Source organism: Methylorubrum populi (assembly GCA_036946625.1).
GTDB lineage: Bacteria > Pseudomonadota > Alphaproteobacteria > Rhizobiales > Beijerinckiaceae > Methylobacterium > Methylobacterium populi_C.
On the sequence record JAQIIU010000003.1, the window covers coordinates 1,596,753 to 2,055,595 of the forward strand.

The 458,843-nt window shown below is 70.0% G+C and carries 397 protein-coding genes, 6 tRNA genes and 13 pseudogenes (1 of these 416 only partly in view); 218 read left to right on the forward strand and 198 right to left on the reverse strand.

The genetic code is table 11. The annotated features are described in order from the left end of the window. A protein-coding gene (gene gyrB, locus PGN25_18980) for a DNA topoisomerase (ATP-hydrolyzing) subunit B (GenBank protein ID MEH3119605.1) crosses the window boundary here: on the forward strand, window positions 1-734 show its 3' end. It extends 1,714 nt beyond the left edge of the window; the window shows 734 of its 2,448 coding nt (coding positions 1,715-2,448); its start codon lies beyond the left edge, outside the window; the stop codon is at window positions 732-734. A gap of 55 nt (window positions 735-789) precedes the next feature. Here gyrB and PGN25_18985 read toward each other — a convergent pair whose 3' ends face one another. The 11 genes from PGN25_18985 to PGN25_19035 form a co-directional block, all read right to left on the reverse strand. Then, window positions 790-1,935 (reverse strand): GNAT family N-acetyltransferase, encoded by a 1,146-nt coding sequence (locus tag PGN25_18985; GenBank protein ID MEH3119606.1) that lies wholly within the window; start codon window positions 1,933-1,935, stop codon window positions 790-792. Beyond that, window positions 1,935-3,302, reverse strand: a complete 1,368-nt coding sequence (locus PGN25_18990; GenBank protein MEH3119607.1) for a lipopolysaccharide biosynthesis protein — start codon at window positions 3,300-3,302, stop codon at window positions 1,935-1,937. Before PGN25_18990 ends, PGN25_18985 begins: the two co-directional genes overlap by 1 nt. A 187-nt stretch (window positions 3,303-3,489) precedes the next feature. Beyond that, entirely contained in the window at window positions 3,490-4,467 is a 978-nt protein-coding gene (locus PGN25_18995) for an SGNH/GDSL hydrolase family protein (protein MEH3119608.1), read from the reverse strand. Further along, the gene (locus PGN25_19000) at window positions 4,392-5,525 is read right to left on the reverse strand and encodes an OpgC domain-containing protein (protein MEH3119609.1); all 1,134 of its coding nucleotides are present in this window, start codon (window positions 5,523-5,525) and stop codon (window positions 4,392-4,394) included. The genes PGN25_18995 and PGN25_19000 overlap by 76 nt, the downstream gene beginning before the upstream one ends. A gap of 166 nt (window positions 5,526-5,691) precedes the next feature. Beyond that, window positions 5,692-6,453: an HAD-IA family hydrolase gene (locus PGN25_19005; GenBank protein MEH3119610.1), complete on the reverse strand. Its 762-nt coding sequence runs from the start codon at window positions 6,451-6,453 to the stop codon at window positions 5,692-5,694. Then, window positions 6,447-7,130, reverse strand: a complete 684-nt coding sequence (gene rpe / locus PGN25_19010; protein MEH3119611.1) for a ribulose-phosphate 3-epimerase — start codon at window positions 7,128-7,130, stop codon at window positions 6,447-6,449. Before rpe ends, PGN25_19005 begins: the two co-directional genes overlap by 7 nt. A gap of 214 nt (window positions 7,131-7,344) precedes the next feature. Further along, window positions 7,345-7,959 carry a GNAT family N-acetyltransferase gene (locus tag PGN25_19015; GenBank protein MEH3119612.1) on the reverse strand — a complete coding sequence of 205 codons (615 nt, stop codon included), beginning with the start codon at window positions 7,957-7,959 and terminating at the stop codon, window positions 7,345-7,347. Further along, on the reverse strand, window positions 7,959-10,316 hold the full coding sequence (locus PGN25_19020; protein ID MEH3119613.1) for an amino acid decarboxylase: 2,358 nt from the start codon (window positions 10,314-10,316) through the stop codon (window positions 7,959-7,961). The genes PGN25_19015 and PGN25_19020 overlap by 1 nt, the downstream gene beginning before the upstream one ends. A gap of 83 nt (window positions 10,317-10,399) precedes the next feature. Then, the gene (locus PGN25_19025) at window positions 10,400-10,762 is read right to left on the reverse strand and encodes a TonB family protein (protein ID MEH3119614.1); all 363 of its coding nucleotides are present in this window, start codon (window positions 10,760-10,762) and stop codon (window positions 10,400-10,402) included. Window positions 10,763-11,060: 298 nt separating this feature from the next. After that, the gene (locus PGN25_19030; GenBank protein MEH3119615.1) at window positions 11,061-12,371 is read right to left on the reverse strand and encodes an IS4 family transposase; all 1,311 of its coding nucleotides are present in this window, start codon (window positions 12,369-12,371) and stop codon (window positions 11,061-11,063) included. Between the two features lie 151 nt (window positions 12,372-12,522). Then, complete coding sequence (locus PGN25_19035) at window positions 12,523-12,798, reverse strand: transposase (GenBank protein ID MEH3119616.1); 276 nt, start codon at window positions 12,796-12,798, stop codon at window positions 12,523-12,525. Window positions 12,799-13,567: 769 nt separating this feature from the next. Between PGN25_19035 and PGN25_19040 the strand changes: the two genes are divergently transcribed. Then, on the forward strand, window positions 13,568-14,878 hold the full coding sequence (locus PGN25_19040; GenBank protein MEH3119617.1) for an IS4 family transposase: 1,311 nt from the start codon (window positions 13,568-13,570) through the stop codon (window positions 14,876-14,878). 276 nt (window positions 14,879-15,154) lie between these two features. Here PGN25_19040 and moaB read toward each other — a convergent pair whose 3' ends face one another. Next, complete coding sequence (moaB, locus tag PGN25_19045) at window positions 15,155-15,712, reverse strand: molybdenum cofactor biosynthesis protein B (GenBank protein MEH3119618.1); 558 nt, start codon at window positions 15,710-15,712, stop codon at window positions 15,155-15,157. A 354-nt stretch (window positions 15,713-16,066) separates the two neighbouring features. On the opposite strand from moaB, the gene purB reads away from it, so the two are divergent. The 5 genes from purB to PGN25_19070 all read left to right on the forward strand — a co-directional run bounded on the left by purB (window position 16,067) and on the right by PGN25_19070 (window position 21,728). Beyond that, window positions 16,067-17,374 (forward strand): adenylosuccinate lyase, encoded by a 1,308-nt coding sequence (gene purB / locus PGN25_19050; protein MEH3119619.1) that lies wholly within the window; start codon window positions 16,067-16,069, stop codon window positions 17,372-17,374. A 65-nt stretch (window positions 17,375-17,439) separates the two neighbouring features. Next, complete coding sequence (locus tag PGN25_19055) at window positions 17,440-18,297, forward strand: D-amino-acid transaminase (GenBank protein MEH3119620.1); 858 nt, start codon at window positions 17,440-17,442, stop codon at window positions 18,295-18,297. 76 nt (window positions 18,298-18,373) lie between these two features. Further along, window positions 18,374-18,691, forward strand: coding sequence for a hypothetical protein (locus PGN25_19060; GenBank protein ID MEH3119621.1), 318 nt, complete (start codon window positions 18,374-18,376; stop codon window positions 18,689-18,691). A gap of 235 nt (window positions 18,692-18,926) precedes the next feature. Then, window positions 18,927-20,219 carry an adenylosuccinate synthase gene (locus PGN25_19065; protein MEH3119622.1) on the forward strand — a complete coding sequence of 431 codons (1,293 nt, stop codon included), beginning with the start codon at window positions 18,927-18,929 and terminating at the stop codon, window positions 20,217-20,219. Window positions 20,220-20,273: 54 nt separating this feature from the next. Continuing rightward, window positions 20,274-21,728, forward strand: coding sequence for a histidine kinase (locus PGN25_19070; GenBank protein MEH3119623.1), 1,455 nt, complete (start codon window positions 20,274-20,276; stop codon window positions 21,726-21,728). A 168-nt stretch (window positions 21,729-21,896) separates the two neighbouring features. On the opposite strand, the gene rpoH is transcribed toward PGN25_19070, so the two are convergent. Then, the gene (gene rpoH / locus PGN25_19075) at window positions 21,897-22,790 is read right to left on the reverse strand and encodes an RNA polymerase sigma factor RpoH (protein ID MEH3119624.1); all 894 of its coding nucleotides are present in this window, start codon (window positions 22,788-22,790) and stop codon (window positions 21,897-21,899) included. Between the two features lie 240 nt (window positions 22,791-23,030). Then, a complete protein-coding gene (locus tag PGN25_19080; protein MEH3119625.1) occupies window positions 23,031-24,044 on the reverse strand; it encodes an RluA family pseudouridine synthase in 1,014 nt (337 codons plus the stop codon). A gap of 267 nt (window positions 24,045-24,311) precedes the next feature. Between PGN25_19080 and PGN25_19085 the strand changes: the two genes are divergently transcribed. Both PGN25_19085 and PGN25_19090 read left to right on the forward strand, forming a co-directional pair. After that, window positions 24,312-24,386: transfer RNA gene (locus tag PGN25_19085), tRNA-Glu, on the forward strand. Between the two features lie 40 nt (window positions 24,387-24,426). Next, window positions 24,427-24,501 (forward strand) — tRNA-Glu (locus tag PGN25_19090). A 60-nt stretch (window positions 24,502-24,561) separates the two neighbouring features. Here the strand turns inward: PGN25_19090 and gmtX are convergent. Next, window positions 24,562-25,290, reverse strand: a complete 729-nt coding sequence (gene gmtX, locus PGN25_19095; GenBank protein MEH3119626.1) for a gamma-mobile-trio protein GmtX — start codon at window positions 25,288-25,290, stop codon at window positions 24,562-24,564. Beyond that, window positions 25,287-26,096 carry an ATP-dependent RecD-like DNA helicase gene (locus PGN25_19100; protein MEH3119627.1) on the reverse strand — a complete coding sequence of 270 codons (810 nt, stop codon included), beginning with the start codon at window positions 26,094-26,096 and terminating at the stop codon, window positions 25,287-25,289. Before PGN25_19100 ends, gmtX begins: the two co-directional genes overlap by 4 nt. A 90-nt stretch (window positions 26,097-26,186) precedes the next feature. Between PGN25_19100 and PGN25_19105 the strand changes: the two are divergent. Next, a pseudogene (locus PGN25_19105) lies at window positions 26,187-27,351 on the forward strand (ISAs1 family transposase). Here the strand turns inward: PGN25_19105 and PGN25_19110 are convergent. From PGN25_19110 to PGN25_19120, 3 genes are read right to left on the reverse strand one after another with little or no spacing between them, the layout of a single operon-like run. Then, the gene (locus PGN25_19110; protein MEH3119628.1) at window positions 27,290-28,801 is read right to left on the reverse strand and encodes an AAA family ATPase; all 1,512 of its coding nucleotides are present in this window, start codon (window positions 28,799-28,801) and stop codon (window positions 27,290-27,292) included. The pseudogene PGN25_19105 and the gene PGN25_19110 sit on opposite strands and share 62 nt — an antisense overlap. Next, a complete protein-coding gene (locus PGN25_19115; protein MEH3119629.1) occupies window positions 28,794-29,261 on the reverse strand; it encodes a hypothetical protein in 468 nt (155 codons plus the stop codon). The genes PGN25_19110 and PGN25_19115 overlap by 8 nt, the downstream gene beginning before the upstream one ends. Before the next feature lie 4 nt (window positions 29,262-29,265). Next, window positions 29,266-30,093, reverse strand: a complete 828-nt coding sequence (locus tag PGN25_19120) for a hypothetical protein (GenBank protein ID MEH3119630.1) — start codon at window positions 30,091-30,093, stop codon at window positions 29,266-29,268. Window positions 30,094-30,098: 5 nt separating this feature from the next. On the opposite strand from PGN25_19120, the gene PGN25_19125 reads away from it, so the two are divergent. Beyond that, entirely contained in the window at window positions 30,099-30,374 is a 276-nt protein-coding gene (locus tag PGN25_19125) for a transposase (protein ID MEH3119631.1), read from the forward strand. Window positions 30,375-30,525: 151 nt separating this feature from the next. Further along, window positions 30,526-31,836 (forward strand): IS4 family transposase, encoded by a 1,311-nt coding sequence (locus tag PGN25_19130; protein MEH3119632.1) that lies wholly within the window; start codon window positions 30,526-30,528, stop codon window positions 31,834-31,836. Between the two features lie 23 nt (window positions 31,837-31,859). On the opposite strand, the pseudogene PGN25_19135 reads toward PGN25_19130, so the two are convergent. After that, window positions 31,860-32,213: pseudogene (locus tag PGN25_19135) on the reverse strand (DDE-type integrase/transposase/recombinase). Between the two features lie 191 nt (window positions 32,214-32,404). On the opposite strand from PGN25_19135, the gene ykgO reads away from it, so the two are divergent. Continuing rightward, window positions 32,405-32,530 carry a type B 50S ribosomal protein L36 gene (gene ykgO / locus PGN25_19140; protein ID MEH3119633.1) on the forward strand — a complete coding sequence of 42 codons (126 nt, stop codon included), beginning with the start codon at window positions 32,405-32,407 and terminating at the stop codon, window positions 32,528-32,530. 72 nt (window positions 32,531-32,602) lie between these two features. Further along, on the forward strand, window positions 32,603-33,205 hold the full coding sequence (locus tag PGN25_19145) for a tetratricopeptide repeat protein (protein ID MEH3119634.1): 603 nt from the start codon (window positions 32,603-32,605) through the stop codon (window positions 33,203-33,205). Window positions 33,206-33,836: 631 nt separating this feature from the next. On the opposite strand, the gene PGN25_19150 is transcribed toward PGN25_19145, so the two are convergent. From PGN25_19150 to PGN25_19160, 3 genes are all read right to left on the reverse strand, one after another. Then, window positions 33,837-34,103, reverse strand: coding sequence for a DUF2312 domain-containing protein (locus PGN25_19150; GenBank protein ID MEH3119635.1), 267 nt, complete (start codon window positions 34,101-34,103; stop codon window positions 33,837-33,839). 105 nt (window positions 34,104-34,208) lie between these two features. Then, a complete protein-coding gene (locus PGN25_19155; protein MEH3119636.1) occupies window positions 34,209-34,517 on the reverse strand; it encodes a DUF1244 domain-containing protein in 309 nt (102 codons plus the stop codon). Between the two features lie 57 nt (window positions 34,518-34,574). Beyond that, complete coding sequence (locus PGN25_19160; protein MEH3119637.1) at window positions 34,575-35,348, reverse strand: N-formylglutamate amidohydrolase; 774 nt, start codon at window positions 35,346-35,348, stop codon at window positions 34,575-34,577. Window positions 35,349-35,542: 194 nt separating this feature from the next. On the opposite strand from PGN25_19160, the gene PGN25_19165 reads away from it, so the two are divergent. Further along, the gene (locus PGN25_19165; protein MEH3119638.1) at window positions 35,543-36,856 is read left to right on the forward strand and encodes a glycerate kinase; all 1,314 of its coding nucleotides are present in this window, start codon (window positions 35,543-35,545) and stop codon (window positions 36,854-36,856) included. Next, on the forward strand, window positions 36,822-37,292 hold the full coding sequence (locus tag PGN25_19170) for a DUF1036 domain-containing protein (protein MEH3119639.1): 471 nt from the start codon (window positions 36,822-36,824) through the stop codon (window positions 37,290-37,292). The genes PGN25_19165 and PGN25_19170 overlap by 35 nt, the downstream gene beginning before the upstream one ends. 401 nt (window positions 37,293-37,693) lie before the next feature. On the opposite strand, the gene PGN25_19175 is transcribed toward PGN25_19170, so the two are convergent. From PGN25_19175 to PGN25_19240, 14 genes and pseudogenes are all read right to left on the reverse strand, one after another. Beyond that, the gene (locus tag PGN25_19175; GenBank protein MEH3119640.1) at window positions 37,694-42,061 is read right to left on the reverse strand and encodes a translocation/assembly module TamB domain-containing protein; all 4,368 of its coding nucleotides are present in this window, start codon (window positions 42,059-42,061) and stop codon (window positions 37,694-37,696) included. After that, window positions 42,062-44,047, reverse strand: coding sequence for an autotransporter assembly complex protein TamA (locus PGN25_19180; protein MEH3119641.1), 1,986 nt, complete (start codon window positions 44,045-44,047; stop codon window positions 42,062-42,064). Between the two features lie 313 nt (window positions 44,048-44,360). Continuing rightward, complete coding sequence (locus tag PGN25_19185; protein ID MEH3119642.1) at window positions 44,361-45,062, reverse strand: sensor histidine kinase; 702 nt, start codon at window positions 45,060-45,062, stop codon at window positions 44,361-44,363. 51 nt (window positions 45,063-45,113) lie between these two features. Then, complete coding sequence (locus PGN25_19190; GenBank protein ID MEH3119643.1) at window positions 45,114-45,848, reverse strand: Crp/Fnr family transcriptional regulator; 735 nt, start codon at window positions 45,846-45,848, stop codon at window positions 45,114-45,116. Window positions 45,849-46,133: 285 nt separating this feature from the next. After that, window positions 46,134-46,217, reverse strand: a tRNA-Tyr gene (locus PGN25_19195). 89 nt (window positions 46,218-46,306) lie between these two features. Then, entirely contained in the window at window positions 46,307-48,142 is a 1,836-nt protein-coding gene (gene recJ, locus PGN25_19200; protein MEH3119644.1) for a single-stranded-DNA-specific exonuclease RecJ, read from the reverse strand. 96 nt (window positions 48,143-48,238) lie between these two features. Further along, window positions 48,239-49,639 (reverse strand): NAD(P)(+) transhydrogenase (Re/Si-specific) subunit beta, encoded by a 1,401-nt coding sequence (locus PGN25_19205; GenBank protein MEH3119645.1) that lies wholly within the window; start codon window positions 49,637-49,639, stop codon window positions 48,239-48,241. Window positions 49,640-49,643: 4 nt separating this feature from the next. Beyond that, complete coding sequence (locus tag PGN25_19210) at window positions 49,644-50,093, reverse strand: proton-translocating transhydrogenase family protein (GenBank protein ID MEH3119646.1); 450 nt, start codon at window positions 50,091-50,093, stop codon at window positions 49,644-49,646. Between the two features lie 22 nt (window positions 50,094-50,115). Further along, entirely contained in the window at window positions 50,116-51,255 is a 1,140-nt protein-coding gene (locus PGN25_19215) for a Re/Si-specific NAD(P)(+) transhydrogenase subunit alpha (protein MEH3119647.1), read from the reverse strand. Between the two features lie 113 nt (window positions 51,256-51,368). Then, window positions 51,369-51,662: an aa3-type cytochrome c oxidase subunit IV gene (locus PGN25_19220; protein ID MEH3119648.1), complete on the reverse strand. Its 294-nt coding sequence runs from the start codon at window positions 51,660-51,662 to the stop codon at window positions 51,369-51,371. Window positions 51,663-51,772: 110 nt separating this feature from the next. Further along, window positions 51,773-53,143, reverse strand: a complete 1,371-nt coding sequence (locus PGN25_19225) for an AarF/ABC1/UbiB kinase family protein (GenBank protein MEH3119649.1) — start codon at window positions 53,141-53,143, stop codon at window positions 51,773-51,775. 93 nt (window positions 53,144-53,236) lie between these two features. Next, window positions 53,237-53,622, reverse strand: a pseudogene (locus tag PGN25_19230) (type II toxin-antitoxin system death-on-curing family toxin). Continuing rightward, on the reverse strand, window positions 53,619-53,792 hold the full coding sequence (locus tag PGN25_19235; GenBank protein ID MEH3119650.1) for an AbrB family transcriptional regulator: 174 nt from the start codon (window positions 53,790-53,792) through the stop codon (window positions 53,619-53,621). The pseudogene PGN25_19230 and the gene PGN25_19235 overlap by 4 nt, the downstream one beginning before the upstream one ends. 270 nt (window positions 53,793-54,062) lie before the next feature. After that, window positions 54,063-55,937 (reverse strand): M3 family oligoendopeptidase, encoded by a 1,875-nt coding sequence (locus PGN25_19240; GenBank protein MEH3119651.1) that lies wholly within the window; start codon window positions 55,935-55,937, stop codon window positions 54,063-54,065. Window positions 55,938-56,251: 314 nt separating this feature from the next. Between PGN25_19240 and PGN25_19245 the strand changes: the two genes are divergently transcribed. The 4 genes from PGN25_19245 to PGN25_19260 all read left to right on the forward strand — a co-directional run bounded on the left by PGN25_19245 (window position 56,252) and on the right by PGN25_19260 (window position 62,439). After that, a complete protein-coding gene (locus PGN25_19245) occupies window positions 56,252-57,742 on the forward strand; it encodes a sigma-54 dependent transcriptional regulator (protein ID MEH3119652.1) in 1,491 nt (496 codons plus the stop codon). Window positions 57,743-57,903: 161 nt separating this feature from the next. Then, entirely contained in the window at window positions 57,904-59,868 is a 1,965-nt protein-coding gene (locus tag PGN25_19250; protein ID MEH3119653.1) for a L,D-transpeptidase family protein, read from the forward strand. A gap of 230 nt (window positions 59,869-60,098) precedes the next feature. After that, window positions 60,099-61,607, forward strand: a complete 1,509-nt coding sequence (locus tag PGN25_19255; protein ID MEH3119654.1) for a DUF882 domain-containing protein — start codon at window positions 60,099-60,101, stop codon at window positions 61,605-61,607. Window positions 61,608-61,656: 49 nt separating this feature from the next. Continuing rightward, window positions 61,657-62,439, forward strand: coding sequence for a glutathione S-transferase family protein (locus tag PGN25_19260; GenBank protein MEH3119655.1), 783 nt, complete (start codon window positions 61,657-61,659; stop codon window positions 62,437-62,439). Between the two features lie 29 nt (window positions 62,440-62,468). Here PGN25_19260 and pyk read toward each other — a convergent pair whose 3' ends face one another. Next, window positions 62,469-63,905: a pyruvate kinase gene (pyk, locus tag PGN25_19265; protein MEH3119656.1), complete on the reverse strand. Its 1,437-nt coding sequence runs from the start codon at window positions 63,903-63,905 to the stop codon at window positions 62,469-62,471. A gap of 373 nt (window positions 63,906-64,278) precedes the next feature. On the opposite strand from pyk, the gene PGN25_19270 reads away from it, so the two are divergent. Further along, complete coding sequence (locus PGN25_19270) at window positions 64,279-65,136, forward strand: porin family protein (protein MEH3119657.1); 858 nt, start codon at window positions 64,279-64,281, stop codon at window positions 65,134-65,136. Between the two features lie 129 nt (window positions 65,137-65,265). Here PGN25_19270 and cynS read toward each other — a convergent pair whose 3' ends face one another. Continuing rightward, window positions 65,266-65,754 (reverse strand): cyanase, encoded by a 489-nt coding sequence (gene cynS, locus PGN25_19275; GenBank protein ID MEH3119658.1) that lies wholly within the window; start codon window positions 65,752-65,754, stop codon window positions 65,266-65,268. Window positions 65,755-66,124: 370 nt separating this feature from the next. On the opposite strand from cynS, the gene PGN25_19280 reads away from it, so the two are divergent. Further along, window positions 66,125-67,948: a sigma 54-interacting transcriptional regulator gene (locus PGN25_19280; protein MEH3119659.1), complete on the forward strand. Its 1,824-nt coding sequence runs from the start codon at window positions 66,125-66,127 to the stop codon at window positions 67,946-67,948. A gap of 326 nt (window positions 67,949-68,274) precedes the next feature. Continuing rightward, entirely contained in the window at window positions 68,275-69,696 is a 1,422-nt protein-coding gene (locus PGN25_19285; GenBank protein MEH3119660.1) for a carbohydrate porin, read from the forward strand. Between the two features lie 21 nt (window positions 69,697-69,717). Here PGN25_19285 and PGN25_19290 read toward each other — a convergent pair whose 3' ends face one another. Both PGN25_19290 and PGN25_19295 read right to left on the reverse strand, forming a co-directional pair. Then, window positions 69,718-70,776 carry a c-type cytochrome gene (locus PGN25_19290; GenBank protein MEH3119661.1) on the reverse strand — a complete coding sequence of 353 codons (1,059 nt, stop codon included), beginning with the start codon at window positions 70,774-70,776 and terminating at the stop codon, window positions 69,718-69,720. Between the two features lie 169 nt (window positions 70,777-70,945). Continuing rightward, a complete protein-coding gene (locus tag PGN25_19295; protein MEH3119662.1) occupies window positions 70,946-71,314 on the reverse strand; it encodes a hypothetical protein in 369 nt (122 codons plus the stop codon). A gap of 181 nt (window positions 71,315-71,495) precedes the next feature. Here PGN25_19295 and PGN25_19300 point away from each other — a divergent pair, with 181 nt between their 5' ends. Next, a complete protein-coding gene (locus PGN25_19300) occupies window positions 71,496-74,339 on the forward strand; it encodes an EAL domain-containing protein (GenBank protein MEH3119663.1) in 2,844 nt (947 codons plus the stop codon). 365 nt (window positions 74,340-74,704) lie between these two features. Next, window positions 74,705-74,880, forward strand: a pseudogene (locus PGN25_19305) (manganese catalase family protein). Between the two features lie 129 nt (window positions 74,881-75,009). On the opposite strand, the gene PGN25_19310 reads toward PGN25_19305, so the two are convergent. The 3 genes from PGN25_19310 to PGN25_19320 all read right to left on the reverse strand — a co-directional run bounded on the left by PGN25_19310 (window position 75,010) and on the right by PGN25_19320 (window position 77,360). Beyond that, window positions 75,010-76,140, reverse strand: a complete 1,131-nt coding sequence (locus PGN25_19310) for a Hint domain-containing protein (GenBank protein ID MEH3119664.1) — start codon at window positions 76,138-76,140, stop codon at window positions 75,010-75,012. A 343-nt stretch (window positions 76,141-76,483) separates the two neighbouring features. Then, the gene (locus tag PGN25_19315) at window positions 76,484-77,155 is read right to left on the reverse strand and encodes a hypothetical protein (protein ID MEH3119665.1); all 672 of its coding nucleotides are present in this window, start codon (window positions 77,153-77,155) and stop codon (window positions 76,484-76,486) included. A 128-nt stretch (window positions 77,156-77,283) separates the two neighbouring features. Beyond that, window positions 77,284-77,360, reverse strand: a tRNA-His gene (locus PGN25_19320). Window positions 77,361-77,612: 252 nt separating this feature from the next. On the opposite strand from PGN25_19320, the gene PGN25_19325 reads away from it, so the two are divergent. The 5 genes from PGN25_19325 (at window position 77,613) to PGN25_19345 (ending at window position 82,572) form a co-directional block, all read left to right on the forward strand. After that, on the forward strand, window positions 77,613-79,454 hold the full coding sequence (locus PGN25_19325) for a chloride channel protein (protein ID MEH3119666.1): 1,842 nt from the start codon (window positions 77,613-77,615) through the stop codon (window positions 79,452-79,454). A gap of 36 nt (window positions 79,455-79,490) precedes the next feature. Then, entirely contained in the window at window positions 79,491-79,997 is a 507-nt protein-coding gene (locus PGN25_19330; protein ID MEH3119667.1) for a hypothetical protein, read from the forward strand. A 9-nt stretch (window positions 79,998-80,006) separates the two neighbouring features. Next, a complete protein-coding gene (gene kdsA / locus PGN25_19335) occupies window positions 80,007-80,855 on the forward strand; it encodes a 3-deoxy-8-phosphooctulonate synthase (GenBank protein ID MEH3119668.1) in 849 nt (282 codons plus the stop codon). 338 nt (window positions 80,856-81,193) lie between these two features. Continuing rightward, a complete protein-coding gene (locus PGN25_19340; GenBank protein ID MEH3119669.1) occupies window positions 81,194-81,499 on the forward strand; it encodes a hypothetical protein in 306 nt (101 codons plus the stop codon). Between the two features lie 554 nt (window positions 81,500-82,053). Then, a complete protein-coding gene (locus PGN25_19345) occupies window positions 82,054-82,572 on the forward strand; it encodes a hypothetical protein (GenBank protein MEH3119670.1) in 519 nt (172 codons plus the stop codon). 8 nt (window positions 82,573-82,580) lie between these two features. Here PGN25_19345 and queF read toward each other — a convergent pair whose 3' ends face one another. Further along, the gene (gene queF, locus PGN25_19350; GenBank protein ID MEH3119671.1) at window positions 82,581-83,042 is read right to left on the reverse strand and encodes a preQ(1) synthase; all 462 of its coding nucleotides are present in this window, start codon (window positions 83,040-83,042) and stop codon (window positions 82,581-82,583) included. A gap of 264 nt (window positions 83,043-83,306) precedes the next feature. Between queF and eno the strand changes: the two genes are divergently transcribed. The 9 genes and pseudogenes from eno to PGN25_19395 all read left to right on the forward strand — a co-directional run bounded on the left by eno (window position 83,307) and on the right by PGN25_19395 (window position 92,129). Continuing rightward, on the forward strand, window positions 83,307-84,596 hold the full coding sequence (eno, locus tag PGN25_19355; protein ID MEH3119672.1) for a phosphopyruvate hydratase: 1,290 nt from the start codon (window positions 83,307-83,309) through the stop codon (window positions 84,594-84,596). 98 nt (window positions 84,597-84,694) lie between these two features. Further along, window positions 84,695-85,006: a septum formation initiator family protein gene (locus PGN25_19360; protein ID MEH3119673.1), complete on the forward strand. Its 312-nt coding sequence runs from the start codon at window positions 84,695-84,697 to the stop codon at window positions 85,004-85,006. A gap of 404 nt (window positions 85,007-85,410) precedes the next feature. Then, window positions 85,411-86,460, forward strand: coding sequence for a pyruvate dehydrogenase (acetyl-transferring) E1 component subunit alpha (gene pdhA, locus PGN25_19365; GenBank protein MEH3119674.1), 1,050 nt, complete (start codon window positions 85,411-85,413; stop codon window positions 86,458-86,460). Between the two features lie 43 nt (window positions 86,461-86,503). Beyond that, on the forward strand, window positions 86,504-87,964 hold the full coding sequence (locus PGN25_19370) for a pyruvate dehydrogenase complex E1 component subunit beta (GenBank protein ID MEH3119675.1): 1,461 nt from the start codon (window positions 86,504-86,506) through the stop codon (window positions 87,962-87,964). Then, on the forward strand, window positions 87,965-88,243 hold the full coding sequence (locus tag PGN25_19375) for a DUF5076 domain-containing protein (GenBank protein MEH3119676.1): 279 nt from the start codon (window positions 87,965-87,967) through the stop codon (window positions 88,241-88,243). Between the two features lie 33 nt (window positions 88,244-88,276). Then, the gene (locus tag PGN25_19380; protein MEH3119677.1) at window positions 88,277-89,683 is read left to right on the forward strand and encodes a pyruvate dehydrogenase complex dihydrolipoamide acetyltransferase; all 1,407 of its coding nucleotides are present in this window, start codon (window positions 88,277-88,279) and stop codon (window positions 89,681-89,683) included. A 230-nt stretch (window positions 89,684-89,913) separates the two neighbouring features. Beyond that, window positions 89,914-90,295, forward strand: a pseudogene (locus PGN25_19385) (DUF559 domain-containing protein). Beyond that, entirely contained in the window at window positions 90,295-91,734 is a 1,440-nt protein-coding gene (gene lpdA / locus PGN25_19390) for a dihydrolipoyl dehydrogenase (GenBank protein MEH3119678.1), read from the forward strand. Before PGN25_19385 ends, lpdA begins: the two are co-directional and overlap by 1 nt. Before the next feature lie 242 nt (window positions 91,735-91,976). Further along, window positions 91,977-92,129: a hypothetical protein gene (locus PGN25_19395; GenBank protein MEH3119679.1), complete on the forward strand. Its 153-nt coding sequence runs from the start codon at window positions 91,977-91,979 to the stop codon at window positions 92,127-92,129. 79 nt (window positions 92,130-92,208) lie between these two features. Here the strand turns inward: PGN25_19395 and PGN25_19400 are convergent, their stop codons facing one another. Both PGN25_19400 and PGN25_19405 read right to left on the reverse strand, forming a co-directional pair. Then, a complete protein-coding gene (locus PGN25_19400; protein MEH3119680.1) occupies window positions 92,209-92,724 on the reverse strand; it encodes a hypothetical protein in 516 nt (171 codons plus the stop codon). A gap of 146 nt (window positions 92,725-92,870) precedes the next feature. Further along, on the reverse strand, window positions 92,871-93,581 hold the full coding sequence (locus PGN25_19405; protein MEH3119681.1) for a YoaK family protein: 711 nt from the start codon (window positions 93,579-93,581) through the stop codon (window positions 92,871-92,873). 382 nt (window positions 93,582-93,963) lie between these two features. Between PGN25_19405 and PGN25_19410 the strand changes: the two genes are divergently transcribed. The 3 genes from PGN25_19410 (at window position 93,964) to PGN25_19420 (ending at window position 95,434) form a co-directional block, all read left to right on the forward strand. Beyond that, entirely contained in the window at window positions 93,964-94,314 is a 351-nt protein-coding gene (locus PGN25_19410; protein ID MEH3119682.1) for a hypothetical protein, read from the forward strand. A gap of 134 nt (window positions 94,315-94,448) precedes the next feature. Next, window positions 94,449-94,715 (forward strand): hypothetical protein, encoded by a 267-nt coding sequence (locus tag PGN25_19415; protein ID MEH3119683.1) that lies wholly within the window; start codon window positions 94,449-94,451, stop codon window positions 94,713-94,715. An 83-nt stretch (window positions 94,716-94,798) separates the two neighbouring features. Further along, a complete protein-coding gene (locus PGN25_19420; protein ID MEH3119684.1) occupies window positions 94,799-95,434 on the forward strand; it encodes a L,D-transpeptidase in 636 nt (211 codons plus the stop codon). Between the two features lie 44 nt (window positions 95,435-95,478). Here the strand turns inward: PGN25_19420 and PGN25_19425 are convergent, their stop codons facing one another. Together PGN25_19425 and PGN25_19430 are read right to left on the reverse strand one after the other, a co-directional pair. Continuing rightward, complete coding sequence (locus tag PGN25_19425; GenBank protein MEH3119685.1) at window positions 95,479-96,825, reverse strand: sorbosone dehydrogenase family protein; 1,347 nt, start codon at window positions 96,823-96,825, stop codon at window positions 95,479-95,481. Between the two features lie 22 nt (window positions 96,826-96,847). Continuing rightward, the gene (locus tag PGN25_19430) at window positions 96,848-97,066 is read right to left on the reverse strand and encodes a hypothetical protein (protein ID MEH3119686.1); all 219 of its coding nucleotides are present in this window, start codon (window positions 97,064-97,066) and stop codon (window positions 96,848-96,850) included. Window positions 97,067-97,289: 223 nt separating this feature from the next. On the opposite strand from PGN25_19430, the gene PGN25_19435 reads away from it, so the two are divergent. From PGN25_19435 to PGN25_19445, 3 genes are all read left to right on the forward strand, one after another. Further along, complete coding sequence (locus PGN25_19435; GenBank protein ID MEH3119687.1) at window positions 97,290-98,027, forward strand: cell wall hydrolase; 738 nt, start codon at window positions 97,290-97,292, stop codon at window positions 98,025-98,027. A gap of 129 nt (window positions 98,028-98,156) precedes the next feature. After that, a complete protein-coding gene (lipA, locus tag PGN25_19440) occupies window positions 98,157-99,161 on the forward strand; it encodes a lipoyl synthase (GenBank protein MEH3119688.1) in 1,005 nt (334 codons plus the stop codon). A gap of 6 nt (window positions 99,162-99,167) precedes the next feature. Beyond that, window positions 99,168-99,626 (forward strand): type II toxin-antitoxin system RatA family toxin, encoded by a 459-nt coding sequence (locus PGN25_19445; protein MEH3119689.1) that lies wholly within the window; start codon window positions 99,168-99,170, stop codon window positions 99,624-99,626. Between the two features lie 116 nt (window positions 99,627-99,742). On the opposite strand, the gene PGN25_19450 is transcribed toward PGN25_19445, so the two are convergent. Beyond that, window positions 99,743-101,530, reverse strand: coding sequence for an ABC transporter ATP-binding protein (locus PGN25_19450; GenBank protein MEH3119690.1), 1,788 nt, complete (start codon window positions 101,528-101,530; stop codon window positions 99,743-99,745). Window positions 101,531-102,158: 628 nt separating this feature from the next. Between PGN25_19450 and cysC the strand changes: the two genes are divergently transcribed. From cysC to PGN25_19470, 4 genes and pseudogenes are all read left to right on the forward strand, one after another. Beyond that, entirely contained in the window at window positions 102,159-102,827 is a 669-nt protein-coding gene (gene cysC / locus PGN25_19455; GenBank protein MEH3119691.1) for an adenylyl-sulfate kinase, read from the forward strand. 632 nt (window positions 102,828-103,459) lie between these two features. Beyond that, window positions 103,460-103,765, forward strand: coding sequence for a hypothetical protein (locus tag PGN25_19460; GenBank protein ID MEH3119692.1), 306 nt, complete (start codon window positions 103,460-103,462; stop codon window positions 103,763-103,765). Window positions 103,766-103,946: 181 nt separating this feature from the next. Continuing rightward, window positions 103,947-104,205: pseudogene (locus PGN25_19465) on the forward strand (carbonic anhydrase). A 22-nt stretch (window positions 104,206-104,227) separates the two neighbouring features. Beyond that, entirely contained in the window at window positions 104,228-105,796 is a 1,569-nt protein-coding gene (locus PGN25_19470; protein ID MEH3119693.1) for a SulP family inorganic anion transporter, read from the forward strand. Between the two features lie 410 nt (window positions 105,797-106,206). Here the strand turns inward: PGN25_19470 and hflX are convergent, their stop codons facing one another. The 4 genes from hflX to PGN25_19490 all read right to left on the reverse strand — a co-directional run bounded on the left by hflX (window position 106,207) and on the right by PGN25_19490 (window position 111,982). Next, the gene (hflX, locus tag PGN25_19475; GenBank protein MEH3119694.1) at window positions 106,207-107,622 is read right to left on the reverse strand and encodes a GTPase HflX; all 1,416 of its coding nucleotides are present in this window, start codon (window positions 107,620-107,622) and stop codon (window positions 106,207-106,209) included. 97 nt (window positions 107,623-107,719) lie between these two features. Next, window positions 107,720-107,974, reverse strand: a complete 255-nt coding sequence (hfq, locus tag PGN25_19480) for an RNA chaperone Hfq (protein MEH3119695.1) — start codon at window positions 107,972-107,974, stop codon at window positions 107,720-107,722. 229 nt (window positions 107,975-108,203) lie between these two features. Then, window positions 108,204-109,574 (reverse strand): sigma-54 dependent transcriptional regulator, encoded by a 1,371-nt coding sequence (locus PGN25_19485; GenBank protein ID MEH3119696.1) that lies wholly within the window; start codon window positions 109,572-109,574, stop codon window positions 108,204-108,206. After that, window positions 109,571-111,982: a PAS domain-containing sensor histidine kinase gene (locus PGN25_19490; protein MEH3119697.1), complete on the reverse strand. Its 2,412-nt coding sequence runs from the start codon at window positions 111,980-111,982 to the stop codon at window positions 109,571-109,573. Before PGN25_19490 ends, PGN25_19485 begins: the two co-directional genes overlap by 4 nt. Window positions 111,983-112,606: 624 nt before the next feature. Here PGN25_19490 and PGN25_19495 point away from each other — a divergent pair. The 3 genes from PGN25_19495 (at window position 112,607) to PGN25_19505 (ending at window position 114,801) form a co-directional block, all read left to right on the forward strand. Continuing rightward, the gene (locus PGN25_19495) at window positions 112,607-113,569 is read left to right on the forward strand and encodes an IS110 family transposase (GenBank protein ID MEH3119698.1); all 963 of its coding nucleotides are present in this window, start codon (window positions 112,607-112,609) and stop codon (window positions 113,567-113,569) included. 153 nt (window positions 113,570-113,722) lie between these two features. Continuing rightward, window positions 113,723-114,334 carry a winged helix-turn-helix domain-containing protein gene (locus PGN25_19500; protein ID MEH3119699.1) on the forward strand — a complete coding sequence of 204 codons (612 nt, stop codon included), beginning with the start codon at window positions 113,723-113,725 and terminating at the stop codon, window positions 114,332-114,334. Beyond that, window positions 114,331-114,801 carry a transposase gene (locus tag PGN25_19505; GenBank protein ID MEH3119700.1) on the forward strand — a complete coding sequence of 157 codons (471 nt, stop codon included), beginning with the start codon at window positions 114,331-114,333 and terminating at the stop codon, window positions 114,799-114,801. The genes PGN25_19500 and PGN25_19505 overlap by 4 nt, the downstream gene beginning before the upstream one ends. A 131-nt stretch (window positions 114,802-114,932) precedes the next feature. Here PGN25_19505 and PGN25_19510 read toward each other — a convergent pair whose 3' ends face one another. Both PGN25_19510 and PGN25_19515 read right to left on the reverse strand, forming a co-directional pair. Then, on the reverse strand, window positions 114,933-115,691 hold the full coding sequence (locus PGN25_19510; GenBank protein MEH3119701.1) for a YoaK family protein: 759 nt from the start codon (window positions 115,689-115,691) through the stop codon (window positions 114,933-114,935). A gap of 41 nt (window positions 115,692-115,732) precedes the next feature. After that, window positions 115,733-116,707, reverse strand: coding sequence for a methyltransferase domain-containing protein (locus PGN25_19515; protein MEH3119702.1), 975 nt, complete (start codon window positions 116,705-116,707; stop codon window positions 115,733-115,735). A gap of 96 nt (window positions 116,708-116,803) precedes the next feature. On the opposite strand from PGN25_19515, the gene PGN25_19520 reads away from it, so the two are divergent. The 3 genes from PGN25_19520 to PGN25_19530 are packed head-to-tail and all read left to right on the forward strand — an operon-like array spanning window position 116,804 to window position 120,053. Continuing rightward, complete coding sequence (locus tag PGN25_19520) at window positions 116,804-117,862, forward strand: ligase-associated DNA damage response exonuclease (GenBank protein MEH3119703.1); 1,059 nt, start codon at window positions 116,804-116,806, stop codon at window positions 117,860-117,862. After that, complete coding sequence (locus PGN25_19525) at window positions 117,859-119,574, forward strand: cisplatin damage response ATP-dependent DNA ligase (GenBank protein MEH3119704.1); 1,716 nt, start codon at window positions 117,859-117,861, stop codon at window positions 119,572-119,574. Before PGN25_19520 ends, PGN25_19525 begins: the two co-directional genes overlap by 4 nt. Next, a complete protein-coding gene (locus PGN25_19530; protein ID MEH3119705.1) occupies window positions 119,571-120,053 on the forward strand; it encodes a secondary thiamine-phosphate synthase enzyme YjbQ in 483 nt (160 codons plus the stop codon). The genes PGN25_19525 and PGN25_19530 overlap by 4 nt, the downstream gene beginning before the upstream one ends. Here the strand turns inward: PGN25_19530 and PGN25_19535 are convergent, their stop codons facing one another. From PGN25_19535 to PGN25_19560, 6 genes are all read right to left on the reverse strand, one after another. Then, window positions 120,054-120,218 (reverse strand): YqaE/Pmp3 family membrane protein, encoded by a 165-nt coding sequence (locus tag PGN25_19535; GenBank protein MEH3119706.1) that lies wholly within the window; start codon window positions 120,216-120,218, stop codon window positions 120,054-120,056. It lies immediately after the preceding gene. A gap of 108 nt (window positions 120,219-120,326) precedes the next feature. Further along, window positions 120,327-122,531 carry an FAD-dependent oxidoreductase gene (locus tag PGN25_19540; GenBank protein ID MEH3119707.1) on the reverse strand — a complete coding sequence of 735 codons (2,205 nt, stop codon included), beginning with the start codon at window positions 122,529-122,531 and terminating at the stop codon, window positions 120,327-120,329. Beyond that, on the reverse strand, window positions 122,528-122,845 hold the full coding sequence (locus PGN25_19545; protein ID MEH3119708.1) for a hypothetical protein: 318 nt from the start codon (window positions 122,843-122,845) through the stop codon (window positions 122,528-122,530). Before PGN25_19545 ends, PGN25_19540 begins: the two co-directional genes overlap by 4 nt. Before the next feature lie 44 nt (window positions 122,846-122,889). Next, complete coding sequence (locus PGN25_19550) at window positions 122,890-123,387, reverse strand: hypothetical protein (protein MEH3119709.1); 498 nt, start codon at window positions 123,385-123,387, stop codon at window positions 122,890-122,892. Window positions 123,388-123,512: 125 nt separating this feature from the next. Then, complete coding sequence (locus PGN25_19555) at window positions 123,513-124,721, reverse strand: acetyl-CoA C-acetyltransferase (protein MEH3119710.1); 1,209 nt, start codon at window positions 124,719-124,721, stop codon at window positions 123,513-123,515. Window positions 124,722-124,897: 176 nt separating this feature from the next. Continuing rightward, window positions 124,898-126,688: an acyl-CoA dehydrogenase C-terminal domain-containing protein gene (locus PGN25_19560; GenBank protein ID MEH3119711.1), complete on the reverse strand. Its 1,791-nt coding sequence runs from the start codon at window positions 126,686-126,688 to the stop codon at window positions 124,898-124,900. Window positions 126,689-127,010: 322 nt separating this feature from the next. On the opposite strand from PGN25_19560, the gene PGN25_19565 reads away from it, so the two are divergent. Continuing rightward, window positions 127,011-130,304, forward strand: a complete 3,294-nt coding sequence (locus tag PGN25_19565; protein ID MEH3119712.1) for a hypothetical protein — start codon at window positions 127,011-127,013, stop codon at window positions 130,302-130,304. 556 nt (window positions 130,305-130,860) lie between these two features. Further along, window positions 130,861-131,187, forward strand: coding sequence for a hypothetical protein (locus tag PGN25_19570; GenBank protein MEH3119713.1), 327 nt, complete (start codon window positions 130,861-130,863; stop codon window positions 131,185-131,187). A 28-nt stretch (window positions 131,188-131,215) separates the two neighbouring features. Here PGN25_19570 and PGN25_19575 read toward each other — a convergent pair whose 3' ends face one another. Then, window positions 131,216-132,160: a hypothetical protein gene (locus tag PGN25_19575; protein MEH3119714.1), complete on the reverse strand. Its 945-nt coding sequence runs from the start codon at window positions 132,158-132,160 to the stop codon at window positions 131,216-131,218. Between the two features lie 190 nt (window positions 132,161-132,350). On the opposite strand from PGN25_19575, the gene PGN25_19580 reads away from it, so the two are divergent. The 3 genes and pseudogenes from PGN25_19580 to PGN25_19590 all read left to right on the forward strand — a co-directional run bounded on the left by PGN25_19580 (window position 132,351) and on the right by PGN25_19590 (window position 134,027). After that, window positions 132,351-132,869: a 2'-5' RNA ligase family protein gene (locus PGN25_19580; GenBank protein ID MEH3119715.1), complete on the forward strand. Its 519-nt coding sequence runs from the start codon at window positions 132,351-132,353 to the stop codon at window positions 132,867-132,869. After that, window positions 132,866-133,684 (forward strand): phosphatase PAP2 family protein, encoded by an 819-nt coding sequence (locus PGN25_19585; protein MEH3119716.1) that lies wholly within the window; start codon window positions 132,866-132,868, stop codon window positions 133,682-133,684. Before PGN25_19580 ends, PGN25_19585 begins: the two co-directional genes overlap by 4 nt. Before the next feature lie 82 nt (window positions 133,685-133,766). After that, window positions 133,767-134,027 (forward strand): annotated as a pseudogene (locus PGN25_19590) (Gfo/Idh/MocA family oxidoreductase). Window positions 134,028-134,251: 224 nt separating this feature from the next. On the opposite strand, the gene PGN25_19595 reads toward PGN25_19590, so the two are convergent. From PGN25_19595 to coxB, 11 genes are all read right to left on the reverse strand, one after another. Next, on the reverse strand, window positions 134,252-134,398 hold the full coding sequence (locus PGN25_19595) for a hypothetical protein (GenBank protein ID MEH3119717.1): 147 nt from the start codon (window positions 134,396-134,398) through the stop codon (window positions 134,252-134,254). A gap of 77 nt (window positions 134,399-134,475) precedes the next feature. After that, on the reverse strand, window positions 134,476-135,771 hold the full coding sequence (locus tag PGN25_19600) for a pitrilysin family protein (GenBank protein MEH3119718.1): 1,296 nt from the start codon (window positions 135,769-135,771) through the stop codon (window positions 134,476-134,478). Between the two features lie 226 nt (window positions 135,772-135,997). After that, entirely contained in the window at window positions 135,998-137,410 is a 1,413-nt protein-coding gene (gene thrC, locus PGN25_19605; GenBank protein MEH3119719.1) for a threonine synthase, read from the reverse strand. A gap of 85 nt (window positions 137,411-137,495) precedes the next feature. Beyond that, on the reverse strand, window positions 137,496-138,263 hold the full coding sequence (locus tag PGN25_19610; protein MEH3119720.1) for an SURF1 family protein: 768 nt from the start codon (window positions 138,261-138,263) through the stop codon (window positions 137,496-137,498). Continuing rightward, entirely contained in the window at window positions 138,263-138,637 is a 375-nt protein-coding gene (locus PGN25_19615; protein ID MEH3119721.1) for a DUF983 domain-containing protein, read from the reverse strand. The genes PGN25_19610 and PGN25_19615 overlap by 1 nt, the downstream gene beginning before the upstream one ends. A 129-nt stretch (window positions 138,638-138,766) precedes the next feature. Beyond that, window positions 138,767-139,624, reverse strand: a complete 858-nt coding sequence (locus PGN25_19620; protein MEH3119722.1) for a cytochrome c oxidase subunit 3 — start codon at window positions 139,622-139,624, stop codon at window positions 138,767-138,769. Window positions 139,625-139,772: 148 nt separating this feature from the next. Continuing rightward, window positions 139,773-140,381, reverse strand: coding sequence for a cytochrome c oxidase assembly protein (locus PGN25_19625; GenBank protein ID MEH3119723.1), 609 nt, complete (start codon window positions 140,379-140,381; stop codon window positions 139,773-139,775). Window positions 140,382-140,393: 12 nt separating this feature from the next. Then, window positions 140,394-140,558 (reverse strand): hypothetical protein, encoded by a 165-nt coding sequence (locus PGN25_19630; GenBank protein MEH3119724.1) that lies wholly within the window; start codon window positions 140,556-140,558, stop codon window positions 140,394-140,396. Window positions 140,559-140,566: 8 nt separating this feature from the next. Further along, window positions 140,567-141,520 (reverse strand): heme o synthase, encoded by a 954-nt coding sequence (locus PGN25_19635; protein MEH3119725.1) that lies wholly within the window; start codon window positions 141,518-141,520, stop codon window positions 140,567-140,569. A 144-nt stretch (window positions 141,521-141,664) separates the two neighbouring features. Beyond that, window positions 141,665-143,293, reverse strand: coding sequence for a cytochrome c oxidase subunit I (ctaD, locus tag PGN25_19640; GenBank protein MEH3119726.1), 1,629 nt, complete (start codon window positions 143,291-143,293; stop codon window positions 141,665-141,667). 81 nt (window positions 143,294-143,374) lie between these two features. Beyond that, on the reverse strand, window positions 143,375-144,214 hold the full coding sequence (coxB, locus tag PGN25_19645) for a cytochrome c oxidase subunit II (GenBank protein ID MEH3119727.1): 840 nt from the start codon (window positions 144,212-144,214) through the stop codon (window positions 143,375-143,377). Window positions 144,215-144,493: 279 nt separating this feature from the next. Between coxB and fdhD the strand changes: the two genes are divergently transcribed. Further along, window positions 144,494-145,423 carry a formate dehydrogenase accessory sulfurtransferase FdhD gene (fdhD, locus tag PGN25_19650; GenBank protein ID MEH3119728.1) on the forward strand — a complete coding sequence of 310 codons (930 nt, stop codon included), beginning with the start codon at window positions 144,494-144,496 and terminating at the stop codon, window positions 145,421-145,423. Between the two features lie 137 nt (window positions 145,424-145,560). Here the strand turns inward: fdhD and PGN25_19655 are convergent, their stop codons facing one another. After that, window positions 145,561-146,628, reverse strand: coding sequence for a hypothetical protein (locus PGN25_19655; protein MEH3119729.1), 1,068 nt, complete (start codon window positions 146,626-146,628; stop codon window positions 145,561-145,563). A gap of 603 nt (window positions 146,629-147,231) precedes the next feature. Here PGN25_19655 and gltB point away from each other — a divergent pair. From gltB to PGN25_19675, 4 genes are all read left to right on the forward strand, one after another. Further along, entirely contained in the window at window positions 147,232-151,962 is a 4,731-nt protein-coding gene (gene gltB / locus PGN25_19660; protein MEH3119730.1) for a glutamate synthase large subunit, read from the forward strand. A gap of 30 nt (window positions 151,963-151,992) precedes the next feature. Beyond that, window positions 151,993-152,262, forward strand: coding sequence for a BrnT family toxin (locus PGN25_19665; protein ID MEH3119731.1), 270 nt, complete (start codon window positions 151,993-151,995; stop codon window positions 152,260-152,262). 7 nt (window positions 152,263-152,269) lie between these two features. Continuing rightward, a complete protein-coding gene (locus PGN25_19670) occupies window positions 152,270-152,515 on the forward strand; it encodes a BrnA antitoxin family protein (protein ID MEH3119732.1) in 246 nt (81 codons plus the stop codon). Window positions 152,516-152,596: 81 nt separating this feature from the next. Then, entirely contained in the window at window positions 152,597-154,030 is a 1,434-nt protein-coding gene (locus tag PGN25_19675; GenBank protein MEH3119733.1) for a glutamate synthase subunit beta, read from the forward strand. A gap of 715 nt (window positions 154,031-154,745) precedes the next feature. Here the strand turns inward: PGN25_19675 and PGN25_19680 are convergent. The 3 genes from PGN25_19680 to galE all read right to left on the reverse strand — a co-directional run bounded on the left by PGN25_19680 (window position 154,746) and on the right by galE (window position 158,494). After that, window positions 154,746-156,164 (reverse strand): DUF459 domain-containing protein, encoded by a 1,419-nt coding sequence (locus PGN25_19680; GenBank protein MEH3119734.1) that lies wholly within the window; start codon window positions 156,162-156,164, stop codon window positions 154,746-154,748. A 162-nt stretch (window positions 156,165-156,326) separates the two neighbouring features. Next, entirely contained in the window at window positions 156,327-157,505 is a 1,179-nt protein-coding gene (locus tag PGN25_19685) for a lytic murein transglycosylase (protein ID MEH3119735.1), read from the reverse strand. Then, complete coding sequence (gene galE / locus PGN25_19690) at window positions 157,502-158,494, reverse strand: UDP-glucose 4-epimerase GalE (GenBank protein MEH3119736.1); 993 nt, start codon at window positions 158,492-158,494, stop codon at window positions 157,502-157,504. Before galE ends, PGN25_19685 begins: the two co-directional genes overlap by 4 nt. Window positions 158,495-158,667: 173 nt before the next feature. On the opposite strand from galE, the gene galU reads away from it, so the two are divergent. Continuing rightward, the gene (gene galU, locus PGN25_19695) at window positions 158,668-159,534 is read left to right on the forward strand and encodes a UTP--glucose-1-phosphate uridylyltransferase GalU (protein MEH3119737.1); all 867 of its coding nucleotides are present in this window, start codon (window positions 158,668-158,670) and stop codon (window positions 159,532-159,534) included. Between the two features lie 241 nt (window positions 159,535-159,775). On the opposite strand, the gene PGN25_19700 is transcribed toward galU, so the two are convergent. Beyond that, on the reverse strand, window positions 159,776-160,672 hold the full coding sequence (locus tag PGN25_19700) for an N-formylglutamate amidohydrolase (protein MEH3119738.1): 897 nt from the start codon (window positions 160,670-160,672) through the stop codon (window positions 159,776-159,778). A 206-nt stretch (window positions 160,673-160,878) separates the two neighbouring features. Between PGN25_19700 and PGN25_19705 the strand changes: the two genes are divergently transcribed. The 4 genes from PGN25_19705 to PGN25_19720 all read left to right on the forward strand — a co-directional run bounded on the left by PGN25_19705 (window position 160,879) and on the right by PGN25_19720 (window position 162,977). After that, window positions 160,879-161,235, forward strand: a complete 357-nt coding sequence (locus PGN25_19705) for a response regulator (protein ID MEH3119739.1) — start codon at window positions 160,879-160,881, stop codon at window positions 161,233-161,235. Between the two features lie 135 nt (window positions 161,236-161,370). Further along, a complete protein-coding gene (gene grxC / locus PGN25_19710; protein ID MEH3119740.1) occupies window positions 161,371-161,628 on the forward strand; it encodes a glutaredoxin 3 in 258 nt (85 codons plus the stop codon). After that, complete coding sequence (locus PGN25_19715; protein ID MEH3119741.1) at window positions 161,625-162,467, forward strand: carbon-nitrogen hydrolase family protein; 843 nt, start codon at window positions 161,625-161,627, stop codon at window positions 162,465-162,467. The genes grxC and PGN25_19715 overlap by 4 nt, the downstream gene beginning before the upstream one ends. 21 nt (window positions 162,468-162,488) lie before the next feature. Then, window positions 162,489-162,977: a DUF1178 family protein gene (locus PGN25_19720; GenBank protein ID MEH3119742.1), complete on the forward strand. Its 489-nt coding sequence runs from the start codon at window positions 162,489-162,491 to the stop codon at window positions 162,975-162,977. 14 nt (window positions 162,978-162,991) lie between these two features. On the opposite strand, the gene PGN25_19725 is transcribed toward PGN25_19720, so the two are convergent. Beyond that, the gene (locus tag PGN25_19725) at window positions 162,992-164,056 is read right to left on the reverse strand and encodes a PAS domain-containing protein (protein MEH3119743.1); all 1,065 of its coding nucleotides are present in this window, start codon (window positions 164,054-164,056) and stop codon (window positions 162,992-162,994) included. Between the two features lie 171 nt (window positions 164,057-164,227). Between PGN25_19725 and msrA the strand changes: the two genes are divergently transcribed. Further along, window positions 164,228-164,887, forward strand: coding sequence for a peptide-methionine (S)-S-oxide reductase MsrA (gene msrA / locus PGN25_19730; GenBank protein ID MEH3119744.1), 660 nt, complete (start codon window positions 164,228-164,230; stop codon window positions 164,885-164,887). 59 nt (window positions 164,888-164,946) lie between these two features. On the opposite strand, the gene mepA is transcribed toward msrA, so the two are convergent. Further along, window positions 164,947-165,876 (reverse strand): penicillin-insensitive murein endopeptidase, encoded by a 930-nt coding sequence (gene mepA / locus PGN25_19735; GenBank protein MEH3119745.1) that lies wholly within the window; start codon window positions 165,874-165,876, stop codon window positions 164,947-164,949. 110 nt (window positions 165,877-165,986) lie between these two features. Here mepA and PGN25_19740 point away from each other — a divergent pair, with 110 nt between their 5' ends. After that, the gene (locus PGN25_19740) at window positions 165,987-166,382 is read left to right on the forward strand and encodes a PRC-barrel domain-containing protein (protein MEH3119746.1); all 396 of its coding nucleotides are present in this window, start codon (window positions 165,987-165,989) and stop codon (window positions 166,380-166,382) included. Window positions 166,383-166,408: 26 nt separating this feature from the next. Here PGN25_19740 and PGN25_19745 read toward each other — a convergent pair whose 3' ends face one another. From PGN25_19745 to PGN25_19755, 3 genes are all read right to left on the reverse strand, one after another. After that, window positions 166,409-166,756, reverse strand: coding sequence for a PetM family of cytochrome b6f complex subunit 7 (locus PGN25_19745; GenBank protein MEH3119747.1), 348 nt, complete (start codon window positions 166,754-166,756; stop codon window positions 166,409-166,411). Between the two features lie 155 nt (window positions 166,757-166,911). Further along, complete coding sequence (nhaA, locus tag PGN25_19750; GenBank protein ID MEH3119748.1) at window positions 166,912-168,099, reverse strand: Na+/H+ antiporter NhaA; 1,188 nt, start codon at window positions 168,097-168,099, stop codon at window positions 166,912-166,914. A 258-nt stretch (window positions 168,100-168,357) separates the two neighbouring features. Beyond that, entirely contained in the window at window positions 168,358-168,990 is a 633-nt protein-coding gene (locus tag PGN25_19755) for a TlpA disulfide reductase family protein (protein MEH3119749.1), read from the reverse strand. Between the two features lie 39 nt (window positions 168,991-169,029). On the opposite strand from PGN25_19755, the gene argH reads away from it, so the two are divergent. The 3 genes from argH (at window position 169,030) to PGN25_19770 (ending at window position 171,999) form a co-directional block, all read left to right on the forward strand. After that, the gene (argH, locus tag PGN25_19760) at window positions 169,030-170,421 is read left to right on the forward strand and encodes an argininosuccinate lyase (protein ID MEH3119750.1); all 1,392 of its coding nucleotides are present in this window, start codon (window positions 169,030-169,032) and stop codon (window positions 170,419-170,421) included. Between the two features lie 98 nt (window positions 170,422-170,519). Then, on the forward strand, window positions 170,520-170,810 hold the full coding sequence (locus PGN25_19765; protein MEH3119751.1) for a hypothetical protein: 291 nt from the start codon (window positions 170,520-170,522) through the stop codon (window positions 170,808-170,810). A gap of 508 nt (window positions 170,811-171,318) precedes the next feature. Further along, a complete protein-coding gene (locus tag PGN25_19770) occupies window positions 171,319-171,999 on the forward strand; it encodes an invasion associated locus b family protein (GenBank protein MEH3119752.1) in 681 nt (226 codons plus the stop codon). A gap of 204 nt (window positions 172,000-172,203) precedes the next feature. Here PGN25_19770 and PGN25_19775 read toward each other — a convergent pair whose 3' ends face one another. Continuing rightward, window positions 172,204-172,449, reverse strand: coding sequence for a hypothetical protein (locus PGN25_19775; GenBank protein ID MEH3119753.1), 246 nt, complete (start codon window positions 172,447-172,449; stop codon window positions 172,204-172,206). Window positions 172,450-172,908: 459 nt separating this feature from the next. Beyond that, on the reverse strand, window positions 172,909-173,595 hold the full coding sequence (locus PGN25_19780) for an HAD family hydrolase (protein ID MEH3119754.1): 687 nt from the start codon (window positions 173,593-173,595) through the stop codon (window positions 172,909-172,911). A gap of 77 nt (window positions 173,596-173,672) precedes the next feature. Between PGN25_19780 and PGN25_19785 the strand changes: the two genes are divergently transcribed. Then, on the forward strand, window positions 173,673-175,442 hold the full coding sequence (locus PGN25_19785) for a carbamoyltransferase (GenBank protein ID MEH3119755.1): 1,770 nt from the start codon (window positions 173,673-173,675) through the stop codon (window positions 175,440-175,442). A gap of 324 nt (window positions 175,443-175,766) precedes the next feature. On the opposite strand, the gene murJ is transcribed toward PGN25_19785, so the two are convergent. Then, window positions 175,767-177,296, reverse strand: a complete 1,530-nt coding sequence (gene murJ, locus PGN25_19790; protein ID MEH3119756.1) for a murein biosynthesis integral membrane protein MurJ — start codon at window positions 177,294-177,296, stop codon at window positions 175,767-175,769. A 310-nt stretch (window positions 177,297-177,606) separates the two neighbouring features. Then, window positions 177,607-178,206, reverse strand: a complete 600-nt coding sequence (locus PGN25_19795) for a superoxide dismutase (protein MEH3119757.1) — start codon at window positions 178,204-178,206, stop codon at window positions 177,607-177,609. Between the two features lie 260 nt (window positions 178,207-178,466). On the opposite strand from PGN25_19795, the gene PGN25_19800 reads away from it, so the two are divergent. Further along, entirely contained in the window at window positions 178,467-179,402 is a 936-nt protein-coding gene (locus PGN25_19800) for a hypothetical protein (GenBank protein MEH3119758.1), read from the forward strand. A 418-nt stretch (window positions 179,403-179,820) separates the two neighbouring features. Here PGN25_19800 and PGN25_19805 read toward each other — a convergent pair whose 3' ends face one another. From PGN25_19805 to PGN25_19830, 6 genes are all read right to left on the reverse strand, one after another. Continuing rightward, a complete protein-coding gene (locus PGN25_19805; GenBank protein ID MEH3119759.1) occupies window positions 179,821-180,783 on the reverse strand; it encodes an IS110 family transposase in 963 nt (320 codons plus the stop codon). Between the two features lie 357 nt (window positions 180,784-181,140). Further along, on the reverse strand, window positions 181,141-182,892 hold the full coding sequence (locus tag PGN25_19810) for a PAS domain-containing protein (protein ID MEH3119760.1): 1,752 nt from the start codon (window positions 182,890-182,892) through the stop codon (window positions 181,141-181,143). Between the two features lie 108 nt (window positions 182,893-183,000). Continuing rightward, the gene (locus PGN25_19815) at window positions 183,001-183,933 is read right to left on the reverse strand and encodes a glycosyltransferase family 2 protein (protein MEH3119761.1); all 933 of its coding nucleotides are present in this window, start codon (window positions 183,931-183,933) and stop codon (window positions 183,001-183,003) included. Further along, the gene (locus tag PGN25_19820) at window positions 183,930-184,868 is read right to left on the reverse strand and encodes a rhamnosyltransferase (protein ID MEH3119762.1); all 939 of its coding nucleotides are present in this window, start codon (window positions 184,866-184,868) and stop codon (window positions 183,930-183,932) included. The genes PGN25_19815 and PGN25_19820 overlap by 4 nt, the downstream gene beginning before the upstream one ends. A gap of 374 nt (window positions 184,869-185,242) precedes the next feature. Continuing rightward, complete coding sequence (locus PGN25_19825; GenBank protein MEH3119763.1) at window positions 185,243-186,757, reverse strand: M48 family metalloprotease; 1,515 nt, start codon at window positions 186,755-186,757, stop codon at window positions 185,243-185,245. A gap of 6 nt (window positions 186,758-186,763) precedes the next feature. Beyond that, on the reverse strand, window positions 186,764-187,615 hold the full coding sequence (locus PGN25_19830) for a DNA-binding protein (GenBank protein MEH3119764.1): 852 nt from the start codon (window positions 187,613-187,615) through the stop codon (window positions 186,764-186,766). Window positions 187,616-188,716: 1,101 nt separating this feature from the next. On the opposite strand from PGN25_19830, the gene PGN25_19835 reads away from it, so the two are divergent. From PGN25_19835 to PGN25_19845, 3 genes are all read left to right on the forward strand, one after another. Then, complete coding sequence (locus PGN25_19835; GenBank protein MEH3119765.1) at window positions 188,717-189,124, forward strand: helix-turn-helix transcriptional regulator; 408 nt, start codon at window positions 188,717-188,719, stop codon at window positions 189,122-189,124. 226 nt (window positions 189,125-189,350) lie between these two features. Next, window positions 189,351-190,526 (forward strand): methionine adenosyltransferase, encoded by a 1,176-nt coding sequence (metK, locus tag PGN25_19840; protein ID MEH3119766.1) that lies wholly within the window; start codon window positions 189,351-189,353, stop codon window positions 190,524-190,526. Between the two features lie 12 nt (window positions 190,527-190,538). Next, window positions 190,539-191,276, forward strand: a complete 738-nt coding sequence (locus PGN25_19845; GenBank protein MEH3119767.1) for a tRNA (guanine(46)-N(7))-methyltransferase TrmB — start codon at window positions 190,539-190,541, stop codon at window positions 191,274-191,276. A gap of 269 nt (window positions 191,277-191,545) precedes the next feature. Here the strand turns inward: PGN25_19845 and topA are convergent, their stop codons facing one another. The 4 genes from topA to PGN25_19865 form a co-directional block, all read right to left on the reverse strand. Then, window positions 191,546-194,245 (reverse strand): type I DNA topoisomerase, encoded by a 2,700-nt coding sequence (gene topA, locus PGN25_19850; protein MEH3119768.1) that lies wholly within the window; start codon window positions 194,243-194,245, stop codon window positions 191,546-191,548. A gap of 147 nt (window positions 194,246-194,392) precedes the next feature. Continuing rightward, window positions 194,393-195,325 carry a molybdopterin-dependent oxidoreductase gene (locus PGN25_19855; protein ID MEH3119769.1) on the reverse strand — a complete coding sequence of 311 codons (933 nt, stop codon included), beginning with the start codon at window positions 195,323-195,325 and terminating at the stop codon, window positions 194,393-194,395. Further along, complete coding sequence (locus PGN25_19860) at window positions 195,322-196,194, reverse strand: cytochrome b/b6 domain-containing protein (protein ID MEH3119770.1); 873 nt, start codon at window positions 196,192-196,194, stop codon at window positions 195,322-195,324. Before PGN25_19860 ends, PGN25_19855 begins: the two co-directional genes overlap by 4 nt. Before the next feature lie 135 nt (window positions 196,195-196,329). Further along, window positions 196,330-196,590 (reverse strand): hypothetical protein, encoded by a 261-nt coding sequence (locus tag PGN25_19865; GenBank protein MEH3119771.1) that lies wholly within the window; start codon window positions 196,588-196,590, stop codon window positions 196,330-196,332. 278 nt (window positions 196,591-196,868) lie between these two features. Here PGN25_19865 and PGN25_19870 point away from each other — a divergent pair, with 278 nt between their 5' ends. The 5 genes from PGN25_19870 (at window position 196,869) to PGN25_19890 (ending at window position 201,898) form a co-directional block, all read left to right on the forward strand. Beyond that, on the forward strand, window positions 196,869-197,816 hold the full coding sequence (locus PGN25_19870) for an aspartate carbamoyltransferase catalytic subunit (GenBank protein ID MEH3119772.1): 948 nt from the start codon (window positions 196,869-196,871) through the stop codon (window positions 197,814-197,816). Between the two features lie 7 nt (window positions 197,817-197,823). Continuing rightward, window positions 197,824-199,128: a dihydroorotase gene (locus tag PGN25_19875; protein MEH3119773.1), complete on the forward strand. Its 1,305-nt coding sequence runs from the start codon at window positions 197,824-197,826 to the stop codon at window positions 199,126-199,128. Next, entirely contained in the window at window positions 199,125-199,733 is a 609-nt protein-coding gene (gene plsY, locus PGN25_19880) for a glycerol-3-phosphate 1-O-acyltransferase PlsY (protein ID MEH3119774.1), read from the forward strand. Before PGN25_19875 ends, plsY begins: the two co-directional genes overlap by 4 nt. A 32-nt stretch (window positions 199,734-199,765) precedes the next feature. Beyond that, the gene (gene dprA / locus PGN25_19885; GenBank protein ID MEH3119775.1) at window positions 199,766-200,956 is read left to right on the forward strand and encodes a DNA-processing protein DprA; all 1,191 of its coding nucleotides are present in this window, start codon (window positions 199,766-199,768) and stop codon (window positions 200,954-200,956) included. A gap of 261 nt (window positions 200,957-201,217) precedes the next feature. After that, a complete protein-coding gene (locus PGN25_19890) occupies window positions 201,218-201,898 on the forward strand; it encodes a DJ-1/PfpI family protein (GenBank protein ID MEH3119776.1) in 681 nt (226 codons plus the stop codon). A 94-nt stretch (window positions 201,899-201,992) separates the two neighbouring features. Here PGN25_19890 and ruvX read toward each other — a convergent pair whose 3' ends face one another. Next, on the reverse strand, window positions 201,993-202,487 hold the full coding sequence (gene ruvX, locus PGN25_19895; GenBank protein ID MEH3119777.1) for a Holliday junction resolvase RuvX: 495 nt from the start codon (window positions 202,485-202,487) through the stop codon (window positions 201,993-201,995). Next, window positions 202,484-203,062 (reverse strand): SMI1/KNR4 family protein, encoded by a 579-nt coding sequence (locus PGN25_19900; GenBank protein ID MEH3119778.1) that lies wholly within the window; start codon window positions 203,060-203,062, stop codon window positions 202,484-202,486. The genes ruvX and PGN25_19900 overlap by 4 nt, the downstream gene beginning before the upstream one ends. Before the next feature lie 157 nt (window positions 203,063-203,219). Here PGN25_19900 and PGN25_19905 point away from each other — a divergent pair, with 157 nt between their 5' ends. From PGN25_19905 to PGN25_19920, 4 genes are all read left to right on the forward strand, one after another. Then, entirely contained in the window at window positions 203,220-203,396 is a 177-nt protein-coding gene (locus PGN25_19905) for a hypothetical protein (GenBank protein MEH3119779.1), read from the forward strand. A gap of 263 nt (window positions 203,397-203,659) precedes the next feature. After that, window positions 203,660-203,947 (forward strand): Asp-tRNA(Asn)/Glu-tRNA(Gln) amidotransferase subunit GatC, encoded by a 288-nt coding sequence (gatC, locus tag PGN25_19910; protein MEH3119780.1) that lies wholly within the window; start codon window positions 203,660-203,662, stop codon window positions 203,945-203,947. A 97-nt stretch (window positions 203,948-204,044) separates the two neighbouring features. Continuing rightward, window positions 204,045-205,526, forward strand: coding sequence for an Asp-tRNA(Asn)/Glu-tRNA(Gln) amidotransferase subunit GatA (gene gatA, locus PGN25_19915; protein MEH3119781.1), 1,482 nt, complete (start codon window positions 204,045-204,047; stop codon window positions 205,524-205,526). Next, complete coding sequence (locus tag PGN25_19920; protein MEH3119782.1) at window positions 205,523-205,828, forward strand: hypothetical protein; 306 nt, start codon at window positions 205,523-205,525, stop codon at window positions 205,826-205,828. The genes gatA and PGN25_19920 overlap by 4 nt, the downstream gene beginning before the upstream one ends. 63 nt (window positions 205,829-205,891) lie before the next feature. Here PGN25_19920 and PGN25_19925 read toward each other — a convergent pair whose 3' ends face one another. From PGN25_19925 to PGN25_19940, 4 genes are all read right to left on the reverse strand, one after another. Further along, entirely contained in the window at window positions 205,892-206,215 is a 324-nt protein-coding gene (locus PGN25_19925) for a GIY-YIG nuclease family protein (GenBank protein MEH3119783.1), read from the reverse strand. Between the two features lie 145 nt (window positions 206,216-206,360). Then, window positions 206,361-209,525, reverse strand: coding sequence for a multidrug efflux RND transporter permease subunit (locus PGN25_19930; GenBank protein ID MEH3119784.1), 3,165 nt, complete (start codon window positions 209,523-209,525; stop codon window positions 206,361-206,363). Between the two features lie 76 nt (window positions 209,526-209,601). Then, window positions 209,602-210,942, reverse strand: a complete 1,341-nt coding sequence (locus tag PGN25_19935) for an efflux RND transporter periplasmic adaptor subunit (GenBank protein MEH3119785.1) — start codon at window positions 210,940-210,942, stop codon at window positions 209,602-209,604. Between the two features lie 360 nt (window positions 210,943-211,302). After that, window positions 211,303-211,743, reverse strand: a complete 441-nt coding sequence (locus tag PGN25_19940; GenBank protein MEH3119786.1) for a hypothetical protein — start codon at window positions 211,741-211,743, stop codon at window positions 211,303-211,305. 686 nt (window positions 211,744-212,429) lie between these two features. Here PGN25_19940 and PGN25_19945 point away from each other — a divergent pair. The 6 genes and pseudogenes from PGN25_19945 to PGN25_19970 all read left to right on the forward strand — a co-directional run bounded on the left by PGN25_19945 (window position 212,430) and on the right by PGN25_19970 (window position 219,074). After that, window positions 212,430-212,993, forward strand: a complete 564-nt coding sequence (locus PGN25_19945; protein ID MEH3119787.1) for a L,D-transpeptidase — start codon at window positions 212,430-212,432, stop codon at window positions 212,991-212,993. 258 nt (window positions 212,994-213,251) lie between these two features. Then, window positions 213,252-214,238, forward strand: a complete 987-nt coding sequence (locus PGN25_19950) for a hypothetical protein (GenBank protein MEH3119788.1) — start codon at window positions 213,252-213,254, stop codon at window positions 214,236-214,238. Between the two features lie 405 nt (window positions 214,239-214,643). Further along, window positions 214,644-215,360 (forward strand): hypothetical protein, encoded by a 717-nt coding sequence (locus PGN25_19955; protein MEH3119789.1) that lies wholly within the window; start codon window positions 214,644-214,646, stop codon window positions 215,358-215,360. After that, window positions 215,357-217,537: a Mu transposase C-terminal domain-containing protein gene (locus PGN25_19960; protein ID MEH3119790.1), complete on the forward strand. Its 2,181-nt coding sequence runs from the start codon at window positions 215,357-215,359 to the stop codon at window positions 217,535-217,537. Before PGN25_19955 ends, PGN25_19960 begins: the two co-directional genes overlap by 4 nt. Window positions 217,538-217,653: 116 nt before the next feature. After that, a complete protein-coding gene (locus tag PGN25_19965; GenBank protein MEH3119791.1) occupies window positions 217,654-218,673 on the forward strand; it encodes a TniB family NTP-binding protein in 1,020 nt (339 codons plus the stop codon). Further along, window positions 218,670-219,074: pseudogene (locus PGN25_19970) on the forward strand (TniQ family protein). Before PGN25_19965 ends, PGN25_19970 begins: the two are co-directional and overlap by 4 nt. Before the next feature lie 2,137 nt (window positions 219,075-221,211). On the opposite strand, the gene PGN25_19975 reads toward PGN25_19970, so the two are convergent. From PGN25_19975 to urtA, 9 genes are all read right to left on the reverse strand, one after another. Continuing rightward, window positions 221,212-221,727: a hypothetical protein gene (locus PGN25_19975; GenBank protein ID MEH3119792.1), complete on the reverse strand. Its 516-nt coding sequence runs from the start codon at window positions 221,725-221,727 to the stop codon at window positions 221,212-221,214. 40 nt (window positions 221,728-221,767) lie between these two features. Further along, entirely contained in the window at window positions 221,768-222,820 is a 1,053-nt protein-coding gene (locus tag PGN25_19980) for an aliphatic amidase (GenBank protein ID MEH3119793.1), read from the reverse strand. A 66-nt stretch (window positions 222,821-222,886) separates the two neighbouring features. After that, window positions 222,887-223,204 (reverse strand): zinc ribbon domain-containing protein, encoded by a 318-nt coding sequence (locus PGN25_19985; GenBank protein ID MEH3119794.1) that lies wholly within the window; start codon window positions 223,202-223,204, stop codon window positions 222,887-222,889. A gap of 2 nt (window positions 223,205-223,206) precedes the next feature. Next, window positions 223,207-224,436 carry an acetamidase/formamidase family protein gene (locus PGN25_19990; protein ID MEH3119795.1) on the reverse strand — a complete coding sequence of 410 codons (1,230 nt, stop codon included), beginning with the start codon at window positions 224,434-224,436 and terminating at the stop codon, window positions 223,207-223,209. A gap of 139 nt (window positions 224,437-224,575) precedes the next feature. Then, window positions 224,576-225,265 carry an urea ABC transporter ATP-binding subunit UrtE gene (gene urtE, locus PGN25_19995; protein ID MEH3119796.1) on the reverse strand — a complete coding sequence of 230 codons (690 nt, stop codon included), beginning with the start codon at window positions 225,263-225,265 and terminating at the stop codon, window positions 224,576-224,578. 88 nt (window positions 225,266-225,353) lie between these two features. Continuing rightward, entirely contained in the window at window positions 225,354-226,139 is a 786-nt protein-coding gene (urtD, locus tag PGN25_20000) for an urea ABC transporter ATP-binding protein UrtD (GenBank protein ID MEH3119797.1), read from the reverse strand. A 13-nt stretch (window positions 226,140-226,152) separates the two neighbouring features. Beyond that, a complete protein-coding gene (urtC, locus tag PGN25_20005; protein ID MEH3119798.1) occupies window positions 226,153-227,322 on the reverse strand; it encodes an urea ABC transporter permease subunit UrtC in 1,170 nt (389 codons plus the stop codon). 12 nt (window positions 227,323-227,334) lie between these two features. After that, window positions 227,335-228,261, reverse strand: coding sequence for an urea ABC transporter permease subunit UrtB (urtB, locus tag PGN25_20010; protein ID MEH3119799.1), 927 nt, complete (start codon window positions 228,259-228,261; stop codon window positions 227,335-227,337). Between the two features lie 245 nt (window positions 228,262-228,506). Further along, complete coding sequence (urtA, locus tag PGN25_20015; protein MEH3119800.1) at window positions 228,507-229,763, reverse strand: urea ABC transporter substrate-binding protein; 1,257 nt, start codon at window positions 229,761-229,763, stop codon at window positions 228,507-228,509. Window positions 229,764-230,306: 543 nt separating this feature from the next. Between urtA and PGN25_20020 the strand changes: the two genes are divergently transcribed. After that, on the forward strand, window positions 230,307-233,504 hold the full coding sequence (locus tag PGN25_20020; protein MEH3119801.1) for an ATP-binding protein: 3,198 nt from the start codon (window positions 230,307-230,309) through the stop codon (window positions 233,502-233,504). Next, complete coding sequence (locus PGN25_20025; protein MEH3119802.1) at window positions 233,497-234,414, forward strand: response regulator transcription factor; 918 nt, start codon at window positions 233,497-233,499, stop codon at window positions 234,412-234,414. Before PGN25_20020 ends, PGN25_20025 begins: the two co-directional genes overlap by 8 nt. Before the next feature lie 132 nt (window positions 234,415-234,546). Here PGN25_20025 and PGN25_20030 read toward each other — a convergent pair whose 3' ends face one another. Continuing rightward, on the reverse strand, window positions 234,547-235,311 hold the full coding sequence (locus PGN25_20030) for an SDR family NAD(P)-dependent oxidoreductase (GenBank protein ID MEH3119803.1): 765 nt from the start codon (window positions 235,309-235,311) through the stop codon (window positions 234,547-234,549). A 406-nt stretch (window positions 235,312-235,717) separates the two neighbouring features. Here PGN25_20030 and PGN25_20035 point away from each other — a divergent pair, with 406 nt between their 5' ends. The 3 genes from PGN25_20035 (at window position 235,718) to PGN25_20045 (ending at window position 239,316) form a co-directional block, all read left to right on the forward strand. Then, the gene (locus PGN25_20035) at window positions 235,718-236,521 is read left to right on the forward strand and encodes an invasion associated locus B family protein (protein MEH3119804.1); all 804 of its coding nucleotides are present in this window, start codon (window positions 235,718-235,720) and stop codon (window positions 236,519-236,521) included. Window positions 236,522-237,039: 518 nt separating this feature from the next. Further along, window positions 237,040-237,798, forward strand: a complete 759-nt coding sequence (cobF, locus tag PGN25_20040; protein ID MEH3119805.1) for a precorrin-6A synthase (deacetylating) — start codon at window positions 237,040-237,042, stop codon at window positions 237,796-237,798. A 246-nt stretch (window positions 237,799-238,044) separates the two neighbouring features. Beyond that, window positions 238,045-239,316: a hypothetical protein gene (locus tag PGN25_20045; GenBank protein ID MEH3119806.1), complete on the forward strand. Its 1,272-nt coding sequence runs from the start codon at window positions 238,045-238,047 to the stop codon at window positions 239,314-239,316. Window positions 239,317-239,433: 117 nt separating this feature from the next. Here the strand turns inward: PGN25_20045 and PGN25_20050 are convergent, their stop codons facing one another. Further along, complete coding sequence (locus PGN25_20050) at window positions 239,434-239,997, reverse strand: hypothetical protein (GenBank protein MEH3119807.1); 564 nt, start codon at window positions 239,995-239,997, stop codon at window positions 239,434-239,436. A gap of 369 nt (window positions 239,998-240,366) precedes the next feature. On the opposite strand from PGN25_20050, the gene PGN25_20055 reads away from it, so the two are divergent. The 3 genes from PGN25_20055 to PGN25_20065 all read left to right on the forward strand — a co-directional run bounded on the left by PGN25_20055 (window position 240,367) and on the right by PGN25_20065 (window position 243,433). Continuing rightward, complete coding sequence (locus PGN25_20055; GenBank protein MEH3119808.1) at window positions 240,367-241,044, forward strand: ParA family protein; 678 nt, start codon at window positions 240,367-240,369, stop codon at window positions 241,042-241,044. After that, window positions 241,028-241,381: a hypothetical protein gene (locus PGN25_20060; GenBank protein ID MEH3119809.1), complete on the forward strand. Its 354-nt coding sequence runs from the start codon at window positions 241,028-241,030 to the stop codon at window positions 241,379-241,381. Before PGN25_20055 ends, PGN25_20060 begins: the two co-directional genes overlap by 17 nt. Window positions 241,382-241,990: 609 nt before the next feature. Beyond that, window positions 241,991-243,433, forward strand: coding sequence for a septal ring lytic transglycosylase RlpA family protein (locus PGN25_20065; GenBank protein MEH3119810.1), 1,443 nt, complete (start codon window positions 241,991-241,993; stop codon window positions 243,431-243,433). Between the two features lie 36 nt (window positions 243,434-243,469). On the opposite strand, the pseudogene PGN25_20070 reads toward PGN25_20065, so the two are convergent. The 3 genes and pseudogenes from PGN25_20070 to PGN25_20080 all read right to left on the reverse strand — a co-directional run bounded on the left by PGN25_20070 (window position 243,470) and on the right by PGN25_20080 (window position 246,327). Then, window positions 243,470-243,670: pseudogene (locus PGN25_20070) on the reverse strand (tryptophan--tRNA ligase). A gap of 256 nt (window positions 243,671-243,926) precedes the next feature. After that, window positions 243,927-245,864 (reverse strand): hypothetical protein, encoded by a 1,938-nt coding sequence (locus tag PGN25_20075; GenBank protein MEH3119811.1) that lies wholly within the window; start codon window positions 245,862-245,864, stop codon window positions 243,927-243,929. A gap of 136 nt (window positions 245,865-246,000) precedes the next feature. After that, window positions 246,001-246,327, reverse strand: a complete 327-nt coding sequence (locus PGN25_20080) for an iron-sulfur cluster assembly accessory protein (protein ID MEH3119812.1) — start codon at window positions 246,325-246,327, stop codon at window positions 246,001-246,003. Window positions 246,328-246,405: 78 nt separating this feature from the next. Between PGN25_20080 and PGN25_20085 the strand changes: the two genes are divergently transcribed. Then, window positions 246,406-247,707: a deoxyguanosinetriphosphate triphosphohydrolase gene (locus PGN25_20085; protein ID MEH3119813.1), complete on the forward strand. Its 1,302-nt coding sequence runs from the start codon at window positions 246,406-246,408 to the stop codon at window positions 247,705-247,707. 18 nt (window positions 247,708-247,725) lie between these two features. Here the strand turns inward: PGN25_20085 and PGN25_20090 are convergent, their stop codons facing one another. Continuing rightward, on the reverse strand, window positions 247,726-248,184 hold the full coding sequence (locus tag PGN25_20090) for a hypothetical protein (protein ID MEH3119814.1): 459 nt from the start codon (window positions 248,182-248,184) through the stop codon (window positions 247,726-247,728). A gap of 311 nt (window positions 248,185-248,495) precedes the next feature. Here PGN25_20090 and PGN25_20095 point away from each other — a divergent pair, with 311 nt between their 5' ends. The 8 genes from PGN25_20095 to PGN25_20130 all read left to right on the forward strand — a co-directional run bounded on the left by PGN25_20095 (window position 248,496) and on the right by PGN25_20130 (window position 256,275). Next, a complete protein-coding gene (locus tag PGN25_20095; protein MEH3119815.1) occupies window positions 248,496-248,954 on the forward strand; it encodes a thioesterase family protein in 459 nt (152 codons plus the stop codon). Between the two features lie 93 nt (window positions 248,955-249,047). After that, window positions 249,048-250,805: an arginine--tRNA ligase gene (argS, locus tag PGN25_20100; protein MEH3119816.1), complete on the forward strand. Its 1,758-nt coding sequence runs from the start codon at window positions 249,048-249,050 to the stop codon at window positions 250,803-250,805. A 31-nt stretch (window positions 250,806-250,836) separates the two neighbouring features. Continuing rightward, window positions 250,837-252,246: an SPOR domain-containing protein gene (locus PGN25_20105; protein ID MEH3119817.1), complete on the forward strand. Its 1,410-nt coding sequence runs from the start codon at window positions 250,837-250,839 to the stop codon at window positions 252,244-252,246. A gap of 212 nt (window positions 252,247-252,458) precedes the next feature. Beyond that, the gene (gene nagZ, locus PGN25_20110; protein MEH3119818.1) at window positions 252,459-253,472 is read left to right on the forward strand and encodes a beta-N-acetylhexosaminidase; all 1,014 of its coding nucleotides are present in this window, start codon (window positions 252,459-252,461) and stop codon (window positions 253,470-253,472) included. A 166-nt stretch (window positions 253,473-253,638) separates the two neighbouring features. Continuing rightward, on the forward strand, window positions 253,639-253,914 hold the full coding sequence (locus tag PGN25_20115; GenBank protein MEH3119819.1) for a twin-arginine translocase TatA/TatE family subunit: 276 nt from the start codon (window positions 253,639-253,641) through the stop codon (window positions 253,912-253,914). Between the two features lie 130 nt (window positions 253,915-254,044). Continuing rightward, entirely contained in the window at window positions 254,045-254,497 is a 453-nt protein-coding gene (gene tatB / locus PGN25_20120; GenBank protein ID MEH3119820.1) for a Sec-independent protein translocase protein TatB, read from the forward strand. After that, the gene (gene tatC, locus PGN25_20125) at window positions 254,494-255,294 is read left to right on the forward strand and encodes a twin-arginine translocase subunit TatC (GenBank protein ID MEH3119821.1); all 801 of its coding nucleotides are present in this window, start codon (window positions 254,494-254,496) and stop codon (window positions 255,292-255,294) included. The genes tatB and tatC overlap by 4 nt, the downstream gene beginning before the upstream one ends. 273 nt (window positions 255,295-255,567) lie before the next feature. Beyond that, window positions 255,568-256,275, forward strand: coding sequence for a metal ABC transporter permease (locus tag PGN25_20130; GenBank protein ID MEH3119822.1), 708 nt, complete (start codon window positions 255,568-255,570; stop codon window positions 256,273-256,275). A gap of 124 nt (window positions 256,276-256,399) precedes the next feature. On the opposite strand, the gene PGN25_20135 is transcribed toward PGN25_20130, so the two are convergent. Further along, window positions 256,400-257,575: an MFS transporter gene (locus tag PGN25_20135; protein MEH3119823.1), complete on the reverse strand. Its 1,176-nt coding sequence runs from the start codon at window positions 257,573-257,575 to the stop codon at window positions 256,400-256,402. Between the two features lie 415 nt (window positions 257,576-257,990). On the opposite strand from PGN25_20135, the gene msuE reads away from it, so the two are divergent. The 9 genes from msuE (at window position 257,991) to PGN25_20180 (ending at window position 266,687) form a co-directional block, all read left to right on the forward strand. Next, on the forward strand, window positions 257,991-258,566 hold the full coding sequence (gene msuE, locus PGN25_20140; protein ID MEH3119824.1) for an FMN reductase: 576 nt from the start codon (window positions 257,991-257,993) through the stop codon (window positions 258,564-258,566). A 7-nt stretch (window positions 258,567-258,573) separates the two neighbouring features. Next, window positions 258,574-259,548, forward strand: a complete 975-nt coding sequence (locus PGN25_20145) for an aliphatic sulfonate ABC transporter substrate-binding protein (GenBank protein MEH3119825.1) — start codon at window positions 258,574-258,576, stop codon at window positions 259,546-259,548. A gap of 8 nt (window positions 259,549-259,556) precedes the next feature. After that, entirely contained in the window at window positions 259,557-260,399 is an 843-nt protein-coding gene (locus PGN25_20150) for an ABC transporter permease subunit (protein MEH3119826.1), read from the forward strand. Window positions 260,400-260,421: 22 nt separating this feature from the next. Continuing rightward, window positions 260,422-261,207, forward strand: coding sequence for an ATP-binding cassette domain-containing protein (locus tag PGN25_20155; protein ID MEH3119827.1), 786 nt, complete (start codon window positions 260,422-260,424; stop codon window positions 261,205-261,207). 28 nt (window positions 261,208-261,235) lie between these two features. Continuing rightward, the gene (ssuD, locus tag PGN25_20160) at window positions 261,236-262,411 is read left to right on the forward strand and encodes an FMNH2-dependent alkanesulfonate monooxygenase (GenBank protein MEH3119828.1); all 1,176 of its coding nucleotides are present in this window, start codon (window positions 261,236-261,238) and stop codon (window positions 262,409-262,411) included. 16 nt (window positions 262,412-262,427) lie between these two features. Further along, window positions 262,428-263,402 carry a sulfonate ABC transporter substrate-binding protein gene (locus PGN25_20165; GenBank protein MEH3119829.1) on the forward strand — a complete coding sequence of 325 codons (975 nt, stop codon included), beginning with the start codon at window positions 262,428-262,430 and terminating at the stop codon, window positions 263,400-263,402. 108 nt (window positions 263,403-263,510) lie between these two features. After that, window positions 263,511-264,896, forward strand: a complete 1,386-nt coding sequence (locus PGN25_20170) for an FAD/NAD(P)-binding protein (protein ID MEH3119830.1) — start codon at window positions 263,511-263,513, stop codon at window positions 264,894-264,896. A 553-nt stretch (window positions 264,897-265,449) separates the two neighbouring features. Then, window positions 265,450-265,659, forward strand: a complete 210-nt coding sequence (locus PGN25_20175; GenBank protein ID MEH3119831.1) for a hypothetical protein — start codon at window positions 265,450-265,452, stop codon at window positions 265,657-265,659. Window positions 265,660-266,006: 347 nt separating this feature from the next. Then, entirely contained in the window at window positions 266,007-266,687 is a 681-nt protein-coding gene (locus PGN25_20180; protein ID MEH3119832.1) for a DUF2147 domain-containing protein, read from the forward strand. A gap of 129 nt (window positions 266,688-266,816) precedes the next feature. Here PGN25_20180 and PGN25_20185 read toward each other — a convergent pair whose 3' ends face one another. After that, window positions 266,817-267,977 carry a putative zinc-binding peptidase gene (locus PGN25_20185; GenBank protein ID MEH3119833.1) on the reverse strand — a complete coding sequence of 387 codons (1,161 nt, stop codon included), beginning with the start codon at window positions 267,975-267,977 and terminating at the stop codon, window positions 266,817-266,819. Window positions 267,978-268,208: 231 nt separating this feature from the next. Between PGN25_20185 and PGN25_20190 the strand changes: the two genes are divergently transcribed. Genes PGN25_20190 through PGN25_20200 form a run of 3 tightly spaced genes read left to right on the forward strand, consistent with a single transcriptional unit; the run spans window position 268,209 to window position 274,911 of the window. Next, window positions 268,209-271,481, forward strand: a complete 3,273-nt coding sequence (locus PGN25_20190) for a transglutaminase family protein (GenBank protein MEH3119834.1) — start codon at window positions 268,209-268,211, stop codon at window positions 271,479-271,481. Further along, a complete protein-coding gene (locus PGN25_20195) occupies window positions 271,478-274,018 on the forward strand; it encodes a circularly permuted type 2 ATP-grasp protein (protein MEH3119835.1) in 2,541 nt (846 codons plus the stop codon). The genes PGN25_20190 and PGN25_20195 overlap by 4 nt, the downstream gene beginning before the upstream one ends. Further along, entirely contained in the window at window positions 274,015-274,911 is an 897-nt protein-coding gene (locus PGN25_20200) for a transglutaminase family protein (GenBank protein MEH3119836.1), read from the forward strand. Before PGN25_20195 ends, PGN25_20200 begins: the two co-directional genes overlap by 4 nt. A gap of 144 nt (window positions 274,912-275,055) precedes the next feature. Here the strand turns inward: PGN25_20200 and PGN25_20205 are convergent, their stop codons facing one another. Next, the gene (locus tag PGN25_20205) at window positions 275,056-276,222 is read right to left on the reverse strand and encodes a multidrug effflux MFS transporter (GenBank protein ID MEH3119837.1); all 1,167 of its coding nucleotides are present in this window, start codon (window positions 276,220-276,222) and stop codon (window positions 275,056-275,058) included. Between the two features lie 200 nt (window positions 276,223-276,422). After that, complete coding sequence (locus PGN25_20210) at window positions 276,423-277,022, reverse strand: hypothetical protein (protein ID MEH3119838.1); 600 nt, start codon at window positions 277,020-277,022, stop codon at window positions 276,423-276,425. 264 nt (window positions 277,023-277,286) lie between these two features. Between PGN25_20210 and PGN25_20215 the strand changes: the two genes are divergently transcribed. The 3 genes from PGN25_20215 (at window position 277,287) to PGN25_20225 (ending at window position 281,429) form a co-directional block, all read left to right on the forward strand. After that, a complete protein-coding gene (locus PGN25_20215) occupies window positions 277,287-279,056 on the forward strand; it encodes a serine hydrolase (protein MEH3119839.1) in 1,770 nt (589 codons plus the stop codon). A gap of 183 nt (window positions 279,057-279,239) precedes the next feature. Then, window positions 279,240-280,763 carry an aldehyde dehydrogenase family protein gene (locus PGN25_20220; protein MEH3119840.1) on the forward strand — a complete coding sequence of 508 codons (1,524 nt, stop codon included), beginning with the start codon at window positions 279,240-279,242 and terminating at the stop codon, window positions 280,761-280,763. Between the two features lie 123 nt (window positions 280,764-280,886). Next, window positions 280,887-281,429, forward strand: a complete 543-nt coding sequence (locus tag PGN25_20225) for a HEPN domain-containing protein (protein MEH3119841.1) — start codon at window positions 280,887-280,889, stop codon at window positions 281,427-281,429. 183 nt (window positions 281,430-281,612) lie between these two features. Here the strand turns inward: PGN25_20225 and PGN25_20230 are convergent, their stop codons facing one another. The 3 genes from PGN25_20230 to PGN25_20240 form a co-directional block, all read right to left on the reverse strand. Further along, entirely contained in the window at window positions 281,613-282,911 is a 1,299-nt protein-coding gene (locus PGN25_20230) for a type III PLP-dependent enzyme (protein ID MEH3119842.1), read from the reverse strand. Window positions 282,912-283,080: 169 nt separating this feature from the next. After that, complete coding sequence (locus PGN25_20235) at window positions 283,081-284,613, reverse strand: AMP-binding protein (protein ID MEH3119843.1); 1,533 nt, start codon at window positions 284,611-284,613, stop codon at window positions 283,081-283,083. A gap of 20 nt (window positions 284,614-284,633) precedes the next feature. Further along, entirely contained in the window at window positions 284,634-284,897 is a 264-nt protein-coding gene (locus PGN25_20240) for an acyl carrier protein (protein ID MEH3119844.1), read from the reverse strand. Between the two features lie 336 nt (window positions 284,898-285,233). Here PGN25_20240 and PGN25_20245 point away from each other — a divergent pair, with 336 nt between their 5' ends. Then, a complete protein-coding gene (locus PGN25_20245) occupies window positions 285,234-285,755 on the forward strand; it encodes a DoxX family protein (protein MEH3119845.1) in 522 nt (173 codons plus the stop codon). On the opposite strand, the gene PGN25_20250 is transcribed toward PGN25_20245, so the two are convergent. Then, on the reverse strand, window positions 285,712-287,256 hold the full coding sequence (locus PGN25_20250) for an MFS transporter (protein MEH3119846.1): 1,545 nt from the start codon (window positions 287,254-287,256) through the stop codon (window positions 285,712-285,714). The two genes, PGN25_20245 and PGN25_20250, sit on opposite strands and share 44 nt — an antisense overlap. 262 nt (window positions 287,257-287,518) lie before the next feature. On the opposite strand from PGN25_20250, the gene PGN25_20255 reads away from it, so the two are divergent. Continuing rightward, entirely contained in the window at window positions 287,519-288,418 is a 900-nt protein-coding gene (locus PGN25_20255) for a DUF3313 domain-containing protein (GenBank protein ID MEH3119847.1), read from the forward strand. Between the two features lie 215 nt (window positions 288,419-288,633). Here PGN25_20255 and PGN25_20260 read toward each other — a convergent pair whose 3' ends face one another. The 13 genes from PGN25_20260 to croR all read right to left on the reverse strand — a co-directional run bounded on the left by PGN25_20260 (window position 288,634) and on the right by croR (window position 302,410). Beyond that, complete coding sequence (locus tag PGN25_20260) at window positions 288,634-290,439, reverse strand: amidohydrolase family protein (GenBank protein ID MEH3119848.1); 1,806 nt, start codon at window positions 290,437-290,439, stop codon at window positions 288,634-288,636. 235 nt (window positions 290,440-290,674) lie between these two features. Next, window positions 290,675-291,391: an RlmE family RNA methyltransferase gene (locus PGN25_20265; protein ID MEH3119849.1), complete on the reverse strand. Its 717-nt coding sequence runs from the start codon at window positions 291,389-291,391 to the stop codon at window positions 290,675-290,677. Window positions 291,392-291,567: 176 nt separating this feature from the next. Then, the gene (locus tag PGN25_20270; protein MEH3119850.1) at window positions 291,568-292,695 is read right to left on the reverse strand and encodes a Ppx/GppA phosphatase family protein; all 1,128 of its coding nucleotides are present in this window, start codon (window positions 292,693-292,695) and stop codon (window positions 291,568-291,570) included. A gap of 146 nt (window positions 292,696-292,841) precedes the next feature. Then, window positions 292,842-294,005, reverse strand: a complete 1,164-nt coding sequence (locus PGN25_20275) for a glycosyltransferase (GenBank protein MEH3119851.1) — start codon at window positions 294,003-294,005, stop codon at window positions 292,842-292,844. Beyond that, complete coding sequence (locus tag PGN25_20280) at window positions 294,002-294,766, reverse strand: lysophospholipid acyltransferase family protein (GenBank protein MEH3119852.1); 765 nt, start codon at window positions 294,764-294,766, stop codon at window positions 294,002-294,004. The genes PGN25_20275 and PGN25_20280 overlap by 4 nt, the downstream gene beginning before the upstream one ends. 60 nt (window positions 294,767-294,826) lie before the next feature. After that, window positions 294,827-296,362, reverse strand: coding sequence for a phytoene desaturase family protein (gene crtI / locus PGN25_20285; GenBank protein ID MEH3119853.1), 1,536 nt, complete (start codon window positions 296,360-296,362; stop codon window positions 294,827-294,829). Continuing rightward, window positions 296,359-296,712: a hypothetical protein gene (locus tag PGN25_20290; protein MEH3119854.1), complete on the reverse strand. Its 354-nt coding sequence runs from the start codon at window positions 296,710-296,712 to the stop codon at window positions 296,359-296,361. Before PGN25_20290 ends, crtI (PGN25_20285) begins: the two co-directional genes overlap by 4 nt. Next, window positions 296,709-298,301 (reverse strand): phytoene desaturase family protein, encoded by a 1,593-nt coding sequence (gene crtI / locus PGN25_20295; GenBank protein MEH3119855.1) that lies wholly within the window; start codon window positions 298,299-298,301, stop codon window positions 296,709-296,711. The genes PGN25_20290 and crtI (PGN25_20295) overlap by 4 nt, the downstream gene beginning before the upstream one ends. Before the next feature lie 182 nt (window positions 298,302-298,483). Next, window positions 298,484-299,986 (reverse strand): ATP-binding protein, encoded by a 1,503-nt coding sequence (locus PGN25_20300; GenBank protein ID MEH3119856.1) that lies wholly within the window; start codon window positions 299,984-299,986, stop codon window positions 298,484-298,486. Between the two features lie 108 nt (window positions 299,987-300,094). Further along, a complete protein-coding gene (locus PGN25_20305) occupies window positions 300,095-300,655 on the reverse strand; it encodes a DNA-binding protein (protein ID MEH3119857.1) in 561 nt (186 codons plus the stop codon). Window positions 300,656-300,667: 12 nt separating this feature from the next. Beyond that, entirely contained in the window at window positions 300,668-300,892 is a 225-nt protein-coding gene (locus PGN25_20310) for a hypothetical protein (protein MEH3119858.1), read from the reverse strand. A 214-nt stretch (window positions 300,893-301,106) separates the two neighbouring features. Beyond that, the gene (locus PGN25_20315; GenBank protein MEH3119859.1) at window positions 301,107-301,928 is read right to left on the reverse strand and encodes an RNA methyltransferase; all 822 of its coding nucleotides are present in this window, start codon (window positions 301,926-301,928) and stop codon (window positions 301,107-301,109) included. Window positions 301,929-301,936: 8 nt separating this feature from the next. After that, the gene (gene croR / locus PGN25_20320; protein MEH3119860.1) at window positions 301,937-302,410 is read right to left on the reverse strand and encodes a 3-hydroxybutyryl-CoA dehydratase; all 474 of its coding nucleotides are present in this window, start codon (window positions 302,408-302,410) and stop codon (window positions 301,937-301,939) included. Window positions 302,411-302,622: 212 nt separating this feature from the next. Between croR and PGN25_20325 the strand changes: the two genes are divergently transcribed. From PGN25_20325 to PGN25_20345, 5 genes are all read left to right on the forward strand, one after another. Further along, a complete protein-coding gene (locus tag PGN25_20325; GenBank protein ID MEH3119861.1) occupies window positions 302,623-302,889 on the forward strand; it encodes a hypothetical protein in 267 nt (88 codons plus the stop codon). 34 nt (window positions 302,890-302,923) lie between these two features. Continuing rightward, complete coding sequence (locus PGN25_20330) at window positions 302,924-303,772, forward strand: metallophosphoesterase (protein MEH3119862.1); 849 nt, start codon at window positions 302,924-302,926, stop codon at window positions 303,770-303,772. Window positions 303,773-304,008: 236 nt separating this feature from the next. Then, complete coding sequence (locus tag PGN25_20335) at window positions 304,009-305,148, forward strand: alpha/beta hydrolase (GenBank protein ID MEH3119863.1); 1,140 nt, start codon at window positions 304,009-304,011, stop codon at window positions 305,146-305,148. A 39-nt stretch (window positions 305,149-305,187) separates the two neighbouring features. Next, the gene (locus PGN25_20340; GenBank protein MEH3119864.1) at window positions 305,188-305,799 is read left to right on the forward strand and encodes a glutathione S-transferase; all 612 of its coding nucleotides are present in this window, start codon (window positions 305,188-305,190) and stop codon (window positions 305,797-305,799) included. A gap of 68 nt (window positions 305,800-305,867) precedes the next feature. After that, window positions 305,868-306,080: a hypothetical protein gene (locus PGN25_20345; GenBank protein ID MEH3119865.1), complete on the forward strand. Its 213-nt coding sequence runs from the start codon at window positions 305,868-305,870 to the stop codon at window positions 306,078-306,080. A gap of 237 nt (window positions 306,081-306,317) precedes the next feature. On the opposite strand, the gene PGN25_20350 is transcribed toward PGN25_20345, so the two are convergent. Beyond that, window positions 306,318-307,511: an amidinotransferase gene (locus PGN25_20350; protein MEH3119866.1), complete on the reverse strand. Its 1,194-nt coding sequence runs from the start codon at window positions 307,509-307,511 to the stop codon at window positions 306,318-306,320. Window positions 307,512-307,722: 211 nt separating this feature from the next. Here PGN25_20350 and PGN25_20355 point away from each other — a divergent pair, with 211 nt between their 5' ends. The 5 genes from PGN25_20355 to hpnK all read left to right on the forward strand — a co-directional run bounded on the left by PGN25_20355 (window position 307,723) and on the right by hpnK (window position 313,178). After that, entirely contained in the window at window positions 307,723-308,850 is a 1,128-nt protein-coding gene (locus PGN25_20355) for an HpnL family protein (GenBank protein MEH3119867.1), read from the forward strand. Then, window positions 308,841-309,458: an ABC transporter substrate-binding protein gene (locus PGN25_20360; protein ID MEH3119868.1), complete on the forward strand. Its 618-nt coding sequence runs from the start codon at window positions 308,841-308,843 to the stop codon at window positions 309,456-309,458. Before PGN25_20355 ends, PGN25_20360 begins: the two co-directional genes overlap by 10 nt. 82 nt (window positions 309,459-309,540) lie before the next feature. Further along, window positions 309,541-310,737 (forward strand): bacteriohopanetetrol glucosamine biosynthesis glycosyltransferase HpnI, encoded by a 1,197-nt coding sequence (hpnI, locus tag PGN25_20365; protein ID MEH3119869.1) that lies wholly within the window; start codon window positions 309,541-309,543, stop codon window positions 310,735-310,737. 52 nt (window positions 310,738-310,789) lie between these two features. After that, window positions 310,790-312,214, forward strand: a complete 1,425-nt coding sequence (hpnJ, locus tag PGN25_20370) for a hopanoid biosynthesis associated radical SAM protein HpnJ (GenBank protein MEH3119870.1) — start codon at window positions 310,790-310,792, stop codon at window positions 312,212-312,214. 124 nt (window positions 312,215-312,338) lie between these two features. Then, complete coding sequence (gene hpnK / locus PGN25_20375) at window positions 312,339-313,178, forward strand: hopanoid biosynthesis-associated protein HpnK (GenBank protein MEH3119871.1); 840 nt, start codon at window positions 312,339-312,341, stop codon at window positions 313,176-313,178. 235 nt (window positions 313,179-313,413) lie between these two features. Here hpnK and PGN25_20380 read toward each other — a convergent pair whose 3' ends face one another. The 3 genes from PGN25_20380 to PGN25_20390 are packed head-to-tail and all read right to left on the reverse strand — an operon-like array spanning window position 313,414 to window position 316,702. Then, the gene (locus PGN25_20380; protein ID MEH3119872.1) at window positions 313,414-313,737 is read right to left on the reverse strand and encodes a hypothetical protein; all 324 of its coding nucleotides are present in this window, start codon (window positions 313,735-313,737) and stop codon (window positions 313,414-313,416) included. Window positions 313,738-313,739: 2 nt separating this feature from the next. Further along, window positions 313,740-314,006 (reverse strand): type II toxin-antitoxin system prevent-host-death family antitoxin, encoded by a 267-nt coding sequence (locus PGN25_20385; protein ID MEH3119873.1) that lies wholly within the window; start codon window positions 314,004-314,006, stop codon window positions 313,740-313,742. A gap of 47 nt (window positions 314,007-314,053) precedes the next feature. Further along, on the reverse strand, window positions 314,054-316,702 hold the full coding sequence (locus PGN25_20390) for an MMPL family transporter (GenBank protein ID MEH3119874.1): 2,649 nt from the start codon (window positions 316,700-316,702) through the stop codon (window positions 314,054-314,056). A 712-nt stretch (window positions 316,703-317,414) separates the two neighbouring features. On the opposite strand from PGN25_20390, the gene hpnH reads away from it, so the two are divergent. Further along, window positions 317,415-318,578 (forward strand): adenosyl-hopene transferase HpnH, encoded by a 1,164-nt coding sequence (gene hpnH, locus PGN25_20395; GenBank protein MEH3119875.1) that lies wholly within the window; start codon window positions 317,415-317,417, stop codon window positions 318,576-318,578. A 318-nt stretch (window positions 318,579-318,896) separates the two neighbouring features. Here the strand turns inward: hpnH and PGN25_20400 are convergent, their stop codons facing one another. Next, entirely contained in the window at window positions 318,897-319,613 is a 717-nt protein-coding gene (locus PGN25_20400; protein ID MEH3119876.1) for a phosphorylase, read from the reverse strand. After that, window positions 319,610-320,776 (reverse strand): polysaccharide export protein, encoded by a 1,167-nt coding sequence (locus PGN25_20405; GenBank protein MEH3119877.1) that lies wholly within the window; start codon window positions 320,774-320,776, stop codon window positions 319,610-319,612. The genes PGN25_20400 and PGN25_20405 overlap by 4 nt, the downstream gene beginning before the upstream one ends. A 276-nt stretch (window positions 320,777-321,052) precedes the next feature. Between PGN25_20405 and PGN25_20410 the strand changes: the two genes are divergently transcribed. From PGN25_20410 to rpmF, 4 genes are all read left to right on the forward strand, one after another. Continuing rightward, window positions 321,053-321,595 (forward strand): gluconokinase, encoded by a 543-nt coding sequence (locus PGN25_20410; protein MEH3119878.1) that lies wholly within the window; start codon window positions 321,053-321,055, stop codon window positions 321,593-321,595. 9 nt (window positions 321,596-321,604) lie between these two features. After that, a complete protein-coding gene (locus PGN25_20415; GenBank protein ID MEH3119879.1) occupies window positions 321,605-322,408 on the forward strand; it encodes a Cof-type HAD-IIB family hydrolase in 804 nt (267 codons plus the stop codon). A gap of 247 nt (window positions 322,409-322,655) precedes the next feature. Further along, window positions 322,656-323,582, forward strand: coding sequence for a transglycosylase SLT domain-containing protein (locus tag PGN25_20420; GenBank protein MEH3119880.1), 927 nt, complete (start codon window positions 322,656-322,658; stop codon window positions 323,580-323,582). Between the two features lie 574 nt (window positions 323,583-324,156). Next, window positions 324,157-324,345 (forward strand): 50S ribosomal protein L32, encoded by a 189-nt coding sequence (gene rpmF / locus PGN25_20425; protein MEH3119881.1) that lies wholly within the window; start codon window positions 324,157-324,159, stop codon window positions 324,343-324,345. 42 nt (window positions 324,346-324,387) lie between these two features. Here the strand turns inward: rpmF and PGN25_20430 are convergent, their stop codons facing one another. Together PGN25_20430 and phaR are read right to left on the reverse strand one after the other, a co-directional pair. Then, on the reverse strand, window positions 324,388-324,513 hold the full coding sequence (locus tag PGN25_20430; GenBank protein MEH3119882.1) for a hypothetical protein: 126 nt from the start codon (window positions 324,511-324,513) through the stop codon (window positions 324,388-324,390). A 493-nt stretch (window positions 324,514-325,006) separates the two neighbouring features. After that, complete coding sequence (gene phaR, locus PGN25_20435) at window positions 325,007-325,603, reverse strand: polyhydroxyalkanoate synthesis repressor PhaR (protein ID MEH3119883.1); 597 nt, start codon at window positions 325,601-325,603, stop codon at window positions 325,007-325,009. Window positions 325,604-325,995: 392 nt separating this feature from the next. On the opposite strand from phaR, the gene PGN25_20440 reads away from it, so the two are divergent. The 3 genes from PGN25_20440 to PGN25_20450 all read left to right on the forward strand — a co-directional run bounded on the left by PGN25_20440 (window position 325,996) and on the right by PGN25_20450 (window position 329,322). Beyond that, the gene (locus tag PGN25_20440) at window positions 325,996-327,180 is read left to right on the forward strand and encodes an acetyl-CoA C-acetyltransferase (GenBank protein ID MEH3119884.1); all 1,185 of its coding nucleotides are present in this window, start codon (window positions 325,996-325,998) and stop codon (window positions 327,178-327,180) included. A gap of 259 nt (window positions 327,181-327,439) precedes the next feature. Continuing rightward, window positions 327,440-328,168, forward strand: a complete 729-nt coding sequence (gene phbB, locus PGN25_20445) for an acetoacetyl-CoA reductase (GenBank protein ID MEH3119885.1) — start codon at window positions 327,440-327,442, stop codon at window positions 328,166-328,168. Window positions 328,169-328,332: 164 nt separating this feature from the next. Next, window positions 328,333-329,322 (forward strand): lipid A biosynthesis lauroyl acyltransferase, encoded by a 990-nt coding sequence (locus PGN25_20450; protein ID MEH3119886.1) that lies wholly within the window; start codon window positions 328,333-328,335, stop codon window positions 329,320-329,322. A gap of 416 nt (window positions 329,323-329,738) precedes the next feature. Here PGN25_20450 and modB read toward each other — a convergent pair whose 3' ends face one another. From modB to PGN25_20490, 8 genes and pseudogenes are all read right to left on the reverse strand, one after another. After that, window positions 329,739-330,452, reverse strand: a complete 714-nt coding sequence (gene modB, locus PGN25_20455) for a molybdate ABC transporter permease subunit (GenBank protein MEH3119887.1) — start codon at window positions 330,450-330,452, stop codon at window positions 329,739-329,741. A 56-nt stretch (window positions 330,453-330,508) separates the two neighbouring features. Further along, a complete protein-coding gene (locus tag PGN25_20460) occupies window positions 330,509-330,754 on the reverse strand; it encodes a BrnA antitoxin family protein (GenBank protein ID MEH3119888.1) in 246 nt (81 codons plus the stop codon). Window positions 330,755-330,759: 5 nt separating this feature from the next. After that, complete coding sequence (locus tag PGN25_20465; protein ID MEH3119889.1) at window positions 330,760-330,993, reverse strand: hypothetical protein; 234 nt, start codon at window positions 330,991-330,993, stop codon at window positions 330,760-330,762. A 560-nt stretch (window positions 330,994-331,553) separates the two neighbouring features. Next, a complete protein-coding gene (locus PGN25_20470) occupies window positions 331,554-332,066 on the reverse strand; it encodes a GAF domain-containing protein (protein ID MEH3119890.1) in 513 nt (170 codons plus the stop codon). 104 nt (window positions 332,067-332,170) lie between these two features. Beyond that, a pseudogene (locus PGN25_20475) lies at window positions 332,171-332,386 on the reverse strand (sodium-independent anion transporter). 256 nt (window positions 332,387-332,642) lie between these two features. After that, complete coding sequence (locus PGN25_20480) at window positions 332,643-333,359, reverse strand: LrgB family protein (protein ID MEH3119891.1); 717 nt, start codon at window positions 333,357-333,359, stop codon at window positions 332,643-332,645. After that, window positions 333,356-333,742: a CidA/LrgA family protein gene (locus tag PGN25_20485; GenBank protein ID MEH3119892.1), complete on the reverse strand. Its 387-nt coding sequence runs from the start codon at window positions 333,740-333,742 to the stop codon at window positions 333,356-333,358. The genes PGN25_20480 and PGN25_20485 overlap by 4 nt, the downstream gene beginning before the upstream one ends. Window positions 333,743-333,896: 154 nt before the next feature. After that, window positions 333,897-334,370: a TerB family tellurite resistance protein gene (locus PGN25_20490; protein MEH3119893.1), complete on the reverse strand. Its 474-nt coding sequence runs from the start codon at window positions 334,368-334,370 to the stop codon at window positions 333,897-333,899. Between the two features lie 450 nt (window positions 334,371-334,820). Between PGN25_20490 and moxG the strand changes: the two genes are divergently transcribed. After that, on the forward strand, window positions 334,821-335,426 hold the full coding sequence (moxG, locus tag PGN25_20495; GenBank protein ID MEH3119894.1) for a cytochrome c(L), periplasmic: 606 nt from the start codon (window positions 334,821-334,823) through the stop codon (window positions 335,424-335,426). Window positions 335,427-335,507: 81 nt separating this feature from the next. Here moxG and PGN25_20500 read toward each other — a convergent pair whose 3' ends face one another. The 3 genes from PGN25_20500 to lptF all read right to left on the reverse strand — a co-directional run bounded on the left by PGN25_20500 (window position 335,508) and on the right by lptF (window position 340,461). Next, window positions 335,508-338,114 carry an LPS-assembly protein LptD gene (locus PGN25_20500; protein ID MEH3119895.1) on the reverse strand — a complete coding sequence of 869 codons (2,607 nt, stop codon included), beginning with the start codon at window positions 338,112-338,114 and terminating at the stop codon, window positions 335,508-335,510. Window positions 338,115-338,189: 75 nt separating this feature from the next. Continuing rightward, a complete protein-coding gene (lptG, locus tag PGN25_20505; GenBank protein MEH3119896.1) occupies window positions 338,190-339,278 on the reverse strand; it encodes an LPS export ABC transporter permease LptG in 1,089 nt (362 codons plus the stop codon). A gap of 13 nt (window positions 339,279-339,291) precedes the next feature. Beyond that, on the reverse strand, window positions 339,292-340,461 hold the full coding sequence (gene lptF / locus PGN25_20510; protein MEH3119897.1) for an LPS export ABC transporter permease LptF: 1,170 nt from the start codon (window positions 340,459-340,461) through the stop codon (window positions 339,292-339,294). Between the two features lie 344 nt (window positions 340,462-340,805). Between lptF and PGN25_20515 the strand changes: the two genes are divergently transcribed. From PGN25_20515 to PGN25_20530, 4 genes are all read left to right on the forward strand, one after another. Beyond that, complete coding sequence (locus tag PGN25_20515; protein MEH3119898.1) at window positions 340,806-342,299, forward strand: leucyl aminopeptidase; 1,494 nt, start codon at window positions 340,806-340,808, stop codon at window positions 342,297-342,299. Continuing rightward, window positions 342,296-343,105: a hypothetical protein gene (locus PGN25_20520; protein MEH3119899.1), complete on the forward strand. Its 810-nt coding sequence runs from the start codon at window positions 342,296-342,298 to the stop codon at window positions 343,103-343,105. Before PGN25_20515 ends, PGN25_20520 begins: the two co-directional genes overlap by 4 nt. Window positions 343,106-343,238: 133 nt before the next feature. Next, window positions 343,239-344,984: an AMP-binding protein gene (locus tag PGN25_20525; protein MEH3119900.1), complete on the forward strand. Its 1,746-nt coding sequence runs from the start codon at window positions 343,239-343,241 to the stop codon at window positions 344,982-344,984. Window positions 344,985-345,567: 583 nt separating this feature from the next. Next, entirely contained in the window at window positions 345,568-346,731 is a 1,164-nt protein-coding gene (locus PGN25_20530) for a mechanosensitive ion channel family protein (GenBank protein MEH3119901.1), read from the forward strand. 30 nt (window positions 346,732-346,761) lie between these two features. Here the strand turns inward: PGN25_20530 and PGN25_20535 are convergent, their stop codons facing one another. Continuing rightward, window positions 346,762-347,541, reverse strand: coding sequence for a DsbA family protein (locus PGN25_20535; protein ID MEH3119902.1), 780 nt, complete (start codon window positions 347,539-347,541; stop codon window positions 346,762-346,764). A gap of 422 nt (window positions 347,542-347,963) precedes the next feature. Between PGN25_20535 and PGN25_20540 the strand changes: the two genes are divergently transcribed. From PGN25_20540 to PGN25_20550, 3 genes are all read left to right on the forward strand, one after another. After that, on the forward strand, window positions 347,964-349,019 hold the full coding sequence (locus PGN25_20540; GenBank protein MEH3119903.1) for an HD domain-containing protein: 1,056 nt from the start codon (window positions 347,964-347,966) through the stop codon (window positions 349,017-349,019). 479 nt (window positions 349,020-349,498) lie between these two features. Then, window positions 349,499-349,759: a hypothetical protein gene (locus PGN25_20545; protein MEH3119904.1), complete on the forward strand. Its 261-nt coding sequence runs from the start codon at window positions 349,499-349,501 to the stop codon at window positions 349,757-349,759. Window positions 349,760-349,818: 59 nt separating this feature from the next. Continuing rightward, window positions 349,819-350,985, forward strand: a complete 1,167-nt coding sequence (locus tag PGN25_20550; GenBank protein MEH3119905.1) for an aminotransferase class I/II-fold pyridoxal phosphate-dependent enzyme — start codon at window positions 349,819-349,821, stop codon at window positions 350,983-350,985. 45 nt (window positions 350,986-351,030) lie between these two features. On the opposite strand, the gene PGN25_20555 is transcribed toward PGN25_20550, so the two are convergent. From PGN25_20555 to PGN25_20575, 5 genes and pseudogenes are all read right to left on the reverse strand, one after another. Further along, entirely contained in the window at window positions 351,031-351,159 is a 129-nt protein-coding gene (locus PGN25_20555; protein MEH3119906.1) for a hypothetical protein, read from the reverse strand. A gap of 120 nt (window positions 351,160-351,279) precedes the next feature. Further along, window positions 351,280-351,378, reverse strand: a pseudogene (locus PGN25_20560) (hypothetical protein). Window positions 351,379-351,384: 6 nt separating this feature from the next. After that, the gene (locus tag PGN25_20565; GenBank protein MEH3119907.1) at window positions 351,385-351,519 is read right to left on the reverse strand and encodes a hypothetical protein; all 135 of its coding nucleotides are present in this window, start codon (window positions 351,517-351,519) and stop codon (window positions 351,385-351,387) included. A gap of 220 nt (window positions 351,520-351,739) precedes the next feature. Further along, entirely contained in the window at window positions 351,740-354,709 is a 2,970-nt protein-coding gene (locus PGN25_20570) for an Rne/Rng family ribonuclease (protein MEH3119908.1), read from the reverse strand. 1,069 nt (window positions 354,710-355,778) lie between these two features. After that, window positions 355,779-355,854, reverse strand: a tRNA-Asn gene (locus tag PGN25_20575). Window positions 355,855-356,100: 246 nt separating this feature from the next. On the opposite strand from PGN25_20575, the gene PGN25_20580 reads away from it, so the two are divergent. The 11 genes from PGN25_20580 to PGN25_20630 all read left to right on the forward strand — a co-directional run bounded on the left by PGN25_20580 (window position 356,101) and on the right by PGN25_20630 (window position 367,944). Next, window positions 356,101-356,174: transfer RNA gene (locus PGN25_20580), tRNA-Cys, on the forward strand. Between the two features lie 186 nt (window positions 356,175-356,360). Then, window positions 356,361-357,011, forward strand: coding sequence for a protein-L-isoaspartate O-methyltransferase (locus PGN25_20585; GenBank protein ID MEH3119909.1), 651 nt, complete (start codon window positions 356,361-356,363; stop codon window positions 357,009-357,011). A gap of 401 nt (window positions 357,012-357,412) precedes the next feature. Continuing rightward, the gene (locus PGN25_20590; GenBank protein MEH3119910.1) at window positions 357,413-358,846 is read left to right on the forward strand and encodes a TolC family outer membrane protein; all 1,434 of its coding nucleotides are present in this window, start codon (window positions 357,413-357,415) and stop codon (window positions 358,844-358,846) included. Between the two features lie 124 nt (window positions 358,847-358,970). Then, window positions 358,971-359,573 (forward strand): DUF2497 domain-containing protein, encoded by a 603-nt coding sequence (locus PGN25_20595; protein ID MEH3119911.1) that lies wholly within the window; start codon window positions 358,971-358,973, stop codon window positions 359,571-359,573. Between the two features lie 104 nt (window positions 359,574-359,677). Next, window positions 359,678-362,398 (forward strand): valine--tRNA ligase, encoded by a 2,721-nt coding sequence (locus tag PGN25_20600; protein MEH3119912.1) that lies wholly within the window; start codon window positions 359,678-359,680, stop codon window positions 362,396-362,398. Continuing rightward, window positions 362,395-363,105: a DUF2459 domain-containing protein gene (locus PGN25_20605; protein MEH3119913.1), complete on the forward strand. Its 711-nt coding sequence runs from the start codon at window positions 362,395-362,397 to the stop codon at window positions 363,103-363,105. The genes PGN25_20600 and PGN25_20605 overlap by 4 nt, the downstream gene beginning before the upstream one ends. Window positions 363,106-363,221: 116 nt before the next feature. Then, a complete protein-coding gene (locus PGN25_20610; GenBank protein ID MEH3119914.1) occupies window positions 363,222-364,724 on the forward strand; it encodes a Do family serine endopeptidase in 1,503 nt (500 codons plus the stop codon). A 505-nt stretch (window positions 364,725-365,229) separates the two neighbouring features. Next, the gene (locus PGN25_20615; GenBank protein MEH3119915.1) at window positions 365,230-365,853 is read left to right on the forward strand and encodes a hypothetical protein; all 624 of its coding nucleotides are present in this window, start codon (window positions 365,230-365,232) and stop codon (window positions 365,851-365,853) included. Between the two features lie 409 nt (window positions 365,854-366,262). Further along, window positions 366,263-366,709 carry a hypothetical protein gene (locus tag PGN25_20620; protein MEH3119916.1) on the forward strand — a complete coding sequence of 149 codons (447 nt, stop codon included), beginning with the start codon at window positions 366,263-366,265 and terminating at the stop codon, window positions 366,707-366,709. A 277-nt stretch (window positions 366,710-366,986) separates the two neighbouring features. Beyond that, entirely contained in the window at window positions 366,987-367,106 is a 120-nt protein-coding gene (locus tag PGN25_20625; protein ID MEH3119917.1) for an isocitrate/isopropylmalate family dehydrogenase, read from the forward strand. Window positions 367,107-367,119: 13 nt separating this feature from the next. Beyond that, complete coding sequence (locus tag PGN25_20630; GenBank protein MEH3119918.1) at window positions 367,120-367,944, forward strand: 3-keto-5-aminohexanoate cleavage protein; 825 nt, start codon at window positions 367,120-367,122, stop codon at window positions 367,942-367,944. Between the two features lie 12 nt (window positions 367,945-367,956). On the opposite strand, the gene PGN25_20635 is transcribed toward PGN25_20630, so the two are convergent. Further along, a complete protein-coding gene (locus tag PGN25_20635) occupies window positions 367,957-369,306 on the reverse strand; it encodes an MFS family transporter (protein MEH3119919.1) in 1,350 nt (449 codons plus the stop codon). A 439-nt stretch (window positions 369,307-369,745) separates the two neighbouring features. On the opposite strand from PGN25_20635, the gene PGN25_20640 reads away from it, so the two are divergent. The 3 genes from PGN25_20640 to PGN25_20650 all read left to right on the forward strand — a co-directional run bounded on the left by PGN25_20640 (window position 369,746) and on the right by PGN25_20650 (window position 372,120). Continuing rightward, complete coding sequence (locus PGN25_20640) at window positions 369,746-370,507, forward strand: DUF1236 domain-containing protein (protein MEH3119920.1); 762 nt, start codon at window positions 369,746-369,748, stop codon at window positions 370,505-370,507. Window positions 370,508-371,133: 626 nt separating this feature from the next. Further along, window positions 371,134-371,388, forward strand: a complete 255-nt coding sequence (locus tag PGN25_20645) for a hypothetical protein (protein ID MEH3119921.1) — start codon at window positions 371,134-371,136, stop codon at window positions 371,386-371,388. Between the two features lie 108 nt (window positions 371,389-371,496). Beyond that, window positions 371,497-372,120, forward strand: a complete 624-nt coding sequence (locus PGN25_20650; GenBank protein ID MEH3119922.1) for a hypothetical protein — start codon at window positions 371,497-371,499, stop codon at window positions 372,118-372,120. A gap of 107 nt (window positions 372,121-372,227) precedes the next feature. On the opposite strand, the pseudogene PGN25_20655 reads toward PGN25_20650, so the two are convergent. Further along, window positions 372,228-373,011: pseudogene (locus tag PGN25_20655) on the reverse strand (IS5 family transposase). A 138-nt stretch (window positions 373,012-373,149) separates the two neighbouring features. Between PGN25_20655 and PGN25_20660 the strand changes: the two are divergent. After that, entirely contained in the window at window positions 373,150-374,259 is a 1,110-nt protein-coding gene (locus tag PGN25_20660) for an IS481 family transposase (GenBank protein MEH3119923.1), read from the forward strand. Window positions 374,260-374,315: 56 nt separating this feature from the next. Here the strand turns inward: PGN25_20660 and PGN25_20665 are convergent, their stop codons facing one another. Further along, complete coding sequence (locus tag PGN25_20665; protein MEH3119924.1) at window positions 374,316-374,444, reverse strand: hypothetical protein; 129 nt, start codon at window positions 374,442-374,444, stop codon at window positions 374,316-374,318. 166 nt (window positions 374,445-374,610) lie between these two features. On the opposite strand from PGN25_20665, the gene PGN25_20670 reads away from it, so the two are divergent. The 3 genes from PGN25_20670 to PGN25_20680 all read left to right on the forward strand — a co-directional run bounded on the left by PGN25_20670 (window position 374,611) and on the right by PGN25_20680 (window position 376,739). After that, entirely contained in the window at window positions 374,611-374,787 is a 177-nt protein-coding gene (locus PGN25_20670) for a hypothetical protein (GenBank protein MEH3119925.1), read from the forward strand. After that, on the forward strand, window positions 374,784-375,131 hold the full coding sequence (gene tnpB, locus PGN25_20675; protein MEH3119926.1) for an IS66 family insertion sequence element accessory protein TnpB: 348 nt from the start codon (window positions 374,784-374,786) through the stop codon (window positions 375,129-375,131). Before PGN25_20670 ends, tnpB (PGN25_20675) begins: the two co-directional genes overlap by 4 nt. 102 nt (window positions 375,132-375,233) lie before the next feature. Continuing rightward, the gene (locus PGN25_20680) at window positions 375,234-376,739 is read left to right on the forward strand and encodes an IS66 family transposase (protein ID MEH3119927.1); all 1,506 of its coding nucleotides are present in this window, start codon (window positions 375,234-375,236) and stop codon (window positions 376,737-376,739) included. Window positions 376,740-376,748: 9 nt separating this feature from the next. Here the strand turns inward: PGN25_20680 and PGN25_20685 are convergent, their stop codons facing one another. The 3 genes from PGN25_20685 to PGN25_20695 are packed head-to-tail and all read right to left on the reverse strand — an operon-like array spanning window position 376,749 to window position 379,430. Next, window positions 376,749-377,081 (reverse strand): hypothetical protein, encoded by a 333-nt coding sequence (locus PGN25_20685; protein ID MEH3119928.1) that lies wholly within the window; start codon window positions 377,079-377,081, stop codon window positions 376,749-376,751. A gap of 28 nt (window positions 377,082-377,109) precedes the next feature. Further along, window positions 377,110-378,438: an aspartate aminotransferase family protein gene (locus tag PGN25_20690; GenBank protein ID MEH3119929.1), complete on the reverse strand. Its 1,329-nt coding sequence runs from the start codon at window positions 378,436-378,438 to the stop codon at window positions 377,110-377,112. Continuing rightward, entirely contained in the window at window positions 378,435-379,430 is a 996-nt protein-coding gene (locus PGN25_20695) for a phosphotransferase (protein MEH3119930.1), read from the reverse strand. Before PGN25_20695 ends, PGN25_20690 begins: the two co-directional genes overlap by 4 nt. Before the next feature lie 119 nt (window positions 379,431-379,549). Here PGN25_20695 and PGN25_20700 point away from each other — a divergent pair, with 119 nt between their 5' ends. The 6 genes from PGN25_20700 (at window position 379,550) to PGN25_20725 (ending at window position 387,273) form a co-directional block, all read left to right on the forward strand. Further along, complete coding sequence (locus PGN25_20700) at window positions 379,550-380,311, forward strand: DeoR/GlpR family DNA-binding transcription regulator (protein MEH3119931.1); 762 nt, start codon at window positions 379,550-379,552, stop codon at window positions 380,309-380,311. Between the two features lie 390 nt (window positions 380,312-380,701). Beyond that, the gene (locus PGN25_20705) at window positions 380,702-382,243 is read left to right on the forward strand and encodes an ABC transporter substrate-binding protein (protein ID MEH3119932.1); all 1,542 of its coding nucleotides are present in this window, start codon (window positions 380,702-380,704) and stop codon (window positions 382,241-382,243) included. Between the two features lie 32 nt (window positions 382,244-382,275). Next, window positions 382,276-383,220, forward strand: a complete 945-nt coding sequence (locus PGN25_20710) for an ABC transporter permease (GenBank protein MEH3119933.1) — start codon at window positions 382,276-382,278, stop codon at window positions 383,218-383,220. After that, on the forward strand, window positions 383,217-384,083 hold the full coding sequence (locus tag PGN25_20715; protein ID MEH3119934.1) for an ABC transporter permease: 867 nt from the start codon (window positions 383,217-383,219) through the stop codon (window positions 384,081-384,083). The genes PGN25_20710 and PGN25_20715 overlap by 4 nt, the downstream gene beginning before the upstream one ends. A 4-nt stretch (window positions 384,084-384,087) precedes the next feature. Continuing rightward, window positions 384,088-385,743, forward strand: coding sequence for an ABC transporter ATP-binding protein (locus PGN25_20720; GenBank protein ID MEH3119935.1), 1,656 nt, complete (start codon window positions 384,088-384,090; stop codon window positions 385,741-385,743). Window positions 385,744-385,755: 12 nt separating this feature from the next. Further along, complete coding sequence (locus PGN25_20725; GenBank protein MEH3119936.1) at window positions 385,756-387,273, forward strand: amidase; 1,518 nt, start codon at window positions 385,756-385,758, stop codon at window positions 387,271-387,273. 317 nt (window positions 387,274-387,590) lie between these two features. Here PGN25_20725 and PGN25_20730 read toward each other — a convergent pair whose 3' ends face one another. After that, on the reverse strand, window positions 387,591-388,223 hold the full coding sequence (locus tag PGN25_20730; protein ID MEH3119937.1) for a tyrosine-type recombinase/integrase: 633 nt from the start codon (window positions 388,221-388,223) through the stop codon (window positions 387,591-387,593). 91 nt (window positions 388,224-388,314) lie between these two features. On the opposite strand from PGN25_20730, the gene PGN25_20735 reads away from it, so the two are divergent. Further along, complete coding sequence (locus PGN25_20735) at window positions 388,315-388,782, forward strand: hypothetical protein (GenBank protein ID MEH3119938.1); 468 nt, start codon at window positions 388,315-388,317, stop codon at window positions 388,780-388,782. A 265-nt stretch (window positions 388,783-389,047) separates the two neighbouring features. Here the strand turns inward: PGN25_20735 and PGN25_20740 are convergent, their stop codons facing one another. After that, a complete protein-coding gene (locus tag PGN25_20740) occupies window positions 389,048-389,824 on the reverse strand; it encodes a hypothetical protein (protein MEH3119939.1) in 777 nt (258 codons plus the stop codon). A 152-nt stretch (window positions 389,825-389,976) separates the two neighbouring features. Between PGN25_20740 and PGN25_20745 the strand changes: the two genes are divergently transcribed. After that, window positions 389,977-390,438: an Imm50 family immunity protein gene (locus tag PGN25_20745; protein MEH3119940.1), complete on the forward strand. Its 462-nt coding sequence runs from the start codon at window positions 389,977-389,979 to the stop codon at window positions 390,436-390,438. Window positions 390,439-390,569: 131 nt separating this feature from the next. Here PGN25_20745 and PGN25_20750 read toward each other — a convergent pair whose 3' ends face one another. The 5 genes from PGN25_20750 to PGN25_20770 all read right to left on the reverse strand — a co-directional run bounded on the left by PGN25_20750 (window position 390,570) and on the right by PGN25_20770 (window position 396,476). Next, window positions 390,570-391,445 (reverse strand): hypothetical protein, encoded by an 876-nt coding sequence (locus PGN25_20750; protein ID MEH3119941.1) that lies wholly within the window; start codon window positions 391,443-391,445, stop codon window positions 390,570-390,572. Between the two features lie 451 nt (window positions 391,446-391,896). Then, window positions 391,897-393,117: an IS91 family transposase gene (locus tag PGN25_20755; GenBank protein MEH3119942.1), complete on the reverse strand. Its 1,221-nt coding sequence runs from the start codon at window positions 393,115-393,117 to the stop codon at window positions 391,897-391,899. Window positions 393,118-393,121: 4 nt separating this feature from the next. Continuing rightward, window positions 393,122-394,030 (reverse strand): tyrosine-type recombinase/integrase, encoded by a 909-nt coding sequence (locus PGN25_20760; GenBank protein MEH3119943.1) that lies wholly within the window; start codon window positions 394,028-394,030, stop codon window positions 393,122-393,124. 207 nt (window positions 394,031-394,237) lie between these two features. Beyond that, on the reverse strand, window positions 394,238-395,029 hold the full coding sequence (locus PGN25_20765; GenBank protein MEH3119944.1) for an ArdC-like ssDNA-binding domain-containing protein: 792 nt from the start codon (window positions 395,027-395,029) through the stop codon (window positions 394,238-394,240). Between the two features lie 388 nt (window positions 395,030-395,417). Continuing rightward, window positions 395,418-396,476 (reverse strand): IS630 family transposase, encoded by a 1,059-nt coding sequence (locus tag PGN25_20770; GenBank protein ID MEH3119945.1) that lies wholly within the window; start codon window positions 396,474-396,476, stop codon window positions 395,418-395,420. Between the two features lie 99 nt (window positions 396,477-396,575). On the opposite strand from PGN25_20770, the gene PGN25_20775 reads away from it, so the two are divergent. The 4 genes from PGN25_20775 (at window position 396,576) to PGN25_20790 (ending at window position 401,330) form a co-directional block, all read left to right on the forward strand. Beyond that, entirely contained in the window at window positions 396,576-398,807 is a 2,232-nt protein-coding gene (locus PGN25_20775; protein ID MEH3119946.1) for a hypothetical protein, read from the forward strand. A 181-nt stretch (window positions 398,808-398,988) separates the two neighbouring features. Further along, a complete protein-coding gene (locus PGN25_20780; protein ID MEH3119947.1) occupies window positions 398,989-399,378 on the forward strand; it encodes a transposase in 390 nt (129 codons plus the stop codon). After that, complete coding sequence (tnpB, locus tag PGN25_20785) at window positions 399,375-399,722, forward strand: IS66 family insertion sequence element accessory protein TnpB (GenBank protein MEH3119948.1); 348 nt, start codon at window positions 399,375-399,377, stop codon at window positions 399,720-399,722. Before PGN25_20780 ends, tnpB (PGN25_20785) begins: the two co-directional genes overlap by 4 nt. A 102-nt stretch (window positions 399,723-399,824) precedes the next feature. Continuing rightward, entirely contained in the window at window positions 399,825-401,330 is a 1,506-nt protein-coding gene (locus PGN25_20790) for an IS66 family transposase (GenBank protein ID MEH3119949.1), read from the forward strand. Window positions 401,331-401,358: 28 nt separating this feature from the next. Here the strand turns inward: PGN25_20790 and PGN25_20795 are convergent. The 8 genes and pseudogenes from PGN25_20795 to PGN25_20830 form a co-directional block, all read right to left on the reverse strand. Next, a pseudogene (locus tag PGN25_20795) lies at window positions 401,359-402,116 on the reverse strand (IS5 family transposase). Window positions 402,117-402,179: 63 nt separating this feature from the next. Beyond that, window positions 402,180-403,031 (reverse strand): hypothetical protein, encoded by an 852-nt coding sequence (locus PGN25_20800; protein MEH3119950.1) that lies wholly within the window; start codon window positions 403,029-403,031, stop codon window positions 402,180-402,182. Continuing rightward, the gene (locus PGN25_20805; protein MEH3119951.1) at window positions 403,028-404,722 is read right to left on the reverse strand and encodes an AAA family ATPase; all 1,695 of its coding nucleotides are present in this window, start codon (window positions 404,720-404,722) and stop codon (window positions 403,028-403,030) included. The genes PGN25_20800 and PGN25_20805 overlap by 4 nt, the downstream gene beginning before the upstream one ends. A gap of 1 nt (window position 404,723) precedes the next feature. Next, on the reverse strand, window positions 404,724-406,274 hold the full coding sequence (locus tag PGN25_20810; protein ID MEH3119952.1) for a restriction endonuclease subunit S: 1,551 nt from the start codon (window positions 406,272-406,274) through the stop codon (window positions 404,724-404,726). Continuing rightward, window positions 406,271-407,698 (reverse strand): N-6 DNA methylase, encoded by a 1,428-nt coding sequence (locus tag PGN25_20815; GenBank protein ID MEH3119953.1) that lies wholly within the window; start codon window positions 407,696-407,698, stop codon window positions 406,271-406,273. Before PGN25_20815 ends, PGN25_20810 begins: the two co-directional genes overlap by 4 nt. A gap of 313 nt (window positions 407,699-408,011) precedes the next feature. Next, a complete protein-coding gene (locus PGN25_20820) occupies window positions 408,012-408,410 on the reverse strand; it encodes an XRE family transcriptional regulator (protein MEH3119954.1) in 399 nt (132 codons plus the stop codon). Continuing rightward, on the reverse strand, window positions 408,410-408,781 hold the full coding sequence (locus tag PGN25_20825; protein ID MEH3119955.1) for a type II toxin-antitoxin system RelE/ParE family toxin: 372 nt from the start codon (window positions 408,779-408,781) through the stop codon (window positions 408,410-408,412). Before PGN25_20825 ends, PGN25_20820 begins: the two co-directional genes overlap by 1 nt. A gap of 37 nt (window positions 408,782-408,818) precedes the next feature. Further along, a complete protein-coding gene (locus PGN25_20830; GenBank protein MEH3119956.1) occupies window positions 408,819-410,135 on the reverse strand; it encodes an integrase arm-type DNA-binding domain-containing protein in 1,317 nt (438 codons plus the stop codon). Between the two features lie 812 nt (window positions 410,136-410,947). Here PGN25_20830 and puuE point away from each other — a divergent pair. Continuing rightward, window positions 410,948-412,360 carry an allantoinase PuuE gene (gene puuE / locus PGN25_20835; protein MEH3119957.1) on the forward strand — a complete coding sequence of 471 codons (1,413 nt, stop codon included), beginning with the start codon at window positions 410,948-410,950 and terminating at the stop codon, window positions 412,358-412,360. Window positions 412,361-412,446: 86 nt separating this feature from the next. Here puuE and PGN25_20840 read toward each other — a convergent pair whose 3' ends face one another. Continuing rightward, window positions 412,447-413,379: a LysR family transcriptional regulator gene (locus PGN25_20840; protein ID MEH3119958.1), complete on the reverse strand. Its 933-nt coding sequence runs from the start codon at window positions 413,377-413,379 to the stop codon at window positions 412,447-412,449. Window positions 413,380-413,530: 151 nt separating this feature from the next. Between PGN25_20840 and PGN25_20845 the strand changes: the two genes are divergently transcribed. The 16 genes from PGN25_20845 (at window position 413,531) to PGN25_20920 (ending at window position 428,820) form a co-directional block, all read left to right on the forward strand. Continuing rightward, window positions 413,531-414,787 (forward strand): urate hydroxylase PuuD, encoded by a 1,257-nt coding sequence (locus tag PGN25_20845; GenBank protein MEH3119959.1) that lies wholly within the window; start codon window positions 413,531-413,533, stop codon window positions 414,785-414,787. A gap of 70 nt (window positions 414,788-414,857) precedes the next feature. Next, window positions 414,858-415,697 carry a bifunctional allantoicase/(S)-ureidoglycine aminohydrolase gene (locus PGN25_20850; GenBank protein MEH3119960.1) on the forward strand — a complete coding sequence of 280 codons (840 nt, stop codon included), beginning with the start codon at window positions 414,858-414,860 and terminating at the stop codon, window positions 415,695-415,697. Then, complete coding sequence (locus PGN25_20855; protein ID MEH3119961.1) at window positions 415,694-416,185, forward strand: ureidoglycolate lyase; 492 nt, start codon at window positions 415,694-415,696, stop codon at window positions 416,183-416,185. Before PGN25_20850 ends, PGN25_20855 begins: the two co-directional genes overlap by 4 nt. A 116-nt stretch (window positions 416,186-416,301) precedes the next feature. Beyond that, window positions 416,302-416,943 (forward strand): HTH-type transcriptional regulator RutR, encoded by a 642-nt coding sequence (rutR, locus tag PGN25_20860; GenBank protein ID MEH3119962.1) that lies wholly within the window; start codon window positions 416,302-416,304, stop codon window positions 416,941-416,943. A gap of 227 nt (window positions 416,944-417,170) precedes the next feature. After that, the gene (gene rutA, locus PGN25_20865; GenBank protein MEH3119963.1) at window positions 417,171-418,271 is read left to right on the forward strand and encodes a pyrimidine utilization protein A; all 1,101 of its coding nucleotides are present in this window, start codon (window positions 417,171-417,173) and stop codon (window positions 418,269-418,271) included. Further along, a complete protein-coding gene (gene rutB / locus PGN25_20870; protein ID MEH3119964.1) occupies window positions 418,271-419,041 on the forward strand; it encodes a pyrimidine utilization protein B in 771 nt (256 codons plus the stop codon). The genes rutA and rutB overlap by 1 nt, the downstream gene beginning before the upstream one ends. A gap of 14 nt (window positions 419,042-419,055) precedes the next feature. Next, window positions 419,056-419,448, forward strand: coding sequence for a pyrimidine utilization protein C (gene rutC, locus PGN25_20875; GenBank protein MEH3119965.1), 393 nt, complete (start codon window positions 419,056-419,058; stop codon window positions 419,446-419,448). A 4-nt stretch (window positions 419,449-419,452) separates the two neighbouring features. Further along, window positions 419,453-420,235 carry a pyrimidine utilization protein D gene (gene rutD, locus PGN25_20880; GenBank protein ID MEH3119966.1) on the forward strand — a complete coding sequence of 261 codons (783 nt, stop codon included), beginning with the start codon at window positions 419,453-419,455 and terminating at the stop codon, window positions 420,233-420,235. Window positions 420,236-420,267: 32 nt separating this feature from the next. Continuing rightward, on the forward strand, window positions 420,268-420,855 hold the full coding sequence (gene rutF / locus PGN25_20885) for a pyrimidine utilization flavin reductase protein F (GenBank protein MEH3119967.1): 588 nt from the start codon (window positions 420,268-420,270) through the stop codon (window positions 420,853-420,855). A 180-nt stretch (window positions 420,856-421,035) separates the two neighbouring features. Beyond that, window positions 421,036-421,839 carry an ABC transporter ATP-binding protein gene (locus tag PGN25_20890; GenBank protein MEH3119968.1) on the forward strand — a complete coding sequence of 268 codons (804 nt, stop codon included), beginning with the start codon at window positions 421,036-421,038 and terminating at the stop codon, window positions 421,837-421,839. Beyond that, window positions 421,829-422,740, forward strand: coding sequence for an ABC transporter permease (locus PGN25_20895; GenBank protein MEH3119969.1), 912 nt, complete (start codon window positions 421,829-421,831; stop codon window positions 422,738-422,740). The genes PGN25_20890 and PGN25_20895 overlap by 11 nt, the downstream gene beginning before the upstream one ends. After that, the gene (locus tag PGN25_20900) at window positions 422,737-423,702 is read left to right on the forward strand and encodes an ABC transporter permease (GenBank protein ID MEH3119970.1); all 966 of its coding nucleotides are present in this window, start codon (window positions 422,737-422,739) and stop codon (window positions 423,700-423,702) included. Before PGN25_20895 ends, PGN25_20900 begins: the two co-directional genes overlap by 4 nt. 73 nt (window positions 423,703-423,775) lie before the next feature. Further along, window positions 423,776-424,780, forward strand: coding sequence for an ABC transporter substrate-binding protein (locus tag PGN25_20905; protein MEH3119971.1), 1,005 nt, complete (start codon window positions 423,776-423,778; stop codon window positions 424,778-424,780). A 322-nt stretch (window positions 424,781-425,102) separates the two neighbouring features. Then, a complete protein-coding gene (locus PGN25_20910) occupies window positions 425,103-425,918 on the forward strand; it encodes an FAD binding domain-containing protein (protein ID MEH3119972.1) in 816 nt (271 codons plus the stop codon). Beyond that, window positions 425,915-428,680: a molybdopterin-dependent oxidoreductase gene (locus tag PGN25_20915; GenBank protein MEH3119973.1), complete on the forward strand. Its 2,766-nt coding sequence runs from the start codon at window positions 425,915-425,917 to the stop codon at window positions 428,678-428,680. The genes PGN25_20910 and PGN25_20915 overlap by 4 nt, the downstream gene beginning before the upstream one ends. Further along, window positions 428,677-428,820, forward strand: coding sequence for a hypothetical protein (locus tag PGN25_20920; GenBank protein ID MEH3119974.1), 144 nt, complete (start codon window positions 428,677-428,679; stop codon window positions 428,818-428,820). Before PGN25_20915 ends, PGN25_20920 begins: the two co-directional genes overlap by 4 nt. A 369-nt stretch (window positions 428,821-429,189) precedes the next feature. Here the strand turns inward: PGN25_20920 and PGN25_20925 are convergent, their stop codons facing one another. From PGN25_20925 to PGN25_20935, 3 genes are all read right to left on the reverse strand, one after another. Further along, on the reverse strand, window positions 429,190-429,438 hold the full coding sequence (locus PGN25_20925) for a hypothetical protein (protein MEH3119975.1): 249 nt from the start codon (window positions 429,436-429,438) through the stop codon (window positions 429,190-429,192). Window positions 429,439-429,734: 296 nt separating this feature from the next. Continuing rightward, window positions 429,735-431,108, reverse strand: coding sequence for a cytosine deaminase (locus PGN25_20930; GenBank protein ID MEH3119976.1), 1,374 nt, complete (start codon window positions 431,106-431,108; stop codon window positions 429,735-429,737). A 64-nt stretch (window positions 431,109-431,172) separates the two neighbouring features. Continuing rightward, on the reverse strand, window positions 431,173-432,078 hold the full coding sequence (locus PGN25_20935) for a LysR substrate-binding domain-containing protein (GenBank protein ID MEH3119977.1): 906 nt from the start codon (window positions 432,076-432,078) through the stop codon (window positions 431,173-431,175). 326 nt (window positions 432,079-432,404) lie between these two features. Between PGN25_20935 and PGN25_20940 the strand changes: the two genes are divergently transcribed. The 13 genes from PGN25_20940 to PGN25_21000 all read left to right on the forward strand — a co-directional run bounded on the left by PGN25_20940 (window position 432,405) and on the right by PGN25_21000 (window position 444,892). Next, window positions 432,405-433,385, forward strand: a complete 981-nt coding sequence (locus tag PGN25_20940) for an ABC transporter substrate-binding protein (GenBank protein MEH3119978.1) — start codon at window positions 432,405-432,407, stop codon at window positions 433,383-433,385. Between the two features lie 8 nt (window positions 433,386-433,393). Continuing rightward, window positions 433,394-434,308, forward strand: coding sequence for an ABC transporter ATP-binding protein (locus PGN25_20945; protein ID MEH3119979.1), 915 nt, complete (start codon window positions 433,394-433,396; stop codon window positions 434,306-434,308). Then, window positions 434,305-435,099: an ABC transporter permease gene (locus PGN25_20950; protein MEH3119980.1), complete on the forward strand. Its 795-nt coding sequence runs from the start codon at window positions 434,305-434,307 to the stop codon at window positions 435,097-435,099. The genes PGN25_20945 and PGN25_20950 overlap by 4 nt, the downstream gene beginning before the upstream one ends. A gap of 66 nt (window positions 435,100-435,165) precedes the next feature. Further along, window positions 435,166-436,239, forward strand: a complete 1,074-nt coding sequence (locus PGN25_20955; GenBank protein ID MEH3119981.1) for an aromatic ring-hydroxylating dioxygenase subunit alpha — start codon at window positions 435,166-435,168, stop codon at window positions 436,237-436,239. Continuing rightward, window positions 436,239-437,207 (forward strand): ABC transporter substrate-binding protein, encoded by a 969-nt coding sequence (locus PGN25_20960; GenBank protein ID MEH3119982.1) that lies wholly within the window; start codon window positions 436,239-436,241, stop codon window positions 437,205-437,207. Before PGN25_20955 ends, PGN25_20960 begins: the two co-directional genes overlap by 1 nt. 12 nt (window positions 437,208-437,219) lie before the next feature. Beyond that, on the forward strand, window positions 437,220-438,191 hold the full coding sequence (locus PGN25_20965; protein MEH3119983.1) for an isopenicillin N synthase family oxygenase: 972 nt from the start codon (window positions 437,220-437,222) through the stop codon (window positions 438,189-438,191). 2 nt (window positions 438,192-438,193) lie between these two features. Further along, window positions 438,194-439,564: an FAD-binding oxidoreductase gene (locus tag PGN25_20970; protein ID MEH3119984.1), complete on the forward strand. Its 1,371-nt coding sequence runs from the start codon at window positions 438,194-438,196 to the stop codon at window positions 439,562-439,564. Between the two features lie 5 nt (window positions 439,565-439,569). After that, entirely contained in the window at window positions 439,570-440,157 is a 588-nt protein-coding gene (locus tag PGN25_20975) for an NAD(P)H-dependent oxidoreductase (protein MEH3119985.1), read from the forward strand. A 40-nt stretch (window positions 440,158-440,197) separates the two neighbouring features. Continuing rightward, window positions 440,198-441,748 (forward strand): class I adenylate-forming enzyme family protein, encoded by a 1,551-nt coding sequence (locus tag PGN25_20980; GenBank protein MEH3119986.1) that lies wholly within the window; start codon window positions 440,198-440,200, stop codon window positions 441,746-441,748. Continuing rightward, on the forward strand, window positions 441,748-442,566 hold the full coding sequence (locus tag PGN25_20985; protein ID MEH3119987.1) for a creatininase family protein: 819 nt from the start codon (window positions 441,748-441,750) through the stop codon (window positions 442,564-442,566). The genes PGN25_20980 and PGN25_20985 overlap by 1 nt, the downstream gene beginning before the upstream one ends. Then, complete coding sequence (locus PGN25_20990) at window positions 442,556-444,202, forward strand: CocE/NonD family hydrolase (protein ID MEH3119988.1); 1,647 nt, start codon at window positions 442,556-442,558, stop codon at window positions 444,200-444,202. Before PGN25_20985 ends, PGN25_20990 begins: the two co-directional genes overlap by 11 nt. A gap of 145 nt (window positions 444,203-444,347) precedes the next feature. Next, on the forward strand, window positions 444,348-444,554 hold the full coding sequence (locus PGN25_20995; GenBank protein ID MEH3119989.1) for a hypothetical protein: 207 nt from the start codon (window positions 444,348-444,350) through the stop codon (window positions 444,552-444,554). Window positions 444,555-444,625: 71 nt separating this feature from the next. Continuing rightward, window positions 444,626-444,892, forward strand: coding sequence for a hypothetical protein (locus tag PGN25_21000; protein MEH3119990.1), 267 nt, complete (start codon window positions 444,626-444,628; stop codon window positions 444,890-444,892). Between the two features lie 73 nt (window positions 444,893-444,965). Here PGN25_21000 and PGN25_21005 read toward each other — a convergent pair whose 3' ends face one another. From PGN25_21005 to uraD, 7 genes are all read right to left on the reverse strand, one after another. Continuing rightward, the gene (locus tag PGN25_21005) at window positions 444,966-446,039 is read right to left on the reverse strand and encodes a BMP family ABC transporter substrate-binding protein (GenBank protein MEH3119991.1); all 1,074 of its coding nucleotides are present in this window, start codon (window positions 446,037-446,039) and stop codon (window positions 444,966-444,968) included. Window positions 446,040-446,542: 503 nt separating this feature from the next. Then, entirely contained in the window at window positions 446,543-447,469 is a 927-nt protein-coding gene (locus PGN25_21010) for an ABC transporter permease (protein MEH3119992.1), read from the reverse strand. Between the two features lie 4 nt (window positions 447,470-447,473). Next, complete coding sequence (locus PGN25_21015) at window positions 447,474-448,568, reverse strand: ABC transporter permease (protein MEH3119993.1); 1,095 nt, start codon at window positions 448,566-448,568, stop codon at window positions 447,474-447,476. Continuing rightward, a complete protein-coding gene (locus PGN25_21020; protein ID MEH3119994.1) occupies window positions 448,558-450,258 on the reverse strand; it encodes an ABC transporter ATP-binding protein in 1,701 nt (566 codons plus the stop codon). The genes PGN25_21015 and PGN25_21020 overlap by 11 nt, the downstream gene beginning before the upstream one ends. Continuing rightward, window positions 450,258-451,622 (reverse strand): 8-oxoguanine deaminase, encoded by a 1,365-nt coding sequence (locus tag PGN25_21025; protein ID MEH3119995.1) that lies wholly within the window; start codon window positions 451,620-451,622, stop codon window positions 450,258-450,260. The genes PGN25_21020 and PGN25_21025 overlap by 1 nt, the downstream gene beginning before the upstream one ends. An 85-nt stretch (window positions 451,623-451,707) precedes the next feature. Further along, the gene (locus PGN25_21030; GenBank protein MEH3119996.1) at window positions 451,708-452,709 is read right to left on the reverse strand and encodes a hypothetical protein; all 1,002 of its coding nucleotides are present in this window, start codon (window positions 452,707-452,709) and stop codon (window positions 451,708-451,710) included. Between the two features lie 560 nt (window positions 452,710-453,269). After that, the gene (gene uraD / locus PGN25_21035; protein ID MEH3119997.1) at window positions 453,270-454,154 is read right to left on the reverse strand and encodes a 2-oxo-4-hydroxy-4-carboxy-5-ureidoimidazoline decarboxylase; all 885 of its coding nucleotides are present in this window, start codon (window positions 454,152-454,154) and stop codon (window positions 453,270-453,272) included. Window positions 454,155-454,456: 302 nt separating this feature from the next. Here uraD and PGN25_21040 point away from each other — a divergent pair, with 302 nt between their 5' ends. Next, entirely contained in the window at window positions 454,457-455,863 is a 1,407-nt protein-coding gene (locus PGN25_21040; protein ID MEH3119998.1) for a nucleobase:cation symporter-2 family protein, read from the forward strand. A gap of 87 nt (window positions 455,864-455,950) precedes the next feature. On the opposite strand, the gene PGN25_21045 is transcribed toward PGN25_21040, so the two are convergent. Beyond that, on the reverse strand, window positions 455,951-456,373 hold the full coding sequence (locus PGN25_21045; protein ID MEH3119999.1) for a MarR family transcriptional regulator: 423 nt from the start codon (window positions 456,371-456,373) through the stop codon (window positions 455,951-455,953). Window positions 456,374-456,592: 219 nt separating this feature from the next. Here PGN25_21045 and PGN25_21050 point away from each other — a divergent pair, with 219 nt between their 5' ends. Both PGN25_21050 and PGN25_21055 read left to right on the forward strand, forming a co-directional pair. Then, the gene (locus PGN25_21050; protein MEH3120000.1) at window positions 456,593-457,648 is read left to right on the forward strand and encodes a substrate-binding domain-containing protein; all 1,056 of its coding nucleotides are present in this window, start codon (window positions 456,593-456,595) and stop codon (window positions 457,646-457,648) included. 732 nt (window positions 457,649-458,380) lie between these two features. Further along, entirely contained in the window at window positions 458,381-458,785 is a 405-nt protein-coding gene (locus tag PGN25_21055; protein MEH3120001.1) for a response regulator, read from the forward strand. Window positions 458,786-458,843 lie beyond the last annotated feature (58 nt).

Here is a 458,843-nt window from a genome sequence, read left to right on the forward strand (position 1 = left end):
ATCTGATCGATCAGGGCGTCGAGGGTGCGGTGCTGCGGCTCGCCTCCGGCATCGAGTTCGGCGGCGCGCAGCTCAAGACGCTGGTCGAGGAGGCGCGTGCGTTCCGCAACATCCTGCACGGGCTCCACACCCGCTACGACCGTGCGGTGGTGGAGCAGGCGGTGCTGGCCGGCGCCTTCGCCAGGGACGTGGCCGAGAATGTCGGCGAGGCGGAAGTGCTGGCCGACCGCACGGCCAAGCGCCTCGACCGCATCGCCGACGAGATCGAGAAAGGCTGGAGCGGTGCGGCCGAGGAGGGCGGCTACGTCTTCAGCCGCATCCTCCGCAGCGTCAGACAGGTGGCGGCGCTCGATGCCACGCTGCTCTCGTCGCAGGAGGCCCGCCGCCTCGCCGAGCGGGCGGAAGCCCTGCGCGAGATCTACGACGAGCCGGTGACCCTCGCCCGCAAGGGGGACGAGACCGAACTCTACGGCCCCGTCGGCCTGTTCGAGGCGGTGATGGCGTTCGGCCGCAAGGGCCTCCAGCTCCAGCGCTACAAAGGCCTCGGCGAGATGACCGCGCAGCAGCTCTGGGAGACGACGCTCGACCGCGACGTGCGCTCGCTGCTGCAGGTCAAGGTCAAGGACTCGACCGACGCCGACGACCTGTTCGTCAAGCTGATGGGCGACGTGGTCGAACCGCGGCGCGAGTTCATCCAGGAGAACGCGCTCAGCGTGGCCAATCTCGACGTTTGATCGATCAATCCCCGGTGGGGCGGGAACGCCGCATCGTGCTCGCCACGAGCGAGCGTCAGCTCCGCCCGAGCAGCCGCTTGGCCTCGGCCCTGGCGCGGTGCTCGAAACGGGCGAGGCGCAGGCGCCGCTCCAGGGAGATCAGGCCGGCGCCCGGCGGCACGGCGACGATCTCGCGGATCGTCTCGCGCTCCGGATAGAGACTCTCCAGCGCCGAGCCCGGCATCGTCGCCGCGTCGAGCCGATCGGCGAACCCCTCGGCGTGGACGGCGCGCACGATCGCGTCCTCCAGCACGAGGCCGGGGGCCTGGGCGTGCAGGCCCTCGTCGTAGGCGGTCTTGAGGAGGTGGGCGGTCCGGCCGCCGATCAGCGCGAGGCTCGCGGCCACCGTCCGGCCGTCCAGGCGCAGCAGGTCGGCCCGGACCGAGACGGGCCCGGCCTCCGGCCGGAACAGGGCGCGCGCGAAGCGTTCGGTCTGCGGGCGGCTGCGCAGGGCGGTGCCCGCCGCCCCCTTCCAGCCGGCGGCTTCGAGGGTGAGGAAGGCGTCGAGCGCCCGCTCCAGGGCCGCGCCTTCCGTCGCGCTCTCGACCGTGACCGTGCCGGCCTCCTCCAATCGGCGGCGGCGGCGGCGGAGATCCTTCAGGCGGCTCCTGTGCGGGTGGCCGGCGAGGAAGGCGTCGTAATCGGCCCGGCGGTCGAGAACCGGCCGCTCGAACCCCGCCACGGTGCCGACCTGCCAGCCGGCCCGGCCCATCGCCGCGAGCAGCCCGACGCCGATTCTGGATTCGCTCGCCAGCAGCGGCCAGCGCCAGGGCCGGCCGCCGGAGGCACGCGCGAGGCCCTCGACCAGGGCGTCGAGCCGCACCTCAAGGCCGGGGCCGTCGGCGACGAGGGGCGCGGTCGCCGTCACGTAGGGCGAGAGGAAGGGCTGCGCGAGGGCCGCGCCAAGGCCGGCGATGTCGGGGCGCAGGACGAAGGGCAGGAGGGCCGCCGCCGCGCCGTCTTCGCGCACGACGACCGCCGAGAGGCGCGGGCCGCACAGCCCGTGGGCCCGGTGCGCCTCGATCGTGTGGCGCGCGTAGAACGGATGCGGTTCGGCCGCGCGGACCGCCAGCGCGTCCCAACCCGCGGCGTCCCCCGCAAGCGCCGCGACCGGCTCGACGGTCGCGCGGGACGACCTCGATGCGAGAGCGGCCTGCGGCATCACGGCCCCCTCGGCGCGAAGAATGCGACGGCCGGCGTCGAGAGGCCGTGGACGGCTCGGGCGCCGAGCGCCATGGCGAGCCCGCGCAGCGTCGTGGCGGCGGCGACCGACAGGGCCGCCCCGGCCACGCCGAGCCCAGGCACGAGGACGAAGCAGAGCAGGGCGGCGAGCAGCAGCATCGCCAGGGTGATGCCGGCGCAGAGCCGTTCGCCGCCGAGCATGGTCAGCACGTCCTCGGCCGGGCCGAACAGGCTCGCGGCCACGCTGCCGCCGACGAGGATCGCCAGGACCGGCAGGCTGGCGCGGAACCCCTCTCCGAACAGGCCGAGCAGCAGGGGCGACACCGCGAGGATGCCGAGCCCGACGCCCGCCGTGGCGAGGAAGGTCCAGCGCGCCTGCGCGCGCACCAGCCCGGCGAGGCCCGCCTCGTCGCCGCGCGCCCGGGCGGCGGCGAGGCGCTGGGCGGTGGCGGCGGAGGCCGCATAGTGCACGAAGGCGACGAACTGCTGGATGCGGGTGGCGGCGAAATAGAGCCCGACGGCCTCCGGCGGCACGAGGAAGCCGAGGATCACCACGTCGACGAAGCCGAAGGCGCTGGCCGCGAGATCGCCCGCGGCGATCGGCAAGCAGGCGCCGAGCCAGAGCCGCCAGCGGTAGAGCCGCGGGCCCGCCGGCAGGTGGCGGCGCAGGCGCACGAGCAGGAGACCGGCCTGCCCGGCCGCCGCGAGGCCGGTCGCGGCCAGCGTGCAGGCGATGGCGACCCACGCCTCGGCCGGCGCACCCGCCAGGACGGCCCCGACCATCGCCGCCATGATCAGGCCCTGGCGCAGCAGGTAGGGCGGTGCGATGGCGAGCAGCGGCCAGTTCTGGCTGCGGGCCACGCCTTCGAGATAGTCTTGGAACGCGAAGAGCGGCACGACCAGCGCCGCGACGAGGATCGGCGTGCCGTAGGGGCCGGCCAGCAACCCGTCCCGCAACAGGGCGACCGCCAGACCGCCGAGCGACAGCGCGAGGCCGCCGCCGAGGCTCGCCAGGGCGCCGCCGAGCAGGAATCCGCGCACGCCGTCGAGCCGGCCGAGCGCCTGGTCGGCGGGCAGGAAGCGGCAGGCGCCCTGGGACAGACCGAGGGTCGCGGTATGACCCAGGATCGCGATCCAGACCCAGACGGTGGCGAAGATGCCGTACTCGGTGCCGCCCATCATCCGGGCCATCAGCACCTGCGCCCCGTAGGCGAAGGCGGCCGCGCCGATGCGGACCGCGAACACACCGAGCGCCGAGACGGCGGCGGCCGATCGGAGCCGGGGCAGGATCGTGTCGAGGGGAGAGGACGAGGCGAGGCCGCCCGCGATCACCTTGTCCGCTGCCATGGTGCGCCATTCGAACGGGCGGCGGGCGCGGCGATGGCCGGCCTGCTCGGCGCCCAGCCTGAGCGGCGCGGCGTTTCGAGCGGGTTAAGAGTTTCGGTTTTGCATCGTCTTTTTCCCAAAGCCGGCAGCCACCTTTCGGGACAAGGCTCCGAGGGCCCGGCGGGTGGCAAGACGCTACGGCTGCAAGCTACGGCTGCCTGGGCCCCGACTGCGGTGCGGGGCCGGGCGTGCCGGTCCGGGCCGGATCGGTCTTCGTGGAGTCCGTCTGCGCAGAATCGGTTTTGCCGGAACCCGTCTTCGGGTCGGTCTTCTGATCCGCCTTGGCCGCGTCGGGCTGGAGCAGCGACAGGGTGATCGCCCGGGTGGCGTGCTCGGCCATGCAGCGCAGGCCGAGGTCGTTGAGCCGGAAATGGCGCCCGAGCATGTGGGCCTCGGTGCCGTTCCGGGTCGAGAGGTAGCGCATCGCCGCGTAGCGGTGGACCAGCGGCACCGCCTCGCGGCGGGCCACGTCCTGCACGGTGCGCACCATCTGCGTGTAGTAGGCGTCCTGGGCGAGGCTCTCGGTGAAGACCGGGTCGATCAGCACGATGTCGATGTCGTGGGACTTCACCCACCGCACCGTGTCCTCCAGGGCCTCGCCGAAGGCCTCGATGTCGACGCGGGCGAGCGCGTCGTTGGTGCCGACCTGCCAGACCACGAGATCGGGCTCGATCTCGGCAACCATGGAGCGCAGCCGCTCTCCCGCCCCGCTCGCCACCTCGCCGGGCAGGCCGCGGGCCTCGACGTTGACCTGCACGTCCGGCAGCGCCTGCTCCAGCGCGTTCTCGAGCTTGACCGGATAGCTCGCGGAGGCGCCGAGCCCGGCCGAGGAGGAGCCGATCGAGAGCACGCGGACCGGCCGCTTCTCCTTGAGCGCGGCCTTGACCGCCTTGAGCCGCGCCAGGGTGTAGAGCTTCGAGCCCGGCACACGGCATTCGGGCGAGAGGCTCTGGTCGAGCGCCTCCGCCGCGGAAGAGAGAGGTGCGGACGGCACCGGCTGCGCCCCCGCCGTCTCGCCCCGGGCGGAGGGGGCGCAGCCGAGGCCGAGGCTCAGGCCGAGCGGGAGGATGAGGGCGAGGCGGCGTCGGGCGCCTTGCGCGTCGGCCGCGGCCTGCGGGAACGCCATTCGACGAACCATGCGGTGAAACCCAGTGCGAACAGGCCGGACCCTACGACCGAAACGTCGACGATGATACCGCCACCGGTCTGGAAGCGCACGAACTGTCCGGCAAGGCTCAACAGCGATCCCATCGAGAAGACCGCGAGGGAGTTGCGCCCCAAACCCGACAGAAACCGGGCGAGCGGGCCCACATGCGGGGCGACGAGGGCATAGACGCCCTGGAAGGCCAGCACCATCCCGCAGAAGTGGATGAGGCGGGCGGGCGAGAGGTAGGTCTTGTCGAAGGTGAAGACGAGGCGCGGCTCGGGTGCCAGCATCGGGTCGGGCCGCAGTTCCAGCACCGCGAGCACGACGCCGACCGCGACGATGACGAGGCCGAGCGGCATCAGGCGCCGCCACAGGCGCCGGAGCCGTTCCGATCCCCGGGCCGCCTCGTTCGACAGGAAGCCCAGCACGAGCAGGAGCTGCCAGCACAGCGGGTTGAAGAACCAGTCGCCCTCGCCGGGCCAGGAGGGGAAGTTCCACTCGAACACGAGGCTCGCGCCGTAGAGCGACAGCGACAGCGCCAGAACGAGAAGCCGGCTGACCCGGCCGATCAGCACCACGGCGGGGGCGATGGCGATCAGCACCACGTAGAGCGGCAGGATGTTGAAGAAGCCGAGCTGGTGCGTCAGCACCACGATGCCGACCATGGTCTGGATCGGGTCGGCGAAGAAGCCGCCGGCATTGTGCCATTCGAGGATCAGCGGGTTGTCGAGATAGAGCGCGCATCCGGCGATCATCGCCAGGGCCAGGGCCATGATGGTGATCTGCGCGCGGTACACCTCGACGGTGCGCGACAGGAGCCGCAGCACCGTGGTCATGCGCGGCTCCGGGGTGCCGTCGCGCCCGCGGGTGGCGAGCCCGATCGACCAGCCGGCCAGGAACACGAACAGCTCGGCGGCATCCGAGATGCCGTATTGCGAGAAGGTGTAGCGCTCGAAGAAATTCCCGGGGATGTGATTGATGAAAATCGTCACCAGCGCGAAGCCGCGCCAGAAATCGATCGCGTTCGGCTCGCGCATCAGGCTCCACGGTCCGGCGGTGTGACGTCCATGCGGCAGGGGCCCGGTTTCTCGCACGGCGCCGTTCCGGGACCCGCGACCCGGAGCGGAAGGCGGCCGTCCTGATAGACCGCGCCGGGGCGGGTTGGGAAGCCGCCGGGCGGTGACGAGGGTGCGATGCGGGCTCTCAGGCCGCCCCGTGCAGATGTCCCGCGTGCCAGTCGCGCAGGGCGTCGAGTGTGACGATCCCGTCCGGCCAGACATGGCCCTGGAGGTGATCGTGCGGCGCGTCCGGCTCGCCGAGATCGGAGACCGCGGAGAAGGCGCCGTCGAGCCGGTGGCTCTGCGTGTAGCGGCTGCGGGTGGCGAGCACCGGCAGGCCGGCGGCGAGCGCCGAGCGGATGCCGGCCGCCGAATCCTCGAAGGCGATCGCCTCGGAAGGGTCGATGCCGAGGCGATGCACGGCGAGCGCGAAGATGTCCGGCGCGGGCTTCTTCTGCGCCGCCTCGTCGCCGGCGGCGATCACGTCGAAGGGATGCGCGTCGTCGGAAAAGTTGAGCCGGAGCAGCAGGTCGATGTTCGGCCGGCTGGTGGTGGTGGCGACCGCCAGCCGCACGCCGTCCGCTCGCGCCTGCTCGACGAGGCGCCGCACGCCGGGCCGCAGGGAGAGGCCGCCGCTCTCGGCCAACGCGCCGTAGAAGCGCGTCTTGAGGTCGTGGATCTCCGGCATCCGGGCCTTGAGCCCTTCCGCCTCCTTGGGATGGAAGCGCTCGATATAGTGGACGAGCCGCTCCTTGCCGCCCATGACCTTGAGAAGTTCGGCGTAGAGGTCCGGCGACCAGTGCCAGGGCAGGCCGAGCGCCTGGAAGGCGCGGTTGAAGCCCTGGCGGTGGAGATCCTCGGTCTCGGCGAGCGTCCCGTCGACGTCGAAGATCAGCGCCCTCAGCATCGCACGCCGTCCCGCCCGGTGGCCGAGCGGGCCGCCTCGCGGATCGCCGCGACGTTTTTCTCGTAGTGGGATGCGCCGCCCTTGAAGGCCGCCGAGCCCGCGACGAGGATGTCGGCACCGGCCTTCGCCGCCGGCCCGGCCGTCTCCGGGGTGATGCCGCCGTCGACCGAGATGCCGATCGACCGCCCGGCGGTCATCGCCTTGACGCGGGAGACGGTCTCCAGCGCCGAGCCGATGAAGCTCTGGCCGCCGAAGCCGGGATTGACGGTCATCACCAGCACGAGATCGAGCATGTCGAGCAACGGCTCGATGGCGGAGGCGGGGGTGCCGGGGTTGAGCGCCACGCCGGCGCGCTTGCCGAGGGCCCGGATCGTCTGGAGCGAGCGGTGGGCGTGGGGGCCGGCCTCGACATGCACGGTGATCGCGTCGGCGCCGGCCTCGGCGAAGGCGGCGAGGTAGGGATCGGCCGGCGCGATCATCAGGTGGACGTCGAACACCTTGTCGGTCCAGGGCCGCAGCGCCTTCACCACCGCCGGGCCGAAGCTGATGTTGGGCACGAAATGCCCGTCCATCACGTCGAGATGGATCCAGTCGGCGCCGGCTTGCGCGATCGCCCGTGTCTCCTCGCCGAGCCTGGAGAAGTCGGCGGCGAGGATCGAGGGCGCGAGGATGGTCATGGCAACGGCTCGGAGGGTCGGTGCGCCGCTCCGCGAAAAAAGCGGGCGGCCCTGGGGAGGGAGGGGCTTCCTGTCACCGATCTAGGGCATCGGCTGGCAAGATGCGCGCCGGCTTCACGCAAAAAAGCCGGCGCGGATCGAGCGGGCCGGCGCTCGTCACCGTTTTTGGCCGATCGGTTCCACCTCTGCCGTCATCGCGATGACGGAAAGAACGTCAGGACATCGGTGAAAACCGGGATGCCCCCTCCCGCTCCGGCCGGTGCCAGGCATTCGGCTGGTCGTCCGCCCCCGTGCCCAGCGGGCACTGCACGATGACGCTGTCGCTCCAGCGGCCGTACTTGTAGCCGATGGCCGGGAGATAGCCGACGCGGGCGAAGCCGCAGGCCTCGTGCAGGCGCAACGACGCCTCGTTGCTCGCGTCGATATAGCCGATCATCTGCCGGTAGCCGCCAGCGGAACAGGCCTCGATCAGCGCCGGCAGCAGCCGGCGGCCGATCCCGGCATGCAGATGGTCGGGATGGACGTAGATCGAGTGCTTGAGCGCGTAGCGGTAGGCCGGGCGCTTGCGGAACGGCACGGCGTAGGCGTAGCCGGCGATTCCGCCGCCCCGCTCGGCCACGAGGTGAGGCAGGCGCCTGCTGCGCATGTTTTTCCGCCGCCGCTTCAGTTCGTCGGGCAGCAGGCGCTCCTCCTCGAAGTCGCCGGTATCGCCGACGCCCCGGCGGATGTGGCGCTCGTAGATCGCGATCATCGCCGGCACGTCGGCGTCCGACGAGGGCCGGATCACCACGTCCGCGCAAGCCAGGACCGACGCCGCGCCCGAGGCCATCAGGCGCCCTCGCGCAGGACGTAGGTATGGAAGCGGATTCGCCCGTCCGGGTCGGTCTCGCGGTAGACGCCCTGGATCTCCGCCTCGAAGCCGGGGAAGATGTTGGCGGCGGCCTCGAACATCTTGAAGTAGTCGAGCATGGGCTTGGCCCGCTCGTCGAGCCGCTCGCCCGGCAGCACCGTGCCGATGCCGGGGGGATAGACCAGCATCAGGGTGGTGGCGATGCGCCCTTCGGCCTCGGCGATCGGCACGTAATCGACCCGGTTGCGGGTCAGCATCTGCGCGGCGGCCTTCGGGGCCATCGCCATTTCCGGCAGGTGCTCGGGCATGAACTGCTTGCGCTGGAGCGCCGAGGTGCCCGATTCGCGGTGGAAGGCGTGGTAGTCGGCGCACAGATCGCGCAGGCCGACGCCGCGGTAGCGCTTCGGCCGCCGGGCCACGAATTCCGGCATCGCCTCTTCGAGCGGCACGTTGTCGTCGTGCAGCCGCTTGAAGGCGACGAGGCCGGAGATCAGCGTGCCGGCCTTCGACGACTCGACGCCCGGCGTCAGCAGGAAGAGCAGCGAGTTGAGGTCGTTCTTCTCCGGGACGATCCGGTTCTCGCGCAGGTACTGCGCGACGATCGGGGCCGGCACGCCGTGCTCGGCGTATTCGCCCGTCCTGCGGTCGAAGCCGGGTGTCAGCACGGTGAGCTTGTTCGGGTCGGTGATGGCGAAGCCCGGCGCGGAGGTGGGTCCGACATGGGTGAAGCCGTGCCACGCGGCGCCCGGCGTCAGTTCCCAGTAACGGGCATCGGAGGCGAGCGCGTCGGTCGGCACCGCCTCCCAGGGGATCTCGGTGCCGTCGGGGCCGGTCACCACGTCGGGCACGAAGGGGTCGAAGAACCAGCGCCGCTTCGGGTCGGCCTCGCGCTCCTCGAACTCCTTGCGGATGGCGCGGGCTTTCTTCCGCCACTCGATGCCCAGCCGGATGGTGTCGTCCCACAGCACCACGCCGGAGCGGCCCTTCATCATCTGCGCGCCGACGTCGAGCGAGGCGAAGAGCGGGTAGAACGGCGAGGTCGAGGCGTGGACCAGGAAGCTCTCGTTCAGGCGCTTGTGCTCGACCCGCCGGGTCTGGCCGCGGATGTGCCCGTCCCGGGTGTGGATCTGCGAGGCCTGGGAGAAGCTGGCCAACTGCTTGTGGGTCGATTGCGTGGCGATGATGCCCGGCGAGGTCTCGTCGAGGCCGGTCAGGCCCATGGCGAAGCGGCGCTGGTAGAGCGGGTGGAACTTCATGAAGCCCGCCCAGGCCTCGTCGAACAGGATGTAGTCGCACAGGTGGCCGATGCGCTCGACGATCTCCTGCGCGTCGTAGATCGTGCCGTCGTAGGTGCACTGCTCGATCACGGCGCAGCGGAACGGGCGCTCCCTGCGCCACGCCTCCGGGTCCTCGACCAAGGGGTTGGCCCGGATTTTTTCGCGGATGCGCGTCTCGTCCAGGGCCTCGTGATAGATCGGGCCGATCAGGCCGTAGGCGTTGCGGTCGGTCTCCAGAAAGATCGGGATGCCGCCGCCGAGGAACAGGGCGCCGTGATGGGCGGCCTTGTGGTTGTTGCGGTCGAACAGCACGAGGTCGTCCTCGGCCACCAGCGAGGACAGCACGATCTTGTTGGAGGCCGAGGTGCCGTTGAGGACGAAATAGGTCTTTTCCGCCCCGAAGATCTTGGCCGCCTCCTTCTGCGCCTTCAGGGCCGGGCCCTCGTGGGTCAGGAGGTCGCCGAGGTCGAGCACCGAGTTGTCGAGGTCGTCGCGAAAGATCGCCTCGCCGAGATGCTCGACGAAGATACGGCCGATCGGCGAGCGGTTGTAGAAGATGCCGCCGTTGTGGCCGGGGCAGGTCCAGAGCTGGTTGCCCTCCTCGGCGTAATCGACCAGCGCGCCGAAGAACGGCGTCTTCAGCGTGTCGGCGTATTGCGTGACCCGCGAGACGAGGTTGCGGGCGATGAATTCCGGCGTCTCCTCGGCGAGGAAGATGTAGCCGTCGATGAAGTCGAGCAGCTCGACGGGGATGTCCTCCAGCCGCTTGCGGCGGACCATGATGACGATCGGCATCTCCAGGCCGCGCTTGCGCATCATGTCGATGAGTGCGGCGGCCTTGCCGTCGAGGCCGCGCTTGCCCCAATCCACCACGAGGCAGCCGACCGCCGCGTCGGTCTGCACCGCGATCGAGGCGTCCTCGACGCGCCGCGCCCGCACCACCTCGAAGCCGCGCTGCTCCACCGCCGCGACGATCTGGTTGACCCGCGCGCCCTCCAGATCGTCCGGATCGAAGGCGGGGGTGCACATCAGCACGGTGAAGCGACGGTGGAAGTCCATGGAGCGCGGCTCTCCTCACGAACGGGAACCCTGCCTTTCCGGTCCATCCGCGACGATTCGATGACACGGGCGCGTCCGCCTCGTCACCGCAGCGTGAGGGGGAAGCTCAGTTCCGTGAAACCTTCCAGGGTCAGGAGCTCCGGTGGCGGCGGCGGGAAGGGCGCGGCGGCCTGTACGGCGCGGGCCGCGCGCGCGCCGAGCGCCGCCGGGCCTTCCTCCAGCACGATTCCGCCGAGAGCGCCGTCGGCCTCGATCCGCACCCGCACCGTCACCTGCCCGCCGCGCCCCGCCGCCGCGGCACGGTCGGCCATGCCGATGCGGCTGACGACCCCGGCCACCCAGGCCTTCGCCCGCGCATCGACCCGCGGCGCGGCGAGCCCCGGCGCGAGCGGGGCGGCCACCAGCAGCACCGCGAGGAGGAAGGGCCGTACCGGGAACGGACGCAAGGCGGACGGACTCCGTGAAAGCAAAAGGCGCCTCGCGGCGCCGTCTCGGGGGACTGCGCCGGCTCGAAGCCCGGCTGCCCCGGGTTGTAACGCCGCCGGAGACCCGAAGTGCCCCGCGCGACGCTGCCGGCACGTCATCCGCGGCGCATTCGTTCGGCGGGCGTCGCGCTCCCGGATCGCTTCGCTGACGCTCGCGATGACGAAGAGGCAGACCCCACATCGTCCTTGCGAGGCTCGGCGCAAGCAATCCAGCGCGCCGCCCGATCCGGAAAGCTCGCGCTCCTGAGAGCCATGCCTTTTAAGGTGTTTTCTTAGCCATTAGCTTGGCCTTTTCGAGGACCCTGGCGGTGGCGACGTGTTTTCGGGCCGTAGCCGCCGCTACATAGGGCTTGTCGACCTTGCGCTTGGGACCACGCGGGCTGGTTGCAATCCGCCCTGGGTCGACCCGCTCCGCCAAGGCGAGCAAGCGGGCCGCGACGCTCGCCGCATCCTCCTGGCCCGTCAACACAGAGCCGTGTCCGAGCGCCACCATCAGCCCCTCGTAGCCGGCACCGATCTGACGGCTCAGGTGGAACACCGAGACCCGCGGCTCGGGCCCGTGCACCTGCTCGATGCACGCGCTCAGCAGGCTCAGCACGTTGTGGGCCAGAACGGCAGCGGCAAACCCCAGCAGGGCCGCCCGCGGACGACCCAGGCGACCGGCCTCGCTGTGCAGCACCCGTTCCATCTGCAGGAACAGACCCTCGATCCGCCAGCGTCGCCGATACACCTGCGCGATCTGCGCCGCACTGACGCTCGCCGGCAGGTTGCTCCACAGCCAGATCGTCCGGTCTCCCTCCGTCGTTGGCGCCGTCAAGCTCAGCGCGATGCGCCGCCACGCATCGCCGCTCCCCTCCAGCGTAATGCTCTGCTCACACAGTGTGCCGGTCTCGCAGGAGCCGCACGCCTGCCAATCCCCCTGCGCGCCCAGGCGGGGATGGTTGCCGTGCCGACGCACCACGAAGTGGCTGCCTGCCTCAACCAGACCCTGCAGCCAGGTCCGGACACAGAAGTGCCGATCGGCGACCCAGACCTGACCGGGCGCGGCAGCGTCCAGGAGGGCCCGGGCCAGCGCCCGTTCGTCGGCATAAGCATCTTCGGCCGCCACCAGATCGACGGCCAGGCCGGTATCGGGATCGTAGACGACCAGGGTCTGCCCCGGCAGGGCGGCGCCGCGATGCGCGCGCAGAGGCTTCAGGCGCTTGTCGCTGCCGGGCAGATGGTTGCCGTCCAGCACGCGCAGTGCGTAGCCCGGCAGGCTCGGATGGCCGGTGCCCGCCGCGGTCATCACCGGGGCCAGTCGGGTCGCGCTGCCGCGCACGAGGGCGCGCAGCAGGTCGGGCTCGGTGCGGTTGACCTTGTCGTAGAGGGCGGGCAGCGAGACGGTCAGGTCTTCGGCTTCGCGCGCAGCGGCGTGCAACGACGAGCGCAGGCCGAGAGCGACGAGCATCGTCAGCCTGACGACAGTGGAGAACAGCAACTCCCGCGTGTATTGCCGCTGGCGATGCTGCTCGAACACCTCGTCGATCCAGCCGGCCGGCAGCGCGTGTTCCAAGGCCGTGCGGGCCATCAGGCTCGTCGGCGCATAGTTCTCGAACCGTTCAATGACGGCAGACCAGACTGGATCGGATCCTTGCAATGCTTCGCTCATTGCAAGGATATAGTTAATATAAACGAACCTTAAAAGGCATAGCCCTCAGAGCCTGTTTGAGAACTCTGTTTCATGCGGGATTGTTGAGTGCGTTGGCAGCCACGAGGCAGGCGACGCAGGCCAGGCGACCGGTGGCGACATCGAGGCGACCGGCGCGCTCGCGCAGCAAGCCGCCCCAGTGGCTGAGCCAGCCGAAGGTCCGCTCCACGACCCAGCGTCGCTCCAGCACGACGAAGCCCCTCTGATCCGGGTCCTTCTCGACGACGTGGTGGCGCATGCCGTGGAGGTTGCACCACTCCCGGCAGCGCTCGGCCGTGAAGGCGCCATCGAGGATGGAAGGCGCCATCGAGGATGGCCAGACGCAGGCTGGGCCATGGCTCCTTGCCGTCATTGAGGGCCGGCAGCGTGTCGCGATCCTGCCCGTTGGCCGGCACGACGGCGAGCGCCAGGACGTGTCCTTCGGCATCCACCAGCGCCACGCGTTTGCGGCCGACCAGCTTCTTGGCGCCATCGTAGCCGCGCGGTCCGCGCACCCCGAGGCACTTGATGCTTTGCGTGTCGATGATGGCCAGCCGTGGTTCTGGTCGACGCCCACAGCGCCGCCGCTGTCGGCGCGCCAGAGCGCGCATCAGGCTCTCGAACAGCCCCTTCTCGATCCAGCGCCGGAACCAGCCGTAGACCGTGCGCCAGGGCGGAAAGCCAGCCGGCAGCGCCCGCCACCCTCCGCCCGTCCGCAGGTGCCAGGCGATCCCCGCCAGCGCCCGGCGCACGGGCGTCGCATCCTGACGGCTGGGCGGATCGGCTCGTTCCAAGAAGCGAGCCACCTCGTCCAAGCCTGCTTGCAGCACCATGTCCTTCAGACGCGCCTCATGACGCGTCCGATGTCGGTCCGTCCACATCTGCTCTCCACTCCGCCCCGCCAGGCGGAATGCGTGTTGACACACGAGACAGATGGGGACAGCCGGCGGAGGAGCTCAAACAGGCTCTCAGAGCTATGCCTTTTAAGGTTCGTTTATATTAACTATATCCTTGCAATGAGCGAAGCATTGCAAGGATCCGATCCAGTCTGGTCTGCCGTCATTGAACGGTTCGAGAACTATGCGCCGACGAGCCTGATGGCCCGCACGGCCTTGGAACACGCGCTGCCGGCCGGCTGGATCGACGAGGTGTTCGAGCAGCATCGCCAGCGGCAATACACGCGGGAGTTGCTGTTCTCCACTGTCGTCAGGCTGACGATGCTCGTCGCTCTCGGCCTGCGCTCGTCGTTGCACGCCGCTGCGCGCGAAGCCGAAGACCTGACCGTCTCGCTGCCCGCCCTCTACGACAAGGTCAACCGCACCGAGCCCGACCTGCTGCGCGCCCTCGTGCGCGGCAGCGCGACCCGACTGGCCCCGGTGATGACCGCGGCGGGCACCGGCCATCCGAGCCTGCCGGGCTACGCACTGCGCGTGCTGGACGGCAACCATCTGCCCGGCAGCGACAAGCGCCTGAAGCCTCTGCGCGCGCATCGCGGCGCCGCCCTGCCGGGGCAGACCCTGGTCGTCTACGATCCCGATACCGGCCTGGCCGTCGATCTGGTGGCGGCCGAAGATGCTTATGCCGACGAACGGGCGCTGGCCCGGGCCCTCCTGGACGCTGCCGCGCCCGGTCAGGTCTGGGTCGCCGATCGGCACTTCTGTGTCCGGACCTGGCTGCAGGGTCTGGTTGAGGCAGGCAGCCACTTCGTGGTGCGTCGGCACGGCAACCATCCCCGCCTGGGCGCGCAGGGGGATTGGCAGGCGTGCGGCTCCTGCGAGACCGGCACACTGTGTGAGCAGAGCATTACGCTGGAGGGGAGCGGCGATGCGTGGCGGCGCATCGCGCTGAGCTTGACGGCGCCAACGACGGAGGGAGACCGGACGATCTGGCTGTGGAGCAACCTGCCGGCGAGCGTCAGTGCGGCGCAGATCGCGCAGGTGTATCGGCGACGCTGGCGGATCGAGGGTCTGTTCCTGCAGATGGAACGGGTGCTGCACAGCGAGGCCGGTCGCCTGGGTCGTCCGCGGGCGGCCCTGCTGGGGTTTGCCGCTGCCGTTCTGGCCCACAACGTGCTGAGCCTGCTGAGCGCGTGCATCGAGCAGGTGCACGGGCCCGAGCCGCGGGTCTCGGTGTTCCACCTGAGCCGTCAGATCGGTGCCGGCTACGAGGGGCTGATGGTGGCGCTCGGACACGGCTCTGTGTTGACGGGCCAGGAGGATGCGGCGAGCGTCGCGGCCCGCTTGCTCGCCTTGGCGGAGCGGGTCGACCCAGGGCGGATTGCAACCAGCCCGCGTGGTCCCAAGCGCAAGGTCGACAAGCCCTATGTAGCGGCGGCTACGGCCCGAAAACACGTCGCCACCGCCAGGGTCCTCGAAAAGGCCAAGCTAATGGCTAAGAAAACACCTTAAAAGGCATGCTCCTGAGAGCCTGTTTGACCGGCCACCGTGTCTTGGTCGGGCAACGGCAAGGCGAGAGGAAGGTCCTACTCCCATCTCGCCCCTCATCCTGAGGTGCCGGAGCATCGCGGAGGCCTCGAAGGGTGCTCCAGATCCCGCGCGATTCCTGGAGCACCCTTCGAGGCCGCTCACGCGGCACCTCAGGATGAGGGGCGAGAGGGGATCACTGCAGTCAAACAGGCTCTGAGTCGCTTCCATCCGCGCGCGATGACGGCGGCGCCGGACGGCTCACATCGTCCGGTCGGCGCCCCGGCGCAGGTGCTCGTCGAGGCGCGGCATGATCTCGACGAAGTTGCAGGGGCGGTGGCGGTAGTCGAGCTGGCTGGCGAGGATGCCGTCCCAGGCGTCCTTGCAGGCGCCGGGTGAGCCCGGCAGCACGAAGATGTAGGTCGCCCCCGCCACCCCGGCGGTCGCCCGCGACTGCAGCGTCGAGGTGCCGATCTTGTCGTAGGAGATCCGGTGGAACACCGCCGAGAAGCCGTCCATGCGCTTCTCGAACAGCGGCTCGATCGCCTCCGGGGTCACGTCGCGGCCGGTGAAGCCGGTGCCGCCGGTGGTGAGGATCACGTCGATGCCTGCGTCGTGAATCCAGGCCTCGACCCGCTCGCGGATCGCGGCGGCCTCGTCCGGCACGATGTCCCGGTCCGCAAGCCGATGCCCGGCGGCGGTGAGCCGCGCGGCCAGGGTGTCGCCGGACCTGTCGTCGGCGAGCACGCGGGTGTCGGACACCGTCAGCACGGCGATGGAGAGGGGGATGAAGGCGCGTTCGGTGGCGGGCTCAGGCATGGTCGTCTCCCGAGACGATTCTTCGCGTGTTCGTGCCGTCGCATATGGCGCAGTCCGTTCGGCTTGTCGCGCCGGGGGGCGAGCAGGCGAGCGAACAGGATCTGACGACGTGACGGCCACGTCCGGCAACGTCGCGCTTCTGGATCGCTTCGCTGAGGCTCGCGATGACGGTGCGGGTCACCTTCGCCGTCATCGCGAGCCGTCAGGCGAAGCGATCCAGGCACCGCGCCGCCAACCGTATCGTCGATGCCGGCCCCGATCCGGGCGTGCCGGCGTTCGCGTTTACGCTCCTCCCCGCCCCATGCTAGGCGCCTCGCGAGAGACCCGTCCCGCGAACCGAGGCCCCGGAAAGAGATGATCCCCCGCTACTCCCGTCCCGAGATGACCGCGATCTGGTCGCCGGAGAGCCGGTTCCGGATCTGGTTCGAGATCGAGGCCCACGCCACCACGGCTCTGGCCGAGATCGGCGTCGTGCCCAGGCAAGCCGCCGAGAAGGTGTGGGAGAAGGGCCGCGACGCGAGCTTCGACGTCGCCCGCATCGACGCGATCGAGGCGGTGACGAAGCACGACGTCATCGCCTTCCTCACGCATCTGGCCGAGATCGTCGGGCCGGAGGCGCGCTTCGTCCACCAGGGCATGACCTCCTCGGACGTGCTCGACACCTGCCTCAACGTGCAGCTCACGCGCGCCGCCGACATCCTGATCGAGGATCTCGACGCCCTGCTCGCCGCGCTGAGGCGGCGCGCCTTCGAGCACAAGCTCACCCCCACCATCGGCCGCTCGCACGGCATCCACGCCGAGCCCGTCACCTTCGGGCTCAAGCTGGCCCAGGCCTACGCGGAGTTCTCCCGCGCCCGGGAGCGCCTGATCGCGGCGCGCAAGGAGGTCGCGACCTGCGCCATCTCGGGCGCGGTCGGCACCTTCGCCAACATCGACCCGCGGGTGGAGGAATACGTCGCCGAACGGATGGGCCTCGCGCCGGAGCCGGTCTCGACCCAGGTGATCCCGCGCGACCGCCACGCGATGTTTTTTGCGACCCTCGGCGTGATCGCCAGCTCGATGGAGCGGCTCGCCACGGAAGTGCGCCATCTCCAGCGCACCGAGGTGCTGGAGGCGGAAGAGTTCTTCTCCGAGGGGCAGAAGGGCTCCTCGGCGATGCCGCACAAGCGCAATCCGGTGCTGACGGAGAACATCACGGGGCTGGCGCGCATGGTGCGCGGCTACGTGACCCCGGCGCTGGAGAACGTCGCGCTCTGGCACGAGCGGGACATCTCGCACTCCTCGGTCGAGCGGATGATCGGCCCGGACGCGACCGTGACCCTCGACTTCGCGCTGGCCCGGCTCACCGGGGTGATCGACAAGCTGCTGATCTACCCGGCCGCCATGCAGAAGAACCTCGACCGGCTCGGCGGCCTCGTCCACTCGCAGCGGGTGCTGCTGGCGCTGACGCAGGGCGGCGTCTCGCGAGAGGATTCGTACCGGCTGGTGCAGCGCAACGCGATGCCGGTCTGGCGCGGCGAGGGCGACTTTTTGACCTTGCTCAAGGCCGACCCGGAGGTCACGGCGGTGCTCGCGCCGGAACAGATCGAGGCGTGCTTCGATCTCGGCTACCATCTGAAACACGTCGATACGATCTTTTCGCGCGTGTTCGGCGAGGCTTGAGCGGGGCTCCCTGCACGGAACCTGCTTCGTGCCGATCCTGACGACGGACGATCGAGACTGCCATCATGACCCGCACCGCCTATCTCAACGGCGCATTCCTGCCCCTGGACGAAGCCCGCGTGCCGGTGACGGACCGCGGCTTCCTGTTCGCCGACGGGATCTACGAGGTCGCCGCCGTGCTGCACGGCCGCCTCGTGGACAATGCCGGGCATCTGGCCCGGCTCGACCGCTCGCTCGCCGAGATCGGCATCCGCAATCCCCACAGCACGCAGGAGTGGGAGCGCCTGGAAACGCAGCTCGTGGAAAAAAACGGCGTGCGGGAGGGCCTCGTCTACATCCAGGTGACGCGGGGCGTGGCCGAGCGCGACTTCTCGTTCCCGAAGGGGGACGTGGCCCCGACCGTGGTGATGTTCACGCAGGAGAAATCCATCGTGAACAACCCGATGGCCGAGACCGGCGCGCGGGCGATCACCGTGCCGGACCTGCGCTGGAAGCGGCGGGACATCAAATCGGTCGCCCTGCTCGCCCAGGTCCTGGCCAAGCAGCAGGCGTCGGAGGCCGGCGTCGCGGAAGCCTTCATGGTCGAGGACGGGGTGGTGACGGAGGGCTCCTCCTCCACCGTCTTCATCGTCACCAAGGGCGGCGCGCTGGTGACGCGCCCGCTCTCCCATGCGGTCCTGCCCGGCATCACCCGCAGGGCGGCGCTGGCGCTGGCGCAGGAGACCGGCCTCGCCTTCGAGGAGCGGCTCATCAACGCGCGGGAATTGGGCGAGGCGGCGGAAGCCTTCTACACCTCGGCGTCCGCCTTCGTGATGCCGGTGGTGGAGATCGACGGAAAAACCCTCGGCGACGGACGGCCCGGCCCGGTGGCCAAGCGCCTGCGCGAGCTGTACTTCGCCTTCGCCGAGGGCTCCAAAGTTTAGCCTGTCAGGGCCTGGCCTGACAGGAACGCGAAGGCGCACGCATCCGTTGGTCCCTCGAAGGACCACCGAGGACGCGATGACCCTCTCGAAGAACACGATGCGCGCCGCCGCGCTGTTCGCCGCCCTGGCGAGCGGCGCCGCCTTCGCGCAGGATCCCTCCGTGCCCCAGCGCGGCCAGGACAGCGATCCGAAGCTGCCCGCGCCCCAGGAGCAGGTGCCGGACAGGGTCCGGCCGGAGAGCGACGCCACAGGCCGTACGCTCAGCGAGAAGCTCGAGAAGTCGGACGGCGTGATCAAGCCGCCCTCCGACGTCGATCCCGAGATCAAGACGATCGCGCCGGAGCCGACCCCGAACTCGACCCCCGTCATCAAGCCGCCGGGCAACGCCAAGTAACGCGCCCTGGGCCAAGGAACGCGCGCAAGGGAACGCACGCAAGTCACGCGCAGGAGCGCATCAGCCATACGGGGCGCGGGTCCCCCATGGTCGGGACCACTTCGCTTGACCTGTCTGCCCATATCGCCGAAGACGCGCCCGTATGCCCGATCCCCCGGCCCGATCGCCGGGGTTTTCGCGCGTGGCGCAATCGCTTGGCGCCCGCGCCAGCGAGTGCGAGACAGGTCAGACGCGCATGGCGAACGTCGTCGTCGTAGGCGCCCAGTGGGGCGACGAGGGCAAGGGCAAGATCGTCGACTGGCTCTCCGAGCAGGCCGACATCGTCGTCCGCTTCCAGGGCGGCCACAATGCCGGCCACACGCTGGTGGTGGGGAACGCCGTCTACAAGCTCTCGCTGCTGCCCTCCGGCGTGGTTCGCCCGAACACGCTGGGCGTGATCGGCAACGGCGTGGTGCTCGACCCTTACGCGCTGGCCTCCGAGATCGACCGCCTCGCCGGCCAGGGCGTGACCGTGACCCGCGAGAACCTGCGGGTGGCCGACAACGCCACGCTGATCCTCTCGCTCCACCGCGAGCTCGACGCGCTGCGCGAGGACGGGGCCCCGGGCACCAAGATCGGCACGACCAAGCGCGGCATCGGCCCGGCCTACGAGGACAAGGTCGGCCGCCGGGCGATCCGCCTGATGGATCTGGCCGAGCCCGAGACCCTGCCGCCGAAGATCGAGCGCCTGCTCGCCCACCACAACGCCCTGCGCCGCGGCTTCGGCCTCGAAGAGATCGCCGAAGCGACGATTCTCGGCGAGCTGACGGGCATCGCCGAGCGGGTTCTGCCCTATCAGGACACCGTCTGGCACCTGCTCGACGAGGCGCGCCGCGGCGGCAAGCGCATCCTGTTCGAGGGTGCGCAGGGCGCGCTGCTCGACGTCGATCACGGCACCTACCCGTTCGTGACCTCCTCCAACACCGTGGCCGGGCAGGCCGCGACCGGGTCGGGCCTCGGCCCGCGCGCCATCGGCTACGTGCTCGGCATCGCCAAGGCCTACACCACCCGCGTCGGCGAGGGCCCGTTCCCGACCGAGCTGCACGATGAGATCGGCCAGCGCATCGGCGAGCGCGGCCATGAATTCGGCACCGTCACCGGCCGCAAGCGCCGCTGCGGCTGGTTCGACGCCTGTCTCGTGCGCCAGACCGTGCAGACCTCAGGGATCGACGGCATCGCCCTGACCAAGCTCGACGTGCTCGACGGCTTCGACGAGATCCGGGTCTGCACCGCCTACGACATCGACGGGCAGCGCTTCGACCATCTCCCCGCGAGCCAGGCGGCGCAGCAGCGCGCCGTGCCGGTCTACGAGACGATTCCCGGCTGGAGCGGCACCACGGCGGGCGCCCGCTCCTGGGCCGACCTGCCGGCCCAGGCGATCAAGTACGTGCGCCGGATCGAGGAACTGATCGGCGCGCCGGTCGCGCTGCTCTCCACCTCGCCGGAGCGCGACGACACCATCCTCATGCACAACCCCTTCGAGGATTGAGCGCGGGACGTGGGCGGTAGAGCCGACGGATAGGGACAGGCGGGTCCGGGCACGATGGCCGACTATTATCCGTTGCTGGCACGTGCGCTCGACGCCCTGCCCGACCGCTCGCCGGCACTCCGCCGGGCGGTCTACGACCGCGCGCGCAGCGCCCTGATCGCCCAGCTCCGCTCCCTCGACCCGCCGGTGCCGGAGGCGGATATCGACTTGGAGCGCCAGGCCCTCGACACGGCGATCGGGCGCCTCGAGGCCGAGTACGCGGCGCCTCCCGTCGCCGTTCAGGAGCCCGGGAAGGCGCCGGAGGACGCACCCCGGGCGCCCTCTCCCCCGCCGCCGGAACCGCTCCGGTCGGAACCGCTCGCGCACGCCCCACGGCCGCCATCCCTGCCGGAGCCGGAGCCGCCGCAGGTCTCGGACGAGCCGCAGGCCCTGCCGCCCGCCGCCCTGCCGGCCGGGATCGCGCCGGGAGCACCGTTCGCGGAGCCGAAGCCGCCGGGCGAGACCCTCCCCTTCATGCCGCCGCCGCGCCGGCCGAGGCCGGACGACACGGCGAAGCCCGAGCCCGAGCCGTCGACGCCGGACGGCTTCATCCCGTCGACGCCGGCGTCCGAAGCGACCGACGACGCCGTGGCTCCCGAGGCGTCCCCCGTGGCCGAGGCCGGCAACGGACGCCAGCGGCCGCGCATCGACGTGGTGGCCCCCACCGAGGGCCGTTCGCGCCTCCTGCGCAACCTGTTCGTCGGCGGCGTGCTGGCGGCCGTGATCGCGCTGATCGCGGTGGCGGCCTTCTTCCTGCGCGATCGCCCGTCCGACCTTCAGCAGAGCGCCGCCGAGCAGGAAACGCCGACCGAGCAGCCGGACGCGAAGTTCTCCGACCGGGTCGGCGCCGAGCGTACCGAGGCCGAGGCGCGCCCGAAGCCGCCCGAGCCGGGCACCGCCCCGGCTCAGCCGGAGGTGACCGTCTCGCAGAAGGCGATCCTCTACGAGGAGAACCAGAGCGATTCCCGTGCCCAGCCGATCTCGACCGCCGGCCACGCCGTCTGGCGCCTGGAGGCGGTGAACGGGGAGCAGGGCGAACCGCTCCAGACGGCCCTGCGGGTCACCGTCGCGTTCCCGGATGCCGGCCTCACGCTGATGATGACCCTGCGCAGGAACCTCGACGCGACGCTGCCTGCCTCGCACACGGTCGAACTGGCCTTCACCAACGATTCCGGTGCGGGGGCGAAGCGGGTGGTGCAGAATATCGGCCTGCTCCAGCTCAAGGACGAGGAGGCCGCCCGCGGCTCCCCCGTCTCCGGGCTGCCGGTGCGGGTGCGCGACAACCTGTTCCTGATCGGCCTGTCCTCGCTCAAGGGCGACGTCGACCGCAACACCGAGCTGCTGCTGCACAGGAACTGGCTCGATCTGGCGGTGACCTACGCGTCCGGCCAGCGGGCGGTCATCAGCTTCGAGAAGGGCTCGGCCGGGGCCCAGGCTCTGCAGGCCGCCTTCGCGCAGTGGAAGGAATAAGCCTCGCCCCGTAAGGGGGGAGGTGCCGGCTTTCGGAAAACCGTCGGCGAGCCGGGCGTCCGCCACGCCGCAGGCCGTCTCCGGGAAAACGACGAGGCCCGGCCGCGGAAACGGCCGGGCCTCGTTCGTTCTTCATCGGTTCGGGTGCGGCCGGGGCCTTCGAGGCGTTCAGGAAACCCGCGCTTCGGCCCGCGGCAGTTCGCGGGTCGCGAGGTTGCGCTTGACCGCCTCCTGCACCTTCTCGAAGGCGCGCACCTCGATCTGGCGGACGCGCTCGCGGGAGACGCCGAACTCGCCCGACAGATCCTCCAGGGTGATCGGGTCGTCGGCGAGCCGCCGCGCCTCGAAGATGCGGCGCTCGCGCGGATTCAGAACGCCGAGCGCGTCGCGCAGGGCCGAGAGGCGGTTGCGCCCCTCCTCCTCGCGGGCGAGCACGGTCTCCTGGCTCGGGCTGTTGTCGACCAGCCAGTCCTGCCACTCGCCCTCGCCCTCCTCGCGCAGGGGCGCGTTGAGCGAGGTGTCGCCGGACAGGCGCCGGTTCATGTCGACCACGTCCTGCTCGGGCACGCCCAGGGATGTCGCGATCTGCTGCACCTGCTCGGGGCGCAGATCGCCCTCGTCGAGGGCGGAGATGCGGCCCTTGGCCTTGCGTAGGTTGAAGAACAGCTTCTTCTGGTTGGCGGTGGTGCCCATCTTCACCAGCGACCACGAGCGCAGGATGTATTCCTGGATCGCAGCCTTGATCCACCACATCGCGTAGGTGGCCAGCCGGAAGCCCTTGTCGGGGTCGAACCGCTTGACGGCCTGCATCAGGCCGACATTGCCCTCGGACACGACCTCGCTGATCGGCAGGCCGTAGCCGCGGTAGCCCATGGCGATCTTGGCCACGAGGCGCAGATGCGAGGTCACGAGGCGGTGGGCCGCCTCCCGGTCACCCGCGTCGCGCCAGCTCTTGGCAAGGGTAAACTCCTCCGCCGGCTCCAGCATCGGGAACTTGCGAATCTCGTCGAGGTAGCGCGATAGGCCTCCCTCATTGGCAAGCACGGGCAGAGCGCCGGCCATGTGCACCTCCTTCAACAGCCCCCCTGTCGGGCGGGCCCCAAGCGAACGGCCGCTCCCTTGAGCCGGCCACGCCGCATCCCATCTCTAATGGAAATCCGTCATGTCCGGTAGCGACCGACGCTGTTCACGCTGGGTCTCAACGCGCGAACCGGAGTCCGGGTTTAACGTGTCACGGGGGCGCACCGGCCGCAGTGCCGAAACGCACCTTTCTCCCGGCTCACGATCCCTTCGGAACGCCCCTCATCCGAGGGCGGCGAGCAACCCCGAAAAATCCTCCGGCAGCGGGCTCTCGAAGCGCAGGCGTTCGCCCGAGCGCGGATGAAGGAAGCCGAGTTCGGTCGCGTGCAGGGCCTGCCGCCCGAGCCGGTCGAGCGCGGCGCGGGCGGGTTCGGCGAGCCGGGCCGCCTTGGTCTTGAAGGCGCCGCCATAGACCGGATCCCCCAGCAGCGGATGGCCGCGATGGCTCAGATGCACCCGGATCTGGTGGGTGCGCCCCGTCTCCAGCCGGCAGCGCAGCAGCGCCGTGACGCCCGCCGCATCGGGCAGCGCCTCGACCCTGTAATGGGTGATCGCCTCCCGCCCCTCTCCTTCGCGCACCACGGCGATCTTCTCGCGGTTGTGGCGCGAGCGGGCGAGGTTCGCCCGGATCGTGCCGCCGCGCGGCTCCGGCATGCCCCAGACCAGGGCGAGATAGGCCCGCTCCAGGGCGCCGCTGCGGCCGTGATCGGCGAACTGCGCCGAGAGGCCCTGATGCGCGAGGTCGTTCTTGGCGACGACGAGCAGGCCGCTCGTGTCCTTGTCGAGGCGGTGGACGATGCCGGGCCGGCGCACGCCGCCGATGCCGGACAGGCTCTCCCCGCAATGGGCGATCAACCGGTTGACCAGGGTGCCGTCCTCGTGCCCCGCCGCCGGATGCACGACGAGACCCGCCGGCTTGTCGATGACGATCAGATCCGCGTCCTCGTGGATCACGGCGAGCGGCAGCGCCTCGCCCCGAGGCTCGGCCGGCAGCGGTGCCGGCACGCCGAGATCGAGCCGGCTGCCCGCGCCGACCTTGCGCGCGGGATCGCGCACCACCGCGCCGTCGCAGTGTACGAGGCCCTCGCGCACCAGCGCCTGGAGCCGGGCGCGCGACAGATCCTCGAAGGCCCGCGCGAGGACGCGGTCGAGCCGCTCGGGCGAAACGCCCTCGTCGAGGACGAGGCTGCGCGCCTCGCCCGCGCCGGGGATCGTGGAGAGCACCGTGGAGGACACCGTGAGGATTCTCGTCGCTTCGCCCCGGAAACCGCTTGCGGGGCCAGGGATGCCTCGCTATACGAACCCCCGCCGGCCCGGAAGCTCCCTTCGTCTAGTGGCCCAGGACGCCTTTATACATCTACCATCCTACCAAGTGTGTAGGTTCCAGGGGTTAGGCATGTTAGGCCTACCAAGGCTTGCCGCGCCGCAAGCGTCCCTCAGACGGCTCACGGTGGTTGACTGCTCCACGGTGCGGATGTAGTAAGCAAGTATTGGTCAAATAAAGCGCCTATCGTCTAGCGGTTAGGACAGGTCCCTCTCACGGATCAGACCGGGGTTCGATTCCCCGTAGGCGCGCCAATCCAGCTTAACTCACCGACATTCCGTGGCGTTTTACCGAGCGCCCTTCGTCTATCGGTCAGGACATCAGCCTTTCACGCTGAAGAGGCGGGTTCGATTCCCGCAGGGCGCGCCATTACTTTCAGAAGGCTACCAAAGCATCGGCGAAGACTGCGCTTCGCAGATGGGTGGCGCGCTAGCGGTCGTAGCTGCGGACGATCTTGTCGACGGCTTCCAGGAAGCCGGGGTCGGAGAACCGGCGACCGTCCATACTCTCGACAGCCCCGTCCTCCGCGCCTCGCAGGCCCCTGGCCTTCAGGCGTCTCCGGTCCACGAAGTCCCTCAGCGCCTCGACCTCCGTTTCCGTCAAGGCGAGGTGGTTGGCCAACGGCATGACTTGCGCCGAGCCTTGCCCGCCGCCGAAGCGGTCGAGCCCACCCTCGATGCGAAGGACAGGGGCGTTCCGCACGTCCTTCAGCATGTCGAGTTGAGCCTTGAGGCTCCGGTTCTGCGCCAGCACCAAACCCACCTGATGGCGCAGCGGAACGTCGTCGATGCCGGCGACGTCGTCCTGCGACAGCATTTCGCCCGGCATCGGCGGCTGCCTGCGCGTCCGACGAGGTGCGAGCACGAACTCGGCGGCCCCCGCCCATGCCGTGTACAGCGCGTGGTACGGGTTGGACCCTCCGCGCTTGTTCCTGAGCGACTGCTCGGCGAGGCTCTGCTCGCGGGCGACGAACCGCGCCTTGTAGCGCCGTACGACCTCCGGCACCGTGAGCCTCTGCCCGGCGTCGACGACGAGGACGCGGCAGACTTCGTCGAGGTTGCCCAGCTTGACGCGAACTTGGTCGGTCGTCGCCGCCGCCATGAGCTCGTCACGGCGCGTGGCGACCGTGGCCAGGGCCTCCTTCGCCTCCGGTGTCATTCCCCCACCCCGTCCCAGCGCAGGCCGACCCGTCTCAGGCTTGCCGCGAACGGTTTGGCCAGCGCGTCGCCGAAATGGCCCGGATCGCCCACGAACACGACCTGGCGTTCGCCCCTGGTCATGGCGGTGTAGAGCCAGGACGGGTCGACGACGCGGCTGGGATAGACCGGGACTACGACACGGGAGGCGCTGCTTCCCTGGCACTTGTGGCAGGTCACCGCGTAGGCCAGGTCGAGATCCACGAGGTGCTCCGACGACAGGAGACGCGGCTCGGCCTCGTCGTCGAACAGGACCGACACCGCCATGTCGTCCGGGAAGGTTCGCACGACCTTGCCCAGGAGGCCGTTGAAGAGACCGAGACGGTAGTCGTTCCGCCCGAAGATCACCGGCGAGCCAACCGCGAAGAACCGGCCGAGCAGGCCCCGCATCTCGTCGAAGCCGGTCCGTTCGACATGGTGCTCGTGAAGGGTTTCGTTCAACACGTGCACGCCCGCGTCACCGTCGTTGGTCGCGGTCACGACGAGGGCGCCGCCTTCGTCGATGCCGAGGTCGAGCGCCACGCGTCGGACCTCCTCGGCCAGCCCCTCGCCGTCGGCTTCCACGAAGGAAACGCCGTCGCGCGCGCCATCGTACGGCGTGAACGTCGGCATCGCCTTCCCGCGCACGGCGGATGCCGCGGCGGGGATGCCCGTCGCGGCCGCTTGCCGGTGCACGTGCGACAGGTGGGCGGTGATGCCGACGTCGGCGACCAGCCGATGGAAGACGAGGCCGAAACCGACCGGCGGCAATTGCGCCGGGTCCCCCACGCAGGGCAATCGCTTCAGCGTGAGGAGGCCTTGGTTCGCGGGATGGGCGTTTTGTGATTCACGCGGTGGCTCGCCTCTGGTGAGCCGCCCATGCCGTCCTCTCTGTCGATCCTCGACCACTTCTCCGCCCTGGAGGATCCGCGCCAGCGCTGGCGCGTGGTCTACCCGCTGCCCGAAATCCTGCTGCTGATCCTGTGCGCCACGCTCTGTGGCATGGACGACTTCGTCGAGATCCGGCTCTGGGGTGAGCAGCGCCTGAGCTTCCTGCGCCGCTTCCTGCCCTACGAGCGCGGCCTGCCCGCCCACGACACCCTCAACGACGTCGTCAACGCGCTCGACGCCGACCTCTTCAAGGCCTGCTTCACGGCCTGGGTCGAGAGCCTGCGCGAGGCCGAGCCCGATCTCATGGCCATCGTCCTTCGACAGGCTCAGGATGAGGGGCAAAACCTCGCGGCGCTGCCACGCCAAGTCCGCCGGCCGGGCCGCCCTGCACACCGTCTCGGCCTGGGCCGCCCGTCAGCGTCTCGTGCTGGGCCAGGAGGCCGTCGCCGACAAGAGCAACGAGATCACCGCCATCCCCTGCCTCCTGGAGCGGCTCGAACTCAGGGGGGCACTCGTCACCCTCGATGCGATGGGGACCCAGACCGCCATCGCCGAAACCATCGTGGCCCGGGGCGGCGACTATCTGCTGGCGCTCAAGGGTAACCGTCCCACCCTCCACAACGACATCGTGCGCTTCTTCGCCGACCCAGGCGCGTTGATCGCGGACACCGACGAGACCATCGACAACGACCATGGCCGTCTCGAACGCCGCCGCGCCAGCGTGGGCCACGACGTGACTTGGCTCACCTCGGATCGCCGCTATCCCGATGAGCCGCACAGGCCCCATCTGGCGATGATCGGCTTGGTCGAGACACAGGTCGAGCGCGCCGGCAGGATCGAGCGCGAGCGGCGCTACTATCTCTCGTCGGCCAAGCTCGATGCCAAGACCTTCGCGACGGCCGTGCGCGCCCATTGGCAGATCGAAAATCGCCTGCACTGGGTGCTCGACGTCGTCGTCCATGACGACCTCGTGCGCCTGCGAACCGGATCAGGACCTCAGAACATGGCGGTCGTGCGCCACATGGCCATGAACCTCGTCCGCGCTCCACACGACCGTCACAGCCTCAAGGTCCGCAGAAAGCTCGCTAATCTCAATCCCGACTACCTCGAAGCCCTCGTCCGACAGACACCCATCCAAGCGAAAGAAACCTGAAGCGATTCCCCTGGTCACCCACGAGAAGCAGGCGGGCGCCGTCCGGCATGCGGCGGACGATGCCGTGGAGGGTCGGCACGTCGACCATCGACGCCTCGTCGACGAGGACCAGCGTCGTGGCGGCAATGCCCGCCAGGGTGTCCCGCTTGCGCAGCGCCGCCGCCCGCGCGTCGGCATCGGTGTCGCGGTCCTCGACCAACCGGTCGAGACGTTCGCGCTCTTCGAGCTCGCCCAACGTGCGCGCGAGCGTCCTGGCGAGGCGTCGGGTCGACCGGGACAAGCGAAGCGCGGCTTTCCCTGCCAGCGCGCACAACAGCACCTCGCCCCCGAGGCGCTCCCAAGCGTCGCAAAGCACCTTGCAGGTATGGGTCTTTCCCGTGCCGCCTCCTCCGGTCAGGCAAGCCACCGGTCGCGACAGGACCTGCATGACGGCCGCCGCCTGCTGCGGGTGCAGCGGCAGGCGCTCCGGGGTGACGTCGGCGACGAGTTCCGCGAGGCGGCTCGGCGGCGGCAGGCGGACGGGGCTTTCGGCGCCGCGGCCCATCAGCGTCCGCAGGCGCTCGACGATGCCGTCTTCCATCAGCGCCGCCCCGGGTGCGCGGTATCCGTCGTCGCCCGCCACGACCGCACCGTTCCGTTCCGCGGCGGCCATGGCGGTATCGACGGCGGCATCCGAGTCCGCCCTCAACAGCCGCGTCAGCGCGGACCGGAGGTCGGCCTCCGACAGCACCGTGTCGCCCTTGGCGAGTGCACGCTTCACGGCCTCGTCCGCGGCGCCCACCTGTCGACGGACGTCGTCGGGCGGGGCCCCGCCGGCCGACAGGACCCTGAGGCCGATGCCGTCGACGACCGGCCAGGGCAGCAGCGGCACTAACAGGTAAGGATTGTCCGTGAGCTTCTCGACGGCATCGTCGCCGAGGATGCGGATGACCCGGCGGGCGACGGCGAGGTTCGAGACGCCGTGCGCGTCGAACCATGCGAGGGCGGCAGCCTCGGACGTCGCATTCCTCCACGATGCGACCGCGGCGGCGGCGAGCCGGACAGCGAGCAGCGGGCGGTCCGGCGCCACGACGTCCGCGATCTCCTGAACGGCGCCCTCGTCGGACAGCACGGTGCCCAGCCGTTCGCCGAAGGCGTCCCAAAGCCGTCCGGCGCGCTCCTGCCCGATGCCCGGCGCGTGGGAGGCGAGGAATTCCCGGATCAGCTTGCCGGTCGGTAGGAGCCGGCGGAGGGCGTTCGCCAGCACCTGGCGCCCGTAGAACATGTCCTCGACCTGGCCGTCCACGCACCACCGTTCGCCGGCCGCCGGGACGCCGCCGACGTCGGCCATGTCGGCCCGCACCCTGACGCGCCGGCCGTGGTCCGGGTGCCCTTCCGTCAGGACGGTCGCCGAGAAAATGACGCCGAAATCGCGTACCGAGACGACCATCTCCACCGAGACTTCAATCATCGCGGCCGCTCCGTGCGGAGCACCTGACCGGCCGTTTCGAGGAGGCCCAACTGTTCCCGGTACCCGCGGATCTCGCGACGCTGCCGCTCGATGGTGGCGGCCTGCTCGGGGCGACCACCTTGGACAACTCGCCGCTACGTGCCTCGACCTGCTTGAGACGCGCGGCCACGGCCTTGTCGACTTCGTCCGCCTCGGACCTCGTGCCGATGGGCTTCAGTCCCTGTTCGACTGCGACCGCATTGAGCGCCGCCCTGAGCTCGGCGTATCGGAACAGGTGCTGCACCTGGCTTTCGCGTAAGCCGAGTGCCCGGCCGACCCCTTTGACGTTCACCTTGCCGTCCCGGGTCGTCGGCAACGTCGGCTCTCGCGTCGCGACCGGCTGCGCCTGCCAGGCCACGATGCACGCCGCGAGCCAAGGCTCCATCGCCGCGCGGATTTCGGGGAGCACCGATTTGCTCATCGGCTCACTCCGCCGCCTGCGTCTCGACTTGAAGGTACGAGGAGGAAAGCGCGGAAGGCGCGACCATCCTGCCGAGCGGCTTACCGACCGCGTCGCGGCAGGCCGTCTCCAACCTCTCCTGCAATCCAAGGTCCGAGAGCGACTTGCGGCCGGACGCGAGAAGGTCCGTCTCGCGGGCTCCGAGTTCCATCAGCAGGAAGGCGGACATCGCGTCCGCCGCTCGCCTCCGCTCGGAGACGGTCAGTGGCGCCATGGTGACGGGCACGTAGCCGTTCCGGTAGAGGATCTGGTTCAGGAACTCGTCCCGTTCCCGCTCGATGTCCGCCGACTCCAGCGACGGGAAGCATCTCGACTGCTGCACCACCGCGTCGATGACCTCGAAGCGGGTCGAGGCCCGGCCGACCAGATCGGGGATGCCGTCGTCGGGGACGAGCATCGGCAGGTTACCCTCGACCTCAGGGCCGTCGTCCGGCCGCGAGATCGCGCGCACCTTCTCGATCAGCGCCAGGGTCGCATGGAAGTCCGCCAGCGCCTGGTCGCGACGTTCGCAGTCGGTCTCGTGGGCGGTCTCGGTGGCGACGATCCTGGCGTGTAGCTCCGGAGGCACCCTTTCGTTGCGGTCGCGGTGCGCCTTGCGCTGCAGCTTGAGCTCCCGGCCCTCGTCGTCGCGTTCCGCGCCCTGTCGCGCCGTCGCGTCCGCACGGGCCATGATGGCGGAACCGTGCGCCCAGAGGGGAATGAGGAACGGGAGGCCGGTCACGAAGAACCGGCACCGGACGCAATTCTGCGCGCCCCCCGGCACCGGTGCATGGCCCAGCCTGCGTCTGGCCATCCTCGATGGCGCCTTCCATCCTCGATGGCGCCTTCACGGCCGAGCGCTGCCGGGAGTGGTGCAACCTCCACGGCATGCGCCACCACGTCGTCGAGAAGGACCCGGATCAGAGGGGCTTCGTCGTGCTGGAGCGACGCTGGGTCGTGGAGCGGACCTTCGGCTGGCTCAGCCACTGGGGCGGCTTGCTGCGCGAGCGCGCCGGTCGCCTCGATGTCGCCACCGGTCGCCTGGCCTGCGTCGCCTGCCTCGTGGCTGCCAACGCACTCAACAATCCCGCATGAAACAGAGTTCTCAAACAGGCTCTGAGGGCTATGCCTTTTAAGGTTCGTTTATATTAACTATATCCTTGCAATGAGCGAAGCATTGCAAGGATCCGATCCAGTCTGGTCTGCCGTCATTGAACGGTTCGAGAACTATGCGCCGACGAGCCTGATGGCCCGCACGGCCTTGGAACACGCGCTGCCGGCCGGCTGGATCGACGAGGTGTTCGAGCAGCATCGCCAGCGGCAATACACGCGGGAGTTGCTGTTCTCCACTGTCGTCAGGCTGACGATGCTCGTCGCTCTCGGCCTGCGCTCGTCGTTGCACGCCGCTGCGCGCGAAGCCGAAGACCTGACCGTCTCGCTGCCCGCCCTCTACGACAAGGTCAACCGCACCGAGCCCGACCTGCTGCGCGCCCTCGTGCGCGGCAGCGCGACCCGACTGGCCCCGGTGATGACCGCGGCGGGCACCGGCCATCCGAGCCTGCCGGGCTACGCACTGCGCGTGCTGGACGGCAACCATCTGCCCGGCAGCGACAAGCGCCTGAAGCCTCTGCGCGCGCATCGCGGCGCCGCCCTGCCGGGGCAGACCCTGGTCGTCTACGATCCCGATACCGGCCTGGCCGTCGATCTGGTGGCGGCCGAAGATGCTTATGCCGACGAACGGGCGCTGGCCCGGGCCCTCCTGGACGCTGCCGCGCCCGGTCAGGTCTGGGTCGCCGATCGGCACTTCTGTGTCCGGACCTGGCTGCAGGGTCTGGTTGAGGCAGGCAGCCACTTCGTGGTGCGTCGGCACGGCAACCATCCCCGCCTGGGCGCGCAGGGGGATTGGCAGGCGTGCGGCTCCTGCGAGACCGGCACACTGTGTGAGCAGAGCATTACGCTGGAGGGGAGCGGCGATGCGTGGCGGCGCATCGCGCTGAGCTTGACGGCGCCAACGACGGAGGGAGACCGGACGATCTGGCTGTGGAGCAACCTGCCGGCGAGCGTCAGTGCGGCGCAGATCGCGCAGGTGTATCGGCGACGCTGGCGGATCGAGGGTCTGTTCCTGCAGATGGAACGGGTGCTGCACAGCGAGGCCGGTCGCCTGGGTCGTCCGCGGGCGGCCCTGCTGGGGTTTGCCGCTGCCGTTCTGGCCCACAACGTGCTGAGCCTGCTGAGCGCGTGCATCGAGCAGGTGCACGGGCCCGAGCCGCGGGTCTCGGTGTTCCACCTGAGCCGTCAGATCGGTGCCGGCTACGAGGGGCTGATGGTGGCGCTCGGACACGGCTCTGTGTTGACGGGCCAGGAGGATGCGGCGAGCGTCGCGGCCCGCTTGCTCGCCTTGGCGGAGCGGGTCGACCCAGGGCGGATTGCAACCAGCCCGCGTGGTCCCAAGCGCAAGGTCGACAAGCCCTATGTAGCGGCGGCTACGGCCCGAAAACACGTCGCCACCGCCAGGGTCCTCGAAAAGGCCAAGCTAATGGCTAAGAAAACACCTTAAAAGGCATGGCTCTGAGGGCCCGTCTTGGCGACCCATTTGCGTAGTGCCTTCGAGATCATCTCAGGACTGTTGTCGCACCGGATGTGCTCCAGGATGCCGTGCCAGCACATCGCATCGGCCAGCGCCTCGATCACGCCGAGGCTGTTGATCCGCCGAGCAACCTTCAGCGCCAGGCAGGCCCGGCTGTGCTCGTCGATCAGCGTCAGGATGCGCAAGCGTCGGCCATCGTGGGTCTGCCCCTGCACGAAGTCGAAGCTCCAGACATGGTTGCGGTAGAGCAGACGCAGTCGCACGCAGGAGCCGTCGTTCAGCCACAGGCGGCTGCGCGGCCGGTGCTTCTGTGGGACCTTGAGCCCCTCGCGACGCCAGATGCGTTGTCACCGCGCAGATCGCAAAGGCCCGGAAAGAGCGGTGACAATCTTGCCTTGGCCGGCAGTTGTCTGATAAGGCGGCCGCCTCCCCGCGATGTCACCGATGTCATCGCCGGAGCGTCCTCGCGGCGCTCCGCCCCTTCGAGACACCTTGAACAGCAGGCGGCCGGTCTCGAATCCGTGCCGATGTGAGACCGATGAAGATTCGCAACTCGCTCAAGTCGCTGCGCGGACGTCACCGCGACAACCAGCTCGTGCGCCGCAAGGGCCGCGTCTACGTCATCAACAAGACCCAGAAGCGCTTCAAGGCCCGCCAGGGCTGATGGCCGACCGCGCTCGTGCGCGGCACCGGAGCGCGTTGACGGCAGGCGGGTTTGGGGTGGAAGCTCCGGCCTATGGACGTCCGTCGAACCCTCTTCCTGACCGTTCAATGCCTCGGTCTCGCACTGGCAGGCATCGGCGGCCCGGCCGTGGCGGCCGAGAAGGAAAAGCCGGCGAGTGAGCGCAAGGCACATCCGCCGGTCAGCCTCGACGACCTCTACGCCCGTCTCAAGCAGGCCGGCGACGAGGCCGAGGCCAAGGCGATCGCCACCCTGATCGAGCGGCGGCTCGGCCGCTCCGGCAGCGCCACCGCCGACCTCCTCTCAGACCGGGCCCGGCAGGCGATGAGCGGCAACGATCTGCCGCTGGCCGTCGAACTGATGGACCGTGCCGTCGCCCTGGAGCCGAACTGGGCCGAGGGCTGGAGCCGGCGCGCGACCGTGTTCTGGCGACTCTCCGATTCGGCCTCGGCCATCGCCGACCTGCAGCGGGCCCTGGTGCTGGAGCCGCGCCATTTCGAGGCCTGGGCCGCTCTGGGCAAGCTCTACCTCGCGCAGGACGACAAGGGCCGGGCGCTCGACGCCTTCCGCCGGGCGGAGGGACTTTATCCGCAATGGGACGTGCTGAAGAAGGCGATCGAGCGGCTGACCCCCGACGTGGAAGGCCGCGATCTCTGATTCGATCGCCGTGATGCCGGCCGATCTCCTGCGCCTCACCGGCCTTTCAGGGGAGGGCGCTGGGGCAGGCCCTCGCCCGGCCCGGCATCGGCCCCGTGATTCCGCTCGGCCATCCTTGCCGAGCAGGCGCCGCGTTGCCGAGAGATGCGCGTGCCGAGGGTGATCCCGCGGGCGAGGCCGACCCGATCGTGGCGACAGGTCTTCAGGCCGAGCCCTTGAACCGGGCGATGCCGCGGGCCCGGCGGATCGTGCGGCCCGGAGGCGGCCATATGCTGACCCACACCCCGGGACGGCGTGAGCGGATCGGCTGCGCCATCGGCGGAAGGAACCGGTCGAGGCGGAAAAGGTTTTGCGAAGCCGGCCAGCGCTGCGATCTGGATTGCTTCGGCTTCGCCTCGCAATGACGGAAAAGGATGATTCGCGTGTCGTTGCGAGCCGTCCGGCGAAGCAATCCGGCACCCGCGACGGCGCAGATAAGGGGGGCGGGCGTCGGTCCTCATCCATCTGCTGCCTGATTGACGGTGACGAGAACCGGGAGAACCTCTTCCGCAAACGAGAACGCCGGCGACACGGCTTTGAAACCGCGACGCCGACGCGAAAAACGTCCGTCACACCGAGGCGAGACGGCCGACTACGCCATGCCGAGGGCCTGGAGGTAGAGTTCGAGGATCGCCTCCTCCTCCTGGCGCTCGTCGTGGTCGCGCTTGCGCAGGGAGATGATCTTGCGCAGCACCTTCACGTCGAAGCCGTTGGCCTTGGCTTCGGCGTAGACGTCCTTGATGTCGCCCGCGATGCCGGCCTTCTCCTCTTCGAGGCGCTCGATGCGCTCGATGATGCTCTTGAGCTGGTCGGCGGCGACCGAGGACGGATCGACGGCGGGGGCAGGCGAGGCGGCCATGGCGGCGCTCCTTCAGGCGAGGGGAGGCGTGTGCCCGAAGGTCCACGCCGGATGTTCCGGGATTAAGCGATCAACCTTACCCGCTCGTTGATGCCGCGCCCGGCTTCAGTGGCCGGTGTTCCGGCTGGACGAGAAACGGGCCTGCTGCTCCGGGCTCGCCTCGGTCTGGTGCGTCCACTTCCACGCCTCGTAGGGCATGCCGTAGACGTGCTCGCGGCTCTCTTCCTTCGAGAGTCCGAGACCGCGCTCCTCCGCCGCGTCCTTCAGCCAGTTCGACAGGCAGTTGCGGCAGAAGCCGGCGAGATTCATCAGATCGATGTTCTGCACGTCGGTGCGGTTGCGCAGGTGCGAGACGAGGCGGCGGAACACGGCCGCCTCCAGTTCGGTCTGCGTAGCGGGATCGATTCCGTTCATGGCGGCTCTCGCAGCGTCGGTGGGATGCCGCTGAGGTCGTCCCGTGAGGCGCTCCCGTCAAGCGGCCGGGCGCAGCATCGGCCTCAGGATGCGGGCGAAGCGCTGCGCCCATTCCTCCTGACCCTCGGGACCGCCGATCAGATCCTGCCGGATCTCGACCAGCGCGTTGGGCAGGCCGCGGGCGGTGGCGTGGCGGTCGATCGTGTCGCCGGGCAGGCCGCCGCCGTAGGGCTGGTTGTCGCCGACGCACAGGCCCGCCGGATCGGCCCTCAGAGCCTCGATGAGCAGGCGGCTCAAGCCCGCGTCCCGGTCGTAGAGCACGCCGACCTGCCAGGGACGGGCGAGGGTGCGCCAGAACGGGGTGAAGCTGTGCATGGTCACCAGCATCGGGCGCACGCCCGCCGCTTCCGCGCGGGCCACCGCCTCGTCCACCGCCCGGTCGAAGGGCAGGTAGAAGCGGCGGACACGCTCGGCGACGCCGGCCGCGTCGATCCGGGCATTGCCCGGCACGACGGCACCGTCGGACAGGCGCATCACCAGGGTCGGGTCGAGCCGTCCGCGGTTCGGGTCGATGATCAGCCGCGAGAACTGCGTCAGCACCGCCGGTACGCCGAGCCGGGCGGCGAGGCGACGCGTCACCGCGGCCGCGCCGATGTCGTAGGCGATGTGGCGGGAGAATTCCGCTTCCGGTACGCCGAGCCGGGCGAGATCGTCCGGCACGGCGTTGGAGGCGTGCTCGCACACGAGCAGGAGCCCGTGCGCGGGATCGCCCTCCAGGCATTCGACGGGATGTTCGGGAAGGTTGCGGGTCTCGGGCTTGATGGACAGCATGGCGGCTTATCTGGGCCGGATCGGCCGGATCGAAAGGGTGTCGGCTGCGCAAGCAGGGCGGACATGCGGGAAAGACCCGGGGCCAATCAAAAAGAATGCCTCGGGACACGAAAGTTTTGTGAAACCGCGAAGGCTTGCCGACACGGCAGCGCTCGGGCAAGCACGAGCCAAACAAGAACCGTGCGAGGACGCTCATGATCGCCCCTGTCCCGATCGATCCGGCCCATGCGGAGCGTCGCGCCCTGCTCGCGTCGATCCTCGACGAGGCGATCGCCGCCGCCCATCCGCGCAAGTGCCTGGTCGGGCACCTGCCGGCGCCGACGCCGGGGCGGTTGATCATCCTCGGCGCGGGCAAGGCGGGCGGCAGCATGGCCGCGGTGGCGAGCCGGTTCTATCGCCAGGAGCACGGCGTGCCGGAGGACCGGATCGTCGGCCTCGCGGTGGCGCGCCACGGCTACGGCGAGGACGCCCCCGGCATCCGCATGGTCGAAGCCGGCCATCCCGTGCCCGACGCGGCCGGCATCGAGGCGACCAGGGAAGCGCTCGCCATCGCCGCCGGCGCCGGGCCGGAGGACGAGGTTCTGGTGCTGCTCTCCGGCGGCGGCTCGGCGAACTGGATCGCCCCCGCGGGCGACCTGACGCTTTCCGAGAAGCAGGCGATCACCAAGGCGCTGCTGCGCTCGGGCGCGCCGATCAATGAGATCAACGCGGTGCGCAAGCACCTCTCGCGCATCAAGGGCGGGCGCCTCGCCGTCGCCGCGCGGAACGCGAAGACGATCCTGACGCTGGCGATCTCCGACGTGCCGCACGACGATCCCTCGGTGATCGCCTCCGGCCCGACCGTGCCCGACCCGTCGACCCTCGCCGATGCCCGCGCGATCTGCGAGCGCCGCGGCATCACCCTGCCCGGATCGGCGCTCGCGCTGCTCCACGACCCGGCCAACGAGACGCCGAAGGCGGGCGACCCGGCTTTCGCCCGGGCCGAGTACCGCATCATCGCCCGGCCGATCGACGCGCTGGAGGCGGCGGCCGCCGCCGCGCGCCGGGCCGGCTACGAACCCGTGATGCTGGGCTCGGACCTCGAAGGCGAGGCCCGCGAGGTCGCCGCCGAACACGCGCGGCCGGCGCTGGAAGCGAAGCAGGCGGGCCGGCGCGTCGCGCTGATCTCGGGCGGCGAACTCACCGTCACCATCCGCGGCGAGGGCGACGGCGGGCCGAACCAGGAATACGCCCTGGCGCTCGCCCTGGCGCTCGACGGCGCCGAGGGCATCGCCGGCATCGCCGCCGACACCGACGGCACCGATGGCGGGCGCGGCGCCGCCACCGATCCGGCCGGCGGCCTGGTCGATGCGACCACCCTGGCCCGCGCCCGCGCCGCCGGTCTCGACCCGCGGGCGATGCTGGCGGACAACGATTCGACGCGATTCTTCGCGACGATCGGCGATCTCGTTCAGCCCGGCCCCACTCGGACCAATGTCAACGACTGTCGCATCATCCTCGTGGGCTGAGGCCCGCCGCCGTCTCACCGTCCGGCTCTGCCTCGCCGCAGGGCTCGCCATCCTCCCGCTCCCCGCTCTGGCCGACCTGCGCCTGTGCAACCAGACCGCCAGCAAGGTCGGCGTGACGCTGGGCTACCGCGACGCGCAGGGCTGGGTGACCGAGGGCTGGTGGGATCTGAAGCCACGCAATTGCGAGACTCTGCTGCGGGGCTCGCTGGCGGCCCAGTTCTACTACGTCTACGCGGTGGACTACACGCGCGGCGGCGAGTGGAGCGGGCGCGCGATGATGTGCACCCGCGACACCGCCTTCACCATCCGCGGCGTCGAGGATTGTCTCGCCCGCGGCTTCGACCGCAACGGCTTCATCGAGGTCGATACCGGCCGGCAGCGCAACTGGACGATCCAGCTTTCCGATCCCGGTCAGCCGCTGGCGGGCGGCCCGTAGGCCGGACGCGCTCGCTGCTTGCCGTGCATCCTCTTCGATCCTGCTTGGTGAATGGAGCGGCGCCCGCCCGCCGCCTCGCAGCCGCGAGGGCCGCCGACGATGCGTGGCCCTCATCGCCGGCCGGTACAAGAGGATCGTTCGGCGCTCGTCGCGCTCTGGATTGCTTCGGCTCCGCCTCGCAATGACGGAGAGAAAGACCCATACCGTCATTGCGAGCCGTCAGGCGAAGCAATCCAGGACCGCGACGGTCCCGGACGGAGCATCCGAGCGGCCGATACCTTTCGCCGGCAATACCGCGGAACCGAAGCGATCCGGAAGCCGGATGAGGCACGCGCGTCATCCAGAACCATTCGCCGGCCGTATCCTCGTGGTGGGCGAGCCGGTCTCGGTCTTCCGATTCCCTACCACTCCCATTCCGCGCCGACGCCGACCGAGGTGCGGCCGTCGCTGCCGGCCTCGCCGTTGAGCTTGATCCGGCGCGTCACGTCGTAGTTGATCGTCGCGGCGGTGTCCGCCGGCTTGGCGCCTGCCTTCACGCCGACGCTGATGCGGTCGTTGATGTAGCGCGAGGCGCCGACCGCCGGGCCGCCGCTCGCCCCCGTCGAAACGTCGAGACTGTCGAGGCCGAGCCCCTTGCGGGCGGATTCGAACACGTCCGGTCCGCCCGTGCCGCCGGAGAGCTGCGCCACGGCCTGGGCGAGCTGCAGGGCCTGGAACGGCGAGAGGCCGGCCGCCGCCTTCTTGAACAGGATGCGCGAGAGAATCTCGTCCTGCGGCAGGCTCGGGTCGGAGGAGAGCGCGAAGACCGGCTGTGCCGCGGGGCCCGTCACGGCGACGCGGGCGGTCACGTCGGCCGCCTTGGTCTCGGCGGCGAAGTCGAGATCGGGCTGGGCGATGTCGCCGGCGAAGAACACCCGGCCGCGGGTGAAGTCGAGGCGCTGGCCGCCGAGGGCGAACACGCCACGGCGCATGGAGAAGTCGCCGGTGGCCCGTGGGTCGCGCGAGGAACCGGTGACGTGCAGTTCGCCGCCGAGTTCCGCGTCGATGCCGCGGCCGCGCACGAAGATGCGGCTCGGCGCGCTCACGACCACGTCGAGGCCGGCATCGAAGGGCGGGGCCGCCTTCTTCCGCCGGTTCGCCGCTTCGATCTGCGCCCTGCGCTCGGTCCGCTTGGCGAGGCGCTCGCGGACCTGTGGCGTCGCATTGATCCTGCGAATGCCCGGCAGCGGCTGCACCGTGGCGGGCAGGCGGTCGGGCACCGAGACGTCGACCGAGACGACATCGACCCGGCCCCTGATCTGCGGCTTTCGGGCGAGCGGACCCGACAGGGCGAGGTTGAGGCTCGACACCGCGGTCATCAGCGGGTTCGACACCAGTTCGGCCCGGTCGGCGGTGATGCGCAGGGTGCCGGGGAAGCCCGAGGCCGGCTCGACGGCGACGCGCCCGTCCACGGCGATGCGCCCCCCGTTGCGGGTCGCCGCGGTCAGCCGCTCGATGACGATGGTGTCGCCCCGGCCCGTGACGCGCCCCTGGATGTCGGTGATGCGGATGCCGTTGAGCGGATCGGTGAGGCTGCCGCCCGACAGCGTCGCCGAGCCTTCCACCTTCGGCGCGGCGACGGTGCCGGTCACGCCCGCATCGAGCGCCACCCGGCCGGCGACGCGCTGGCCGCCGACGCTCAGCATCGAGTTGGCGAGGGCCGCGTCGAGGCTGCCTTTCGCGCGCAGGCTCAGGCTGCCGCCGGCCTCGATCGGGACCGAGCCCGTCACCGCCACGTCGGCGCCGCGCCCGGCCGAGACCCGGCCGTCGATACTGGCCTCGCCCTCGGCGAGCCGGCCGCTCGCCCGCGCGGTGATCGGCGGCAGCCCGGCCTTGCGGGTCTCCGGCGTGACCAGGCCGGCGACGCTGAGCGCGTAACGCCCCTCCGGCCGTGCGGCGGGTCCGCGGATGTCGGCCTCGCCTTCGAGCGTGCCGGACAGCGCGAGGGTCGGGCTCGCGATGCGCGCGAGCGAGAGCGGCAGGGCGCGGATGCCGACCTTGAGATCGAGGTTCGATCCGGCCCGTCCCTGCACGCTGACCCGACCCGAGCCGGCGGCGACGACGAGACCCTCGATCAGCGCCGAGCCGTCGTCGAGGGTGATCGCGGCCGGGCCGGTGAGCGCCAGCCGGTCGCCGCCGCGCCGAGCCGAGAACCGGGCGATCTCGACCCGCGTGCGCTCGGCCGGGATCAGGCGCGCGGCGCCGTCGAGGGCGAAGCCGCGGGCCTGGGCGGTGAGCACGATGTCGCTTGCCGCCGCGGTGCCGTCGGCGGTGAGCCGCACGGTGTCCACGGTCTGGCCGGAGGCGACGACGCGATCGATGTCGGCATGGCCGTCGATGACCGGACGCGCCCGCAGATCCCGCCCCGTCAGATCCGCGTCGAGACGGGCGAGGCCGAACGTGTCGTAGCGAAGGCGCGCGCCCGTCGCGCGGATCGCGGCGTCCTGCCGGCCGGCGGCGCGTGAGAGCGTCACCGCCGCGTCGAGGCTGCCGCCCATCGGTGCGAGGGCGAGAGCGGAGAGGTCGGCGAGATCGCCGGCGCGGACCGTCAGCGCGCCCTCGGCCAGCAGACTGTCCACATCCAGAGTGGCGTGACCGTCCGCGGCCACCGAGCCGAGGGCGAAGGCGAGCCGGTCGAGGGCGTAATCGGTCCGGGTCGGCCGGGCGATGCGCGCCTCGGCCCGCAGCGGCTTGCCGGCGATGTCGCCGGTCATCCGCACGGTGCCGTCGAGGGCGTCGCGCAGGTCGTTCAGCGCCGCGTCGAGGCGCAGGTCGCGGATCGGCCGGCCGTTGGCGGTCACGTCCGGCGCGCGCAGAGCTACCGTGAGAGCGGGCTCGATCAGCGAGCCCGTCAGCCGCGCATCGGCGCTCGCCGGGCCGGTGAGACGCTCGTCGAGGGCGGCGAGGGTCTTGAGGTCGAGGCGGGCGGCCACGTCGGCGGTTCTGGCGTCGGCCCGCCCTTGCAGGGTCGCGGCCATCCCGGCGCCGCCGAAGCGCAGGCGCTCGAAACCGTAGCCGTCGTAGGTCCGCGACACGCGCCCCGTCAGGGTCGGCGCACGGCCGACGAGCCGGTCGGCGACCGTCTGCCCGAGGACGAGCCCGTTTCCGCGCAGGTCGAGATCGGCCGAGAGCGCCTTGCGGGCCGGGTCGCCGCCCAACGCCGCCCGGGCATCGAGGCGCCCTGCCAATGTCCGCCCGACGAGCCCGGAAAAGGCACCGATATCCGGCAGGGCGGCCTCGACGGTGCCGGTCAGCGTGTTCTGGCCGAGCCGGCCGGTGTAGGAGGCATGAGCCGTATCGGAATCGACCCGCAGCGTGGTGACGTCGAGAACGCCGTCCGAACCGGCGGCGGCGCGAAGCGTCAGCTCGGCACGGCTGCCCACGGCGCGGCGCAGGGCCTGATCGGCCAGGCGCAGGCCCTCCACCGCCGCGTCGGCGGTGACGGCGAAGCGTTGCGCCTTCGGGTCGCCGGAGGGCTCGACGTTCAGGGACGCCACGACGCGTTCCAGCGACGACTCCTTCGTGCGCAGGCCGGCCGCGTCGAGGGTGCCCTTCACTTGCGGCGCCGAGAGCGGGCCCTTCAGGCTGCCGTCGAAGACCAGCGTCTCCAATTCCGCGTCTGCGGCCCTCGTGACGCCGCCCTCGGTCGGGATCGCTCTGGCCGAGATCGTGAAGTCGGCGACGCGGTCGGCGGTCAGGGTGCCGCCGATCCCGAGCCGTGCGGTGCGGGAGGCGAGTTCGAGCCGATCGATGCGGAAGCTGCCGCCGTCGGAAAAGGCCATGCCGCCGTCGAGCCTGGTCTCGCCAGAGAAGACCGCCGCGGCCGGGCCCGGCACGAGGCCCTCGATCCGCGAGGCGAGATCGAGGCTCAGGCGCCGGTCGCTGCCGATGCGCGAGAGGCGGGCGCCGCCCTTGGCGCCGATCTCGGGGCCGGCATCGAAGTCGAGCCGGGCGTTGAAGGAATCGAGCGTGCCGCGACCGTCGAGGTCGAAGTTGATCGGCGGCGTGCCGGGAAGGTTCGCCGCCTTCGAGAGCAGGCCGCCCTGCGGCTCGACGAGGTTCGCCTTCAGTTCCAGCCGCTCGCCCTTGGGCACGAACAGGAGTTGGGCGACGAAGCGCCCGGCCGCGTCGAGGCGGCGGAAATCCGCACTGAGATCGAGTCCTTCGGACGGGTTGCCGAGCCTGACCTTGCCGTCGGCGGTGAGGCGGGCCGGCTGACCGGCGACGCTCTCGCCCAGGACCAGTTCGGCGAGCTGAAAGCCCTTGATCTCGACTTTCACCGGAAGGTCGGGCAGCAGGCTGCCGTCGGGCTCGGCCTCCGCCGGCGTCGGGCCGGGCACGGGTCGGCGCAGCACCTCCAGGCGCCCGAGTTCGAGCGTGTCGATCTCGAGGCGTCCGGAGAGCAGGGCGAGCCGGCGCCAGACGAGGCGGGCGCGGTCGAGCTTCAACCAGGGGCCGTCGGAATCGCTGATGACGACGTCGCGGATGGCGGCATCCGACGACAGCGCCCCATCGACGGCGCCGATCGAGACCTGGGACGAGGGCGTCGAGAGCGCCTTCGACAGGATGCCGCCGAGCACGGTCTTCTCGCCCTCGGCGGCGCGGGTGAGATCGCTGGGGACGAAGGCGGCGAGAACGAGCAGGCCCAGCAGGACGACCGCAGCCCACGATCCTCTCCCTTTCACGGGGGCGGACGGAAGGAGGCGGAGCCTGCGACGCGGAAATCCCATTCAGAACGCCTGTCCGAGACTGATGTACAGGGCGGCCGGAAGCTCGCGGTTTCCCTTGATCCGGTCGAGCGGGAAGGCGAGGTCGGCGCGGATCGGACCGATGCCGGTGTAGTAGCGGACGCCGATGCCCGCCGCCTTGCGGATTCGCTCATCGAAATCCGGCAGGGACGAGGCGAAGGCGGTGCCGGCGTCGAAGAACGGCACGATGCCGATGGTGTCGGTGACCTTGATCCGCGCCTCGACCGAGGCCTCCAGCAGGCTGCGGCCGCCGATCGGCAGATTGAACGGTCCGCGCGGGCCCAGCGTGCGGAAGGCGAAGCCGCGCACCGAGCCGCCGCCGCCGGCGAAGAAGCGGAAGTTGTCGGGGATCTCGTCGAGCCGCGCGCCCGAGACCGAGCCGAAGCCGAGGCGCCCGGCGAGCACGTAGCGCGCCTCGTCGTCGAGGGCGTAGTAGGTCGAGCCCTGCGCCTTGGCGACGAAAATGCCGGGGTCGGAACCGAGGAAACCCGGATAGGGCGCGGCCGATGCGATGACCCGGACCCCCTCGGTCGGGTCGAGCAGGCTGTCGGTGGAATCGTAGGTCACCGAGAGCGGCACGCCGATCAGCCGGTAATCGACGCTGCCGATGGCGTCCTTCGAGCGGCCGACCTGCCCGTCGAGGCCGATCTGGGCCGAGACGGTGTCGGAGAAGCGATGCCGGAGCGCGACGGAGGCGCCCGCCGCATCGACGAAGTAGCTCTGCTGCACCTCGCGCGTGACGAACAGGTTGGCGAGAAGGTCGTTGCGGGTGCCGCCGAGCGCCGGCTTCACGAAGGTCGCCGAGAGGCGTCCGCCGAGGCCGGTCGTGTCGATGCCGGCGAGCTTGCGCTGGGTCGCGAACGGATCGTAGCCGAGTCCGAGATAGTAGATGTCGGCATCGAGCCGCAGGGTCTCGCCGCCGCCGAACAGGTTGCGGTTGGCGTAGTAGGCGCGCACGCCCGGTCCGTCGACGGTGGAGTAGCGGGCGGAGACGCCGATCAGGTTGCGCTCGCGCTCGGTCACCTCGACGAAGATCGGCAGGTTGCCCTGCGCGTCGAGGCTTTCGCCCTCCCGCACCCGCACGGCACCGAGCCCCTCGATGCGGGCGACCGAGCGGCGGATGTCGGCCACGGCTTTCGGCGAGTAGGGATCGCCCGGCTCCGCGTAGATGAAGGAGCGGATCACCGCCGGATCGATGCCGTCGGTCGCCTTGACCGCCACCTCGCCGATCCCGGCGATCGGCCCCGGATCGACGGTGAAGGTCACGTCCATGACGTGGGCGGCGTCGTCCACGACGGGATCGCGCGAGACCACCTTGGTGAAGGGATGGCCGAGAGCCCGGAAACGGTCGACGATCTTCGCCTCGCGGGCCAGCACCGTCGCCGAGCGGGCCGGCACGTCGTCGTCCGTCCGGGTGAAGCGCTCGGGCAGCACCGCCTCCGAGAAGGGCCTGCCGCGGGGATCGACGGCGCGCACATCGCGCAGGGTGTAGAGCGGGCCGAGATCGACCACGATCTTCACCGGCACCAGGGCCCGGTCGCGCGAGGCCTCCGCGGCGCGGGCGGCCGCCGTCAGCGAAGCCTCGCCGGTCACCGGCACCCCGTCGATGCGGATCGAGACGGTGCCCTGATAGTAGCCGTAGCCCGACAGCACGTCGGTCAGGCGGCGCCTGTCGGCCTCGGCGCGCCGCACCAGCCCCTCGCCGTCCGGCGGCGCCTCCTGGCGCAGGCGGTGGAGGGTCGAGGTATCCTGAAGCGCGGTGAGAATGTCCGAGTCGTCGGTGCCGGTGATGCGCAGGCTGTAGGGCAGCGCCGTGCCGCTCGGAGCGGGCGGCTCCTCCTCGGAGCCGAAGATGCCGAACGGATCGAAGGCGTGGGCCGGCTGCGGCGGGACCATCAGGGCCACGACACTCAGGAGAACGCCACCGAAGGCCGGCGAACGCAGCGGGCAGTTCATCCGGACGAGCATTCGATGGGTGAGGTCCCTGGTCCGTTACGGTCGATGCCTCCAGGAAAGCATCCGGATGTTAACTACCCGTCGAGCCCGCACAGGGCTACCCCGGCCACGCTTGGCACACCGTTCGATCGAGGAAAGGTGAGCGGACAACGGCTCGCTGTGCCCGGTCGGCCGCAGATCGATGATCGTTGGCACCTCCGGCGCCGAATCCGCGCGCATCGTCTTTTCGGACAAGCCGGCAGCCACCTTTCGGGACGATGCTCTCGGTTTTTGCTTTTGCATCGTCTTTTTCCGAAAGCCGGCCGCCACCTTTCGGGACGATGCGCTAATCGTCGTCGTCGACCATGGTGATCTGAGGCGGCAACGGCAGGCTGATGGTGCAGCACAGGCCGTCCGGCTCGAAGGCGAGATCGGTGTCCGCCTTGAGTTCGTAGCGCAGGCTGCGCTCGAGGACTTCCATGCCGAAGCCGCGATGCGCGGGCGTCGGCGCGAGGGTTCCGAGACCGCTCTCCGTCCAGGCGAACGTCAGCCGTGGACGGGTCTCCGGAGCCGCGGGAGGCGAGACCGTCCAGGTCACCCGGATCCGGCCCTGCGGAACGGTCAGGGCGCCGTGCTCGACGGCGTTCACGGCCAGTTCGTGGATCGCCATGGAGAACACTTCCGCCGCCCCGGGGCGCAGGCGCAGGCTCGGTCCCGAAATCGCGACCTGCTCGCCCTCACGGGCGAGATGGACCAGAAGCTCGTCGGCGACGAGGGAATGCAGGCCGATGCCGTCGGGCACATTGCGCATCAGGGCGTTGAGCACGCGTGCGACCGCGTCGAGCCGCCCGTCGAGATGGGCGGTGTAGGTCTCCACGGAATCGCTCGTTTCGGCCGACCGGCGGATGATCGCCCGCATCATGGCGAGCGTGTTGCGCACCTGATGGCGCTGCTCGGCGGGCAGGCCCTTCTCGTCGAGGAAGCGGCGCAGGCGCCGGTTCTCGGCCTCCAGCTCCTCGATACGTGCGTCCCGCGGATCCTGGTTCATGACTTAGCCGTTCGCTGACCTCAACAGGATGAACCGGCTAACCGCCGCTCATCAATCGTCGCTCATTGCCGATGGATCGCGCTCGTAGTGGAGATAGGAGGGGTCGAACAGCGAGGCGGCCTGGAGCGCCGAAAAGTCCGGAATCGTCAGTTGCCGGCCGCGCAGGCGGATCAGGCCCGCCGCCCGCAACTCCTTGAGGGTGCGGTTGATGTGAACCGTCGAGAGACCCATCGCGTCGCCGAGATCGGCTTGGGTGATGGGAAACTCGCAGCTCGTCTCGCTCGTCACGCCGACGGCCCGCAGCCGGAGGAACAGCTCGCAGAAGAGATGCCCCAGACGCTCGGTCGCGAGGCGCTGGCCGAGACTGACGGTCCATTCGCGCTGGATTGCCGCCGAGACCAGCATCTCCCACCACAATGCCTCCGTCAGGCGCGGAAACTGCAGCGAGATTTCGCGGATCGCGTGCTCGGAGACCTCGGCCAGAACCACCGGCGTCAGCGTTCCGAGGGAATGATCCATCTTGCGCAGCACGAAGACGTGCGGATCGCACAGATCGCCCGGAAGGAAGATCGAGATGACCTGACGGCGGCCGTCTTCGAGCTGCTTGTAGCGGCAGGCCCATCCTTCGAGGACGACGTTGACGTGGCGCGGCCGGTCGCCGTCGCGGATCACGTCCTCGCGGGCCCCGAGACGTCGGGTCGGCTGGGCGATCTTCTCCAACGCCTGCCTCTCTTCCCGGGACAGGCGAACGAAGTTTTCCAGCTTGCGTGCGAGCGGGTTGGGCAAATTGGGTTCCTTGGCCGAGGCGCCACAACCTAGCGCTCGTCAAGCCCTATCGAATTCACGCAGGTTATTTTGGCAAGGGACCGCGTCGGCGTGTGAGCAAAAACCGGGGTCAGGGGCAAAGATGCCGCATCGGCGATGTGTCCGAGTGCGGTGAACGCCAAAGCTCGGCTTGCCTCCGCGTGAGAAGATCGTGTGGGCCAAGAGTTGCCGCGGATCGGGGCATGTGTCGACAATCAGCGGACGATGCTTTCCGTCCTCGTGACGTGCCGTCTTGAAAGGGAAGTTTGGTGGGGGAAGTAGGACTCGAACCTACGAAGCTTACGCAGCGGATTTACAGTCCGCCCCCTTTGCCGCTCGGGACATTCCCCCAAACCGGGTCGCCGCGTCCGCATCGCGGCGGGCGAGGCCCTTATGGTGAGGCCGGGATCGGGTGTCAACCGATCCGTTTCGCCGGTTTTCTATCCACAGGGCGCGAGGTCGCAGATTCTCACCTGCGCGCGTTCGGCTCCGCGCCAGCGATCGCAGGACAGCGTGCCGGCGACGTGGAAGTTGCAGCCGATGCCGCCGAGCAGGGCGGCCCCGAGGGGGCCCTGCGCGGCGCGGAAGGCGATGGCGCCGACGGCCTGCCCGTCGCCGCCGACGAGCCGTGCGCGGACATGCCCGTTGCCGACGATGCCCGCATCGGCGAGGCGGTGGCGGGGCAGCGCCATCACCGGCTCGGGCGCTCCCTGTCCGAACGGGCCGGCGCGCTGGATCAGGCGGACCAGTTCTGCGGTCGCGCCCCCGGCGCTCACCGTGCCGTCGACCAGCAGCGCCTCGGCGGCGCGGGCCCGGCCGACGGCCTCGGTGAGATCGCGGGCGAGGCCGTCTCCGAAGGCCGCGAGACCGCCCGGGGCGAGGGTGACGCCCGCGGCCATGGCGTGGCCGCCGCCCTTCACCGCACGCCCGGCCTCGACCGCGGCGCGCACGGCACCGCCCAGATCCGCGCCGGCGACCGAGCGGCCGGAGCCGACGGCACTGCCATCCGGTTTGACCGCGAAGGCGAAGGCGGGACGGCCGAAGCGTTCCTTGAGGCGCGCGGCGATGAGGCCGACGATGCCGGGATGCCATTCGGGCGAGGCGGTCACCAGCACCGGACGCTCGGGCTCGCGGGTGAGCAGGGCATCCATCTCGGCTTCCGCCTCGGCGACCGCCTGCGCCTCGATGGCCTGGCGCTCGCGGTTGAGCCGGTCGAGTTCCTCGGCGATGCCGCGTGCCTCGGTTGGATCGACGGTGGTGAGGAGGCGGGCGCCGAGCCCGGCATCGCCGATGCGCCCGCCCGCGTTGATGCGCGGGCCGACGAGGAAGCCGAGATGCCACGCCTCCGGCGGCTCGCCGAGGCCCGCCGCGTCGAGAAGGGCGGCGAGGCCCGGCCGGCCGCGCCCGCGCATCACCGCGAGGCCCTGGACGACGAAGGCGCGGTTGAGTCCCGTGAGCGGCACCACGTCGGCGACGGTGGCGAGCGCCACGAGATCGAGGAAGTCGGTGAGCCGCGGCTCGCCGCTCGTCGCGAACACGCCGGCTGCGCGCAACCGGCGCGCGAGGGCGACGAGGGTCATGAAGACCACGCCCGCCGCGCAGAGATGGCCGAGGCCGGACAGGTCGTCGAGCCGGTTCGGGTTCACCAGGGCGCGGGTCTGGGGAAGCTCTTCCGGCGCCCCGTGATGGTCGAGCACGATCACGTCGAACCCGAGTGCTGCGGCGGCGGCCAGCGGCTCGTGTCCGGCGGTGCCGCAGTCGACGCAGACGAGGAGACTCGCGCCCGCCTCGCGCAACGCCGTCACCGCGCCGACATTCGGGCCGTAACCCTCGGTGATCCGGTCGGGGATGTGGATGCGCACGGGAACGCCGAGCGCCCGCAGGTAGTCGGCGAGCAGGGCCGCGCTCGACGCGCCGTCCACGTCGTAGTCGCCGAAGATCGCGACCGACTCGCGGGTCCGGACGGCGCGGGCGAGCCGGTCGACCGCCGCTTCCATGTCCACGAGGACGGCGGGGTCCGGCATCAGGTCGCGCAGTCGCGGTGCGAGATAGGCTTCGGCCTCCGCCGGTCGCACGCCGCGCCCGACGAGGACGCGGGCGAGCAGGTCCGGCAGGCCGTAGGCCTGGGTCATCGTCGTCGCCAGCGCCTGCTGTCCGGGATCGCCGCAGCGCGCGCGCCACGGCCGCCCGAGCACCGAGGCGGCGACGTCGAGGAAGGGGCGAGACAGGTCCGGAGACGGGTCGAGGAGCATGGCGGCGGTCACGGGGCGGACCATAGCCGTTTCTGCCCGCGATGGCTGCGCCCCGCAAACGACAGCGGGGCGGGCGATTTTTTTCGCCCGCCCCGCCGCGATGTCGGCCGCTTCGGCCGATCAGAGGTTCTTGAGGATGTTGTCGACCACCTTCTTGGCATCGCCGAACAGCATCATCGTGTTGTCGCGGAAGAACACCTCGTTCTCCACGCCGGCGTAGCCGGAGCCCATGCCGCGCTTGATGAAGAGCACGGTCTTGGCCTTCTCCACGTCGAGGATCGGCATGCCGTAGATCGGCGAGGCCTTGTCGGTCTTGGCGGCCGGGTTGGTGACGTCGTTGGCGCCGATCACGAAGGCCACGTCGGCCTGCGGGAACTCGCCGTTGATGTCCTCCAGCTCGAACACCTCGTCGTAGGGCACGTTGGCTTCGGCCAGGAGCACGTTCATGTGCCCCGGCATGCGGCCCGCCACCGGGTGGATGGCGTATTTCACGTCCACGCCCTCCTTCTTCAGCATGTCGGCCATCTCGCGCAAGCTATGCTGCGCCTGGGCGACCGCCATGCCGTAGCCGGGGACGATGATGACCTTCTCGGCGTTCTTCATGATGTAGGCCGCGTCGTCCGGCGAGCCCTGCTTCACGGGGCGCGTCTCGACCTGCCCGCCGCCGGCCGCTGCGGCGGAGTCACCGCCGAAGCCGCCGAGGATCACCGAGATGAACGAGCGGTTCATCGCGTGGCACATGATGTAGGACAGGATCGCACCCGACGAGCCGACCAGCGAGCCGGTGATGATGAGCGCGAGGTTGCCCAGGGTGAAGCCGATGCCGGCCGCCGCCCAGCCCGAGTAGGAGTTCAGCATCGACACGACGACCGGCATGTCGGCGCCGCCGATCGGGATGATGATCAGGCCGCCGAGGACCAGCGACACGATCACGATCAGCCAGAACGCCACCTTCGACTCGGTGCCGATGAAGATGGCGATGAGCGCCACCAGACCGGCCGCCATGGCGAGGTTGATGATGTGCCGGCCCGGCAGCATGATCGGCTTGCCGGACATGCGCCCGTCGAGCTTGGCGAAGGCGATGACCGAACCCGTGAAGGTGATCGCACCGATCGCGACGCCGAGGCCCATCTCGAACAGCGACTGCTTGTGGAAGTGGCCGTTCTCGATGATGCCGAAGGCCTGGGGCGCGTAGAGCGCACCGGCCGCCACCGCGACCGCCGCGAGGCCGACCAGCGAGTGGAAGGCGGCGACGAGCTGCGGCATCGCCGTCATCGGCACCCGCTTGGCGATCACCGCGCCCGCGCCGCCGCCGATGGCGAGGCCGAGGAGCACGAGGATCCAGGCGCCGAGCCCTGCCGGCGGATGGCCGACCAGCGTGGTGAGGATGGCGAGCGCCATGCCCACCATGCCGTAGAGGTTGCCCTGACGAGCGGTCGTCGGGTGCGAGAGCCCCCGCAGCGCCATGATGAACAGGACGCCGGAGACGATGTAGAGAAGGGAAGAGACGTTTTCCGACATCGCCTCAGGCCTTCTTCTTGTACATGCCGAGCATGCGCTGGGTGACGAGGAAGCCGCCGAAGATGTTCACGGAGGCGAGGACGATGCCGATGAAGCCGAAGAAGCGGGCCCAGCCGGTGCCCTTCTCGATCAGCGGGACACCGACGGCGAGCAGGGCGCCGACGACGATGACGGAGGAGATCGCGTTGGTGACGGACATCAGCGGCGTGTGCAGCGCCGGCGTGACCGACCAGACGACGTAGTAGCCGACGAAGATCGCGAGGACGAAGATCGCGAGCCGGAACACGGTCGGATCGACCGCGCCGTGGGTGGCGGCCGCGACGCCGTGGCCGAGCGCGTCGGCGATCGATTGCGCGTGGGCGGCGTTCTGCTGGGCGATGTCGGCCGCGGCACGCGCGGCGGCGGCGGCGGCCTGGGCTTGGTCTGCGGGCGAGACGGGCGGAAGGGTTGCCATGATTGAGATCCTCCGCGACCGATCAGGCTTTGGGCTGGAAGTTGGGGTGAACCACCTGACCGTCGCGGGTGAGGTTGGTGGCCTTGACGAGCTCGTCGTCCCACTTGATCGCCAGCGCCTTCGTCTCCTTGTCGACCAGGGTCTCGATGAAGGCGTAGAGGTTGCGGGCGTAGAGGCTCGAGGCGGTGGCCGCGAGGCGGCCCGGCACGTTGAGGTGGCCGACGATCTTCACGCCGTTGCCGACGGTGACGATCTCGCCCGCCTTGGCGCCGGCGACGTTGCCGCCGCGCTCGACCGCGAGGTCGACGAGCACTGAGCCCGGCTTCATCGAGGCGACCATCTCCTCGGAGACGAGCTTCGGCGCGGGGCGACCCGGAATCAGGGCCGTGGTGATGACGATGTCCTGCTTGGCGATGTGGCCCTTGACCAGTTCCGCCTGCTTCTTCTGGTACTCGGCCGACATCTCCTTGGCGTAGCCGCCCGCGGTCTCGGCCTGCTTGAACTCGTCGTCCTCGACGGCGACGAACTTGGCGCCGAGCGATTCGACCTGTTCCTTGGTGGCGGGGCGCACGTCGGTCGCGGTCACCACCGCGCCCATGCGGCGCGCCGTGGCGATGGCCTGGAGGCCGGCGACGCCGACGCCCATCACGAAGACGCGCGCGGCCGGCACGGTGCCGGCGGCGGTCATCATCATCGGCAAGGAGCGGCCGTACTCGGCGGCGGCGTCGATCACCGCGCGGTAGCCGGCGAGGTTGGCCTGGGAGGACAGCACGTCCATCACCTGCGCGCGGGTGATGCGGGGCATCAGCTCCATGGCGAAGGCGTTGACGCCCGCCTCGGCCATGGCCTTCAGCTCGGCCTCGTGGCCGTAGGGATCCATGATCGCGACGACCGCGGCTCCCTTCTGGACCTTGGCGAGTTCGTCGGCGTTCGGACGGCGGACCTTGAGCACGAGGTCGGCGCCGGACAGGGCCTCCTCGGCACTCCCGGCGATCCTGGCGCCGGCGGCCTCGTACTCGCCATCGGGCACGCCGGCATCGGCGCCGGCCCCCTTCTGGACCGCGACTTCAGCCCCCAGGCCGACGAACTTCCTGATCGTTTCTGGGACGGCCGCGACCCGTGGTTCCGTCGGGTCCGTCTCCGTCAAGACGGCAATACGCATCAGTGGCTCCCGTTCTTACAGCCGCCCTTCGGCGTGCCGGTATCCGAGCTTTCTTCGAAGTCCAGATCTGAAGAAAGGCCGGCCGCGTCGGCCGGCCTGTAAGGTTCGATCCGTCAGCCGAAGGCGAGGACCAGAAGAAGAGCGACGAGAACGAAGGCCTGGACCTTCCAGCCGATGGCCGGAACGAAGGCGCCGACCGCGGCGGCAACCCAGGAGACGAGCACGCCGATGATCGCGGTGATCCACGCCTCGCGCACGCCGCCGATGGCCAGGGCGACGACCCAGCACAGAACCGTGACGGTTCCGATCTCGACGAAGCGGACGAAGCCACGATAGGTCTGCTCGTGGGTCTTCTCATCCATCGCCGGGCTGTAGTTCAGGCCGGTGAGGGTCTTCGTGTCCGCCATAGCGCGCCCGTCCCTGGTCTCGTTCTGCTTGTCACGCGCGGATTTAGCGCAAGGCTACCTCGCCCGCAATCAGCTTGACGGGGGACGGGACGGTCTCGAGCCGGCTTTCCTCAGCCCGGCAGGGGCAGGCCGGCCGCCGACAACGCCGCACCCTGGCGCTCGGTGAGGGTTTCGAGGGAGAAGCGCTCGATCTCCGCCTCGAACAGGCGGTGGTAGTTCAGCGCCGAGCGCAGATGCAGGAACACCGCGCCGAGGCCGACCGCGGCCCGGTCCATGAACACGAATTCCTGGGGCACCGTGACCGGTCCGCGCTCCTTGAGCGCCTGGTGCACCGAGAAGGCTTCGCGCCGTCCGTAGGCGCCGGGATCGATTCCGTCGGCGACGGTGCGGGTGCGGTCTTCGAGCAACGGGCCGTAGATGAAGCGCGCCCAGATGTTGAGGATGTCGATCGTCTCCCGGTCGAGTTTCTTGAAGCCCCACACCTCGTAGGCGTGGACGACACGATCCCTGTCCTCCTCCAGAAGGCCGCGGTAGAGGTCGACCACGCCGCCGACGAAACGCGGGTGGAAGATGCGCACGCAGCCGTAATCGAGCAGGTTGATGCCCTGCGCTTCGCCGCCCTCGGAGAAGACGGTGTAGTTGCCCAGATGCGGATCGCCGTGGATCACCGCGGCGCGACCGAACGGGTGCCACCACGCCCGGAACATCGCCTGGGCGATCCGGTTGCGGATCTCGATCGGGCTGTCGGCGAAGGTCAGGATCCGCTCGCCGTCGAGCCAGCCGAGGGTGAGCAGCCGCTTGGTCGAGAGAGCGGCGTGCACGGTCGGTACGCGCACCGAATCGATGTCCTTGAGCACGCTGCCGTAGAGCGAGGCGTGCTTGGCTTCGCGGCCGTAATCGAGTTCCTCGCGCACCCGCGCACCGATCTCCTTGGCGATCTCGGAGGTATCGAGCCAGGCGTTCATCCGGCGATGCAGGGCGAAGACGACGTGAAGCTGCTTGAGGTCCGCCTCGACCGCCGACTGCATGTCGGGGTACTGGAGCTTGCAGGCCAGCGGCGCGCCGTCGAGCCCCTCGGCGCGGTGGACCTGCCCGAGCGAGGCCGCGGCCGCGGGCCTGAGATCGAAGCGGCCGAAGCGGCTCTGCCAGTCGGCGCCGAGTTCGGCCATCATCCGCCGCTTGACGAAGGCGGCCCCCATCGGCGGGGCGTCGGCCTGGAGTTTCTGAAGCTCGGCGGCGTATTCGGGCGGCAGCAGGTCGGGCACGGTGGCCAGCAGTTGCGCCACCTTCATGATCGGGCCCTTGAGCCCGCCGAGCGCCTGGGCCAGGGCCGCGGCGTTCGTGGGCGCGGCGCCGCCCTTGCCGCCGAACAGGCGGGCCGCCGCCATCCGCGCGGCGACGCCGCCGACATTGGCGCCGACGCTGGCGTAGCGGCTGGCGCGGGCGGTGAAGCGGTTGGCTTCGCGGTCGGTCTCGGCCATCGGGTTCGGGTCAATTCCTGTCGGGACCTGACCGGAGATAGGCACCCCCCGGGGCCGTGCCCAGTGCGATGGGACGGCGCGCCGCGGTCCGCGCTACGCCTTCGGCCGGTTGTCGCAAATCCAGCGGGTCAGACCGGATTCGTCGATCTCGCCCGCGGCGAGGCCGAGGATGACGGCCGTCGCCTCCGCCTGATCGGGCCGGAACGGAACGCTGTTCAGGCGCAGGAACGTGATCATCGCGACAAGCGCGATGCGCCTGTCACCGTCGATGAAGGCATGGTTGCGCGCGAGGCCGAAGGCATAGGCCGCAGCGAGTTCGGCGGGATCGGCCTCCTCGTAGCGCCAGAGGCTGACCGGTCGAGCGAGAGCCGATTCGAGCGCGTTCCCGTCGCGAAGCCCGGCAGGCCCCCGAAACGGGCGAGTTGCTTCTCGTGAGCGGTCCGGACCTCCTTCGTGGTCGGCCAGCGAGGCTCGCTCACTTCGCGAGCGCCCGCAAGGTATCCCGATACTCGTCCATGACTTCATCGACGACCGACATCGCCCGATCGAATTCCGGGTCGTAAGGCGTCAGCCGCACGCCGCCGTGAGGAGATCCTTCGGTAGGATCACGCCCGTCGAGTTTATCGATCTTCTTGACTTCGAGCTGCATCGCGACGCTCCATGTCATACAAAACGTATGAGAGCCTGTTTGACTGCATTGATCCCATCTCGCCCCTCATCCTGAGGTGCCGCGTGAGCGGCCTCGAAGGGTGCTCCAGATCCCGCGCGATTCCTGGAGCCCCCTTCGAGGCCTCCGCTGCGCTCCGGCACCTCAGGATGAGGGTTCAGGATGGGAGTAGGACCTTCCCTCGCCTTGCCGTTGCCTGACGAAGACACGGCGGCCGGTCAAACAGGCTCTGACATGGAGCGGGCGCGTCGGCTATCCTTCCATCGCCTCCAGTTCCGCGATCATCCCCTCGATCATCCCGAGGCCGATCTGCCAGAAGCCGGGATCGCTCGCGTCGAGGCCGAACGGCTCGAGCAGTTCGCCGTAGGGCTTCGAGCCGCCGGCCGAGAGCAGGGCGAAGTAGCGCTCGACGAAGCCGGGCTCGGCGCGGACATAGACGCCGTAGAGCGAGTTCACGAGGCAGTCGCCGAAGGCGTAGGCGTAGACGTAGAACGGCGAATGGACGAAGTGCGGGATGTAGGCCCAGAACGGCTCGTAGCCCTGGTCGAGGGTGATCGCCGGACCGAGGCTCTCCGCCTGCACCGACATCCAGAGCTCGTTGATCCGTTCCGCCGTCAGTTCTCCCTTGGCGCGGGCGAGGTGCACCTTCCGCTCGAACGAGTAGAAGGCGATCTGGCGCACCACCGTGTTGATCATGTCCTCGACCTTGGCCGCCAGCATCGCCCGGCGCTGGGTCGGATCGGTGGTCCCTCCCAGCAGCCGCCGGAAGGTCAGCATCTCGCCGAACACGCTGGCGGTCTCGGCGAGCGTCAGCGGGGTCGGCGCCATCAGCGCGCCGTTGGGGGCGGCCAGCACCTGATGCACGCCGTGGCCGAGTTCGTGGGCGAGCGTCATCACGTCCCGCGGCTTGCCCTGATAGTTGACCAGAACGTAGGGGTGGGCCGAGGGCACCGTCGGGTGCGCGAAGGCGCCGGGCGCCTTGCCGGGTCGGGTCGGCGCATCGATCCAGCCGCCGTCGAAGAATTTCTTTGCGATGCCCGCCATGTCCGGCGAGAAGGCGCCGTAGGCCTCGAGCACCGTATCGCGGGCCTGCGCCCAGGGAATCGTGCGCTGCTCGACCTTCGGCAGCGGGGCGTTGCGGTCCCAGTAGGGCAGGGCCTCGACCCCGAACCACCTGGCCTTGAGCCGGTAGTAGCGGTGCGACAGGCGCGGATAGGCCTCGCGCACGGCCTCGACCAGGGCGGCCACGACCTCCGGCTCGACGCGGTTCGAGAGGTGGCGGGCATCGGCCACGTCCTTGAAGCCGCGCCAGCGGTCGGAGATTTCCTTGTCCTTGGCGAGCGTATTGGTGATCAGCGTGAAGATGCGCAGATTCGCCCGCAGCGTGTCGCCGAGCGCCAGGGCCGCCTCCTTGCGCACGGCGCCGTCCGGATCCTGGAGCTTGTTCAGGGTCGGCTCCAGCGTCAGGCGCTCGCCCTGGACGGGGAAGCGGAGCGCGGCGATCGTCTCGTTGAACAGTCGGTCCCAGGCGGCGCTCGACGTCACCGACTTGTCGAGGAACAGTTTTTCCGTGCGGTCGTCGAGCTGGTACGGCTTCTCGCGCCGCAGGTCCTCGATCCAGGGCCGGTAGCGCGCGAGCGGACCTTCCGCCATCGCCGCATCGAGCACCGCATCGTCGACGCGGTTCAGTTCGAGGCCGAAGAACAGCAGGTCGCCGGAGGCGGTGGTGAGCCGCTCGCGGGTGTCGCCGTAGAACTTGGCGCGGGCCTCGTCCGTGGTGTCGCCGGAATAGACGAGTCCGGCATAGGACATCAGCCGGCCCATCAGATCCTCGATCCGTTCGAAGGTCCGCACCGCCTCGCCGAGGATCGCGGAGGCGTCGGAGCCGGCGGCGATCTCTGCGATGCAGCCGGCATGGCGCTCGGCGAAGGCCCGGCTCTCGGCCTCGGCCCGGTCGAGATCGTCGCGGAAGGCGGTCGAATCGATGCTCGGATAGAGATCGGTCAGATCCCATTCCGGCAGCGGGCCGAGCTCGGCCGCCTGCACTGCAGCGCGCACGGCCGCACTCTCTTCGGTTCCCCGCGGCAGGTCCGCGAAGAGGGCGGGAATCACGGCTCGGCTCGACATGGGGCTGCTTCCTCGGCGCGCTCGGTCCCCGATTCGATGGCGGAGGATGCCTCGGGGCCGGGGCCAGATATCGAGCGCGGCGCCCTCACGATCAACCGAGGCTCGCAATCCCGCGGGCCCGAATCGCGCTCGAAACCGCTGCCATCGCCTTCGGGGGGGAACCGCAGGCTGAATCCGCGGGCATCGTTAAGCGCCGCTTTACGCTCTTGAGCGACCCTGCGCCTCGAAACGAAACAGCCGCCATGCGCCGCCGGACTCCCTCTCGGGACCGTGCCGGTGCGCGGCCGGCCTGAGCGGAAAGCGAGGCGCCCCGCATGTCGACCACCGTTCTCATCATCGACGACGATCCCGTGCAGCGCCGCCTCGCCGAGGCGATGGTGCGCCGCCTCGGATTCGACGCGCGGGTCGCGGAGAACGGCCACGACGGGCTCGACATCCTGCGTTCGGGCGAGAACGTCGACGTCGTGCTGCTCGATCTCGTCATGCCCGGCGGCCTGGACGGGCTCACGGTGCTGGCCGAGATGCGCAAGGGCGGCATCGACACGCCCGTCATCGTGCAGACGTCCAACGGCTCCATCGATGCCGTGGTCAATGCCATGCGCGCGGGCGCCGTCGATTTCGTGGTGAAGCCGGCGGGCGCCGAGCGCTTGCAGGTTTCCATCAAGAACGCCCTGCGGGTCGATCGGCTCGAGGAGGAGGTGCGCCGCATGCGCCGCCGCGCCTCGGGTGCGCTCGGCTTCAAGGATCTCGCCTCGAAGAGCCCGGACATGGACCGGGTGATCCGGCTGGCCGAACGCTCGGCGAAATCGAACATCCCCGTCCTGATCGAGGGCGAATCCGGCGTCGGCAAGGAGGTGCTGGCCCGGGCGATCCAAGGATCGGGCGATCGGCGCGGCAAGCCGTTCGTCACCGTCAATTGCGGCGCGATCCCCGAGAACCTCGTCGAATCCACCCTGTTCGGCCACGAAAAGGGGGCCTTCACCGGCGCCACCGAGCGCCATGTCGGCAAGTTCGTCGAGGCGTCGGGCGGCACGCTGTTCCTCGACGAGATCGGCGAACTGCCCCTCGATGCCCAGGTGAAGCTCCTGCGGGCATTGCAGGAGGGCGAGGTCGATCCGGTCGGCGGCAAGCGTTCGGTGCGCGTCGACATCCGCCTGATCTCGGCGACCAACCGCTCGCTGCTCGACCTCGTGAAGCAGGGCAAGTTCCGCGAGGATCTCTACTACCGCCTCAACGTCTTCCCGATGACGCTGCCGCCCCTTCGCGTGCGGCGCGAGGACATCCCCGACCTCGTGCGCTCGTTCTGCGCCCGCTTCGCGGCGGAGGAGGGCAAGCGCCTGCGCGGCATCACCGCCGAGGCCATGGCGCTGCTCTCGCGCTATCCCTGGCCCGGCAACGTGCGCCAGTTGGAGAACGCGCTGTTTCGCGCGGTCGTGCTCGCCGACGGCGACGAACTGACCGTGGCGGAGTTTCCGCAGATCGCCGCGCAGGTCGAGGGGTTCGACGTGCGCATCCCCCCGCTTCCGGCGCAAGCCGCGCTGCCGGCGGGCGGCCTGGAACCGGTGCGCGAGATCGTGCGCGTCGAGGTGCGCGATCCGCACGCCCTGTCGCTCGTGGTCGAGGACACCGGCGACATGAAGACGATGGAGGTGGTCGAGGCCGAAGTGATCCGCTTCGCCCTGCAATTCTACCGCGGCCGAATGTCCGAAGTGTCCCGCCGCCTCGGAATCGGCCGATCGACCCTCTATCGCAAGCTCAAGGAACTCGGCCTCGACGAGGACGAGCGCTCCGAGGACGCGGCATGAGGCGGGAACTACGATCGAGGCGTGGCCGTTCGTCCTGACGGGAAACTTGACCATTCATCGGGGTGCCCGGCTTGGCCGTGTGGTTGCGCACGGTGGCGCCGTCGTCGATGATCTTTAAGCAGAGTTGCGGCAGTCTCGGCCGTATCCAGGGAGTTGCCGCCATGCGCGCTGCATCGGGAGCCGGACGAAGCGCGGCGCGGGGCCTGTCCGTCGCGCTCGCAGCCCTCCTCGCCTTCAGCCACGCCTCCGCGGCCCGGGCCGAGGAGGCCGCCGCTGCGGATGCCGGCTCCATCATCCGCAAGGCCGCGGTCGATCCGGCCGGCGAGACGTCGTCGTCGGATTCGGCCGTCGAAGCCGCGCCCGCCGTCGAGGCACCGGCACCGTCCGGGGCCCCGGCTCCCGCGCCCGCCGCGGAAGGGCCGCCCGCTCCGGTGGCGCCGAGCGAGCCGCTGCCCGCGGCCGTCTACGCCCGCCTGAACGACGCCGCGCCGCTTCTGCATCGGCTGACCGGCAAGGACAGGGAGGCGATCCAGGCCTTCTACGCGCTCGGCGACTTCAAGCCGGTCTGGATCGAAAACGGCAGCTTCAACGCCGCCGCCAACGCGGCGATCGCGCGGCTGCGCGCGGCGGCGGAGGACGGGCTCGATCCGAACGCCTATCCGGTGCCGGCCATCGGCAAGCTCAGCCGCCCCGACACCGATGCGGAGATCGCCGAGGCCGACCTGAAGCTCTCGGCAGCGCTCGCCCTCTACGCCCGCGATGCCCGGGGCGGGCGGGTCAACCTCGCCTCGATCTCGAAGCTCATCACGCCGAATCTCGATCTGCCGCCGGCCGACACCGTGCTGCCTCGCCTTGCCGCGGCGGGCACCCAGGCCGGGGACGTGCTGCAAGGCTACAACCCGCGCCAGCCGGGCTACCTCGCCCTGAGGAAGCGTCTCGCCAGCCTCCAGGCGGGCCGGACGCAAGGGGTGGCGAGCGTCAAGCTCCCGGACGGGCCGGTGCTCAAGCTCGGCATGAGCGATCCGCGGGTGCCGCTTCTGCGCAGCCGCTTCGGCCTCGACACCCGCGCTGCCGGCACCCTCGATGCCGCGCCCGGCGAACCCGATACCTACGACCGTGCGGTCGCCGATGCGGTGAAGGGCTTCCAACGCAGCCGCGGTCTGCCCGCCAGCGGCACGCTGACGCGCGCCACGGTCGCCGCACTCGCCAATCCGGGCCTGTCGAAGACGAGCGCGAACGAGGCCGACATCCTCGTCAACATGGAGCGCTGGCGCTGGCTGCCGGCCGAGCTCGGGCCGGACTACGTCTTCGTCAACGTGCCGGAATACAAGCTGAAGGTGTTTCGGGGAGGCTCGCTTCGCGACGAGGCCCGCGTGATCGTCGGCAAGCCGACGAGCCCGACGCCGATCTTCTCGGGGATGATGGAATACGCCGTCGTCAACCCGTCCTGGTACGTGCCGCCCTCGATCCTCAAGCAGATGCTGGCCTCGGGCCGCACCGCCGGGTTCGAGGTGGTCCGCCGCGGCAACGCGGTCTCCCTGCGCCAGCCGCCGGGCGAGCGGAACGCGCTCGGCTTCATCAAGTTCATGTTCCCCAACCAGCACTCGGTCTACCTGCACGACACGCCGAACCGCTCGCTGTTCTCGGCTTCGACCCGGGCCTTCAGCCACGGCTGCGTGCGCGTGGACGACCCGTTCCGCTTCGCCGACGCCGTGCTTCCGAACTGGACGGAGGAGCGGCTCAAGAAGCTGGTCGGCAAGGGCGAGCGGACGCTGCGCCTGCCGGAGAAGCTGCCGGTCCATCTCGCCTACTTCACCGCCGAGGTGGACGATCTCGGCTCCTACCGCACGCTGCCCGACCTCTACGGCTACGACGGGCCGATGAAGGTCGCCCTCGGCCTCGCCGCCCGCTCCGACGCCGTGGCGAGGGCGCCCGCGGCCGGCAAGCGCCCGGCGGCGGACGCGTCGCGGAACACGCGTCGGGAAGCCTCCCGCAACGCGTCGGCCCATGCGACCACCCGCGAGGTGCGCGGCGAGCGTCCCCGGGTCCCGCGCCGCGCGCCCGACATGTTCGGCGACCCGTGGAGCGGACAGGCCTACGAATACCCGCAGCGCAGCTACTGGTAGGCGGAATCGTCGCGTCGATTCCCGCGCAGATCGGGGGAGGCGACACGGCACGCGGGACAGCGTGCGGCTGCGCCCTTGCGAGGCTCTTTTTTGCCACGGTTGGCCCGTAGCCGTCGCGGGAGACGGCGAGCAGCACGGGCCCCGACGACCCGCCTTTCCCGGTCATCGAGCCACCTTTGCGCCCACCGCGACGTCGCCGACGCCGCGGCCGTCCCGCGAGGGTAAGGACCATGCTGCGCACGATCCGGGACCGCCTGACGTCGAGCCGCATCGTGCCGCCGGCCTCTCGCCTGAAGCGTGCCGCTTCCGCGGCCGGCGCCATGGCCGCCCTGCTGCTGGCCGGCACGGCCGAGACGCAGAACGCCGTCGCCAACGGCGACACCCGCAGCCTCTCCATGGTGCACGAGCACACGGGCGAGAGCCTGACCGTCACGTTCAAGCGGGACGGGCGCTACGACCGCGCCGCCCTCGACCAGCTCAACTGGCTCCTGCGCGACTGGCGCGAGAACGAATCGGTCAAGATGGACCCGCGCCTGTTCGACGTGGTGTGGGAGGCCCAGCGTTCCATCGGCTCGACCGCGCCCCTGCGCATCGTCTGCGGCTACCGAAGCCCGAAGACCAACGGAATGCTGCGCCGCCGCTCGTCGGGCGTGGCCGAGACCAGCCAGCACATGCTCGGCAAGGCCATGGACTTCTTCATGACCGACGCCTCGATCGACCAGATCCGCGCGACGGGCATGCGGATGCAGCGCGGCGGCGTCGGCTGGTATCCCCGCTCCGGCTCGCCCTTCGTGCATCTCGATGTGGGCTCGGTGCGCTCCTGGCCGCGCATGAGCCACGACCAGCTCGCCCGCCTGTTCCCGGACGGCAAGACCGTCCACCTGCCCGCCGACGGCAAGCCGCTCGGCCGCTACGAGGAGGCCCGCGCCGAGATCCTGGCCCGCGGCGGCACCGTGCTCGGCTACACCGCCGTCGCCAGCGCCGACGAGATCGACGACGGGCCGGGCCTGAAGGGCTTCTTCGCCTCGCTGTTCGGCGGCGGGAGCGCGGCCGACGCGCCGCCGGCGGCGCTCGCCAACGCGCCCGCTCCGTCGAAGGCGCGGACGAAGCCGAGCATCGCCGTGGCGAGTGCCGATCCCGCCGACGGGGCTGGCGCCGCGCAGGCGATGGCCTATGCCGCGCCGAACGCCTCCGAGGCCCTGCGCGCAACGAGTCCGCGCCGCGACGGTGCCTCGGCGAAGGAACTGCTCACCGGCGAGATCGAGCAGGCGGTGGTCGCGCCGCTGCCGCCGCGCCGTCCCTCGGAACTGGCCGTGGTCGCCGCCGCGCTGACCATCCCGCTGCCGCCGCAGCGCCCGGTGCAACTCGCCTCCCTCGACGGTGAGAGACTTGGCGGCATGGCGCATGTGGCCGAGGCGGCCGCCGAAGCACCGGCGGAGCCTGCCACCGAGAGCGCCACCGCGACGCACCTCGTCCCGGCCGACGCCAACCCGCGCGAACAGGTCCGCGGCCTGTTCTTCGCGGCGATGCAAGGCGTGTCCGAACCCGCTTCGCCGACCGTCCCCGTCAGGGTGGCGCTGGCACGCCCGCGTCCCGACGAGACGCCGCCGGCCGACGCCCTGCACGGCCGGCCGATCGCGCTCGCGGCGAGCCGGTTCTCGACGCGGCCGGAGCCGGCGGTCCTGTCCGCGGCGCGCTTCACCGGCTCCGCGACGCAGATGCCGTCCACCGCCCGTTGACGCCGCCGGCGACCGCGCCACGTCGGGGTCTTCCAGACGGGAATCCCCGATGCTGCTCTACGAGCATCCGCTCTCCTCCTACGCCCAGAAGATCAAGATCGCGCTTCGCGAGAAGGGCGTGCCGTTCAAGGCGGAACTGCCCGAGAGCTTCGGCACCGGCCGCGGCGACGGCCCCTTCGCCGCCGCCAACCCCCGCACCGAGGTGCCGGTGCTGATCGACGGCGACGTGTCGATCTTCGAATCGACCGTGATCCTCGAATACGTCGAGGAGCGCTGGCCCGAACCGCCGCTGCTGCCGCGCGATCCGGCCGCCCGCGCCTTCGCCCGGCTGACCGAGGAGATCTGCGACACGCAGTACGAGGCGGTGAACTGGGGTTTCGGCGAGGTTTTGTGGTTCCGCCGCGCCACCGGTGAACTGGCCGACCATCTCCGGGCTCGGGCGGCGGCGCAGACGCGCACGCTGCAAGCCTGGCTCTCGCAACGCCTCGGCGCGGCCGAGTGGTTCGGCGGGGAACGCTTCGGCTGGGCCGACGCCGCGGCGGCGCCGATGGTCAACCGCTCGGTGCATTACGGATTGGGGCCGGAGCCCGGCACGGCGCTCGCCCGCTGGCACGCGCGGATCGGGAAGCGCCCGTCCGTGGCGGCGACCTTCGCCGAGTTCGACGCCGCGGCGGAGAAGATGGCCGCCGCCTCCGACCTCTACACGACGGGCGGGCGACGCCGCGAGTACCGCGACCACCGGCTCGAATGGATGGTCAAGTCCGGCGGGGTCGAAGTGGTGCTGGCGGGCCTGCGCGACGGCAACATCCGCTTTCCCTGGCCGGAGGCCTGAGCGGCCTCCGGTTCGCTTCGCGCGGACGCTCAGGCCCGCTCGGCGTGCTCGCGGGTGACGAAGGCGATGCGCACCATGTTGGTGGCGCCCGGAATGCCGAACGGCACGCCCGCCACGACGATCACCCGGTCGCCGATCTCGGCGAAGCGCTCGCGCACGGCGAACTTCGCGGCGCGGAAGGCCATGTCGTCCACGTCGCTCGCGTCCTTGGTGACGATCGGGTGCACGCCCCAGGCCATGGTCAGGCGGCGCGCCGTCTCGCGCTTCGGCGTCAGGGCGATGACGCTGGCGTTGGGCCGCGCCCGCGCGACCCGCAGCACCGTCGAGCCCGAATGGGTCCAGGCCATGATCGAGCGCAGCCCGAGCGCATCGACGATCTGGTGCGCGGCCGCGGCGATGGCGTCGGAGGCGGTCGGCTCCGGTTCGGAGCGCTGCGCCATCAGGATCGACCAGTACAGCGCGTCGCGCTCCACCTGCTCGGCGATGCGGTTCATGGTGGCGATCGCCTCGACCGGGAACTGACCGGCGGCACTCTCGGCCGAGAGCATCACCGCGTCCGCACCCTCGTAGACGGCCGTCGCGACGTCCGAGACCTCGGCGCGGGTCGGCACCGGCGCGATGATCATCGATTCGAGCATCTGCGTCGCGACGACGACCGGCTTGCCGAGCCGGCGCGCGCCGCGGGTGATGCGCTTCTGCACGCCCGGCACCTGTTCGAGCGGCATCTCCACGCCGAGATCGCCGCGGGCGACCATGATGCCGTCGGAGATCTCGATGATCTCGTCGAGGCGCGACAGCGCCTGCGGCTTCTCGATCTTGGCCATGACCAGGGCGCGCCCGGCGGCCACCTTCTTCACCTCGGCCACGTCCTCGGGACGCTGCACGAAGGAGACGGCGATCCAGTCGGCACCGGCCGCCAGGCCCGCGTCCAGATCGCCGCGATCCTTCTCGGTCATCGCCGGCAGCGGCAGCACCGTGTGCGGCAGCGACACGCCCTTGCGGTTCGAGATGCGGCCGCCGACCTCGACGCGGGTGACGGCACGGCCCTCGCTCACCTCGGTGACGACGAGGCGGAGCTTGCCGTCGTCGATCAGGATTCCGTGATCGGGTTCGAGCGCCGAGAGGATCTCGGGATGGGGCAGGTAGACGCGATCGGCATTGCCCGGCGCCGGGTCCGAATCGAGCACGAAGGTCTGGCCGTTCTCGATCACGGCGGCGTCGCCGGCGAAGGTGCCGAGCCGCAGCTTCGGGCCCTGGAGGTCGACGAGGATGCCGATCGGGCGCTTGGCTTCGCGCTCGATCGTGCGGATCACCTCGATCCGCTCGGGCAGCTTCTCGCGGGCCAGGTGGCTCATGTTGATGCGGAAGACGTCCGCACCGGCGTGGAACAACTTCTCGATCATCTCCGGCGTGTCGGATGCCGGGCCGAGGGTTGCGACGATCTTGGTGCGGCGCGAGCGCTTCACGGTTGAGCCTCCATCGACCCGCTGGACCCGCCGGTCGCGGACATCGCGCGCGGGAACGGCCCGGCATGGTGAGCGGCGCTCCGAGGATGGCACCGTTGGCCGGACGGGGGCTTGCGGGCCACAAGCATCCCTCCATCCCGCAGGTCAAGGCCGGACCCGCGGCCTGCGTCGGGAAATTTCCGGTAAGGGGAACCTTTGCTTCGAAACGATGTTCTTTCCGCCGCTCGACTTCGGGAGTTCGGAGGTTCAACGCTGCGTAAATGCAACTCACGCGGCATCTTCGCTGCGTGTTGCTGGAAAGTCATAGGCAGCTTGGCCGCATCGCTGGTAGCGTCCGGCCCAGAAATCAGCATTGCACAAGGCGGATCCACCCGTGATCAGAGCATTCCTTCTGGGCTGCGCCGCGGCCCTCGCGACCACCGCGGCCGGCGCCGCCGACCTGCCGCGCCGCGAGGCTCCGCCGATCGCCTTCACCCCGGTCCCGGTCTTCACCTGGACCGGCTTCTACGCCGGCCTGCACACCGGCTACGCCTTCACCGACAACACCAACATCCGCACCAGCGGCAACGACGCGTTCACCGCCGCCAACGTGGCCGCCGGTCGCCGTCCCGCGTCCCTCAAGAGCGAGGTCGACGGCTTCTCCCGCATCGGCGGCGGCTTCGGCTACAACTATCAGTTCACGCCGGGCTCCGGCTTCGTCGCGGGCCTCGCCTTCGACGTGACCTGGCTCGACCTCGACAAGCGCACCGGCTTCTACGGCACGCCGAACCCGACCGTCGGCAACGCCAGCGTCTATACGCAGAACCTCAACTTCCTCGGCACCGTGAACGGCCGCCTCGGCTACGCCTTCGACCGGTTCCTCGTGTACGGCACCGGCGGTCTCGCCTTCGGTCAGGTCGACTACAGCGCCGAGTTCTACAATCCGGGTGCGACCGTCCTGCAGTACGCCGGCGGTGGCCGCAGGATCTTCGAGACCGGCTACAACTACGGTGGCGGCATCGAGTACGCGATCCCGGCCGACAGCTTCCTCAACTACTTCGCCTTCGGCCGGCTCCTCGGCATCCAGTCCGACGTGACGATCAAGGCCGAGTACATCCGCTACGACCTCGGCAGCCGCAACGTCCTGGTCAACCAGACCGCCGCGATCCCGCCGGGCTCCTACACCTCGCGCTTCTCCACCGAGGGCAGCCTGATCCGCGCCGGCTTCAATTACAAGTTCGGCGGCCTCTGAGCCTCGAAGCCAGCATCCGAATGAAACGAAAGCGGGCGCCTCATCGAGGCGCCCGCTTTCGTTCGTGCCATGCAGAAGACCGTCACCGGCAGCCGGTACTGCCGGTGAGGCGGGGTTGCCCCTCCGGATTCACGGCTCCTTGAAGCCGTAATCCGGCACGCCCTCCTCGTTGCCGTAGTACTTGTAGGGCAGGAACTTGCCCGACATGGCGAGCTTGACCCGGTCGCCCTTGTTGTTGGGCTCGCGCTCCATGGTCATGTTGAAATCGATCGCCGACATGATGCCGTCGCCGAATTCCTCTTGGATCAACTCCTTCCACGTCGTGCCGTAGACCATCACCAGCTCGTAGAAGCGGTAGATGAGCGGATCGGTCGGGGGCATCTGCGGGATCGAGCCGCGATAGGGCGCCTCGTTCAGCATCCGCTCCTCGGCTTGGCTGAGGCCGAACAGCTCGGCCGCCTTCTTCGCTTGCGCCTTCGGCAGCTTCATCTGGCCCATGCAGGCGGCGGTGATCAGGATCGGCGAGAGGCCGCCGATCGCCTCCTGGATGTGCTTCCAGGTCCAACCCTTCTCGCGCTTGATGTCGAGGAGCTTCTCGGTCAGGTCTTCGCGCTTCACGCTCTTCTCCCTGTCTGTCTCGGACGGATTGCATTCGTGTTGGCCGTCCGGTTGCCTTGGGGGCTCGGCATCCGAACGGCCGCACCGCCGCCGGCCCTGAGGCCGAGGCGGAATTCGAAGCGACGCTGCGGGCAGGGCCGCCCTGAGCCGAAGGTCGCGCTGCTTGAGGAAGCGCAAGCGGCATGCCACGCGATCCTCGTCGAGAAAAATGAATGAATGCAGGTTGTTGGCGTCAAGGAGCAGAACTACGAGATTTCGTGTATGACGAGATTTCGTCATATGTTCGCGAGATCTCGTCGTGCCTGAAACCGTCTCGGTCCAACCGTCACCCGCGCCCTACGGTCCGGCCTTCGCGGAGAACCGGGACGCCATGCTCGTGTTCGAGCCGCTCACCGACCGCGTCGCCGCCGCGAACCCGGCCGCCGCGCGGCTGCTCGGTCATACCTACGCCGATCTTCGGTCGATGTCGGTGAGCGCCCTGCATCCGGATCAGCGGCCGGCTCTCGTCGTGTTCACGCAAGGGGTGCTCGCCAAGGGGCAGTGGTGGACGCACGCACTCACGCCCCGCCACGGTGCCGGCAGGGCGCTGCGGCTCGAATACTCCGCCTCCCTGCTCTCCGGCGAGCCGATCCGGATTCTCGTGACGCTCTCCGATCTCGATGCGCGCGAGCGCCGCCGCATCGACCGGGAGGCGGAGGAGCACATGCGCGCCGGCCTGCCGGAATGGCAGCGGATGGAGCGCATCTTCCGCGATATCGAGCGCGGCAACCGCCTGATCCTGCGGGCGGCGGGGGAGGGGATCTATGGGGTCAATGCCGAGGGCGTGACGACTTTCGTCAACCCGGCGGCGGAGCGCATGCTCGGCTGGAACTCGGCCGATCTGGTGGGCAAGGACATGCACGCCACCGTCCACCACACCCGTGCGGGCGGCGCGCATTACCCGCACCACGACTGCCCGATCTACGCCGCCTTCCGCGACGGCGCCGTGCATCAGGTCGATGACGAGGTGTTCTGGCGCCGGGACGGCACCTGCTTTCCCGTCGAGTACACCTCGACGCCGATCCGCGAGTGCGGCCGGTTGCTCGGTGCGGTGATCGTGTTCCGCGACGTCAGCCAGCGCCGGGAAGCGGAGGAGCGGTTGAGATCGGCGCTCGCCGAGGTCGATTCCCTGCGCGAGCGCCTGGAGGAGGAGAACGCCTACCTCAAGGAGGAAATCCGGGCCGAGAGCCGGCATCGGGGCATCATCGGCCGCAGTCCGGCCGCCGAGGCGGTGCTGCGGCAGATCGATCTGGTGGCCGGCACCGACGCCACCGTCCTCGTGACCGGGGAATCGGGGACCGGCAAGGAACTGATCGCCCGGGCGATCCACGAGGCGAGCCGGCGTCGCACCCGGCCCCTGATTCGCGTGAACTGCGCCGCGATCCCGCGCGACCTGTTCGAGAGCGAGTTCTTCGGCCATGCCAGGGGCGCCTTCACCGGGGCCCTGCGCGACCGGATCGGGCGCTTCGAACTCGCCGACGGCGGCACGCTGTTCCTCGACGAGGTCGGCGAAATCCCGCTCGACCTCCAGGGCAAGCTGCTGCGCGTGCTGCAGGAGCGCCAGTTCGAGCGCGTCGGCGAGGAGCGCACCCGGGCCGTCGACGTCCGGCTGATCGCCGCGACCAATCGCGATCTGAAGGAGGAGGTGCGCCGCGGGCGCTTCCGCGAGGACCTGTACTTCCGCCTCAACGTCTTTCCGATCGCCTCCGCCCCGTTGCGGGAGCGGCGCGAGGACGTGCCGCTGATCGCGCAGCACGTTCTCAGAAGCGCGGCACGGCGCCTCAACCGGTCCGATCTGCGCCTGACCGAGGCCGATGCCCGCCGCCTCGCCCGCTACGATTGGCCGGGCAACGTGCGCGAGTTGGAAAACGTGATCGAGCGTGCCGCCATCCTCGCCGAGCGGGGACGCCTGCGCTTCGATCTGCCGGAGCCGTGTCCTGCCGGTCCGGCGGCGCCGTCGCGCCCGCCTCCCGAGGCCGCCGCCCGCCCTCTCACCGAGGACGAGCGTCGCTCCCGTGCCCGGGGCGAGATCGAGGCGGCCCTGCAAATGAGCGGCGGGAAGGTGTCCGGAGCCGGCGGCGCGGCCGCGCTGATGGGATTGAAACCCACGACGCTGCGTTCACGCATGAAGGTGCTCGGCATCGAGCAAGCCTGACCGAACGCGGCGACACCTTCGCCCGATGACCGAAAGACGTCGTTCGCAGGGCTGTCATTCGACCCTGCTTGAGTATCATTCGACACGTCCCGCCCGAGCCGCCCCCAACGGGGGATCGTCGCTCGCGTGGAAAGCGGTATGAGAATGCCTCACGAAACTCCCGGTCACCGATCGTTTCCCTTCGGGCGCGTCGGCGCAGCGGAAGTTTCGTGAGAGACACTGAGCCGCAGCCGAGCGATGTTTTGAGAGCGGACGTGACAGCAGGGTGCCGACGCAGGAGAGTCGTTCCGTTGCGAGCGAGCCTCGTCCTCGCCGGCGTCCTGGGCATGGCCGTCGCTCCGGCGAGCGCGCAGGCGCCGCTGCCCCTGCCGCTCGCCCTTCCCCTGACCGGAGCCGGCGGCGATCCGCAGACGGCGATCGCCCAGTCCCGGACCTCGGATCAGGTCTCCGTCACCAACGAGGGCTCGATCCAGGACGTTCTCGGGCCCTACGGCGATCCGTTCGGCCTGCGCGCCGCACTCGCGCAGCGGGGGATCACCTACGTTCTCACCTATATCGGCGAGGGCCTGTCGAACGTGTCGGGCGGCCTGCACCGGGGGGCGACCTTCGGCGGCCGCCTGGATGCCTCCCTCGACATCGACCTCGACACATTCGCAGGGTGGAGCGGCGCGCGCTTCCACACCGACTTCTTCCAGATCCACGGCCACGGCCTGTCGCGGCGCTTCGTCAACAACCTCACGACGGTGAGCGGCATCGAGGCGCTGCCCTCGACGCGGCTGTTCGAGCTGTGGATCGAGCAGCGCTTCTTCGACGACCGGTTCTCGGTGAAGGTCGGGCAGATCTCGGCGGATACCGAGTTCGCCATCGCGCAGACGGCGGTGGTGTTCGTCAATGCCGGCTTCGGCTGGCCGAATGTCGGCGCCGTGGCGATGCCGAGCGGCGGCCCGATCTACCCGCTGGCGACCCCCGCCATCCGGCTGAAATACGAGCCGACCGCGCAGCTCTCCTTCCAGGGCGGATTGTTCAACGGCGATCCGGCCGGCACGCCGCCGCTCGGCGACGAGACCGATCCGGAGCGGCGCAACCGCACCGGCACGAATTTTCGCGTCGACGACCCCGCCCTGCTGATCGGCGAGGTGGCCTACGCCTATCGGAGTTTTCCGGGCACGGAAGGGCTGCCCGGCACCGCGACGCTCGGCGGCTGGTATCATTTCGGCCGCTTCGAGAGTCCGCGCCTCGACGAGGTGCGCGGGCGGCTGCTCGCCGACCCCGAAGCCAGCGGCATCGCCCGGCGCTTCCGCGGCGATGCCGGGCTCTACGTGATCCTCGACCAGACGATCTACCGGGAGACGGGCGCGCCGAACCGGGGCGCCTCGATCTTCGCGCGGTTCTCGGCCGTGCCGAGCGACCGCAACCTGATCGACCTCTACGTGGATGCGGGCTTCGCCTACCGAGGTCTCTTTGCGGGCCGCCCGAACGACACGCTGGGCTTCGGCGTGATCCATTCCCGCATCAGCCCGGCCGCCCGCGCCTTCGACCGCGACACGCTCGTCTTCTCGGGAGCGGGATCGCTGCGCAGCAGCGAGACGGTGTTCGAGGCGACCTATCAGGCGGAGCTTCTGCCCGGCCTCACCTTACAGCCGGATCTTCAATACGTCATGCGCCCCGGCGGCGGCCTCTCCGACGAGCGCGGGCGGCGCCTGCGCAACGCCACGGTGCTGGGTCTGCGCGCGACCGTCAACTACTGACGGTTCTGACCGGCCCTGCCGTCACGGACGCGGCGGGGTGGAGGTGATCGGCTGGGAAGCCGCCCCATCGGCACCGCCGTCGTTCAGGGTCTCGACGAAGGCGATCAGGTCCGCCTTCTCCTGCGCGGTGAGGTGGAGCGGGCGGATGTCGGGGGAGCGGCTCGGCCGGTCGATCCCGCCGCGGTCGTACAGGTCGATGACTTCGGCCAGCGTCGCGAGCGATCCGTCGTGCATGTAGGGCGGGCGCCGGGCGACGTTGCGCAGGGTCGGCGTCTTGAAGGCGTGGCGCAGGGCGGTCGAGGTCGGGAAGAAGCGGCCTCGCCCGGGATTGCCGTCCGGGGCGACGCCGATGTCGTGGAACGAGCCGTCGGTGAAGTTCCAGCCGGAATGGCAGGCGGCGCAGTTGGCGCGGCCCTTGAACAGATCGAAGCCCCGCCGGGCGGCGGGAGAGATCGCCCCCGCGTCGCCCTCCACCCAACGGTCGAACGGCGCCCGACCGGCGACGATCAGGCGCTGGAAGGTGGCGAGCGCCTGTTCGACGCGGGTCGGCGTGACCGGCGGCTGGTCCGCAGCGGTCTCGGGAAACGCCTCCCTGAACGCCGCGACATAAGTCGGATCCGCCGACAGCCGCCGGACCATCTCCTCCGGCGGCATGTTCATGTTGCCGGGCGCGGTCAGCGGCGTGCGGGCGACCGATTCGAGCCCGCGGAACTTGCCGTCCCAGCCGTAGATCCCCTCCGTCCAGGCGACGTTGAGCAGCGTCGGCGTCCGGAAATCCATGAGGCCGCCGTCGCTGCGTGGCGCGCGGGGGGTCGAATCCGTCCAGTCCTGTCCCGGAACGTGGCAGGTGGCGCAAGTCCGCTCGCCGTTGCGCGACAGGATCGGATCGAAGAACAGCGCGCGGCCGAGTTCGGCCTTGGCGGCCCGGTAGGGGTTCTCCTGCGGAAACGGGATGGCATCCGGGCGCCGGTACGGGACCAGGTCCGCCGAACGGTCCGGCTCACCGGTCGTCGCGACCGCCCAGCCTCCCGCAAGGATCGTCAGGAGGGCCGCGACCGCCCCCACGAATGTCCGCGCCATTCCAACCTCGACAGCGTCGATTTTGGTGGCTTGAGCTTAAAGCCGAGTAAAAATGCAGGCAGGGCAGCGTGCAGAACGAAGCCCTCGGCGCGCTGCGAGCGAATCCTCGACCGGAAACGGACTCTTCGAGCGTCGGCGGAACCGTGTCGATCGCCGCGCGAACCTGGGCCTACTTCACCGCGACGAGAAGCTTCATCTTGGGATGGATGCCGCACAGGATGGTGAACTGCCCCGGTCGCGGGAAGGCCACGACGGTCTTGCTTCCGGGCCTCTGTTCCCCGGTGTCGAAGCTGAAGTTCGGGTTGTCGAGATAGGCGTGGTGGATGAGCTCGCCGTCGTCGTTGACGATCTCGATGGCTTGGCCGGCGTGCATGAAGATCGAGCCCGGCGCGAAAGCCCGCCCCTTCTGCGTCACCCGGTAGGGGGCCGCATCGCCGGTCAGCGCCCAGGCGGTTCCCGAAGCGGCGAGGACGGCGAGCAGCAGAGCGGCACCCGCGCGCCTCGGCGCGACCGCCTCTGTCCGGAGCGCGTCACACATCCCGTTTCCCCGTTGTCGAGGCGCCCCCGCGCGCGCCTGTCCTTCATTTTTCCAGTGCTGAGGTTGCGTTCACATTAACGGCACCGCGCGAAGCCTGCCGGCCATCCGGAAAATCGCAGATCTGGGAAATTACCTTAACGATTGCCGGTCAGGCTCGCGCCGTGAAGCGAACGGCTGCCCCATGAATGTCTCACGCCTTCCCACGGGCTCTGTACGGTGGCGCGTCGCCGACGCGGTCCTGCGCGGCGGGCGCACCATCCGCGGGCGCATCCTGCTCGCCTTCCTGATGCTGAGCGCGATCACGGCGCTGCTCGGCGGATACGCCGCGTTCGGCATCATGACCACGGGCTCGCTAGTCGACAAAACCTACGATCGCTCGCTGATGTCGATCAATTACGCGCGCGCCGCCGCTGCCGATCTCGCGGCGCTTCAGGCGGCGGTGGCCCGGGCCCGGCTCGCGGGCGACGAGGGGGATCGACGTACCCTCGAGGCGCGGATCGAGGCGCTCACGAAGTCCTTCGAGGAGGATCTCGAGGTCGCCGCCGAGCGCGCGCAGTCGGAGCGTGCCGGGCGGGAGGCCTCGGCGGCCAAGGACGCCGTGTCCCATTGGCTCGCCGCCCGGCGGGAGTTCGGCCCCGACCGACAGACGTCGGACGTCTGGCAGGCGCTCGATGCCCACGCCGCCGTGGCCGATCAGCATATCGACCTGCTCATCAACTTCACCGCCGGCGACGGCTTCTCGTACCGTCAGACCGCCCGCGCGATCGTCGCGCGCGACATGCGGCTCAGCATCGGTGCGACGGTGCTCGCCATCCTCCTCTCCGGCATCGTCGCGCTGCTGCTGTCGCGGCAGATCGTGCGCCCCGTGGCCGACGCCTCGACGGTCGCGAGCCGGATCGCCGCGGGCGAGTTGACCGTCACGGTGCCGGAGGGCGGCGACGACGAGTTCGGCGCGCTGCTGCGGGCGATGGCGGTGATGCGCGGCAACATCGCCGCCATGATGCAGGAGGAGGTGGCACAGCGCCGCTCGGCCCAGGGGCTGCTGGCCGACGCGGTGCAGGGTTCGATCGAGGGCATCGTCGTCGTCGATGCCGCCGGCAGGATCGCGCTGGCCAACGACCGGGCGGCCTCGCTGCTCGGTCTCGATCCGGCGGAAACGAGCCATCATCCCCTGTCCGGCTTGCGCGGCTCGGCCGTTGCGGACGCCCTGCTCGCCATGCCGGGCAACGCCACCGCGACCGCCGAGACGCGGTCCGGCGACGGGCGCTGGCTGCGCATCAGCCGCAGCCCGACGCGCGACGGCGGCTTCGTGGCCGTGTGCAGCGACGTGTCCCTGCTCAAGGAGCAGGAGGACCAGCTCAAGCGCGGCAATTCCCAGCTCGACGCGGCGCTGAGCAACATGCTCCAGGGCCTGTGCCTCTACGACGCCGAGGGCGGCCTGCTCGTCTACAACCGCCGCTTCTGCGACATGCTGGGGATCGACGCGGCCGTGCTGCGGCCGGGGATGAGCATCCGCGACGTGGCCGGGCTCGTCGAATCCGCCTCCGGCGACAACCGGGCCTTCGACCTTCTGATGGAGCAGCAGGGGCTGCTGCAGCGCGGCGTCAGCGGTTCCCTGTGCCGCTCGATCCGGACGGACTGCATCGTCTCGCTCAAGCAGCAGCCGACCTGCGAGGGCGGTTGGATCGCCACCTACGAGGACGTGACCCAGCGCTACGAGGCGGAGGCGCGGATCATCACCATGGCGCGCCGCGACGCGCTGACGGGCTTGGCCAACCGCATGGTGTTCGGCGAGCGCCTGGAGGAGGCTTCCGCCGGTCTCGCGGCCGGCATCGGCTTCGCCACGCTCTGCCTCGATCTCGACCGCTTCAAGGAGGTCAACGACACGCTCGGCCACCCGGTCGGCGACAGCCTGCTGCGCGGTGCCGCGGAACGGTTGCAGGGATGCCTGCGCGAGAGCGATCTGGTCGCCCGGCTCGGCGGCGACGAATTCGCCATCGTCCAGGCTGGCTCCCAGGTGCGCGAGGACGCCATCGCGCTGGCCCGCCGCCTGATCGCGGCCTTCCAGCAGCCGTTCGTGCTGGACGGCCACACGGTGGCAGTGGGATTGAGCATCGGCATCTCACTCGCGCCGGAGCACGGGACCAGCCCGGAAAAGCTCCTCAAGAGTGCCGACCTCGCCCTCTACCGCGCCAAGGCCGCCGGGCGCGGCGGCTGGTCGTTCTTCGACGAGGAGATGGACCTGGAGCTGCGCAAGCGCCGGGCCCTGGAGGGCGATCTCAAGCAGGCGGTCGGCAAAGGCGAGTTCGAACTCGTGTTCCAGCCCATCGTCAAGCTCGACCGGCAGCGGATCGCAAGCTGCGAGGCGTTGCTGCGCTGGCGCCACCCGGAGCGGGGCTACGTGTCCCCCGCCGAGTTCATTCCGCTGGCGGAGGAGACCGGAACCATCGGCGAGATCGGCGAATGGGTGCTGCGCAGGGCCTGCGCGGAGGCCGTGACGTGGCCGGGGAACCTCGGCGTTGCCGTCAACGTCTCCGCTGCGCAGTTCAAGAACGCCGCCGTGGTCCGGGCGGTGATGGATGCGCTCGCCGCGAGCGGATTGCCGCCGAACCGGTTGGAGCTGGAGATCACCGAATCGGTCCTGCTCAACGACAACGTGGCGACGCTGGCCACGCTCCACACCCTGAAGCGCCTCGGCGTCCGCGTCGCCATGGACGATTTCGGCACCGGCTTCTCGTCCCTGAGCTATCTGCAGAGCTTCCCCTTCGACAAGATCAAGATCGATCAGTCCTTCGTGCGCAGCCTCGGCGCGACCGGCAACGCGCGGCTGATCGTGCGCTCGGTGATCGGCCTCGGCCGCAGCCTCGGCATGACCACCACGGCGGAAGGCATCGAGACCGAGGCTCAGCTCGATCAGCTCCGCCTCGAAGGCTGCGAGGAGGGCCAGGGCTACCTGTTCAGCCGGCCCGTGCCGTCCGCACGGATCCGCGAGTTGGTCTCGACGCTCGGGCGCAACGCCGCCTGAGCGGCCGCCCGCCTCGGACACGGGCTGAGCGAACGCGATCGGCGCCTCGCGGTGCCCGACCGGTAGGCGATGAGGCTATGTCTCAGCAATTCCAAAACTATGCGCCATGATATGTTGGCACATCGCCAAAGCCCTATTCCCATCCCCACCCTCATCCTGAGGCGCCGCGAAGCGGCCTCGAAGGGTGTTCCAGATCCCGCGCGATCCCTGGAGCACCCTTCGAGGCCTCCGCTGCGCTCCGGCACCTCAGGATGAGGGGCGAGATGGGATCACCGCTGTCAAACAGGCTCTGAGCCCGCGGAGGCGGGCGCCGGCGACTGAGGCTGGCCAAGAAAACCAGGGCCATCGCTTCAAGCGATGGACCTGACATCGCCGCGGACATGTATGGCAACGTCGTCTCGCCGAGGCGACCGGGCGGATGCTGGCGGTGCGCCTGTCGAACGCCACCAACGATCCCGGCATGAAGGACATGTGGAGTTCCCTCATCGCCCGCCGCACCATGCATCAGCAGCAGTGGCGCGCGGTGGTCGAGGAACTGGGCGAGAAGGCCGACCGCTGATTCCACGACGGAGAGCACCGGAGCGGGATGAGACCCGTCCGGTGCCCTGTTGGTTTGCGCGGCACCGGCTTCACCGAGGCAGCCGATACCGCGCGGCTATGGCGTGAGGCCTCAGGCAGCCAGCCACTCGAACCGCTCGGCCGCGTCCCAGGCGCACGGGCCGCTCAGCACGGTGGCGAACACGGTGTCGAGCCGCATCCGCTCGGCCTCGACGACCGCGCCGTCCACCGCCACCGGACGGCAGCGCCCGTTCCAGCCCGGAGCCACGAAGTCCGGATTGTGCAGGGCGTGGTCGGAGGCTTGCGCGAAGAAGGCGCGGTCGCCGCCGTCGATGTAGCTCTCCGCCGGCAGGCCTTCCGCGAGCAGGATGTCGTGGCTGTCGAGCTCGACGTGCCAGTAGGTGACGCCGGTGCGCGGTTCACGGGTGATGGTGGTGCCGTTGATCAGGCACATGACGGGGACGAGCACGCCGCCTTCGTTGTCGGCGTCGGCTCCGACCAGCACCGGGTGACCCGGCGAGAGGAAGAGGTCGCGGGTGGGAAGACTCTGGCCGAAGGCGCCGGCCTGGACACGCACCGGCTGCTGGTGGAAGGGGAGCGAGCCGCGCCCGGCCTCGATCTCGCGGGAGCCGATCCAGGTGATCGGACGCAGGGCGCCGGAGGCAGTGACGGCCATGTCGCCGACCTGAAGATCCTCGACCGCGATCTCGCCGCGGTTGGTGCCGATCTTCGTGCCGGTGACGAAGCAGACGATGGTCGGGCTGTCGGGAGCCGTGACCGCACTCGTGTCGACCGAACTCGCGACGTTCAGGGTCGAAATCGTGCCATTCGTGACAGAGATGGCGACGGGCGTCTGGAGATTGCCGCCGGTGACGCTGAAATAGTAGATCGGCTCGACTGCCCCCTGAGGCAGGCTGAAACCGAGATAGGTGCCGGTGAGGCCGGTACCGACCAAGTTGGCCGTGTTGGCATCGATCGTCACGGTGCTGCCGGGCAGATCGATCGCGCCGGTTACGGTGATCTCCTGCGCACCGCTTGTCAGACTCGTGCCCGTATATTGCGGCCCGGCTATGGGTGTATTTGTAAAAAGGCCAGTCGAAGACTGCCCAGCACCGAAGGTGGTCGCGAATGTTTCAGCCATTTTTGCCCCGCATTCATGTTTGTGCAAGGCATTGATCGGATAATAGACCGGCTTCGACCATCCTCGGAATGAGAAATATCCTTCCAGAAACTGGTGACGCAATTTGCAAAGGTATTTTCCAATCGGTATATATAATTTGTTATTGATCAGAATGAATTATAACAATTGCGAATTACTTATCTTGGGATGGTGCGGAAATCTCGTGCGCAACCATTTCTGTCCGTAGCTGCCGCGATATCAGCCACGAGAGCCCTCGTTCCCCTACTGCGACACGGCAGCCGACCGCATTGCCGGATACGCTTTGCCCCGCCCAGCCGGGGTACAGGCCCATCACCATCGGGGAAGAGGCGGCAGGCACGGGCGGGGATCGACGCGGCGACTTATCAGCGGCCCGTGCCGAATGGCGTGACGAAGGAAGTGTCGCGCAATAGGCGGGTGACGGCGTTCAAGGCCGCGTCGCGAGCCAGACGACGTGGCGCGGCCCGCTCGTACCGCACGCCGGGAGGCGGACTTCTTCGAGGGCGAAGCCGAGGCGCCGGAGCCGCGCCTTGAACTTGCGATCCGGCGAACCGGACCAGACGCCCAGCGTACCGCCGGGCTTGAGCGCCCACTGTGCCCGCTTCAATCCCCACGCGTCGTAGAGCCGGTTGTTGGCTCGCCGCATCAGCCCTTCCGGACCATTGTCGACATCGAGCAGGATGGCATCCCATCCCGCGGGCTCGGACTGAATCAGGCGGTTCACGTCCGTTTCGCGCAGCTCGACGCGCGGATCGTCCAGGCAGCCGTCGAACACCGGAGCAAGCGGTCCGCGCGCCCAGGCCGCGACGGCCGGGACGAGTTCGGCGACGACGATCCGGGCGTCCGGTCCCAGCGCATCCAGGGCGGCGCGAAGCGTGAAACCCATCCCGAGGCCGCCGATCAGCAGGCGGGGCGCCGGCCGGTCGGTGAGCCGCGCGCAGGCCAGAGAGGCCAGGGCTTCCTCCGAACTGCCGCGGGTGCTGTTCATCAACTCGATGGTGCCGACGACGATCGAGAACTCGGCGCCTCGCTGCATCAGGGAAAGGCTCTTGCCGCCGCCGGGCACGAGGCTGGTCTCGACATGCACCCAGTCGTTCATCGCTGCCTTTCTCGGCCGAGCGCCGAACGACGTGCGTCTCCCTGCTTCAAGACGCGTCCCGGGGAGAGGGTCGAAACGGAAAAGGGGTCGGCTCGATGCCAACCCCTTGATCCATCAACGGAATTCTCTGGTACCACCGCCCCGGCTCGAACGGGGGACCCCTAGATCCACAATCTAGTGCTCTAACCAACTGAGCTACGGCGGCCCATGAGGGGGGGACTTATCCCGAGGCTCGCGGCATTTCAAGCGCCTTGAACACACCTGTCGGCGGATCGCGGCGATGATCCACCGGTGCGAGAGCGCTCCGTGCCGAAGGGGGTGCCGGCTCGGCACGAAAGAGCGCGTCGAAACGAACACTCGGGAACCATGCTCGATTGCAAAGCGATCCGACACGGTTCTAGACCGCGCGCGCATGGCCCACCGGCCTCGATTCCGGCCCCAGCCTTTCGCGAGTGCGATGAGTCCGTCTCCATCCCCCTCCGCCGTCCCCTTGGTTCAGGCGCCGGTGCGGCTCAGGGCCTGGGTCCGCGGCAGCGAGGTGGCTCTCGTCCTGCTCGCCGCCGCGACGGGCTGCATCGGCGGCCTCGCCGTCGCGGCGATGAGTGGGGCGACCCAGTTCCTGCGCGAAGCCCTGTATCGGCTCCCCGCGGGCCAGCGCCTCAGCGGTCTGACCGCCCTTCCCGGCGAGGGGCTGATAGGCTTTCCCTTCCTGGCGCCGGCGCTGGGTGGGGCCGTCCTCGGCCTGCTGCTCCTGCTCTCGACGCGGGGCAGCCGCAGCCGCAGGCGCCCGGTGATCGATCCGATCGAGGCCAACGCGCTGCACGGGGGACGGATGTCGCTGCGCGGCTCGCTCGACGTCGCCGTGCAGAACGCCGTCTCGAACGGTTGCGGCGCCTCCGTCGGACTGGAGGCCGGCTACACGCAGGTCGCGGCCGGGATCGCCTCGCGCCTCGGCCTCGCCTTCGAGATGCGCCGCTCGGACCTGCGTACCCTGGTCGGCTGCGGTTCGGCGGCGGCGATCGCCGCGGCCTTCGGCTCGCCGCTCACCGGCGCCTTCTACGCCTTCGAACTGATCATCGGCACCTACACCATCGCGACGCTCGCCCCCGTCGTCGTCGCGGCTCTGTGCGGCAGCGTCGTCGCGCGGGCACTCGCGCCGCAGGCCGCCCTCGTCGATGTCGGCGCGCTGGCGCTCGCCAGAGGCACGGCGGTGGGTGCAGGCGACACGCTGCCCTGCCTCGCCCTCGGACTGATCTGCGCCGGCCTCGCGGTGCTGCTGATGCGCGGGGTGACGCTGGTGGAACGGGGCTTTCGCGCCTCGCGCCTGCCGGCGCCGCTGCGACCGGTCCTCGGCGGCCTGTGCGTCGGCGGCCTTGCGCTCGCGACGACGCCCCAGGTGCTCTCGGCGGGGCACGGCGCGCTCCATGTCCATCTCGCGCCGGACGCGGCGGCCGGACTCGGCGCGCTCGCCGGGCTCGTCGTCGCCAAGGCCGCCGCCTCGGCGGTGTCGATCGGATCGGGCTTTCGCGGCGGCCTGTTCTTCGCCTCGCTGTTTCTCGGCGCACTGGTCGGACGCCTGTTCGCCGGATTCGTGCCGATGCTCTGGCCGGGCTTCGAGGCCCTGAGCCTCGCGCCGGTCGGCTACGCGGTGGTCGGCATGGGCGCCTTCGCCGTCGCGATCGTCGGCGGGCCGCTCACCATGACCTTCCTCGCCCTGGAGATGACCGGCAGCTTCCCCGTGACCGCGCTGGTTCTCGCCTCGGTGATCGCCTCCTCGCTGACGGTGCGGAAAATCTTCGGCTACTCCTTCGCGACCTGGCGCTTCCACCTGCGCGGCGAGAGCATCCGCAGCGCCCACGATGTCGGCTGGATGCGCAGCCTGACGGTGGGGCGGATGATGCGCAAGGACATCCGCGCGGTCGCCCTCGACACGCCGATGGCGGCCTTCCTGCACGTCCATCCCCTCGGCTCGCCCTCCCGCGTCGTCATGGTGGATGCGCAGGATCGCTATGCCGGCGTGGTTCTGGTGCCGGAGGCCCATGCCCGGGCGGCCGAGAACGGCGGCGCGTTGCCCCGGCTCGCCGACGTGGTTCGCTACCCGGATGCGTTCCTGCTCGCGGACATGACCGTGAAGCAGGCGGCGGCGGCCTTCGACGGGGCCGAGAGCGAGGCGCTGGCGGTGCTCGACGGTGCGGAGAGCCGCCGGGTCATCGGGCTTCTGACGGAGAGCCACACGCTCAAGCGCTACAGCGAGGAACTCGATCGCCAGCGCCGCGCGATGCTCGGCGAGACGGCGTGAGCGCGCCGCGCGTCCGGCCGTGCTATCGACGGCGGCATGACCCTGCGCCCGATCCTCGCCGGCCTCGCCTTCACGCTCGCCCTCGCGGCATCGGCCCGCGCCGATTCCTGTGACGGCCTGACCGTGAGGCTGATCCGGGGGACCGGCGCCGCGCTGGCCGGGCGCACCGGATCGCTTGTGGTGTTCCGCGCCGTCGATGCCGACCGGATGAGCCTCGATTGCGCGGCGCCGCGGCGGCTGCTGTTCCGCTCGGATCGCCGCGAACCGCCGCGCGCCTTCTTCGTCCTGATCGGCCTCGCGGCGCGGACGCTGACCGGCGCTCCCGCGGACGCCGCCGAAGCGCTTGCCCTGCGCCTGCATGAGGACAGCCTGCTGACCGGCGAGCCGCAGCTCGGCCGCACGGGCGGCGCGGTGCTGCGCTGCGATCCCGGCGATCGGGCGGACGGCCTGAGCGCCGGCAGCCTCTGTCGTCTGGCGCAGGATCGTCCGCCCCGCAGGTCCGATCGCGGGGCGAGGCTTTCCCGTCCGGCGGGGCCGGGCTAGAGCGGACGAATGCCCGAGACCGCACATGCACCGAGCCCCGTCGTCCGAGCCGGCGACGTCGCCTTCGCCAACCACCTGCCGCTGGCGCTGATCGCCGGCCCCTGCCAGCTCGAAGGGCGCGACCACGCGCTCGAAGTCGCCGCCGCTCTCAAGGAGATGGCGGATCGGCTCGGCATCGGCCTCGTGTTCAAATCGTCGTTCGACAAGGCGAACCGCACCTCCGGGCGCTCCGCCCGCGGCGTCGGGCTCGACGAGGCGCTGCCGGTCTTCGCCGAGATCCGCGAGAGCCTGGGGCTTCCGATCCTGACCGACGTGCACGCGGCCGAGCAATGCGCCCGGGCGGCGGAGGCCGTCGACATCCTGCAGATCCCGGCCTTCCTCTGCCGCCAGACCGACCTGCTGCTCGCCGCCGCCGCGACGGGGCGGGCGGTCAACGTCAAGAAGGGGCAGTTCCTCGCCCCGTGGGACATGGCGCACGTGGCCGCCAAGGTGATGCAGGCGGGCAACCCGAACGTCATCGTCACGGAGCGCGGCGCGTCGTTCGGCTACAACACGCTCGTGTCCGACATGCGCGCGCTGCCGATCATGGCCCGCGTCACGAACGGCGCACCGGTGGTGTTCGACGCCACCCACTCGGTGCAGCAGCCGGGCGGGCAGGGGGCCACGTCGGGGGGCCAGCGGGAGTTCGTCGCGGTGCTCGCCCGCGCCGCGGTTGCGGTCGGCGTGGCGGGCGTGTTCATCGAGACGCATCCCGATCCCGACCGCGCCCCCTCCGACGGGCCGAACATGGTGGCGCTCGCCGACCTGCCCGCCCTGATCGAGACGCTGATGGCCTTCGACCGCCTCGCCAAGGCCTGATACCGTTTCCGCTTGATCGCTTCGGGTTTCGCCCCCCGTCATCGCGAGCGGTAGCGAAGCGATCCAGGGCGCGACCGGTCCGGAAAGGGCGCGCCCTGGATCGCCACGGCTTCGCCTCGCGATGACGCAGGAGAGGCCGAACTCATCAACCGGATGGCGTATGAGACCTGCGCGCCGGATGGGCTTCAGGTCTCGTTCAGACGACGCAAGCTATCCGGAATGCAGTTCGGGATGGAGGCCGAGCCGGATACGGTCTTCGTGGCGCCCGGCGCCGGTGGGAACATTCGGCCAAGCTCGGTGTTTCGTCGTCAAGACACTTCTCGATTGGAAAGCATCCTATGCGAAAGCTCGCTCTCGTCACCGCCGCCCTGATTTCCGTCGGCACGCTGACCAGCACGTCCGCCGACGCGCGTCCCTACGGTCGCGGCTACGGTCATTCTCACGGCCACTATCACGGTGGCTACGGTCCGCGGGCCTATTACGGCGGTCGCCGCCGCGGCATCGGTACGGGCGCGGCCGTGGGTCTCGGCATTGCCGGTCTGGCCGCCGGTGCGATCGCTGCCGGTGCGGCGCGCGACGCCTACGCCCGCGACAGCTATTACGGCCGCCCGGCCTACGGCGGCTACTACGATTACGGCTACTGAGGCGGCAGCTTCGGTCGAGTGAAGGGCGGCCGGTCAAACCGGCCGCCTTTTCTTTGTCCGCAAAACATCCCGACTTCTTCAGGAAGTGTGAAACCCTGTCTGACCGGCCGCCGTGTCTTCGTCAGGCCACGGCAAGGCGGGAGGAAAGCCCTGCTCCAGCCCCACCCTCATCCTGAGGTGCCGGAGCGCAGCGGAGGCCTCGAAGGGTGCTCCAGATCCCGCGCGATCCCTGGAGCACCCTTCGAGGCCGCTCACGCGGCACCTCAGGATGAGGGTCGAGATGGGAGCACCGCAGTCAAACAGGCTCTGATACCGTTTCCGATCGATCACTTCGGGTTTCGCCATCCTCCGTCATCGCGAGCGGCCGCGAAGCGATCCAGGGCGCGACATCTCCGGAAAGGTTGCGCCCTGGTTGGCCACGGCTTCGCCTCGCAAGGATGCAGGACAGGCGAGGTCATCAACCGGATGCGTATGAGCCTCGCAGAAGCGTCCGGGTTGCACGAGCCCCATTGTCGCGGCAGTTTGCGCCGCGTCGCAATGAGGCAGGGGGAATCATGCCCGTCATCGCAGCCATCGTCGGAGCGTTCATGACCGGGCTGATGTACTATTTCATCTACGGCAACGGCATGGAGCAACTCGACCGCTATCTCGGTGACCGGCGCAACACCAAGCTCCGGGCGAAGAGCGAGGCCGCCTTCCGGTCGGCCCCGTTGCGAGCGATCCGCGATCCCGCCGACGCGGCCGGCGTGCTGATGCAACTCGTGGCGCTCGCTCGCGGCACGCCGACGCCGGATCAGGAGGCGGCGATCGAAGCGGAGTTGCGCAGGATCGTGGCTCCGAACGACGACGTGCCCGCGCGCCTGTCCTACATCCGCCACGCCGCGACCCAGGCCTCGGACGCCAACACGGCCATCGACCATCTGGCGCCGCTGCTGCGGGAAAAGCTCGACCCGTCCGAGCGCGACGACCTGGAGCGGATGCTCGAAGCCGTGGCCGTCGTCCATGGCGGGCCGATCGAGACCCAGGAAAAGATGATCGCCCGCACCGTCCGCGTGCTGGCCGAGCAGCACTGACGGACGCGTCAGCCGCGGCCGCGATAGGGCGCGACACCCTGCTCCGGCAGCCAGACGGATTTCGGCGGCTCGCCCGTCTGCCAGAACACGTCGATCGGGATGCCGCCGCGGGGATACCAGTAGCCGCCGATTCGCAGCCAGCGCGGTTCGAGCAAGGCGACGAGCCGCCGACCGATGCCGACCGTGCAATCCTCGTGGAAGGCGCCGTGGTTGCGGAAGGCGCCGAGATAGAGCTTCAGCGACTTCGACTCGACCAGCCAACGATCCGGCACGTAGTCGATGACGAGAGTCGCGAAATCCGGCTGGCCGGTCACCGGGCAGAGCGAAGTGAATTCCGGCGCGGTGAAGCGGGCGAGGTAGTCGGTGTCGGCGTGCGGGTTGGGCACGCGGTCGAGCTGCGCTTCGTCCGGCGAGGCCGGGAGCGCCGTCGGGCGGCCGAGCTGCTTGGCGTGGTGTTCGATCGAATCCATGGCGTGCCTATACGCGTCGCGACCGCGACCGCCTATTGCCTGCGGCGAATGTCGGGGCTTCGGACGGGCTGACCAAGCCGACTCAAGAAAAATTTCGATCCTTCGGAGAATTTGTAGGACTTGGCTGCCTTTCGCAGGTCGCCGGGCGCTTGCCGACGTGTCGAGGTTGGCGGATAAGCCGGCCTCGCAAGAGCGTCGCAGGACGCGCGGGCCTCGACGGCATCCGTGAGACGACCCCGCTGCGACGCAACCGCAGGAGCGCCCATGACCGCGATCACCAACATCGCCGCCCGCGAGATTCTCGACAGTCGCGGCAACCCCACCGTCGAGGTCGATGTCCTGCTGGAGGACGGCTCCTTCGGACGCGCCGCGGTTCCCTCGGGCGCCTCGACCGGCGCCCACGAGGCGGTCGAGCTGCGCGACGGCGACAAGAGCCGCTATGCCGGCAAGGGCGTGCTCAAGGCGATCGATGCGGTGCAGACCGAGATCCTCGACGCCATCGGCGGCATGGATGCCGAGGATCAGGTCGCGGTCGACGAGGCGATGATCCATCTCGACGGCACGCCGAACAAGGCGCGGCTCGGCGCCAACGCCATCCTCGGCGTCTCGCTCGCGGTCGCCAAGGCGGCGGCCGAGACGGCCGGCCTGCCGCTCTACCGCTATGTCGGCGGCGTGCAGGGCCGGGTGCTGCCGGTGCCGATGATGAACATCGTCAACGGCGGTGCGCATGCCGACAACCCGATCGACTTCCAGGAATTTATGGTGATGCCGGTCGGCGCCGCCTCGCTCTCGGACGCGGTGCGGATGGGCGCGGAGATCTTCCACACCCTGAAGGGCGCGCTGAAGAAGGCCGGCCACAACACCAATGTCGGCGACGAGGGCGGCTTCGCCCCGAACCTGCCTTCGGCGGAAGCCGCTCTCGACTTCGTGATGGAATCGATCGACGCCGCCGGCTTCAAGCCCGGCAGCGACGTGGTTCTGGCGCTCGACTGCGCCTCGACCGAGTTCTTCAAGGACGGTGCCTACCGTTACGAGGGCGAGGGCCGGACCCGCTCGATCGAGCAACAGGTCGAGTACCTCGCCAAGCTGACGCAGGATTACCCGATCCTCTCGATCGAGGACGGCATGGCCGAGGACGATTGGGAGGGCTGGAAGCTCCTGACCGACCGGATCGGCAACCGGGTCCAACTCGTCGGCGACGACCTGTTCGTGACGAACGTCGAGCGGCTCGCCCGCGGCATCGAGACCGGCACCGGCAATTCGATTCTGGTGAAGGTCAACCAGATCGGCTCGCTGACCGAGACGCTCGCCGCCGTCGATATGGCCCAGCGCGCCGGCTACACCGCGGTGATGTCCCACCGCTCCGGCGAGACCGAGGACTCGACCATCGCCGACCTCGCCGTCGCGACGAATTGCGGGCAGATCAAGACCGGCTCGCTCGCCCGCTCGGACCGGCTGGCCAAGTACAACCAGCTCATCCGCATCGAGGAGGGCCTCGGCGCCCAGGCGCTGTACGCCGGCCGCAGCGCCATCCGGCAGCTCGCCGGCCGCTGATCGTCCCTCGCGGATCCAAAGGCGCGGAACCGCTTCGGAACGGTTTCAGTGTCCGGAAACGCTTTCTTCACCTTGACCGGGCGATTCTCCCGCCCGCCATGGTCATTCGTCGTCGCGTCCGCGCCATCGTCGTCCCCGCCGTCCTATGGGCGGTCTCGGCGCTCGTCGTCGGCTACTTCGTGCATCAGGCCGAAAGCGGAAGCCGGGGCCTGGAGGCCAAGCGCGTGCTCAAGGTCGAGGCCTACGGGCTGACCCAGGAGTTGAACGCGGCCAAGGCCGAGCGAGGGACGTGGGAGCATCGCGTCTCGTTGCTGCGCAGCGATCAGATCGATCGAGACCTCCTCGAGGAGCGCGCCCGCGTCGTTCTCGGCCGTGTCCAGGCCAACGATGTGGTGATCATCGATCCGTGAATTTTTATTCCTCTCAGAGCCTGTTTGACTGCAGTGATCCCATCTCGCCCCTCATCCTGAGGTGCCGCGTGAGCGGCCTCGAAGGATCCTCCAGATCCCGCGCGATTCCTGGAGCCCCCTTCGAGGCCTCCGCTCCGGCACCTCAGGATGAGGGTTCAGGATGGGAGTAGGACCTTCCCTCGCCTTGCCGTTGCCTGACGAAGACACGGCGGCCGGTCAAACAGGCTCTCAAGTTGATCTGGCCCAAAATTCATTTGCCGAAATTTATTTGCACTGTCTTTGCCGCTCGGTTGTCGATGCAAACGTGGCGGTAACAGCACTTGAGGGCTGTCAGCCTTCCCCTCGATTTCCGGAAGTCGCTGCCCTAGAACGCCCTCCAACAGCGAGTTTTCGGGAGGATGCCGATGGGTGCGGGCAGCGAGGCGGGGAAACCCGCGACGGGAACGGATGCGCCGCAGCATAAGCCCGCCCCGAACATCCCGCAGTTCACCAAGGACGAGGATCTTCACGCCTACCGCGAGATGCTGCTGATCCGACGCTTCGAGGAGAAGGCGGGCCAGCTCTACGGCATGGGCCTGATCGGCGGCTTCTGCCACCTCTATATCGGCCAGGAAGCGGTCGTGGTCGGCATGCAGATGGCCGGCGAGGACGGTGACCAGAACATCACCGGCTACCGCGACCACGGCCACATGCTCGCCTGCGGCATGGACGCGAAGGGCGTGATGGCCGAGTTGACCGGACGCCGCGGCGGCTATTCCCGCGGCAAGGGCGGCTCGATGCACATGTTCAGCCGCGAGAAGCAGTTCTTCGGCGGTCACGGCATCGTCGGCGCGCAGGTCGCGCTCGGTACCGGCCTCGCCTTCGCCGACGCCTACCTGAAGAACGGCAAGGTCAGCTTCACCTATATGGGCGACGGCGCCGCCAACCAGGGTCAGGTCTACGAGAGCTTCAACATGGCGGCCCTGTGGAAGCTGCCGGTCGTCTACGTGATCGAGAACAACCGCTACGCCATGGGCACCTCGGTGGCCCGCGCCTCGGCGCAGACGGATTTCTCCAAGCGCGGCCTCTCCTTCGGCATCCCCGGCGAGCAGGTCGACGGCATGGACGTGCGCACGGTCCGCGAGGCGGCGGCGCGTGCCATCGACCACGCCCGCTCGGGCGAAGGCCCCTACATCCTCGAGATGCAGACCTACCGCTACCGCGGCCACTCGATGTCCGACCCGGCCAAGTACCGGTCGAAGGACGAGGTCTCGAAGATGCGCGACGAGCACGACCCGATCGAGATGGTGCGCAAGCGCCTGCTCGAAGCGCACGGCGTGCCCGAGGCCGACCTGAAGAGCGTCGACGCCAAGGTCCGCGAGATCGTCAACGAGGCCGCGGACTTCGCGACCCACGATCCCGAGCCCGATCCGTCGGAGCTCTGGACCGACATCCTTCTGGAAGCCCGCGCCTGAGGCGCCCGACCGTCGACGCACCCGGATCGATAGAGCAGCGCACATGGCGACCGACATCCTGATGCCCGCCCTCTCTCCGACCATGGAGGAGGGAAAGCTCGCCAAGTGGCTGAAGAAGGAGGGCGATCCGGTCAAATCCGGCGACGTGCTCGCCGAGATCGAGACCGACAAGGCGACCATGGAGGTCGAGGCGATCGACGAGGGCGTGCTCGCCAAGATCCTCGTGCCGGACGGCACCGAGAACGTCGCCGTCAACACGCCGATCGCCATCATCGCCGAGGAGGGCGAGGACGTCTCGGCGGCGGCCGCGAGCGGCGGCAAGGGCGGCGGGAAGAGCAAGCCGAACGGCTCGGACGGCGGCGCGCCGGCGCCGACGCCCGACATGGATGCCGAGGGCATGGCGGAGAAATCCGCCGCCACCGCCAAGAGCGGCGAGGATGCCCCGAAGGCGTCGGCCGCGCCCGCCGTCGTCACCAGCAAGGCGCCGGACCCGGTGATGGAGGAATTCCCGGCCGACTCGCCGATGAAGACCATGACCGTGCGCGAGGCCCTGCGCGACGCCATGGCCGAGGAGATGCGCAAGGACGAGGCCGTCTTCGTCATGGGCGAGGAGGTCGCCGAGTACCAGGGCGCCTACAAGATCACGCAAGGGTTGCTTCAGGAGTTCGGCGCCCGCCGCGTGGTCGACACCCCGATCACCGAGCACGGCTTCGCCGGCATCGGCGTCGGCGCCGCCTTCATGGGCCTGAAGCCCGTCGTCGAGTTCATGACCTTCAACTTCGCCATGCAGGCGATCGACCATATCATCAACTCGGCGGCCAAGACCCTCTACATGTCCGGCGGTCAGCTCGGCTGCCCGATCGTGTTCCGCGGTCCCAACGGCGCCGCCGCCCGCGTCGGCGCCCAGCACAGCCACGACTACGCCGCTTGGTACTCCAACGTGCCGGGCCTCAAGGTGATCGCGCCCTACACGGCGTCCGACGCCAAGGGCCTGCTCAAGGCGGCGATCCGCGATCCCAATCCGGTCATCTTCCTCGAGAACGAGATCCTCTACGGCCAGTCCTTCCCGGTGCCGGAGATCGAGGATCTCGTCCTGCCGATCGGCAAGGCCCGCATCCACCGCCCCGGCAAGGACGTCACCATCGTCTCCTTCTCCATCGGCATGACCTACGCCCTCAAGGCGGCCCAGGCGCTCGCCGAGGAGGGCATCGAGGCCGAGGTCATCGACCTGCGCACGATCCGCCCGATGGACAGCGCCACGGTGGTGGAATCGGTCAAGAAGACCGGCCGCTGCGTCTGCGTCGAGGAGGGCTTCCCGCAGTCCGGCGTCGGGGCCGAGATCGTTGCCCGCCTGATGGTCGATGCCTTCGACTATCTCGACGCGCCCGTGCTGCGGGTGACCGGCAAGGACGTGCCGATGCCCTATGCGGCCAACCTGGAGAAGCTGGCCCTGCCGAGCGTGGCCGAGGTGATCGAGGCCGTCAAAAGCGTCTGCTACAAGTAGATGTCGGAAAAGTTCGAAGAGCTGGAGATCCCGCCCGACGCCCTGGAACAGGGCGGGATCGAGATCGTGCGCGCTTCCATCGTCGACGGGGCCGTGAGCGTCGCGCTCCGCCGCGCCTTCGACGATCCGGCGACCTGGGGCCGCCTGCTCATCGACCTCGCCCGGCAGGCCGCCCGCGCCTATGCGCTGGAGACGGACAGCTCGGAGGAGGACGCCTTCGAACGGATTCGCGCCGGGTGGGAGGCCGAGGGCCTCGATCCGAACAACCCCCTCAACTGACCTTCCCTCTCAAGGCCGCTCGGGAACGACACGATGCCGATCAACGTCCTGATGCCCGCCCTGTCTCCGACCATGGAGAAGGGCAATCTCGCCAAGTGGCTCAAGAAGGAGGGCGACGCCATCAAGTCCGGCGACGTGATCGCCGAGATCGAGACCGACAAGGCGACCATGGAGGTCGAGGCGGTCGACGAGGGCGTGCTCGCCAAGATCCTCGTGCCCGAAGGCACGGCCGACGTTCCGGTCAACGACCTGATCGCGCTGATCGCGGAGGAGGGCGAGGACCCGGCGACGATCGAGGCGCCGAAGGGCGGTGCGGAGGCGAAGGCCGCGCCCGCCGAGCCCAAGGGCACCCCCGACCAGAACGCCGCGCCGGATGGCGCCCACGCCTCCTACGCCCGGGTCGATCAGGCGCCCGAGGGCGCCAAGCCGAACGGTGCCGCGCAGCCATCCGAATCCGGCGGCCGCGTCTTCGCCTCGCCGCTTGCCCGCCGCATCGCCAAGCAGGAAGGCGTCGACATCGCCGCGGTGAAGGGCTCGGGCCCCCACGGCCGGGTGATCCAGCGCGACGTGCAGGCCGCCATCGAAGGCGGGACCGCCAAGGCCGGCGCGCCGGCCAAGCCGGAGGCCAAGGCCGCCGCCGCGCCCGCGCCGGAGAAGGCCGCCCCGAAGGCGGCGCCCGCCGGCGGCACTCCGGCCGGCCTCGGCCTCGATCAGGTCAAGGGCTTCTACGAGAAGGGCAGCTTCGAGGAAGTGCCGCTCGACGGCATGCGCAAGACCATCGCCAAGCGCCTGACCGAGGCGATGCAGGTGGCCCCGCACTTCTATCTCACCGTCGATTGCGAACTCGACGCGCTGATGAAGCTGCGCGAGACGCTGAACGGCTCGGCCGGCAAGGACAAGGACGGCAAGCCGCTGTTCAAGCTCTCGGTCAACGACTTCGTCATCAAGGCGATGGGCCTCGCGCTCACCCGCGTGCCCGCCGCCAACGCCGTCTGGGCCGAGGATCGCATCCTGCGCTTCAAGCATGCCGAGGTCGGCGTCGCGGTGGCGATCGACGGCGGTCTGTTCACCCCGGTGATCCGCAAGGCCGACCAGAAGACGCTCTCCACCATCTCCAACGAGATGAAGGATTTCGCAGGGAGGGCGCGGGCCAAGAAGCTGAAGCCCGAAGAGTACCAGGGCGGCGTCACCTCGGTATCGAACCTCGGCATGTTCGGCATCAAGCACTTCACGGCCGTGATCAACCCGCCGCAATCGAGCATCCTCGCGGTCGGCGCCGGCGAGAAGCGCGTGGTGGTCAAGGACGGGCAGCCGACGGTGGCCCAGGTGATGACCGCCACCCTCTCCTGCGATCACCGCGTCCTCGACGGCGCGCTCGGTGCCGAACTGATCGCCGCCTTCAAGGGCCTGATCGAGAGCCCGATGGGGATGCTCGTCTAGGCGGCGCCGACGCCATCTCTCCTCCCCCTTGTGGGGAGGAGCCGGAGGTGGGGGTGGTTCAGGATGGAATGCAATCAGTGCCTTCTGCACCATCGCCTCCACCTGTCAGAAAATGACGCGACGCTTCTATCATCGTGAGGAGACGGCAGAACCGGATGCCGTGGAACGCGCCGCCTCTTCGTCCCGCCTCGGCCCGCGCTGCCGCTCACGCGAGCGTGCTGCGGCGGACGATGACGAAGCCGGAGAGGCGGCTCTGGCGGCATTTGCGCCGTCGTCTTCCAGTGAGAGGCTCGCACTTCCGAAGACAGGTCCCGATCGGTCCCTGCGTCGCTGATTTCCGCTGCCTCGCCGATACGTCTCGTCATCGAAGTCGATGGTGGACAGCACGGCTTCGATGTGCAGGCCGATGACGATATGAGGCGGAGCGCCGTCATGGAAGAAGGCTTCCGCATCCTTCGTTTCACGAAGGCCGACGCGATGCGGACCATCGATGTCGTCCTCGACACGATCCACCCTCGTCTTACCCGCGACCCATCCGTCACCGCCGGCCAAGCGGCCCCACCCCCACCCCCAACCCCTCCCCACAAGGGGGAGGGGAGCAGGAGCCTCTGATGTCCGAAACCTACGACGTCCTCATCATCGGCGCGGGGCCCGGCGGCTACGTGACCGCGATCCGATCGGCGCAGCTCGGCTTCAAGACCGCGGTGGTCGATCGCGAGCATCTCGGCGGCATCTGCCTGAACTGGGGCTGCATCCCGACCAAGGCCCTGCTGCGCTCGGCCGAGATCTACCACTACATGCAGCACGCCGCCGATTACGGGCTGTCGGCGAAGGAGGTGAGCTTCGATGCCGCCGCCATCGTCAAGCGTTCGCGCGGCGTGTCGGGCCGGCTCAACGGCGGCGTCGGCATGCTGCTCAAGAAGAACAAGGTCGACGTGATCTGGGGCGAGGCCGCGATCGAGGCGGCGGCCAAGGGCAACGAGCCCGGCAAGGTGACGGTCAAGGAGACGAAGCGGGCCGAGGCGCCGAAGGGGGCCAAGGGCGCCGGCACCTATCAGGCCAAGCACATCATCGTCGCCACCGGCGCGCGGCCCCGCGTCCTGCCCGGCATCGAGCCGGACAAGAAGCGGGTCTGGACCTATTACGAGGCCATGGTCCCGGAAAAGATGCCGAAAAGCCTGCTGGTGATGGGCTCGGGCGCCATCGGCATCGAGTTCGCCTCGTTCTACCGCACCATGGGCGCCGAGGTGACGGTGATCGAACTGCTGCCGCAGATCCTCCCCGTCGAGGATGCCGAGATCGCCGGGCTCGCCCGCAAGCGCTTCGAGAAGCAGGGCATCAAGATCCTCACCGGGGCCAAGGTGACGAAGGTCGAGAAAGGCCCCGATTCCATCACCGCCACGGTCGAGGACGACAAGGGCAAGACGCAGGCCCTCACCGCCGAGAAGCTGATCTCGGCGGTCGGCGTCGTCGGCAACATCGAGAATCTCGGGCTGGAGAAGGTCGGCGTGACCATCGAGCGCGGCGTCGTCGTCACCGACGGGCTCGGCCGCACCAACGTGCCGGGCGTCTACGCCATCGGCGACGTCGCCGGTCCGCCGATGCTCGCCCACAAGGCCGAGCACGAGGGCGTCATCTGCATCGAGACCATCAAGGGGCTGCACACCCATCCGATGGACAAGGGCAAGATTCCCGGCTGCACCTATTGCCACCCGCAGATCGCCAGCGTCGGCCTCACGGAGGCGAAGGCGAAGGATCTCGGCTTCTCGATCAAGGTCGGCCGCTTCCCCTTCGCCGGCAACGGCAAGGCGATCGCGCTGGGCGAGCCGGACGGCCTGATCAAGACGATCTTCGACGCCAAGACCGGCCAGTTGCTCGGCGCCCACATGGTCGGGGCCGAGGTGACCGAGCTGATCCAGGGCTACGTCGTCGCCATGACCCTGGAGACGACCGAGGAAGAGCTGATGCACACGGTCTTCCCGCACCCCACCCTGTCCGAGATGATGCACGAGAGCGTGCTCGACGCGTATGGCCGGGTGATCCACACCTGATCGGGTACGGTTTCGGACGAGATCGGCAAGCGCGCAGGATCGGGCCCATCGCCTTGATCCTGCGCGTTTTTCGGCGAACGCGTTCTGGCCTTTCCCGACCGCGGCGCGCGATGCGCGGGAAAACGATTTCCCGGTGGATGGTCGCAGGCCGGCCGGGGGAATACGCCGCGGTTGAACTTCTGAAACCCCATCCTCTCGTATACCAGCGGTCGTACGCCCCGGTTGCGAAGGCCGTCTTCCCCATGATCGTACGAGTTGTTCTGCTCGTCTTCGGGCTCGCCGTCGTCTATTTTTCACTCTCGACGTTGCGGATCCACCTCTACGTCATCCTGCTGTTGCTGTTCATGTGCGCCGGGCCGTTGAGCTACTTCATCTTCCGTGAGGAGCATGAGTAGACCGCGCTCCCAGGCCAGGACCGGACAGACGGCAGGCGAAGGAGCCACATCCCTCCTGCTCGGTCGATCGCGGTTTGTGTCAGCGCGGGCCGCCACTCCGGCGCATCGCGATCTCCTGGCCTTCCTGATGGATGGCACCCGACGGGGCGTCGCGTTCGTTCGGCACGGAATTCATGCCCTCGTTGGCGGCACGGGAGGATGGACGGCCGCGCGCAGCGTCATCGCTGCTGGCCCGTTTCATCGCCAGGGCACGCCGGGCGCCGGACACCGTTCGGCCGCGTGCCTCGGCCGAGCGGCGGCGCTCGTGCTCCCGGCTGACGCGCTTCACCGCTGCGGCGAGCAGGGCCGCTTTCTCGCGGCTGCCGGTATTGTCCGTGGCCGGGCTCGCGCCGGAGGGGGCCGCCTTGCCGCGCAGCTCGCGCCGCTGACGCCGGGAGACGTCTCGGGCCCGGTCACGGCGATCGCGCAGCAGGCGCAGCAGATCGGGCAGGGCCCTGTCGCCCTCGCGATCCAGTTCGGGATGATGTGAGCGCTTCACCAACTCGGTTTCGCCGGTGTCCAGAAATCGTTCCTCGCGGCGTCGCGATACGGACATGATGTCTCCTGTTGCGGTCGGTTTCCCTCGGGATCGGCGCGAGCCCAAATCGCGGGGCGGAGAACCTGCAAGCCGATACCCGTGATCCAACACCCGCTGGTCGGGATGGTTGCCCGACCGTCGGCTCGGGCGTCGGTGGCCGCGCTTCACGATGCGCTCAGCCGGCGCGCCGAGGTGATGCCCGGCACGGCCATCAGCGCCAGCAATCCGGCGGCCCCGAACAGCAGGGTATTGCCGAGCACGCGCCACGCCAGCACCCCGAGAACGCCGCCGGCGAGGAAGGCGGCGACCGTCACGCCGTAGAGACGCATCTTGCCGTCGTCCGGGCCCGGATGGACGCCGCCGCGCCGGGCCAGCCAATGGGCGAGGCCGATCCCGAGATCGGTGACCATGCCGGTCACATGCGTCGTTCGCACCCGGGCATCGGTGATCTGCGTGACCGTGGCGTTCTGGAGACCGAGCAGGAAACTCAGGCCGAGGGCGAGGATCGCGCCGCGAAGTCCCACAGGCAGCCACGGCGCGAGGGTGCCGAGGGCGGCCAGCAGCACCGCCTCCGTCAGCACGCTGTAGGCGTAGACGCCGCGCAGCCGGTGATGCCGGCCGGCGCTGATGAGCAGGGTGGCGCAGAGCGCACCGGCCATGAAGGCGGCCACCAGGGCCAGCGCCTGGAGCGCGAGGACGAGTTCGCCGAGCCCGAGATGGTCGGCGAGCGCCGAGACGTTGCCGGTCATGTTCGAGGAGAAGGTTCCGAAGGCGCAGAAGCCGGCGGCGTTGAGCGCGCCCGCAATGCCGGCAAACGACCAAGCGAGGCGCTGGTCGATCCGGAGATTGCGGGCATGGCCTTCTTGGATGAGCATCGGCGGGAAGACGCGTCGGCTGGGGCTGGGCGAGATCGCACCGACGCCATCCTACACCGGGTAGCGCCGATGCAACCGTCTCGTTCAGGCCCGCCGATCTTCGGAGCGGCATGACCGCTTCGGCGCCTGCATTCCGGTTCGGAAACCACCGCGGCGTCGCCGCGTTGGCTTCGCATGCGGGCGGTCCGCACGGGGCAGCGAGGGAGGCATGAGGATGCGAGCGATCCGGACCGGCTTGGTTGTCCTCGGAATCGGAATGTGGGGCGGGCCCGCCCTGGCCCAGACCGCCGCCGGAACGGGTCTCCCATCCGGCTTCACCGCACCCGGCCTGCCGTTCGGTCCCACCGCCACCGTTCCCACGGTGGCGGGCCCGACGCCGGTGATGGCCATCGCCAATCCCGGCGGGCTCAGCTTCGGCGGCGCTTCGAGCGTGGCGGGCACGGGTCTTGGCACGGGTCTTGGCGCGCTTGCGTCGTCCGGCACCGGCAATGCGGCTGGGCTGAGCTTCAGCGGTGGAAGCGCTTCGTCCAGCGCAGGCATCGGTGCCGGAACGGGTTCGGTTGGCGGCACGGTCGGGCAGGCCCGGCGGCAGCCCTTCGACGACGTCACCGGCAGCATCGGCTCGGGCGGGGGAGGGGGCGCGCCCGCGGGGGCCGGGATCGGCGGCGCGGGCTCCGGCCGTTCGCCCACCGATGCCTATTTCGATCCGCTCGCCGGGTCGGGCCTTCGCTGAACGCCCCGCTGCAACGGCGGTGCGGGATGTCCACAGCCTCGAACGATGCCGGTAAGGTCTCGTTAACCGTATCCGTGTGTTCTATCTTCGTTCTCACACCGAGTCGGAGAGAGACCATGCGCAAACCCTCGCCCATGCCGTCGTCGAAGTCCCTGCCTCAGACGGTCGAGCGAAATCACCGTGCCGCTCCACCCTCCGCGCAGACGAGCCCGGAGGTGGTGTCCTGCCCGGTGGAGGATATCGCTCAGGCCTATCTCAGCAGCACGCAGGGCGATGCGGGCATCGCGCTGCGCTGCGCCATCACCGACGCCCTGTCCGACCTGATGGAGGCGGAGCGCCGGGCCCGCGAGAACAGCCGCCTGATCTCGCGCGGTTACGTTCGCAACGCAGCGCCGCAGTGACGAGTCGCCTCTCCGCAGAACGCACCGCTTGAAGCGCGGCCGGACAGGGGCATGTTCGATGTGCCGACGTTGAGAGACTCACCATGCGCCCGACCCTCCGCGCGCTCCTCGCGAGCCTTGTCCTGACGGTCGCCGCCTCGGCGGCCCGGGCCGACTTGCTCATCGCCGTCGACAAGGACGCTCAGCGCATGAACGTCGTCGTCGACGGCCGGACTCGCTACGACTGGCCGGTCTCGACGGGGGTCGCGAATCACGACACGCCCAACGGCAGCTATCGCCCGTTCCGGATGGAGAAGAGCCACTTCTCCCGCGAGTGGGACAACGCGCCGATGCCGCACGCGATCTTCTTCACGCAGATCGGCCACGCCATCCACGGCACCCTTCAAGGCCGCAGCCTCGGTCGCCCGGCCTCGCACGGCTGCGTCCGCCTGTCCCAGCGCAATGCCGCGACGCTGTTCGCCCTGGTGAAGCAGCAGAAGATGGCCAACACCCGCGTGGTCATCGAGGGCAGCGTCGGCGAGGCGCCGATGGCGGATGCGCGCCGTTCGGCTCCGGGCCGCGCGGCGCGCGGCGGCTATCGCGACGATGGCACCCTCCCGGTGCGGGCCCGGGGTCGGGCCTGGGAGGAGGATGGGTTCTACGACGCGCCGGCGCGGCGGTATCGCGATTCGTTCGATGACGGCTACGGCGCGGGCGTCGGGTACCGCGACCTGTATTGAGATGCCGACGCCGCGTCGGCGCGAGGTGTCGGCCGAATCGACCCTCAATTCGACGGATCGGTGCCGCTCACGCGCCACACCGCATTGCCGACATCGTCGGTCACCAGCAGCGCGCCGCCCTTGTCGAGCGCCACGCCGACGGGCCGTCCCTGCGCCTTCTCGTCGGCGTCGAGGAATCCGGTGAGCACGTCGATGGGAGCGCCGGCCGGCTTCCCGTCCTTGAACGGAACGTAGATCACCTTGTAGCCGCTCTTCGGCCGGCGGTTCCACGAGCCGTGCTGGGCGACGAACAGGCCGCTCTTCCAGGCCTCCGGCAGGCTCGAGCCCATCGAGAACGCGATGCCGAGCGAGGCGGTGTGCGTGCCGACCGCGTAATCGGGCGCGATCGCCGCCTTCACCTTCTCCGGCTGCGGCGGCTGCACCCGCTCGTCCACGTGCTGGCCCCAGTAGCTCCACGGCCAGCCGTAGAAAGCACCGTCCTTCACGCCGGTGATGTAGTCCGGCACGAGGTCGCTGCCGATCTCGTCGCGCTCGTTGACCGCGGCCCACAGGGCGCCGGTCGCGGGCTCGAAGGCGAGGCCGTTGGGGTTGCGCAGACCCGTCGCGTATTCGCGCATCGCCTTGGTGGCGATCGTGTACTCCCGGATCGCGGCCCGGCCCTTCTCGATATCGAGACCGTTCTCGCCGACATTGCTGTTCGAGCCGACGGTGATGAACAGCCTACCGCCGTCCGGACTGGCGACGACGTTCTTGGTCCAGTGGTGGTTGATGCCGGCGGGCAGGTCGACGACCTTCTCGGGCGTCGCCGTGATCTCGGTCTGTCCCTCGGAATAGGGCACCCGCACCAATGCGTCGGCGTTGGCCACGTAGAGATCGCCGCCGACGAGCGCCATGCCGAAGGGCGAGGTGAGGTTCTTCAGAAAGACGTGGCGCTCCTCGGCGACGCCGTCCCCATCCTTGTCCCGGAGGAGCACGATGCGGTCGGCGCTCTCGCCGCCGGCCCCGGCGAGGCCCTTCACCCTGTCGGCGACCCAATCGGCGATGCCGGTGGATGCGTCGCCGGATTTCGGAGCCTGGCTCTCGGCCACTAGGACGTCGCCGTTGGGCAGGCGGTAGGGCCAGCGCGGGTGGTCGAGCCCGGTGGCGAAGGCGGTGACGGCCAGTCCTTGAGCGGCCTTCGGCTTGGCGCCGTCCGCCCAGCGCGCGACGCGGGCGATGTTGATCGTCGGCATCATCGTCGGGTTCGGGGCCGGCAGGGCGGGGTTCGCCCCCGTGCTCCGGGCGATGTCGAGCGCGGCCGACTCGGGATAGACGACGAAGCGCAGGAAGGCCGCCCCGCCGAGGAGGAGGACGGCGAGCGCCCCGAGACCGATCTTCGAAGAGGTGCGCATCGCGTGTCTCGCTGATGGAGCGTCAGGCGGCGGGGATTGCGACGATCTGGACCGGGCTCTCGCCCGCCCCGGGATGGCGGCGCGTCGAGTAGTAGAGGCCGATCGCGTTCCAGAACGCGTCGCGCTGCTCGTGGGTGAACCGCTGCAATGCGGCCTCCAGCGCCGCGCGCCCGGCCGCGGTGGCCTCCTCGCGCATGGACTCGTCGAAGGCGCCCGGCGTTTCCGCACTCGTATCCGACATCCGCCTGGCTCTCCACTCGCGAGGTTCCAGCGGATGGAACGCCCAAGCTCGATCCGCGTTCAACGCCGCCGCCGCGACAGGATGGCCGGGCCGCGCGATCGGGGTGCGTGTGCGAAAAGACACACCACCTCGGATTCGAGGTCGAGGCTTAACAGTTCCTTTGCACCTGTGGTCCGAATGGTCCAGCTTGGATGCCCAGCGTCGTCAGCCTTCGGGAGCCTGCATGCGAGCCGACCGGACCCTCCGTCTTCTGTGCCTTTTCGGGCTGGCGCTGACCGGCTCGGGTCTCGGGGGATGCGGGTTGTTCCGGCCGCAGGCGGAGCTGACCACCGGCTCGATCGCGACGAACGCCAAGGTCGTGCAGACGCCGACCGCCGCCGACAAGGAGTGCCTTGCCCGGGCGATGTACTTCGAATCGAACCGCAGCGACGAGGACGGGCTGCTCGCCGTCGGCACGGTGGTGATGAACCGCCTCGACGCGCCCGCCTATCCCGGCCGGATCTGCGAGGTCGTCGGCCAGAAGCGGCAATTCGCCAACGGCGTGCTGAGCAAGCCCGTGCGCGAGCAGGATCGGCCGCGGCTGGAGAAGATCGCCGACGCGCTGCTCGCGGGCAAGCGCCACGAGGGCGTGGGCTCGGCCCTGCACTTCCACACCGCGGGCTACAGCTTCCCCTACAACAACATGCACTACGTCGTCGCGGCCGGCGGCAACGTGTTCTACGAGAAGAGCGACCGCGAGGGGTATCTGCCGGCGATCCAGCCGCGGGCCGTGGTGCAGACCGCCTCCGGCCGGCTGATGCCGCTTCAGGTCGCGGCCGCCAATGCCGGGATGATCGACCTGCCGCTCACCGGCCGCGTCCAGCCGACGCTGACCGCCGAGTACACCGCGCCCGCCGCGCCGGCTCTGCGCATCCCCGGCCCGGCCCGCTACGCCTCGGCGCCCGGCCGGGACCAGCGCTAGTTCCCGAGGGGCGGTTACGGCCGGGGCGGGTTGTCGCCCCCGCCCTATGCGCAGGCGCCGCAAGGCCTTAAGTCAGGGGCGCGGCCGGGCTCACCGGTCCGGTTCCCGTGACGCTCACCCCGCATCGCCATGGCCGTCGTCCTCGACCTCCTGAACAACGACACCCGGCCGAAGGCGGAGGCGCTCGCGCGTCCGCGCCATCCGGAGAAGGCGCACCGGCCCGACACGGCGATCCAGCGCAAGCCGGACTGGATCCGGGTCAAGGCGCCGGGCTCGAAGCTGTGGGCCGAGACGAAGGACATCGTCCGCGCCAACAAGCTCGTCACCGTCTGCGAGGAGGCGGGCTGCCCCAATATCGGCGAGTGCTGGGAGAAGCGCCACGCCACCTTCATGATCATGGGGGACACCTGCACCCGGGCCTGCTCGTTCTGCAACGTGCGCACCGGCCTGCCGGAGGGGCTCGACGCGGCCGAGCCGGAGAAGGTCGCCGAGGCCGTGGCCAAGCTCGGCCTGCACCACGTCGTCGTCACCTCGGTCGATCGCGACGATCTCAAGGATGGCGGCGCCGAGCATTTTTCCCGCACCATCGCCGCCATTCGCCGGGCGAGCCCCGGCACCACGGTCGAGATCCTGACGCCCGACTTCCTCAGGAAGCCCGGCGCCCTCGAAGTCGTGGTCGCGGCCAAGCCCGACGTGTTCAACCACAACCTCGAAACCGTGCCCGGCAAGTACGTCACCGTGCGGCCCGGCGCACGCTACTTCCACTCGGTGCGCCTGCTGCAGCGGGTGAAGGAACTCGATCCGACCATCTTCACCAAGTCCGGCATCATGGTGGGCCTGGGCGAGGAGCGGAACGAAGTCCTGCAGCTCATGGACGATCTGCGCTCGGCAGAGGTCGACTTCCTCACCATCGGCCAATATCTGCAACCGACCCGCAAGCACCATGAGGTCGTGCGCTTCGTGCCGCCGGACGCGTTCAAGGCCTACGAGACCACCGCCTACGCCAAGGGCTTCCTGCTGGTCTCGGCGACGCCGCTCACGCGCTCGTCGCACCATGCCGGCGAGGATTTCGCCCGGCTGAAGGCGGCGCGCCTGGCCAAGCTCGGGCCCGCGCCGATCGCCGCCAGCGCCTGAGCCCGCATGCCCTCCTTCCGCATCACGAGGAAAGTGCGCCACACCGCGACGCAGATGTACGATCTCGTGGCGGATATCGAGCGCTATCCCGAGTTCCTGCCGCTGTGCGAGTCGCTGCGGGTCTTGCGCGACGCGGACGGACCGAACGGCACGCGCGTCCGGGTCGCGGAGATGGGCGTCGGCTACAAGGCGATCCGCGAGCGCTTCACCACCCGCGTCACCCTCGACCGCGAGAACCGCAAGATCACCGCCGCGTACATCGACGGGCCGTTCCGGCATCTCGAGAACCGCTGGACCTTCCGCGAGACGGCGGATGGCGGCTGCGAGGTCGACTTCTTCATCACCTACGAGTTCAAGAGCCGCACGCTGGGCCTGCTGATGGGCTCGATGTTCGACCGCGCCTTTCGCAAGTTCACCGACGCCTTCGAGGGCCGGGCAACGGCGATCTACGGCACGCCGGCCTGACTTTTTCCCCGACCGTAATTCCAATCGGCGGAAACGCCCGCCGAGGCCGTCTCGATGCCGGGGCGCGATGAAGACCTGCCCCGCGGTCAGGTTCCGGCCGCGGACGAACGGAATCCTCATGCGCTCTCCGCCAGCACCGATTGCCGCTCGAACAGGGCGCGATAGGCCCCGTTCGGGCGCCGCATCAGCGCGGCGTGCGGCCCGTCCTCGACGATGCGGCCGCGGTCGAACACCAGGATGCGGTCGAGGGCGCGCACCGTCGAGAGGCGGTGGGCGATGACGACGGCGGTGCGCCCGCGCATCAGGCGCTCCATCGCCTCCTGCACCAGCGCCTCCGATTCCGAATCGAGGCTGGAGGTCGCCTCGTCGAGGATCAGGATCGGCGCGTCCGCCAGGAAGGCACGGGCCAGCGCCACCCGCTGGCGCTCGCCGCCGGAGAGCTTCACGCCCCGCTCGCCCACCAGCGTGGCGTAGCCCTTCGGCAGCCGCGCGATGAAGTCGTGCGCGTTGGCGAGCCGCGCCGCCCGCTCGATCTCCTCGGTCGAGGCCCCGGGCCGGCCATAGGCGATGTTCTCGGCGAGCGAGCGGTGAAACAGCACCGGCTCCTGCGGCACGATGGCGACCTGCGCCCGCAGGCTCGCCTGCGTCGCCCCTGCCACGTCCTGCCCGTCGATCGTCACCCGTCCGCCGCCGACGTCGTAGAGCCGCTGGATCAGCTTGACGAAGGTCGTCTTGCCGGAACCCGAGCGCCCGACGAGGCCGACGCGCTGACCGGCGGGAACCGTCACCGACAATCCGTCGTAGAGCGGCGTGCCGTGGGAGCCGTAGTGGAAGCGCACCGCCTCGAAGCCGATCGCCCCGCCGCCGACCGCGAGCGGGACGGCCCCGGGACGGTCGGCGACGCCGACGGGCTCCGCCTCCAGGGCCACCAACTCCTCCATCTCGTTGACCGAGCGCTGGAGGTGGTTGATGTGGCCGCCGATGTCGCGGAGATAGCCGTGGACCACGAAGTAGGTGGTCAGCACGTAGGCGACCTCGCCCGGGCTCGCCCGACCCTGCCACCAGAGCCACAAGGCGGTGGCGACGATGGCGGTGCGGAAGGCGAGCAGAAGCCCGAGCTGGGCGGTGCCGCTCCAGGTCACGATCATCCAGGTGCGCCGGGTACGCCGCCGCCACTTCGACAGGACGCGGGCGAGCCGCTCGTCCTCGCGCGCTTCCGCGCCGAAGGCCTTGACCGCGGCGTTGTTGCCGATCGTGTCGCTGAGCGCGCCGCCGAGCCGGGTGTCGAGGGCGTTCGACAGCGTCGCCGCGGGCGCGATCACCCGCGTCGCCAGGAACACGGCGGTGCCGACATAGGCGAGCGCGCCGAGCCCGACCACCGCGCCCATCGCCGGCCAGTGCAGGCCGAGCACCACCGTCGTGCCGACGAGCACGACGACGGAAGGCAGGACCGAGAGCAGCAGCACGTCGTTGAGCCCGTCGAGCGCCCACATGCCGCGCGAGATCTTGCGCACGGTCGAGCCCGAGAAGGTGTTGGCGTGCCACTCGGTCGAGAAGCGCTGGACGCGGGCGAAGCTCCGGCGGGCGATGTCGGACATGGTGCCGAGGGTCAGCGGGACGACGAGGCTCCAGGCGACGTGGCGCAACAGGATCGTCGCGAGGCTCAACGCCGTCATCACGAGAAAGGCCGGCATCGCCGCCCGAAGCGCCGCGTGGCGCTCGGCGCCCGACAGCGCATCGACGAGGCGGCCGGCGTAGAGCGGCAGCATCACGTCGGCGAGGGTGGCAAGCGTGATGGCGGCGGCGAGCGCGGCGACGAGGCCGAGGCGCTCGCGCCAGCCGCGGACGACGAAGGCGAGGACGCGGCGGACCGTATCCGCGCGCCGGGGGGAAGACAGGGACATGGCAGCGCCCGACGGCGACGCGTCGGCTCCGAGAGACGCAAGGGGCGACCGCTCGATGGCGTGGCCCGGCGTCATCAGACTGGGGAGGGGGCGTGAGCCGCGGGGGCCGTCTGGCCGGGCGGCGGAGGAATGCGCCTAGGCGATTCCGGTAGGAAACGGAGCGATCCCTGCGTGACGGGAGACGATGCCGACAACCATATTGCGCCTCCCTGTTCGAACGCGAGCGCCTCGACAGGTAGTCGACCCGAAGCCGATTCGCAACGTCCGATACGGATCAGCCAGGGCTCCGAACGCGGGTCAACACGGCAGGCGTTTCAGGGTGCCGATCCACCCGATCCGCTCCCTCCGTCGTCATTCCGGCGCGCCGGAGACGTGCAGCCCACGACCGGCCGCGACCCTCTACGCGAATCGCGCATCACGGGTGGATGTCCGGGTTTCGCTGCACGCCCCCCGGAATGACGGGCGAGGGCGAGAGGAGCGATGGTCGAAATCTGCAAAGGTGCGCAGGGCCGGCCGGAGAAACTTCCTCATCTTTTGCCTTTCGGCGCGAACCGGAGCATTTCGTCCGGTGTCCGGCGCGGGAGGCGACTCTCGGCCGAACGCCGCAGGGGGATTGGAGGATGATGGTTTGGTCGCAGCGAAACCCACGGCGAATCCGCCGGACACCCTGACCTGGCAGCCGCTGCAGCCGCGTGAGCGGCGCTGGGTGCGGATGGGGCAGCGGCCGGCCATTGCGTGGCTCACCGGCCTGTCCGGCGCCGGCAAATCGACCATCGCCAACGCCGTCGACCGAGCTCTGACGGAAGCAGGCCGCGGCACCATGGTGCTCGACGGCGACAACCTGCGCCACGGCCTCAACCGCGACCTCGGCTTCACCGCAGCCGACCGGATCGAGAACATCCGCCGCGCCGCCGAGGCCGCACGGCTGATGGCGGATGCCGGACTGGTGGTGATCGTCTCGCTGATCTCGCCGTTCCGCGCCGAGCGCGCCGCCGCCCGGGCGATCGCCGGCGACATCCCGTTCCTCGAAGTCTTCATCGACACGCCGCTCTCGGTCTGCGAGGCCCGCGACCCGAAAGGGCTCTACGACCGCGCGCGCGCCGGCGAGATCCCCGACTTCACCGGCATCTCGGCCCCCTACGAGGCCCCGACGGCACCCGACCTGACGCTGGAAACCCGTGATCGCGCCGTGATGGATTCGGCACAGCCGCTGATCGCGGCGCTGCTGCGCCTGAGTGCGGACGCGTCGCATACGCACGCCGAACGCGCCGAGGACAGGCGGGGGCGGAAGGGCTGATCCGATCCTGCGGGGCGGGATCGGCCGCTCCGGCCGAGGCCGTCCGTTTCGATCACGAGACCCATCCCGACTTCGCGAGAGCGGCCTCCTTCCGTTCGCTCCCGACGAGAGGTTGCGCGAAACCTTCGAAACCGCCTCAGGCTCGCGCCGATCCTGAAAGACTCGGCCGAACTCTCCTCGCTCCGGCGTCGCGGGACGAAGGCCGCGACGGATCAGGCGCCGCAGGCACGCCGAAACGACGCGAGGACATCGAACGAGCAAGCGCTCCACCGCAGGCCCGGCCGCCATCGAGAGCGGAGGCCGGGGCACGCCCGTCATCGGGTAAGCGCCTCCGGCGATGACGGTCTTGCCGCCTCACCGCGTGGCTCGGTCGCGGTCCGATCCGTCTCTGCACACCCGACGACGATATCGGCTGACTGAGCCCTGTGGATTTTCATCCGCTCATCACGGGCAATTTATCGACGGCGCGTGCCATGCCGCACCCGGCGAACAAACGGCCGGGATTAAATTTAAAGTATATTCCTGTGATAAAACGCACTTTCCAAATATATTTCATGGGATTACTGTCTTCTTGCGAAGCCTGAAGAAGACGAAAAAGTTCGCAGCTCAGGGATTACGAGAGGGTGGTCGATATGAAGCGGATGATGACGATCGGTTTCCTGGCTGCGGCGGTGGCTTTCCCCGTCGCCGTGCAGGCGGAAGGTGCGCCCGGCAGCCGACAGCAGGCTGGCGGCGCTTTCATGAGCAGCTACGTGGACGACCCCTACCACGACCCCCATTCGCTCCATTCGCAGCGGATGGGCTCGGGCCAGATCCTCGGCGCGCCGATGCTGAGCGAGAATGCCGGCGCCAGGACGAGCCCCGCCCGGGCGGCTCTTCGCTCGGGCGCGGTGGATCCGCACTGGTCGGCGGGGACCGCGCCGCGCCGGGCACGCTGAGCCCCGATACCCACCACACGCCTCGTCTGCATCCGGCCGATCGCGACGGATCGGCCGGATGCACGGGACATCACCGTGCCTGCCCGCCTGGACTTCGCAACCGGCAGGCGATGTCTCGCCTGCCCGGCAAGTGTTCGATCGTCCCGGCGACGAGCGCGGGGACGGCACAGCGAGGTTTGACGTGGACGGTATCTTCCAAGGCCTCTCGACCTTCCGGGGGACGGTCTTTCCGGGCCAGCGGCAGATATATCGGCAACTGGTCCGCGACGGGCAGCCGCCCGCAGGCTCTGATCATCGCCTGCGGCGATTCCCGCGTCTCGCCCGAGCGCATCCCCCAATCCGGTCCGGGCGACCTCTTCGTCTGCCGCAACGCCGACGACATCGTGCCGCCCTTCACCCAGCAGAACGGCGGTGTGTCCTCGGCGATCGAGTACGCCGTCGCAGCGGAGTAGGACCCTTGCCATGCGTGCCGCCCTCGGCCGACTGATGCCGCCGACCCTGGCCCGGGATCTTCCGGCCTCCTTCGTCGTCTTCCTCGTGGCGATGCCGCTCTGCATGGGCATCGCCATCGCGTCCGGCGTGCCCGCCGAGCGCGGCCTCATCACCGGCGTGATCGGCGGCATCGTCGTCGGCTTCCTCGCCGGCTCGCCGCTTCAGGTCAGCGGTCCGGCCGCGGGTCTGGCCGTCATCGTCTTCGAATTCGTGCGCGAGCAGGGCATCGAGGCCCTGGGCCCGGTCCTCGTCGCGGCGGGTGCCATCCAGCTCCTCGCCGGGGCGCTGCGCGTCGGCGGCTGGTTCCGCGCGATCTCTCCGGCGGTCGTGCACGGCATGCTCGCGGGTATCGGCATCCTGATCGTGCTGGCACAGATCCACGTGCTGACCGACGCACTGCCCAAGGCCAACGGCCTCGACAACCTCGTCGCCATCCCGGCCGCCTTCTTCAACTTCGTCTCCGGCCCCGACGGCAACCGGCCCGGTGCCGTGATCGTCGGCCTCGTCACCATCGTGGCGATGCTCGGCTGGGAGAAGATCCGCCCCGCGACGCTGAAGCTGATCCCGGGCGCCCTCGTCGGCGTCCTGGCCGGCACCCTCGTCGCCGTCGTCGGCGACATGGCGGTCAAGCGGGTCGTGGTGCCCGAGAACATCTTCGCCTCGGTCGCCCTTCCGGGAGCAGGGGACTGGAGCCGTCTGACCGAGCCGGCCATGATCCTGATGGCGATCACGCTGGCGGTCGTCGCCAGTGCCGAGAGCCTGCTCTCGGCGGCGGCGGTGGATCGGATGCATGACGGCCCGCGCACGCAGTACAACCGCGAGCTCGGCGCGCAGGGCGTCGGCAACATCCTGTGCGGGTTCGCCGGCGGACTGCCGATGACCGGCGTGATCGTGCGCTCCTCGGCCAACGTCCAGGCCGGTGCGGTGACCCGGGCTTCCACGATCCTGCACGGAAGCTGGATCCTGGCCTTCCTGCTGGTCCTGCCGATGGTGCTGAAGCTGGTGCCGACGGCCGCGCTCGCCGGCATCCTCGTCGTGACCGGCTGGCGCCTCGTCAGCCCGGCCCACGCCTTCCACCTGCACGAGCGCTACGGTCTGCCGACCGCCGCGATCTGGCTCGCGACCATGGTGATGGTCGTCGCCACCGACCTGCTGACCGGCGTGCTCACCGGCCTCGCCCTGAGCCTCGTCCAGGTCATCCCGCACTATCTCCGCGGCCCGCTCAAGATCGAGGGCGGCGCGGCGCAGACGGTGCAGGGCGGGGCGGTCCAGGCGGTGCCGGAACTGCGGCTCTCGGGTTCGGCGACCTTCCTGCAACTGCCGCACCTCAACGCGGCGCTGGAGCGCACGCCGGAGGGCACCCCGGTCCGCCTCGCCGCGGAAGACCTGCGCCACGTCGACCACACCTGCCTGGAGATGATCCGGGAATGGGCGACGCGGCGGGCGAAGACGGGTGCCCGGATCGAAGTGATCGGCGGCGGCGCGAGCGGCCTGCACCACAGCCTCGCCATGGTCGCCCACGCGGCACCGAAGGATTGAGGGCGAGAGCGGGACAATGAGAAAGGCCGGTGCCGTCCATCGCGGCACCGGCCTTTCTCTTTTGGCGCGTGGTCTCATACGGTATCCGGTCGATCGCTTCGGTCTTTGCCATGCTCCGTCATCGCGAGGCGAAGCCGTGGCGATCCAGGGCGCGACACCTCCGGATAGGGCGGCGGCCTGGATCGCTTCGCATTCGCTCGCGATGACGGGTGAGGAACCGAGCCGATCAACCGGAAACCGTCTCATACACCATCCGGTCGATGGCTTCGGCTTCTCCTGCGTCCTTGCGAGGCGAAGCCGTGGCAAACCAGGGCGCGCCCTTTCCGGACCTGTCGCGCCCTGGATCGCTTCGCGGCCGCGCGCGATGACGGAGCGCGGCGGAACCCGAAACGGTCAGCCGGAAACCGTCTTCATGCGGCCGGCAGGCCCTGCGGACCGCCGATGCGCTGGGCGGCCTCGAACCGGTTGAGGAAGCGCGGCTCCTTCTCCGGTGCGATGCGGATCGTCATGGCGATCGCCCCGCCCGAATCCGCCTGCCGGTCGAGCACCTCGGCGTTCTCGTAGAGCCAGTTCAGGGCGGCGCCGTCCTCCGGCGGAAGGGTCACCGCGAAGGTCGAGCGGGCGCGGGCCACCTGCGCCTCGATCCGCTCGGTCAACGCGGGAAGCCCCTCGCCGGTCAGGGCCGAGACGAGGATCGGCGCCGGCCCGGCGCCGCGATGCGCGGCGCTGAGGTTGAGCAGCCGCATGCGTTCGCCCTCGTCCAGCAGGTCGGCCTTGTTCCACACCTCGACGATCCGCTCGGCGTCCGGCTCGATGCCGAGTTCGCGCAGAACCGCCTCGACATCCTCCGCCTGGGCCTGCGTGTCGCCGTGCGAGACGTCGCGGACATGCAGCAGGATATCGGCCTCGATCACGTCTTCCAGCGTGGCGCGGAAGGCGGCGATCAACGAAGTCGGCAGGTCGGAGATGAAGCCGACCGTGTCGGACAGGATCACCGTCTCGCCGTGAGGCAGCTTGGTCGCCCGGGCGGTCGGGTCGAGGGTGGCGAACAGCATGTCCTGTGCCCGCACCTCGGCCTTGGTCAGCGCGTTGAACAGGGTCGACTTGCCCGCATTCGTGTAGCCGACGAGCGCGACGATGGGGTAGGGCACCCGGGCGCGGCTCTTGCGGTGCAGGCCGCGGGTGCGGGTCACCGCGTCGAGGTCGCGCTCGATCCGGGTCATCCGCTCCTGGATCATGCGCCGGTCGGCCTCGATCTGGGTCTCGCCGGGGCCGCCGAGGAAGCCGAAGCCGCCGCGCTGCCGTTCCAAGTGGGTCCAGGAGCGGACGAGCCGCGACCGCTGATAGGCGAGGTGGGCGTGCTCGACCTGAAGCGTGCCCTCGCGGGTCGAGGCGCGGCGCCCGAAGATTTCGAGGATCAGGCCGGTGCGGTCGATGACCTTGGCACCCCAGGCCTTTTCGAGGTTGCGCTGCTGCACCGGCGACAGGGCGCAGTCCATCACCACGAGGCCGATCTCCTCGGCTGTGATCAGGCCGGCCACCTCCTCGACCCGGCCCTTGCCGAGATAGGTCGAGGGACGCGGGCGCTGGATGTGGACCGAGATCGCCCGGGCAATGTCGAGATCGATGGCTGCGGCGAGGCCCACTGCCTCGTCGAGCCGCGCCTCGTCGGAGCGCACCGTCTCCGTCTGCCCCGGCGTGAGGCGCTGGCCGGCGCGGGTCAGGTAAGGGCCGAGCACCAGCGTGCGGGTCGCGGCGGCGATCTCGCCCTCGGGGGCGGCCTTCGCCCGCAGGCGGGCTTCGCCGGGCGGAAGCGGTTCAGTCATGGCGTCTCCGTGTCATCGTTCCCTCATGTCGGGACGATGACGCCATTTTGCATCCACCGGCTTGCGCAAATGACGGAAATCGATCGGCCTTCCGCGGTCACGCCTTGTCGGGGGCCGTCTCGTCCGGCTCGAACAACTGCACCGGGTGGCCGGGCATGATCGTCGAGATCGCGTGCTTGTAGACGAGCTGCGAATGCCCGTCGCGACGCAGCAGGACGCAGAAATTGTCGAACCAGGTCACGACACCTTGAAGCTTGACGCCATTGACGAGGAAGATCGTCAGCGGGATCTTGTTCTTGCGGACATGGTTGAGGAACGTGTCCTGAAGGTTCTGAGCGCGCTCGCCCGCCATTTCTTGTTATCCTTGTTTCGAACCGGCACCGCGGATCGGCCGGGTCCCGTAGGGGGAGCGCGGGCCGACGACCCGGTCGCGACGTGTCGTCACCGTTTCCCCGGGGCTTTTCATTACAGGGCGAAGCTTGCCGCGACGCAAGAGGGTCTCCGCGGCGCGGCGCGTCAATATCCACGTCTTGCAACCAGATCGGCCGCCGGTTCGTGCGTCGAACCGGCGGCGGGCTGCCTCAGGGGCCGATCCCGAGCGACTTCAGCTTACGGTGCAGCGCCGAGCGCTCCATGCCGATGAATTCGGCCGTGCGGGAGATGTTGCCCGAGAAGCGGGCGATCTGAGCGACGAGATACTCCCGCTCGAAGATTTCGCGGGCCTCGCGCAGGGCGAGGCTCATCAGCTTCTCGCCGCCGGCACCGGTCGGCGTCGTCGGCACCAGCGCGCCGATCTCGGTCGGCAGCATCTCGGAGGTGACGTCCTGCTCCGGATCGCTCTGGGTCAGGATCATCAGCCGCTCGACGTTGTTGCGCAACTGACGGACGTTGCCGGGCCAATCGTGCGATTGCAGCACCGCCATCGCATCCTCGGCGATGCGCCGCCGCGGCAGGCCGGTGGCCGCCGAGATCTGCTCCATGAAGAAGGCGATCAGTTCCGGCACGTCCTCGCGCCGCTCGGCCAACGAGGGGATGCGGATCGGCACCACCGAGAGGCGGTGGAACAGGTCCTCGCGGAACCGCCCGGCGCCGATCTCCTCCGTGAGATCACGCGAGGAGGAGGAGATGATGCGCACGTCGACATGGACGCGGGCCGTGCCGCCGACGCGCTGGAAGTTCTGATCGACGAGAACGCGCAGGATACGGCTCTGCGTTTCCTTGGGCATGTCGGCGACTTCGTCGATGTAGAGGGAGCCGCCATGGGCTTCCTCCAGGGCGCCGACCCGTCGCATCCGGCCCTCGCCCCCTTCGACGCCGAACAGCTCGGCCTCCATCGTCTCGGGCGTGATCGTCGCCGCGTTGATGACGACGAAGGGCCCGCTCGCCCGCGAGGAGGCTGCGTGCAGGGTGCGCGCCGACAGTTCCTTGCCGGCACCCGGGGCGCCTGAGATCATCACGCGGGCGTTGGTCGGCGCCACGCGCTCGATGGTCTGGCGCAACTGGTTGACCGCCACCGAGCCGCCGACGATGCGGCTCGCCTGACCCGAGCGCACCTTGAGGTCGCGCACCTCGCGCTTCAGGCGCGAGGCTTCGAGCGCCCGCTCGGCGACGAGGATCAGCCGGTCGGCCTTGAACGGCTTCTCGATGAAGTCGTAGGCGCCCGATTTGATCGCCGCCACCGCGGTCTCGATGTTGCCGTGGCCCGAGATCATCACCACCGGCAGGTCCGGGTGCCCGGCCTTGATCAGGTCGAGCACCTGCAAGCCGTCGAGGCGCGAGCCCTGGAGCCAGATGTCGAGGAAGACGAGGTGGGGCCGGCGCGACTCGATCGCGGCCAGGGCCTCGTCGGAGCCGGCGGCGGTGCGGGTGCGGTGCCCCTCGTCGTCCAGGATACCCGCGACGAGATCGCGGATGTCGGCTTCGTCGTCGACGATCAGGATATCGGCGCTCATGGCTGCATCTCCGCGACGCGTCGCGCTTCCATGGCGTCCTCCGTGTTCTTGTCCATCGTTGTCCCGTCACGCGCGTCCGACGCCGCGGAGCGCCGATGCGCTCCTCCGTCACCGGGCTCGGCCGTCCGTCCGGCCCCGTTCCCGCCGTCCTGCCCGATTTCCCGCGGCAGCCGCATGCGGACCTGTCCGCCGCGTCCCTGCGGGTTGTCGTTCAGCTCGATGCCCCCGCCATGCTCTTCGAGCACCTTGGAAACGATCGCGAGTCCGAGGCCCGTCCCGCCCTCGCGGGTCGTCATATAGGGTTCGAGCAGGCGCTGGCGCCCCTCCGCCGGGAAGCCTTTTCCGTTGTCGGTGACCTCGACCACGACGAAGGCGTCCTCGGCAAGCAGCCGCAGCGCGACCCGGCCCTGCCCGCCGTCAGCGGTCAGAACGGCCTCGGGCACCGCCTGCACGGCCTCGACGGCGTTCTTCAGGATGTTGGTCAGCGCCTGGGAGAACAGCCGGACGTCGAAGGCGGCGACCACGCGGCCCTTCTCGTCGGCGCCCACCGTCTCGAACGGGAAATCCATGTCGGGATGGGCCATGCGCAGCATGAACAGGTTCTGCCGGGCGATCTCGGCCAGATCCTGCTGCGTGATCGCGGGCTTGGGCATCCGGGCGAAGGAGGAGAACTCGTCCACCATCCGCTTGATCTCGTCCACCTGCCGCACGATCGTGGCGGTGCATTGCTCGAACACGTCCTTGTCGGTCGTGATCACTTTTCCGTACTTCCGGCGAATCCGTTCGGCCGAGAGCTGGATCGGGGTCAGCGGATTCTTGATCTCGTGGGCGATGCGCCGGGCCACGTCGGCCCAGGCGGAGGTGCGCTGGGCGGTGACGAGATCGGTGATGTCGTCGAGCGTCACCACGTAGCCGCGGGCCTCCCCTTGCGCCTGTTCGCTCGTCACCCGCACGGCGATGGTGCGCTCGCGGCCCCCGCGCACCAGTTGGATCTGCTGCTGCAGCGCGCGCTGCCGCCCCTCGGCTTCCGGGAACAGCGCGGCGATCTCCGGCACGACGTTCGTGAGAGCCTGGCCGACCAGTTCCCTGGCCGTGAGACCGAGGGTGCGCTCGGCGCCCGGGTTGGCGATGGTGATGACCCCGTCCGCATCGACGCCGAGCACGCCCGGCGAGACGCCCGAGAGCACGGCCTCGGTGAAGCGGCGGCGGCGGTCGATCAGGTCGTTGGCCGCCCGCAGGCCATCGTGCTGACGGCGCAGCTCCAGCGTCATGGTGTTGAAGCTCTCGCCGAGATGGGCAAGGTCCCCGTCGGACTTGCGCGCCGGCACGCGGGCGTAAAAATTGCCGGCGGCGACCTCGTCGGCGGCGTTGATGAGCCGGCGGATCGGGGCGACGAAGCGGTTGGCGAAGTTCAGCCCGAACCACACCGCCGAGAGCAGGGTGATCAGCGCGATCAGGATGAAGACCGAGGCGAAGGCGATCTGCACGTAGCGGCGCAGTTCGTCGAAGGTGAGGTACTCGGCCGCCGCGGCCCGGGCGACGCCGGGGAAGTCGATGGCGAGTTGGCTCACCTCCCGCTGCACCAGCAGCACGGCGTTGTCGTAGGCCGGCATCCGCAGGAGCGCGGCGAAGACCCGGCCCTCGTTGGGCAGCAGGCAGATCGGGTCGCTCGACTTCGCGGCATCCTCGAAGGCCGCCGCCGAGGGCAGGCGGGTCTGTTTCAGCACGTCGATGTTGGCCCGCGCCACCACCTCGTTCGGCCCGCGCATGATCTTGGCGATCGGCAGGCCCAGCGCCTGGGCGCGGGTCGTCATGAAGCCCTCGAACCACTCGCGGTTCACGTCGAAGTTCGGGCGCGCGCGGGTGAGGTCGTCGGTGAGGATGCGGATCTCGCGGGCGAGCGACTGGCAGTGGTTCTCCTGGTAGGCGTCCGCCACCTGCACGGATTTCAGCACCACGTCGCGGACCCGGTCGGTGAAGCCGAGCGAGAGGCCGATGTCGATCGTCACCGAGGCGACGATGGCGAGCAGGATCGTCGGCAGGATCGCGATCAAGCTGAACAGGCCGACGATGCGGGTGTGCAGCCGCGCCACGGCGGCGTGGGTGCGCCGGGCATGCAGGAAGACCCGCGCCTCCCAGGCGATCACGACGACGAGAGCCAGCACCAGGGCGGCGTTGACCGAGAGCAGCGTGACGCCGGTGGCGGGCGTGCGCGTGATGCGGATGATGCCGGCCAGGATCAGGAAGGTGAGCGTGGCCGAGATCAGCGCCGTGACGACCACCGCCGCCCCGATCCAGCCGGGGCCGCGCGGGGGCGAGTCGAACCGACGCACGATCCCATCCGCGCCGTCCCGCTCGGACGAGGCGTCGGACGGCGCTGTTCGGGGACGTCGCGACAGGAGCGGCATGGCTGATGCGGGGCCACAACAGTGTGGCGAAATTAATACGAAACGGCCCAGCTTCCGCGCCGGCTCATGCGGCCAGCGTCCCCAACGGCGCAGATCGCGGAACCGGCGCCCGTCAGGGAATCGTACCGTCACGCTCTCCGTGAGCCGCCCGGCGGCATCGACCCGCAGGGCCTCGGGTCGCTCCAGCTCGTCGGCGCGCTCGAGCGCCGCTCATCGGCACCGGTTCGCCGCCGCCGAAGGCGCGCCACCATTGCATCTCAGGGCGGCGATGACGAGCGCCTTGCCCGCGCCGGTCGAGCGCGGTGCGCTGGTACTCGCGAAGGCGCAGCATGGCGCGCCTTTACCGAGGCGCGGCCGTGGAGAACAGAGGGGAAACGCAGCTTCTTCCGGCCCGGTCGCGCTCTGGATTGTACGTTGGGTTTGTCGGTCTTTTCCGGCGACGGAACCGGAGCGACAACGGGAGGGCCGCCGGCGGGATCGCTTCTGGATCGACTGCGAGGTCGCAAGCAATCTTGATCCGTCGGCGGCGCCTCCACGGTCTTGAGCACGAACGGTAGAGCGGGCGCAGCCCGAGCTTACAATCCCGTGCCAGAGGACCTTGCCTGTCTCGCGAAAGGCCTCGTCATGGTAGCCTCGCCAGCCCACACCGCGCCAGCCTCCCCTTGCTTTCTCGGCGCCGATGTCTCGAAGGATTGGGTCGATCTGGCCGACACGCGCGGACGCACCGCCCGCATCGACAACACGGTCGCGGCCCTGACGGCCGCCTTGTCCAAGCCGCACTGGCGCGCCTGCGCCAACCTCGTGTGCGAAGCCACCGGCGGCTACGAGTGGCCGCTGATCGAAGCCGCCACGGCGCTGGGGCTGCCGATCCGCCGGATCCATCCCGGCCGCGCCCGGGCATTCGCCCGCGCCCAGGCGCGGCTGGCCAAGACCGATCGGATCGACGCCGCCGTCCTGGCCGCCTTGGCGGCCTTTACCGTGGACGAAGTCGCCCCGCCGCTGCCGAGCCCGGCTCAGCGCGCGCTCGCCGAACTGATGACCCGGCTCGGCCAGCTCAAGGATCAGCGACAGGCCGAGCAGTGCCGGGCCGAACGCACCGAGAGCACGATCGTGCGCGCCTCGATCACCGCCAGCCTCGCCCTGCTCGACGGCCAGATCGCCGCGATCGGCGCGGCCTTGGACGAAGCCATCGCCGCCGATGCCGAACTGGCTCGCACCGCCGCCCTGTTGCGCACGTGCAAGGGCGTCGGACCCGTGGCCTGTCGTGCCCTGCTGGCGTGGCTGCCGGAACTCGGCCGCCTGAACCGGCGCACGGTCGCGGCTCTGGTCGGCGTGGCGCCCATCACCTGCCACAGCGGCTCCTCGATCCGCTCGGCCAGCATCACCGGCGGACGCAAAGCCTTGCGCGACGTGATGTTCATGGCCGCCCTGACCGCCAGCCGCCACAACCCCGTCTTCCGCCGCCTCTACGAGCGCCTGCGCCAAGCCGGCAAGCCCCACAAACTCGCCCTCATCGCCGTCGTGCGAAAGCTCGTCACCACCCTCAACGCCATGGTCCGCGCCGGAAAGACCTTCCAGACCGCTTGACCTGAGACACGGTAGATCGCTTCGCGGCCGCTCGCGATGACGGAGGGGGGCGAAACCCGAAGCGATCGATCGGAAATGATATCATATACCGCGACTCGGAAGGAATCCTGTTTTTGGGTTTGCGAGTGCGGGTTTGCGTGATTCCATGTGGAGATGGCAGGGCTGATTCTGTCTCCCACGGACCGGGCGCATTTCCTGGCGCTGATGCGGCGCCAACTCAACAGTGCGGTGCACCGGCGGTTGAACGTACTGCTGTTGCTCGACGACGGCTGGATGCCGGCCCGGATCGCCGCGGCGCTGTACCTCGACGCGAGCACGGTGGCCGAACACCGCACCCTCTACTTTGAGCGCGGCCGGGCCGGCGTGGAGAGCTTGGCCTACGCGGGACGGGTCTCGCGCCTGTCGGCCGTTCAGCGGGCTGCCCTGTCAGACTGGATCGCCGCCGCGGTGCCTCAGACGGCCAAGGCCGTGTGCGCCCAGGTCGAGGCGGCCTTCGGCCTCGTCTACGCTCCGCATGCCATGGCCCGCCTGCTCGGGCAGATGGGCTTCGTGTTCAAGAAGCCCAAATCCGTGCCGGCCAAGGCGGATGCTCTCATCCAGCAGGCCTTCCTCGACGCCACGCTGGCCCCGCTGATGCAAGCGGCCGGGCCGGACGCGCCGCTCGACTTCGTCGACGGCTGCCACCCCTCCTACACGGGTCGGCCTGCGCACGGCTGGATCCGGCGGGGCGCCACCGTCGAACTGAAATCCAACCATGCGAACTGAAATCCAACCATGGCCGCACCCGGCTCAACCTCAACGGTGCTCTCTCTTGGCCGGATCGCAGCCTGATCCACCATCAGGAGGAGAAGATCACCAGCGCGGCGATGATCCGCCTGTTCGAGACCCTCGCGGCCTGCCATCCGGCGGCCGAGAGCGTCACCGTCGTGCTCGACAACGCCCGCTACAATCGCTCGCGCGAACTGAGGACGGGGCGCGACCAGCCTGACGGTCGCCTGCGGCTGGTCTATCTGCCGTCCTACGCGCCCAACCTGAACCTGATCGAGCGATTCTGGCACTTCATGAAGCGCAAGGTGCTGTTCAACAAGGCCTACGCCAAGTTCGCGCTGTTCAAGCAGGCCTTCGACGACTTCTTCCAACGCTTGCACGAGCACCAGGCCGACTTGGTCAGCCTCATCACGGACCGCTTCCACCTCATCGGACAGACCAAAACCGGGATGCTATCCGCGTAGAGGTATACCAGCCGGCGATGATCCCGCTCATCGCCGGTTGCCCGCGCGAAGGCGCGGCGGCGGGCGTCCGCCGGCAGGCAGCTCGGTATGAGCCACGCCCGGTCGCATCGCGATCGGGCGTGGCGCTCGGATCAGCGCGCGGCGCGAACCGTCGCCGTCGGCTTCGCCTCGGGATGGGCGTCGGGCTGCGGAGCGGCCACGCCGGAGACGTAGGGCGTGTCCTTCAGCGCGATCGTCAGCACGAGCGAGAGCAGCGCCAGCAGGGCGGCGAAGGCCGCCGGGAACAGGAAGGCCCGCTCGCCGTACCAGCCGTGGAGGAAGCCGCCGACCACCGCGCCGGTGCTGAGCGCCCCCCAGAGCGGCGCCTGCAGCCAGAAGGACGGCGCCGGCTTGTGCAGGATCAGGTTGGCCACGCCCGCGCCGAAGCGCACCACGGTGCCGGTGACGTAGGTGATGGCGAGGCTGCGGCCCGCCTCGTCCTGCAGCGTCGCGTTCTGGATGCCGAGCGCCAGAACGATCGGGTAGGCGTGCAGCGGGAAGGCGGTGGTCCCGAACGGGACGAACAGGCCGATGGCGAACAGAACCGCCTGGATGATCAGCAGCACCGAGAGCCGGTAGCGGCCGGCCCATGCGGCGATCAGCGTGCCGATGCAGGCGCCGAAGCAGAACAGGGCGATCACGCTGGCGAACCGGGTGGTGCCCTCCCAATCGAAGCCCGCCACGGCCGCGCCGAAGCGCGTGGTGTTGCCGCTCATGAACGACATGAAGAGCTGCGAGAATTCGAGGAAGCCGATCGAGTCGGCGGCGCCGGCGATGCCCGCCAGCATCAGCGCGATGGGCACCCGCGTCACCGGACTCGCCGGAAAGGCCTTGTTCGACTCGTCAGCCATCGGTGTCTCTGATGTTGCTCCGCAGCACAACGGTAATACGGCTATCCGGCCGCGTCCATTGCAACGCTTTCGATCAAGTGTTTGTGTAGGATTAGAATCCGCCCCGGCACGTCTGAACTTTTTTGGCGCCGGATCGCCGCCGGGCGCATGTCGCCGATGGCCAGACGAGCCCGCTCGGCAGCCTGCCGCAGGTAGGCGTCGGCATGGGCGTAGCGCCCGTCGATGCCGAGCACGACGCCCGGTTCCCCGCGCGTCGGCGACTGCACCGTGAAGACGGCGAGTCCGCCGGGCCGCAGCACGCGCGCGATGCCGACGAGCACCGGCGCGAGATCCGCCAGATAGATGAAGACGTCCGCCGCCGCGATCAGATCGGCGGAGGCCTCCGGCTCCGTGCTCAGGAAGGTGACGAGGTCGGCCTCCGCCAGCCGTTCGTAGAGTCCGGTGCGGCGGGCCAGCGCGAGCATCGCCGGGGAGAGGTCGCAGCCGGCGAGCCGCCCGGTCCGCCCCGTCAGCGCTCGCGCCATCAGGCCGGTGCCGCAGCCGAGATCGAGCGCGTTCGCGAAGTGTTGCGGCGCACAAGGCAGGGCGTCGAGGGCCGCGACCATCATCGCGGGCCCGCGATAGCCGAGATCGTCCACGAGATGGCGCTCGAAGCGCGGGGCGTAGCTGTCGAACAGCGCCCGCACGTAGCCCGGCGTGATCGCCGCCAGCGCGTCGCCGCCGCCGAGCGCCGCCGCGTGCAGGCGGCTTCCCAGGGCGTCTTCCGGGTCGAGGCGGAGCGCCCGCTCGAAGGCGGCGAGCGCCGCCCGACGGTCGGCCTCGTCCCGGCTCCGGCCGTAGGCGGTCTCGCGGGCGCGGCCGAGCAGGGACCATGCGGGCGCGTAGGCCGGGGCGATCTCGAGCGCTTGGCTCGCCATCTCGGCGGCGCCCGCGGGGTCGCCCTCCGCGAGACAGGCCTCGGCATAGGCGTAGCGGCGGTCGGCGAGGAGGTCGCCGGAGGAGCGCTGGCGGGACATCGTGCGGTGTCTCGGACGGTTTTCGCATCGGCTTTTCAGACAAGCCGGCAGCCCCCCTTTCGGGTCGATGCTGCGATCCGCCCTATATCCCGGCCGATGCCGCTGCGCGCCTCCGATCTTCTCACCCTGACCCGCGAGGGCCTCTACTGCCCGCTCGGGCGCTTCCACGTCGATCCGACCCACCCGGTCGAGCGGGCGCTGATCACCCACGGCCATGCCGACCACGCCCGGGCCGGGCACGGAACGGTGCTCGCGACGCCCGAGACCCTGCGGATCATGGCGGTGCGCTACGGCGAGGGTTTCTGCGCGACCCGCCAGGAGGCGCGGCTCGGCGAGCGGATGCGCATCGGCGACGTCACCGTGTTCTTCGCCCCTGCCGGCCACGTGCGCGGCTCGGCCCAGATCGCCATCGAGCGGGCGGGCCAACGCATCGTCGTCTCCGGCGACTACAAGCGTGCGCCGGATCCGACCTGCCTGCCCTTCGAGGTCGTGCCCTGCGACGTGTTCATCACCGAGGCCACCTTCGGCCTGCCGGTGTTCCGCCATCCCGATACGCGGGGCGAGGTGCGCAAGCTGATCGAGTCCGTGACGCTGTTTCCCGAGCGCGCCCACGTCGTCGGCGCCTACGCCCTCGGCAAGGCGCAGCGGGTGATGGCCCTGCTGCGCGAGGAGGGCTGGGACCGCCCGATCTTCTTGCACGGGGCCATGGAGAAGCTGACGGACCTCTACAAGCGGGAGGGCGTGCCGCTCGGCGAGACGCCGAAGGTGGCCGCATCCGAGCGCAAGGACCTGCACGGCGCCATCGTGCTGTGCCCGCCCTCGTCGATCCAGGATCTCTGGTCGCGAAAGTTCCCCGATCCGGTCACCGCCTTCGCCTCCGGCTGGATGCGGGTGCGCGCCCGCGCCCGGCAGAAGGGCGTCGAACTGCCGCTCGTCATCTCCGACCACTCCGACTGGCCGGATCTCTGCCGGACGATTTCGGACACCGGTGCGGAGGAGGTCTGGGTCACGCACGGGCAGGAGGACGCGCTGGTGCACTGGTGCGGCACGCAAGGCATCCGCGCCGAGCCGCTGCACCTGCTCGGCTACGGCGACGACGGGGAGGCCGAGCCCGATCCGGGCCAAGAGCCGCACATGGAGGAGGCCTCGGCGTGAACGACTTCGCCCACCTCCTCGACCGCCTCGCCTACGAGCCGCGCCGCAACGCCAAGCTGCGCCTGCTCCAGGATTTTTTCGCGGGCACGCCCGAGCCCGAGCGCGGCTGGGCGCTGGCCGCGATGACCGGCGGGCTGACCTTCCGCGAGGCCAAGCCGGCGCTGATCCGCGCCCTGGTGGAGGAGCGGGTCGATCCGGTGCTGTTCGCGCTCTCGCACAACTATGTCGGCGATCTCGCCGAGACGACGGCGCTGGTCTGGCCGGGGCCGACTGAGATGGCGGGGGCTGCTCCCGGCCCGGGCCACAACAACCCGCCCCCCTCCGTCCCGACGCTGGCCGAGGTCGTGGAAACCCTCGCCACCACCCCGAAGCGCGAACTCCCGCGCCATCTCGCCCACTGGCTCGACGCCCTCGACGAAACCGGGCGCTGGGCGCTCCTGAAGCTCGTCACCGGCAACCTGCGCGTCGGCGTCTCGGCCCGGCTCGCCAAGACCGCGGTCGGGGCGCTCGGCGGCCACGAGGCGGATGCGGTGGAGCAGGTCTGGCACGGACTGAAACCGCCCTACGCCGAACTGTTCGCCTGGGTGGAGGGAAGGGGCGAGCGGCCCGAGAGCCTGAACCCGGCCCCGTTCCGCCCGCCGATGCTGTCGCACCCGGTCGAGGCCTTCGAGGATCTCGACAAGCTCGAACCGGAGGCGTTCTCCGCCGAATGGAAATGGGACGGCATCCGCGTGCAGCTCGCGGGCGGGCGCGACGGCCAGGGCCGGCAGGTCCGAAAAGTCTACTCGCGCACCGGCGAGGACATTTCCGAGGCCTTCCCCGATCTCACCGAGGCGATCACCTTCGAGGGCGCCCTCGACGGCGAGCTCCTGATCCTGCGCGAGGGCCGCGTGCAGAGCTTCAACGTGCTCCAGCAGCGGCTCAACCGGAAGGCGGTGACGGGCAAGCTGCTGGACGAGTTCCCGGCCCATGTCCGCGCCTACGACGTGCTCGCGGCCGAGGGCGTGGACCTGCGCGGACGGCCCTTCGCCGAGCGCCGCCCCCGGCTGGAGGCCCTGGTGCGCGGGCTCGACCACGCCCGCATCGACCTCTCGCCGCTCGTGCCCTTCGCGAATTGGGAGGAGGTCGCCGCCGCCCGCGCCGATCCGGCCTCGGCGGGGGCCGGAGCCGATGCCGGCGCCGTCGAGGGCGTGATGCTCAAGCGCCGCAACAGCGCCTACCTGCCCGGCCGTCCCAAGGGTCCGTGGTGGAAGTGGAAGCGCGAGCCCTACGTGGTCGACGCGGTGATGATGTACGCCCAGCGCGGCCACGGGAAGCGCTCGTCGTTCTACTCGGACTACACCTTCGGCTGCTGGCGCGCGGGCGCCGAGGGCGAGGAACTGGTGCCGGTCGGCAAGGCCTATCACGGCTTCACCGACGCCGAGCTGTCGAAGCTCGACCGCTACGTCCGCAACAACACGACCAAGCGCTTCGGCCCGGTGCGCGAGGTCGCCTACGGCCGCGAGACCGGGCTCGTCCTGGAGATCGCCTTCGAGGGCGTGCAGCGCTCGACCCGGCACAAATCCGGCGTGGCGATGCGCTTCCCCCGCGTCAGCCGCATCCGCTGGGACAAGCCCCCGGCCGAGGCCGACCGGGTCGAGGTGCTGGAACGGATCCTGGCCCGCGGCGAGCGCGAGATCGCCCCGAGCGCGACGCTGGAGGCATCGGAATGAGACGAGCGGGCAGAGCCGCCGGAAAGATCGGGGCGCTCGAAGGTTTTTCAGCCGGCGAGGCGACCCGTCAGGCGAGTGCCGGCATCACGGTCGCGACGCCGGGCCAAGGCTTCACCGACATCACCGCGGCGGTGGCCGCCTTCGTGGCGCAAAGCGGCCTGCGCACCGGCCTCGTCAGCGTGTTCTGCCGGCACACCTCGGCCTCGCTGACGATCCAAGAGAACGCCGACCCGGACGTGCGCACCGACCTGATGACGGCGCTCGACGGGCTCGCGCCGCGGCACGGGCCGTACGTGCACGGGATGGAGGGCCCGGACGACATGCCGGCCCATATCCGCACCCTGCTCACCGATTCGGGCCTGACCGTGCCGGTGCGGGACGGGCGCATGGCGCTCGGCACGTGGCAGGGCATCTACCTGATCGAGCACCGCGACCGGGGGCACCGCCGCGCGATCGTCCTGCACGCCGTCGGGGCGTGATCAGCGGTCGCGCAGCAGCAGGTAGAGCGCGTGGATCGAGCCCGGCAGGTAGAAGAGCAGGCAGAGCAGGATGTTGAAGAGGAACTGGATGCCGATCCCGTTCGTCATCAGCACCGAGATCGGCGGCAGGAAGAACGCGATCAGGATCTTGACGAGGGTCGACAAAGGGCACTCCGGTCGCTCGCGGCGGTCGGGCGGTGAACGTAAGCGGAGCGGTTCGGTTCCGTGCGGAGAGGCGGCCCTCTCCCGGGGAGGAGAGGGCCGACGAAACCGTTACGCCGCCTTCTTCAGCGCGTCGTAGAACCGCCCGCCGTTCTCGGCCATGGCCAGCAGGCTGTCCGGCGGCGCGAACCGGGGACCGTGCTTGGCTTCGAGGCCGCGGGCGAGATCGACGAAGGCCTTCGCGCCCATGAAGTCGATGTAGGACAGGGCGCCGCCGGTGAAGGGGGCGAAGCCGAAGCCGAGGATCGAGCCGACATCCGCCTCGCGCGGGTCGGTCACCACACCCTCCTGCACGGTGCGGGCGGCTTCCAGCGCCTGCACCACGAGGAAGCGGTGCTTCAGTTCCTCGACGTCGATGCCCTCCGGGTCGAGCCGGTTCGGCTGGACCTCGGAAAGCCCCGGCCAGAGCTTCTTCTGGCCGCCCTCGGGATAGTCGTAGAAGCCGCGCTTGTTCTTGCGTCCGAGCCGGCCGTGCGTCTCGACCATCGCGACGAGGAGCCGCTTCTGATCCGGGTCGACGGCGCCCGCGCCGAGCTGCGCCTCGGTCGCCCGCATGATCTTCAGGCCGAGGTCGAGCGCCACCTCGTCGTTGAGCGAGAGCGGGCCCACCGGCATGCCGGCGATCCGGGCCACGTTCTCGATCATCGCCGGGGGCACGCCCTCGGCCAGCATCTTGTGGCCCTCCTGGATGTAGGCGAGCACGCAGCGATTGGCGAAGAAGCCGCGGGAATCGTTGACGACGATGCCGGTCTTCTTGATCGCCCGCACGTAGTCGAGGGCGGTGGCGACGGCGCGGTCACCGGTCCGCTCCCCGCGGATGATCTCGACGAGCAGCATCTTCTCGACCGGCGAGAAGAAGTGGATGCCGACGAACTGGTCCGGGCGCTTCGACGTCTGGGCCAGCCCCGAGATCGGCAGGGTCGAGGTGTTGGAGGCGAAGATCGCGTGCTCGGGCAGCGCCGCCTCGACCTTGGCGATCACCTCGGCCTTGACCTTCGGGTCCTCGAACACCGCCTCGATCACGAGGTCGCAGTCCGAGAGCGCGGCGTAGTCGGGCGTGGCGGTGATGCGGGCGAGCAGGGCGTCACGGTCGGCGGTCTTGGCCTTGCCGCGGTTGATCTGGCCGGTGATGAGCTTGTGGCAATGCGCCTTGCCGGCCTCGGCGGCCTCCTGGTCGCGGTCGATCAGCACGACCTCCATGCCGGCCTGCGCGGTGACGTAGGCGATGCCCGCCCCCATGAAGCCCGCGCCGATCACGCCGACCTTGGCGAGTCGGGCCGGCTCCACGTCCTGCGGCCGGCGCGCGCCCTTGTTGATCTCGCCCATGGAGATGAACAGGGTGCGGATCATCGCCTGCGCCTCCTTGGTGCGCAGGATGTAGGCGAAGTAGCGGCTCTCGACCTTGAGGCCGAGATCCATCGGCAGTTGCAGGCCCTCGTAGACCGAGGCCAGGATCGCCTTGGCGGCGGGATAGTTGTCGTGGGTCTCGCGGCGGTAGATCGCGTTGGCCGGGGGCCAGATCATCATGCCGGCAGGCGAGTAGACCTTTCCGGAGGGCGCCTTGAACTTCGGCACGTCCCAGGGCGCCACCGCCGAACCGCCCTCCCTGATCCAGGCCTTGGCCCGCTCGACGATCTCGGCGGCCGGCACCACCGCGTGGACGAGGCCCATGTTCTTGGCCATGAGCGAACGGATCTGCTCGCCCTTGAACAGCATCTGCAAGGCGTCGCCGGTCTGCATCAGCCGCGCCACGCGCTGGGTGCCGCCGCCGCCGGGGAACAGGCCGACCTTGATCTCGGGCAGCCCGACGCGGGTCCTGTCGTCGTCGGCGAGCACGCGGTGATGGCAGGCGAGCGCGAGCTCGAAGGCGCCGCCGAGGCACAGGCCCTGCACCGCCGCCGCGAACGGCTTGCCGCAGGTCTCGAGCTTGCGGAACAGCAGGCTCAGCCGCGCCGCCCCCTCGAAGAAGCGGCGCATGGCCACCTCCTCGCCCTCGGCGGCCTTCACCCGCTCGTACTCGGCGCCGAGCCCCTGAAGCATGGTGAGGTCGGCGCCGCCCGAGAACTGCGGCTTGCCCGAAGCGATCACGCAGCCCTTGATGGCGGCATCCGCCGCCACCGCGTCGATGATGCGCTCCAGTTCGTCCATCACCTCGACGGTGATGACGTTCATCGAGCGGCCGGGCATGTCCCAGGTCGCGAGCGCGATGCCGTCGGCATCGGTCTCGAAGCGGAAGTTTTTGGGATTTTCGTTCACAGCACTTCCTCTTCGATTTCCCTGGAGTTCTGTCGAGCCGCCGCGGAGAGGATCGCGCTCTCCATCCATTCAGGCACTTCGAACCAAGCCGAACGCGCAGAAGACTGAGGAAATCCTAGTTTCCGATTCGGCTGTTCACACCAACGCATGGCCACGCGCCGCCGATGCCCGTCACCGTAGGGGCGAACGATCGCAACCGCGAAACCATGCCGATCGAGAGTGCCCTCACCATAGACTGTGTGATACAAGACTTCTTCGAGATGACCGCCGCCGGTCACGAAGACAGACTTCAAATCCTCTTTGTGACCGGCCACAGCAATCTCCTATCCCAATATCAGTCGCGCCACTCGCGAAGAAATTACTTCTGCGGCGTCGGCATGCCGCCGGGCAGGCCGCCCGGAGCGCCGCCCTGCTGGTCGCCGGCGGCGGCGAGCGTCAACATGTTCAGGAGCCGCGTCACCACCGCCTGCGACAGCAGGTTCATCTCGGATTTCGGGTCGGCGTTGACGGCCTGGAACTTCTGGTAGGTCTTGTCCTCGTAGATCGTGTCGAGCCGCTTCAGCTCGTCGAGGCTGAACTTGTCGGCGTACTGCTTCGACAGGCCGTCGAGCAGCTCCTTGCGCTGCTTGTCGAACTCGGCCTTGGCCTCCTTGCGGACCTTCTCGGCCTTGTCCTCGGGCATGGTCGAGACGGTCTTCTCCAGGGCGCCGCCGAAGCCGGTGTCGAGGTTCTTCAAAACCGTCTTCTCGGTGAGCTTGGTGGCGACGGCGAGCTTGTCCGCGTTCTCGTCGGCCCGCGCCGCCAGCGGCAGGGCCAGCATCGCGGCAAGGCACAGGGCGGCTTTTCTCGTCTTCATCGTGGCGTTTCTCCCATCTGCGTCGCGGGCCGCATCCTCAGGAAAAAAGGGTGCGGCGTGGGAGGCCCTTAGCAGCGTTTGCGCGGCGATGGCAGGGCAGGGCGGCGTGACGCCGCCCGCCGCCGTCACACCCGCTCGACGATCGTCGCGGTGCCCATGCCGGCCCCGATGCAGAGGGTGACGAGCGCCCGCTCCTTGCCGGTGCGCTCCAGTTCGTCGAGCACGGTGCCGAGGATCATCGCGCCCGTGGCGCCGAGGGGATGGCCCATGGCGATGGCGCCGCCGTTGACGTTCACCCGGGCCGGGTCGAGGTCGAAGGCCTGATGGAAGCGCAGGACCACCGAGGCGAAGGCCTCGTTGATCTCGAACAGGTCGATGTCGGAGAGGCTCATGCCGGCCCGCGCCAGCACCTTCTTCGTCACGTCGACCGGGCCGGTCAGCATCAGCGCCGGGTCGGAGCCGATATTGGCGAACGCCCGGATGCGGGCCCGGGGCTTCAGGCCGGCGGCGTCGCCCGCCTCGCGCGAGCCGATCAGCACGGCCGCCGCACCGTCGACGATGCCGGAGGAGTTGCCGGCGTGGTGGACGTGCTCGACCGCCTCGACATCCGGGTGGGCGTCGACCGCCACCGCGTCGAAGCCGCCCATCTGGCCCATCTGCACGAAGGAGGCCTTCAGGCTCGCCAGCGACTGCATGTCGGTGGAGGGCCGCATGTGCTCGTCGCGATCGAGCAGGGTGATGCCGTTGATGTCCTTGACCGGCACGACGGAGTTCCCGAACAGGCCCTCGTCCCAGGACCTGGCCGAACGCTTCTGCGACTCGACGGCGTAGGCGTCGCAATCGGTGCGGCTGAAGCCGTACTTGGTCGCGATCAGGTCGGCCGAGACGCCCTGCGGCATGAAGTAGGATTTGACCGCGATCGCCGGATCGACCGGCCAGGCGCCGCCCGAGGCGCCGAGGCCGACGCGGCTCATCGACTCGACGCCGCCGCCGACGGTGAGGTCGTGCTGGCCGGCCATCACCTGCGCCGCGGCGAAGTTGACGGCGTCGAGGCCGGAGGCGCAGAAGCGGTTGATCTGCACGCCGGGCACGTGGGCGCCGTAATCGGCCACCAGCGCCGCGGCCCGGGCGATGTCGCCGCCGGCCTCGCCGACGGGATCGACGCAGCCGAGCACCACGTCGTCCACCGCCCGGGTGTCGAGACCGTTGCGGTCCTTCAGGGCGCGCAGGGCGGTCTCCGCCAAGCGCAGCGCCGTCACCTCGTGCAGCGCGCCGTCCGGCTTGCCGCGGCCGCGGGGGGTGCGGACGTGATCGTAGATGAGAGCCTCGGCCATCCTGCGCTTCCTCGTGTCCGTTTTGCGCACGCCCTCCCCCCTTCGCGGGGGAGGGTGGCCCCCGAAGGGGGGTCGGGAGAGGGGGCGCCGCTTCCGGGAGAACCCGAGCCGGCCCCTCTCCCGCCCCGCATCCGCAGGGCACCCTCCCCCGCAGAGGGGGGAGGGCTGAACCTTCGTTAGAACGCCTCGGCGGCAAGCACCATGGTGGTGTCCGCCCCCGCCTTGATCCGCGTCAGCCGCAGGGCGGTCTCCGGCAGCATCCGCTCCATGAAGAAGCGGCCGAGCACCAGCTTGGCGTCCATCCGCTCGACGTCGGCGCCCTCCGCCTTCTTCGCGAGCGCCGCCTTGGCGATCCTGCCCCACATGTAGCCCAGCACGACCTGCCCGAGCAGGTGCATCAGGTCGGTGGCGGCGGCGCCGGCGTTGTCGGGCTTGGTGAAGGCGTTCTGCATCAGCCACATCACCGCGGCCTGGAGATCGTTCAGCGCCGGCTGGAGCGGGGCGACGAAGGGCTTCAGCCCCTCGTCCTCGCCGTTGTCCTTGACGAAGGTCTGCACCTCGGTGAGGAAGGCCATCATCGCCCGGCCGCCGTCCTTGGGCAGCTTGCGGCCGACCAGGTCCATCGCCTGGATGCCGTTGGCGCCCTCGTAGATCATGGCGATGCGGGCATCGCGCACGAACTGCGACATGCCCCATTCCTCGACGTAGCCGTGGCCGCCGAAAACCTGCTGCGCCTCGACCGCGTTGGCGAAGCCCCGGTCGGTCAGCACGCCCTTCACCACGGGGGTCATCAGGCCGAGCATGTCGTCGGCCGCCTGCCGTTCGGCGGCATCCTGCGAGCGGTGGGCGATGTCGGAATTGAGTGCCGTCCAGAGAACCAGCGCGCGGGCCGCCTCGTTGAAGGCGCGGATCTGCATCAGGGTGCGGCGCACGTCCGGATGGACGATGATCGGGTCGGCGGCCTTGGCCGGCTCCTTGGCGCCGGTGAGCGCGCGGCCCTGGAGGCGCTCCTTGGCGTAGGCGGCCGCGTTCTGATACGCGACCTCGGACTGGCCGAGTCCCTGCACGCCGACGGCGAGGCGCGCCTCGTTCATCATCACGAACATGGCCGCGAGGCCGCGGTTCTCCTGGCCCACGAGCCAGCCCCGCGCGCCGTCGTAGTTCATCACGCAGGTGGCGTTGCCGTGGATGCCCATCTTGTGCTCGAGGGAGCCGCAGGAGACCGCGTTGCGCTCGCCCACGGAGCCGCCCTCGTTGACGAGGAACTTCGGCACCACGAAGAGCGAGATGCCCTTGGTGCCGGACGGCGCGCCCTCGATCCGGGCGATGACGAGGTGGACGATGTTCTCCGCCAGGTCGTGCTCGCCCGCCGAGATGAAGATCTTGGTGCCGGTGAGATTGTAGGAGCCGTCGCCGTTCGGGACCGCCTTGGTCTTGAGCAGCCCCAGATCCGTGCCGCAATGCGGCTCGGTCAGGTTCATGGTGCCGGTCCAGGCCCCCTCGACCATCCTGGGCAGGTAGGTGGTCTTCTGCTCCTGCGAGCCGTGGACGAGCAGCGCGGCGATCGCGCCCTGCGTCAGGCCGGGATACATGCCGAGCGCGAGGTTGGCGCCGGAGACGAATTCCTGCATCGCCGTGTTCAGCACGTGGGGCAGGCCCTGGCCGCCGAATTCCTCGGGCACCGACAGGCCCATCCAGCCGCCGGCCGCATAGGCCTCGTAGGCCGCCTTGAAGCCCTTCGGCGTGACGACGCTGCCGTCCTCGCGGCGGGCGCAGCCCTCCTGGTCGCCCGAGAGGTTGACCGGGGCGAAGACTTCCCCCGCGAGCTTGCCGCCCTCGCTCAGCACCGCCTCGACCACGTCCGAGGAGGCTTCCGCGAAGCCGGGCAGGTTGTCGTAGCGGTGAATTCCGAGAACGTCGTCGAGGAGGAACAGGGTGTCCTCGACCGGGGCCCGATAGCTCGGCATCGCGTCTGCCTCCCGCATCCTTTCAGGGTCGGCCGACCTCGCCCGGGCGGCTCCGACTCCAGATAGTTCATATGTAAACTATCTTGCGGCCGTTCCGCAAGCCCCGCGGCACCGATCGATGCACAACCTTCGCGCGACCGAAGACCCGATCCTCGGGCGGGCTCGGCTGAAATCAAGAGGTTCGGAGCAGTGATTAACCCGGCATTTACCAAGAATGGAAAAGGTCGTTCCTGTCCGATCCGCATTCCGCCGCCTCACGCCCGTTGCGCGAGTGGGCGGGCCCGGCGGACGCCGGAAGCCGCCGACCTCGGATCTCCGCGAGATGAAACAGACTGCCCCGATCAGCCTCGACAGCTTCGACCCGGAGGTGCTCGCGGCTGCCCGCGAGGTCGCCCGGCGGGCGGGGGTACCCCTGGAAAGCTGGATCGCGTCGGTGGGCGGCCCCGGCTCGGCCAAGCCGTCCCCGCGCCGCCGCCGCACCGATGCCGCACCGCAGGTGGCCAAGGAGACGGCGAAGGAAGCGGACAAGCGGACCGGCCCGGAGCCGGCTCGGCAGGCGGGTGCCGACGCGGTCGAGCCGCCAGCGCCCAGGAAGGACGCCTCGGCGCCGAAGCGGCGCGAGGCATCGCCCGCAGGTTCGGCGGCGGCATCCCCGGCCGGCTCGCTCGAAGCCTCGCTCGGCGCGATGGTGCGGCGGCTCGATGCCCTCGACCGGTCGATCAGCGAGGAGCGCGAGGCCCACCGGGCCGAGGCCGCCCGGATGATCGGCAAGATCGAGTCCCGGCTCTCCGCCCCCCGCCTGCCGGCCGCCGAAGGGATCGAGGCGATGGCCGAGCGCTTCGCCGATATCGAGCGCAGGATGGGCGAGATCGCCGGGCAGCGCGTCTCGCACCGGCCGCTCGGCCGGCGCGGACGCCCGCTCGCCAGCGAGGTGCGCGACGCCGTCGCCGAGGTGCGCCGCCGCCAGCGGGAGCTGGAGGAGGGCGTTGCCGCTTGGAACACGCCCAAGGTGGCCGAACCGGACGCGACCGTGCCCGCGAGCCTTCCGGAAACCGACGAGAGTCTCGGCAATGCGGGACAGGAGCGGGGGAACGAGCCTGTCGCGTCCCCGGCCATCGCCGAATTGCGGCGCGAGACCAGCCGGCTGCGCGACGCGCTGGGCGGCCTCGCCACCAGCCACGACGTCGGCGAGCTGGAACAGACCATGCGCACCGTGGCGACCGACCTCCAGCGGGCGCGCGATCCGCGGGAACTCGCCGCCCTCGCCGCCCCGATCGAGCTGATGCGCGTCCAGGTGGATCGGCTGGCGGAGGACGTGGCCGACAATGTCCATGCCCGGGTCGCGGGCGAGGTGGAGCGCTTGGCCGCCAAGGTCGACGGCGCCCTCTCCGGAACCGCCGCCGGCCCCGCCGATCAGAGCGTGCTCGACGGCGTGTTCCGCGAACTCGACGAGATCCGCCGCCTCGTGGCGGCCCTGGCCGGTCCGGAGCGGATCCAGAGCCTCGCCCAGGGGGTGCAGGCGATCAGCGCCCAGATCGCGCAGCTCCAGGGGGGCGAGGATTCCGGCATTGCCACCCTGCGGCCGCTGTTGGAGGAGATCCGCAGCGAGTTGCGGGCGCCCGACGAGTCCCGCGCGCTGCTCGGGCGCTTCGAGGCGCTCGCCGAGCGGATCGACCGGGCCGACGCCGCTCAGCCGGACGAACTGATCGGTCGTCTCGAGCGGCTGGCCGAGAAGGTCGACCGCGTCAGCGCCGGCGGCAGCGGGCTCGACGCCCTGGAACGGCACGTCCTCGCCCTGGCGAGCCGCCTCGACGCGCCGCGCGGCACCGATCCGGCCCTGGCGCGCTTGGAACGCTCCATGGGCGACCTGCTCTCGCAGGTCTCCGCCCTGCGCAGCGGCACGGGTTTCGAGGCCACCGTCGAGCGGGCGACCCGCGAGGCGATGGCGAGCGCGGCCGGCCCCCTCAAGGCGGCCGGCGGCGAGTTCGGGCTGTTGCGGGCCGACCTCGCCGAGCTGCACGCCACCCAGAAGAGTTCGGAGCAGCGCCTCCAGACGACGATGGAGGGCGTCCAGGCGGTGCTGGCGCGTCTGAGCGAGCAGCTCGACCGCACCATGACCTCCGCCGCCGCGCTCGCCGCCGCGCCGCAGAACCGCACGCCCGCCGCTCGTGCGCCCGCTGAGCGCGTCGCCCACGAACGCCCCGCCGCGCCGAAGGCAGCCGGTCCGTCGCCCGCCCGGCCCCACCGCGCCGCGCCGCCGGAGGAACCGGCCGGGACCGGGGCGGACCACCTGTCCGAGGAGCTGCTGGAGCCCGGCGCCGGCCGCCCCGGCGCCAGCCGCCCGGCCGCGACGGAGGCGGGCGCCCCCGGCAACGACATCAAGACGAGCTTCATCGCCGCGGCGCGACGCGCGGCGCAGGCGGCCCAGGCCGAAACGACGTCCGACATCCCGCTGAGCGCGCGCCTGCGCGACAAGGTCGCCCCGCCCGCCCGGGTCACGGGCGGCACCCTCTCCACAGGGGAGTCCGGTCCGGTGTCGCGGATGCGCGGCGTCTTCGAGAGCCGCCGCCGGACGCTGCTGCTCGGCCTCGCCGCCGTGGTCCTGGCGCTCGGTGCCTACCAGGCCTTCGTCGCCAAGGGCGGCTCCGCGACGGGCGACGCCGCCTCGACCGCGACGGATTCGACCAAGCTGCCCGCAACGGCACCCGAGGCGACCGCGAGCGGGACGGAGGCCAAGTCGGAGGCCAAGGCCGAGCCCGCTCAAACGGCACCGGCCCAGGCCGATCCCCAGGCGGCGACGCCCGACCCGACGACGACGCAGTCCATCGGCAGGGCCGGGGAGGCGGGCAGGCGCGCGCTGCCGCAGGTCGCCGGCATGGGCACGCTCGGGCCCGATCTCGCCGGCCTGCCGCCGGCCCTGGCCAAGCTCAAGCAGGAGGCGCTCGACGGGGACGCCGCCGCGGTCTGGGAGATCGCGGCGCGCGAAGCCGAGGGAAGGGGCGTGACGCGCGACCTCGCGCTCGCGGCCAAGCTCTACGAGCGGCTCGCGAGCGCCGGCTTCGCCCCCGCCCAGTTCAAGCTCGGCAACGCCTACGAGAAGGGCACGGGCGTGGTCCGCGACCTCGCGCGGGCGAAGGTCTGGTACGGCCGCGCCGCCGACCAGGGCAACACCCGCGCGATGCACAACCTCGCCGTCCTCCACGCCGAGAACCCGGCGGCCGACGGCAAGCCGGACTTCGCGGCCGCGGCGAGCGCCTTCCGCCGGGCGGCGGAGTACGGCGTGCGCGACAGCCAGTACAATCTGGCCGTGCTCTATGCCCGCGGTCTTGGTGTCGGCCAGGATCTCGTCCGGTCCTATCTCTGGTTCTCGGCCGCGGCCGCGCAGGGCGACGAGGAGGCGGGACGCAAGCGGGACGAGGTCGCCGCCAAACTCTCGCCGAAGGATCTCGGGGAGGCCAGGAGCCTCGCCTCGGGCTTCAAGGCGAAGGTCGGCGATCCGGCCGCCAACGAGGCGCCCCCGCCGAAGACGGTCGCCGCGGCGCCGATGTCGCTGATGGGCGCGCCCTCGCCGGGCCTGCCGAATCCCAACACATTCCAGAAGCGCGTCGGGGTGTAGTCCGGCCGCCTCGTCGGTACCGTCGTGGTGGCTGGATGACGACGACGGTCGCGGGCCATGCCTCTCCGCCATTGCGAGGCGAGGCCGGAACCGCTGTCGAATGGCGTTTCGATATCGCGAGAGCCTCATCCGGCCTGCATCGCGCCCCGGATTGCGAGCCGTCAGGCGAAACGGCGATCCAGGGCCGCGACGGAGCCGGGAACGGCATCCGGGCGTTCCGACACGCTTGGCCGGCCGTGCCGCGACCCCATCCGTGCCGCGACCCCATGGCCGCGAAGCCATGCGCGAAGTCGAAGCCATACCGCCTCGCGAGGCGTCCGCCGGACGGATTCCACGCCCTCGCACAGGCAGGATAGCCAAGGTTCGCCACCGCCGGCACGCCTCTCGAAATCTCCACACGTTCGAGAATATCTGATAATCCCAAACAAAAATTTTTATTTTTGGGATTAAAATAAATCACAATATTGTGTCCAAACGCACTTTTCTCTGTGTTTCTGCATGTTACGTGTGCTCATGCCCATTCATTGGGCGACAATGAACACGAGAGGAGCACATCATGCTGCGTTTCGCGTCATACACGTCGATCCTCCTGCTGGCTCTCGCGACGACCGTGACGCCCGCCGCCTCGCAGACGGCGCGTCAGAAGAACGGAAGCTGGAGTGCGCTGCCGTCGCAGGTTGTGCCGCCGGCCCCGCCGCGCGTCGTCAACGGAGGTCTCGGACCGTTCCCGCTCACCGTCGGCGGCCCGTCGGGCTACTGCGACATCGTGGTGAAGCGCGGCGGCGGCAATCCGACCCAGGACATGACCGGCTCGATCGGCCACGCCAAGAGCTATCAGGCCGGCGGCGGCGGTCCGGCCCGGCAGCGGGTCTGCTCCCGCTGATGTCGGGATCGGAGAGGAGGCCGGCGCCTCAGACCAGGGGCGCCGTCTCCGCCCGACGCGCCGGCTTCTCCATTTCCGGCGTCTCGTGGGCGGACACGTCGAAATCGTCGCCGGGCAGGCGGACGAGGAAGCGCTCGGCCATCTCGAACATCAGGATGTCGGGGCGCACCCGCTCGACATAGGACCAGTCGAGGCTCGACGACCAGACGAAGTGCATCTCGCGAAACGATTCCGCGAGCAGGCCCGTCAGCATGATCGGCGCGAAATGCGCGTAGGAATCCCCGAACAGCACCAGGGTGCGCGGGTCGGCCCGGGGCGAGGGGTTCCGGTAGATCACGTGGGCGCCGACATGCAGGTCGCCGGCCCGCCCCGCCGCCTCGTAGGATTCGACCAGGGGGCTGGCGTAGGAGCGGGCCGCGTCGCGCTGCACCGCCCAGTTCGTCACCGTCTCGCGCGGACGCTCGGCCAGCTTGTCGCCGAGATCCCATAAGCCGTCGGTCTCGAAGCGCGGACGCTCGGCGATGTCGGGCGGAGGCACCGCGCCGCAGGCCCGCAGCAGGGCGCGGTAGCCGATCAGGCAGCCGTCGTAGGTCCAGTGCGAATCGGTGCGGCGGTAGAGCGGTTCCGCCCCGTCGCGGGCGGCGCGCAAGGCGGCGACGAGATCGACGAAGCCGCCCATCCGGTCGAGGCGCCGGGCCAGCCGCCGCGCCGGCGACAGGCGGGGGTCGTAGGCGAGGTCGAGGGTGCGGTCGTCGTAGACCGAGAGCTTCTCCGGCACGACGGTGTGGACGTAACGGATGCCGAGCGCCCCGGCCCGGGCGGCACGCGCCTCGATCAGCCGGGCCCAGCGGCGCAGATGCCACCAGCCGGCGAGCGAGCGGCGATACTGGCCGAGCACGCCGTTGGTGCCGCCGATCAGGAACAGCCACCCGTCGCGTCCCCGGTGGATGAGCTCTCTGTTCCTGCGGGCCATCGCAGCTTCCTAGACGGGACGACGCCCCCTGAACAGCGCGGGCGCGCCACAGGCGAAACGCCAGAGCATCGTCCCGAAAGGTGACCTCCCGCTTTCGGAAAAAGACGATGCTTCTAGATACGCCGACCTGCCGCGCCATCTTGCTCGGACCTCGCCGGGTGACCGGCCGCGATCGAGAAAGTGCCCAGCGTTGCCCGAGCCCGATCCGCTGATTCTGACGCTGCAGATGGACGAGGCCGCCTTCGCCACCTTCGACGGCCTGAGGCGGCGGCAGTTTCCGCAGGCGCTGAACCACGTCCCCGCTCACGCGACGCTGTTCCACCACCTGCCGGGGGAGGACGCGGAGGGCGTGACCGAGACGGTGACGGCGCTCGCCCGCACGCAGGGTCCGCCGGCGGTCGCGGTGACCGGCGTGCGCTTCACCGGGCGCGGCGTCGCCTACGCCCTCGAATCGGAAGCGCTGTCCGCCTTCCGCGGGCGGGTGGCGGCGGCCTTCCGCGACCATCTCACGGCCCAGGACAGGCAGGGCTGGCGCCCGCACGTCACGGTGCAGAACAAGGTCGCGCCGGAGACCGCCCGCGCGCTCCACGCCGCACTCGCGGAAGCGTTCGCCCCCTCGCGCTTCCGCGCGCCCGGCCTGCTGCTGTGGCGCTATCGCGGCGGACCTTGGGAACGGGTCTCGACCATCGCCTTCGGGGGCGCGGCATGAACCGGTCCCCGTCCCGGCTGCCCGGCTTCGCCCGCTCGGGCGGCACCGCCCTCTGGCGCGGCTCGTCGGCGGTGTGGCTGCGGCTCCACCTCAACGAGGTCGGGCCGCTGGTCTCGCTGCTGGCCGTCAGCGTCCTCGGCTACGGCTTCTTCGCCCTGGCCCACGAGGTCGGCGCGGGCTCGACCGCGACGCTCGACCGCAAGATCCTGCTCTCCCTACGCAATCCGGCCGATCTTTCCGATCCGATCGGAGCGCCCTGGCTGGAGGAGGCGATGCGCGACGTCACCGGCTGGGGCAGCGTGGTGACGATCGTGTTCCTCACGCTCGCCGCCGCGGCCTACCTCGCCCTGTCGGACCGGCGGCGGGTGGCGGTGTTCCTGCTCGCCGCGGTCGGCGGCGGCGAGGCGGTCTCGACGGTATTGAAGCTGTTCTACCACCGCCCGCGGCCCGACCTCGTGCCGCACGGGATGGAGGTGTTCACGGCGAGCTTTCCCTCGGGCCACGCGATGATGTCGGCGATCGCCTATCTCACCCTCGCGACCCTGCTCGCCCGGGTCGAGCGCCGCCGCCGGGTCAAGGCGCTTCTGCTGGCGATCGGCATCGCCATGACGATCGCGGTCGGGATCAGCCGGGTCTATCTCGGCGTGCACTGGCCGAGCGACGTGGTGGCGGGCTGGTGCGTCGGCGCTGCCTGGGCGGCCCTGTGCTGGTTCGTCGCCCTCCAGCTTCAGCGCCGGGGCGAGGTCGAGGATCCCGATCCGACGCCCGCCTCGACCGGCCCGGGCCAGGACAAAGGAACCCTGCCGCCGGGCTGATGCGTTGCGGCTCTTTGTTCCCGGGCCTCAGGTCACCCCAAAAGGTGATCCATGAGCGACGACATCTGGCTGTCACGGCATCGCCCACCGCGAGGGCAGCCACGTCCAGCGCGACGAGCCGACGTTGACGCACAAGAACCAGTTCGCGCTCGAACTCGACCACATGGCCGAATGCATCCTCAAGGACCGGCGGCCGCGCACGCCGGGCGAGGAGGGCTTGCAGGACATGATCCTGATGGAGGCGATCTACGAGGCCGCCCGCACCGGCAATCCGGTCAAGGTCGGACCGCTCGCCGGGACGGGAGAGGGGCCCGACGCCACCCGCGGGCCGGTGCTGGAAGAGGGGAAGTCGCCGGGCGTACGATCGCAACGAACGGCTCCCCCGTCGTTACGAGCGACAGCGAAGCGATCCGGCAGCGCGACTCTTCCGGAAAGGACGGCGCCCTGGATTGCTTCGGCTTCGCCTCGCAATGACGGCAGAGAGAGCCTCACACCGTCCTTGCGAGCCGTCAGGCGAAGCAATCCGGATACCGCGACGGAAGTCGAGCGAGGCGGTATGGCGCCTCCTCACTCCCCCCACCGCACGAACACCCCGACGGCGAGGACGGCGAGGACGGCGAGCAGCCACGCCTCGCCCACGCTCAGCGCGTAGGCGAGCAGACCGAAGAAGCCGAGGGCAATTCCAAGCATGGTCGCGACGGCGACGGGGTTCATGGCGGGATTTTTTGTTACTCAACGGGCTGCCGACGCCCCTTCGGGCGTCGGGCTTCACGCCTCGAAGTAGAGCGCGGTCAGGCGGCCTGAAGTGCCGACGCGATGCGGGGCAGCGGCGGCAACCCTTTCACCGGACCGATCGCGGCGAGCGTCGGCGCCCCCTGCAACAGGGCGCGGCCGGCGGCGCGCACCTGCTCGACCTCGACCGCATCGACCTTGGCGATCAGCTCCTGCGGCGGGATCACCCGGCCCCAGGCGAGAAGCTGGCGGGCATTGCGCTCGATGCGCCCGCCCGGCGTCTCCAGGGCGGTGAGCAGGGAGAGCTTGAGCTGCGCCTTGGCGCGGGCGAGTTCGGCCGCGTCGAGGCGCTCCGCCGCCTCGCGGGTGGTGGCGATGGTGACCTCGACGAGTTCGGCGAGATCCGCGCCCGAGGTGCCGGCACCGATGCCGAACAGGCCGCAATCGCTGAACGGCCAGTGGAAGGCCTGGATGTCGTAGGCGAGGCCGCGGATCTCGCGCACCTCGTGCCAGAGCCGCGAGGTCAGGCCGCCGCCGAGCACCTGGGAGAACAGGTGCAGCGCGTAGTAACCCTCGTCGCGGAACGACAGGCCGGGCAGGCCGAGCACGAGGTTGGCCTGTTCGAGCCGCTTCTGCATCCGCCGCTCGCCGCCGCCGTAGACACCCGCCACGACCGGGGGCGCCTCGACGGGTTTCAGGCCGCCGAAATGGCGCTCGGCCGCCGCGACGATCTCGGCATGCTCCACCGCGCCGGCGGCGGCGAGCACCATGCGCTCGGGCACGTATTCGCGGGCGATGTAGGCCTCGATCGCCGCGCGGTCGAAGCTGTCGATGGTCTCGGGCCGGCCCAGGATCGGCCGGCCGATCGGCTGGTCGGGGAAGGCCGTCTCGATGAAGGCGTCGTAGACCACGTCGTCGGGCGTATCCTCGACGGCCGCGTACTCTTGGAGGATCACGCCCTTCTCGCGGGCGAGTTCGCCGGCATCGAAGACCGAGCGGGTCAGGATGTCGCCGAGCACGTCGAGCGCCACGCCCGCATCCTCGCCGAGCACCCGGGCGGTGTAGCTCGTGCTCTCGGTGCTGGTGGCGGCGTTGATCTCGCCGCCGACATTCTCGATGTCCTCGGCGATCTTTCGCGCGGAGCGCGTCGCCGTGCCCTTGAAGGCCATGTGCTCGATGAGGTGGCTCAGACCATGCTCGTCCGGCCGCTCGTGCCGCGAGCCCGCTCCGACCCAGACGCCGAGGGTGGCCGTGGCCACGCCGGGGATCGTCTCGGTGGCGACGGTCAGCCCGTTGTCGAGCCGGCTGACGGTGAGGCCCGGCGAGGCGCCGAAGGTCGAGAAATGCTGGTTCATTCGGTCTCAGTGCCTGTTCGGCTCGGCTCACCGCATCTGTCGGAAGCAGACTGGTCGCCGGTCAATCCGGTCTCCCGCCCCGATCCTCATCCTGAGGTGCGCAGCGAAGCGGAGCCTCGAAGGATCCTCCAGGGATCGCGCGGGATCTGGAGGATCCTTCGAGGCCGCTGCGCGGCACCTCAGGATGAGAGGGGGATGGGCTGGATGTCATCGCTCGATCGGTCTGTCAGTCGCCGCGCGTGATGCGGGCATGCTCCGTGATGTAGCGCTCGATCGTCGCCTGATCGTTGGCGAGGTTCGCCACCGTCTCGGGCCGGGTCATCAGGTCGGCGAGGTGGGGCGGCAGAACCGGCCGGCCGCCGCCGGTCGCCTGCGAGACCGCGTCCGGGAATTTTGCGGGATGCGCGGTGGCGAGCGCCACCACCGGCGTCGCCGGATCCTTTTCCAAGAGCTTGCGGCCGGCGCGCACGCCGATGGCGCTGTGGGGATCGAGCACGAGGCCGGCCTTGCGGTAGGTGCCGGCGATCTCGTCCGCCACGTCCGGCTCGCGCACGGCCGCCGCGTCGAATTCTTCGCGCACGCTCGCCAGAACCTCGGGGCCGAGCGCGAAGCCGCCCGACTGCTTCAGGCCCGCCATCAGGCGGCCGAGCGCCGAGGCGTCGCGGTCGAGCGCCTCGAACAGCAGCCGCTCGAAGTTGGACGAGATCTGGATGTCCATCGAGGGCGAGGTGGTCGGCTGCACGCCGCGGGGCTCGTAGGCGCCGTGCTCCAGGGTGCGTGCCAGGATGTCGTTGGCGTTGGTGCCGATCATCAGCCGCTCGATCGGCAGGCCCATCCGCTTGGCGACCCAGCCGGCGAGGATGTCGCCGAAATTGCCGGTCGGCACCGCGAACGACACCTTTCGGTACGGGGCGCCGAGGGCGACCGCGCTCGTGAAATAATAGACGGTCTGCGCGGCCACGCGGGCCCAGTTGATCGAGTTGACGCCCGACAGCTTGACCGCGTCGGCAAAGTCGCCGTGCTGGAACATCGCCTTCACGAGGTTCTGGCAATCGTCGAAATGGCCGTCGATCGCCAGCGCGTGGACGTTCGGCGCGTTGACCGTGGTCATCTGCCGCCGCTGCACCTCCGACACCCGGCCGTGCGGAAACAGGATGAACACGTCGACCTGATCGAGTCCCTTGAAGGCCTCGACCGCCGCGCTTCCCGTATCGCCCGAGGTGGCGCCGACGATGGTGGCGCGCGCGCCCTTGCCCCGCAGCACGTGATCCATCAGCCGCCCGAGGAGCTGCATCGCCACGTCCTTGAACGCCAGCGTCGGCCCGTGAAACAGCTCCATCAGGAACAGGTTGTCGTCGATCTGCGTCAGCGGGCAGATCGCCGGATGGCGGAAGGTCGCGTAGGCGGCCTCGATCATGCCGTCGAGGGCCTCGTCCGGGATCTCGCCGTCGATGAGCGGGCGCAGCACGCGCTTGGCGACCTCGGCGTAGCGCAGGCCGGCGAAACCCGCGATCGCGTCGCGGCCGAGTTGCGGCCAGCTCTCGGGCACGTAGAGGCCGCCGTCGCGGGCGAGGCCCGCGAGCAGCGCATCGGAAAAGCTCAAGGGCGCGGCGGCGCCGCGGGTCGAGACGTGCAGCAAGGAGGCCTCCGGGAAGGCGCCCCCTCTACACGATCGATTCGGCCGTGTCGAAGCGGGGCCGGTCAGGTTTCCGGCCGACGCGGCATCAAACTTTCGGCTCCGCCGGATCATGCAACCGCCGCCACGCGAAAACGGAAAACACGCCGATCAGGCAGGCGGCGATGCCGAACCACGTGAAGGCGTATTGCAGGTGGTTGTTGGGCAGATCGACCCGAAGCTGTCCGCCGCGCGGCCAGCCGCCGGGGTTGGCCGTCGCGTCCGCCTCGATCAGGTAGGGGGCGACGTTCGCCAGATCCCGCGCGGCCGCGATGCCGGGGATGTCGCGGGTGAACCACGCGTCGCGCTTCGGGTCGGATTCCGGCACGAACAGTCCTCGGGTCTCGCTCGCCCGCAGCATGCCGGTGACCGTCGTCTCGCCCGCGACCTGTCCGGCGGCGCGATCCTCGGGCCGTTTCAGCTCGGTCGGCACGAAGCCGCGGTTGATCAGGATCGTCGTGCCGTCGTCCCGCTTCAGGGGCGTGAGCACGTAAAAACCCTGGAGCGCCCGGCCGGGCTCGCCCGGGGCCAGCCCGTGCACCAGCGTCTCCTTGTCGTGGAGGAAGAGGCCCCGCACCCGCACGCGGCGGAACTCGTCGGCGCTGGCGTCCCAGGCGTCGAACGGGGGCGGGGAGGCCGGCGGCTCCGCCCGCGAGCGCTCGACGATCCGGGCGATCAGCGCCTCCTTCTCGCCCTTGCGGACGAGCTGCCACGTGCCGAGCCCGAGCAGGATCGCGAGGCAGACGAGGGTGGCGAGGCCCGGCGCCCACAGGCTGCGCAGGCGCGCGCCGCGCTCGCTCGAAGACGGTTCGGCCACTATCGGAAGCGTCCCTGCTCGGCCTTGTTGGCGAATTGGACCGCCGCCAGCACCCCTTTGAGCGGGCGCACCAGCAGCAGGCTCAGGCCCACGGCGAGGGTGCCCGCGACCAGCGCGTGCACCCAGACCGGCGGCTCGTAGGCGAACTCCATCCAGAGCGCCACGCCGACCACGACGAATCCGACGATCGACATCACGAAGAAGGCCGGTCCGTCCGCCGAATCGAAGGCGGAGAAGTCCTGGCCGCAGACCTCGCAGGCCGGCCTGACGGCGAGGAAGCCGCGGAACAGGTGGCCCTCGCCGCAGGCCGGGCAGCGCCCGCGCAGACCCGTCGGGATCGGGGGCGGCGGCGGATTGGTGGCGGTTCGGTTCACGGGTTCCGCTCCTCGCTCACAGCCGGGTATGGGCGACCGGCTTCGATGGCGCACGCGAAAAAGGGCGGCTCGCGCCGCCCTTCAGGGGTGCCGTCGGTGCAGGACGGCCCGGTGGAGGGCGCTACGGCCTCAGTGGGCCGCGCCGCCGGCGCCCGCGCCCCACACGTAGATGGCGGCGAACAGGAACAGCCACACCACGTCGACGAAGTGCCAGTACCAGGCGGCGAATTCGAAGCCGAGGTGCTGCTTCGGGGTGAAGTCGCCCGCGTAGGCGCGCAGCAGGCAGACGGCGAGGAAGATCGTGCCGATGATGACGTGGGCGCCGTGGAAGCCCGTCGCCATGAAGAAGGTCGAGGAGTAGATCGAGCCGGCGAAGCCGAAATGGGCGTGGGCGTACTCGTAGGCTTGGCAGGCGGTGAACAGCACGCCGAGGACGATGGTGAGCCACAGGCCCATCTTCAGGCCCTTGCGGTCGCCGTGCAGCAGGGCGTGGTGGGCCCAGGTCACGGTGGTGCCCGAGGTGAGCAGGATCAGCGTGTTGAGCAGCGGCAGGTGCCAGGGGTCGAACGCCTCGATGCCCTTGGGCGGCCAGACGCCGCCGGTGAACTCGACGCGCTGGGCCTGGATCGGGTCGGCGGTGTAGAGGGCCGCCTCGAAATAGGCCCAGAACCACGCCACGAAGAACATCACCTCGGAGGCGATGAACATGATCATGCCGTAGCGGTGGTGGAGCTGGACCACGCGGGTGTGGTCGCCGGAATTCGCCTCGTGGGCGACGTCCTTCCACCACGACAGCATGGTGTAGAGCACGCCCAGCGTGCCGGCGCCGAACACGTAGGGGCCGATGGCGAGGCCGCCGGCGGACAGGCCCTTCATCCAGAAGACGGCGCCGAAGGCCATCAGGAACCCGGAGAACGCACCCAGCAGGGGCCACGGGCTCGGATTGATGATGTGGTAGTCGTGGTTCTTGGCGTGCGCCCCGGCCATCGCAACTGTACTCCCTCAGCCCCTGCCCATCGCCGCCTGACGGCCGGGCCCTGTTGCCTTGGAGGTCCGGTTCGGCCGGACCTCGGTTTGAAAGACCTCTACTGCGGCGCTCGCGCCATTGTCACGCTTCGAACCGCCGCTCGACCCCTCAAAAATCGGTCGCGGAGCGGGACTTGCCCGCATCCGCCACCGGCGTACCGTTCTTCGAGGGATAGTAGGTGTAGGACAGCGTCATCTCCGAGAGGTCTCCGATGTCCGGATCCTCGCGCAGGCCGGGATCGACGTAGAACACCAGAGGGAACTCGGCCGATTCGCCCGGTTGCAGCGTGTGCTCGTCGAAGCAGAAGCACTGCACCTTGACGAAGTAGCTGCCCATCAGGTCCGGCTGCACGTTGAACACCGCGATGCCGGTGGACGGCGCGGTGCCGGTATTCGTCACCTTGAAGAACACGGTCGCCGTCCGGCCCGGGACGGCCTCGACGCTCGCCTGTTCGGGCCGGAAGCGCCAGGTCAGGTTCTTCGAGACGTTGGTGTCGAAGCGGACCTTCACCGGAGCCGAGGCCTCGGCTCCGGACGCGGCCGGCGCGGCCCCGACGAGCGGCGTGCCGTTGTAGCCGGTCGCCTTGCAGAACAGGGAGTAGAGCGGGGCCGAGGCGGCGGCGAGGCCGCCCATGCCGAGCACCACGGCGGCGCAGGCGAGCACCGTCCGGCGCGCCCCGCGCGCCGCCTGTCCCCGCCTCTGCCTCGCATCCGTCATCGGTTCACGCCCTCAGAGCGGCCGCTGCAGGACCTGCGGCCCGAGCTTGGCGATCGTCAGCACGAAGAACAGCAGCACCAGGGCGCCGAGCGTCAGGGCGATGGCGACCGAGCGCTTGCGCCGGGCCCTGGCCTCCTCCGGCGTCAGCGGACGCACACCTTCCGGGAGATCGGACATGGCGGACCTCACGCCGCGACCGCGCGGAACAGTCCGAGCCCCTGCTCGGCGAGCAGCGCCGAGAAGAGCAGGAACAGGTAGAGGATCGAGAAGGCGAACAGGCCCATCGCCGCCTTGCGCTCGGGCTCGCCCTCGCGCAGCCGGAACACCTGCACCGCGCCCGCGAGCATCCCGAGGCCACCGAGCACGCCGACGACGGCGTAGAGCCAGCCGCCGAAGCCGAGCCAGACCGGCACGAGGGCCAGCGGGGCCAGCAGCAGAGAGTACCAGACGATCTGGCGGCGGGTGGAATCGGGACCGGCGACGTTGGGCATCATCGGGATGCCGGCGCGGGCGTACTCGCCGCTCTTGACGAGCGCCAGCGCCCAGAAATGCGGCGGCGTCCAGACGAAGATGATCGCGAACAGCACCAGCGACTCGATGCCGACATGGCCGGTCACCGCCGCCTGCCCCACCACCGGGGGAAGGGCGCCGGCCGCGCCGCCGATGACGATGTTCTGCGCGGTCGCCCGCTTCAGCCACATCGAGTAGATCACGGCGTAGAACACGATGGTGAAGGCGAGGAGCCCGGCGGCGAGCCAGTTCGAGGCGAGCCCCAGGATCAGGACCGAGCCGACCGAGAGGACGATGCCGAAGGCGAGCGCCTCGTCGGGGCGGATGCGCCCGTCGGGGATCGGCCGCTTGGCGGTGCGGGTCATCAGCGCGTCGATGTCGGCGTCCCACCACATGTTGAGGCAGCCCGAGGCGCCGGCCCCGACCGCGATCATCAGGAGCGAGATCGCGGCGACCACCGGGTTCACGGCGGCGTGCGAGACCACCATGCCGACGAGCGCGGTGAAGATCACGAGCACCATCACCCGCGGCTTGAGCAGGGCGAAGAAGTCGGAAACCTCGCCGCCCGCGGCGGCGGAGAGCGACGCGGTGCCGGCGTCGGCGCTGAGGCTGTTCGACAGGCTCGTCATGGGAACCGTGATCTGACGCTTGTTCTGACGTTTCGGATCGCGCCGTTGGCGGGCGCCGCCCTTTGCGGGAGGTCTCGGGGAGGCCTCCGGGAAAGAGCGAGGACCGCCGGGGCGGTCCTCGCGATCCTAGCTTTCGACCGCCTTTTAATGGGCCGGCTCGTCGACGATCTCGGGGAGCGTCTCGAACTGGTGGAAGGGCGGCGGCGAGGAGAGGGTCCATTCCAGGGTGGTGGCACCCTCGCCCCACGGATTGTCCGCGGCGCGGGTCTTGGAGCGGAAGGCCAGCACGATGCCGATCACGAACACGATCATGCTCAGGGCGAAGACGTGCCCCCCCAGCGTCGCGACCTTGTGCCAGGGGGCGAAGGCCTCCGGGTAGTCGGCGTAGCGGCGCGGCATGCCGGCGAGACCGAGGAAGTGCATCGGGAAGAACAGGACGTTCGCGCCGATGAAGGCCAGCCAGAAGTGCAGCTTGCCCGCCCATTCCGGGATGACGTGGCCGGTCATCTTCGGGAACCAGTAGTAGATACCGGCGAAGATGATGAACACGGCACCGAGCGAGAGCACGTAGTGGAAGTGCGCCACCACGTAGTAGGTGTCGTGCAGGTACTTATCGACCGCCGAGTTCGCGAGCACGACGCCGGTGACGCCGCCGACCGTGAACAGGAAGATGAAGCCGACCGCCCAGTGCATCGCCGCGGTGAAGCGGATCGAGCCGCCCCACATCGTCGCGATCCACGAGAAGATCTTCACGCCGGTCGGGACCGCGATCACCATGGTCGCGAAGACGAAGTAGGACTGTGTCTGGAGCGACAGGCCGACGGTGTACATGTGGTGGGCCCACACGACGAAGCCGACGACGCCGATGGCGACCATGGCATAGGCCATGGCGAGGTAGCCGAAGACGGGCTTGCGCGAGAAGGTGGCGATGATGTGGGAGACGATGCCGAAGGCCGGCAGGATCATCACGTACACTTCGGGGTGGCCGAAGAACCAGAACAGGTGCTGGTAGAGCACCGGGTCGCCGCCGCCCTCGGGGGCGAAGAAGGTGGTGCCGAAGTTGCGGTCGGTCAGCAGCATCGTGATCGCGCCGGCGAGCACCGGGAGCGACAGCAGCAGCAGGAAGGCGGTCACCAGCTCGGCCCAGGCGAACAGCGGCATCTTGTGCAGCGTCATGCCGGGCGCGCGCATGTTGAGGATGGTGGTGATGAAGTTGATCGCGCCGAGGATCGAGCCCGCGCCCGCGAGGTGGAGCGAGAAGATCGCGAAGTCGACCGCCGGGCCGGGATGGCCGGCCGAGGAGGAGAGCGGCGGGTAGACGGTCCAGCCGGTGCCCGCGCCGCTGGCGCCGGGGGAACCCTCGACGAACAGCGAGCAGACGAGGCAGGCGAAGCCCGACACCATCAGCCAGAACGAGATGTTGTTCATCCGCGGGAAGGCCATGTCCGGCGCGCCGATCATCAGCGGGACGAACCAGTTGCCGAAGCCGCCGATCAGGGCCGGCATCACCATGAAGAACACCATGATGAGGCCGTGGCCGGTGACGAACACGTTGTAGGTCGCCGGGTTGGAGAAGTACTGGAGCCCCGGCTCCTCCATCTCCATGCGGATGCCGAAGGACAGGAACGCGCCGATGATGCCCGCCATGAAGGCGAAGATCAGGTAGAGCGTGCCGATGTCCTTGTGGTTCGTCGAGAGGAACCAGCGGGAGAAGAACGAGGGCTTGTGGTCGTGGTGGGCGTCATGCCCGGCATGTGCTGTGGCGGTGGCCATCGATCCTTGCCTTAATCAGATGTCTGTCGCCTCTGGCGAAGGGAGGTCCGGCCGGGGCGCGGCCCCGGCCCGGTGAAGGGTTCAGCGGGCGTCCGCGAGGCGCGCGCCGTTGTCGGTCGCGGCGTACTTGGTCTTCGCCTCGGTCAGCCACTCGGCATAGGCCTGCTCGCTCACCACGCGCACGGTGATCGGCATGTAGGCGTGCCGGGCGCCGCACAGCTCGGAGCACTGGCCGTGATAGGTGCCCTCGCGGTCGGCCTTGAACCACCACTGGTTCAGGCGGCCGGGGATCGCATCGATCTTGCCGCCGAAGGAGGGGATCGCCCAGGAGTGGATCACGTCGCCGGAGGTGACCTGCACCTTCACGATCTTGCCCACCGGCACGACCATGTCGTTGTCGGTGGCGAGCAGCTTCGGCTGCTGCTCCTCGTCGACGTTGGCGTCGAAGGTGAAGCCGCCCTTGTCGCCCTCGGCCGGGTACTCGTACGACCAGTACCAGGCGTGCCCGATCACCTTGACCAGCACGTCGGCCTTCGGATCGGAGAGCTGCGTGCGCAGGGTGCGGAAGGAGGGAATCGCCACCGCCACGAGGATGAGGACCGGGATGATGGTCCAGGCCACCTCGATCATCGTGTTGTGCGTGGTCCGGGACGGAACCGGGTTCGCCTTCTCGTTGAACTTGAAGATGCAGCAGAGGATCAGGACGAGAACGAACACCGAGATGCCGAAGGCCAGCCAGTGCAGGCCGTTCTCGAAGAGATGGAGGTCGGCGGCCTCGGCCGTGACCGGAACCTGACGGTCCATCTGCCACGGCTCGGGCTGGCCGATGCCGGCCGCGAGAGCGGAGGAGGACGGGCCGAGGAGAGCGCCGAGCGCGGCGAGCCCCCACGATGACCGATGTTGCGCCTGCGTCGTCCGCATGTCCCCGCTTGGCTCCCCTGGTGCTATGGTTTGTTCGCCCTTGAATTCGCCGACGGGCGTCGCAAATCCAGGGTGCTGCCCGGCCCTTTCGCGGGTCTTGCCGAATTCCGGCTTGACCGTGTCGCTGCCGGATGGGCGGTCGCGACGTAGAACCATACTGATCGTAAAACCGCAACCGCAACAACGTTGCCAAGCGTCGCATGAAGGGTTGCGTGGACGCGGGATGGGCCTCGTGCGGCGAGGCTTTTGCTTCGTCCGGGCCGGTTTCGGAGATTGCGGATGCGGCTCTTCGGGCAAGATCCCCGACTCGGGCAAGACCCCCGACAGGAATCTGAGGATGACGGCCCGGAAAGGGGGCCGGCCACGGCGGTGCGGATCGGAACGCTCGTCGTCGCCTACGACGCGGCCGAGGCGCGGCCCGATTCCCGGGCGCTCGCCGTCGAGATGCCGGTCAACGTCGTCTACGGCAGCGTACCCTACGCCGTGATGATGCTGACGCCCGCCGATCTCGAAGACTTCGCCTACGGCTTCAGCCTGACCGAGGGCGTGATCGAGACGCCCGACGAGATCCGCGGCGTCGCGGTGGAGCCGGGCGAGGGCGGCCTGCGGCTGCTGGTCGATCTCGCCCCGGGGCGCCTGCGCGAGCACCTCGCCCGCAAGCGCGCGATCAGCGGCCGCACCGGCTGCGGGGTCTGCGGCATCGACGACCTGTCCGCACTTCCGACCGCCAAGACCCGCTCCGGCACGGGGCCGCTGAAGGGCCCGCGGGTGACGCTCACGGCGATCGAGGCGGCCCTCGCCGCCCTGTCCGACCGTCAGGCGCTCAACCGTGAGACCCGGGCGGTGCACGCCGCCGGCTGGGCCCGGCTCGACGGCACGCTCACGGCCGTGCGCGAGGATGTCGGCCGCCACAACGCACTGGACAAGTGCATCGGCGCGCTGCTGCGCGACGGCACCCGGCCGGACGAGGGCTTCCTCGTCATCACCAGCCGCTGCTCGTTCGAGATGGCGGAGAAGGCGGCGACCTTGGGCGCCTCGGTGCTGGTGGCGATCTCCGCCCCGACGTCCCTCGCCATCGAGCGGGCGCGCTGCCATGACATGACGCTCTGCGCCATCGCCCGCTCCGACACGCTCACCGTGTTCTCCGGCCGCGAGCGCTTGCTGCTGGCCGGGGAGGGCGGCCGAGCCGCCATTCCGGCCCGGGTCTGACAGGTCGGAGTCTTCAGAGCCCGTTCGACGGCGGTGATCCCATCTCGCCCCTCGGGATGAGGGTGGGGAGGGGAGCAGGGCTTTTCTCTCGCCTTGCCGTGGCCTGACGAAGACACGTCGGCCGCTCAAGCAGGCTCTCAGTTGGCGCCGGCCTCGCCGCTGCCGCCGGGGACCACCGTCGCCCCACCGATCACGCGCACCTTGCGGCTGCCGTCGGCCGGGGGGTCCTGCCAGCCCTTCTTCGCGGCCGGCGCGGGTGTCGAATCGGCGGTCTTCGCAGGCTCCTTCGGCGTTTCCTTCGCTGTTTCCCTGGCCGCGTCCCGCGCCGGCTCGGTCCGGCCGGTCTCGACCATGGCCCCCTCGGTCTTCGGCTCGACCGCCTTGGCCTCCTGACGCGTGTCGGGTTCGGCGTCCGACTTGGCCGCCGGCGTCATCGCCTCCGATCCGGATCGTCCCGGCCGCAGGCTCGGCTCGGGCGCGGGCGGGGCGATGCGCGCCTGGGACGGCAGTTTCGGCGACGGCGCGGTCCGGGCCGCGCGCCGCGGCGCCTCGGAGCGCGAAGCGGCATCGGGATTGACGCCGAGCGGATTGGGGTCGGGCCGCGCGGCCGGCGCCACCCGCTGGGCCGACGGGGCTCGGGCGGCGTCGCGCACCTCGCCCGGGGGCGCGTTGCGGAGGGCTGGGCGGAGGGCCGGGCGGAGGGCCGGGCGGAGGGCCGGGACGGAGGGGATGTCGGCGGGCGGCACGATGCGCTCGGCCTCGCGCAGCGGGCGGCGGGGGCGCATGTCGTCCTCGGTCCAGCCGTAGCCGGGCGCCGCCGGGCGAACCCGTTCGGCCGGATAATAGGCGCCGCCGAGCGGCTCGCGTCCGATGATGTCGCCCTCGCGGGCATCGACCACGAGCCGGATGCGCAGGCCGCGCGGGCTCGTCGCCTCGACGCGGTAGGTTCGTCCGTCGTAGCGGGGACGGCCGATCTCGGTGAAGCCGCGGTCCTGCAGGCCCTCGACCACCTCGCGCGGCGGCAACGGGCCGTCATCCTCGAAGTCGACGGTCCGCGGCGGGCCGTAGACTTCGCGGTGGAAGCCTTGGGCGGCAGCGGCCTGAATGCCGGCTCCCGTCAGAAGCACGGCGACGAGACCGTGCCCGAGGCTGCGGCGCAGCGCCGCTCGCGCGGCATGACCGGGGGCGTGACGGCTCGAAGCCATAGGACCTCTCGAACCCGAACTCTTGCAAAAACAGGCCCCGGGGGCTCGCTGTTGTCCGCGAGTCCCCCGGCGTCACGGCAGACGCGATCCCCGCATTCCCTCCGTGCCGGCAACGATTTCTAAACGATCGATTGGGGCGAGATTGCGGACCTCGCGAATTCGGCCAGGATCCTCCGAAGAGCCCGCCGCCGTCGCGACGGCCCGGCCGCCGAGGGCACGGATGCGTTGCGTGAATCCAGGGCCTGTTCAAAAGGCCGGCGCCGGGCCCGGTCGGCCCCTTGCTGGAATGAATGAAATCTGGCAACGTCCGCCTATAGGACAGCAAGACTGTCCCATTTGTCGCGCTTGGCCGTCGGGCGAGCTGTGGGGATTCATCACGTGATCGACGTGACGTCCGAACGCGCTGAAAAACCGGTGACCGTCAAGGCGATCCGGGCGAGCGCCGGCTGAGCGAGCCGGGCTTCAGCCCGCGGGTCGGCGGGCGATTCCGGCAGGAAGAACCCGACCCCACCCGACTCGGTACCAGGAAGGCTGCGGCCCGGGCACCCAAGGTGCGCGGGCACGAAACATGCTCGCGTGCGGGCAGGGTCGGAGATGCGGACGATGCGTGAGATCCCGTCTGAACTGTCGGTGCCGGTCGTGAACGGCGAGACCGCCGCCCCGTCGCGGGCGCCCTCGCGGGCCGGGGCCACGCCGCTGATCCTGCGCGACCCCGCCCTGCCGCGGGCGCAAGGCGCCTACGATCCGGCCCACGAGCGCGATGCCTGCGGCGTCGGCTTCGTCGCCGACATGCACGACCGTCGCAGCCACGCCATCGTCGAGCAGGGTCTCAAGATCCTCGAGAACATCGATCACCGCGGCGCGGTCGGTGCCGACCCGACCATGGGCGACGGCTGCGGCATCCTCACCCAGATCCCGCACGGTTTCTTCAGCGAGGAATGCTCGCGCCTCGGCTTCGAGCTGCCGCCCGCCGGCCGGTACGCCATCGGCCAGCTCTTCCTGCCGAAGGACGCGGACGCCCGCGCCGCCATCGAGACGATCGTCGAGAAGACGCTGGCCGACGAGGGCCTGCTGCTGCTCGGCTGGCGCGACGTGCCGGTCGATTCGGCCGACCTCGGCAAGGCGGTGAAGGAGACCGAGCCGCACCACCGGCAGGTGTTCATCGGCTGCCCGGCCAGCGTGTCCGACCAGGACGCCTTCGAGCGGCGCGTCTACATCGCCCGCAAGGTGATCTCGAACAAGGTCTACGGCCTCGAAGACGAGCGGGCGAAGGCGTTCTACCCCGTCTCGGTGTCGAGCCGGACCATCGTCTACAAGGGCATGGTGCTCGTGCACCAGCTCGGCCACTACTATCTCGACCTGAAGGACCCGCGCTACGTCTCGGCGCTGGCGCTCGTCCACCAGCGCTTCGCGACGAACACCTTCCCGACCTGGCGCCTGTCGCACCCCTACCGGATGGTCGCGCATAACGGCGAGATCAACACGCTGCGCGGCAACGTGAACTGGATGGCCGCGCGCCAGGCCAGCGTCGATTCGGAGCTGTTCGGCAACGACATCTCGAAGATCTGGCCGATCTCCTACGAGGGCCAGTCCGACACCGCCTGCTTCGACAACGCCCTCGAATTCCTCGTGGCCGGCGGCTACTCGCTCGCCCACGCGATGATGATGCTCATTCCCGAGGCCTGGGCCGGCAACCCGCTGATGGGCGAGGAGCGGCGCGCCTTCTACGAGTATCACGCCGCGCTGATGGAGCCGTGGGACGGCCCGGCCGCCGTCGCCTTCACCGACGGGCGCCAGATCGGCGCCACCCTCGACCGCAACGGCCTCAGGCCCGCCCGCTACATCGTCACCGACGACGGCCTCGTCGTGCTCGCCTCCGAGATGGGCGTGCTGCCGATCCCCGACGAGAAGATCGTCCAGTCCTGGCGCCTGCAGCCGGGCCGGATGCTGCTGATCGACCTGACGAGGGGCCGCATCGTCTCCGACGAGGAGATCAAGGGCGAGCTGGCTGGCGCGCACCCCTATGCCGAGTGGGTCAGGAACACCCAGATCGTGCTGGAGGAGCTGCACCCGATCAGCCCGCGGGCCTCGCGCACGGACGTGTCCCTGCTCGATCGCCAGCAGGCCTTCGGCTACACCCAGGAAGACCTCAAGCTGCTCATGGCCCCCATGGCCGTGACCGGCCAGGAGGCGGTCGGCTCGATGGGCTCGGACACGCCGCTCTCGGCGCTCTCCGACAAGCCGAAGCTGCTCTACACCTACTTCAAGCAGAACTTCGCGCAGGTGACGAACCCGCCGATCGATCCGATCCGCGAGGAGGCCGTGATGAGCCTCGTCTCGTTCATCGGCCCGCGCCCGAATCTCCTGGACATGGAAGGCGCGTCCCGGCGCAAGCGCCTGGAGGTGCGCCAGCCGATCCTGACCAACGGCGACCTCGAGAAGATCCGGTCGATCTCGCACTTCGAGGACCGCTTCGACACCAAGACGCTCGACATCACCTACGCCGCCGAATCCGGCGCCGCGGCGATGGAGGGTGCCCTCGACCGCCTGTGCGACCGGGCCGAGGTCGCGGTGCGCGGCGGCTACAACATCATCATCCTGTCCGACCGCATGGTCGGGCCGGACCGCATCCCGATCCCGGCGCTGCTCGCGACCGCGGCCGTGCACAACTACCTGATCCGCAAGGGGCTTCGCACCTCGGTCGGCCTCGTGGTCGAGTCGGGCGAGCCGCGCGAGGTGCATCACTTCGCCTGCCTCGCCGGCTACGGCGCCGAGGCCGTGAACCCCTACCTCGCCTTCGAGACGCTTGTTTCGATGAAGGACGAGTTCCCGCCGGACCTCACCGACGACGAGATCGTCTACCGCTACATCAAGTCGATCGACAAGGGCCTGCTCAAGGTCATGTCCAAGATGGGCATCTCGACCTACCAGTCCTATTGCGGCGCGCAGATCTTCGACGCGATCGGCCTGAACTCCGACTTCGTGGCCAAGGACTTCTTCGGCACGGCGACCACGGTCGAGGGCATCGGCATGGCCGAGGTCGCCCAGGAGACGGCGCTGCGCCATCAGGATGCCTTCGGCGACGCCCCGATCTACCGCAGCGCGCTGGATGTCGGCGGCGAGTACGCCTATCGGCTCCGCGGCGAGACCCACACCTGGACGCCCGACACCGTGGCGACGCTGCAGCACGCGGTGCGCCTCGGCGCGGCCGAGCGCTACCGCGAATACGCCCGGCTGGTGAACGAGCAGGAGAACCACCTCAAGACCCTGCGCGGCCTGTTCCGGATCAAGACCGCCGCCGATCTCGGCCGCGAGCCCATCGACGTCGCGGCGGTCGAGCCGGCCTCCGAGATCGTCAGGCGCTTCGCCACGGGCGCGATGTCCTACGGCTCCATCTCGAAGGAGGCGCACGAGACGCTCGCCATCGCGATGAACTCCTTCGGCGGCCGCTCGAACTCGGGCGAGGGCGGCGAGGAGCCGCGCCGCTTCGTTCCCGGGCCGGACGGGCGCTCGCGCCGTTCCGCCATCAAGCAGGTCGCCTCGGGCCGCTTCGGCGTCACGACCGAGTACCTCGTCAACGGCGACATGGTCCAGATCAAGGTCGCGCAGGGCGCCAAGCCCGGCGAGGGCGGCCAGTTGCCCGGCCACAAGGTCGACGCCAAGATCGCCAAGGTCCGCTACGCCACCCCGGGCGTCGGCCTGATCTCGCCGCCGCCGCACCACGACATCTACTCGATCGAGGATCTGGCCCAGCTCATCTTCGATCTCAAGAACGTCAATCCCGCGGCTGACATCTCCGTAAAACTCGTCTCCGAGGTCGGCGTCGGCACGGTCGCGGCGGGCGTCGCCAAGGCGCGCGCCGACCACATCACGATCTCCGGCTTCGACGGCGGCACCGGCGCGGCGCCGCTCACCTCGATCAAGCACGCCGGCGGCCCCTGGGAGACGGGGCTCGCCGAGACGCAGCAGACGCTGGTGATGAACGGCCTGCGCGGCCGCGTCGCGCTCCAGGCCGACGGCGGCATCCGCACCGGCAAGGACGTGATGATCGCGGTGCTGCTCGGTGCCGACCAGATCGGCTTCTCGACCGCGCCGCTGATCGCGGCCGGCTGCATCATGATGCGCAAGTGCCATCTCAACACCTGCCCCGTGGGGGTCGCCACCCAGGACCCGGTGCTGAGGAAGCGCTTCAAGGGGACGCCCGAGCACGTCGTCAACTACTTCTTCTTCGTGGCCGAAGAGCTGCGGGAGATGATGGCGTCGATGGGCTTCACCCGGCTCGAAGACCTGATCGGCCGTTCCGACTTCCTCGACAAGCACGAGGCGATCGCGCACTGGAAGGCCCGGGGCCTCGATTTTTCGAGGTTGTTCCACCGGCCCGAGGTCGGCCCGGAGGTGGCGATCCGCCATGTCGAGACGCAGCACCACCCGATCGACACGGTGCTCGACCGCCGCCTGATCGCGGGCGCCGAGAGCGCCATCGAGGCCGGCGAGCCGGTGACCCTCACCGACGTGATCCGCAACTCGGATCGCGCCGCGGGCGCCATGCTCTCGGGCGCGGTGGCCAAGCGCCACGGCCATGACGGCCTGCCCGACGACACCATCGTGGTGCGGCTCAACGGCACCGCCGGCCAGAGCTTCGGCGCGTGGCTCGCCGCGGGCGTGACCCTGGATCTCACCGGCCACGGCAACGACTACGTCGGCAAGGGCCTGTCGGGCGGCAAGCTGATCATCCGGCCGAGCGCGGCGCTGAAGGCCCCCCCCGCCCGCACGATCATGGCCGGCAACACCGTGCTCTACGGGGCGATCGCGGGCGAGTGCTACATCCGCGGTGCGGCGGGCGAGCGCTTCGCCGTGCGCAATTCCGGCGCCATCACCGTGGTCGAGGGCATGGGCGACCACGGCTGCGAGTACATGACCGGCGGCGTCGTGGTCTCGATCGGCGTGACGGGCCGCAACTTCGCGGCGGGCATGTCCGGCGGCATCGCCTACGTGCTCGACGAGGACGGCTCGTTCCGCGACCGCTGCAACCTGTCGATGGTCGATCTGGAGCCGGTGGAGGAGGAGGACGACGTCATGCGCCGCTTCCACCAGGACGGCGACCTCGAGACCAAGGGCCGGGTCGACATCCTCGCGGACATGTCGGGCCACGACGAGGAGCGGCTCAGCCAGCTCCTCACCAACCACCTGAAGTACACCGGCTCGCCGAAGGCCAAGCAGATCCTCGACGACTGGGCGGGCTTCCGCACCAAGTTCGTCAAGGTGATGCCGGTCGAGTATCGCCGGGCCCTGCGCGAGATGGAGATGGCGCGCATGCCGGTGGCGGCGGAATGATCTTGGCCGGGTCGAAGGCGGACGGCACAGGTGGAGATCACCTTCGACCCGGCCAAGCGCGAGCGGACGCTTCTGGGGCGCGGGCTCGATTTCGCCCGAAGCGCTGAGGTGTTCGCCACGGCGGTCGCCACGTTCGTCGACGCGAGGAGCGATTACGGAGAGAGACGGGAGATCACGGTCGGATATCTTGACGGACGTATGATCGTCGTCGTCTGGACAGAACGCGACGGCGCCTGTCGGATCATCAGCATGAGGAAGGCCAATGAGCGAGAGCAAGCGCGCTACCGCCCCGGACTCTGATCGGCCGATGCATCCCGACGAGATCGGCTGGGATCCGGACGATGCGCCGGAACTCGATGACGAGTGGTTCGAGCGGGCCGATCATCTCATTGCCGGCAAGCTCGTCCAGCGCGGTCATCGTCCCGGCGAGACCGAACGGCTCGTCCTGCCGACCGAGATCGTGGAACGCTTCCGCGCTCGCGGTCCCGGATGGCAGATCCGGATCGAGGACGCGCTGAAGGAATGGATGGCCGAGCATCCGGAGCGGCTCTGAGTCATCGAACCGAGATCAGTGGGCCGCAGCGTGCCCGGGGACCGAACACCGTCGTGAGGCGGTCACGAAGAGACGGACACGATGGGCAAGGTCACAGGATTCCTCGAATACGACCGGCAGGAGCAGAAGTATCAGCTCGCCGCCGACCGCGTGCGGCACTTCCGCGAGTTCACGCTGCCGCTCGACGAGCACGACCTGTCCAAACAGGCGGCGCGCTGCATGGATTGCGGCATCCCGTTCTGCCACGGCCCGACCGGCTGCCCGGTCCACAACCAGATCCCGGACTGGAACGATCTCGTCTACCAGTCGGACTGGGAGGAGGCCGCGCGCAACCTCCACTCCACCAACAATTTTCCGGAGTTCACCGGCCGGATCTGCCCCGCACCCTGCGAGGAGGCCTGCACGCTCAACCTCGAAAACCAGCCGGTCGCCATCAAGACGATCGAGCAGGCGATCGCGGATCGCGCCTGGAACATGGGCTGGGTCAAGCCCGAACCGTCGGCGACCCGTACGGCCAAGCGCGTGGCGGTCATCGGCTCCGGCCCGGCCGGGATGGCGGCGGCCCAGCAGCTCGCCCGCGTCGGCCACGACGTGCACGTCTACGAGCGCGAGCCCAAGGCCGGCGGCCTGCTGCGCTACGGCATCCCCGACTTCAAGATGGAGAAGCGCCACATCGACCGGCGCGTGAAGCAGATGGAAGCCGAGGGCGTCGTCTTCCACTACAAGTCCGACGTCGGGGTGAACGTGCCGCTCGACGAGCTGACGAGCCAGTTCGACGCCGTGCTGTTCTGCGGCGGTGCCGAGGATCCGCGCAACCCGCAGCTCCCGGGCCAGGATCTCGACGGCGTGCACTACGCCATGCCCTACCTCGTGCAGTCGAACCGCCGGGTCGGCGCCGAGCCGATGCCGGGCAACGGCGAACTGCCGATCCTCGCCGCCGGCAAGAACGTCGTCGTCATCGGCGGCGGCGACACGGCCTCGGACTGCGTCGGCACCGCCTTCCGCCAGGGCGCTCTGTCGGTGACGCAGCTCGACATCCGCCCGCGCCCGCCGGAGCGGGAGGACAAGCTGACGGTGTGGCCCTACTGGCCGACCAAGATGCGCACCTCGTCGAGCCAGGCGGAGGGCGCGGAGCGCGAGTTCCAGGCCGCGACCCTGCGCCTCGAAGGCAACCGCAAGGGCCAGCTCACCGGCGTGGTCTGCGCCCGCGTGGACGAGCGGCGCCAGCCGGTCGAGGGCAGCGAGTTCGTGCTGCCCGCCGACCTCGTCTTCATGGCGATCGGCTTTGCCGGCTCGGTGCGGAAGGGCCTGGTCGAGGAATCGGGCGTGGCCGTCGACAAGCGCGGCAACGTCACCGCCAACGACCGGGACTACCGGACCTCGAACCCGAAGATCTACGTCGCGGGCGACATGCGCCGCGGCCAGTCCCTGGTGGTCTGGGCGATCCGCGAGGGCCGGCAGGCCGCCCGCTCGATCGACGAGGCGCTGATGGGCGCGACCGTGCTGCCGCGGTAAGCCGGCCGACATCGAACGATCACGGGGCCATCGCCGGGCGGCGGTGGCCCCGTCCGCTTTCCGTCACGGCGAGGCGGAGCCGAAGCCGTCCGGTCGGTCACCGTGTGCTCGACGAAGAAATCCGGCGTGCAGCAATGCGCCGTCAGCTCCCGGGCCACTGCCTTGACGCCGTTCTCGCAGTACGCGAACGGCAGCGGGCTCGCCGGCTTGACCCAGGCGCAACCGTTGCACGGGTAGCCGTCGACTTTGTGCCGGGTCGGCGCGATCGAGACGCTGTTCCTCATCCTGAGGTGCCGGAGCGCAGCGGAGGCCTCGAAGGGTGCTCCAGAAATCGCGCGGGATCCGGAGCCCCCTTCGAGGCCGCTCACGCGGCACCTCAGGATGAGGGTGGGGATGGGAACAGGGCTTTCCTCTCGCCTTGCCGTTGCCTGACGAAGACACGTCGGCCGATCAAACGGACTCTGATACGACTCCGGTTGATGACCTCGGCCTCTCCTCCGTCCTTGCGAGGCGAAGCCGTGGCCATCCAGGGCACGCCCTTTCCGGACCTGTCGCGCCCTGGATCGCTTCGCGGCCGCTCGCGATGACGGCGTGTGGCGAAACCCGAAGCGATCAATCGGAAACGGTATGAGAGGCATGAGCCGCGATGCCGATCCCGACGATCGGATCGGCCGTCCCCGAGCGCCGATCGAACCGCAGGCCGCCCTCGAAAAAATCAGCCCGGCGGCCAGCGAAAGTCGTCCGCCCGGCCGGGCTGCGGCAGGGGCGCGGCGCCGCGCTGCAGGCTGCGCTCGCGGGTGCCGGTGGTGTCGCCCTCGTTGGGGCGGCCGGTCATCAGCGCGCCGCCGGGCGAGGTTTCGGTGCGGCCGAGCGGCAGGACCGGCCCCGCCGCGGGCTTCACCGGCAGGCTCGGGATGCCCGGCGGCTCGGGCAGGCTCGGCAGCATCGCGGTGATCTTGCGGTCGATCGCCGCCGTATCGTCGACCCCGAGGCCCACGCTCCCCTCGCTCGGCGTGGCCGCGACCGCGGCGGCGGGTTGCTCGGAGGGCATTCCATCCTTCGCCCCCATCAGGCGCTTCAGCTCGACGTCGGCGAAGTGGGCGACCTTGCGTGAGCCGGCGGCGGTGAAGTGGATGCCGTCCGAGGTGCGCAGCCGCGCCTCCTGGCCGTCCACGTCGGGTCCCGACACGGTGAAGCGGTTGCGGTCGTCCACGAAGCCCTGCCAGACCTCGGCATAGGACTGGCCGGCCCGCTGCACCCGCTCGCGCACGAGGTCGTTGATCGTCGCGAAGTCACGGCTCAGGCTCTCGCTGCGGACCGGGGGCAGGCCGACCCAGACCAGCGGCACCTTGTGCTCGGCGAACACCTTCACCACCGCATCGACCCGGGCGGCGTAGATCTCGCGCCACTTGTCGGAGAGCGTCTCGACGTTCTGGTCGCCCTCGCGGATCGCCTGACGGTCGTTCACGCCGACCATCATCAGGGCGTAGGCGGCGTTGGGCGTGGCCTTGAGGAAATCCTCGGCGCTTTTCGCCCAATCCACCAGATCCTTGCGCACGAGGCCGCTGTCGCCCTTCGAGCGGTCGAGCACGGCGACTTCGGCGTTGTCGGAGAACGCCTCGTCGATGCCCTTGGCGAGGTAGCTCGCGAGCGAGTCGCCGAAGACCGCGATCTGGGTCGTCGGCGTCGCCTTCGGCACCTTGGCCTTGGGCTGGGCCACCGTCGGCGCCGGGCTCGGCCGGCGGCGGCGCGCGGCGCGCTCCTCGTCCGAACGGCCGGCGGCGGCGGGCGGGCGCGGGCGCTGCGGCCGGGCATAGCCGGGCGAGGGCTGCGGCGGCGGGGTCGGCTGGGCCCGCGGCTGGTCCTCCCAGGGCCAGTAGAACTGGCGCGGCGCCTCCTGCGGCGGCGCGGCACGGCGCGGGGCGCGGCCATAATATTCGTCGGCATAGCCCTGCCGCGCACGGCGGCGCGGCGGCGGCGCATAGTAGGGATCGGCCGCGGGCGCGTCGTAGCTGTCGCCCCACTGCGCCGCGGCCGGCTGCGGCACGGCGAGCCAGAGGGCTGCAAGGACGAGAAGGCCGAGGATCGCGGGGAGGCGCGGGGACGCGGCGCGATCGGTCGGGCGACGTGGCATGCGCGAAGCCTCGATCGAAGGGGCGGGACCGGGGAGACCGATCCGAAGTCCGACAGGATAACGCGCGGAAGCCGGCGCGTCTAAGAGTGCCTCACAAAACTCCCGATCACCGACCGCGCTCGCTCCGGGTGCGACGGCGCAGCGGGAGTTTTGTGAGAGACACTAAGGCCGGCTCTCGAGCCGGTCCAGGAGCGAGGGCCTCGCGTAGCCGTCGGCGGGCAGGCCCTCGCGGATCTGGTACTGCCGCACCGCCTCGCGCAGCTTCGGGCCGGCGCGCCCGTCGGGCTCGCCCGCGTAGAGGCCCTGGCCCGCCAGCCCGGCCTGGAGGCGCTTCAGGCCCGATCCGTCGAGGCGGGCGGCGCCGTTCGGCCACGGGGCAGCGAGGGCCGGTCCGCCCGCGAGCCGGTCGGCGAGATGGCCGACCGCGAGTGCGTAGGAATCGCTGGTGTTGTAGCCGCGGATCACCTCGAAATTGTCGGTGACGAGGAAGGCCGGCGCCCCGAGCCCGCCCGGCAGGAACAGACTCGCCTCGCCCTCGGCCGGCAGCGGCCGGCCATCGGTGCGGCGCACGCCGCGGGCGGCGAAACTGGAAAGGGCACCGCGGTAGCGCGTCAGGTCGAAATCCTCGGGCAGGACGACCTCGTAGCCCCAGGACAGGCCGGGCTTCCAGCCGAGCGAGCGCAGGTAATGGGCGATGGAGGCGAGCGCGTCCGCCTCCGAGCGCCAGATGTCGCGCCGCCCGTCGCCGTCGAAATCGACCGCCTCCCGCAGGTAGACCGAGGGCAGGAACTGCACCTGCCCCATGGCGCCGGCCCAGGAGCCCACCATCCGCGCCGGCTCGATGTCGCCGTTCTCCAGGATCTGGAGCGCGGCCAGAAGCTCGTCGCGGAACAGGCCGCCGCGGTGGCGGGCGTAGGCGAGGCTCGCCAGTGCCCGGATCGTCGGCAGCGAACCGGCGCTGGCGCCGAAATCCGATTCGACGCCCCAGAACGCCAGCACCACGGCGCGCGGCACGCCGGTCTTCGCCTCGATGGCCGCGAGCGTGGCGGCGAGCCGCCTGCCCTGCGCCCGCCCCCGGGCGATGCGGCCCGCCGAGACCGCGCCGACGAGGTACTCCCAGACCGGCCGGCTGAACTCGTTCTGGCGGCGGGTGCGGGCGATCACATCCGGATCCGGCCCGTTCACGCCCGCGAACGCCGCCTCGAACGTCTTCCGGGAGATGCCCCGCGCCCGCGCGTCGGCGCGCAGGCTCTGGACGAAGCCCGGGAAGTCGCTGCCCTGCGCCCGGGCGGCTCCCGAGACCGCGAGCAGGGTCAGGGCGAAGGCGAGGCGTCGTCTCAACGCCGGTTTCGCTTCGTCAAGAAGTCCTCCCAGGCGAAGGCCTGGGCGACGATGGCGTCGAGGTCGTCGTGCTTCGGCGTCCAGCCGAGCTCGTTGCGGATGCGGTCGGCGCCGGCGACGATCCGGGCCGGATCGCCGGGGCGGCGCGGCGACAGGCGCACCTCGAAATCGCGGCCGGAGACGCGCCTGACCACCTCCACCACCTCCAGCACCGAGTAGCCGCGGCCGTAGCCGCAATTCACGGTCAGGCTCTCGGCCCCGCCGCGCAGGTGGTCGAGCACCACGAGATGCGCGTCGGCCAGATCCGAGACCTGGATGTAGTCGCGCAGGCAGGAGCCGTCGGGCGTCGGGTAGTCGGTGCCGAACACGTCGAGATGCGTGCGCCGGCCGAGCGCGGCCTGCGTCGCGACCTTGATCAGGTGGGTGGCGGCGGGCATCGACTGGCCGGAGCGCCCGCGCGGATCGGCGCCGGCCACGTTGAAGTAGCGCAGCACGCCGTAGGTGAAGCCGTGCGCGGCCGCCGCGTCGGCCAACATCCACTCGCTCATCAGTTTCGAGCGGCCATAGGGGTTGATCGGGTTCGTCGCCAGCGTCTCGGGCACCGGAACGATCCCGGGCTCGCCGTAGACGGCGGCGGTCGAGGAGAAGATGAAGTGCCGCACGCCCGTGCGCGCGGCGGTCTCGATCAGCGCGCGCGTCTTGACCGTGTTGGCGAGGTAGTAGCCCAGCGGATCGGAGACCGAGTCCGGCACGACGATCCTGGCGGCGAAATGCGCGATCGTGTCGATCCGGTGGCGCAGGATCGTCTCGGTGACGAGGGCTTGGTCGGCCACGTCGCCGACGACGAGGCGCACCTCCGGGGGCAGGGCCCAGTCGTAGCCGGTCGAGAGATCGTCGAGGACCACGACCTCCTCGCGCCCGGCATCCACCAGAGCGAGCACCATGTGACTGCCGATATAGCCGGCGCCTCCGGTCACCAGAACCGCCATCGTCCGTCCCCCAAACCGTTCCGCTTCGACCCGACAACGGATGCTTCGGGCCCGTTTCATGACGAAAAGCCGTCATTCCCACGCGGGCGGGGCTGTTGCGGACAGCCGCCGTGCTATCTGAAACCCGTCGATAAAGGCTCATCCCGACAAACGCCACAAACGGGTCCCGCCACATGAAACCAATTCGCAAGGCCGTCCTTCCCGTCGCGGGCCTCGGCACGCGCTTCCTGCCGGCGACGAAGGCCGTGCCCAAGGAGATGCTCACCGTCGTCGACCGTCCGGTCGTCCAGCACGTCGTCGACGAGGCGCGGGAAGCCGGTATCGAGCATTTCATCTTCGTCACCGGCCGCGGCAAGGCGGTGATCGAGGACCATTTCGACATCGCGTTCGAGCTCGACCACATGCTGCAGGAGCGCGGCAAGCAGGCGGCCTACGAGGAATTGAAGAAGGATCTGCCCAGGGCCGGCCAGACCAGCTTCACCCGCCAGCAGGCGCCGCTCGGCCTCGGCCACGCGGTCTGGTGCGCCCGCGAGATCGTCGGCGACGAACCCTTCGCCGTGCTTCTGCCGGACATGCTGAGCCGCGGCTGCATGGGCCAGATGCTGAAGGCCTACGAACAGCACGGCGGCAACGTCATCGCCGTGGAGGAGGTGAAGCCCGAGGAGACCCACCAGTACGGTATCGTCGCCGTCGGCGAGACCTTCGGCCGGACCTTCGAGATCACCGGCATGGTCGAGAAGCCCAAGCAGGGAACCGCGCCCTCGAACTTCATCATCTCCGGCCGCTACATCCTCCAGCCCGAGATCTTTTCGATCCTGGAACGCGGCGAGAAGGGAGCCGGCGGCGAGATCCAGCTCACCGACGCGATGATCCGGCTGGCCGGGGAGCAGACGTTCCACGGCATGCGCTTCGACGGCCGCACCTACGACACCGGCTCGAAGATCGGCTTCCTCACCGCCAATCTCGCCTACGGCCTGCAACGGCCGGAACTGGCCGACGCCCTGAAGGCGGAGATCCGTGCCCTCCTCGGCGACGCCTGAAACGGTTCCATGCAGGCCCACGGTTACGCCATGCATCACATGCATGTGAAAACGTTGTCGAAGCCCTTGCGGATTGTGCGCTGCGATGCGATTTGTGCGTTGCGAGATCGCGATGGCGTCGCGGTCCCGCAGCCCTTCTTGGGCGTTTCCTCCCTAGACTTCGGGCCGTCCTTCGGGGCGGCCTTTTTTCTTGCGCGCTCGCCGAAGCCGGCCGCCTCGGCTCCTTCTCGGTTCCTTGCGGCTACTCGGCGGCGATGCGGTGGGAGCCGGTGTCGATCGTCTCCGCCGCGACCTCGGCGATCACCTCGGCGAGATGGTCGGCGAGGGCCGCGAAGCCCGCGGTGAGGGCGAGCGACTGCTCGTTCATGTAGAGCGCCCGGTTGATCTCGATCTGCAACGCGTGCCGGCCGAGCCCCGGCTCGCCGTAATGCTCGGTGATGAAGCCGCCGGCATAGGGCTTGTTGCGCACCACCCTGTAGCCGCGCGCCCGCAGGCGGCTCTCCACCCCGTCCAGCAGCGGGGGCAGGCAGGCGGTGCCGAACCGGTCGCCGAGCACGAAGTCGGCCTGGGCGCCCTCGTCGCGGCCGAGGCTCGACGAGGGCATGGAATGGCAGTCGATCAGGAAGGCCCGCCCGAAGGTCCGCGCCGTGCGGTGGATCAGGCCGCGCAAGGTGCGGTGATAGGGCTTGTAGAGCGTCTCGATGCGCCGCACCGCCTCCTCGACCGGCAGCCGCTCGCGGTAGATCTCCTGGCCGTCGGCGACGATGCGCGGCACCGTCCCCAGGCCTCCGGCGACCCGCATCGAGCGGGTGTTGGCGAAGGAGGGCAGCCGGCCCTGGAACATGCGCGGGTCGAGTTCGTAGGGCTCTCGGTTCACGTCGAGATAGGCGCGGGGAAAATTGGCCCGCATCAGCGGCGCGCCGAGGCCGACCACCGCGGCGAACAGCCGGTCGACATGTGCGTCCTCCGAGCGACGCAGGGCGAGCGCGTCGAGCCGGGAGGCGGCGAGGAAGGACGCGGGGTAGTGCGCGCCGGAATGGGGCGCGTTGAACACGAAGGGAATGGCGTGCCGGTCCGGCTCGTCCACGACGAAGGGCGGATCGAAAGCCTCGGGACCGTCTGGGAGGAAGAGGCTCATCGAGACGCGGGGGCCTGAACGTGGCGCGAAAGGGACACCGCGCCAGTTTGCGGTGCTCCGCTCGCCCTGTCCACCATGCGCCGCGCCCCCGCCTGTCGCCCGCGGGTGCCGCGCGGCACGGGCTGCCCTTAACACCGTGTTTACCAAGCCGCCGCTTTATGAAATGAACGCCTCAAAAGGGCGCATGGGCACCGGGACGCCGTTCGATGAAGATCCTGCTCGCGGAAGACGACAACGACATGCGCCGGTTCCTGGCCAAGGCGCTGCAGAACGCCGGCTACGACGTGCTGTCCTTCGACAACGGCCTGTCCGCCTACAACCGTCTGCGCGAGGAGCCGTTCGAGCTCCTCCTGACCGACATCGTCATGCCGGAGATGGACGGCATCGAGCTGGCGCGCCGCGCCACCGAACTCGATCCCGACATCAAGGTGATGTTCATCACCGGCTTCGCCGCGGTGGCGCTGAACCCGGATTCGAAGGCCCCGAAGGACGCGAAGGTGCTCTCCAAGCCGTTCCACCTGCGCGACCTCGTCAACGAGGTCGAGAAGCTGCTGGCGGCCTGATCCGACGGAACGGCTCGGCGCCAAGCGATCTCTTGAAGACGATCTCCCGAAGCTGTGTCTCTGCCGCAGTAGGAAGATCCTCGCGGCTCACTTATATCCATCGCGTCTTCTCCCCTACGGGCGCGCGACGGACCCATGCAGCCGGTCACGATCTACACCACGGCCTGGTGCCCCTATTGCTCGGCGGCCAAGAGCCTGCTGCGCGACAAGGGCGTGTCGTTCTCCGAGATCGACGTCGAGAAGACGGCGGGCGCCCGCGCGACCATGGTCCAGCGGGCGGGCGGGCGCACCTCGGTGCCGCAGATCTTCATCGGCGACCGGCATGTCGGCGGCTGCGACGACCTCTACGCCCTGGAGCGCTCCGGCGGCCTCGACCCGCTGCTGGCGGCATGACGGCCCCCGACACCGAACGCTTCATCGCCGCCTGCGTGCAGATGCGCGGCGTCCGCGATCCGGCGGTCAACCGCGAGGCCGCGGTGAAGGCGGTGCGCGAGGCGGCCGGCGCGGGGGCGGCCTACGTCCAGACGCCGGAGACGACCTCGCTGATCGAGCGCGACCGCGCCGCCCTGTTCGCGAAGGTCGGCCCCCAGGAGAGCGACGCGACGCTCGCCGCGCTCCGTGAGGTCGCGCGAGCGGAAAGGATCGTTCTGCAGATCGGCTCGCTGGCGATCCGGGACGGCGAAAGAATCGCCAACCGCGCCTTCCTGATCGACGCCGCGGGCGAGATCCAGGTCTCTTACGACAAGCTCCATCTCTACGACGTCGACCTGCCCAACGGCGAGCGCTGGCGGGAATCGGCGACCTATTCGTGCGGCGACAGCGCCGTGGTGGCCGAGACGCCGCTCGCCTGCCTCGGGCTGACGATCTGCTACGACATCCGCTTCCCCGCGCTCTACCGGGCCCTGGCCGAGGCCGGCGCCACGGTGATGACCGCGCCCGCCTGCTTCACCCGCCAGACCGGCGAGGCGCACTGGCACGTCCTGCAGCGGGCGCGCGCCATCGAGACCGGCTCGTTCATGATCTCGGCAGCCCAGGGCGGCCGGCACGAGGACGGGCGCGAGACCTTCGGCCACTCGCTCATCGTCGATCCTTGGGGCCGCCTCCTCGCCGAGGCCGCGGGCGACGCTCCCGGCGTGATCCTGGCCGAGATCGACCTCGCGAGGGTCGCGGAGGCCCGTGCGCGCATCCCCACCCTGTCTCACGCGCGCAGCTTCGGCCTGCGCCGCGCCTGAAATCCTTCCCATCTCACCGTCATGATCCGCTTCACCCTCGCCTGCGACGCGGGCCACGCGTTCGAGAGTTGGTTTCCCTCCGGTTCGGCCTACGACGAGCAAGCGGCAAGCGGCCTCGTCACCTGCCCGTTCTGCGACTCGGCCAAGGTCGCCAAGGCGCCGATGGCACCCGCGGTGGCGCGCACCGACCGTGCTCCGGCGAAGGCCGCCGCACCGCGGCCCGCCCCTCCGGAGGCGCAAGGGCCGGCACAGGCCGAGACCGCCTCCGTGCCGATGATCGCCGAGCCGGAGCGGCCGTTGCGCGCCCTGCTGCGGGCGGTGCGCGAGCACGTCGTCGCGAGCGCCGAGCATGTCGGCCGCCGCTTCGCCGACGAGGCGCGGGCGATCCATTACGGCGAGGCCGAGGGCCGGCCGATCTACGGCGAGGCGAGCCCGAAGGAGGCGCGGGCGCTGGCCGAGGAGGGCATCGAGGTCATGCCCCTGCCGCCGGCCCCCGACGACCGGCACTGACGGTTTCGACGGGATCAGCCGCCGATGCGCTCGGCGGAGAACCGGAACTCGACCGCCGTGCCCGAGGGGTGACGCCCCCGCACGCGGCGCGCGCCGCCGATCTGGCGGCCGAGGGCGTCGATCGAACTCGCTTCGAACGCATCCGCTTCGGCGGGGCCGATCCCGACCCCGTCATCCTCCACCGCCACGATCACCGCGTCGCCGTCCCGCGCGAGGCGGAACGCCAGGTGTCCGGCCCGGTCCGGAAAGGCGTGGCGGACGGCGTTGGTGACGACCTCGTTGAGGATCAGCGCGAGCGGCCTCGCCGCCTCCGCCCGGAGCCGGAACGGCACGAGGTCGAAAGCGAGGGCGATGTCGCGCCGTCCCGAGGCCTCGACCAGGGCGATGGCGATCTCGCGGACGATCTCGGCGAGATCGCAGCCCGCGCCCTCGTCGGCGAGGACGGGTTCGCGGTAGAGGGCGCCGAGCGCCTCGACGCGCCCGACCGCCTCGTCGAGCGCGGCGCGGACCGCGGGATCGGCGCTGTTGCCGCTCTGGAGCGAGAGCATGGCCGAGATCATCTGGATGTCGTTGCGGGCGCGATGGCCGATCTCGCGCAGCAGCAGGGCGTTGGTGTCGAGGGCGGCCTTCGTCCGGTCGCGCTCGGCGGCGAGCGCGTGACGCTCGCTCACGTCGAACTGCGAGGCGAAGAAGAACAGCAGCCTGCCGTCCTCGTCGTGGACGGGGCTGACGAACAGCGCGTTGTGGAAGGTCGAGCCGTCCTTGCGGTAGTTCACGATCTCGGCGTGCACGTCGCGCCTGGCCTCGACCGCCGCGCGGATCCGCGCCACCTCGTCGAGGTCGGTCTCCGGCCCCTGCAGGAAGCGGCAGTTGCGGCCGGTCACCTCCAGCCGCGTATAGCCGGTGAGACGCAGGAAGGCGTCGTTGGCGTAGACGATCGGATTGTCGAGCCGCCGCGGGTCCGTGATGATCATCGCCATGCGCGTGGCCCGCACGGCCGCCGCGAAGGGATCGCCCTTGCCCGACCGGACGCTGGCCCGGACCCGTTCCGTCAACTGCCAGTCGTCGCCGGTCGCCATCGAATCCCGATCACTCCCCCATGGCCGGCCGCGACCTGACCCGCCGACGGCAACCACGCGCCCCGTCGCCAAAACGGACGGCGATGACCATATCAGGGGAAGTCGAGGCGAGATACCCGCCGGCGCGCCGGCCGCGCGCCCCGCCCCAGGGCATTCACGAAGGAAACGGCGATGCTTCTGTTCCGCAAGCGGCCCGAGATGCCGGCCTCGTCCGAGGCCCTTCCGGGCCGGCCGCAGCCCCTGCCGACCGCCGAGCATCATTTCGTCAACGGACATCGCCTGAAGGGCCCCTACCCGGAGGGCACGGAGACGATCGTGCTCGGGCTCGGCTGCTTCTGGGGGGCCGAGCGCAAGTTCTGGCAACGGCCCCGGGGCGTCCACGTCACCGCCGTGGGCTATGCCGGGGGATTCACGCCGAACCCGACCTACGAGGAGGTCTGTACCGGACGGACCGGGCACAACGAGGTCGTGCTGGTGGCCTTCGATCCCGCCGTGCTGCCGCTGGAGGCGGTGCTCAAGACCTTCTTCGAGAGCCACGATCCGACGCAAGGGTACCGCCAGGGCAACGACGTCGGCACGCAGTACCGCTCCGGCATCTACACCGACGGCGAGGCCCAGGCCGAGACGGCGCGGGCGGTTCGCGACGCCTATGCAGGAGCGCTCGCCGCGAAGGGGTACGGGGCGGTGACGACGGAGATCGCGCCGCTCGACACCTTCTACTTCGCCGAAGACGACCACCAGCAATACCTCGCCAAGAATCCGGGCGGCTATTGCGGGCTCGGCGGCACCGGCGTGAGCTGCCCGGTCGGGATCGGCGTCGCCGCCGAATAGGTTTCGGCGGGGATGCCGGTCCCACGCCCGGCCGGACGTCACGAGACGTCGAGCGCCGCCTACCGCGCGTGCAGCACCGCCCGGCAGGCGTCCGGCAGTCCGGCCAGCGTCATCGGCGGGCGCGGCTTCGGCGGCTTCCTGGGCTTGGGCGGGTGCAGCACCGCCGCGCTGAACCAGTAGTCGAGTTCCGAGCCGCAGCCGTCGCCGGGGGGAGGGGGCGCCTGATCGTCGCAGGAACCCTCGCCGGCGGGGCAGGCGAGGCGGATATGGTAGTGGTAGTTGTGCCCGTACATCGGGCGCACCTTGGTGAGCCAGCCGCGGTCGCCGCCGGCCTCGCGGCAGAGCGCCTTCTTGATCGCCGCGTTGACGAAGATCCGCGCCACCTCCGGCTGCTTGGCGGTCATGCGGATCAGGGCGGTGTGCTGGCGCGTCCAGACGTCGGGGTCGATGTCGAGCCGGTCGGTGCGCACCATGTCGGTGGCCGAGGTTTCCTCGCGCTCGGCCCGGCTCATGCGGTGGTCCGGCATCGGGGTCAGCCACACGTCCACGTCGAGGCCGAGCTGGTGCGAGGCGTGGCCCGTGAGCATCGGGCCGCCGCGGGGCTGCGACATGTCGCCGACGAGCAGCCCGGGCCAGCCGGCCTGCGGGGCGCGGGCGGCCAGCCGCGCGATGAAATCGACGAGGTGCGGCGTGCCCCACATGCGGTTGCGCGAGGGCCGCATCACCTGCCAGGTCGCGCCGTCGAGGGGCAGCGCCTCGCCGCCGGAGAAGCAGCCCTTGGCGTAGGAGCCGAACGAGCGGGCCGCCCCGCCGGCCGGCGCCGTGACGCGGCCGAACAGGGCCTTGGCCGGGGTCGAGGGATCGTCGGGATTGGCCAATGGCGGCAGCGGCTTCGGGTTGACGCTGCCGCGGTCCTGCGCCGCGGCCGGGCCGAGCAGCGCCGCCAGGGCGAGCGCGGAAACGGGAAGAGTCAGGCGGTTCAGCGGCATGCGCGTCGGCTCGTCCGGGAAAGCGGTGCGGGGGCGGAGACGGCCGGAACGTGCCCGGCCGCATGGGCGTTTTTTATGGCAAGCTGTAACAACGTTGCAGGATGATCGCCATGGACTCCGTTCCTTCCGAGGCTGCGGCCGATCCGGCGCAGCCCTCCCGCAGCCTGATCGCCAGCGACCGCGTGATCGGCACCGAGGTGCGCCGGGCTGACGGGAGCAAGGTCGGGCGCATCGAGCGGCTGATGCTCGACAAGCGCTCCGGTCGCGTCGCCTACGCGGTGATGAGCTTCGGCGGCTTCCTCGGCATGGGCGAGGAATACTACACGCTGCCCTGGGCGGTGCTGCGCTACGACACCGAACGCGACGCCTACGTTGTCGACATCACCGAGGAGCAGTTGCGCGACGCCCCCGCCCGCTCGCCGGAGGGCGGCGACCCGGAGGACGAGCGCGCCTGGGAGGAGCACGTCCACCGCTACTACAACGCGGCACCGTACTGGGGGATCTGAGGGACGCCCCTCGCCGAAGCGGGCGCCTACGGCCGCGTCAAGAACCCGATCGGCTCCCGCGGCGGCTGGCCGAGCCAGACCAGCAACGCGCCGAGGCCGAGGCCGAACAGGGCCGCCGGCACGAGGCCGAGCGGGGTCAGCACGAGGGTGTCCGCCCAGGGCGCCGCCTGCCGGATCGTGTTGGCGAGCGCGGTCAGCCGCTCCTGCGGCAGCGACCGGATCAGCTCGGCGAGACTGGTGATCCGCAGGCTGTTGTTCGCGATCGAGCGGGCGCCGTCGTAGCAGAGCTGCACGAAGCCCGCCGCCATCACCACGAGCCCGAGCGCCCGGCTGAAGAACGGCAATCCGAGGAAGCGGGAAACGGTTCGCAGCATGTTCGCCCTTGCGCGGAAGCAGCCGGCCCGCCTCCGCGCCGTCTGCGTCCGCCCGTGACTAGGCCGTGGGGGGAACTCAGGCAAGGGAACTCAGGCAAGGGAACTCAGGCAAGGGAACTCAGGCAAGACGGCGATCGGGCATGCCCGGCGTCGTCTCACGCCTTCGGCATCCGGGGCGCGGCGCGCACCAGCAGCAGGGCCCCGAAAATCCCCGACAGCAGCGAGCCGCCGAGCACGCCGAGCTTGGTCTCCGTCCCGTGCAGACCGTCGGTGAAGGCGAGCGCGCCGACGAACAGGCTCATGGTGAAGCCGATGCCGCACAGGAGCGCGACGCCGTAGACCTGGCCCCAACTCGCTCCGGCCGGCCGGGCGGCGAGGCCGGCGGCGACGGCGAGCCGGACGCTCAGGAAAATGCCGGCCTGCTTGCCGAGGAACAGGCCGAGGGCGACGCCGAGGGTCACGGGATCGACCAGCGCGCCGACCGGCAGCCCGACCAGCGTCACCCCGGCATTGGCGAAGCCGAAGACCGGAACGATCAGAAACGAGACCCAGGGGCTCAAGGCATGTTCGAGCCGGTGCAGCGGCGAGGCCGTGTCCTCCGGCTTGCCCGGCCTCGGGCGGATCGGCACGAACAGCGCGAGCAGAACCCCGGCCACGGTGGCGTGGACGCCGGAGCGCAGCACGAAGAACCAGAGGACGAGGCCGGCGGCGAGATAGGGCGTCAGCGCCCGCACCCCGAGGCGGTTGAGGGCGAAGAGCAAGGCCAGGATGCCGGCGGCCGCGGCCAGCATCTCCCCGTCGATCCGCCCGGTATAGAACAGCGCGATGACGACGACCGCGCCGAGATCGTCGACGATCGCCACCGCCGAGAGGAAGATCTTCAGCGAGACCGGCACCCGCGCGCCCAGCAGCGCCAGAACGCCGAGCGCGAAGGCGATGTCGGTGGCCGCCGGAATCGCCCAGCCGCGGGCGGTCGCCTGCCCGGCATTGAAGGCGAGGTAGACCAGGGCCGGCGCCGCCATGCCCGCCCCCGCGGCCAGCCCCGGCAGCACGCGGGCCGGCCATGTGCGCAGTTGCCCGTCGAGGGCCTCGCGCTTGATCTCGAGCCCGACCAGCAGGAAGAACACGACCATCAGGCCGTCGTTGATCCAGTGCAGCAGGCTCATCGGCCCGAGCGGCAGGTGGAGCCAGTGATCGTAGTCCGCGGCAAGCGGCGAGTTCGCCACCGCGAGCGCGGCGGCGGCGGCCGCCATCAGCACGAGGCCGCCGGCGGATTCGTCGGCGAGCGGGCCGCGCACCGCCGAGAGCGGGCGCCGCGGGGCGGGACGGGGCGAGGCTGCCATCGGAGAGAGCGACTGCCCTGTGCGGGCGGTGGAGGCAAGGGCGCCGCCCTCGATCCTCCGGGCTTCGTTCGATCCCGGTGTTGTCGCGAGCCTTGGCGACGCGATCTCTCCGGAGAGGTCGCGGTCCTGGATTGCTTCGCCTGACGGCTCGCAATGACGTTTCTGGTCTGCCTCTCCGTCATTGCGAGCGAAGCGAAGCAATCCAGCATCGCGACGGCGCCGGGAGAGGCTCGCGGAAGAGGCTCGCGAACGGGCCGATCAGAGGCCGAGCGCCGCGCGGATCAGCCGCTTGCCGTCCTCGCTCGACCATTCGGCCGGCCCCTTCATCACGCCGAGCGTACAGCCCTTGCCGTCGACCAGCATCGTCGTCGGCAGGCCGGTCGAGCCGATCGCGGACTGGATCGCCGGCAGCACCTTGCCCTCCGGATCGCCGTAATAGGCCAGATGCGCGATGCCGTTGGCCTTGAACCAGGCCGGCGGCCTGTCGAGGTTGCGCGTCTCGACGTTGATCGCCACCACCCGGAAGGCGTCGCCGCCGAGTTCCGCCTCCAGCCGGTCGAGGGCCGGCATCTCGGCCTTGCAGGGGGCGCACCACGTCGCCCACAGGTTCACCAGAAGCAGTTTTCCGCGCAACGCCGCGAGATCGGTCGCCGCCCCGTCCGGTCCCTTGAAGCCGACCGCCGGGGCCGGACGCGGGGCGGCGGCGTCGAAGGCCGCGACTTCGCCGCGGGCCAGCGGCGCGAGCCGGGCCGCGACCGGAGCCGCCTCGGCGCAGGGACCCGAGGCCGTGAGGTTGCCGAGGTTCGAGCCCGTCCCGTATAGGGCGAGGCCGCCGACGAGGACGGCGGCGAGCGCGCCGCCCGCGGCAAGGAGCTTCGGGGTCGCCGTCACGGCCGGACCTCGTTTCGCGTGCGGAAGGTGGGATCAGCCATGAGCAACCGGATGTGGGGCGGCCGCTTCGCCAGCGGCCCGGCCGAGATCATGGAGGAGATCAACGCCTCCATCGGGTTCGACAGGCGGCTCGCGCCCCAGGACATCCGCGGCTCGCTGGCGCATGTCGCGATGCTGGGTAAGCAAGGCATCCTGCCGGCCGAGGATGTGGCAGCCATCGAAGCCGGGCTCAAGTCCGTCGAGGCGGAGATCGCGCGCGGCGAATTCGTCTTCCGGCGCGAACTGGAGGACATCCACATGGCGGTGGAGAGCCGCCTGACCGAGATCGTCGGCCCGGCCGCGGGCCGCCTGCACACCGCCCGCTCGCGCAACGATCAGGTCGCCACCGACATGCGGCTGTGGGTGCGCGACACGCTGGACGCCCTCGACGCGCAGGTCGCCGACCTCCAGCGGGCGCTGGCCGAGACGGCGGAGCGGCACGCCGCCACGGTGATGCCGGGCTTCACCCACCTGCAATCGGCCCAGCCCGTGACCTTCGGCCACCACTGCCTGGCCTATGTCGAGATGCTGGCGCGCGACCGCGGCCGCTTCCGCGATGCCCGCGCGCGCCTCAACGAGTGCCCGCTGGGTGCTGCGGCTCTGGCCGGCACCTCCTTCGGAATCGACCGGCACGCCACCGCCGCCGCCCTCGGCTTCGACCGGCCGACGGCGAACTCGCTCGATTCCGTGGCCGACCGCGACTTCGCCCTGGAAGCGCTCTCGGCCGCCTCGATCTGCGCGGTCCACCTCTCGCGCTTCGCCGAGGAGCTGGTGGTGTGGACCTCGGCGCAGTTCGGCTTCGTCAAGCTGTCCGACCGCTTCACCACCGGCTCGTCGATCATGCCGCAGAAGCGCAACCCCGACGCCGCCGAACTCGTGCGCGCCAAGGCCGGACGCATCATCGGCGCGCTCACCGGCCTGCTCATCGTGATGAAGGGCCTGCCGCTGGCCTACTCGAAGGACATGCAGGAGGACAAGGAGGGCACCTTCGACGCCCTGCAATCGCTCTCCCTGTGCCTCGCCGCCATGGCCGGCATGGTGCGCGACCTCGAACCCGTCGCCGAGACGCTCGAACGGGCGGCGGGCTCGGGCTACGCCACCGCCACGGATCTCGCCGACTGGCTGGTGCGCGAACTGAACATGCCGTTCCGGCAGGCCCACCACGTCACCGGCCGGGTCGTGGCCGCGGCGTCCGAGCGCGGGATCGGGCTCGAGGATCTGCCGCTCGACGTGATGCAGGCGATCGAGCCCGGGATCACCGAAGCCGTCTTCGCGGTGCTCGGTGTCGAGAATTCCGTGGCGAGCCGCACGAGCTATGGCGGCACGGCGCCCGACAACGTGCGTCGGCAGGCTCGAAGCTGGCTGGAGACGCTCGGTCCTGTGGAGAAGTAGGGCGGGCCCCGCGGGAACGGGCACGGAAAATGCGGCGTTCAGGTTTCAGCTAACCGAGCTTGGCTATCCGACCGTCCGAACCCCGCGGAGTGCCGTCGATGAACGTTGAGAGTTGGATCACCGTCGAGGAAACGCCTGGCCTGGCCGTGGAGGCGATGGCGGTGATCGACGCGCGCCTCGCCCGGTTGACGGATGCGGAGCGCGCCGCGTTCTGGGCGTCGGTCCGCAAGGCCTACAACACCCCCTACAACGACCCGGTGAAGCCGGCCCGACCGAAACCGGTCGAGCCCGCCCCCGCCCCGGCGGTCGAGATCCGCCTGCCCGCCATCGACCTGCCGGCCGCCGCCCTCGCCTCCGCGGCACTCGCCGCGGAGATGCGCGCCGCCTGATTCCGATCCCAAAGGTGGGGGCAGGGCCATCGCTCGAAGCGGCTTCGCGGCGCGAAGAGCGCCGCGCGGAGCGGGCTTTTCAGGATGTCAGCCCTGAAAAGCATCGAGCGGAGCGAAAGCCTGAGAGCCTGTTTGACCGGCCAACGTGTCTTCGTCAGGCCACGGCAAGGCGAGAGGAAGGTCCTACTCCCATCCTGAACCCTCATCCTGAGGTGCCGGAGCGGAGGCCTCGAAGGGGGCTCCAGGAATCGCGCGGAATCTGGAGCCCCCTTCGAGGCCGCTCACGCGGCACCTCAGGATGAGGGGCGAGATGGGATCACTGCAGTCAAACAGGCTCTGAGCCCGCGGAGGCGGGCACCGGCGTCTGAGGCTTACAAAAAACCCAGGGCTGCGGCCTGTTGCCGTTTTCGGTTGATCGGGGCAAGCGGGGCTTTCCTGTTCCGCGCGGGCTCGCCATCCTGACGCGCGCGAAGACGGCCGGCCCGGCCGTCGGTACACCCGAGTTGAGATGCAGCGGCACCGCCTCCCGATCCTCCGCCCGACCTCCGGTTCCGGCCGCATCCTCGCGGCCCTCGTCCTCGGTACGGCCGGCGCCGTCCTCGCGCCGGCTCCGTCCGAGCGGGCCTTCGCGCAGGATGCGATCCAGGGAGCCGAGGTGATCCGCGCCCGGGCCAGCCGCAAGGCGAAGAGCGCGGCCCTGCCGCCCGGCATGCAGCAGGCGGTGCCGCTCGCCGTGTTCGGCGACTGGAACGTGTTCACCAACGGCGCCCAGACCCGCGAAAAACTCTGCTACGTCATCGCCCAGCCGACGACGCGCAGCCCCAAGACGCTCGCCCGCGACACCGGCTATCTGTTCGTCACCTTTCCCAAGGGCGGCGCGCAAGGGGAAATCGCGGTGATGCTCGGCTTCAAGCCGAAGCCCGCCGCGGCACAGGCGAAACCCGGCGCGGCGGCGGCACCGGGCGACCCCTACCTGACGGTGGGCACCACCCGTTACGGCCTCGTGGTGAAGGACGAGAACGCCTGGATCCAGAACCAAGCCGACGAGCCGCGCATCGCCACCGAGATGAGCCGGACGCAGACCGCCACGATCCGCACCGTCTCCCAGCGCGGCAAGCCGACCCAGGACGATTACGCGCTCGGCGGCTTCTCGGAGGCGCTCAAGCGTGCCCGCGAGGAATGCAAGTAGGCCGTCGCTCCGGAGGGAAGGCGTCGCTTCCCGTCAGCCTCTCGGCACACGTCGCCTCAAGACTTGTCACCACGACGGCCGGAGCCGGCTGCACCGACGGGAAGCCGGGCTGCCGGCCTCTCCGGAAACGACATCTCCAAAAACATAACCGGCGGCCCCGAATGGCGCCGCCGGCGGTGTTGCTTGCCAAGGGGTGCGGGCGGATCAGACCGCGCGCAGGCGCGGCTGGCGTCCCTTCTCCCGGGCGGCGCGGGCGGCCTGCTCCACGGTGCGGAACAGGGTGCCGTCGAGACCGTCGAAGCGGCGCTCGGAGGAGAAGAAGCGGACGCCGCCGCGCTCGGGCACGGCGATGCCGGCGGTGATCTCGCCCACCTCGATCACGCGGGCGGGCGGCTCGTCCAGGGTGGAAAACGCGGATGCGGAAGGATGGGCGGGTTCGACACGGGTCATGACGGAGTGAACTCCTGCGGCCATCGTCGGCCGGTTGTCGGCAAGGCGTTCGCGGGCGCTGGATCTCTGGTTGCATCGTCCGTTCCCGAAAGCCGGTGACCACCTTTCGGGACGATGCCCTAGCCCACGGATGTGACTCTCCGCCGACAACACCCCTGCGACCGGCCGTTCCGCACGCCGGACAACTTCGAAGTCTTCCAAAGAAAAAGGTCGACCAAGGCAAGTCCTCCTCTGTCGCGAGGACCACGGCGCAAATGTGCCGTGATGCATTAGCGTTTGATAACGCGGCGCAAGCGTGCCACTACAAATCACCGCGGCGCGAAGACGTTCGCACTCCATCAAGATGAGCGGTCAGACCCCATCCGTCAACGGAACGTTCTTTCGAAGATCAGCTTGACAGGGAAGGATCCTGCCGGGTTTCGGCGTGAGGCCGGCGCGTCTCGCCTTTCGCCGAAGGACTTACCCTCCGGCCACGATCCGCCCGAGATCCGCGTGCGCCGAAATGACCGTCGCCGCGCCGGCTGCGAGGAGATCGCGCCCGTCCCGGTCGTGGACCCAATGGCCACCACCGGTGAAGCCGACGACCCGCATGCCCGCCGCCCGCGCCGCCCGCACCCCCGGCACGCTGTCCTCGATCACCAGGCAGTGTTCGGGCGCGGCGCCCATCCGCTCCGCCGCGAACAGGAAAAGATCCGGGAACGGCTTTCCGCGCGCGACCTGCGCCGAGGAGAAGACGCGATCGGCAAACAGCGGCAGCAGGCCGGTGAGCCCGAGCGAGCGGCGCAGCCGCACCGGATCGCTGCTGGAGGCGACGCAGAAGGGGAGGCGCAGCAGCCCCAGCGCCTCGGCGATGCCGGCCATCGCGGCGAGTTCCGCCTCGAAGGCCGCGAGCGTCTCCGCCTTGACCCGCTCGACGAAGCCGGGCGGGGCCGTCACCCCGTCCTCGCGGGCGACGCGCTCCATGATCGAGGTCATGGAGGTGCCCGCGAACCGCTCGCGCACGCCGTCGAGGCCGATGGCGAGGCCGAGGCCGTTGAGGCCGCGCGTCAGGGTCGCGAGGCTGATCGGCTCGCTGTCGATCAGCACGCCGTCGCAGTCGAAGATCACGAGGGCGAGGGGAGGCGGGGCGGGAAGTGCGTCCGTCATCGGCGGCTCGTCTCGCACGGCACGTCCGCAACGGCAACGCGGTTGTCGCGTCCGCCCCCGGCGTGTAGCCCGGCGGCATGCGCACCTATCTCGGCCTCGCCACGACCTTCCACGATCCGGCGCTCGCCCTCGTCGGGCCGGACGGCGCCGTGCTGTTCGCCGAGGCCGCCGAGCGCTCCCTGCAATACAAGCGCGCCCCGAACTGCGAGCCCGATCCCGGCAGCCGCATGGCGGGCCTCCTGAAGCGCCACGTACCGGAGGGCGCCGAGCTCGTCGTCGCCACCTCCTGGGGCGAGCAGTTTTCGGAGTTTCTGAGGGGGCAGGCGGCGTCTGGCGCCTTCGACCTGCCGGTGCTCGCCGAGTCCCCCTCCACCCTCAACCGCTCCTTCGTGCCGGAGCGGGCCGAGCGGGTCTTCATCGCCGACCTCCACGCCATGCAGGCGCGGGCCGGCAACGGCACGGTGCTCGCCCTCGACAGCGAGACCCGCGGCTTCGGCGGCAAGCCGCGGGCGACCATCGCGGGCCGGCGCCGCTACGCCCACCATCTGGCGCACGCGGCCTACGCCCTGTGGGGCAGCCCGTTCGAGGCGGCGACCGCGCTGGTCGTCGACGGCATGGGCGAGACCGGCGCGGCGGCGATCTACCGCTTGCACGACGGGCGCATCGAGGAGGTGCGGCGCCAGCGCGGGCGCGGCTCGGTCGGCTTCCTCTACGGGCTGGTGACCGACCTCGCCGGGTTCGACCAGATCAAGGGCGAGGAATGGAAGATCATGGGGCTCGCGCCCTACGGCCAAACCGACGCGGACCTGATGGCGATCCTGCGCCGCCTGTACACGGTCGAGGACGGGCGCCTGAAGTTTTCGGACGAGGCCACCGTGCGGGCGGTCGCCGCCGAGATTCTTTCACGGCGCCCGGCGGACGTCGGGGAGCAGGGCTGGGCCGACCTCGCCCGCTGCGGCCAGGACGTCTTTTGCGAGTTGATGGACGTGCTGGTGGCCGAGGCGTGGCGTCTGGCGCCTTCGGAAAATCTCGTCATCGCGGGCGGCTGCGGGCTGAACTCCTCCTACAACGGGCGGGTGCTCGGGCGCTCGGGGTTCGAGCATCTCCACGTCCCGTCCGCGCCGGCCGACGACGGCAACGCCATCGGCGCCGCATGGCTGGCGCTCGCCGAGGACGATCCATCCTGGAAGGGCCCGAAGCGCGAGGTGCGCCCGCTCACGCCCTATCTCGGCTCGACCGTCTCGACGGAGCCGCTGGAGCGCATGGCCGAGTGGGAGCCGCGGGCCCGCCGCCTCGGTCACGAAGGGGTGACGCGGGAGGCGGCAACCATCCTCGCCGCGGGCGGCCTCGTCGGCTGGGTGCAGGGGCGGGCGGAGTTCGGCCCCCGGGCGCTCGGCAACCGCTCGATCCTCGCCGACCCGCGCCCGGCGCACGCCAAGGAATCCCTGAACGCCAAGGTGAAGTACCGCGAGGCGTTCCGGCCCTTCGCGCCCTCGATCCTCGCCGAGGCCGGACCGGACTGGTTCGAGGACTACGCCGACAGCCCGTACATGGAGCGGACGCTCGTCTGGCGCGAGGCGGTGCGCGAGCGCGTGCCGGCGGTGGTCCACGCCGACGGCACCGGCCGGCTCCAGAGCGTGACGCGGGCGCGCAACCCGGCCTACGCGGCGCTGATCGCGGCCTTCGCGGAGCTGACCGGCGTGCCGATCCTGCTCAACACCAGCTTCAACGTGATGGGCAAGCCGATCCTCCACACGGCGGAGGACGCGATCCTGATGTTCTACACGACGGGGCTCGACGCCATCGTGGTCGAGGACTGGATCCTGACGAAGAAGGCGCCGGCCTGAGGCGGCTGCGGGCATCGCCCGCGACCATCTCCGGCATCGTTGCGCCCTGGATCGCTTCGCTGGCGCTCGCGATGACGATGCGAGCTGCTCTCCCCGTCATCGCGAGGCGAAGCCGAAGCGATCCAGAAGCGCGGCGACGACCGGCCTCGCGCCGCCCGGCCCAGGCCGGACGGCGAGACGGCCAAAGGAACGACTCGCAGACCTCGACCCGGCGATAGGTGAACTCGACCTCGTCGAGCCAGACCTTGCGCTCGTCATGGCAGATCGGGCCGCGAGGAGATCGGGATGGCTCATGCCGCCCGAGATGGGGCGAGCGCCGCGGAACTACCTGCGGCGCAACCGCACGCCGAACACGCCCATCACCGCGAGCAGGGTGCCGGCATAGGCGAGCGCCCCGGCGAGCCCGAGCAGGGCGAGAACCGCGATCTCCCGGAAATGGGGCAGGGCGGGCACGATCCGCTCGGCGAAGGGCAGGCCGTGGATGGCAAATCCCGCCAGCACCGCGCTCGCCACGACCACCGCCGCGACGGTGACGCCGAGCCCCCGCCCCGGCGCGGTCCAGCCGCGGCGCAGGGCGAGGCCGTAGAGCAGGGCGAGGTTGATCCACTGGCCGATGGCGGTGGCGAGCGCGAGGCCGGCGACGCCGTAGGGGCCGGTCAGCACCAGCTTGAGCGCGACGTTGACGGCGATCGCCGTGAGCGAGGCGTAGAGCGGCGTCGTCGTGTCCTGCCGGGCGTTGAAGCTCGCCACGCCCGAGCGCACCAGCACCACGGCGGGCAGCGCCAGCCCGTAGGCCGCGAGCACGGAAGCGGCGCGCGCCGCGTCCTGCGCGGAGAAGGCGCCGCGCTGGAACAGGGCGGCCATGATCAGCCCCGGCAGGGTCAGGAAGGCGACCATGAAAGGGGCCGAGAGCGCCAGCGAGAAGCCGGCGGCCCGGTTCTGCGCCGCGTGCGCCCCGGCCACGTCGCCCGCGGCGATGCGCCGGCTCATCTCGGGCAGGAGCACGGTGCCGGCGGCGATGGCGATGACGCCGAAGGGGAGCTGGTAGAGCCGGTCGGCGTAGTAGAGCGCCGCGACCGCGCCGGTCGGCAGGAAGCTGGCGATGATGGTGTCGGCGAACGCCGCGATCTGGAAGCCGGCCGAGCCGATCACCGCGGGCCCCAGGATCTTGAGGAAGCGGATCAGGTCGGGATCGCGCAGGGTCGGCTTCGTCAGCCGCGGGGCGTAGGCGCGGGCCCGCGCATCCCACCACACGAGCGCGAATTGCAGCACGCCCGACACCGAGACGCCCCAGGCGGCGGCGTAGGCCGCGTTCGGGAACAGGAAGGCCAGCGCGAGCGCGGCCAGCATGGCGAGGTTGAGGAGGATCGGCGCGCCGGCCGCGGCGGCGAAGCGGCGATGCGCGTTGAGGATGCCGGAGAACAGCGTCACCAGCGTCATGAACAGCAGGTAGGGGAAGGTGATCCGCGTCAGGCTCACCGCCAGGGCGAACCGCTCCCCGTCCTCCGAGAAGCCCGGCGCCAGCGCCCGCACCACCCGCGGCATCGCCGGGAGCGCGACGGCGAGCAGGACCACCTGCACCCCCAGCATCAGGGTGAGGACACGGTCGGCGAAACGCGCGCCGCCGCCCTCGGCGCCCGCCTGTTCCAGATGGGTGTAGGCCGGCACGAAGGCGGTGTTGAACGCTCCCTCGCCGAAGATCGCGCGAAAGTGGTTCGGCAGGCGGAAGGCGACGACGAAGGCATCCGCCACCGGCCCCGCGCCCATCACGGCGGCCGTCACCACGTCGCGGGCAAAGCCCGTGACCCGCGAGACCAGCGTCCAGCCGCCGACGGAGAGGATCGAGCGGATCATTTTTTTCGCGGTCGGTCCCGTGCGGCCGAGGAGGGATCAGGCCTTGATCCCCCCTCGCCCTCATCCTGAGGTGCCGCGTGAGCGGCCTCGAAGGATCCTCCAGGGATCGCGCGTCAACTGGAGGATCCTTCGAGGCCGACGCTGCGCGCCGGCACCTCAGGATGAGGGCGAGGGTGGGATCGCCCCGTCGAGAGCCTGCGCCGTGCAGTAGGGCGCCGATAGAGGGCGCGACTATGACCGCAGGGTCACGGCGCGCATGAAAAAGCCGCCCCGTCGGCGACGGGGCGGCGGCATCAAAGCTCGAAGCGGATCAGGCCTTGGCCTCTCCGAACAGCTTCTCGACGTACTCCCAGTTCACGAGGTTCTCGACGAACGCCTTGAGGTAGTCGGGGCGGCGGTTGCGGTAGTCGATGTAGTAGGAGTGCTCCCACACGTCGACGCCGAGGATCGGGGCCGCGCCGTGCACGAGCGGGCTCTCGCCGTTCGGGGTCTTGAGGATCGCGAGCTTGCCGTCCTTGACCGCGAGCCAGGCCCAGCCCGAGCCGAACTGGCCGACGCCGGCCTGGATGAAGTCGGCCTTGAACTTCTCGTAACCGCCGAGATCCTCGTCGATCTTCCGGGCCAGCGCCGCCGGGGGCGTGCCGCCGCCGTTGGGCTTCATCCAGTTCCAGAAGTGGAGGTGGTTGTAGTGCTGGCCGGCGTTGTTGAAGAGCGCCTGATTGGTGTTGTAGCTCGCCTTGACGATCTCCTCGACGCTCTTGCCCGCGAGGTCGGTGCCCTCGAGCAGCTTGTTGCCGGTGTCGACATAGGCCTTGTGGTGCTTGTCGTGGTGGAACTCGAGGGTTTCCTTCGACATGTAGGGGCCCAGCGCGTCGTAGGCGTAGGGCAGCTCGGGCAGGGTGAACGTCATGCCTGTCTCCTGGGTTGTCCGGTCGGTGGCCCGGCCCCCGCGGGCTTCGGGTTCCGAGCGCATGCGGGATGCGCGCGCGGCCGGCGGGGCGACGGCCGGGTAGGTAAGTCGGCGGGGCGGGCTCGGCAACGCCGCAAGCTGTGCATGGAGCGACGGAATCGCTCGATTCCGCACCCCGTCTTCGCGCAGGATTTTGCAATGCGCGATCCGGGGGTTATCCTGCCCGCCCCAACGCCCGCGGCAGTTCAGTCGAGAGTACCATGGTCGTCGCGCTGCTCGCGCTCAGTCTCGTCATGATCCTCGGCGGCAGCGCCGCCGTGGTTCAGGGCTTTCCCTACGTGCGTCTGGAGAGCGGGCTCGCCATGGTGATCGGCGGCTCCACCGCGGCCTCGGCCGGTGTGATCCTGCTCGGTCTGACGACGCTGCTCGACCGGCTGCGCAAGATCCAGGGCTCGCTTGCCGGTCTCGGCGCCGACAATCTCGAGGCGGCGGCCGCCCCGGTCGTGCCCGCGACCGCCGCGGCGCCTTGGGACGCCACCCCGCAGGCGGCACCGGCCGTGGCTGCACCCGAGGTGATCCCGCCGGAGCGTCCCTCCCTCGCCGGGATGGGGACGGCCGGGCTGGCCGGGCTGTCGCTCGGCGCGCTGCGCCCGGGCGGGCGCGGGGCGGAGCCGGTCTTCGAGGATTCGGCCCCGGCCGAGCCACTGCTGCCCGACCTGCTTCCCGCCGCATCGCCCGAGGCCGTCCCGCCGCGCGGCAGCGACGCGACGGACGAGGACCTGTTCGGTACGCCCGAGCGGCACCCGCCGGTCTTCGCCGAGCCCGATCCGGTCGCCGTGACGGCCGCGCCCGCGCCGGCGGAAGAGCGGCCCGCCGAGGAGAGGACCGAAGCGGCGATGCCCGTGCCGGAGCCGATCGGCCTGCGCTCCTCGCTGGAGGAGCCGGCTCCCGCTCCGGAGCCGGTCGAGCCGCCCGAGCCCGAAGCCGCCGCTCCGGCCGCCGAGGTGCCCGAGGCCGACCCGCAGGAGGAGCGCCACGCGGTCGGCTCCTACGCGTCGGGCGCCAACACCTACGTGATGTTCTCCGACGGCTCGATCGAGGCGGACACGCCGCGCGGGCGCTTCACCTTCGCCTCGCTCGACGAACTGAAGAACTTCGTCAATGCCGGCGGCGAGGAGGCCCGGGGCGCGGCCTGAGTTGCCCCTGGCAGGAACGGGCGCGTTTCGTTCGCCTGATACGCCATCCGGTTGATGACTTCGGCCTCTCCTGCGTCATCGCGAGGCGAAGCCGTGGCGATCCAGGGCGCGCCCTTTCCGGACCGGTCGCGCCCTGGATCGCTTCGCGGCCGCTCGCGATGACGGAGGGGGGCGAAACCCGAAGCGATCAATCGGAAACGGTATGACCCGCCGCATCCGGAGTGTCGAGCGCAGCCGGAACAGACCTCGCCCCACGGCTGCAAGGCGGAGCCGACCCTGCCGGCGAAGGTTGTGGGATCGTACGGATGTCCGATCCGGTGCCGTGGCGGATCGCTTCGCCTGACGGCTCGCGATGACGGCGTGGATTTGCTCCTCCGTCCTTGCGAGGCTCGGCGCAAGCAATCTACCGTGTCTCAGGTCAAGCGGTCTGGAAGGTCTTTCCGGCGCGGACCATGGCGTTGAGGGTGGTGACGAGCTTTCGCACGACGGCGATGAGGGCGAGTTTGTGGGGCTTGCCGGCTTGGCGCAGGCGCTCGTAGAGGCGGCGGAAGACGGGGTTGTGGCGGCTGGCGGTCAGGGCGGCCATGAACATCACGTCGCGCAAGGCTTTGCGTCCGCCGGTGATGCTGGCCGAGCGGATCGAGGAGCCGCTGTGGCAGGTGATGGGCGCCACGCCGACCAGAGCCGCGACCGTGCGCCGGTTCAGGCGGCCGAGTTCCGGCAGCCACGCCAGCAGGGCACGACAGGCCACGGGTCCGACGCCCTTGCACGTGCGCAACAGGGCGGCGGTGCGAGCCAGTTCGGCATCGGCGGCGATGGCTTCGTCCAAGGCCGCGCCGATCGCGGCGATCTGGCCGTCGAGCAGGGCGAGGCTGGCGGTGATCGAGGCGCGCACGATCGTGCTCTCGGTGCGTTCGGCCCGGCACTGCTCGGCCTGTCGCTGATCCTTGAGCTGGCCGAGCCGGGTCATCAGTTCGGCGAGCGCGCGCTGAGCCGGGCTCGGCAGCGGCGGGGCGACTTCGTCCACGGTAAAGGCCGCCAAGGCGGCCAGGACGGCGGCGTCGATCCGATCGGTCTTGGCCAGCCGCGCCTGGGCGCGGGCGAATGCCCGGGCGCGGCCGGGATGGATCCGGCGGATCGGCAGCCCCAGCGCCGTGGCGGCTTCGATCAGCGGCCACTCGTAGCCGCCGGTGGCTTCGCACACGAGGTTGGCGCAGGCGCGCCAGTGCGGCTTGGACAAGGCGGCCGTCAGGGCCGCGACCGTGTTGTCGATGCGGGCGGTGCGTCCGCGCGTGTCGGCCAGATCGACCCAATCCTTCGAGACATCGGCGCCGAGAAAGCAAGGGGAGGCTGGCGCGGTGTGGGCTGGCGAGGCTACCATGACGAGGCCTTTCGCGAGACAGGCAAGGTCCTCTGGCACGGGATTGTAAGCTCGGGCTGCGCCCGCTCTACCGTTCGTGCTCAAGACCGTGGAGGCGCCGCCGACGGATCAAGATTGCTTGCGACCTCGCAGTCGATCCAGAAGCGATCCCGCCGGCGGCCCTCCCGTTGTCGCTCCGGTTCCGTCGCCGGAAAAGACCGACAAACCCAACGTACAATCCAGGGCGGCGCGTCTCCGGAAAGGTCGCGGCGCCGGAGCGCTTCGCATGACGCTCACGACGACGACCCGAGCGGCGGTGGAGGCCGCCCTCCCGATCTTCGAACCCTTTTTGCGGGCGGAGGGGACGATCCGCCCCGCTCACGCCAGCGGGTTGAGCGCCGGGTTGCGCGCCGGCAACGGAGCGGCCAGCGTCAGGTGAAAACCTTCCGGGGCGTAATCGGTCGTGATCTGCGCCTGGACCTGGGCCGTCAGCACCCGCTGCAGCAGGCGCGAGCCGAACCCCTGGCGGGTCGGCGGCTCCACGCGCGGGCCGCCGCTCTCGCGCCAGTCGAGATGCAGCACGCCGGCCTCGACGCTCCAGGTGATCGCGACCCGGCCGCGCCCCGTCGAGAGGGCGCCGTACTTGGCGGCGTTGGTGGTCAGTTCGTGGATCGCCATGCCGATCGGCACGGCGATGTCGGAGGGCAGATCCACCGGCGGCCCGTCGAGGACGATGCGCAGGTCCGGCGAGGCCTCGGTCTCGCTCTCGGCGTAGGGCATCAGTTCGGAGGCGAGCAGGTCGCGCAGGCTCGCCGTCTGCCACGTCGCCTCGGTGAGCACGCTGTGGGTGTGGGCGAGCGACTTGATGCGGCCGACGAAGGCCTCGTGGAAGCTGTCGATGCTGGTGGCGGTGCGCGCCGTCGAGCCGACGATGGCCTGCACGGTGGCGAGCGTGTTCTTTACCCGGTGGTGCAGTTCGCGGATCAGCAGGCTGCGGCGCTCCTCGGAGAGGTGGCGGTCGGTCACGTCGGCGACGACGCCGATCAGTCGCCGCGGCAGGCCGCCCGACCGGCCGCGCTCGAACCGCCCGGCCATCTCGATGGTGCGCCAGGTGCCGTCGTCGTGGCGGCGGATGCGGCCGGTGGCGTGCAGGATCGTGTCCTCGCGCAGGGCCCGCAGGATCGCCTGCCGGAAGTGCGGCCGGTCCTCGGGGTGGAGGATCTCCTTGAGGAAGGCGGCCTTGCCGATGCTGCCCTCTTCCGGCCGGCGGCCGAAGATCGCGAACATCCGCTCGTTCTCCCAGGTCGCCCGGTCGTCGAGCACGTGCCACTCGAAGATGCCGAGATCGGCCACCGTGGTCGCGACCCGCAGGCGCTCCTCGCGCTCGGCGAGCGCCGCCCGGGCCTCGACCCGGGTCGTGATGTCCTGCACCACGCCGACGATGCCGACGGCGGTGCCGTCGGCGGACAGCACCGCCTCGCCGCGGGCGCCGATCCAGATCTCGGCGCCGTCGGCGGCACGGCGGAAGCGGGTCTGGAAGGCGTAGGCGCGGCGCTCGGCGACCGCCGCGGCGATGGAAGCCTGGAGGCGCTCGGCATCGGCCGGGTCGATCCGGCCCTTCATCGCGTCCCAGGTGACGGAACGCCCCGGGGCGTAGCCGAGGATCTGCCCGGCCCGGCGCGAGAACGCCAGTTGCCCCGTGGTGAGATCCCAGCGCCACTCGCCGAGGCCCGCCGCGGTCAGGGCGTCGCGGTTCTGCTCGGCCCGCACCAGTTCGTCGGCATCGACGAGATCGGCGGCGGCGACCATCTCGGCACCGGGCTCGCCGGAGAGGGTGAGGCGCAGGTCGAGGCTGCCGCCGTCGGCCCGGGTCCAGCGGCGAATGCCCGCCTTCGGCACCAGCGCGTCCCCGCCGAACGGGTCCCGGCCGATCACCTGATCGGCGGGCCGGCCGTCGAGGGCGCCCGGCGCGTAGCCGAGCCAGCGGCACAGGCAGGCGTTGGCGGTGCGGATCGTACGCCCGTCGGGCGAGAGCACGGCGAGGCCCACCGGCGCGCCGTCGAAAGCCGCACGGTACAGGGCGGGCGACAGGTCCGCCGGTCGAGAGCCCTGGTCCGCTCTGTCCTGCACTCCGTTCCCCGTTCAGCCGCCCGCCGCGGGTGCAGGCGGGACCGTCCGGAGGGCGGCACCATGACGGAGGCCGCCGCGGACGACAAGACGGTCGACCTCAGGCAAGCCTCATCGGCTGCTGCCGGTCAACAGGCTCGGCAGGGAAGCGGCGAGCATCCCCCCTGCGCGGATCACCGCACCCGCATCCCCCGCCGAGCCCCGGGCCAGCGCCCGGCCGAGACGCCCCGGCAGGTTCACGGCGAATGCCGCGGCCAGGACGCCGAGGAAAACCGCTCGTCCGTGGTGCTTTCGCGCGTAGAGGGCCTGCGCCCGCAGGAAGTAGAACAGGCGCCGGTCCTTCACCGCCTCGGTGGTGCCCTGGCCGCGATGGCGGATCTCGGCCTGTGCGGCGTGACACACGGCGAAGCCCGCGGCCCGGGTGCGGGCGCAGAGGTCGGCATCCTCCCAGTAGACGAAGAAGCGCTCGTCGAACCCGCCGAGCCTCTCGAAGAGCGGGCGCCGGATCATCAGGAAGGCGCCCATCACCGCCTCCACGGCCCGCGTCTGCCCGTGGTCCCAGTCGAGCAGGAAGTGCGGGCGCACGAGGCCCGGCAGCAGCCGGTCGAGGAACAGGGTGTGGGCGATCAGGCTCGCCGCGGTCGGGTGGCGGGCGCAGGTGCGGTGGGTGCGCCCCGCCGCGTCGACCAGCCGGGCGCCGACGATGCCGGTGCCGGCGGACGCCTCCAGCACCGCGCGGGCGGCCGGGATCCCGTCCCGGCTCACCTGCGTATCGGGATTGAGGAACAGGATGGCGTCGGCCGTCCCGAGGGCCGCGCCCTGGTTGCAGGCCCGGGCGAAGCCGAGATTCCTTTCGTTGCGCAGCACGATCGGGGCGAGGCCGGCTTGGCCGAGGTCTTGGGCCGAGCCGTCGGTCGAGGCGTTGTCGACCACGACGACGCGCAGGCGCTCCGCCCCCGCACTCGCGGCGAGGCTGGCGAGGCAGGCCCGGAGCTGGTCGCCGGCATTCCAGTTGACGATGACGACATCGAGGCGCGGGCTCACGGCGGCGCGTCCGCCGGGCGCCCGAGCCGGCCGCCCAGGCCCTGCGCCAGCGCCCCGACGAGGCGCGCGAGCACGCGCGGGGAGAAGCGGTGCCGGGTCCAGTACAGGCCGATCTGGAGCGGCAGGTAGGCCATCTGCTTCAGCTTCCACCGGCCCGGCACGTGGGGCAGGCGCCAGCCATAGGCGGTGTTGCGCACGTAGGCCGCCATGCGGAACAGCGGCTGGTCCGGCATCGTCACGGGCAGGAACCGGGCGCGGATGGCGCCGCGGCCGACGCTGTGCGGGATCGCGGTGCCCGGGTCCATCCAGCAGCTCCGGCCCCGGGCCCAGGCGCGGAAGCACCATTCGAGATCGACCGCGTCGATGAAGAAATCCTCGCGGAACGGCCCGACCCGCCCGAAGGCGGCGAGATCCACCAGCGAGCCGGAGGTCGCCAGGAATTCGACGGGTCGGAGGGCGCCGCGCGGCGGCACGCCCGGACGGCGCGGGTAGGCCGGCGCCTTGTGGCCGGGATGGGGCGCGGGCGCCGGGCCGACGACCGCCGGGGGCGGATCGTCCGGCGCCATTCCGGTCAGGCCGCGGTGCAGGGCGAGCACGGTCTCGACGCCCGCATCGGCATCCTGATCGAGCAGGAACAGGTATCGGAAGCCCGCCGCGCCGGCCGCCTCGGCCAGGGCGTTGAGGGCGGCGGCGATGCCGAGGTTGCGGCCCCCGCCGAGCCGGGTCAGGCCGGCCGCGTCCCGCATCCGCGCCGATGCGTCGGGCGGGATGCCGCCGTTGTCGTAGACGAGCACCGGCATCCGCCCGGCGAAGCGCTCGACCACCCGCGCCACCTGAGCCGGGGAGGGACGGAAGAACACGACCGCGACGGCGGTGTCGGGAGGGACGTTCGGGGGATCGGGAGGCGTCACGTCGGAACCGTTGCGGCGAGGCATCGGCCTCGCGCATCGTCCCGAAAGCCGGAGGCCACCTTTCGGGACGATGCTCTAGGCGCCGGACCGCGGGTGCGCAAGGGCGAGACGGTTTGCGGCCGATCGCGCCGGGTTCCGCCATATCCCGTCATCGCGAGCGTGAGCGAAGCGATCCAGCGGCGCGACCTTTCCGGATAGGGCAGTGCCCTGAATTGCTTCGGCTCCGCGATCCTGCTGGCGAAGGGTATCGGACCGCTGGGATGCCTCGTCCGGCGCCGCCGCGATCCAGGGCACGACGAGAGCCGAACGATCCTCTCACGTCGCCGCCGCTCCATTCGCCAGCGGGATCGGCGGAAGCCTCGCAAGGACGAAAGGGACACCGAGGCAATCCGAACGTCTCACTCCACCACGAGCTTGTAGCCCTGGCCGGGCCTGAGCACCGCACCGCGCTGCATGCCGTTGAGCACGAGGAAGCGGTCCACCGCGCGGTCGGGCACGCTCATGCGGCGGGCCAGACCCTCGACGGTGTCGCCCGCTCCGGCGGTGACGATCTGGAGATGGGCCGGCTTGAGGGAGGCCGTCTCCTCCGGCTCGATCGGGCGCAGGCTCTCCAGCCAGCGCCGGAAGGCCGGCTCCGGGTCGGTCGCGCCCTTGGCCGCCATGATCATGCGATAGGTGGTCTCGCCCATGCGGACCGCCGCGAGGCGGAAGGTCCAGTCCTTGCCGCGCGAGAGCGCGGTGACGACGGAGCGCCCGCCGACGATGCGGTTCTCGACCGAACCCGCCTCGATGGCGTCGTTCCAGGTGGCGCGCAGCACGTCCTCCAGGCTGCGGTCGCCGCTCGCCTCGACCTGATCGAACAGCAGGCGGCGGCTGCCCTCCGGCGTGGTGCCGAGCACGGCGTTGCGGGTGTTCTCGATGGCGAAGGCGTCCGGCACCTCGAAGGCGATGCCGAGGCCCGGATGCAGGAAGCGTCGGCCGCGCACCAGCCCCTCGCCGGGATCGTCGCCGTAGGCGAGCCCGTCGATCGCCGCGAGGTAGCGGGCGCGGTCGTCGGCGCCGAGGCCGGGTGCGCCGATGCGCCGGGCGGCACGGGTCACCAGCGCGATGCGCTCGGCGGTGGCCGGATGGGTCGCCAGCATGTCGGGCTCGGCCGCGCTGCCGCTGCCGGCCTTCAGCGCCATGGTGCGCTGGAGCGCGTCGAGGAAGCGGCCGGCGCCGAAGGGATCGTAGCCGGCCTGGGCCAGCACCCGCACGCCGTTGGTGTCGGCCTCGAACTCCTGCTCGCGGGAGAAGCGGGCGAGGGTGAACTTCGACTGGCTCGCCAGTTGCGCCCCCGTCGCGGGATCGTTCAGCACGTCGGCGACCACGCGGCTGACGAGTTGCGAGCGCAGGGCCATCTCGCTGCGGGCGGTGGCGTGGCGCAGGGTCACGTGGGCGATCTCGTGGGCGAGCACGGCCGCCGCTTCCGAGCTGTCGCTGGCGAGCGCCAGCAGGCCGCGGGTCACGTAGAGCCGGCCGCTCGGCAGGGCGAAGGCGTTGACGACGGGCGAGTCGAGCAGCGTGACCGCGTAGGCTTCCTCCGGCCGGTCGCTGGCGCGCACCAGCCGGTCGGTGATCTCGGTGAGCAGCCGGTGGGCGGCGGGCGCGCGATACTCGCCGCCGAAGGAGGCGACGAGTTTGGCATGGTCCGCGTCGTCGGAGCGGGCGCGCCCCGTCGTCTTCGGCGCCTGCTCGGGCACCGTGATCACCGCGGGCGTGAGCACGCTTCCGGTCTGGTCGGCGGCGCAGGCGGCGAGCAGGGCGGCGAACGCGACCGCTGCGCCGAGCCGCACGCCGACGCGCGCAAGCTGGTCCCGGCGGCGCCCCCCCGCGCTCCGCCGCCCCGATTCGTGCTGCCGATCCCCCGTCATGCCGTTCTAGCGCCGCAGCGCCCGCTCCCCCTCGACGACCTCGATCCCCTCGACGCCGGCAAGGTCGATCAGCGGTCCCCGCCCGATCTCGACCCTGCCGCGGATTCTCACGAGGCGGCCCCTCAGCGTGGCCGCCGACAAACCATGTTCGGCAAGGGTCCGCCAAGTGCGTTTCTGCACGGTTACGGTCAAGCCCGTCTCACCCCGGCGGGCGAAGTCCAGATAAGTCCGCCCCGGCCGCTCGCCGACATGGAGGATGCGCCCCTCCACCACGGCGAAGCGCCCGGCGCGGGCGTTCAGCGCCGACGCGTCGGTCGCGGCGACCGGGCCGCCGGACCACAGGCCGCGCCCCGCCGCCCGCGGCACCTCTTCGAGGGCGCGCAGGGAAGGGCGGCACAGGGCGTCCGCCTCGCCGGCATCGGCGGAGGCGAGGCCCGCCGCGATCAGTGCCCCGGCGAGATCGACCGGTTCGGTCCCGCCGGCGATCCCATCGGCGCGGCGGCGGCCCCAGCGATCCTCGGAACCGCGCTCGGTCAGGACGAGCGGCGCGTCGCGGAAGGACAAGAGGCGGCCCCGGGCAGCCGCGTCGAGAGCGGGATCGTCCGGCCAGCGCAGGTCCGAGAGCACCGCCCGGCCTCCGGACGCGAGAATCAGTTCGCCCCGGGCTCCGACCCCGGCGAGGCGATCCTCCCGGGAGGCCGCCGGGCGGCACGACGCATCGGCCCCGGACGGGGCGGCCACGGCCTGGGGTGCGGCGGGGCCGTTGCAGGCCGCGACGAGGCAGACGAGGACCGGGGAGACGCCGCGGCCGGCCCGGCGTCCGTCGGATGCAGAATCGCGCCTGTCACCGGGCCACATCGTCACCGCTCGCGCTCGATCTCCGGTGATGATGGCACGCGAAAAAGGCCCGGATCGCGGCCCGAGGCCGCGATGATTCCTTGGATGCCCCTTGCAAGCGCGGATTGTCGGCGGCTGCGTCCCCCGGGCAACAGAACCGGCGAACCTCCAGATCGCAGCGCGCCGATCCTCGGCCGCTTCGCCAGGGCCATCGCTTGAAGCGATGGCCCTGGTTTTCTTGGCCGGCCTCAGAGCCTGTTTGACCGGCGAACGTGTCTTCGTCAGGCAACGGCAAGGCGAGAGGAAGGTCCTACTCCCATCCTGAACCCTCATCCTGAGGTGCCGGAGCGCAGCGGAGGCCTCGAAGGGTGCTCCAGGAATCACGCGGGATCTGGAGGATCCTTCGAGGCCGCTCACGCGGCACCTCAGGATGAGGGGCGAGATGCGATCACTGCAGTCAAACAGGCTCTCAGTCGCCGGCGCCCGCCTCCGCGGGCTCAGGCTTTCACTCCGCTCGATGTTTTCAGGACGAACGTCCTGAAAACATCGAGCGATGGCCCTGCCGCTTCGCGCCTGAACGGTTGGCGCTCCCGCGCGATGATGCTAAGCCTTGCGTCGACGTCTCCGTAGCTCAGTTGGACAGAGCACAGGTTTCCTAAACTCCATCAAATTGGGCGTCGCGATGGGAAACCGCGCGGCGGATCCGCTCAAATTCGGGGAAAGCTCCCGGCGCTCCGGCGCCCTGCCGATCCCGAGCCAAGCCCGAGGCCTGAAGGCCGCGGGAAGGTGTAGAGACTAGACGGGCGGCACCTAAAGGCTTTTCGCAGGGCCCAGGGTGAAGGGATAGTCCAGGCCACGAACGCGCCGAAAGCGCGGCGGCGAAAGCCGAAGTGGTACGAAACCTGGGGTCGCAGGTTCGAGCCCTGCCGGGGACGCCATTCTTATTCAATTCTCAAGATTGCATCGGATACTTTGTGCGTCCGTAGATTTTCCTGCGACGCCGCACCGCACTTTTAACAAATGAAAGTTTCTGTGAGTCGTCACCGACAGGGGGTGCGGCGCTCTTGCACGGTGCAAGGTTTCGTTCGAAGCATCCACGCAAACGGGCCGAGCGGAACGAGCATGGCAGGGCAGAAAACCGATGAACGCGATGTCCTTCTCGGACGCCGCATCGCCGAGCAGCGCAAACGCTCGAAGCTGACGCAGCGCGCCGTCGCCGACAGCTTTGGAATGTCGGCCGCCCAGCTTCAGAAGTATGAAAAGGGCGTCAACCGGATCAGCGCGATCCATCTCGCGATCCTGGGGCGCCTGACGAACACCCCGGTGTCCGACTTTCTCGACGGCATTCCCCACCCCGACGCGACAGTCGAACGCGGCTTCGCCGAGAGCGAACAGCAGGGTTTCACGGTCGAGCCCTGGTCCGAACTGGCGCGCGCTTTCGCCCGGCAATTCGTCGACACCTTCAGCGACGCCCAGCGCCGCGACCTCTCCGCCGCCTTCGACGTCCTGAGCCGCGAACTGAAGACCTGACGGCGACCGCACGATCCCCGGCAAACGGGAGCCCATCAAGGCGCGGCGGCCGGTGCCCCGACAGGGCCGACGCTGATCTCGTGCCGGCTTGACGTTCGTTATAACGGACGATTTCGCCATTCCGGCTTGACCGTCCGAACCGTCGATGCGACAAGCCGCGCCTTCTGGAGACCGGGTCAAGCGCCGTTTCAAGACGAGGCGCGCCCGACAATCGGGGGTGCATGCAATGCCTCGTTCCGACTACCTCTTCACCAGCGAGTCCGTCTCCGAGGGTCACCCCGACAAGGTGAGCGACCGGATCTCGGACACCGTGGTCGATGCCTACCTCGCGGCGATGCCGGAGGCGCGCCTCGGCGTCGAGACGCTGACCACCACGAACCGCGTGGTGATCGCGGGCGAGGTGCGCGGCCCCGATTCCGTGACCTTCAAGGATCTGGAGGCGCTGACCCGCGAGGCCGTGCGCGACATCGGCTACGAGCAGTCCGGCTTCCACTGGAGGAACAACGACGTCGCCATCCACCTGCACGCCCAGTCGGCCGACATCGCCCAGGGCGTGGACGCCTCCGGCAACAAGGACGAGGGCGCGGGCGACCAGGGCATCATGTTCGGCTACGCCGCCGACGAGACCCCGGCCCTGATGCCGGCCCCGATCTTCTACGCCCACAAGATCCTCAAGGATCTCGCCGACGCGCGCAAGGCCAAGCAGGGCGACGCGGCCAAGCTCGGCCCCGACGCCAAGAGCCAGGTCACCGTGCGCTACGCCGACGGCCGCCCGGTCGAGGTGACGCAGATCGTGCTCTCGACCCAGCATCTCGACGAGTCGCTCGACTCGGCCGACGTGCGCGCCATCGTCGAGCCCTACATCCTCAAGGCCCTGCCGCAGGGCTGGGTCAACGAGGGCACCGCCTGGCACGTCAACCCGACCGGCAAGTTCGTGATCGGCGGCCCCGACGGCGATGCCGGCCTCACCGGCCGCAAGATCATCGTCGACACCTACGGCGGCGCCGCGCCGCACGGCGGCGGTGCCTTCTCCGGCAAGGACCCGACCAAGGTCGACCGCTCGGCCGCCTACGCCGCGCGCTATCTCGCCAAGAACGTCGTCGCCGCCGGCCTCGCCCGCCGGGCCACGATCCAGCTCTCCTACGCCATCGGCGTCGCCAAGCCCCTGTCGATCTACGTCGACCTGCACGGCACCGGCACCGTGGACGAAGCGAAGCTCGAATCGGTCCTGATGGACGCCCTCGACCTGTCGCCCCGGGGCATCCGCACCGCGCTCCAGCTCAACAAGCCGATCTACGCCCGCACCGCGGCCTACGGCCATTTCGGCCGCGAGCCCGATGCCGACGGCGGCTTCTCCTGGGAGAAGACGGATCTCGCCGACAAGCTGAAGTCGGCGTTCTGAGCCCGAACCGCCATGGGGAGGGATGACCGAAACATCCCTCCCGAGACGGGCGGGACGGGCGACGCCGAGCGGGCCTTCTATGGGCGCCGCAAGGGCAAGCGGCTGCGGCCGGGCCAGGAGCGGCGCCTCGAAGGGCTGCTCCCGACGCTCCGCGTCGCGCTCCCCGAGCGCGGTGCGCTGCTCGATCCGCCGACACTGTTCCCGGTGCCGGTCGATGAGGTCTGGCTGGAGATCGGCTTCGGCGGCGGCGAGCACCTCGCCGCCCAGGCCGAGTCCAACGGCCGGGCCGGCATCGTCGGCTGCGAGCCCTTCGTCAACGGCGTCGTGAAGCTGCTGCGCACCGTCGACGAACGGAAACTCCGCAACGTGCGCGTCTGGGACGAGGACGCCACCGCTCTGCTCGCCGCCCTGCCGGATGCAAGCCTCGCCCGCGCCTACCTGCTCTATCCCGACCCCTGGCCGAAGCGCCGCCAGCGCAAGCGCCGGTTCGTCTCGGATGCCTCGCTCGCCGAGATCGCCCGGGTGCTGCGCCCCGGCGGCCTGTTCCGCTTCGCCAGCGACATCGACGATTACGCCGGCTGGACCCTGGTCCGCGCCGCCCGCTGTCCGCATCTGCGCTGGACGGCCGAGAGCGCCGACGACTGGCGCCGGCCGTTCCCCGGATGGCCGGGCACCCGCTACGAGGCCAAGGCCATCGCGGCCGGCCGGCGGCCGAGCTACCTGACGTTCGAGCGGGTGGGCGCGGGCTGAACCGGTTCCTCGACCGGTCGCTCGAACGTTTCCCTCCGTCATCGCGAGGCGAAGCCGAAGCGATCCAGCGCGCCGCCTTATCCGGAGATGTCGCACCCTGGATCGCTTCGCTGTCGCTCGCGATGACGGCAGGGTGAAGCGATTCAGCCGGGATCGGCCGCCCGACGAGGCTGTCCGCTCATCCCTCCCGACCCGAACTGGCTTGAACGCAGTGCGGCCAGGAAGCCGGATGTCGAAAAGGTTCGACATCCGGGATGGGGGAGACAGCCTCAGTTCGTCTTCGCCGCAGCCTTCTTGGCGGCCGCCGGCTTGGCCGCAGCCTTCGTCGTCGCCTTGCGCACCGCCGGTTTCTTCGCCTCGGCCCCGTCCGCCTTCTTCGCCGTCGTGCGGGCCCGCGCAGCGGTCTTTCGCACCGGCTTCTTGCCGCCGCCGGAGGCGCGCTTGGCGTTGACGAGGTCGATGGCCTGCTCCAGCGTCAGGCTCTCGGCGGCCATCGTCTTCGGCAGGGTCGCGTTGACCGAGCCGTCGCTGACATAGGGGCCGTACTTGCCCGCCTTGACCACGAGGTCGGCACCGTCCGGATGCCGGCCGATCGAGCGGCCGGGATCGGCGGCCGGGCGTCCGCGCCCGCCGCCCTGCTCCTTGGCGACGATCAGGTCGATGGCGCGGTTGGCGCCGATCTCCAGCACGTCGTCGTCCTTGCCGAGGTTGGCGTAGGTTTTTCCGTGCTGCACGTAGGGGCCGAAGCGGCCGAGATTGGCCAGGATCGGCTCGCCGGTCTCGGGATGCCTGGCGACCTCGCGCGGGAGGGAGAGAAGGCGCAGCGCGACCTCCAGCGTCACGCTGCCGGGGCTCATGCCCTTGGCGAGCGAGGAGCGCTTGGGCTTCGCCGCGCCCTTCTCGGACGACGCCTCGCCGAGTTGCACGAACGGGCCGAAGCGCCCGTCGCGCAGGGTCACGGGCAGGCCGGTGGCGGGATCGTCGCCGAGCACCCGCACGCCGGGCTGGCCGCCGTCAGTTGAGGAGCCGTCCCCCTCGCCCTCGACGCCGGAGGCCGAGAGCTGGCGGGTGTACTTGCACTCGGGATAGTTCGAGCAGCCGATGAAGGCGCCGAACTTGCCGAGCTTGAGCGAGAGCTGACCCGAGCCGCAGGTCGGGCAGGCGCGCGGGTCGCCGCCATCCGCCTTTTCGGGAAAGATGTGCGGCCCGAGCAGGCCGTTGAGCGCCTCCAGCACCTCGGCGACGCGCAGTTCCTTGGTGCCGCCGATGGCCGCCGAGAAATCGCGCCAGAAGTCGCGCAGCACCGAGCGCCAGTCGATCTCGGCGTTCGAGACCCGGTCGAGTTGCTCCTCCAGGTCGGCGGTGAAATCGTACTCGACGTAGCGCTTGAAGAAGCTCTCGAGGAAGCCGGTGACGAGGCGGCCCTTGTCCTCGGGCTGGAGGCGCTTCTTCTCGATCCTGACGTATTCCCGGTCGCGCAGGGTCTGCAGCACCGCGGCGTAGGTCGAGGGCCGGCCGATGCCGAGCTCCTCCATCCGCTTGACGAGACTCGCCTCGGAGTAGCGCGGCGGCGGCTCGGTGAAGTGCTGGGTCGAGGCGATGCGCTCGCGTTTGAGCGGATCGCCCGCCTTCATCGCCGGCAGGCGCTTCGCGTCTTCATCCTCCTCGTCGTCCTTGCCCTCCTGATAGAGGGCGAGAAAGCCGTCGAACTTCACGACCTGACCGGTCGCGCGCAGGTCGATCCGGCGCGGCCCGACGCTGGCGGCGACCTCGACGGTGGTGCGCTCCAACTCGGCCGATTCCATCTGGCTGGCGATCGTGCGCGTCCAGATCAGCTCGTACAGGCGGGCCTGCTCGGGCTCCAGAGAGCGGGCGACCTGCTTGGGCAGGCGGCTCATGTCGGTCGGGCGCACGGCCTCGTGCGCTTCCTGCGCGTTCTTGGCCTTCACCGAGTATTTTCGCGGCGCGTTCGGCACATAGTCGTCGCCGAACTCGCGGCCGATCACCCGGCGGGCGTCCGAGATCGCCTCCGGCGCCATGTCGACGCCGTCGGTCCGCATGTAGGTGATGATGCCGACGGTCTCGCCGCCGACATCGACGCCCTCGTAGAGCTTCTGCGCCACGCGCATGGTCTGCGCCGGCGCCATCCCGAGTTTTCGCGAGGCCTCCTGTTGCAGGGTCGAGGTGGTGAAGGGCGGCTGCGGGTGGCGCTTGGCCGGCTTCGCCTCGACCGACGCCACCTGGAAGGTCGCGAGTTCGAGGTCGCGCTTGAACGCCGCCGCCGCCTCGGCATTGCCGACATCGAGGCGCTGGATGCGCTTGCCGTCGGCGCCGACGAGCCGCGCCTCGAACACGCCGCCGGCCTCCGTCGCCAGCGTCGCCACGATCGACCAGTACTCGCGGGGGCGGAAGCGCTCGATCTCCATCTCGCGCTCGACCACGAGGCGAAGCGCCACCGACTGCACCCGGCCGGCCGAGCGGGCGCCGGGGAGCTTGCGCCACAGCACCGGCGAGAGGTTGAACCCGACGAGGTAGTCCAGGGCCCGGCGCGCGAGATAGGCGTCGACCAGCGCCTGATCGATCTCGCGGGGCTTGCGCATCGCCGCATCGACCGAGGCCTTGGTGATGGCGTTGAAGGTCACCCGCTCGACGGGAATCCCCTTGAGCGCCTTGCGGGCCGCGAGCGCCTCGATGACGTGCCAGGAGATCGCCTCGCCCTCGCGATCCGGGTCGGTCGCGAGGATGAGCTTCTCGGCGCCCTTGATCGCCCGGGCGATCTCGGAGACGCGCTTCGAGCCCCGGTCCTCCAGCTCCCAGATCATGGCGAAATCGGCCTCCGGATCGACCGATCCGTCCTTGGCCGGGAGGTCGCGGATATGGCCGAAGGAGGCCAGGACCTCGTAGTCGCGCCCGAGATATTTGTTGATCGTCTTGGCCTTGGCCGGCGACTCGACGACGACGACTTTCATGAACCTCTGCCTCTCGCCAGAGCCTCACCGCGGGGACGGTTTTGGGGATGGCGCGGATGCGTACCGGTCGGAGGCCGGCTCTCGCGCCGCGCAGAAGTGGGTGAGCGGCGCGGCGTTGTCAAATCGGGGAACGGGGGAGGAGGCGCCTCAAATCCCGGCGTACCACTCGTAGCCCCGATCCTCCCAGTAGCCGCCATTGCCGTCGCCGATGCCCTTCAGGCCCTCGGTCACCTCGATCCGCATGACATACTTCGCCTGCTTGTAACCAAGCTGGCGCTCGACCCGTAGGCGTAACGGCGCCCCATTCGGGACCGGCAGCGCCTGCCCGTTCAGGTCGTAGGCGAGGATCGTCTGCGGGTGAAAGGCGTCGGTGAGGTCGATGCTCTCGTAGTAGCGCACGGGCGTGCCCTGCGCCGCCTCACCCTCGTCCGCCGGGGCTTCGGCGCCGGCGGCCTTCGAATCGCTCGCTTGGTTCTCCGCGCCCTCCGGCCGCGCCTCCATCCCGGGATTGGCGGTCTTTTCCGTATCCGCCTCCTCGTCCCCGCCGCTCGCCGCGTACTCCATCGTGTCGGCGCAGTGGAACACGACGTAGCGGGCGTTCGGCTTCAGGCCGGCGCGCTGGAGCACTTCCGAGAGCGGCACGCCGGTCCACTTGCCGATGGCGCTCCAGCCTTCGACGCAATCGTGCCGGGTCGTCTGCGTGCGGGCGGGCAGGGCCCGCAGGTCGGCGAGGCCGAGATCCTGCGGATGCTCCACGAGGCCGTCGATCCGGAGCTTGAACCCCTCGAAGCTCCTGGCGGCGAGCGCCTTGTAGTCCCGGTCCGGCGGCTCGATCGTGCCGTTCGGCTTGAACCAGGGCGAGATCTGCGAATCCGGAAACTCCTTGGCCAGCGAGGCCGGCGTCAGCAGCAGGCGCTGCACGAACAGGTTGGCGTCCTCGCCGGCCTTCAGCGTGCGCCGGCCGGTGGGACTGGCGGCGAAGCGGTCGCAGCCGCCGAGCGACGCAACGCCGAACAGGCCGGCCGCCGCCGTCAGGAAGCCGCGGCGATGCGGCTTGGGAATCGACAGGCGGCGTCTCATCGGATCTCTCCCGGTCCGGCGGGAAGCTTTCGGCGCTCGATCACGAACCAGCCGGTGACCATGCTGCGCATGTTGTTGACCACGCCGGAGAGCAGGACGAGCAGGACGTGGACGATCACGAACAGCACCAGCAGGTTCGTGACGATGAAGTGGACCGTGCGGGCCGATTGCCGGCCGCCGAACAGGTCGGGCAGCGGCACCACGGCGTTGACGCCCGGCGACATCGACAGGCCGGTGAGCAGCATCAGCGGCAGCAGCACGGCGACGACGACGAGGTAGGTGAGCTTCTGCAGCACGTTGTAGCGCTTGGCCTCGTCTCCTTTCGGGAAGTGCAGGGTCAGGTGCTCGCGGATCGAGGCGCCGAATCCGCGCATCTGGTCGCCGTCGGGGATGAGGCGGCGGCGCAACTGGCCGGTGCCGATGCCGTAGAGGAGGTAGATCAGGCCGTTGACGACGAAGGCCCAGGCGAACAGGAAGTGCCAGCGCCGGCCCGTGGCGAGGTCCTGATGCGCCGGCAGCGTCGCCCAGGCGGGGAACGCGCGGCCCGCTTGCTGTCCGTCGAGGTTCGACAGGCCGAGCACGCCGGTGGTGTCGAAGGTGCGGCCGGCGACGTAGACGATGCCGCGGGGCGTGCCGTCGTCCCGCTGGTCGTCGGTGATCGCGACGAACGGGGTGTCGAAGGTCGAGGCGGCCCCCCAGTACAGGGCCGGATGCGCGTTGAAGATCTGCAGGCCGCTCATCAGCAGGATGGCGAGGCAGACCACGTTGATCCAGTGCGCCAGCCGGATCACCAGCGGGTGGCGAAACATCCAGCGCCGCCGCACCGTCTCCACGATGTCCGGTCCCGAGAGCGTCGATCCTGCGGCCACGGCGGGCGGTTCCCTGGTGAGATGCCCCTCGCCCCGGCGGGGAGCGGAGAAGGCCTTGTCGTCGGACGAAAAAGGCCCGCCCGGTCTAACCGGACGGGCCGAGGAACGCCTATTCGGCGAGCCGGTACAGTCGGGTTACATCCCGCCCGCGCCGGACTCCATGCCGCCAGAGTTCATGCGCTTGGAGCGCATCATCTTCTTGCTCTTCATGGGCTTTTTCATCTTCTTGGAGCTGCGCTTCATCGGCCGCTGCCCCTGGCTCATGTCGTCGCCCATGGCGCCCTGCTGCATTTGGCTGCCCATGCCACCCGGCTGCACGCCCTGGGCGTAGGCACCCGACGACAGGGCGAGACCGAGCGAGAGAGCACCGGCGGTGAGGAGAAGTCGCGCGTTCATGAACGTCCTTTCGGTGTTCGGGGCAGGCGCCGGTCGCGGAAGATCGCGTGCCGGCACGCTCAAGCCCGATGGATGTGCTGCCAACGGACAACGGGATGGGATCGTTCAAAATTTTCTCGATCACGGCCTCGCGAGGACCAAGAAAACCTCTTCGCCGCGACAGGACGAGGCCTTTCCTTCCCGCACCACGAAAGCGGGTTGCGGCCCCGCCGCCCGCCGTGCCTTGCCGGGCTGCCCCCGGGCACCTATAGCCCTCGACCAACGCTCGACATGGCCGCATGACCGCTCAGACCGCACCCGCCTTCCCGCACCGGCACCTGCTCGGCATCGAGGGCCTGAGCCGGCCGGACATCGAGTCGCTGCTGGAGCGCGCCGACGCCGCCGTCGCCCTGTCGCGGCAGGTCGAGAAGAAGCGCACCACCTTACGCGGCCGCACCCAGATCAACCTGTTCTTCGAGCCCTCGACCCGCACGCAATCCTCGTTCGAACTGGCGGGCAAGCGCCTCGGCGCCGACGTGATGAACATGTCGGTCGCCTCGTCCTCGGTGAAGAAGGGCGAGACGCTGATCGACACCGCGGCGACGCTCAACGCCATGCGGCCCGACATCATCGTCGTGCGCCACCATTCCGCCGGCGCCGTGCATCTGCTGGCCCGCAAGGTCGATTGCGCCGTGGTGAACGCGGGCGACGGCGCCCACGAGCATCCGACCCAGGCATTGCTCGACGCGCTGACCGTCCGCCGCAACAAGGGCGGCATCGAGGGGTTGAGGATCGCGATCTGCGGCGACGTCCTGCATTCGCGGGTCGCGCGCTCCAACATCATCCTGCTCCAGGCGCTCGGCGCCCGGGTGCGGGTGATCGGCCCCTCGACGCTCCTGCCCACCGGCATCGAGCGCTTCGGCGTCGAGGTGTTCACCGACATGCGCGAGGGCCTGAAGGGCTGCGACATCGTGATGATGCTGCGCCTCCAGCGCGAGCGCATGAACGGCTCCTTCGTGCCGAGCGTGAAGGAGTATTTTCGCTATTACGGCCTCGACGGCGACAAGCTGGCGCTGGCCAAGCCCGACGCGCTGGTGATGCATCCCGGCCCGATGAACCGCGGCGTCGAGATTTCCTCGGAGATCGCCGACGGGGCGCAGTCGCTGATCCGCGAGCAGGTTGAGATGGGCGTCGCCGTGCGCATGGCCGTGCTGGAAGCGCTGGCGACCCACCTGCCGAACGGGTGAATCCGAATTGAGTGCGCTCCTCCTCTCCAACGCCCGCCTCCTCGATCCGGCCACCGGCCGCGAGGGCCCCGGCGCGGTGCTCGTGCGCGACGGCCGCATCGCCGACATCGCCTGGGGCGCCGTACCCGCGCCCTCCGAAAACTGCGAAACGATCGATTGCGGCGGCCTCACCCTCGCCCCCGGCCTGATCGACCTGCGCGCCTTCGTCGGCGAGCCCGGCGCCGAGCACCGGGAGACCCTGGCCTCGGCGAGCGCCGCCGCCGCCGCCGGGGGCGTGACGACGCTGGTCTGCATGCCCGACACCAACCCGGTCATCGACGGGCCGGCCATCGTCGATTTCGTGCTGCGCCGCGCCCGCGACACGGCGAGCGTCAACGTCCTGCCGGCCGCCGCCATCACCAAGGGGCTGGCGGGCCGCGAGATGACCGAGTTCGGCCTGCTGGCGGAAGCGGGCGCCGTCGCCTTCACCGACGGATTGAAGGCCGTCACCAACGCGCAGGTGATGCGCCGGGCGCTCACCTACGCCCGCGATTTCGGTGCGTTGCTGATGCAGCATGTCGAGGAGCCGGATCTCGCCGCCGAAGGGGTGATGAACGAGGGCGAGATGGCCTCCCGTCTCGGGCTGATGGGCATTCCCCGCGAGGCCGAGACGATCATGCTGGAGCGCGATATCCGCCTCGTGCGCCTGACCGGCGGGCGCTACCACGCGGCGATGATCTCCACCGCCGATTCCGTCGAGATCGTGCGGCGGGCGAAGGCGGCGGGCCTGCCCGTGACCTGCGGCGTCTCGGTCAACAACCTCGTGCTCAACGAGGGCGACATCGGCCACTACCGCACCTTCTGCAAGCTCTCGCCGCCCTTGCGCCGCGAGGACGACCGGCAGGCGGTGATCGCCGCGCTGAACGAGGGCGTGATCGACGTCATCGTCTCCGACCACAACCCGCAGGACGTGGAGACCAAGCGCCTGCCGTTCGCCGAGGCCGCGGACGGGGCGCTCGGCATCGAGACCCTGCTCGGCGCCTCCTTGCGCCTGCTCCACACCGGCGACGTGACGCTGAAGACGCTGCTGGGCGCGCTCTCGTCCAATCCCGCGACACTGCTCGGCCGCGCGGCGGGGCGCCTGGACAAGGGCGCGCCCGCCGACCTCGTGCTCATCGACCCCGATCTGCCCTACCTCCTCGACAAGCGGCACCTGAAGTCGCGCTCGAAGAACTCGCCCTTCGATGAGGCGCGGCTCCAGGGCGCGGCGGTGCTGACGCTGGTCGGCGGCCGGATCGTCCACCGCTCCGAACTCCCGACCCTCGCCGCATGACCACGCTCCTCGCGGCCGGCTGGCCGATCCTCCTCGCCGCCCTCGTCGTCGGCTACGCCTGCGGCGCGATTCCCTTCGGGCTGATCCTCACGCGGGTCGCCGGCCTCGGCGACGTGCGGGCGATCGGGTCGGGCAATATCGGCGCCACCAACGTGCTGCGCACCGGCCGAAAGGGTCTCGCCGCGGCCACGCTGCTGTGCGACGCGCTCAAGGGCACGCTGCCGGTGCTCGCCGCCGGCCAATGGGGGGAGGGGCCGGCGCTCGCCGCCGGGCTCGGCGCCTTCCTCGGCCATCTCTTCCCGGTCTGGCTCGGCTTCAAGGGCGGCAAGGGCGTGGCCACCTTCATCGGCGTGCTCCTCGCGCTCAGCCCGCTGACGCTCCTGGTCTTCGCCGCGATCTGGCTCGGGCTGGCCTTTGCCCTGAAATACTCCTCGCTCGCCGCGCTCGCGGCCTCCGCCGCCACGCCCCTCGTCCTGTGGGCGCTCGGACACGGACCGGTTGCAGCGCTCTTCCTCGTGCTCGCGGCGCTGCTATGGTGGAAGCACGCGCCCAACATCCGCCGGCTCGCCGCCGGCACCGAGGGGCGGATCGGGCAGAAGGGCTGAGGGCGGCCCCTCCCGACAGGAGGGGGAGACCGATGCAGCTCACCGACGCGCAACGCCTCGACTGGCTGCGCCTGATCCGCACCGACGGCGTCGGCCCGCGCACCTTCCGCGGCCTGATCAACCGCTTCGGCAGCGCATCCGCCGCCCTCGACGCCCTGCCGGCCCTGACGAAACGCGCCGGCAAGCACGCCGTACCCCCATCGAAGGCGCAGGTCGAGCGCGAGATGGTGGCCGCCGACCGCCTCGGCGCGCGCTTCCTCGCCATGGGGGAGGCGGCCTACCCCAAGGCGCTCCACGCCACCGAGACCGCGCCGCCGCTGATCGCCGTGCGCGGCGACCCGGCCGTGCTCCTGAAGGCGTCGGTGGCGATGGTCGGCTCGCGCAACGCCTCGACCGCCGGCCTCGCCTTCACCGAACGGCTCGCCCGCGGCTTCGGCGAGGCCGGCCTCGTCGTGGTCTCGGGACTCGCCCGCGGCATCGACGCCCGGGCCCACAAGGCCGCCCTCGCCGGCGGCACCGTGGCGGTGCTCGCGGGCGGGCAGGACCGGATCTACCCGGAGAACCACGGCCCCCTCGTCGAGGCGATCGTCGGCGCAGGCGGAGCGGTGGTCGCCGAGATGCCGATGGGCTGGGTGCCGCGGGGGCGCGACTTCCCCCGGCGCAACCGCATCATCTCGGGGCTCAGCCTCGGTACGGTGGTGGTCGAGGCCGCGCGCCGCTCCGGCTCCCTGATCACCGCGCGCTTCGCCCTCGAACAGGGCCGCGAGGTCTTCGCGGTCCCCGGCTCGCCGCTCGATCCGCGGGCGGAGGGCACCAACGACCTGATCCGCCAGGGCGCGACGCTGGTGGCGGAGGTGGAGCACGTCCTTTCCGTCCTCGAACCGCTGATCGACGGGCACGCCCCGTCCGAGGAGGGCCTGAGCGACCGCCCGGAGGCATCGGGGACGCTCGATTACTGGGACGAGATCGACCTCGACGGCACGGCGCCGGCCGCCGCGCCGCCGTTCGACGGGTCCGAGCCGGCCGAGCCGGCGAGCGAGCCCGCGGACGACCGCGCCCGGCTGATCGCGATGCTGAGCCCGACGCCGGTCGGGACCGACGAACTCGCCCGCTCCACCGGCCTGCCGGTCCGGATCGTGCAGACGACCCTGCTCGAACTCGAACTCGACGGCCGAATCGAGCGGCACGGCAGCGGCGCGGTGTCCCTGGCCGCACGGGGATGAGGACCGTCGGGCCCGGTCGCGGATGCGGGTGCTGTCCGAGGGCGGCGGCAGAACCATTTCGGCACCGTCGCGGTCCTGGATTGATTCGCCATTCGGCTCGCAAGGACGGTGTGAGCTTCCCCTCGTCGTTGCGAGGCTCGGCGCAGGCAATCCGGACAGGTCGCGCCACAGGATCGCTTCGCCGACGCGCGCGATGCCGGCGGCCCTGAACGGTCCAGCCGAAAACGCGCGACGTCTTCGTTGGCAAAAGGTGACAGGTCCATGCCCATCGAGATCGGTTTCCTCGTCTTTCCCCGGGTGCAGCAGCTCGATCTGACCGGCCCCTACGAGGTGCTGGCGATGGTGCCGGGCACCCGCGTCCATCTCGTCGCCAAGGCGCTCGGCCCCATCGAGAGTGCCACGGGCCTCATCCTCACGCCGACGGTGAGCTTCGCCGACTGCCCCGTCCTCGACGTGATCTGCGTGCCGGGCGGTTCGGGGGTCAATCCGCTCATGGAGGATGCCGAGACCCTCGACTTCCTGCGCCGGCAGGCGGAGACGGCGCGCTACCTCACCTCCGTCTGCACCGGCGCCCTGGCGCTCGGCGCGGCCGGGCTTCTGCGGGGCAGGCGGGCCACGACCCACTGGGCGGCCCACGACCTGCTCGCCGCCTTCGGGGCGATCCCGACGGAAGGGCGCGTGGTGCGCGACGGCAACCTGATCACCGGCGGCGGCGTGACCGCGGGCATCGATTTCGGCCTGACGCTCGCCGCCGAACTGGCCGACGAAGCCACGGCACAGGCGATCCAGCTCCATCAGGAATACGCCCCGGCTCCGCCCTTCGACGCCGGCCGACCCGAGACCGCCGGGCCCGGGATCCTCGCGGCCGCGCGCGAGCGGCTCTCGGCGACGCGCCGGGAGCGGGAGGCGATCGTCGCGCGGGTGGCGCGGGTCCGGGGCTGACGCCCCGCAAACGCGATCGGGCCGGGCTTTGCGGCTTCGACCGGCCTCCGTCGCTTCGGCTGAAGCCTCGCGATGACGGGTGAGGCGCCAAGAGCTAGAACCCGTCCGCCTCCTGCGCCTCCGAAAACATCCCGCCCATCACGTCGAGGCAGCTCTGCAGGATGTAGGCGGCGGCGAGCTTGTCCACGAGTTCGCCGCGGCGCGCCCGGGAGGCGTCGGCTTCGAGCAGGGTGCGGGTGACCGCAGCGGTGGAGAGGCGCTCGTCGAAGAACAGCACCGGCAGCGACAGGAGCGGCCTGAGGTTGCGGGCGAAGCTCCGGCTCGACTGCGCCCGGGGGCCTTCCGAGCCGTCCATGTTGAGCGGCAGGCCGATCACGAGACCGCCGACGCCGTGCGCCGCGCAGAGCGCCACGAGCCGCCCCGCATCGGGCGTGAACTTCACCCGACGGATCGTCTCCAGCGGCGAGGCGATCCGCCGCCCGACATCGGACAGGGCGAGCCCGATGGTCTTGGTGCCGAGATCGAGCCCGATCAGGCGCGGCGCCCCGCGGGAGGCCTCGGCGAAGGCCGCGATCTCCTCCCGGTTCACGAAGCCGTCGCTCCCCATCGCCCCAGCGCCGCCGCGTCGTCGCCCTCGAAGCGCGGGGGCAGCGGGCCTTCGCCCTCGCCGAGGATGTGCAGGATCTCCAGCCCCTGGAGGCCGCGGACGAAGGCGGCGAGATCCGCCCCGCCGAAATGCACCGTCTCCAGATCGGCGCACAGCACCCAGATGTCGTATTCGGGGAAACCCGGCGTGACGTCGAAGAACAGGAAGTCGCCCCGCTCGGTCTGCCCGAAGAAGCAGGCCCGCCCCATCAGGTCGGCATCGGCGTCGCCTTCGATGGTGAAGCGGTGCGGCTCGTCGCTATCGCCGTCCCGCAGGCCGTCGAGGGCGAGCGCCACGCCGTGGGCGATCAGGTGGGAGCGGGCGCTCAGGTCCGCCGCCGCCACCGGAACCGGCGTGAAGATGCGGACGTGCCCGCCGATCCGCCCGGCGCCGCACTCTCGAGCGAAGCTGCGGTAGCTCCCGGGAAGGGTGAAGCCCAGTTCGGCCTCGGCGCGGGCGAGATCCGCCTCGCTCGAAGCGAGGCCCGGGCGCAGGTCCCGGAAGACGTTCTCCCACATGGCCTGTCCTCCCTGTCTTGCCGGCGGACGGGCTTACGCCCGGCCGCGCCGACTTGTCCACCGTGCGGATTAACCATGCATGACGGATCCGGCAGGGCAGGGGAGCGGGAAGCGGCGAGCGATGTTAAGGTTTCGTTAACGATACCGGAGCCGTCCCATGTCGATGCCGCCTCGCGCCGCCGCTCGCCGAACGAGCCGCCTCTCGCTGCGGCACGTGCTGATGCTGGCGCTCGCACTGGAGATCCTCGTCGTCGGCGCCGTCAACGCCGACCGCTACCGCCGGCCCGGCGTCACCGTGGACATGCCGGTGACGCGAGGCCACGTCATCGTCTGAGAGCCGTTTGACTGCGCGCATCCCATCCTGGCCCTCATCCTGAGGTGCTGCGAAGCAGCCTCGAAGGGGCCTCCGCTTCGCTCCGGCGCCTCAGGATCAGGGTTCAGGATGGGAGAAGACATTCCCGAAGGGATCGATCGGATCTCGCGAAAGTCCCAGGCCGCGCTCGGCGTTGCCCCTGCGCGAAGGCGAGTGCTATAGCCCGGCCGATCTTGCGGGCGGGGCCTCTTCCCGCCCGAACCGGGCAGGACGACACGGACGGCATGTCGGTCGACGAGAAGACGGTACGGCGCATCGCGCATCTGGCCCGCATCGCGGTGAGCGACGAGGAAGTCGGCCCGCTCCAGGGCGAGCTCAACGCGATCCTCGCCTTCGTGGAGCAGCTCGGCGCGGTCGATGTCGCCGGCGTCGAGCCGATGACCTCGGTCACCCCGATGCGGATGAAGAAGCGCGCCGACGTCGTGAACGACGGCGGCCGGGCGCGCGACGTGGTCGCCAACGCACCCGAGACCGAGGACGACTACTTTCTCGTGCCGAAGGTCGTCGAGTAGTCTCTCGAACGCGACGGAGCGGCTCTTCTGCCACCCGCGCGACGCGAAGCGCCCGCGGGATCGGTGCGGATACTCGGTGCGGATACCTGGGACGGGCATGACGGCACTCAACGAACTCACCCTGGCCGAGGCTCGCGACGGGCTGGCCTCGAAACGCTTCTCGGCCCGGGAGATCGCGCAGGCGCATCTCGACGCCATCGAGCGGGCGGGCGCGCTCAACGCCTATCTCGTCGCGACGCCCGACCGCGCCCTGAAGATGGCCGGGGTCTCCGACGCCAAGATCGCCAAGGGCGAGGCGCGGCCCCTCGAAGGCCTGCCGCTCGGCATCAAGGACCTGTTCGCCACGCAAGGGGTGCACACCACCGCGGGCTCGAAGATCCTCGAAGGCTTCGAGCCGCACTACGAGTCGAACGTCTCGGCCCAGCTCTGGCGCGACGGCGCGGTGATGCTGGGCAAGCTCAACCTCGACGAGTTCGCCATGGGCTCGTCCAACGAGACCAGCGCCTACGGCAACACGATCTCCCCCTGGCGCCGCCAGGGTTCGGATACGCCGCTCGTGCCCGGCGGCTCGTCCGGCGGCTCGGCGGCGGCGGTGGCCGCGCATCTGTGCCTGGGCGCCACCGCCACCGATACCGGCGGCTCGATCCGCCAGCCGGCGGCCTTCACCGGCACGGTCGGCATCAAGCCGACCTACGGGCGCTGCTCGCGCTGGGGCATCGTCGCCTACGCCTCCTCCCTCGATCAGGCCGGCCCGATCGCCCGCACGGTGCGGGACTGCGCGATCCTGCTCGGCTCCATGGCCGGGCACGACCCGCGCGACACCACCTCGGTCGATCTGCCGGTGCCGGATTTCGAGGCCGCGGTGTCGCGCGGCGTGAAGGGTCTCACCATCGGCATTCCGAAGGAGTACCGGGTCGCGGGCATGCCCGCCGAGATCCAGGCGTTGTGGGACCGGGGCGCGGACTGGCTGAAGGAGGCCGGCGCGACGGTCCAGGAGATCTCGCTGCCGCACACGCCCTACGCCCTGCCGGCCTACTACATCGTGGCGCCGGCGGAAGCCTCCTCGAACCTCGCCCGATACGACGGCGTGCGCTACGGCCTGCGGGTGCCGGGGCGTGACATCGCCGGGATGTACGAGAACACCCGCGCCGCCGGCTTCGGCCGCGAGGTGAAGCGGCGCATCATGATCGGCACCTACGTGCTGTCGGCCGGCTACTACGACGCCTACTACGTGCGGGCCCAGAAGATCCGCACGTTGATCAAGCGCGACTTCGAGGCGGCCTACGCCTCCGGCGTCGACGCGATCCTCACCCCCGCGACCCCCTCGGCCGCCTTCGGCATCGGCGAGAAGGCGAGCGCGGATCCGGTCGAGATGTACCTCAACGACGTGTTCACCGTGACGGTGAACATGGCGGGCCTGCCGGGCATCTCGGTGCCGGCCGGCCTCGACGCGCAGGGTCTGCCCCTCGGCCTGCAGCTCATCGGCCGCCCCTTCGACGAGGAGACGCTGTTCGCCGCCGCGCAGACGATCGAGAACGCGGCCGGGCGGATCGGCCTGCCGAAGGCGTGGTGGGCGTGAACGCGCCCCCCGTCGTCCCGGTCTACCCGGTCTCGGTCTGGATCCTCGCCGGGTTCGATCCCGTCCTGATCGCGGTCGCCGTCGTCCTCGGTTGGAAGGCCGACCAGTTCGGCAAGGTGTTCATCGCGGCCATCGCCGCGCTGGCGGTCTCGGTGCTGTTCGCCTGGATCGTGACGCGGATCGGCCTGCCCTGGCCGGCCCCGGTGGCGGCCGACATGCCGACCTTCTTTCCGGTGCGGACCGTGGCGGCGTTCCTGTGGGCGGTGGTTGGGTATGGGGCGCGGCGGGTGCTGAAGCACTGAGGGCCGCGACCTCCATTTCCGGCACGATTCCTGGAGGACCCTTCGAGGCCGCTTCGCGGCACCTCAGGATGAGGTCGGCGGGGTGGATGAGCCGGTCCTTGCGGAAGGACGCTTCGCCAGGAACTGCACCCTGTCCCAATCCTCCGCGATCAGCGCCTCTTTTTTGGCGCGGCTCCAGCCCTTGATCCGGCGCTCGGCTGCGATCGCATCGGTGATGCGATCGAACCACTCCGCATAGACCAGCGTCACCGGGCGGCGGTGATAGGTGTAGCCGATATGCGTTCCGGCCTGATGCTCGGCCAGCCGCCTGTCGAGGGACTCACCGCGGGCCGAGCCGACATAATAACTGCCGTCGGCACAGCGCAGCATGTAGACGAACGCCGTCAAGGCGACCTCGGCGGAACGAGGAAGATCTCTTACCCTCCCAGATTCGCCGCTCCGGCTCAACGGAGATGGAAACCACCCCCGCTCCTCATGCTGAGGTGCGCGCGGCACGCGCGCCTCGAAGCACGCGCGCCGCCGCTCCCATCCGCTACTCCGCCGGCACCGAATGCCCATGGTGGTCCTCGACGGGCACCGCCTCCGCGTTCTCCCCCGCGGCCACGTCCTTGCGTCGGAACAGGCGCATCACCACCACGAAGAACACCGGCACGAAGAACACCGCGAGCACGGTGGCCGAGATCATGCCGCCCATCACGCCGGTGCCGATCGCCTGCTGGCTCTTCGAGGCGGCGCCGGTGGCGATCGCCAGCGGCACCACGCCGAAGACGAAGGCGAGCGAGGTCATCACGATCGGACGGAAGCGCAGGGTCGCCGCCTGGATCGTCGCCTGGACGATGTTGGTGCCGGGCTTCCACAGGTCGCGGGCGAACTCCACGATCAGGATCGCGTTCTTGGCCGAGAGGCCGATGATCGTGATCAGCCCGATCTTGAAGTAGACGTCGTTGGGCAGGCCGCGCAGATACACCGCCGCCACCGAGCCGATCACGCCGAGCGGGATCACCAGCAGCACCGAGAACGGGATCGACCAGCTCTCGTAGAGCGCGGCGAGACACAGGAACACGATCAGCACCGAGAGCGCCAGCAGCAGCGAGGCCTGGCTGCCCGCCTCCTTCTCCTGCAGCGACTGGCCGGTCCAGGCGTAGCCGAAGCCCTTCGGCAGGAAGGTCATCAGCCGTTCCATCTCCTTGATGGTGTCGCCGGTGGTGTAGCCGGGGGCCGGATCGCCGGTGAAGCGCACCGATTGGTAGCCGTTGAAGCCGATGATCTGGGCCGGGCCGACGCTCCATTTCAGGTCGGCGAAGGAGGACATCGGCACCATCGTCCCCTGCGCGTTCTTGACCGCGTAGTTCAGGAGGTCCGCCGCGTTGAGACGCTGGAGATCCTCGGACTGCACGATCACGCGCTGCATCTTTCCGCGGTTCGGGAAGTCGTTGACGTAGACCGAGCCGAGATTGATCTGGATCGTGTTGTTGATGTCCTCGAAATCGACGCCCAGCGCCGCCGCCTTCTCGCGGTCGATGATGAGTTCGGCCTCGGGTGCGGGCGGCAGGCCCTCGACGTAGACCTTGGTGAGGATCGGGCTCTTGCGGGCGAGCGACAGCAACTGCTCCTGGGCGGCCATGAGCGCCGAGTAGCCCTTCTGCGCCCGGTCCTGGAGGCGGAACGAGAAGCCCGAGGCGTTGCCGAGATTGTCGATCGGCGGCGGCTCCAGCGCCTGGATCACCGCATCCTTGTAGCTCCCGAGGGCCTTGTTGGTGCCCTCGACCAGCTTGGCCGCGGAATTGTCCGCATCGCGCTCGGACCAGGGCTTGAGCGTCACGAAGGCCTGGCTCGTCATCTGGCCCTGGCCGGAGAAGGAGAAGCCGTTGATCACCGTCACCGTGGCGACGCCCGGCTGGGCGAGCAGATGGTCCTCGACCTTCTTCACCGCGGCTTCCGTGCGGTTGAAGGAGGAGCCCGGCGGGGTCTGGATGTCGACGGTGAAGAAGCCCTGGTCCTCCAGCGGCAGGAAGCCCTCCGGCAGGCGCAGGAAGGCGAAGGCGACGCCCGCGACCAGCGCGAGGTAGATCAGCATCACCCGGCCGGACTTCCTGATGAACCACGCCACGCCGCGGCCGTAGCGGGCGGTCTCGCGGTCGACGAAGCGGTTGAACATCCCGAACACGCCGCCCTTGGCGTGGCCGTGCCCCTGCGGGATGGGTTTCAGCATCGTGGCGCAGAGTGCCGGGGTCAGCGACAGGGCGAGCAGGGCCGAGAAGGCGATGGAGGTCACCATCGCGATCGAGAACTGCCGGTAGATGATGCCGACCGAGCCGGGGAAGAACGCCATCGGGATGAACACGGCCACCAGCACCAGGGTGATGCCGATGATCGCCCCGGTGATCTGGCCCATGGCCTTGCGGGTCGCCTCCTTCGGCGGCAGACCCTCCTCGTTCATGATGCGCTCGACGTTCTCGACCACGACGATGGCGTCGTCGACGAGGATGCCGATGGCGAGCACCATGCCGAACATGGTCAGCACGTTCACGGAGAAACCCGCCAGCAGCATCACCGTGCAGGTGCCGAACAGGGCGATCGGCACGACGATGGTCGGGATCAGGGTGTAGCGGATGTTCTGCAGGAACAGGAACATCACGACGAAGACGAGCACCACCGCCTCGACCAGGGTGTGCAGCACCTTCTCGATCGAGGCGTCGACGGCGGGCGTGATGTCGTAGGGGATGTCCCACTTCACCGTGTCGGGGAAGAACCGGGACAGTTCCACCATCTTGGCGCGGATCGCCTTGGCCGTCTCGATGGCGTTGCCGTCGGGCGCGAGCGTCACCGAGATGCCCGCCGCCGGGCCGCCGTCGAGGCGGGTCGTGAACTTGTAGTCGTCGCCGCCGAGTTCGATCCGGGCGACGTCGCGCAGGCGCACGTTCGAGCCGTCGGGATTGGCCCGCAACACGATGGCGCCGAAGGCCTCCGGCTCGGTCATCTGCCCCTTGACGATGATCGGGAAGTTGACGGCGTGGCGTTCGGGCGACGGCTGCGCGCCGACCGCGCCGGAGGCGATCTGGACGTTCTGGCGGCCGATCGCCTTGGTCACGTCGGCGGCGTTGAGGGAAAGGCCGCGCAGCTTGTCCGGGTCGATCCAGATCCGCAGCGCCCGCTCGGTCGAGTAGAGGGTGGCGCGGCCGACGCCGGGAATGCGGCGGATCTCGTTGATGACGTTGCGGATCAGGAAGTCGCCCAGGCCCACCTCGTCGGTCTTCCCGTCGGTGGAGACCAGCGTGATGATGTTCAGCGTCGCGGCGGAGGCCTCCTCCACGAGGATGCCCTGCTGGCGCACCTCGGCCGGCAGGCGCGCCTCGACGCGCTTGAGGCGGTTCTGCACCTCGACGCCGGCATAGCCGGGGTCGGTTCCGGGCCGGAAGCTCGCGGTGATCTCGATCACGCCGAACGAGTCGGAGGCCGATTCGAAGCTCAGGATGTTGGCCGCGCCGTTGAGTTCGTCCTCGATCAGCCGCGTCGTGCCGGTGTAGAGGTTCTCGACGGACGCACCCGGATAGGAGGTCGAGAGCGCGATCGCCGGGGGCGCGATGATCGGGTACTGCGCGATCGGCAGCATCGGGATCGAGAGCGCGCCGCACAGAAGGATGAACAGCGCGACGACCCAGGCGAAGACCGGCCGGTCGATGAAGAAGCGGGCCATGGGGCTCGTCGATGTCCTATGCCATCGGGCCGGCGATGCGAGGCGCACCCGCCGACCACGCGATTGATCCAAAAAATCAGTCGGCGAACTGGGCGACGGGCTGGGCGGCCGGATCAGTCGCGGCCGCGCCCTTTCCCGCCGTTTCCTTTCCCCCCGTCTCCTTGCCGTCCGTGTCGTGGCTGTCGGTGTCGATCGGCTTGGCCTCTTCGGCCGCCGCTTCCGTCTTCCAGGGGACGGTCTTCACCTCGATGCCCGCGGTGATCTTCTGGAAACCCTCGACCACGACCCGCTCGCCGCTCTCCAGGCCCTCGCGGATCAGCCAGTTGCCGCCGACCACCGGGCCGACTTCGACCGGCTGGAGCATGACCTTGCCGTCGGGCTTGACCACCCAGACCTCGGGCTTGCCGTCGTTGGTGCGCTGGATCGCCTGCTGCGGCACGGCGATGGCGTCCGAATCGATGCCCTGCTTGATCCGGGCGCGGACATACATGCCGGGAAAGAGCTCGTTGTGCGGGTTGGGGAACTGCACGCGCAGGGTCACTTGGCCGGTGCTCGGATCGGCGGTGACGTCGGAGAACAGCAGGCGCCCGGCCGAGCCGTAGAGCGTGCCGTCGTCCATGATGAGGTGGACGTTGGCGGTGTCGGCGGCGAGCTTGGAGAGTTCGCCCGAGGCGATGTCGCGGCGCAGCTTGTTCAGCTCGCCGACCGACTGGGTGATGTCGACGTAGATCGGGTCGAGCTGCTGGATCGTGGCGAGCACGCCGGTCGAGCCGGATTCGATCAGCGTCCCCTCGGTGAGCAGCGCCCGGCCGATGCGGCCGGAGATCGGCGCGCGCACGTCGGTCCAGGACAGGTTGAGCCGGGCCCGGTCGCGGGCCGCCTTGGCGCCGGCGACCTCGGCCTCGGCCTGCTTCCTGGCGGCGAAGGCCGTGTCGTACTGCGCCTGGCTCGCGGTGTTGCGGGCGAGCAGGGTCTCCAGACGCTCGGCCTGCTGGTTGGCCAGAACCAGCGCCGCCTCACGGTTGGCCAGCGTCGCCTCGGCGCTGGCGAGATCGACCTGATAGGGCGCGGGGTCGATCTTGTAGAGGACATCGCCCTCGTTGACGTGGCTGCCCTGCTCGAACAGGCGCCGGACCACCAGCCCCGACACTCGCGAGCGCACCTCGGCGATGCGCATCGGCGCGACACGGCCGGGCAGGTCGCGGACGTAGGGAATCGGCTGCGGGCGCACGCTGACGACGCTGACCTCCGGCGGCGGCAGCGGCACGGGCGCGGCGGCCTTCCGCTCGTTGCAGGCCGAGACGGCGACGAGGACGGCACCGGCGAGGAGCGCGGCCGGAAGGGTCCAGCGGAAACGGCGAGGGCCAGCCTCGGCGGAGCCGGGCGCAGGGCCGGACGACTGGGGGGACGGCGTCACGATCGGGTCGCTCCTACGAGACTCTGCACGCGGCATCGGTTCTTTATCGAAAGCCGGTCGCCCGCTCCCGAAGCCGATGCCCTGGACGCGGCCGGCGGCCTCCGGGAAGAGAACCGCCGCGCGCCGCGGATCACGGACGCGAGGCCGGGACGGGGCCTCGCGTGCCGTTGCAATCGCCGGGCCCCGCGACCTTCGCGGTTCGGAAGGCCCTGGACGAGGATGCCGGAAAGCATCGGAAGGGCGGCCGCGCGGGGCGGCCGGCCACGGTCGAGGGACATCCTGAGAGGGAAGTTTGGCAATCCGACGACGGGGCGAAGCCTCAGGACGCCCGGGATGCGACCGGGACGGAAGACGCACCGGTCAGGTTCGGGGCGGACGCTCGGGCTGGGCGCGATCGGTGCCGGCGGATCGACGATCGGAGACCGGACGGAGCCGAGCGGAGGCCCCGGCCCGGTCGATCCTCGGAACGGCGGTCGCAATGCGCCCGTGGTTCGCCATCTCGTCGAGATCGAGCATCGTGTGTCCGCTGCGCACGCCGGCCATCGGATCGGTGTCGGGGCGTTGCTCGAACGTGACCTCGCCGCGCGCTTGCGGAATCCCACCGACCGCCGCGCCGTCGGCGGGCAGGCCGACGACGACGAGCAGGCTCAGCAGCCCGACCACGGCGGACAGGAGAATGCGGGTCGGAAGGCCGGCCTTGGCACGGCCCGGCGAGGCGGGGCGAGGCATGAGCGTCACGGTAGGTTCATTGTGGTGGACGAAGCGTTCCCATGCAATCGACTGCGACATCCCGCCCGGCAATCGCTTGAAGCGATGGCCCTGATTTTCTTAGCCAGGGTTTTCTTGGCCAGCCTCAGTCGCCGGCGCCCGCCTCCGCGGGCTCAGAGCCTGTTTGACCGGCCGCCGTGTCTTCGTCAGGCAACGGCAGGGCGAGAGGAAAGCCATAACTCCCATCCCCACCCTCATCCTGAGGCGCCGCGAAGCGGCCTCGAAGGGTGTTCCAGATCCCGCGCGATCCCTGGAGCCCCCTTCGAGGCCTCCGCTGCGCTCCGGCACCTCAGGATGAGGGGCGAGATGGGATCACCGCTGTCAAACAGGCTCTCAGGCTTTCGCTCCGCTCGATGTTTTTCAGGACGAATGTCTTGGAAAAACCCGCTCCGCGCGGCGCTCTTCGCGCCGCGAAGCCGCTCAAGCGGCTTCAAGCGATGGCCCTGACTCCCGCCCGGCGGGGCCGCCAGAGCCGTCCATGAACGGTCCTGCCGCGGTAACGCATCCTGCGGAGCACGAATCGCCTGCGGCTCGATGTGCCGGGCCGCACCGCGATGCGGACGAATCGGTTCGATTCCGTTTCAGCGTTGCAGGAAGCCCACGACTCCGCCTTCCTCCCGCCGCGAGAGGCCGGCCTAACGCATGGGATCGGTCCGGCCGAGCCATGCTCGCGGGCCGGCCCTTCGAGGAGGATCCACGTGTTGCCGAACCGTTCCGCGCTGTCCCGCCTGACCGCGACGATCGCCCTGGGCGGGGCACTGGCCGCCGCGCTCGCACCGGCCCGGGCCAACCCGCTCGACAGCGGGCCGCTGGCCGATTTCATCAACGTCTTCAAGATGCAGGCCATCCCGCGCGAGACGGTGGCCTATGCCGGCAAGGAGAAGCCCGGCACGATCGTGATCTCCACGAGCCGGCGCCGGCTCTACTACGTACTCGGCGGCGGCGAGGCGATCCGCTACGGCGTCGGCGTCGGCCGCCGCGGCTTCTCGTGGTCGGGCACGAAGACGGTCACCGCCAAGAAGGAATGGCCGGCCTGGCGCCCGCCGTCGCAGATGCTCGCCCGCCGCCCGGACCTGCCGCGCTACATGGCCGGCGGCCAGGACAACCCGCTGGGCGCGCGCGCGATGTATCTCGGTTCCTCGCTCTACCGCATCCACGGCTCCAACGAGCCCGAGACGATGGGCGCAGCGGTCTCCTCCGGCTGCATCCGCATGACCAACAAGGACGTGGTGGATCTCTACGACCGGGTGCGGGTCGGCACCAAGGTGATCGTGAAGGATTGATGTGTGTGCCGAATCATCTTGTTTGTCGGTAGATTATAGTTCGCTGTCGGCCAGAGAATAACAAGTTTGTCGGCTGGAAAATTTGCGAACGTTTCAGGAGCGCCGGCCTCATGCCGGCGTTTCTCGTTCCATGAACTGCGGCGGGTGGACCCCACTGCTCCGATCACGCACGGGCTCAGGGGATAAGCGGCCGCCACGGAACTGAGCCGCGTTGATGTTTCAACCCAAATCGCCATATGCTGCGATAGCAGGTGAAACATGCGTATCGAGCTGAGCGATAACGGGATGGACGAGGAGCAGGCCGCGCACGCCGGTCGCGTGCGCGAGCTCTGGACTTCTCACGCGCCCCTGCTGCGCGAGGCACACGACCTGCGCGGCGGCATCATCTGGAAGAAGGCCCGCGGCCACGAGTACCTGTACCGCTACTTCCAGGATCCCTCGACCGGCAGGAAGGCGTTCGTCGGGCTGGGGCGGCGCTCGCCCGAGACGGAGGCCGAGCACGCCCGCTACCTCTCGCGCCGCGACGAGGTCCAGGCATCGCTCGCACAGTCGGCGCCGCGGCTGGAGAACGCCGGCCGCGTGGCCCGGGCGCTCAGGCTCGCGAGGCTACCGTCCTTCGCCGGCGAGATCGTCCATGGCTTCTGGCGCGAAGGCCTCATGGACGACCGGTTGAGGGTGATGGGGTCGATGGCGATGTTCGGCTACGAACTCGACGCCGAGACCCTCGCGCCCTTCCCCATCGTCCGCGGGAACAGCCTCCGCTTTCTCGTCCAGGGGGAGATGGACGACCTGCTCGCGGAGGTCGCGGCCACCCTGGTGACCAGCGCCGGCCGGGGTTTCGCGCCGTCGCGCCTGGGCCATCTCGCCTTCGACGGCCAGGACGGATCGGTCGAATTCCATACTGCCGCGTCGCTGGCGACCAACCTGCGTGACGGGGATCTCGACGAGGACAGGATCGACGTCGTCATGGAGACGATGACCCTGCCAGCCTGGCAGGGCGTCGCCGTCGCCCGGAATGCCCGCGTGGTGCCTTTGGTGGCCATAGACCCCCGGGCCTGCGCCCTGTTCGCGTTGGCGTCCGCGGCGACCGAGCACGACGAGGAGCGGGCCGAACTGCTCGCGAAACGCGCCCGATTCATAGGGAGTGCGGTGCTTGCGAAAGTGGGCGTGGCTTTGGAGCCACACCACGCTGATTTGTTCGCGGCATTCGAGGCCGACCGGCATACCGGCAGGCTCAGGACCTGAGCCCGGACACCCCGTCTCCCCCTCGTAATTCCTGGGCGATGTCAGGCGACGGCCGCAAGCCCTTGATCTGACTCGATCTCTGCCGGGCGGGGCTATGCGAATAGCCCGTTCCGGGTCACCGTACATGCGAATTCGCGAATTCGGCGACCGCCGCCGACGGGGGAACCCATGATGTAGCCGTGTCCAGAAACGGAGCGAGGCGCCCCGGGAGGCAACCCGAAGCGCCTCTGTATCCGTAGGCCGCCCCCAACCTCACGAGCTTGGGCGGCCTCCTTCACCAGACGAGCAAGAACGAATCCCTGCGTCGAGCGGGCTGATCCTGCACGCGTACCTCACGGCACGCAAGCGGTCCCGATCAACCTCAGCCGCTCGACGCCGGGTTCGCCACAGGAAGGCTAACCGAACGTGTCGACCCCTCCCGCAACCTTCGCATCGGACGAGCCGGCCCACCGCTGGCGCGCACCGTCGCGCTCGGTCGCGACGCGGCGGCCCGACGAGAGCCCCCGGTGGTCGGGCCGTCCGATCCTCGTCGAGCCCAACGACAATCGCGAGCTCATCGGGGAGAGCGACCTGGAGGCCAAGGCCGCCCTGATCCTGCTCGCCAGGCCCGACTGCGCCCGGCTGTTCGAGCAGCCCGCCCCGGTGCCCTACCGGGACCTCGAAGGGATCATGCGCAGGCACACCTTCGACCTGCTCCTGGTGCTGAAGTCCGGCCGCAGGATCGCAGTCGCCGTCAAGCCGAAGGCCATCGCGGAGAAGCACGGCCTCAAGGCGCTCGTCACCCTGATTGCACGGCAGATGGACCCCGCCTTCGCGAACGGGGCGCTGCTCATGACCGACGCGATGATGCCCCGCGAGGATGTGCAGAACGGCGGTTTGATTCACGATGCCCGCCGCCTGCCAGACCCGGAACTCGACGCGCGGGTCCGTGCGGTGGCGGAGGGTCTGAACGGCGCCTCGACCATCGCCTGCATCGTCAGGGCCGCGGGCCTCGAAGGTCACGACCAGGGCTTCTACACGGTGGCCCGTGCCATCGGCGACGGCATCCTCGTGCCGACCCGGAGCGGGCTGATCGACCCCGAGATGACGGTCCGCCGGGCCGTGCATGGGGGGCCGCCGTGAGCAGGCCAGACCGTCACCACGACCGCATCGCCTACGGCGAGCACGACCGCATCCGCATCGGCAAGGTGGCCTACACCTGCGTCGAGACGAACGAGGACGGCTACCGGTTCAGGAGGGTCGACGATCCCGACTGGTTCGAGGGGTTCACTTTCGCCGAGATGGCGGTGCACGAGAGGTCGCGCGAGTACCGCTACGACAGGGAGTGGTTCAAGGAGGGCAAGGTCCGTGCGCGCCAGCGCAGCGGCGTGGCGAACTTCGCCGAGATCCCCGAGCGCGAGCGGCCGAAGGTCCTGTGGAAGAACGCGTACGTCGAGCGCTTCACGGCCATGGTGCTGCGAGGCGAGGCGGACCGCTCAAATGACGGCATGACCGCTGCCATCGAGAAGATCGCGGTGGAGGTGAACGCGCTCGAATGCGCCAAGATCGTCCGCCGCACGGACGAGAAGCGCGCCAAGGGCAAGCCCGTCCCACTAAAGAAGGACGGCACCCCGCGCGCGATCCGTTCGGGAACCGAGATCGGATCCCGCAAGAAGCCGACTTACCGGACACTGCAGCGCTGGCTGCGCATCATGGAGGAGTGCGACTGGGCCCCCGAAGCGCTGCGCGACAACTACCGCCACTGCGGCGACCGCACGCCCAAGCTTGAGCCCGAGGCCCACGACCTGATGGTCGAGAAGGCCAACAAGTACGCCACCCAGGCGCGCCCACCCCGTGCCTTGCTCTACGACGAACTCGACGAAGCCTTGAGGGCCCGCAACAAGGAGTTGGCCAAGGTCGGCCTGCCCCCGCTCAGGTTGCCGAGCCGGCGCCGGTTCTACGCCGAGATCAAGTCGCTCGACGCCTTCTGGGTCTACTCGCGGCGGCACACCCTCGCGGCCGCCTGCCGCAAGTTCGCGGCCGTCGAGGACGGGCCCGCCGTGACACGGATCGGCGAGCGCATCGAGATGGACGAGTGGCAGGTCTCCCTGCAGACGCTGCTGGTCAAGGCCAGGGTCTGGAAGGATCTCGATCCCCAGACCCGGAAGGCCGTGGGGCGCGCCCGCTGGTGGCTCTACGTCGCCATCGACCGGGCGAGCCGCTGCGTGCTTGGCATGCGCCTGGTCGAGAAGCCGAAGGCATCCGAGGCCGTCGCGACCATCCGCATGATCATCTCCGACAAGTCGACGCTGTCTGACGGGTCCGGGGCGCTGACCGAGTGGTCGATGTCGACCGGCATTGGGAAGATCGTCACAGACTGGGGCTCGGCCTTCCTCGCCGAGGAGACCCGCACCGTGGTGCGGGCCATGGGCGGCACCTTCTTCCACCCGCCTGCCGGGAAGGCCGGGTTGCGCGGAACCATCGAACGCATGTTCTCGACCATCGAGAAGAGGGTCATGGGCCACTTCACGGGCCGCACCTTCTCGAACGTCGTCCAGAAGGGCGACTACAAGGCCGATAAGAACGCGAGCGTGCCGCTCGACGTGCTCGCCCGCGCACTCGTCCGCCACGTCGTCGACGACTATCACAACCGGCCGCACCCGGGCCTGGGCGGGGAGACCCCGCGCAACGCCTTCCTCCGCCTGCGCCGGACCACCGGCCGCATCCCGGTCCCGGACCCCCACACCCAGCGCGCGATCTTCGGCATCGAGGGTACCTGCACAATCGACAACTCGGGCGTCACGATCCTGGGGCTCAGGTACCAGAATCAGGAACTCTACGACTGGTTCACCCACAAGGGCATCCACGACGTGCCCTTCCGGCTCGACCCGGAGGACGTCGGCTACGCCTCGGTCCAGCTCGGGGATGAGTGGTTGACCGTCCCCTGCCGCAAGCCGGAGCTCAGGGGTGTGCCGTTCCGGGTCTGGCGTGAGGCGTCCGCCGACCTCAAGGCTCGCCATGCCAGGGACGCCGAGCTGTCGAGGCCGGTCGTGCTCGCCTCCGTTCGCGCCTTCGCGGAACTCGCCGAGGAATGCCGCCGCGAGGCCGGCATCATGGAGGAGCTCGACACGCCGGATTCCCTCCGCCGGGCGCGCGAGGCCCTGGGCTACGGCTTCGCCCTGCCGGAATGGGACGAGGTGGATACCGGCGACCAGGGCGGCGATCTCCTCGACGCCGTCATCCCAGCGACGGGCGGCGAGCAGGACGATGCCGCGGCGCATCCGGCCGCGACCGAGACCCCGCCGGCACCCCCGACGTGACGTATGGGCAGCCGAAGCGAGGACGGGCGATGAGCGGGTTCGGCGATACGGGCACGGACGTCCTTCAGGAACTGCTCGCTGCGATGTCTCCGGACGAGCGCGAGGCCCTCGATGTCATGGAACGGGTGAGGTCGCGCATCCTTAGGACGCCCGATCGGGACGATGAGACCTCCGCTGCCTTCAGGAAGCTCTACGCCGATCTGGTGACCCGCATCGACCCCACCCGCCCGCTCGGGCCCGGCAACCGCAGCGAGACGAGGGCCCTGGTGCTGGTCGGCAGGACCGGGGCGGGGAAAAGCTCGATGCTGTCTCGGATCATATCGGACCATCCCGCCTTCCCTGGATTCGGCATTCCCGGCTCCGGCTGCAGGGCGGTGTCGGTGCAGACGCCTTCGCCGTGCAACCCGAAGGCGCTCGGCCTGGAGATCCTGCGGGTGCTCGGCTTCCCTATGGCGGCAGAGCGGCCCGTGCCGGCGGTTTGGGGACGCGTCCGTGACCGCCTCGAATTCCTCGGCAAGGTGGTCCTGCACCTCGACGAGATACACAACGTCCTGGAGACGGCGAACAAGCGTGAGCTGACCCAGATCCGGACCCTCCTGAAGGCGTTCATGATCTCGCCGAACTGGCCGGTGGTGCTGGTCCTGTCCGGGCTTCCGGAGGTGATCCCGTTCTTCGCGGGACTCAACGAGCCCGAGGAGGACGGCAGAACGAACGCCGACACCAAGGGGGAGGTCCGCCGCCGGGCCGTGTTCGTGAACCTGCGCTCGCTCCGGGAGCGCCACGACCCCTCGATGATCGCCGCCGCCGTCACCGACATGGCCGAGGTGGCCGGGATGGGCGTCCCGGATGACATCGGCACGAAGCTCGCCCCACGGCTGATCCACGCGGCCCTGTACGAGCTCGGCACCACGATGCAGATCGCGCACGAGGCCATCGGCTTGGCCTTCCACTCCAGGCCGCGGGCGACAGTGCTCGGCATGAAGCACTTCAAGCTGGCCTACAGGGCCCGCACCGGTTGCTTGGACACGGCGAACCCGTTCGTCGTGGTGAATTGGCGTAAGGTCGACTGCACGCGCGTCCTGGCCAAGGAGGCGGAAAGCACCCCTGTTGCCAAGCCAGCGAGAGAGCGTCGATGAGGCTCGATCCGGGCTTTCCGCACACCCCTGGCGAGACACCGGAAAGCTTCGTCTCGCGGCTCGCCAGGATCAACGGCCTGCCGAGCGGCAGGGAGCTCTGCAGGGATCTCGGGATCGGGTACGGCGGCCTCATGCGTGGTGACATCGAGGCCGTCACGCGTCTCTGCGAGCTTACGGGCAGCCAAGTCGACACGCTGCTCCACGAGACCCGGCGCCGTGTCGGGAAGCGCTACGATGTTCGCGGACAGGCGATGGCGGTGACGAGCTTCCTGGGAGCAAGCGTCCGGATCTGCCCGGAATGCCTCGCCGAGGACGCGGGCGCCTCGAAGCTCCCTGCGTCCGTGGCCGCCTACGGGCGCACGTCCTGGACCGTCACGCACGTCCGGACCTGCCACCGCCATGGGACCGTGCTCGTCGACCTTCCGGCGATGCCCAAGCTGACCGCCCAGGACTTCGCGTCGGTCGTGGCGCCTTGGCTCGGCCGGGACCCCGACGAGGTCGGGCAGCGACGCAGGTCGCCCTCGCGATTCGAGACGTACCTCCTGGACCGCCTGGATGGCCACCGGCCCGGCAACTGGCTCGACGGCTTTCCGTTCTACGCGGCCGCCAGGGTGTGCGAGATGCTTGGCGCCGCAATGGTCTTCGGGCCCAGGCCGGGCCGCATCGGCCTCACGGCAGACGATTGGGCGCGCGCGGGAGAGGCGGGCTACGAGGTCGTCTCCGAGGGCCCCACGGCGGTCTCCGACGTGTTCAGGGGGCTCCTCGACGGCTTCGCCGGGAACCGCGCGACCCCGGTCGGGCCTGCCGGCTGGTTCGGGGACACCTACGTCTGGCTGAACCACCGCAGTCTCGATCCCGCATATGGCCCGTTCCGGGACCTTCTCGTCCGCTGCGTCGCCGACCACGCGCCGTTCAACCCGAACGAGCGTGTCTTCGGGAAGCCGCTGCCCTATCGAAAGGTCCACTCAATCCGGTCGGCATCCCGGGAGACCGGCATCAGCGTCAGGCGCCTCAGGAAGGCCCTCGACCGCGCGGGGCACCTCCCTCCAGGACATGAAGTCCTGCCCTGGCACGTGGTGACCTTCGACGCGACCGCCGCCGCCCCGCTCCTCCGCCGGCTGGCCGAGGCAATGCCGATGTCGCTGGTGGCCGAAGAACTTGGCGTCTCGGCACCGCAGGTCAGGCAGCTCGAGCGCGCATCTGTGTTTTGGCTCCGGTCCGCGAACTCCCACAGCCAGTTATTGGGCGAGCGCCTCGAGCGCGCATCTGTGTTTTGGCTCCGGTCCGCGAACTCCCATACGGGCCCGCGACGTTTGAACGGTCGCATCAGAGGCCGGACAGATGTCAGCACCCGACTACGCGCCGCAATGCCATCCCAAAATCCCTCTTGCGTTTGCCGGGGCGTCCACAGATGGCCCGCATCGTCTGGGCCCTCATGGCGAGAGGCGGTCACTACAAGGCTCCGGTCGTGGCGGCGTAGCCGTCCGCGGCAGGAGGTCGTCGAGAACGTAGGACGGTCGAAGGAAGGTATGGCGCAACGGTCGACGAGACGGGATCGGACAGCCAGTTATTGGGCGAGCGCCTCGAGCGCGCATCTGTGTTTTGGCTCCGGTCCGCGAACTCCCATACGGGCCCGCGACGTTTGAACGGTCGCATCAGAGGCCGGACAGATGTCAGCACCCGACTACGCGCCGCAATGCCATCCCAAAATCCCTCTTGCGTTTGCCGGGGCGTCCACAGATGGCCCGCATCGTCTGGGCCCTCATGGCGAGAGGCGGTCACTACAAGGCTCCGGTCGTGGCGGCGTAGCCGTCCGCGGCAGGAGGTCGTCGAGAACGTAGGACGGTCGAAGGAAGGTATGGCGCAACGGTCGACGAGACGGGATCGGACAGCCAGTTATTGGGCGAGCGCCTCGAGCGCGCATCTGTGTTTTGGCTCCGGTCCGCGAACTCCCATACGGGCCCGCGACGTTTGAACGGTCGCATCAGAGGCCGGACAGATGTCAGCACCCGACTACGCGCCGCAATGCCATCCCAAAATCCCTCTTGCGTTTGCCGGGGCGTCCACAGATGGCCCGCATCGTCTGGGCCCTCATGGCGAGAGGCGGTCACTACAAGGCTCCGGTCGTGGCGGCGTAGCCGTCCGCGGCAGGAGGTCGTCGAGAACGTAGGACGGTCGAAGGAAGGTATGGCGCAACGGTCGACGAGACGGGATCGGACAGCCAGTTATTGGGCGAGCGCCTCGAGCGCGCATCTGTGTTTTGGCTCCGGTCCGCGAACTCCCATACGGGCCCGCGACGTTTGAACGGTCGCATCAGAGGCCGGACAGATGTCAGCACCCGACTACGCGCCGCAATGCCATCCCAAAATCCCTCTTGCGTTTGCCGGGGCGTCCACAGATGCCCAACCTTCGGCGAAGCGCGGCGGCGTGCCGTTCGTCGTGAGCGTGCGTTCGCGCAGCGAGGCGCAGGTTGGGTCACGCGCCGTCCGAAGCGGTCGATGAGCCCGCAAGTTCCGAGTTTCCCGTCGTGACGGCATCTCAGGCCGCCGCGTCCGCGGCAGCCAGCATCTCGCCGAGCGTGACGAACTTCTCCCGTGGCTTTCCGGCGGCCTGGCCTCGGCTCCGTTCGGCAGCGTCGATCCGGCGCCAGGCGGCATGGTCGAGGGTCTGCCCTTTCCTCAGTGCGAACCGCGTCAGCAGCACCTCCGCATCCGCGGCAGGCGTCGGCAAGGCCGTAAGACCGGCGAGCACGGCCTCGGCCGTCTCGACGCCGCAAGCCCGATTCGTCCCGATCGTGCCGCGGGGGCCACGCTTGCTCCAGCCACAGGCGTAGAGGCCCGGTAACGGCGCGGTCCGCCGCCCGATGCTCGAGACGACGAGCCCGCAATCGAGCGCGATCGTCCCCTTCGACCCAGGGCGGCCCAGGTGCATGCGCTCCACCCGGTCCTCGCCCGCAAGCGAAACCGGCTCCAGACCGAAGCGGATCACACAGCCGCCGCCGCTTGTCCGTGCGGCCGCCTGGCCGATGGTGCCGGATCGATGGACGTGATCCATCCGGCGACGGCTCCGACCTCATGGCCGCGCCGTTCCGAGTTCAGCGCGGGTCGGGCGGGCCCTCGCCCTTGCCGACGAAGGGGATGCCCTCGATCGGGCATTCCTCGGTGCCGACGCTGGAACGGGTGATGGCGCGCACCGCGTCGCGGGTGCCATCGGGATCCTCGATCCAGCGTCGGTAGAAGTCGTAGGGACATTCCGACAGGCCGTGCCGGTTCTCCTTCGAGTTGATCATGCCCGTGTAGCCGCGGTGCAGCAGCTTGAAGAGGTGGTTCTCCGACTGGCCGTGGGCGCGGAAATCGCGGATCAGGAACTTCGAGAGCGCCGCGTACTGGATGCCCATCTCCTCCTCGCCGCACTCGCCGAGGGTGCGGCCGTCGAAGCCGATGATCGCCGAGTGGCCGAAACAGGAGTAGACGCCGTCGAAGCCGGCGGCGTTGGCCACCGCCACGTAGGTGTTGTTGGCGAACGCCATCGCCTTCGAGATGAGCACCTGCTGCTCCTTGGCCGGATACATGTAGCCCTGGCAGCGGATGATGAGTTCGGCCCCGCGCATGGCGCAGTCGCGCCAGATCTCGGGGTAATTGCCGTCGTCGCAGATGATGAGGCTGATCTTCAGCCCCTTCGGGCCGTCCGAGACGTAGGTGCGGTCGCCGGGATACCAGCCCTCGATCGGGGTCCAGGGCATGATCTTGCGGTACTTCTGCACGATCTCGCCCTGGTCGTTCATCAGGATCAGGGTGTTGTAGGGTGCCTTGCGCGGATGCTCCTCGTGGCGCTCGCCGGTGAGCGAGAACACGCCCCAGACCCCTGCCTTCCGGCAGGCATCGGCGAAGATCTCGGTCTCAGGCCCGGGGATGGACGAGGCTGTCTCGTACATCTCGGCCGCGTCGTACATGATCCCGTGGGTCGAGTATTCGGGGAAGATCACGAGATCGAGACCGGGAAGACCGGCCTTCATCCCGACGATCATGTCGCCGATCTTCCTGGCGTTCTCGATCACCGCGGCCTTGGTGTGCAGGCGAGGCATCTTGTAGTTCACGACGGCGACGCCGACGCTGTCCTGGCTCGATGAGATGTCGCCGTGCATCATGGCGTTTTCCACTCTGGTTCGGGGTGTCCGGAGGGCGGAGCCCGACAGGCTGTCGGGTGCGTCGGATCAGTGGCTGATCATCCACGGCCGCGCGTTCGGGAAGCTTTTGGCCGCCGCGGGCGCAGCGGTCGTCTTCTTCGGCGTGCAGCAGCCGCAGCCGGCCCCGTGGCTGCCGGAGCGCCGCGGCGCATGGCGGCTGCGCTCGTTGGTGGCGTGGGCCGCCCTCGCGCCCGGATCCATGCCGGAGATCCGCGGGGCGGTGAGGAAGGCGCGCTGGCATTCCCCGCCGCAATCCGGGCAGTCATGCGGGTCCTTGAACTGCGCCATCGGGCGCAGCACCGTGAACGGGCCGCAGGATTCGCAGGCGTAATCGTAGACCGGCATGATCAAAGGTCCGGCGAGAGCGGCATCTGGACCGAGCCGTCGAGGAACTTCGTCGGCCCGGCCGCGGACGGGTTGATGTCGAAGTCGAAGATGCCGGTCGGAATCCAGAGGGTGGCGCAGGCGTTCGGGATGTCGACGACGCCGGAGATGTGGCCCTGGACCGGGGCGGTGCCGAGGATCGAGTAGGCCTGCGCGCCGGAATATCCGAATTTTTTGAGGTATTCGATCGCGTTGAGGCAGGCTTGGCGATACGCGACCGTGACATCCAGGTAATGCTGCTTGCCGGACTCGTCGACGGAGACGCCCTCGAAGATCAGGTGATCGTCGTATTTCGGGGTGACCGGCGACGGCTTGAAGATCGGGTTCCTGATCCCGTACTTGGCCATGCCGTCCTTGATCAGGCTCACCTTGAGGTGGACCCAGCCCGCCATCTCGATGGCGCCGCAGAAGGTGATCTCGCCGTCGCCCTGGCTGAAATGCAGGTCGCCCATGGAGAGGCCGGCGCCCGGCACGTAGACGGGGAAGTAGATCTTCGAGCCGCGCGACAGATCCTTGATGTCGCAATTGCCGCCGTGCTCGCGCCCCGGCACCGTGCGGGCGCCCTCGGCCGCCGCCTTGTCCCGCGCGTCGCCCTTGAGCCGGCCCATATGCGCGGTCGGGCCGAAGGGGAGGGTGGCGAGCGCCGGCACCCGGCTCGGATCGGTGTCGTAGAGCGCCTTCTCGCGGGCGTTCCACGTCTCCAGCATCTTCGGATCGGGCAGGCAGCCGATCAGGCCGGGATGGATCAGGCCGGGGAAGCGCACGCCGGGCACGTGGCGCGACTTCGTGAACATGCCCTCGAAATCCCAGATCGACTTCTGGGCCTGGGGGAAGTGCTCGTCGAGGAAGCCGCCGCCGTTGTTCTTCGAGAAGAAGCCGTTGAAGCCCCACTGGCTCTCGGGCTTGGCGCCGATGTCGAGGAGATCGACCACGAGCAGGTCGCCGGGCTCGGCGCCCTCGACGCCGATCGGGCCGGAGAGGAAGTGCACGATCGACAGGTCGATGTCGCGCACGTCGTCGGCGGAATCGTCGTTCTTGATGAAGCCGCCGGTCCAGTCGTAGGTCTCGACGATGAAGTCGTCGCCGGGCTTCACGGTGGCGACCATCGGGATATCCGGGTGCCAGCGGTTGTGCACCCTATCGTTGTCGTAGGCCGACTGCGTGAGATCGACCTTGATCAGGGTCTCGGGCATTTCCTTCGCCGCTCCTCTACGGAAAATGGACAGCCGCTCCCGTTGCGAGTCCGGGGTTGTTCCGGTCGCCTCAGTGGCATTCGAGAATTCGCGCCTGTTCCGACGCGCTCTCCTCCCCGCAAGGGGGAGGGGAAGAGCATCACACCGACAGGAACCGGGCGACCTGAGCCTCGTCGATGTCGGCGCGCAGGGATTCGTGGACGATCGAGCCGTTCTCGATGACGAGCACCCGGTCGGCCACGTCCATGGCGAAGCTCAGGACCTGCTCCGAGACGACGATCGATAGACCGCGCTCGTCGCGGATCTTCTTCAGGGTACGCCCCATCTCGCGGATGATCGAGGGCTGGATGCCTTCGGTCGGCTCGTCGAGGAGCAGAATCTTCGGGTTGCTGGCGAGCGCCCGGGCGATGGCGAGCTGCTGCTGCTGGCCGCCGGAGAGGTTGCCGCCGCGCCGTCCCTTCATCTCCAGCAGGACCGGGAACATCGTGTAGAGATCCTGCGGCACTTTTCGCGAGCCGGTGACCGTCAGGCCGGTCTCGATGTTCTCCTGCACCGTCATGGTGGAGAAGATCATGCGGCCCTGCGGCACGTAGGCGAGGCCCTTGGCCACGCGGGCATGGCTCTTCATGGCGGTGACGTCGACACCATCCACAGTGATCGTGCCGGATTTCGTCGGCACGATGCCCATCAGCGTCTTCATGAGCGTCGACTTGCCCATGCCGTTGCGGCCCATCACGGCGACGATCTCGCCGGGCGCGACGTTGATGTCGATGCCGTGCAGCACCTCGCTCTGGCCGTAGGCCGCGTGGAGGTCGGAGATCGCGAGCATCGGCTGCGCGCCGGCCATCACCGGCGGCACGAGGGGGGAAGGGGAGAGGGAAGGGGAGGCGGCGGTCTGGAGCATGATCGGTTCGCCCTCAATGGCCCAGATAGACTTCGACGACCTTGGGGTCGTTCTTGACCCGCTCCATCGACCCTTCCGACAGCACCTTGCCCTGGTGGAGCACGGTGACCCGGTGGGCGATGTCCTCGACGAACTTCATGTCGTGCTCGATGACGAGCACCGAGCGGCCCTTGATGATCTGGTTGAGGAGTTCGGCGGTCTTGATGCGCTCGCCGACGCTCATGCCGGCCACCGGCTCGTCGAGCATCAGAAGTTCCGGGTCCTGGATCAGCAGCATGCCGATCTCCAGCCACTGCTTCTGGCCGTGGCTCAGGAACTCGGCGCGCTCGTCGAGCTGGTCCTTCAGGAAGATCGTCTGGGCGATCTCGTGGATGCGGTCGCGCACCTCGGCGTCGCGCTTGAAGGTCAGCGCCCCGAACACCGAGCGGCCGCGGGGGAACGAGATCTCGAGATTCTCGAACACCGTCAGGTCGTCGTAGATCGAGGGCGTCTGGAACTTGCGCCCGACGCCGGCCTGGACGATCGCGCTCTCGGAGAGCTTCGTCAGTTCTTGGCCCTTGTACTTGATCGAGCCGGAGCTGGCCCGGGTGCGCCCGCAGATCAGGTCGAGCACGGTGGTCTTGCCGGCGCCGTTCGGGCCGATGATGACCCGGATCTCGTCCGGATCGACGTAGAACGACACGTCGTTGACCGCCTTGAACCCGTCGAAGGAGACGGTGAGCGCCTCGACCGCCAGCAGGAAGTTCTTTTCGTCCGCAGGCGTGCCGATGGGTGTGGAGGGGAGGATGGCCGCGTTCATGGATGTCTCATCCTCACTCGGCCGGGCTGCCGTGGGGCAGGGCGGGGCCGGCGACGGGGGCCAGGCCCTTGGCCTTGCGGAACAGGCGGGGTTCGACATGCTCGCGCCAGAGGCCGGCGATGCCGTTGGGGAAGATCAGCACCACGGCGATGAACAGGGCGCCGAGGCCGAACAGCCACATGTCGGGGAAGGATTCGGAGAACGAGGTCTTGGCCCAGTTGACCAGCAGCGTCCCCCAGACCGCGCCGAACAGCGACAGGCGTCCGCCGACCGCGGTGTAGATCACCATCTCGACCGAGGGGACGATGCCGACGAAGGAGGGCGACATGAACCCGACCTGCAGGGTGAACATCGCGCCGCCGATCGCCGCGAAACCCGCCGCGAGGCAGAAGGCGAATACCTTGAAGCCCGCCACCGAGTAGCCCGAGAACCGGACTCGGTCCTCCTTCTCGCGCATGGCGACGAGGATGCGCCCGAGCTTCGACCGCTTCACGTACTGCGCCATCAGGATGCAGCCGATCAGCAGGCCGCCGTTGACGAAGTAGAGGATGGACTTCGCGCTGTCGGTGCGGATGTCCCAGCCGTGGAGGGTGCGCAGGTCGGTGATGCCGTTGATGCCCCCCGTGTAACCCTGCTGGCCGACGATCAGGATCGTCAGGATCGCGGCGATCGCCTGGGTGATGATGGCGAAGTAGGTGCCGCCGACGCGCCGCTTGAACATCGCCACCGAGATCAGGAAGGCGAAGGCGACCGGCACCGCGACGACGAGGAGGAGCGTCAGGGGCAGGGAGTGGAAGGGCTGCCAGAACCAGGGGAGCGCGGTGATCTGGTTCCAGTCCATGAAGTCGGGAATGCCCGGCGTCGACTGGATCTTCGTATTCTCGACGCTCGAAGCTTCGAGCTTCAGGTACATCGCCATGCAGTACCCGCCCAATCCGAAAAAAACGCCCTGGCCGAGGGAGAGGATGCCGGCATAGCCCCAGCAGATGACGAGGCCGAGGGCGACGAAGGCGTAGGTGAGGTACTTGCCGACGAGGTTGAGGCGGAAGCCGTCGAGCATCAGCGGCAGGACCGCCAGGATCACGCCGGCCAGCAGCGCGAGGCTGACCCACTCGACCGGCTTCATGAAGGGGTTGTCGTTGACGGTGACCGCCTTCGACAGAGTTTGAACCGGGCTCGTCATCTGGCGCGCTCCTCAGCGACGGACCTTGAGGGTGAACAGGCCCTGCGGCCGCAGCATCAGGATCGCCACCACCGCGAGCAGGGTGAGCACCTTGGCCATCGAACCGGAGAGGAAGAATTCGAGGGTCGATTGGGTCTGCGAGATCGAGAAGGCCGAGGCGATGGTGCCGAGCAGGCTCGCCGCGCCGCCGAAGACCACGATCAGGAAGGTGTCGACGATGTAGAGCTGGCCGGAGGTCGGGCCGGTCGAGCCGATCATGGTGAAGGCCGAGCCGGCGATGCCGGCGATGCCGCAGCCGAGACCGAAGGTGGTGCGGTCGACCTTTTCCGTATCGATGCCGACGGCGCCCGCCATCGCGCGGTTGCTCATCACCGCGCGGATCTGCGCGCCGAAGCGCGAGCGGTAGATCAGCACCGCGACGCCGAGCGTGATGACGGTGGTGACCGCGATCACGAACAGGCCGTTGATCTGCACCTCGATCGAATCGGTGACGGGGATCGAGCCCATCATCCACGAGGGCAGTTCGACGCCGACCTCGCGCGGGCCGAAGATCGTGCGGTAGGCCTGCTGCAGGATCAGCGAGAGGCCCCAGGTCGCCAGCAGCGTGTCGAGCGGCCGCTTGTAGAGGTGGCGGATCAGCGCCCATTCCACCAGCATCCCCATCGCCCCGGACGCCAGGAAGGCGAGCGCCATGGCGACGAAGAAGTAGGCGGGAAACAGCGAGGGCAGGTGTGTCTGGAAGACGCTCGAGCACAGGTAGGTGACGTAGGCGCCCAGGATCATGAACTCGCCGTGGGCCATGTTGATGACGCCCATCTGGCCGAAGATGATCGCCAGCCCCAGCGCCATCAGGACGTAGACGGAAAACAGGATCAGGCCCGCGAAGCCTTGCATCACGAAGATCGAGCTGAGGTCTGCGAGCGAATAATCGCCGAACATGTTTGATCTCCGATCCGGCCCGGACAGGCCTTCTGTCGGTCAATCCCTCCAGATCACCTCGTCCTGAGGTGCCGGAGCGCAGCGGAGGCCTCGAAGGAGGCCTCCCGTGCGCACGAGATCCCTGGAACCCTCCTTCGAGGGCCGCTGACGCGGCCGCCTCAGGATGAGGGCCGTGGGTGGGATCGGCCTTGCAAGACTTGCTGCAAATCTTGCTGCAAGACTTGGGCCTGCAAGACTTGGGCCGACTACTGATACCCCTTCGGGAAGGGGTTCGGCTCGATCAGCTCGGGGCTCTCGTAGACCACCTCGAACTGTCCGCTCGGCAGGGCCTTGGCGACGCGGGTCTTCGACCAGAGGTGATGGTTCTCGTGGATCTTCACGTAGCCTTCCGGCGCCTCCTTGAACTCGATGCCGGGGGAGGCCGCGACGACCTTGTCGACATCGAAGGAGCCGGCCTTCTCGCAGGCCATCTTCCACAGGAAGGGCCCGAGATAGGCCGCCTGGGTCACGTCGCCGATGACGGTCTTCTCGCCCCACATCTTCTTGAAGGCGGCGACGAACTTCTCGTTGTTCGGGTTCTTGAGCGATTGGAAGTACTTCATGCAGGAATAGGCGCCGGCGATGTTGTCGCCGCCGATGCCGTCGATCTCGTCCTCGGTGACCGAGATCGTCAGCAGGGTCTGCTTGCCGAGGTCGATGCCCGCGGCCTTGAGCTGCTTGTAGAACGCCACGTTCGAGCCGCCGACCACGTCGGCGAAGATCACGTCGGGCTTCTTCAGCTTGATCTTGTTGATGACCGAGTTGAATTGCGTGTGTCCGAGGGGGAAGTACTCCTCGCCGGCGACCGTGCCTTTCAGCACGTTTTCGATGTGCTTGCGGGCGATCTTGTTCGAGGTCCGCGGCCAGATGTAGTCCGAGCCGATCATGAAGAAGGTCTTGGCGCCCTTCTCCTTGTGCACCCAGTCGAGGGAGGCGAGGATCTGCTGCGTCGCCTCCTGGCCGGTGTAGATGACGTTCTTCGACTGTTCCAGGCCCTCGTAGAAGGTCGGGTAGTAGAGAAGGCCGTTATACTGCTCGAACACCGGCAGCGCGGCCTTGCGCGAGGCGGAGGTCCAGCAGCCCATCACCGCGGCGCAGTGATCGTTGACGAGGAGCTTCTTGGCCTTCTCGGCGAAGGTCGGCCAGTCGGAGGCGCCGTCCTCCTGGATCACCTTGATCTTGCGGCCGAGCACGCCGCCCATCTCGTTGATCTGCGCGACGGCGAGTTTTTCCGCCTGGATCGAACCGGTCTCGGAGATCGCCATCGTGCCGGTGGCCGAGTGCAGGATGCCGACCGTGACCTCGCTGTCGGTCACCGCGAGCCCGGTCGTGTTGACCGCCGAGGTCGGCGCGGCGGCAAACGCCCCCCGCGGCATCATCGCCAGGGCGGGAAGGCCCGCGAGGCCCATGAGAAGCTTGCGCCGCAGGGCCGATTCCAGGCCCTTCCCCTTGTCTTCAGCCATCGTGCCCGAACCCCTGATCTCGCGTCGGCGCGGCTCTGCCGGTCGGCGGCCGTGCTCGAACGGGGTGGAGGCTAGGCGTGTTCTCGCCGTGCGGCCTATACGCTGTTTTGCGTATGTCCGGCGGCCCTCCCAGCCCATAGGGTGACCCTCTCGGCTTCGCTGCCGTAATGGGTTGGGCGGAGCGATGGCGCTCGGCCGGCCTTCGTGCGCCGCACCCGCACGGAGACGCCCCGAGGCACGGTACGTCCGTTGCAAGCCTTTCGTTGCAAGTCTTTCGCCGCCCCTCCACGCAGTCTAACGTCACGTGGCCCGATCCCGGCGCATCTCCGCTCGATCGCTCATCATGAGGACGGCCCCCTGAGCGCCCGGTCCATCATTCCGATCCGCCGGGACTACAACCGCTTCGTCGCCGACGAGACGCTGGAAGACTACGCCCTGCGCTTCACCGCCAAGAAGGCGCGGCGCTGGTCGCCGTTTCGCATCGCGCAGACGGCACTCGGCTCGCTGTCGTTCCTGGCGCTCGAAGCGATCGGCGGCACGCTGGTGCTCGCCACCGGCTTCACCAACACCGTCGCCGCGGTCCTCGTCGTCGGGCTCGTCATCTTCGCCACCGCCGCGCCGATCACCATCTACGCCGCCCGCTACGGGGTCGATGTCGATCTCCTCACCCGGGGAGCGGGCTTCGGCTATCTCGGCTCGACCATCACCTCGCTGGTCTATGCCGGCTTCACCTTCCTGTTCTTCGCGATCGAAGCGGCGATCATGGCGCTGGCGCTTCAGCTCTGCTTCGGCCTGCCGCTGTGGATCGGCTACATCGTCAGCGCGGGGGCGGTGATCCCGCTGGTCGTCTACGGCATCCGGCTGATCAGCCGCTTCCAGATCTGGACGCAGCCGCTCTGGATCGGCCTCAACCTGCTGCCGCTCGCCTGCATCCTGCTCTCGGGGCCGGTGCCGTTCGAGGCCTTCACCGGCTATCCCGGCATGGAAGCCGCGGGCGCGGGCTTCGACCTGCGCCTGTTCGGGCTCGCCTCCGGCATCCTGCTGGCGCTGCTGGCCCAGGTCGGCGAGCAGGTCGATTTTCTGCGGTTCATGCCGCCGCCCAAGGGCAAGGGCGATTGGCGCTGGTGGACCGGGGTGCTCTCGGCGGGCGCCGGCTGGATCGTGCCGGGGATGCTGAAGATCCTGCTCGGCGCCTTCCTGACGGTGCTGGCGCTCGGCCACGGCGTCTCGCCGGAGCGGGCCGCCGAGCCGACGCAGATGTACGCGGTGGCCTTCGGCTACGTCTCGGGCTCGCCCGGCGTCGCGGTGGCGCTCACCGGCCTGTTCGTGGTGATCTCGCAGCTCAAGATCAACGTGACCAACGCCTATGCCGGCTCGATCGCGTGGTCGAACTTCTTCTCGCGCCTCACCCACAGCCATCCGGGCCGGGTGGTCTGGCTCGTCTTCAACGTCGCCATCGCCCTGCTGCTGATGGAACTCGGCATCGACAAGACCATCGAGAGCACGCTGCCGCTCTACGCCTGCGTGGTCTCGGCCTGGGTCGGCGCGCTCGCGGCCGATCTCGCGGTCAACAAGCCGCTCGGCCTGTCGCCGCCGGGCATCGAGTTCAAGCGGGCGCATCTCTACGCCATCAACCCCGTGGGGACGGGGGCGATGGTGCTCTCGCTGCTGGCCGGCGGCCTCGTCCATGCCGGCCTGTTCGGCGCCGCGCTCCAGCCCTTCGCACCGATGCTGGCGCTCGCCGCCGCCTTCGCCGCCGCCCCTTCCATCGCCCTCGCGACCGGGGGCAAGCGCTACCTCGCCCGCGCGCCGCACACGGCCTGGGACCGGCCGGAGATCACCTGCCGGGTCTGCGAACATCCGTTCGAGGCCGAGGACATGGCCCGCTGCCCGGCCTATTCCGGGCCGATCTGCTCGCTGTGCTGCTCGCTCGATGCCCGCTGCGGCGACCTGTGCAAGCCGCACGGGCGCCTGGAAGCGCAGGCCCGCGACACGCTCGCCCGCGTGCTGCCGGCCCGCACCGCCGCCTGGATCGGCGCGCCGCTCGGCCGCTACCTCGCCCTGATGCTCACCCTCGTCACGGTGATCGGGCTGATCCTCGTCATCGTCCATGCGGGTGCCGCCGCAGCCCATCCCGAGCACGGCGAGACCCTGCGCGCCGCGCTGACGAGCCTGTTCTTCATCCTGATCGTCATCCTCGGCGTCGTCGCGTGGCTGTTCGTGCTGGCGCAGGAGAGCCGCCGCGTGGCGCAGGAGGAGACCGCCCGCCAGACCGCCCTGTACGAGGCCGAGATCGCCGCCCACAAGGTCACCGACGCCAAGCTGCAGCAGGCCAAGGAGACGGCGGAGGCCGCCAACCTCGCCAAGAGCCGCTACGTGGTGGGCATCAGCCACGAGCTGCGCACGCCGCTCAACGCCGTGCTCGGCTACGCCCAGCTTCTGGAGGGCGATCCCGGCATCCCGGAGCCGCGCCGCAACGGCATCCGGGTGATCCGCCGCAGCGCGCAGCACCTCTCCGGGCTGATCGACGGCCTGCTCGACATCTCGCGCATGGAGGCGGGGCGCCTCCAGACCCATCGCAACGAGATCCGGCTCGCCGACTTCCTCGCCCAGATCGTCGACATGGTGCGCCTTCAGGCCGAGGGCGCGGGCCTCAGCTTCCGTTTCACGAGGCCCGAGATCCTGCCGGCGGTGGTGGCGACCGACGAGAAACGCCTCCGCCAGATCCTGCTCAACCTCCTCTCCAACGCGATCAAGTTCACGGTGCAAGGCGAGGTCGCCCTGGGCGTGACCTATCGCGGGCAGGTCGCCGTCTTCTCGATCCGCGACACCGGGCTCGGCATCCCGGAGGGCGACCTCGGCCGGATCTTCGAGCCGTTCGAGCGCGGCTCGATGCCGGCCGCCCGCGCGGCGCCGGGCACCGGGCTCGGCCTCACCATCGCACACCTGCTGGCGCAGGTGATGGGCGGCGAGATCACCGTCGAGAGCCGGGTCGGGCAGGGCACCTGCTTCCGGGTGCGGCTGATGCTGGCCTCGGTGAACCGCCCGGCGCCCGCCGCGATGCCGGCCCCGGCGGTGCGACGGCCCGCCCTGGCGGAGCCCGGCCGCACCGTCCTCGTCGCCGACGACGACGCGGCCCATCGCGCCCTGATGCGCGAGATCCTGGAGCCGCTGGGCTTCACCGTCGCCGAGGCGCCGGACGGCCCGGCCTGCCTCGCGCTGGCCGGCGAGCGCGAGCCGGCGCTGATCCTGCTCGACATCGCCATGCCGGGGATGACCGGCTGGGAGGTGGCGAGGACGTTGCGCGAGACCGGCTTCACCGCCCGCATCGCGATGATGTCGGCCAACGTCCACGAGATCAGCCCGACCCGCGGCGCGGACGCGCCGCACGACGACATCATCGCCAAACCCTTCGACATGCAGGATTTCCTGGAACGGATCACAGGGCTCCTGGGCAGCGCCCGGCCGCGGCCCGCCCCGGCGCCGGAGGTCCGCCCGATCGAGCGGCCCCAAGGCCCGCCCACGCCCGCGAACGGGGAGAAGGTGCCGGCCGAGCACGTCGCCGCGTTGCTGCGCCTCGGCCGCATCGGGCATGTGCGGGGCATCGAGGCCAAGCTCGCCGAACTGGAGGCCGATGCGGCCGTGCCGCCGGCCTTCGTCGCGCGAATGCGCAGCCTCGTGACGGCCTACGACATGCGCCGCTACGTCGGCGTGCTGGAAGGGCTCGCCCGCGATGCCTGAGGCGCAGCGCGACATCGTCCTCGTCGTCGACGATTCGCCCGACACCCTGAGCTTCCTCACCGAGGCGATCGAGCGCTCCGGCGCGACCGTGCTGGTGGCGGTCGGCGGCGACCTCGCCCTCGACCTCGTGGAGGAGATCACCCCCGACATCATCCTGCTCGATGCGGTGATGCCGGGCATGGACGGCTTCGAGACCTGCCGCCGCCTCAAGGCCAGGGGCCGGCTCGCCCACGTGCCCGTCATCTTCATGACCGGGCTGTCCGAGACCGAGCATATCGTCAAGGGCCTGGAGGCGGGCGGGATCGACTACGTCACCAAGCCGATCGCGCCCGACGAGATCCTGGCCCGCATCCGCGTGCATCTGGCCGGCGCCCGCGCCGCGCAGAGCGCCCGCGCCGCGCTCGACACCGCCGGGCGCACGCTGTTCGCGGTCGATGCCGCCGGCTCGGTGCTGTGGTGCACGCCGCAGGCCGCACGGGTGCTCGCGGCGCTGGGCAGCCAAGCGGGAGAGGATCTGCCCCTGAGCCTGCCGCCGAGCGGGCGCGACTGGCTGCAGCGATGCCTCGCGGGCGGCGGCACCGCGCCGCTGGCGCTCACCGACGCGCAAGGGCGCGCCCATTCGCTCAGCTTCATCGGCCGCACCGGCCCGGAGATCCTGCTGCGCCTGTCCGGCGATCCCACCGCCGCCGGCCTGGAGCGCCTGCGCGAGCGGTTGCCGATCACCGGCCGCGAGGCGGAGGTGCTGCTCTGGCTCTCCCGCGGGAAATCGAGCCGCGACATCGGCGAGATCTTGGGCCTGAGCCCCCGCACGGTGACGAAGCACCTGGAGGGCATCTACGCCAAGCTCGGCGTCGAGAACCGCACCGCGGCCTCGGCGGTCGCGGCGCGGCACCTGCGCGACCTGGATTGAGCCCGGGTGTCGCGCATCGTCATCGCGAGGCGAAGCCGAAGCGATCCAGGGCGCCGACCTCTCCGGACAGGTCGCGGTGCTGGATCGTTTCGCCGGCGCTCGCGACGACGGGGGAAGACGCGGGACCTCGCTCTAGCTCAGTGCCGGCTGGCCGTTCGAGGCCGAGAGGCCGCCATCGACCGGCAGGTTCACGCCGGTGACGAAGCGGGCGTCCTCGCTCGCCAGGAACGCGATGGCGCCGGAGATGTCGTCGGGCTTCGCGCCGCGGCCCATCGGGATGCGCTCCTCGAACTTGGCGACGAGTTCGGGCCGGTCCTGCATCCCGGCGGTGAACGGCGTGTAGACCAGCGACGGGTTGACCGCGTTGACCCGCACGCCGCCCTTCGCCTCGTCCAGCGCGACCGCGCGGGTGAAATTCGTCACCGCGCCCTTGGCCGCGCAATAGAAGCTGTGGTTCCAGTCGCCGCCGAGCCCCGAGACCGACGACACGTTGACGATGCAGCCGCGGGCTTCGCGCAGATGCGGCAGGGCGAAGCGCGTCATGTAGTAGACGCCGTAGAGGTCGGTCTCGATCACGGTCGAGAAATCGGCGACGTCGCCCTCGTCGACCCGGCCGAGATGGTCCTTGCCGGCATTGTTGACCAGCACGTCGAGCCGCCCGAACCGGGCCATCGCGGCCTCGATCACGCCCCGGCACCGGTCGGCGTTCGAGAGGTCGGCGGTCTCCGCGTGCACCTGCGCCGCCTCGATCCCGCCGGCGACGCGGGCCAGGCCGTCGGCGTTCCTGTCGGCGAGGACGAGGGTGGCGCCCTCCCGGCCGAATCGCCGCGCCGCGGCCTCGCCGATGCCGGAGGCGGCACCCGTGACGAGAACCACCTTGTTCGAAAACCGGCCCATGCGGCCTCCTGTCCTCGGCGGCGGAGCGACGGGCTCCGCCCGAAGCCGATCCAACCGTACCCGGGGAGGCCGGTTCCGGCCGGTGACGGGAAGCCCGGACACGAAACCGCGAAGGGCGGATTCGCCGGAAACCGTCACCGCGACGGCTTGAGGCGGCGCATGCAGGGGTGTACGGCGCAGGCGTCATGCCTTCGCCGCATTCCGGGGGAAAGCAGGCCGCCGTCTCGCTCGGGTGGGGCTCGCGCCGCGCCCGACGCCGCGCACGGCGATCCGGCGCACCGCGCCAGGGGCGGCCGCGCCTCGGGGATCGACCGGCCGGATCGGCCATCCCGTGGGGCTGCGGCGGCCCGAAAGAGCCACGCGTCACGTTGCTTACGCGCCATCCGTTGAAGGGGTCATAACGCCGATGTTCCTTGCCAAGTCTTCCATGGCCAAGCCTTCCGTGCGCGCGCTGGGTGCGGCCGCGTTCCTCGCCATGGCGGGCCTGGGCGCCGGCCTGGGCGGGACCGCGTTCGCTCAAGCGAAGAAGCCGGCCGCCCCGGCGCCGACCCCCGCTCCGGCGCAGGCCCAGCCGGCCGCGCCCGCCGGCCAGCAGCAAGCTCAGAATGCCGGCCCGCAGATCATCAACGTGAAGTCCGAGCCGAGCCAGGCCGACTGGACCAAGGTCTGCGGCAAGGACCAGGGTTCGGGCACCGACGTTTGCTACACCACCCGCGACTTCGTGTCGGATTCGGGCCAGCCGGTGCTCGCCGTCGCGCTCTACGACATGAAGAACGCCGCCGCGAAGCAGGAAGTGAAGGTCGTCCGCTTCCTGCTGCCGCTCGGCCTGATGCTCGCGCCGGGCATGCGCTTCGACGTCGACGGCAAGGAAGTCACCGGCGGCAAGTTCGCGGTCTGCTTCCCCAACGGCTGCTTCGCCGAGGCCGGCGGCGTCTCGAACGAGCTGTTGAACGGCTTCAAGAAAGGCACCACCCTCAACGTCCGGGTCCAGAACCAGACCCAGCGCGAGGTGGTGTTCGCGGTGCCGCTCGCCGGCTTCGGCAAGGCCTTCGACGGCGCGGCCATCGACCCGAAGGTGCTCGAAGAGCAGCAGAAGAAGCTCCAGGCCGAGATGGAGAAGCGCAGCGAGGAGATGCGCAAGAAGCTGGAGCAGCAGGGCGCCGCCGCCCCGGCTCCCGCCGCTCCCGCCGCCAACGCCGCGCCAAAGTAGGCCGCAACCTCCGCACGGTCTTCGAAAAGAAAGCCCCGCCGCGGTCGCCACGGCGGGGCTTCGCTTTGGCTCGCGGAGCAGGGCACCGCACGGCCCGTGCAACCATGGGCGGAACGATGCGTTCAGCCTATCCCGGACCAGCCGGGCGGCAACAGTCAACCGCCAAGGTGTCGTTAAGGATGTTTCGCCGGCCCGCCTTCTGGATTGCGTGAGCAACGGTGACGAAACGCACCGCGCCATCACGCTGCACAAGGTTAGGGGTTATTTAACGGATCAAGGCGGCCGCGAGAGAGGAGCCGCAACGGAGTTCAGGTCATGAGCCAGCGCATCGAAGACATCAAGTTCATGGCGACGATGACCTTCGTCACCCTGTTCGGCACCTGCCTCACCGCGCTGGTGGGCTGAACCGTCCCGATCCGGACGCTCCCCTTATGCGCCGGATCCGTTAAGAAGTCGCTTCCATCCTTGGCCCCTCGCGGGGCCTTCGCCGGGACCGGGCCCGGCCGGAAGCTCAAGTCTTGCGACACATCCACGTCATCGGCATCGGCACCGGCAACCCGGAGCACCTGACGATCCAGGGCATCCGGGCGCTGAACGCGACCGATGCCGTCTTCGCCCTCGACAAGGGGGAGGCCAAGGCCGGCCTCGTCGGCCTGCGCCGGCGGATCTGCGACCGCTACATCGAGGGGCGGCCCTACCGCTTCGTCGAGGCGCCCGATCCCGAGCGCGACCGCCGTCCCGCCGATTACGGCGTGGCGGTGGACGACTGGCATGCCGCCCGCGCCGCTCTCTACGAGCGCCTGATCGCCGGGCATCTCGCCGAGGACGAGCGGGGAGCCTTCCTCGTCTGGGGCGACCCCTCCCTCTACGACAGCACCCTGCGCATCCTGGAGCGGGTGCTCGCCCGCGGCCGCGTCGCCTTCACCCACGACGTGATCCCCGGCATCACCAGCGTGCAGGCGCTCGCCGCCGCCCACCGCATCCCGCTCCACCACATCGGCGAACCGGTGCGGATCACCCCCGCCCGCCGCCTGCGCGACGGGCTCGGGGACGAGCCCGCCGCCACCGTGGTGATGCTCGACGGTGACCCGCGCTTCGACGGCCTCGACCCGGACCTGACCATCCACTGGGGCGCCTATCTCGGCACGCCGGACGAGATCCTCGCGGCGGGCCGCCTCGGCGACGTGGCGGAGGAGATCCGCCGGCTGCGTGCGGAAGCCCGCGCCCGCCACGGCTGGATCATGGACACCTACCTGCTGCTGCGCCCGGCCGCCTGAGCGTCCAAACGCGCCTTCGCGCTGCGGCATAATGTCGGCTCGGGGAAGCGGACAGTCGCGGGCGACGCCTCCCGGAACCGATTTCTTCCGCCCGCGCCGGCTGCGGCGACGAGGGCCGCCTCCGGCCGCTTTTTCGCCCTGGCAGAGGCCTTGCTTGGCCATCGCGAGGATGGACACTCCCCGGGTCGAACGAGAACCCGAACCATCCTTTGGGGGCGAGATATGGCGGCTGGCTCGCGGTGGGCCGTGCGCGGTTCTGCTTGTGTCCCGGTGCTGTTGGCCTGCGCCGTGACGGCGGGGCTGTCGCTCCCCGTGCAGCGTGGGCCGGCGGGTCCGCGCGGCGCGGTCGATCCGATCGGCAGCGGCCTCACGCCCCCCATCGCCGACCCCCTCGCGACCGCGCCGGACGCGGCCCCGACCCGCATCGTCCTCGGGCCCCACGGGCGCGACGTGCGCCTGTCCGGCGCGTTGACCGAGGGCGCGGCCGAGCGGCTGGCCCGGCTCCTCGACGCGCACGGTGCGGTCGGGCGCATCCATCTCACCAGCGAGGGCGGATTGGTCGACGAGGGCGCGGCCATCGGCGCGCTGATCGCGCGGTACGGCCTCGTCACCTACGTGCCGGATTACTGCGTCTCCGCCTGCACCCTGGCCTTCGTGCGCGGGCGCGAGCGGTGGGTCCTCCCGGATTCGCGGCTCGGCTTCCACGCCCCCTACGAGACCGGCCCGTTCGGCGTCGAGATCGCCGCCGACAGCGCCCCCGAGCGCGCCGCCTATCTCGCCGCGGGCGTGCGGGCCGACTTCGTCGATGCCGCCCTCAAGGTGCGGCCGGACGACCTGCTGATCCCCGACGCCGAGACCCTGGTGACGGCGGGCGTCGCCACCGGCATCGCCGACGCCCGCCGCTTTCCCGACTCCACCCTCGACGACGGCGCCGACCCCGAACGGGCCCGCGCCGTCGTCCTGCGCGATGTGCCGTTGCTGGACGCGGTGGAGGCCGGCGCGCCGGGGACGGTGGCAACGATCGCCGCATGGTATCTCGACGCGTATCGCCAGGGCCGCTCCGAGAGTGAGGCTGCCGACGGAATTCGCCGCATGGCCGCACGCGCCGTGGCGCGCAGCCTCGACGGGGCCGAACCCGCGACCCTGGTCGATCTCGGCCGTCTGACCCTGCAGGCGATGCAGCGCCCGAACTCCGACAGGGCGCGCGCCTGCGCCGCGGCCGGGGAGGGGCTGGGCGCGGTTCTGACACGGCCGCGGCTCGGCAAGGCGCACCTCGCCGCGGCCCGAAACATCCTGTCGCGCGGGCTCGCGTTCAGGACAGCGGAGCGCAGCGTACCGGAACCGTCCACCGCGGAGGCGGGGGCGGTGCGTGGGCGCGGCTGCTCGGCCCTGCGAAAAGCCTTCGCCGCGGCGCTCGCCCGCCCTCTGCCGGAGGCGATGCAGGCCTTGCGCCCGCTGCTCTTCCCGCAATCGCCGGACCGGCGCCCGGCACTCGAAGCCTCGGCGCTGCCGAGATAGGCCGACCGGCCTCGATGCCGACGCTCAGACCCGAATCCGATCGCCCCCTTCGACAAAGGCGGATCTTGGCTCCGCCCGGGCGCCGTGCACGCTCCGCCCGATCGGGCGGCGGGCGTATCAATGCACCTGCCGCCCGCTGCCGCGGAGATGGCGGGCGAGTTCGTGGCCGACCTCGACGGCGACCTCGTCGACGAGGCGCGCCAGCGGCGGGTTGCGCAGGCCGGCCACCAATCCCTTCATCGCGGCGGCATGGTCGGCGAGGCGGTTGGCCTGCCGCTGGGCCTGGTCCGCCTCCGGGCCGCCGGGGCGGCGCCCTTCGGTCAGGTCGAAGGCCAGCCCCTGCGTCGTCAGCGCGCCCGTGCCGGGATCGCATCCGCAGCGTCCCATCAGGCGCAGCCAGCGCGGACCGTCGGGCCCGGGCCGCGTGCGGAACTCCGCCTCGAACGGGCGACCATCCTCCCCCGCCGCCCGCAGCACGCCCTCCAGCCGGGCGGCATCCTCGATCTCGACCGCGGCCAGCGCCACGGCGAGCGGCGCACCTGTCGCCGCCTCGTCCGGGACGGCGAGCAGCCGCGCCAGGACCGGCGACAGGGCGAGCCGGTCGGACCTCGGATCGTGGGCCCAGGCACCGAGGCAGGCCGCGCCGGCGAAGGCGGTCGGGAGGTCAGGTTGGAAGGCCATTTTTCGGGGGCACCGGCCGATCGTCTCCGGGCGCGCACGGCCGCAGTCCCGGAACCTGCGCCGGTTCCGGATCGACATCGACCCGAGCGGTCGTCCCGGCCGCGGCGACGGCTTGGCACCAACCTCAGATCATATTCTTAGCTGCCGAACTTGCCTTAGGTTAGAATAGCCGACGTCCTGCCGGTTCGTAAAGCGCTCAAGTGGCGTTTCACTGCAAAAACCAACTTCAAGTATAATATTGCCGGCGCCTTGCAGCGCAGCCGCCTTAACGAGCGGTTAACCATGTTGGGCGACATCCGGGATCAGGGCATCCCGGCATCACAGGACGGGACCGGCCCGAGAAACCGATCACGGCGGGGGTTGGCCGGCATGAAAGCGATCACGTTCGTCACGCAGAAGGGGGGCAGCGGCAAGAGCACCCTGTGCATCTCGCTCGCCGTCGCGGCGCAGGAGGCGGGCCACGCCGTCTGCATCCTGGAGATGGACCGGCAGGCCACGATCTCCGACTGGCTCGACCACCGCACCGCCGACGGCCCCGAGGTGGCGCAGATCGACGCCACCCAGATCGACATGGTGATGGAGCGGCTGGCCGAATCGTCCTACGATTACGTGTTCATCGACACCCCCGGCGTCGATTCCGCCGGCACCCTCTCGGCGATTCGCGCCGCCGATCTGTGCATCATTCCCTGCCGGCCGACCCCCGCCGACCTGCGCGCCTTCAAGCCGACGCTCGCCGCCGTCTACCGCCTGGAGAAGAAGTTCGCCTTCGTGCTGAACCAGACGCCGCCGCGCTCCTACCGCATCCGCGACGCCGCCGACGGCCTCGCCGTGCTCGGCATCCTGCCCGACGTGAACATCGTCTCCCGCACCGACCATCAGGACGCCATCGGCGTCGGCCAGGGCGTGACCGAGTACAATCCGAAGGGTCAGGCCGCGGGCGAGGTGCGCCGGCTGTGGAGCTGGATCGAGCGCCGGATGCAGGCGGCCCAGCCGCGGACGCGCAAGGACAAGGTCAAGGATACCGGCAAGCATGCCAAGGCCGCGTAAGCCCGATCTGGCCTCGATCGTCGCCTCGTCCCATCCGGCCCGCAGGAGCGTCGCCCGGTCGGCGGCGCGCAGCGCCAAACCGGCGGAGGCGGAGATCGTCCGCCTCGACCTTCAGGCGACGGCGACCGAACCGGCTCCGGGCAGGGGAGGGACCCTCAAGGAGCGCGCCCGGCAGATGTCGGTCTATCTGGAGCCGCCGGTCTACGACCAGCTCCGCGATCTGGCCCATGCCGAGCGCACCAAGATGCATGCGCTGATGCTGGAGGCGCTCGACCTGCTGTTCAGGCAGCGCGGCGCCCGCTCGATCGAGCAGGTGCTGGGCGAGAACGCGCGCTGAGCCGGCGGCTCGCGTCTACGTCCCCTTCACGGGGCAGGTTCACGGGGCGAGGCCCATTCCGGGGCGGAGCCGCATGCACCGCCCCGTCCGCCCCGATCCGGCGAGGAATGGCATGCCCGACCGCCGGGCCGCGAGACGAGCCCGTGTTCCGAACAGGGCTTTGCAGGCTCTCTCCGTCCTCGCGCGTGATACGATATGCCGGTCGATGACTTCGGCCTGTCCTGCGTCCTTGCGAGGCGAAGCCGTGACAAACCAGGGCGCAACCTTTCCGGACAGGTCGCGCCCTGGATCGCTTCGCGGCCGCTCGCGATGACGGAGGGGGGCGAAACCCGAAGCGATCGATCGGAAACGGTACGAGAGGGGCCGGCCCCCAGCAAGCTCGAACCGGAACCATCTTCATCGACGAAGGACCTGCGCATGGCCGCTCGCGCCATCCGCCCGCTTTCCCGCGTCCTCCGCAGTCCCGTTCAGCCTTCCTTTACCGCGTCCGGACGATCCTCCGGGGACGGCCTGACCGCGTGTCCGGCCCGAATGTGAGTGATCTCCTCAAGGCCCAGCTTTCCGCGGCCGCGGGAGAGCCGGTGGCGTAGGCGGGAAGCGGCGGGCGGCATGGGACATGTCACGGCACGGGCCTCGACGGAGGTCTCGGCGGGAGTCGCCGCGCCCCCGGAGGATCCGGCGCGGCGCGTGCTGCCGGTCCTGCGGCTGCTCGCGGTCTGCGCGGTCGCGCTGACCACCGCCAACTGCGCCAACAATCCGGCCAAGCTCGCCGGCGCCTCGTCGGGCAGCGACATCGATCCGAAATACGGCGTGCGGGCGAGCCGCCGACTCTACAACGAGGGCGACGTGATCCCGAAGGGGGGCGGACGGCGCTTCTCGGGCAAGCCCTACGTCGTGGCGGGCAAGACCTACGTGCCGCGCGAGGATGCGCGGGGCTACGTCCGCGAGGGCCTCGCCTCCTGGTACGGCAGCGCCTTCCACGGGCGCGTCACCGCCAACGGCGAGGTGTTCGACCGCCATTCCATCGCCGCCGCGCACCCCACCCTGCCGCTGCCGAGCTATGTCCGGGTGACCAACCTCGACAACGGTTACTCGATGATCCTGCGCGTCAACGACCGCGGCCCCTACCATGCCGGCCGCGTCATGGACGTGTCGGAGGAGGCGGCCCGGGCGCTCGATTTCCATCGCCGGGGAACGGCGCGGGTGCGGGTCGAATATGCCGGCAAGGCCTCGATCGCCGGCAGCGACGACCGCAAGCTGCTGGCGACCCTGCGCACCGACGGAACCCCCGCCGCGACCGGCCGGGCGCCGGTCATGATGGCCGATCTCGGACCGTCCGAGCCCGATCCCGCTCCCGAGCGGCTCGAACGCGCCTCCCGGGCGCTGGCCTTCCGCCCGGCGGGCGAGCGCGACGACGATGCGGAGACCGCATCCCCCGCGCCGCGTCCGGCCAAGCCCGCGCCGGTCATGCTGGCGAGCGCCGCGGTCGCCGTCCCGGCCGCGCTGCAACCGACCGCAGCGCGTGCCGCCCCGTTCCGCCCGGCACCGGTGGCGCTCGCGGCCGCATCCGCCAAGGATGTGCCGGCCAGCGATTCGCGGGCCAGGAGCACGCCCGGCAAGGCGCCGTCCCACGAAACGCATCGCATGGCCGCCGAGGCCGGCCGCTCCGGGTCGCGGACGAGCGGCCGGCCTCGGGACGTTCCGCTCTCGGCCACGCCCCTGCGCCTCGCCTCCACTCCGGCGAAGGTCGCGTCCGGCACGGCCCGCGCGGCGCAGGCCGTGCCGATGAAGGCCGCCCCGGTGCAGGTCGCGGCCAAGGCCATGCCGAAGCCCGGCGGCAAGCCCGCGGCCTCCGAGCCCGCCGCACGCATGGCGGCGATGCCCTCCGCCTCGAAGCTGACCATCGCCAAGCTCGCCGGAACGCCGCCGGCCGGTGCCAAGACGGGGGCCAAGCCGAGTGCCAAGGCCGCTCCCACCAAGACGGCCGCCGCGCAACCGCCGGCCCATCCCGGCGTCAAGGCGCGGCGTTCGCAGGTGGCGGCGGCGAACTGACAATAAGCGCCCGGCCGCCGATCAAACCGCGAGGGTGCCGACCGCGAGATCGTCGAGGGCGACTTCGAGGACGTTCCGCCGGATGTGATCGGGATCGTGGGCGTTGTCGGTCAGGGCTTGCGCATCGGCCACCAGCACGAATTGCCGGTGCGTCGCCTGTAGCGCGACGCGGTTCCTCAGACTCCCGACGTAATGGCTGAGATGCAGCGGGCCGGTGGGACGGTCGCCCGTGAGAATGACGGGGCGTGGATCGGTGCTCCTGCGGGCAGCGCCTCGAGATCGAGAGCCGCCGTGACGAGAGACCTGCCGGGATGATTCCGCCTGCCGCCTCACGGCGGCAGGGTTGGTCGTGTCATGACCGAACGGTGCCGCTCCTCAGGGGGAGCGCCACCGGAGCGAAACGGGCCGGTGCGCAGCGTCGGTCATGCCGCTTCGTATCACCGCCGCCGGAGCGACGGCAACAAGCTCGAGGGAAACCGGAACGACGAAAACACTACTCCGCCTTGGCGCTCACTTCGAGCTTGTCGAGGACCGCCGCCGGGGTCGGGGCGGTGCTGACATCGACCATGCCGAGGCCCTCGCCGCTCTTGGCCTTGGCGCTGATCGAGAGCGTGCCGGGCTTGGCCACGAACTTGCCCATCGCCGCGCCGATCGCCTTGGCGGCGGCCGAGTTGCCGAGGATCACCGGCACGCCGATGACGCTGGCCGTGACGTATTCCTTGCGCAGTTCGTCGGGCTTGAGGCTCAGCACCTTGGCCTGGGCGTCGATGAAGCGCTCGAACAGGCCGCCATTCTCCAGTGTCAGGTCCAGGGCCTTGGCGGTGGCCGAGAGCATGGCGAAACCCGAGACCGCCGCGTCGGGGTCGAACACCTCGGGGCCGATGCCGCCCAGGAGGGCGTTGAGGTGGAGGCGGCCCATGTCCTTGCCCGCGAGCGACAGCTCCTTGAAGCTCAGCTCGCGCCTGTCCTCGTTCCAGGTGGTGTCGGCGACGAGGTCGAGGTCGAGGTCGCGGTAGCCGTAGAGCCCGAGCGAGCCGAGGCCCGGCACGCCCTCGACCATGGCGGCCGGCATGGTCAGGCCGGTCAGGGCGAGGCGGCTCTCGGTCGGCACGCCGTCCTTGGGCGGGCCGAAGCTCATGCTGGCGCCGCGCAGGCCGACATGGAGCGGCGGCAGCGGCGCCGTCAGGGCCGGTTTCCGTGCCTTGAGCGGATCGCCCTCGGCCCCCGGCGCGGGCGCCACCGCCGTCCGCGCCAGGTCGAGGCCGAGATCGGACAGGGTCAGGGTGCCGAGAACCGGGGTGAGGCGGCGCAGCTCCGCCTCCTGCAGGTCCGCCGCCGGGGCCGCTCCCTTCTCGGTCGCCTTGCCTGGGACATTGCCGGCGGGGATCGGCGTCTTCGCGAGTTGGCGCAGCGCGGCGATGGTCGGCGCCAGGGAGAAGCCGGTCAGCGAGAGCCGGGCAATCCTGCCCTGGACCTCCTTCGCGCCGAAGCCGAGATCGGACAGGGTGATGCCGGCCTCCGCGCCGCCGGCATAGGCGAAGCGGCCGATGCCGAAGGAGAGGGGATCCTGGCCCTTCACCTCCTTCACGGTCAGGTCCGTCGCCTCCAGGCTGCCGACCGAGACCGATTCGGCGAGATCGGCGAGCAGGCCGGCGGCGCGGGCGCGCCTGGCCGGATCGTCCTCGGCCAGCTCACCGCCGCTCAGAGCCTCCACGGCCCCGCTCCAGGTCGCGGGCGTCTGCCGCCCGGCGAGGTCGCGGCCGGCGAGGCGGGCGATCGATACGGTGGTGCCGCGCTCGTCGATGAAGGCGATGGTCTCGACCGCGAGCGAGGCGTAGAGCCGCCGGAGCGGGCTGTCGGCGTCTCCGGCCTCGGCGTAGAGGCGCGCCAGCGCGGTGAGGTCGACCTCCTCCGCGCGGATCTTGCCGTAGCTGCCGCTGCCGGCCTGCGGCGCGCCCTCGACGGAGAGCGTCGCCCCGGCCGCGGTCAGCTCGCCGATGCGGCCGGCGCGGACGGTGCGCGCGGCCACCTCGCGATAGGTCACGACCTGCCGCCTGTCGCCGTCGCGGCGCTCGATGCGCAGTTCCGGCATGGTCAGGCTGCCGGCATCGAGGCGCTGGAGCCGGGCGGGCCAAGCATCCTTGGAAGCATCCTTGGATGGATCCTTGGATGGATCCTTCGGATCGGACCTGAAGATCGCGAGCAGGTCGTCCCGGGACAGGCGCGTGCCGCTCACCGTGACCTTCGGGGCGGTGACGAGCGTGTCGCCGAGGGTGAGCGTCACGTTGTCGAGGACGAGATCCTGAACCGCGGAGGCCGCTTCCTGCGCGGCGGCCGGCGCCCCGGGAGCGGGCCCTGCCAGCAGCGCCACCGCGCAGGCCGAGGCGAGCAGCGCCCGCATGAGGACGGGACGGCGCGTCGATGACGTCATGGCTGGATCGGGTCGCAGGCTGGCGGGAGATCGGTGGAGGGCCGTCCCTCATCCCTGCCGGTTTTCCACAGGCGTGGCAATTGCGGCTTTGCCACGCCCGGCCCTTCGCTCGATCGAAACGCGCCGCCGCGCGGGCTCAGATGGCGAAGGAGGTGCCGCAGCCGCAGGAGGCGGTGGCCAGCGGGTTCTCGATCCTGAAGGACTGGCCGATCAGGTCGTTCACGAAATCGATGGTCGCCCCGCCCATGTATTCGAGCGAGACCGGATCGACGAGCACGGTGGCGCCGTCGCGCTCGATCACCACGTCGTCGCCCTCGCGGGCCGCGGTGATGTCGAAGGCGTAGGAGAAGCCCGAGCAGCCGCCGCCGTTGACGCTGATGCGCAGCGAGGAGCCGGGCGGCTCCGAGCCCATGATCTCGTTGATGCGCTTGGCGGCGCGGGCGGTGAGGATGATCTCGGCCATCGTGGGCGGCCCCGTCTCGAAACCGGTGTCGTGAAGGTCGAGGGCGCGCGATTGCCGCGGGCCCGCACGGCACAAGATATGAGGCGTGGGCGCGGGCCGCAACGCGGCCGATCACGGGGAAGGGTTGCACAGGTGCGGCAGAACGGCGAGCGCTGGCGGGCGCCCTACGCCACCGATCCGGCGGCGACCCGCGGACGGCTGATCCCCGAGGCGTCCTCGCCGACCCGCAGCGATTTCCAGCGCGACCGCGACCGCATCATCCACTCCACCGCCTTCCGGCGGCTGAAGCACAAGACCCAGGTCTTCGTGCATCACGAGGGCGACCATTACCGCACCCGGCTGACCCACACGCTCGAAGTCAGCCAGATCGCCCGCGCGCTGGCCCGGGCGCTCGGCCTCGACGAGGATCTCGCCGAGGCGCTGGCGCTCTCCCACGACCTCGGCCACACCTGCTTCGGCCATACCGGCGAGGACGCGCTGCACGCCTGCATGGCCGGTTACGGCGGCTTCGACCACAACGCCCAGGCGCTGCGCATCGTCACCCGGCTGGAGCGGCGCTACGCCGGCTTCGACGGCCTCAACCTGACCTGGGAGACGCTGGAGGGCCTGGTCAAGCACAACGGCCCGCTCATCGACGCCTCCGGCGCCCCGACCCGGCGCTACGCCGCCACCGGCATCCCCGCGGCGGTTCTGGAATACAACGCGAGCAACGATCTGGAGCTGTCGCGCTTCGCCGGCCCGGAGGCGCAGGCGGCAGCGCTCGCCGACGACATCGCCTACGACGCCCACGACCTCGACGACGGCCTGCGCGCCGGCCTGTTCGACCTCGCCGACCTCGCCACCGTGCCGTTCCTGAAGCGGCTGCTCGACGAGATCGACGCGCTGCATCCGGGCTTGGAGCCATCGCGAAAAATCCACGAACTGGCGCGGCGCGTCATCACCCGCTTCGTCGAGGACGTGATCCGCGAGGGCGAGGCGCGGATCGCGGCGCTGGCACCGGGAAGCGTCGCCGACATCCGGGCGGCGACCGAGCCCGTCATCGCGTTCTCCCCGGCGATCGCGGCGGCGGACGCCGACATCAAGCGCTTCCTGTTCGCCCGGATGTACCGCCATCCGGAGGTGATGGCGGTGCGCGCCAAGGCCGCCGCCATCGTCGCCGACCTGTTCGCGGCCTTCCGCGCCGATCCGGGCCGGATGCCCGCCGAGTGGTCGGAAGGGCTGGCCGGCGCGCGCGAGGCCCGGGTGGCCCGGCGCATCGCCGACTACATCGCCGGCATGACCGACACCTACGCGGCGCTGGAGCACGGCCGGCTGTTCCCGGCCACGCCCGACCTGCACTGGAGCCCGCCGAGCCGCGGCCTGCCGCTGACGGAGCCGTGACGCCCCGTCGTCAGGCGATCACTCGCAGATGCAGGCGGCGCCGTAGACGGTGTTGTAGACCGGCGCGTAACCGTCGCTCACGGGGGCATATCCGTAGTCGAAGACGGGCGCCCCATAGCCGTAACCGCCGCCCAGCGCTCCGCCGGCCAGACCGAGGCCCAGCCCCAGCCCGGCGCCGGCCAGACCGATCCCGGCCCCCGCGAGGCCGAGACCGACACCACGGCCATAGCCGTGGCCGTAGAACCCGCGCGCGGCGTAGCCGCCCCGGTAGCCGTAACCGCGGACGCCGAAGCCGCCGCGGTAGCCGCCGAAGCGGCCGGCATGGCCGAAGCGCGCGCCGTGGCCGTGACGACCGAAACCGCCATGGTCGCCATGACGGCCGTAGCCGCCGCGATATCCGAAGCCGCCGGCCTCGGCGCCCGCAGGCATCAGGACCAGGGCGGCAAAGGCCGTGGCGGCGAGGGCGAGGGACTTCATCGGGGGCGTCTCCGCAGCAGGGATCTCGCCCCCGACAACGCCGCCTTTCGCGCGCGGCGTGCAACGTTGCATTCTACCGAGATGCCGCTCCATCCCGCGCGAAATGGCGGGCCTGAAAACGACATCCGGTCGATGACTTCGGCCTCTCCTGCGTCCTTGCGAGGCGAAGCCGTGGCAAACCAGGGTGCGCCCTTTCCGGACAGGGCGCGCCCTGGATCGCTTCGCGGCCGCGCACGATGACGGCGTGGGGCGAAACCCGAAGTCGATCGATCGGAAACGGTATGAGACGACGCCATCGCAAGGAGACCCCTTTGAGCGCCGACCGCCCTGCGCGCGAGACCCGCGCCGCCTATCCCCGCCTCGTGCCGCTCGCCACCCGCTGGGGCGACAACGACGTCTACGGGCACGTCAACAACGTCGTGTACTATGCCTTCTTCGACACGGCGGTGAACGGCCTCCTGGTGGAAGCGGGCGCCCTCGACATCGCCCGCTCGACCGTGATCGGCCTCGTGGCGGAGACGGGCTGCCGCTACTTCGCGCCGGTCGCCTTCCCCGACCGGATCACCGCCGGCGTGCGGGTGGCCCATCTCGGCCATACCAGCGTGCGCTACGCGATCGCGCTCTTTCGCGAGGACGAGCGGCAAGCCGCCGCGCAGGGACATTTCGTGCATGTGTACGTCGACCGGGAGACCCGCCGCCCGGTGCCGCTGCCGGAGCGGATGCGGGCGGTTCTGGAGCGCCTCGTCATGCTGGGGGTGGACGCGCCGTGACACCCCCGCCCGCCGTTGCTATGCCGCCCCGGACGGCTCCGGCCGCCCGGCCACCGGGCCTGCCGGTCCAGGCAACGACGAACCTTGAGCCCCATGAACATCTTCGCCCTCTTCGAAACGCGGGTGCGCGAGGCGCTCGAATCGCTCACCCGCTCCGGCCGGCTGCCCGAGGGGCTCGACCTGTCGCGCGTGCTGGTCGAGCCGCCGCGCGATCCCGCGCACGGCGACCTCGCCACCAACGCCGCCCTGGTGCTGGCGAAAGAAGCCAAGCAGAACCCCAAGGCGCTGGGCGAGGCGCTGGCCGAGGCGCTGCGCACCGATCCGCGGGTGGTCGAGGCGAGCGTGGCGGGGCCCGGCTTCATCAACCTGCGGCTCGCGCCCGAGGTTTTTCACGATGTGATCCGCGCGGCGCTCAAGGACGGCGAGGCCTACGGGCGCGGGCGGATGGCGGGCGGCCCGGTCAACATCGAGTACGTCTCGGCCAACCCGACCGGACCGATGCATGTCGGGCACGGGCGGGGCGCGGTGTTCGGCGACGCGCTGGCGAACCTGCTCGCCGCCGCCGGCCGGCCGGTGACGCGCGAGTACTACATCAACGACGCGGGCGCGCAGGTCGACGTGCTCGCCCGCTCCGCCTACCTGCGCTACCGCGAGGCTTTGGGCGAGACGATCGCGATCCCCGAGGGGCTCTATCCCGGCGACTACCTGAAGCCGGTGGGGGAAAAACTCGCCGCCGAGCAGGGCCGGGCTCTGCTCGACGAGCCGGAAGCCGAATGGCTGCCGCTGGTGCGCCGCTTCGCCATCGACGCGATGATGGACACGATCCGCGCGGATCTCGCGGCCATCGGAATCCGCCACGACGTGTTCTTTTCCGAAGCCACCCTCCAGGGCGAGGGGGGCGGCCGGGTCGCCGAGCTCCTCGCGGCGCTGCGCGAACAGGGCCTCGTCTACGAGGGGCGCCTGCCGCCGCCGAAGGGGCAGCTTCCCGAGGACTGGGAGGACCGGGAGCAGACCCTGTTCCGCTCGACCGATTTCGGCGACGACGTCGACCGGCCGCTGCTGAAGTCGGACGGCTCCTACACCTACTTCGCCTCCGACATCGCCTATCACCGCGACAAGTGGCTGCGCGGCGCCAGCGAACTCATCGACGTGCTCGGCGCCGACCACGGCGGCTATGTCAAGCGCATGCAGGCGGCGGTGAAGGCGGTGAGCGGCGGGGAGGCCCGGCTCGACGTCAAGCTCTGCCAGCTCGTGCGGCTGCTGCGCGCGGGCGAGCCGGTGAAGATGTCGAAGCGTGCGGGCGAGTTCGTCACCCTGCGCGCGGTCATCGACGAGGTCGGGCGCGACGCGATCCGCTTCATGATGCTCTACCGCAAGAACGACGCGACCCTCGATTTCGACCTCGCCAAGGTGGTGGAGCAGTCGAAGGACAACCCGGTCTTCTACGTGCAGTACGGCCACGCACGCCGGTTCTCGGTGCTGCGCCAAGCCCGCGAGGCGATGCCGGACGAGGACTTTTCGCGAGACGGCCTGCTGCGCGAGGCCGACCTCGCGGCGCTGACCGATCCGGGGGAGATCGAGATGATGCGGCTCGTCGCCCAGTATCCGCGGGTGCTCGAATCGGCCGCCGCCGCGCATGAACCGCATCGAATCGCGTTCTACCTCTATGAAACGGCAAGTTCGCTGCATAGTTTCTGGAACAAGGGCAAAGACTTGCCGCAATTACGGATTGTTAATCCAACCGACAGAAAATCCACTCGGGCCCGGTTGGCCCTCGTCGAGGCCCTGGGAGGCGTTCTCGCCTCCGGCCTCGCGGTGTTGGGAGTCTCCGCACCCGACGAGATGCGGTGACGCCGGACGGTGCTGTTGAGAGGATGAGACCATGACGGGACACGCTTCGCGCGCGACGGTCGATTTCGATGCCTTCGAGCGCGAGCTGCGTCAGACGTCGCAGGACGCGATCCGGGCGAAGGTGCCGCCGCAGACGGCGCCGAAGGGCGACCCGCTCGCCGAGCTCGCCCGCATCGTCGGGCAGGACGATCCCTTCCGCGCCCTGCTGGAGGCCCGGCGCGAGGTTCCGGCCGCCCCCGAGCCCAGTGCCTCCGAGGCGGGCCGCCCGGCGCGGATCGAGCCGACCTTCGTCGATGCGCCCGTCCACAGCCCGGCCCAGCCCCAGGAGCACCTCCAGGCCCACCTCCAAGCGCACGTCCAGGCCCAGAGCCCGGCGGACGCCTTCGACCAGTACCTCGCCTCGGTCGAGCAGGGCATGTACGCCGACGGCCCGGCCGATCCGGCGGCCTTCGCCGAGGCCGACGAGCGCTATCGCACCGGCCCGGTGGAGCGCCCGCGCAGCCGCAACCGCCTCGTCCAGGTCGGCGCCGGCCTCGCCGTCGTGGCCGTGTGCGTCGGCGGCGCCCTGGCCTGGCGCGGCACCCATGGCGGCGGCAGCGGCGGCCCGATCACCGTGCTCGCCGACAAGACCCCGCTGAAGGTGCAGCCCACCGCCAGCGACGGCGTCGAGATCCCCGACCAGAACAAGCAGATCTACGACCGCAACGCCAAGGACGGCCAGATCAGGATCGTCAACCGCGAGGAGCAGCCCCTCGACGTCAATCAGGCCGCCCGCACCGCCGCGCACAGCGAGGGCGGCGAGCCGGGGCAGGGCGGGGCGACGCCGGGCCAGGGCGGCGGCCTGCTCACCGATTCGCTCGGGGAGCCGCGCCGGGTGCGCACGGTCTCGGTCAAGCCGGACACGCCGGTGCATCAGCCGCAAGCCCAGCCTCAGCCCGAGGCCGCGCAGGCCCAGGCTCCGGCCACGACGATCCCGACCATGACCATGCCGGACGGCTCCGGCGCGGGCACGGCGACGCCCTCGGCGGAGCCCCGCCGCTCCCCGGCCCGGACGCTGGCCTCGAACCCGCCGCCGGCGCCCGTCGCCGAGGCGCCGCCCGCACCCGCGAAGGCGCCGCAGCGCACCGCCTCGGTCTCACCCGAGACCACCGCCAGCACCGGCGAGCCGGCCGCCGCCCCGACCGCCCTCACCGCCCCGGTCGGCGGCTACTCGGTCCAGCTCGGCGTGCGCGGCAGCGAGAGCGAGGCGCGGGCCGCCTTCAAGGAGATGCAGGGCAAGTACAGCCAGCTCTCCGGCAAGCCCGAACTGATCCGGCAGGCCGAGGTGAACGGCAAGACGCTCTACCGCGTCCGCGTCGGACCGCTCGCCAAGGCGGAAGCCTCCAGCCTGTGCAGCGTCCTCCAGGGCGCGGGCGGCCAGTGCTTCGTGGCCAAGAACTGATTGGCCAAGAACTGAGCCGAGGATGCATTTGCCACTGGCTGGGTCTGACGATTCGCCCGGACCCGGCCGATCGTGAATATCCCACTCTCGCCCTCAGGATGAGGGCGAGAGTGGGATCGAAGCCGTCCTCGGCGGCGATCGAGGAGCTTGCGGCAAGCTAGCCCCGCCCCGTTTCGCAGCGCCCTGTCACTTCCGAGGAAGGCCGGCCCGCCATGACTTCCGCCAGCACGCCCCGCGCCGTCGTCCTCGGCTGCTCCGGCACGGCGCTGACGCCCGAGGAGGCCGCCTTCTTCCGCGACCTGCGGCCCTGGGGCTTCATCCTGTTCAAGCGCAACATCGGCACACCGGACGCGGTGCGCGCCCTGACCGCCTCCTTGCGCGAGACGCTCGGCCGGGCGGACGCGCCGATCCTGATCGATCAGGAGGGCGGCCGGGTGCAGCGGTTGGGGCCGCCGCACTGGCCGCGATATCCCGCCGGCGGGCGCTTCGGCGCGCTCGGCGAAGAGGCCGCGGCGATGGCCCGGCTCGGCGCCCGGCTGATGGCCCACGATCTGGAAGACGTCGGCATCAACGTCGATTGCGCGCCGATGCTCGACGTGCCCGTGGCGGGCTCGGACGCCATCATCGGCGACCGGGCCTACGGCGACACGCCCGAGCGGGTGATCGAACTCGGGCGGGCCGTGGCCGAGGGGCTGCTGGCCGGCGGCGTGCTGCCGGTGATCAAGCACGTTCCCGGGCACGGCCGGGCGACCTGCGACAGCCATCTCGACCTGCCCGTGGTGGAGGCCGACCGGGCCGGCCTCGGCGAGAGCGATTTCCGTTCGTTCCGGGCGCTCGCCGACCTGCCGCTCGCCATGAGTGCCCACGTGGTGTTCGCCAACCTCGACCCCGAGCGGCCGGCCACCCTGTCGCCGACGGTGATCCGCGAGGTGATCCGCGGCGAGATCGGCTTCGACGGCCTGCTGATGACCGACGACCTGTCGATGCACGCGCTCCAGGGGCCGTTCCGCGCGCGGGCGGAAGCCGCCTATCGCGCCGGCATCGACGTGGTGCTCCATTGCAACGGGCGCATGGAGGAGATGCGGGCGGTGGCCGAGGCGACCCCGGATCTGGGGGGGGAGGGCGCGCGCCGGGCGCAGGCCGCGCTCGCCCGTCTCGCCGCACCGGAACCGATCGACCTGGCCGAGGCCCGCGCCCGGTTCGAGGCGGCCTTCCCGACCGCCTGACCGCCCGCCCGGCAACGGGGCGGCCTGCGACAAAGAAGGGCAAGGGCTGCGCAGGGTTTGCCCGGTTCGGCGCCCAGCGCTGCTTGTGTTCGCGCCAGTCGATCCCTAGGTTCGCCCCAATTCAAGAGGAGGTGCCGCCGGAGTTGGTGCGGCGCAGGAGGTTGCCATGGGCAGCATGAGTGTCTGGCACTGGGTCATCGTCGCGGTCGTCGTCATGCTGCTGTTCGGCCGCGGCAAGGTGTCGGAGCTGATGGGCGACGTCGCCAAGGGCATCAAGGCCTTCAAGAAGGGCATGGCCGACGACGAGACCCAGCCGAACCACACGGCGGCCACCACGCCGGCGGGCCCGAACGACCCGGTCCGCACGCTGCCGCACCAGGGCGCGCCGGGCACCGCCCCGCAGCAGGCGCACGTGCCGGCGGGCGACCACAAGCCGGTCTGAACGCCCCCGGACAAAGGCAGGACCGGGGCCGAGGCGGTGGCCCGGCACGGTTGAAGATCGGCGCCGGGCACGGTAGCGCGGGCGGCGCGCCCGTCCTCATCGGGCGCGGGCCCGCGGGACGGACGACGCGATGCTGGACATGAGCTGGGGCGAGGTGATGCTGATCGGCGGCGTCGCCCTGATCGTCATCGGACCCAAGGATCTGCCGAAGGCCCTGCGCACGCTGGGCCAGATCACCACCAAGGTCCGGCGCATGGCCGGCGAGTTCCAGTCGCAGTTCAACGAGGCGATCCGCGAGGCCGAACTCGAAGAGGTCCGCCGCGACGTCGAGGGCGTGAAGCGCAGCGTCGATGCCGCGCGCCCGACCTTCAACCCCGTCGACACGATCCGCAACGAGATCCGCAGCGCGGTCGAGGGCCGCGCCGACGCGACGGCCTCCAAGGGCGCGGGGGGCAGCTTCGACGTGCCTCGGCCCACGGCCGAGCAGCAGGCGGCGGCGGGGCATGCCGCCGATGCGCCGTCGTCCACCGACGCCGCCCCCATCCCCCCCGGCACCAAGCCCGAGACAGGCCCGACTCCATGAGCGACGAGCGCGATGAGGCCGAGATCGAGGCCTCGCGGGCCCCCCTTCTGGAGCACCTGATCGAACTGCGCTCGCGGCTGATCAAGTCGCTGATCGCGTTCATCGTGATGTTCTTCGGCTGCTTCTTCTTCTCGAGGCAGATCTACAACATCCTGGTGCACCCCTACGTCTCGATCGTCGGGCCGCAGAACGCGGAACTGATCGCGACGCACTTCCTCGAGCAGGTGTTCACCAACATCAAGCTCAGCGTGTTCGGGGCGGGCTTCCTCGCCTTCCCCATCATCGCCGCGCAGGTCTACGCCTTCGTCGCGCCCGGCCTCTACCGCAACGAGCGGCAGGCCTTCCTGCCCTATCTCGTCGCCACGCCGATCTTCTTCGTGCTCGGCGCGCTGGTCGTCTACTTCCTGGCGATGCCGCTGCTGATCCAGTTCTCGGTCTCGCTGCAGCAGATCGGACAGCCGGGCGAGGCGACGATCCGGCTCCTGCCGAAGGTCGACGAGTATCTCTCGCTGATCATGACGCTGATCTTCGCCTTCGGGCTCGCGTTCCAGATGCCGGTGATCCTCACGCTTCTGGGACAGATCGGCGTGATCGACGCGGCCTTCCTGCGGGAGAAGCGGCGCTACGCCATCGTGCTGGTCTTCGTCGCCGCCGCGGTGCTGACGCCGCCGGACGTGATCTCGCAGCTCTCGCTCGCGATCCCGATGCTGCTCCTCTACGAGGCCTCCGTGTTCTCGGTCGCCCGCATGGAGAAGGTCCGCGCCGCCCGGCGCCGGGCGCAGGGACTGGAGGACTGATCCGCGATCATATCCGGGGACGGCTCCGGTTTTTGCCAGCCGCCGTCATCGCGAGCGCCGACGGAGCGATCCAGGGGCGCGACATCTCCGGAGAAGCCGGCGTTCCGGATCGCTTGCGCCGAGCCTCGCAAGGACGGAGGGGAGACCGCGGCCGTCGAGCGGATGCGATATGAGCGGAAAATAAGCACGGTTGCGCATCACTATCTTGCGCACAAGCCTGTCCGTCGCCGGGGTCCGCCCCATAACCCTCCGACCCAAAACGGAGGGAACACCATGTTACGCACGATGCGGACCGCCCTGGCGGTCGCCGCCCTGACGACGCTCGCGGGTGCGGCCCAGGCCGAGCCGGAACTCAAGCGGGTGCGCGGCACGATCGAGAGCAGCGACGCCAACTCGGTCACGGTCAAGACCAACGAGGGCAAGTCCGAGACGATCCAGCTCGGCGGCGCCAAGTTCGCCTGGGTGGTGAAATCCAGCCTCGACCAGATCAAGGAGGGTACCTTCATCGGCACCGCCACCAAGGGCGAGAACCCGATGACGGCGCTCGAAGTGGTGCTGTTCCCCGAAGCCATGCGCGGCACGGCGGAAGGCCACTACGCCTGGGACGCGATCCCCGACCACACGGCGGGAGCGGGCGCCGGGCCGGTCGTGAAGAGTTCCATGACCAACGGCACCGTGAAGGCCGCCGGCGCCGGCGCGGGGGGCGCCCCGAAGGTCAAGAGCTCGATGACCAACGCGACCGTGTCCGGCAGCACCGGCTCCGGCAGTTCGGGCGAGCGCACGCTGACCGTGACCTACGACAAGGACGGCTCGAAGACGATCGTGGTGCCGCCCAAGGCGCCGATCGTCGCCTTCGAGCAGGCCGACAGGTCGATCCTGACCCCGGGCGGGAAGATCTTCGCGGTCACGGCCAAGGACGGGACCAAGCTCGACGGCAAGCTCGTCGCCGTCGGCAAGGACGGCCTCACCCCGCCGATGTAACACCGACCGGCGACGATCCCGACGCATCGCCGGTTGCCCGCGCGAAGGCGCGGCGGCGGGCGTCCGTCGGACGCAGAGGAAGACGACCGTCGGTCGTCTTCCAGGCCGCTTGGCATAAGGCGCTTCACGACCGCCCCTGGCTTCCGGCCAGGGACGGCCACACGGGCCGCGCCACCGCCGTGGCGGCCAGGCCGAGACCGAGCACCGAGACCCCGGCCGCCAGGGCCGGCAGTTCGGCGTAGCCCGCGCCGAGCGTCAGCGCGGTGCCGCCGAGCCAGGCGCCGAGCGCGTTGCCGAGGTTGAACGCGCCCTGATTCAGGGTCGAGGCGAGGTTCGGGGCGTCGCTCGCCGCCTCCACCACCCAGACCTGGAGCGGCGAGACCAGGGCGAAGGCGAGCCCGCTCCACAGCACCAGCACCGCGAGCGCCGGACCGGCGAAGGGCGCGACCCATGCGAACGCCGCGAGCACCGCGATCAGCCCGGCGAAGCTGCCGAGCACCGTGCGCATCAGGCTTCGATCCGCGAGCCAGCCGCCGGCGAGGTTGCCGACGGTGAGGCCGACGCCCGCCGCGAACAGCGCGCCCGTCACCCCGCCGGGGGAAAGGTGTGTCACGGTGAGCAGGAACGGCGCGATGTAGGTGAACACGGTGAAGAAGCTCACCGAGGACAAGGTCGAGACCAGCATCGGCCGCAGCACCGGCCAGCGCCCGAGCGCCCGGAATTCCCTGGCCAGCCCGCCGCGCGTCCCCGGCATCCCGCCGGGCAGGGCCAGCGCGATGGCCGCGCCCGCCGCGAGCCCGATGGCGACCACCGCCCAGAAGGTCGCGCGCCAGCCCAGAGCCTGACCGAGCGCGGTGCCGAGCGGGACGCCCAGCACGTTGGCCAGCGTCAGCCCGGCGAACATCAGCGAGACGGCCTGCGTCCGCTTCTCCCGCGGCACGAGGTTGCGCGCGACGATGGCGCCGATGCCGAAGAAGGCACCGTGGGCGAAGGCCGTGGCGACCCGGGCCGCCATCAGCAGCCCGTAGCTCGGGGCCAGGGCGCAGGCGAGATTGCCCAGCGTGAACACCGCCATCAGCGCGAGCAGGGCGGCCTTGCGCGGCAGCGGCGCGGTCGCCATGGCCACGAGCGGCGCGCCGACCACCACGCCCATCGCGTAGCCCGAGACGAGATGGCCCGCCTGCGGGATCGTGACGCCGAAGTCGCGCGCCACCTCCGGCAGAAGGCCCATGATGACGAACTCGGTCGTGCCGATGCCGAAGGAGGCAACGGCCAGCGCGAGGATCGGCAGGGATACCATGCGGATGCTCCGTCGGCGGCGGGTGCTTCTTGCACCGCAGCATGAGCGCGCAACATGGTCATCTCGCGGAGCGCGGACAGCGGATCGACCGGGACGCAGACCTGCACGCAGGGCAGGGCCGCGCCGGTCCGCACCGAGCGCCCGCACGTCCTCCGCATGGACGCCGGGAAGCCGCACGTCCTTACAAAAAATTCTTCCCGCCGGCTCGACGGAGGCAATGCACCTCTCCTCCGATCGCGAAGAATAACGTAAGAACAATCCGTTGATTTGCCGCAGGTTAGGTCACTACATTTCAGGGCGACAATGCTTCCACAACACCCCGCGCCTCGATGAAGACATGACATCCGACACACCCGGAGCGGGTGTTCGGGGAATTGTCTTTATGCATGTGCGGTCCTGCCCCGGATCATATGCGATGCCTGCACGGATCGTTGCCTTTTCCGGCAACACGCACCGCCCCTCCCGCACCCGCACCCTGGTCGAGGCGGTGGCCGCCGAACTATCGCGCCTGCGCCCGATCGACCTGAAGCTCTACGATCTGGTCGATGCCGGCACCGGGATCGCGGTCGCGAGCCGCTCGGCCCTACCGCTTCCGGCGGCGCGGATCGTCGAAGGGATCGAGTCGGCCGACGCGCTGATCGTCGGCTCGCCGGTCTACAAGGGCAGCTATGCCGGCCTGTTCAAGCACCTGATCGACTTCGTCGCCCCGGACGCGCTCGTCGGCAAGCCGGTGGTTCTGACCGCGACCGGCGGCGGCCCGCGCCACGCGCTGGTGGTCGAGCATTCCTTGCGCCCGCTGTTCGGCTTCTTCTCGGCGCAGACGGCGCCGACCTCGGTCTATGCCGGCGACACCGAGATCGCCGAGGGGCGCGTCTCCGACGCGATCGTGCGCGCCCGGGTGGCGCAGGCCGCGGCCGAACTCGCCCGGCTCATCGACGCGGCGCCCGGCGCCGTCGCACCCGCGGCGCTGCCCGCCGCCGCCGCGCGCTGAGGCGACGATGCTCCACCGCCGCCGCTTCCTCGCCGCCCTCGCCGCGACCGGCACCACGCTTGGCGCGCGCGTCTCCCGAGCCGTCGAGCCCGGCATGCTGCGCATCGGCTACCAGAAGAACGGCATTTTGGCCGTCGCCCGGGAGCAGGCGGCGATCGAGGCCGCCCTCAAGCCGCAGGGCGTGGGCGTGCGCTGGGTCGAGTTCTCGTTCGGCCCGCCGCTCCTGGAAGCCCTGAGCCTCGGCGCGATCGATTTCGGCCAGACCGGCGACGCGCCGCCGATCTTCGCCCAGGCCGCGGGCGCGGGCCTCGTCTACGCGGCGGCTCAGCCCGGGGGCGGCTCCGGTTCGGCCATCCTGCTGCCGAAGGGCTCGACCGTCGCCACGCTCGCCGACCTCAAGGGCAAGCGCGTCGCCTTCGCCAAGGGATCGAGCGCGCACAACCTCACCGTCGCCGCCCTCGAGAAGGCGGGCCTGTCCTACCGCGACATCACCCCCGTCCTGCTCGCCCCCGCCGACGGCGCGGCGGCGTTCGCCGGCGGCACGATCGACGCCTGGACGGTGTGGGATCCCTACTTCGCCATCGCCGAGGAGGGGGGCGGCGCGCGCATCCTGGCGCAGGCCCCCGACATCACGCCCACCAACAACTTCTTCCTGGCGAACGGAGACTTCGTGCGAGCGCGGCCGGAGGTGCTGAACGCGGCGCTCGCGGCGCTCGGCGCGGTCGCGGTGTGGTGCGAGGCCAACCGTGGCAGCGTCGCGGCGAGCCTGTCGAAGGTCACCGGCGTGCCGCTGCCCGCCACGCGGCGGGCGGTGGAACGCATCCGCTTCGTGATCGCGCCGATGGATGCGGCGGTCACCGCCGAGCAGCAGCGCATTGCCGACCGCTTCCACGCCCTCGGCGTGATCCCGCGCCCGGTGCGGGTGTCCGACATCGTCCGGGCGCCGGCCGCGGCGCCCGACAAGCCCCGGAACGACGGGTGAGCCCGACCATGGCCGATTCAGCCGCCCTCCGATCGCTTCCCGGCCGCGCCAGCAAGGAGGCGGCGCCGACGGCACGCCGCCCGCCGCGCCTGCCCGTGGGCAGACTGCTGCCCTGGCTGCTGCCGACCCTCGTCATCGCCGGCTGGCAGGCGGCGGCCTCGCTCGGGCTGGTCTCGACCCGGTTCATGCCCGCCCCCCTCGACGTCGCCGCCGCGGGCTGGCGCCTCGCCCAGACCGGGGAGCTTTGGGAGAACCTGTGGGTGAGCTTCGCCCGCGCCGCGGCCGGCTTCCTGATCGGCGGCGGCATCGGGCTGGCCTTCGGGCTCGCCAACGGGCTGTCGAACCTCTCGGAAAAGCTCACCGACACCACGCTGCAGATGGTGCGCAACATCCCGCACCTGTCGCTGATCCCGCTGGTGATCCTGTGGTTCGGCATCGACGAGGGGGCCAAGCTGTTCCTCGTGGCGCTCGGCGTGTTCTTCCCCGTCTACGCCAACACCCTGCACGGCATCCGCTCGGTCGATCCGCACCTGATGGAGATGGGCCGGGTCTACGGCATGAACCGGCGCGCGCTGTTCCGGCGGGTGCTGCTGCCGGGCGCGATGCCGTCGATCTTCGTCGGCGTCCGCTACGCGCTCGGCATCATGTGGCTGACGCTGATCGTCGCCGAGACGATCTCGGCCAATTCCGGCCTCGGCTACATGGCGATGCAGGCCCGCGAGTTCATGCTGGTCGACGTCGTGGTGCTGGCGATCCTGATCTACGCCGCCCTCGGCAAGCTCGCCGACAGCCTGACCCGGGCGCTGGAGCGCACCTGCCTCGCCTGGAACCCGGCCTACCGCAACACCTGATCTTCTGCCGCGAGTGAGCCCCATGTCCGCTGCCTTGCCCGTCGGGAACGCGTTCGCCGGAGACCGCACCACCGGCCTCGCCCTCACCCTGCGCGGCCTGACGAAAAGCTTCGACGGGGGCGCCACCGTCATCCGCGGTCTCGATCTGCACGTGCCCGCGGGCCAGTTCGTGGCCGTGGTCGGCCGCTCGGGCTGCGGCAAGAGCACCCTGCTGCGCCTGATCCTCGGCCTCGAAGAGCCGAGCGCCGGCCGCGTGACGATCAACGGCGGGGCAGGAAACGGCGCGGGGCAATCGAAAAAAATCATGTTCCAGGAGCCGCGGCTGCTGCCCTGGGCGCGGGTCGCCGACAACGTCGCGGTCGGGCTCGGGCGCGAGACCGGCCGCGCCGAGCGGCGCAAGCGGGCGCTGGCGGTGCTCGACGAGGTCGGCCTCGCGGAAAAGGCCGGCGACTGGCCCGCGACGCTGTCCGGCGGCCAGCGCCAACGGGTGGCGCTCGCCCGCGCCCTGGTCAGCCGCCCGGCCCTGCTCGCGCTGGACGAGCCCCTGGGCGCGCTCGACGCGCTCACCCGCATCGAGATGCAGGCGATGATCGAACGGATCTGGGCGGCCCAGGGCTTCACCGCGATCCTCGTCACCCACGATGTCGGCGAGGCGGTGGCGCTCGCCGACCGCATCCTCGTGGTCGAGAAGGGCGCCATCGCCCTCGACGTCGATGTGGACGTGCCGCGCCCCCGCCGCCGCGGCGACCCGGCTCTGGCCGAACTCGAAGGCCGCATCCTCGAACGGCTCCTCGGCCACCGCGCCTGATTTTTTCCATTTTCTGGAGCGTCCTTCCATGAGCGTACAGACCGACGGCAAGACCGACGTTCTCTGGTTCCTGCCCACCCACGGCGACGGCCGCTATCTCGGCGCCTCGGAAGGCGCCCGCGACGTGTCGCTTCCGTATCTCCGCCAGATCGCGCAAGGAGCGGACGACCTCGGCTATTACGGCGTGCTGCTGCCGACCGGCCGCTCCTGCGAGGATTCCTGGGTGATCGCCTCGGCGCTCGCGCCGCTGACGCAGCGCCTGCGCTTCCTCGTCGCCGTCCGCCCCGGCCTGCAGGAGCCGTCGGCGGCCGCGCGCATGGCCGCGACGCTAGACCGGATCTCGGACGGGCGCCTCCTCATCAACGTGGTGACCGGGGGCGATCCGGTGGAGCTCAAGGGCGACGGCGTGTTCCTCGACCACGACGAGCGCTACGTCGTCACCGACGAGTTCCTCCACATCTGGCGCGGGCTGATGGCCGGCGAAACGGTGAACTTCGCGGGCAAGCACCTGCGCGCCGAGAACGGCCGGGTGATCTTCCGGCCGGTGCAGGCGCCCTATCCGCCGCTGTATTTCGGCGGGTCCTCGCCCGCCGGCATCGAGGTCGCGGCCGAGCATTGCGAGGTCTACCTCACCTGGGGCGAGCCTCCGGCCGGCGTCGCCGAGAAAATTGCGAAAGCGCGCGAAGCCGCCGAGAGAAAGGGCAAAAGATTCTCCTACGGCATCCGCCTGCACGTGATCGTGCGCGAGACGGAAGGCGAGGCCTGGGACGCGGCGGAGCGGCTGATCTCGCGGCTCGACGACGCCACCATCGCCCAGGCGCAGGCGACGCTGAAGCGCCAGGATTCGGTCGGCCAGAGCCGGATGATGGCGCTGCACGGCGGCGACCGCTCGAAGCTCGTGGTCTCGCCCAACCTCTGGGCCGGCGTCGGCCTCGTGCGCGGCGGGGCGGGCACGGCGCTGGTCGGCTCGGCGACCCAGGTCGCCGACCGGATGAAGGAGTACATCGATCTCGGCATCGATCGCTTCATCCTCTCCGGCTACCCGCATCTGGAGGAGGCCTACCGCTTCGCCGAACTGGTCTTCCCCAAGCTCCCCTTGCGCGCCACCACCGGAACGGCGCCGAGCACGGCCCGCAACAACGGCCCGTTCGGCGAGGTCATCGCCAACGACATCGTGCCGACCCGCCGCGTCGGCGCCCATTGACCGGGAATGTCTCGTGATGACCGCCCGCGCTCGGATCGCTCTCGCACCAAAGCCGCCGCCGCGCCCGTGGCTGGCGCTCGCCGCGCTGATCTTCGCCAGCCTGACGCTCGCGGCGCACGCTGACGAGCGCACGGTGCGGATCGGCTACCAGAAATACGGCACGCTGGTCCTGCTCAAGGGCCGCGGCACCCTGGAGCCGCGGCTGAAGGCGCTCGGCTACCGGGTGCGATGGTCGGAGTTCCCCTCCGGCCCGCCGCTGATGGAGGCCCTGAACGCGGGCGCCGTCGATTTCGGCTCGGCGGGCGAGACCCCGCCGATCTTCGCCCAGGCCGCGAGCGACGGTCTGACTTACGTCGCCCACGAGCCGGCCGCGCCCAGGGGCGAGGCGATCCTGGTGCCGAAGTCGAGCCCGGCCCGGTCGGTGGTCGATCTGCGCGGCAGGAAGGTCGCGCTGAACAAGGGCTCGAACGTGCACTACCTGCTGGTGCGGGCGATCGAGGCGGCGGGCCTGAGCCTCGCCGACATCACCCCCGTCTACCTCGCCCCCGCGGATGCGCGGGCGGCCTTCGAGCGCGGCGCCGTCGATGCCTGGGCGATCTGGGACCCGTACTTCGCGGCGGCCGAAGCCGGCGGCAACGCCCGGGTGCTCGCCGACGGCACCGGCCTCGTGCCGAACCACCAGTTCTACCTCGCCTCGAAAAGCTTCGCCGCCGGGAACGGCCCGGCCCTCGACGCCATCGTCGCGGCGATCGCGGAGGTCGACGCCTGGGCCAGGGACGACACCGATGCGGTGGCGAAGGCGCTTTCCCCCTCCGTCGGCATCCCGGCCCCGATCCTGAGCGTGGCCCTCGAGCGCCAGACCTACGGCATCCGCCCCCTCGACGCGGCGGTGACGCGGGAGCAGCAGCGCATCGCCGACACCTTCCACGGGCTGAAGCTGGTGCCGAAGACCGTCGACATCGCCGGGGCCGTGCGCAAGCCGGGAAGCTGATCGTTTCCCGCTCCCGCCATCCTCTCTCCCCGCAAGGGGAGGAGATACGCCCATCCCGTTCGCGTCCTCCAAAAAAACGAGACGATTTGGCGAAAGGGACCGTTCGAGATGACCCGTCAGGCGAGTTTGCCCCCCATCGCCGTGATCGGGGCGGGGTTCAGCGGCACCATGGCCGCGCTCCAGCTCCTCTCCGCCCTGCCGCCGGAGCGGCCGGTGCTGCTGTGCGAGCGCCGGGGAAGCTTTGCGCGCGGGCTGGCCTACGGCACGGGCAACCCGGCCCATCTCCTCAACGTGCGCGCCGCCAACATGAGCGCCTTCCCCGACCGGCCGGCCCATTTCGAGGATTGGCTCGCCGGGGCGGGCCTGGGTGAAGAGGGCGTGGCGAAGACCCCGGCGGGCACCTTCGTGGCGCGCGGCCATTACGGCAGCTACCTCACCGAATTGCTGACCGGGGCCGTCACCGGGCCGGGGGTGCCGCGTCTGCAACTCGTCAACGACGGAATCGTCGATCTGGAGCCGCGGGCCGACGGCTTCCTGCTGCGCATGGAGGGCGGCCAGGCCCACCGGGTCGCCGGGGCCGTGCTCGCCATGGGCAACCTCGCCGCCGCCGCGCCGCGGAGCCGCCACAGCCTCGACCCCTGGGCCCCGGAGCAGTTCGGGCGCCTGCATCCGCACGCGCCGGTCCTCGTCGTCGGGACCGGCCTCACCATGCTCGACGCGGTGGCGAGCCTGCGGGCGCACGGGTTTACCGGCGCCATCATCGCCCTGTCGCGCCGCGGCCTGCTGCCGAACGCCCATGCCCCGGCGGGCCCGTGGCCGGCTCCGGACCTGGCGCCCGCCGACTTCGCCTCCCTGCCGCGGCTCCTCGCCCGTCTCCGCGGGGAGGTGGCGCGGGCGGAGGCGGCGGGCATCGGCTGGCACGGGGTGATCGATGCCCTGCGCCCACTCACCGACACGATCTGGCGCGGCCTGCCGCCGCCGGAGCAGGCCCGCTTCCTGCGCCATCTGCGCCCGTTCTGGGACGTGCACCGCCACCGCACCGCACCGCCCGCCGCGCGGACGATCGCCGACGAGATCGCCCGCGGCGCCCTGACGGTGCGGGCCGGCCGCGTCCTCGACATCGCGGACGAGGCGGCGCAGGCGGTGGTGACCCTGCGCTTCCGCGGCGCCGGGCGCAGCGAACGCCTCGCCGTTCAGGCGATGATCGACGCCACCGGCTTCGGCCATCTCGCGGAGAGCCGTGACCCGCTGCTGCGGCGTCTGCTCGAACGGGGCTTCGTGCGCCCCGGCCCGTTCGGCCTCGGCCTCGATGCGGGCGCCGACTACAGGGCGCTCGGTTCCTCGCCGGGGGAGGGCGGGGGAGCGCTCTGGATCCTCGGCCCCCTGCTGCGCGGGGTGCTGTGGGAATGCATGGCGGTGCCCGACATCCGCAACGAAGCCTCGGACCTCGCCGGTCTCGTCGCCGCCAGCCTCGACCGCGCCGCCGCGGCCTGACGCAGCCGGCACGCTGGAGCATCGTCTTTTCATACGACATCCGGTCGATGAGTTCGGCCTGTCCTGCGTCCTTGCGAGGCGAAGCCGTGGCAAACCAGGGCGCGACCTTTCCGGACCTGTCGCGCCCTGGATCGCTTCGCTGCCGCTCGCGATGACGGAGGATGGCCGAACCCGAGGCGATCAAGCGGAAACGGTATGAGTTGCCGCCGGCTGCGCGGACCCTGGCGAATGAAACCAAGGCGGGCATATGCGTGACGCTGTGCTCGCTCAGATAGCGAATTTCTATTTAGACAAGCCGGCCGCCCCCTTTCGGGACGAGGCTCTACCCCCGAGACTCATCCTTCTTCGGATTGCCCCGAGGCGGAGAGCGTCGCTCTCCGCCTCGCGTGTTCGTGAGCGGTTTTTGCCCGGCTCACTATCCGGAATCGTTCTAAAGAGCTTGATCCAAGTTTGGACCCGTTCTAATTAAGGCTCGTGACGGCGGGGTGCCGGGCCAGGAGCCAGCGGGGCCGAACCGCCGACGACGACACCGAACGACAACCGGAGAGAGACCATGGCCACCAACAGCAACGCCGCCTGCCAGAGCTGCCGCTTCTTCGACGACCACAAGACCAACGGCGCCCAGGCTTCGGGCGACCAGGGCCTGTGCCGCTTCAACCCGCCGGTGAGCCAGCCCGATCCGCAGGGCCAGGGCCTGTGGCCGGTGGTGGCGTCCAAGGATTGGTGCGGTCACTTCACCGCCGACGTCACCCCGGCCGAGTAAGAGCGCCTCACGAAACTCCCGGTCACCGGTCGCTTCCCCTGCGGACGCGTCGGCGCAGCGGGCGTTTCGCGAGAGACACTAAGCCGCGGGCCGACAGGGTTCGTTCGAAAGGGCCGGTGCCGCTGGGCACCGGCCCTTTTCGCACGTGTCCCGCAAAGGGCGGTCGATTGCGCCGAAACCGCCCCGCGGCGGTCATGATCCGGTCACCTTCCGATCCGATGGCTGCGGCGAGAGGGCAACGGTCCAGGCGGACCGGCCCCGGCTCGGCCGCCGACGGCCGGCCCGAATGGTCAGGATCGAGCGGTGCGGCACGGAATCGCCGCCGCGCCGGATGTGGGGATGATTGCATGAACTTCGGACCGATCGGTGCGCGCATGGCCTGCCTCCGCACCGCCCGCGGCGCGGGCCTCGGTGCCGCCCTCGGCGCCCTGCTGGCCGTCCCCGCCTCGGCCGCGGCGCCGCACGACCCGAGCGGCACCTGGCTGACCCAGGACGGCAAGGCCCGCATCCGCGTCGAGAAGTGCGGCCCGCAGGAGAGGAACCTGTGCGGTTACGCCGTGTGGCTGAAGACGCCGCTCAACGACGAGGGCAAGCCGCGGGTCGACTTCCGCAACCCCGATCCGAAGAAGCGCACGCGCGCCTCCCTCGGCCACCAGCTCATCCTCGGCCTCAAGCTGAACGACGAGGCCCATTACGAGGGCAAGATCTACAACGCCGAGGACGGCAAGTTCTACGACGTCACGGTCTGGTCGGACGGCCCGGAAGAACTGACCGTCAAGGGCTGCCTGATCGCCTTCCTGTGCCAGTCGCAGACCTGGACCAGGGTGAGCGACACCCAGCCCGGCCAGCTCACCGGCCCGACCAACGGCCCGAACGGCCCCCGCGCCGATGCCGAGTGGACACCGAAGGCCGCGCCGGGCGCCACCGCCAACGGTCCCGCCGCCACCGGCACCGCCGGCCCGGCGCCCGGGGCCAAGCCGGCGCCGAAGCCCGCCGCGCCCAAGGCCCCGGCCGCCCCGGCGCAGTAAGCAGTCATACATGGCCGCCGGTCGTGCCGGACGACTCGAACGAGTCTTCCGGCACCGACGCTCACGGCGCCTCACCGCGCCCTCCGCTCCAGCGTCGGCACGCGCCCGCGCGCAATCGTTCGAAGACGATCAGGCCGTCGGCGCCGCCACCCGCTGGCGCAAGCCCGCGATCACCGCCTTCAGCATCTCCGCGCTCGCCTCGTCCGAGAGGCCGCCGGGGGTGCGGGCGGCGTAGATCCGCTCGTGCACGAAGGCGAGCTTGGCGATCACCGCGGGCGTCAGCTTGAACGGGTAGAGCGGCGGCTGGCCCATGGAGCGGTTGAGCGAATTCACCGCGTAGGTCAGCGGGATCCACGCCTCGATCACCCGCTCGAAATCCGGCGTCCCGTAGGGGTCGAAATCGACGCAGGTGGATGGCGCCGCCGGCTCCGCTGCGCCGCGCAGCTTCGGCCGCAGGCGGATCTCGAAGGCGCTGCCCGTCTCCAGCGTGTCGACGATGTGCAGGTAATGGGCGAAGGTCTCGGCGAAATCCTCCCACGGGTGGGCGGTGGCGTAGGCCGAGACGAAGGATTCCTGCCAATCGGGCGGCGGCCCCTCGGCGTGGTGACGCCGGAGCGCGACGCCGTAATCGGCGCTCTCGTCGCCGAACAGGAGGCGGAAGACCGGCAGGCTCGCGTCGAAGCGCACCAGCAGGTTCCAGAAGTAGTGCCCGATCTCGTGGCGGAAGTGGCCGAGCAGGGTGCGGTAGTACTCGCCGAACAGCTTGCGGCGGCGCTCGCGCTCCACGTCGTCGGCCTCGGCGACGGACAGGGTGATGAGCCCGTCGAGATGGCCCGTCATCACCGGCGGCCCGGCGGATTCGGCGAGGAAGTCGAAGGCGAGCCCGTCGGAATACTGCGCCCGCGTCACCAGCGGCAGGTCGAGGCGCAGCAGCGAGTAGAACAGCCGGTGCTTGGCCGCCTCGATCTGGCGCCAGGGTTCGAGATTGGCCGGAACGCCCAGGTCCGGCACCACGCGGTTGTGGCGGCAGGCGACGCAGAAGGCTTCGCCGGATTCGGCCGGCACCATCCAGTTGCAGGCGCCATGGACGGCGTTGGCGCAGAGGCGGTACTTGCGGCCCGGATGGGCGTAGGCCCGGAACAGGGGGCCGCGCGCGTCCGCGCCGCAGGGCTCCAGCGCCGAGACCTCGTGCCGGTCGCAGACGTAACCGAGCCGGCGCTCGCAGCTCTCGCAGACCGTGCTCTCGAACGAGACCGGCTGGTCGCAGGCTTGGCACTGGAAGATCTGCATGGGAGGCCCCGCTCCGGCCGCTGCGGGCTCCCCACAGGAACCGGGCCGCGCCGGAACCAAGGGTCGTGAGCCGGGCGAAGTTCCCCGCCGTCGGGCACCGGGGCGACTGCACGGTTCTTGCTTTTTCGAGCGCTCCATCCCGCCGCCGGGATGTATAAGGTGCGCGACCCGCGGCAGAGCGCGCCGCACCGAACCGTCGCGAGACATCGAGAAACGACTTCCGGAGCCTCCGTGTCGATCCAAGCCGCCCTGCACCACGTCACGCATTACCGCTACGACCGGCCGATCGCGCTGGGGCCGCAGACGATCCGCCTGCGCCCGGCGCCCCATGCCCGGACGAAGGTGCCGGCCTACGCGCTGAGGGTGACGCCGGAGAACCACTTCATCAACTGGCAGCAGGATCCGGCCGGCAACTGGCTCGCCCGCCTCGTCTTCCCGGAGAAGACCGCCGAGTTCCGGGTCGAGGTCGATCTCACCGCCGATCTCGCGGTGATCAACCCGTTCGACTTCTTCGTCGAGCCCTATGCCGAGCGCCGCCCCTTCGACTACGAGGCGGACCTCAAGGTCGCGCTCGCGCCCTACCTCGTCCTCGACGACGCGCAGGGCGCGGAGATCGACGCCTTTCTGGCCGAGGTGCCCGACGAGACCCACACGGTCGACTTCCTCGTGGCGCTGAACGAGCGGGTGCGGGCGGCGGTCGCCTACGGCGTGCGCATGGAGCCCGGCGTGCAGACGCCGGCCGAGACCCTGACCCTGAAGAGCGGCTCCTGCCGGGATTCCGCGTGGCTGCTGGTGCAGGTGCTGCGCCGGCTCGGGCTGGCCGCCCGCTTCGTCTCGGGCTACCTGATCCAGCTCGTGCCCGACACCACCGCGGTCGACGGCCCGGCGGGCACCACCAGCGACTTCACCGACCTGCACGCCTGGGCCGAGGTCTACCTGCCCGGCGCCGGCTGGATCGGCTTCGACGCCACCTCCGGCCTGCTCGCCGGCGAGGGGCACATCCCGCTGGCGGCCACCGCCCACCACAACGCCGCCGCGCCGATCTCGGGGCTCGCCGAACCGGCCGAGGTCGCATTCGCCCACGACATGACGATCAGCCGCGTCGCCGAGGCGCCGCGCATCACCAAGCCGTTCTCGGACGAGATCTGGACGGCGATGGACCGGCTCGGCGAGCGCATCGACGCGGATCTGGCCGCGCAGGACGTGCGCCTGACCATGGGCGGCGAGCCGACCTTCGTCTCGGTGGACGACTTCGAATCCCCCGAATGGAACGTCGCCGCCGTGGGCCCGACCAAGCGGGGCCTGGCCGACCGGCTGGTGCGGCGCCTGCGCGACCGCTTCGCCCCCGGCGGCATGCTGCATTACGGCCAGGGCAAGTGGTATCCCGGCGAGAGCCTGCCGCGCTGGGCCTTCGCCCTGTACTGGCGCAAGGACGGCGTGCCGGCCTGGCGCAACGCCGAGCTGATCGCCGTCGAGGACGGCTCGAAGACCGCTACCATCACCGATGCCGAGCGACTGGTCGGCGCGCTCGCCGAACGGCTCGAACTCGCCCGCTTCGTCTTTCCGGCCTACGAGGACGCGGCCTACTGGAAGGCCCGCGAGAGCGAATTGCCGGCCAACGTCACGACCGCGGCGCCGCGGACCGGCAGCCCGGAGGCCGATGCCCGCTTCCAGCGCGTGTTCGGGCGCGGCCTCGACAATCCGGTCGGCTACGTGCTGCCGCTCGCCAACCTCGCGGCGGGGGAGGGGCGGGCCTGGATCTCGGAGGCCTGGGCCTTCCGCCGCGGCGGCGCTTATCTCAGCCCCGGCGACTCGCCGATGGGGTTCCGCCTGCCGCTCGGCTCGCTTCCTCACGTGCCGCCGGACTCCTACCCCTACTACCACCCGCAGGACCCGCTCGACGCCCGCGCCGGCCTGCCCGCCGATCCGGGCGCGCCGCTCCCGAAAAGATCGGACCGGGCCAACGGCGGCGGGATCGAGGGCGTGGCGGTGCGCACCGCGCTGGCGGTCGAGCCCCGCGACGGCGTGCTGTGCGTGTTCATGCCGCCCCTGGAGCGGGCCGACGAGTACCTCGACCTCGTCGGGCATCTGGAGCGCGCCGCGGAGGCCGTCGGCCAGCCGATCCATATCGAGGGCTACGAGCCGCCCTACGATCCGCGCCTCTCGGTCATCAAGGTCACGCCCGATCCCGGCGTGATCGAGGTGAACGTGCACCCCGCCGCCTCCTGGCGCGAGGCCGTCGACATCACCGCCGGCCTCTACGAGGAGGCACGCCAGACGCGGCTGTGCGCGGAAAAATTCATGATCGACGGGCGCCACACCGGCACGGGCGGGGGCAACCACGTCGTGCTCGGCGGCGCGAGCCCGGCCGACTCGCCGTTCCTGCGCCGGCCGGATCTCCTGAAGAGCCTCGTGCTGTTCTGGCAGCGGCATCCGTGCCTGTCCTACCTGTTCGCCGGCCTCTATGTCGGCCCGACGAGTCAGGCGCCGCGCATGGACGAGGCGCGCCACGACGGGCTCTACGAGCTGGAGATCGCGCTGGCCCAGGTGCCGGGTCCGGACGAGGCCAACATCCCGCACTGGCTGGTCGACCGGTTGTTTCGCAACATCCTCGCGGACGTGACCGGCAACACCCATCGGGCCGAGATCTGCATCGACAAGCTGTTCTCGCCGGACGGGCCGACGGGCCGCCTCGGCCTGCTCGAATTCCGCTCCTTCGAGATGCCGCCGGACGCGCGCATGAGCCTCGCGCAACAGGTGCTCTTGCGGGCGATCGTCGCCTGGCTCTGGCGCGAGCCGCAGACGGGGGGCTGTGTCCGCTGGGGCACGGCCCTGCACGATCGCTTCATGCTGCCGCATTTCCTCTGGGCCGACTTCCTCGGCGTGCTGGAAGACCTGCGGACCGGCGGCTACGACTTCGATCCTCTGGCCTTCGCGGCTCAAGCCGCGTTCCGCTTCCCCGTCTTCGGCCGGGTCGAGCAGGGCGGCGTCGGCCTCGAACTGCGCCAGGCGCTGGAGCCCTGGCACGTGCTGGGCGAAGAGGGGACAGCCGGGGGAACCGTGCGCTTCGTGGACGCATCCGTCGAGCGGCTTCAGGTGAAGGTCGAGGGCTACGTCCCCGGCCGGCACGTGATCGCCTGCAACGGCCGGCGCCTGCCGATGACGCCGACCGGCGCCAGCGGCGAGGCGGTCGCCGGCCTGCGCTTCAAGGCGTGGCAGCCGGCCTCCTCGCTGCACCCGACGATCCCGCCGCACGGGCCGCTGACCTTCGACATCCTCGACGCCTGGAGCGGCCGCTCGCTCGGCGGCTGCCGCTACCATGTCAGCCATCCGGGCGGGCGCAACTACGACAGCTTCCCCGTCAACGCCTACGAGGCGGAGGGGCGCCGCCTCGCCCGGTTCGAGGCGATGGGCCACACCCCCGGCCGCGTCGCGATGCCGGCCGAGGAGCGCACGGGCGACTTCCCCCTGACCCTCGACCTGCGCACGCCCGCGCCCCGATGATCGCTTCGGCCGCCCTCGCGGACGGGCCCACGCCCGACGCCTCGACCTGGGTGGCCGACGACGCGGCCACGCGCATGCGCCGCTGGACGGAAGGGTACGCGCCCCGCCCCGGCCTCGCCGACGAGCTGATGGATGCGGACGGCGCCTTGCGCGGCGGCTGGCCGCGCTTCCTCGAACGCCTCGCCCGGCTCGACGACCGCGAGGTCGCCGCCCGCTTCCTCTCCGCCGAGCGGCATATCCGCGACGCCGGCATCTCCTACCGGGTCTACGGCGACGGGCGCGAGCATCCCTGGCCGCTGGGCTCGCTGCCGCTCGTGATCGACGCCGCCGACTGGGCGGAATTGTCCGCCGGCATCGTTCAGCGCGCCGGCCTGATGGAGCGCATCGTCGCCGACCTCTACGGCGCCGGACGGCTCGTCTCGGAGGGCTTTCTGCCCGCGGGCGTGGCGGCGGGGCATCCCGAGTTCCTGCGGCCCGTCCACGGCATCGCGCCGCCCGGCGGGCGCTGGCTGCCGATCTACGCGGCGGATGTCGGCCGCGGCCCCGACGGGCGCTGGCAGGTTCTGGCCGACCGCACCCAGGCGCCCTCCGGCCTCGGCTACGCGCTGGAGAACCGGATGGTGCTCGCCCGGGCCTTCCCGGACCTGTTCGCCGACCTCCACGTCGAGCGCCTGCCGGCCTTCTTCCAGGCGTTCCGGGCCGGACTGGCCGCGTCCTGCGCCCGCAGCGACCCGCGCATCTGCCTGCTCACCTCGGGGCCCTACAGCAGCACCTATGTCGAGCAGGCCGCGCTCGCCCGCTATCTCGGCTTCCTCCTGGTCGAGGGCGACGATCTCGTGGTGCGCGACGGGCTGCTGCACGTGCGCACCATCGCCGGGCTCAAGCGCACCGACGCCGTGTGGCGGCGGATCGACGCCGACTATCTCGATCCGATGGAGCTGCGCTCCGACTCGCGCCTCGGCGTGCCCGGCATCCTCCAGGTGCTGCGCCGGGGAGGCGCCGTCGTCGGCAACATGCCGGGCTCCGGCGTGCTCGAATCGGCCGCGCTCGGCCCCTACCTGCCGGCCATCGCGCGGGCCCTCACCGGCGAGGAACTGCGCCTGACCGGCCCGCGCACGTGGTGGTGCGGCGATTCCGACGGGCTCGGTCACGCGCTGGCCAACCTCGACCATCTGACGCTGCGGCCCGCCGCGACCCCGGTGCGCGGCCCGGAGCGCGACGCGATGCTCGCCGGCCCCGTCCTCGACGCCGCCCGCGTCCGCGCCGTGGCGGCCTTGCGCGAGCGGCCGTTCGACTGGGTGGCGCAGGAGCCCGCGCCGCTCTCGACCATGCCGGCGTGGCAGGACGGGCGGCTGGTGGCCCGCCCCTTCGTGATGCGCGTCTTCGCCGCCGCCACGCCGGACGGCTGGCGGGTCTTGCCGAGCGCCTTCTGCCGCGTGGCCGAGCGCGAGGGCGCCGACCCGAGCGAGATGCGCGCCGGCATCCGCTCCGCCGACGTCTGGGTCCTGTCCGACACGCCCGTCGACACGCCGCCCCTGGTGCACGCGAGTGCCCCGCGCATCCGCCGCATCGCCGGCCACCTGCCGTCGCGGGCAGCCGACAACCTGTTCTGGTTCGGGCGCTATCTCGAGCGGGCGGAAGCCGTGACCCGCCTCGTCCAGGCCCATCTCGGCGTCTTCAGCGAGGCGGTCGCCGCCGACGCGTCGGGCGCGGAGGGCGCGCCGACGGCGCTCGCCATCCGCGCGCTGCTCAAGAGTTGGGGGTCGGTCAGCGCGGCCGACCTCGCCCCGGCGGCGCTGGCGCAGGAGGCGCTCTCCGGCAAGACCGTCCACGGCTCGGGTCTCAGCCACGTTCTGGAAGCCCGGCGCATCGCCACGTCCCTGCGCGAGCGGCTGCCGGCGGAATCCTGGCGGGCGCTCGCCGACCTGCGCGACACCCTGGTCTACAGCGAGGGCTGGGTGCCGACCGAGGCGCAGCTCTTCGGCAAGGCCGAGCGGGCGCTCGGCCACCTCGCCGCGCTCACCGGCCTGATCCACGAGAACATGGGCCACGCCGCCGGCTGGCGCTTCGCCGACATGGGCAAGCGCGTCGAGCGGGCGATCAACACCTGCAGCTTCGGCTCACGCTTCTGCGGCCCGGAGGCGAGCGCCGAGGATCTCGGCGTCATGCTCTCGCTGGCCGATTCGCAGATCGCCTACGGCGCCCGCTACCTCGTCGGCGTGAGCCGCGACGCGGTGTGCGACATGGCGGTGCTCGACCCCGACAATCCGCGCTCCGTCGCCTACCAGGTGCGGGCGATCACCGCCCATCTCGACGCCCTGCCGGCGCTCGCCGCCGACGGGCTGCCCGAGCCGCACCGCCGCCGGGCGCTGGCGCTCGCCGGCACGCTCCAGACGGCGGAGGCCGCCGCGTGCGACGGCGAGGCCCTGGAGCGCTTCGAGACGGATCTGGAGGGCCTCGCCGACGGAATCGCCGGGCGCTACTTCCCCAACGGCCCCGACGCCCTGCGGCCCGAGAAGCTCACGGGTCTCGCTTGATCTATACCCTGCGTCACCTGACGACCTACCGCTACGCCCGGACCGTCCGCTTCGCGCGCTGCAACCTGCGCCTGCGCCCCCGCGACGGCGAGGGCCAGCGGGTGCTGGAGAGCGCGCTCACCGTCGCGCCGGAGCCGACGCGCCGTCTGGAGCGGCGCGACTTCTTCGGCCTCGACACGCTGACCCTGACGCTGGACGAGCCCCACCGCGAATTCGCGGTCGAGGCCGTTTCCCGTGTCGCCGTGGAACGGCCGGCCCCGCCGCCGCCCGAGTCGGGCCCGTCCTGGGAGGCGATGCGTGCGGCGGCTCTGGCGCTGCCCACGCTCGGACCGGACGGGCCAGCGCATTTCCAGTTCCCGAGCCAGCGGGTGCCGCTCGTGCCGGCGGTGACGGACTACGCCCGAAAGAGCTTTTCACCCGGGCGCAGCGCGCTGGGCGGTGCGGTCGAGCTGATGCACCGCATCCGCGAAGACTTCCGCTTCGACGCCAAGGCCACCACCGTCTCGACGCCGCTGGCGGACGCCTTCGCGCTGCGGGCGGGCGTGTGCCAGGACTTCGCCCACGTGATGATCGCGGGCCTTCGCGGCCTCGGCCTGCCGGCGGCCTATGTCAGCGGCTACCTGCGCACCCGGCCGCCCCCCGGCCGGCCGCGCCTGCGCGGCGCGGATGCCAGCCACGCCTGGGTGGCGCTGTGGTGCGGGCCGGACGCGGGGGAAGGCGGCTGGATCGGCCTCGACCCGACCAATGCCTGCGTCGTGCGCGACGACCACATCGTGGTGGCGCGCGGCCGCGACTACGGCGACGTGGCGCCGATCGACGGGATCGTCGCCTCGGCCGGGGCGCAGAAGCTCACCGTCGAGGTCGACGTCATCCCGGACGACGAAGCGGCCTGAGGGCCGCACGTCGGTATCGATGCGAACGCGGAGGAGGTCGCGCGAAGCCGGTCACGTCGCGCCTTGGACCCGCGACGGCACCGGAGGCGTCTCCGTCCAGGCGCCGACTCCCTCCGCCGACAGGATCGTCATGCGCTGCGCCGGTCAGCCGGACACCCCCGCGCGATACAGCCGCCCGCGCTCGGTCCAGGCGACGGTGAGCAGGGCGAGCCCGCCGAGCAGGGCGTAGCCGTAGGCCACCGGCATCACCGTGCCGTCGAAGGCGCGGCCGATCAGGAAGCCGCAGAAGGCCCCCAGGATCGTGGTGTAGAAGCCGAGGAACGACGAGGCGGTGCCGGCGATCGCCCCGAGCGGCTGGAGCGCCAGCGCGTTGAAGTTCGGCAGGGCGAAGCTGATCAGGAACTGGTTGAGCGCCAGCACCGACAGGAACAGCGCCAGCGGCGGATGCCCCTGGTAGTGCAGGCCGATGCCGACCTGCACCAGCCCGACCGCGGTGAAGGCGGTGACGCCGGCATGCGAGAGCGCGCGCATCCCGAGCCAGCGCACGATCCGGGAATTGATCAGCGTCGCCGCGCCCATGGCGCCGGCCACCACGCCGAAGGCGACGGGGAACAGGCCGCCGAGATGGTAGAGCCCGGTGTCGAACACCTGCTGGGCCGAGCCGACATAGCCCATGATGCAGCCCGTCAGCAGGCCGAGCGCCGTGGCGTAGCCGATCGCCGCGCGGGTGCGCAGCACCGTGACGAGCGCCTGACCGGTCGCCCCGAGCGAGAGCGGGCGGCGGTATTCGGGGTGGAGCGTCTCGGGCATCCGCAGGGCGAACCACAGCGTGAGGATGCCGCCGAGCGCCAGCATCGACACGAACACCCAGATCCACGAGCCGATGAGCAGCATGGTCGCGCCGATCGCCGGACCGAGCATCGGCACGATCAGGAACACCATCATGATCAGCGACATCACGCTCGCCATCTCGCGGCCCGAGAAGCGGTCGCGCACGATCGCGGTGGAGAGAACCCGGCCGCCGGCCGCGCCCATGCCCTGGATGATGCGGGAGGCGAGCAGCCACTCGAAGCTCGGCGCCAGCATCGAGAGGATGCAGCCCGCGGTGTAGATGCCGAGACTGATCAGCAGGGTCGGCCGCCGCCCGAGCGCGTCCGAGACCGGCCCGTAGACGATCTGCGCCAGCCCGAAGCCGATCATGTAGACGTAGACGAGGCGTTGCAGGCTGTTGGGGTCGGCGACCGAGAACCGCTCCTGGATCAGGGGAAACGCCGGCAGCAGGTTGTCGATCGACATGGCGGTGACCGCCATCATCAGCGCGACGATGCCGACGAACTCGGCGAAGCCCGGCCCGACCCAAGGGGGTGCGCCCGGCGAGGCCTCGGAGGCTGGGCTGCCGGGGATGGGCCGAGGGGAGGGTGTCACGGTGGAGGCGCTTTCAGGGACGGCCGGGACAGGATACGGCGGGCTCCCTCCCGCCTCTGCGGGGGAGGGTGATCTCGATGCGGCGTTTACTTCTTATCCTCGCCACCGCCCATCGCCGCGCTGAGCCGCGCGTAGTTCTTCGTCACCAGCGCGATGTTGCCCTCCGAGGGCTTGGCCGGCTCGCCGGCGGCCAGCGCCTCCCTGATCTCCTTGACCGCCTCGGTCTTCTCATTGGCGGGCATCGCCTTGTCGGCCTGCACCGCCGCGAGCTGCTTCTTCAGGAGCGGCGTGGGGCCGACATAGCTCTCGGTCTCGGGGTCGATGCCGCCGAGCACGGCATCGACGGTGTCGCTGGCGTCCTGGAACTCTTCGAGGCTCGCGAAGCCGTTCTTCTTCACGATCGCCTCGGCCTGGCCCTGGGCCTGCGCCTCGGCCTTCGGATCGGGCTTGTCGGGCGCGCCGCCGGACAGCTTGGCGAGTTCGGGCTGCGCCACGAGGAGACCGTCGATCTGTCCTTGCGTCAGTGCGATCTCCTTGCCCGCCTCCGGTGCCTCGGCCTGTCGGGCGGCCGGTTTCGCGGGCTGCTGGGCCGGAGGCTTGGCCTGCGCCGGCGCGGGCGCGGCGCAAAGGGCCGGCGTACCCGCGGCGAGGGCGACGGCGAGCAGGGTGCGCGAAAGGATCGTCATGGTCGTCTTCTCTGCCTCTGGTGTCTCGTCGGCTGCGCGGAGGACGGGGCTGCCGCGTCGAGGCGGCCCTCACCCGCGCCGGGCGCTTCTCGCAGCGGGTCGCGGCGAAACCGTGATGGCACCCGCGCGGGCGGCCTGCATCGTGCGCCGGCGCATTTGCCACGCCGCAGCCGCAAAGCCGGCCTCTGCTTCCGTGCGATCCGCCGGCCCGTGAGGAGAGGGGAGCCCGTGAGGAGAGGGGAGCCCGTGAGGAGAGGGGAGCCCGTGAGCCATGAAGCCGCACGCCCGTGCCATGCGCGGCCCATCCTCGCAGCGCTGTTCGCGGTTCTCGCCACCGCCCTCGCGGTGACCGCGGCAGGAGCGCAGGACCAGGCGGACAGGGCCGAGGCCCTGGTCGCGCCCTACGTCGGGGCCGGCCTGTTCTCCGGCGTCGTCCTCGTGGCCCGGGACGGGCGGCCGGTCTTCCGCCGGGCCTACGGCCTCGCCGACCGCGAATGGGAGATCGCCAACACGCCGCAGACCCATTTCCGCATCGGCTCGCTCACCAAGGCCTTCACGGCCGCCGCCGTGCTGACCCTCGCGGAGGCCGGCCGGCTCGGGCTCGACGATTCCGTGCGCCGCTGGGTGCCCTCCGTGCCGGAGGCCTGGGAGGGGGTGAGCCTGCGCCACCTGCTCCAGCACCGCTCGGGCATCATCAACTTCACGGCCCTGCCGAACTACTACGACCAGATCGCCCGGGTCGATCACACGCCGGGGCAGATCGTGGCCCTGGCCGAGGGCGAGGCGCTGCTGTTCCCGCCCGGGACGCGGTTCGAGTACAGCAACACCAACTACGTGCTGCTCGGCATGGCGATCGAGGCGGCCTCGGGCCTGCCGTACCCGCAATACCTGCGCGAAAAGATCCTGGCGCCGCTGGGGCTGAAGGAGACCGGCTACGACGACCTCACGGTCGTGCTGCCGCGCCGCGCCGCGGGCTACCGGCGGGGGCGGGCGCAGTGGCGCAACGCCGTGCCGATGGCGGCGAGTTCCGCCTACGCGGCGGGCGCGCTCTATTCCACGGTCGACGACCTGCTGGCCTGGGACAACGCGCTGGCCGGCACCCGCCTGCTCTCCGAGGCCTCGCGGGCGGCGATGTTCGACGATCGCGGCACCGGCTACGGCCTCGGCTGGTTCGTCGCCCACGCCTTCGGCAAGCCGGGGGAGCCGGGGAGCGGCCACCGCGTCCTCGGACATGCCGGCTCCATCCCCGGCTTCCTCTCGATCAACGACGTCTATCCCGATGACGGCCTGACCGTGATCGTGCTCTCGAACACCGAGACCGCGCCCGCCCAGAAGATCGCCCGCGACCTCGCCGCGCTCCATCTCGGCCGCTACGAGGCGCCCGAGGCAATCGTTCTGGAGGACCTGATCCTCGACCGCTACCCCGGCACCTACCGGCTCGGGCCGCGCGCCTTCCTCACCGTCGCCCGCGAGGGCAGGGGGCTGACGGCGCGGGCGACCGGAGAGGCGGCCACGCCCTTCCTGCCGGAGAGCGACCGCACCTTCGTCAGCCGGGTCGCCGACATGCGCCTCACCTTCGAGACCGAGACCGACGGCACGCCGACCGGGGTGATCCTGCACCGGGACGGGCGCGACCGGACCGGTCCGCGCGTCACCGAGGACGAGGCGCGGCGCGCGCTGGCCGAGCCGCCGCGGGAGCACCGCGAGACGGCAATCGACCGCTCCGGCCTGACCGCTTTCGCCGGACGCTACGCCCTGGCGCCGGGCGTCGAGATCGCGGTCACCGTCGAGGACGGGCGCATTTTCGCGCAAGCCGCCCGGCAGTTGCGCAACGAGCTGTTCCCGGAGGGGGAGCGCGACTTCTTCCTGCGCTCGGTCGACGCGCAGGTGACCTTCCTCGCCGACGAGACCGGCCGCATCACCGGCCTGATCCTGCACCAGAACGGCTACGACACCGAGGCGCCCCGGCTGCCCGACGCGACCCCCGCCCCCTGGACCGGGGGCGGGGTCGCCACCGGACCCGAAAGGGTCTAACTGAGGAGGCCGCAACCGCCCTCGCCGGGACCGGCGCGGCCCGCGGAGACAGTTGCGAGAGCCATCGAATCGGCGGCCGCCAGAAGCCGCCTTGGCCGAAAGTCCACCTTGATCCGACGGGGCGGCAGCTCTTGTCTCCCGCGGCAACAGCGGTCGGCGAACGAGCGCAATGGAGGAAACGCGATGAACAAGCCCGAATTCCTGGCCGATGCCAAGACGAAGTCGCCCTTTTCGGCGCGCTACGACAACTTCATCGGCGGCCAGTGGGTGGCCCCGGTCGGCGGCCGCTACTTCGAGAACACCTCCCCGATCACCGGCAAGGTGATCTGCGAGGTCGCCCGCTCCGACGCGCAGGACATCGAGAAGGCCCTCGACGCCGCGCACGCCGCCAAGGATTCCTGGGGCCGCACCGCGCCGGCCGAGCGCGCGCGCATCCTCAACCGGATCGCCGACCGGATGGAGGAGAACCTCGATCTGATCGCGCTGGCCGAGACCTGGGACAACGGCAAGCCGATCCGCGAGACCACCGCCGCCGACATCCCGCTCGCCATCGACCACTGGCGCTACTTCGCGAGCTGCGTCCGGGCGCAGGAAGGCGCGATCTCCGAGATCGACCACGACACGGTGGCCTACCACTTCCACGAGCCGCTCGGCGTCGTCGGCCAGATCATCCCGTGGAACTTTCCGATTCTGATGGCCGTCTGGAAGCTGGCGCCGGCTCTGGCGGCAGGCAACTGCGTCGTCCTGAAGCCCGCCGAGCAGACCCCGGCCTCGATCCTCGTGGTGCTGGAGCTGATCGGCGACCTGCTGCCGCCGGGCGTGGTCAACGTCGTCAACGGCTTCGGCCTGGAGGCCGGCAAGCCGCTCGCCTCGAACCCGCGCATCGCCAAGATCGCCTTCACGGGTGAGACGACCACCGGCCGCCTCATCATGCAGTACGCCTCGCAGAACCTGATCCCCGTCACGCTGGAACTCGGCGGCAAGTCGCCGAACATCTTCTTCGGGGACGTGGCCGACGAGGACGACGACTTCTTCGACAAGGCGCTCGAAGGCTTCACCATGTTCGCCCTCAACCAGGGCGAGGTCTGCACCTGCCCGAGCCGGGCGCTGGTGCACGAGTCGATCTACGACCGCTTCATCGAGCGCGCGATCAGGCGCGTCGAGGCGATCACGCAGGGGAGCCCCCTCGACCCGGCCACGATGATCGGCGCCCAGGCCTCCTCCGAGCAGCTCGAAAAGATCCTGAGCTACGTCGATATCGGCCGCCAGGAGGGCGCCGAGTGCCTCACCGGCGGTTCGCGCGGCGCCCGCGAGGGTGAGTTGGCCGACGGCTTCTACATGCAGCCGACGGTGTTCAAGGGCCACAACAAGATGCGGATCTTCCAGGAGGAGATCTTTGGGCCCGTCCTCTCGGTGACCACCTTCAAGGACGACGAGGAGGCGCTCGCCATCGCCAACGACACGCTCTACGGCCTCGGCGCCGGCGTGTGGACCCGCGACGGAACCCGCGCCTACCGCTTCGGCCGCGCCATCCAGGCCGGCCGCGTCTGGACGAACTGCTACCACGCCTACCCGGCGCACGCGGCCTTCGGCGGCTACAAGCAGTCCGGCATCGGCCGCGAGACCCACAAGATGATGCTCGACCACTACCAGCAGACCAAGAACATGCTGGTCAGCTACTCCTCGAAGAAGCTCGGGTTCTTCTGAGATTTTTCGATAGCGTTCGAGACTGCCTGCGCCCCGGCCGAAAGGCTGGGGCTTTTTGATGCCGATGCCTCGAAGATAATATGTCTCCATCTCATTTTGGCATTCCAAGATAAGGTTCGCTCAGTGACCGCTGTCGTTCTGGATCTGCATTATGTTGATGAACTTATCGATCAACGTCGTAAGCAACATGGTGGTTACCAAGGCGCTCCGCCCATTATCAATGGGTATCGGCAAGGAGAGTCGATCAACAGGAGCTGCATGGTTATGATGTCGGCCTTGTTGCAGGCGTACATCGAAGACGTGTTCGTCGAATGCTCTAAATCAGTAATGCCGAATCTATCTAACGGCATAGGAAAATATAAAAACAGCTTCAGCCGGTGGGGCAATCCAAGCCCGGAAAATATAAACAATCTTTTTCTACGACTCGGCGTTGAGAAAGTACTTGATGGACTGAAGTGGCAACGCACGCCAGATACCATCGTTGCCGCCAAGCTTCGAGTCATGAATGAGCTACGTAATAAGATAGCGCATGGCGACAAAACCCTGATCGTAAGCGGAAAATCTGTCAGCCTGAGCCTGAGTATCGTTGAGAATTACAGGAGTTTTTGCGCCGTATTTGCTCAAAAATTCGAAGGACATGCCAAGAACAAAGTACTGATTATTTGACACGACAATTTTGCAGACCTAAGATTTCCAGATCGATCCGTCCTAGTATTTTTATCGTCCGCCCGAAGGCATGCAGTGGAAAGCAAGCCACAATTTTCTGAATAGCGCACATAGTGTAAATTAATCTCGATGTCGGGAAACCAGATTTCCCTTTCCCGTTAGCGGGTGAAAGGGGAGCAATAATCAGTCCCCGCGCGCCCGGATCACCGTGGCCTCGCCCCCATCCACCAGCACCTCGGCCGGCAACGGGTGGCTCAGGAAACCGGTCGGGCTGGCGGTGAGCCCGTAGGCGCCCGATTGCAGCACCGCCACGAGATCGCCCTCGGCGAGCGGCGGCAGGGGAGCGGCGCGGGCCAGCATGTCGAGGGGCGTGCAGAGCGGGCCGACGATCGCCGTGGGCGCCCGCGCCGCCTCCGGCCCTTCGACCACCGCCGCGAGGGGGAAGTCGCGCTTGACGATCTGGCCGAGATTGCCGCTGGCGGCGAGGTGGTGGTGCATGCCGCCGTCGGTGATGACGAAGCGGCTGCCGCGCGAGTCCTTCACCGCCAGCACCCGCGCCACGTAGACGCCCGCCGGCCCGGCGAGGTAGCGGCCGGGCTCCAGCACCACGCGGGCGCCCGCCAGAAGCGGGTCGGCCCGCAGCGTCGCGATCAGGTCGGGCAGCCCGGCGCGGATCGCGCCGAGGTCGAGGGCGGCATCGCCGGAGAAGTACGGGATGCCGAGGCCGCCGCCGAGATCGACCGTCTCCAGCGGCCGCCCGATTCTTTTCGCGATGCGCGCAGCGAGCCCGAGTCCGTAGGCCCACTGGCCGAGCAGCGTGCCGGCCTGGAGCCCCTGCGTGCCCGCGAACAGGTGGAGCCCGACGAGGCGCAGGGCGCTGTCCGCCTCCACCGCATCGACGGCCGCGTCCAGCGCCTCCTCGTCGAAGCCGAAGGGCGAGGGCTTGCCGCCCATCCGCATCGCCCCGCCCTGGGCGGCGGCGCCGGGATTGATCCGCAGGGCCACCCGCACGCGCACGCCATGGCGCCGCGCCGCCGCGACCACGCGAAAAACCTCCTCGCGGTTTTCGAGGTGGATCTCTCCGATGCCGCCGGCGATCACCCGGTCGAGATCGGCCGCGCCCTTGCCCGGCCCCGCAAACAGGACCTTTTGCGGGGGTACGCCGGCCTTCGACGCCGCCTCGAACTCGGCGCCGGACGCGATCTCGGCCCCGGCGCCTTCCTGAGAGAAGACACGGATGACGGCCGGGTTGGGATTGGCCTTGACGGAAAAGTCGACCTCGGCGAAGCCGGCCACCGCCTCGCGCAGCGCCCGGTAGGTCCGGCGCATCAGGCCGGCATCGTAGACGAAGAGCGGCGTGCCGAATTCTTTCGTCAGTTCGGTCAGCGGCAGGCCGCCGACGTGGAGGACGCCGCCCGCATCGCGGGAAAAGTTCTCGGCGATCAGCGCGGTCGCGAGGTCGGGCGCAGCGGCCTGGGTCATGGCGTATCGACCTCCGCGAGCGACGTGCCTGCCACTCTCCCCCTCATCTCGAGGTGGCGACGCGAAGCGGCGGCCTCGAAGCGGTTCCTGGACGATCCTTCGAGGCCGCCGCGCGGCACCTCGGGACGAGGGCAGCGGGCGAGAATCCGCCGAGGCGCGCGCATCGGCCCTAGATCTCCGCCGCCGCCCGCTCGGCGGTCAGGCGCTTGTAATCGACCTTGCCGTTGGGCGTGGTCGGCAAGGCCGGCACGGTCTCGATGGTGCGGGGCACGAGGTGGGGCGCCAGCGCCGTGCGCAAGGCTTGCAGCACGTCGGCCCGGCCCGGCGCGCCCTCGGCCGCCACGGTGACCGCGTGGATGCGCTGGCCGAGGCTCGGGTCGGGCAGGCCGATCACGGCCGCCGCGCGGAAGGCGCCGGTCTCCATCAGCGCCGCCTCGACCTCGGTCGGGCTGACGCGGAACCCTTGCGTCTTGATCATCGTGTCCTCGCGGCCGATGAACCGGAAGAAGCCGTCGGCATCCTCCACCACGAGGTCGCCGGAGCGGCAGACGAGACCGGGCTCTCGGCCGGGCACCGGGAACGGGTCGGGCACCAGCACGCGGGCCGTCTCTTCCGGCCGCTTCCAGTAGCCCATCGAGACGGTCGGGCCGCGGTGATGCAGGATGCCGGGCTCGCCGGGCCGCGCCCGCCGCCCGCTCGGCGTCACCGCGAAGATCTCGGTCTCGGGGATGGCGCGGCCGATCGAGTCCGGCCGCCGGCCGATCTCCTGCGGAGGCAGGTAAGTCGAGCGGAAGGCTTCCGTCAGGCCGTACATCAGCACGATCTGGGTGTGCGGCAGCCGCGCCCGCAGGCGTTCGATGGTCGGCAGGGCGAGGCTGCCGCCGGAATTGGTGACGACCCGCAGCGCCGAGAGATCCGCCTTGGCCAGATGCGGCGCGGCCCGGGTCAGCAGCGTCCACAGCGTCGGCACGCCCGCGAGCACGGTGATGCGGTGAGCCTCCAGCGCCCGCACCACGTCGTCGCCGAGCCGCGGCGTCAGCAGCACGATCCGCGCGCCCTGCTCGACGCCGGTGAGAAGCTGGTTGAGCCCGTAATCGAAGGAGAAGGGCAGTACCGAGAGGATGCGGTCCTCCGCGCGAATCCCGAGATAGGTCCGCACGATGCGGGTGCCGGCGATCAGGTTGGCGTGGGAGAGCATCACGCCCTTGGGCAGGCCGGTCGAGCCCGAGGTGTAGAGGATCGCCGCCAGTCCCTCCGACGCCCCCTCCGGCGCCGGCTCGCCGGGCGCGAGCGGCGGCTCGAACCCGTCCCCGGTCTCGTCGGCGAGGATGCGCAAGTCCGAGAGGTCGTCGAGGGCACCCTCCAGCCCGGCGGCGTGGGCGGTGTCCGTCAGCAGCACCCGCGCGCCGCTGTCGGCGACGATGTGGCGGACCTGGCGCGGGCGCAAGGACGGATGGATCGGCACGAACACGCCGCCCGCCGCGCTCGCCGCGAAGATCGCGACGCATTCGCGGATCGATTTCGGCAGCAGGATCGCGACCCGGTCGCCGGGCGCCAGCCCGAGGCGGCGCAGGCGCGCGGCCAAGGCCGCGGCACGCGCTCGAAGATCGCCGTAGGAGAGGGGCTCGGCCCCCTCGACGATCGCGGGGTGATCGTCCGCGCCGGCTCCTTCGAGCAGGTGGTGCAGCAGCGTCGGGGCCATGGAACGGATCGGGCGGGGGATCAGAGGTCTGAGCGCCGGTCGTCGATGAAATGCGCCAGCGAGTCGACGCTGGCGAAGTTGGCGAGGTCGAAGCTGTCCTCGTCGATCTCGACGCCGAAGCGGTCACCGAGATGCATCATCAGGTCGAGGATGCCGATCGAATCGAGCGCGTCGCTGGTCACGAGGGAGGTCTCCCCGGTGACGGCGCCGGAGGGAAGGCCCGGGTTGCGGGCCGCGATGAAGGCGAAGATCGCCTCCCGCACGTCGGCCATCGACTGAACCACGGCTTCTCGGCCCCTCGAACCGTCCTGCGCTCGTCTCGGGTTGCGGGCTTAAGCCCAACGCACGGGCAAGTCCATGGTCGGCAGATCCCCCGATGCAATCGCTCGAAGCCGCGTGAGCGGCTTCGCGGCGCGAGGAGCGCCGCGCAGAGCGAAAGCCTGAGCCCGCGGAGGCGGGCGCCGGCGACTGAGGCCGGCAGAAAACCAGGGTCATCGCTTCGAGCGATTGCCCTGGACGATCCCCAGCCATCCGCCGTTTCGCGCGATCCGTTTAACCCCCGATTCACGCTGGCCCCCGAGGCTTTCCCGCTCCTCCTTCCCACCCGGAGTCCTCGGCCCGTGTTCGGTTCAGCCCAGAACGGCGTGCTTCTCGCCGCCCGCCTCCTCATGGCCTCGGCCCTGCTGCCGACCGGCATCGCGCGGGCGCTCAACGTCTCCGGGTTCGCGGTGACGCTGGCCGGCGCCGGCTGCCCGGCGCCGAACGCGGTCGCGACGGCGGCGGTGATCGTCCAGGTGTTCGGGCCGCTGGCGGTGATCCTCGGCGTCATGCCGCGGATCACCGGGCTCGCCATGGCCGGCTTCGTCGCCGGCATGGCCGCGCTGCTGCATCCGTTCTGGCTCCATGGCGGAGCCGCCGCGGTGAGCGAGCGCAGCTTCCTCCTCGCCGATCTCGGGCTCGCCGGCGCCTTCCTGATGTACGCGATGACCGGCCCCGGCGCCTGGGGCTGGCAGGGCTTTTTTCACAGGGGCGACGCGCCGGCACGGGCCGTCGCCAAGGCGGCACCCAAGGGCCCGTCGCGGGCGAAATCCGGCGGCGTCAAACGGACGGGCGGCCGGTCTCCGGCGCGTGCCGCGGCGTGACCGGCGCGAGGCTCTCACTCCTTGTTTTCGCATCGTCTTCTTCCGAAGGCCGGCAACCACCTGTCGGGACGATGCTCTGAGGCGACCCGTCGGCGGGGCTCGGGACGGCTTGCGCGACGCTGCGCTGACCCGAGACCTCCGCCCCCGCATCCGGCGACAGCCGGCGGAACACGAAGAACGAGCCCGCCGAGACCAGGGCCACCCCGAGGAAGGCGAGGGAGAAGTCCGCCGCCGCGATGCCGGAATGGCCGTGCCACGCGGCGGCGCCCTCCAGCATCAGCGCGCCGATCGAGACGCCGAGGCTCAAGGAGAGTTGCTGCGCGACGCTGGCCAGGCTGGTGGCCGCACTCATCTCCCGCGATTCGAGATCGGCATAGGCGATGGCGTTGACGCAGGTGAATTGCAGCGAGCGCAAGCAGCCGCCGACCAGCAGCAGGCTGACGATGATCCAGTGCGGGGTCTCGCTCGTGAACAGCCCGTTGACGGCCAGGAAGGCCGAGGCGACGAGCGCGTTCGTCACCATCACCCGGCGGAAGCCGAAGGCGCGCAGGATGCGCGGGCCGACGATCTTGATGAGGAGGGCGCCCGCGGCCGCGGCGAAGGTGATCAGCCCCGAACGCAGCGGATCGAGCCCGAAGCCGATCTGCAGCATCAGCGGCAGCAGGAAGGGGATCGCCCCCATGCCGATCCGGAACAGGCTGCCGCCCGTCACCGCCGCGCGAAAGGTCTGGTGCTTGAGGAGGTCGAGGCGGATCAGCGGGTGCTCGGTGCGCCTGGCATGGCGCAGGTAGAGCCCGACCAGCACGAGCCCGCCGGCCATGCAGGCCCAGGACACGCCCTCGGGCAGGAGGTGGCGCCCGGTCGCGGCGAAGCCCAGCATCATCAGGGCGAGGCCGCCGCCCGAGAGCAGGAAACCGGTCACATCCAGCGGCGGGCGCGTCTCCTCGCGGACGTCGCCGAAGAACAGGGTCGCGAGCACGATGCCGGCGAGCCCGATCGGGATGTTGATGAAGAAGATCCAGCGCCAGTCGGCGTAGGTGGTGATGAAGCCGCCGAGCGGCGGCCCGAGAACCGGGCCGACCAGCGCCGGGACGGTGAGGTAGGCCAGCGCCCCGACGAGTTCGGATTTCGGCACCGAGCGCAGGATGACGAGGCGGCCGACCGGCACCATCATCGCCCCGCCGATGCCCTGCACGAAGCGGGCGGCGACGAAGCCGGCGAGCGAGTTCGCGGCGGCGCAGGCGAGCGAGCCCGCCATGAACACGCAGAGCGCGGCACGAAACACGTTGCGGGCACCGTAGCGGTCGGCGGCCCAGCCCGAGACCGGGATGAAGATCGCGAGGCTGACGAGATAGGCCGTGAGCGCGAGCTTGAGGGCGATCGGGTCCACGCCGAGGCTCGCCGCGATCGCCGGCAGCGCCGTGGCGATCACCGTCGAGTCGGTGTTCTCCATGAACAGGGCGGTGGCGACGACGAGGGGAACGATCTGGGCAGGACGCATCGGCAGGGACAAGCGCGGGACGCGCCGAAGGGTTGCAGCCGGGCGACGCCGGCAGGAGTCTGAAAGAGCGGACGGGAATAAACGACGTGGCCGAACGGTCACAGCCCCTCGGATACGTCCGCCGCCCGCTGTCGCATCCTTCCGGGTCCGGCCTCGCACGGCTAGGCTTCCGCCCGAAAAGCGAGGCTGCCCGGCCGTCTTCGGCGAGGTCGCCTCCCCGCGCGCCGCACGGCGCCGGCCTCATCATTCACGAAAGTGCCCGATGCCCCTGCGGTCGAAACGCCGTCCCGCCTTCCCTGCCCGAACCGCGCACCTCGCGCTGGCCGCCTCTCTCCTCGCCGGTCTCGCCGGCTGCGGCAACGTGGTGCTCACCGGCGGCGAGGCGCTCTCGCGCCGGGACCAGTTCGTGGCCAGCGACGCGGTCGCCTCCGAGTCGAAGCTGTTCATCGACCCGACCCTGCCGCGCACGGTGCGCACCGTGCGGATCGTGCCGACCGTCTTCACCGAGGCGGTCTCCGGCCCCGGCCTGACGCCGGTGGAGCGGCGCCTGATCGCCAACGCCGCCGACCGGGCGCTCTGCTACGACCTCTCGCTGCGCTACGACATCGTCTCCTCCGGGAAAGCCGACATCACGGTGCGCTCGGCGGTGTCGCGGGTCGAGCTGACCAACGTGCCGGCGGCGGGCGCGACCATCGGCGCCTCGGCGGCGATCTCCATCGCGGCCCAGGTCGGCATCGGCTTCGCCGACACGGTGGGCAAGATCCCGGTGCCGCGGGTGCCGATCGGCCTCGGCAGCCTGACCATCGAGGCCGAGGCGCTCGACGCCCGCAACCGCCAGCGCGCGGCGATGATCTGGGGCGGCGCGGCCAACTCCTTCACCAACCAAGCCCGCTTCTCGGCGGCGAGCGACGCCTACGACCTCGCGGGCGAGTTCGGCCAGGATTTCGGCTCCTACCTCGCCACCGGCCAGGATCCGTTCAAGGGCGAGCTTCAGCTCCCGACCTACGATCGCATCCGCATCACCACGCTGGGCGAGGCCCCCCTCGATCCCGATTGCGAGGCCTTCGGCCGCGCTCCGGGCCTCGACGGCATCCTCGGCGACCTGATCGGCCTGCCGCCGGAGTGGACGGACAAGGGGCCGGGCGTTTCCGCGGCGCGCTGAGAGGCGAGGCGGGTTTCCTTGGCCTGCCCGCGCGGGCAGGCGAAGCGCCGCGGCGGTGCGGCCCTTTCGGACAGGGCGGCCACTGGATTGCTTCGGCTTCGCCTCGCAATGACGGAGAGGGTGGCCCGCACCGTCATCGCGAGCCATCAGGCGAAGCGATCCAGCAGCGCCACGATGCCGGACGGAGGCTCCGCCCCCCGAAAGCAGAAGCCGCCTTACGCCGCCTCGAACAGCGGCACCGGGGCCATCTCCGGCACCCGCACCAGACCCTTGTCGGTGATGCGGATCTGCGGGATCACCGAGAGCGGGATCAGGTTGAAGCCCATATAGGGGATGGCGCAGCCGGCCCGCTCCCAGGCCGCTTTCAGGGCCTTCACCTCCTCCGCCACCGCGCCGACGCGCTTGTCGGAGAGGAGGCCCGCCACCGGCAGCGGCACCATCGCGGCGACCGCTCCCTCCTCGACGACGCAGACGCCCCCGCCCTGCGCCGCGATCGCCTCCACCGCCCGCCGCATGTCGGCCTCGTCCAGGCCGGCGACGATGACGTTGTGCGAATCGTGGCCGACGCTGCTCGCCACCGCGCCGCGCTTCAGGCCGAAGGCGGAGAGCAGCCCGTGGGCGACGCCGCCGGAGCGGCCGTGCCGCTCGATCACCGCGACGTGGCAGAGGCCGTGCGCGGCCAGCGTCCCCGGCCAGTCCGCACCGGGGCCGAGCGCGACGCGCTCATGGATCAGCTCGATCCCCGGCAGCGTCGTGCGGATCGCGTTGACCGTGCAGGGCCCGGCCGGAAGCGCCGGGATCAGCGCCGGCAGCGGATCGGGCAGGCGCATCGTCGCGTAGGCCGGGGCCGGGTAGCGATAGGGCCGGGCCAGCGCCTGTTCGAGAAGCGGAGTGGGCCTGCGATCCTCCACCACCGGCTCGCCACCGTACCACGTCGCCTGCGGCACGAGATCGTCGTCCAGGAGCACGAGGTCGGCCCGGCGCCCGCCGCCGAGGCCGCCGATCTCGCCGTCGAGGCCGTAGCGGGCGGCGCCGTGGAGCGAGCCCATCGCCCAGGCGGCGGGCCCGGGGATGCCGCGGGCCACCGCCTCGCGCACCACCCAGTCGAGGCCGAAGGCGAGAAGGTCGTCGGCGTCGCGGTCGTCGGTGCAGGCGCAGACCCGTTTCCAGGCGGAGCCGTACTCGGTCACGGTGCCGATCGCCTTCGGCAGCGAGTGCCAGGGGGTCGTGGGCGGACCACCGCGCAGGAAGATCCAGAGGCCGGCCTCCAGCAGGTCGTCGGCGATGTCGGCATCAATCGCCTCGTGGGTGTCGGTGACGCCGCTCGCCGCGTAAGGCGCCACGAAGTCGCGGCCGTAGACGTGGCCCGAGACCGGGCGGCCGCGCTCCAGGGCGGCGCGGAGGATGGCGTGCGCCCGCTCGTCTCCGGTGGCGACCGCCACGAAATCCATCTTCTCGCCGAGCCCGATCGCCTCGGGCCACGCGTCGAACAGGGCGGCGATCTTCTCGGGCGTCAGGTCGCCGCCCGCGGTTTCCAGATCCGGCGTGGTGGCGGGCACCGTGCTCGGCACGGTGAGGAAGATGTTGAGCGGCGCGGCGCGGGCATCCTCCAGCATCCATTCGACACCGTTCACGTCGAGGACGTTGCCGATCTCGTGGCTGTCGCAGACGATCGTGGTGGTGCCGTTGATCAGCGCGGCCTCGGCATAGGCGCAGGCCGTGACCATGCTGCTCTCGATATGCAGGTGGGGATCGACCAGCCCCGGCGCGATCAGGCCGCCGGCCACGTCGGTGCGCGGCGCGCCGCCCCGATGGGTGCCGGCCGGCTTCACCGCGGCGATGCGCCCGCCCGCGATCCAGATCTCGCGGTTCTCGCGAATGCGCTCGGAATAGGTCGAGAGCACCCGCGCCCCGGTGATGACGCGATCGGGCTCGGCGCGGCCCGAGGCGACCTCGGCGAGGCGCCGGGTCATCCGGGCCAGGGGCGCGACGGAGAAGCGGGTGAGGGGTGTGGCGGTCATCGGAACCTGCTCGAAGCGCGGCGGTCGAAAGCGACCCGCAGGCATCGTGCCACGGAAGCCGGGCACGGGGCACCCGGCGTCCCTCACTCCGCTGACGCCTGATCCGCCCTGTTCCTCACCGTCATCGCGAGCGTCGGCGAAGCGATCCGGCACCGCGACCGATCCGGAGAGAGCGGCGCCCCGGACGGCTTCGGCTCCGCCTCGCCATGGACGGTGAGGCGTCGGTCCTCCCGGATCAGTCCGCGTCGTCGGCCACGGTGCCGCCGGGCCGACCGCGAAACCCGGTGGCGAGCACGTAGAGTTCGCTCGAATCCGCCCGGCTCGCCGCCGGCTTGACGTGGCGCACGGTGGCGAAATCGCGCTTCAGGTCGGCCAGCAGGCCGCCCTCGGTGCCGCCCTGGAACACCTTGGCGAGGAAGGCGCCGCCGGGCGCCAGGATCTCGGCGGCGAAGGCCGCGGCGGATTCGGCGAGCCCGATGGTGCGCAGGTGGTCGGTCTTCTTGTGGCCGGTGGTGTTGGCGGCCATGTCGGACAGGACGAGATCGGCCTTTCCGCCGAGAAGCCCGGTCAGGCGCCCGGGGGCGCTCGCGTCGAGGAAATCCAGGGTGATGAAGGTGGCGCCCGCCATCGGCTCGACGTCGAGCAGGTCGATGCCGACGATGCGGCCGCTCTCGCCGACGATCTTCGCGGCCGCCTGCGACCAGCCGCCGGGCGCGGCGCCGAGATCGACGATGCGCTGGCCGGACCTGAGCAGCTTGAAGCGTTCGTCGATCTCGATGAGCTTGAACGCCGCGCGGGAGCGAAACCCCTCGCGCTTGGCCCGGGCGACGTAGGGGTCGTTGAGCTGGCGTTCCAGCCAGCGCTTCTGGGAGAGGGTGCGCCCGCGCCCGGTCTTCACCCGCTGCTTCAGGTCGCCGCGCAAGCCGCCCGTTCCGCCTCGCCGGTCGCTCATGATCCCGTCCTCAAGCATCGGGCGCCGATGCGCTCACAGCCGCAGGATGCGTCCCTATCGCGGCGTGGCGGGTCCGTGAAGACGGTATGACCGGAGGAGGCAAGCCTGTCCCGGGCTCCTCTCCCCGCAGGCGAGGCGAGGGGAACGACGCCGAACGCGTCCGGCCCGCTCGTTCTTCAGCGATACCGCCCGCGGCGCCAGACGCCGTCCTCGCGCATCATGTTCATCAGCAGGCCCTCGCGCAGGCCGCGGTCCGCGATGCGCAGACGGTCGGAGGGGAAGACCCGGCGGATCGCTTCCAGGATCGCGCAACCGGCCAGCACGAGGTCGGCCCGGTCGCGGCCGATGCAGGGGTTGTCGGCCCGCTGTTCGAGGCGGGTGTCGAGCAGATCCTCGATGGCGTCGCTGACTTCGCCGTCGCTCATCCAGAGGCCGTCGACCCGGCGCCGCTCGTAGCGGGCGAGCCGCAGGTGCATGGCGGCGAGCGTCGTCACGGTGCCCGAGGTGCCGAGCAGGTGGAAATGGGGGGCGGTGGCGGCGGCCGCGGCACGGATCGCGAAGGGAGAGATCAGGTCGCCGACCTCCTCGACCATGCCCTCGAAGGTGCGCCGGGTCACCTCGGTGCCGCCGTGGCGCTCGGCCAGCGTCACCACGCCGACGGGCAGCGAATCCCAGGCGCGGATGCGCAAGGTCGGATCGGTCGAGGGGTTGGCCGCGGCCCCGTCGAGCCACGCGATCTCGGTGGAGCCGCCGCCGATGTCGAAGATGACGACCGATTCGGCCCGCGGATCGGCCAGCGCGGCGCAGCCCGTGACCGCGAGATAGGCCTCGGTCTGCCGGTCGACGATCTCCAGATCGAGCCCGACCTCGGCCCGCACCCGCTCCACGAACGCGGCGCCGTTGACCGCGAGGCGGCAGGCCTCCGTGGCGATCACCTTGGAGCGGGCCACCGCGCGGGCCTTCATCTTGCTGCGGCAGATGCGCAGGGCCTCGACGGTGCGCTCGATCGCCGCCTCGGTGAGGCGATTCGAGTTGCCGAGGCCCTCGCCGAGCCGGACGATGCGGGAGAAGGCGTCGATCACCCGGAAGCCGTTGGGCGTCGGCTCGGCGATCAGCAGGCGGCAATTGTTGGTGCCGAGATCGAGCGCGGCGTAGGCGTCGCGGCGGCCGCTGCGGCCGGTCTCGTAGCGCGGAGGATCGCTCTCGATCGGGCGCCCGCCCGTGACCGTGCGGGAACCCTCCCGCGACCTGTGCGGGTCGGCGGTGGGGCGGGCCGACACGGCGGCGGCGCTCTCATCCCTCATCGACGCGACCGAACTTCCTGGCGTCGCGGCCCGGCGAGATGCCGAGCCGTCGTTGCCAAAGGCTACAGGCGTTGTCCGGCAACTGCAAAGGCTCGATGGCCGGCCCACCACGATTTGCCGCATGGATGACCGCGCGCTGAAACCCGTCATCCCGGCTCACGCCGCGGCCCGGCGGGGGCGCTCGCGGCGTAGTTGCGACCCTTCCACACCGCCTTGCCGGCGCGGCCCGGCCGCAGCAGCACGTTCCACTGGATCGCCAGCGCCGTGAGGACCGTGGCCGGGTGCAGGAGGATCGTGGCCGGCGGCTCGGCGACGGCCAGGGTGATCGCGGCGCGCGTCGCCAGCGAGACGAGGGCGGCCGCCCCCGCCACCGCCGCCGCGGGGCCCGTACCGAGGGCGAGGGCGGCGGCGAGCACGAGCCAGGGCAGGACGTGGCCGCCGAACAGGAGAAGCGTCCAGACCGGCAGCGCAGCCGGCGTGGCCATGCCCTCGTGGGCGTTCTTCGAGAAGCCGGCCCAGGACTGCGAAAAATTCCGGTACATGCGGCAGGCGGCGAGGGCGTGGCCGGCGACGAGATCGGTGCGAAACCCGCGCTCGCGGAACAGCCGCGGCAGGCGCACGCCGTCGTGGAGCGAGGTGCGGATCGCACCGTGGCCGCCGGTGGCGGCGTAGGCCGCACGCTCGATCAGGATCATCTGGCCGCAGGCGGCGCCGAGGGAGGGCCGGGGCAGGGCGCGCATCAGGGCCACCGGCAGGTAGCCGAGCATCAGGAAGTCGATCATCGGCACCGTCAGGCGCTCGCCCAGGCTCTCCATCACCTGCCGCGGCACGCCGCTGACGAGATGCGCCCCGCCCCGCGCGGCGTGGGCGGCCAGGCCCGCGGCCCCTTCGGGGGCCAGGGTGACGTCGGCGTCGAGGAACAGCAGGCGATCGCCCCGCGCCGCCGCAGCCAGGGCGACGCAGGCGTTGTTCTTGCCGGTCCAGCCCTCGGGCAGGGCGGGCACGGCGATCAGGCGCAGGCGCGGATCGGAGCGGGCGATGCGCGCGACGATGGCGGCGGTGTCGTCGGTCGAATGGTCGTCGCCGACCAGCACCTCGACCGCGACGCCGGTGCTGGCGAGCGCCGCCCGCACCGCGTCCTCGATCACCGCCGCCTCGTTGCGGGCCGGGATCAGGATCGAGACGAGGCCGTCGGCCCGAAGCGGGGGTTCGGGCGTCCGCAGGATCGCGAGGTTGGCGAGCGCCAACCCCGCCGGCAGCAGGGCGAGGGCGAGGGCGAGCATCGCGAGGACGAGCAGGGCGAGGGTCATCGGGTCCGTGTCTCCTGCCCCGCATCGCCGGCCCGGTGCCCCGGCTCGAAGCGGCGGCCGGTCAGCGCGGCGGCGAGCCGCCGCCAGCCGTCGTAGATTCCGCCGATCCCGCGCCGTCCCGCAAGCAGCGTCTCGAACCGGGCCGGATCGCGGGCGATCACGTCGCCGGAGAGCCGGTCGAGGGTGGCGGTCAGCGCCGCCTCCATCCGGGCGAGACGCTCCGGGCGGGGCAGGGCGACGAGCTCGGCCGCCGTCAACGGCGTCCCGAAGGCGAGGAAGCCTTCCGCCCCGCGCTCGTCCCAGAAGGCGTATTCGACGGCGAGCGGCAGGAAGGTCGCCTCGGGCGCGATCTCGGCCAAGCGCGCGACGCCGGGCTTCAGTCCGAGGGGGCGGACCCGCACGTCGGCGAAGCGGCCCTGCGCGGTGATCCAGAGGGCGCGGTCGGGCTGACCCAGAACCGCACGGGCGGCGGCCAGGAACTGCGCGGCGCCCCGCGAACCGTGGAGGTCCACCGGAAACGCCCCCATCCGGCGGAAGATGCCGTACCTCTCCAGCATCGCCGCATCGATCGGCGCGAAGCTCGCGCGCCGCGGGAACAGGCGGTCGGCGGCCACGATCAGGATCGCCGCATCCCACCACGCCGGGTGGTTGGCGTAGATCACCAGAGGCGCCCGCGTCGGGCCCTCGGGCGGCCGACCCCAGCGGGCGATCCGCAGGGCGTTCAGATGGCGCCGCACGAAGCGGTCGAAGGTGACGCCCATGAACCGCCAGAGCGCGGCCGAGCGCCCGGGCAGCGGCGGCTTTCCTCGCACGGTCCGGGCTCAGGCGCTCTTGCGCAGGTCCGGCACGCGCTTTCGAAAGTCCCGGTCGAGGGCGTCGGCGGCGATCCAGCCCGACATCATCACCATCGGCATGCCGGGCCCCGGATGGGCGGCACCGCCGGCGAGGTAGAGGCCGCGCACCTCCCGCGAGCGGTTGCCGGGCTTGAACGCGCCCATCATCCGCCCGTGCGAGGCCAGCCCGTAGATCGCGCCGTTCAGGACGTGATAGCGGTCGTGGATGTCCTGCGGGGTGAGATGGCGCTCGAACACGATGCGTTCCTCGATGTCCGGCATGCCGCCGGTGCGCTTGAGCTTTTCCAGGATGGTCCGGCGATAGGCCGGAAACATCTGCTGCCAGTCGTGGTGCGGCCTCAGGTACGGTGTGTGAACGAGGACGTAGAGCGCCTCGCCGCCCTCCGGCGCCACGCTCGGATCGGTGGAGGAGGGCGCCGCGAGATAGGCGGTCGGGTCGGGCGCCGGCTCGCCCTTGCGGTAGATGGAATCGAACTCCTCCTCCGGATCGCGGGAGAAGACGAAATCGTGGTGCGCCAGATGCTCGTAAGCCTTGTTCAGCCCGAGATAGAGCACCACGCCGGAGCAGGCCGGCTCGAAGGTCTTCTTCGCGTAGGCCCTGCCGACCTCGCCGCCGACGAGTTCGCGGTAGGTGCGCACGGAATCCATGTTGGAGATCACGGCGTCGTAGGGCGCGATCCCGTCACGGGTGCGCAGGCCCCGGAGCCGGCCCTCCGCGATGTCGAGGCCCAGCACCTCGTCGGAGGACTTCATCGTGGCGCCGAGCTCGCCCGCGAGCCTCATCAGCCCTTCGGCGACCGCGCGGGTGCCGCCCATCGGATACCAGACGCCTTCCGCCGTCTGCATGTGGGCGATGGCGCAGAGCACCGCCGGCGCGCCGTAGGGCGAGGAGCCGACATACTGCACGAAGTGGTCGAGCATCTGCGCGAGGCGCGCATCCTTGACCTTGCCGCGGATGGTGCTGGCGACGGTGGCGTGCATGCGAAGGCTCAGCACGTCGCGCAGCGTGCCGGGATTCATGTTGGCGCGGATGTCGATCGTGTCGAACAGATCCTGCACCGCCTTCCAGAAGAAGAATTTTTCCGACACGCCGTGCAGGTGCTCGGAAACCGCGATGAACCGCTTGTACCCTTCGCCCGCGCCCTGCCCGGGCGCGAAGCGGTCCATCGAGGCGGCCATGGCGTCCACGTCCTCGACGAGATCGACCGCCGAGCCGTCGTCGAAGAAGCAGCGCCATTGCGGGTCGAGGCGGCGCAGGTCCATGTAGTCGCGCACGCTCCGGCCGGCCTCGGCGAAGATGCGCTCCAGAACGCGCGGCACGGTGAGGATGGTCGGCCCCATGTCGAAACGGAAGCCGTCCTCGTGCAGCACCGCGGCCTTGCCGCCCATCCAGGCGTTCTTGTCGTAGACGGTGACGCGATGCCCGCGGGCCGCCGCCACGCAGGCCGAGGCGAGACCGCCGAGCCCGCTGCCGACGACCGCGACCGAAGACCCCTGGCTCATTGGAACGCGTCTCCCGCGGGGCCCGGACGAACGGCCTTCCGAACGAAGCTAGATGCGGGACGGGTCGGGTCAACGCGCCACCCGGTCGCGCTCCCTCCGATCGAGACCGCGGGCTGTGGACACAGGGAGTCCGGGAAGTTGCCGATCTCCCGGCGCCGCTCCCCGGCCTCGGCGAAGTCGTGGGTGCTGACGACGAGGGCGGCGCCCTGGGCGCGCAAATCCGCCAGCACGGCGTGGATCGCCGCGCCGAGGAGGATCAGGTCGGGAGAATCGAGCAGGCTCGCCGCCCGAACCGGACCGGCGAGCACGACCGGAGCCGCAAGGCCCGCGAGGCGCGTGGCCCGCCTCACCTCGGGTCGACCTGCGTGGCGAGGGGCGTCGTGGATGGCAGATCGGCCAGGATCGCGGGCGCCTTCTCGCGGGCGAGATCCTCGATCAGGAGGCGGGCGGAGATGCGCGCGCCCTCGTAGATGACGGGAAGGCCCGAGCCCGGATGGGTGCCGCCGCCGACGAGGTAGAGGCCCGGCCCGAAGCGGTTGTGCGGGCGGAACCACAGCATCTGCAGCAGGTCGTGGGCGAGGTTGAAGGTCGCGCCCTCGTGCACCGCGAAGTCGTCGCGCCAGTCGCGCGGATCGACCACGCGCTCGTAGCGGATGCGGCTCTCGATGTCGGGGAGCCCCAGGAGCTTCAGGCGCTCCAGCACCCGCTTGCGGTAGCTCGGCCCGACCGTCTCCCAATCGATGCCGGCCCTGAGGTTCGGCACCGGCACCAGCACGTAGAGGGCGGTGTGGCCGGGCGGCGCCATGCCGCCGTCGGTGAAGCCCGCGTGCTGCACGTAGATCGAGGGCTGCATCGGCAGGGTGCCGCCGGTGATCTCGGCGATGTTGCGCTCGTAATCCTTGGCCAGCAGGATCGTGTGGTGGCCGAGGTTCTCGGGCATCCTGCCCTCCAGCCCCAGGTAGAGCATGTAGGTCGAGCAGGAGAGACGCGCCCGGCCGATCTTGGCGTCGCGCCAGCGCGAGCGGCGCTCCTCCGGCACGAGGTCGCGGATCGCCTTGGCGAAGTCGCCGTTCACGACCACCGCGTCGGCCTTCAGCGTCTCGCCGCCGGAGACCACGCCGCAGGCGCGCTTGCCCTCGAACAGCACCCGCTCGACGGATCGGCGCAAGCGGATGTCGACGCCCATGCGGCGGGCGAGCCCCGCCATCGCCTCCGAGACCGCGCCGCAGCCGCCGACCGGATGGTAGACCCCGTGCTCGTATTCGAGGAACGAGAGGATCGTGAACAGGCTCGGGCAGCGGAACGGCGACATCCCGAGATACTTGGTCTGGAACGAGAAGGCGAGGCGCACCCGCGGATCGGCGAAGTAGCGCCTGAGATCGCGGTCGACGCTGCGGCCGGGATGGAGATGGGGGAGTGCCGTCAGCATCGCCGGGCTCGCCATCGACAGGACCCTGTCGAAGGCCTGTTCCAGCACCGGCTTGAAGGCGTTCAGCTTGGTCCGGTTCTCGTCGAAGAACTTTTGGACGTTCTCGGCGTCGGCGGGGGCGAGGCGGGCGATCTCTTCCTTGAGCCGCGGCACGTCGCCGGTGGCGCGGATCTGCCCCGAGACGCCGCCCTCGCCCTCGAACACGAGGTTGTATTGCGGGTCGAGCCGCTCCAGGCGGACATGGTCCTCCAGACGCTCGCCGCAGGATTCGAAGATGTCGGCCAGGATCTGCGGATAGAGGAAGAAGGTCGGGCCGATGTCGAAGCGGTAGCCGCCCGGTGCCCCGACGGTCCTGGTGCGCCCGCCGACGGCCGCGTCGCGCTCGATCACCGTGACGTGCAGACCGGCCTTGGCCAGGAGCAGCGCGGTGGCGAGCCCGCCGGGGCCCGCCCCGACGACGATGACACGGCGGCCCGACAGGGTGCGCAAACCTTCCCGCGACCGAAGCAACGCCCCGAGACTCCCTCTGATACCGGACACGGCAGGCCCGACCACAGGCCGACCGTGCCGTCCCGACCGGAGGCTCTGCACGCCCGCGCAGCGGTCAATCTTGGCCGGAAGCAAGGAGCCGGCAAGACGCGCGGATTGTCGCGCGCAGGACGCCTCGAGGTTGTCGGATGCTTCCGCCCGGCTCAGCTCCGCCCGCGCCGCCGCAGGGGCACCACTGCGGCGGCGCCGATCTGCGGCCCGGTCTCGGCGTCGAGATCGGGCACGGCGATGATCGGGGCGCCGCGCAGGTCGCGGCGCATGACGATGGCGCCGCGCTCCTCCAGATAGCCGAGCATGCGTCGGGCCCGTCCGGCCGAGGACGTGCCGTAGGCCTCGGCCAGGGCGGTGTCGGACGGGCAGGGTGCGTTTTGCAGCGCCGTGCGGGCGATGAGCAGGAACAGGCCGGCGAGATCCTCGGGCAGGCCGGCGGCGATCCCTTGCGCCCGCTCCCAGGCCGGCCCCTCCGCGGTGGCGCCGTCCACGCCGGCCCGCGCGACCGCGAGCCGGCGCTTGAACTCGGGCAGGCCCATCGCCTCGCCGCCGATCCGGCGGATGCGGCAGCGGACGGTGAAGTCCTGGTAGAGGGTGGCCGGCGTGCAGGCGGCGGCGTCCGAATCCGCCAGCACCGAGGCGAGGATCTCGGCCATCGCCGCCTCGCGCTCGGCCGGGGCCATCGGCGCCTCCTCCGGCAGATCCTCGCGCACGGGCGGCCGGTAATTGGCGAGCCGGACCAGCACGTCGGGGCCCGGCGCGCGCACGGGCTTGGGCCGGGGGCCAAGCAGCGGCCGCGCCTCCTCCTCGGGCGAGGCGGTGAGGATCAGGGCGCGCGCCTCCTCCCCCATCGTCGGCAGGGGCAGGAGGGCGGGAGCGGCGTTGCGGCTCTCCGTCACCGTCGGGCCGACGGCGATGGGCAGCGGACGCTTCGAGAGCGCCGGGCCCAAGCCCACGAAATGGCCGCGGGCGAGATCGCGAAACATCTCGGCCTGGCGGCGGTCGAGGCCCAGGAGGTCGGCGGCGCGCGCCATGTCGATGTCGAGGAAGGTGCGGCCCATCAGGAAGTTCGAGGCTTCCGCCGCGACGTTCTTGGCGAGCTTGGCCAGACGCTGCGTGGCGATGATGCCGGCGAGCCCCCGCTTTCGCCCGCGGCACATCAGGTTGGTCATGGCGCCGAGGGAGAGGCGGCGGGCCTCGTCGGACACTTCGCCCGCGGCGGCCGGGGCGAAGAGCTGCGCCTCGTCCACCACCACCAGCATCGGGTACCAGAGCGCGCGGTCGGCATCGAACAGGCCGCCGAGGAAGGCGGCGGCGGCGCGCATCTGGTCCTCGGCATCGAGCCCTTCGAGCGAGAGCACGACGGAGACGCGGTGCTCGCGCACCCGCGCGGCGATCCGCAGGAGTTCGGCCTCGTTGCCGTCCGCCTCGACCACGACGTGGCCGTAGCGCTCGGCCAGGGTGACGAAATCGCCCTCGGGATCGATGATCGCCTGCTGCACGAGGCCCGCGCTCTGCTCCAACAGGCGGCGCAGCAGGTGCGACTTGCCGGAGCCGGAATTGCCCTGGACGAGCAGGCGCGTCGCCAGCAGCTCGGTGAGGTCCATCGTCCCGGGCCCGTCGCCGGCCCGCCCCAGATCGATCTCGTAGCCCATCCCGTTCCCCGCTGGCGCCCGAGCGTTCTAACATGCGCGGGGCGGCCAGGTCCGCGATGGCCAAAGCCGTCCACAGGCGGGAGGCCGCAGGCGGGCCTTCGGAGGGCCTCACACGCGGTAGAACAGAACCCGACCCGCCGGGCACATCTGAAGCAGGAAATCGAAATCCCTGATGTTGCGCGTCAGAACCGTGCATCCGAGCTTGATCGCCTGGAGGAACAGCACGCAATCATTCAGAGCCCGTCGACGATCGTCCCTGGAATAATTCTGGTTGCGGCTCAGCATGCCGGCATAGACTGCGCCCTTCGCCAGAACCTCTGCGTCGGGCGTATAAAGGCGATGTCGCGGCATCCCCTCGATCATGCGGCCGATCTTATCCACCACCGGCCGGCTTCTCGGATCGGCTGGATCGAGAGCCCCGACCGCGTACATGAGCTCCTGCACGGCCACGGCACTGTGATTCACCTGTCGGACCGCAATCAGATCAGCGATGGTCGGCGGTGTCTTTTCCTGAAGTTCGTCGATATAGACACACGTATCGAGCGACAGGCTCTGTCCCGCCTCGGCCCGTTCGCCGACGAACGGGAGCAGGTTGTCGTCACGGCGGACCAGAGGCGCTGACGGAGTCCGTCGCCAGAGACGCGCGGTGTCGTTGAAGCTGAAAGCCACAATACGGCACCGTCAGAATTCAAGGTCCAGATCCGGATCGACAGTGCCACGCAACTCACGGAATACTTGAGCGAAATTATCCTCGACAGCGACGTTGGCGAGCGCGAACTCGACCAGTTCGGTGTCCGATTCCAACCCTGTCCGTGCCTTCGCACGCTCGATCAACTCGGATGAGACGCGGCCGGAAATTCGTGAATCCTTGCTGGCGGTGAGGCCGCTCGCCTGTGCGAGCGCCATCACGGCAACGACTTGCTCGCGCTTGACGGTTCCCTTGCGGCGACTTCCCCCAGAACGCGACCTTTCCCCCGTGCCGCCTTCCGTTGGCACGTGCCGGACACTTCTGCCCATGACCGCCTCGATGTCCGTTCAACAAATCGTGTGTCTGGGCAACATAGCGTGGATTCAACTCCCGCTCAAGGTGTGCCTTCAAGTCGAACGCGAGAGCACTTGCTCAGGACCGGCCTCGAAACCGCAAGCGCTTGGCGGCGAGCCGATGCAGCGCGATCGCCCCCGCGGTCGCGACGTTGAGGGAATCGAAGCCCGGCGCCATGGCGATGCGCAGGCGGCGGGCCCGCGCCATCAGCGCCTGCGGAAGGCCGGGCCCCTCCGTGCCGAGCAGCAGCAGCGCGCGGGCCGGCGGTTCCAGCGAATCCAGCGTCTCGTCCCCGCCGGGCGTGAGCGCGAGCGGAGTGAGGGCGTGGCGCTCGGCCAAATCCAGCAGCGCCGCCCCGCTCGCGGCGCGGGCAAAGGGGACGGTCAGCGCCGCGCCGGCCGAGACGCGGATCGCCTTGCGGTAGAGCGGATCGCAGGTCTCGGCATCGAGCCACACCGCGTCGGCACCGAAGGCGGCGGCGTTGCGGAACAGGCCGCCGACATTGTCGTGGTTGGTCAGCCCGACGAGGCCGAGCACGAGGGCCGGGGCGGGGATGGGCGGGATCAGCGCCTCGGGCGCGGGCTCCGCCCCGCGCAGGCCCACCGCCAGCACGCCGCGATGGATCGGGAAGCCGGCGACCGCGCTCATCACGGGCTTGCCGGCCAGATAGACCGGTGGCCCATCCCCGCTCAGCAGGTCCGCGAAGGCCGCCCAGCGCTCGGGCGCCAGCAGCACCGATTCCGCCGCGAAGCGGGCGCTGGCCGAGAACAGCATCCGCAGGGTCACCTCGCCCTCGACGACGAAGCGGCCCTGCCGCCCCACGAGGTCGCGCTCGCGCACGAACCGATAGGCGGAGAGCCGCGGGTCGTCGGGATCGTCGATGGCGATCGGCTCGGGCAAAGGGGCGTTCAGGCGCCCCCGCCGCCCATGCGCATGGCGAGCGGGTCGGCCTCCTCCTTCTTCGGCACCTTCACCAGGGCCTCGCCGTCGAGCACCACCTCGTCGCCGACGGAGCAGGTGCAGGCGAGGCGGGCGCGGCGGCGCTCGGGGATCAGTTCGGCCACCGCGACCTTCACCTCGACGATGTCGCCGATGCGCACGGGCGCGCGGAAGTTCAAGGTCTGCGAGATGTAGACCGCGCCCGGCCCCGGCAGGCGGGTGCCGAGCACCGCCGAGATCAGGCCGGCGGTGTAGAGGCCGTGGGCGATGCGGGTGCCGAAGGGCGTGCGCGCGGCGAAGTGCTCGGAGAGGTGGATCGGGTTGCGGTCGCCGGTGATCTCGGCGAAGCCGACCACGTCGGAAGAGGAGATTTCCTTCCTGAGGATCTCGGTGAGCCCGACTTCGAGATCCTCGAAATAGAGCACGCGCAGTTCGGGCAACATTCTCAGGGCCTCCCCGGTCCGGATCGCCGCTCGACGGGCGGCTTGGCAATCCTCTGGCAGGGCTTTCGCCTCGCACAGCCGCGCCCGCAAATCCAGCCGGACATTCGGCCGGGAGCGGTCTCGCGCGGGAAGAACCTTCGAACGAGCCCTCGACAGGGCCGGGCGCCTCGGGCAATCAGCGGCCCGTTTCTTCCGCCCTCGGGACCCCGCCGGTGCCTCCTCCGCCGCCCTCGCCGCGCCTGCGCCCGGTCGTCGCCCGCGTGGCGGGGCTGAACCTGGGCTGTTTCGGCATCGAGCTCGCGGTGGCGCTCGGCATCGCCGGCCTCGCCACCGCCGCGACCCGCTCGCCCTGGCCGGACCTCGTGGCGGCGCTCGGCATCGCCGTCATCAACGCGGATTCCGCCTGCGACGTGCTCAAGGCCGCCCGCCGCGAATGGCGCGCTGCGGCCGACGAGGCCGCCTCGCAGGCACGCGCCTGATGTCTCTTCCGTTCCCATCGGACTTGTGGACGCCGTGCTGCGCCTCTTCCCCCTCTCCGACCTGCATCTCGAACGGCGGCGCCCCGAGACGATCCCGCCGCCCGCAGCAGCCTTCGACGTGCTGGTCTGCGCCGGCGACCTGCACGAGGGCCAGCCCGAGGCCGGGCTCGCGACCGTGCTGGCGCTCGCGGGCGGGCGGCCGGTGGTGCTGGTGCCGGGCAACCACGAGCATTACGCCCCGACCGGCGACGCGCGCACCGCCCTCGAACTCCTCGCCGCGCTGGAGCGCGAGGTCGCACGGCTGAACGGTCCGGGACGCCGCATCCACCTGCTCCAGGGCGGGCAGGCGGCGGTGATCGGCGGCGTGCGCTTCGTCGGCACCACGCTGTGGAGCGACTGGTCGCTCGCCGGGCGCTGGCTGACCGACGACACGCCCGACCGCCCGGACGATCCGGTCGCCTACGCGGTGGCGCGGATGACCGACCCCGTCACCGGATCGCGGGAGTACCGCGGCTCGATCCGCCGGGCCGACCGCCGGCCCTGGTCGCCGGCCGACGCGATGGCGGCCCATGCCCGCGAGCGGGCCGCGCTGCTCGAAGCCCTCGCCCTGCCGCATGCGGGTCCGACGGTCGCCGTCACGCACCACCCGCCGAGCCCGCTCGCCGCCGACGCGTTCCGCGATGGCGCCGGCGTGCCGTGGTGGGTGCCGGCCTTCTACGCCACCACCGTCCTCGACGACCTGCCCGACGCCGACCGGCCCGCGGTCTGGATTTCCGGCCACTTCCACGCCGGCCACGACAAGCGGATCGGACGCACCCGCTGGCTCGCCAATCCCGTGGAAGGAAAGACTTTTCGGAGCGATCTCATCGTCAAGGTGGGATGACGCTCCCATCGGCGAAACCCGAAGAGGGCGGCGTGCGTACCATGCCGGCCCGCAACAGGCGGGGGAAACCGACGGAAAAGTCCGGGAGATTCGTCATGAACGCCTTTAGTGCCGGGCAAAATCGCCGGCGGCGTCGCCTCGGCGCCGGAATCTGCTATTCAGGCGCGGTCGCACCCCGGAATCCGCCCGAACGGACGCGCCCGGCACGCGTATGATCGTGGATCGTCGAGAGACTGATGCGCCTGAAGCCCGGATTTGCCGCCCTGCATGGGCCCGTTCTCGGCGTGCTGGCCGTCCTGTCCGCGGCGGGGCCGGCGGCCGCCGCGACGCCGCCCGCGCAACCGGCGGAAGGGCCGGGCGGGGTCGGCGACAGATCCGCCACCATCGCCAAGCGCGCGGTGGGCAAGGCGAGTGCCGCCACCTACGCCTTTCACAAGGCGGGTCCGGCTCCCGGGGGCGGGCGGCCGGTCGCGGTGTTCCTGCACGCCTGGGGCGCGCCGAACCCGCAGGCCTATGGCGCCTGGATCGATCATCTCACCCGCCACGGCTGGCTCGTGCTGTTCCCCCGCTTCCAGGAGGTGAACCGCACCCGTCCCGCCGACGCCCCGACCATCGCCGCGCGCCTGCTCAAGGCGGCCCTGGCCGAGCTCGCGGGTGACGCCGACGCCCGGCCCGATACCGGCCGCCTCGCCCTGATCGGGCATCTCGCCGGGGCGCCGCTCGCCGCCCATCTCGCGGCGGAAGCCGCGCAGGACGGCTTGCCCGCGCCGAAGCTCGTCTACGCCGTGATGCCCGGCGGCATCGCCCGGGACGCCAAGTCCCGCGGCATCCCGCTCGGCAACCTCGACGGCATCGCGCCCGGGACCCTGCTGGTGACGGTGATCGGCGACCGCGACGCCCGGGCCGCCGACGCCGCCGCCCGGCGCATCCTGCGCGACGCCCGTTCCGTGCCGCCGGAGCACAAGCTGTTCGTGCGCGCGCTCTCCGACGACCACGGCTTCCCGGCGCTCACCGCGACGCTGGCCTCGCCCGCCGGGCTCGACGCGGCCTATGACGGCGGCGCGATCAAGCTGCCGCCCGATCCGCCGGGGGAGAAGGCGCCGCCCTTCCGCTGGTCGGCCGACATGGCGCTCTCCGGCGAGCAGACCACGCTGGTCTCGCAGATCAACAACGCCCGCGCCGACAGCCTCGACTACCTCGCCTTCTGGCGCACCTTCGACATGGCCGCCGACGCCGCCTTCGCCGGCAAGGACGCCCTCGGCCTGAAGAGCGATGCCGCCTTCAGCGACATGCGCCGCTGGGGCGACGGCTGGCCGGTCAAGCGCCTCGGCGTCGAGACGCCGAAGGCCGCGGCGGTGCCCGCCGTCCAGCGCTGACATGTCCCCGATGCAACCGCAAAGGATGCCGACAAGCCGATGAAGCTGTTCCACTCGCACAGCTCGCCCTTCGTGCGGAAGGTGATGGTCGTCGCCCACGAACTCGGCCTCGCCGAGCGGCTGGCGCTGCTGCCGAGCGCCGTCCACCCGGTCAAGCGCGACCGCTCGGTGCTGGCGCGGCACCCGCTCGCCCAGGTGCCCACCCTGATCCTCGACACCGGCGAGAGCCTCGCCGACAGCCGGGTGATCTGCGAATATCTCGACGCGCTCGGCGGCGGGCGCCTGTTCCCGGCCGAGGGCCCCGCGCGCTGGCGGGCGCTCAACGAGCAGTCGACCGCCGACGGCGTGCTCGATGCCGCCCTGCTGATCCGCTACGAACTGACCGCACGGCCCGAATCCGAGCGCTCGGCGGCCTGGATCGAGGGGCAGACCGCCAAGATCGAGAGCGCGCTCGCGTGGTTCGAGGACCATGCCGGCGATCTCGGCGAGCGCGTCGACATCGGCACCGTCGCGCTCGCCTGCGCGATGGGCTATCTCGACCTGCGCTTCTCCGACATCGCCTGGCGCGACGACGCGCCGAGGCTCGCCGCGTGGTTCGCCCGCTTCGGGGAGCGGCCTTCCCTCGTGGCGACGCGCCCGCCGGCCGGGTAGCCTTCCGGCGATCTTCCGGCTGGCTCGGCCCTTGCTAAGCTTGGGCCGTCCCTCCCGGGAGGCCCGCCATGCCCGATTTCGTCGCCGCCGCCCTCGCATCCGCCGTCTTCTGCCTCGGCGTCGTCGCGCTGAACGCCCTGACCCGCCTCGCCCTCCAGGCCCATCTCGCCCCGGATGGGCTCGCCGAGAACGGTTTCTTGCAGCTTGGCGGCGCGCTGACGCTCGCGGGCACGACCTATCGGCGGGCGACGCGCCTGCCGGGGCGGTTCGTCGGCGAGTAAGGTTTTACGAGCGTCGGAAAAGCTTTTCGCTCAGCGCCTTATCCTGAATCGCCGTGCTCCTGGATTGCTTCGGCTGAAGCCTCGCAATGACGGAAAGGACACCCGCACCGTCATTGCGAGCGCCAGCGAAGCAATCCAGGAGCGCGACGGCGACCGGACACGAAAAGAGCCCGCCGCGAGGCGTTCGCGGCAGGCTCCGGCTCGATGAAACGCCCCGCCCGCGGGCGGGACGATCCCTCAGAAGTAGGACTTCAGCACGCCGCGGCGACGCACGTCGAGGGTGGCGCAGTGGAACGAGCCGCCGAACGGGCCGTAGGACAGGAACGGCGCCGGGATCGGGTCGAAGCCCCAGTCCTTGAGGGCCTTGATCAGGGTCGGCTGGCTCTGGTCGACGACGATCTTCTTCTCGTCGATGGCGAGCACGTTGATCGAGGTCCAGGGCGAGCACATCGAGATCTTGCTCATGAAGCCCGAGACGGGATCGGGGCGCGGGGCGATCAGCACGTCCCACTTCTTGAGCACCGCCGGCAGCCGCTCGACGTCGATGTAGTCGGGGTTGACCAGCACCTTGCCCGGCGCCAGCGGCATGAACGAGGAATCGATGTGCATCGGCTGCGGGCAGCGGCTCTCGATCTCGTGGATGCGGAAGCCGGGGCCGAGGTGGCGGCGCAGCCACTCGATGCCCATCAGGTTGGTCACGTTCGAGCGGGTCACGAACAGGTCGCGGCCGCAGCGCACGAAGTCGGCGGCGTCGAAGACCGGCTCGAACTCGTTGACCGTGAACTGCATCGGTTCGCCGGCCTTCAGGTTCGGCACCCGGTAGTCGTAGTTGTAGAGATCGTCCGTCAATTGGGGACGCGGTGCCGACGTCCACCGCGCGCCGTTGCGAAAATATTCCTTGAAGAGGGAGCGGTAGGCATCGCCCTCGAAGTAGCGCGAGCGCCAGCACATCGGGCTCTCGATGATCTCGTCGCCGATCACGAGATAGGGGTCGCGCGGGCAGGCGACGCAGAAGCCGCGCGAGGTCCAGCGCGGCGCCTTGAACTTCTTCGAGAAGTCGACCGGATCGGGACGGCGCACGGTCACGCCCTCGCCGGCCAGGATCGCGATGAAATTGTCGAGCTCTTGCTGCGCGAGCCTCTTCATGAACTTCGGGTACTTCCAGCCGGAGGCGAAGCGGTAGAACGGCTGGGCCGCCCGCGGCAGGTTGAAGATCACGGTGAGGTGATGGGTCGGGATCGTGGCGCCGTCGAGGGAGCCGACGATCACCTCCTCCAGCGGATCCCACTCGTTCCAGGCCATCACCGGGCTGCGGGGGGCGGGCGAATGCCCTCCCAGCGCGTGACGACCCCCGTGGCCCTGCGAAAAGCCGTTCGCCGAGGCGTCGTCGATCAGGGCGGAATCCGCCGTGATCTGCGGCTCGCGATCCATTTGAGGCTCCCTAGAAGCGGCATCTCGCGACAATCGTCGTCGGCGTCCACCGCGGGCGCCGCTTTGCTCCCCGGTGTGTCAATCGGGTGATAGACAGCGCTGGTCAAAGCTGCAACCTGCCGTGACGCTCCCCACCATTGGTCACGCTGAGTTGGCCGCTCCTGGTGGGATTTCGACAACACAAGCCTTCGCCGATCATCGAAAGAGGCTGATGAAGCGTCTCACAACACTGGCATCGATCGTTGGACTGGGCACGGCGCTGGCGCTGTTCCTGTCTTCCGGCGTGTCCGATGTCACCGCTGCGGTCGTCGGCGCCGGCTGGGGGACGCTCGCCGTCGTGCTCGCCCGCTTCGCCGCGGTCGCCTGGGCGGGTCTCGGCTGGCACGCGGTGTTCCCCCGCGGCGCAGGCCCCACCTTGCGCGACTGCATCTCGCTGCGCTTCGTGCGCGAGGGCATCAACACGCTGCTGCCGGTGGCGCAGGTCGGCGGCGACCTGATCGGCGCACGCCTGCTCACCCGCCGCGGCACGCCGGGCGGCATGGCCGGCGCCAGCATGTTCGTCGACCTGATGACCCAGGCGGTCACCCAGCTCGTCTTCACCGTGGCCGGCCTTCTCCTCCTGATCCGGATCGCCGGCGACGGGCCGCTGGTCCGCACCGTCGCGGGCGGGGTGCTGATCGCCGTTCCGGCGCTGGCCGCCTTCTACGTGATCCAGCGCCGCAGCGGCCACCGCCTGATCGAGGCGGCCCTCGGCCGCTTCGCCGCCGGCCGCGAATGGCGCGCGCTCGGCGCCATCGACGTGCTCTACGAGAACCTGCGCCGCCTCTACGGCAACCGGGCCCGCGTCGGCGGCGCCCTGCTGGTCCATCTCGCCGGCTGGGTCGCCGGCACGGTGGAAGTGTGGGTCGCCCTCAACGCCATGGGCCATTCCATCAGCTTCCTCGACGCCCTGGTGATCGAGAGCCTCGCCCAGGCCGTGCGCGGCGCCGCCTTCGTCGTGCCCGGCGCCATCGGCGCCCAGGAGGGCGGCCTGATCGCCCTGTGCGCCCTGTTCGGCATCCCGGCCGAGGCCGCGCTCGCCCTGTCGCTGGTCAAGCGCGTCGCCGACCTCGCCGTCGGCCTGCCGAGCCTCGCCCTGTGGAACCTGATGGAACGCAAGACCGCAGCCGACGCCGACGGCGCCGAGACCGTGCGAGAGGGATTGGGGGCGATCCGGGCGCGGCTCGGCCGCCAGGGGCTGGCGGCGCTCGCTCCGGCCTACGGCTTCGCCGCCCCGCGGAGCCCGGCGCCCGCCCTCTCCTCCGACAACGAAGCTGGAGCGCTCCGGAAGTGCGCCTGAACCGCCGCTCTCTCCTCGCCGCCGCCGCCGCGCTCGCCGTCTCGGCGGGGACGCCGCGGGTCGTCCGTGCCGCCGAGGATCCGGCGGTCGAGCCGATCAAGCGCCTCTACGCCAAGTTCGAGGAAGCGCTGAAGAACGGCGCAGGCGACCTGAAGAGCCGTCTCGCGGTCGTCGGCGACACCCTGGCCGAAACCTTCGACACGCCCGTCATGGTGCGCACCGCCGTCGGCCCGAAATGGAAGAGCTTCAAGCCGGAGCAGCAGCAGGCGCTCACCGAGGCCTTCGGCAAGTACTTCGTCACCCTCTACGCCAACCGCCTCTCGCAGGCGGCGGGCGGCAAGTTCGACATCAAGCCGCAGAGCGAGGCGCGCGGTTCCAACCGCGTCGTCTCCACCCGCGTCTCGAACAAGGACGGTGACGATTCGGAAGTCGATTACGTCGTCAACGCGAGCGACAAGGCGCAGGACGTGCTGCTCAACGGCAATGTAAGCGAGGTCGCCTCGATGCGGGCGAGCTTCACCGATCCGCTCAAGGGTGGAGCCGACGGCCTGCTGAAATTCATGCGCGAACGCACCGACGGGATGCTCGCCGCCAAAGTCTCGCCGTGAGACTCAGCGCTTAACGCTCACCGACACGTCTCCCGCCGCGGCGGGCCCCGGCAACGAAGACAGCAGCGAGCAACGCCGCGCCATGGACCTGAACGAGCTGCCGGCCTGGATCGCGCCGTTGCTTCTGCTGATGGCCCTCGCCGGCTGCCTCTACGCCGGGCTCGCCGCCTGGCTCACCGGCCGCTTCGCCGCGCGGTCTCAGGCGACGCTCGCCCCGGACATGCCGCGCCCCGGCGTGACGATCCTCAAGCCGCTGTGCGGCCTCGAGCCGGACCTCTACGGGAATCTCGAGAGTTTCTGCCGCCAGGATTATGCCGGATCGGTGCAGATCGTGTTCGGCGTCCAGAACGCCGCCGATCCCGCCATCGCCGTGGTGCAGCGCCTGCGCGCCGCCCATCCGCATCGACGCCTCGACCTCGTGGTGGATGCGAGCCAGCACGGCTCGAACCGCAAGGTCTCCAACCTCGTCAACATGTCGGAACGCATCGCCCACGAGGTCGTGGTGCTGGCCGACAGCGACATGTCGGTGAAACCCGACTATCTGGAGCGCGTCGTCGCCGCCCTCTCGCAGCCGGGCGTGACCGGCGTGACCTGCCTCTATCACGGCGAGCCGGGTGACCGCGGCATGTTCGCCCAGCTCGCGGCGCTCGCCATCGACGTGCAGTTCGTGCCCAATGTCATCCTCGGGACCACCTTCGATCTCGCCCGCCCCTGCTTCGGCTCGACCATCGCCATGACGGCCGCGTCGCTCGCCCGCATCGGCGGCTTCCGCGCCTTCAAGGACGATCTCGCCGACGACTACGCCATCGGCGAGGCCCTGCGCGCCGAGGGCGGCACGGTGGCGATCCCCGCGCTGACCATCGGACATGCCTGCGTCGATACCGAACTGTCCGGCCTCTGGCGGCACGAGTTGCGCTGGAACCGCACCATCCGCAACGTCGACCCCAAGGGCTATGCCGGATCGGTGGTCACCCACGCCTTCCCGCTGGCGCTGCTCGCCGCGCTGATGCCCGGCGCCGGCTCCGGTGCGCTCGCGGTGGCCGCGCTGGCGCTCGCCTGCCGCATCCTGCTGTGCCTGCGCATCGAGCGGGCCTTCGGCTTGCGGCCCCACGCCTACTGGCTGTTGCCGATTCGCGACATGCTGTCCTTCATCAACTTCACTTGGAGCTTCGTCTCGGGTGCGGTGACATGGAAAGGTCACGATTACCGTGTGGTTGCGGACGGTACGCTGATTCCGGAGCACGGCCTCGGTCGCGAGTCGCGCGCCACCTCGGTCTGAGCTCCCAACACCTCACGTCAATACCGTCTCGAGCCTTGAGGCCTTGAACCCCATGCGCACGCTCTTCCTGCAGGCCCCCACCTTCGACGGGTTCGACGGCGGTGCCGGCTCCCGCTACCAGGCCAAGCGCGAGATCAAGTCGTTCTGGTACCCGACCTGGCTCGCCCAGCCGGCGGCTTTGGTGCCGAACTCGAAGCTGATCGACGCGCCCCCGCACAACATCAAGCTCGACGAGATCGTCGCCCAGGCCGACGATTTCGACCTCGTCGTGCTCCACACCTCGGTCCCGTCCTTCAAGTCCGACGTGAAGACGGTCGAGGCGCTCAAACGCGCCAACCCGAAGCTCATCGCCGGCCTGATCGGCGCCAAGGTCGCGGTCGACGCCGCCGGCGCCATGGCCCAGGCCCCGTGCATCGACTTCTGTGCCCGCAACGAATTCGACTTCACCGTCAAGGACATCGCCGAGGGCGTGCCGATGTCGGAGATCAAGGGCCTGTCCTATCGTGACGCCAACGGCGTCGTGGTCCACAACGAGGACCGCGAGATCATGACGGACATGGACCAGCTCCCCTTCGTCACGAGCGTGTACAAGCGCGACCTCGAGATGGAGAAGTACTTCATCGGTTACCTGAAGCACCCCTACATCTCGTTCTATTCCGGCCGTGGCTGCAAGAGCCGCTGCACCTTCTGCCTGTGGCCGCAGACCGTCGGCGGACATACTTATCGGACTCGCTCGGTGGCCCACGTGATCGAGGAGATCAAGTACTGCCTCAAGGAATTCCCGCAGACGAAGGAGTTCTTCTTCGACGACGACACCTTCACCGACAACCTCCCGCGTGCGGAAGAGATCGCCCGCGAGCTGGGCAAGCTCGGCGTGACGTGGTCGTGCAACGCCAAGGCCAACGTGCCGCGCGAGACCCTGAAGGTGCTGCGTGAGAACGGCCTGCGCCTGCTCCTCGTCGGCTACGAGTCCGGCAACCAGAAGATCCTGAACAACATCAAGAAGGGCATGCGCGTCGAGGTGGCCGAGAAGTTCACGCGTGACTGCCACGACCTCGGCATCGCCATCCACGGCACCTTCATCGTCGGCCTGCCGGGCGAGACCAAGGAGACGATCCAGGAGACGATCGCGTTTGCCAAGCGCATCAACCCGCACACGATCCAGGTCTCGCTGGCCGCGCCCTATCCGGGCACCTTCCTCTACAAGCAGGCGGTGGAGAACGGCTGGCTCGACGTCGAGAACGCCGAGCTCGTCGACGAGAACGGCGTGCAGATCGCCCCTCTCCACTACCCGCACCTGTCGCACTCCGAGATCTTCGCAGCGGTCGAGGAGTTCTACAGGAAATTCTACTTCCGCGCCCCGAAGATCGCCTCGATCGTCAACGAGATGGTCCGCTCCCCCGACATGATGAAGCGCCGTCTGCGCGAGGGCGTCGAGTTCTGGCACTTCCTCCGGGACCGCAAGGCCGCCGCGTAACGCTGACGCGCATGCGAGTAAACGAGGAAGGCCGGGCGTAAGCCCGGCCTTCCTCGTTTCCAGGGCTCCGCCCTGGACCCGCGAGAGGGCTTGCCCTCTCGACACCCCTGACTAAGGAACCTTGGTGAAGCGACTGGTCGTCACCGCCGACGATTTCGGCCTGAGCCGCGCGGTCAACGAAGCCGTCGAGCAGGCCCATCGCGAGGGCATCCTCACCGCCGCGAGCCTGATGGTCTCCGCCCCCGGCGCGGCGGACGCCGTCGCCCGCGCGCGGCGGATGCCGTCCCTGCGGGTCGGGCTGCACCTCGTGCTGGTCGAGGCGTGGCCGACGCTGCCGCCCGAAGCGCTTCCCGATCTCACCGACGCGCAGGGGCTGATGCGCCGCGACATGGAACGCCTCGGCCTCGACCTCGCCCTGAAGGCGAGCGCCCGGCGGCAGCTCGCCGCCGAGATCCGGGCGCAGTTCGAGGCCTTTCGCGCGACCGGCCTGCCGCTCGACCACGTCAACGCCCACAAGCACTTCCACATCCACCCGCTGATCGCCGGCATGGTGCTGCGGATCGGCCGCGATTTCGGGATGCGGGCGCTGCGGGTGCCGCGCGAGCCGCGCGACCTGCTCCGCCGGGCCGAGCCCGGCTTCCGGGCCAAACCCGCCCTCGACACCGCGCCCTGGGCGGCGCTCCTCGCCGTGCGTGCCCGGCAGGCGGGGCTGCTGATCCCCGACCGGACGCTCGGCCTCGCATGGTCCGGCGCGATGACGCCGGAGCGCGTCACCGCCCTGCTGCGCCACCTGCCGGACGGGCTGACCGAACTCTACACCCACCCCGCCACCGCGGGCGGATTTCCGGGCGAGGCGCCGGGCTACCGCTACGCCGCCGAGCGCGACGCGCTGGTGGCATCGGAGGCGCGGGAGGCCGTCGAGCGAAGCGGGGCGCGGCTGGGCGGGTTTTCGGATTTCGGGTAAGGCGGCACTTCAGGACAGCCTGATACCGTTTCCGATTGATCGCTTCGGGTTTCGCCCCCCTCCGTCATCGCGAGCGGCCGCGAAGCGATCCAGGGCGCGACCTGCCCGGAAAGGTCGCGCCCTGGATCGCCACGGCTTCGCCTCGCGATGACGCAGGAGAGGCCGAAGTCATCAACCGGATGGCGTATGAGAGCCAGAGCGTGACTCTGCAACGCTCGATCGACCGTCACGAGCTTCAGGTTCTCGACCGCGCATTGCGCGAGCAGAAGCTGATCGAACGGGTCACGAGCGCCGGCAGAGCCTCAAGTTCATGCACGACATGAGCTTGATCGACGATGAGGATCTTGAGCCGCGAGAGTTCGAAGAACGAGGCCAGCTTCTCCAGAGCGATGCCTGGAGCGAGCTTGTTCAAGCGTGTCTTGATCGCGATCTCCCAGAGGCTGACGACGCTCGCCCAGGCCATTGGGTCATTGCGCTCCAGCAGAGCGGCGATCTTCGGGTAGACGAGTGGAAGCCGTCCCTGCGTGAGGGCGATCAGGACATGGGTGTCGAGAAGCAATCTCACGCTTCGGGCAGCGGCCGGATCAGGAAATCCTCCGGCAGCGGATCGTCGAAGTCGTCTGCGACGGAGGGGAAGGGATTCGTGATCCCGTGCTGGCGCAGAAAAGCCTGTCCGGCTTCGAAGTCGATCCCGCCCTTGCGCTGACGCGGCACGAGATCGAAGATCGGCTTGCCGTCACGCGTGACAACGATCGTCTCCCCTCGCTCGACGCGGCGAACCAGCGTTTGAAGCTGGGGTTCGAGGGCTTCGAGCGGAATCGTCGTCATGATCCCTGAAAGGTAAGGGCTGGACCCTTCATGGTCCAGCCCACCTCTCACTTCACCGCCGCGTGCTCGCGTGCCACTTCGCCCGGAGGGCGGCCGGCGTCCCGGCCCTCGGGGCGGTCCGGGTCCGGCTGCTTCGGGGGCGGCCCGAGGAAGGCCGGCACCACGAAGAAGGCCGCGACCAGGGTGAAGAACAGCGACAGGGCGAGGAGTTCGCCCATGCTGGCGGTGCCGGGATGGCTCGACAGCATCAGCGAGCCGAAGGCGGTGCCGGTGGTCAGCGCCGAGAAGAAGATCGCCCGCGTCAGGCTGGAGGCCAGCATGTCGACGACGCCGGCGCGCCACGCGATGACGTAGTAGATGTGGAAGGCGACGCCCACCGCCAGCATCAGCGGCAGGGCGATGATGTTGGCGAAGTTCAGCGGCATGCCGATGACCTTCAGCGCCATCAGCGTCCACAGGGTCGCCAGCACCAGCGGCCCCAGCGTCATCGCCACGTCCCAGGGTTTGCGAAGCGCCACCGAGAGCAGGATGAAGATCAGCGCGAGAGCGGTCAGGCCCGCCTGCACGAAGGCGCCGAGGATGGTGTAGCTCGACTCCGTCGTGGCGATCGGCGCGCCGGTGGCGTGCGGATCGACCGTCTGCACCTCCTTGGCGAAGCGGCGCAGCACCTGATCGTCGTTCGAATTGCCCTTCGGGTGCACCTCGATGCGGGCGCGCCCGTCCGCGGTCACCCACTCCGCCCTGAGGGGCTTGGGCAGGGTGTCGAGGGTGATCTTCTTCGGGTCGAGCAGGCCGGAGAGACGGCTCATCAGCGTCTTCAGGTCGGTGGTGAGCGCGACGCTCGCCGCCTCGCGCTTCTCCGCCGGGGCGGCGGCGAGGGTGTCGAGCGTGTCGGAGAGACGGCCGGCGGCCCTGGCGCCGGCCTCCTTGTCGCCCGCGATGGTCTTCAGGGCCGCGGCCGTGTCCTTGAGCGCCTTGACGTTCTCCGCGTCGGTCGGCGGCGGCGGTTTGCGGGCCGGGTTGAGGGCGGGGCCGAGGAGCTGCGCCGTCTCCTGGATCGTGGCGAGCTTCTGGTCCTGGTCGCGCGGCACGAAGGTGTCGATCGAGATCACCTTGGCCACCGCGTCGAGCTTCATCAGCCGCTCGGACAGCGCCGGCACCGCCTCCACGTCGGGCGCCAGCACGTCGATGGTGTTGGGGCTGGTGGCCGGGTCCTTGATCAGGTCGAGATAGGTCGCGATCGATTCCACCTTCGGGCTGCGCAGGTGCATCGGGTTGGAGTCGAACGGCAGCTTCAGGAGCAGCGGGATGCCGGCGAGCGTGATCAGGCCGACGAAGATCAGCACCCACTTGCGGTGCTCGACGATCCAGTGGTCGACGCCCGCCATCCACGTGGTCTCGACCGCCCGCTTCTCGCCCCGCGGATGGAACACGGCGATCAGGGCCGGGAGCAGGGTGAGGGCGAACAGGTAGGCCACGATCATGCCGACGCCGGCGATCAGGCCGAGTTCGGACACGCCGCGGAACTGCGTCGGCAGGAAGGCGAAGAAGCCGGCGAGCAGCGAGACCGCGGCCAGCGTCAGCGACCAGCCGACGCCCCGCGCCGCGCCGCGGATCGCGGCCTCGACATCGCCGAGTTCGTACCGGTCGGCGCGGTAGCGCACGGCGAACTGGATCCCGAAATCGATGCCGAGCCCGACGAACAGCGCGGCGAAGGCCACCGAGATCGGGTTCAGCTCGCCCACGAGCACGAGGCCCAGGGCCGCCGTGACCACGAGCCCCGAGAAGGTGGTGATCAGCACCGCGACGACGAGGGGCGCGGAGCGCAGCGCCAGCCACAGGAACAGGACGATGGCGGCCGTCGTCAGCGAGTAGTTCAGGAAGGCGTCGTCGGCGAGCGTGGCGAACTCGTCGTCGGCCACCGCCACCGGTCCGGTCAGGCGGACGCGCAGGCCGTGGGCGGCGTCGATGTTCTGCTCGGCGGCGACCCGGCGGATCAGCCTGGTCGCCTCGCGGCCCGGCTCCAGGGCGTTGTAGTCGAGCACCGGCTGGATCATCACGAACTTGCGCGTGTCCGTGACCTCGCTGCGCCCGCCCGCGAGCAGGGTCTGCCAGGACATGCGGGCGCGCTGGCCGTCGAGCACCTTGCGCAGGGTCTCGTCGATCTGGCCCATCGGCTGGGCGAGGTCTTCGAGCTTGGCGTCGCCGCTCTTCACGCCCTTCACGCCGAGGGTGAGCACACGCATCACGCCCCGCAGGGAGGGGTCGGCGGCGAGCGGTCCGAGCAGACCCTGCTGCTCGATCAGGCGCTGGGTGGTCTGCTCCAGCTCCTCCTGCGACATCAGCAGGAGGCCGTTGCGGTCGAAGAACGGGCCGCCGTCGGGCCGGTAGACCGTCTCGATCTCGGAGCGGTGCGACTTCAACGCCTCGGCGAAGCGCACGGCCGCCTCCTCGGCGATCTCCGGCGTCTGCCCGTCGATCACCGCGGCCACGAGGTTCGTCCGTTGCGGGAACGCCTTCTCGAAGGCGATCTCGTCCTGCCGCCACGGCACGCTCGGCTCGATCAGCCGCTCGACATCGGTGTTGATGCGGAACAGGTGGGCGCCCGCGCCCGCGCCCGCGACCGTGAGGAGCGCCGCGGCCACCAGTACCAGCCAGCGGCGCCGGACGGAAAACGCGACGAGACGTTCGATCACGTAAAACCCTGCCTGCCTAACGATCCGGCCTCCACCTCCCGTGACGACGGGCCGGGATGTCTTGTCCCGTCCTCTACCCGCGACACAGGACGCGGCGTCCTCAGCAGGCGGCGACGCGCCGAATCGATCCTCGTCATGGCTCGCGGGACGTGACCCTCGCGAGCGGGAAAACCGGATGGATGCCGCCTGTCGGCGGCCCCTCGTCCCGGCGGACACGGACCGCGCAGGAGAGACTCCACGCCGATCATCCGTGTCGTTGGCGCGCTACCTACTTGTCCCGGCGAGGGAATGCAACGCGCCCTCGGAATCGTGCCGACTCGGGCATCGACGGTGCGATTGCGCACTGCAACCGGATTGCGCGGCGATACCGCTTCGCACAAGCATGTCGGGTTCGTGCCCGATCGAACCGGGACGCGCGAGAAATCGTGATCCCTTTGACACCCGCGCGGTTCGAACGAGCATCGCGAAAGGTCAAAAATCCGCCGCAGAAGGCGGAAATCAGCAGATCGTACCCGTTTCCGGATCGTGCGGCCGCGGGCTTCGTCCCCGGAGCCGACGGCCGGCCGTGAGACCGGCACGCCACAGTCCTTCCAAATCGCGCCGCGGAAGCGCCGTCTCGGAACGGTTCCAGCCTAATGCGCTGGAATTCCTGTCCTTCTCACGCTAAGCAGCCCGGCTAAGTCCGGAACCAGAGCATCTAAGGAGCCGCGTCTTGGGAATCCCCATACGGTACGTCGCGAAGATCGGCGGCTACATCCTCAAGCAGCACCTCACCGGGCGGAAGCGCTACCCGCTCGTCATGATGATGGAGCCGCTGTTCCGCTGCAATCTCGCCTGCGCCGGCTGCGGCAAGATCGATTACCCCGACGAGATCCTGAACAAGCGCCTGCCGGTGGGCGAGGCGCTCGAATCCGTGCGCGAGTGCGGCGCACCCGTCGTGGTGATCGCCGGCGGCGAGCCGCTTCTCCACAAGGATCTGCCGCAGATCGTGCAGGGCATCATCGCGCAGAAGAAGTTCGCGATCGTCTGCACCAACGCGCTGCTGCTCGAGAAGAAGATCAAGGAGTACGAACCGAGCCCGTACTTCACGTGGTCGATCCACCTCGACGGCGACAAGGAGATGCACGACGGATCGGTGTGCCAGCGCGGCGTCTACGACAAGGCGGTCGCGGCCATCGCGAAGGCCAAGGAGATGGGCTTTCGGGTCACCATCAACTGCACCTTCTTCAACAATTCCTCGGCCGACAAGATCGCCGACTTCTTCGATTCGGTGACCCGCATGGGCATCGACGGCATCACGGTGTCGCCGGGCTACGCCTACGAACGCGCGCCCGACCAGAAGCACTTCCTCAACCGCAAGGCGACCAAGGATCTGTTCCGCGGCGTGTTCCGCCACGGCAAGGAGAAGGGCCGCGAGAAGTGGACCTTCCAGCAGTCGGGCCTGTTCCTCGACTTCCTGGCCGGCAACCAGACCTACCACTGCACGCCGTGGGGCAACCCGACCCGCACCGTGTTCGGCTGGCAGAAACCCTGCTACCTGCTCGGCGAGGGCTATGCCGCGACCTTCAAGGAGCTGATGGAAGAGACCGACTGGGACGCCTACGGCACCGGCAACTACGAGAAGTGCGCCGACTGCATGGTCCACTCGGGCTACGAGGCCTCCTCGGTGGTCGATTCCGTGCGCAAGCCCTGGAAGCCGCTGGTGCACGCGATCCGCGGCATCAGGACCGAGGGCGACATGGCGCCGGAGGTGAGCCTGGAGAACCAGCGCCCGGCCGAGTTCGTGTTCTCCCGCAACGTCGCGCAGAAGCTGTCCGAGATCAAAGCCTCGGGCGTCGACACCAAGCAGGAAGCCCGCAAGCGCACCGCGGCCTGAGCCCGGTCGTTTCGCGTCATCCGACATCCGATTGATCCCTTCGGGATGGCGGATGTCGGCTTCGCTCAAGCGCCGCGCGGGCTGCGATCCACCGTTTCGCGGCCCGCCCCGTGCGTTCTCGCGAGCTCGTCGGCACGGCCGGGCGAGGACTCATACCGTTTCCGATTGATCGCTTCGGGTTTCGCCCCCCCTCCGTCATCGCGAGCGGCCGCGAAGCGATCCAGGGCGCGCCCTGTCCGGAAAGGGCGCGCCCTGGATGGCCACGGCTTCGCCTCGCAATGACGCAGGACAGGCCGAAGTCATCAACCGGATATCGTATCAGGACAGCCCGAGACCGGGGCCGAGCCGGGCGCGGCAGCGGGCGAGCGCCGCGAAGGCCGCCGAGGAATCGCGCCCGAGCCGGATCAGGTCGCCGATCCGGGCCCGGCCGCGCAGCAGCGCCCCGAGAACGGCCCGGATGTCCGGCTCGCCCTCCGGCGTCAGGGCCGCGGCCGCGAAGGCGGGCAGGGCGCGCTCGGCGGGATCGCACACCACGCGGAGCGCGGCGAAGGGCAGGGCATGGCGGGCGGCGTAGGCGGCCGCCACGTGCGATTCCATGTCGACCGCCAGGGCGCCGGTGCGCGCGCGCAGCGCCGCCTTGTCGGCGACCGTCATCACCGCGACGTCGGAACCCGCGAGGCCGCCAGCGGCGACGCGCTCCGCCGATCCGCCCAAGGCCTCGGACAGGCGGCGGGCGAGATCGGGATCGGCGGGAAGGCGCGCATCCGCGTCGAGATGCGTGCAGACGACGACGTCGCCCGGCCGCAGGGCGGGATCGAGCCCCCCGGCGATGCCGAAGCTGACGACGGCGCGCAGGCCGACGGAGGGGCGTCCGTCGAGCGCTGCCCACAGCCGCGCGGGGCTGCCGCCGGCCTGGATCGTCTCGACCCCAGGCCCGGTGGCGATGCGCGCCTCGCGGGCGAGCCCGGCGACCGCCAGAACGGACGCCTTGCCCAGGGACGCCCTCTCGGACCCGGATACCGCGCGCCGGATCACCGCGTGACGGTGTAGATGGAGGCGCCGGCGCCGATCGGGGCGGCCACGGTCGAGAACACGCCGAGCACCTTGCCGAGTTCGGCGAACGGCGAGCTCGACACGTAGACGAGGTCGCGGTTGCGCATGCGGAAGCTCTGGGTCAGGAACAGCCCCTGCGCGTCGCGCAGGTTGACCCGGTAGACCACCGGCACCTGGGGCGCGGCCAGCAGCGGCGAGTTCGGGCGCAGCCGCCGCACCACCGCCGACGGCTCGTAGCGGAAGAGGAACACGCCGGCCGGATCGGCCTGGGTCTCGCGCAGGCCCGCGGCGCGGGCCAGCGCCTGCGACAGCGTCAGGCCGTCGGCGGAGAACGGCACCTCGGTGGTGCTGCCGAGCGCGCCCACCGACAGGAAGGTCTGCGGGTCGCGCACCAGCGTCAGCGTGTCGCTCGGCCGCACGAAGATGTTCTCGCGCGGGTTGGCGACCACGGTGCTCATCGGCACCGTGACGGTGCGGTTGCCGCGCGAGAGCCGCACGAAGGTCTCGGCCACCGGCGTGCGCACGCCGCCGGCCAGCGCGATCACGTCGAGCAGGCGGTCGCCGCGGCCCGAGAGCGGCACGCGCATGCCCATGGCGCCTTCGCCGGTGACCGAGACCGACTGCGAGACCGGCTTGGTGACGGAGACGAGCACCTGCGGCTGGATCGCCTTGCCGGCGAGGTCGGCCTCGATCAGCGCCTGGACGTCCTGGGTGCGGCGGCCGGCGACCTTGATGCGGCCGGCATAGGGCACGGAGATCGCGCCGTCCGGCCCGACCACCTGCTCGGGGATGAGGGCGGACTTGGAGCCGGCGGAGAAGCGGTCGGCCACCAGCGGGCCGGAGAACAGGCCGCCGGAACCGGCCTCCCAGACCTGCACCGCCACGTAATCGCCGACGCCGATCACGGGTTCGAGCGCCGGGCGGTTGTCGCCGAAGGTGACGAGGAGGCTGTCGAGGGGGCGGGTGCGCAGGGACTCGACGATGGCGGGGGTGACGTCGATGATCTCGTAGCGCGCGAACAGGCCCTCGGCGGTGGCGACGTCGGCCCCGCTCTCGATCGCCGAGGTGGTCGGGCCCGAAGCCGGCAGGATCGAGCACCCCGACACCGCCAGGGCGGTGAGGAGGACGGTGGCAAGAGCGCGCATTCAGATCGCCTGACGGTTTTCCTCATGGGGTGGGTAGCCCAAACCGGCCAAGCTGTCCGTGGCGAGGCCGCCACACCGGGCCGGGGAGCACGCAACCGGCGGTCCTTTCCCCGAAGCCCACACCTGTCCCGTTTCTTCCGCTCGGCGACGCGAGGCCGCGGAGGGAGGATGGTCCCGCCGCCAAGGTCCGCTACCTGAAGCGGTCGGACCCGGCGTCTTCCGCCCGCGAAGGGGCAGGGCGGTCGGAGCATGGGAAAACAGCTTTCAGGGAGCCGGATGAACGTGCCGCGATCCTCCGCCCCGACCGTCCTCGTCGTGATGGGCGTCTCGGGCTCCGGCAAGAGCACGGTGGCCGCGCTGCTGGCCGAGCGGCTCGGCTGGCGCTTCGCCGACGGCGACGACTTCCATTCGCCCGAGGGCGTCGCCCGGATGCGGGAGGGACATCCGCTCGACGACGCGGCGCGCATGCCGTGGCTCGGACGGATCCGGGCGTGGATCGATGCCCGTCTCGCGGCCGGCGAGAACGCGGTCGTCGCCTGCTCGGCGCTCAAGCGCGCCTACCGCCGGGCGCTGACCGGGGACCGCGCGCCGGTGCGGATCGTCTTCCTGGAGGGGAGCCGGGACGTCATCCAGGGCCGGGTCCGGGCCCGGCACGGCCACTTCATGCCGGCCTCGCTCCTGGACAGCCAGTTCGCCGCCCTCGAACCGCCGGGGCCGGAGGAAGACCCGATCACCGTCGGCATCGAGGATGGACCCGACGCCATCGTCGCGGCCGTCGCCACCCGGCTCGGCCTGCCTCCGGGCGACCTCTGCGGATAGGACCCCTTCATGGACATCGCCCTCGTCGTCTCCGACGTCGACGGAACGCTCGTCACCGACGACAAGCAACTGACGCCGGCCGCGGTCGCGGCGGTGCGGCGGCTCGGGGACGCGGGGATCGGCTTCACCCTGGCCTCCAGCCGCCCGCCGGTCGGCCTGCGCCATCTGGCCGAAGCGCTCGGCCTGCGGCTGCCGATGGGCGCCTTCAACGGCAGCACCGTCTGCGGCCCCGACCTCGCGCCGATCTCGGAGCGGCTGATCCCGGAGGCGGTCGCCCGGGCGGCGGTGGCGCGGCTCGACGCGGCCGGCATCGACGTCTGGGTGTTCGCAGGGGGCGCCTGGAACCTGCGCGACGGGCAGGCGCCCTATGCCGACCTCGAACGCCGCACCCTGCGGGCGGACCCCGTGGTGGTCTCCACCCTTGCGCCCCTGCTCGGACATGCGGCCAAGATCGTCGGGGTGAGCCGCGACCATGACGGGCTGGCGCGGCTGGAGGAGGCCCTCGCGGCCGAACTGAACGGCCAAGCCGCCGTGCACCGCTCGCAGCCCTACTATCTCGACGTGACGCCGCCCGGCATCGACAAGGGCAGCTTCGTCGCCGATCTCGGCCGGCGCCTCGGCATCGGGCGGGCGCGCATCGCCACGCTCGGCGATGCGGCCAACGACATCGCCCTGTTCCGCGAGAGCGGTCTCTCGATCGCCATGGGCAACGCCGCCCCCGCCGTCCGGCGGGCGGCCTCGGCCGTCACCGCGAGCAACGCGGAGGACGGTTTCGCCCGCGCGATCGACCGGTTCGTGCTCGGGGACACCTGAGGCCGGCCGCCGCCGCGAGGGAAGGGGACTGTGCCCATCGTGCGACAGGGCCGGCGCCGCGAGCCCCGGCATCCGCAGGGATTTGGCCCGGCTCCACGTTCCCGCCTCATTTGGCACCGACGCAAGGCGGACAAACTGAGCCGTAACGAGTGATGCCCGTGAGGCTCCCGCGGCGGACGCCCCCGTTCGGGGGCGGTCTGCCGATCGACGGGAGGCTCGCGAGACACCCAAAACGACCGGGTCTCCCATGCGATTTCTCCTCGCCGTCCTGCTTGCCGCCGCCGTTCCGGCGACGGCCCTCGCCCAGGAGGCGGCGCAGGAGGCGGCGCGGGACAACATCGATGCGCTGATCGCCGAGCAGGCCCGGGCCAACAAGGTGCCGGAAGCCTTCGTCCACCGGGTGGTCAAGCGGGAGAGCAACTACAACGCCCGCGCCAAGGGCGGCTCGGCGCTCGGCCTGATGCAGATCAAGCACGCCACCGCCCGCGGCCTCGGCTATACCGGCGACGCGGCCGGGCTCTACGACCCCGCGACCAACCTGAAATACGGCATCGCCTATCTCGCCGGCGCCTACCGCGCCGCCAGGGGCGATCTGGAACAGGCCTACCGCTACTACAATCGCGGCTACTACTACGCCGCCAAGCGCCTCGGCATCGACGCCACGCCGCCCGACGACGAGAGCGCGACGACCATCGCCGCGGCGGCGCAACCGGCCACCGCCAACGCGTCCGCCCAATCGGCCAACGGCTTCGACGGCCTGTTCGCCCGGCGCGGCGGCGCTCCGACCGCCGGCACGCAGGCGCTGGCCTACGCCGCGCCGGGCCCGGCCCCGACCGACGCCGTGGAAGTGCCCCTGCCGCCGCGCCGGCCCAGCGCGCTCTCCGGCACCGAAACGGTGCAGGTCGCGAGCCTTCAGCCGTCCGCCCCGGCCGCGGCGACGCTCCCGGCACAGCCGGCCCAGGCCCAGCAACCCCCGCGACAGACCGTTCCCCAGGCGACCGCGCAAGGCGCCGTGCAAGGCGCCGTGACGGACACCGTCGAGGTGCCGCTGCCGCCGCGCCGCCCCTCCGAGACCGTGCTCGCGGCCATCGCCCGGCCACCCGTCGCCGTGGCCCGCAAGACCGCCGAGCCCGCCCCGATTCTGGAGGCTTCGGCCGCCCCCGGCACGCCGTAAGACCTTTCCCTGTTCAGAGCCGGCGGGCAGACCCGGATTCTTGTGCCGGCCCCCGCTTCGGCGGTGGGCATCAGAGCAATCGCTTGAAGCGGTCGCTCTGCGTTTTTTGTAATACGCCATCCGGTTGATGAGTTCGGCCTGTCCTGCGTCATCGCGAGGCGAAGCCGTGGCGATCCAGGGCGCGCCCTTTCCGGACCTGTCGCGCCCTGGATCGCTTCGCGGCCGCTCGCGATGACGGAGGGTGGCCGAACCCGAAGCAATCAAGCGGAAACGGTATAAGCCTCAGACGCTGGCGCCCGCGTCCGCGGGCTCAGGCTTTCGCTCCGCTCGACGCTTTTCAGGCCTTCCGTCCTGAAAAGCCCGCTCCGCGCGGCGCTCTTGGTCGTGTCCCTTGGCACCACGAAACCGCTCACGCGGCTTCGCGCGATGGCCCTGCGGCGGGCACTCTAGCCAGTCGCCGTTCCTGCGGTTATACAGCCCGCCTCGAATCTCCGTCACTCAACGCGGTGCCATCGGCGATCCCCCGGTTCAGGGGATGGGCCTCGGGCGCCCTTTTTGCCTGAGGTACACTCCCATGGCCGTTCCGAAGCGAAAGACCTCCCCCTCCCGCCGCGGCATGCGCCGCTCCGCCGACGCCCTCAAGGCCCCGACCTATGTCGAGGACAAGGATTCGGGCGAACTGCGTCGCCCGCACCACATCGACCTGAAGACCGGCATGTACCGCGGTCGCCAGGTGCTGAAGGTGAAGTCCGCCGAGGCGTGATCGCCGGCCGCCACCGGCCGTTTCGATGATCAAGCCCGGTGGTCAGGCTCGTTTTCCGAAGGCCGCGGCCCGTGCGTAGAGCGCGGCCGCGGCCTTCGTGCGTTCGGAGCGCGCGGGACGCAGGGCCGGGTCGGCGCCGACGATCAACTGGGTGAGGAAGCCGGCCATCGGGCGGCGCCCCTGGACACGCCGGCCGGCGCCGGAAGCCGACACAGGCACGAGGTCGCGCGCAGGCGCAACCGAATCGGCGGGGCGGCCCGGCTCGGCACAATCCGTCTCGGAACGATCCACCATGCCACGCGCCTCCGGCCTCGCACGCATTCTCGTGCAAGGCCGGGGCCGACGTTAACCGGATCTCAACGATCCGTCTCGCGCCGTCCGGCAGGGCCATCGCCCGGACGCGACCGCCTTGAAGTCCGCCGCGCTCTTCGCGCGCGGAATACAGCGCAGGAGCGGGACCATCGTCAATGCTGCGAACCCGGACGAAGGGGCGCGCCGGAGGCGTGCAATCCCCGACCGGTCTCGACGCCATGCTTCGGCGACGCATCGCGGGTGGATGTCCGGGTTCCGCTGCGCGGCCCCGAAATGAGGGCGGCGATGGATCGGTGAGGGTCCGCAAGCGCCTTGAACCCGAGTTCGCAGCCTCGGGACCGCCGTGGCGCTACTTGCGCGCCAGCGATTCCAGGCGGGCCTGCATCTCCGCCATCTGCTTCTTCAGCTCGTCGAGGTCGCCCGAACCCGCGGCAGGGGCGGGCGGCGCGGCGGGAGCCGGGCTCGACGGCGGGGCGGGGGGACCGAAGCCGCCGGTGAACATCTTCATCGCGTCGCCGAAGAAGGTCATGTTGGCCCGCACCTGCTCCTGCAGCGCCTGCTGGAAGGCGGAAGGGCCGAAGCTCTGGGCGAGCTTCTCGCGAAGACCGTCCTGATCCCTGGCGAAGTTCGCCATGGAGAATTCGAGGAAGCTCGGCACCATCGTGCGCATGCTGTCGCCGTAGAAGCGGATCAACTGGCGCAGGAAGGCCACCGGCAGGAGATTGTCCTCGCCGGCCTTGTTCTCCTGCTCGAAGATGATCTGCGTCAGGACCGAGCGGGTGATGTCGTCGCCCGAGCGCGCATCGTAGACGATGAAGTCCTCGCCGTTCTGCACCATCGTCGCGAGGTCTTCGAGCGTGACGTAGGTGGATGTGCCGGTGTGATAGAGCCGGCGATTGGCGTATTTCTTGATGACGGTCTGATGCGCCCTGCCGTTCTCGGCCATCTTTGCGACACCTCCCGCTTCGGTCATGAGTCCGCGCAAAGCCGAACGCTCCGCCATGATCGGATGCCTGCCGAGCGTCTCTCACGAAACGCCCGCCGCGCCGCCGCGCCTCGCGTGAGCACGGTCGGCGAACGGGAGTTTCGTGAGGCGCTCTTACGCAAGCTTGGTCCTGTCATCGTTCGCAGCAACCTTAAGGCTTTCGCGACGCGGCGAAAACAGCAATTTCTCCCTGTCCCATAGAATCCGGCCGTGCCGAGGAGACGTTCCCGCCGGGTTGTCCGCAAGCACGCTTGACTTCGCCGGGCGTGCGCTCTTCATCCGGAGAACGGCAGGCCGCGCATCGGTCAATCCGGTCTACCAAAATCGCGCCGCCGAACGAGGAGAACGTCACGATGGCAGCCAGCGAAGATATCGTCATTGTCGGGGCGGCCCGCACGCCGGTGGGCTCGTTCGCCGGCGCCTTCGGCGCCGTGCCCGCCCACGAACTCGGCGCCGTGGCGATCAAGGCCGCGCTGGAGCGCGCCGGCGTCTCCCCGGACGACGTGGACGAGGTGATCTTCGGCCAAGTGCTCACCGCCGCCGCCGGCCAGAACCCGGCCCGCCAAGCCGCCATCGCCGCCGGCATTCCGGAGAAGGCGACCGCCTGGGGCCTCAACCAGGTCTGCGGCTCGGGGCTTCGCACCGTCGCCGTCGGCATGCAGCAGATCGCCAACGGCGACGCCACCGTCATCGTCGCGGGCGGCCAGGAATCGATGTCGCTCGCGCCCCACGCGCAGTACCTGCGCGGCGGCCAGAAGATGGGCGACCTGAAGCTCGTCGACACGATGATCAAGGACGGCCTGTGGGACGCCTTCAACGGCTACCACATGGGCCAGACCGCCGAGAACGTCGCCCAGGCCTTCCAGCTCACCCGCGAGCAGCAGGACCAGTTCGCGGTCCGCTCGCAGAACAAGGCCGAGGCCGCCCGCAAGGAGGGCCGGTTCAAGGAGGAGATCGCCCCCGTCACGGTGAAGGGCCGGAAGGGCGACACGGTCGTCGACACCGACGAGTACATCCGCGACGGCGCCACCGTCGAGGCGATGGCCAAGCTCAAGCCCGCCTTCGCCAAGGACGGCACCGTGACCGCCGCCAACGCGTCGGGTCTCAACGACGGCGCCGCGGCGATCGTGCTGATGTCGGCCTCGGAAGCCGAGCGCCGGGGCATCAAGCCGCTCGCCCGGATCGTCTCCTGGGCGACCGCGGGCGTCGACCCGAAGGTGATGGGCACCGGCCCGATCCCGGCCTCGCGCAAGGCCCTCGACAAGGCCGGCTGGAAGCCCGCCGACCTCGACCTGATCGAGGCCAACGAGGCCTTCGCCGCCCAGGCGCTCGCCGTGAACAAGGACATGGGCTGGGACGACGAGAAGGTGAACGTCAACGGCGGCGCCATCGCCATCGGCCACCCGATCGGTGCCTCCGGCGCCCGCGTCCTCATCACCCTGCTGCACGAGTTGAAGCGACGCGACGCCAGACGAGGCCTCGCCACCCTCTGCATCGGCGGCGGCATGGGCGTCGCCATGTGCATCGAGCGCATCTGAGCGATCGGCGCCGAGGGGAGGGCGCTCGACGCCCTTCCACCTCGGACCTCAAGCAGAATTTGACGAAATGAGCTTGAGGGTTTGTGAAATTTAAATGCGATGCAGGCCCACGGACGCCCGACCACACAGGCGGGGATGATGGGCGGGTGCCCGCTTCAGCGAAAGCGGTGACAGGATCGTTGCCCTGTCGGCCGCACGCCTAGCGGGTATTTCGCGAACCGGCTTAACAAAAACCCGATACGGGAGCACGGAGGAAACCATGGCTCAGGAACGCGTCGCCCTCGTCACGGGCGGAACGCGCGGCATCGGTGCCGCGATCTCGAAGCGCCTGAAGGACAAGGGCTACAAGGTCGCCGCCAACTACGGCGGCAACGACGAGGCCGCCAACGCCTTCAAGGCCGAGACCGGCATCCCGGTGTTCAAGTTCGACGTCGGCGATCTCGCGAGCTGCGAGGCCGGCATCAAGGCGATCGAGGCCGAGCTCGGGCCGGTCGACATCCTGGTGAACAACGCCGGCATCACCCGCGACGGCGCCTTCCACAAGATGACCTTCGAGAAGTGGCAGGCGGTGATCCGCACCAACCTCGATTCGATGTTCACCTGCACCCGGCCGCTGATCGAGGGCATGCGCTCGCGCAACTTCGGGCGCATCATCATCATCTCGTCGATCAACGGCCAGAAGGGCCAGGCCGGCCAGACCAACTACTCGGCGGCCAAGGCCGGCGTGATCGGCTTCGCCAAGGCACTGGCGCAGGAGAGCGCCTCTAAGGGCGTCACCGTGAACGTGGTCGCCCCCGGCTACATCGCCACCGAGATGGTGATGGCCGTGGCCGAAGACATCCGCAACAAGATCATCTCCACGATCCCGACCGGCCGCCTCGGCGAAGCCGACGAGATCGCCCACGCGGTCGAGTACCTCGCCAGCGACGAGGCCGGCTTCGTCAACGGCTCGACGCTCACCATCAACGGCGGCCAGCACTTCGTCTGATCGCCAGCCTCGGCTCCCCCTTATGAAGGTCGCCGGCCCGCTCGACGGGCCGGCGGCCTTCGCCGTTTCGCGACAAGTTCGCGGCAAGCGTGCTCGCCTGCCCGAAGAAAATACTTTATGGCCGCCTCCAACCCTCCCCGACACACGCGCTCGATGAACCGGCTGTGCTGCGCCTCGCGCTGATCCTGCGGCGGAACCTGCCCCGGCTGGCGGGGCTCGCGACCATCCCGCTGATCCGGGCGGTGTTCCTGCTCGCGCGAATGCTCGGCACCGACCGGGCGAGCGCGGCCGGCGGCCGGCTCGCGCGCCTCGTCGGCCCGTTCCTGCCCTCGCACCGCACGGCGATGGCCAACCTGCGCGCGGCCTATCCGAAGGAGGACGAGGCGCGGCTGCGGGCGATCGCGGGGGAGGCCTGGGAGAATCTCGGCCGCACCGGCGCGGAATACGCCCATCTCGACACGATCTTCGATTACGATCCCGAAAACCTCGCCACTCAGCGCATGGAGGTGCGGGGACTGGAGCAGTTCTTCGCGATCCGCGACGACGGCCGGCCGGGACTGATCTTTTCCGCGCATCTCGCGAACTGGGAGCTGCCGGCGATCTGCGCGGAAAAATTCGGGCTGGAAACCACCGCCGTGTTCCGGCCGCCGAACAACCCGGCCGCCGCCCAGCTCGTGCAGGAGGTGCGCCGCAAGACCATGGGGGGGCTGGCCGCCTCCGGGCCCGGCGCGGTCTTCGCCATGCAGGGCGTGGTGGAGCGCGGCGGCCATCTCGGCCAGCTCATCGATCAGCACTTCACCCGCGGCGTCGTGGTGCGGTTCTTCGGCCGTCCGGTTCTGGTCAACCCGCTGCTCGGCAAGCTCGCCCGCCACCACGATTGCCCGGTCCACGGTGCGCGGGTGGTGCGCAAGGCGGGCGGGCGCTTCCTGCTCGAACTGACGCCGCCGCTGGATCTGCCTCGCGGGCCCGATGGGCTGATCGAGGTTCGGGGCGCGATGCAGGCGATGACGACGGCGATCGAGGGCTGGGTGCGCGAGCATCCCGGACAGTGGCTGTGGATGCACCGCCGCTGGCGACCGGCGATGCTGCCGAAGGGCGTTCGCACGGACGAGCCCACCGGACTTCCGACGTCCCATCCATCGCCCTCATCCTGACACCAGGCGGCGGACGCCCGCCGCCTCGCCGTCGCGAGGAAGGTGGCGGATGGGACGACAGGCTGAGAGCCTGTTTGACTGCAGTGATCCCCTCTTCGACCCTCATCCTGAGGTGCCGCGTGAGCGGCCTCGAAGGATCCTCCAGATCCCGCGCGGTTCCTGGAGCCCCCTTCGAGGCCTCCGCTCCGGCACCTCAGGATGAGGGTTCAGGATGGGAGTAGGATCTTCCTCTCGCCTTGCCGTTGCCTGACGAAGACACGGCGGCCGGTCAAACAGGCTCTGACAGACCCGTCACACGGCCTGCGGTCGATCGCCTTGGGTTTTGCCGCCCTTGCCGTCATCGCGCGCGTCCGCGAAGCGGTCCGGAAGCGCGGCGAGGACGGGATTTGCGCATCCGCGCTCCGACGGGACGACGGTTACCGCCCCGCCCCGATCCGCCGGCTCATCCGCCGCGCCAGCCCTTCCGAGGCGACGAGCGCCAGCATCGAGACCGCGACCGAGACCAGGGTGAGGCGCAAGGCCCCCGCCTCGCCGCCCGGCACCTGGGTCAGGGTGTAGATCGCCGAGGGCAGGGTCTGGGTCTCGCCGGGGATGTTGGAGACGAAGGTGATCGTCGCGCCGAACTCGCCCATCGCCTTGGCGAAGGCGAGCACCGCGCCGGCGAGAATCCCGGGCAGGCTGAGCGGCAGGGTCACGCTCAGGAACACCAGCGGCGGCGGCGCGCCCAGCGTCGCCGCCGCCTGTTCGAGCCGGCGGTCCACCGCCTCGATCGACAGGCGCATCGCCCGCACCATCAGCGGGAAGCCCATCACCGCGCAGGCCAGCGCGGCGCCGGTCCAGCGGAACGAGAACACGAGGCCGATCTCGGCGAGCCACCCGCCGAGCCATCCGCGGCGGCCGAAGGCGAGCAGCAGCAGGTAGCCCGTCACCACCGGCGGCAGGATCAGCGGCAGGTGGACGAGCCCGTCGAGCAGAGCGTGGCCGGGGAAACGCCGCCGCGCCAGCAGCCACGCCACGGCCAAGCCGGGGACAAGGCTCGCCAGCGTCGCCACGGCGGCGACCCGGAGGGAGAGAAGGAGCGCCGTCGCCTCGTCGGGGGTCAGGCCGAGCCCGTCCGCGAGCCCGCTCACAGCGTCGGCGCCCGATGGGCCTGCCCCGGCCTCAGGGGAGCGCTCACCCGCGCGCCTCAGAGGCCCGCGGCGGCCTTGAGGGCGGCGTTGATGCGGTCCTGCCAGCCGGGACCGTCCTTCTGGAAGTGCTCCAGCACCGCCCGATCGATGCGCAGCGACACCGTCTCGCGCGCGCCCGGGATCGCCACCGGGGCCCTGGGCGGCTCCGGCGCGGCCTCGGGCGTCTTGCGCGTCACCGCCCGGAAGGCGGCCTCGGCCGCCTGGCGCGGATCGCTCGGGCGGCGGGTGCGGTCGATCGCCATGGCGGTCAGGCCGTCGCCTTCTTGCGGCCGCGCTTGGGCGCGGGCGGGTTGGCGGCCCGCTCGGCGGCCTCCTTGGCCTCCTTGGCGAGCCGCAGGGCGCGCAGGCGCACGGTGCGCTCGTCCACGGCTTTGACCGCCGCCAGATGCTCGGCCATGGCCTGCTGACCCTCGCGGGCCATGCGCTCGGCCCGCTCCGCGCGCTCGGCGGCGCGGGTCTTGGCGTCTGTGTCGTCGCTCATGAAAAGGTCTTTCGATGAGGGATCGCACCGCATGCGGTCCCGGCGGCGGCGCGCGGCGTCCCGACGCGGGGCAGAAGGAGCGCGGGACGGCAGAAAACCCCGGGCGGGACCGCCGGGGCGTCTTGCCCCGGGCTTAGCACGAAAGCGCCGGCAAAGACCAATTCCGCAGGGGCGAGGCAGGTTTTCCCCCGCTCTTCGCGCGGGGAAGGGCAGGCCCCCTCAATCCCTGTCGGCGCGCCGCAGGGACCCGTGCAGGACGCCCTGCGCATCGACCAGCCACAGCGCGTTCACCGCCTCGTCCTGGGTCGAGAGATCGCGCTCGTTGGCGAGGCGAACGGCCTCGTTCGGGCTCGCCGCGGTGATCGTCTCCTCGAACAGCGGCGGCCCGATCTGACCGTCGGCCGCCCGGCGGGCGCCGCGCAGGATGAAACCGGCATGCTTTCTCCTGATCGCTGCCGACGCTCCCCGAACGTCGGAGGAAGGGTGATACGGCGACGCGACGATGCAGGGGATCGAAGCGCATCGTCCACCGCCCGCCGGGCGGTCTGTCGGCGGGGATGTCAGGACGCGGCCCCCTCCAGGCCGGCGCAGGCCCGCACCCGCGCGACGGCCGCCGTGGCCTGGGCGGCCAGCGTTTCCAGGCGGGACACCGTGGCGGTGTCGAGCAGGACCATGGCGCACCAGTAGGCGCCGAGCGCCGCGACCGGCTCGGGCTTGCCGATCGGGACCATCACGAGGCTGCGCACCGCCTTGGCCATGTAGGCGGCGACCGGGACGCGGGGATCGCGGCCGATATCCGGCACGATGGCGGTCTCGTCGTTCAGCATCGCCCAGCCCGAGACGCACGCGTCGAGCGGGAAACGACGCCCCTTCCAGAGCGGCTCGATCGCGTCCTCGGCCACGTAGACGCAGGAATCCCCCTCGCGCAGCACGACGGCGATACCGTCCGAGCCCGCGATCCATCGGGCGGTCCGCGCCAGCACGGCGACGACATCGTCCAGGGACCGAGCCGCCGCCATCAGCTCCTCGGTCCGCGCCAGTTGGGGATCGGGCTGGGAACGCTCATCGAACATGCGGACAGGCTAGAGTTTTTAGAGCGCCTCGTACAGGCGGCTCAGCCCTCGGCCGTCACGGGATCGTGACCATCGATCCGGTCCGGCGCGCCCGATCCTCCAGGGTGTAGGTCGATGACGAGGCGCTCCACGGGTTCGCGCACGTCGATACCCTCGGCGAAGGTGCCGGCGGAGGCGAAGAACACCTGGCCCGACACCCGATCGGTGCGGGTCCGCCCGTCCGCCGACAGTTCCGACGTGACCCGACTCATCCGCGAGACTTTTCCGGCGAAGCCCCCCGAGAGCAGCACGCCGACGGCGAGGTCGCGGGTGGCGAGCATCCCACCGAGGAGGGCAGCGCGTTGCACCGCAGCGCAATACGACCCTGCAAGGGACTGAGACCGAACCGCTCGAACGCCTCTTCCGGCCCGGTCGCGCTTCTGGATTGCTTCGCCTGACGACCGCAATGACGGTGCGGGCCGCCCTTTGCGTCATGGCGAGGCTTCAGCCGAAGCAATCCAGACCGCAACGGTGACCGGCTTCGCCCCCCCTTCCGCGCCCGTCGGCAGATCGCAGGACGGGGTTCGTGGTCTTGCCTCACCTTAAAAAACTCACCGCCACCGGCACCAGGATCGCGGTCAGGAACGCGTTGAGCCCCATGGCGATGCCGGCGAAGGTGCCGGCGACCTCGCTGACCTGGAAGGCGCGGGCGGTGCCGAGGCCGTGGGCGGCCAGCCCCGCCGCGAAGCCGCGGGCGCGCATGTCCTCGATGCGCAGGGTCCGCATCAGCGGCGTGACGATGATCGCGCCGGCCATGCCGGTCAGCATCACCAGCACCGCGGCGAGCGTCGGATCGCCGCCGAGCGCCTCGACGATGCCCATGGCGACACCCGTGGTCACGGATTTCGGCGCCATGGCGAGCCGCACGTCGTAGGGGATGCCGGCGAGCTTGGCGAAGACGAGCGCCGAGGTCATCGCGGTGACGCAGCCCACGACGAGGGCGGCGAGCATCGGCAGGAGCGCGCGCATCACCGTCGCCCGGCGCTCGTAGAGCGGCACGGCCAGCGCCACCGTGGCGGGGCCGAGCAGGAAGTGCACGAACTGCGCGCCCTGGAAGTAGGCGGCATAGGGCGTGCCGGTGACCACGAGCACGAGGCCGATCATCCAGATCGCGTGGACGACCGGGTTGGCGATCGGGTGGCGCCCGGCCGCCCGGAACAGCCGGTCGGCCACCGCGTAGGCCAGCAGCGTGACGGTGAGCCACAGGAGCGGCGTGCGGGTGAGATAGACCCACAGGGCGAACTCGCCGTTCATGGCCGGTCCAGCAGGCGGGACACCGCGACGAAGGTCAGCACGGTGGCCGCGAGCGTCAGGGTCACCGAGAGGGCGAGCACGGCCGCGAGCGCCACCCCGTGGTTCGCCAGCATGTCGAGCTTGCCGACGATGCCGACGCCGGCCGGCACGAACAGGATCGAGAGATGCGCGAGCAGGCCCCTGGCGGCGTTCTCCAGGCCGCCGTCGACCAGGGGCGGCGGCAGCAGGCGCGCGGAGGCCGGCCGCGTCCGGTCGCGCAGGACCAGGAAGACGAGGAGCAGCGCCATGCCGATCACCGGCCCCGGCACCGGCAGGCCGGCCGCGCGCGCGGCGATCTCGCCGAGGAGCTGGGCGAGCAGGATCAGGGTGAGGCTGACGATCACCGCGGCGTCTTCGCTGGTCTCGGGATTCCAAAGGGATGATCCCTTTGGCGGGGCGCCGGGGCAGCGCCCCGGCTTCCCTTCACCAGGGCTCCGCCCTGGACCCTTTGACAAGGGCTTGCCCTTTCGAAACCCCCGATCTTTGCATCGCGGCTCATCACGTGCCGGCCGGCTCTCGGAAGCCGCGGTCGCGGGCGGCGGCGATGCCGGCCTCGTCGAAACCCAGGAGCTTGCCGAGACGCCAGACCAGCGCCTCCTCGAACTCGTGCAGCGCGCCGTCGGCACCGGCCACCGACCACGCCATGGCGAGCAGCCGCCCGCGCTGCTCGGGATCGCCGTCGTCGCGGATCAGCTCGACGAGGCTGGTCATGTCGCGGGTCTGCGCCTCGAAGGCGGCGGCGCGCTCGATCAGGCTCTCGGCCTCGGCATCGCTGCGGGCGTAGCGGCGGCGCACGAGGCGCACCAGCCGCTCGGATTCCGCCGGGTCGAGCACGCCGTCGGCCCGGGCGACGTGGACCAGCAGCGCGGTGGCCGCGAGGTGCTCCTCGCTGCCGTCGGGCACCGTCTCGGCCGGGGCCGGCAGGCCGAAGGCCGAGGAGGCGTAGGAAAGGAGGCGCTGAAGGAGGGGCATGTCCGTTCCCGTCCGGATATGCGGCTTGCGCGCGGCGCCCGGCCGCCGGCCGTCGTCTCTCCGGCGGCGGCGGCGGGGCGGGCGTTTCGCGTGAGACGCGTGCGGGCGCCAAGGTCGGGGCCGGACCCGGCAGGGTCAAGCGAGGAGGCTGTCGGCATGGGGCCGGGCGTGCCGTTTCGCGGGCAGCGTGGCCCGGCTGCACCGGCACGGCGTCGGGCTTCGGGACGGTCGGCAGCGCCCCGTGCGCCGACGGAGCCGGCCGGCTTCGCCGGGACGCGCCCTTCCCGAAGACGACCGGCCGATACGGGAAAATCTTCCAACGTACCCGACAGATAGGCCCGTGCCTTGCCGCGCAAAGTCCATGTTACGTTTTGTCAGGTGATTTCATCCGAAACGATCTCTATAAATTGAGGGTCAATTAAGAAGATCATAAAGAGGAACGACAATCCCATGAACGCCATTCGAACACTCTGCGCGACGTTGCTCGGTGCAACTGCGCTCGGGACGGCGTGCCTCGGTCTCGGCACGGCCTCGGCGCAGCCCGCCAGCGGTCCTCAGACGGGCATCGTCCTTCGCAACACCATCACCGGCGAGGCCATGGACACGTCCCAGGGCAAGCCCGGCGGTCGCGACACGCAGGCGGTGAAGACCTTCCTCGAGACGGGCAAGAACATCTACATCGACGACAAGTCCTGCCTGCGCAACGGCGAGAGCCTGTTCCTCACCTCCTGCTCCGGCTGCCACGGGCACAATGCGGAGGGGAAGGTCGGCCCCGGGCTCAACGACAATTACTGGACCTATCCGCTGAACACGACGGATGTCGGACTGTTCTCGACGATCTGGGGCGGCGCCAACGGCATGATGGGCCCGCACAACGAGGATCTCAATCCCGACGAGATCCTGCAGGTCATCGCCTGGATCCGGCACCTGTATACCGGGCCGGCCAAGGATGCCGAGTGGCTGACGGCCGAGCAGAAGCAGGCCTACACGCCCTACAAGGGCCACGAGACCTTCGCGCCGGACGAGAAGGGCCAGTGCAAGCCGCTGGCGGAGTGACGCTCAGGCGGGCGCCGGGCCGGTCGGGAGGAGGGCGACCGGCCCGCTGGGGGGGCCGGGGGCGAGGCCGAATACCGGCGTTCAGCGCACCGAGGCGATGCCGTCGGCGGTCGTCGTGGTGCTGACGTTCTGGCGCAGATCCGCTTCGCCCAGCGTCTTCAGCTCCAGGCGCAGGAGCACGGTCTGGTTGCGCTCGCGCACGCCGGTCGCGGTGGCGATGGGCGAGACGATGTAGTTGAGCGAAACCGTGGTGCACTCGTCCTGGTAGCCGCCGCCGAGGCTCATGCCGGCCAGGTAGGCCTTGCCCGGATTGCTGTAGACCGGGGCGAGGCCGACCGGGTCGGCGAGGTAGGCGGTGTAGAGGTCGGCGAAGGTGTCGCGGGTGTCGAGATAGTGGGTGAAGTCGACGAGCGCCGAGCCGGTGACGAACCAGTTCGGGGTGATCCGGTAGGTGGCCGAGGCCGTCACGCCCTCGCGGCGATGGGCGAAGCCCAGCGCCGGCTGCGCCTCGTAGTAGGAGTAGAACAGCGAGGTTTCGAGCGGCAGGAACGGCGAGAAGCGCGCGGTCACGCCGGTCTCGAACCGGTTCACGGCGAAGTCCCGCTGGTCGAAGCGGGCGCGGCTGATGAAGCTGATGTTCTGGTTGGGCGAGAGCTGGAAGCGGCCCACGAAATCCGAGCGGCGGTTCTCCAGGCCGGAATCGAGGCCGACATTGGCGAGATCCCCGCGGCGGAACGAGTTCACGCCCGCGATCTGGATCGACTCGCCGAACATCACGTTGGCGTACCAGCCCGTCGGCGTCACGACGGAGTACTGCCCGCCGAGATTGGCCCGCACGCCGCCCTCGACCCGGTCGTAGCCGGAGAACTTGTCCCACTCGAACAGCGAGGTGTCGTCGAAGACGAGGCTCTGCGCGTCCTCGTTCGGCAGGCGGCCGATGCGGGTCTCGGAGGGCCGGGCGATCACCTGGGCGATCGGCTCCAGGGTGTGGACGCCCAAGGCCCCGAAATCGGCGACGAGGGGATAGCGGTAATCGAGGCCGATCGCCGGCATGACGCGGCCGGAGAAGCCGTCGTCCACGGTGGTGATGTTGTTCACCAGCGCGTTCTGGAAGCCCGACAGGCTCGGGTTCACGAAGAACGCGTCGGTGCGCAGGTAGGTGAACGGCGTGAAGACCTGACCGAGATCGTCGATGAAGCTGCGCCGCCAGGAGACCTGGGCCGAGAGGCGCGTGTCGGTGCCGCCTAAGCCCCGCACGATGCAGCGGTCGCGCACGAAGGTGGTGCAGGTCTCGTAGAGCGGGTAGCTCACCCCGGCATAGCTCGGGGCGAACAGGTAGCTGCCGGTGCGCGGGATGCCCTGGAAGTCGGTCGCCTCGCGGGTCAGGCTGGTGACGTTGGCCTCGAAGCGCACCTCGCCGCCGATCGGCTGCGGCCCGTCGATGCGCTTGTCGTAGTCGATCACCGGCAGGACGACCGGCTGCTCCTTCTGCCAGTCGAAGCTCGACAGGGCCTTGAAGTAGTAGCCCCGCGCCTCGAACCACGAACGGTCGCCCTGGCCGATCAGGTAGGCGGTCGAGACCGCCTCGCGGAAATAGTCGGTGGTGATGTTCTGGTTGCGGATGCGGTAGTTGTCGAGGAACCACTTGTCGGTCACGCCGACGAGGTCCCAGCCCGTGCGCCAGTGCTCGTTGATGAAGAAGCGCCCGCGCGACTCGACCGAGCCGCGGAACTCGCGGTCGGCGGCGCCGAGCGGGCCCGGCAGGAAGGCTGAGGGCGTCGACTGGAAGATGCCCGACAGGCGCAGGTTGTAGCTGCCGTTGTCGATCCGCTGGCGGAACTCGGCCTGGCCCAGCACGCCCTGGCGCGTCAGGAAGGCGGGCGAGAGCGTGAGGTCGTAGCTCGGATCGAGGTTGAGGAAGAACGGCGTCGCCACGCCGGTGCCGAGCGGCGTCGAGGTGATGAAGCGCGGCGTCAGGAAGCCGGTCTTGCGCTTCACCGTCGGGTCGGCCGACTCGAAATAGGGCAGGTAGGCGACCGGGATGCCGCCGAGTTCGAGGCTCGAATCCTCGTAGCTGATCGTGTGGGTCTCGTTGTTGTGGATGATCCTGGCCGCCTTGATCTGCCAGAGCGGCGGCGTCTCGGGATGGTCCTTGCACGGCTCGCAGGCGGTGTAGGTCGCGTAGTCGAAGCTCGACTGCTCGCCGGCGACTCGCTCCGCCCGCGGGGCGGAGATGCGGGTGCGCACCGTCTCGCCCTTGAGCTGGACGGTCTGCTGGATGCGCAGGGCGTCGACGAAGCCGTCCTTGAAGTCGTCGGTGAGCTCCATCCGCTCGCCGGTGACGACGGCGCCGGTCTCGTCGGTCAGGCGCACGTTGCCCTCGGCGAAGACCCGCGAGGTGCCGCGGTCGTAGCGCACCCGGTCGGCCTGGAGCGTGCGCGTGCCGTAATGCAGCTCGGCATTGCCCCGCGCGGTCACGGTGTTGCGGTCGTTGTCGTAGATCAGCTCGTCGGCCTCGACGAGCAGGCGCTGGCCCTTCTCGTTGCCCTGGCCCTTCTCGTTGCCCTTGGAGCCGGCGAGCTTCTCCAATCCGGCCTGGGCGTGCGCACGCGGCGCGGCGAGCCCGAAGGCTGCCGTCAGCAGTGCGGCCATCGAGACCGTGATCGCGATGTCGGCGACCTTACGCAACGCGTCCCTCGACCCCTGTGCAGCCCCCTGCACGACGATCCCGTCCGACAGCCCCGCCACCCGGAAGACCCTGCATCAGCCGTCCTCCTGGTAGAGAAGCGTGAGCGTACCGAGCAGACTCCCTACCACGGCGGGGAACCACGCCGCCACCGTCGGCGCGACCATGCCCGACGCGCCGAGGCCCTCCATGACCTGCCGCGCGACGTAGAGCACGAAGCCCGCGCTCACCCCGCCGAGCACGAGTTTCCCGACCCCACCAAAGCGGAAGAACCTTAAGGAAACCGTTGCCGCCACGAGGACCATCGCGAGGTAGAGCAGGGGCGTCGCCAGGAGCACATCGTACTGGAGCCGGTAGCGCGTGGCATCCAGCCCGGCCCGCTCGTTGCGCGCGATGGTCTCCGGAAGTTGCCAGAAGGGCACAGATTCCGGAGGGGTGAAGCGCTGGCGGATCTGGCTCGGATCGAGGGTGGAGGCCACGAGGTAGACCTCGTGGCTCTCCGGCGGCGAATCCCGTGTGAGAACGCGCACGTCGCGCATCTCCCACCAGCCGTCGTGCAGGATCGCCCGTGCCGCCTCGATCTGCGCGGTGAAGATGCCGGCATCGTCGAACAGGAAGGCGGTGACGCCGGCGAGCGTCGTGGTGCCCTCGACCGCCGTCTCGGCACGGATGATCGCCTGCCCGTCGACGCTGCGCTGGCGCAGCCACAGGTCCTTGCCGGTGCCGGCCTTGGTCGATTTGGCGAAGATCTTCGCCTCGATCTCGCTGGAGCGCTGCTTGAGCGCGGCGGACAGAGGGTTGTAGGCGCCGATGGTGAGCGCGCCGATGGCCAGCGCCACGAAGGCGCCGGGCTGGAGGAACTGCCAGGCCGAGATGCCGGCGGCCCGCGCCACCACGAGTTCGAGCTTGCGGGAGAGCTGGAGCAGGGCGGCCATGGAGCCGAACAGCACCGCGAAGGGCAGGACGCTCTCGGCCACCGTCGGCGTGCGGTAGAGGGCGAGCTGCGCCATCAGCCCCGTGGACGCCCCTTCCGTATCGCCGGCGCGCCGCAGCAGTTCGACGAAGTCGAGGGTGTAGACCAGGGCGAAGACGGTGACGAACACGCCCAGGATGGTGCGCACGAAGCGCCACGCGAAGTAGCGGCCCAGCGTCGCGCCGATCAGCATGGCGGCGGCTCCCTCAGGCCCGTCCGGCCTGCGGGCGCCGCCGCAGGGCGCCCGTGAGCGCGCGCCATTGCCGGCCGAAGCGCTCGCCGGCCGCGCGGGTGCGGGCCCCGCCGAAGATCAGCAGGCAGGAGAGGGCGATGGTGGCGAGCGGCGCGCCGTAGACCGCCGCCACCGCGCCGGGGCTGCGCACGGCGGCGCTGCTGGCGGCAAAGCCGGCGATGCGCAGGCCCACGACGCCGAGCACCGCGCCGGCCACGGCCAGCCCGCGGCCCTGGCGCGTGGTGCGCGGATCGCCCAGCGCGGCGAACGCGATGAAGGCGAGCGCCAGCGGGTAGAGCCAGGCCGAGAGCCGGTCGTGCAATTCCGCCCGGAAGCGGCCCTTCTGCAGCCGGTAATAGCCTTCCGAGGTGTCGGGGAAGAACAGGGCCAGCGTCGAGCGCTCGCGCGGCTTGTAGACGGTCTCGGAATCCGGGGGCGTGAAGGCGGCGAGATCGACGGCGTAGCGCTCGTAGCTCACGATCGAGGAATCGCGGCTGTCCTTCTGCTGCCGGTGGATGCTGCCCTTCTCCAGCACGAGGTAGGTCTGCCCGTCGACCTCGGCCACGCGCCCGCGCTCGGCGAGGTAGACCACCGCCTTGCCGGCCTCGCGCTTGTCCTGGATGAAGATGCCCTGGAGCGAGCCGTCGGGCCCGCGCTCGCGGAAATGGAAGGTGATGCCGTTGTCGAGCGCCGTGAACTGGCCTTCCTTGACCACGTTGGCGACGAAGTCGCCGCGCACCCGCGTCAGCACGTCGCGCAGTTCCTGGAAGGAGGAGGGCATCACCTGGATCGTCAGGAAGGCGACCACGACGCTGACGGCGAGGGCCAGCGTCACGAAGGGCCGCAGCAACTGGCGCGGCGGCATGCCGGCGGCCGACATCACGATCAGCTCGGAATCGCCGTTGAGCTTGTTCAGGGCATAGACGCAGGCGATGAACAGGGCCACCGGCGCGATCACCGTGATCAGGGTCGGCAGCGACAGGCCGGTGATGAACAGGAAGACGAGGATCGTCTGCCCCTTCGCCGTGACGAGGTCGAGTTCGCGCAGGGCCTGCGTCACCCAGATCGTGCCGGTGAGCCCGATCAGGCAGGCGAGGAAGGCCCCGAGCGCGATCCTGAATATGTAGCGCTCGATCTGCGTCATCCTGCGCCTACGACCCCGAACCCGTCCCTGCTCGCCGCCGCGACGGCACCCCGCATTCTCGCCCGCCGCCGCGCCCGGGCCAAGCGGCCGGGCATGCCGAGCCTCGGGGCGCCCGGAATGAGGCCGTTTCGCGGCGCGGGCGGGCGGGGCTGAGGCGAGGCCGGGGGCGGCCTCCGGCGCCGTGCGCGCCACCGCGACCGTCATCCGCTCTGACGCACCTCGCCCGCGGCCCCGTCACACGTCCGCCCCGCGTTGCGTTCTGCGTCTCAGCGGGTACACAGGTTCGCCGGTCTTTGCGAGGCGCGCGAAGGGCCGGCGGCAGACGGGTGGAAAGCGAAGCGCACATGGCCGGTGGGATCGAAATCGCCTTTGAACCGCTCGCATCGCGCGGCCGCGGGGGCGACCTCGTGGTGTTCGTCGGCGACGACCTCGCCCTGTCGCGTGCCGCCTCCGAGGCGCTCGGGCACGCCGGCGCCGCGCTGGTGGCCCGCGCCGCCGCGGGCGAGCGCTTCAAGGGCAAGGCGCAGTCGGCGCTCAGCCTGCCGGCCCCGGCGGACGTCGAGGCCGACCGGCTGGTGGTGATCGGCCTCGGCTCGGAGAAGGACCGGGCCAAGACCGACTGGACGCTGCTCGGCGGCTTCACCGCGGGCAAGGTCGGGGCGCGCTCGGCCCGGGTCGTGCTCGATTGGCCGGGACTCGACGGCAGCCCCCGGGACGTCGCCGACTTCACCCTGGGCGCGCGCCTGCGCAGCTACCGCTTCGACCGCTACAAGACCAAGAAGAAGGACGAGGACGAGGCGAACGCCGCGCTCACCCTCCTCGTGGCCGATCCGGCCGCGGCGCAGGCCGCCGCGGGAGACGCCGACGCGGTGGCCGAGGGCGTGATCCTCGCCCGCGACCTCGTCAACGAGCCGCCGAACGTCCTCTATCCCGAAGAATACGCCCGCCGGGTGTCGGAGCTGACCCGCCTCGGTGTCGAGGTCGAGATCCTCGACATCGCGCGGATGAAGGAGCTCGGCATGGGCGCCCTGCTCGCGGTGGCTCAAGGGTCGGCCCGCGAGCCGCGGGTGGCGATCCTGCGCTGGAACGGGGCGGAGGACGCCGCGGCGCCCCCGCTGGCGCTGATCGGCAAGGGCGTGGTGTTCGATTCCGGCGGCGTCTCGATCAAGTCGGCCGGCGGCATGGAGGACATGAAGGGCGACATGGGCGGCTCGGCCGCCGTCGTCGGCACCCTGCATGCGCTGGCCGCCCGCAAGGCCAAGGCGAACGTGATCGGCGCCATCGGCATCGTCGAGAACATGCCCGACGGCAATTCCTATCGCCCGTCCGACATCGTCACCTCGCTCTCGGGCCAGACCATCGAGGTCATCAACACCGACGCCGAAGGCCGCCTCGTGCTGGCCGACGTGCTCTGGCACGTGCAGGCGACCTACAAGCCCAAGGCGATGATCGATCTGGCCACCCTCACCGGCGCGATCATCGTGGCGCTGGGCCAGGACATCGCCGGCCTGTTCTCCAACGACGACGCGCTCTCGGCGCAGATCGCCGCGGCGGGCGAGGCGGCGGGCGAGAAGGTGTGGCGGATGCCGCTGATCCCGGCCTTCGACAAGGCGATCGACTCGAAGTTCGCCGACATGAAGAACACCGGCGGGCGCCACGGCGGCGCGGCGACCGCCGCCGCCTTCCTCAAGCGCTACGTCAACGACGTGCCCTGGGCCCATCTCGACATCGCGGGCGTCGGCATGTCCTCCACCCCCTCCGAGATCAACCGGAGCTGGGGCGCGGGCTGGGGCGTGCGCCTGCTCGACCGGCTCGTGCGCGAACACTACGAGCGGTGAGCCGGGCCGGAGCACTCGCCGCCGGCCCGGAGGCCGGAGCGGCGGAAGGACGCACGTCGAGAATGGCCTGGACCGTCGCCGCGGCGCCGCTGATCGCGGCGCTCGCCGTGCTCTTCGCCGTCTTCCTCACCGGCTTCGACGGGCGCAGCCCGATGCCGCCGGACGTGGCGGCGCATTTCTACGGCTTCTTCCTCGACCGCTACCCGCTCTTCGCCTTCGCGCTGGTCTACGGGCTCGCCCGCATCCTCGCCGTGGCGCTGGCGCCGGGACGCGCCTCCCTGGTCCGGCGGCTCGTCGGCGGGGCGATCGGCCTCGTCCTGGTGCTGGGCCTGAGCCTGCATCCGACCTTCGGCGGCCTCGTGCTGCGCGCGGGCTTCGGCACCGGCGCCGGCGCCTTCCTCAACGGCACGCCGATGGCGGCGGCCTATCTCCTCGGCGCGGCGGCGGCCGCGGGCCTGTTCGGGCTCGCCCTGGGGCTCGGCGTGCTCCTGACCGGCCGCCCAAGTCTTTCACCTGCTCCTCTTTCGCCCGCCTCTCCACCCGCGCGAAGCCGCCGGCACCGGGCCGCGCGCGCCCTGCTCGGAGGGCTCGCGGGCTTCCTGGCCCTGTGGTTCGCCGCGGCGCTGATCGGACTCGCCCGCGAAGCCGGGTTCGGCCCGTGGCCGCGCCGGCCGCTCGACGCCCGCGACCTCGCCGCCGCCGCAGGGCTGCTCACGGCGGCCGCCCTGCCGCACGTGCTGGTGGTGGCCCTCCGCCTCAAAGGGGGACGATCGGGGGCATTCGGTGACGATATGCGCCGTTCGTGACCGCGGCTCCCGCGGCATCATCCGGCGCGGGTTGATCCGGCGCGCCGGAAACGCTTAAGCCTCTGCGGAAGCGGCAGGGCCGGCGCGAGGCCGGTCGCCATAAGCCGCTCGCGCGACGGGCAGGAGGACGAGGATGGCGCAAGACCGGAGCGCGGAGCGCCCTTGGCCGGCCCCTTGGCTGACCGCCTATCCCCCCGGCATCCCCCCCGCGATCGACGTCGAGGCGGTCGGGACGGTGGTCGATCTGTTCGACCGCAGCGTGCTGCGCTTCGCCGAGCGTCCGGCCCTCACCTGCTTCGGGGCGAGCCTGCGCTACCGCGAGGTCGGCGCGGCGGCCCAGGCCGTGGCGGCGTGGCTCGCCGCGCAAGGCTACGGCAAGGGGACGGAGAGGAGGACAGGCGCCGACGGGATCGGTGACCGCATCGCGGTGATGATGCCCAACGTTCCGGCCTGTCCCATCACGCTGCTCGGCGTGCTGGTGGCCGGCTGCACGGTGGTGAACGTCAACCCGCTCTACACCCCGCGCGAACTCGCCGCGCAGATCAACGATTCCGGCGCCCGCGTCCTGTTCGTGCTGGAGAACTTCTGCCACACCGTCGAGCGGGCGCTGCCGCAGATGCCGGGCGTGGAGCGGGTCGTCGTGGCGGGGCCCGGCGACGCGCTCGGGCTGAAGGGGCGGCTCGTCGATTTCGTGTCGCGCCGGGTGAAGCGGGCGGTGCCGCCCTTCGCGCTGCCGGCCGCGCGCACCCTGCGGTTCGAGGCGGTGCTGCGAGCGGGCCGCGGCCTGAAGCGGCCGACCGTGGCGGTCGAGCCCGGCGACGTCGCCTTCCTGCAATATACCGGCGGCACCACGGGCGTGGCCAAGGCGGCGATGCTGACCCACCGCAACGTCATGGCCAATGTCGAGCAGAGCCGGCTGTGGTTCCGCGGCTCGGACGAGAATCCGGACGAGCGCGTGGCGGTGACGGCGCTGCCGCTCTACCACATCTTCGCGCTCACCGCCTGCTTCCTGTTCTTCTTCCGGCTCGGCGGCTGCTGCCTGCTGATCCCGAACCCGCGCGACATCGACGGCTTCGTGAAGACGCTTGCCCGCACGCGGTTCACGAACTTCGCGGGCGTCAACACGCTGTTCAACGCGTTGAACAACCACCCGAAGATCGGCACGGTCGACTTCTCGAAGGTCGAGTACGTGGTCGGCGGCGGCATGGCGGTGCAGTCGGCCGTGGCGGCGCGCTGGAAGGCGATCACCGGCCAGACCATCCTCGAAGGCTACGGCCTGTCGGAGACCTCGCCGGTGGTGAGCGTCAACCCGCTCGGGCTCGCCGACTGGACCGGCACGATCGGCTATCCCTTGCCCTCGACCGAGGTGTCGATCCGGGCCGAGGACGGCACGGCGCTGCCCTTCGGCGTGCCGGGCGAACTCTGCGTGCGCGGCCCCCAGGTCATGGCCGGCTACTGGAACCGCCCCGACGAGACCGCCAGGGTGACGACGGAGGACGGCTTCTTCCGCACCGGCGACGTGGCGGTGATGACCCCCGACGGGCAGGTCCGCATCGTCGACCGGATGAAGGACATGATCCTGGTCTCAGGGTTCAACGTCTATCCGAACGAGGTCGAGGACGTGCTCGCCACCCATCCGGGCGTGCTCGAATGCGCGGTGGTCGGCGCGCCCTGCCCCGACAGCGGCGAGATGGTGGTGGCGCACGTGGTGCTGCGTGATCCCTCGGTGAGCCCGGACGCCCTGAAGGCGCACGCCCGGGCCGGCCTCACCGGTTACAAGGTGCCGCGCCGGATCGTGCTGCACGAGACGCTGCCCAAGACCAATGTCGGCAAGGTGCTGCGCCGGGCGCTGCGGGAGGAGGGTTCGACGGTCGGGTAAGGGCTCAGCCCCTTCGGCACGCGCCGACGACCCGGTCGAGGCGCAAGGACCGGGCGGTCGTCCCCGCCGGGGATCAGGCGCCCGCCGAGGGCGAGGCAGCGCCGCGCGGCCCAGGCCTCGGCGATCGCCGCCCGGTCGGCAGCCGTGCCGATCATCGGCGGGGGAGGGGCGCGTCCGTCGCGGTCGGCGTGGAGCAGGCGCTCCCGCTCGGCCTGCCCCCGCTCGGGCAGGGCAGGCGAAGGCAGCGGATGCCGGCCTCGCCGACATGCAGGTGGACGGTCATCCTCGGTCCTTCCTCGACGCGCGGTGACCGAGAGCCCGACCGCGGGCTGCCCGAAGGCAAAGCCATGCCACCGCGCCCGTGTCTTCCCAGCCCGGATCGGCTCGCCGGCAAAGACCGGCAAATCATTGCGAGGGCTGGATATTCTTCATGATGCCGGCTCTTGCCCGGCCGCACCCCTTGCACAGCGAAGGGCGGGCGGGCGCAGGAAATCGCACGAATCCGAAGGTTTCGCTCCGGGCTATTGTGCAATGCGGAACCGCGCTCGGCAGCGATCATTGCCCCCTGACGAGGAGGTGATCGATGGCGCAAGCGCACGCATTCTTCGACGACCTGATCGGCTGGATCGTCCAATTGCCCTGGTGGCTGGCGAGTCCCGTGCTGATCGCCGGCTGCTGCGCCCTGGTGCTGCCCCTGCACGGGATGGCGTTCCGCTTCGCGCAAGCGCGGGTGAGCGGGAGGAGCCTGTTCTGGCGCTCGCTCGTGTCGCGCACCCGCGGCCCGAGCCGGCTCGCCCTGCTCGTCGTGTCCCTGGCGCTCGCCTCGTCCACCGCGCCCCTGACCTGGGAGGTGCGGCTCGTCGTCAACCAAGTGCTGCTCGTCGCCTTCGTGACCCTGGCGGGCTGGACCTGCGCCACCGCGATCCACATCGCCACGGTGATCTATCTGCGCCGCTTCAAGCTCGACACGGAGGACAACCTGCTCGCGCGCAAGCACTTCACCCAGATGCGCATCCTGGAGCGGGCGGCGATGACCCTGGTGGCGATGATCACCGCCGCGATCGCGCTGATGACCTTCGAACCGGTGCGGCAATACGGGGTGAGCCTGCTCGCCTCGGCGGGCGCCGCCGGCCTGATCCTCGGCCTCGCGATGCAGCCGGTGCTCTCCAACCTCGTGGCCGGCATCCAGATCGCCATCACCCAGCCGATCCGGATCGAGGACGCGATCATCGTCGAGAACGAGTGGGGCTGGGTCGAAGAGATCACCGCGACCTACGTGGTGGTGCGGCTGTGGGACTGGCGCCGCCTCGTGCTGCCCTTGACCTACTTCATCCAGAAGCCGTTCCAGAACTGGACCCGGGACGGCGCCTCCCTGATCGGCAGCGTGTTCCTCTACGTCGACCACATGGCCCCGATCGAGGCGATGCGGACGGAGCTGAGGCGCGTGGCCGCCGCGTCCCGGCTCTGGGACGGCAACGTCGTCAACCTTCAGGTCTCGGACGCCCGGGAGGGCGTGATCGAACTGCGGATGCTGGTGAGCGCGCGCAACGCGCCCCAGACCTGGGACCTGCGCTGCGAGGTGCGCGAGAAGATGATCGCCTTCCTGCAGAAGGAACACCCCTCGGCCCTGCCGCGCCAGCGCGCGGAGTGGGTGAACCCCGATCCGCCCTATCCCGACCAGCAGAGCGGGACCGGACGCTGGGATCGGCGCCCGGCCGGAAACGACGCCCGCGCCGCGGCCGCCTGAATCGAGATCCGTTCCGTCAGTGCGAAGGCCTCAGCAGCTCGCGTGGCCGCACTGGCGCATGTCGGTGATGGTCTTGCGCATCGGCTCGACGCCGACCGCGCCGGGCAGGATCTCGTCGCCGATCACGAAGGCGGGGGTGCCCGACAGGCTGAGCTTGTCGCCGAGCCCGACATTCTCGGCGAGCGCGGCCTTCACCTCGGATCCTTGCGCATCCTTCTTCAGGCGCTCGATGTCGAGGCCGAGATCCTTGGCGACCGCGAACGCGCGCTCGCCGTTGACGCGCCCCTTGCTCTCCAGGAGCTTGGCGTGGAAATCGAACATCTTCTCGGGCTTGAGCTGCTGCTTGGCGGCCAGCGCGATCTTGCTCGCCTCCAGCGACTCGGCGCCGAGCACGGGGAAGTCCTTGAGCACCACCCGCAGCTTCGGATCGGACTTGATCAGGGCCTGCACGTCCGAGAACGCCTTTCGGCAATAGCCGCAATTGTAGTCGAAGAACTCGACCAGGGTGACGTCGCCGTTCGGATTGCCGGCGACGATGCCGTGGGGCGAGTTGGTCAGCGCCTCCTGCGACTCCTTGAGCGCGGCGGCCTGGGCCAGCTTCTGCGTCTCCTGGGCCCGGCGCTCGCCCTCGGCGATCGCCTCCTGCAGCACGTCGGGATTCTTGACGAGGTAGTCCTTGACGATCCCCTCGATCGCCTTGCGCTGGGCGTCGGTGAAGGGGGCGGCCTCTTCCGCGCGGGCGCCCGCGGCCGCGCCGAGCGCGAGACCGCCGGCGAGGGCGAGGGCGGAAACGGAGCGGGAGAACGGCATGGACACCTCAGGAAGCTGATCGCGAAGCGGGTCTTGCGGCCGATCGGAGCGGCCGGTTTCGGCAGAGGGCGCGAGCCCGCATCATGGCACGGAAGCCCCGCGCCGCCATGCGACTCTTTTCTGGCGAGCACGCCCCCGGACACGCCCTGTCTCGGCCGGCGGTGCGGCGTTTTCACGGCGCGGAGGACGGGCCGGGCTTCGGGCGGCTCGTCCGGAAGAAGGTCGAATCGAACGGTCGGCAGCCCGAACCGCGAAGCACGCTGAAAGAATAAACGGAAGATCTTTTCAATCGTAACGTGAAATAGAACGGCCAACCTCAGTCAAACTGGAAAAAAATTACAACCCTCGTTGCGGTTAAAGAATTCATGATTATTATCCGGCAAGCTCTCCGGGAATGCGCCGCACGGTGGACACGAGGAACGATGGATGCCGGTGTAATCGTCGTGGTGAGCGACCGGCCGGATCGAAGCCGGCCCCTCGTCGACGCCATCCGGTCGGTCGCCGAATGTCGCGTGGTGGGCACCGGGGAGACCTGGGACCGGATCGTCTCCCTGCGCGGCGTGATCGCCGACATCACCCTGGGACGCCCGGAAGCCAAGCGCTGCCTGCGCCTGCTGGCGACCCGGCTCGGCGCAAACCGCACGCCCCTGATCTGCCTGACCCGCAGCAACGGGCAGGGCGCCTTCACGGAGGCGCGCAACCTCGGCGCCACCCTGTGCCTGTCGGCGCTCTCCGAGCCGCGCATGGTGGTGAGTTCGCTCGTGCGCGAGGTTTGGCCCGACAAGTCGGTGACCGACCTCGTCGTCACCCGCGAGGCCGAACGGGCCGGCACGCTGATGACGCGGCTGTTCGCGTCCGCCCAGACGGGTGCCGTCGACATGCCGAGCGTCGAGCGGGGCATCGATCCGGTGCTCGACGCGATCCACGAGGGCGGCCTGTCGCGCTGGCTCGACGAGGTCTGGGCGCATGACGACGTGACCTTCCAGCACTGCCTGCTGGTTTCCGGCACGGCCGCCGCCTTCGCCCAGAGCCTCCGCCTCTCGACGGCGGATCAGCAGCTCATGACCCGCGCCGCCCTGGTGCACGACGTCGGCAAGTCGCGCATCCCCCACGCCATCCTCAACAAGCCGGGCCCGCTCGACCACGACGAATGGGCGGTGATGAAGACCCACGCCTCGATCGGCCACGAGATCCTGAGCGCGTCGGGCGACTGCGATGCGGTGACGCTGGCGGTGACGCGCCACCACCACGAGATGCTCGACGGCTCCGGCTATCCGGACGGGCTCAGCGCCGACGCGATCGGCGACCCCGTGCGGCTCCTGACGATCTGCGACATCTACGCGGCCCTGATCGAGCGGCGCCCCTACAAGACGCCGATGACGAGCCGCGACGCGCTCTCGATCCTGTCGAGCATGGACGGCAAGCTGGAGGGCGGCCTCGTGCAGGCCTTCGGCCGTGCCGTGCAGGGAACGCACTGATACCAAGCGGCGCCGATCCCAAACCGCATCCCTTGGCGCGGGGGGCAGCCGACGATGCGTGATCCTCATCGCCGACTGGTATGAGAGCCTGTTTGACTGCAGTGATCCCATCCCGACCCTCATCCTGAGGTGCCGCGTGAGCGGCCTCGAAGGATCCTCCAGATCCCGCGCGATCCCTGGAGCCCCCTTCGAGGCCTCCGCTCCGCTCCGGCACCTCAGGATGAGGGTTCAGGATGGGAGTAGGATCTTCCTCTCGCCTTGCCGTGGCCTGACGAAGACACGGCGGCCGGTCAAACAGGCTCTGAGACGGATATCGCAGCCCGGCGTCGCAAGCCCGTCACGCGAACCATCGAGACCGTTTCGATCCGGAAAGCCGGTGCCTATGCCGTCGCGCTTCCTGGGCCGCTCCCTGTCGCCGACTCTCGCCTTGGTCTGCAGAACAACGGCATCGCCGCCGCCGCCCGCGTGACCGACACGCCGTGGCTCTCCGACAATCCGGCAACAAGAACGACGTGCGGCATCTCGGGCTCGCCGGCAGCGACCGTTTCTCCCGCCGGCTCGCCGACACCCGAGCGATCCGCGACGCCACGGCGATCGGGCGCGTCGGCGTCGAGGCGGCGTGGCAGCGGGACCCGTTCCGGCGCCAGGGCGCGGACATCCTCACGGACGTCGAGCACCGTCGATGCGGACATCTTCATCGGCCGGGCGCGGCCCTCCTGCCGGGCGTGCGGGGCGGTTGAGCGGGGCGCCGGCAGGGGCTACCTGCATCCGGGTCCCGTCTCTCCCGCAGGAGCCCCACTTGAGCCCCGACCCCGCTCTCTCGCGTCGCGCGCAGGCCGTGGCGCCCTTCCTGGCGATGGACGTGATGGCGGCGGCCGGCGCCCGCGAGCGGCGGGGGAAGGGCGTCGTCCACATGGAGGTCGGCCAGCCCTCGGCCCCGGCGCCCCGCGCGGTGATCGCGGCGGCGCAAGCCGCGCTCGCCGACGGGCGCATCCCCTACACGGAGGCACTCGGGCTTCCCGCCTTGCGCGAGCGCATCGCCCGGCACTACGCCGAGACCTACGGCGTCCGCCTGCCGCCCGAGCGCGTGGTGGTGACGACGGGCTCCTCGGCGGGCTTCGTCCTGGCCTTCCTCGCCCTGTTCGATGCCGGCGCCCGCATCGGCGTGCCGCGCCCCGGCTACCCGGCCTATGACGGCATCCTGCGCGCCCTCGACCTGATCCCGCAGCCGCTGACCCTGCGCGCCGAGGACCGCTACGCCCCGACCGGCGCGCTGGTGCGCGCGGTCCACGGCGCGAAAAGGAACCTCTCCGGCCTGCTGGTGATGAGCCCGGCCAACCCCTCCGGCACGGTGATCGAGCCCGCCCGCCTCGCCGAACTCTGCGCCACCGCCCGGAGCTTACGCCTGCCCTTCATCTCCGACGAGATCTACCACGGCCTCAGCTACGGCGTGCCGACGGCGACCGCGCTGCAATTCGACGAGCGCGCCGTCGTCATCAACTCCTTCTCGAAGTTCTACTGCATGACCGGCTGGCGGGTCGGCTGGATGGTGGTGCCGGAGGCGCTCGTGCGCGGGATCGAGCGGCTGGCGCAGAACCTCTACATCTCGGCCCCCACTCTCTCGCAGGTCGCGGCGCTGGCCGCCTTCGACACGCTCGACGAGATCGTCGCGATCCGCGAGGGCTATGCCCGCAATCGCGCCCTGCTCCTCGACGCGTTGCCGTCCCTGGGGTTCTCCGACATCCACCCGGCCGACGGCGCCTTCTACCTCTACGCCGACATCGCCCGACTCACGGACGACGCGAGCGCCTTCTGCCGCCGGATGCTCGACGAGGCGGGCGTCGCCGCCACACCGGGCCTCGATTTCGACCCGGAGGAGGGCGGCCACCACATCCGCTTCTCCTTCGCCGGCTCGCAGGCGGACTGCGCCGAGGCGGTGGCGCGGCTGAAGGGGTGGCTGGGCTGAGGCTCGCCGGATCGGGCTCGTTCCCCTGCAAAGCGTCGGCGCGAATCAGCGCGGCGCCTCCCCGGCGACGGCCGGCGCAGGCGGCGTGCGCGTCGGCGGCCGCACGCCGAAATGGTCGGCGAGCTGGCCCCCGTTGTAGGTCTCGGAGAAGCCGTCCGGCTTCTCCGGCAGCATGGTCTCGTTCCAGGCCTGCCAAGCGGCCTGGAGGCGGGCGAAATCCTCCGGCCGGCGGCTCTTCAGATTCGCCCGTTCCAGGGGATCGGCGGCGACGTCGAACAGGAAGGTGGCCGAGCAGACCGGCGAGTTGGCGTAGCCTTGCGTGAAGCGGATGCCTCGTGCCGCGATCCAGTCGGCATGCGGGGTCGCGAGATCCGGCCGGCCGTAGCAGCCGATATCGGCCTAGCCGAGATCGTCCGCCATGATGAAGACGATGTTGGGTCGCGCCGCCGCCCGCGCCTCTCGCCCCACGGCCATCACCGCCGCCGTGCCGGCCGCCGCACTCCGCAGCACCCGCCTGCGCGTCACGTTTGCCATGGGGTCCGCCGTCGTTTCGGGGGGCCTGTAAACCAATCGATGGTGGATGGCAGCCGCGCGGCCTGTCAATTCCAGGGCTTCTGTCAGCGCCGCATCCGGCCTTTCCCGAAAGCCGGCGTGGTGCAGACTTGTCCTTCGGGTGCCGGCGAGCCCCCGGATATGCGAAGCGGGGCCCGGCAGAACCGGGCCCCGTCTCGATCGCGGAGCGTGCGCCGGCCCCTCACTCTCCCGTCAGCGCCGCCTTGGTGCGCGACCACCAGCCGGCTCGCTTGGGACGGTTCGGGTCCGGCGGCGTCAGCACCACCGCGACGGGCTCCGGCGCGGGCGCCGCCGCCTCGGTCGCGGCGAAGGACTCGGCCAGGATCGGCTCGGCCTCCGGCGCGGGCACGACCGGCGGCGGCTCGGCCGCGCTGCCGTTCTCGGCGGCGAGCGAGACCATGCTCACGTCGGCGCCGCTGACCGGCTCCTCGGGGCCGACCGGCAGGACGTCGGAGGCGGTCTCCTCGGGATGCGCCTCCGCGGCCAGCGGCTCGCCGGCCTCGTCATCCTGCTGGCCATTGCGCTCGTTCCGGCCACGCCCCCTTCCGCCCCGGCGTCCGCGGCGGCGGCGGCGTCCGTTGCCCTCGGCGTCGTCGCCGTTGGCCTCGACGGCCTCGGAGGCGGTCTCGTCCCGCTCGGCCACGGCGCCCACACCCTCCTCGGCCGCCTCGGCCTCAGGCGAATCGTCGCCGTCGTCCTCGGTGTCCGCGCCATCCTCGGACCCGTTCTCGTCCTGCGCGCGGGCCTCGCCCTCGCCGGAGGCGCGCCCGCCGCGACGGCGGCGGCGACGGCGGCGGCGACCGCCGCCCTCCTCGGACGATGCCCCGGCCGAGCGCTCCTCGGAGGCGCCCTCCGCCTCGACATCCTCGCCGGCCTGGGCCTCTTCGCTCTCCTGAGCCTCGGCCTCGTCCTCGAACTCCTCGGCCTCGTAGACCGGCGAGATCGCCACCGCGCGCACGCCCGTCACCGGGCCCTCGTGCTTCACCGCCGGCTCGCCGCGGTCGAGCTGGAACGCGGAGGTCGCCGCCAGCCGCTCGTCGGCGGAGATGGTGATCGCCACCGAGAAGCGCAGTTCGAGGTCGTGCAGGTGCGCCCGCTTCTGGTTGAGGATGTAGAGCGCCACCTCGGTGCGGGTGCGCAGCACGAGGTTGTGGCTCGACGACTTGAGCAGCGCCTCCTCGATCGAGCGCAGGATGTGCAGGGCCACCGAGGAGGTCGCCCGCACGAAGCCTGAGCCGCCGCAATGGGCGCAGGGGATGGACGAGGATTCGAGCACGCCGGTGCGGATGCGCTGGCGGCTCATCTCCAGGAGGCCGAAGGGCGAGATCCGCCCGACCTGGATGCGCGCCCGGTCGTTCTTGAGCGCCTCGTTGAGGCGCTTCTCGACCGCCCGGTTGTTGCGCTTCTCCTCCATGTCGATGAAGTCGATCACGACGAGGCCGGCCAGATCCCGCAGGCGCACCTGCCGGGCGACTTCTTCCGCCGCTTCGAGGTTCGTCTTGAGCGCGGTGTCCTCGATGTCGTGCTCGCGGGTGGCGCGGCCGGAGTTCACGTCGATCGAGACCAGCGCCTCGGTCGGGTTGATGACGAGGTAGCCGCCCGAGCGCAGGGCCACGTGGGTCGAGAACATCGCGTCGAGCTGCTGCTCGACGCCGTAGCGGGCGAAGATCGGCGTCGGGTCGCGGTAGGGCTTCACCACCTTGGACTGGCCGGGCATCAGCATCCGCATGAAGTCCTTGGCCTCGCGGTAGGCATCCTCGCCGGAGACCAGAACCTCGTCGAGATCCTTGTTGTAGAGGTCGCGGATCGCCCGCTTGATCAGCGAGCCCTCCTCGTAGACGAGCGCCGGGGCGGTCGAGGACAGCGTCAGTTCGCGCACGCTCTCCCACAGGCGCATCAGGTACTCGAAGTCGCGCTTGATCTCGGGCTTGGTGCGCGAGGCACCGGCCGTGCGCAGGATGATCCCCATCCCCTCCGGCACGTCGAGGTCGGCCACGACCTCCTTCAGGCGCTTGCGGTCGGCCGCGCTCGTGATCTTGCGGGAGATGCCGCCGCCGCGGCCGGTGTTCGGCATCAGCACCGAGTAGCGGCCGGCCAGCGACAGGTAGGTGGTCAGCGCCGCTCCCTTGGTGCCGCGCTCTTCCTTCACGACCTGGACCAGGATGATCTGGCGGCGCTTGATCACCTCCTGGATCTTGTAGTGGCGGCGATAGGCGCGCGGGCGCTCGGGGATCTCGGCGAGCGCGTCGCCCGAACCGCCGACCTGCGCGACCCGCCCCTCGCCGTCCTCGGATTCCTCGTCCTCTTCCTCGTCGTCGGAGTCTTCGTCGTCCGACCCGTCGTCGTCGTCATCCTCGTCGTCGGACTCGTCATCCTCGGGCTCGTCGTCGGAGTCCTCGTCGGTTTCCTCGGCCTCGGAGACCGAGGCGGTGGCGGCGACGGGCTGCGGTTCGACCGTCTCGACGGCCTCGGAGGCTTCCGCGGCCTCGACCGGCGGGTTGGGCGCCTCGGAGATCGCGGCGATGTCGGAGGGCTCGACCGCGGCGGCTTCTTCCGCGGGAGCGGACGCGGCGGGCGGGTTCTCTCCGGCGACCGCGGCGGGCGCCAGCGCCGCCTCGGGCAGGCTCGCGGAGGCGTCGCCGCCGGCCTCGACCGGAGCGGATCCGCCCTCGGACGGCTCGGCCGCCTCCGGCCGGCCCTCGACCGGCACCGCCTCCTCGGACGAGCCCGTCTCCTCGGAGGCCGCGTCCTGCGACGTCACGGTGTCGTCGCCCCGCGCGCCGCGGGCCTCGGCCCGTCGCCCGCGTGAGCGGCGGCTCCGCGGCGGACGGCGCTCCTCGCGCTCGCGGTGCTCCTCCTCCTCGCGCGCCTCGGCCTCGATCAGCGCGAGGCGATCGGCCATCGGGATCTGGTAGTAGTCGGGGTGGATCTCGTTGAAGGCGAGGAAGCCGTGGCGGTTGCCGCCGTACTCGACGAAGGCCGCCTGGAGCGAGGGCTCCACGCGGGTGACCTTGGCGAGGTAGATGTTGCCCCTCAGAGGCCGGCGGTTGGCCGCCTCGAAATCGAACTCCTCGACCCGGGAGCCTTGGACGGTGACGACCCGGGTCTCCTCCGGATGCGTCGCATCGATGAGCATCTTGTTGTTGGCCATGACGAACTTTCGGTCATGGCGGCCGACGTCGTTCTCCTCACGCGTGAGCCGCGCGGTCCCGGCGGGGTCTTCCCCGGCCCTGAGGCCGGCGGGGAAAGGACACGCGCCGGCCTCGTCGCCGAGGCTGCGGGGAGGGGATTGCCGTCAACCGCCTTCCGGCGCCGGGCATCGGCGCGCTGGGGGTTGAACAGGGCCGGGGCGACGGAAGGGGCGGGGCGACGCGAAAACCGCGCGCCTTCGGCACGAGCTGCGGCAACCGATGCTGTGCGTCCTCCCATCCTGATCCGGCCTCGCGAAGATGGTGGGCCGTATGAGCGGCCCGTGCAGAGTTCATGGGCGCGGCCGACCCGCAACGATCGGGAGGCCGCGAATGCCGTGACACCCGCCCGGATGCCGGGAGACGCCGACTGACGCTGCCAATTCGAGCGAGGAGGGCGCCGACATGCCCCGGGCGCGCCCGAGGGCCGCCGAAGCGCCAACCCGGGAATGGGGTCGATATCATTACAGAGTGTCGCGGGAGAATTGCAAGGGTTCCGTGATATCGGCCGCCGGGCCCGCGTGACGGAAGCGGCCCGGTGTTCACGTCGCTCCCGCCGCGAACCGGATGCCGCCCCGTCGGCTTGAAGGAAGCGGAAGAGCCCGCACCACGGGATGTCGTCGTTGTTGCAGACGTTGGCGATCCAGCCACCGAGCTTTTGCGCCCAGCCGATGACGGCGTTCGGCTTGGCGCCGGGGATCTCGCGGGGACCCATTCAGGCGCCCGGCCCCGTGGAGCCAGAGCTTCGGCAACGGGTTCCGCGGAGCCTGCGTGCCGGGGCGAGCGCATGGCCTCCGCAAGGCGGGGGTGCGACGGGCGACCGAGAGCGGCGCGACGAGGCCGAATTGAACGCGTGGTTCGGCTGGGCGGACGGCAGCCGGGAGAGCGCGATCTGCGTGCGCGGCGCCAACCGGGCAAAGCGCGCGGAGCGGATCGCCGGGCGCTGGAACGACGACGCTATCCCCGCACCGTCCGACCCGGCGCGAGGCTCGGCGCAAAAGGCGCAACGTTCACAAGATGTTAGAAAATTGTTGGCTCCCCGAGCAGGACTCGAACCTGCGACAAAGCGATTAACAGTCGCTTGCTCTACCAACTGAGCTATCGGGGATCACCCGGCCGCCTCGGCGGCGCTGGCGGGTCATTAGCCTTCGCCGGTTGCCGGCGCAAGGGTGCTTTCGCAGGTTTTTGCGGGTTCCCGGGCCGCGGTTGCGGATCGATCCCCGGAATGGGCGTCCGGGCCACGGCCGATGCCGAACTTGCGACAAGACCGTTGCCGAGCGGGCAAAGCCTCTGCTAGAGACGCCTCGCTCCGGGGCCGCCGCCCGGCCCGGAGCGTCGCGCACGGCGCGGTCGAGGCCTCGTGGCGGAGTGGTTACGCAGAGGACTGCAAATCCTTGCACCCCGGTTCGATTCCGGGCGAGGCCTCCAAATTTCCCAAGTCCCGGAAGCATCCCCGATCGAGCGATCGATTCCCGTCATGACGGGACGGAGCAGGGCTGTCGCGAGCCTTGCAATTCGCAGAACGATCCACGACAACCCGTCCCGCTCGGGCCGGCGCCGCTCGACGGGCGGGCGCAGGAACGGTCAGGCGCGGCGGCAAGGAATGGACGGCTCATGCTCGATTATGCTCAGGCACGGCGCCTCATGGTCGATTGTCAGCTCCGGACCTTCGACGTGAACGACGTTTCCGTGCTCGACGCCTTCGACTCCGTGCCCCGCGAGCGCTTCGTCCCGCCGGGCCGGGAGGAGTTCGCCTATATCGACCAGACGCTGACCTTCGGCGCCGGCGAGGACGGCACCCGGGCGATGCCCGCGCCCATGGTGCTGGCGCGCATGATCCAGGCGCTCAAGATCCGTCCGGGCGTCCGCGCCCTCGATGTCGGCACCGGCTACGGTTACGGCGCGGCCGTCCTGGGGCGCCTGGGCGCCGAGGTCGTCGCCCTCGAAGCCTCTTCCGAACTCGCCGGAGCCGCGCGCGCGCGTCTCGGCGAGACCGCCGAGGTTGTCCAGGGCGCACTCGGCGCTCCGGCCAAGGGCGGTCCCTTCGATGCCATCCTCGTGGAGGGGCGGGTCGAGACGCGGCCGCAGGCGCTTCTCGACCAGTTGCGCGACGACGGGCGGCTCGTCTGCGTGCTCGGCCCCCACCGGAACGCCAAGGCGACGCTGTTCGTCCGGGCGGGCGACGCCTTCGGCTCCCGCTCGCTGTTCGACGCCTCGCTTCCCGCCCTCAAGAGCTTCGCGGCCGAGCCCGGCTTCGCCTTCTGAGTCGCGGCCGGCCGCGGCGCGTCCGCGGTATCTTCGCCGCACGCCCGCAGGGCGGGCAGTTCGCCCCCTCACCGGACACGGCAAGGAACCGACCGCCCGTCACGCAACGGGGGAGCGATCCAGCGCGCCCGTCCGCTCGATCTGGGATCGAACCGGAAGGGGTGTCGCTTTTTTGAGCCACCCCCCCGGCAATCCGACATCGCAGCGCGGTAAACCCTGTCGTCGTCGGCGCAAGCTCGGCTACTCTTCGGCCCGAGGCGGGCTGGCCACCCCAGCGCATAGGCATGCAGGCGGCGACCCTGTCGCGGCCCTCCCGGAACGGATCGACCGGCGGACGTCCCGATGGGATGGGCGCAGGGATGGTGGACCGGAGCGGACGCGGCGGTGCGGCGGGTTGGTGAATCGAGAAACCGCAAGGGCTGATCGACGTGAAAGAACGGAACCCTGCGGCGCGGTCCGCGCTTCGGCTGGCCGGTGCCGTCGTCTCGGCGCTGGTGGCCGCGAGTCCGGCCGCTGCCGAGACTCTCGAGAGTGCGCTCTCCCGTGCCTACCAGGCCAACCCGGCGCTGAACGCGGCGCGGGCGAACCTGCGCGCGACCGACGAGGACGTGAACCGGTTCCAGGCCGGCTACCGCCCGAACGCGGCGATCTCGGCCGATATCGGCGTCCAGCAGTTCCAGGGTTCGATCGGCGGCATCCAGGGGCTCGGCGGAACCGGGCTCAACCTCACCACCCGACCGGGCGGCGCGGGCCTGACCATCAACCAGAACCTGTTCGACGGCTTCCAGACCGACAACCGCGTCCGCTCCGCCGAATCGACCGTGCTCGGTACGCGCGAAGGCCTGCGCCTGACCGAGATGAACACGCTGTTCAACGCGGCCCAGGCCTACATGAACGTCCTGAGCGACACCGCGACGCTCGAACTTCAGCGCAACAACGTCGAGGTGCTGGAAGAGCAGCTCCGCCAGACCCGCGACCGGTTCAACGTCGGTGAGGTGACCCGCACCGACGTCGCCCAGGCCGAGGCGCGGCTCGCCGGCGCGCGTTCCCAGGTCGGCGCGGCGGAAGCGGCGCTTCGCGCCTCGATCGGCATCTACCGCCAGATCGTCGGCATCGAGCCGCGCCAGCTCGCACCGGGCCGTCCCCTCGACCGCTACGTGCCGGGCTCGCTCGATCAGGCCCTCCTCATCGGCCTGAAGGAGCACCCGCAAATTCTCTCCTCGCTGCACGCCGTCGACGTGGCGGAGTTGCAGGTGAAGGTGGCCGAGGGCGCGCTCTATCCCCAGGCGCAGATCACCGGTGCGGTGCAGCAGCGCTACGACCAGCAGTTCCCCGGCGACAACGGCGTCACCGCCTCGATCGTCGGCCGGGTCAACATCCCGCTCTACCAGGGCGGCGGCGAGTACGCCGCGATCCGGCAGGCCAAGGAGAATGTCGGGCGCGCCCGCCTCGTCGCCGACCAGGACCGCGACACGATCCGCGCCTCGATCGTGCGGACCTGGGGCAACCTCGAAGCCTCGAAGGCGCAGGTGATCGCCTCTCAGGCCCAGGTCCAGGCCAACGAAGTGGCGCTCAACGGCGTGCGCGAAGAGGCCCGGGTCGGCCAGCGCACCACCCTCGACGTGCTGAATGCGCAGCAGGAGCTGCTCTCCGCCCGCGTCGCGCTGATCCGCGCGCAGCGCGACCGCGTCGTGAACTCCTACGACGTGGTGCAGGCGGTCGGCCGGCTGACCGTGCGCTTCACCAGCCTGCCGGTGACGCCCTACAGCGCCCGCGAACACCTCGATCAGGTCCGCGACCTCTGGTTCGGCCTGCGCACCCCGGACGGGCGCTGACCGCCTCGCGCCGGCCGGTGATTTCTGTTGGCCGGCCGAGGAACATGGTTGATGCCGGACGAGACGCTGAAATAGTTCGTTAACCCAATCATCGTCTTGTCAATCGTCACCGAGTATCGTCCCGATGAGCGCAGCGAGCCCCAAGGTTCAGGACAAGACGCAGGAACCCTCCATGGAGGAGATCCTCGCCTCGATCCGCCGCATCATCGCCGACGATCAGGCTCCCAAGCCCGCCGAGGCCGAGGCGCCCCCCCCGGCGCCTCCGCCGCCGGAAGAGGACGACGTGCTCGACCTCGCCGAGGTCGCCGAACCGGTGCGCAAGCCCGAACCCGTCGCCTTCGACATCCCCGAGATCGATTTCCGGATGCCGGAATTCGAGGCCGAGCCGGAGCCGGAACCCGCTTTCGAGCCGCCGCCCGCTCCGAAGCCGGAACCGGCCGCCTTCGCACCCGAGCCGCAGCCCGCGCCGCGGACGCAGGAGCGGATCCGGGCGGCGGTCGAGGAGGAGGTGACCGAGCGTCTCGTCTCCTCGCGCACCGTCGAGAGCGTCGGGCAGAACTTTCAGTTGCTCGCGCACACGGTGCTGTCGCAGAACGCCCGCACGCTGGAGGATCTCGTCCAGGAGATGCTGCGGCCGATGCTCAAGGGCTGGCTCGACGAGAACCTTCCGCACATGGTCGAACGGCTGGTGCGCAGCGAGATCGAACGGGTCGCCCGCGGCCGCTGACACGCTCCCCCGCATCCGACGGTTGACGGCGGCCCCGCGGCGGGCCGATAGCGGCGGCGACATCCCTTGAAGACGCCGCACGCCTGAAAAGCCCGCTTTCGCCCATGATGGACAAGACCTTCGACCCCGCCGCCGTCGAGGCGCGCGTCTCCGCGGCCTGGGACGAGCGACAGGCCTTCCGCGCCGGCCGCCCCGAGCGGGCCGGTGCCGAGCCGTTCAGCATCGTGATCCCGCCGCCGAACGTGACGGGATCGCTGCATATGGGCCACGCGCTCAACAACACGATCCAGGACATCCTCGTCCGCTTCGAGCGGATGCGGGGCCGGGACGTGCTGTGGCAGCCGGGCACGGACCACGCCGGCATCGCCACTCAGATGGTGGTCGAGCGCCGGCTCGCGGAGACGGGAGCGCCGGGCCGGCGCGCCTTGGGTCGCGAAGAATTCCTGCGCCGGGTCTGGGCCTGGAAGGAGGAATCCGGCGGCACGATCATCGGCCAGCTCAAGCGGCTCGGCGCCTCCTGCGACTGGTCGCGCGCGCGCTTCACCATGGACGAGGGCCTGAGCCGCGCCGTGCTCAAGACCTTCGTCGACCTGCACGGGCAGGGGCTGATCTACCGCGACAAGCGCCTCGTGAACTGGGATCCGAAGTTCCAGACCGCGATCTCCGATCTCGAAGTGCAGCAGATCGAGGTGAAGGGCCATCTCTGGCACTTCGACTATCCCGTCGTGGACGCGAACGGCACGCCGACGGGCGCGCTCATCACGGTCGCCACGACCCGGCCCGAGACGATGCTCGGCGACACGGCGGTCGCGGTCCACCCGGACGACGAGCGCTACCGCGGCCTCGTCGGCAGCCCTGTGCGCCTGCCGCTGGTCAACCGGCTGATCCCGGTCGTCGCCGACGCGTATTCCGATCCCGAGAAGGGCACCGGCGCGGTCAAGATCACGCCGGCCCACGACTTCAACGACTTCGAGGTCGGGCGCCGCCACGGCTGCCGGCCGATCAACGTGCTCGATGCGGAGGCGCGCATCCGGATCGCCGGCAACGCCGCCTTCCTCGACGGCGCGGAGCCGGAGGCCGAGGCGCTGGCGCTCGACGGCCTCGACCGGTTCGAGGCGCGAAAGCGCGTCGTCGCCCTGATGGAGGCGCGCGGCCTGCTGCGCAGGGTCGAGCCCAACACCCACGCGGTGCCGCACGGCGACCGTTCGGGCGTTGTCATCGAGCCGTATCTGACCGACCAGTGGTACGTGAACGTCAAGCCGCTGGCCGAGCGTGCGCTCCAGGCCGTGCGCGACGGGCAGACGAAGTTCGTGCCCGAGAACTACGAAAAGACCTTCTTCCAGTGGCTGGAGAACATCGAACCGTGGTGCGTCTCGCGCCAGCTCTGGTGGGGCCACCAGATCCCGGCCTGGTACGATGCGGAGGGCGGCGTCTTCGTCGCCGAGAGCGAGGCGGAGGCGCTCGCCCAGGCCAAGGCCGAGCACGGCCGCGCGGTCGCGCTGACCCGCGACCCCGACGTCCTCGACACGTGGTTCTCCTCCGCGCTGTGGCCGTTCTCGACGCTCGGCTGGCCCGACGAGACGCCGGAGCTCGCCCGCTTCTACCCCACCAACACCCTGGTGACGGGCAAGGACATCATCTTCTTCTGGGTCGCCCGGATGATGATGATGGGCCTGCACCTCACCGACCGGGCGCCGTTCGAGACGGTCTACCTGCACACCCTCGTCCGCGACGAGAAGGGTGCGAAGATGTCGAAGTCGAAGGGCAACGTGGTCGATCCGGTCGACCTGATCGACCGCTTCGGCGCCGACGCCCTGCGCTTCACGCTGGCCGCGCTCGCCGCACCCGGCCGCGACATCAAGCTCGGCCCCCAGCGGGTCGAGGGCTACCGCAACTTCGCGACCAAGCTCTGGAACGCGGCGCGCTTCGCCGAGCTGAACGGCTGCGAACTCAGGGCCGACTTCCGGCCCGAAGCCGTGAAGGAAACGCTCAACCGGTGGGCGCTCACCGAGGCCGCGAAGGCGGTGGCCGAGGTGGCGCAGGGCATCACCGTCTACCGCTTCAACGATGCGGCGGCAGCCGCCTACCGCTTCGTCTGGAACGTTTTTTGTGATTGGTATCTGGAGTTGGCCAAGCCCGTGCTCCAGGGGGAAGGCGTCGATCCGTCCGCAAGAGCCGAAACGCAGGCCACGGTCGCCTTCCTGATCGACCAGATCGCCAAGCTGCTGCACCCGTTCATGCCCTTCCTCACGGAGGAGCTGTGGGCGATCAAGGGGCAGGCGCTGCCGACGCCCCGCGGCCTGCTCACTCTCGAATCCTGGCCCGACCTCTCGGCCTACGCGGACGCGCAGGCCGAGGCCGAGATCGGCTGGCTGGTCGATCTGATCTCCGAGGTGCGCTCGGCCCGTTCCGAGACGAACGTGCCGGCCGGGGCCCAGGTGCCGCTGGTGCTGGTCGGCGCCGACGCGACGGTGCGCGCCCGCGTCGAGCGCTGGAGCGAGACGCTGGTCCGCCTCGCCCGGCTCTCCGAGATCGGCTTCGCCGAGGCGGCTCCGAAGAACTCGGTGCAGCTTCTCGTCCGCGGCAGCGTCGCCGCGCTGCCGCTGGAGGGCATCGTCGATCTCGCCGCGGAGGTCGCCCGGCTGAAGAAGGAGGCGGGCAAGGCGCGGGCCGAGATCGGCAGGATCGCGGGCAAGCTCGGCAACGCCGACTTCCTCGCCCGCGCGCCCGAAGAGGTGGTGGACGAGCAGCGCGAGCGAAGCGACGCGGAAGCCGCGCGGCTCGCCAGGATCGAGGAAGCGCTGACCCGGCTCGGCGACGCGTGAAGCGGCTGCGGCGGCTCGCGCGGATCCTCGCCGGGCTGGCCGCCGCGCTCCTCGTTCTCACGCTCTGCACGGCACGGCCCGGCGACCCGAGTCTCTATCCGCCGTCGGACCCGGACACGGAGACCGTGTTCCTCGTCAGCCACGGCTGGCATTCCGGCCTCGTCCTGCGCCGCGAGAGCCTGACCGGGGAGGGCACGGGCGCCGCCCTGCGCAACATCGCGACGCGGTTTCGCGCCGACGATGCCCTGGAATTCGGCTGGGGCGAAGCGCGCTTCTACCGGGCGACACCGACGCTCGCCGCCTTCGACTGGCGCCTCGCCCTCTCCGCCCTGTTCACCCCCGGTGGCAGCGAGGGCGTGGTCCAGGTCGTCGGCCTCGCGCGCCCGGCCCGCGAGAGTTTTCCGCAAGCCGACATCGTTCCGGTGCCGCTCTCGCGCCAGGGTTTCGCCCGGCTGCTGGCCCGGCTCGAGGCGAGTTTCCGCCTCATGGACGGCCAGCCGGTGGATGTCGGGCCGGGGCTCTACGGGCCGAGCCTGTTCTACGAGGCGAACGGCCGCTTCTCGTACCGCAACGTCTGCAACCACTGGGCGGCCGGGCTCCTCAACGCGGCCGGCCTGCCGATCACGCCGGTACTCGACACCCACCCGCTCGGGCTTCTCATCGACCTGCGCTGGCGGGCCGGCGCGGCGGACCTGTCCAAACCGTAATCTTCGCGCCATCCGGCCGTCAGGCGGCGGCCTCTAGGACTCTCCCCACGGATCGGCGCCCCGGCCCTCGGATCTCGACGGGCAGCCGACCGAAAGATTCCTCGTCGGAGACTTCCATGACCCTGACCGTCCGCCGCGCCCTCGCCTCCGTCGCCGCGGCCGCCCTCGTCGCCGGTGGTGCGGCCGGGTTCGGCCTGACCGAACCCGGCACGCCGGCCTACGCCCAGGCCCTGCCCAAGACGCCGATCGAGGCGCCCGAGCATCCGCCGGGCTCCTTCGCCAACGTCGTCGAGAAGGTGAAGCCGGGCGTCGTCGCCGTGAAGGTGAAGCTCGACGACGGTGCCGACGATGACGACGACGCGTCCGGCGGGCCCAACATGCAGCAGGTGCCGCCGCAGTTGCGCGAGTTCTTCCGGCGCTTCGGCCAGGGCGGTCCGGGCGGGCGCGGCATGCCGCAGCAGCGCGGCGAGCGTGGCGCGGTGGGCTCCGGCTTCATCATCTCGGGCGACGGCTACGTGGTGACCAACAACCACGTCGTCGATCACGCCAAGACCGTGCAGGTCACCCTCGACGACGGCCGCACCCTCGACGCCAAGGTGATCGGCAAGGATTCCAAGACCGATATCGCGCTCCTGAAGATCAACGAGAGCGGCAGCTACCCCTACGTCCAGTTCGGCAAGGGCGCCCCACGGGTCGGCGACTGGGTGGTCGCCATCGGCAACCCGTTCGGCCTCGGCGGCACGGTGACGGCGGGCATCGTCTCGGCCCGCGGCCGCGACATCGGCGCCGGCCCCTACGACGACTTCCTGCAGATCGACGCGCCCATCAACAAGGGCAATTCCGGCGGCCCGACCTTCAACGTCAACGGCGAGGTCGTGGGCGTGAACACGGCGATCGCCTCGCCGTCCGGCGGCTCGGTCGGCCTCGCCTTCGCCATCCCGGCGGAGACGGTGCAGGCAGTGGTCGATCAGCTCCGCACCGACGGCAAGGTGGTGCGCGGCTATCTCGGCGTGCAGGTGCAGCCGGTGACCAAGGACATCGCCGAGGGCCTCGGCCTCGACAAGGCCAAGGGCGCCCTGGTCGATCACGCCGAGAACGGCACCCCCGCCGCCAAGGCCGGGCTGAAGTCGGGCGACGTGATCGAGTCGGTCAACGGCGCGCCCGTCAACGATGCCCGCGACCTGTCGCGCCGCATCGCCGGCCTCAAGCCCGGCACCGAGGTGAAGCTCGCCTACCTGCGCAACGGCAGGAACGACGTCGCCACAGTCGAGCTCGGCACGATGCCGGCCGACGCCAAGGTGGCGAGCCGCAGCGACAGCGGATCGGGCGGCCAGCCGCGCCTCGGCCTGAGCCTGGCGCCGGCGGGCGATGTCGGCCTCGGCGACGAGGGCGTGGCGGTGATGGACGTCGATCCGGACGGCCCGGCCGCCGCCAAGGGCATCGCGCAGGGCGACGTGATCCTGGATGTGGCCGGCACCGGCGTCTCGAAGCCCTCCGACGTCCAGGCGCAGATCCGCGCCGCGGAATCGAACGGCCGCAAGGCGGTGCTGATGCGGGTGAAGGGCGCCAAGGGCCAGACCCGCTTCGTCGCGGTGGCGCTCACCAAGAAGGAGGGCTGATCCCCTCCACCGATCGGGACCGGCAGCGGTCCCGATCCTCGCGGATCTTCCCGCGTCTCCTCCCGACTTCGCGCCCGCTCCCCGGAGCGGGCGTTTTTTCGTCGCGTCCACCGGGCCGTCCCGAAGGGGTGCGCCCTCTTACGCCAACGCCTTCGCCAGCGCGGAAGCCGGCCGCCATTGAGCCGCCATGAGCCACCATGAGCCGCCTCGCCGCGGGCGAGACGGATGTCGCCGTGCCGTCCCGGGATGCGACCGACGAGATGGGCCGCCCGACCCCGGCGGATTGGCGAACCGCCCGCCACCGTCTACCAACGGTTCCGTTCGAGGAACCGCCGTGGACCCAAGGGCTCGAAGATCGGCGGCGCCGTCGCTCCGCCCCCGCACCGCGCGGCCCGCCGTCGGGAGCGGCCGCGTCCTGGCGGCCCTGCTCGCCTGCGCGGCGCCCCTCGGAGCGACCGCGGGTGCCGAGCCGCTCGCCTCGGAGAGTCCGCGTATCCCGGAACCGATGGTGTTCGATCTGTTGCGGCCGCTGGGCGCGCGAGCGGGGGAGCGCGAGATCAACGTCCTGTCGGTCCGACCCTCGGGCCGGGGGCCGACGAACTGGGCGCCGGAACTCGAATACGCCTACGCCGACGGCCAGTCCTTCGAGCTCGAACTCCCGTTCGAGGACGGGCGCCTGACACAGTACAAGTTCGCGCTCCAGGGCACCTTCGGCGTCGGCGCGGAGGGCCGCTGGATCCACGGCTGGCAGTATATCGGCCAGTACGACCGCGACAGCGCGACGCTCCGCAACGCCCTCCTCTACATCTCCGGCTACCGCTTCGACGCGCGCTGGAGCCTGCTGAGCTTGGCCGGCCTGCGTCAGGTCGGCGTGCAGCGGCCGGGCACCACGTCGCTGCTTCTCAACCAATCGGTCTTCTACGACCTCGATCCGGAGACGGTGCTCGGGCTCGAAGTGAACCTGCGGCAGGACATCGCCGGGGGCGAGGCCGCCCGCACCCTGGTCATCCCCCAGGTCCATCGCCGCCTCTCGGAGCTGACGAGCGTCCAGGCGGGCCTCGGCCTAGAGTTCCGGACCGGCGACGATCCGGGACTGGTGGCGGCCCTGCGGCTGATCCGCGAGTTCTGAACCCCGCACCGTCGTCTCGACGGACCCGCGGCCCGCCCGCCGGGTTCACCCGGCAGCGGCAGCGGCCCCGAGCGGGGGAGACGCCCGAGAGCCTGTTTGACCGGCCGACGTGTCTTCGCCAAGCAACGGCAAGGCGAGAAGGCCAGGCTCCCATCCCCACCCTCATCCTGAGGTGCCGCGTGAGCGGCCTCGAAGGGTGTTCCAGATCCCGCGCGATTTCTGGAGCACCCTTCGAGGCCTCCGCTGCGCTCCGGCACCTCAGGATGAGGGGCGAGATGGGATCACCGCAGTCAAACAGGCTCTCAGTGCTGCCGCACACCTCCCGGCGAGGCGGCAAGGGAACCCGAGATGGGCTGAGCCTTTCCGTTCCCGGCGCTCGAGCGAGCCCGGAAGGGAAAAGGATCGATCGATGTCAGCCGGCCGCCTCGCTCGCTCGAGCCTGCTCGGGAGCCTCTTCCTCGCGGGCCTCGCCACGGGACCGGCCGCGGCGCAGACGCGCTGGGTCTCCGGCACCTACGTCTATGCCGATCTCTGCACGACCTCCGACGAAGGCACGCGGGCGGGGCGGCGCATCACCCTCAAGCGCTGGCCCAAGGGCGACGGCCTCGTCTACGAGGGCGCGGGCCTGGCCGCCCCGATCGAGACGGCGGTGACCGTCGACGATACGACGAAGGACGTCGCTTTCCATGTCGAGACGCCGGCCGGCCTCGTCAGCTTCCGCGGCACCGCCGGCCCGGAGGCGCTGATCGGCACCCTCGACAGCGCCGCCGGCTCGCAGGCCGTGCGGCTGAAGCGGGTGCTGCGCGCCCGGCCCCGGGAAGCCTGCCCCGGCGAGACCACCGGCTCGATCCCCTGAACTGCGCCCATCCGAGAACGCCGCCATTGACGCCGCCGCCGGGGGGCGCAAGGGGGGGCGCAAGTGATACCGTTTCCGATTGATCGCTTCGGGCTTCGCCCCCCTCCGTCCTCGCGAGCGGCCGCGAAGCGATCCAGGGCGCGCCCTTTCCGGACCGGTCGCGCCCTGGATCGCCACGGCTTCGCCTCGCGATGACGCAGGACAGGCCGAACTCATCAACCGGATGGCGTATCAGACGCCGAGGGCTTACTTGAGGGCGCACACGAGGGCGAGCGGCATGGGCCAGGCGAAGCGCAGCTACCGGATCGCGGTGATTCCCGGCGACGGGATCGGCAAGGAAGTCGTGCCGGAAGGCGTGCGGGTGCTGGAGCGGGCGATCGAGCAGGCGCTCGGATAGAGGTCGCCGCCTCATGAGACCCGTCGTCGTCACGGTGGCGATCACCGGCTCGGTCGCGCGCAAGGCCGACAACCCGACCGTGCCGATCACCCCGGCCGAGCAGATCGAATCGACCCACGCCGCCTACGAGGCGGGGGCCGCGCTCGCCCATATCCACGTCCGCGGGGACGACGAGAGCCCGTCCCTCGATCCGGAACGCTTCGGACGGGTCCAGGCCGGCATCCGCCGACACTGCCCGGGCATGATCGTCCAGTTCTCGACGAGCGGCGGCGGCAGCGATCCGGCGCCGCGCGGCGCCTGCCTGGTCCACCGCCCGGACATGGCCTCGCTGACCACCGGCTCGGTCAATTTCGGCGACGGCGTCTACGAGAACCCGGCCGCTTCGTTCACGGCACTGGCGGAGCGCATGCGCGACGCGGGGGTGCGGCCGGAGATCGAGGTGTTCGACCTCACCCACATCCACAACGCCCGCCGTCTCCTCGACACGGGCGTGATCGGCGCGAGGCCGCACGTGCAGTTCGTGATGGGCATCCGCAACGCCCTGCCGCCGGACCCGCACCTGCTCGACCTCCTGCTCGCCGAGACGCGGCGCCTGCTGCCGGACGCGACCTGGGGCGCCTTCGGCATCGGCCGCAGCCAGAGCCCGGTGATGGGCTGGGCGCTCGCGCGGGGAGCGGACGGCGTGCGCACGGGCCTGGAGGACAACGTGCGCCTGTCGAAGGAGCGGCTCGCCGACGGCAATGCCGGTCTCGTGCGGCTGGCGGCGGAGATCTGCGCCGGGCACGGCGCCCGGCCCGCAACGCCCGCCGAGGCGCGGGCGCTGCTTCACCTGTCCTGAGGCGGACGCCGGTCAGGCGATCGCCGGGCTCGTCCTGCGCCCCAGCGCCTCCTCGACGGTGCCGTCGCCGTCGAGATAGCCGTGACGCTTCGGGTTCGGCATCAGCAGCGAGGCGGCGAAGGAGATCGCGAGCATCACCGCGACGTACCAGAAGAAGGTGCTCTCCGCGCCGGCCTGCTTGAGCCAGAGCGCCACCGCTTCGGCCGTGCCGCCGAACAGCGAGTTGGCGACGGCGTAGGAGAGGCCGACGCCGAGCGCGCGCACCTGGGCCGGGAACAGCTCCGCTTTCACGATGCCGCTGATGCCGGTGTAGAAGCTGATCACGACGAGCCCGGTCATGATGAGGCCGAAGGAGAGGAGCGGGTCGGCGGCGGCGCCGATCGCCGTCATCAGCGGCACGATCATCACCGTGCCGAGCCCGCTGAACAGGAGCATGTTCGTCTTCCGGCCGATCCGGTCCGAGAGCCAGCCGAAGAAGGGCTGGATCACCATGTAGGCGAACAGCGCCACCGTGGTGACCTGCGAGGCCGTCACCTTGTTCATGTGGGCGGTGTTGAAGAGGTATTTCGGCATGTAGGTCGTCAGCGTGTAGAACGACAGCGACCCGCCGGCCGTATAGGCCAGCACGACGGCGAAGGCCCGCCAGTGCTTGAACAGCCCGGAGAGGGTTCCCGACTCCTTCGACTGCTTGTTCTCCTCGCTCATCGTCTCGGACAGCGAGCGGCGCAGGAACAGGGCGATCACCGCGGCGAGCGCGCCGATGACGAAGGGGATGCGCCAGCCCCAGGCGGTGAGTTGCTCGCCGGTGAGGAAGCCTTGCAGCGTCACCAGCACGAGCGAGGCGAGGAGCTGGCCGCCGATCAGCGTGACGTACTGGAACGAGGCGTAGAAGCCGCGCGATCCCTTGACGGCCACCTCGCTCATGTAGGTGGCGCTGGTGCCGTACTCGCCGCCGACGGAGAGACCCTGCACCATCCGCGCGAGCACGAGCAGGACCGGCGCGAGCTGTCCGACGGTGGCGTAGGTCGGCAGCACGGCGATGGCCAGCGAGCCGGCGCACATCATCAGGACCGAGATCATCAGCGAGGTCTTGCGCCCGAGCCGGTCGGCGATGCGCCCGAACAGCCAGCCGCCGACGGGGCGCATGAAGAAGCCCACCGCGAACACCGCCGCCGACTGGAGAAGCTGGCTGGTGCTGTCGCCCTGCGGGAAGAACACCGGCGCGAAGTAGAGGGCGAAGAAGGCGTAGCAGTAGAAATCGTACCACTCGACGAGATTGCCCGACGAGGAGCCGACGATCGCCATGATGCGGCGGCGGCGGTCGGCCGTGTCGTCCGACGCGGGTGCAGTGACGTCCGGCATGCGCTTCCCCCTGACCGGCCTTCGAGCGGCCGCTTACGCTTGCTGAAAGGTCTCTCCTAGGCGCCTTCGCGGCGTGCGCCGACTCGACGGAGGTCCATCGGATGACAGCCGGCGCCGAACGTTGCGGTTACGCCTCGCCGTGCAAGTCCGCCTCGTCCGGCTTGTTCCGCCCCGGATCGGCCCGTCGCACGGAGGCGGACGAAGCAGGCGCAACGGTTCCATGCGCCGAGGGCAATGCCGTCCGAAGTCGCCCCAAGCACATCGCTCCCACCCGCCTGCTCCGACGCCAGTCGATCGAACCGTTCGCAGCGTTGTGCCGAAATCGAGCTCGTTCCGGAGGCGACACGCCGTCTTCCGGGAACGGTTTTCCTGCAGCCGCCGTTGCGTGCCCGGTTTCGGCGCCGTCTCGGACGCCGGCAGAGAACAGGGACGGAGGACGATGACGAAGTTCTTTCGCAGCACCGCCACCGCGGCGATTCTCGTGCTCGGCGCCGCCACCGCCCTCGCTCAAGGGGGAGGCGCCGGCGGAACGGGCGCCGCCGGGATGGGTGCCGGCGGAGCAGGGGGCGGAGCCGGCGGCCCGGGAGGCCGTGCAGGCGGCGCGGGCGCCGCCGGGGATGGCGGTGCCCGGGGCGGCACCGGTGAGACGGGCGGCGCCGGCGGGGCGCGGGGCGGTGCGGAACCCGGCGGCGCCCGGGGCGGCGACGTGGGCGGCGGGGCCGGCGCTCCGACCCGCGCCGGAAACCAGGGCGGACGCGACGGGCAGGGCGAGCGCGGCAGGGTCGAGTCCGACAAGACTGATTCCAGCAAGACTGATTCCGGCAGGAGCGAGCGGGGTCAGGCGGGCGAGCGCGACGGCCGCGGCGGTCGGGATGCCGCCGGCGAGCGAGGCACCCGCGAGGGAGTCGGGGAGTGGGGCGGACGCGGCGAGGCGCGCGGTGCCGCCAAGAGCCTGAGCACGACCCAGCGGACCGAATTCCGCCAATCGATCACCCGCACCAATGTCCGGCCGGTGACGAACGTCAACTTCTCGGTCAATGTCGGCACGGCGATTCCGCGCTCGGTCGCGCTGCATCCGCTTCCGCCGGCCATCATCGCGCTGGTGCCCGCCTATCGCGGCCTGCAGTTCATCCTCGTCGGGGACGACATCGTGGTCATCGATCCCGACACCTACGAGATCGTCGACGTCATCCCCGCCTGATCCCGGCGCATCGACCGCAATCGAGGGCGGTGTGTGTAATCGATAATCAGCGCCGGCCTCAGAAAATTGGCGGGAATGAGCGGGTCGGTCCGGGTGGTTCCGGGTCGGATCATGGCGGATAGGGCTGGCCCGTGCGGCGAAAATCGGCTCATCTGCGGTGCCGGTTCTGCCGCCAAAACCGGTTGATCGTGGACCGGCTCGGCGAGCGTGCGACCCCAAACCGTTCTACGCATGCGGTGTGGGACTGGGATTGCCCCGGTTTGGTGGACACTGAGAGCGCTTTCGCGTGAGGTGTTTGCCCGATGCCCAAGCCCCGTCCCGCATACCCCGCCCGAGTTCCGCCGGCAGATGGTCGACCTGGTCCGCTCCGGCGGCGATCCGACCGACCTCGCTCGCGAGTTCGAACCATCGCGCCAGACCATCCAAAACTGGGTCGCGGAGGCTGACCGAGGCGAGGGCCGCCGCGAGGCCAAGCCGCCAACGGGCGATCCGCGACCGCATGCGCGACGTGGACGACTTCCGCAACGTCGGCTCCGACGGCGTGCGCTCGCTGGTGCGCGACCTCGGCGACGCCAAGAGCGGTGCGGATATCCTCGGCAACGCCCTCGAGCGGGTGAAAGCAGCGCGTGCTCGACATCGCGGCCGACAGCCTGACGGATGCGCTGTTCGGCAAGCGTGGCACCAGCGGCGGCATGCTCGCCGGCTTGCTCGGCGGCGGCACCGCGACGGCCGAGGCGGCCGGGCCGGCTACCGGCATCGCTGGCATGATGACCTCGCTGAACTCATTCCTCGGGTTCGCTGATGGCGGAATCGTCGGACTGTCCGGACCGCCCGGCGCGGTGTGCGGCACGGCGCAGGGGTGCGGGGAGTTGCCGGCATGACCGCGATCTTCATGGCCCGGATGCCGGACTGCATCATCGCCGCGTCGGACGGCGCGTTCTACGGCCAGGACGGCACCCTGACGGGCATTCACTCCAAGCTGGTGTGTGATGCCGGAGAAGGATTGCGTCGTCACGCTTCAGGGCCCCTGGTTCTACCATATCGCGCTGCGCGCCGGCCTGGGCGAGGCGACGGACTTCGATGGGGTGCTCGCCCGGATCGTGGATCTGACGGCCAACGCGTGGCTCGCCGCCGCCAACGACTACGGCTACAGCCGCGCCTTCGCCATGCTGATCGGCGGGTTCTCCGAGGCCCGGCAGCGCTGGGAAACCTACTGGCTCAACTCCGAGCCATGGGAGCCGGGCGGGATGCAGGAGCCCTACGAGGCTTGGGAACTGACACCCGCCCTCGCGACAGCCTGGACACCCGGCTACGGCCGCGAGGCTTGTGCCGCCGTCGACATGGACCCGGACCGCGCCCTGAATGATCAGGGCATCGGCTGCGCCGAGGCCGCAGTACGGATCATCTGTGCGGCTCGACAGCAGCGCATCCCGATCGGCGGCAAGGAGGCGAACGGCACCTGTCAGGTCGGCGGCTTCGTGCAGCTCGCTCAGATCAACCGCGGTACGGCCTGGACCGAGATCGCTCATCGCTGGCCCGATGCTGTCGGTGCCCGGCTTGATCCGGGAGCCGGCCGGGCCTGCCCCGCGCCGGGACATATCGCTCGGTCATAGGCCGGCCCCTTATCGTACCGTGTAGCGGATGGGTGCAGCGTCCCGCCGATAGCGGGGTCGCTCCGCGTTGCCGACTATGATGATGCTAGAGTGTGGTGAGGAATTAACTATCTGAGCCAGATGGCGATGGCGGCGAGTTTGACGAAGCCCATGAAGTTGACGAGCAGCTTGTCGTAACGGGTGGCGACGCGGCGGAACTGCTTGAGCTTGTTGAAGAAGCGCTCGATCTTGTTGCGCTCCTTGTACAGGTCGCGGTCGTAGGCGCGCGGGCTCTTGCGGTTGCGCTTGGGCGGGATGACCGCCTCGGCTCCGCTCGCCTCGATCGCCTCCGCCAGGGGATCGGCATCGTAGCCCTTGTCGCCCAGAACAGCGTCAGGTTCGAAGCCCGCGATCAGATCGTGAGCGAGCGTGATGTCGTTGCGCTGGCCCGGACTGGCAAGCAGGCGCACCGGGTTGCCCAGTGCATCGCCGGCCGCATGGATCTTGGTACTCAGCCCGCCGCGCGACCGACCCAGGCCCTGGGCATCCGGCCCCCTTTTTCCCTGCGCGCGCCAGTTCCCTGCGCGCGCCAGCCGCGTGCTGATGCGCGCGCACGATGGTCGAGTCGATCATCAGCCATTCCAGATCGGCTTCGCGCGCCAAGTCCGCCAGCATCTGATCCAGAACGCCGCGCGCGATCCAATCGTAGTAGCGCCGCTTCACCGTCGGGTAGTCGCCCAAACGCTTCGGCAAGTCCTTCCAGCGCCCGCCTGAGCGGGCCATCCACAGCAGCGCATCGAGGAACCGCCGGTTGTCCGTGCGGGGACCACGCTTCCCTTTCGTCCCGCCGGGCACGAAGCCCTTCACGCGCTCCCACTGATCGTCCCGAAGCGCGTCTACCTCAACTGACATCGCCGATCTCCTCAATCGGCCAACCCTCCCATTCCAAACTTGCCCCAGACTGACTCCCTTACATTCCTCACCGCGACCTAGCTGTTTGATCCCAGGGTTTGATGGTGCACTCTTCACGTTGGAGTGGAGGGACGCGCTATGGGCCAAGTTCTTCACGGCAGCGCCACCACGACGGAGGCAGTCCGTCGAGCGATCCAGCATAGTCAAGCGAGCCTGAGGGCGCTCTCGAAGCGCTACGGGATCAACCGGAAGACGGTCGCCAAGTGGCGGCAGCGGACCTCGGTCGCCGATCAGCGCACGGGTCCGAAGGATCCCCGCTCGACGGTGCTGTCACAGGAGGACGAGGCGGTCGTCGTCGCCTTTCGCCGCCATACGCTCCTGCCGTTGGACGACTGCCTCTACGCGCTCCAGGCGACGATCCCGCACCTGACCCGTTCGTCGCTGCATCGGTGCCTGCAGCGCCACGGCATCAGCCGACTGCCGGAGGTCGACGGTGACAAGCCCAAGCGGTCACGCTTCAAGACCTGCCCGCTCGGCTATTTCCACATCGATCTGGCCGAGGTTCACACAGCCGAAGGGCGACTCTACCTGCTCGTCGCTATCGACCGCACGACCAAGTTCGCCTTCGTTGAGCTCCACGAGAAGGCCACGCGGCGGGTCGCAGGTGACTTCCTCCGCCATCTCATCGAGGCCGTGCCTTACAAGGTGCACACGGTGCTCACCGACAACGGCACCCACTTCACCACGCCCGGCAACGTCGCCTCGGCCGCTTCCGTCATCAAGGAGGCGATTGTAGCCGGCGAGACCTTCCGAGCCCACAGCTTCGAACTTGCCTGCGCCCGCAACGATATCGACCATCGGCTGACCAAACCGCGCCACCCCTGGACGAACGGTCAGGTCGAGCGGATGAACCGCACGATCAAGGACGCGACGGTCAAGCGCTACCATTACGACAGCCACGCGCAACTCCGTGCGCACTTGGCCGACTTTGTCAGCGCCTACAACTTCGCACGCCGTTTGAAGACCCTGCGCGGCCTCACGCCCTACGAAGCCATCTGCAAGGCATGGTCCGCTGAGCCCGGCCGCTTCAGGTCAAACCCGCTCCACCAAATGCCGGGACCAAACACGAAAGACCGCCTCGCCGGCAGCCACGCCCTGACCGCCTCGACCCCGCCGCCCGATCCGATCACGGGCCGCCGCGGATCAGATCTTGCCGGGAAAGGCCCCGGGATAGGGCCGCCGGGTTAGGGTCCGTGAATGTGACGGGGGGGCCGCAGAGAGATTGCCGCCCGGCGAGCGGAGGGTCAGCGCCGGCCTTCGATCTCCGGGCCAAGATGAGCCATGAGCAGGCGATCGACCAGATTGGCGAGCGCCCCGTGCTGCGGGCTGCCCGCATCCCGCGCGAGGAAGGCCGGCACGCTCTCATCCGTCACGAAGCTGTCCGCGCCTCTGCCGCCGATGCACCGGACGACGGGGCTGTCCCCCTGATCGCAGAGCAGTGTCGCCCGCCGGGCCGGTCTCCACGTCAGTCAGCTGTTCCGCTGGCGCAAGTTGCTGTGCGAGCGTGTCGGTGCTCCCACGCCAGCGCTAGTCCCCGTCGTGATCGCTCCCACGCCCGCCGCGATGACGGTCGAGCCTGGTCGAGAGCCCAACCGCGGCCGTCGCTCCGGCGGGGTGATCGAGATCGATCTCGGCAGAGGCCGGCGCGTTCGGGTCGGCTCCGACGTCGATGCCGCGGCGCTTCGGCGGGTGCTCGACGCCCTGGAGGGCCGATGATCCCGCTGCCGGCCAACGTGCGGGTTTGGCTGGCCACTGGCCACACCGACATGCGCAAAGGCTTTTCCAGTTTGGGCCTGATCGTCCAGGAGACGCTCAAGCGCGATCCCCATGGCGGGCATCTGTTCGTGTTCCGCGGACGGCGCGGCGACCTGATCAAGGTGATCTGGCACGATGGCCAGGGCGCGTGTCTCTACACAAAGCGGCTCGACCGCGGCCGTTTCCTGTGGCCCTCGGTGGCGGATGGAGCCGTGACGATCTCGACGGCGCAACTCGGCTACCTGCTCTCGGGTATCGACTGGCGGATGCCGCAGGAGAGCTGGCGTCCGAGCGCTCTCGGCTGAGGATAACGCGTTACAGCGCTTGAAGAATATGCTCTTCTCTCAAGCGTGCCGAACGCGCCCGAGCCCCCGCCGCTTCCCACGGATCTTGCCGCCGCCCACGCCATGATCCTGGCCGAGCGGGCGGCCCGGCTTGCCTCGGAGATCGCGGTCGAACGGCTGAAGCTGGAGGTCGCCCGGCTGCGGCGAGAACGGTTCGGGACCTCCTCGGAGCGCAGCGCCCGGATCGACCAGCTCGAACTCGTCCTGGAGGATCTGGAGGAGACGCTGGCCGAGACCCAAGCGCAGGCGGCCGCCGAGCCCGAAGCACTCTCCGGTGCGGCTTCCTCGCGGCGCAAGCCCGCCCGCCGGCCTCTGCCCGAGCACCTGCCGCGCGAGCGCGTCGTCCATCCCGGCCCGACGACCTGCGCGTGTTGCGGCGGAACGCGCCTTCGTCACCTCGGCGAGGACGTCACCGAGACCCTGGAGCGGATCCCGGCGCGCTGGGTCGTGATCCAGCACGTACGCGAGCGCTTCTCGTGCAGCGACTGCGAGACGATCGCGCAGGCTCCGGCCCCGTTCCATCCGATCCCGCGCGGACGAGCGGGCCCGAACCTCCTCGCCGAGGTGATGATGGCCAAGTTCGGCCTGCACCTGCCGCTGCATCGCCAGAGCCAGCGCTTCGCCCACGAGGGCGTACCGATCGACGTCTCGACGCTGGCCGGCTGGGTCGGAGCGGTGACGACCGCCCTGTCGCCCCTGGTCACCCGGATCGAGGCCCATGTTCGAGGGGCTGAGCGCCTGCATCTCGACGACACGCCCGTACCGGTCCTGGCCAAGGGCAAGACCCGCACGGGGCGGCTCTGGACGGTGGTGCGTGACGACCGACCCTTCGGCGGTCCCGAGCCGCCGGCTGTGGCCTACTTCTACTCCCCCGACCGCTCTGGCGCGCATGCCGAGACCTGGCTGGGCGATTTCCACGGCATCGTGCAGGCGGATGCCTTCTCCGGGTTCGGTCGGCTGTACGAGCCCGGTCGCAAACCAGGCCCGCTCCGCGAGGCGGCTTGCTGGGCGCATGCCCGGCGCAAGTTCTTCGAGCTGGCTGACCTGAGGAAGGCTCCGATCGCCATCGAAGCGGTGGCGCGGATCGACGCGATCTTCGCGCTCGAGCGCACCATCATTGGCCTCGGACCGGACGACCGCCGTGCGCATCGAAGCGCCCGCTCGGCCGCCCTCGTCGCCGAGTTGAAGGCGTGGCTGCTGGCCAACCGTGCCAAGCTCTCGGCCAAGGCTCCGGTGGCGCAAGCGATCGACTACATGCTCAAGCGCTGGAGCGCCTTCATCCTCTTCCTCGACGACGGGCGCGCCTGCCTCTCAAACAACGCCGCCGAACGGGCGATCCGGCCGATCGCGGTAGGCCGCCGCAACTGGACCTTCGCCGGCTCAGACGCGGGCGGCCATCGCGCTGCGGCACTCTACACGCTGATCGAGACCGCCAAGCTCAATGGTGCCGACCCACAAGCCTGGCTTGCCGACATCCTCAGCCGTCTGCCCGGCCATCCGACCCGGCACATCGACGATCTGCTGCCCTGGAACTGGACCCCGCCTCAACCCAAGCAGGTCGCCGCCTGACACACCACCTCAGAGGACAACGCGGCCTTCACCGGAAGCGTACGCTACAGCAGGCAGGGGTGATGTCTCAGTTTGGAAGTGGCCCGGGCCGGACGATCGGGTATGGTCGCGCTTGAGCGTCTTCACGAACGCCTCGCTGACCCCGCTGCTCTCGGGCGAGCGCACCGGCGCGAGGTAGAGCATGAGACCCAGGGCCGCCGCGAAGGACAGCGTGTCGGCGGCTTTGTAGGCGGAGCCGTTGTCGGCCTGCCACTGTAGCTCGGATGCGCACAGACCGCAGAAGCGAGCTTCCAGGCTGCCGAAGCGCGCCTCGAAGCAGGCGAGCATCAGATCGCGCATCATCTGGCCGGTGACCCCGCCCGGTAGCAGCCTACTTGCTATTGATGATAGAAATCAATGCGCTCATCAAATGATCGACGTGTTCCACGCTTAGGCAGAGAGGAGGCCGAATTTTTAGCGTGTTACCGTGCAGACCAGCGATCCCCATGAGTATACCGTGAGACCGTAAATTATTGATCACAAGGCTTGCCATCCGAGCGTCTGGCGCGCCGTCTTCCGGATCTACGAGGTCGAGTCCGAGGAACAGACCCGCGCCGCGAACCGCGCCGACCCTATCCGACATATGAACGAGAGATGACAAGCGTTCTTTTAAGAGCGCTCCGACCGTCGCCGCGTTGGCGATGAGCCTTTCTTCCTCGATGACGTCGAGCACGGCGAGGCCGGCGGCGGCGGCGACCGGGTTGCCGCCGAAGGTGTTGAAGTATCCGGTCTCATCACAGAACGCCGCCAGGAGTTCGGGGCGCGTCACCATGCCCGCCATGGGAAAGCCGTTGCCCATCGGCTTCCCCAAGGTGACAATGTCCGGGACGATCCCGTGTCGGGCAAAGCCCCAGAGGCCCGCACCCGTCCGGCCGAAGCCGGGCTGCACCTCGTCCGCGATGAAGAGACCACCGGCTTGCCGCGTCACGTCCGCGGCCTGGCCAAGGAAGCCGGGCGGATCGGCGTGGACGCCATCCGAGGAGAAGATCGTGTCGACGATCAGGCCCGCGAAGCCGTAGCCGCTCGCCTTCAGCGACGCGATCGCCGTCATCAGCGCGCCGCTGAAGGCAGCGGCGACGTCGTTCCCGCCCGCCGTCGCCGCAGGCGCCGGGATCGTCCGCACATGGGCGTGGGGCGCACGCGTACGCAGGAGCGACGGGGAGATCTCGGTCACAGCCGACGTGTTGCCGTGATAAGCGGCCTGGGTGACGATGAAGCCCTTCGCTCCTGTCGCGGTCTCGGCAATCCTCAACGCGAGATCGTTGCTCTCGCTGCCCGTGCAGGTCATCACGAGATTGGTCAAAGGCGCCGGGAACGTCGCGAGCAGGCGCTCGGCATAGTCCGCGACCGGACGGACGAGGTAGCGTGTATGGATGTTGAGCTTGGCGACCTGACGGCTGATGGCCTCGACCACCTTTGGATGACAGTGTCCGACGGAAGGAACGTTGTTGTAGACATCGAGATATCGTCGCCCGTCGACATCGAACAGATACACGCCTTCGGCGCGCACCACCTCGAGCGGCTGCTCGTAGAAGAGCACCGAGGAGGCCCCGAAGGTGGCCTCGCGCTGCCTCAGGCGTTCGGCCAGGGCGCGATCCTGGCCATCGACCGTGACGCCGGCGAACCGGTTCATAGACAGGATCGAACGCGCGCTGCTCATGCTGCCACCCCTGCCGACGCGCCGAGGTAAGCCGTGGCGAGATCCACCGTGCCGCGCGTGAAGGTCGGGCCCATCGCCCGAGCGGTCGGCGTCTCGGCATGGGATGCGATCCAGGCGAGGAGTTGCATCCGCCGCAGCATCACGAACATGGGCAGGGCGCGGGCCTGCTCCTCGGGGAAGGGGGCGACGCTCCGGTAGCCCTCGCACCACGCTGCCATCAGGCGCGGCACGATCGGCTCGTGCTCCATGAAGCTGATGGAAGCGGCGAAATCGTAGGCGAACCAGGACAGGCCGCAATCATCGAAGTCGATCACCGCCATCCGGTCGCCTTCAACGAGAAGGTTGGCCGTCCGCATGTCACAATGGACGAGGCCGAAGCGATCCGGGTGTTGACCGTACGCCGCGGTCTCCGCCTTCAGACGCCCGTGCGCGGCCTCGAGGACGGCGCGCCCGGCGACATCCAGGCCGTCGGCCTGCCGCCAGTCCCCCCAATAGGCTGCGGGCCCCAGGATCGTGTCGAAGACCCAAGTCTTGCGCTGAAATCCCGGGGGGCGCGTCCAGGCGCGGGCGTGCGCGTGAAGGCGCCCCGTGATCGAGCCGAGATGTTTGTACCAACGAGGCAGATCGCTCTCAGCATCCGGCTCGCGTCCCGCCACGTGCTCGAAGGCGACCACGTGGCGGCGCTCGGCGCCGTCATCGAAGGTGACGATGCGCCCGCCCTCGACCGTCGGCACCGCCCCGGGCGTTGCGACCGTCCCCGCCTCGCGCAGCGCCTCGATCCAGGCGAGCTCCGAGGCGATCTCGACCTCCGTATGGTAGTTCGGCCGATGGACCCGCACGATGAGACGTCGCCCCCGGTCGCGCACGAGGTATGTTGCGTTCTCCGAGATCGTGAGCAGCGTCAGGTCGGCGGCGCCGTCGACGCCCCAGCGCGGCAACGCGGCGCGCACGCCCGCCGTCAGCCGGGTGAGGAGGGCATCGTCGTACGTCATGGAAGCGAATCTCCGTATGGCCTCTCCCGGCAATACATGAAAATGTTGGAACTGCAACATTTACTGTGGCCGGACGGGTTGCCTCGCGCTGCCTGCCGCGGGACCAGAGGGTGCGCGACATGAGTTCGTCGAAGTCGCGTCGCCACGCGCGGATTCTGGCCGAGCTCGTCGGCCAGCCGAGCCTGCGCGTCTCGGAACTCGCCCGCATCCTCTCCGTCTCCACCGAGACAATCCGGCGGGATCTGGACGAGCTGACCCAGAGGGGCGTCCTCAACCGGACGTACGGCGGCGCGACCCGCCCCCTCGACTCGGAGCCCTCGGTCACCGAGCGGCATCTCCTGTTCCAGGAGGAGCGCCAGCGGATCGCCAGGACCGCGGTCGACCTCGTGCGGGACGCCCGCACCCTGATGATCGGCTCCGGATCGACCACCGTCCACGTCGCCCGACGGATCGCCGCGGAACTCAAGAACGTCACGGTGATCACGCACGCGTTCGGCGTGGCCACCGCGCTCGCGATCAACCCGACCATCCGGGTCCTTTTCCTACCCGGCGACTATCACGCCAAGGAGGGCGTGACGGTCGGTTCTCACGCTGTCGCCTTCCTGCACGGCTTCAGCGCGGACGCGGCGATCCTGGGAGCGAGCGGCCTCAACGAGGAGGGCGCCAACGAGGCGCTGATCGACTGCGGCGCGATCTACTCGGCGATGGTTGCGCGGGCCGGCCGGTCGCTGGTCGTCGCCGACCATTCCAAGTTCGGCCGCGTCTTCCCCAGTCGCTACGCGTCCTGGGGTCGGATCAGCCACCTCGTCTCGGACATCGAGCCGACCGGCTCGCTGCGACAGGCGCTCAGCCACACCCGCGTTCACGTCGCCGCCCGCTGAGGCGCGGCGCGCCCGGGGGCCGCTCGGCACCGCTTCACGGCGGCGTATGGTGCGCGGGCGGGCGCCCACCCCCCAACTAATCGGCTATATATTGGGCCGTGTGATCATATTCGCGCCAGCTGCGCCAATCTTTCAGTCTTGTGCGCCCGGAATGCAATCGAGGCGCCGTCGGCGACTCTGAAGTGTTGCAAGTGCCAATTTTTTATGACAGAGACACCAACACGCCCGGACGTCGCCGCGACCGGCCGTCGGCGCTAAGCCCGCCGGACGACCGGATCGCGATCCCGCCGCTCCGGTGAACCGACATTCGTCATCCTCGGTGCAAGCCGGAGTTCCGCAATGCAGATGGTGCCTCGATTCACCCGCCGAGCGCTCCGGGTGGGATCCGCCGTGGCGGCGGCCCTTGCGCCGGTCTGCGCATCTGCCGCGTCGGTGGAACTGCGCGCGGTGATGCACTCGGCGATCCGTGTCCTGGACCCGATCATCACGACGGCGCACATCACGCGCGACCACGGCTTCATGATCTACGATACGCTGCTCGGCATGGACGAGCATTACCGTCCGCAGCCGCAGATGGCGTCGTGGCAGATCTCCGAGGACGGCCTCGTCTATCGCTTCCTGCTCCGTGACGGCCTCAAATGGCACGACGGTCAGCCGGTGACGGCCGCCGACTGCATCGTCTCGCTCCGGCGCTGGGGCGCGCGCGACCTCGGCGGCCAGATGCTGATGGCGAGCGTCGCCGACCTCGAGGCGGACGGCGACAAGGTCATCGTCCTCAAGCTCAAGAAGCCGTTCACGTCCGTCCTCGAACTCCTCGCCAAGCCTTCGTCGGTGCCCGCGTTCATGATGCCAACGCGCATCGCCCGGACGCCGGCGACGGAAGCGATCAAGGAGCACATCGGGTCGGGCCCCTTCCGCTTCGTCGCCGACGAGTTCCAGCCCGGCGTCCGGGCGGTGTACGCGAAGTTCGCCGACTACATCCCGCGCGGCGAGCCTGCGAGCTGGACTGCCGGCGGCAAGGTGGTGAACGTCGACCGCGTCGTCTGGGTGGCCATGCCCGATACGCAGACGGCGGCCAATGCGCTGATGGCTGGCGAGATCGATTTCCTGGAGCAGGCGCCCATCGATCTCCTCCCGGTGCTCCGAGCCAGCCCCGACCTCAAGGTCGACGTGCTCAACAAGCTCGGCTTCCAGACCATGGGCCGGCTGAACTTCCTGTATCCTCCCTTCGACAAGCCCGAGATCCGGCGGGCGGCCCTGGTGGCCCTCAGTCAGAGAGACACGCTCGCGGCCGTGTCGGGCGACGCGGACTACTTCTCCGTGTGCAGATCCTTCTACGGTTGCGGCACGCCCCTCGCCTCGGAGCCGGCCTCCTCGGAGGTCGCGTCCGGCGCCGCGAAGGCGGCGCGCGCGATGCTCGAGAAGGCGGGCTACGACGGGACGCCCGTCGTCATCCTCCAGCCCACCGACGTGCCGACCGTCGCGGCCCAACCCGTCGTCGCGGCGCAGTCGCTTCGCGCAGCCGGCTTCAAGGTCGTGCTCCAGCCGATGGACTGGCAGTCGGTCGTCACGCGCAGGGCGAACCAGTCGCCCCCCTCGGGCGGCGGCTGGAACATGTTCTTCACCAACTGGGTCATCCCGGAGGTCTGGAACCCCCTCGTCAACCCGATGATCGGGGGTGGGGGGCGCGAGCGGGGCTGGTTCGGCTGGCCAACCGACCCTCAGGTGGAGGCCATGCGGGACGCGTTCGCGATGGCCGGCTCCCCGGAGGAGCGGAAGGCGATCGCGACACGCCTACAGACCCACGGCCTGGAGAGCGTCATCTACATCCCGCTGGGCGAGTTCCGCATCCCGAGCGCGTGGTCCGCTTCCGTGAAGCAGGTGCTGCCCTCGCCGGTTCCGGTCTTCTGGAATCTGACAAAAGGGAAGTGAGCGTCGCGGGCGCTCCCGAAAGGTCCTCCCCCATGATCGCCGTCATCCTGCGCCGCGTGCTCGCCGCGATCCCGGTCCTCGTCGTCGTCGCCGTGTTCGTCTTCGCGCTCCTGCGCCTCGCCGGCGGCGACCCGGCCGCGGTGATCGCCGGCGACATGGCCACGCCCGAGCAGCTCGCGGCGATCCGCGCCAAGCTGGGGCTCGACCAATCCCTGCCGACGCAGTTCGTCTCATGGGCGCGCGAGATCCTGGCCGGCGATTTCGGGACGTCCCTGATCTCGGGCACGCCGGTCACGAGGCTGATCGGGCAGCGTCTGGAGCCCACCCTGTCGCTTGCCCTCGTGGCGATCACGATCACCGTGCTCGTCGCTGTACCGCTGGGCGTCGTCGCCGCATGGCGGCACGGCGGCCTGCTCGACCGCGTCGTGTCCGCCGCCACCGTCCTCGGCTTCTCCGTCCCGGTCTTCGTGGTCGGCTACATCCTGATCGAGCTCTTCGCCAAGCAGTTGCAACTGCTGCCGGTGCAAGGCTTTCGGCCCCTCTCCGCGGGGCTCGACACGTTCCTCCGCTACATCATCCTGCCGGCCCTGACCCTCTCCTCCATCTACGTCGCGCTCATCGCCCGCATGACGCGTGCTTCGATGCTGGACGTACTCGGCGAGGACTTCGTGCGCACGGCGCACGCGAAGGGGTTGCCCGAGCGGCTCGTGCTGTTCCGCCACGCGCTGCGCAACGCCGCGGTGCCCATCCTGACGGTGATCGGCACCGGCTTCGCCCTGATGATCACCGGCGTCGTCATCACGGAGAGCGTCTTCAACATCCCGGGGCTCGGGCGCCTGACCGTCGATGCGATCCTGGCGCGGGACTATCCCGTGATCCAGGCGCTGATCCTGCTCACGAGCGCCGTCTACGTCCTCATCAACCTCCTCATCGATCTGTCCTACGCCGCACTGGACGCAAGGATCCGCCACGGATGAGCCCCTCCGTCTCCGCCCCCGCCCTCGCCCTCGCGCGCCTGACGGCGGCCGGCGGCCGCGCCATCCCGCTCGTCGCGGGCTTGGTCCTCGCCGCCGTGCTCCTCGCCGCGATCCTCGCGCCCTGGCTCGCACCCCACGACCCCGTCGCCATGATGCCGACGAACCGCCTGAAGCCCCCGGGCGGGGCATTCCCGCTCGGCACCGACGCCTACGGCCGCGACCTGCTCTCGCGCATCCTCTACGGCGCGCGGACCTCGCTCCTCATCGGCCTGGGCAGCGCCGCCGCGGCGCTGGCGCTCGGCCTGCCCCTCGGCCTCCTCGCCGGCTCCTTCCGCTGGCTCGAGGCGGCACTGATGCGCGTCATGGACGGCCTGATGGCGGTTCCCGGCATCCTCCTCGCCATCGCCGTGGTGGCGCTGGCGGGCTCGTCCATCGGGACGGTCCTCGTCGCGATCACCATCCCGGAGGTCCCGCGCGTCGTCCGCCTCGTCCGCTCCGTGGTGCTCACCGCGCGCGGCGCGCACTACGTCGAGGCCGCCGCCACCCTGGGCTCGTCCCCCCTGGCGATCATGTGGCGGCACCTGATGCCCAGCACCGTCGCGCCGCTGATCATCCAGGGCACATACATCGCTGCCTCTGCGATCCTGACGGAGGCGACGCTCTCCTTCCTCGGCGCCGGCATCGGCACGGAGACACCGTCCTGGGGCAACATCATGTCGGAGGGGCGCCTCTACTTCCTGATCAAGCCGGCGCTGATCTTCTGGCCGGGACTGATCCTGTCGCTGTGCATCCTCTCGATCAACATCCTGGGAGACGAGCTTCGCGATCTCCTCGATCCGCACCAGAAGACGAGGAAGGCCTGAGGCCATGACCGCACGCCGTGAACCGGTCCTCGCCATCCGCGATCTCGTCGTCGAGACGCGGGACGCGCCCGCCAAGCGCCTCCTCGACGGCGTCACCCTCGACGCGGCGGCCGGCGAGACCGTCTGCCTCGTCGGAGAGAGCGGTTCGGGCAAGTCCATCACGTCGCTGGCGACGATGGGTCTTCTGCCGGCCCGTACCCTGCGCCTCGCCTCCGGGTCCATCCGTCTCTCGGGCGAGGAGTTGACCGGCGCCACGCGGACGCGGCTGCGGGCCCTGCGGGCCACGGGAATGGCGATGGTCTTCCAGGAGCCGATGACGGCCCTGAACCCCGTCCTGACCGTGGGGCGCCAGATCGAGGAGGTTCTGGAGTGCCACGTGCAACTGTCCGCGGCGGCCCGGCGGCGGCGCGTCCTCGAGATGATCGAGCGCGTGCATCTGCCGGACGTGGAGCGCGTCTACCGGTCTCACCCCCATGAGCTGTCGGGCGGCCAGCGGCAGCGCATCATGATCGCGATGGCGCTCGTCCTCGAACCGCAATTGCTGATCGCCGACGAGCCGACGACCGCCCTCGACGTCACCACCCAGCGCCAGATCCTGCACTTGGTGCGGGAACTCCAGAACAAGCAGGGCACGGCCGTGCTCTTCATCACGCACGACATGGGCGTCGTCGCGGACATCGCGGACCGGGTCGTCGTGATGCGCCAGGGCGCCGTGGTCGAGACCGCTCCGGTCGACCAGATCCTCTCGGCGCCGAAGGCGGTCTATACCCGCGGTCTCCTGCGTGCCGTCCCCGCGCTGGCGCCGCGACCGCCTCGGCCCGAGGCGAGCCGCGAGATCGTCCTCGAGACGATCGAGCTGACGAAGCGCTATCGGCGTCCCGCCCTGTTCGGGCCGGGACACGAGACCGTGGCCGCCGAAGACGTGGGCTTCGCGCTGAAGCACGGGCGCACGCTCGGCATCGTCGGAGAGAGCGGCTCGGGCAAATCGACCGTGGCGCGCTGCGTGATGCGCCTCATCGCGCCGAGTTCCGGCGGTGTCCGCGTGCGCGGGAACGACATTGCGGATCTCGGGCGCGCCGCCCTGCACCAGCATCGCCGCCATATCCAGATGATCTTCCAGGACCCGAACCGCTCGCTCAATCCGCGCATGACCGTGGGCGAGAGCATCGTCGAGGGACCGATGAACTACGGAATATCGCGTGCGGCCGCGATGCGCCGCGCGCGAGAACTCCTCGATCTCGTCGGCCTGCCGGCCGATGCCGTGACGCGCTACCCGCACGCGTTCTCCGGCGGCCAGCGGCAGCGCATCGCCATCGCGAGGGCGCTCGCCATGGAGCCGAAGCTCGTCGTCGCGGACGAGGCCGTGTCCGCGCTCGACGTCTCGGTCCAGGCCCAGGTCCTGGGATTGCTGGCGGACCTGCAGGCCGAACTCGGTCTCGCCATCCTCTTCATCACCCACGACCTGCGCGTCGCCGCACAGGTCTGCGACGACATTCTGGTGATGCGCAAGGGACGCGTCGTCGAGCATGGCCCGACCGCCCGCGTCCTGAATGCGCCGCGTGACCCCTACACCCGCACCCTTCTGGAGGAGGCACCGGGCCGGCACTGGGACTTTCCGAATTTTCGGCCGATCCCGAGCGCCCCCGTCGAGGCGGCGTGAGGAGACGCGGGCTTGGCGAGCCGGACGCCTGACTGCACGCTTGCGGGGCCAATATCGATGTCCAATGCTGTAGACGGCGCGAGGCCCGCGTCACCCTATGCCGCGCCCGGTCAGCTGCGTGCTCCGCCCGGGGTCGAGCCGCCCGACGCGATCACGCGGCAGGACGCCGTCGCGCTGGCCGAGGCCATCGCGTCAGGGATGCTGTCGTCCCGCGAGGTGGTCACGGCCTTCCTCGATAGGATCGAGCGCCTGAACCCGACCTACAACGCCATCGTCTCGCTCCGGCCACGGGCGGACATCCTGGCGGACGCGGACGCGGCGGATGCGCGGACCCGGGCGGGCGCGTCGCTCGGCCTCCTGCACGGTCTGCCGATCGCCATCAAGGATCTCATGCCGACGGCGGGGCTGCGTACCACGTTCGGCTCCCCCCTCTTCGCCGACTCCGTGCCGGCCGAGGACGGGCTCGCGGCCGCCCGCATCCGTCGCGCGGGGGCGATCATCGTCGGCAAGACGAACACGCCGGAGTTCGGGCTCGGCTCCCACACCGTCAATCCGGTGTTCGGGGCGACGGCCAACGCCTACGATCCGGCCCTTTCGGCGGGGGGATCCAGCGGCGGCGCGGCCGTGGCGCTGGCCCTCAGGATGCTGCCCGTTGCGGATGGCAGCGACATGGGCGGCTCGCTGCGCAATCCGGCCGGCTGGAACAACGTTCTTGGCCTGCGCCCGACGATAGGCAGGGTCCCATCGGTCGCCGCCGGTGACGTCTTCACGGCGCCGCTCGCGACCGACGGTCCGATGGCGCGCACGGCCCGCGATCTTGCCCGCCTTCTCGACGTGATGAGCGGTCCCGACGATCGAGCGCCCCTCTCGCTCCCGGCACCGGCGCGCCCGTTCGAGGACATCGCGCCAGCCGCACCCGGTCTCCGCATCGGCTGGCTCGGCGATCTGGACGGCCACCTGCCGATGGAGGCGGGCGTGGCCGAGGCCAGCATGGCCGGCCTCGCGCGTCTCGAGAAGGCCGGTTACCGCGTCGAGCCAGCGCAAGCCGCATTCGACCTCGATAGCTTGTGGCGCGCCTTCGTTGTTCTGCGACAGAATACGATCGCCACGCAGCATCGCGATCTTCTCAACCGTGCCGACGCGGGGGCGATGAAGCCCGAAATGCGCTGGGAGATCGAGGGAGGCCTCGCTCTATCCGCCCAAGCCATCCGCGAGGCCCTCGTAACCCGTTCCGCTTGGTACGCCGAGGTCTCGCGTCTCCTCCGGTCCGTCTCCTTCCTCGCGCTCCCCACGGCGTGCGTCTGGCCCTTCCCGATCACCGAGACTTGGCCGCGCACGATCGCCGGACGGGCGATGGACAGCTACCATCGCTGGATGGAGGTCGTCGTCGGAGGCACCCTCGCCGGGCTGCCGGTTCTGGCTCTACCCTGCGGCTTCACCCGAGCATGCTCCTCCGGCCTCCAGTTGCTCGCCCCACCACGTTCGGAGGATGCCCTGCTATCGGTAGCGCAAGCTTACGAGATGACCTGACGTACGCTTCGGTCGGATGCTGAGCAGCAATGCGGTTTAAACTATATGCTTCCCTCCATCTGACATTTGCATATTGAATGTGCTCGGCCAATCAATCACGGCAAGATCTGAACTGTGCGATCCGGGCCCGCATTGGCTCCATTCCATTGGCGCCCCTGCGAGTTTGAAAGTACAGCTCTGAAGCTGCGGGTCTCCCATCCATCTGATCACCGTCTGCTTTCTGATAGCCAGATGCGAGCTATGGACGGCCGGGGTGGGCGCGCTGCTGCCGAACAGCTTTTGAAGCCCCTCAGCACTGAAGCCGAGGGGCCAAACGCTCAAATCTCAGTCCCTTCAGCCAGAGTCAGAGCATCTTCGACGTCGACGCCAAGGTACCTGACCGTGCTTTCGATTTTGGTGTGGCCGAGCAGGATCTGAACGGCACGCAGGTTGCCGGTCCGCTTGTAGATCAACGACGCCTTCGTGCGGCGGAGGGAATGGGTTCCGTAGTCCTCACTGCGCAGTCCGATGCCCGGGACCCACTCATCGACCAGACGCGCATACTGCCGGGTGCTGATGTGCGTGACGCCGTCCAGCCTGCTGGGGAAAGCATAGTCGTCGAGTGTTCCGCCCCTGGCCTCCAGCCATTCGAGGATGCTGGTACGAGCCGGTTCGAGCAACTCGAACTGCACTGACCGGCCAGTCTTGCGCTGGATGACGATGGCCCGGTTCCGGACCCGGCCACCGCTGACGAGGTCGCCAATCTTGAGCTTGACGATGTCGCAGCCGCGTAGCTTGCTGTCGATCGCGACATCGAACATCGCGCGGTCGCGCGTGCGCCGTTCGCGGGCGAGCCAGAACCGAATGGCCCAGACCTGCTGAGGTTTGAGTGCGCGCTTGGCGCCGAGCTTGCGGCCGGCGTTCCAGGCCGGCCGTCCTTTGGTGGCCGGATCGTGTGCGGAATGTCCCATCGTCTGTCTCCTTGCCGGCCCATACCGACAAGGCGAGGAGACACCCGAATCGATCGCTCTGAGATGGGGGCAAGCTTATGCGGACGTTCCGATGGCGACCCTTCCAGGCCGCTCCGCGACGTTGCCACAATACCCGAAAGCGGACACAAACATTGGGTGCCACGGCGCGGTGCAGCGCGAGAACGGCGGACGACAGGTTGAGATGGCAGCAAGACCCCTTACCGTGCGATCGATCCTGCGGCACCGATCGATCTGCTGGCTGATCTCGCTTCTCGTCCCGGCGCTGATCGTCGTTCTCCTTTCCCACGGTGCCATGAGTTGGCCTCCCGTCGCGTTCGCCATCATGGGACCCGGCGCCATCCTCGGCCTCGGGGTCGTCATGGTCATCGGCGTGCTCGGTTTGTCCTCGCGGCTTGGGGACATGTCGGGTTTGGAAGGACCGACCATTTACATGCTCATCAGCGTCCTGATGGGCATCGTGTTCTGGTGGGCGCTGATGTTGATCGTTCTGCTGCGCCGCCGCCGCAAGCTGCTCTCCGGCGGGGTGGCCGTGCCCTGACGTGTGCGACAGCTGTCGACCGAGGCTGTGTCAAAACTCGAATGCTATCGGCCGCTGCAGAAAAATGTTCTCTCGAAGGACAGGGGCACCGGCCAAAGAGGCTTCTTGTTGCCATCAACCGGTCGCTTTGGAGATCCCTCCCGGCTGCTGCGGAGACGTTTATTCTACGACTTCGCAACACCTCCGAGTTTTGACACAGCCTCGCCCCAACCCGGTCATCTGTGGTCCGACAAGCATCGCTCAGGAGCGGACATGCCGAGGCATATCAGGGAGGCGAGCAGTCGATAGGACTATCGGTATGGCGGGCGCTCACGAAGGAGGATCGGTTCAAGAGCGAACCTTCCTCCTCAAGAAGGACGGCTTTCGGATACGTAATGTATCCCTGCATCATCAAGGCTTCGGAACGGCACTGAGATGTCTGGCATGCTGGCGAGTGGTCCGGATGGATCAGGCCGAGGGTATGTAGCAGCTCATGACCCATTCCTCCGATCCATCGACAGCGCCCCGCAATCTCAGCGCCGTTTGCCCTATCACAAGCTGGCACAATCTTTTCGCCGCTGAGGCCACGGAGATCGTTTGCTGAAACCACTGCGACGCCATTGCCGCCGGCGCCGGACTGTCCGTAGGCGTGATCGGCATCTACGTAGACCATGAAGCGTGCCTGTGGATCGTTCAACTTGGCAGCACCTAGTCGCGTAAGTTCGTCTATCGTGTTGCGGTAGAAAGCACTGAAACCACTGTATCGCTCGACCGAGCTGAACCACTTCGCGGGCTTGTCAGAATGAACAACCCGGACAACGGGATAGCGCAATCGAAATGTATTGCCGCCCAATTTTTGTCCGAGCCACGACTGGAAGTGTTTTGCTGCAAATGTAATTTTGGCAGGATATGTATCTGAGACCGAACGATCGCTCGGTACGAGGTAGATAACTACAACGTCGTTGGACGAACCGCTGTTCGCTTCTGCGGCTGCCGCAACTGTTGCACAGCAGACCATAAACGACATCAAAACGATTGCAGTGGCAGTGCGGTTCAGCGGCATGCCCGGTATGATGGCATGTCGTTCTTTAGGAGCGGTGTCTATGAAGCCTAAACGGCGCGCCTTCGTCCGTTTTGCGCCGGGTCGGGCACGATAGTGGACCGTCCGAAATTCACCCATTGCGGGCCTGCCATGTCCATGGCTGAATGCCGCGCATGGAAAGCGAACAGGACGAAACGATCTACCAAGAGGTGGTTGGCGGCGCAGATCTTCTGCGTTGGTTCGGTCGTGTGCCAAGCTTTCACGACGCTGAGATCTTGAGCCTCGATCTTCGACGCAAAAGGCAAAGCAGGCTACGCCTTCATGGCTGGATAACAACGGACAAAGTCGGCGAGGACGGTTTTCTCGTGCTCGAACGAGAGGCCATCGTGTCGCTTGTCTTCCACGAGATCATGGACCTGCAACTCGATGGCTTCAGCCAACAGAACGTCATCGGCGGCCTGATCCTGCGCAGAGCGCCCGACCGTCCAGACCGGCGGTGCTACCTTGCGCTCGATCCTCTGCCACAGGATATCGAGATCGAGCTTCAGCCCTGCTACGGTTTGGATGGTCTGACCCGTGCGCGCTCCGTCTCGATCTCCCTGCAGCCGGGAGCACCCAATGCCAAAGATGTCTGATGTTCCATTTTCAAGCTGTGCTGACATTCTAATAAAGACCCATGCCAGCCGCACGGACAGCCGTCTGCGCTCCTCATATGCCGGCATTTGTCGAATGTCCGGCAAATTCGGCTCTCAAAGGAGGGCAGACCTCAGTTTGCAGAAACCGAAATCCGATGGGGCGATACCTCAAACGGGCTGACGCGGATGTGCGCGCCGTCGTCCTTGAAGACCTCCAACTCGTGCAGCCGCCCGCCAACAACGTGAAGCAGGAGGTTGACTGCCGGGCCAGACAGCTCATCGCCATCCCGGTAACGGCCTTCTACCGGGACTCGCCCGGCAACCGCCGCGGGCGCGCCCTCAACCCGGAACCTCAGGCTGCCCTCCTCGTCGATCCGACGCACCAGGGCGGTCCGAGCTTGTTCGGCGAGCCCGTCCCTGCCGGGAAAGTCGGCGGCCAACAGGCGGTCGAGCACGGCCCGCTCGCGCGGCGCCGGTACGCGCCAACCAACGGCGGCACTCCAAGGTACGGCCACCGACGCCGCGGCCGCGAGATCGCTCTCGCGCAGCCATGCGATCACGGCATGCGCCTCTCGCTCGGCGGCTGCGGCCGTGTCGAACAAACCGGACCAGCCCAAACCAGCTCCGTCCCACCGCAACCATGGGCCATTCTCATCGTCGTCGTGGCGAAGGATGCCCTTCCCATAGGCGTATTGGCCGCCGGGGGTCTTGAAGACCCAGACGCAACGCAGGCCGTCCGGGCTCGACCACTGCTCAACGAGATTGCCCGCCCCATGCAGGTGCGCATCGCGCAGGCCGAGGAGCGCGCGGGCCGCTCGCGTCCGGTTGGCAGGCGGCAGCGACATATGCATCGCCTCTATCTCGATCCGCATGAGGTGCGCGATGAGCGCGTCCTCGAACAGTGCCGTGTCTCGCACCAAGATGACGACGTCAGGAACGTAGGCATCGTACTCGTCCGCTGGTCCATCCGTCCCTAGGCCGATTGGGTCCCAAACCCAGCGCAGCACGTGGGCTACGTGCGACGCTAGTTCCCCGTTGTCGCCTGCATCAGGCATCGCACCCTCTCGGCATTCCGACCATCTGCCATGCGGCGCATTCGGTCATCGACACCGAGAGCCCGCAAGGGGTCGAGAGTGGGCATGGCGCTGAAGTCTGCTTTCCTGAAGAGTTTCGGTCGCCGTGAGGCGTACGAAAGTCGTGGATGAACGAACCCGCGGGATGGCGGGCGGGCCTATGGGGATTTGGGCCGGGCGTCGCCCCCAGTGGCGGAGCGACGGCGGGCAAACCTCGCCGGTTGTGTGGCTGAGAGGTCTCGGACTGGCGGGCCCCCAGGGCCTGGCGATGCGCACCGGGGTTCGACGACCGCGTTTGTGAGGCTCATCCTGGCGGTCGGCCCGTGCGAAGGCGTGCCCCGGAGCGCAGCTCTGCGGGTCTTTGGTGACGTCAGGCCATGCCGGGTCATGGCGTCCACGCCCGGTTCGGTGGGGAGCGGAACGGCGGTCCACGGGGCCGATGCCACCTCGCAAAGGCTCCGACGATCGTCATGGGACCGCCGCAGCAGGGGCAAGGCGGCCGGGCTTGGCCGGGGCCGTCTGGCGGATCGGGTGCGTCGGCGGTGGGCCGAGGCGGGGCCGGGACGCCGAGGATGGTGCGGATGTGCGCTAGAACCGCCTTCCGGTTCGAGCCTGTGAGGAAGCCGTAGTGCCGGATGCGGTGGAAGCCGCGCGGCAGGACGTGAAGCAGGAAGCGCCGGATGAACTCCGCGGCCGACAGGGTCATGACCCGTGCCCGTCCGGCTTCGTCGCGCCGGTAGTCCTTGACGCGGAAGCTGACGCTCGCCCCATCGAAGGCGAGGAGGCGTCGGCTGGAGATGGCGACGCGGTGGGTGTAGCGCGCCAGATAGGCGAGGACGGCCTTCGGTCCGGCAAAGGGCGGCTTGGCGTAGACCACCCAGCGCTTCCGGCGCACCGGGGCGAGCGCACGGGCGAAGGCCCTGGGATCCGAGAGTGGGGCCAGGGGGCCGAAGAAGGCGAGCGCCCCGGCCGCGTGGAGGGCGGCGAGCCCTTCGAGGAACAGGCGGCGGAACAGCAGGCCCAGCACCCGCACCGGCAGGAGGAAGCCGGGGCGCGCGGCGATCCAGCGGGTCCCGTCCGGGGAGAGGCCGCCGCCGGGGACGATCATGTGGACATGGGGATGGTGGGTCATGGCCGAACCCCAGGTGTGGAGCACGGCGGTGAGGCCGATGCGGGCCCCGAGGTGCTTCGGGTCGGCGGCGATCCGCATCATGGTGGTGCTCGCCGCCCGGAACAGCAGGTCGTAGACGGCGGCCTTGTTCTGGAAGGCGATGGCGGCGATCTCGGCCGGCAGGGTGAAGACGACGTGGAAGTAGCCGACCGGCAGGAGGTCGGCCTCGCGCGCGGCGAGCCAGTCGCGGGCGGCCGCGCCCTGGCACCGGGGGCAATGCCGGTTGCGACAGGAGTTGTAGGCGACGCGCAGGTGGCCGCACGCGTCGCAGCCCTCGACGTGGCCGCCGAGGCTGGCGGTGCGGCAGCGCTCGATCGCCGCCATCACCTTCAGCGTATCCAGGCTCAGATGCCCGGCCTGCTCGGCGCGATAGGCCGGACCGGCGGCGCGGAAGACGTCGGCCAGCTCGATGGTGGCGGCCGTCGCGGCGGGCATCGTCTCAGCCCGGCGCGGGCCCCTGTCTATGGAACAGGGCGAGCCTGTCGAGCGGGCTCGTCACGGCCCGCACCGTCCGGGTGGCGCCCTTGGCGTAGAGGGCGGTGGTGTCGAGCCGGCTGTGCCCGAGCAGGACCTGGATGACGCGGATGTCGACGCCGTCCTCCAGGAGATGGGTGGCGAAGGAGTGGCGCAGGGTATGGGGACCGACGCGCTTGGAGATCCCGGCCGCGCGCGCCGTCTCGACGACGACGCGGTGAAGCTGGCGTGTGCTGATCGGCCGTGCCCAGTCCTGCCCGGGGAACAGCCAGCCCTGACGCTGCAGGACACCCTGCCGGTGGCCCTCGCTCCACCAGCGCCGCAGCAGGTCCAGGAGATCGGCCGACAGCATGGCATTGCGGTCGCGGCCGCCCTTGCCGCGTTCGATCCGCAGGATCATGCGGGTCGAGTCGATATCGCCGATCCTGAGTGCGGCGACCTCGGCCACGCGCAGGCCCGCGCCGTAGGCGAGCGACAGGGCGGCGAGATGCTTCAGGCAGACCGTGGCATCGAGCAGACGCCCGACCTCGTCGGCGCTCAGCACATCGGGCAGGGTGCGCGGCTGGTTGAGGCGGACCAGCCTGCGGGCGAGATCGGGGCGGTTGAGCGTGTGGACGAAGAAGAAGCGCAGGGCGGAGACGATGGCGTTCATCGTCGGCACGCCGAGGCCGACCTCCTGTTGAGCGATCTGGAAGCGGCGCAGGTCGTCGCCGGTCGCGGTATCGGGCGATCGCCGCAGGAAGGCAGCCAGCCGCCCGACGTCGCGGATGTAGTTGCGCTGCGTCGCCCGGGAGAACCGGCGCAGGGTCATATCGTCGATCAGGCGCTGACGCAGCGAGCCGCCGGCAGCGGCGGGAACGGCAAGGACGGTCATGGGATGGCTCCGCTCGAAGGAAGGGAGCCGGGATCGTCCGCCCGAGCTGGGCGCCCCTCAATCGGCGCAGGGCGTTCGGGTCAATCCGCCGACCTCGAAGCTGCCACCCATCCCGCGCGAGCGGGTTCGTTCATCCACCCGACCCAGCCGTTGGGTTCTGAGTTGTCGACAGCCTGGAAGCTGACCTTTCCAGGGCTCAGCATGTTCTTATGCGCTGCCCCCTATGCAACAGGCCGAAGCAGCGCTCACCGCCTTGGTTATGCCGAGCCGCCGCGGCCGCTCATGGCCGAGCCCGCCGTCCGCGGCGCGGCCATGCGGCATAATCCGGGCCTCGGCATAATGCCCGAGCTCGTGGAGCGCGGTACGATGCCAGTTGATCGGCTCGAAATAGGCCTCCGGCCGCGGGACTTGGACGTAATCCAGCCCCGGCGCGTAGAAGGCGCGTTCGCCGCCGAGCCGCAGGTCGGCGCCGCTCGCCCGGATCAGTGCCTCGACCTCCGGCAGGATCAGTCCGTCCGGCACCGGCGGCGGCGCGGTCACGAGGTCCTTGGGCAGGTTCTCGCACTGGTCGGTGGAGAAGACGGTGAAGCGCTTCAGGAACGGGATCGCATGCGCGTCCTCGCCGGTGTCGCGGGCGCGGCGCTTCTCGTCGTCGGGTACGAAGCGGTCGGCGTACACGACGGTGGTGCCGCGCTCGCCCTTGCGGACGTTGCCGCCGAGGCCGAGCGCCTGGCAAAACGTCAGCCAGCTTTGAGAGGAGTAGCCGCGGTTGACCACCGCGCCCCAGAGGATGAGGACGTTGATGCCCGAATAGCCGCGCCCGGTCGCCGCGTTGCGCGGCATCGACAGCGGCGCGGCGATGCCGGATGTGCCCCAGGGCTGGACCCAGGGCAGTCGTCCGGCCTCAAGCTCCGCGATGATAGTCGCGGTGATCTCGTCGTAGAGGTTCGGGCGCTCCGATGGCGGGTGGCTGGAGCGCTGAGAGGAAGATCGTGACATCGCGGATCTCCGCGACGGGCCGGCCGGGAGCCTCTCTCTCGACCTCCTGACCCGTCACGGCGACAGCCGCAGCCCTCTTCCTCTCGCGCCTGCGGGCGCACCAGCGCGGCCTGCGACAGGGCCGCCGCCCATCGATCGCTCCTTGCGGCCAATCCGGGTTGATGTCGCGACCTCCTCGTCTATTCCAGCGGGGGATTGTGGGGCGTCAGTCCCGCCTGAAGGGGTCGGACGAGACCTTGGGGCTCGACCGCAGGGGAAGGCGTTCCCCATTACTGGCCTAGCGGATTCGTCTGGCTCGCGACGCACGTCCGAAGCTCCTCGCCGAGGGCACACCTGGACTCACACGTTGCGCGATGGGCATCCGTAGTACGCGCCCGCTGATATACCCCTAAGCGGATAGAATCCCGGTCTCGGTCTGCCCGATGAGGTGGAAGCGGTCCGTGATGAGGCTGGCCAGGTCGGCCTCATGCTCATGCAGGCGCTCGAAGAAGTCGTCGAAGGCCTGCTTGAACAGCGCGAACTTGGCATACGCCTTGTTGAACAGCACCTTGCGCTTCATGAAGTGCCAGAAGCGCTCGATCAGGTTCAGGTTGGGCGCGTAGGACGGCAGATAGACCAGCCGCAGGCGACCGTCAGGCTGGTCGCGCCCCGTCCTCAGTTCGCGCGAGCGATTGTAGCGGGCGTTGTCGAGCACGACCGTGACGCTCTCGGCCGCCGGATGGCGGGCCGCGAGGGTCTCGAACAGGCGGATCATCGCCGCGCTGGTGATCTTCTCCTCCTGATGGTGGATCAGGCTGCGATCCGGCCAGGAGAGAGCGCCGTTGAGGTTGAGCCGGGTGCGGCCATGGTTGGACTTCAGTTCGACGGTGGCGCCCCGCCGGATCCAGCCGTGAGCGGGCCGCCCCGTATAGGAGGGATGGCAGCCGTCCACGAAGTCGAGCGGCGCGTCCGGCCCGGCCGCTTGCATCAGCGGGGTCAGCGTAGCGTCGAGGAAGGCCTGCTGGATGCGAGCATCCGCCTTGGCCGGCACGCATTTGGGCTTCTTGAACACGAATCCGATCGGCCCGAGAAGCCGGGCCATCGCGTGCGGTCCATAGGACAAGTCGAACATCGCTTGCACCTGGGCGCACACGGCCTTGGCTGTCTGAGGCACCTCGGCGGCGACCCAGTCCGACAAGGCCGTGCGCTCAGCGGCCGACAGGCGCGAGACCCGTCCCGTGTAGCTCAAGCTTTCCACGCCGGCCCGGCCGCGCTCCCGGTAGAGCGTGCGGTGCTCGGCCACCGTGCTCTCGTCGAGGTAGAGCGCCGCGGCGATCCGGGCCGGCGTCCAGCCGTCGTCGAGCAACAGAAGCACGTTCAAGCGCCGATGCACCGCGCTGTTGAGCTGGCCCCGCATCAGCACCAGGAAATGCGCCCGGTCGGCGGGAGACAGAATCAGTCCTGCCATCCCCGTAGGGAATCATGCAAACCCGCGGCCGAAAACCCAAAAACGGGATTCCTTCCGAGTCGCGGTATATGATTTTAGCGAAAGGGGACCGGCACCAACATGACGCGCAGAAGTTCGCAAGGACCAAGAGGGCGCGCAGGCGGCTTCCGCCCAGATAAAGCTATTGCCGCAATCCCAGGCTATGGGGAAATTGATCTCGCTTCTCAGATCGGCAGCTCGTTCGAAGGAGACCCCGTTGCGGCGGTGGCCAAAACGCGAGACCATATCGTCGCATTCCTCGAAGTCCGCGACCCCATCGCACTGCTCGCCAAGTCGGGCGAGCAGTTGCTGCGAGAGATGATCGGCGGCCCCTCCTTGGGACCAGGAGCGTCCGGCCTCGATCAGGTTCACGTCGAACTCCTGCAAGCCTTCGTTCTGCGCGCTGGCCATGGGAAACCGGTGCCGACCTCACCCAAGTCGATTGTGCGACTTCGGAAGCTCCTTCGAGAAAATCTCATGGCATATCTCGCATCGAGCAATCTAAATCCCAACAGCACGCACGATGACGAATTGGCGCGCCGCGTTCGGCTGCACACGATATTTTATCGCAACCTGTTCAATAGCGACGATGCGATGGAGATTGTCCCAGCGTTGCTCAAGCATATGGACGTTGCATCGAGAGCGCGTCTCGGTTTCACGCTGTCGGACTTCGCCCGGGCGCTCTACTCAATGTTCCTAGACGTAGGTGACCGGTTCGCAGAGCGCATCGCGCGCGAGCAGGTTTTGCGCGAGGGACGCGACGTCGAAGGTGCGGTCGGTGATTTGATTGATAGCTCCGAGATCGCTCGGCGCATGTGGTGCCTCACGGGTGCCCGATCGGAGACACAGGAAGCGCGCGGCATGGCCGGCTTCCAGCTCGCCGAAATGCTGTGTACGCCGCTTTTCACGCTCACTCGGACCGAGCTAGTCGAGCGCTTCGGCACGCTCATCACGGCGGCTCTGTTCTCATGCTCACTGAAAGCTGGAAGTCTCACCGCCGGAGACTCGGATCGTCTTTACCTTGAGAACCCAATTTGGCGCCAGCCATTCATCGCGCTCGACGCCGACACGCTGTTCCTCCCGCTCCCAGTGCTGCTGGTAAGCTTCCCGTTCGCCATCATGGAGAGAGTAATCGGTCACGATGAGCGTCTCTTGAAAGCCTATGCGGACGCTCGCTCGCGATACCTCGAGGACGAGGCCGAACGGATTATTGGCGAGTCCCTTCCATCGGCACGAGTCCACCGGGGGGTGAGCTGGATCGACCCTGATACCGGCAAGGCGTTCGAGAACGACGTTGTCGCAGTCGTCGGGATGCACGTCCTTGTCGTCGAGGCGAAGTCCGGACGGTTGAAGCCAGCTTCACGGCGCGGCGGAGTCGCGAGCCTCCGCACGAACTTTCGCGAATTATACGTAGAGCCGGGCGAGCAGGCAGCGCGCCTGGAGGCGGTTCTCGCGCGGGGACCCGGGGCAGTGACGCTTGTCGATCGCGACGGCGTAGAAGTCCGGATCGAGTCGAGCGGTCCATGTGTAGTCTACAAATTCGGTCTCTGCGTGGAGCAGTTCGCGTCCGTAACAAGCAGCGGGCGGCTCTTTCGAGAACTTGGTTTGTTAGGTGCCGATCAAGACTGGGCACCAATTTTAACCCTTGGTGAATTGCGCATGCTGTCGGCTTTTCTCGATACAGAGGTGGCCTTCCTGCACTACCTGACCCGGCGTTCGACGATTGACGACGTGCTGGACTTCGTAGCAGACGAGCAGGATCTCCTGTCAATGTATCTGTCCAACGGCTTCGCTATCGATGCCCACGCGCTCGCCGGCCGCCAAGTGCTATTCCTATACGCCGACGCGGCGGTGCGCGGCCGGAAGGAGCCGCGGTCTGATCGAACTGCCTTCGCAACGCCGGGAGTGCAGCTTCCCCGAATATGGCGCCGCATCGCCGAAGAAATTCATGCGACATTAGATCGGCACCGCTTCGACAAGCTGTTCACGATCTTGAATCAACAACCCTCCGCTCTGTCCGAAGTCGAGCGACGCGTGCGTCGTTGGCGCTCGGGCGGGGGGCGGGGTAAGGGCAACACGCTCTCGTGTCGCGCGGCGGTCGGCGACCGTGTGTTCGTCGTGGCCGTCCACTTCGCGAGGAACCGGCCGGAAGATGCTCAAACTTGGACGCTGAACGCTCGATGCATGGCGTCCGACTTGGCAAAGACGCTCGGCGCGACGGACTGCCTCCTGCTCCTGATGACGCGCCGCTCGTCCGATTTGACCTTCGACGCGATCAGTTTCTTCCGCTTCCCACCCCTGCCAACGGTCTGAGGCAATTTCGCGACCTCCCAGCCTGATTGCCATTGGGCCTGACGTGCCACCTCGTGGCCTAGGGCCTGTCGCCACCTGAGCCAATCGATGGCAGCGGCGAAGCGTACGCATCCGGCGAAGGCCACCTTGTGAGCTGGCCCGTTGAGGCTGAGGTCATAGGAGTAATCCTAGGACCTTGAGCATGACCCAGGCGGGTATCGAACTGGTGAGAGCCGAGCGGCGTCGACGCTGGACGCGGGCGGAGAAGGAGCGGTTGGTTGCCGCTTCGTTTGAACCGGGTGTGTCGACCTCGGATGTCGCCCGCCGGGCCGGTCTCCACGTCAGTCAGCTGTTCCGCTGGCGCAAGTTGCTGTGCGAGCGTGTCGGTGCTCCCACGCCAGCGCTAGTCCCCGTCGTGATCGCTCCCACGCCCGCCGCGATGACGGTCGAGCCTGGTCGAGAGCCCAACCGCGGCCGTCGCTCCGGCGGGGTGATCGAGATCGATCTCGGCAGAGGCCGGCGCGTTCGGGTCGGCTCCGACGTCGATGCCGCGGCGCTTCGGCGGGTGCTCGACGCCCTGGAGGGCCGATGATCCCGCTGCCGGCCAACGTGCGGGTTTGGCTGGCCACTGGCCACACCGACATGCGCAAAGGCTTTTCCAGTTTGGGCCTGATCGTCCAGGAGACGCTCAAGCGCGATCCCCATGGCGGGCATCTGTTCGTGTTCCGCGGACGGCGCGGCGACCTGATCAAGGTGATCTGGCACGATGGCCAGGGCGCGTGTCTCTACACAAAGCGGCTCGACCGCGGCCGTTTCCTGTGGCCCTCGGTGGCGGATGGAGCCGTGACGATCTCGACGGCGCAACTCGGCTACCTGCTCTCGGGTATCGACTGGCGGATGCCGCAGGAGAGCTGGCGTCCGAGCGCTCTCGGCTGAGGATAACGCGTTACAGCGCTTGAAGAATATGCTCTTCTCTCAAGCGTGCCGAACGCGCCCGAGCCCCCGCCGCTTCCCACGGATCTTGCCGCCGCCCACGCCATGATCCTGGCCGAGCGGGCGGCCCGGCTTGCCTCGGAGATCGCGGTCGAACGGCTGAAGCTGGAGGTCGCCCGGCTGCGGCGAGAACGGTTCGGGACCTCCTCGGAGCGCAGCGCCCGGATCGACCAGCTCGAACTCGTCCTGGAGGATCTGGAGGAGACGCTGGCCGAGACCCAAGCGCAGGCGGCCGCCGAGCCCGAAGCACTCTCCGGTGCGGCTTCCTCGCGGCGCAAGCCCGCCCGCCGGCCTCTGCCCGAGCACCTGCCGCGCGAGCGCGTCGTCCATCCCGGCCCGACGACCTGCGCGTGTTGCGGCGGAACGCGCCTTCGTCACCTCGGCGAGGACGTCACCGAGACCCTGGAGCGGATCCCGGCGCGCTGGGTCGTGATCCAGCACGTACGCGAGCGCTTCTCGTGCAGCGACTGCGAGACGATCGCGCAGGCTCCGGCCCCGTTCCATCCGATCCCGCGCGGACGAGCGGGCCCGAACCTCCTCGCCGAGGTGATGATGGCCAAGTTCGGCCTGCACCTGCCGCTGCATCGCCAGAGCCAGCGCTTCGCCCACGAGGGCGTACCGATCGACGTCTCGACGCTGGCCGGCTGGGTCGGAGCGGTGACGACCGCCCTGTCGCCCCTGGTCACCCGGATCGAGGCCCATGTTCGAGGGGCTGAGCGCCTGCATCTCGACGACACGCCCGTACCGGTCCTGGCCAAGGGCAAGACCCGCACGGGGCGGCTCTGGACGGTGGTGCGTGACGACCGACCCTTCGGCGGTCCCGAGCCGCCGGCTGTGGCCTACTTCTACTCCCCCGACCGCTCTGGCGCGCATGCCGAGACCTGGCTGGGCGATTTCCACGGCATCGTGCAGGCGGATGCCTTCTCCGGGTTCGGTCGGCTGTACGAGCCCGGTCGCAAACCAGGCCCGCTCCGCGAGGCGGCTTGCTGGGCGCATGCCCGGCGCAAGTTCTTCGAGCTGGCTGACCTGAGGAAGGCTCCGATCGCCATCGAAGCGGTGGCGCGGATCGACGCGATCTTCGCGCTCGAGCGCACCATCATTGGCCTCGGACCGGACGACCGCCGTGCGCATCGAAGCGCCCGCTCGGCCGCCCTCGTCGCCGAGTTGAAGGCGTGGCTGCTGGCCAACCGTGCCAAGCTCTCGGCCAAGGCTCCGGTGGCGCAAGCGATCGACTACATGCTCAAGCGCTGGAGCGCCTTCATCCTCTTCCTCGACGACGGGCGCGCCTGCCTCTCAAACAACGCCGCCGAACGGGCGATCCGGCCGATCGCGGTAGGCCGCCGCAACTGGACCTTCGCCGGCTCAGACGCGGGCGGCCATCGCGCTGCGGCACTCTACACGCTGATCGAGACCGCCAAGCTCAATGGTGCCGACCCACAAGCCTGGCTTGCCGACATCCTCAGCCGTCTGCCCGGCCATCCGACCCGGCACATCGACGATCTGCTGCCCTGGAACTGGACCCCGCCTCAACCCAAGCAGGTCGCCGCCTGACACACCACCTCAGAGGACAACGCGGCCTTCACCGGAAGCGTACGGCGAAGCAGAGCACGCCCATGAAGCTTGCGGCGGTTTTCTCGTAGCGGGTAGCCACGGCGCGCCACTCCTTGAGCCGCGCCCAGAGACGTTCGACGACGTTGCGGTTGTTGTAGATCCAGTCGGGGCAGGCGACCGGTGCCTCGTTGCGCTTGGTGGGGATCGCCGGCCGCGCCCCCGCATCCCGGATGTGCTGGCGGAAGGCGTGGCTGGAATAGCCCCGATCCGCCACGACCCAGAGCGGCACGCCCGGTAGGCGTTCGAGCAGCGGCACGGCGTGCGGGAGTTCGTTTGCCTGCCCCGGCGCGATGCGGAAGGCGATGGCGCGACCTTGCCCGTCGGCGATCACGCAAGCCTTGGTGCCATAGCCCCCACGAGACCGACCAAGTGCCTCACGATGGTCTCGCTCGGCCCCAGATCCCCCCTTCGCGCAGCGCGCGCCGCCTTCTGGTGCGCACGCACGTTCGTCCCGTCGAGGAACGTCAGCCCGAGCGACATGCCCTACTCCTGCACCAGCGCAAGCAGCCGCTCCCAGACCCCAAGTCGCGCCCAGCGAATGAACACCTGCGCCGCTCGCCACCATGGCCCAAGGTCCGCTGGGATGGCGCGCCACTTCGCGCCGTTCTCATGCCGCCAGAGGATCGCGCTGAGTGTACGACGCAGATCCTGCAACGGCGTCTTGCCCTTCGGCCGGCACGCATCGACCAGCGGCTCCAGCTTGCTCCATTGCGCGTCGCTCAGCATCGCGTCCCCCCGCCCATCGAGGGAAACGCCAGCACCGCACGCAGGTTCAGGTGACGACACGCCCTAACCGTCCTCGAGTAGCCGCTGGATCCATGGATGAAGATCCGAGCGTTGTCCGCCAAGGAGGAAGCGCATCTCTCCACTGTAAGGGGCTTTGCGTGCGATCATGCGCTTTATCTCGAGGGCAGAAGCTTCGAAAGCTCTGATTGTACCTGGATCAGAAGGGTCGATGGTCAGAAATCTTGCCTTGGCTTTCCGGACTGTCCGGAGCAGCATACCCGAAACAGTATGACGTTGCTTACAAGTCGGCTCGTGATCGAGATGATACACTTCGATGGAGGTGTTAACACGAGTGACGACTTCGGGATCGTCGCTTGTCGCACATGGGTTTCCGTTCTCGCGCTTGCATCCCAGAAGGCGCCAATCATCCAAATTACAAGGATCGAGCAACCCAGGTCGTTCAGCTTGAACCGTGGCGAGCAGGTCGTCGAAGTCCAGATCTGCGGCAACAACTCCGTAGACCCTATTGGCTTCGTGAACCAGCGGAAAGCGGTCCGCCTTGCCGCCAGCCGTGCCATGCTCGACGTCGATGCGACGACTGTTGCAGAAGGTACAAGCAAAACGGAAGTTTGCGGCTGCAAAAGTGAGCCAGCGATAGCCTTGATGCGCGTTCGCAGCATCGCTGACCCGGCTTTTAGGGCGGAAATGGTCTACCGCGTTGTCAGAACGCGTCACGGGCGTTTCGCAAAACCAGCACTTGTCGTGCAGCAGTGCCGCGAGACGTTGCTTCAGGTCGCGCCAGATGCCGTCGAAGTCCGATGGCGGCGCTCCGCCCAGAATGGCATGCGTTGCAGCTTGCGCCTCATTCGCCCAGCCGTCTGGTAACCGGAGGTCTTCGAGGTCAACGTGCCTCAATCGAATGGATCCTGCTCACTCTCGACCAAGCCAGCGATGAGCCGTTTGGCAAGCGCCTCTCGCTCCTCAAGAGTCATCTCGACGACACGGCCCGCCAGCTTCAAGGCGTCGCGAGTGCCGAAAATTTCTTGCAGATACTCGCTGCGGAGCCGGAGGTATCTCGAATACTCGTCATCAGGGTATAGGAAGCGGAAGCCGAGTTGGTCCAATCGATGATTTACAGCATTAAGTTCGCTCTGTTCATCGACCGTCAGTTCGCCCTTACCCGAAAGGTTTCGTTGCACCTCAAGGTCACGCTGAGTGGGTTTGTCTAGGTGAGAGGCGATGCCGAACATCTCACTCGTGACGATCGCAGCATACCCCATCCCGCGAGGATCGACGTCAGGGAAGACGGCAACAACTCTGCGTTTGCCGTCCTCCGTCTGCGTCCGCAAGATCTGAACCTGTTCACGCGATAGTTCGGCAATCGCGATAGGATTATGTGTCGTTAGAATGACGTGGCTCGTTTCCGTCTCGCGTGAGGAGATGCCTTCCTGCGCCGAGCCACCGATAAACTTCCTTAGAAATTCGAGGTATTCGACGCTCCACTTAGGATTAAGATGCGTATCAGGCTCGTCTAGCAAGATGAGACTTTCATCTTCGGCGGTGAAGCGTAACAGTCCAAGCACTGTCAAGAGCTGCCGCTCGCCCTCGCTCAGTTCGCGAAAGGTCACTGTTCCGTCCCGTTGACTGAGTCTCACCTTGATTCGAACTTCGTCGATCAACTGCGATACATAAGTGCTTTCCAAGTCCCTGAAAAAATGAGCTGGCGATTGTTCGCCGACAAGACGGCGCAGTGCTGCGATGTCCTTGATGAACAGATATTTAAACTCCAATGTTTCCTTGTTCCACAAGGACGTGTTGACTCGACGCTGCACGTCGATCGGCGCGAGTGCCACGTCCTGGAGACGATCTAGGAAACCGCTCACGACGCCCCGAGCACCCCAGAAACGGGGATCGCCGTCGGGGTGCGGTGGCCATGGAGGTTGGCGTAATACGAACAAAACCCATTCAAGCCCCTCCTCAGAATTCAAGCCAAGGTGATCGCGGAGCAGATCTGTCGCGGCTTCCGACCCGCCAATCATGAAGGCGAGAAGAACGAATTGGCTGTGAACTGGGAGTGCATAGAAGAGCCGCTTCAGACCCGGATCCTGTCCCCTACGAAGCCGCTCATCGTACCATTGCAGGTAAGGCGCGAAGACTTCGTGCATCCTCGAACTCTCGCCGGAGTAGTAGCAGAACACGTACCGGGGGAGATTGGACTCATCCTTCAGAAAGGTATTGATGCGCATCCGTCGAGGCACTTGCTGCTCCGCCGAAGACGTCGATACACCCGGCGTAACCGTGATCGTAAACCGCTGGCGCTCGTCAGGATCGTGGACTATGGTAACCGAACGTTGCAGATCGCCTTGCCCGATGCGGTAAGAAAGTTCGAAGGCGAACCCGATGCGTAGCGTTCGACGCGGATCGATGAGCTCGCGGAAGATAATTGCAAGCGCCTCGAGGACGTTTGACTTGCCAGTGCCATTCCACCCGATCACAACGGTGACCCACTCGCCCTGATCAAAGTCAATGGTTACGTTCTTCAAGTTCTTGAACTGGTGCGTCGGACTATCCTTCGCGCTCCCGATCCTGAGCTTATCGACGCGCATTTCAGAGGCTAGCTTTCAGCCGAAGCAATTCGCTGAGTTTGGTGCCACGGTCGTCCGCAACCGCCTTGACGGCCAGCTGCCCAGCTACGTCTAACTCGCGGAGTTCCGCGTAAAACGGTTCGATGTCCTCCGGCGTCGCGCCGAAGGAGAGGCCGTAGAGTCGGGCGACCTCCTGAGCTGGAAGCCAATCGTCTGCCTCGGATAGAATCTCAGTCACGTTACGTTTCATAGGCGCCGTTCCTGGGTGTATCGTGGGCTCGCTGAGATCGCGCGCGCGCTTTGCCTCGATGAGTCGCTCGACCTGTATGCTTGCGGGCTCGTCACCCAGGTCGCCGGTGCCGAGTCGTCCGGACAGAGCGTAGCCGATCGTGCGGCGATGGAGGCGACCGAGCACTTCTCTTGCAAGGTCGACCTGATGTTCTACCGTTTTCAGCCGCGCCGTGCCGGTACGCACGACCTCGACGATGAAGTTTTGGTCTTCTAGCGATGGGCATGGAAGCCGGAAAGCTATAAGCTTTTGTGAGTTGATGTTAGACTGACTAACGCCGTCACTCTTCACAAGCCAGCTGTACTGCCTACCCGCTGGACTGTTGAGGCAATGTGCAAGGAAGTCGGGCGACATTCGCCGGGAACAGCGGACCCTGATAAGATATCCAGCAAAAATGGCGGTCCGTTCGCCGCGGTAGACTGCGGTCTTGCCGACTTGCTGAGGACTGTTGGTCCGGTTGAACAACACGTCACCGGGACGCAAAGCGTAGCGCTCGATCTCGTCGGCGTTGGAGGTATACACTAGGTCAGACCAATCGAGTTCGCCGGCTTGTATGTTTCCCATACGAAGCACCGGGATTGTTCCGGTTTTTTCGGACTTTGTCGATGATCCATATGTCATGTCGGTTGTGACCTCCCCGACAGAGACTGTGGCTACTTCGTCGCCGTACCGAGCGCGACGTTCGACAGGCAGGAGGGTAAGAGCGTAGACACCCTGAAGGAGCGCCGTTCGCGCCCCGCCGACCGATCGAAGGGCTTCATCCAGACCAGCCTGACCGAGAGCCACGCGTTCTTCTAGCGAACGGACACGCTCGACGATCCGTCGCTGTTCCGTCAGAGGCGGGAGCGCGATCTCTGTCTCTTCGAATGCTTTTCTGGTGACGTGACGCAGCCCGGCCCCGCCGTGCGCCTTCGCGATCTGCTCGTCGAGCGTCTGGTTGATCGCGAGGCGTAAGAAGTCGCGGTCGATGTGGTCAGGGCTCACGCGGATGTTGAAAATATGCTGATTCAGCACGGCAGTGGGGCCACGCCAGATGTGTGCGCCGAAGGACGTGCCCGGCGTGCCCGACCAAGCGAAGAGCAAATCTCCATCTTCCACGATATGTCGTTCCGACACAGGGCCGGAGAAATGATTGAATGCAGCGTCCGGGCGGTTCAAATTCTGAATGCGAATGATCGGGAGACCCTCGCGTGTCCAGTCCGACGGCTTGAAGGCGCGTCCGTTCGCGAGGTCGGCGATCATGCCGATGGTTGTCCGGACCCAGCCTTTTGGTAGCTCGGTCAACGCGCGGCCTCATCGGACGGTAACTCCTCGGTGAGTAATTCGATCTCGGCCATGGCGCTCTGAAGGTGGAAGAGGATCGCACCGGCGAAATCCTGGGCAGTCGCATCCATCATGTCGCTATCGTTCTCGCGTGGCGCGAGCCAGACCAAGTCTAAGTTGTCATCGCGGGCGGCTAGTTCGGCGCGGTTATAGGAGCGCCATCGCTCCCTGCTGCTCGAAACCGACCGAGGAGATCTGCCATTCGGGTCAGTGCCGTACAACTCCTCGAATTCAGCAAAATGATCCGGGCGGAGGGGGCGCGTCTTGCCAAATCTCGGCATCGACGTCCTCATATCGTAGACCCAAACCCGGTCTGAATTTTCGGCTACACCGCTCCGACGAGTGAAGAATAAGACGTTAGTATTTACGCCTTGACTATAGAAAATCCCATTGGGTAACCGTAGAACTGTGTGAAGGTCGCAGTCGTCCATCAAGTCCGTTCGTATCGCACGACCGACTCCACTTTCAAAAAGAACATTGTCCGGCACGACGACCGCAGCTCTTCCTCCATTATTTAGTCCAAGGCGAATGTGTTGAAGAAATGCAAGTTGTTTATTTGCTGTACGCCTCGGTAGATCGCGACGAACAGCTCGCGCACTTCCAGACTTGTTGCCAAACGGGGGATTTGCGAGCACGAGGTCTGCGGGAGACAAAAACTCCACGTCGGATGTAAGTGCGTCGCCTAATACTAACTTTGCATCTAAACCATGAAGAAATGAGTTCATTTGGCAAATGCGATACGTTCCCTTCTCAATCTCAATTCCTTCAAAACGAGGTGGGTTGCTAGCGTAAATCTCGGGCGATCGCTCTTCCGCAAACTGCTTCGCTGCAATGAGGAAGCCGCCTGTCCCACAAGAGGGATCCTGGATAACCTTACCAAGTTCAGGCTGAGTGAGGCGTACCATACAATCAACTAAGGAACGTGGTGTAAAATATTGACCCGCGCCAGACCGTGCGTCTTGCGAGTTCCTTGAGAGAAGCCCCTCATAGATGTCGCCCATGCCGTCTGCATCGACAGAATGCCAGTCGAGCTTGGCCAAGCCTGCGATCACAGCACGGAGGTTCTCCTGGTGAGAGAAGACGGTTGTCGGGAAGGCATAAATCTCTTGAACGATTGGATTCGTAGCGTGACCACCGAGATAGGTCAGCATGTCTCGATAAAAAACGAGAAGATCAGGCCCTTTATAATTTACGAGATCTCGCCACCTATGTCCCTCAGGAAGCGCAGCTTCAGTTCCGGTCTCATCCGCGATTTTTAAGAAAAGAAGATAAGTTAACTCAGAAATATATTCGTGGTAACTCACTCCGTCACCGCGCAGGATATGACAAAGTGCCCAAATGCGCCGAACTAGCTCGCTGCTGCTTCTGTTCTTAGTCTTCGTCATCGGCAGCCTCCCAATATGCGGTGTTGGCAAACCACGTTCTGCCTAGATGACCTCCTCGTCGTGCAAGCACAGCCGCGATGTTAATCCGGTCACTTTCGCGAATGAGTGATACTTGGCTAGGCTGCTCGCGAGCATCGCGGTCGGTTGCAATTTCGGCAGACCATCTCCGTCGGAGTGTGGAGAGCGGTATCCCAAGCTTCGAGAATCTGCCTGCCGCGAATGGCCGCGAAGCGGCTTCGTCGATCTCGAACGCCTTCAGGGGAGAGGCAATCTTCTTCATCTGGATAGGGGGCGAGACAGGACAGCTCAACGATCAGCCCGCCTTTACGGCACGTGGGCTTGCGGTGCGACCCTTTGCACGCTTGGCCCTCGGCAACTTCGAGGTGATCGCGCACGCTCCAATGTCGCCGATGGTCTGGAGGTGGATCGGAGCCCGCGAGGGCAGTCTCACAACGAGATCCAGATCGCCGCCGATTGCACGCACGTAGCTGCGCAGGGTCGATAGATACATGTCGGTCTGCTTCTCGATCTTCGACACGGAAGGTTGTTTGATCTTCAGCGCCATTGCGACTTCGGCCTGTGCCTTGCCCGCGGCTCGGCGTAGCTCGCCGAGTCCCTCCACCTCGTCCTTCAATTCCTGAAACCGCGCCTCCACGCGGGTACGCCGCTGCTCCGGAAGAACGGCGATGACGTCGTTCAACGTACGCCCCATCACTTCTTCTCCTTCCTGGTGGTCAATAGGCTATCGAGATGGCGCTGGTAACGCTTATCGGCCTTGGCGATCAGCGACTTGTAGAAGCGCCGCTCGCTCACTCCGGCCTTGTCACCTGCGATGAGCAGGATGGCCTTGCGCTCGGGATCGAACGCGAAGGCCACACGCCACACGCCGTCGTCGGCCTCGAAGCGCAGCTCCTTCATGTTGGCGAACGCCGAGTCTTTCAAAGTGTCGGCATGCGGCCGTCCGAGTTGCGGTCCGAAGGTGCTCAAGAGCCTTGCGGACGCGAGCAGCTCATCCTGGACGGCTTGTGGCAGCGCCTCATACTCCGTATCGAACTCATCGCCGAAAGCGACATCCCAGCCCATATATAGCCTTCAAGCTATGTGAGGTCAATCCACCGCGTCAGGCGGCCTGCGAAGTGGCAGCGGGTCGGTTCACCGTGCGCCCCGCCTTCGCCGGATGATCAGCCCGCCTCGAGCGCTGAGAGGGAGAAGCGTTTAGAGCCTTCGCGATAGCAGCGGAGACTTGATCGGCAGCCACGACGAGGGCGGCGTCGAGGTGAACGTAACTTTGGGTCACTCCTCGCGGCGCATGACCGAGGAGGCCCGCGATGGTCAACTCGGAAAAGCCAAGGTCACCCGCGACGCTGGCGAAGGTGTGCCGGAGCGTATGCGGCGTGACGCCCGTCAGCTTCGCGCGCTTAGCCACCCGCTGAAGGACGCGCACGATACCAATGAAATGGCCAGCCCCGACGTCGGCTGGAAAGACGTACTCGGACCCGTTCCGGCTAGGCTGAGTCTTGATGGCCTCGACCGCCGAACGGCCGATCGCGCGGATTTGGAAATCGCTCTTCGTGTCCGGGAAGTAGACCGCTCCCTCCCGGCCACGAACCCAGGCCCGCCTAAGCCCGAGCCCCTCCATACGCCGGAACCCGGTCAGGAGGAGAACGCGGATGGCGGCGACGCCCGTCGCGTTCTCGAAGTCACCAGCCGCCTCGGTCATCGCCGTCCCAAGGCACGCGATCTCTTCCAGGCTGAGGCGCCGCTTGGCCTTTTTCGGTGCGGCGAACTTTCGTTGACCTTCAGCCGGATTGGCCTCGATCCGGCCATGCCGCTTCGCGTGCGCGAAGATCGTATGCAGCATGCCCGCCGTCCGTCCCGCCACGCCCGGACCGCCCGTCGTGTTCCCCCCGCGCGGTCCGGTCCGCGGTTTGGCCGTCCTGGCCGCGACGATGTCGGCCTGAAATCCTTCAAGGTCCGCAAGGGTCAAAGATCGCACTCGCCGGCTGCCGAGGAGCGGCTTCACGTGCGTGTTGATCCGACCTTCGTCGAGCGCGAGCGTCGACGCTTTGATGGGCCGGCCCTTTCGGCCTAGGATGCGTCCGGCCTTCGCATTCTCCAGATACCAGTCACAGACCTCTGACACGGTCGGCGCGCCGCTCGCCGCACGCTTCTCGGCTACCGGGTCGCCACCCTTCGCCACATCGGCGAGCTTAATCCGCGCCAAGGTTCGCGCTTCATCGGGAGTAAGCGTCCCCGCCTTGCCGAGCGTCAGACGGCAACTGCGCCCGTCCGCGTTCCGATACTGGATCAGGTAGGAGATTGCGCCGCTTGGCTTCACGCGAATGCCAAAGCCGCGCAGCTCGCTGTCCCAAGCGACTACATCCCGGCCAGAGGCCGGCTTGAGCGCGTCGATGAATCGCTTGGTGAGCTTTGCCACGGGCACGTCCTCTGCTTCACTTTGCTTACCCGGATCAAACCTACTCGCCGGGTAAGCAAGAGGTAAGCACAAAGTCCCCAACTCAGGCGAGCTGGAGCGAACTGAAGCGTAGATAGATGCAAGAAAAACACAAGCTAATATAATGGCTTGCCTGCTACGTGCTAGCGCATTAAGGTGTTTGGCAACAGCATTCGGGGAAGTTGCCAAGGTTGGGGTCGAGGGTTCGAATCCCTTCGCCCGCTCCAGTTTTTCCAACCATATTAGTTTTCCACGAGCAGGCCGCCTTCGGGCGGACTTCGTTGTTTTGGACTTGGCGACAGTTTTGGACTTGGCGACAGACTGGCGGCAAGCGCGAGCATGCCAGCCTGTCGCAGAGGGTTCCGGCATGCACCGTAAGGGTCGTCTCGGCAGGCACCTTTCGTTTGGGGGCGAAGAGACCGAACTGCGCTTCGGGCCGGCCGGCGCGAGGGTGCGGATCGGGGCACAGGCGAGTGTCGCCCAGATTGCGGCGGTGATCGCGGCGCCGAAGGCCTCGGCATGATCGGGCCGTCGGGCATGGTGCGCGTGATGCCGATGGCGGTCAGCCCGCCGCGATGCACGGCATCGAGCCGGATCCTGCGTCGGCGGCCCTGTTCCCGACAGGGGCGCTCGGCGGGGACCGGCGCGGTCAGGAACGGCGGCGCCCGAACCGCGCGCACCATCCCGCCTTTTCCGGAACAGATTCGCAAAAATCCAATCAATGCCCCCGTCAGGCAGCATTATCCTTGCTTCATCCGCGGTCACCGCTCCCGCGCAGACATGCGAAGTCAGCCATGCATACGTCCCGCGACATGATCGGCTACGGCCGCAACGTTCCGCAGGCGGACTGGCCCGGCGGCGCCCGCCTCGCGGTGCAGATCGTGCTCAACTACGAGGAGGGGGGCGAGAACTGCCTCCTGCACGGGGATGCCGCCTCCGAAGCCTTCCTCTCCGAGATCGTCGGCGCGGCGCCCTGGCCGGGCATGCGCCACATGAACATGGAATCGCTCTACGAGTACGGCGCGCGCGCCGGCTTCTGGCGGCTGTGGCGCCTGTTCACCGAACGCCGTGTGCCGGTGACCGTGTTCGGCGTCGCCACCGCACTCGCGCGCAACCCGGAGGCCGTCGCCGCCATGCGGGAGGCCGAGTGGGAGATCGCTAGCCACGGCCTCAAGTGGATCGATCACCGCGACATGCCGCGCGCCGAGGAGGCCGCGCAGATGGACGCGGCGATCCGCCTGCATGAGGCGGTGACGGGCGCGGCGCCCCTCGGCTGGTACACCGGCCGCTCCTCCGTCAACACGCTCGAACTCGGCCTGGAACGGGGCTTCGCCTATCTCGCGGATGCCTACGCCGACGACCTGCCCTACTGGCTGTACGGACGGGCCGGCACCGGCCTCGTGGTGCCCTACACGCTGGACGCCAACGACATGCGCTTCGCCACCGCGCAGGGCTTCAACACCGGCGACCACTTCTTCACCTACCTGCGCGACACCTTCGACGCGCTCTACGCGGAGGGCGCCACGGCGCCGAAGATGATGTCGGTGGGCCTCCACTGCCGCTTGGTCGGCCGGCCCGGCCGCATCGCCGCGCTGACGCGCTTCCTCGACCACGTCGCCGCCCATGACGGCGTCTGGCTGGCGCGCCGCATCGACATCGCCCGGCACTGGACGGCGCGGCACCCGGCCGAGACCCTGCGCCCGAGCACCATGAGCGCGGCGCAATTCCTCACCCGGTTCGGCGACGTCTTCGAGGACACGCCCGAGATCGCGCTCCGGGCCTGGCAGGCCGGCCTCACCGCCCGCGAGGACAGGGCGGAGGGCCTCCATGCGGCGCTCGTCGGCGCCCTGCGCAGCCTGCCCGCCGAGCGCCAGCGCGCCCTCGTCCGCGCCCATCCCGAACGCGCCGGGCGCCTCGCCCGGGCCGGGCAACCGACGCGAGCCTCCACCGCCGAGCAGGGCAGCGCCGGCCTCGGCGCGCTCTCGGACGAAGAGCTGGCGCGGTTCGAGAGGCTGAACGCGGCCTACCGCGCACGCTTCGACCTGCCCTTCGTCATGGCGATCGAGGGCAGCCGCCGCGAGGCGATCCTGGCGGCCTTCGAGGAGCGGCTCCGCAACGACCCCGAGCGGGAGTTTCAGGAGGCCCTGCGCCAGATCGAGCGGATCGCCTGGCTGCGCCTGAAGGACCGACTGCCGTCGGAGGGCTGACCGTTTCGGGTTTCACCTCTCTCCGTCGTCGCGAGCGTCAGCGAAGCGACGACGGTGGGGCAGCGATGCGGACCGGCCGAGCCGCCCTACCGCGGCAGGCGCCGGCCGATCAGGTCGAGCCGGGCGCCGACATGGGCGCGCAGGGCCTCCGTCGTCATCTCGACGAAGGTCCTGGCCCGGTTCGGCAGCATTCTTCGCGAGGGGTAGACCACGCCGAGCGTGACCGAGGTCGGCGGCGTCCGCGGCAAGACCGGCACGAGCCGGCCGTCGGCGAGGTGGGGCGCCACCTCGAAGACCGGCTTGAGGACGATGCCCTGGCCCTGGACCGCCCATTCGGTCAGCACGTCGCCGTCATCCGCGTCGATGCGGCCGGCGACGGGCAGGGTCACCACCTCGTCGCCGTCGCGCAACGTCCAGCGGAACTGCTCGGAGCCGGGGAAGCGCAGCAGCAGGCAGGCATGGTCGAGAAGCGCGGCCGGGCTCTCCGGCGCCGGGTGCTCGGCGAGATAGCGCGGCGCCGCGCACAGGATCCGCTCGATATCGGCGACCTTGCGCAGGGTGAAGCTCGAATCGCGCATCTGCGAGAGGCGGACCGCCACGTCGACGGCCTCCTGCACGAGGTCGAGCAGGTGGTCGGACAGCCGCAGGTGCACGTCGGCTTCCCCGTGCTGCGCGCGGAACGCGGGGATCAGCGGCGCCACGACGCGCCGGCCGAGGCTCAAGGGCGCCGTCACCTTCAGCGTCCCGCGCGGCGCCGCTCCTTGCGCCTCGACGCTCTTCTCCGCCCGCTCGACGGAGGCCGCGATGTCGAGGCAGCGGTCGTAGAAGACCCGGCCGGCTTCCGTCAGGTTCATCCGCCGCGTCGTGCGCGTGAGCAGCAGGCAGCCGAGATGCTCCTCCAGCGCCTGGATGCGGTAGCTGATCACCGAGGGCGACAGGCGCAGCGAGCGCCCGGCCGCCGAGAAGCTGCCGGCATCGGCCGCGCGCATGAAGATGCGGATACTCTCCAGCGACAGCATATCGCCCTCCGAGCGCCGCGGCCCTCGCGATGCGGTCTCCCTGGTGCGGTCCCGGATCTTACGAAAATTTTGGAAACTGACAAGGAATTCGACGGGCATACAGGCCCGTCCGCCGCGCTAGGATTGCGGCCGGGATTCGGAGGGACAGGCCGTGGAGAGCTTCGTCTGGGAGTGGGGAAGCCTGCTGCTGCGCTGGCTTCACATCGTGGCGGCGATGGCCTGGATCGGCTCGTCGTTCTTCTTCATGCATCTCGACGCGTCGCTGAAGCGGACGCCGGACATCCCGGCCGGGGAAGGGGCCGCGGCCTGGCAGGTGCATGGCGGCGGGTTCTACGAGATGCGCAAGTACTTCGTCGCCCCGGCCCATCTTTCCCCGGATCTCACCTGGCACAAGTGGCAGGCCTACACGACGTGGCTGTCGGGCTTCGTGCTGCTGGCCTGGATCTACTACGCGCAATCGCGGCTCTACCTCGTCGATCCGGCCGTGATGGACCTGTCGGCCCCGGCCGCGGCAGCCCTCGGCCTCGGCGCGCTGGCGCTCGGCTGGCTGGTCTACGATCGGATCTGCCGATCGCCGCTGGGCGAGAGCGAGACGGGGCTCGCCGCCGTGGGGCTCCTCGCCATCACGCTCGCCGCCGCGGGCTTCGCGCAGGTCTTCAGCGGCCGCGGCGCCCTGATCCATACCGGCGCCCTGATGGCGACCTGGATGGCCGGCAACGTCTTCCGCGTCATCATCCCGAACCAGCGCAAGGTCGTCGCCGCGCTGATGAGGGGCGAGCGGCCGGACCCGAGCCTCGGCAGGCAGGCCAAGCAGCGCTCGGCCCAGAACAACTATCTGACGCTGCCGGTCGTGCTCATGATGATCGCGAACCACTACCCGATGCTGTTCGGGTCGAAGGCGACGATCCCGCTGATCGTCGCGCTGATCACCGCCTCGGGCGCGGTGATCCGCTTCTTCTACAACGTCCGCCATGCCGACCACGCCCGCTCGCCCTGGTGGGCCTGGGCCGTGGCCACGGCGGGGCTGGCCGCCGCCTTCGTTCTCGCCGTCTCCGGAAGCGCCGGAGGCCGGGCGGTGCTGGGCCTGCCGCCGCTGGCGGAGGCCGCGCCGACGCTCGCCTCGGCCGACCACGCGCTTTCCGCGGCGAGCGCGACGCCGCCGGACCATGTCGTCGAACTCGTCGCCGGGCGCTGCGCCATGTGCCACGCGGCCGAGCCGGTCTGGGACGGGATCGGCGTCGCCCCCAAGGGCGTCCGGCTCGATTCCGCCGAGGCCATCGGCCGTCAGGCCGAGGCGATCCGCCGCCACGCCGTGCTGACGCACGACATGCCGCCCAACAACGTCACCGAGATGACCGAGGCGGAGCGCGGCGTGCTGGCGGCCTGGCTGAGGGAGACGCGGCGATGACATCCCCACGAAAGCCCCACGCGCCCCGGCGCGATCCTTGCGTCCTGCCGCGACACCGGACCCCCTCGGAATGACCGCCTCCCGCTACAATCCCCCCTGCGGCGGCCTGCCGCCCCAGACGGCGCTGATGACCGGCCGGGCCGTGTTCACGGAGGCCTACGCCGTCATCCCGAGGGGCGTGATGCGCGACATCGTCACGAGCGTCCTGCCGTTCTGGGAGGGGACGCGGGCCTGGATGCTGTCGCGGCCGCTCTCGGGCTTCTCCGAGACCTTCGCGCAATACCTGATGGAGGTGGCGCCCGGCGGCGGCAGCGAGCGGCCGGAACCCGACGGCCGAGCCGAGGGCGTGCTGTTCGTGGTCGGCGGCCGGCCCCGCCTCGTCCTCGAAGACCGTGCCCACGCCCTGCGCCCCGGCAGCTACGCCTACCTGCCGCCGGGGGCGACCTGGAGCCTGCGCAACGACGGGCCCGAGCCCGCCCGCTTCCACTGGATCCGCAAGGCCTACGAGCGCGTGGAGGGCATCGCGCTTCCGCCGGCCTTCGTCGCCTTCGAGCCCGAGATCCCTCCGACGGCGATGCCGGGCACGGACGGCGCCTGGGCCACCACCCGCTTCGTCTCGCCCGACGACGTGCGTCACGACATGCACGTCAACGTCGTCACGCTGCAGCCCGGCGCCTCGATCCCGTTCGAGGAGACGCATGTGATGGAGCACGGCCTGTTCGTGCTGGAGGGCAAGGCGGTCTACCGGCTCAACCGCGACTGGGTCGAGGTCGAGGCCGGCGACTTCCTGTGGCTGCGCGCCTTCTGCCCGCAGGCCTGCTACGCGGGCGGCCCCGGCCCGTTCCGCTACCTGCTCTACAAGGACGTGAACCGGCACGCCGCGCTCGCACCGTTCCGGCCGGCCCGATGAGCGGGCGCCGGATCCCCGTCGAGCCGCTGACGCGAGGCGCCTTCGCGCCCTTCGGCACGGTGATCGACAAGGGCGCGGTCGCGCCGCGGCCGATGAACCGCGGCAAGGCGCGACGTTTCCACGACCTCGCGCGGGTGGACGTGACGGGCGAGGGCGGGCGGGTGGCGATCGGCTACGTCGAGGCCGAGCCCTACGCCCTGCCGCTCTCCCTGAGCCTCGTCGAGTGCCACCCGCTCGGAGCCCAGGCCTTCGTGCCGCTGAGCCCTGCGCCGTTCCTCGTCGTGGTCTGCCCCGACGACGGCGGAACCCCCGGCCGGCCGCGGGCCTTCATGACCGCGCCGGGCCAGGGCGTCTGCTACGACATCGGCACGTGGCACGGCGTTCTCACACCGCTCGACCGGCCTCAGGATTTCTGGGTGATCGACCGGGGCGGCCCTGGGGTGAACCTGGAGGAGCACGTCTTCGACGAGCCCTGGACGATTTCTTGAGGGGAGACGTCCGGAACCTTCGTCCGGATGCCGTATGACCCGTTTGTTGCGCGCGCCGGATCGGATACGGGATCGGCAGGCCCTGCGGGGCCGGTGACGGATCGGGAGGCTCGGGCGTGGTCGAAAGCGGGACCGGGGCACCTTTGCGCCGACGGCGACGCGACGGCGCCCTGCGGCGGGAAGCCGTGCTCGATGCCGGCCTGGAGGTCTTCTCGACGGTCGGCCTGCATGGCGCGAGCCTCGACCAGATCGCCGAGCGCGCCGGCCTCTCGAAGACGAACCTGCTCTACTACTTTCCCACCAAGGAAGAGCTCTACGTCGCCGTGCTGCGGCGCGTGCTCGACGTCTGGCTCGACCCACTCCAGGCGCTCGACGCGGAATCCGAACCGGCCGAGGCGCTGAAGCGCTACATCCGCTCGAAGATCACCCTGTCACGGGACGCGCCGCGGGCCTCGCGGCTGTTCTGCCTCGAGATCGTGCAGGGCGCGCCGCTCCTGCGCGCCGAACTCGAAGGCCCCCTGCGCGCCCTGGTCGAGGCCAAGGCCGCGGTCCTGCGCGGCTGGATCGCGGAAGGCCGCATCGCCCGGCACGATCCCCGACACCTCGTCTTCGCCATCTGGGCAGTTACCCAGCACTATGCCGACTTCGCGGTGCAGGTGGAGGCCATCACCGGGCGCGACCTCAGCGACGATGCCTTCTTTGAGCAGACGGTGGAGAACACCCAGAGACTGATTCTGACGAGCCTCGGGCTGACCTGATTCGTCCCTGCTCTCGCGTCGACCTTGGGGAAACTCAACCGGAAACGCACTGGCCGTGAGCAGCGGCGGCACGAAGCGCGGGCATTACGCGGAGAGTTTGTGCAAATGGTCAAATATCGGCTCCGATAGTTTGACCAAATGGTCTGATTTGCTACCGTCCAGACCTGTCGCCGGCCTCTCAAAGCGCCGGCCGGACGAGCGAGCGAGGGTTTGCCATGACCCAGGCCATGAATATCGGCGTCTTCATCCCGATCGGAAACAACGGCTGGCTGTTGTCGGAGAACGCGCCGCAGTACAAGCCGAGCTTCGAGCTCAACAAGCAGATCACGCTCAAGGCGGAACAGTACGGGCTCGACTTCGCGCTCTCGATGATCAAGCTGCGCGGCTTCGGCGGCAAGACCGAGTTCTGGGACCACAACCTCGAATCCTTCACGCTGATGGCCGGGCTCGCGGCGGTGACGAGCCGGATCAAGCTCTACGCCACGGCGCCGACCCTGTGCCTGCCGCCGGCCATCGTGGCGCGCATGGCCTCGACCATCGATTCGATCTCGAACGGCCGCTTCGGCCTCAATCTCGTCACCGGCTGGCAGCGTCCGGAATACGCGCAGATGGGCCTGTGGCCCGGCGACGCGTATTTCGGCCGCCGCTACGAATATCTCTCGGAATACGCGCAGGTCCTGCGCGACCTGTGGCAGACCGGCCGCAGCGACCTCAAGGGCGCGTTCTTCCAGATGGAGGATTGCCGCCTGAGTCCCCGTCCGCAGGCCGACATGAAGATCATCTGCGCCGGGCAGAGCGCGGCCGGCATGGCCTTCACCGCGACCTACGCCGACTACAATTTCTGCTTCGGCAAGGGGGTCAACACGCCGACCGCCTTCGCCCCGACCGTGGCGCGGCTGGAGGAGGCCAGGGCGAGGACCGGCCGCGACGTGTCCTCCTACGTCCTGTTCATGGTCATCGCCGACGAGACCGACGAGGCGGCCCGCGCCAAGTGGGAGCACTACAAGGCCGGCGCCGACGAGGCGGCGATCGCCTGGCTCGGCCTCCAGGGCGCGGCCGACACCAAGTCCGGCGCCGACACCAACGTCCGACAGATGGCCGACCCGACCTCGGCGGTGAACATCAACATGGGCACCCTGGTCGGCTCCTACGCCACCGTGGCGGCCCTGCTCGACGAGGTGACGAGCGTGCCGGGCACCGGCGGCGTGCTGCTCGTCTTCGACGACTTCCTGAAGGGGCTCGACGATTTCGGCACCAAAATCCAGCCGCTGATGCGCTCGCGCCGGCACGTCGCGGCCGCGCCCGGGCCGCTGGCGGAGGTGGCGTGATGGGCGCCGACGCGCCGGCGGGCTACCGCGACCCGTCCGGCCGCGCCGGCGGCCTGACGCTGCCGGCGCGGCCCGAGCCGATCGCCTTCGACGCGGACGCCACCGCGCTCATCGTCGTCGACATGCAGAACGCCTACGCGACCAAGGGCGGCTACCTCGACCTCGCCGGCTTCGACGTCTCGGCGACCGGGCCGGTGATCGAACGGATCGCGCGGGCCGTCGCGGCGGCCCGCGCGGCGGGCCTCCTTGTGGTCTGGTTCCAGAACGGCTGGGATCCGGACTACGTCGAGGCCGGGGGGCCGGGCTCGCCGAACTGGCACAAGTCGAACGCGCTCAAGACCATGCGCCGCCGGCCGGAGATGAACGCGCGGCTGCTGTCGAAGGGCTCGTGGGACTACGCCCTCGTCGACGCGCTGAACCCTGAGCCCGGCGACATCGTGCTGGGCAAGCCGCGCTACAGCGGCTTCTACAACACGCCCCTCGACAGCATGCTGCGGGCACGCAGCATCCGCACGCTGGTCTTCACCGGCATCGCCACGAACGTCTGCGTGGAATCGACCCTGCGGGACGGCTACCACCGCGAGTATTTCGGGATCGTGCTCGCCGACGCCACGCATCAGGCCGGCCCGCCGAGCCTGCAGGAGGGGGCGCTCCTCAACATCGAGACGTTCTTCGGCTGGGTCTCGGACGTCGCCGCCTTCGAGGCCGCGCTTGCCCCGCTCCTTGCCCCGCCCCTTGCCCCGGACGAGGCCCGCCGCATCCCCGCCTGACCGGAGACCGCCCCATGCCCAAGACCGTCGTGATTCCGCCCGGCACCGGCACGCCGCTGGCGCCCTACGTGCCCGGCACGCTCGCCGACGGCGTGCTCTACGTCTCCGGCACGCTCCCCCTCGACGGCGACAACACCGTCGTCCACGAGGGCGATGCGGGAGCCCAGACCCGGCACGTGCTGGAGACGATCAGGGGCGTCGTCGAGGCCGCGGGCGGCTCGATGGACGACGTCGTCTTCAACCACGTCTTCCTCAAGGACTGGGCCGATTACGGCGCGATCAACGCCGTCTACGCCGCGTACTTCCCCGGAGAGAAGCCGGCGCGCTACTGCATCCAGTGCGGGCTGGTGAAGCCGGCCGCGCTCGTGGAGATCGCTTCGGTCGCCCATATCGGCAAGGCGATGTGAGGCGATGGCCGCGCCCGTCCACCACGAGGAGCACGGGCCGGCGGGCGGGCGCACCGTGCTGCTCTCGCCCGGGCTCGGGGGCTCGGCCGGGTACTTCGCGCCGCAGATCCCCGCGCTCGCCGCGCGCTTCCGGGTCGTCGCCTACGATCACCGCGGCACCGGGCGCTCGCCCGGCCCGCTGGAGCCGGGCCACGACATCGCCGCCATGGCCCGCGACGCCCGCGACCTGCTCGACCGCCTCGACGTCGCCCGGGCCGACATCGTCGGGCACGCGCTGGGCGGGCTGATCGCCCTGCAGCTCGCCCTCACCCATCCCGAGCGGGTCGGGCGCATCGTGGTGATCAACGGCTGGGCGGCGATCGACCCGGCCACGCGCCGCTGCTTTTCCGCCCGCAAGGCGCTGCTCACGCAAGCCGGGCCCGAGGCGTTCGTGCGTGCGCAAGGCCTCTTCCTCTACCCGGCGCCGTGGCTGTCCGAGAACGCGGTCCGCGTCGCGGACGACGAGGCGCACGCGCTGGCGCATTTCCCGGGCACGGAGACGGTGCTGGCACGCATCGCCGCCCTGGAGGCGTTCGACGCGACCGACCGGCTCGCGCGCATCCCGCACGAGACCCTGCTGATGGCCGCGCGCGACGACGTGCTCGTCCCCTTCACCGCCTCGGAGATCCTCGCGGCCGGGCTGCCGAAGGCCCGGCTCGCCCTCGCCCCGGACGGCGGCCACGCCCACAGCGTCACCCGCGCCGAGGCCTTCAACCGCACGCTGCTCGAATTCCTCGGGCCCGCCTGAGGATGCCCTCTTTCCCGCACGAGGCCGCCGCCATGACCGAGTCCGAGAGCGCCGCCCCCGTCGACGCGACCGCCTACCGCGCGGCGATGTCCCGGCTCGCGAGCGCGGTCCACCTGATCACCACCGACGGTCCGGGCGGGCGGGCCGGCTTCACCGCCTCGGCCGTGTGCAGCGTCAGCGACGCGCCGCCGACGCTGCTCGTCTGCGTCAACCGCACCGCCTCCGCCTACGCCGCCCTCAGCCGCAACGACAGCTTGTGCGTCAGCACGCTCGGCGCGGGCCACGAGGCCCTGGCGAGCCGGTTCGGAGGACGCACCCCCATGGACGAGCGCTTCGCCGCCGGCACGTGGCGGAGCCTGCGGAACGGCGCGCCCGCGCTCGCCGACGCCCTCGTCAGCTTCGACTGCCGCATCGTCGGGCGCCACGCGGTCGGCACGCACGACGTGCTCTACTGCGCGGTCGAGGCCCTTGCCGCGATGGGGGAGGCCGACGCGCTGCTCTACAGCGAGCGCCGCTACCGCACGCTTCCCCGCGCCGTCCCGACCGAGCCCACCCGAGCCACGCGCCCCGTCGGGGTCCGACCGGCGGACGCGGCACCGCGCGCTCTGAGGAGCGCCTGAGCCGTGCCCGACGGCACGGAAAATGCTCGATCCGGCGAGGCCCGCGACCGGCAGACCGGGCGCCCCACCCGCATCGGCTCGCCCTCGGCACCCCATCCACGCTCCCTGGAACGAAAGCCTGCCATGTCGCGTGTCGGCGCCGTCGTCCTGAAACAGCCGCCCGAGTTCGAGAGGCCGGCGATGCGCCCCGTATCGGCATCGGTCGCGCCCGTCGTCTCGGCGCGCGGGCTGTCGCTGACCTACGCCGCCGCCGACGGTCCGGTCCACGCGCTCGCCGACGTCGACCTCGCGGTGGCACCGGGCGAGTTCGTCTCCTTCATCGGCCCCTCCGGCTGCGGCAAGACCACGCTGCTGCGCTGCGTCGCCGACCTCGAACGGCCGACCGGCGGGGAGCTGACCGTCAACGGCGTCGGGGCCGAGGCGGCGCGGCTGCGGCGCGACTACGGCTTCGTGTTCCAGGCGCCCGCCCTCTATCCCTGGCGGACCATCGCCCGGAACGTCGCGCTGCCGCTCGAGATCTTCGGCGTGCCGAGGGCGGAGCGGCGGGAGCGGGTGGCGCGCTACCTCGACCTCGTCCAGCTCGACGGCTTCGCCAAGAAGTACCCGTGGCAGCTCTCCGGCGGCATGCAGCAACGGGCCTCGATCGCCCGCGCCCTCTGCTTCGATCCGAAGCTCCTGCTGATGGACGAGCCCTTCGGGGCGCTGGACGAGATCGTGCGCGACCACCTCAACGCGCAGCTCCTCGCCCTGTGGCGCAAGACCGCCAAGACGGTCCTGTTCGTCACCCACTCGATCCCCGAGGCGGTCTATCTCTCGACCCGCGTCGTGGTGATGTCGCCGCGCCCGGGACGGATCGTCGACATCGTCGACTGCACCGCGCTCGGGCGGGAGCGCCCGCTGGAGATCCGCGAGACGCCCGAGTTCCTGCGCCTCGGCCAGCGGGTGCGCGAGGGCCTGCGCGCCGGCCACGCCTATGACGCCTGAGGCCGCTTCTTTTTCTTTTCCGCGCGGCCGGGCGCTGCCGGTCATGGGCGTCGTCCTGGCGCTTCTCGCCGCGTGGTACCTCGCCGCCTTGCTCGGCAACTGGAACGGCGCCGCGGACGCGCTGGCGCGGGCCGGCGCGGCGCCCGACACGGCGAAAATCGCCGCGGCGACGATGGCGCAGGAGCGGCCCGTCGTGCCGGCGCCGCACCAGGTGTTTTCGGAGTTGTCGCGCAGCACCGTCGGCGTGCCGCTCGGTTCGAAGCGCAGCCTCGTCTACCACGCCTGGGTCACGCTCTCGGCGACGCTTCTCGGCTTCGCCCTCGGCTCGGCGCTCGGCATCGCGCTCGCCGTCGCCATCGTGCACCTGCGCAGCGTCGAGGCGAGCCTGATGCCCTGGATCGTCGCCTCGCAGACCGTGCCGATCCTGGCGGTCGCGCCGATCGTCATCGTGGCGCTCGGCGCGGCCGGCCTGACGGGCCTGCTGCCGAAGGCGGTGATCGCGGCCTATCTCTGCTTCTTCCCCGTCACGGTCGGCATGGTGAAGGGCCTGAACGCCCCCGACCGGATTCAGCGCGACCTGATGCGCACCTACTCGGCCTCGCGCGGGCAGGTTCTGGCGCGCCTGCGCTGGCCGGCCGCGCTGCCCGACCTGTTCGCGAGCCTGAAGATCGCCGTCGCGGCGAGCCTCGTCGGCACCATCGTCGCCGAACTGCCGACCGGGGCGCAGGCCGGGCTCGGGGCGCGGCTGCTCGCCGGCTCCTATTACGGCCAGACGGTCCGGATCTGGGCGGCGCTGATCGCGGCGGCCGCGCTCTCGGCGCTCCTCGTCCAGGGGATCGGCCTCGCGGAGGCCGCCGCCGCCCGGGCGATGGGAGCACGGGCCCCGGGAGCCGCCCGATGACGCACCGCGCCGCACGGATCGGCCTGCTCACCCCCGCCGCCCTGGCCGGCGGTGCGGCGCTCGCGATCGCCGCCCATCGTGCCGGCCTGGCCGGGGAGGCGGGCTCGGGCTTCTGGCTCGCCGCCTTCCTGGTCTGGCTCGCCGCCACGCTGGCCGCGCGCGACCTCGCCGCCCTGGCGCCGCGCACGGCGACGGGCCGCCGCATCCTGCGCCTCGCCGTGCCGCTGCTGTTCGGCTTCCTCGTGCTGGTGCTGTGGGAGGCCGTCGTCGTCGGCGCGGGCGTGCCCGCCGTGCTGATGCCGCCGCCATCGAGCATCGCCGCGCGCTTCGCCGCCGCCCTGCCGGTGCTCGGGGCCGATTTCGTCCAGACCTGCCTGAAGTCGGCCCTGCCCGGCTACGCCGTCGGCTGCCTGTCGGGCCTCGGCGTCGCGATCCTGGCGGACCGGTTCCCCCTCCTCGGGCGCGGCCTCCTGCCCGTGGCGAACGTCGCCTCCGCCCTGCCGATCGTCGGCATCGCCCCGATCATGGTGATGTGGTTCGGCTTCGACTGGCCGTCGAAAGCCGCGGTCGTGGCCGTGATGACCTTCTTCCCGATGCTGGTTCAGGCCGGCGCCGGCCTCGCCGCGACCGGCCGGATCGAGCGCGACCTGATGCGCACCTACGCGGCGGGCTACGGTCGCACGCTCGCGAGCCTGCGCCTGCCGATCGCGCTGCCCTTCCTCTTCACCGCCCTGAAGGTCAACGCGACGCTGGCGCTGATCGGGGCGATCGTCGCCGAGTTCTTCGGCACGCCGATCGTCGGCATGGGCTTCCGCATCTCGATCGAGGCGGCGCGGCTCTCCCTCGACATGGTCTGGGCCGAGATCGCGCTGGCCGCACTCGCGGGGTCCGCCTTCTACGGGATCATCGCGCTGGCCGAGCGCGCCGCGACCGGCTGGCACCCGTCGGTGCGCGCCGGTTGACGGTGGGGTCCGCTCGCATCCGTTCGAACAACCACGGCCGAAGGCCGAAGGGGACAGGTTGAAGGAGGCTCAGATGGCGGGAAAAACGGTAAGAGCGCTCCTCTGCGCCGGGGCGGCCCTGCTCGGGCTCACGGCTGGCGGTGCGCGGGCGGCGGAGAAGGTGACGCTCCAGCTCAAATGGGTGCCCCAGGCGCAGTTCGCCGGCTACTACGTCGCGCAGGCCAAGGGCTACTACGGCCAAGCCGGGCTCGACGTGACGATCAAGCCGGGCGGGCCGGACGTGGCCCCGCCCCAGGTCATCGCGGGCGGCGGCGCCGACGTCATCGTCGACTGGATGCCCTCGGCGCTGGCCTCGCGCGAGAAGGGCGTGCCGCTCGTCAACGTCGCCCAGCCCTTCAGGAAGTCGGGCCTGATGCTGACCTGCCGCGCCGACACCGGCATCAAGACACCCGCCGACCTGAAGGGCAAGACGCTCGGGGTCTGGTACGCGGGCAACGAGTATCCGTTCCTGGCCTGGATGGCCAAGCTCGGCCTCAAGACCGACGGCTCGGCCGGCGGCGTGACCGTGCTGAAGCAGGGCTTCAACGTCGATCCGCTGATCCAGAAGCAGGCCGACTGCGTCTCGACCATGAGCTACAACGAGTACTGGCAGGTGATCGATGCCGGCTTCAGGCCGGAGCAGCTCGTCGTCTTCCGTTACGAGGACCAGGGCGTGGCCGCGCTCGAGGACGGCCTCTACGCCCTCGAACCGAAGCTGAAGGACAAGGCCTTCGTCGCCCGGCTGGCGAAGTTCGTGGCGGCGTCCGAGAAGGGCTGGGCCTACGCCGCCGCGCATCCGGACGAGGCGGCCGAGATCGTGCTGGAGAACGACGTCAGCGGCGCCCAGACCGAGACGCACCAGAAGCGGATGATGCGCGAGATCGCCAAGCTGCTCGACACGGCCGGCGGCCGGCTCGATCCCGCCGATTACGATCGCACGGTCGCGATCCTGCTCGCCGGCGGCACCGACCAGCCCGTCATCACCCGCAAGCCCGAGGGGGCCTGGACGCATGCGGTGACGGAGGCCGAGGGCCGGTAGGCCCGGGACGGCGGTTGCGCGCGACGTCACCCCGCCCCCGGACGTCTCGATCATGGGGCATCCGGTTGATCGCGTCGGTTCCCCCCTCTCCCCGCACGCGGGGAGAGGGGAACCCGCGGCCCCTGAAACGATCATCCGGAAACCGTATAATACCAACCGGCGATGATCCCGACTCATCGTCGGTTGCCCGCGCGAAGGCGCGGCGGCGGGCGTCCGCCGGACGCAGGGAAGCCGGCCATCGGTCGGATTCCCTGCAGCTTGGTATAAGGGCCGGCACCGTCCGGTCCCTGCGGTTGGATGAAGTCTTGCGAGCCGGTCCCCGATGGATCTCGACACGATCACCGCCGTCCTGAGGCCGCGCCACCTCGACGAACTGCCCGCCTGGCGCGAGGGCGATGCCTGGCTCGCGGGCGGCACGTGGCTGTTCTCCGAGCCGCAGCCCGCGCTGGCCCGGCTGATCGACCTGTCCGCCCTCGGCTGGCCGGCGGCCGAACGGTCCGAGGCCGGCCTTCGCCTGTGGGCGACGGGCACCATCGCCGAACTCGACCGGCTCGCCCTGCCGAGGGACTGGATCGCGGCGCCGCTCGTCGGACAATGCTGCCGGGCGCTGCTCGGCTCGTTCAAGATCTGGAACCGGGCGAGCGTCGGCGGCAACCTCTGCATGGCCCTGCCGGCCGGCCCGATGATCGCGCTGACCGCGGCCCTCGACGGCACCTGCGTGCTGCGCCGGCCCGACGGCGGCGAGCGGCGCCTGCCCGTCACCGGGTTCGTGCTCGGACCGCAGCGGACCGCGCTCAGGCCCGGCGAGATCCTGCGCTGCATCGACCTGCCGGCGGCGGCCCTGCGGCGGCGCACCGCCTTCCGCCGCATCGCGCTCTCCCCCGGGGGGCGCTCCGGGGCGCTGGTGATCGGGACGCTCGACCGCGCCGGCGGCTTCACCCTCACCGTGACGGCCTCGACGCCGCGCCCGGTGCAACTGCCTTTCGCCGGCCCGCCGACGGCAGCGGGGCTGCAAGGGGCGATCGCCGACGCGATTCCCGAAGGCCGCTGGTACGACGACGTGCACGGTGCGCCGGACTGGCGCCGGCACGTGACCGGGCTGCTCGCCGAGGCGATCCGGGAGGAACTCGCCCGATGAGGCTGATCGTCAACGGGCAGGTCCAGGAGGCCGCGCCGCGCCCCGGCCAGTGCCTGCGCACCCTGCTGAGGGAGCTCGGCTGGTTCGGGGTCAAGAAGGGGTGCGACGCGGGCGATTGCGGCGCCTGCACCGTCCATCTCGACGGAGAGCCGGTCCATTCCTGCCTGCTGCCCGCCTTCCAGGCGCAGGGGCGCGACATCACCACGATCGAGGGCCTCGGCGGCCCCTGCGCCCCCGGCGACGGCGTGCCCGCGCGGCTCCACCCGATGCAGGACGCGTTCTGCGCAGGCCAGGGCTTCCAGTGCGGCTTCTGCACCCCGGGGATGATCATGACCGCCGCCGCCCTCGACCAGGGCCAGCGGCAGGATCTCGGCGCGGCGCTCAAGGGCAACCTGTGCCGCTGCACCGGCTACCGGGCGATCCGCGACGCCGTGGCCGGGATCGGCCACGCCGATTCTTCCGAGACGACCGAGGGCGGTCCGGTCGGCCGCAATGTGCCCGCCCCGGCGAGCCGGGCCGTGGTCTCCGGCCGGGCGGCCTACGCCTTCGACTGCGCCGTGCCGGGCCTGCTGCACCTGAAGCTGCTGCGCGCCCCCCACGCCCATGCCCGCATCCGGCACATCGACCGCGCGGCGGCGCTGGCCGTGCCCGGCGTCGTCGCGGTGCTCACGCACGAGGACGCGCCGCGCCGCCGCTTCTCGACCGGGCGCCACGAGAACCCCCTGGACGACGCCGCCGACACGGCGGTGCTCGATTCCGTGATCCGCTTCCACGGCCAGCGCGTCGCGGCGGTGGTCGCGCAGAGCGAGGCGGCGGCGATGGCGGGCGTGCGGGCGCTGCGGGTGGAGTACGCGGTGCGGCCCGCCCTCTTCGATCCGGAGGAGGCGTTGCGCCCGGACGCGCCCCTGGTCCACGACCCGGCCGACCGCGCCCCGCCGCGGCCGGGCGAAGACGCAGCCCCGCTCCTGCCCCACCCGAACCTCGCCGCCGAGGCGCACGGCGCGATCGGCGATGTCGAGGCCGGCTTCCGGCAGGCCCACCGCGTCCACGAGGCGGAGTACGTCTCGCAGCGGGTGCAGCACGTGCATCTCGAGACGCACGGCGCGCTCGGCTGGCTCGACCCGGACGGCCGGCTGACCCTGCGCTCCTCGACGCAGGTGCCCTTCCTCACCCGCGACGCCCTGTGCCGCCTGTTCGACCTCGACCGGGACCGGGTGCGCGTGCTGTGCGGCCGGGTCGGCGGCGGATTCGGCGGCAAGCAGGAGATGCTGACCGAGGATCTCGTGGCGCTGGCCGTCCTGCGCACCGGGCGGCCGGTCAAGTACGAGATGACCCGCGAGGAGAACTTTTGCGCCGCGACGACCCGCCACCCGATGCGCGTGCGCGTGAAGCTCGGCGCGCGGGCGGACGGGCGCCTCACCGCGATCGCGCTCCACGTCCTCTCGAACACCGGCGCCTACGGCAACCATGCCGGCGGCGTGCTGCATCACGGCTGCAACGAGAGCATCGCCGCCTATGCCTGCCCGAACAAGCGGGTGGAGGGCTACGCCGTCTACACCCACACCCTGCCGGCCGGGGCCTTTCGCGGCTACGGCCTGAGCCAGACCATCTTCGCCGTCGAGTCGGCGCTCGACGAACTGGCCCGCGATCTCGGCATCGACCCGTTCGCGATGCGCCGCCTCAACGCGGTTCGGCCCGGCGATCCGATGGTGTCGACGAGCCTCGAACCGCACGACGTCGTCTACGGCTCCTACGGCCTCGACCAGTGCCTCGACCTCGCCCAGGCCGCCCTCGCCGACGGCACCGGCGAGGCACCGCCGGGACCGGAATGGCGCATCGGCGAGGGCATGGCGATGGGCATGATCGATACGATCCCCCCGCGCGGCCACGTCGCCCATGCCCGCATCCGCCTGGAGCCGGACGGGGCCTACGCGCTGGCCGTCGGCACCGCCGAGTTCGGCAACGGCACCAGCACCGTGCACGGGCAGATCGCCGCCGAGGTGCTCGGCACCACGCCCGAGCGCATCCGCCTGATCCAGGCCGACACCGACGCCGTCAGGCACGATACCGGCGCCTACGGCAGCACCGGCACCGTGGTCGCGGGCCAAGCGAACTTTCGCGCGGCCTCGGCGCTCGCGGACAGCCTCCGCCACGCGGCGGCCGAGCGGGCCGGCGTCGCGCCCGCCGATTGCCGCCTGACCCGGGACGGCGTCGAGACCCCCGCCGGGCTCGTGCCCCTGGCCGATCTCGCGCAGGGCGCGGCGTTCGAGGAAGCGGGCGAGGCCGACGGCAGCCCGCGCTCGGTCGCCTTCAACGTCCAGGCGTTTCGCGTCGCCGTCCATCCGCGGACCGGCGAGGTCCGCATCCTCAGGAGCGTCCAGGCGGCGGACGCCGGCACCGTCATCAACCCGATGCAGTGCCGCGGGCAGATCGAGGGCGGCGTGGCGCAGGCGCTCGGCGCGGCCCTCTACGAGGACGTTCGCTTCGACGAAGCGGGCGGCGCGGTCACGCGAACCTTGCGCAACTACCACATCCCGGCATTCGCCGACGTGCCGGTGACGCAGGTGCTGTTCGCCGACACCCGCGACACGGTCGGACCGCTCGGCGCCAAGTCGATGAGCGAGGCGCCCTACAACCCCGTCGCCGCCGCGCTCGGCAACGCGATCCGCGACGCCACCGGCGCCCGGCTGACCGCGACGCCGTTCGCCCCCGACCGGATTTTTCGGAGGGTCATGGCCGCCGAGGGCCCCGCGAGCCCATGACGGCGGCACCGGCTCGGGTGATCGACCGCGGCAAGACCCACAAGAAGGCGCTGATCGCCTGCGCCCGCAAGCTCCTCACCTACGCCAACGCCGTCCTCGCCAGAGGCACCCCACGGCAAGCCCACATGCCGGCCGCATAACGGTTGCTCAGCATGAGGACGGTGAGAGACACCAGAGATCGGCCGGTCAAACAGGCTCTGAGGCCGTTCAGGGGTCATGGCCGCCCGCGCCGCAGCCTCGCGCTCCGCCTGCTCGACGAAGCGGCGGATCAGCCAGCGTCCGGCCGGTCCCGGGGGATGGTCGGTGCGGTAGATCACGGTGAGCGGCAGCCGGCGGCGCCTGACCTCGGGCAGGTTCAGCTCGACGAGGCGGCCGGCTGCGATGCCGGACCCATTCGGGACCGGGCCTGTAGGCACCGGCCTATGGGCAAATGAAAAGGGCCGGCCGCTTTGATGCGCGGCCGGCCCTTCGGACCGTCGAAACGGAGGGCGTCAGACCGTCTGGAGGCGTCAGCGCCCGTGAACGGCGTGGGAACCCCGGACGGCGGAGCCGGTGGTGTAGACGCCATCGACGGAAACGGTGCCGTAGCGGCCGTCACGATCCAGGTAGCGCTCAACGTTGCCGGGACCGGCGATGCCGACGAGGCCGCCCGGGGCGGTGACGGCGGGGATGCCGGCCGGCGCGTTGTAGCTCTGGGCCGAGGCCGCGGTGGTGAGGGCGAGGCCGAGGATCGCCCCTGCGGCGATGCGTGAGATCATGTCGTCAATCTCCGAGACTTGCTTCGGCGCCGCAGTCGAACCGGGCGGCGCCGCATGTCCCACAAACTGAGCATCGATGCCTTGCAAAACAACATGAGCTGCTTTGGATCTGTGCACATAGATACGGCACAGCCGAGACGAGGGGTCAGAACCCCGCGCCGTCAAAGCCAGAAAAGGCCAATTCTGGCTTGGTGTTAGCGCGGCATTGCAGGATTTTTTGACAGAGCGGAGACTCTGGCACGCATCTTTCGCAGCGGGTGCCGTTCCGCACCCCCTGTTCCCCTTCCCGCGCCTGCCTACCAGGGGGCGGCCTCACCGGTCAGGGCTTCGTAGGGCGGCAGCCGCGCCGCGATGGGCCGGCCCGCGACCACGACGATTCGATCCGCATGCGGCCGTGCGACGACCTCGTTGAGGCTGCGCGCGGGCAGCAGGATCAGGTCGGCGGAGCCGCCCTCGCGGATCGTGCCGGCATGGGAAAGCCCCATCATCGCGCCGGGCACCGGCCCGGCGAGCGCGGGCGCCCCCGCGAGCGGGTGATCGAGATGGAGGATGCGCACCCCGGCCCGGACGGTGTCGAGCATGTCGTGGTCGCCGTAGGCGTAGAAGGCGTCGCGGCAATTGTCGCCCGCGACCATGACCGGCACGCCCGCCGCCATCAGTTCGTGCACCGGCGCGATACCGCGCCAGCGCGGGGTGCGGCCCCGCCGCCGGTCCTGGAGGTACATGTTGACGGTGGGCAGCGTGACGATGCGGATGCCCGCCTGCGCCACCCGCGCGATCGTGGCCGCCGCCTGCGCCTCCGGCTGGAGCGCGAGGCTGCAGCAATGCCCGCAGGTGACGCGGCCCTCGTAGCCGTGGCGCAAGGTGGCCCGCGCCACCGCGTCGAGGGAGGCCGCAGTGGGATCACCGGTCTCGTCGACGTGCAGGTCCACGTCGAGGTTGCGCTCCCGGGCGAGGCCGAACAGGCGGTCGAGCAGGGCGTCGATCTCGGCCAGCGCGCCGCCGTGCAGCCCCCCGGTCGGGCGGGTGACGCCGCCGATCAGGCCCTCGGATTCCGCGATCAGGTCGGCGAGCCGGCGGCCGTAATCGGTGGCGTAGGCGTCGATCGGCGTCAGGCCGACGCCCTGGAGCGCGATCCGCCCGGCCCAGGCCGCCCGCATCTCCCGGAACACCGCCCAGGTCGTCGCGGCCTGGTCGCGCAGCGGACCGTCGTCCCCGCCGCTTTCCTGGCTGTCGAGATGGGTGCGGATCGCGCCGGTGCCGTGCGCGAAGGCGCAGGCGAGGCCGAAAGCCATGCGGCGGCGCAGATCCTCCGCATCCCAGTGGCGGGTGCGGTCCGCCGTCGTGGCGTCGCGGGCGCCGGGAAAGTCGCCGTCCGGATTGGGCGTGCGGGCGACCGTATGGCCCTTGTCGAGATGGGCGTGCGCATCGACGAGGCGCGGCCAGACCTGCCGCCCGGCGAGATCGGCGGACGGCGATGCCTCCGGCGAGCCTCCGGCCGGCAGGAGACCGGCGAAGGCGCCGTCCGCGACGACGATGTCGATGAGCGCGCAAGCATCCCCGTCGAGGATCGCGCCGGCGGGCACGCCGCCCGTCAGGAAGGCGGCGGGCACGCGCGCGTTGCGCAGGCGAAAGGCGCGGGCCTCGGGCAGGAACGACGGCTCGGACATGATTCAACCTTCGAGGAAAGCCCGGTCGGCACAGCGGAAAAGGGACGGCTTGCGCCGGACAGGGTCAGTCCGGAACGCTCTGGCGCTCGAACTCGGCCTGGATCCGTGCGGCGAGGAGGTGGGCGGGCCCGTCGAGCGCGGAGCGGGCGCGCTGCATCAGCGACGCCCGCTGGATGATCGCGCTGGCATCCGAGATCGGCGTGAAGGCCAGCACACCGCGGCGGATCTCCTCGCCGACATCCGAGAGGTTGACGAAGGTGATGTGCGGCGGCGTCTGGGCGAGGCGCTTCATCAGCTCGATCGAGTTCGTCTCGACCACGGGCGTGAAGCTCGTGCCCTCGGGCACGAGGAGTTCGAGCACGTCGCGCAGGGTCATCGAGCGGTCGGCGACGACGAGGGGATATTCGAGGCAATCGGCCATGCGCACCTGATAGCGGCCGTTGAGGGGATGGTCGGGCGCCATCACCGCGCCGAGCCGGTGTTCGAACTCGGCGATGCAGCGCATGCGCGGATCGGGCGGGAGCCGGTAGGCCAAAGCGAGGTCGGCCTCGCCCGCGAGCAGGGCGGCGGCGATCTGATCGACCGGCAGGACCAGAACCTTGACGACGATGCGGGGATGAGTCTCGCGGAAGGTGCGGATCACCCCCGGCAGCACCCCGGCGGCGATGCTCGCCATCGTCGCCACCGTCACCTCGCCGCGGGTCAGGCCCTTGAGCGAGGCGACCTGCGCCAGCATGCGCTCGTGGCCGTTCAGCGTGTCGCGCACGTGCCGCACCAGCACCTCGCCCGCCGCGGTGAGACGCAGGCCTCGCGGCAGCCGCTCGAACAGCGGCGTCCCCATCTCCTCCTCCAGCGAGAGGATCTGACGGTTGACGGCGCTCGACGCGACGTTGAGGCGCGTGGCCGCCCGGCGGATCGAGCCGCTGCGGGCCACCTCGTCGAGGTATCCCAGCAGGCGATGATGCAGCATGGAGGTGCGCCTCCGCCCGCGTCCCGTCGCGCACCCTCGGCGCAACGCGTCGGCGGCGTTTTGCAGGGAGCTTGCCAACTCCCCTTGTCCGGTCGCGCGCGGACCGCGCCCCAGGCAGGGCGGAACACGGCGGCGCCGAACGCTTCACCAAGCGCACAGCCATGCGGCAACGTGCGGATTTTGCGAGCGTTGCGCGCGGAAAACGATGCTTTTCCTGCAGCACTGCTTCCGCTTCCCTGGTGTCGGGCAGTCCGGACAGGTCCGACGCGGCACGGTCCATGCGTCGAGGAAACCGTCCCGGGCAACGCGGCGGGGGACCATCACCGATGCGGTCGTTCAGGTTCGATACGGGGGCCTCCACCCTTCTGGCGGGCACCCTGGCGATGGCCGGGCCGGCGCAGGCGGCGGACAAGATCGTCTTCCTGACGAGCTGGTACGCCCAGGCCGAACACGGCGGCTTCTACCAAGCCAAGGCCACCGGCCTCTACGAGAAGGCCGGGCTCGACGTCGAGATCCGCATGGGCGGGCCGCAGGTCAACGGCATGCAGCTCATGCTCGCGGGCGAGGCCGACGCGATCATGGGCTACGACATCCAAGTGCTCCAGGCGGTCGAGAAGGGCCTGCCCGCAGTGACCGTGGCGGCCTCGTTCCAGTACGACCTCCAGGGGATGATGACCCACGACGACGTGACCGCGCTCGCGGGCGTCAAGGACAAGACGATCCTCGTCTCCTCCGCCGGCATGACCGCGTGGTGGCCCTGGCTGAAGAAGAAATACGCGCTCTCGGATGCCCAAGTGCGGGCCTATACCTTCAACCTGCAGCCCTTCTTCGCCGACAGGAATGTCGTGCAGCAGGCCTATCCCTCCTCGGAGCCGTTCCAGGCGCAGGAGAAGGGCGTTCCGGTCAACTTCTATCTCTTCGCCAAGGACGGCTATCCGCCCTACGGCACCACGATCGTGACGACGCGCAAGTTGGCCGAGGGCAAGCCGGAGGCAATGCGCAGGTTCGTGGCCGCCTCCATGGAGGGCTGGAAGAGCTACATAGAGAATCCGGGTCCCGCCAACGTCCTGATCAAGGCGGCCAACCCGAAGATGAGCGACGGCCAGATCGCCTTCGGCATCGCCCGGATGAAGGCGCTCAAGGTGCTGGGCGGCGAGGAGAACGTCCCCATCGGCACCATGACGGAGGCCCGCTGGAAGGCGTCCTACGACTACCTCGTCGAGGCGGGCCTGCTCAAAGCCTCCACGGACTGGAAACGGGCCTTCAGCCTCGATTTCATGCCCGTCCTCTCGGCCAGGGCGGAGTGAGCCGCGCGATGGCGGCGCTCGCGCAGATGGCCTATCCGCGGGCGGCGCAGGCTGAGGCGGCCGCTCCGGCCCCCATTCCGGTCTCCACGCCGGCCCCCGAGCGGCCGATGCGGCCCGCCGCCAACGCGGCGCCGGCCATCGAGATCCTCTCGGCCGAGAAGGTGTTCGCCGACGGCACCCGCGGGCTCGCCCCGGTCGACCTGACGGTGCGCGAGGGCGAGTTCCTGTCGCTGATCGGGCCCTCGGGCTGCGGCAAGAGCACCCTGCTCTCGCTCGTGGCTAATCTCGGCGAGCCGAGCGACGGACGCCTGCTGTGGTGGCGCGGCGGGTTCAACGGCGTCGGCGCGGAAGGGCGGCGCATGTCGGTGGTGTTCCAGGACGCCACCTTGATGCCGTGGCTGCGCATCGCAAGCAACGTGCGCCTTCCGCTCGATCTGGCCGGCGTGAAGAAGGCCGAGTCCGCCCCCCGCGTCCAGGCCGCGCTCGATGGGGTCGGGCTCGGCGAAAAAGGCAAGAAGTATCCGCGCCAGCTCTCCGGCGGCATGCGCATGCGCGCGGCCATCGCCCGCGGCCTCGTCACCGAGCCGAACCTCCTGCTCATGGACGAGCCGTTCGGTGCGCTGGACGAGTTCACCCGCAACAAGCTCGACGCCGACCTCGTGGATCTCTGGTGGCGGCGCTCGCTCACCGTGCTGTTCGTGACCCACTCGATCTACGAGGCGGTGTTTCTCTCGACCCGCATCGTCGTGATGGCGGCCCGCCCCGGGCGCATCTTTTCCGAATTGACCATCGACGAGCCGCATCCCCGCGGTGACGCGTTCCGGCGCTCTCCGCGCTTCGCCGAATATTGCCAGCGCCTCTCGGCGCTGCTGACCGAGGCGTCGCTGGCGAGCGACCCCGCCACCGCGGAGGCGCGGGCATGAAGAGGCCGCTGATCCGGGACCCCCGCGTCCAGGCGGCGCTGCCGCCGCTCCTCGTCGGCCTTGCGATGCTGAGCCTGTGGGAGGCCGCCTGCCGCGGCTTCGCCATTCCCGACTACCTGTTCCCGGCCCCTTCCGTGATCGCCGCCTCGCTCGTCCAGAACGGGCCGGACCTGCTGCGGGCGCTGTGGAGCACGATGCGGGTGACGCTGATCGCCTTCGCGCTCTCGACCGTGCTCGGCACGCTCGTCGCCTTCCTGTTCGTGCAGAGCCGCTTCATCGAGCGCGGCTTCTTCCCCTACGCGGTGATGCTGCAGGTGACGCCCGTGGTGGCGGTGGCCCCGCTCATCATCATCCTCGTGCGCGACACGCAGGTCGCGCTGGTGATCTGCGCCACCATCATCGCGATCTTTCCCGTCATCTCGAACACGACCGTCGGCCTGCGCAGCGTCGATCCGGGGTTGTCCAACCTGATGCGGGTCTACCGCGCGAGCCGCCTCCAGACGCTCATGCGCCTGCGCATCCCGAGCGCGCTCGGCTACTTCTTCGCGGGCCTGCGCATCTCCTCCGGGCTCGCCCTGATCGGCGCGGTGGTGGCGGAGTTCGTGGCCGGCACCGGAGGCCGCAGCGCGGGACTGGCCTACGAGATCCTCCAGGCGGGCTTCCAGCTCGACATCCCGCGGATGTTCGCCGCGCTCTCGCTGATCACCGCCGCCGGCATCCTGCTGTTCCTCGCCATGAGCGGCCTGAGCCGCCTCGCGCTCGGCTCCTGGGGCGATCCCGAGCGCGCCTGACCTCCCCACACGTCCCGAAACAATGCCGGAGGGCTTCACGCCGGGCATCATCCGAGGAGATCTCCCGTGCTGACGACCCGCCAGAAGCTGTGGCGCCACTACTGGTACGCGACCTTGCGCCTGTCCGACCTCGCGGACGGCCCCAAGCCCTTCACCCTGATGGGTGAGAAGATCGTGCTGTTCCTCGACGGCGAGGGCGAACCCGCGGCGATGATGGACCGGTGCTGCCACCGCACCGCCAAGCTCTCGAAGGGCTGGTGCAAGGACGGGCTGATCGTGTGCGGCTATCACGGCTGGGCCTATGACCGGCACGGCGCGCTCGCCCGCATCCCGCAGTTCAGCCCGGAGCAGGTCGTGCCGCGGCTCGCCGTGAAGAGCTACCACTGCACCGCGAAGTACGGCTACGCCTGGGTCTGCCTGGAGGAGCCCTGCGCGCCGATCCCCGAGATCCCCGAGGATACGATGCCCGGCTACCGGCGCATCCAGCAGTTCCACGACGTGTGGAAGACCTCGCCCCTGCGCCTGATGGAGAACTCCTTCGACAACGCGCACTTCGCCTTCGTGCATCAGAACACGTTCGGGCAGATCAGCCAGCCGATCCCGGAAAAGTACGAGATCACCGAGACCGATGACGGCTTCGAGGCGGAGACGATCATCACCATCGCCAACCCGCCGATGGCTCACCGCATCACCGGCACCACCGAGCCGACCACCAAGCGCCACATGCGCAACAAGTGGTTCGTGCCGTTCTGCCGCCGGCTCGACATCGAATATCCGTCGGGCTTGCGGCACATCATCTTCAACTCGGCCACGCCGATTGACGACGGCACGATCCGGCTGGCGCAGATCCTCTACCGCAACGACCGCGAGGAGGATTGCTCGACGGAAGCACTCATCGCCTGGGATGCGGTGATCGTCGAGGAGGACCGCGACATCCTCGAATCGACCGACCCGGACGCGACGGTCGACATGAGCCGCAAGGTCGAGAGCCACATGCCTTCCGACCGCCCCGGCATGATCATGCGCCGCCGCCTGCTGGCAGCCCTGCGCGCGCACGGCGAGGAGGAGGTGTCCGAGGCGGTGCCGGCGGTCTCGGTGCCGGTGGCGCCGACCCTGATGCCGCATGAGAGGGTCGCGTGATGGTCCGTCTTGCCGCTCTCCTCGCGACGCTTGCCGCCCTCGCGGCCTCGCCGGCCATTGCCCTCGAAAAGGTCTCGTTCGGCCTCAACTGGGTGCCGGAGGCCGAGCATTGCGGGTTCTTCCAGGCCAAGGCGACGGGCCTCTACGAACGGGCCGGGCTCGACGTGGAACTGAGACCCGGCAACCCCAACGTCAACATGCCGCTGCTCGTCGCCTCGGGCGAACTCGACTTCGGGATGGGGTCGAGCTTCACCACGCTCAACCTCGTCGCCAGGGGCATCAAGGCACGCACCGTGGCGGCGTTCTTCCAGAAGGACCCGCAGACGCTGGTGGCCCATGCCGGCCAGGGCGTCGCCCGGCTGGAGGACCTGAAGGGCCGGCCGATCATGGTCGGCGGCTTCTCGCGCAACGAGTTCTGGCAGTTCCTGAAGGCGCGCTACGGCTTCACCGACGACCAGCTCAGGCCGTTCGCCTATTCCGCGGCGCCCTTCCTCGCCGACAAGCGGGCGGTGCAGCAGGGCTACATCACCGAGGACGCGGCCCTGCTCGGCAAGGCGCTGCCCGAACCGCCGGTCTCGATCCTGCTGGCCGATTACGGCTACGACAACTACGCCACCTCGATCTTCGCCACCGACGCCTTCATCGCCGCCAAGCCGAAGATCGTCCGGGCCTTCGTCGAGGCGAGCCGGAAGGGCTGGGAGGCCTGCATGGCCGGCGATGACGAGCCGGCGATGAAGGCGGTGCTCGCCCTGGTGCCGACCGGCGGCGAGGCGCTGTTCCGCTTCAAGATGGACCAGATGAAGCGGCGCGGCCTCGTCGATGGCGGCGACGCGGCCCGCCTCGGCCTCGGCGCGATGACGGAGGCGCGCTGGCGCTCGTTCTTCGGCGTCATGACCCAGGCCGGCCTCTATCCGGCCTCGCTCGACGTCCGCCAGGCTTACACGCTCGACTTCCTCGCCCAACCCTGACGGAGCGCATCCATGCGGCAGGCGGATCTCCCGATCGTCGACATCGCCCCCTTCCTCCACGGCGACGCCGCCGCGCGGGCGGGTGTCGGGCGGGCCTTCGGGCATGCCTTCGAGACCACGGGCTTCGCGGTCGTCGTCGGCCACGGCATCCCCGAGCGTCTGGCGAACGACGTCTACGACGCGATGAGGCGCTACTTCGCACAGCCCCTCGCGGTGAAGAGCCGCGACGCCGCGCCGGAGAAGACCAAGGGCCGGGGCTACCTGCCGGTCGGCATCGAGAGCGTCGCCCGGACCCTCGAGGGCGAGACGCCGCCCGACCTGTGCGAGGCGCTGGTCTTCAACGCGCCCCACCGCGAGGAGACAGCGGCGCGGCCGAACATCTGGCCCGCCGAGCCGCCCGAGCTGCGCGGCCTCGTCGAGGCGTGGCGCGACGCGATCCTGCGCCTCACCGGGCAGCTCACCGGGCTGTCGGCGCTCGCGCTCGACCTTCCGCAAGACTACTTCGCGCCCTGGTTCGCGGATCCGGCGCTGACGCTGCGCTTCGTCCACTACCCCGACCAGGCCGAGCCGCCGATGCCGGGCCAGATGCGCTACGGCGCGCACCACGATTACGGTGGCCTGACCATCCTGCGGCAGGACGCGGCGGCGGGCGGCCTCCAGGTCGCCGACCGCGACGGCACCTGGTTCGAGGCCGGCGTGGTGCCGGATTCCTTCGTCATCAATGTCGGCGACCTGCTGGCGCGCTGGACCAACGAGCGCTGGCGCTCGACCCTGCACCGGGTGTCGAACCCCGACCGGTCGCTGACCGGCTCGACCGCGCGGCTCTCCATGGTCGCCTTCACGGCGCCGAACGAGCTGTCGGAAGTCGCCTGCCTGCCGAGCTGCTGCGACGCGGCCAACCCGCCGCGCTACGAGCCGGTCAAGGCGGGCGCGTACATCCTGTCGAAGCTGCGCGCTTCGATGGACCTGACGGCGCGGGCCTGACGATGGCGGGCAGGCCCTCTCCCGAAGCCCTCGCGGCCCTCAAGGCGGATCTGTCCGGCCGCGTCGCCCTGATCGAGGAGCCGGCCCGGGTGCGCAAGCGCTCGCGCGACTTCTTCTGGTACTCGCCGGTCCTCGACGCCGCGCTGAAGGGCCTGTCCGGCGACCTCGTCGCCGAGCCCGAGAGCGAGGCCGCGGTGATCGCCGTGGCCTCGGCCTGCGCCCGGCACGGCGTGCCGCTCACCGTGCGCGGCGGCGGCACCGGCAATTACGGGCAGGCGGTGCCGCTGCGCGGCGGCGTGGTGCTCGACGTCTCCGGCCTCGACCGGGTCGCGTGGCAGCGCGACGGCGCGGTGCGCACGGGCCCCGGCATCCGCATGAACCGTCTCGATTCTCTTCTCGCCGCGGGCGGCGAGGAGATCCGGATGCATCCCTCGACGAAGCGCACGGCGAGCATCGGCGGCTTCGTCGCCGGCGGCTCGGGCGGGATCGGCTCGGTCAATTACGGCCAGTTGCGCGAGCGCGGCAACATCCGCGCCGCCCGCGTGGTGACGCTGGAGCCGGAGCCGCGGGTGCTGGAACTGACCGGCGACGCGGTCAACGGCATCGCGCATGCCTACGGCACCACCGGCATCGTCACGGCGCTGGAGATGCCGCTCGCGCCCGTCCATCCCTGGATCGACGTCGTCGTCGCCTTCGACGATTTTTTGGCTGCCGCGGAATGCGGGCTGGCGGTCGGGCGCGATCCCGCGATCACCAAGAAGCTCGTCACGCCGATCGCCTGGCCCCTGCCGCAATGGTTCACCCCGCTGCGGGCGCAGTGCCCGCCGGGGCAGGCGATCCTGATCGCGATGGTGGCGGAGGCGAGCCTGCCCGCCTTCCGCGCGCGGGTGGCGCGGGAGGGCGGCACGATCACCCTGGAGACGCCGCTCGACGACTCGCCGGGCCACGTCCCGCTCTACGAATACACCTGGAACCACACCACGCTGCAGGTGCTCAAGACCGATCGGAGCTGGACCTACCTCCAGAGCCTCCACCCGGCCGACCGGCTGATGGAGACCGTCGCCGAGATGGCGGCGCTGTTTCCCGACGAGATCGTGCCGCATCTCGAACTCATCGAGTTCGCCGGCCGGCTCACCTATGCCGGCATCCCGCTCCTGAAGTTCACCGACGCGGACCGTCTGAACCACATCATCGCGGCGCACGAGGCGCGCGGCGTCTCCATCGCCAACCCGCACGTCTACACCCTGGAGGACGGCACCCGGCACAAGCGGGCCGAGACCGACCAGCTCGGCTTCAAGCGGCTCACCGATCCCGCGGGCCTGATGAACCCGGGAAAGATGCGGACGTTCACGCCCGCCCCTCAGCCGGCCTGACCGCCGTGACGCGCGTCCTCTACCTCTACTGTCACCCGGTGCCGGAGAGTTTTCACGGAGCGATCCGCACGGCCGCCCTCGACGGCCTGGCGCGAACCGGCCACCGGGTCGATCTGCTCGACCTCTACGCGGAGGGCTTCGATCCGGTCCTGACCGCGGAGGGGCGGCGCACCTACCACGACGTGACGCGGAACCAGCGCGGGCTGGAGGATTACGTCGCGCGGCTCCGCGCGGCGCAAGTGCTGGTGGTGCAGTTTCCGACCTGGTGCTTCGGCCCGCCCGCGATGCTCAAGGGCTTCATCGACCGGCTGATGATGCCGGGCGTGGCCTTCGACCTCTCCGATCCGCGGCATGTCCGGCCGACCCTCGACTCGCTGGAGCGGATCGTCGGCGTCGTCACCTACGGCCGCCCGCGCTGGATGGCGCTGGCGATGCAGGACCCGCCCCGCCGGATGGTGACGCGCTACCTCCGCTGGTTCGCCGCGCGCCGGGCCCGGGCCGAATACCTCGCGCTCTACCACCTGAACGTCGCCTCGGACGCCCGGCGCCGCGCCTTCATCGAGCGGGTGCGCGCGCGGATGGAGCGGCTGTGAGGCCAACGATCTCCCGCATCCCCACGCCAGGAGTCCCGCCATGCTGATGCATCGTCTCCTCACGCTCGGCGCCGAGCGCCATCCCGAGAGGCCCGCCTTCCACTGGGTCGACCGGGACCGCGGCCTGACCTATGCCGGCGCGGTCGATTCCATGGAGCGCATGGCCGGCGCCCTGCACGATCTCGGCGTGGGCCGGGGCGACCGCGTCACCATCTTCGCCCATAACGGGCTCGACTACATCGTGGCGATGCTGGGAGCGTGGCGGGTCGGCGCCATCGCCGCCCTGGTGAACGTGAAGTTCGCCGACGAACTCACCGACTACTTCGCCGACCACACGCCGAGCGCGGTGGTCTACACCCACGACATGGAGGCACCCGTGGCCGCGGCCAGCGCGGCGGTCGGCACGGTCCGTGCCCGCCTGTGCATGGACGGGGCGCAGGGCGGCGCCCTGTCCCTGCCGGAGATGCTGGCGGCGGCCCTGCCGGCGCCGCCCGATCCCGGCGACGAGACCGCCATCGCCCACCTCTCCTACACCTCGGGCACCACGGGCAAGCCGAAGGGCGCCTGCCTGCGCCACGAGCCGACCGTGCGGGCCTGCCGCTGCATCGGCGAGCGGCTGCGGCTGCGGCCGGGCGACGTCTCGTTCGGCCCCTCCGCGCTCTCCAGCTCCTACCAGCTCGTCGCCAACCTGCTGCCGCCGCTCGCCGTCGGCGCCTCGATCAACGTGATGCGGTTCTGGACCCGCGAGGGCGGCTACGACGCGCTCGCCGCCCGCGGGGCGACCAGCCTCGTGGCCAACCCGCCGATCCTCGACGACGTGCTGCGGGAATCCCGCCGCCGCGGCGCCCCGCCGCCGGCCCTGCGCCTCGGCCTCTCCGGCGGCGGGCCGGTGCCGCCGACCCTCAAGGCGGCGTGGCGCGACGACCTCGGCCTGCCGCTCGTCGAGAGCTACGGCCAGAGCGAGCTCGGCGGCTTCGTCGGCCTCGGCTACCCGGAACCGGAGCCCGACGACGCCAAGCTCGGGCGGGTCGGACCGCCGCTGCCCGACAAGGAGGTGTTCATCCTCGGCCCCGACGACCGCGTGCTGCCGCCGGGCGAGATCGGCGAGATCGCGCTCACCGGCGGCTTCATGGCCGGCTACTGGGGCAAGCCGGACAAGACGGACGCCGCGACCCGCGGCGGCTACCTGCGCACCGGCGATCTCGGGCTCCTCGATGCCGAGGGCTGCGTGACGCTGCGCAGCCGCCGGGCGGAACTCGTCGAGGTGGCCGGGCGCCTGTGGTATCCGCGCGACGTCGAGGAGGCGCTGGCGGCGCAGCCCGGCGTGGCGCAGGCGGCCCTCGTCGGGGTCGCCGACCCGGCACTCGGCCAGCGGCCGGTCGCCTTCGCCCAGGCCCAGCCCGGCGCCGCGCTCGATGCGGCGGCGCTGAAAGCCGCGATCACCGGCCGGGTCGCCTACGACCTCGCCCCGCTCGTCCTCGTCGTCGTGCCGGAGATGCCGATGACCCCGACCGGCAAGATCGCCAAGGCGGATCTCGCCCGCTCCGACCTCGCCCGGAAAGCGGCCGAGCGGGCGGCGGAGGCCGCGTGATGCGCGCGCCCTCGCGCTGGTGGTGGGACCTGACGGCGGAAGACTTCTCGCGCCTCGATTGGGCGCCTCTCGTCGCGATCCTGCCCGTGGCGGCGGTCGAGCAGCACGGGCCGCACCTGCCGGTGCGGGTCGATGCGGCGATCAATGCCGGCATCCTCGCCCGCGCGGTGGCGCTGATGCCCGACGACCTGCCGGCGCTCGTCCTGCCGATGCTCCCCGTCGGCAAGTCGAACGAGCACCACGCCTATCCCGGCACGCTCAGCCTCTCCCACGAGACCCTGGCGCGCCTGTGGATCGAGACCGCCGAGAGCGTGCACCGCGCCGGCGGCCGCCGCCTCCTCATCCTCAACAGCCATGGCGGGCAGCCGCAGGTGATGGAGATCGTGACGCGGGAACTGCGCGTGCGGCTGGGCATGCTCGCGGTCGGCAGCAGTTGGGGCGGGGTCACGCCGATGGACGACCTGTTCTCGGAGGCCGAGCGGCGCCACGGCATCCACGGCGGCGAGATCGAGACCAGCGTGATGCTGGCGCTCCATCCCGACCTGGTGCGGATGGAGCGGGCGGAGGACTTCGTGCCGCTCTCGGTCGCGCTGGAGCGGGCCGGCGGGCTGCTGACCCCGGAGGGCCGCGTCGGCTTCGGCTGGATGGCGCAGGATCTCCACCCGTCCGGCGTCAGCGGCAACGCGGCGGCGGCGGATGCGCGGCGGGGGGCCGAACTGGTGGAGCGGGCCGCGGCGGGCGTGGTGCGGCTGGTGCGCGAGGTCGCGGATTTCCCGCTCGAACGGCTGCGTTCCGGGACCGCCTTCGATGGCCGCTGACCCCCTCCTGCCGGTCGCCGAGCCCGCCACGGCCACGCTGACCCTTCCCGACGGCGTTGCCCTCGTCGCCGATCTCTGGCGCCCGGCCGGTCCCGGCCGCCATCCCGTCCTGCTGATGCGCCAGCCCTACGGCCGGGCCATCGCCTCGACGCTGACCCTGGCGCATCCCGCATGGTACGCCGCCCGCGGCTACGTCGTCGTCGTGCAGGACGTGCGCGGCCGCGGCGGCAGCGGCGGCGCGTTCCGCCTGTTCGAGCACGAGGCCGCGGACGGCGCGGCGACCCTCGCCTGGGCGGCGGAGCTGCCCGGATCGGACGGCCGGGTCGCGACCTACGGCTTCAGCTATCAGGCGGTGACGCAGTTCCTGGCGCTGGCGGGCGCCCTGCGCGCGGGCACCAAGCGGCCCGACGCGGTCGTGCCGGCGATGGGCGGCTGGAGCATCCGCGACGACTGGGCCTATACCGGCGGCGCCTTCGGGCTTGCCGGCAATATCGGCTGGGCCTGCCAGATGGGGGCCGAGGTCGCCCGGCTCCGGGGCGATGCCGCCGCCTTCGCGGCGCTCGGCGCGGCCGCGCGCGGCACGCCCTGGAGCGGACCGGTCGCGGCGCGGCCCGAGATCCTCGCGCAACACGCCGCCGACCACCATTACTTCGACTGGCTCGGCGACGATCCGGCCACCTGGGACCGGATCGCACCGGCCCGCCGCCTCGCCGGGCGCGACCTCGCGGTGCCCGGCCTGCATGTCGGCGGCTGGCAGGATGTTTTGCTCGACGGCACGCTCGGCGCCTACGCGGCCTTCCGCGCCGGGCCCGCGCCGCAGCGCCTCCTGATCGGGCCCTGGACCCACGCCCCCTGGGGCCGCCGGGTCGGCGGCCTCGATCTCGGGCCGGAGGCGGTCACGTCTGTCGATGCCGCAACGGTCGCCTTCCTCGATCAAGTGCTGCTCGGGCGCGAGGATCCGGATCCGCCGGTCCGGCTGTTCGACGCGGGAACCCGCGGCTGGGCCGGATTTTCCGCTTGGCCCGAGCCTGAACCGACTTCGCTGTATCTCGCCTCCGACGGTCTCGCCGCCACCGCCGCGGGCGGTCGGCTCGCGGCGGCGGCGGGTGAGCCCGGCGAGGACCGCCTCGTGCACGATCCCTGGCGCCCCGCGCCGGTCATCGGCGGCCCCTGGGGAACGCCGCCGGGCTACCAGGACCGCGCCGCCCTGGACGACCGCAGCGACGTCGCGGTCTATGACGGCCCGGTGATCGCCGCGCCCCTGCAGCTCGCCGGCCGCGTGGCGGCGGAGGTGTTCGTCGAGACCGCGGCGACGAGCCACGACCTTCACGCCACGCTCTCCCTCGTGGAGCCGGACGGACGCGCCGTCACCCTGACCGCCGGCCATCTGCGGGTCGCCGACGCCGATGCGCCCGGACCCCGGCGCATCGCCATGCGGGGCGTGTGCTGCACGCTGCGGCCCGGACAGCGCCTGCGTCTGTCGCTCCAGGCCGCCGCCTGGCCGGCCTTCGCCGTCAATCCGGGGACCGGGAGCAGCCCGGAGGCGGCTGCGGCGATGCAGGCGCAGGTGATCGTGCTCGCCCTGCGCCACGGGGCCGAGCAGCCGTCGCGGCTGCTGTTGCCGGTCCTCGGGTGAGCCGGCCGATCAGAGCGCAGTCCGACGAAGCGGTCACCGGTTCGTCGAAGGAATGTGCGTCAAGACGATGGCCAGAGCGGCACGGCCCTTGCTGCCGACGACGGCGCAAACGGTGGCCATCACGGCCCCGTGGGAGCCTTCCACGATGCGCGCGAAACGGGCCGGTCTCGGCCTCAGCCTCCCCCTCCTCGCTTGGTTCGTCGCAGTCGTCTGTCTCGGCAGCGGCGTCGCCACGGCTCCGGGTGCCCGTGCGCAGGGCACGGTGACGCCGCCGGCCGGCCAATCGCGCGTCACCGCCCCGGGCGGGCGGCGCGGCAAGGCCGCTCGTTCCCACAGGAAGCGGCACCGCTGAACTCGATCCCCGCAGCCTGCGGGGCCCGACGATACCCTCGCACCCCGTTCGCAATCGGAAAGTCAGCCACCATGCGTCCCATCACGACAGCCGCGCTCGCGCTGTGCGCCATCACCGGTCTCGGCGGCGCCGCCCTCGCCCAAGGATCGACCGGCGCCCCGGCCGGCAGCCCGGGAGCGACCGCGCCGGGCGGCACGGAAGGGGCGGCCGCCGTCCCGAACGAGCGGGAGGCGATCCGCTCGGGCGATGCCATCCCGGCGCCGCCCGGCACCGGCGTGCCGGTGGAGACGCCCCCGGCCGACGAGCGCCGGCTGCCGCCCCCGCCGCCGCGTCCCTGACCGGCATCGAAACGAGAGGAGGCGCCGCCGAGCGTTCCGGCGGCGCCTCCTTTTCGGGAACCCGCGCCCGCTTCTACTGCGTCAGCCGGTCGTCGATCCCCTTCACGTACCAGTTCATGCCGAGGATCATCGGGTCGGGGGCGTGCTCGCCCTCCTTCACGGCGACCGATCCGTCCTGCTTGATCACCGGCCCCTGGAACGGGTGGATCCGGCCCTCGACGATCCCCTTCTTCGTCTCCTCGGCCAGCGCCTTCACGTCGTCGGGCATGTTGGTGAAGGGCGCCAGCACGACCATGCCGTCCTTGATGCCGCCCCAGGTGTCCTGGCTCTTCCACGTGCCGTCGAGGACGGCCTTGGCCTCCGCGATGACGTAGCCGTTCCAGTCGTCGACGATCGCGGTGAGCTGCGCCTTCGGGGCGAAGCGGTACTGGTCGGAGGACTGGCCGAAGGCGAGCTTGCCGGCCTTCTCCGCCTCCTGAAGCGGCGCGGCGGAATCGGTGTGCTGCGTGAGGATGTCGGCGCCCTGCGCCAGCAGCGCCTTGGCGGCTTCCGCCTCCTTGCCGGGGTCGAACCACGTGTTCACCCAGACGACCTTGATCTTGATGTCCGGGTTGACCGACTGCGCGCCGAGCATGAAGGCGTTGATGCCGCTCACGACTTCGGGGATCGGGAAGGAGGCGATGTAGCCCACCGTGCCCGACTTCGACAGCTTGCCCGCGATCTTCCCGCAGATGTAGCGGCCCTCGTAGAAGCGAGCCGAGTAGGTGGAGACGTTGCCGGCCCGCTTGTAGCCGGTGGCGTGGGCGAACTTCACCTTCGGGAATTTCCTGGCGACCTTCAGCGTCGGCTCCATGAAGCCGAAGGAGGTCGTGAAGATCAGGCCGGCGCCCGAGCGGGCGAGCTTCTCGATGGCGCGCTCGCTGTCGGCCTCGGGCACGTTCTCGAGGAAGGTCGTCTCCACCTTGTCGGGCAGCGCCTCGGCGAGCGCCTTGCGGCTGAGGTCGTGCTGGTAGGAGTAGCCGTAATCGGCGACCGGGCCGACATAGACGAAGCCGACCTTGAGCTTGTCCGCCGCCCGCGCCGGAGCCAGCGCAAGCGTCGCGCACAGGAGCGCTCCGGCCAATCGCGTGACGATGCTGCCATTCATTGGATGTCTGCCCCTATCGGCCGCGCTGCCCGCCGCGGCTTGTCGGGCGCCGCACACGGACGCCGAGGCGTTCTCAGAGCAAGACCAGGGCCAGGATGGGCCATCCGGTTCGGAGAGTGGGCCGGCATCATCATACGATTCTCGCTCGATGCGTTCGGACGTATGGGCAGGGCCTCTTTCTCTTCCGTCCTTGCGAGGGGGAGCCGAAGCCATCCAGTCCGCCGCCCTCTCCGGGGATGTCGCGCCCTGGATCGCTTCGCCGACGCTCGCGATGACGGTGGAGGAGCCGAGCGGGTCAAACGGAAACGGTATCGGCGGCGATCGGTCATGCAGCGGACGGGCGTCTCGTGGACGAGGCGCCCGTCCGACATCACGAGGAAGCGCCACGAGGGCGCCGCAACGGCGGAACCGCACCTTCGGAGTCTTCCCGGCCTCGATCGGCGCGTGGGGATCGAAGCAGCCGAAGGAGGTCGGGACGACGGGCTCGCGCCGTCCCGGTCGTTTCAGCGGCTCGGGGCGAAGACGCGGCCGAGCGCGGCCGGCGCCCGCGAGCCGCCGCGGCGCCGGCCGAGGGACAGCAGGACCAGGGCCAGGATGGTGGCGAGGTAGGGCACCGCCGAGAGCAACTGGCCGGGCAGGCCGAGGCCGGCGGCCTGGGCGTGGAGCTGGAGGACGGTCGCCCCGCCGAAGAGCAGCGCGCCCGCGGCGACCCGCAGGGGCTGCCAGGAGGCGAAGACCACGAGCGCGAGCGCGATCCAGCCGCGCCCGGCCGTCATCGCGGGGGCCCAGAACGGCGTGTAGGCGAGCGAGAGATAGGCGCCGGCGAGCCCGGCGCAGGCGCCGCCGAACAGCACGGCGAGGAAGCGGACCCGGCGCACCTTGAGCCCGAGGGCATGGGTCGCGGTGTGATCGTCGCCGATGGCGCGCAGGGCCAGCCCGGCGCGGGTTCGCCACAGGAACCACCACACGCCCGCGACGAGGAGGAGGGCGGCGTAGACGAAGGCGTCGTGCCCGAAGAGCAGTCGGCCGATCCCGGGGAGGTCGGTGAGGCCGGGCAGGTGGAGCTGCGGCGCCGGATCGCGCTTCATCCCGACATAGCCGGCGCCGACGAGGCCCGAGAGCCCGAGCCCGAGGATGGTCAGCGCCAGCCCCGAGGCGACTTGGTTGGCCGCGAGCCCCACGGTGAGCACGCCGAACAGGGCCGCGAGCAGCAGGCCCGCGCCGGCGCCCCCGAGGGCGCCGAGCCCGGTCGATCCGGTCTGGGTGGCGACGGCGAAGCCGGCGGCCGCGCCGGACACCATCATGCCCTCGACCCCGAGATTGAGCACGCCGGAGCGCTCCACGACGAGTTCGCCGATGGCGGCGAGGACCAGCGGGGTCGCCGCCGTCAGCACCGTGACGAGCACCATGGGGACGATGTCGAGGCTCATGACGTCACCTTGGCTTCACCCTGGCGCTCGTACCGCCCGGCACGAGCCGGACGTGGTAGCGGGTCAGCACGTCGGCCCCGAGCACGAGGCCGAGGAGCAGCCCTTGAAAGGCCCGGGTCAGGTCGAGCGGCAGCTTCAGGTCGATCTGCGCGCCCTCGCCGCCGATCGTCGTCAGCGCGATCATGATCGCCGCGAGCAGGATGCCGGGCGGGCTGAGGCGGCCGAGGAAGGCGACGATGATCGCGGTGAAGCCGTAGCCCGGGGAGATCTCGGGCTGGAGCTGCCCGATCCGGCCGGCGACCTCGCAGATGCCGGCGAGCCCGGCGGCCCCGCCGGAGATCGCGAAGACCGAGAGCGTCAGCCGCGTGTCCGAGAAGCCGGCGAAGCGCGCCGCGCGCGGGCTCGCGCCGACCGCCCGCACCTCGAAGCCGAACAGGGTGCGCGCCAGGACGAGCGCCGCCGCCCCGATCGCGAGGAGGCCGAGGAGGACGCCCGCGTGGAGCGACTCGCCCTCCATCAGCAGGGGCAGCCGGGCCGCGTCGTCGAAGCCGACGCTCTGGGGGAAGTTGTAGCCCTGCGGATCGCGCAAGGGGCCGCGCACCATGTAGTCGAGCAGCAGTTGGGCGACGTAGACCAGCATCAGGCTGGTCAGGATCTCCGAGACCCCGAGCCGCACCCGCAGCAGCGCCGGGATCATCGCGTAGGCGATGCCGGCCCCCGCGCCGGCGAGCAGCATCGCGGGCAGGATCCAGACGGTGGCCCCCTGCGTGCCGTGCGCGGCGATCGCGACCCAGCCGCCGGCGAGGCCGCCGATCACGAACTGGCCCTCGGCCCCGATGTTCCAGAGGTTGGCGCGGTAGCAGAAGGCGAGCCCCGTCGCGATCAGCGCCAGCGGGGCGGCCTTCAGCGCCACCTCCTGAAGCGACCAAGCCTCGCTCAGGGGGGCGGCGAAGTAGGTGAGGAAGGCCTGCCCCGGGGGGACGCCGAGCGCGGCCACGGCCATCCCGCCGATCAGGACCGCGCCGAGGAAGGCGAGCGCGGGCGCGAGCAGGTCGAGCCAGGGCGACCGGCGCGCGCGGGGGAGAAGATCAAGGCGCACGATGCATTCCCTTCATCCCTTCCGCTTCCGTCCCATCCCGCTCACCGTTTTCCCGGCGCCCGGGAACAGGGCCGGTCCCGACGGCCGCCCGGTGCGCCTGCGCGGCGATCCGGTCCTCGGACGACCTCGGCGGCGCGCCGGCCTCCGGCTCGTCGGCGCCGCCCATCAGGAGTCCGACCGCCGCGCGACTGGTCGCGCCCGTCGCGACGGGCCGCGAGAGGGCGCCGGCATGCAGGACGGCGACGGCATCGGCGATCGCGAACAGCTCGTCGAGATCCTGGCTGATCACCAGCACCGCGCAGCCGCGCCCGGCGAGGTCGAGCACCGCCTGCCGGATGCGGGCGGCCGCCGCGGCATCGACGCCCCAGGTCGGCTGGTTGACGACGAGGAGTCCCGGCTCGGCCAGAATCTCGCGCCCGACCACGAACTTCTGCAGGTTGCCGCCCGAGAGCGTGCCGGCCGCCGGGTCGGGGCCGGCCCCGCGCACGTCGAAGGCCGCGATCACGCGCCAGGCGAGATCCCGCGCCGCGGCGCGCCGCAGCAGGCCGAACCGGGTGAGCGGGGCCGTGGCGTGGCGGGAGAGCAGCGCGTTCTCCGACAGGCTCATGGACGGGACGGCGGCGTGGCCGTTGCGCTCCTCGGGCACGAAGGCGGCGCCGAGCCGGCGCCGGGCGTTGATGCCGAGATGGCCGACCGGCCGCCCGTCGATGCGCACCGCGCCCGGCACCGGGGCCCGGCTCTCGCCGGAGAGGGCGTCGAACAGTTCGGCCTGCCCGTTGCCGGCGATCCCGGCGATGCCGAGGATCGCGCCGCCCGCGAGGGTCAGCGAGACGTCCCGCAGCGGCGTGGCGTGCAGGCCCGGCGCGGGCAGCGACAGGCGCTCGAGCACGAGGCGCTCCGCGGCGCCGGCGCGGGCCGGCTTCGGCCGCACCTCGCTCACCCCCGCGCCGACCATCATCGCGGCGAGCGAGCGGGCGGTCTCCCCGCGCGGGTCGCAGGTGCCGACGACGCGGCCCGCGCGCAGGATCGTGGCCCGGGTGCAGAGGCGGCGCACCTCGTCGAGCCGGTGCGAGATGTAGAGCAGCGCCCGGCCCTCGTCGCGCAGGCGCTCCAGCACCGCGAACAGCGCGTCCGCCTCGCCCGGCGTCAGCACCGAGGTCGGCTCGTCGAGGATCACGAGCTTCGGATCCTGGAGCAGGCAGCGCACGATCTCGATGCGCTGGCGCTCGCCCGCCGAGAGCGACCAGACCGGCCGGGCGGGATCGAGATGCAGGCCGTAATCCGCCCCAAGCCGGGCGATCCGCCCCGCGAGCGCCCGGCCGGTCAGCGCGGCGGGCATGACGAGGGCGATGTTCTCGGCCACCGTCAGGTTCTCGCACAGCGAGAAGTGCTGGAAGACCATGCCGATGCCGAGCGCCCGCGCGGCTTCCGGGTCGGACAGCCGCACGACGTCGCCCTGATGCGTGACGACGCCCTCCGTCGGCTCCAACAGGCCGTACAGGATCTTCATCAGGGTCGACTTGCCGGCGCCGTTCTCGCCGAGCAAGGCGTGGATCTCGCCGGCGCGGATCTCCAGATCGACATGGTCGTTGGCGGTGAAGTCGCCGAAGCGCTTGACGATGCCGTAGGCGCCGAAGAGCGGCGTCGACCCTTCCCGCGGGCCCTCCGGAGCGAGAGGCGCAGCACACATCACGCCGTTCCGAACAAGGCCCTTGCCAGCCGCGTGTGCTCCTCGCGCAAGCGCCCGGTCTCGATGCCGAGGGGCTGCCCGTCGATCACGCGCCAAGCCCCCGCGACCATCACCCGGTCCGCCCGGTGGGCGCCGCACAGCACCAGCGCGGCGAGCGGGTCGTGCGCGCCGGAGAAGCGCAGTTCGTCCAGGGTGAACAGCGCCAGATCCGCCTCGCGGCCGGGCTCGATCCGGCCGATGTCCGAGCGCCCGAGGCAGCGCGCCGAGCCCTCCGTCGCCCAGCGCAGGGCGTCGAGATGGCCGACGTCCTCGGCCCGGTAGGTGAGCCGCGCCAGCATCAGGGCGTGACGCACGCCCTCGATCAGGTTGGAGTTGTCGTTCGAGGCCGAGCCGTCGACGCCGAGGCCGACGGGCGAGCCCGCCGCCTCCAGCTCGCAGGTGCGGCAGCGGCCCGAGGCCAGCATCATGTTCGAGGTCGGGCAATGGCACACCCCGACGCCCGCCGCGCCGAGGCGGCGCACCTCGTCGTCGTCGAAGTGGATGCCGTGCGCGACCCAGGCCCGCGGCCCCATCCAGCCGACCTCTTCGAGGTAGTCGACCGGGCGCTGCCCGAACGCGCCGAGGCAGAAGGCGTTCTCGTCGAGCGTCTCGCCGAGATGGGTGTGCAGGCGGCAATCGTGGCGCTCGGCGAGCGCGGCGCTCTCGCGCATCAGCCGCTTGGTGACGTTGAAGGGCGAGCAGGGGGCGAGCCCGACCTGCACCATCGCGCCGGGCGCGGGGTCGTGGAACAGCGACAGCACCCGCTCGCTGTCGGCCAGGATGGTGTCGTCGTCCTGCACCAGGGTCTCGGGCGGCAGGCCGCCGTCCTTCTCCGACAGGCTCATCGAGCCGCGGGTGACGAAGGCGCGGATGCCCAGCGAGCGCGCCTCCTCGACCTGGATGTCGACGGCGTTCTCCAGGCCTTTCGGGAACAGATAGTGGTGGTCGCCGGCCGTGGTGCAGCCCGAGAGCAGCAGTTCGGTGTAGGCGAGCCGCGTCGCGAGCCGGAAGGCCTCCGGGGTCAGCCTGGGCCAGATGGTCGAGAGCGCCTTCAGCCAGGGAAACAGCGGCTTGTCGAGCGCGATCGGGTGGGCGCGGGTGAGCGTCTGGAAGAAGTGGTGATGCGTGTTGACGAGGCCGGGGATGACGACGTGGCGCGCGGCGTCGAAGGTCTCGTCGACCGGCGCCGCGGGCCGGGCGCCCGCAGGCACCCGTTCGGCGATGCGGGTTCCCTCGACGACGAGGCCGCCGCCGGCCCCCTCGGCGAGGATCGCCAGCGGGTCGCGGATCCAGAGGCGGCGGGGCTTCGCGCTCGATTGCATCATCCGGCTTCGCGTTCCTCTCGGTTCGACCCGTTCCTCGGGCCTGTCGGTTCGGGGCCCGGGTGGTTCCCGGGATCCGATCGGGTGGTCAGAAGACGTGGAAGGCGACGCCGGCGAGGAAGCTCTTCTCCTCGGTGCCCTTGAAGGTCGCCGTCTCCTGGTTGCCGAACTTGTTCAGCCAGTACTGGAAGCCGATGAACACATCGACCCTGTTGGGCTGGTCGTAGACGAGCTTGCCCAGATCGAGAACGAGGTTGGTGCGCGACAGGAATTCGAGACCCCGAGGCGGGTTGAACGCGTAGGCCGCCGGATTGTCGCTGATGCCGCGGCCCTTGGGCAGGACGATGTTGTTGAAGCCGGCCAGCGTCAGCGGCAGGCCGGTGAAGCTCAGCGGCAGGCTGTAGACGATCTCGAACTCGGGCACCGTATCGAAGCTCTGGTCGCGGTCGGGCTGCGTGTTGAAGCCGTTGCGGTTCCACTCCTTGTAGGCGTGCACCGACAGGTTCAGGAAGCCGGCCGGCACGTCGAAGGCGAAGTTCAGGCCGCCGACGACGTTGCGCTTCTTCGAGCCGAAGGCGTCGTTCTGCGAGTTGGCGTCGAAGCCGAAGGCGAGCGAGACCTCCTTGACGAGGCCCGGCAGCGTGAAGGCCTTGGTGCCGGTGAGCGCGTTCAGGCTGAGCGTGCCGCGGTAGAGGCCGTAGGCTTCGGTGTTGCCGTAATCGGCGAAGGTCGGAACGCCGCCGGGCGTGTTGGTGGTTCCGGCGGGAAACTGCGAGCCGGATTGCAGGATGTCGAGGGAGAAGAAGTTGGTGCCGTAGGCCCAGGCATCGGCGTGGGAGATGTTGAGGATGTGCTTGGGCGCCTCGCGCGAGCGGAAGCTGCCGTCCGGCTGCTGGATCTGGATGCCGGGGGTGACCGTCGGGAACTGGTAGCGGTAGCTGATCTGCGTGTCCGCGAAGAGGAAGAACGGAACTTCCTTGGCCACCACCTCCTCGGGCGCCTTGGCCTTCTTGTCCCCGAGATCCGCCGCGATGGCCGTCCCGACCGTGAAAAGCGACAGCGCGACCGCCGCAAGCCCCCGAACCGACATTCTTGTTCTCCCCGACCGTCCGTGCGGCCAGGCGGCAGCAATGCGGGTGCCAACGCAGAGCAGGCATCGGCCATCGGCGCCGGCGCGGCAGCATACGTCACAAATCCGCAACACTTTCACGACGGACCTGAAGCGATCGGCAATCTATGGCGGCCTCGAACCTTCGATCGATTCGGCTGAGTTCATGGTCCGATCCCCACTGCGATCGGATGATCGGGAAAAGACGCCATGGAGATCGCCTTCCCGCCGGTCATGCTGCGCATTCGATGGACAGGATGCCGGAGCGGTCTCGGTGCGATAGAACTTCGTGCGCACCGCGGAGTGCCCGACGAGGATGCCGCGCATCGGACACACGGTCTTCGCCCTGTCGGGAGCGCACCCTCGGCCGATTGCACGGGCGGACGCCGGGCTGGCGCGCCTTCATGCATCGAAAGAGCAGATCGGGCACGCTTTCCCGACGGCTGGAAGGTGGTGGCGGCCCATGTCGGGCGGCCCATGCCGGCATGATCGACGGCGATGTCGATCGGGCGTCGAGCGGCCCCTGACGCGCCGGCGACCGGTCAACTGCCGCGATAGGTCTGGTAGCTCCACGGCGTGGCGACGAGGGGCACGTGATAATGGCCCTCCGGCTCGCTCACGCCGAAGCGCAGCGGGACGATGTCGAGGAAGGGCGGATCGGGCAGGTCGATCCCGAGGCGGCGGTGGTAATCGCCGAGGCGGACGCGCAGTTCGTAGGTCGCCGCCGGCACGGGCCGCCCGTGGATCAGCGGCGCGTCGGTGCGCCCGTCCGCGTTGGTGACCGCCCGGGCGATGCAGGCCGCCTCGGAGTCGGAGACGATCTCGAACAACGCCACCGCCACCCCCGCGGCGGGCCGGCCCAGGGCCGTGTCGAGCACATGCGTCGAGATCCGGCCGGTGGTGCGCAGGCCACCCTCTCCGCTCACCAGGGCGTTCAGGCGGATCGCGGCGATGCGCATCACCTCGGCCTCGGCCACGCGCCGCTCGACCTCGGGCGTCGAGCCGAGCCGCCGCTCGAAGGTGGCGAGCAGCGAGGCGCGCCCGTGCCGCTTGACGCACAGGATGAAGGGGATCCCGAATGTTTCCCGATAGGCCGCGTTCAGCCGCTCGAAGCGCGCGAACTCGGCCTCCGACAGCCGGTCGAGGCCCGCGGCCGCCTGCTCGGCGATCGAGTCGGGCGCGATCCGCCCCGCCCGTGCCGCCCGCCCGGCGAGTTCGGGATGCCCGGCGAGCAGCGCGATCCGCCGCGCCTCGTCCGCCCCCTCGACGGCGGCGCGCATCGCCGCGAACAGGGCCTCGACGGTGGGGTAGGGGCGCCCCGCCGCGGCGCCTTCCGCGACCCAGGGCGCGTGCTCGAACACGGCGCCGAGCGCCGCGACGAAATCCGCCGGCGGCGCGGCGTTGAGGGCGGAAAGGGTCACGGTCATCGTGCGCTCGTCGGCCAGGTTCCGCCCCGATCCGGCGGCGGACGAAGATGACCTTAGAGCATCGTCCTGGCTATCGGATCCAGGACGAGGCTCCCGGTTTTCGATCGTGCATCGTCTTTTCGGACGAGCCGGCCGCCACCTTTCGGGACGATGCTCCGGCAGGCGGCGGGCCCGGGCATCGATCCGCGCGGCGCCGAGCGCCGCGGACGGCAGCAGGCGCCCTTGAGCTCTGGCACACGCCTTGCCCACCGGCTTCGATCCGGACGAGGCGCGCTCCGGGAGAGGGCAGGAGAAGACCGCGCATGGATGGGCGTGCAGCGAGCGCGGCATCGGCCGCGCCTGAGGAGCCGGTGCCGCTCGGGCCGCCGCGGGCGGCGAGGGAAAACGTTCGCCCGCTCGCCCTCGGCCTGCTCGGGCTCCAGCACGTGCTCGTGATGTATGCGGGCGCCGTGGCGGTGCCGCTGATCGTCGGGCGCGCCCTCGGGCTGTCGCCGGAGGAGATCGCGATCCTCGTCAGCGCGGACCTGTTCGCCTGCGGCCTCGCCACCCTGATCCAGAGCTGGGGCCTGCCGGGCATCGGCATCCGCATGCCGGTGATGATGGGCGTGACCTTCGCCTCCGTGACGCCGATGATCGCCATCGGCACGAACCCGGCGCTCGGCCTGACGACGATCTACGGCTCGGTCATCGTCGCCGGCCTGTTCGGCCTCCTCGCCGCGCCGCTGATCGGGCGGCTCCTGCCGCTGTTCCCGCCGGTCGTCACCGGCACGATCATCCTGGTGATCGGCATCTCGCTGATGCGGGTCGGCGTGAACTGGGCGGCGGGCGGCCTCGGCAACCCGAATTACGGCGCGCCGCTTTATCTCGGCATCAGCGCCCTCGTCCTCCTCGCGATCCTCGCCATCACCCGCTTCACCACCGGCTTCGTTTCCTCGGCCTCGGTCCTGATCGGCATCGTGCTGGGCATGCTCGTCGCCGCGCCGTTCGGCCTCGTCGACCTGTCGAAGGCCGCCGCCGCCCCCTGGCTCGACGCGGTCAGGCCGTTCCACTTCGGCCGGCCCACCTTCGATCCCGTCTCGGCGACGACGCTGTGCATCGTGATGATCGTGGTGATGATCGAGTCGACCGGCATGTTCCTGGCGCTCTCCGCCATCACCGCCGATCCGGTCGACGAGGCGCGGCTGACCCGGGGCCTGCGCGCGGACGGGCTCGGCACGCTGCTCGGCGGCGTGTTCAACACCTTCCCCTACACCTCGTTCTCGCAGAACGTCGGCCTCGTCGGGGTCACCGGCGTGCGCTCGCGCCGCGTCACCGTGGTCGGCGGCGCCGTCATGCTGGCGCTCGGCCTGATCCCGAAGCTCGCCGCCCTGGTCGAGGCGGTGCCGCCATGCGTGCTCGGCGGAGCCGGCCTCGTGATGTTCGGCATGGTGGGCGCGACGGGCGTGCGCATCCTCGGCGCGGTCGATTTCTCGGGCAACCGCAACAACCTGTTCATCGTCGCGGTCGCGGTCGGCTTCGGCATGATCCCGCTCGTGGCGCCGGCCTTCTTCAGGCAGATGCCGGCCGCGCTGCACCCGCTGCTCGAATCGGGCATCCTGCTCGCGGCGATCGCGGCGGTGCCGCTCAACCTGTTCTTCAACGGCCTCGGCAGCGCGGCCGAGGCGCGCGACGCGGCCCTGCGTCAGGCCCGAACGGCGGACGCGCATTGACGCCGCGCCGCCCCTCACGCCGATCCGGAGGCGAGCATGCCGCTGACGTCATCGCGATCCGGCAAGGGCCGCGGTGAAGAAAACGGGTCAAAGGCCGAATTTTTTCAGCAACGCCGTGAATTCGGTCACTTTCGCAGCGCTCAGGCGTTCGACGAGTCTCTCCTGCTGATCGTCGAGCATTTTCCGATGCCGGGCATACAGGGCTTTCCCCTTGCCGCTCAGGAAGATCAGCACCTTGCGGCGGTCCTTCGGATCGGGTGCTCGGTAGACCATGGCATCGGCGACCATGCGATCGATGATCTTCGTCAAGGTCGCCGGGTCCACGAACACGACGGAGGCCAGGTCGCGCATGGGGCGTCCATCGGCGGAGGACAGCGCATTGATGACCCTGAACTGCTCGATGGCCAGACCATCCGGACGCAGGCCTTCCTCCAACTGCTCTTCCAACTGACGATTGACGCTTGCGATCAGGTAGGCGAGCTGGTCTTCCATGCGGTCGAACTGAGGCACGCTCCGCATCCTTGCATCCGATTGCCGATCCGGTTTATTGTAAATCGAGATATCTGGAATTTCAATGTCCGGGCTCGTTCTTGGGCACCGACTGCCTATCTGTTGAGCACATATCGTGGGGCGCGGTTCTTGCGTACCTTGATCCCAGCCGCGATCCGGGGAGCCATCGCGCCCGGACGTGGATGCAGATACGATTTCTGCGCCGGGCGATGACGGACTATGCGAACGCGTCCTCTCAAGCTTGGACTCCTGGTCTCCAGGGAAGGTCCCCTGGGAATCTGGGCTCCCTCCTGCGACGCCTCGGCCCTTCTCGCGGTGGCCGAACTCAACGCGGCGGGCGGCCTGCTCGGGCAGCCGATCGAGCTCGTGGTCGCCGATGCCGGGCCGACCCATGCGAGCGCCGCCGAAGGGGCCGCCACGCTGATCGATCTCGACGGCGTTGCGGCGATCGTCACGATGGTCGAGAGTTCGGCACGCCGTGTCCTCCTGAACCGGATCGGCGGCCGCATACCGGTGGTTTACACACCCCAGTTCGAGGGGGGCGAAACCGATGCGACCGCCCTGACGATCGGCGAGACGACCGCCGGCCTCGTCGCGCGCGGGCTCGAATGGCTCATGTGTCACAAGCGGGCGACCCGCTTCTACCTCATCGGCAGCGACTATCTTTGGCCGCGTCGGTCGATTCTCCTGGCGCGCCTTCAAATCGCGGCGCGGGGCGGCAGCGTCATCGGCGAATCCATCGTTCCATACGGACACGAGAACTATGAGCGCGTCGTCGAGACGATCGGCCGCGCGCGCCCGGACGTGGTGATCTTCTGGCTCGCGGGTCACGAGTCGATCATGTTCAACCGGACGTTCGCCGCGCGCGGACTGGGCTCGAAGATCCTGCGTTTCTGTACGGCCGTGGAGGAAACGATCCTGTACGCAACCGGCCCGGACTGCACCGAGAACCTGTTCGTGGCCTCGTCCTACTTTGCCAATCTCCGTTCACGGAACAATGACGCTTTCCTCGAGCGGTATCATCAGGCGTTCGGCGCATCGCCCCCGCCCGCGAACGGCTTCGGCCAATCGCTCTACGAGGGCGTCCATTGCCTGAGCGGCCTCGCCGAGGCGGCGGGCAGCCTTCGTCCGGCGGAACTGCGCCGACGCGTCGGCCAAGCCGCCCAGCACAGGACGGCGCGCGGCAACGAACCCCGGATCGCCGCCGGTCGAACCTCCCATCCCGTCCATGTCGCCGTCGCCGACGAATGCGACTTCCGAATCCTCACGGACTGACGGGCGGCCGGGATGCCGCGCGTCGGGTTCCGGCCGGGCCGGCACGGCCGGCGAGGTCCGGACCGATACCGCCGACCGCGCGCGAAGGCCAGCGAGGCCCCATTCAGCGGTCCGCTCTGGATCCCGACAAGGACCGTCCATAGAGAACCGCATGGAATCGCGGCGGAATGCCGTGAGGCGGACATCGTGAAAGTCCGCGGGGGGGGCGAAAGAGACGGCGGAGCGCCTGCGCGGACCGCCCTCGTGGATCCGGTGCAGCGCCCCGAGCGCCAGCCCGCCGATGCCGAAGGGCAGGGTTGCGTGGGCCTCGGGCCCGACCTCGGTCCGGGTCGAATCCGTCGGCCGGCGCCTCTTCCTTCACCGGAAGCCGGCGCCGCCGTTCGGGACGAGGCTCCCCGGTGTCGGCACGTCGAGGGAGCGGGGAGGGGGCGTGGTTTGGGGAGCGAGTCTCGTTCCGGCCACGGTCTTGACGCCCGAATCGGCGGGACGTGAGCCGTATCAGCCCTGCACGCATCGCGGGCAGAATCGGTTTGCCCCGGCGAAAACCGCATGCACCTCTCCGGCACTGCAATAAATCCCCGTGCTGTTGCCGTTGAACGACAGACGTTTGCCCCCACCGTTCTATCGTGTTGCCTGCCGGGGACTTTGCCGGAGGATGTCGCGCGGGACGCACGGGCCGTGCCACGCCGCGCGGGCTCTCGAAGATGTGCCAGGGTTCATGAGTGACGGGTCATGAGCGACACACGACCCACGGGCCGCCGGCCCGTCATCCTCCTCGTCGAGGACGAGCCGGACGAGCGCTTCCTCGCGGCCGAGCTGCTGGAAGAGAAGGGCTTCGAGGTGATCGAGGCCGAGACGGCCGAGCGCGCCCTCGACATCCTGCACCAGCGTGGCGACGGGATCGACGTGGTGTTTTCCGACGTGCGCACGCCGGGCACGATCGGCGGGTTCGAACTGGCGCGGATCATCGGCGTGACCTGGCCGCGCATCCGCCTGCTGCTGACCTCGGGCGATGCGGGCGACCAGCCGAGCGACCTGCGCGTCACCGCGACCTTCATGCCCAAGCCCTGGCGGGCACCGGAGATCCTGACGTGGCTGGAGGAGGCCGCAGGGCTCAGGGAGTCGCCGGAGGGGTGATACGGTTTCCGCTTGATGAAAGCGGAAACCGTATCGGCAAGCCCGCGCGGCGCTTGAG

Excerpts from the sequence above, each read along its gene's own strand:
- PGN25_18985 (MEH3119606.1), bottom strand. The coding sequence starts at position 1,935 with ATGCCGCAGGCCGCTCTCGCATCGAGGTCGTCCCGCGCGACCGTCGAG.
- PGN25_18990 (MEH3119607.1), bottom strand. The coding sequence starts at position 3,302 with ATGGCAGCGGACAAGGTGATCGCGGGCGGCCTCGCCTCGTCCTCTCCC.
- PGN25_18995 (MEH3119608.1), bottom strand. The coding sequence starts at position 4,467 with ATGGCGTTCCCGCAGGCCGCGGCCGACGCGCAAGGCGCCCGACGCCGC.
- PGN25_19000 (MEH3119609.1), bottom strand. The coding sequence starts at position 5,525 with ATGCGCGAGCCGAACGCGATCGATTTCTGGCGCGGCTTCGCGCTGGTG.
- PGN25_19005 (MEH3119610.1), bottom strand. The coding sequence starts at position 6,453 with ATGCTGAGGGCGCTGATCTTCGACGTCGACGGGACGCTCGCCGAGACC.
- rpe (MEH3119611.1), bottom strand. The coding sequence starts at position 7,130 with ATGACCATCCTCGCGCCCTCGATCCTCGCCGCCGACTTCTCCAGGCTC.
- PGN25_19015 (MEH3119612.1), bottom strand. The coding sequence starts at position 7,959 with ATGGCCTCGGGCGCGGCGTCGGTCCTGGCTTGCGCGGACGTGGTGATC.
- PGN25_19020 (MEH3119613.1), bottom strand. The coding sequence starts at position 10,316 with ATGGACTTCCACCGTCGCTTCACCGTGCTGATGTGCACCCCCGCCTTC.
- PGN25_19030 (MEH3119615.1), bottom strand. The coding sequence starts at position 12,371 with ATGGCCCGCACGGCCTTGGAACACGCGCTGCCGGCCGGCTGGATCGAC.
- PGN25_19035 (MEH3119616.1), bottom strand. The coding sequence starts at position 12,798 with ATGGCGCCTTCCATCCTCGATGGCGCCTTCACGGCCGAGCGCTGCCGG.
- PGN25_19040 (MEH3119617.1), top strand. The coding sequence starts at position 13,568 with ATGGCCCGCACGGCCTTGGAACACGCGCTGCCGGCCGGCTGGATCGAC.
- moaB (MEH3119618.1), bottom strand. The coding sequence starts at position 15,712 with ATGCCTGAGCCCGCCACCGAACGCGCCTTCATCCCCCTCTCCATCGCC.
- purB (MEH3119619.1), top strand. The coding sequence starts at position 16,067 with ATGATCCCCCGCTACTCCCGTCCCGAGATGACCGCGATCTGGTCGCCG.
- PGN25_19055 (MEH3119620.1), top strand. The coding sequence starts at position 17,440 with ATGACCCGCACCGCCTATCTCAACGGCGCATTCCTGCCCCTGGACGAA.
- PGN25_19060 (MEH3119621.1), top strand. The coding sequence starts at position 18,374 with ATGACCCTCTCGAAGAACACGATGCGCGCCGCCGCGCTGTTCGCCGCC.
- PGN25_19065 (MEH3119622.1), top strand. The coding sequence starts at position 18,927 with ATGGCGAACGTCGTCGTCGTAGGCGCCCAGTGGGGCGACGAGGGCAAG.
- PGN25_19070 (MEH3119623.1), top strand. The coding sequence starts at position 20,274 with ATGGCCGACTATTATCCGTTGCTGGCACGTGCGCTCGACGCCCTGCCC.
- rpoH (MEH3119624.1), bottom strand. The coding sequence starts at position 22,790 with ATGGCCGGCGCTCTGCCCGTGCTTGCCAATGAGGGAGGCCTATCGCGC.
- gmtX (MEH3119626.1), bottom strand. The coding sequence starts at position 25,290 with ATGACACCGGAGGCGAAGGAGGCCCTGGCCACGGTCGCCACGCGCCGT.
- PGN25_19110 (MEH3119628.1), bottom strand. The coding sequence starts at position 28,801 with ATGATTGAAGTCTCGGTGGAGATGGTCGTCTCGGTACGCGATTTCGGC.
- PGN25_19115 (MEH3119629.1), bottom strand. The coding sequence starts at position 29,261 with ATGAGCAAATCGGTGCTCCCCGAAATCCGCGCGGCGATGGAGCCTTGG.
- PGN25_19120 (MEH3119630.1), bottom strand. The coding sequence starts at position 30,093 with ATGGCCAGACGCAGGCTGGGCCATGCACCGGTGCCGGGGGGCGCGCAG.
- PGN25_19125 (MEH3119631.1), top strand. The coding sequence starts at position 30,099 with ATGGCGCCTTCCATCCTCGATGGCGCCTTCACGGCCGAGCGCTGCCGG.
- PGN25_19130 (MEH3119632.1), top strand. The coding sequence starts at position 30,526 with ATGGCCCGCACGGCCTTGGAACACGCGCTGCCGGCCGGCTGGATCGAC.
- ykgO (MEH3119633.1), top strand. The coding sequence starts at position 32,405 with ATGAAGATTCGCAACTCGCTCAAGTCGCTGCGCGGACGTCACCGCGAC.
- PGN25_19145 (MEH3119634.1), top strand. The coding sequence starts at position 32,603 with ATGGACGTCCGTCGAACCCTCTTCCTGACCGTTCAATGCCTCGGTCTC.
- PGN25_19150 (MEH3119635.1), bottom strand. The coding sequence starts at position 34,103 with ATGGCCGCCTCGCCTGCCCCCGCCGTCGATCCGTCCTCGGTCGCCGCC.
- PGN25_19155 (MEH3119636.1), bottom strand. The coding sequence starts at position 34,517 with ATGAACGGAATCGATCCCGCTACGCAGACCGAACTGGAGGCGGCCGTG.
- PGN25_19160 (MEH3119637.1), bottom strand. The coding sequence starts at position 35,348 with ATGCTGTCCATCAAGCCCGAGACCCGCAACCTTCCCGAACATCCCGTC.
- PGN25_19165 (MEH3119638.1), top strand. The coding sequence starts at position 35,543 with ATGATCGCCCCTGTCCCGATCGATCCGGCCCATGCGGAGCGTCGCGCC.
- PGN25_19170 (MEH3119639.1), top strand. The coding sequence starts at position 36,822 with ATGTCAACGACTGTCGCATCATCCTCGTGGGCTGAGGCCCGCCGCCGT.
- PGN25_19175 (MEH3119640.1), bottom strand. The coding sequence starts at position 42,061 with ATGGGATTTCCGCGTCGCAGGCTCCGCCTCCTTCCGTCCGCCCCCGTG.
- PGN25_19180 (MEH3119641.1), bottom strand. The coding sequence starts at position 44,047 with ATGCTCGTCCGGATGAACTGCCCGCTGCGTTCGCCGGCCTTCGGTGGC.
- PGN25_19185 (MEH3119642.1), bottom strand. The coding sequence starts at position 45,062 with ATGAACCAGGATCCGCGGGACGCACGTATCGAGGAGCTGGAGGCCGAG.
- recJ (MEH3119644.1), bottom strand. The coding sequence starts at position 48,142 with ATGGTCCGCCCCGTGACCGCCGCCATGCTCCTCGACCCGTCTCCGGAC.
- PGN25_19205 (MEH3119645.1), bottom strand. The coding sequence starts at position 49,639 with ATGTCGGAAAACGTCTCTTCCCTTCTCTACATCGTCTCCGGCGTCCTG.
- PGN25_19210 (MEH3119646.1), bottom strand. The coding sequence starts at position 50,093 with ATGGCAACCCTTCCGCCCGTCTCGCCCGCAGACCAAGCCCAGGCCGCC.
- PGN25_19215 (MEH3119647.1), bottom strand. The coding sequence starts at position 51,255 with ATGCGTATTGCCGTCTTGACGGAGACGGACCCGACGGAACCACGGGTC.
- PGN25_19220 (MEH3119648.1), bottom strand. The coding sequence starts at position 51,662 with ATGGCGGACACGAAGACCCTCACCGGCCTGAACTACAGCCCGGCGATG.
- PGN25_19225 (MEH3119649.1), bottom strand. The coding sequence starts at position 53,143 with ATGGCCGAGACCGACCGCGAAGCCAACCGCTTCACCGCCCGCGCCAGC.
- PGN25_19235 (MEH3119650.1), bottom strand. The coding sequence starts at position 53,792 with ATGCAGCTCGAAGTCAAGAAGATCGATAAACTCGACGGGCGTGATCCT.
- PGN25_19240 (MEH3119651.1), bottom strand. The coding sequence starts at position 55,937 with ATGTCGAGCCGAGCCGTGATTCCCGCCCTCTTCGCGGACCTGCCGCGG.
- PGN25_19245 (MEH3119652.1), top strand. The coding sequence starts at position 56,252 with ATGTCGACCACCGTTCTCATCATCGACGACGATCCCGTGCAGCGCCGC.
- PGN25_19250 (MEH3119653.1), top strand. The coding sequence starts at position 57,904 with ATGCGCGCTGCATCGGGAGCCGGACGAAGCGCGGCGCGGGGCCTGTCC.
- PGN25_19255 (MEH3119654.1), top strand. The coding sequence starts at position 60,099 with ATGCTGCGCACGATCCGGGACCGCCTGACGTCGAGCCGCATCGTGCCG.
- PGN25_19260 (MEH3119655.1), top strand. The coding sequence starts at position 61,657 with ATGCTGCTCTACGAGCATCCGCTCTCCTCCTACGCCCAGAAGATCAAG.
- PGN25_19280 (MEH3119659.1), top strand. The coding sequence starts at position 66,125 with ATGCTCGTGTTCGAGCCGCTCACCGACCGCGTCGCCGCCGCGAACCCG.
- PGN25_19285 (MEH3119660.1), top strand. The coding sequence starts at position 68,275 with ATGGCCGTCGCTCCGGCGAGCGCGCAGGCGCCGCTGCCCCTGCCGCTC.
- PGN25_19290 (MEH3119661.1), bottom strand. The coding sequence starts at position 70,776 with ATGGCGCGGACATTCGTGGGGGCGGTCGCGGCCCTCCTGACGATCCTT.
- PGN25_19295 (MEH3119662.1), bottom strand. The coding sequence starts at position 71,314 with ATGTGTGACGCGCTCCGGACAGAGGCGGTCGCGCCGAGGCGCGCGGGT.
- PGN25_19300 (MEH3119663.1), top strand. The coding sequence starts at position 71,496 with ATGAATGTCTCACGCCTTCCCACGGGCTCTGTACGGTGGCGCGTCGCC.
- PGN25_19315 (MEH3119665.1), bottom strand. The coding sequence starts at position 77,155 with ATGAACGACTGGGTGCATGTCGAGACCAGCCTCGTGCCCGGCGGCGGC.
- PGN25_19325 (MEH3119666.1), top strand. The coding sequence starts at position 77,613 with ATGAGTCCGTCTCCATCCCCCTCCGCCGTCCCCTTGGTTCAGGCGCCG.
- PGN25_19330 (MEH3119667.1), top strand. The coding sequence starts at position 79,491 with ATGACCCTGCGCCCGATCCTCGCCGGCCTCGCCTTCACGCTCGCCCTC.
- kdsA (MEH3119668.1), top strand. The coding sequence starts at position 80,007 with ATGCCCGAGACCGCACATGCACCGAGCCCCGTCGTCCGAGCCGGCGAC.
- PGN25_19340 (MEH3119669.1), top strand. The coding sequence starts at position 81,194 with ATGCGAAAGCTCGCTCTCGTCACCGCCGCCCTGATTTCCGTCGGCACG.
- PGN25_19345 (MEH3119670.1), top strand. The coding sequence starts at position 82,054 with ATGCCCGTCATCGCAGCCATCGTCGGAGCGTTCATGACCGGGCTGATG.
- queF (MEH3119671.1), bottom strand. The coding sequence starts at position 83,042 with ATGGATTCGATCGAACACCACGCCAAGCAGCTCGGCCGCCCGACGGCG.
- eno (MEH3119672.1), top strand. The coding sequence starts at position 83,307 with ATGACCGCGATCACCAACATCGCCGCCCGCGAGATTCTCGACAGTCGC.
- PGN25_19360 (MEH3119673.1), top strand. The coding sequence starts at position 84,695 with ATGGTCATTCGTCGTCGCGTCCGCGCCATCGTCGTCCCCGCCGTCCTA.
- pdhA (MEH3119674.1), top strand. The coding sequence starts at position 85,411 with ATGGGTGCGGGCAGCGAGGCGGGGAAACCCGCGACGGGAACGGATGCG.
- PGN25_19370 (MEH3119675.1), top strand. The coding sequence starts at position 86,504 with ATGGCGACCGACATCCTGATGCCCGCCCTCTCTCCGACCATGGAGGAG.
- PGN25_19375 (MEH3119676.1), top strand. The coding sequence starts at position 87,965 with ATGTCGGAAAAGTTCGAAGAGCTGGAGATCCCGCCCGACGCCCTGGAA.
- PGN25_19380 (MEH3119677.1), top strand. The coding sequence starts at position 88,277 with ATGCCGATCAACGTCCTGATGCCCGCCCTGTCTCCGACCATGGAGAAG.
- lpdA (MEH3119678.1), top strand. The coding sequence starts at position 90,295 with ATGTCCGAAACCTACGACGTCCTCATCATCGGCGCGGGGCCCGGCGGC.
- PGN25_19395 (MEH3119679.1), top strand. The coding sequence starts at position 91,977 with ATGATCGTACGAGTTGTTCTGCTCGTCTTCGGGCTCGCCGTCGTCTAT.
- PGN25_19400 (MEH3119680.1), bottom strand. The coding sequence starts at position 92,724 with ATGTCCGTATCGCGACGCCGCGAGGAACGATTTCTGGACACCGGCGAA.
- PGN25_19405 (MEH3119681.1), bottom strand. The coding sequence starts at position 93,581 with ATGCTCATCCAAGAAGGCCATGCCCGCAATCTCCGGATCGACCAGCGC.
- PGN25_19410 (MEH3119682.1), top strand. The coding sequence starts at position 93,964 with ATGGCCATCGCCAATCCCGGCGGGCTCAGCTTCGGCGGCGCTTCGAGC.
- PGN25_19415 (MEH3119683.1), top strand. The coding sequence starts at position 94,449 with ATGCCGTCGTCGAAGTCCCTGCCTCAGACGGTCGAGCGAAATCACCGT.
- PGN25_19420 (MEH3119684.1), top strand. The coding sequence starts at position 94,799 with ATGCGCCCGACCCTCCGCGCGCTCCTCGCGAGCCTTGTCCTGACGGTC.
- PGN25_19425 (MEH3119685.1), bottom strand. The coding sequence starts at position 96,825 with ATGCGCACCTCTTCGAAGATCGGTCTCGGGGCGCTCGCCGTCCTCCTC.
- PGN25_19430 (MEH3119686.1), bottom strand. The coding sequence starts at position 97,066 with ATGTCGGATACGAGTGCGGAAACGCCGGGCGCCTTCGACGAGTCCATG.
- PGN25_19435 (MEH3119687.1), top strand. The coding sequence starts at position 97,290 with ATGCGAGCCGACCGGACCCTCCGTCTTCTGTGCCTTTTCGGGCTGGCG.
- lipA (MEH3119688.1), top strand. The coding sequence starts at position 98,157 with ATGGCCGTCGTCCTCGACCTCCTGAACAACGACACCCGGCCGAAGGCG.
- PGN25_19445 (MEH3119689.1), top strand. The coding sequence starts at position 99,168 with ATGCCCTCCTTCCGCATCACGAGGAAAGTGCGCCACACCGCGACGCAG.
- PGN25_19450 (MEH3119690.1), bottom strand. The coding sequence starts at position 101,530 with ATGTCCCTGTCTTCCCCCCGGCGCGCGGATACGGTCCGCCGCGTCCTC.
- PGN25_19460 (MEH3119692.1), top strand. The coding sequence starts at position 103,460 with ATGAAGCGGATGATGACGATCGGTTTCCTGGCTGCGGCGGTGGCTTTC.
- PGN25_19470 (MEH3119693.1), top strand. The coding sequence starts at position 104,228 with ATGCGTGCCGCCCTCGGCCGACTGATGCCGCCGACCCTGGCCCGGGAT.
- hflX (MEH3119694.1), bottom strand. The coding sequence starts at position 107,622 with ATGACTGAACCGCTTCCGCCCGGCGAAGCCCGCCTGCGGGCGAAGGCC.
- hfq (MEH3119695.1), bottom strand. The coding sequence starts at position 107,974 with ATGGCGGGCGAGCGCGCTCAGAACCTTCAGGACACGTTCCTCAACCAT.
- PGN25_19485 (MEH3119696.1), bottom strand. The coding sequence starts at position 109,574 with ATGAGCGCCGATATCCTGATCGTCGACGACGAAGCCGACATCCGCGAT.
- PGN25_19490 (MEH3119697.1), bottom strand. The coding sequence starts at position 111,982 with ATGCCGCTCCTGTCGCGACGTCCCCGAACAGCGCCGTCCGACGCCTCG.
- PGN25_19495 (MEH3119698.1), top strand. The coding sequence starts at position 112,607 with ATGGTAGCCTCGCCAGCCCACACCGCGCCAGCCTCCCCTTGCTTTCTC.
- PGN25_19500 (MEH3119699.1), top strand. The coding sequence starts at position 113,723 with ATGGCAGGGCTGATTCTGTCTCCCACGGACCGGGCGCATTTCCTGGCG.
- PGN25_19510 (MEH3119701.1), bottom strand. The coding sequence starts at position 115,691 with ATGGCTGACGAGTCGAACAAGGCCTTTCCGGCGAGTCCGGTGACGCGG.
- PGN25_19515 (MEH3119702.1), bottom strand. The coding sequence starts at position 116,707 with ATGTCCCGCCAGCGCTCCTCCGGCGACCTCCTCGCCGACCGCCGCTAC.
- PGN25_19520 (MEH3119703.1), top strand. The coding sequence starts at position 116,804 with ATGCCGCTGCGCGCCTCCGATCTTCTCACCCTGACCCGCGAGGGCCTC.
- PGN25_19530 (MEH3119705.1), top strand. The coding sequence starts at position 119,571 with ATGAGACGAGCGGGCAGAGCCGCCGGAAAGATCGGGGCGCTCGAAGGT.
- PGN25_19550 (MEH3119709.1), bottom strand. The coding sequence starts at position 123,387 with ATGAAGACGAGAAAAGCCGCCCTGTGCCTTGCCGCGATGCTGGCCCTG.
- PGN25_19555 (MEH3119710.1), bottom strand. The coding sequence starts at position 124,721 with ATGGCCGAGGCTCTCATCTACGATCACGTCCGCACCCCCCGCGGCCGC.
- PGN25_19560 (MEH3119711.1), bottom strand. The coding sequence starts at position 126,688 with ATGCCGAGCTATCGGGCCCCGGTCGAGGACACCCTGTTCCTCCTCGAC.
- PGN25_19565 (MEH3119712.1), top strand. The coding sequence starts at position 127,011 with ATGAAACAGACTGCCCCGATCAGCCTCGACAGCTTCGACCCGGAGGTG.
- PGN25_19570 (MEH3119713.1), top strand. The coding sequence starts at position 130,861 with ATGCTGCGTTTCGCGTCATACACGTCGATCCTCCTGCTGGCTCTCGCG.
- PGN25_19575 (MEH3119714.1), bottom strand. The coding sequence starts at position 132,160 with ATGGCCCGCAGGAACAGAGAGCTCATCCACCGGGGACGCGACGGGTGG.
- PGN25_19585 (MEH3119716.1), top strand. The coding sequence starts at position 132,866 with ATGAACCGGTCCCCGTCCCGGCTGCCCGGCTTCGCCCGCTCGGGCGGC.
- PGN25_19595 (MEH3119717.1), bottom strand. The coding sequence starts at position 134,398 with ATGAACCCCGTCGCCGTCGCGACCATGCTTGGAATTGCCCTCGGCTTC.
- PGN25_19600 (MEH3119718.1), bottom strand. The coding sequence starts at position 135,771 with ATGAACCAGCATTTCTCGACCTTCGGCGCCTCGCCGGGCCTCACCGTC.
- PGN25_19620 (MEH3119722.1), bottom strand. The coding sequence starts at position 139,624 with ATGGCCGGGGCGCACGCCAAGAACCACGACTACCACATCATCAATCCG.
- PGN25_19625 (MEH3119723.1), bottom strand. The coding sequence starts at position 140,381 with ATGACGGATGCGAGGCAGAGGCGGGGACAGGCGGCGCGCGGGGCGCGC.
- PGN25_19630 (MEH3119724.1), bottom strand. The coding sequence starts at position 140,558 with ATGTCCGATCTCCCGGAAGGTGTGCGTCCGCTGACGCCGGAGGAGGCC.
- PGN25_19635 (MEH3119725.1), bottom strand. The coding sequence starts at position 141,520 with ATGACGAGCCTGTCGAACAGCCTCAGCGCCGACGCCGGCACCGCGTCG.
- ctaD (MEH3119726.1), bottom strand. The coding sequence starts at position 143,293 with ATGGCCACCGCCACAGCACATGCCGGGCATGACGCCCACCACGACCAC.
- coxB (MEH3119727.1), bottom strand. The coding sequence starts at position 144,214 with ATGCGGACGACGCAGGCGCAACATCGGTCATCGTGGGGGCTCGCCGCG.
- fdhD (MEH3119728.1), top strand. The coding sequence starts at position 144,494 with ATGCGGCTCTTCGGGCAAGATCCCCGACTCGGGCAAGACCCCCGACAG.
- PGN25_19655 (MEH3119729.1), bottom strand. The coding sequence starts at position 146,628 with ATGGCTTCGAGCCGTCACGCCCCCGGTCATGCCGCGCGAGCGGCGCTG.
- gltB (MEH3119730.1), top strand. The coding sequence starts at position 147,232 with ATGCGTGAGATCCCGTCTGAACTGTCGGTGCCGGTCGTGAACGGCGAG.
- PGN25_19670 (MEH3119732.1), top strand. The coding sequence starts at position 152,270 with ATGCATCCCGACGAGATCGGCTGGGATCCGGACGATGCGCCGGAACTC.
- PGN25_19675 (MEH3119733.1), top strand. The coding sequence starts at position 152,597 with ATGGGCAAGGTCACAGGATTCCTCGAATACGACCGGCAGGAGCAGAAG.
- PGN25_19680 (MEH3119734.1), bottom strand. The coding sequence starts at position 156,164 with ATGCCACGTCGCCCGACCGATCGCGCCGCGTCCCCGCGCCTCCCCGCG.
- galE (MEH3119736.1), bottom strand. The coding sequence starts at position 158,494 with ATGGCGGTTCTGGTGACCGGAGGCGCCGGCTATATCGGCAGTCACATG.
- galU (MEH3119737.1), top strand. The coding sequence starts at position 158,668 with ATGAAACCAATTCGCAAGGCCGTCCTTCCCGTCGCGGGCCTCGGCACG.
- PGN25_19700 (MEH3119738.1), bottom strand. The coding sequence starts at position 160,672 with ATGAGCCTCTTCCTCCCAGACGGTCCCGAGGCTTTCGATCCGCCCTTC.
- PGN25_19705 (MEH3119739.1), top strand. The coding sequence starts at position 160,879 with ATGAAGATCCTGCTCGCGGAAGACGACAACGACATGCGCCGGTTCCTG.
- grxC (MEH3119740.1), top strand. The coding sequence starts at position 161,371 with ATGCAGCCGGTCACGATCTACACCACGGCCTGGTGCCCCTATTGCTCG.
- PGN25_19715 (MEH3119741.1), top strand. The coding sequence starts at position 161,625 with ATGACGGCCCCCGACACCGAACGCTTCATCGCCGCCTGCGTGCAGATG.
- PGN25_19720 (MEH3119742.1), top strand. The coding sequence starts at position 162,489 with ATGATCCGCTTCACCCTCGCCTGCGACGCGGGCCACGCGTTCGAGAGT.
- PGN25_19725 (MEH3119743.1), bottom strand. The coding sequence starts at position 164,056 with ATGGCGACCGGCGACGACTGGCAGTTGACGGAACGGGTCCGGGCCAGC.
- msrA (MEH3119744.1), top strand. The coding sequence starts at position 164,228 with ATGCTTCTGTTCCGCAAGCGGCCCGAGATGCCGGCCTCGTCCGAGGCC.
- mepA (MEH3119745.1), bottom strand. The coding sequence starts at position 165,876 with ATGCCGCTGAACCGCCTGACTCTTCCCGTTTCCGCGCTCGCCCTGGCG.
- PGN25_19740 (MEH3119746.1), top strand. The coding sequence starts at position 165,987 with ATGGACTCCGTTCCTTCCGAGGCTGCGGCCGATCCGGCGCAGCCCTCC.
- PGN25_19745 (MEH3119747.1), bottom strand. The coding sequence starts at position 166,756 with ATGCTGCGAACCGTTTCCCGCTTCCTCGGATTGCCGTTCTTCAGCCGG.
- nhaA (MEH3119748.1), bottom strand. The coding sequence starts at position 168,099 with ATGGCAGCCTCGCCCCGTCCCGCCCCGCGGCGCCCGCTCTCGGCGGTG.
- argH (MEH3119750.1), top strand. The coding sequence starts at position 169,030 with ATGAGCAACCGGATGTGGGGCGGCCGCTTCGCCAGCGGCCCGGCCGAG.
- PGN25_19765 (MEH3119751.1), top strand. The coding sequence starts at position 170,520 with ATGAACGTTGAGAGTTGGATCACCGTCGAGGAAACGCCTGGCCTGGCC.
- PGN25_19770 (MEH3119752.1), top strand. The coding sequence starts at position 171,319 with ATGCAGCGGCACCGCCTCCCGATCCTCCGCCCGACCTCCGGTTCCGGC.
- PGN25_19775 (MEH3119753.1), bottom strand. The coding sequence starts at position 172,449 with ATGACCCGTGTCGAACCCGCCCATCCTTCCGCATCCGCGTTTTCCACC.
- PGN25_19780 (MEH3119754.1), bottom strand. The coding sequence starts at position 173,595 with ATGACGGACGCACTTCCCGCCCCGCCTCCCCTCGCCCTCGTGATCTTC.
- PGN25_19785 (MEH3119755.1), top strand. The coding sequence starts at position 173,673 with ATGCGCACCTATCTCGGCCTCGCCACGACCTTCCACGATCCGGCGCTC.
- murJ (MEH3119756.1), bottom strand. The coding sequence starts at position 177,296 with ATGATCCGCTCGATCCTCTCCGTCGGCGGCTGGACGCTGGTCTCGCGG.
- PGN25_19795 (MEH3119757.1), bottom strand. The coding sequence starts at position 178,206 with ATGACGTTCACCCTGCCCGAGCTGCCCTACGCCTACGACGCGCTGGGC.
- PGN25_19800 (MEH3119758.1), top strand. The coding sequence starts at position 178,467 with ATGGTCGTCGCGCTGCTCGCGCTCAGTCTCGTCATGATCCTCGGCGGC.
- PGN25_19805 (MEH3119759.1), bottom strand. The coding sequence starts at position 180,783 with ATGGTAGCCTCGCCAGCCCACACCGCGCCAGCCTCCCCTTGCTTTCTC.
- PGN25_19820 (MEH3119762.1), bottom strand. The coding sequence starts at position 184,868 with ATGCCTCGCCGCAACGGTTCCGACGTGACGCCTCCCGATCCCCCGAAC.
- PGN25_19825 (MEH3119763.1), bottom strand. The coding sequence starts at position 186,757 with ATGACGGGGGATCGGCAGCACGAATCGGGGCGGCGGAGCGCGGGGGGG.
- PGN25_19830 (MEH3119764.1), bottom strand. The coding sequence starts at position 187,615 with ATGTGGCCCGGTGACAGGCGCGATTCTGCATCCGACGGACGCCGGGCC.
- PGN25_19835 (MEH3119765.1), top strand. The coding sequence starts at position 188,717 with ATGGCAGGGCAGAAAACCGATGAACGCGATGTCCTTCTCGGACGCCGC.
- metK (MEH3119766.1), top strand. The coding sequence starts at position 189,351 with ATGCCTCGTTCCGACTACCTCTTCACCAGCGAGTCCGTCTCCGAGGGT.
- PGN25_19845 (MEH3119767.1), top strand. The coding sequence starts at position 190,539 with ATGGGGAGGGATGACCGAAACATCCCTCCCGAGACGGGCGGGACGGGC.
- topA (MEH3119768.1), bottom strand. The coding sequence starts at position 194,245 with ATGAAAGTCGTCGTCGTCGAGTCGCCGGCCAAGGCCAAGACGATCAAC.
- PGN25_19855 (MEH3119769.1), bottom strand. The coding sequence starts at position 195,325 with ATGAGACGCCGCCTGTCGATTCCCAAGCCGCATCGCCGCGGCTTCCTG.
- PGN25_19865 (MEH3119771.1), bottom strand. The coding sequence starts at position 196,590 with ATGAACGCGCGACTTCTCCTCACCGCCGGTGCTCTCTCGCTCGGTCTC.
- PGN25_19870 (MEH3119772.1), top strand. The coding sequence starts at position 196,869 with ATGACCGCTCAGACCGCACCCGCCTTCCCGCACCGGCACCTGCTCGGC.
- plsY (MEH3119774.1), top strand. The coding sequence starts at position 199,125 with ATGACCACGCTCCTCGCGGCCGGCTGGCCGATCCTCCTCGCCGCCCTC.
- dprA (MEH3119775.1), top strand. The coding sequence starts at position 199,766 with ATGCAGCTCACCGACGCGCAACGCCTCGACTGGCTGCGCCTGATCCGC.
- PGN25_19890 (MEH3119776.1), top strand. The coding sequence starts at position 201,218 with ATGCCCATCGAGATCGGTTTCCTCGTCTTTCCCCGGGTGCAGCAGCTC.
- PGN25_19900 (MEH3119778.1), bottom strand. The coding sequence starts at position 203,062 with ATGTGGGAGAACGTCTTCCGGGACCTGCGCCCGGGCCTCGCTTCGAGC.
- PGN25_19905 (MEH3119779.1), top strand. The coding sequence starts at position 203,220 with ATGTCGATGCCGCCTCGCGCCGCCGCTCGCCGAACGAGCCGCCTCTCG.
- gatC (MEH3119780.1), top strand. The coding sequence starts at position 203,660 with ATGTCGGTCGACGAGAAGACGGTACGGCGCATCGCGCATCTGGCCCGC.
- gatA (MEH3119781.1), top strand. The coding sequence starts at position 204,045 with ATGACGGCACTCAACGAACTCACCCTGGCCGAGGCTCGCGACGGGCTG.
- PGN25_19930 (MEH3119784.1), bottom strand. The coding sequence starts at position 209,525 with ATGGCCCGCTTCTTCATCGACCGGCCGGTCTTCGCCTGGGTCGTCGCG.
- PGN25_19950 (MEH3119788.1), top strand. The coding sequence starts at position 213,252 with ATGCGTATCGAGCTGAGCGATAACGGGATGGACGAGGAGCAGGCCGCG.
- PGN25_19965 (MEH3119791.1), top strand. The coding sequence starts at position 217,654 with ATGGAACGGGTGAGGTCGCGCATCCTTAGGACGCCCGATCGGGACGAT.
- PGN25_19975 (MEH3119792.1), bottom strand. The coding sequence starts at position 221,727 with ATGGATCACGTCCATCGATCCGGCACCATCGGCCAGGCGGCCGCACGG.
- PGN25_19980 (MEH3119793.1), bottom strand. The coding sequence starts at position 222,820 with ATGATGCACGGCGACATCTCATCGAGCCAGGACAGCGTCGGCGTCGCC.
- PGN25_19985 (MEH3119794.1), bottom strand. The coding sequence starts at position 223,204 with ATGCCGGTCTACGATTACGCCTGCGAATCCTGCGGCCCGTTCACGGTG.
- PGN25_19990 (MEH3119795.1), bottom strand. The coding sequence starts at position 224,436 with ATGCCCGAGACCCTGATCAAGGTCGATCTCACGCAGTCGGCCTACGAC.
- urtE (MEH3119796.1), bottom strand. The coding sequence starts at position 225,265 with ATGCTCGCGATCTCCGACCTCCACGCGGCCTACGGCCAGAGCGAGGTG.
- urtD (MEH3119797.1), bottom strand. The coding sequence starts at position 226,139 with ATGAACGCGGCCATCCTCCCCTCCACACCCATCGGCACGCCTGCGGAC.
- urtC (MEH3119798.1), bottom strand. The coding sequence starts at position 227,322 with ATGACGAGCCCGGTTCAAACTCTGTCGAAGGCGGTCACCGTCAACGAC.
- urtB (MEH3119799.1), bottom strand. The coding sequence starts at position 228,261 with ATGTTCGGCGATTATTCGCTCGCAGACCTCAGCTCGATCTTCGTGATG.
- urtA (MEH3119800.1), bottom strand. The coding sequence starts at position 229,763 with ATGGCTGAAGACAAGGGGAAGGGCCTGGAATCGGCCCTGCGGCGCAAG.
- PGN25_20025 (MEH3119802.1), top strand. The coding sequence starts at position 233,497 with ATGCCTGAGGCGCAGCGCGACATCGTCCTCGTCGTCGACGATTCGCCC.
- PGN25_20030 (MEH3119803.1), bottom strand. The coding sequence starts at position 235,311 with ATGGGCCGGTTTTCGAACAAGGTGGTTCTCGTCACGGGTGCCGCCTCC.
- PGN25_20035 (MEH3119804.1), top strand. The coding sequence starts at position 235,718 with ATGTTCCTTGCCAAGTCTTCCATGGCCAAGCCTTCCGTGCGCGCGCTG.
- PGN25_20050 (MEH3119807.1), bottom strand. The coding sequence starts at position 239,997 with ATGGCCTTCCAACCTGACCTCCCGACCGCCTTCGCCGGCGCGGCCTGC.
- PGN25_20055 (MEH3119808.1), top strand. The coding sequence starts at position 240,367 with ATGAAAGCGATCACGTTCGTCACGCAGAAGGGGGGCAGCGGCAAGAGC.
- PGN25_20060 (MEH3119809.1), top strand. The coding sequence starts at position 241,028 with ATGCCAAGGCCGCGTAAGCCCGATCTGGCCTCGATCGTCGCCTCGTCC.
- PGN25_20065 (MEH3119810.1), top strand. The coding sequence starts at position 241,991 with ATGGGACATGTCACGGCACGGGCCTCGACGGAGGTCTCGGCGGGAGTC.
- PGN25_20075 (MEH3119811.1), bottom strand. The coding sequence starts at position 245,864 with ATGACGTCATCGACGCGCCGTCCCGTCCTCATGCGGGCGCTGCTCGCC.
- PGN25_20080 (MEH3119812.1), bottom strand. The coding sequence starts at position 246,327 with ATGGCCGAGATCATCCTCACCGCCCGCGCCGCCAAGCGCATCAACGAG.
- PGN25_20085 (MEH3119813.1), top strand. The coding sequence starts at position 246,406 with ATGAGGCGTGGGCGCGGGCCGCAACGCGGCCGATCACGGGGAAGGGTT.
- PGN25_20090 (MEH3119814.1), bottom strand. The coding sequence starts at position 248,184 with ATGAAGTCCCTCGCCCTCGCCGCCACGGCCTTTGCCGCCCTGGTCCTG.
- argS (MEH3119816.1), top strand. The coding sequence starts at position 249,048 with ATGAACATCTTCGCCCTCTTCGAAACGCGGGTGCGCGAGGCGCTCGAA.
- PGN25_20105 (MEH3119817.1), top strand. The coding sequence starts at position 250,837 with ATGACGGGACACGCTTCGCGCGCGACGGTCGATTTCGATGCCTTCGAG.
- nagZ (MEH3119818.1), top strand. The coding sequence starts at position 252,459 with ATGACTTCCGCCAGCACGCCCCGCGCCGTCGTCCTCGGCTGCTCCGGC.
- PGN25_20115 (MEH3119819.1), top strand. The coding sequence starts at position 253,639 with ATGGGCAGCATGAGTGTCTGGCACTGGGTCATCGTCGCGGTCGTCGTC.
- tatB (MEH3119820.1), top strand. The coding sequence starts at position 254,045 with ATGCTGGACATGAGCTGGGGCGAGGTGATGCTGATCGGCGGCGTCGCC.
- tatC (MEH3119821.1), top strand. The coding sequence starts at position 254,494 with ATGAGCGACGAGCGCGATGAGGCCGAGATCGAGGCCTCGCGGGCCCCC.
- PGN25_20130 (MEH3119822.1), top strand. The coding sequence starts at position 255,568 with ATGTTACGCACGATGCGGACCGCCCTGGCGGTCGCCGCCCTGACGACG.
- PGN25_20135 (MEH3119823.1), bottom strand. The coding sequence starts at position 257,575 with ATGGTATCCCTGCCGATCCTCGCGCTGGCCGTTGCCTCCTTCGGCATC.
- msuE (MEH3119824.1), top strand. The coding sequence starts at position 257,991 with ATGCCTGCACGGATCGTTGCCTTTTCCGGCAACACGCACCGCCCCTCC.
- PGN25_20145 (MEH3119825.1), top strand. The coding sequence starts at position 258,574 with ATGCTCCACCGCCGCCGCTTCCTCGCCGCCCTCGCCGCGACCGGCACC.
- PGN25_20150 (MEH3119826.1), top strand. The coding sequence starts at position 259,557 with ATGGCCGATTCAGCCGCCCTCCGATCGCTTCCCGGCCGCGCCAGCAAG.
- PGN25_20155 (MEH3119827.1), top strand. The coding sequence starts at position 260,422 with ATGTCCGCTGCCTTGCCCGTCGGGAACGCGTTCGCCGGAGACCGCACC.
- ssuD (MEH3119828.1), top strand. The coding sequence starts at position 261,236 with ATGAGCGTACAGACCGACGGCAAGACCGACGTTCTCTGGTTCCTGCCC.
- PGN25_20165 (MEH3119829.1), top strand. The coding sequence starts at position 262,428 with ATGACCGCCCGCGCTCGGATCGCTCTCGCACCAAAGCCGCCGCCGCGC.
- PGN25_20170 (MEH3119830.1), top strand. The coding sequence starts at position 263,511 with ATGACCCGTCAGGCGAGTTTGCCCCCCATCGCCGTGATCGGGGCGGGG.
- PGN25_20175 (MEH3119831.1), top strand. The coding sequence starts at position 265,450 with ATGGCCACCAACAGCAACGCCGCCTGCCAGAGCTGCCGCTTCTTCGAC.
- PGN25_20180 (MEH3119832.1), top strand. The coding sequence starts at position 266,007 with ATGAACTTCGGACCGATCGGTGCGCGCATGGCCTGCCTCCGCACCGCC.
- PGN25_20185 (MEH3119833.1), bottom strand. The coding sequence starts at position 267,977 with ATGCAGATCTTCCAGTGCCAAGCCTGCGACCAGCCGGTCTCGTTCGAG.
- PGN25_20195 (MEH3119835.1), top strand. The coding sequence starts at position 271,478 with ATGATCGCTTCGGCCGCCCTCGCGGACGGGCCCACGCCCGACGCCTCG.
- PGN25_20205 (MEH3119837.1), bottom strand. The coding sequence starts at position 276,222 with ATGGCGGTCACCGCCATGTCGATCGACAACCTGCTGCCGGCGTTTCCC.
- PGN25_20210 (MEH3119838.1), bottom strand. The coding sequence starts at position 277,022 with ATGACGATCCTTTCGCGCACCCTGCTCGCCGTCGCCCTCGCCGCGGGT.
- PGN25_20220 (MEH3119840.1), top strand. The coding sequence starts at position 279,240 with ATGAACAAGCCCGAATTCCTGGCCGATGCCAAGACGAAGTCGCCCTTT.
- PGN25_20230 (MEH3119842.1), bottom strand. The coding sequence starts at position 282,911 with ATGACCCAGGCCGCTGCGCCCGACCTCGCGACCGCGCTGATCGCCGAG.
- PGN25_20235 (MEH3119843.1), bottom strand. The coding sequence starts at position 284,613 with ATGGCCCCGACGCTGCTGCACCACCTGCTCGAAGGAGCCGGCGCGGAC.
- PGN25_20250 (MEH3119846.1), bottom strand. The coding sequence starts at position 287,256 with ATGCGTCCTGCCCAGATCGTTCCCCTCGTCGTCGCCACCGCCCTGTTC.
- PGN25_20255 (MEH3119847.1), top strand. The coding sequence starts at position 287,519 with ATGCCCCTGCGGTCGAAACGCCGTCCCGCCTTCCCTGCCCGAACCGCG.
- PGN25_20260 (MEH3119848.1), bottom strand. The coding sequence starts at position 290,439 with ATGACCGCCACACCCCTCACCCGCTTCTCCGTCGCGCCCCTGGCCCGG.
- PGN25_20265 (MEH3119849.1), bottom strand. The coding sequence starts at position 291,391 with ATGAGCGACCGGCGAGGCGGAACGGGCGGCTTGCGCGGCGACCTGAAG.
- PGN25_20270 (MEH3119850.1), bottom strand. The coding sequence starts at position 292,695 with ATGAGGGATGAGAGCGCCGCCGCCGTGTCGGCCCGCCCCACCGCCGAC.
- PGN25_20275 (MEH3119851.1), bottom strand. The coding sequence starts at position 294,005 with ATGACCCTCGCCCTGCTCGTCCTCGCGATGCTCGCCCTCGCCCTCGCC.
- PGN25_20280 (MEH3119852.1), bottom strand. The coding sequence starts at position 294,766 with ATGGGCGTCACCTTCGACCGCTTCGTGCGGCGCCATCTGAACGCCCTG.
- crtI (MEH3119853.1), bottom strand. The coding sequence starts at position 296,362 with ATGAGCCAGGGGTCTTCGGTCGCGGTCGTCGGCAGCGGGCTCGGCGGT.
- PGN25_20300 (MEH3119856.1), bottom strand. The coding sequence starts at position 299,986 with ATGGGCTACGAGATCGATCTGGGGCGGGCCGGCGACGGGCCCGGGACG.
- PGN25_20310 (MEH3119858.1), bottom strand. The coding sequence starts at position 300,892 with ATGGCGCTCGCACAGGCGAGCGGCCTCACCGCCAGCAAGGATTCACGA.
- croR (MEH3119860.1), bottom strand. The coding sequence starts at position 302,410 with ATGTTGCCCGAACTGCGCGTGCTCTATTTCGAGGATCTCGAAGTCGGG.
- PGN25_20335 (MEH3119863.1), top strand. The coding sequence starts at position 304,009 with ATGCGCCTGAAGCCCGGATTTGCCGCCCTGCATGGGCCCGTTCTCGGC.
- PGN25_20340 (MEH3119864.1), top strand. The coding sequence starts at position 305,188 with ATGAAGCTGTTCCACTCGCACAGCTCGCCCTTCGTGCGGAAGGTGATG.
- PGN25_20345 (MEH3119865.1), top strand. The coding sequence starts at position 305,868 with ATGCCCGATTTCGTCGCCGCCGCCCTCGCATCCGCCGTCTTCTGCCTC.
- PGN25_20350 (MEH3119866.1), bottom strand. The coding sequence starts at position 307,511 with ATGGATCGCGAGCCGCAGATCACGGCGGATTCCGCCCTGATCGACGAC.
- PGN25_20355 (MEH3119867.1), top strand. The coding sequence starts at position 307,723 with ATGAAGCGTCTCACAACACTGGCATCGATCGTTGGACTGGGCACGGCG.
- hpnI (MEH3119869.1), top strand. The coding sequence starts at position 309,541 with ATGGACCTGAACGAGCTGCCGGCCTGGATCGCGCCGTTGCTTCTGCTG.
- hpnJ (MEH3119870.1), top strand. The coding sequence starts at position 310,790 with ATGCGCACGCTCTTCCTGCAGGCCCCCACCTTCGACGGGTTCGACGGC.
- PGN25_20385 (MEH3119873.1), bottom strand. The coding sequence starts at position 314,006 with ATGACGACGATTCCGCTCGAAGCCCTCGAACCCCAGCTTCAAACGCTG.
- PGN25_20405 (MEH3119877.1), bottom strand. The coding sequence starts at position 320,776 with ATGCGCGCTCTTGCCACCGTCCTCCTCACCGCCCTGGCGGTGTCGGGG.
- PGN25_20410 (MEH3119878.1), top strand. The coding sequence starts at position 321,053 with ATGAACGTGCCGCGATCCTCCGCCCCGACCGTCCTCGTCGTGATGGGC.
- PGN25_20415 (MEH3119879.1), top strand. The coding sequence starts at position 321,605 with ATGGACATCGCCCTCGTCGTCTCCGACGTCGACGGAACGCTCGTCACC.
- PGN25_20420 (MEH3119880.1), top strand. The coding sequence starts at position 322,656 with ATGCGATTTCTCCTCGCCGTCCTGCTTGCCGCCGCCGTTCCGGCGACG.
- rpmF (MEH3119881.1), top strand. The coding sequence starts at position 324,157 with ATGGCCGTTCCGAAGCGAAAGACCTCCCCCTCCCGCCGCGGCATGCGC.
- PGN25_20430 (MEH3119882.1), bottom strand. The coding sequence starts at position 324,513 with ATGGCCGGCTTCCTCACCCAGTTGATCGTCGGCGCCGACCCGGCCCTG.
- phaR (MEH3119883.1), bottom strand. The coding sequence starts at position 325,603 with ATGGCCGAGAACGGCAGGGCGCATCAGACCGTCATCAAGAAATACGCC.
- PGN25_20440 (MEH3119884.1), top strand. The coding sequence starts at position 325,996 with ATGGCAGCCAGCGAAGATATCGTCATTGTCGGGGCGGCCCGCACGCCG.
- phbB (MEH3119885.1), top strand. The coding sequence starts at position 327,440 with ATGGCTCAGGAACGCGTCGCCCTCGTCACGGGCGGAACGCGCGGCATC.
- PGN25_20460 (MEH3119888.1), bottom strand. The coding sequence starts at position 330,754 with ATGGCGATCGACCGCACCCGCCGCCCGAGCGATCCGCGCCAGGCGGCC.
- PGN25_20465 (MEH3119889.1), bottom strand. The coding sequence starts at position 330,993 with ATGAGCGACGACACAGACGCCAAGACCCGCGCCGCCGAGCGCGCGGAG.
- PGN25_20470 (MEH3119890.1), bottom strand. The coding sequence starts at position 332,066 with ATGTTCGATGAGCGTTCCCAGCCCGATCCCCAACTGGCGCGGACCGAG.
- PGN25_20480 (MEH3119891.1), bottom strand. The coding sequence starts at position 333,359 with ATGAACGGCGAGTTCGCCCTGTGGGTCTATCTCACCCGCACGCCGCTC.
- PGN25_20490 (MEH3119893.1), bottom strand. The coding sequence starts at position 334,370 with ATGCCCCTCCTTCAGCGCCTCCTTTCCTACGCCTCCTCGGCCTTCGGC.
- moxG (MEH3119894.1), top strand. The coding sequence starts at position 334,821 with ATGAACGCCATTCGAACACTCTGCGCGACGTTGCTCGGTGCAACTGCG.
- lptG (MEH3119896.1), bottom strand. The coding sequence starts at position 339,278 with ATGCTGATCGGCGCGACGCTGGGCCGCTACTTCGCGTGGCGCTTCGTG.
- lptF (MEH3119897.1), bottom strand. The coding sequence starts at position 340,461 with ATGACGCAGATCGAGCGCTACATATTCAGGATCGCGCTCGGGGCCTTC.
- PGN25_20515 (MEH3119898.1), top strand. The coding sequence starts at position 340,806 with ATGGCCGGTGGGATCGAAATCGCCTTTGAACCGCTCGCATCGCGCGGC.
- PGN25_20525 (MEH3119900.1), top strand. The coding sequence starts at position 343,239 with ATGGCGCAAGACCGGAGCGCGGAGCGCCCTTGGCCGGCCCCTTGGCTG.
- PGN25_20530 (MEH3119901.1), top strand. The coding sequence starts at position 345,568 with ATGGCGCAAGCGCACGCATTCTTCGACGACCTGATCGGCTGGATCGTC.
- PGN25_20535 (MEH3119902.1), bottom strand. The coding sequence starts at position 347,541 with ATGCCGTTCTCCCGCTCCGTTTCCGCCCTCGCCCTCGCCGGCGGTCTC.
- PGN25_20540 (MEH3119903.1), top strand. The coding sequence starts at position 347,964 with ATGGATGCCGGTGTAATCGTCGTGGTGAGCGACCGGCCGGATCGAAGC.
- PGN25_20555 (MEH3119906.1), bottom strand. The coding sequence starts at position 351,159 with ATGCTGCCGGAGAAGCCGGACGGCTTCTCCGAGACCTACAACGGGGGC.
- PGN25_20565 (MEH3119907.1), bottom strand. The coding sequence starts at position 351,519 with ATGGCAAACGTGACGCGCAGGCGGGTGCTGCGGAGTGCGGCGGCCGGC.
- PGN25_20570 (MEH3119908.1), bottom strand. The coding sequence starts at position 354,709 with ATGGCCAACAACAAGATGCTCATCGATGCGACGCATCCGGAGGAGACC.
- PGN25_20585 (MEH3119909.1), top strand. The coding sequence starts at position 356,361 with ATGCTCGATTATGCTCAGGCACGGCGCCTCATGGTCGATTGTCAGCTC.
- PGN25_20595 (MEH3119911.1), top strand. The coding sequence starts at position 358,971 with ATGAGCGCAGCGAGCCCCAAGGTTCAGGACAAGACGCAGGAACCCTCC.
- PGN25_20600 (MEH3119912.1), top strand. The coding sequence starts at position 359,678 with ATGATGGACAAGACCTTCGACCCCGCCGCCGTCGAGGCGCGCGTCTCC.
- PGN25_20610 (MEH3119914.1), top strand. The coding sequence starts at position 363,222 with ATGACCCTGACCGTCCGCCGCGCCCTCGCCTCCGTCGCCGCGGCCGCC.
- PGN25_20615 (MEH3119915.1), top strand. The coding sequence starts at position 365,230 with ATGGTGTTCGATCTGTTGCGGCCGCTGGGCGCGCGAGCGGGGGAGCGC.
- PGN25_20620 (MEH3119916.1), top strand. The coding sequence starts at position 366,263 with ATGTCAGCCGGCCGCCTCGCTCGCTCGAGCCTGCTCGGGAGCCTCTTC.
- PGN25_20625 (MEH3119917.1), top strand. The coding sequence starts at position 366,987 with ATGGGCCAGGCGAAGCGCAGCTACCGGATCGCGGTGATTCCCGGCGAC.
- PGN25_20630 (MEH3119918.1), top strand. The coding sequence starts at position 367,120 with ATGAGACCCGTCGTCGTCACGGTGGCGATCACCGGCTCGGTCGCGCGC.
- PGN25_20635 (MEH3119919.1), bottom strand. The coding sequence starts at position 369,306 with ATGCCGGACGTCACTGCACCCGCGTCGGACGACACGGCCGACCGCCGC.
- PGN25_20640 (MEH3119920.1), top strand. The coding sequence starts at position 369,746 with ATGACGAAGTTCTTTCGCAGCACCGCCACCGCGGCGATTCTCGTGCTC.
- PGN25_20650 (MEH3119922.1), top strand. The coding sequence starts at position 371,497 with ATGCCGGAGAAGGATTGCGTCGTCACGCTTCAGGGCCCCTGGTTCTAC.
- PGN25_20660 (MEH3119923.1), top strand. The coding sequence starts at position 373,150 with ATGGGCCAAGTTCTTCACGGCAGCGCCACCACGACGGAGGCAGTCCGT.
- tnpB (MEH3119926.1), top strand. The coding sequence starts at position 374,784 with ATGATCCCGCTGCCGGCCAACGTGCGGGTTTGGCTGGCCACTGGCCAC.
- PGN25_20680 (MEH3119927.1), top strand. The coding sequence starts at position 375,234 with ATGATCCTGGCCGAGCGGGCGGCCCGGCTTGCCTCGGAGATCGCGGTC.
- PGN25_20685 (MEH3119928.1), bottom strand. The coding sequence starts at position 377,081 with ATGATGCGCGATCTGATGCTCGCCTGCTTCGAGGCGCGCTTCGGCAGC.
- PGN25_20690 (MEH3119929.1), bottom strand. The coding sequence starts at position 378,438 with ATGAGCAGCGCGCGTTCGATCCTGTCTATGAACCGGTTCGCCGGCGTC.
- PGN25_20695 (MEH3119930.1), bottom strand. The coding sequence starts at position 379,430 with ATGACGTACGACGATGCCCTCCTCACCCGGCTGACGGCGGGCGTGCGC.
- PGN25_20700 (MEH3119931.1), top strand. The coding sequence starts at position 379,550 with ATGAGTTCGTCGAAGTCGCGTCGCCACGCGCGGATTCTGGCCGAGCTC.
- PGN25_20710 (MEH3119933.1), top strand. The coding sequence starts at position 382,276 with ATGATCGCCGTCATCCTGCGCCGCGTGCTCGCCGCGATCCCGGTCCTC.
- PGN25_20715 (MEH3119934.1), top strand. The coding sequence starts at position 383,217 with ATGAGCCCCTCCGTCTCCGCCCCCGCCCTCGCCCTCGCGCGCCTGACG.
- PGN25_20720 (MEH3119935.1), top strand. The coding sequence starts at position 384,088 with ATGACCGCACGCCGTGAACCGGTCCTCGCCATCCGCGATCTCGTCGTC.
- PGN25_20730 (MEH3119937.1), bottom strand. The coding sequence starts at position 388,223 with ATGGGACATTCCGCACACGATCCGGCCACCAAAGGACGGCCGGCCTGG.
- PGN25_20735 (MEH3119938.1), top strand. The coding sequence starts at position 388,315 with ATGGCGACCCTTCCAGGCCGCTCCGCGACGTTGCCACAATACCCGAAA.
- PGN25_20740 (MEH3119939.1), bottom strand. The coding sequence starts at position 389,824 with ATGCCGCTGAACCGCACTGCCACTGCAATCGTTTTGATGTCGTTTATG.
- PGN25_20745 (MEH3119940.1), top strand. The coding sequence starts at position 389,977 with ATGGAAAGCGAACAGGACGAAACGATCTACCAAGAGGTGGTTGGCGGC.
- PGN25_20755 (MEH3119942.1), bottom strand. The coding sequence starts at position 393,117 with ATGCCCGCCGCGACGGCCGCCACCATCGAGCTGGCCGACGTCTTCCGC.
- PGN25_20760 (MEH3119943.1), bottom strand. The coding sequence starts at position 394,030 with ATGACCGTCCTTGCCGTTCCCGCCGCTGCCGGCGGCTCGCTGCGTCAG.
- PGN25_20765 (MEH3119944.1), bottom strand. The coding sequence starts at position 395,029 with ATGTCACGATCTTCCTCTCAGCGCTCCAGCCACCCGCCATCGGAGCGC.
- PGN25_20770 (MEH3119945.1), bottom strand. The coding sequence starts at position 396,476 with ATGGCAGGACTGATTCTGTCTCCCGCCGACCGGGCGCATTTCCTGGTG.
- PGN25_20775 (MEH3119946.1), top strand. The coding sequence starts at position 396,576 with ATGACGCGCAGAAGTTCGCAAGGACCAAGAGGGCGCGCAGGCGGCTTC.
- PGN25_20780 (MEH3119947.1), top strand. The coding sequence starts at position 398,989 with ATGACCCAGGCGGGTATCGAACTGGTGAGAGCCGAGCGGCGTCGACGC.
- tnpB (MEH3119948.1), top strand. The coding sequence starts at position 399,375 with ATGATCCCGCTGCCGGCCAACGTGCGGGTTTGGCTGGCCACTGGCCAC.
- PGN25_20790 (MEH3119949.1), top strand. The coding sequence starts at position 399,825 with ATGATCCTGGCCGAGCGGGCGGCCCGGCTTGCCTCGGAGATCGCGGTC.
- PGN25_20805 (MEH3119951.1), bottom strand. The coding sequence starts at position 404,722 with ATGCGCGTCGATAAGCTCAGGATCGGGAGCGCGAAGGATAGTCCGACG.
- PGN25_20815 (MEH3119953.1), bottom strand. The coding sequence starts at position 407,698 with ATGACGAAGACTAAGAACAGAAGCAGCAGCGAGCTAGTTCGGCGCATT.
- PGN25_20820 (MEH3119954.1), bottom strand. The coding sequence starts at position 408,410 with ATGGGGCGTACGTTGAACGACGTCATCGCCGTTCTTCCGGAGCAGCGG.
- PGN25_20825 (MEH3119955.1), bottom strand. The coding sequence starts at position 408,781 with ATGGGCTGGGATGTCGCTTTCGGCGATGAGTTCGATACGGAGTATGAG.
- puuE (MEH3119957.1), top strand. The coding sequence starts at position 410,948 with ATGCATACGTCCCGCGACATGATCGGCTACGGCCGCAACGTTCCGCAG.
- PGN25_20840 (MEH3119958.1), bottom strand. The coding sequence starts at position 413,379 with ATGCTGTCGCTGGAGAGTATCCGCATCTTCATGCGCGCGGCCGATGCC.
- PGN25_20850 (MEH3119960.1), top strand. The coding sequence starts at position 414,858 with ATGACCGCCTCCCGCTACAATCCCCCCTGCGGCGGCCTGCCGCCCCAG.
- PGN25_20855 (MEH3119961.1), top strand. The coding sequence starts at position 415,694 with ATGAGCGGGCGCCGGATCCCCGTCGAGCCGCTGACGCGAGGCGCCTTC.
- rutA (MEH3119963.1), top strand. The coding sequence starts at position 417,171 with ATGAATATCGGCGTCTTCATCCCGATCGGAAACAACGGCTGGCTGTTG.
- rutB (MEH3119964.1), top strand. The coding sequence starts at position 418,271 with ATGGGCGCCGACGCGCCGGCGGGCTACCGCGACCCGTCCGGCCGCGCC.
- rutC (MEH3119965.1), top strand. The coding sequence starts at position 419,056 with ATGCCCAAGACCGTCGTGATTCCGCCCGGCACCGGCACGCCGCTGGCG.
- rutD (MEH3119966.1), top strand. The coding sequence starts at position 419,453 with ATGGCCGCGCCCGTCCACCACGAGGAGCACGGGCCGGCGGGCGGGCGC.
- rutF (MEH3119967.1), top strand. The coding sequence starts at position 420,268 with ATGACCGAGTCCGAGAGCGCCGCCCCCGTCGACGCGACCGCCTACCGC.
- PGN25_20890 (MEH3119968.1), top strand. The coding sequence starts at position 421,036 with ATGCGCCCCGTATCGGCATCGGTCGCGCCCGTCGTCTCGGCGCGCGGG.
- PGN25_20895 (MEH3119969.1), top strand. The coding sequence starts at position 421,829 with ATGACGCCTGAGGCCGCTTCTTTTTCTTTTCCGCGCGGCCGGGCGCTG.
- PGN25_20900 (MEH3119970.1), top strand. The coding sequence starts at position 422,737 with ATGACGCACCGCGCCGCACGGATCGGCCTGCTCACCCCCGCCGCCCTG.
- PGN25_20905 (MEH3119971.1), top strand. The coding sequence starts at position 423,776 with ATGGCGGGAAAAACGGTAAGAGCGCTCCTCTGCGCCGGGGCGGCCCTG.
- PGN25_20910 (MEH3119972.1), top strand. The coding sequence starts at position 425,103 with ATGGATCTCGACACGATCACCGCCGTCCTGAGGCCGCGCCACCTCGAC.
- PGN25_20915 (MEH3119973.1), top strand. The coding sequence starts at position 425,915 with ATGAGGCTGATCGTCAACGGGCAGGTCCAGGAGGCCGCGCCGCGCCCC.
- PGN25_20920 (MEH3119974.1), top strand. The coding sequence starts at position 428,677 with ATGACGGCGGCACCGGCTCGGGTGATCGACCGCGGCAAGACCCACAAG.
- PGN25_20925 (MEH3119975.1), bottom strand. The coding sequence starts at position 429,438 with ATGATCTCACGCATCGCCGCAGGGGCGATCCTCGGCCTCGCCCTCACC.
- PGN25_20930 (MEH3119976.1), bottom strand. The coding sequence starts at position 431,108 with ATGTCCGAGCCGTCGTTCCTGCCCGAGGCCCGCGCCTTTCGCCTGCGC.
- PGN25_20935 (MEH3119977.1), bottom strand. The coding sequence starts at position 432,078 with ATGCTGCATCATCGCCTGCTGGGATACCTCGACGAGGTGGCCCGCAGC.
- PGN25_20940 (MEH3119978.1), top strand. The coding sequence starts at position 432,405 with ATGCGGTCGTTCAGGTTCGATACGGGGGCCTCCACCCTTCTGGCGGGC.
- PGN25_20945 (MEH3119979.1), top strand. The coding sequence starts at position 433,394 with ATGGCGGCGCTCGCGCAGATGGCCTATCCGCGGGCGGCGCAGGCTGAG.
- PGN25_20950 (MEH3119980.1), top strand. The coding sequence starts at position 434,305 with ATGAAGAGGCCGCTGATCCGGGACCCCCGCGTCCAGGCGGCGCTGCCG.
- PGN25_20960 (MEH3119982.1), top strand. The coding sequence starts at position 436,239 with ATGGTCCGTCTTGCCGCTCTCCTCGCGACGCTTGCCGCCCTCGCGGCC.
- PGN25_20965 (MEH3119983.1), top strand. The coding sequence starts at position 437,220 with ATGCGGCAGGCGGATCTCCCGATCGTCGACATCGCCCCCTTCCTCCAC.
- PGN25_20970 (MEH3119984.1), top strand. The coding sequence starts at position 438,194 with ATGGCGGGCAGGCCCTCTCCCGAAGCCCTCGCGGCCCTCAAGGCGGAT.
- PGN25_20980 (MEH3119986.1), top strand. The coding sequence starts at position 440,198 with ATGCTGATGCATCGTCTCCTCACGCTCGGCGCCGAGCGCCATCCCGAG.
- PGN25_20985 (MEH3119987.1), top strand. The coding sequence starts at position 441,748 with ATGCGCGCGCCCTCGCGCTGGTGGTGGGACCTGACGGCGGAAGACTTC.
- PGN25_20990 (MEH3119988.1), top strand. The coding sequence starts at position 442,556 with ATGGCCGCTGACCCCCTCCTGCCGGTCGCCGAGCCCGCCACGGCCACG.
- PGN25_20995 (MEH3119989.1), top strand. The coding sequence starts at position 444,348 with ATGCGCGCGAAACGGGCCGGTCTCGGCCTCAGCCTCCCCCTCCTCGCT.
- PGN25_21000 (MEH3119990.1), top strand. The coding sequence starts at position 444,626 with ATGCGTCCCATCACGACAGCCGCGCTCGCGCTGTGCGCCATCACCGGT.
- PGN25_21005 (MEH3119991.1), bottom strand. The coding sequence starts at position 446,039 with ATGAATGGCAGCATCGTCACGCGATTGGCCGGAGCGCTCCTGTGCGCG.
- PGN25_21010 (MEH3119992.1), bottom strand. The coding sequence starts at position 447,469 with ATGAGCCTCGACATCGTCCCCATGGTGCTCGTCACGGTGCTGACGGCG.
- PGN25_21020 (MEH3119994.1), bottom strand. The coding sequence starts at position 450,258 with ATGTGTGCTGCGCCTCTCGCTCCGGAGGGCCCGCGGGAAGGGTCGACG.
- PGN25_21025 (MEH3119995.1), bottom strand. The coding sequence starts at position 451,622 with ATGATGCAATCGAGCGCGAAGCCCCGCCGCCTCTGGATCCGCGACCCG.
- PGN25_21030 (MEH3119996.1), bottom strand. The coding sequence starts at position 452,709 with ATGTCGGTTCGGGGGCTTGCGGCGGTCGCGCTGTCGCTTTTCACGGTC.
- uraD (MEH3119997.1), bottom strand. The coding sequence starts at position 454,154 with ATGACCGTGACCCTTTCCGCCCTCAACGCCGCGCCGCCGGCGGATTTC.
- PGN25_21040 (MEH3119998.1), top strand. The coding sequence starts at position 454,457 with ATGGATGGGCGTGCAGCGAGCGCGGCATCGGCCGCGCCTGAGGAGCCG.
- PGN25_21050 (MEH3120000.1), top strand. The coding sequence starts at position 456,593 with ATGCGAACGCGTCCTCTCAAGCTTGGACTCCTGGTCTCCAGGGAAGGT.
- PGN25_21055 (MEH3120001.1), top strand. The coding sequence starts at position 458,381 with ATGAGCGACACACGACCCACGGGCCGCCGGCCCGTCATCCTCCTCGTC.